The sequence below is a fragment of the Streptomyces sp. NPDC107517 genome, assembly GCF_055582645.1.
Map to the genome: position 1 here is coordinate 1 of NZ_JBVJPM010000005.1, position 457005 is coordinate 457005.

At 71.3% G+C, this 457005-nt stretch carries 409 protein-coding genes, 8 tRNA genes, 1 rRNA gene, 5 pseudogenes and 1 riboswitch (1 of these 424 only partly in view); of the genes and pseudogenes, 291 read left to right on the top strand and 132 right to left on the bottom strand.

All coding sequences use genetic code 11. The features are described 5' to 3' along the window. Window positions 1-213: 213 nt before the first annotated feature. From rrf to ACZ67T_RS13490, 3 genes are all read left to right on the top strand, one after another. Window positions 214-330 (top strand): 5S ribosomal RNA (gene rrf, locus ACZ67T_RS13480). Window positions 331-509: 179 nt separating this feature from the next. Next, window positions 510-1799 carry a hypothetical protein gene (locus ACZ67T_RS13485; RefSeq protein WP_469984432.1) on the top strand — a complete coding sequence of 430 codons (1290 nt, stop codon included), beginning with the start codon at window positions 510-512 and terminating at the stop codon, window positions 1797-1799. Further along, window positions 1691-2518: a tetratricopeptide repeat protein gene (locus tag ACZ67T_RS13490; RefSeq protein WP_469984404.1), complete on the top strand. Its 828-nt coding sequence runs from the start codon at window positions 1691-1693 to the stop codon at window positions 2516-2518. The genes ACZ67T_RS13485 and ACZ67T_RS13490 overlap by 109 nt, the downstream gene beginning before the upstream one ends. A 127-nt stretch (window positions 2519-2645) precedes the next feature. Here ACZ67T_RS13490 and ACZ67T_RS13495 read toward each other — a convergent pair whose 3' ends face one another. Beyond that, the gene (locus tag ACZ67T_RS13495) at window positions 2646-3935 is read right to left on the bottom strand and encodes a DUF1015 domain-containing protein (protein ID WP_469983798.1); all 1290 of its coding nucleotides are present in this window, start codon (window positions 3933-3935) and stop codon (window positions 2646-2648) included. 72 nt (window positions 3936-4007) lie between these two features. On the opposite strand from ACZ67T_RS13495, the gene ACZ67T_RS13500 reads away from it, so the two are divergent. The 4 genes from ACZ67T_RS13500 (at window position 4008) to ACZ67T_RS13515 (ending at window position 8167) form a co-directional block, all read left to right on the top strand. After that, window positions 4008-5036, top strand: a complete 1029-nt coding sequence (locus tag ACZ67T_RS13500; protein ID WP_469983799.1) for an HAD hydrolase-like protein — start codon at window positions 4008-4010, stop codon at window positions 5034-5036. Window positions 5037-5208: 172 nt separating this feature from the next. Continuing rightward, complete coding sequence (locus tag ACZ67T_RS13505; RefSeq protein WP_469983800.1) at window positions 5209-6252, top strand: FecCD family ABC transporter permease; 1044 nt, start codon at window positions 5209-5211, stop codon at window positions 6250-6252. Beyond that, window positions 6249-7277, top strand: a complete 1029-nt coding sequence (locus tag ACZ67T_RS13510; RefSeq protein ID WP_469983801.1) for a FecCD family ABC transporter permease — start codon at window positions 6249-6251, stop codon at window positions 7275-7277. The genes ACZ67T_RS13505 and ACZ67T_RS13510 overlap by 4 nt, the downstream gene beginning before the upstream one ends. Continuing rightward, on the top strand, window positions 7274-8167 hold the full coding sequence (locus tag ACZ67T_RS13515; protein WP_469983802.1) for an ABC transporter ATP-binding protein: 894 nt from the start codon (window positions 7274-7276) through the stop codon (window positions 8165-8167). The genes ACZ67T_RS13510 and ACZ67T_RS13515 overlap by 4 nt, the downstream gene beginning before the upstream one ends. On the opposite strand, the gene ACZ67T_RS13520 is transcribed toward ACZ67T_RS13515, so the two are convergent. Beyond that, window positions 8151-8498: an SCP2 sterol-binding domain-containing protein gene (locus tag ACZ67T_RS13520; protein ID WP_100599023.1), complete on the bottom strand. Its 348-nt coding sequence runs from the start codon at window positions 8496-8498 to the stop codon at window positions 8151-8153. The two genes, ACZ67T_RS13515 and ACZ67T_RS13520, sit on opposite strands and share 17 nt — an antisense overlap. Before the next feature lie 42 nt (window positions 8499-8540). Between ACZ67T_RS13520 and ACZ67T_RS13525 the strand changes: the two genes are divergently transcribed. From ACZ67T_RS13525 to ACZ67T_RS13550, 6 genes are all read left to right on the top strand, one after another. Next, the gene (locus ACZ67T_RS13525; protein ID WP_469983804.1) at window positions 8541-8834 is read left to right on the top strand and encodes a hypothetical protein; all 294 of its coding nucleotides are present in this window, start codon (window positions 8541-8543) and stop codon (window positions 8832-8834) included. Window positions 8835-8841: 7 nt separating this feature from the next. Continuing rightward, window positions 8842-9657 carry a TlyA family RNA methyltransferase gene (locus ACZ67T_RS13530; protein ID WP_384250983.1) on the top strand — a complete coding sequence of 272 codons (816 nt, stop codon included), beginning with the start codon at window positions 8842-8844 and terminating at the stop codon, window positions 9655-9657. Next, window positions 9654-10559 (top strand): NAD kinase, encoded by a 906-nt coding sequence (locus tag ACZ67T_RS13535; protein WP_469983805.1) that lies wholly within the window; start codon window positions 9654-9656, stop codon window positions 10557-10559. The genes ACZ67T_RS13530 and ACZ67T_RS13535 overlap by 4 nt, the downstream gene beginning before the upstream one ends. A gap of 187 nt (window positions 10560-10746) precedes the next feature. After that, complete coding sequence (recN, locus tag ACZ67T_RS13540) at window positions 10747-12474, top strand: DNA repair protein RecN (RefSeq protein ID WP_469984406.1); 1728 nt, start codon at window positions 10747-10749, stop codon at window positions 12472-12474. Window positions 12475-12480: 6 nt separating this feature from the next. Further along, window positions 12481-13245, top strand: a complete 765-nt coding sequence (locus ACZ67T_RS13545) for a hypothetical protein (protein WP_469983807.1) — start codon at window positions 12481-12483, stop codon at window positions 13243-13245. A gap of 179 nt (window positions 13246-13424) precedes the next feature. After that, window positions 13425-14594 carry a glycosyltransferase family 4 protein gene (locus tag ACZ67T_RS13550; RefSeq protein ID WP_469983808.1) on the top strand — a complete coding sequence of 390 codons (1170 nt, stop codon included), beginning with the start codon at window positions 13425-13427 and terminating at the stop codon, window positions 14592-14594. 24 nt (window positions 14595-14618) lie between these two features. On the opposite strand, the gene ACZ67T_RS13555 is transcribed toward ACZ67T_RS13550, so the two are convergent. Then, on the bottom strand, window positions 14619-16289 hold the full coding sequence (locus ACZ67T_RS13555) for a PucR family transcriptional regulator (protein ID WP_469983810.1): 1671 nt from the start codon (window positions 16287-16289) through the stop codon (window positions 14619-14621). A 125-nt stretch (window positions 16290-16414) separates the two neighbouring features. Continuing rightward, a complete protein-coding gene (locus ACZ67T_RS13560) occupies window positions 16415-18223 on the bottom strand; it encodes a glycoside hydrolase family 15 protein (RefSeq protein ID WP_469984407.1) in 1809 nt (602 codons plus the stop codon). A 456-nt stretch (window positions 18224-18679) separates the two neighbouring features. Here ACZ67T_RS13560 and ACZ67T_RS13565 point away from each other — a divergent pair, with 456 nt between their 5' ends. From ACZ67T_RS13565 to ACZ67T_RS13620, 12 genes are all read left to right on the top strand, one after another. Then, the gene (locus ACZ67T_RS13565) at window positions 18680-20353 is read left to right on the top strand and encodes a CTP synthase (protein ID WP_469983812.1); all 1674 of its coding nucleotides are present in this window, start codon (window positions 18680-18682) and stop codon (window positions 20351-20353) included. Window positions 20354-20460: 107 nt separating this feature from the next. Next, window positions 20461-21090, top strand: coding sequence for an NUDIX domain-containing protein (locus tag ACZ67T_RS13570; protein ID WP_469983814.1), 630 nt, complete (start codon window positions 20461-20463; stop codon window positions 21088-21090). 183 nt (window positions 21091-21273) lie between these two features. Then, a complete protein-coding gene (locus tag ACZ67T_RS13575; RefSeq protein WP_469983815.1) occupies window positions 21274-23313 on the top strand; it encodes a tetratricopeptide repeat protein in 2040 nt (679 codons plus the stop codon). A 144-nt stretch (window positions 23314-23457) separates the two neighbouring features. Next, a complete protein-coding gene (gene ald, locus ACZ67T_RS13580; protein WP_469983816.1) occupies window positions 23458-24573 on the top strand; it encodes an alanine dehydrogenase in 1116 nt (371 codons plus the stop codon). A 346-nt stretch (window positions 24574-24919) separates the two neighbouring features. Then, a complete protein-coding gene (locus tag ACZ67T_RS13585) occupies window positions 24920-26089 on the top strand; it encodes a ParA family protein (protein WP_100599009.1) in 1170 nt (389 codons plus the stop codon). Beyond that, a complete protein-coding gene (locus ACZ67T_RS13590) occupies window positions 26074-26625 on the top strand; it encodes a hypothetical protein (RefSeq protein WP_469983817.1) in 552 nt (183 codons plus the stop codon). The genes ACZ67T_RS13585 and ACZ67T_RS13590 overlap by 16 nt, the downstream gene beginning before the upstream one ends. A gap of 16 nt (window positions 26626-26641) precedes the next feature. Continuing rightward, entirely contained in the window at window positions 26642-27814 is a 1173-nt protein-coding gene (locus ACZ67T_RS13595) for a segregation and condensation protein A (protein WP_469983818.1), read from the top strand. Next, window positions 27811-28464: an SMC-Scp complex subunit ScpB gene (scpB, locus tag ACZ67T_RS13600; protein ID WP_398377150.1), complete on the top strand. Its 654-nt coding sequence runs from the start codon at window positions 27811-27813 to the stop codon at window positions 28462-28464. Before ACZ67T_RS13595 ends, scpB begins: the two co-directional genes overlap by 4 nt. A gap of 12 nt (window positions 28465-28476) precedes the next feature. Beyond that, entirely contained in the window at window positions 28477-29709 is a 1233-nt protein-coding gene (locus tag ACZ67T_RS13605) for a pseudouridine synthase (RefSeq protein WP_469983820.1), read from the top strand. Between the two features lie 105 nt (window positions 29710-29814). Then, window positions 29815-30546 carry an NUDIX hydrolase gene (locus ACZ67T_RS13610; RefSeq protein WP_100599034.1) on the top strand — a complete coding sequence of 244 codons (732 nt, stop codon included), beginning with the start codon at window positions 29815-29817 and terminating at the stop codon, window positions 30544-30546. Then, window positions 30543-31547: an ADP-ribosylglycohydrolase family protein gene (locus ACZ67T_RS13615; protein ID WP_469983822.1), complete on the top strand. Its 1005-nt coding sequence runs from the start codon at window positions 30543-30545 to the stop codon at window positions 31545-31547. The genes ACZ67T_RS13610 and ACZ67T_RS13615 overlap by 4 nt, the downstream gene beginning before the upstream one ends. 148 nt (window positions 31548-31695) lie before the next feature. Then, complete coding sequence (locus tag ACZ67T_RS13620) at window positions 31696-32493, top strand: nucleotidyltransferase domain-containing protein (RefSeq protein WP_469984408.1); 798 nt, start codon at window positions 31696-31698, stop codon at window positions 32491-32493. Here ACZ67T_RS13620 and ACZ67T_RS13625 read toward each other — a convergent pair. Then, entirely contained in the window at window positions 32419-33165 is a 747-nt protein-coding gene (locus ACZ67T_RS13625; RefSeq protein ID WP_469983823.1) for a nucleotidyltransferase domain-containing protein, read from the bottom strand. The genes ACZ67T_RS13620 and ACZ67T_RS13625 overlap by 75 nt on opposite strands. Before the next feature lie 188 nt (window positions 33166-33353). On the opposite strand from ACZ67T_RS13625, the gene ACZ67T_RS13630 reads away from it, so the two are divergent. From ACZ67T_RS13630 to der, 6 genes are all read left to right on the top strand, one after another. Then, complete coding sequence (locus ACZ67T_RS13630; RefSeq protein WP_469983825.1) at window positions 33354-33770, top strand: YidB family protein; 417 nt, start codon at window positions 33354-33356, stop codon at window positions 33768-33770. A gap of 130 nt (window positions 33771-33900) precedes the next feature. Continuing rightward, window positions 33901-34263: a chorismate mutase gene (aroH, locus tag ACZ67T_RS13635; protein ID WP_100599003.1), complete on the top strand. Its 363-nt coding sequence runs from the start codon at window positions 33901-33903 to the stop codon at window positions 34261-34263. Next, a complete protein-coding gene (locus tag ACZ67T_RS13640; protein WP_469983826.1) occupies window positions 34260-35345 on the top strand; it encodes a prephenate dehydrogenase in 1086 nt (361 codons plus the stop codon). The genes aroH and ACZ67T_RS13640 overlap by 4 nt, the downstream gene beginning before the upstream one ends. 112 nt (window positions 35346-35457) lie before the next feature. Continuing rightward, entirely contained in the window at window positions 35458-36162 is a 705-nt protein-coding gene (gene cmk / locus ACZ67T_RS13645; protein ID WP_469983828.1) for a (d)CMP kinase, read from the top strand. Continuing rightward, the gene (locus tag ACZ67T_RS13650) at window positions 36120-36809 is read left to right on the top strand and encodes a lysophospholipid acyltransferase family protein (protein WP_469983829.1); all 690 of its coding nucleotides are present in this window, start codon (window positions 36120-36122) and stop codon (window positions 36807-36809) included. The genes cmk and ACZ67T_RS13650 overlap by 43 nt, the downstream gene beginning before the upstream one ends. Window positions 36810-36889: 80 nt before the next feature. After that, window positions 36890-38362, top strand: coding sequence for a ribosome biogenesis GTPase Der (der, locus tag ACZ67T_RS13655; protein WP_469983831.1), 1473 nt, complete (start codon window positions 36890-36892; stop codon window positions 38360-38362). 8 nt (window positions 38363-38370) lie between these two features. Here der and ACZ67T_RS13660 read toward each other — a convergent pair whose 3' ends face one another. Together ACZ67T_RS13660 and ACZ67T_RS13665 are read right to left on the bottom strand one after the other, a co-directional pair. After that, the gene (locus ACZ67T_RS13660; protein WP_469983833.1) at window positions 38371-38688 is read right to left on the bottom strand and encodes a hypothetical protein; all 318 of its coding nucleotides are present in this window, start codon (window positions 38686-38688) and stop codon (window positions 38371-38373) included. A gap of 229 nt (window positions 38689-38917) precedes the next feature. After that, complete coding sequence (locus tag ACZ67T_RS13665; protein WP_469983835.1) at window positions 38918-39745, bottom strand: hypothetical protein; 828 nt, start codon at window positions 39743-39745, stop codon at window positions 38918-38920. Between the two features lie 393 nt (window positions 39746-40138). Between ACZ67T_RS13665 and ACZ67T_RS13670 the strand changes: the two genes are divergently transcribed. The 4 genes from ACZ67T_RS13670 (at window position 40139) to ACZ67T_RS13685 (ending at window position 44227) form a co-directional block, all read left to right on the top strand. Then, the gene (locus ACZ67T_RS13670; RefSeq protein WP_469983837.1) at window positions 40139-40729 is read left to right on the top strand and encodes a transglycosylase family protein; all 591 of its coding nucleotides are present in this window, start codon (window positions 40139-40141) and stop codon (window positions 40727-40729) included. Window positions 40730-41010: 281 nt separating this feature from the next. Beyond that, the gene (locus ACZ67T_RS13675; RefSeq protein ID WP_469983839.1) at window positions 41011-42279 is read left to right on the top strand and encodes a glycosyltransferase family 4 protein; all 1269 of its coding nucleotides are present in this window, start codon (window positions 41011-41013) and stop codon (window positions 42277-42279) included. Then, on the top strand, window positions 42276-43124 hold the full coding sequence (locus ACZ67T_RS13680) for a hypothetical protein (protein WP_469983841.1): 849 nt from the start codon (window positions 42276-42278) through the stop codon (window positions 43122-43124). The genes ACZ67T_RS13675 and ACZ67T_RS13680 overlap by 4 nt, the downstream gene beginning before the upstream one ends. Before the next feature lie 59 nt (window positions 43125-43183). Further along, window positions 43184-44227, top strand: coding sequence for a helix-turn-helix transcriptional regulator (locus ACZ67T_RS13685; RefSeq protein WP_469983842.1), 1044 nt, complete (start codon window positions 43184-43186; stop codon window positions 44225-44227). Here ACZ67T_RS13685 and ctaD read toward each other — a convergent pair. After that, window positions 44136-45809: pseudogene (gene ctaD / locus ACZ67T_RS13690) on the bottom strand (aa3-type cytochrome oxidase subunit I); the annotation flags it as partial. The gene ACZ67T_RS13685 and the pseudogene ctaD sit on opposite strands and share 92 nt — an antisense overlap. 412 nt (window positions 45810-46221) lie before the next feature. Here ctaD and ACZ67T_RS13695 point away from each other — a divergent pair. Continuing rightward, entirely contained in the window at window positions 46222-46437 is a 216-nt protein-coding gene (locus ACZ67T_RS13695) for an I78 family peptidase inhibitor (RefSeq protein WP_100598994.1), read from the top strand. A 113-nt stretch (window positions 46438-46550) separates the two neighbouring features. Here the strand turns inward: ACZ67T_RS13695 and ACZ67T_RS13700 are convergent, their stop codons facing one another. After that, window positions 46551-47579: a phosphatase PAP2 family protein gene (locus ACZ67T_RS13700; RefSeq protein ID WP_469983843.1), complete on the bottom strand. Its 1029-nt coding sequence runs from the start codon at window positions 47577-47579 to the stop codon at window positions 46551-46553. A 271-nt stretch (window positions 47580-47850) separates the two neighbouring features. Next, on the bottom strand, window positions 47851-49008 hold the full coding sequence (locus ACZ67T_RS13705; RefSeq protein ID WP_469983844.1) for a hypothetical protein: 1158 nt from the start codon (window positions 49006-49008) through the stop codon (window positions 47851-47853). Window positions 49009-49266: 258 nt separating this feature from the next. Here ACZ67T_RS13705 and ACZ67T_RS13710 point away from each other — a divergent pair, with 258 nt between their 5' ends. Further along, window positions 49267-50898 carry an MFS transporter gene (locus tag ACZ67T_RS13710; protein ID WP_469983845.1) on the top strand — a complete coding sequence of 544 codons (1632 nt, stop codon included), beginning with the start codon at window positions 49267-49269 and terminating at the stop codon, window positions 50896-50898. Between the two features lie 56 nt (window positions 50899-50954). Here ACZ67T_RS13710 and ACZ67T_RS13715 read toward each other — a convergent pair whose 3' ends face one another. Next, a complete protein-coding gene (locus ACZ67T_RS13715) occupies window positions 50955-51407 on the bottom strand; it encodes a cell division protein SepF (RefSeq protein ID WP_469983847.1) in 453 nt (150 codons plus the stop codon). A 290-nt stretch (window positions 51408-51697) separates the two neighbouring features. On the opposite strand from ACZ67T_RS13715, the gene ACZ67T_RS13720 reads away from it, so the two are divergent. Beyond that, entirely contained in the window at window positions 51698-53035 is a 1338-nt protein-coding gene (locus tag ACZ67T_RS13720) for a DUF5685 family protein (RefSeq protein ID WP_469983848.1), read from the top strand. A 61-nt stretch (window positions 53036-53096) separates the two neighbouring features. Here ACZ67T_RS13720 and ACZ67T_RS13725 read toward each other — a convergent pair whose 3' ends face one another. Beyond that, window positions 53097-54044 (bottom strand): ABC transporter substrate-binding protein, encoded by a 948-nt coding sequence (locus tag ACZ67T_RS13725; RefSeq protein ID WP_469984409.1) that lies wholly within the window; start codon window positions 54042-54044, stop codon window positions 53097-53099. A 501-nt stretch (window positions 54045-54545) separates the two neighbouring features. On the opposite strand from ACZ67T_RS13725, the gene ACZ67T_RS13730 reads away from it, so the two are divergent. The 13 genes and pseudogenes from ACZ67T_RS13730 to ACZ67T_RS13790 all read left to right on the top strand — a co-directional run bounded on the left by ACZ67T_RS13730 (window position 54546) and on the right by ACZ67T_RS13790 (window position 71518). Further along, window positions 54546-55412: an amino acid ABC transporter permease gene (locus ACZ67T_RS13730; protein ID WP_469983849.1), complete on the top strand. Its 867-nt coding sequence runs from the start codon at window positions 54546-54548 to the stop codon at window positions 55410-55412. Next, entirely contained in the window at window positions 55409-57166 is a 1758-nt protein-coding gene (locus ACZ67T_RS13735) for an FAD/NAD(P)-binding protein (RefSeq protein WP_469983850.1), read from the top strand. Before ACZ67T_RS13730 ends, ACZ67T_RS13735 begins: the two co-directional genes overlap by 4 nt. A gap of 47 nt (window positions 57167-57213) precedes the next feature. Next, on the top strand, window positions 57214-58110 hold the full coding sequence (locus tag ACZ67T_RS13740; RefSeq protein WP_469983851.1) for an amino acid ABC transporter permease: 897 nt from the start codon (window positions 57214-57216) through the stop codon (window positions 58108-58110). Window positions 58111-58133: 23 nt separating this feature from the next. Beyond that, window positions 58134-58886, top strand: coding sequence for an amino acid ABC transporter ATP-binding protein (locus tag ACZ67T_RS13745; protein WP_469984411.1), 753 nt, complete (start codon window positions 58134-58136; stop codon window positions 58884-58886). Between the two features lie 60 nt (window positions 58887-58946). After that, window positions 58947-59918 carry an ABC transporter substrate-binding protein gene (locus tag ACZ67T_RS13750; protein WP_469983852.1) on the top strand — a complete coding sequence of 324 codons (972 nt, stop codon included), beginning with the start codon at window positions 58947-58949 and terminating at the stop codon, window positions 59916-59918. A gap of 45 nt (window positions 59919-59963) precedes the next feature. Continuing rightward, on the top strand, window positions 59964-61046 hold the full coding sequence (locus ACZ67T_RS13755) for an LLM class flavin-dependent oxidoreductase (protein WP_469983853.1): 1083 nt from the start codon (window positions 59964-59966) through the stop codon (window positions 61044-61046). Beyond that, on the top strand, window positions 61043-62374 hold the full coding sequence (locus ACZ67T_RS13760; protein WP_469983854.1) for an NtaA/DmoA family FMN-dependent monooxygenase: 1332 nt from the start codon (window positions 61043-61045) through the stop codon (window positions 62372-62374). Before ACZ67T_RS13755 ends, ACZ67T_RS13760 begins: the two co-directional genes overlap by 4 nt. Before the next feature lie 315 nt (window positions 62375-62689). Beyond that, a pseudogene (locus ACZ67T_RS13765) lies at window positions 62690-63182 on the top strand (DUF1684 domain-containing protein). Window positions 63183-63437: 255 nt separating this feature from the next. Further along, window positions 63438-64343 carry a S1 family peptidase gene (locus tag ACZ67T_RS13770; protein ID WP_469983856.1) on the top strand — a complete coding sequence of 302 codons (906 nt, stop codon included), beginning with the start codon at window positions 63438-63440 and terminating at the stop codon, window positions 64341-64343. 184 nt (window positions 64344-64527) lie between these two features. Beyond that, window positions 64528-65367, top strand: coding sequence for a slipin family protein (locus tag ACZ67T_RS13775; RefSeq protein ID WP_469983857.1), 840 nt, complete (start codon window positions 64528-64530; stop codon window positions 65365-65367). A 237-nt stretch (window positions 65368-65604) separates the two neighbouring features. Continuing rightward, window positions 65605-66687, top strand: coding sequence for a S1 family peptidase (locus ACZ67T_RS13780; protein ID WP_469983859.1), 1083 nt, complete (start codon window positions 65605-65607; stop codon window positions 66685-66687). Window positions 66688-66995: 308 nt separating this feature from the next. Then, window positions 66996-70547, top strand: coding sequence for a DNA polymerase III subunit alpha (locus tag ACZ67T_RS13785; RefSeq protein ID WP_469983861.1), 3552 nt, complete (start codon window positions 66996-66998; stop codon window positions 70545-70547). Beyond that, window positions 70544-71518, top strand: coding sequence for a DNA polymerase Y family protein (locus ACZ67T_RS13790; RefSeq protein WP_469983863.1), 975 nt, complete (start codon window positions 70544-70546; stop codon window positions 71516-71518). Before ACZ67T_RS13785 ends, ACZ67T_RS13790 begins: the two co-directional genes overlap by 4 nt. A 4-nt stretch (window positions 71519-71522) precedes the next feature. On the opposite strand, the gene ACZ67T_RS13795 is transcribed toward ACZ67T_RS13790, so the two are convergent. Continuing rightward, window positions 71523-71897 (bottom strand): cupin domain-containing protein, encoded by a 375-nt coding sequence (locus ACZ67T_RS13795; protein ID WP_469983865.1) that lies wholly within the window; start codon window positions 71895-71897, stop codon window positions 71523-71525. Between the two features lie 104 nt (window positions 71898-72001). On the opposite strand from ACZ67T_RS13795, the gene ACZ67T_RS13800 reads away from it, so the two are divergent. Both ACZ67T_RS13800 and ACZ67T_RS13805 read left to right on the top strand, forming a co-directional pair. Next, window positions 72002-72448: a MarR family winged helix-turn-helix transcriptional regulator gene (locus ACZ67T_RS13800; RefSeq protein ID WP_469983867.1), complete on the top strand. Its 447-nt coding sequence runs from the start codon at window positions 72002-72004 to the stop codon at window positions 72446-72448. Between the two features lie 173 nt (window positions 72449-72621). Then, entirely contained in the window at window positions 72622-73485 is an 864-nt protein-coding gene (locus ACZ67T_RS13805) for an esterase/lipase family protein (RefSeq protein WP_469983869.1), read from the top strand. A gap of 77 nt (window positions 73486-73562) precedes the next feature. Here ACZ67T_RS13805 and ACZ67T_RS13810 read toward each other — a convergent pair whose 3' ends face one another. Further along, window positions 73563-74561 carry a lytic polysaccharide monooxygenase gene (locus ACZ67T_RS13810; RefSeq protein WP_469983871.1) on the bottom strand — a complete coding sequence of 333 codons (999 nt, stop codon included), beginning with the start codon at window positions 74559-74561 and terminating at the stop codon, window positions 73563-73565. Between the two features lie 190 nt (window positions 74562-74751). Between ACZ67T_RS13810 and ACZ67T_RS13815 the strand changes: the two genes are divergently transcribed. Then, window positions 74752-75231, top strand: coding sequence for a GNAT family N-acetyltransferase (locus tag ACZ67T_RS13815; RefSeq protein WP_469983872.1), 480 nt, complete (start codon window positions 74752-74754; stop codon window positions 75229-75231). 19 nt (window positions 75232-75250) lie between these two features. Here the strand turns inward: ACZ67T_RS13815 and ACZ67T_RS13820 are convergent, their stop codons facing one another. Then, on the bottom strand, window positions 75251-75394 hold the full coding sequence (locus ACZ67T_RS13820; protein ID WP_469983874.1) for a hypothetical protein: 144 nt from the start codon (window positions 75392-75394) through the stop codon (window positions 75251-75253). A gap of 110 nt (window positions 75395-75504) precedes the next feature. Here ACZ67T_RS13820 and ACZ67T_RS13825 point away from each other — a divergent pair, with 110 nt between their 5' ends. Further along, window positions 75505-76140, top strand: a complete 636-nt coding sequence (locus ACZ67T_RS13825; RefSeq protein WP_469983876.1) for a class I SAM-dependent methyltransferase — start codon at window positions 75505-75507, stop codon at window positions 76138-76140. Here the strand turns inward: ACZ67T_RS13825 and ACZ67T_RS13830 are convergent. Both ACZ67T_RS13830 and ACZ67T_RS13835 read right to left on the bottom strand, forming a co-directional pair. Next, window positions 76129-76629: a ribonuclease FAU-1 family protein gene (locus ACZ67T_RS13830; RefSeq protein WP_469983878.1), complete on the bottom strand. Its 501-nt coding sequence runs from the start codon at window positions 76627-76629 to the stop codon at window positions 76129-76131. The genes ACZ67T_RS13825 and ACZ67T_RS13830 overlap by 12 nt on opposite strands. Next, window positions 76610-77530, bottom strand: coding sequence for a GNAT family N-acetyltransferase (locus ACZ67T_RS13835; RefSeq protein WP_469983880.1), 921 nt, complete (start codon window positions 77528-77530; stop codon window positions 76610-76612). Before ACZ67T_RS13835 ends, ACZ67T_RS13830 begins: the two co-directional genes overlap by 20 nt. Window positions 77531-77600: 70 nt before the next feature. Between ACZ67T_RS13835 and ACZ67T_RS13840 the strand changes: the two genes are divergently transcribed. Continuing rightward, the gene (locus ACZ67T_RS13840; RefSeq protein WP_469983882.1) at window positions 77601-77981 is read left to right on the top strand and encodes a GntR family transcriptional regulator; all 381 of its coding nucleotides are present in this window, start codon (window positions 77601-77603) and stop codon (window positions 77979-77981) included. A gap of 59 nt (window positions 77982-78040) precedes the next feature. Here ACZ67T_RS13840 and ACZ67T_RS13845 read toward each other — a convergent pair whose 3' ends face one another. Further along, window positions 78041-79135: a DUF5925 domain-containing protein gene (locus ACZ67T_RS13845; RefSeq protein ID WP_469983884.1), complete on the bottom strand. Its 1095-nt coding sequence runs from the start codon at window positions 79133-79135 to the stop codon at window positions 78041-78043. Window positions 79136-79733: 598 nt separating this feature from the next. On the opposite strand from ACZ67T_RS13845, the gene ACZ67T_RS13850 reads away from it, so the two are divergent. Next, window positions 79734-80543 carry an SGNH/GDSL hydrolase family protein gene (locus ACZ67T_RS13850; RefSeq protein WP_469983886.1) on the top strand — a complete coding sequence of 270 codons (810 nt, stop codon included), beginning with the start codon at window positions 79734-79736 and terminating at the stop codon, window positions 80541-80543. A 31-nt stretch (window positions 80544-80574) separates the two neighbouring features. Here the strand turns inward: ACZ67T_RS13850 and ACZ67T_RS13855 are convergent, their stop codons facing one another. Then, window positions 80575-82125, bottom strand: a complete 1551-nt coding sequence (locus ACZ67T_RS13855; protein ID WP_469984412.1) for a serine/threonine-protein kinase — start codon at window positions 82123-82125, stop codon at window positions 80575-80577. A gap of 341 nt (window positions 82126-82466) precedes the next feature. Here ACZ67T_RS13855 and ACZ67T_RS13860 point away from each other — a divergent pair, with 341 nt between their 5' ends. Next, the gene (locus tag ACZ67T_RS13860) at window positions 82467-82739 is read left to right on the top strand and encodes a hypothetical protein (protein WP_469983888.1); all 273 of its coding nucleotides are present in this window, start codon (window positions 82467-82469) and stop codon (window positions 82737-82739) included. A 541-nt stretch (window positions 82740-83280) separates the two neighbouring features. Next, window positions 83281-85032: an amidohydrolase gene (locus ACZ67T_RS13865; protein WP_469983889.1), complete on the top strand. Its 1752-nt coding sequence runs from the start codon at window positions 83281-83283 to the stop codon at window positions 85030-85032. Window positions 85033-85048: 16 nt separating this feature from the next. On the opposite strand, the gene ACZ67T_RS13870 is transcribed toward ACZ67T_RS13865, so the two are convergent. Both ACZ67T_RS13870 and ACZ67T_RS13875 read right to left on the bottom strand, forming a co-directional pair. Then, entirely contained in the window at window positions 85049-85834 is a 786-nt protein-coding gene (locus ACZ67T_RS13870) for an ABC transporter permease (RefSeq protein ID WP_469983891.1), read from the bottom strand. 43 nt (window positions 85835-85877) lie between these two features. Further along, on the bottom strand, window positions 85878-86828 hold the full coding sequence (locus ACZ67T_RS13875; protein ID WP_469983893.1) for an ATP-binding cassette domain-containing protein: 951 nt from the start codon (window positions 86826-86828) through the stop codon (window positions 85878-85880). A gap of 63 nt (window positions 86829-86891) precedes the next feature. On the opposite strand from ACZ67T_RS13875, the gene ACZ67T_RS13880 reads away from it, so the two are divergent. Next, complete coding sequence (locus ACZ67T_RS13880; protein WP_469983895.1) at window positions 86892-87602, top strand: TetR/AcrR family transcriptional regulator; 711 nt, start codon at window positions 86892-86894, stop codon at window positions 87600-87602. Window positions 87603-87623: 21 nt separating this feature from the next. On the opposite strand, the gene ACZ67T_RS13885 is transcribed toward ACZ67T_RS13880, so the two are convergent. From ACZ67T_RS13885 to hmgA, 3 genes are read right to left on the bottom strand one after another with little or no spacing between them, the layout of a single operon-like run. Then, entirely contained in the window at window positions 87624-88847 is a 1224-nt protein-coding gene (locus ACZ67T_RS13885) for a type ISP restriction/modification enzyme (protein WP_469983897.1), read from the bottom strand. 12 nt (window positions 88848-88859) lie between these two features. After that, the gene (locus tag ACZ67T_RS13890; RefSeq protein ID WP_469983898.1) at window positions 88860-89609 is read right to left on the bottom strand and encodes a GntR family transcriptional regulator; all 750 of its coding nucleotides are present in this window, start codon (window positions 89607-89609) and stop codon (window positions 88860-88862) included. Window positions 89610-89649: 40 nt separating this feature from the next. Then, on the bottom strand, window positions 89650-90966 hold the full coding sequence (hmgA, locus tag ACZ67T_RS13895; RefSeq protein ID WP_469983900.1) for a homogentisate 1,2-dioxygenase: 1317 nt from the start codon (window positions 90964-90966) through the stop codon (window positions 89650-89652). Window positions 90967-91067: 101 nt separating this feature from the next. Between hmgA and ACZ67T_RS13900 the strand changes: the two genes are divergently transcribed. The 3 genes from ACZ67T_RS13900 to ACZ67T_RS13910 all read left to right on the top strand — a co-directional run bounded on the left by ACZ67T_RS13900 (window position 91068) and on the right by ACZ67T_RS13910 (window position 94578). Continuing rightward, the gene (locus ACZ67T_RS13900) at window positions 91068-91697 is read left to right on the top strand and encodes a TetR/AcrR family transcriptional regulator (protein WP_469983902.1); all 630 of its coding nucleotides are present in this window, start codon (window positions 91068-91070) and stop codon (window positions 91695-91697) included. A 200-nt stretch (window positions 91698-91897) separates the two neighbouring features. Next, complete coding sequence (locus tag ACZ67T_RS13905) at window positions 91898-93334, top strand: CitMHS family transporter (RefSeq protein WP_469983904.1); 1437 nt, start codon at window positions 91898-91900, stop codon at window positions 93332-93334. A gap of 5 nt (window positions 93335-93339) precedes the next feature. Continuing rightward, window positions 93340-94578 (top strand): MFS transporter, encoded by a 1239-nt coding sequence (locus ACZ67T_RS13910; RefSeq protein ID WP_469983906.1) that lies wholly within the window; start codon window positions 93340-93342, stop codon window positions 94576-94578. A gap of 197 nt (window positions 94579-94775) precedes the next feature. Here ACZ67T_RS13910 and ACZ67T_RS13915 read toward each other — a convergent pair whose 3' ends face one another. The 4 genes from ACZ67T_RS13915 to ACZ67T_RS13930 form a co-directional block, all read right to left on the bottom strand. Further along, the gene (locus tag ACZ67T_RS13915; protein ID WP_469983908.1) at window positions 94776-98060 is read right to left on the bottom strand and encodes an ATP-binding protein; all 3285 of its coding nucleotides are present in this window, start codon (window positions 98058-98060) and stop codon (window positions 94776-94778) included. 95 nt (window positions 98061-98155) lie between these two features. Further along, window positions 98156-101116 carry an FG-GAP-like repeat-containing protein gene (locus ACZ67T_RS13920; RefSeq protein ID WP_469983909.1) on the bottom strand — a complete coding sequence of 987 codons (2961 nt, stop codon included), beginning with the start codon at window positions 101114-101116 and terminating at the stop codon, window positions 98156-98158. Next, complete coding sequence (locus ACZ67T_RS13925; RefSeq protein WP_469983910.1) at window positions 101116-103716, bottom strand: S8 family serine peptidase; 2601 nt, start codon at window positions 103714-103716, stop codon at window positions 101116-101118. The genes ACZ67T_RS13920 and ACZ67T_RS13925 overlap by 1 nt, the downstream gene beginning before the upstream one ends. A 204-nt stretch (window positions 103717-103920) precedes the next feature. Continuing rightward, window positions 103921-104283, bottom strand: a complete 363-nt coding sequence (locus ACZ67T_RS13930) for a hypothetical protein (RefSeq protein WP_469983912.1) — start codon at window positions 104281-104283, stop codon at window positions 103921-103923. 352 nt (window positions 104284-104635) lie between these two features. Here ACZ67T_RS13930 and ACZ67T_RS13935 point away from each other — a divergent pair, with 352 nt between their 5' ends. The 3 genes from ACZ67T_RS13935 to ACZ67T_RS13945 all read left to right on the top strand — a co-directional run bounded on the left by ACZ67T_RS13935 (window position 104636) and on the right by ACZ67T_RS13945 (window position 108656). Next, window positions 104636-106024 (top strand): aldehyde dehydrogenase family protein, encoded by a 1389-nt coding sequence (locus ACZ67T_RS13935; protein WP_469983914.1) that lies wholly within the window; start codon window positions 104636-104638, stop codon window positions 106022-106024. A 14-nt stretch (window positions 106025-106038) separates the two neighbouring features. Beyond that, complete coding sequence (locus ACZ67T_RS13940; RefSeq protein WP_469983916.1) at window positions 106039-107121, top strand: Zn-dependent alcohol dehydrogenase; 1083 nt, start codon at window positions 106039-106041, stop codon at window positions 107119-107121. A 206-nt stretch (window positions 107122-107327) separates the two neighbouring features. Further along, window positions 107328-108656: an MFS transporter gene (locus ACZ67T_RS13945; protein WP_469983918.1), complete on the top strand. Its 1329-nt coding sequence runs from the start codon at window positions 107328-107330 to the stop codon at window positions 108654-108656. On the opposite strand, the gene ACZ67T_RS13950 is transcribed toward ACZ67T_RS13945, so the two are convergent. The 3 genes from ACZ67T_RS13950 to ACZ67T_RS13960 form a co-directional block, all read right to left on the bottom strand. Further along, window positions 108622-109677 (bottom strand): urea transporter, encoded by a 1056-nt coding sequence (locus ACZ67T_RS13950; protein ID WP_469983920.1) that lies wholly within the window; start codon window positions 109675-109677, stop codon window positions 108622-108624. The two genes, ACZ67T_RS13945 and ACZ67T_RS13950, sit on opposite strands and share 35 nt — an antisense overlap. Window positions 109678-109823: 146 nt before the next feature. Next, entirely contained in the window at window positions 109824-110534 is a 711-nt protein-coding gene (locus ACZ67T_RS13955; protein ID WP_469983922.1) for an ArsR/SmtB family transcription factor, read from the bottom strand. A gap of 43 nt (window positions 110535-110577) precedes the next feature. Continuing rightward, a complete protein-coding gene (locus ACZ67T_RS13960) occupies window positions 110578-111225 on the bottom strand; it encodes a TetR/AcrR family transcriptional regulator (protein ID WP_469983924.1) in 648 nt (215 codons plus the stop codon). A 79-nt stretch (window positions 111226-111304) separates the two neighbouring features. On the opposite strand from ACZ67T_RS13960, the gene ACZ67T_RS13965 reads away from it, so the two are divergent. The 3 genes from ACZ67T_RS13965 (at window position 111305) to ACZ67T_RS13975 (ending at window position 113520) form a co-directional block, all read left to right on the top strand. Further along, entirely contained in the window at window positions 111305-112456 is a 1152-nt protein-coding gene (locus ACZ67T_RS13965; RefSeq protein WP_469983926.1) for an acyl-CoA dehydrogenase family protein, read from the top strand. A gap of 61 nt (window positions 112457-112517) precedes the next feature. Next, a complete protein-coding gene (locus ACZ67T_RS13970) occupies window positions 112518-112820 on the top strand; it encodes a YiaA/YiaB family inner membrane protein (RefSeq protein WP_469983927.1) in 303 nt (100 codons plus the stop codon). 61 nt (window positions 112821-112881) lie between these two features. Beyond that, window positions 112882-113520: a TetR/AcrR family transcriptional regulator gene (locus ACZ67T_RS13975; protein WP_326776527.1), complete on the top strand. Its 639-nt coding sequence runs from the start codon at window positions 112882-112884 to the stop codon at window positions 113518-113520. Between the two features lie 12 nt (window positions 113521-113532). Here ACZ67T_RS13975 and ACZ67T_RS13980 read toward each other — a convergent pair whose 3' ends face one another. Next, on the bottom strand, window positions 113533-113994 hold the full coding sequence (locus ACZ67T_RS13980; RefSeq protein WP_469983930.1) for a MaoC family dehydratase: 462 nt from the start codon (window positions 113992-113994) through the stop codon (window positions 113533-113535). Between the two features lie 124 nt (window positions 113995-114118). Here ACZ67T_RS13980 and soxR point away from each other — a divergent pair, with 124 nt between their 5' ends. Then, window positions 114119-114586 (top strand): redox-sensitive transcriptional activator SoxR, encoded by a 468-nt coding sequence (gene soxR, locus ACZ67T_RS13985; RefSeq protein ID WP_469983932.1) that lies wholly within the window; start codon window positions 114119-114121, stop codon window positions 114584-114586. Window positions 114587-114602: 16 nt separating this feature from the next. On the opposite strand, the gene ACZ67T_RS13990 is transcribed toward soxR, so the two are convergent. Both ACZ67T_RS13990 and ACZ67T_RS13995 read right to left on the bottom strand, forming a co-directional pair. Further along, window positions 114603-115265, bottom strand: a complete 663-nt coding sequence (locus ACZ67T_RS13990; RefSeq protein ID WP_469983934.1) for a response regulator — start codon at window positions 115263-115265, stop codon at window positions 114603-114605. Continuing rightward, window positions 115262-116482 carry a sensor histidine kinase gene (locus ACZ67T_RS13995; RefSeq protein WP_469983935.1) on the bottom strand — a complete coding sequence of 407 codons (1221 nt, stop codon included), beginning with the start codon at window positions 116480-116482 and terminating at the stop codon, window positions 115262-115264. The genes ACZ67T_RS13990 and ACZ67T_RS13995 overlap by 4 nt, the downstream gene beginning before the upstream one ends. 133 nt (window positions 116483-116615) lie before the next feature. On the opposite strand from ACZ67T_RS13995, the gene ACZ67T_RS14000 reads away from it, so the two are divergent. Both ACZ67T_RS14000 and ACZ67T_RS14005 read left to right on the top strand, forming a co-directional pair. Beyond that, window positions 116616-117554: an ABC transporter ATP-binding protein gene (locus tag ACZ67T_RS14000; RefSeq protein ID WP_469983937.1), complete on the top strand. Its 939-nt coding sequence runs from the start codon at window positions 116616-116618 to the stop codon at window positions 117552-117554. Continuing rightward, complete coding sequence (locus tag ACZ67T_RS14005; protein ID WP_469983938.1) at window positions 117551-118405, top strand: ABC transporter permease; 855 nt, start codon at window positions 117551-117553, stop codon at window positions 118403-118405. The genes ACZ67T_RS14000 and ACZ67T_RS14005 overlap by 4 nt, the downstream gene beginning before the upstream one ends. Before the next feature lie 84 nt (window positions 118406-118489). Here ACZ67T_RS14005 and ACZ67T_RS14010 read toward each other — a convergent pair whose 3' ends face one another. Next, entirely contained in the window at window positions 118490-119092 is a 603-nt protein-coding gene (locus ACZ67T_RS14010; RefSeq protein WP_469983939.1) for a hypothetical protein, read from the bottom strand. 257 nt (window positions 119093-119349) lie between these two features. Between ACZ67T_RS14010 and ACZ67T_RS14015 the strand changes: the two genes are divergently transcribed. Further along, window positions 119350-122205 (top strand): penicillin acylase family protein, encoded by a 2856-nt coding sequence (locus ACZ67T_RS14015; protein ID WP_469983941.1) that lies wholly within the window; start codon window positions 119350-119352, stop codon window positions 122203-122205. A 44-nt stretch (window positions 122206-122249) separates the two neighbouring features. On the opposite strand, the gene ACZ67T_RS14020 is transcribed toward ACZ67T_RS14015, so the two are convergent. Continuing rightward, complete coding sequence (locus ACZ67T_RS14020) at window positions 122250-123575, bottom strand: MFS transporter (RefSeq protein ID WP_469983943.1); 1326 nt, start codon at window positions 123573-123575, stop codon at window positions 122250-122252. 87 nt (window positions 123576-123662) lie between these two features. After that, window positions 123663-124913, bottom strand: coding sequence for an exo-beta-N-acetylmuramidase NamZ family protein (locus ACZ67T_RS14025; RefSeq protein ID WP_469983944.1), 1251 nt, complete (start codon window positions 124911-124913; stop codon window positions 123663-123665). A gap of 149 nt (window positions 124914-125062) precedes the next feature. On the opposite strand from ACZ67T_RS14025, the gene ACZ67T_RS14030 reads away from it, so the two are divergent. The 3 genes from ACZ67T_RS14030 to ACZ67T_RS14040 are packed head-to-tail and all read left to right on the top strand — an operon-like array spanning window position 125063 to window position 128114. Next, window positions 125063-125830 (top strand): SDR family oxidoreductase, encoded by a 768-nt coding sequence (locus ACZ67T_RS14030; RefSeq protein ID WP_469983946.1) that lies wholly within the window; start codon window positions 125063-125065, stop codon window positions 125828-125830. Continuing rightward, window positions 125827-127494 (top strand): class I adenylate-forming enzyme family protein, encoded by a 1668-nt coding sequence (locus tag ACZ67T_RS14035; protein ID WP_469983947.1) that lies wholly within the window; start codon window positions 125827-125829, stop codon window positions 127492-127494. Before ACZ67T_RS14030 ends, ACZ67T_RS14035 begins: the two co-directional genes overlap by 4 nt. Window positions 127495-127520: 26 nt before the next feature. Beyond that, window positions 127521-128114, top strand: a complete 594-nt coding sequence (locus ACZ67T_RS14040; RefSeq protein ID WP_382515785.1) for a TetR/AcrR family transcriptional regulator — start codon at window positions 127521-127523, stop codon at window positions 128112-128114. Between the two features lie 84 nt (window positions 128115-128198). On the opposite strand, the gene ACZ67T_RS14045 is transcribed toward ACZ67T_RS14040, so the two are convergent. The 3 genes from ACZ67T_RS14045 to ACZ67T_RS14055 form a co-directional block, all read right to left on the bottom strand. Next, window positions 128199-129419, bottom strand: coding sequence for an acyl-CoA dehydrogenase family protein (locus tag ACZ67T_RS14045; protein WP_469983948.1), 1221 nt, complete (start codon window positions 129417-129419; stop codon window positions 128199-128201). Between the two features lie 6 nt (window positions 129420-129425). Then, window positions 129426-130460 carry a phosphotransferase family protein gene (locus ACZ67T_RS14050; RefSeq protein WP_469983950.1) on the bottom strand — a complete coding sequence of 345 codons (1035 nt, stop codon included), beginning with the start codon at window positions 130458-130460 and terminating at the stop codon, window positions 129426-129428. Between the two features lie 175 nt (window positions 130461-130635). Beyond that, a complete protein-coding gene (locus tag ACZ67T_RS14055) occupies window positions 130636-130932 on the bottom strand; it encodes a hypothetical protein (RefSeq protein ID WP_356280317.1) in 297 nt (98 codons plus the stop codon). 85 nt (window positions 130933-131017) lie between these two features. Between ACZ67T_RS14055 and ACZ67T_RS14060 the strand changes: the two genes are divergently transcribed. Then, a complete protein-coding gene (locus ACZ67T_RS14060; protein WP_469983952.1) occupies window positions 131018-131953 on the top strand; it encodes an NADP-dependent oxidoreductase in 936 nt (311 codons plus the stop codon). Window positions 131954-132035: 82 nt separating this feature from the next. Here the strand turns inward: ACZ67T_RS14060 and ACZ67T_RS14065 are convergent, their stop codons facing one another. From ACZ67T_RS14065 to ACZ67T_RS14080, 4 genes are read right to left on the bottom strand one after another with little or no spacing between them, the layout of a single operon-like run. Then, entirely contained in the window at window positions 132036-132395 is a 360-nt protein-coding gene (locus ACZ67T_RS14065) for a DUF202 domain-containing protein (RefSeq protein ID WP_469983954.1), read from the bottom strand. Continuing rightward, window positions 132392-132784 (bottom strand): YidH family protein, encoded by a 393-nt coding sequence (locus ACZ67T_RS14070; RefSeq protein ID WP_469983956.1) that lies wholly within the window; start codon window positions 132782-132784, stop codon window positions 132392-132394. Before ACZ67T_RS14070 ends, ACZ67T_RS14065 begins: the two co-directional genes overlap by 4 nt. Before the next feature lie 9 nt (window positions 132785-132793). Continuing rightward, the gene (locus ACZ67T_RS14075) at window positions 132794-133381 is read right to left on the bottom strand and encodes an NUDIX hydrolase (RefSeq protein ID WP_469983957.1); all 588 of its coding nucleotides are present in this window, start codon (window positions 133379-133381) and stop codon (window positions 132794-132796) included. Window positions 133382-133418: 37 nt separating this feature from the next. Then, window positions 133419-134309 carry a DMT family transporter gene (locus ACZ67T_RS14080; protein ID WP_469983959.1) on the bottom strand — a complete coding sequence of 297 codons (891 nt, stop codon included), beginning with the start codon at window positions 134307-134309 and terminating at the stop codon, window positions 133419-133421. 187 nt (window positions 134310-134496) lie between these two features. Here ACZ67T_RS14080 and ACZ67T_RS14085 point away from each other — a divergent pair, with 187 nt between their 5' ends. The 5 genes from ACZ67T_RS14085 (at window position 134497) to ACZ67T_RS14105 (ending at window position 140387) form a co-directional block, all read left to right on the top strand. After that, window positions 134497-136164, top strand: coding sequence for an FAD-binding dehydrogenase (locus tag ACZ67T_RS14085; protein WP_469983960.1), 1668 nt, complete (start codon window positions 134497-134499; stop codon window positions 136162-136164). Window positions 136165-136398: 234 nt separating this feature from the next. Next, window positions 136399-137358 (top strand): hypothetical protein, encoded by a 960-nt coding sequence (locus ACZ67T_RS14090; protein ID WP_469983962.1) that lies wholly within the window; start codon window positions 136399-136401, stop codon window positions 137356-137358. Between the two features lie 70 nt (window positions 137359-137428). Beyond that, on the top strand, window positions 137429-138991 hold the full coding sequence (locus ACZ67T_RS14095) for an APC family permease (RefSeq protein ID WP_469983963.1): 1563 nt from the start codon (window positions 137429-137431) through the stop codon (window positions 138989-138991). 141 nt (window positions 138992-139132) lie between these two features. Further along, window positions 139133-139798 carry a molybdopterin-dependent oxidoreductase gene (locus ACZ67T_RS14100; protein ID WP_469984413.1) on the top strand — a complete coding sequence of 222 codons (666 nt, stop codon included), beginning with the start codon at window positions 139133-139135 and terminating at the stop codon, window positions 139796-139798. Beyond that, window positions 139782-140387: a cytochrome b/b6 domain-containing protein gene (locus ACZ67T_RS14105; protein WP_469983964.1), complete on the top strand. Its 606-nt coding sequence runs from the start codon at window positions 139782-139784 to the stop codon at window positions 140385-140387. Before ACZ67T_RS14100 ends, ACZ67T_RS14105 begins: the two co-directional genes overlap by 17 nt. Window positions 140388-140394: 7 nt before the next feature. On the opposite strand, the gene ACZ67T_RS14110 is transcribed toward ACZ67T_RS14105, so the two are convergent. The 4 genes from ACZ67T_RS14110 to ACZ67T_RS14125 are packed head-to-tail and all read right to left on the bottom strand — an operon-like array spanning window position 140395 to window position 144222. Further along, entirely contained in the window at window positions 140395-141429 is a 1035-nt protein-coding gene (locus ACZ67T_RS14110) for an L-idonate 5-dehydrogenase (protein WP_469984414.1), read from the bottom strand. Window positions 141430-141455: 26 nt separating this feature from the next. Next, window positions 141456-142220 carry an SDR family oxidoreductase gene (locus ACZ67T_RS14115; protein ID WP_469983966.1) on the bottom strand — a complete coding sequence of 255 codons (765 nt, stop codon included), beginning with the start codon at window positions 142218-142220 and terminating at the stop codon, window positions 141456-141458. Between the two features lie 18 nt (window positions 142221-142238). Then, on the bottom strand, window positions 142239-143636 hold the full coding sequence (locus ACZ67T_RS14120; protein ID WP_469983968.1) for a GntT/GntP/DsdX family permease: 1398 nt from the start codon (window positions 143634-143636) through the stop codon (window positions 142239-142241). 40 nt (window positions 143637-143676) lie between these two features. Next, window positions 143677-144222 (bottom strand): gluconokinase, encoded by a 546-nt coding sequence (locus ACZ67T_RS14125; protein ID WP_469983969.1) that lies wholly within the window; start codon window positions 144220-144222, stop codon window positions 143677-143679. Between the two features lie 130 nt (window positions 144223-144352). On the opposite strand from ACZ67T_RS14125, the gene ACZ67T_RS14130 reads away from it, so the two are divergent. Then, entirely contained in the window at window positions 144353-145054 is a 702-nt protein-coding gene (locus tag ACZ67T_RS14130) for a FadR/GntR family transcriptional regulator (protein ID WP_469983971.1), read from the top strand. Between the two features lie 15 nt (window positions 145055-145069). On the opposite strand, the gene ACZ67T_RS14135 is transcribed toward ACZ67T_RS14130, so the two are convergent. From ACZ67T_RS14135 to ACZ67T_RS14170, 8 genes are all read right to left on the bottom strand, one after another. After that, on the bottom strand, window positions 145070-145462 hold the full coding sequence (locus ACZ67T_RS14135) for a YchJ family protein (RefSeq protein ID WP_469983973.1): 393 nt from the start codon (window positions 145460-145462) through the stop codon (window positions 145070-145072). A 49-nt stretch (window positions 145463-145511) separates the two neighbouring features. Next, complete coding sequence (locus ACZ67T_RS14140; protein WP_469983974.1) at window positions 145512-147773, bottom strand: glycoside hydrolase family 3 N-terminal domain-containing protein; 2262 nt, start codon at window positions 147771-147773, stop codon at window positions 145512-145514. After that, window positions 147770-149704: a cellulase family glycosylhydrolase gene (locus ACZ67T_RS14145; RefSeq protein ID WP_469983976.1), complete on the bottom strand. Its 1935-nt coding sequence runs from the start codon at window positions 149702-149704 to the stop codon at window positions 147770-147772. The genes ACZ67T_RS14140 and ACZ67T_RS14145 overlap by 4 nt, the downstream gene beginning before the upstream one ends. A gap of 42 nt (window positions 149705-149746) precedes the next feature. Continuing rightward, the gene (locus ACZ67T_RS14150; protein ID WP_469983978.1) at window positions 149747-150787 is read right to left on the bottom strand and encodes a LacI family DNA-binding transcriptional regulator; all 1041 of its coding nucleotides are present in this window, start codon (window positions 150785-150787) and stop codon (window positions 149747-149749) included. Next, window positions 150784-151629, bottom strand: a complete 846-nt coding sequence (locus tag ACZ67T_RS14155) for a carbohydrate ABC transporter permease (RefSeq protein WP_329574901.1) — start codon at window positions 151627-151629, stop codon at window positions 150784-150786. The genes ACZ67T_RS14150 and ACZ67T_RS14155 overlap by 4 nt, the downstream gene beginning before the upstream one ends. Before the next feature lie 14 nt (window positions 151630-151643). Beyond that, window positions 151644-152582 carry a carbohydrate ABC transporter permease gene (locus ACZ67T_RS14160; protein ID WP_469983980.1) on the bottom strand — a complete coding sequence of 313 codons (939 nt, stop codon included), beginning with the start codon at window positions 152580-152582 and terminating at the stop codon, window positions 151644-151646. Window positions 152583-152623: 41 nt separating this feature from the next. After that, window positions 152624-153901, bottom strand: a complete 1278-nt coding sequence (locus ACZ67T_RS14165; RefSeq protein ID WP_469984415.1) for an ABC transporter substrate-binding protein — start codon at window positions 153899-153901, stop codon at window positions 152624-152626. A 179-nt stretch (window positions 153902-154080) separates the two neighbouring features. Further along, complete coding sequence (locus ACZ67T_RS14170) at window positions 154081-154995, bottom strand: helix-turn-helix transcriptional regulator (RefSeq protein ID WP_469983981.1); 915 nt, start codon at window positions 154993-154995, stop codon at window positions 154081-154083. A 193-nt stretch (window positions 154996-155188) separates the two neighbouring features. On the opposite strand from ACZ67T_RS14170, the gene tkt reads away from it, so the two are divergent. The 15 genes from tkt to ACZ67T_RS14245 all read left to right on the top strand — a co-directional run bounded on the left by tkt (window position 155189) and on the right by ACZ67T_RS14245 (window position 173777). Beyond that, the gene (tkt, locus tag ACZ67T_RS14175) at window positions 155189-157273 is read left to right on the top strand and encodes a transketolase (RefSeq protein WP_469983983.1); all 2085 of its coding nucleotides are present in this window, start codon (window positions 155189-155191) and stop codon (window positions 157271-157273) included. Window positions 157274-157311: 38 nt separating this feature from the next. Next, window positions 157312-158448 carry a transaldolase gene (gene tal, locus ACZ67T_RS14180; RefSeq protein WP_469983985.1) on the top strand — a complete coding sequence of 379 codons (1137 nt, stop codon included), beginning with the start codon at window positions 157312-157314 and terminating at the stop codon, window positions 158446-158448. Beyond that, window positions 158445-159977, top strand: coding sequence for a glucose-6-phosphate dehydrogenase (gene zwf / locus ACZ67T_RS14185; protein ID WP_469983986.1), 1533 nt, complete (start codon window positions 158445-158447; stop codon window positions 159975-159977). The genes tal and zwf overlap by 4 nt, the downstream gene beginning before the upstream one ends. Further along, window positions 159974-160909, top strand: a complete 936-nt coding sequence (opcA, locus tag ACZ67T_RS14190) for a glucose-6-phosphate dehydrogenase assembly protein OpcA (protein WP_469983987.1) — start codon at window positions 159974-159976, stop codon at window positions 160907-160909. The genes zwf and opcA overlap by 4 nt, the downstream gene beginning before the upstream one ends. Next, window positions 160902-162548, top strand: coding sequence for a glucose-6-phosphate isomerase (gene pgi / locus ACZ67T_RS14195; protein ID WP_469983989.1), 1647 nt, complete (start codon window positions 160902-160904; stop codon window positions 162546-162548). Before opcA ends, pgi begins: the two co-directional genes overlap by 8 nt. A gap of 17 nt (window positions 162549-162565) precedes the next feature. Continuing rightward, the gene (gene gnd / locus ACZ67T_RS14200; RefSeq protein WP_469984417.1) at window positions 162566-163441 is read left to right on the top strand and encodes a phosphogluconate dehydrogenase (NAD(+)-dependent, decarboxylating); all 876 of its coding nucleotides are present in this window, start codon (window positions 162566-162568) and stop codon (window positions 163439-163441) included. Window positions 163442-163460: 19 nt separating this feature from the next. After that, window positions 163461-164060 carry a histidine phosphatase family protein gene (locus ACZ67T_RS14205; protein WP_469983991.1) on the top strand — a complete coding sequence of 200 codons (600 nt, stop codon included), beginning with the start codon at window positions 163461-163463 and terminating at the stop codon, window positions 164058-164060. A gap of 117 nt (window positions 164061-164177) precedes the next feature. Then, window positions 164178-165869 carry a fibronectin type III domain-containing protein gene (locus ACZ67T_RS14210; RefSeq protein ID WP_469983993.1) on the top strand — a complete coding sequence of 564 codons (1692 nt, stop codon included), beginning with the start codon at window positions 164178-164180 and terminating at the stop codon, window positions 165867-165869. Window positions 165870-166086: 217 nt separating this feature from the next. Beyond that, window positions 166087-166953, top strand: coding sequence for an ROK family protein (locus ACZ67T_RS14215; protein WP_469983994.1), 867 nt, complete (start codon window positions 166087-166089; stop codon window positions 166951-166953). A 31-nt stretch (window positions 166954-166984) separates the two neighbouring features. Further along, the gene (locus tag ACZ67T_RS14220; RefSeq protein ID WP_469983995.1) at window positions 166985-168679 is read left to right on the top strand and encodes an ABC transporter substrate-binding protein; all 1695 of its coding nucleotides are present in this window, start codon (window positions 166985-166987) and stop codon (window positions 168677-168679) included. Between the two features lie 10 nt (window positions 168680-168689). Beyond that, window positions 168690-169679, top strand: a complete 990-nt coding sequence (locus tag ACZ67T_RS14225) for an ABC transporter permease (protein ID WP_469983997.1) — start codon at window positions 168690-168692, stop codon at window positions 169677-169679. Window positions 169680-169686: 7 nt separating this feature from the next. Further along, window positions 169687-170610 (top strand): ABC transporter permease, encoded by a 924-nt coding sequence (locus ACZ67T_RS14230; protein ID WP_469983999.1) that lies wholly within the window; start codon window positions 169687-169689, stop codon window positions 170608-170610. Beyond that, window positions 170603-171574 carry an ABC transporter ATP-binding protein gene (locus ACZ67T_RS14235; protein ID WP_469984001.1) on the top strand — a complete coding sequence of 324 codons (972 nt, stop codon included), beginning with the start codon at window positions 170603-170605 and terminating at the stop codon, window positions 171572-171574. Before ACZ67T_RS14230 ends, ACZ67T_RS14235 begins: the two co-directional genes overlap by 8 nt. Next, on the top strand, window positions 171571-172554 hold the full coding sequence (locus tag ACZ67T_RS14240) for an ABC transporter ATP-binding protein (RefSeq protein ID WP_469984003.1): 984 nt from the start codon (window positions 171571-171573) through the stop codon (window positions 172552-172554). Before ACZ67T_RS14235 ends, ACZ67T_RS14240 begins: the two co-directional genes overlap by 4 nt. Next, window positions 172551-173777, top strand: coding sequence for an ROK family transcriptional regulator (locus ACZ67T_RS14245; RefSeq protein WP_469984005.1), 1227 nt, complete (start codon window positions 172551-172553; stop codon window positions 173775-173777). The genes ACZ67T_RS14240 and ACZ67T_RS14245 overlap by 4 nt, the downstream gene beginning before the upstream one ends. Before the next feature lies 1 nt (window position 173778). On the opposite strand, the gene ACZ67T_RS14250 is transcribed toward ACZ67T_RS14245, so the two are convergent. Further along, a tRNA-Leu gene (locus tag ACZ67T_RS14250) sits at window positions 173779-173866 on the bottom strand. 188 nt (window positions 173867-174054) lie between these two features. Here ACZ67T_RS14250 and ACZ67T_RS14255 point away from each other — a divergent pair. The 3 genes from ACZ67T_RS14255 to ACZ67T_RS14265 all read left to right on the top strand — a co-directional run bounded on the left by ACZ67T_RS14255 (window position 174055) and on the right by ACZ67T_RS14265 (window position 176628). After that, window positions 174055-175380, top strand: a complete 1326-nt coding sequence (locus ACZ67T_RS14255; protein WP_469984006.1) for a M20/M25/M40 family metallo-hydrolase — start codon at window positions 174055-174057, stop codon at window positions 175378-175380. A gap of 151 nt (window positions 175381-175531) precedes the next feature. Further along, window positions 175532-175765: a chaplin ChpH gene (gene chpH / locus ACZ67T_RS14260; RefSeq protein ID WP_469984007.1), complete on the top strand. Its 234-nt coding sequence runs from the start codon at window positions 175532-175534 to the stop codon at window positions 175763-175765. Window positions 175766-175905: 140 nt separating this feature from the next. Further along, window positions 175906-176628 carry a chaplin gene (locus tag ACZ67T_RS14265; RefSeq protein ID WP_469984008.1) on the top strand — a complete coding sequence of 241 codons (723 nt, stop codon included), beginning with the start codon at window positions 175906-175908 and terminating at the stop codon, window positions 176626-176628. Window positions 176629-176704: 76 nt separating this feature from the next. Here the strand turns inward: ACZ67T_RS14265 and ACZ67T_RS14270 are convergent, their stop codons facing one another. Beyond that, window positions 176705-176893 (bottom strand): DUF5703 family protein, encoded by a 189-nt coding sequence (locus ACZ67T_RS14270; RefSeq protein WP_067429589.1) that lies wholly within the window; start codon window positions 176891-176893, stop codon window positions 176705-176707. A gap of 47 nt (window positions 176894-176940) precedes the next feature. On the opposite strand from ACZ67T_RS14270, the gene ACZ67T_RS14275 reads away from it, so the two are divergent. Next, window positions 176941-177642, top strand: coding sequence for a hypothetical protein (locus tag ACZ67T_RS14275; protein ID WP_469984009.1), 702 nt, complete (start codon window positions 176941-176943; stop codon window positions 177640-177642). A gap of 98 nt (window positions 177643-177740) precedes the next feature. On the opposite strand, the gene ACZ67T_RS14280 is transcribed toward ACZ67T_RS14275, so the two are convergent. Next, window positions 177741-180002 (bottom strand): helix-hairpin-helix domain-containing protein, encoded by a 2262-nt coding sequence (locus ACZ67T_RS14280; protein WP_469984011.1) that lies wholly within the window; start codon window positions 180000-180002, stop codon window positions 177741-177743. Further along, entirely contained in the window at window positions 179999-180982 is a 984-nt protein-coding gene (locus ACZ67T_RS14285) for an aldo/keto reductase (protein WP_469984014.1), read from the bottom strand. The genes ACZ67T_RS14280 and ACZ67T_RS14285 overlap by 4 nt, the downstream gene beginning before the upstream one ends. 128 nt (window positions 180983-181110) lie before the next feature. On the opposite strand from ACZ67T_RS14285, the gene ACZ67T_RS14290 reads away from it, so the two are divergent. Continuing rightward, entirely contained in the window at window positions 181111-182166 is a 1056-nt protein-coding gene (locus ACZ67T_RS14290; RefSeq protein ID WP_356289381.1) for an LLM class F420-dependent oxidoreductase, read from the top strand. 233 nt (window positions 182167-182399) lie between these two features. Next, window positions 182400-183188, top strand: a complete 789-nt coding sequence (locus ACZ67T_RS14295) for a ferritin-like domain-containing protein (protein WP_469984017.1) — start codon at window positions 182400-182402, stop codon at window positions 183186-183188. A gap of 20 nt (window positions 183189-183208) precedes the next feature. On the opposite strand, the gene corA is transcribed toward ACZ67T_RS14295, so the two are convergent. Next, a complete protein-coding gene (gene corA, locus ACZ67T_RS14300; protein WP_469984019.1) occupies window positions 183209-184207 on the bottom strand; it encodes a magnesium/cobalt transporter CorA in 999 nt (332 codons plus the stop codon). 135 nt (window positions 184208-184342) lie between these two features. Between corA and ACZ67T_RS14305 the strand changes: the two genes are divergently transcribed. The 5 genes from ACZ67T_RS14305 to mshC all read left to right on the top strand — a co-directional run bounded on the left by ACZ67T_RS14305 (window position 184343) and on the right by mshC (window position 188439). Beyond that, a complete protein-coding gene (locus tag ACZ67T_RS14305; RefSeq protein ID WP_469984020.1) occupies window positions 184343-185029 on the top strand; it encodes a histidine phosphatase family protein in 687 nt (228 codons plus the stop codon). A 101-nt stretch (window positions 185030-185130) separates the two neighbouring features. Beyond that, window positions 185131-185721 carry a DUF3090 domain-containing protein gene (locus tag ACZ67T_RS14310; protein ID WP_469984021.1) on the top strand — a complete coding sequence of 197 codons (591 nt, stop codon included), beginning with the start codon at window positions 185131-185133 and terminating at the stop codon, window positions 185719-185721. Continuing rightward, window positions 185685-186521: an SCO1664 family protein gene (locus tag ACZ67T_RS14315; protein ID WP_469984023.1), complete on the top strand. Its 837-nt coding sequence runs from the start codon at window positions 185685-185687 to the stop codon at window positions 186519-186521. Before ACZ67T_RS14310 ends, ACZ67T_RS14315 begins: the two co-directional genes overlap by 37 nt. A gap of 155 nt (window positions 186522-186676) precedes the next feature. After that, the gene (locus ACZ67T_RS14320; RefSeq protein WP_469984025.1) at window positions 186677-187117 is read left to right on the top strand and encodes an SRPBCC domain-containing protein; all 441 of its coding nucleotides are present in this window, start codon (window positions 186677-186679) and stop codon (window positions 187115-187117) included. Between the two features lie 92 nt (window positions 187118-187209). After that, on the top strand, window positions 187210-188439 hold the full coding sequence (gene mshC / locus ACZ67T_RS14325; protein ID WP_469984026.1) for a cysteine--1-D-myo-inosityl 2-amino-2-deoxy-alpha-D-glucopyranoside ligase: 1230 nt from the start codon (window positions 187210-187212) through the stop codon (window positions 188437-188439). Window positions 188440-188601: 162 nt separating this feature from the next. Here the strand turns inward: mshC and ACZ67T_RS14330 are convergent, their stop codons facing one another. From ACZ67T_RS14330 to ACZ67T_RS14390, 13 genes are all read right to left on the bottom strand, one after another. Next, window positions 188602-189639, bottom strand: a complete 1038-nt coding sequence (locus ACZ67T_RS14330) for a PAC2 family protein (RefSeq protein ID WP_469984028.1) — start codon at window positions 189637-189639, stop codon at window positions 188602-188604. 184 nt (window positions 189640-189823) lie between these two features. Continuing rightward, entirely contained in the window at window positions 189824-190495 is a 672-nt protein-coding gene (locus ACZ67T_RS14335) for a FadR/GntR family transcriptional regulator (RefSeq protein WP_469984029.1), read from the bottom strand. Between the two features lie 136 nt (window positions 190496-190631). Continuing rightward, window positions 190632-191660 carry a Rieske 2Fe-2S domain-containing protein gene (locus ACZ67T_RS14340; protein ID WP_469984030.1) on the bottom strand — a complete coding sequence of 343 codons (1029 nt, stop codon included), beginning with the start codon at window positions 191658-191660 and terminating at the stop codon, window positions 190632-190634. 4 nt (window positions 191661-191664) lie between these two features. After that, on the bottom strand, window positions 191665-191889 hold the full coding sequence (locus ACZ67T_RS14345) for a recombinase-like helix-turn-helix domain-containing protein (RefSeq protein WP_100599058.1): 225 nt from the start codon (window positions 191887-191889) through the stop codon (window positions 191665-191667). A 20-nt stretch (window positions 191890-191909) separates the two neighbouring features. Continuing rightward, a complete protein-coding gene (locus ACZ67T_RS14350) occupies window positions 191910-192854 on the bottom strand; it encodes a PDR/VanB family oxidoreductase (RefSeq protein WP_469984031.1) in 945 nt (314 codons plus the stop codon). Between the two features lie 15 nt (window positions 192855-192869). Further along, the gene (locus tag ACZ67T_RS14355) at window positions 192870-194498 is read right to left on the bottom strand and encodes a thiamine pyrophosphate-binding protein (protein WP_469984033.1); all 1629 of its coding nucleotides are present in this window, start codon (window positions 194496-194498) and stop codon (window positions 192870-192872) included. A 10-nt stretch (window positions 194499-194508) separates the two neighbouring features. After that, on the bottom strand, window positions 194509-195291 hold the full coding sequence (locus ACZ67T_RS14360) for an SDR family oxidoreductase (protein WP_469984034.1): 783 nt from the start codon (window positions 195289-195291) through the stop codon (window positions 194509-194511). A gap of 19 nt (window positions 195292-195310) precedes the next feature. After that, window positions 195311-196063, bottom strand: a complete 753-nt coding sequence (locus ACZ67T_RS14365) for an SDR family oxidoreductase (protein WP_469984035.1) — start codon at window positions 196061-196063, stop codon at window positions 195311-195313. Then, window positions 196056-196577 (bottom strand): cupin domain-containing protein, encoded by a 522-nt coding sequence (locus ACZ67T_RS14370; RefSeq protein WP_469984037.1) that lies wholly within the window; start codon window positions 196575-196577, stop codon window positions 196056-196058. Before ACZ67T_RS14370 ends, ACZ67T_RS14365 begins: the two co-directional genes overlap by 8 nt. Window positions 196578-196587: 10 nt before the next feature. Next, entirely contained in the window at window positions 196588-197367 is a 780-nt protein-coding gene (locus ACZ67T_RS14375; protein WP_469984038.1) for an alpha/beta fold hydrolase, read from the bottom strand. Continuing rightward, a complete protein-coding gene (locus ACZ67T_RS14380) occupies window positions 197364-198161 on the bottom strand; it encodes an aspartate dehydrogenase domain-containing protein (RefSeq protein ID WP_469984040.1) in 798 nt (265 codons plus the stop codon). The genes ACZ67T_RS14375 and ACZ67T_RS14380 overlap by 4 nt, the downstream gene beginning before the upstream one ends. Then, window positions 198158-199096, bottom strand: a complete 939-nt coding sequence (locus ACZ67T_RS14385; RefSeq protein WP_453774151.1) for a VOC family protein — start codon at window positions 199094-199096, stop codon at window positions 198158-198160. Before ACZ67T_RS14385 ends, ACZ67T_RS14380 begins: the two co-directional genes overlap by 4 nt. Before the next feature lie 24 nt (window positions 199097-199120). Next, a complete protein-coding gene (locus ACZ67T_RS14390; protein ID WP_469984042.1) occupies window positions 199121-200605 on the bottom strand; it encodes an aldehyde dehydrogenase in 1485 nt (494 codons plus the stop codon). 299 nt (window positions 200606-200904) lie between these two features. Here ACZ67T_RS14390 and ACZ67T_RS14395 point away from each other — a divergent pair, with 299 nt between their 5' ends. Then, entirely contained in the window at window positions 200905-202269 is a 1365-nt protein-coding gene (locus tag ACZ67T_RS14395; RefSeq protein ID WP_469984043.1) for an MFS transporter, read from the top strand. A gap of 127 nt (window positions 202270-202396) precedes the next feature. Here ACZ67T_RS14395 and ACZ67T_RS14400 read toward each other — a convergent pair whose 3' ends face one another. Both ACZ67T_RS14400 and ACZ67T_RS14405 read right to left on the bottom strand, forming a co-directional pair. Then, on the bottom strand, window positions 202397-203542 hold the full coding sequence (locus ACZ67T_RS14400; protein WP_469984045.1) for a TetR/AcrR family transcriptional regulator: 1146 nt from the start codon (window positions 203540-203542) through the stop codon (window positions 202397-202399). Window positions 203543-203719: 177 nt separating this feature from the next. Next, the gene (locus tag ACZ67T_RS14405) at window positions 203720-204814 is read right to left on the bottom strand and encodes an XdhC family protein (RefSeq protein ID WP_469984046.1); all 1095 of its coding nucleotides are present in this window, start codon (window positions 204812-204814) and stop codon (window positions 203720-203722) included. Window positions 204815-204931: 117 nt separating this feature from the next. Here ACZ67T_RS14405 and ACZ67T_RS14410 point away from each other — a divergent pair, with 117 nt between their 5' ends. Genes ACZ67T_RS14410 through ACZ67T_RS14430 form a run of 5 tightly spaced genes read left to right on the top strand, consistent with a single transcriptional unit; the run spans window position 204932 to window position 210048 of the window. Beyond that, a complete protein-coding gene (locus ACZ67T_RS14410; RefSeq protein ID WP_469984048.1) occupies window positions 204932-205801 on the top strand; it encodes an FAD binding domain-containing protein in 870 nt (289 codons plus the stop codon). After that, entirely contained in the window at window positions 205798-206370 is a 573-nt protein-coding gene (locus tag ACZ67T_RS14415; RefSeq protein WP_469984049.1) for a (2Fe-2S)-binding protein, read from the top strand. Before ACZ67T_RS14410 ends, ACZ67T_RS14415 begins: the two co-directional genes overlap by 4 nt. A 5-nt stretch (window positions 206371-206375) precedes the next feature. Continuing rightward, the gene (locus tag ACZ67T_RS14420) at window positions 206376-208787 is read left to right on the top strand and encodes a xanthine dehydrogenase family protein molybdopterin-binding subunit (RefSeq protein WP_469984050.1); all 2412 of its coding nucleotides are present in this window, start codon (window positions 206376-206378) and stop codon (window positions 208785-208787) included. Between the two features lie 38 nt (window positions 208788-208825). After that, the gene (locus ACZ67T_RS14425; RefSeq protein WP_469984052.1) at window positions 208826-209455 is read left to right on the top strand and encodes an SRPBCC family protein; all 630 of its coding nucleotides are present in this window, start codon (window positions 208826-208828) and stop codon (window positions 209453-209455) included. Between the two features lie 56 nt (window positions 209456-209511). Continuing rightward, complete coding sequence (locus ACZ67T_RS14430) at window positions 209512-210048, top strand: MarR family winged helix-turn-helix transcriptional regulator (RefSeq protein WP_469984054.1); 537 nt, start codon at window positions 209512-209514, stop codon at window positions 210046-210048. A 73-nt stretch (window positions 210049-210121) separates the two neighbouring features. On the opposite strand, the gene ACZ67T_RS14435 is transcribed toward ACZ67T_RS14430, so the two are convergent. The 5 genes from ACZ67T_RS14435 to ACZ67T_RS14455 form a co-directional block, all read right to left on the bottom strand. Beyond that, entirely contained in the window at window positions 210122-211180 is a 1059-nt protein-coding gene (locus ACZ67T_RS14435) for an LLM class flavin-dependent oxidoreductase (RefSeq protein ID WP_469984055.1), read from the bottom strand. 125 nt (window positions 211181-211305) lie between these two features. Continuing rightward, on the bottom strand, window positions 211306-212928 hold the full coding sequence (locus ACZ67T_RS14440; RefSeq protein ID WP_469984056.1) for a glycerol-3-phosphate dehydrogenase/oxidase: 1623 nt from the start codon (window positions 212926-212928) through the stop codon (window positions 211306-211308). Window positions 212929-212931: 3 nt separating this feature from the next. Then, window positions 212932-214476: a glycerol kinase GlpK gene (gene glpK, locus ACZ67T_RS14445; RefSeq protein WP_469984057.1), complete on the bottom strand. Its 1545-nt coding sequence runs from the start codon at window positions 214474-214476 to the stop codon at window positions 212932-212934. A 60-nt stretch (window positions 214477-214536) separates the two neighbouring features. After that, window positions 214537-215328: an MIP/aquaporin family protein gene (locus ACZ67T_RS14450; protein ID WP_469984058.1), complete on the bottom strand. Its 792-nt coding sequence runs from the start codon at window positions 215326-215328 to the stop codon at window positions 214537-214539. A gap of 366 nt (window positions 215329-215694) precedes the next feature. Next, window positions 215695-216459 (bottom strand): IclR family transcriptional regulator, encoded by a 765-nt coding sequence (locus ACZ67T_RS14455; protein WP_469984059.1) that lies wholly within the window; start codon window positions 216457-216459, stop codon window positions 215695-215697. A 285-nt stretch (window positions 216460-216744) separates the two neighbouring features. Between ACZ67T_RS14455 and metH the strand changes: the two genes are divergently transcribed. The 4 genes from metH (at window position 216745) to ACZ67T_RS14475 (ending at window position 224756) form a co-directional block, all read left to right on the top strand. After that, on the top strand, window positions 216745-220266 hold the full coding sequence (gene metH, locus ACZ67T_RS14460) for a methionine synthase (protein WP_469984061.1): 3522 nt from the start codon (window positions 216745-216747) through the stop codon (window positions 220264-220266). Window positions 220267-220417: 151 nt separating this feature from the next. Continuing rightward, a complete protein-coding gene (locus ACZ67T_RS14465; protein ID WP_469984062.1) occupies window positions 220418-221113 on the top strand; it encodes an HAD family hydrolase in 696 nt (231 codons plus the stop codon). 370 nt (window positions 221114-221483) lie between these two features. Beyond that, window positions 221484-223088: an ABC transporter substrate-binding protein gene (locus ACZ67T_RS14470; protein ID WP_469984063.1), complete on the top strand. Its 1605-nt coding sequence runs from the start codon at window positions 221484-221486 to the stop codon at window positions 223086-223088. 78 nt (window positions 223089-223166) lie between these two features. Further along, the gene (locus tag ACZ67T_RS14475) at window positions 223167-224756 is read left to right on the top strand and encodes an ABC transporter substrate-binding protein (RefSeq protein WP_469984065.1); all 1590 of its coding nucleotides are present in this window, start codon (window positions 223167-223169) and stop codon (window positions 224754-224756) included. 65 nt (window positions 224757-224821) lie between these two features. On the opposite strand, the gene ACZ67T_RS14480 is transcribed toward ACZ67T_RS14475, so the two are convergent. Further along, window positions 224822-225493 (bottom strand): response regulator, encoded by a 672-nt coding sequence (locus tag ACZ67T_RS14480; RefSeq protein ID WP_018535046.1) that lies wholly within the window; start codon window positions 225491-225493, stop codon window positions 224822-224824. A gap of 38 nt (window positions 225494-225531) precedes the next feature. Beyond that, window positions 225532-226389, bottom strand: a complete 858-nt coding sequence (locus tag ACZ67T_RS14485; protein ID WP_469984066.1) for a RecB family exonuclease — start codon at window positions 226387-226389, stop codon at window positions 225532-225534. A 206-nt stretch (window positions 226390-226595) separates the two neighbouring features. Here ACZ67T_RS14485 and ACZ67T_RS14490 point away from each other — a divergent pair, with 206 nt between their 5' ends. The 3 genes from ACZ67T_RS14490 (at window position 226596) to ACZ67T_RS14500 (ending at window position 229887) form a co-directional block, all read left to right on the top strand. Beyond that, the gene (locus tag ACZ67T_RS14490) at window positions 226596-228122 is read left to right on the top strand and encodes a site-2 protease family protein (RefSeq protein WP_469984068.1); all 1527 of its coding nucleotides are present in this window, start codon (window positions 226596-226598) and stop codon (window positions 228120-228122) included. Window positions 228123-228183: 61 nt separating this feature from the next. Continuing rightward, the gene (locus ACZ67T_RS14495) at window positions 228184-229089 is read left to right on the top strand and encodes a tRNA (adenine-N1)-methyltransferase (protein WP_469984069.1); all 906 of its coding nucleotides are present in this window, start codon (window positions 228184-228186) and stop codon (window positions 229087-229089) included. A gap of 219 nt (window positions 229090-229308) precedes the next feature. Further along, entirely contained in the window at window positions 229309-229887 is a 579-nt protein-coding gene (locus tag ACZ67T_RS14500; RefSeq protein WP_469984071.1) for a hypothetical protein, read from the top strand. 100 nt (window positions 229888-229987) lie between these two features. Here the strand turns inward: ACZ67T_RS14500 and ACZ67T_RS14505 are convergent, their stop codons facing one another. Beyond that, window positions 229988-230302: a ferredoxin gene (locus ACZ67T_RS14505; protein ID WP_227293762.1), complete on the bottom strand. Its 315-nt coding sequence runs from the start codon at window positions 230300-230302 to the stop codon at window positions 229988-229990. Window positions 230303-230556: 254 nt separating this feature from the next. Here ACZ67T_RS14505 and arc point away from each other — a divergent pair, with 254 nt between their 5' ends. The 6 genes and pseudogenes from arc to prcA all read left to right on the top strand — a co-directional run bounded on the left by arc (window position 230557) and on the right by prcA (window position 236359). After that, a complete protein-coding gene (gene arc, locus ACZ67T_RS14510; protein ID WP_469984072.1) occupies window positions 230557-232323 on the top strand; it encodes a proteasome ATPase in 1767 nt (588 codons plus the stop codon). Window positions 232324-232601: 278 nt separating this feature from the next. Beyond that, window positions 232602-234113: a depupylase/deamidase Dop gene (gene dop / locus ACZ67T_RS14515; RefSeq protein WP_469984073.1), complete on the top strand. Its 1512-nt coding sequence runs from the start codon at window positions 232602-232604 to the stop codon at window positions 234111-234113. Window positions 234114-234233: 120 nt separating this feature from the next. Further along, complete coding sequence (locus tag ACZ67T_RS14520) at window positions 234234-234452, top strand: ubiquitin-like protein Pup (protein ID WP_011027899.1); 219 nt, start codon at window positions 234234-234236, stop codon at window positions 234450-234452. Between the two features lie 75 nt (window positions 234453-234527). Further along, window positions 234528-234723, top strand: a pseudogene (locus tag ACZ67T_RS14525) (endonuclease domain-containing protein); the annotation flags it as partial. Further along, window positions 234675-235517 (top strand): proteasome subunit beta, encoded by an 843-nt coding sequence (gene prcB / locus ACZ67T_RS14530; protein WP_469984074.1) that lies wholly within the window; start codon window positions 234675-234677, stop codon window positions 235515-235517. The pseudogene ACZ67T_RS14525 and the gene prcB, both read left to right, overlap by 49 nt. 83 nt (window positions 235518-235600) lie before the next feature. After that, window positions 235601-236359 carry a proteasome subunit alpha gene (prcA, locus tag ACZ67T_RS14535; RefSeq protein WP_453774125.1) on the top strand — a complete coding sequence of 253 codons (759 nt, stop codon included), beginning with the start codon at window positions 235601-235603 and terminating at the stop codon, window positions 236357-236359. A gap of 64 nt (window positions 236360-236423) precedes the next feature. Here prcA and ACZ67T_RS14540 read toward each other — a convergent pair whose 3' ends face one another. Continuing rightward, window positions 236424-237470, bottom strand: coding sequence for a LacI family DNA-binding transcriptional regulator (locus tag ACZ67T_RS14540; protein ID WP_469984075.1), 1047 nt, complete (start codon window positions 237468-237470; stop codon window positions 236424-236426). A gap of 124 nt (window positions 237471-237594) precedes the next feature. Here ACZ67T_RS14540 and ACZ67T_RS14545 point away from each other — a divergent pair, with 124 nt between their 5' ends. The 17 genes from ACZ67T_RS14545 to ACZ67T_RS14625 all read left to right on the top strand — a co-directional run bounded on the left by ACZ67T_RS14545 (window position 237595) and on the right by ACZ67T_RS14625 (window position 255331). Further along, window positions 237595-238854, top strand: a complete 1260-nt coding sequence (locus ACZ67T_RS14545; RefSeq protein ID WP_469984077.1) for an MFS transporter — start codon at window positions 237595-237597, stop codon at window positions 238852-238854. Between the two features lie 9 nt (window positions 238855-238863). Beyond that, window positions 238864-240225: a Pup--protein ligase gene (gene pafA / locus ACZ67T_RS14550; protein ID WP_030606492.1), complete on the top strand. Its 1362-nt coding sequence runs from the start codon at window positions 238864-238866 to the stop codon at window positions 240223-240225. Window positions 240226-240368: 143 nt separating this feature from the next. Then, window positions 240369-241385 carry an FKBP-type peptidyl-prolyl cis-trans isomerase gene (locus tag ACZ67T_RS14555; RefSeq protein ID WP_469984079.1) on the top strand — a complete coding sequence of 339 codons (1017 nt, stop codon included), beginning with the start codon at window positions 240369-240371 and terminating at the stop codon, window positions 241383-241385. Between the two features lie 59 nt (window positions 241386-241444). Then, on the top strand, window positions 241445-241819 hold the full coding sequence (locus tag ACZ67T_RS14560) for an FKBP-type peptidyl-prolyl cis-trans isomerase (RefSeq protein WP_116503132.1): 375 nt from the start codon (window positions 241445-241447) through the stop codon (window positions 241817-241819). A gap of 229 nt (window positions 241820-242048) precedes the next feature. Further along, window positions 242049-243002, top strand: coding sequence for a helix-turn-helix transcriptional regulator (locus tag ACZ67T_RS14565; protein WP_469984080.1), 954 nt, complete (start codon window positions 242049-242051; stop codon window positions 243000-243002). Window positions 243003-243017: 15 nt separating this feature from the next. Then, a complete protein-coding gene (locus tag ACZ67T_RS14570) occupies window positions 243018-243974 on the top strand; it encodes a helix-turn-helix transcriptional regulator (RefSeq protein WP_469984082.1) in 957 nt (318 codons plus the stop codon). Between the two features lie 137 nt (window positions 243975-244111). Then, window positions 244112-244357, top strand: coding sequence for a hypothetical protein (locus ACZ67T_RS14575; RefSeq protein WP_469984083.1), 246 nt, complete (start codon window positions 244112-244114; stop codon window positions 244355-244357). Window positions 244358-244366: 9 nt separating this feature from the next. Next, complete coding sequence (locus tag ACZ67T_RS14580) at window positions 244367-244564, top strand: hypothetical protein (protein ID WP_362905859.1); 198 nt, start codon at window positions 244367-244369, stop codon at window positions 244562-244564. Window positions 244565-244827: 263 nt separating this feature from the next. After that, window positions 244828-245115 carry a Sec-independent protein translocase subunit TatA gene (gene tatA, locus ACZ67T_RS14585; RefSeq protein ID WP_227293751.1) on the top strand — a complete coding sequence of 96 codons (288 nt, stop codon included), beginning with the start codon at window positions 244828-244830 and terminating at the stop codon, window positions 245113-245115. A 50-nt stretch (window positions 245116-245165) separates the two neighbouring features. Next, complete coding sequence (tatC, locus tag ACZ67T_RS14590) at window positions 245166-246110, top strand: twin-arginine translocase subunit TatC (protein WP_469984085.1); 945 nt, start codon at window positions 245166-245168, stop codon at window positions 246108-246110. Window positions 246111-246140: 30 nt separating this feature from the next. Continuing rightward, complete coding sequence (locus ACZ67T_RS14595) at window positions 246141-247031, top strand: diacylglycerol kinase (RefSeq protein ID WP_469984086.1); 891 nt, start codon at window positions 246141-246143, stop codon at window positions 247029-247031. Between the two features lie 182 nt (window positions 247032-247213). After that, window positions 247214-250039 (top strand): DEAD/DEAH box helicase, encoded by a 2826-nt coding sequence (locus ACZ67T_RS14600; RefSeq protein ID WP_469984088.1) that lies wholly within the window; start codon window positions 247214-247216, stop codon window positions 250037-250039. A gap of 679 nt (window positions 250040-250718) precedes the next feature. Next, a complete protein-coding gene (locus ACZ67T_RS14605) occupies window positions 250719-252338 on the top strand; it encodes a sensor histidine kinase (protein ID WP_469984090.1) in 1620 nt (539 codons plus the stop codon). Beyond that, window positions 252335-252742, top strand: coding sequence for a roadblock/LC7 domain-containing protein (locus ACZ67T_RS14610; RefSeq protein WP_100597102.1), 408 nt, complete (start codon window positions 252335-252337; stop codon window positions 252740-252742). Before ACZ67T_RS14605 ends, ACZ67T_RS14610 begins: the two co-directional genes overlap by 4 nt. Then, entirely contained in the window at window positions 252739-253149 is a 411-nt protein-coding gene (locus tag ACZ67T_RS14615) for a DUF742 domain-containing protein (RefSeq protein ID WP_469984091.1), read from the top strand. Before ACZ67T_RS14610 ends, ACZ67T_RS14615 begins: the two co-directional genes overlap by 4 nt. Then, window positions 253130-253762, top strand: a complete 633-nt coding sequence (locus tag ACZ67T_RS14620; RefSeq protein WP_356272487.1) for a GTP-binding protein — start codon at window positions 253130-253132, stop codon at window positions 253760-253762. Before ACZ67T_RS14615 ends, ACZ67T_RS14620 begins: the two co-directional genes overlap by 20 nt. Before the next feature lie 78 nt (window positions 253763-253840). Then, window positions 253841-255331 (top strand): cytochrome P450, encoded by a 1491-nt coding sequence (locus ACZ67T_RS14625; protein WP_469984094.1) that lies wholly within the window; start codon window positions 253841-253843, stop codon window positions 255329-255331. A 12-nt stretch (window positions 255332-255343) separates the two neighbouring features. On the opposite strand, the gene ACZ67T_RS14630 is transcribed toward ACZ67T_RS14625, so the two are convergent. Continuing rightward, on the bottom strand, window positions 255344-256318 hold the full coding sequence (locus ACZ67T_RS14630; protein ID WP_469984096.1) for an RluA family pseudouridine synthase: 975 nt from the start codon (window positions 256316-256318) through the stop codon (window positions 255344-255346). 78 nt (window positions 256319-256396) lie between these two features. Between ACZ67T_RS14630 and ACZ67T_RS14635 the strand changes: the two genes are divergently transcribed. The 4 genes from ACZ67T_RS14635 (at window position 256397) to ACZ67T_RS14650 (ending at window position 259841) form a co-directional block, all read left to right on the top strand. Continuing rightward, window positions 256397-256993, top strand: a complete 597-nt coding sequence (locus ACZ67T_RS14635) for a GNAT family N-acetyltransferase (RefSeq protein WP_469984097.1) — start codon at window positions 256397-256399, stop codon at window positions 256991-256993. Between the two features lie 172 nt (window positions 256994-257165). After that, window positions 257166-257831 carry a PadR family transcriptional regulator gene (locus tag ACZ67T_RS14640; protein WP_469984099.1) on the top strand — a complete coding sequence of 222 codons (666 nt, stop codon included), beginning with the start codon at window positions 257166-257168 and terminating at the stop codon, window positions 257829-257831. Between the two features lie 208 nt (window positions 257832-258039). Further along, window positions 258040-259068, top strand: a complete 1029-nt coding sequence (locus ACZ67T_RS14645) for an ATP-binding cassette domain-containing protein (RefSeq protein WP_469984101.1) — start codon at window positions 258040-258042, stop codon at window positions 259066-259068. Further along, on the top strand, window positions 259065-259841 hold the full coding sequence (locus ACZ67T_RS14650) for an ABC transporter permease (protein ID WP_469984103.1): 777 nt from the start codon (window positions 259065-259067) through the stop codon (window positions 259839-259841). The genes ACZ67T_RS14645 and ACZ67T_RS14650 overlap by 4 nt, the downstream gene beginning before the upstream one ends. Before the next feature lie 31 nt (window positions 259842-259872). On the opposite strand, the gene ACZ67T_RS14655 is transcribed toward ACZ67T_RS14650, so the two are convergent. Together ACZ67T_RS14655 and ACZ67T_RS14660 are read right to left on the bottom strand one after the other, a co-directional pair. Then, window positions 259873-260706, bottom strand: a complete 834-nt coding sequence (locus ACZ67T_RS14655) for a siderophore-interacting protein (RefSeq protein WP_469984105.1) — start codon at window positions 260704-260706, stop codon at window positions 259873-259875. A gap of 51 nt (window positions 260707-260757) precedes the next feature. Further along, on the bottom strand, window positions 260758-261711 hold the full coding sequence (locus ACZ67T_RS14660; protein WP_469984107.1) for a 5'-3' exonuclease: 954 nt from the start codon (window positions 261709-261711) through the stop codon (window positions 260758-260760). Between the two features lie 294 nt (window positions 261712-262005). On the opposite strand from ACZ67T_RS14660, the gene ACZ67T_RS14665 reads away from it, so the two are divergent. The 4 genes from ACZ67T_RS14665 to ACZ67T_RS14680 all read left to right on the top strand — a co-directional run bounded on the left by ACZ67T_RS14665 (window position 262006) and on the right by ACZ67T_RS14680 (window position 267208). Next, the gene (locus ACZ67T_RS14665) at window positions 262006-263124 is read left to right on the top strand and encodes a quaternary amine ABC transporter ATP-binding protein (RefSeq protein WP_469984109.1); all 1119 of its coding nucleotides are present in this window, start codon (window positions 262006-262008) and stop codon (window positions 263122-263124) included. Next, window positions 263117-265735, top strand: a complete 2619-nt coding sequence (locus ACZ67T_RS14670; RefSeq protein WP_469984111.1) for an ABC transporter permease/substrate binding protein — start codon at window positions 263117-263119, stop codon at window positions 265733-265735. Before ACZ67T_RS14665 ends, ACZ67T_RS14670 begins: the two co-directional genes overlap by 8 nt. Window positions 265736-265895: 160 nt before the next feature. Continuing rightward, the gene (locus ACZ67T_RS14675) at window positions 265896-266471 is read left to right on the top strand and encodes a helix-turn-helix domain-containing protein (protein ID WP_469984112.1); all 576 of its coding nucleotides are present in this window, start codon (window positions 265896-265898) and stop codon (window positions 266469-266471) included. Continuing rightward, window positions 266468-267208, top strand: a complete 741-nt coding sequence (locus ACZ67T_RS14680; RefSeq protein ID WP_469984114.1) for a helical backbone metal receptor — start codon at window positions 266468-266470, stop codon at window positions 267206-267208. The genes ACZ67T_RS14675 and ACZ67T_RS14680 overlap by 4 nt, the downstream gene beginning before the upstream one ends. Here ACZ67T_RS14680 and ACZ67T_RS14685 read toward each other — a convergent pair. Continuing rightward, complete coding sequence (locus tag ACZ67T_RS14685) at window positions 267135-268292, bottom strand: TDT family transporter (RefSeq protein ID WP_469984116.1); 1158 nt, start codon at window positions 268290-268292, stop codon at window positions 267135-267137. The genes ACZ67T_RS14680 and ACZ67T_RS14685 overlap by 74 nt on opposite strands. A gap of 70 nt (window positions 268293-268362) precedes the next feature. On the opposite strand from ACZ67T_RS14685, the gene ACZ67T_RS14690 reads away from it, so the two are divergent. After that, window positions 268363-269304, top strand: coding sequence for a LysR family transcriptional regulator (locus tag ACZ67T_RS14690; protein ID WP_469984117.1), 942 nt, complete (start codon window positions 268363-268365; stop codon window positions 269302-269304). A gap of 15 nt (window positions 269305-269319) precedes the next feature. Here the strand turns inward: ACZ67T_RS14690 and ACZ67T_RS14695 are convergent, their stop codons facing one another. The 3 genes and pseudogenes from ACZ67T_RS14695 to ACZ67T_RS14705 form a co-directional block, all read right to left on the bottom strand. After that, entirely contained in the window at window positions 269320-270015 is a 696-nt protein-coding gene (locus ACZ67T_RS14695; protein ID WP_469984119.1) for a gamma-glutamyl-gamma-aminobutyrate hydrolase family protein, read from the bottom strand. 14 nt (window positions 270016-270029) lie between these two features. Next, a pseudogene (locus ACZ67T_RS14700) lies at window positions 270030-270331 on the bottom strand (ethanolamine permease); the annotation flags it as partial. Between the two features lie 101 nt (window positions 270332-270432). Beyond that, window positions 270433-271158 carry a FadR/GntR family transcriptional regulator gene (locus ACZ67T_RS14705; protein ID WP_469984121.1) on the bottom strand — a complete coding sequence of 242 codons (726 nt, stop codon included), beginning with the start codon at window positions 271156-271158 and terminating at the stop codon, window positions 270433-270435. 86 nt (window positions 271159-271244) lie between these two features. On the opposite strand from ACZ67T_RS14705, the gene ACZ67T_RS14710 reads away from it, so the two are divergent. The 5 genes from ACZ67T_RS14710 to ACZ67T_RS14730 are packed head-to-tail and all read left to right on the top strand — an operon-like array spanning window position 271245 to window position 277077. After that, a complete protein-coding gene (locus ACZ67T_RS14710; RefSeq protein ID WP_469984123.1) occupies window positions 271245-272621 on the top strand; it encodes a glutamine synthetase family protein in 1377 nt (458 codons plus the stop codon). 1 nt (window position 272622) lies between these two features. Continuing rightward, window positions 272623-273987, top strand: coding sequence for an aldehyde dehydrogenase family protein (locus tag ACZ67T_RS14715; RefSeq protein ID WP_469984124.1), 1365 nt, complete (start codon window positions 272623-272625; stop codon window positions 273985-273987). Next, on the top strand, window positions 273984-274763 hold the full coding sequence (locus ACZ67T_RS14720) for a 3-oxoacyl-ACP reductase (protein WP_469984125.1): 780 nt from the start codon (window positions 273984-273986) through the stop codon (window positions 274761-274763). The genes ACZ67T_RS14715 and ACZ67T_RS14720 overlap by 4 nt, the downstream gene beginning before the upstream one ends. 33 nt (window positions 274764-274796) lie before the next feature. Further along, window positions 274797-276086: an HAD family hydrolase gene (locus ACZ67T_RS14725; protein WP_469984127.1), complete on the top strand. Its 1290-nt coding sequence runs from the start codon at window positions 274797-274799 to the stop codon at window positions 276084-276086. A gap of 28 nt (window positions 276087-276114) precedes the next feature. After that, on the top strand, window positions 276115-277077 hold the full coding sequence (locus ACZ67T_RS14730) for a DUF2510 domain-containing protein (RefSeq protein WP_469984128.1): 963 nt from the start codon (window positions 276115-276117) through the stop codon (window positions 277075-277077). Window positions 277078-277093: 16 nt separating this feature from the next. Here ACZ67T_RS14730 and ACZ67T_RS14735 read toward each other — a convergent pair whose 3' ends face one another. Next, window positions 277094-278296 carry an amino acid deaminase/aldolase gene (locus ACZ67T_RS14735; RefSeq protein WP_469984130.1) on the bottom strand — a complete coding sequence of 401 codons (1203 nt, stop codon included), beginning with the start codon at window positions 278294-278296 and terminating at the stop codon, window positions 277094-277096. 148 nt (window positions 278297-278444) lie between these two features. On the opposite strand from ACZ67T_RS14735, the gene ACZ67T_RS14740 reads away from it, so the two are divergent. Both ACZ67T_RS14740 and mycP read left to right on the top strand, forming a co-directional pair. Further along, entirely contained in the window at window positions 278445-279782 is a 1338-nt protein-coding gene (locus ACZ67T_RS14740) for a hypothetical protein (RefSeq protein ID WP_469984132.1), read from the top strand. Next, complete coding sequence (mycP, locus tag ACZ67T_RS14745; RefSeq protein ID WP_469984133.1) at window positions 279779-280948, top strand: type VII secretion-associated serine protease mycosin; 1170 nt, start codon at window positions 279779-279781, stop codon at window positions 280946-280948. Before ACZ67T_RS14740 ends, mycP begins: the two co-directional genes overlap by 4 nt. Before the next feature lie 3 nt (window positions 280949-280951). Here mycP and ACZ67T_RS14750 read toward each other — a convergent pair whose 3' ends face one another. After that, a complete protein-coding gene (locus tag ACZ67T_RS14750; RefSeq protein ID WP_469984135.1) occupies window positions 280952-281869 on the bottom strand; it encodes a serine hydrolase in 918 nt (305 codons plus the stop codon). Between the two features lie 95 nt (window positions 281870-281964). Here ACZ67T_RS14750 and ACZ67T_RS14755 point away from each other — a divergent pair, with 95 nt between their 5' ends. Beyond that, window positions 281965-282696, top strand: a complete 732-nt coding sequence (locus ACZ67T_RS14755; protein ID WP_469984137.1) for an SseB family protein — start codon at window positions 281965-281967, stop codon at window positions 282694-282696. A 13-nt stretch (window positions 282697-282709) separates the two neighbouring features. Here ACZ67T_RS14755 and ACZ67T_RS14760 read toward each other — a convergent pair whose 3' ends face one another. Next, window positions 282710-283072 (bottom strand): DUF1844 domain-containing protein, encoded by a 363-nt coding sequence (locus tag ACZ67T_RS14760; RefSeq protein WP_469984138.1) that lies wholly within the window; start codon window positions 283070-283072, stop codon window positions 282710-282712. A gap of 349 nt (window positions 283073-283421) precedes the next feature. Between ACZ67T_RS14760 and infC the strand changes: the two genes are divergently transcribed. From infC to ACZ67T_RS14810, 10 genes are all read left to right on the top strand, one after another. After that, window positions 283422-284141: a translation initiation factor IF-3 gene (gene infC, locus ACZ67T_RS14765; RefSeq protein ID WP_469984418.1), complete on the top strand. Its 720-nt coding sequence runs from the start codon at window positions 283422-283424 to the stop codon at window positions 284139-284141. A gap of 117 nt (window positions 284142-284258) precedes the next feature. Next, on the top strand, window positions 284259-284453 hold the full coding sequence (rpmI, locus tag ACZ67T_RS14770; RefSeq protein ID WP_100597076.1) for a 50S ribosomal protein L35: 195 nt from the start codon (window positions 284259-284261) through the stop codon (window positions 284451-284453). Between the two features lie 97 nt (window positions 284454-284550). Then, window positions 284551-284934: a 50S ribosomal protein L20 gene (gene rplT / locus ACZ67T_RS14775; protein ID WP_037628363.1), complete on the top strand. Its 384-nt coding sequence runs from the start codon at window positions 284551-284553 to the stop codon at window positions 284932-284934. Between the two features lie 198 nt (window positions 284935-285132). Further along, a complete protein-coding gene (locus ACZ67T_RS14780) occupies window positions 285133-285978 on the top strand; it encodes a TrmH family RNA methyltransferase (protein ID WP_469984140.1) in 846 nt (281 codons plus the stop codon). A 51-nt stretch (window positions 285979-286029) separates the two neighbouring features. Beyond that, a complete protein-coding gene (locus tag ACZ67T_RS14785) occupies window positions 286030-287184 on the top strand; it encodes a sensor histidine kinase (RefSeq protein WP_469984142.1) in 1155 nt (384 codons plus the stop codon). A gap of 140 nt (window positions 287185-287324) precedes the next feature. After that, window positions 287325-288449 (top strand): phenylalanine--tRNA ligase subunit alpha, encoded by a 1125-nt coding sequence (gene pheS, locus ACZ67T_RS14790; RefSeq protein ID WP_469984144.1) that lies wholly within the window; start codon window positions 287325-287327, stop codon window positions 288447-288449. After that, a complete protein-coding gene (gene pheT, locus ACZ67T_RS14795) occupies window positions 288449-290959 on the top strand; it encodes a phenylalanine--tRNA ligase subunit beta (protein ID WP_469984146.1) in 2511 nt (836 codons plus the stop codon). Before pheS ends, pheT begins: the two co-directional genes overlap by 1 nt. Window positions 290960-291129: 170 nt before the next feature. After that, window positions 291130-292263, top strand: a complete 1134-nt coding sequence (locus tag ACZ67T_RS14800; RefSeq protein WP_469984148.1) for a PP2C family protein-serine/threonine phosphatase — start codon at window positions 291130-291132, stop codon at window positions 292261-292263. Between the two features lie 286 nt (window positions 292264-292549). Beyond that, window positions 292550-293890: a transcriptional regulator gene (locus tag ACZ67T_RS14805; protein ID WP_469984149.1), complete on the top strand. Its 1341-nt coding sequence runs from the start codon at window positions 292550-292552 to the stop codon at window positions 293888-293890. A 74-nt stretch (window positions 293891-293964) separates the two neighbouring features. Beyond that, entirely contained in the window at window positions 293965-294510 is a 546-nt protein-coding gene (locus ACZ67T_RS14810) for an NUDIX domain-containing protein (RefSeq protein WP_469984151.1), read from the top strand. Window positions 294511-294525: 15 nt separating this feature from the next. Here the strand turns inward: ACZ67T_RS14810 and ACZ67T_RS14815 are convergent, their stop codons facing one another. Beyond that, a complete protein-coding gene (locus ACZ67T_RS14815; protein WP_469984153.1) occupies window positions 294526-294783 on the bottom strand; it encodes a hypothetical protein in 258 nt (85 codons plus the stop codon). A 225-nt stretch (window positions 294784-295008) separates the two neighbouring features. Further along, window positions 295009-295869, bottom strand: coding sequence for a 3-hydroxybutyryl-CoA dehydrogenase (locus ACZ67T_RS14820; protein WP_469984154.1), 861 nt, complete (start codon window positions 295867-295869; stop codon window positions 295009-295011). A gap of 175 nt (window positions 295870-296044) precedes the next feature. Between ACZ67T_RS14820 and ACZ67T_RS14825 the strand changes: the two genes are divergently transcribed. Then, window positions 296045-297271 (top strand): glycoside hydrolase family 10-like protein, encoded by a 1227-nt coding sequence (locus ACZ67T_RS14825; protein WP_469984156.1) that lies wholly within the window; start codon window positions 296045-296047, stop codon window positions 297269-297271. Here ACZ67T_RS14825 and ACZ67T_RS14830 read toward each other — a convergent pair whose 3' ends face one another. Both ACZ67T_RS14830 and ACZ67T_RS14835 read right to left on the bottom strand, forming a co-directional pair. Further along, window positions 297272-297466, bottom strand: coding sequence for a DUF1918 domain-containing protein (locus tag ACZ67T_RS14830; RefSeq protein WP_100597064.1), 195 nt, complete (start codon window positions 297464-297466; stop codon window positions 297272-297274). A gap of 71 nt (window positions 297467-297537) precedes the next feature. Next, entirely contained in the window at window positions 297538-298506 is a 969-nt protein-coding gene (locus tag ACZ67T_RS14835) for a DMT family transporter (RefSeq protein ID WP_469984157.1), read from the bottom strand. On the opposite strand from ACZ67T_RS14835, the gene ACZ67T_RS14840 reads away from it, so the two are divergent. From ACZ67T_RS14840 to ACZ67T_RS14850, 3 genes are all read left to right on the top strand, one after another. After that, complete coding sequence (locus ACZ67T_RS14840) at window positions 298505-299941, top strand: aminotransferase-like domain-containing protein (RefSeq protein ID WP_469984159.1); 1437 nt, start codon at window positions 298505-298507, stop codon at window positions 299939-299941. The two genes, ACZ67T_RS14835 and ACZ67T_RS14840, sit on opposite strands and share 2 nt — an antisense overlap. 70 nt (window positions 299942-300011) lie before the next feature. Continuing rightward, window positions 300012-300509 (top strand): GNAT family N-acetyltransferase, encoded by a 498-nt coding sequence (locus ACZ67T_RS14845; RefSeq protein ID WP_469984161.1) that lies wholly within the window; start codon window positions 300012-300014, stop codon window positions 300507-300509. A 31-nt stretch (window positions 300510-300540) separates the two neighbouring features. Next, window positions 300541-301116, top strand: a complete 576-nt coding sequence (locus tag ACZ67T_RS14850) for a histidine phosphatase family protein (RefSeq protein ID WP_469984163.1) — start codon at window positions 300541-300543, stop codon at window positions 301114-301116. 9 nt (window positions 301117-301125) lie between these two features. Here ACZ67T_RS14850 and ACZ67T_RS14855 read toward each other — a convergent pair whose 3' ends face one another. Next, a complete protein-coding gene (locus tag ACZ67T_RS14855) occupies window positions 301126-301572 on the bottom strand; it encodes a DUF6314 family protein (protein ID WP_469984165.1) in 447 nt (148 codons plus the stop codon). 266 nt (window positions 301573-301838) lie between these two features. Here ACZ67T_RS14855 and argC point away from each other — a divergent pair, with 266 nt between their 5' ends. Genes argC through ACZ67T_RS14880 form a run of 5 tightly spaced genes read left to right on the top strand, consistent with a single transcriptional unit; the run spans window position 301839 to window position 306718 of the window. After that, entirely contained in the window at window positions 301839-302867 is a 1029-nt protein-coding gene (gene argC / locus ACZ67T_RS14860) for an N-acetyl-gamma-glutamyl-phosphate reductase (protein ID WP_469984167.1), read from the top strand. Beyond that, a complete protein-coding gene (argJ, locus tag ACZ67T_RS14865) occupies window positions 302864-304015 on the top strand; it encodes a bifunctional glutamate N-acetyltransferase/amino-acid acetyltransferase ArgJ (RefSeq protein WP_469984169.1) in 1152 nt (383 codons plus the stop codon). The genes argC and argJ overlap by 4 nt, the downstream gene beginning before the upstream one ends. Continuing rightward, entirely contained in the window at window positions 304012-304962 is a 951-nt protein-coding gene (gene argB / locus ACZ67T_RS14870; RefSeq protein WP_469984171.1) for an acetylglutamate kinase, read from the top strand. The genes argJ and argB overlap by 4 nt, the downstream gene beginning before the upstream one ends. Then, window positions 304959-306161, top strand: coding sequence for an acetylornithine transaminase (locus ACZ67T_RS14875; RefSeq protein WP_469984172.1), 1203 nt, complete (start codon window positions 304959-304961; stop codon window positions 306159-306161). The genes argB and ACZ67T_RS14875 overlap by 4 nt, the downstream gene beginning before the upstream one ends. 17 nt (window positions 306162-306178) lie before the next feature. After that, a complete protein-coding gene (locus ACZ67T_RS14880; RefSeq protein WP_469984174.1) occupies window positions 306179-306718 on the top strand; it encodes an arginine repressor in 540 nt (179 codons plus the stop codon). Window positions 306719-306806: 88 nt separating this feature from the next. On the opposite strand, the gene ACZ67T_RS14885 is transcribed toward ACZ67T_RS14880, so the two are convergent. The 4 genes and pseudogenes from ACZ67T_RS14885 to ACZ67T_RS14900 form a co-directional block, all read right to left on the bottom strand. Next, window positions 306807-307778: a bile acid:sodium symporter family protein gene (locus ACZ67T_RS14885; protein ID WP_469984175.1), complete on the bottom strand. Its 972-nt coding sequence runs from the start codon at window positions 307776-307778 to the stop codon at window positions 306807-306809. Between the two features lie 96 nt (window positions 307779-307874). After that, a complete protein-coding gene (locus ACZ67T_RS14890) occupies window positions 307875-308567 on the bottom strand; it encodes an FAD:protein FMN transferase (protein ID WP_469984420.1) in 693 nt (230 codons plus the stop codon). A gap of 31 nt (window positions 308568-308598) precedes the next feature. Further along, on the bottom strand, window positions 308599-309063 hold the full coding sequence (locus ACZ67T_RS14895) for an FMN-binding protein (RefSeq protein WP_469984176.1): 465 nt from the start codon (window positions 309061-309063) through the stop codon (window positions 308599-308601). 8 nt (window positions 309064-309071) lie between these two features. Beyond that, a pseudogene (locus tag ACZ67T_RS14900) lies at window positions 309072-310438 on the bottom strand (ferredoxin reductase family protein). A 145-nt stretch (window positions 310439-310583) separates the two neighbouring features. On the opposite strand from ACZ67T_RS14900, the gene ACZ67T_RS14905 reads away from it, so the two are divergent. Further along, a complete protein-coding gene (locus ACZ67T_RS14905) occupies window positions 310584-311312 on the top strand; it encodes a response regulator transcription factor (RefSeq protein WP_469984177.1) in 729 nt (242 codons plus the stop codon). Further along, window positions 311309-312778: a sensor histidine kinase gene (locus ACZ67T_RS14910; RefSeq protein ID WP_469984179.1), complete on the top strand. Its 1470-nt coding sequence runs from the start codon at window positions 311309-311311 to the stop codon at window positions 312776-312778. The genes ACZ67T_RS14905 and ACZ67T_RS14910 overlap by 4 nt, the downstream gene beginning before the upstream one ends. Here ACZ67T_RS14910 and ACZ67T_RS14915 read toward each other — a convergent pair. Together ACZ67T_RS14915 and ACZ67T_RS14920 are read right to left on the bottom strand one after the other, a co-directional pair. Next, the gene (locus ACZ67T_RS14915) at window positions 312772-313482 is read right to left on the bottom strand and encodes a L,D-transpeptidase family protein (protein WP_469984181.1); all 711 of its coding nucleotides are present in this window, start codon (window positions 313480-313482) and stop codon (window positions 312772-312774) included. The two genes, ACZ67T_RS14910 and ACZ67T_RS14915, sit on opposite strands and share 7 nt — an antisense overlap. A gap of 3 nt (window positions 313483-313485) precedes the next feature. Next, the gene (locus tag ACZ67T_RS14920) at window positions 313486-314073 is read right to left on the bottom strand and encodes a pyridoxamine 5'-phosphate oxidase family protein (RefSeq protein ID WP_469984182.1); all 588 of its coding nucleotides are present in this window, start codon (window positions 314071-314073) and stop codon (window positions 313486-313488) included. Between the two features lie 253 nt (window positions 314074-314326). On the opposite strand from ACZ67T_RS14920, the gene argH reads away from it, so the two are divergent. The 8 genes from argH to ACZ67T_RS14960 all read left to right on the top strand — a co-directional run bounded on the left by argH (window position 314327) and on the right by ACZ67T_RS14960 (window position 331123). Then, window positions 314327-315754, top strand: coding sequence for an argininosuccinate lyase (argH, locus tag ACZ67T_RS14925; RefSeq protein ID WP_469984184.1), 1428 nt, complete (start codon window positions 314327-314329; stop codon window positions 315752-315754). Window positions 315755-315941: 187 nt separating this feature from the next. Beyond that, window positions 315942-316799, top strand: coding sequence for a DUF4132 domain-containing protein (locus ACZ67T_RS14930; RefSeq protein WP_469984186.1), 858 nt, complete (start codon window positions 315942-315944; stop codon window positions 316797-316799). 89 nt (window positions 316800-316888) lie between these two features. After that, a complete protein-coding gene (locus ACZ67T_RS14935) occupies window positions 316889-321949 on the top strand; it encodes a hypothetical protein (protein ID WP_469984421.1) in 5061 nt (1686 codons plus the stop codon). A 228-nt stretch (window positions 321950-322177) separates the two neighbouring features. Then, window positions 322178-323362, top strand: coding sequence for an ATP-binding protein (locus ACZ67T_RS14940; RefSeq protein WP_469984187.1), 1185 nt, complete (start codon window positions 322178-322180; stop codon window positions 323360-323362). Between the two features lie 5 nt (window positions 323363-323367). Continuing rightward, entirely contained in the window at window positions 323368-327054 is a 3687-nt protein-coding gene (locus tag ACZ67T_RS14945; RefSeq protein ID WP_469984189.1) for a vWA domain-containing protein, read from the top strand. 77 nt (window positions 327055-327131) lie between these two features. Then, window positions 327132-328868 (top strand): hypothetical protein, encoded by a 1737-nt coding sequence (locus ACZ67T_RS14950; RefSeq protein WP_469984190.1) that lies wholly within the window; start codon window positions 327132-327134, stop codon window positions 328866-328868. Window positions 328869-329024: 156 nt separating this feature from the next. Beyond that, window positions 329025-329576: a TetR/AcrR family transcriptional regulator gene (locus ACZ67T_RS14955; RefSeq protein ID WP_469984191.1), complete on the top strand. Its 552-nt coding sequence runs from the start codon at window positions 329025-329027 to the stop codon at window positions 329574-329576. Beyond that, complete coding sequence (locus tag ACZ67T_RS14960) at window positions 329573-331123, top strand: MFS transporter (protein WP_469984193.1); 1551 nt, start codon at window positions 329573-329575, stop codon at window positions 331121-331123. Before ACZ67T_RS14955 ends, ACZ67T_RS14960 begins: the two co-directional genes overlap by 4 nt. Before the next feature lie 133 nt (window positions 331124-331256). Here ACZ67T_RS14960 and ACZ67T_RS14965 read toward each other — a convergent pair whose 3' ends face one another. Further along, complete coding sequence (locus ACZ67T_RS14965) at window positions 331257-332030, bottom strand: lysophospholipid acyltransferase family protein (RefSeq protein WP_383092988.1); 774 nt, start codon at window positions 332028-332030, stop codon at window positions 331257-331259. Window positions 332031-332214: 184 nt separating this feature from the next. Here ACZ67T_RS14965 and ACZ67T_RS14970 point away from each other — a divergent pair, with 184 nt between their 5' ends. The 3 genes from ACZ67T_RS14970 (at window position 332215) to ACZ67T_RS14980 (ending at window position 334558) form a co-directional block, all read left to right on the top strand. Further along, window positions 332215-333396, top strand: a complete 1182-nt coding sequence (locus ACZ67T_RS14970; RefSeq protein ID WP_469984194.1) for a glycerophosphodiester phosphodiesterase — start codon at window positions 332215-332217, stop codon at window positions 333394-333396. 102 nt (window positions 333397-333498) lie between these two features. Next, the gene (locus ACZ67T_RS14975; protein ID WP_469984195.1) at window positions 333499-334023 is read left to right on the top strand and encodes an RNA polymerase sigma factor; all 525 of its coding nucleotides are present in this window, start codon (window positions 333499-333501) and stop codon (window positions 334021-334023) included. Window positions 334024-334060: 37 nt separating this feature from the next. Beyond that, window positions 334061-334558 (top strand): GNAT family N-acetyltransferase, encoded by a 498-nt coding sequence (locus ACZ67T_RS14980; protein WP_469984197.1) that lies wholly within the window; start codon window positions 334061-334063, stop codon window positions 334556-334558. A 30-nt stretch (window positions 334559-334588) separates the two neighbouring features. Here the strand turns inward: ACZ67T_RS14980 and ACZ67T_RS14985 are convergent, their stop codons facing one another. Together ACZ67T_RS14985 and ACZ67T_RS14990 are read right to left on the bottom strand one after the other, a co-directional pair. Further along, complete coding sequence (locus ACZ67T_RS14985) at window positions 334589-335041, bottom strand: hypothetical protein (protein WP_469984199.1); 453 nt, start codon at window positions 335039-335041, stop codon at window positions 334589-334591. Beyond that, entirely contained in the window at window positions 335022-335381 is a 360-nt protein-coding gene (locus ACZ67T_RS14990; RefSeq protein WP_469984200.1) for a hypothetical protein, read from the bottom strand. The genes ACZ67T_RS14985 and ACZ67T_RS14990 overlap by 20 nt, the downstream gene beginning before the upstream one ends. A gap of 539 nt (window positions 335382-335920) precedes the next feature. Here ACZ67T_RS14990 and ACZ67T_RS14995 point away from each other — a divergent pair. The 9 genes from ACZ67T_RS14995 (at window position 335921) to ACZ67T_RS15035 (ending at window position 347693) form a co-directional block, all read left to right on the top strand. Further along, window positions 335921-336958, top strand: coding sequence for a methionine ABC transporter ATP-binding protein (locus ACZ67T_RS14995; protein ID WP_469984201.1), 1038 nt, complete (start codon window positions 335921-335923; stop codon window positions 336956-336958). Continuing rightward, window positions 336955-337707 carry a methionine ABC transporter permease gene (locus tag ACZ67T_RS15000; RefSeq protein ID WP_469984203.1) on the top strand — a complete coding sequence of 251 codons (753 nt, stop codon included), beginning with the start codon at window positions 336955-336957 and terminating at the stop codon, window positions 337705-337707. The genes ACZ67T_RS14995 and ACZ67T_RS15000 overlap by 4 nt, the downstream gene beginning before the upstream one ends. A 72-nt stretch (window positions 337708-337779) precedes the next feature. Then, window positions 337780-338610, top strand: coding sequence for a MetQ/NlpA family ABC transporter substrate-binding protein (locus tag ACZ67T_RS15005; RefSeq protein WP_469984205.1), 831 nt, complete (start codon window positions 337780-337782; stop codon window positions 338608-338610). A gap of 22 nt (window positions 338611-338632) precedes the next feature. After that, entirely contained in the window at window positions 338633-339466 is an 834-nt protein-coding gene (locus tag ACZ67T_RS15010; RefSeq protein ID WP_469984206.1) for a MetQ/NlpA family ABC transporter substrate-binding protein, read from the top strand. Between the two features lie 134 nt (window positions 339467-339600). Then, window positions 339601-340248 (top strand): GNAT family N-acetyltransferase, encoded by a 648-nt coding sequence (locus ACZ67T_RS15015; RefSeq protein WP_469984207.1) that lies wholly within the window; start codon window positions 339601-339603, stop codon window positions 340246-340248. Window positions 340249-340327: 79 nt separating this feature from the next. Beyond that, window positions 340328-341536 carry a precorrin-6y C5,15-methyltransferase (decarboxylating) subunit CbiE gene (gene cbiE, locus ACZ67T_RS15020; protein WP_469984209.1) on the top strand — a complete coding sequence of 403 codons (1209 nt, stop codon included), beginning with the start codon at window positions 340328-340330 and terminating at the stop codon, window positions 341534-341536. 355 nt (window positions 341537-341891) lie between these two features. After that, a complete protein-coding gene (gene cobT, locus ACZ67T_RS15025) occupies window positions 341892-345374 on the top strand; it encodes a nicotinate-nucleotide--dimethylbenzimidazole phosphoribosyltransferase (RefSeq protein WP_469984210.1) in 3483 nt (1160 codons plus the stop codon). 167 nt (window positions 345375-345541) lie between these two features. Then, window positions 345542-346777: a uroporphyrinogen-III C-methyltransferase gene (gene cobA, locus ACZ67T_RS15030; protein ID WP_469984211.1), complete on the top strand. Its 1236-nt coding sequence runs from the start codon at window positions 345542-345544 to the stop codon at window positions 346775-346777. A gap of 88 nt (window positions 346778-346865) precedes the next feature. Continuing rightward, entirely contained in the window at window positions 346866-347693 is an 828-nt protein-coding gene (locus ACZ67T_RS15035; RefSeq protein ID WP_100597028.1) for a TrmH family RNA methyltransferase, read from the top strand. A 10-nt stretch (window positions 347694-347703) separates the two neighbouring features. Here the strand turns inward: ACZ67T_RS15035 and ACZ67T_RS15040 are convergent, their stop codons facing one another. Further along, window positions 347704-348969 carry a serine/threonine-protein kinase gene (locus tag ACZ67T_RS15040; protein WP_469984213.1) on the bottom strand — a complete coding sequence of 422 codons (1266 nt, stop codon included), beginning with the start codon at window positions 348967-348969 and terminating at the stop codon, window positions 347704-347706. Window positions 348970-349165: 196 nt separating this feature from the next. Between ACZ67T_RS15040 and ACZ67T_RS15045 the strand changes: the two genes are divergently transcribed. The 4 genes from ACZ67T_RS15045 (at window position 349166) to ACZ67T_RS15060 (ending at window position 351356) form a co-directional block, all read left to right on the top strand. Next, complete coding sequence (locus ACZ67T_RS15045) at window positions 349166-349453, top strand: hypothetical protein (RefSeq protein ID WP_469984215.1); 288 nt, start codon at window positions 349166-349168, stop codon at window positions 349451-349453. A 197-nt stretch (window positions 349454-349650) separates the two neighbouring features. Further along, window positions 349651-349857, top strand: a complete 207-nt coding sequence (locus tag ACZ67T_RS15050; protein WP_100597025.1) for a hypothetical protein — start codon at window positions 349651-349653, stop codon at window positions 349855-349857. Window positions 349858-350057: 200 nt separating this feature from the next. Beyond that, window positions 350058-351005: a phosphotransferase family protein gene (locus tag ACZ67T_RS15055; protein WP_469984217.1), complete on the top strand. Its 948-nt coding sequence runs from the start codon at window positions 350058-350060 to the stop codon at window positions 351003-351005. A 69-nt stretch (window positions 351006-351074) separates the two neighbouring features. After that, window positions 351075-351356: a TFIIB-type zinc ribbon-containing protein gene (locus tag ACZ67T_RS15060; protein ID WP_469984218.1), complete on the top strand. Its 282-nt coding sequence runs from the start codon at window positions 351075-351077 to the stop codon at window positions 351354-351356. Window positions 351357-351410: 54 nt separating this feature from the next. On the opposite strand, the gene ACZ67T_RS15065 is transcribed toward ACZ67T_RS15060, so the two are convergent. From ACZ67T_RS15065 to ACZ67T_RS15085, 5 genes are all read right to left on the bottom strand, one after another. Next, window positions 351411-351482, bottom strand: a tRNA-Val gene (locus ACZ67T_RS15065). 42 nt (window positions 351483-351524) lie between these two features. Next, window positions 351525-351596, bottom strand: a tRNA-Val gene (locus tag ACZ67T_RS15070). A 43-nt stretch (window positions 351597-351639) separates the two neighbouring features. Then, window positions 351640-351711: transfer RNA gene (locus ACZ67T_RS15075), tRNA-Val, on the bottom strand. Window position 351712: 1 nt separating this feature from the next. Further along, a tRNA-Cys gene (locus tag ACZ67T_RS15080) sits at window positions 351713-351786 on the bottom strand. A gap of 37 nt (window positions 351787-351823) precedes the next feature. Then, a tRNA-Gly gene (locus ACZ67T_RS15085) sits at window positions 351824-351896 on the bottom strand. A 145-nt stretch (window positions 351897-352041) separates the two neighbouring features. Between ACZ67T_RS15085 and ACZ67T_RS15090 the strand changes: the two genes are divergently transcribed. Genes ACZ67T_RS15090 through ACZ67T_RS15100 form a run of 3 tightly spaced genes read left to right on the top strand, consistent with a single transcriptional unit; the run spans window position 352042 to window position 354798 of the window. Beyond that, window positions 352042-353097, top strand: a complete 1056-nt coding sequence (locus ACZ67T_RS15090) for a chorismate-binding protein (protein WP_469984220.1) — start codon at window positions 352042-352044, stop codon at window positions 353095-353097. Then, on the top strand, window positions 353094-353915 hold the full coding sequence (locus ACZ67T_RS15095) for an aminotransferase class IV (RefSeq protein WP_469984222.1): 822 nt from the start codon (window positions 353094-353096) through the stop codon (window positions 353913-353915). Before ACZ67T_RS15090 ends, ACZ67T_RS15095 begins: the two co-directional genes overlap by 4 nt. A gap of 58 nt (window positions 353916-353973) precedes the next feature. Then, a complete protein-coding gene (locus tag ACZ67T_RS15100) occupies window positions 353974-354798 on the top strand; it encodes a GNAT family N-acetyltransferase (protein WP_469984223.1) in 825 nt (274 codons plus the stop codon). A 36-nt stretch (window positions 354799-354834) separates the two neighbouring features. Here the strand turns inward: ACZ67T_RS15100 and ACZ67T_RS15105 are convergent, their stop codons facing one another. Continuing rightward, on the bottom strand, window positions 354835-355356 hold the full coding sequence (locus ACZ67T_RS15105; protein WP_469984224.1) for a DsbA family protein: 522 nt from the start codon (window positions 355354-355356) through the stop codon (window positions 354835-354837). Window positions 355357-355599: 243 nt separating this feature from the next. Between ACZ67T_RS15105 and ACZ67T_RS15110 the strand changes: the two genes are divergently transcribed. Then, complete coding sequence (locus tag ACZ67T_RS15110; protein WP_469984225.1) at window positions 355600-356037, top strand: hypothetical protein; 438 nt, start codon at window positions 355600-355602, stop codon at window positions 356035-356037. Between the two features lie 167 nt (window positions 356038-356204). Then, window positions 356205-356384: a hypothetical protein gene (locus ACZ67T_RS15115; RefSeq protein WP_100597017.1), complete on the top strand. Its 180-nt coding sequence runs from the start codon at window positions 356205-356207 to the stop codon at window positions 356382-356384. Window positions 356385-356397: 13 nt separating this feature from the next. On the opposite strand, the gene ACZ67T_RS15120 is transcribed toward ACZ67T_RS15115, so the two are convergent. Both ACZ67T_RS15120 and ACZ67T_RS15125 read right to left on the bottom strand, forming a co-directional pair. After that, window positions 356398-356958, bottom strand: coding sequence for a CGNR zinc finger domain-containing protein (locus tag ACZ67T_RS15120; RefSeq protein ID WP_469984226.1), 561 nt, complete (start codon window positions 356956-356958; stop codon window positions 356398-356400). Window positions 356959-357204: 246 nt separating this feature from the next. Next, the gene (locus ACZ67T_RS15125; protein WP_003959770.1) at window positions 357205-357618 is read right to left on the bottom strand and encodes an SsgA family sporulation/cell division regulator; all 414 of its coding nucleotides are present in this window, start codon (window positions 357616-357618) and stop codon (window positions 357205-357207) included. A gap of 190 nt (window positions 357619-357808) precedes the next feature. On the opposite strand from ACZ67T_RS15125, the gene ACZ67T_RS15130 reads away from it, so the two are divergent. The 4 genes from ACZ67T_RS15130 to ACZ67T_RS15145 all read left to right on the top strand — a co-directional run bounded on the left by ACZ67T_RS15130 (window position 357809) and on the right by ACZ67T_RS15145 (window position 359309). Then, window positions 357809-358255: a TIGR02611 family protein gene (locus ACZ67T_RS15130; protein ID WP_469984228.1), complete on the top strand. Its 447-nt coding sequence runs from the start codon at window positions 357809-357811 to the stop codon at window positions 358253-358255. Window positions 358256-358340: 85 nt separating this feature from the next. Next, window positions 358341-358412, top strand: a tRNA-Val gene (locus tag ACZ67T_RS15135). A gap of 325 nt (window positions 358413-358737) precedes the next feature. Beyond that, window positions 358738-359184: an SRPBCC family protein gene (locus tag ACZ67T_RS15140; protein WP_469984229.1), complete on the top strand. Its 447-nt coding sequence runs from the start codon at window positions 358738-358740 to the stop codon at window positions 359182-359184. Window positions 359185-359237: 53 nt separating this feature from the next. Beyond that, window positions 359238-359309, top strand: a tRNA-Val gene (locus ACZ67T_RS15145). Window positions 359310-359384: 75 nt separating this feature from the next. On the opposite strand, the gene ACZ67T_RS15150 is transcribed toward ACZ67T_RS15145, so the two are convergent. Then, window positions 359385-360110, bottom strand: a complete 726-nt coding sequence (locus ACZ67T_RS15150) for a 3'-5' exonuclease (RefSeq protein WP_100597013.1) — start codon at window positions 360108-360110, stop codon at window positions 359385-359387. Window positions 360111-360279: 169 nt separating this feature from the next. Between ACZ67T_RS15150 and ACZ67T_RS15155 the strand changes: the two genes are divergently transcribed. The 3 genes from ACZ67T_RS15155 to thrS all read left to right on the top strand — a co-directional run bounded on the left by ACZ67T_RS15155 (window position 360280) and on the right by thrS (window position 364281). Then, the gene (locus tag ACZ67T_RS15155; RefSeq protein WP_469984231.1) at window positions 360280-360846 is read left to right on the top strand and encodes a DUF4365 domain-containing protein; all 567 of its coding nucleotides are present in this window, start codon (window positions 360280-360282) and stop codon (window positions 360844-360846) included. 77 nt (window positions 360847-360923) lie between these two features. Next, on the top strand, window positions 360924-362141 hold the full coding sequence (locus tag ACZ67T_RS15160) for a hypothetical protein (RefSeq protein WP_469984233.1): 1218 nt from the start codon (window positions 360924-360926) through the stop codon (window positions 362139-362141). Window positions 362142-362304: 163 nt separating this feature from the next. Further along, complete coding sequence (gene thrS, locus ACZ67T_RS15165; protein WP_469984235.1) at window positions 362305-364281, top strand: threonine--tRNA ligase; 1977 nt, start codon at window positions 362305-362307, stop codon at window positions 364279-364281. A gap of 33 nt (window positions 364282-364314) precedes the next feature. On the opposite strand, the gene ACZ67T_RS15170 is transcribed toward thrS, so the two are convergent. After that, a complete protein-coding gene (locus ACZ67T_RS15170; protein ID WP_469984236.1) occupies window positions 364315-364983 on the bottom strand; it encodes a potassium channel family protein in 669 nt (222 codons plus the stop codon). Window positions 364984-365049: 66 nt separating this feature from the next. On the opposite strand from ACZ67T_RS15170, the gene ACZ67T_RS15175 reads away from it, so the two are divergent. Beyond that, entirely contained in the window at window positions 365050-365616 is a 567-nt protein-coding gene (locus tag ACZ67T_RS15175) for an HIT family protein (RefSeq protein WP_116503347.1), read from the top strand. A 53-nt stretch (window positions 365617-365669) separates the two neighbouring features. Here ACZ67T_RS15175 and ACZ67T_RS15180 read toward each other — a convergent pair whose 3' ends face one another. Further along, the gene (locus ACZ67T_RS15180; RefSeq protein ID WP_469984238.1) at window positions 365670-367337 is read right to left on the bottom strand and encodes a hypothetical protein; all 1668 of its coding nucleotides are present in this window, start codon (window positions 367335-367337) and stop codon (window positions 365670-365672) included. A gap of 190 nt (window positions 367338-367527) precedes the next feature. Beyond that, window positions 367528-369735 carry an elongation factor G-like protein EF-G2 gene (locus tag ACZ67T_RS15185; RefSeq protein ID WP_469984240.1) on the bottom strand — a complete coding sequence of 736 codons (2208 nt, stop codon included), beginning with the start codon at window positions 369733-369735 and terminating at the stop codon, window positions 367528-367530. Window positions 369736-370004: 269 nt separating this feature from the next. Here ACZ67T_RS15185 and pgsA point away from each other — a divergent pair, with 269 nt between their 5' ends. From pgsA to ACZ67T_RS15260, 15 genes are all read left to right on the top strand, one after another. Continuing rightward, on the top strand, window positions 370005-370679 hold the full coding sequence (gene pgsA / locus ACZ67T_RS15190) for a phosphatidylinositol phosphate synthase (protein WP_469984241.1): 675 nt from the start codon (window positions 370005-370007) through the stop codon (window positions 370677-370679). Beyond that, entirely contained in the window at window positions 370676-371581 is a 906-nt protein-coding gene (locus ACZ67T_RS15195) for a phosphatidylinositol mannoside acyltransferase (protein ID WP_469984243.1), read from the top strand. Before pgsA ends, ACZ67T_RS15195 begins: the two co-directional genes overlap by 4 nt. After that, window positions 371578-372738 (top strand): glycosyltransferase family 4 protein, encoded by a 1161-nt coding sequence (locus ACZ67T_RS15200; RefSeq protein ID WP_469984245.1) that lies wholly within the window; start codon window positions 371578-371580, stop codon window positions 372736-372738. Before ACZ67T_RS15195 ends, ACZ67T_RS15200 begins: the two co-directional genes overlap by 4 nt. A 99-nt stretch (window positions 372739-372837) precedes the next feature. Further along, complete coding sequence (locus ACZ67T_RS15205; protein ID WP_469984246.1) at window positions 372838-373383, top strand: LemA family protein; 546 nt, start codon at window positions 372838-372840, stop codon at window positions 373381-373383. Between the two features lie 240 nt (window positions 373384-373623). Then, window positions 373624-374472 (top strand): pyridoxal 5'-phosphate synthase lyase subunit PdxS, encoded by an 849-nt coding sequence (gene pdxS, locus ACZ67T_RS15210; RefSeq protein ID WP_234374648.1) that lies wholly within the window; start codon window positions 373624-373626, stop codon window positions 374470-374472. Further along, window positions 374472-375077: a pyridoxal 5'-phosphate synthase glutaminase subunit PdxT gene (gene pdxT, locus ACZ67T_RS15215; RefSeq protein WP_116503361.1), complete on the top strand. Its 606-nt coding sequence runs from the start codon at window positions 374472-374474 to the stop codon at window positions 375075-375077. The genes pdxS and pdxT overlap by 1 nt, the downstream gene beginning before the upstream one ends. Before the next feature lie 75 nt (window positions 375078-375152). Further along, the gene (locus ACZ67T_RS15220) at window positions 375153-375905 is read left to right on the top strand and encodes a YebC/PmpR family DNA-binding transcriptional regulator (RefSeq protein ID WP_266566512.1); all 753 of its coding nucleotides are present in this window, start codon (window positions 375153-375155) and stop codon (window positions 375903-375905) included. Between the two features lie 106 nt (window positions 375906-376011). Then, complete coding sequence (gene ruvC / locus ACZ67T_RS15225) at window positions 376012-376560, top strand: crossover junction endodeoxyribonuclease RuvC (protein ID WP_469984248.1); 549 nt, start codon at window positions 376012-376014, stop codon at window positions 376558-376560. Continuing rightward, window positions 376557-377165: a Holliday junction branch migration protein RuvA gene (gene ruvA / locus ACZ67T_RS15230; protein WP_469984249.1), complete on the top strand. Its 609-nt coding sequence runs from the start codon at window positions 376557-376559 to the stop codon at window positions 377163-377165. The genes ruvC and ruvA overlap by 4 nt, the downstream gene beginning before the upstream one ends. Before the next feature lie 52 nt (window positions 377166-377217). Then, entirely contained in the window at window positions 377218-378291 is a 1074-nt protein-coding gene (ruvB, locus tag ACZ67T_RS15235; protein WP_469984250.1) for a Holliday junction branch migration DNA helicase RuvB, read from the top strand. Between the two features lie 165 nt (window positions 378292-378456). Then, on the top strand, window positions 378457-378957 hold the full coding sequence (yajC, locus tag ACZ67T_RS15240; RefSeq protein WP_469984251.1) for a preprotein translocase subunit YajC: 501 nt from the start codon (window positions 378457-378459) through the stop codon (window positions 378955-378957). A 139-nt stretch (window positions 378958-379096) separates the two neighbouring features. Further along, window positions 379097-380860: a protein translocase subunit SecD gene (secD, locus tag ACZ67T_RS15245; RefSeq protein ID WP_469984252.1), complete on the top strand. Its 1764-nt coding sequence runs from the start codon at window positions 379097-379099 to the stop codon at window positions 380858-380860. A gap of 1 nt (window position 380861) precedes the next feature. Then, window positions 380862-381986: a protein translocase subunit SecF gene (secF, locus tag ACZ67T_RS15250; protein ID WP_469984254.1), complete on the top strand. Its 1125-nt coding sequence runs from the start codon at window positions 380862-380864 to the stop codon at window positions 381984-381986. Next, window positions 381983-382522, top strand: a complete 540-nt coding sequence (locus ACZ67T_RS15255; protein WP_469984255.1) for an adenine phosphoribosyltransferase — start codon at window positions 381983-381985, stop codon at window positions 382520-382522. Before secF ends, ACZ67T_RS15255 begins: the two co-directional genes overlap by 4 nt. 169 nt (window positions 382523-382691) lie before the next feature. Beyond that, window positions 382692-385283 (top strand): RelA/SpoT family protein, encoded by a 2592-nt coding sequence (locus ACZ67T_RS15260; protein ID WP_469984257.1) that lies wholly within the window; start codon window positions 382692-382694, stop codon window positions 385281-385283. Window positions 385284-385349: 66 nt separating this feature from the next. On the opposite strand, the gene ACZ67T_RS15265 is transcribed toward ACZ67T_RS15260, so the two are convergent. Both ACZ67T_RS15265 and ACZ67T_RS15270 read right to left on the bottom strand, forming a co-directional pair. Then, a complete protein-coding gene (locus tag ACZ67T_RS15265) occupies window positions 385350-386582 on the bottom strand; it encodes a DUF349 domain-containing protein (protein WP_469984259.1) in 1233 nt (410 codons plus the stop codon). Window positions 386583-386716: 134 nt separating this feature from the next. After that, on the bottom strand, window positions 386717-387529 hold the full coding sequence (locus tag ACZ67T_RS15270; RefSeq protein WP_469984260.1) for a peptidylprolyl isomerase: 813 nt from the start codon (window positions 387527-387529) through the stop codon (window positions 386717-386719). 216 nt (window positions 387530-387745) lie between these two features. On the opposite strand from ACZ67T_RS15270, the gene ACZ67T_RS15275 reads away from it, so the two are divergent. The 5 genes from ACZ67T_RS15275 (at window position 387746) to rpsD (ending at window position 393204) form a co-directional block, all read left to right on the top strand. Continuing rightward, entirely contained in the window at window positions 387746-388456 is a 711-nt protein-coding gene (locus tag ACZ67T_RS15275) for an MBL fold metallo-hydrolase (RefSeq protein WP_469984262.1), read from the top strand. 12 nt (window positions 388457-388468) lie between these two features. Continuing rightward, a complete protein-coding gene (gene hisS, locus ACZ67T_RS15280) occupies window positions 388469-389731 on the top strand; it encodes a histidine--tRNA ligase (protein ID WP_469984264.1) in 1263 nt (420 codons plus the stop codon). A gap of 218 nt (window positions 389732-389949) precedes the next feature. Then, the gene (locus ACZ67T_RS15285) at window positions 389950-390591 is read left to right on the top strand and encodes a vitamin K epoxide reductase family protein (protein ID WP_469984265.1); all 642 of its coding nucleotides are present in this window, start codon (window positions 389950-389952) and stop codon (window positions 390589-390591) included. A gap of 70 nt (window positions 390592-390661) precedes the next feature. Further along, window positions 390662-392047, top strand: coding sequence for a replication-associated recombination protein A (locus ACZ67T_RS15290; protein WP_469984267.1), 1386 nt, complete (start codon window positions 390662-390664; stop codon window positions 392045-392047). Between the two features lie 542 nt (window positions 392048-392589). Then, complete coding sequence (gene rpsD, locus ACZ67T_RS15295; RefSeq protein WP_100597404.1) at window positions 392590-393204, top strand: 30S ribosomal protein S4; 615 nt, start codon at window positions 392590-392592, stop codon at window positions 393202-393204. 30 nt (window positions 393205-393234) lie between these two features. On the opposite strand, the gene ACZ67T_RS15300 is transcribed toward rpsD, so the two are convergent. After that, entirely contained in the window at window positions 393235-395436 is a 2202-nt protein-coding gene (locus ACZ67T_RS15300) for an ATP-binding protein (RefSeq protein WP_469984269.1), read from the bottom strand. Window positions 395437-395583: 147 nt separating this feature from the next. Between ACZ67T_RS15300 and ACZ67T_RS15305 the strand changes: the two genes are divergently transcribed. The 13 genes from ACZ67T_RS15305 to nusB all read left to right on the top strand — a co-directional run bounded on the left by ACZ67T_RS15305 (window position 395584) and on the right by nusB (window position 408464). After that, on the top strand, window positions 395584-396054 hold the full coding sequence (locus ACZ67T_RS15305) for a DUF948 domain-containing protein (RefSeq protein WP_469984270.1): 471 nt from the start codon (window positions 395584-395586) through the stop codon (window positions 396052-396054). Window positions 396055-396060: 6 nt separating this feature from the next. Next, window positions 396061-396420 (top strand): DUF6167 family protein, encoded by a 360-nt coding sequence (locus ACZ67T_RS15310; RefSeq protein WP_116503396.1) that lies wholly within the window; start codon window positions 396061-396063, stop codon window positions 396418-396420. Then, window positions 396420-399089, top strand: a complete 2670-nt coding sequence (alaS, locus tag ACZ67T_RS15315; RefSeq protein ID WP_469984272.1) for an alanine--tRNA ligase — start codon at window positions 396420-396422, stop codon at window positions 399087-399089. The genes ACZ67T_RS15310 and alaS overlap by 1 nt, the downstream gene beginning before the upstream one ends. Further along, a complete protein-coding gene (gene ruvX, locus ACZ67T_RS15320) occupies window positions 399089-399553 on the top strand; it encodes a Holliday junction resolvase RuvX (protein ID WP_469984273.1) in 465 nt (154 codons plus the stop codon). The genes alaS and ruvX overlap by 1 nt, the downstream gene beginning before the upstream one ends. 123 nt (window positions 399554-399676) lie before the next feature. Beyond that, entirely contained in the window at window positions 399677-401359 is a 1683-nt protein-coding gene (mltG, locus tag ACZ67T_RS15325; RefSeq protein ID WP_469984274.1) for an endolytic transglycosylase MltG, read from the top strand. Next, window positions 401359-402183, top strand: coding sequence for a shikimate dehydrogenase (locus ACZ67T_RS15330; RefSeq protein WP_469984275.1), 825 nt, complete (start codon window positions 401359-401361; stop codon window positions 402181-402183). The genes mltG and ACZ67T_RS15330 overlap by 1 nt, the downstream gene beginning before the upstream one ends. A gap of 144 nt (window positions 402184-402327) precedes the next feature. Continuing rightward, on the top strand, window positions 402328-403512 hold the full coding sequence (gene aroC, locus ACZ67T_RS15335) for a chorismate synthase (RefSeq protein WP_469984276.1): 1185 nt from the start codon (window positions 402328-402330) through the stop codon (window positions 403510-403512). Beyond that, on the top strand, window positions 403509-404024 hold the full coding sequence (locus ACZ67T_RS15340) for a shikimate kinase (protein ID WP_326776720.1): 516 nt from the start codon (window positions 403509-403511) through the stop codon (window positions 404022-404024). The genes aroC and ACZ67T_RS15340 overlap by 4 nt, the downstream gene beginning before the upstream one ends. Continuing rightward, on the top strand, window positions 404021-405115 hold the full coding sequence (gene aroB, locus ACZ67T_RS15345) for a 3-dehydroquinate synthase (RefSeq protein WP_469984278.1): 1095 nt from the start codon (window positions 404021-404023) through the stop codon (window positions 405113-405115). Before ACZ67T_RS15340 ends, aroB begins: the two co-directional genes overlap by 4 nt. A 123-nt stretch (window positions 405116-405238) precedes the next feature. Further along, a complete protein-coding gene (locus tag ACZ67T_RS15350; RefSeq protein WP_469984279.1) occupies window positions 405239-406198 on the top strand; it encodes an AAA family ATPase in 960 nt (319 codons plus the stop codon). Between the two features lie 93 nt (window positions 406199-406291). Next, on the top strand, window positions 406292-407410 hold the full coding sequence (locus ACZ67T_RS15355; protein ID WP_469984281.1) for an aminopeptidase P family protein: 1119 nt from the start codon (window positions 406292-406294) through the stop codon (window positions 407408-407410). A gap of 50 nt (window positions 407411-407460) precedes the next feature. Beyond that, on the top strand, window positions 407461-408027 hold the full coding sequence (gene efp / locus ACZ67T_RS15360) for an elongation factor P (protein ID WP_127828530.1): 567 nt from the start codon (window positions 407461-407463) through the stop codon (window positions 408025-408027). A 2-nt stretch (window positions 408028-408029) separates the two neighbouring features. Beyond that, complete coding sequence (nusB, locus tag ACZ67T_RS15365; RefSeq protein WP_100597416.1) at window positions 408030-408464, top strand: transcription antitermination factor NusB; 435 nt, start codon at window positions 408030-408032, stop codon at window positions 408462-408464. 168 nt (window positions 408465-408632) lie between these two features. Here the strand turns inward: nusB and bldD are convergent, their stop codons facing one another. Next, window positions 408633-409133 (bottom strand): transcriptional regulator BldD, encoded by a 501-nt coding sequence (gene bldD / locus ACZ67T_RS15370; protein ID WP_100597417.1) that lies wholly within the window; start codon window positions 409131-409133, stop codon window positions 408633-408635. Between the two features lie 243 nt (window positions 409134-409376). Here bldD and pyrR point away from each other — a divergent pair, with 243 nt between their 5' ends. The 14 genes from pyrR to ACZ67T_RS15440 all read left to right on the top strand — a co-directional run bounded on the left by pyrR (window position 409377) and on the right by ACZ67T_RS15440 (window position 426344). Further along, window positions 409377-409952: a bifunctional pyr operon transcriptional regulator/uracil phosphoribosyltransferase PyrR gene (gene pyrR, locus ACZ67T_RS15375; RefSeq protein WP_469984282.1), complete on the top strand. Its 576-nt coding sequence runs from the start codon at window positions 409377-409379 to the stop codon at window positions 409950-409952. 81 nt (window positions 409953-410033) lie between these two features. Next, window positions 410034-411011 (top strand): aspartate carbamoyltransferase catalytic subunit, encoded by a 978-nt coding sequence (locus tag ACZ67T_RS15380; RefSeq protein ID WP_100597419.1) that lies wholly within the window; start codon window positions 410034-410036, stop codon window positions 411009-411011. 5 nt (window positions 411012-411016) lie between these two features. Further along, window positions 411017-412303 (top strand): dihydroorotase, encoded by a 1287-nt coding sequence (locus ACZ67T_RS15385; protein ID WP_469984283.1) that lies wholly within the window; start codon window positions 411017-411019, stop codon window positions 412301-412303. Continuing rightward, on the top strand, window positions 412300-412983 hold the full coding sequence (locus ACZ67T_RS15390) for a PH-like domain-containing protein (protein WP_469984284.1): 684 nt from the start codon (window positions 412300-412302) through the stop codon (window positions 412981-412983). The genes ACZ67T_RS15385 and ACZ67T_RS15390 overlap by 4 nt, the downstream gene beginning before the upstream one ends. Beyond that, window positions 412980-414131 carry a glutamine-hydrolyzing carbamoyl-phosphate synthase small subunit gene (gene carA, locus ACZ67T_RS15395; RefSeq protein WP_469984285.1) on the top strand — a complete coding sequence of 384 codons (1152 nt, stop codon included), beginning with the start codon at window positions 412980-412982 and terminating at the stop codon, window positions 414129-414131. Before ACZ67T_RS15390 ends, carA begins: the two co-directional genes overlap by 4 nt. Next, entirely contained in the window at window positions 414124-417432 is a 3309-nt protein-coding gene (carB, locus tag ACZ67T_RS15400) for a carbamoyl-phosphate synthase large subunit (RefSeq protein ID WP_469984286.1), read from the top strand. The genes carA and carB overlap by 8 nt, the downstream gene beginning before the upstream one ends. A 57-nt stretch (window positions 417433-417489) precedes the next feature. Beyond that, entirely contained in the window at window positions 417490-418599 is a 1110-nt protein-coding gene (locus ACZ67T_RS15405) for a quinone-dependent dihydroorotate dehydrogenase (RefSeq protein ID WP_469984287.1), read from the top strand. Continuing rightward, window positions 418596-419441 (top strand): orotidine-5'-phosphate decarboxylase, encoded by an 846-nt coding sequence (gene pyrF, locus ACZ67T_RS15410; protein WP_469984288.1) that lies wholly within the window; start codon window positions 418596-418598, stop codon window positions 419439-419441. The genes ACZ67T_RS15405 and pyrF overlap by 4 nt, the downstream gene beginning before the upstream one ends. Window positions 419442-419922: 481 nt before the next feature. Next, window positions 419923-420246, top strand: coding sequence for an integration host factor (locus ACZ67T_RS15415; RefSeq protein ID WP_026246651.1), 324 nt, complete (start codon window positions 419923-419925; stop codon window positions 420244-420246). Between the two features lie 58 nt (window positions 420247-420304). Continuing rightward, window positions 420305-420862, top strand: a complete 558-nt coding sequence (gmk, locus tag ACZ67T_RS15420) for a guanylate kinase (RefSeq protein WP_100597426.1) — start codon at window positions 420305-420307, stop codon at window positions 420860-420862. 91 nt (window positions 420863-420953) lie between these two features. After that, a complete protein-coding gene (gene rpoZ / locus ACZ67T_RS15425; protein ID WP_005319902.1) occupies window positions 420954-421226 on the top strand; it encodes a DNA-directed RNA polymerase subunit omega in 273 nt (90 codons plus the stop codon). 132 nt (window positions 421227-421358) lie between these two features. Continuing rightward, window positions 421359-422609, top strand: a complete 1251-nt coding sequence (gene coaBC, locus ACZ67T_RS15430) for a bifunctional phosphopantothenoylcysteine decarboxylase/phosphopantothenate--cysteine ligase CoaBC (RefSeq protein WP_469984290.1) — start codon at window positions 421359-421361, stop codon at window positions 422607-422609. Window positions 422610-422858: 249 nt separating this feature from the next. Further along, window positions 422859-424067, top strand: coding sequence for a methionine adenosyltransferase (gene metK, locus ACZ67T_RS15435; protein WP_469984291.1), 1209 nt, complete (start codon window positions 422859-422861; stop codon window positions 424065-424067). Window positions 424068-424193: 126 nt separating this feature from the next. Beyond that, window positions 424194-426344, top strand: coding sequence for a primosomal protein N' (locus ACZ67T_RS15440; protein WP_469984292.1), 2151 nt, complete (start codon window positions 424194-424196; stop codon window positions 426342-426344). Between the two features lie 152 nt (window positions 426345-426496). Here ACZ67T_RS15440 and ACZ67T_RS15445 read toward each other — a convergent pair whose 3' ends face one another. After that, entirely contained in the window at window positions 426497-427036 is a 540-nt protein-coding gene (locus tag ACZ67T_RS15445) for a hypothetical protein (protein WP_100597430.1), read from the bottom strand. 259 nt (window positions 427037-427295) lie between these two features. On the opposite strand from ACZ67T_RS15445, the gene fmt reads away from it, so the two are divergent. The 11 genes from fmt to ACZ67T_RS15500 all read left to right on the top strand — a co-directional run bounded on the left by fmt (window position 427296) and on the right by ACZ67T_RS15500 (window position 439452). Beyond that, window positions 427296-428240 carry a methionyl-tRNA formyltransferase gene (fmt, locus tag ACZ67T_RS15450; RefSeq protein WP_469984293.1) on the top strand — a complete coding sequence of 315 codons (945 nt, stop codon included), beginning with the start codon at window positions 427296-427298 and terminating at the stop codon, window positions 428238-428240. Between the two features lie 34 nt (window positions 428241-428274). Further along, window positions 428275-429732 carry an RsmB/NOP family class I SAM-dependent RNA methyltransferase gene (locus ACZ67T_RS15455; RefSeq protein ID WP_469984295.1) on the top strand — a complete coding sequence of 486 codons (1458 nt, stop codon included), beginning with the start codon at window positions 428275-428277 and terminating at the stop codon, window positions 429730-429732. 218 nt (window positions 429733-429950) lie between these two features. After that, the gene (gene rpe / locus ACZ67T_RS15460) at window positions 429951-430637 is read left to right on the top strand and encodes a ribulose-phosphate 3-epimerase (protein WP_469984297.1); all 687 of its coding nucleotides are present in this window, start codon (window positions 429951-429953) and stop codon (window positions 430635-430637) included. A 78-nt stretch (window positions 430638-430715) separates the two neighbouring features. Beyond that, the gene (locus ACZ67T_RS15465; RefSeq protein ID WP_469984299.1) at window positions 430716-431759 is read left to right on the top strand and encodes a sugar-binding transcriptional regulator; all 1044 of its coding nucleotides are present in this window, start codon (window positions 430716-430718) and stop codon (window positions 431757-431759) included. A 73-nt stretch (window positions 431760-431832) separates the two neighbouring features. Continuing rightward, window positions 431833-432261 carry a guanyl-specific ribonuclease gene (locus ACZ67T_RS15470; protein WP_469984300.1) on the top strand — a complete coding sequence of 143 codons (429 nt, stop codon included), beginning with the start codon at window positions 431833-431835 and terminating at the stop codon, window positions 432259-432261. Continuing rightward, complete coding sequence (locus tag ACZ67T_RS15475) at window positions 432258-432617, top strand: barstar family protein (protein WP_469984302.1); 360 nt, start codon at window positions 432258-432260, stop codon at window positions 432615-432617. Before ACZ67T_RS15470 ends, ACZ67T_RS15475 begins: the two co-directional genes overlap by 4 nt. A 109-nt stretch (window positions 432618-432726) precedes the next feature. After that, window positions 432727-434169 (top strand): GuaB1 family IMP dehydrogenase-related protein, encoded by a 1443-nt coding sequence (locus ACZ67T_RS15480; RefSeq protein WP_469984303.1) that lies wholly within the window; start codon window positions 432727-432729, stop codon window positions 434167-434169. Window positions 434170-434555: 386 nt separating this feature from the next. After that, a complete protein-coding gene (locus tag ACZ67T_RS15485) occupies window positions 434556-436028 on the top strand; it encodes an amino acid permease (RefSeq protein WP_469984304.1) in 1473 nt (490 codons plus the stop codon). 10 nt (window positions 436029-436038) lie between these two features. Further along, a complete protein-coding gene (locus ACZ67T_RS15490) occupies window positions 436039-436491 on the top strand; it encodes an Lrp/AsnC family transcriptional regulator (protein WP_100597439.1) in 453 nt (150 codons plus the stop codon). A gap of 394 nt (window positions 436492-436885) precedes the next feature. After that, entirely contained in the window at window positions 436886-437674 is a 789-nt protein-coding gene (locus tag ACZ67T_RS15495; RefSeq protein WP_469984422.1) for a carbon-nitrogen hydrolase family protein, read from the top strand. Between the two features lie 59 nt (window positions 437675-437733). Then, a complete protein-coding gene (locus ACZ67T_RS15500; RefSeq protein WP_469984305.1) occupies window positions 437734-439452 on the top strand; it encodes a flavin monoamine oxidase family protein in 1719 nt (572 codons plus the stop codon). 40 nt (window positions 439453-439492) lie between these two features. On the opposite strand, the gene ACZ67T_RS15505 is transcribed toward ACZ67T_RS15500, so the two are convergent. Both ACZ67T_RS15505 and ACZ67T_RS15510 read right to left on the bottom strand, forming a co-directional pair. After that, the gene (locus ACZ67T_RS15505; RefSeq protein ID WP_469984307.1) at window positions 439493-440422 is read right to left on the bottom strand and encodes an LLM class F420-dependent oxidoreductase; all 930 of its coding nucleotides are present in this window, start codon (window positions 440420-440422) and stop codon (window positions 439493-439495) included. A 104-nt stretch (window positions 440423-440526) separates the two neighbouring features. After that, on the bottom strand, window positions 440527-441231 hold the full coding sequence (locus ACZ67T_RS15510) for a DUF5995 family protein (RefSeq protein ID WP_469984309.1): 705 nt from the start codon (window positions 441229-441231) through the stop codon (window positions 440527-440529). 179 nt (window positions 441232-441410) lie between these two features. Between ACZ67T_RS15510 and ACZ67T_RS15515 the strand changes: the two genes are divergently transcribed. Continuing rightward, window positions 441411-442535 (top strand): glycoside hydrolase family 6 protein, encoded by a 1125-nt coding sequence (locus ACZ67T_RS15515; protein ID WP_469984424.1) that lies wholly within the window; start codon window positions 441411-441413, stop codon window positions 442533-442535. Here the strand turns inward: ACZ67T_RS15515 and ACZ67T_RS15520 are convergent. Next, window positions 442517-443926, bottom strand: coding sequence for a uracil-xanthine permease family protein (locus ACZ67T_RS15520; RefSeq protein ID WP_469984310.1), 1410 nt, complete (start codon window positions 443924-443926; stop codon window positions 442517-442519). The two genes, ACZ67T_RS15515 and ACZ67T_RS15520, sit on opposite strands and share 19 nt — an antisense overlap. A 204-nt stretch (window positions 443927-444130) precedes the next feature. Between ACZ67T_RS15520 and ACZ67T_RS15525 the strand changes: the two genes are divergently transcribed. Further along, window positions 444131-445411, top strand: coding sequence for an alginate lyase family protein (locus ACZ67T_RS15525; protein ID WP_469984311.1), 1281 nt, complete (start codon window positions 444131-444133; stop codon window positions 445409-445411). A gap of 99 nt (window positions 445412-445510) precedes the next feature. Next, complete coding sequence (locus ACZ67T_RS15530) at window positions 445511-445969, top strand: acyl-CoA thioesterase (RefSeq protein ID WP_469984313.1); 459 nt, start codon at window positions 445511-445513, stop codon at window positions 445967-445969. Here ACZ67T_RS15530 and ACZ67T_RS15535 read toward each other — a convergent pair. Further along, window positions 445929-447149, bottom strand: coding sequence for an MFS transporter (locus ACZ67T_RS15535; RefSeq protein ID WP_469984314.1), 1221 nt, complete (start codon window positions 447147-447149; stop codon window positions 445929-445931). The genes ACZ67T_RS15530 and ACZ67T_RS15535 overlap by 41 nt on opposite strands. A gap of 142 nt (window positions 447150-447291) precedes the next feature. On the opposite strand from ACZ67T_RS15535, the gene ACZ67T_RS15540 reads away from it, so the two are divergent. After that, window positions 447292-448482, top strand: coding sequence for an ROK family transcriptional regulator (locus ACZ67T_RS15540; protein WP_469984316.1), 1191 nt, complete (start codon window positions 447292-447294; stop codon window positions 448480-448482). Window positions 448483-448501: 19 nt separating this feature from the next. Here ACZ67T_RS15540 and ACZ67T_RS15545 read toward each other — a convergent pair whose 3' ends face one another. Beyond that, window positions 448502-449248: an SDR family oxidoreductase gene (locus ACZ67T_RS15545; protein ID WP_469984318.1), complete on the bottom strand. Its 747-nt coding sequence runs from the start codon at window positions 449246-449248 to the stop codon at window positions 448502-448504. A 280-nt stretch (window positions 449249-449528) separates the two neighbouring features. Continuing rightward, a riboswitch (FMN riboswitch) is annotated at window positions 449529-449659 on the top strand. A gap of 303 nt (window positions 449660-449962) precedes the next feature. Between ACZ67T_RS15545 and ACZ67T_RS15550 the strand changes: the two genes are divergently transcribed. From ACZ67T_RS15550 to ACZ67T_RS15590, 9 genes are all read left to right on the top strand, one after another. Next, complete coding sequence (locus ACZ67T_RS15550; protein WP_100597450.1) at window positions 449963-450571, top strand: riboflavin synthase; 609 nt, start codon at window positions 449963-449965, stop codon at window positions 450569-450571. 2 nt (window positions 450572-450573) lie between these two features. Continuing rightward, complete coding sequence (locus tag ACZ67T_RS15555; RefSeq protein WP_469984425.1) at window positions 450574-451218, top strand: nicotinamide mononucleotide transporter family protein; 645 nt, start codon at window positions 450574-450576, stop codon at window positions 451216-451218. Beyond that, on the top strand, window positions 451215-452567 hold the full coding sequence (locus ACZ67T_RS15560; RefSeq protein WP_469984320.1) for a bifunctional 3,4-dihydroxy-2-butanone-4-phosphate synthase/GTP cyclohydrolase II: 1353 nt from the start codon (window positions 451215-451217) through the stop codon (window positions 452565-452567). The genes ACZ67T_RS15555 and ACZ67T_RS15560 overlap by 4 nt, the downstream gene beginning before the upstream one ends. 66 nt (window positions 452568-452633) lie before the next feature. Further along, window positions 452634-453119 (top strand): 6,7-dimethyl-8-ribityllumazine synthase, encoded by a 486-nt coding sequence (gene ribH, locus ACZ67T_RS15565; RefSeq protein ID WP_100597452.1) that lies wholly within the window; start codon window positions 452634-452636, stop codon window positions 453117-453119. Between the two features lie 34 nt (window positions 453120-453153). Beyond that, a complete protein-coding gene (locus ACZ67T_RS15570) occupies window positions 453154-453426 on the top strand; it encodes a phosphoribosyl-ATP diphosphatase (RefSeq protein WP_100597453.1) in 273 nt (90 codons plus the stop codon). Window positions 453427-453499: 73 nt separating this feature from the next. After that, complete coding sequence (gene hisG / locus ACZ67T_RS15575; protein WP_469984322.1) at window positions 453500-454348, top strand: ATP phosphoribosyltransferase; 849 nt, start codon at window positions 453500-453502, stop codon at window positions 454346-454348. Between the two features lie 11 nt (window positions 454349-454359). After that, window positions 454360-454812 carry a PH domain-containing protein gene (locus ACZ67T_RS15580; RefSeq protein WP_469984323.1) on the top strand — a complete coding sequence of 151 codons (453 nt, stop codon included), beginning with the start codon at window positions 454360-454362 and terminating at the stop codon, window positions 454810-454812. Between the two features lie 230 nt (window positions 454813-455042). Continuing rightward, window positions 455043-456377, top strand: a complete 1335-nt coding sequence (locus ACZ67T_RS15585; RefSeq protein WP_469984324.1) for a hemolysin family protein — start codon at window positions 455043-455045, stop codon at window positions 456375-456377. Beyond that, on the top strand, window positions 456374-457005 hold the 5' portion of the coding sequence (locus ACZ67T_RS15590; RefSeq protein WP_469984326.1) for a hemolysin family protein. 466 nt of this gene lie beyond the right edge of the window; the window shows 632 of its 1098 coding nt (coding positions 1-632); it begins with the start codon at window positions 456374-456376; its stop codon lies beyond the right edge, outside the window. The genes ACZ67T_RS15585 and ACZ67T_RS15590 overlap by 4 nt, the downstream gene beginning before the upstream one ends.

A 457005-nucleotide genomic window follows, 5' to 3' on the forward strand; every position in this document is an offset into this window, starting at 1 on the left:
GTTGATAGGCCAGATCTGGAAGCCCGGTAACGGGTGGAGGTGACTGGTACTAATAGGCCGAGGGCTTGTCCTCAGTTGCTCGCGTCCACTGTGTTTGTTCTCAGATAACGAACAGTTGTGTCGGCTGAACGGCTGCACTACTTAATTGAAGAGTGTGCTTGTTCGCTGCCTTGTTCGGGAACCCGTTTCCTTGAAACGGGACACTGATAGGGTTTCGGTGGTCATAGCGTGAGGGAAACGCCCGGTTACATTCCGAACCCGGAAGCTAAGCCTCAAAGCGCCGATGGTACTGCAGGGGGGACCCTGTGGGAGAGTAGGACGCCGCCGAACAATTTTTAGAGGACCCCTGGTCCCAGCACACACGCTGGGACCAGGGGTCCTTTTTGTTTTGTCGAAGCGCGCCGGCTACCCGGCTGCGCGAGAATGACTGCGGTACCGAAGACAGGAGTCACCCATGTCCACCAACTCTCCCGACGAGCGACCGGAACGCGACCAGCGACACCGGGACAGTGGTGACCGGGACCGGGGCGGAAACCGAGGCGGACCGCGACGCGACAACGACCGCGGCGGTTACGCGCCCCGCCGGGACGACCGCGATCGCGGTGGCGACCGGGACCGTGGTCCCCGTCGTGACGGTGACCGTCCCCCCTTCCGTCGTGATGACCGCGGTGGCGACAACCGTGGCGGCGGCTTCCGCCGTGACGACAGCCGCGGTGGCGACAACCGTGGCGGTGGCGGGTACCGCCCGCGTGACGACCGCGACCGTGGTCCCCGTCGTGACGGTGACCGTCCCCCCTTCCGTCGCGATGACCGCCGTGACGACAACCGGCGAGACGACCGTCGCGACAACGACCGCGGTGGATACCGTCCCCGCGATGACCGTCGTGATGACCGGCGTGATGACAGCCGTGGTGGCGGTTTCCGTCGCGACGACCGTGGTGGGTACCGTCCGCGTGATGACCGCGGTGGTGACAGCCGTGGTGGTGGGCTCCGTCGTGATGACCGTGGTGGGTACCGTCCGCGTGATGACCGCCGTGATGACCGTGGTGGGTACCGTCCGCGTGATGACCGCCGTGATGACCGTGGTGGATACCGTCCCCGCGATGACCGCCGTGACGACCGCGGTGGTGACAGCCGTGGTGGTGGCTTCCGCCGTGACGACCGTCCCGCCTTCCGCCGTGACGACCGCGGTGGCGACAGCCGTGGTGGTGGCTTCCGCCGTGACGACCGTCCCGCCTTCCGCCGTGACGACCGCGGTGGCGACAGCCGTGGTGGTGGCTTCCGTCCGCGTGACGACCGTGACCGTGGGCCGCGCCGTGATGGCGACCGTCCCGGCGGCGACCGCCCTGCCTTCCGGCGTGACGAGCGTCGCGACACCGACCGCGGTGGGTTCCGCCCCCGTGACGATCGGCGCGATGACCGTCGTGACGACCGGCGTGATGACAGCCGTGGTGGCGGTTTCCGTCGCGACGACCGTCGTGATGACAGCCGCGGTGGTGGCTTCCGTCGCGACGACAGCCGCGGTGGTGGGTACCGGCCGCGTGACGACCGCGACCGTGGGCCGCGCCGCGACGACCGTGGTGGGCGTCCCGGCGGGTTCCGTGGGCGTGACGACCGTGGGGGCGACGACCGCCGTGGTGGCGGGCGCTACCGCGACGAGCGTGACCGCGACCGCGAGCCCATCCGCCGGCTGCCGATCCCCGAGGACGTCACCGGCGACGAGATCGACAAGGACGTACGGCAGGAGCTCCAGAGCCTGCCGAAGGGCCTGGCCGAGGACGTCGCCAAGAACCTGGTGATGGTCGCCAAGCTGATCGACGAGGACCCCGAGCAGGCGTACGAGTACTCGAAGATCGCGCTGCGGCTCGCCTCCAGGGTCGCCGCCGTGCGCGAGGCCGCCGGCTTCGCCGCGTATGCGAACCAGAAGTACAGCGAGGCGCTCGCCGAGTTCCGCGCCGCCCGGCGCATGACCGGCAACGTCGAGCTTTGGCCCGTCATGGCGGACTGCGAGAGGGGTCTCGGCCGGCCCGAGAAGGCCCTCGACATGGCCGGTGCGCCCGAGGTGGCCAAGCTGGACAAGGCCGGACAGGTCGAGATGCGGCTTGTGGCGGCCGGTGCCCGGCGTGACATGGACCAGCTCGACGCGGCCATCGTGACGCTGCAGAGCCCCGAGCTCGCCTCGAACTCCGTACAGCCGTGGACCGCGCGTCTGCGGTACGCGTACGCCGATGCGCTGCTCGCGGCCGGTCGTGAGGACGAGGCGCGCGAGTGGTTCGCGAAGGCCGTCGAGTCCGACCGGGACGGCAGCACCGACGCGTCCGACCGGCTCGCCGAGATGGACGGGGTCGAGTTCGTCGACGCCTTCGAGGACGAGTCCGACGACGCTCCCGACGCTGTCGCGGGGCCGAAGGCTCCCGCGGATGACGATGACGAGCCCTGGGTCGAGGAGAGCGCGGACGTCGAAGAGTTCTACGACGAGGACGACGAGGAGTACGAGCGCGGCAACGACAAGGGCTGAGCTCGGCGCTGTGAGCGGCTGACCGACGGCCGCGCATGACGCAGCATGACGAACGGGCGGGATCCCAGCGATGGGGTCCCGCCCGTTCGTCGTATGCGCCTACGGCCTGTGGGCGCGTGATTCGCCGTCAGTCCGCGAGCGTGCGCAGCACCAGACCGGTCGCCGGCTTCGGGCCGAACGACGTCGACTTGCGGGGCATCGTCACGCCCTGCCGTGCCAGGTCACGGACCACTTCCTCGCGGACCGGGTGCATGAGGACCGCCGTGCCGCCGTCACGTTCCGCCTTCGCGACCGTGGCGGCCGCGTCATGGATGTACGCGATGTGCTCCGGCGCGTCCTCGGGGATGCGCCAGACATGGTCCAGGAGCGTGGAGTGCAGGACCGTCGCGTCCAGCGTGCGCCAGGCCTCCGGGCGGTCGGCAGGGATGGTGCGGGCCAGGAGGTCCGGGGACGGGGCGTCCGCGAGGTGGAAGGAACCGGCGCCGGCGAGGAGGAACGCGTTGCCGTGGGTGGCCGCGTCGGCGAGGGCGTCCAGGGCGTGCGACAGAGGTCCGGGGACCTCACGCAGGCGGAAGGAGCCTTTCAGGGCGGCCAGGGCGTCCGGGACCGCGAGGCGGTGCAGGAGACGATGGATGGCGCGGACGCGCAACGGGTAGCGGGCCGTGTCCACGAGGAGGACCAGGCCGAAGTCCCAGGGGGAGGGGGACGGCCGTTCGTCGCGCAGGCGCAGATATGTCGCCCAGCGGTGGTGGCCGTCCGCGATCAGGGCCTGGTGGCGGGCGAGGTCCGCGCGGATCTCCGCCAGTTCGGCCGGGTCGGTGACCGACCACATGCGGTGGCCGAAGCCGTCCTCCGTGGTCGTCGCGAGGAGCGGGGGGCGCTTGACCGTGCGTTCGACGACCGCGGTCGTGCCGGTCGCGTTGCCCTCGCTGCGGTAGGTGAGGAGCAGGGGTTCGAGGTTGGCGGCCGTGGCGCGCATCAGCCCCGCGCGGTCGGCGACCACGTGCGGCATGACGTCCTCGTGGGGCAGGACGACCCCATCGGACGGCTCGGACAGGCGCAGGGCACCGATGACACCGCGCTGGAGGTGGTCGCCGTCGCGCTGCTCGTAGACGTACAGCGCGGGGGTCTCGTCGGGGGCCAGGACGCCCTCGGAGAGCCAGCGGCGCAGGGTGTCGGCGGCGAGAGCGTTGCGGGTGTCCGGGGAGACGGCCTGCGGGAGGATCAGACGGACGATGTTGTGCGGGTCCGCGGACTCCAGGTGGTGCAGACCGTCGGGGCGTACGACCACGTCGTACGGCGGTGACGTCACGGCGGCGAGGCTGCCCACGCGCTCGGGGACGTACCGCACACCCCTGAACGGCATCAGGTCGAGGCCGTCGCTGTCTGTCGGACCTGGGGGACCTGCAGTGTTCATTGCTGCATCGTATGTGTGTCAGTGGCATGAGCGATGATCGGGGGAGTGGGATCGAACGAGGAGCGATGTGTAATGAGCCAGACCGTCAGGACGCGGCCCGAAGGCAGTGAGCGGGCGCTGAACGAGGCGTACGACACGGCGCTGCTCGACCTCGACGGCGTGGTGTACGCGGGCGGTGACGCCATCGCGCACGCCCCCGAGTCGCTCGCTGTGGCGCGCGGCGCGGGCATGGGGCTCGCGTATGTCACGAACAACGCGCTGCGTACGCCGGACGCGGTGGCCGAGCATCTGACGGAGCTGGGAATTCCGACGGACGCGGCGGATGTCATCACGTCGGCGCAGGCCGTGGCGCGCCTGATCAGTGAGCAAGTGCCGGACGGGTCACGGGTGTTGGTGATCGGCGGGGAGGGGCTGCGGGTCGCGCTGAGAGAGCGCGGGCTCGAGCCGGTGGACTCGGCCGACGACGAGCCGGTGGCGGTGGTGCAGGGGTATGGCGGGCCCGACCTGGTCTGGGGGCGGTTCGCGGAGGCCTGTTACGCGATCGCGCGTGGTGTGCCGTGGTTCGCGTCCAATACGGACCTGACCATTCCGAGCGCGCGCGGCATCGCTCCGGGCAACGGCGCGGCGGTCGAGGTCGTCCGAATCGCGACGGGTGCGCAGCCGCAGGTGGCCGGCAAGCCGCTGCCTCCGATGCACCGCGAGACGATCCTGCGGACCGGCGCGGAGCGGCCGTTGGTGATCGGCGACCGCCTCGACACGGACATCGAGGGCGCGTTCAACGGGGAGGTGGACTCGCTGCTCGTGCTGACCGGTGTCACCGACGGCGCGCAGCTCCTCGCCGCGCCGCCCCAGCACCGGCCCACGTATGTCGACGTCGACCTGCGGGGCCTGCTCACCGGGCAGCCGGAGGTCGTGGCGCAGGGGGACGGGTTCGCGTGCGGGGGCTGGGCCGCGACCGCGCGGGGCGAGCATCTTGAGCTGGAGGGGGACGGCGAGGCGGTCGACGGGCTGCGTGCCCTGTGCGCGGCGGCGTGGACGGCGGCCGGGGACGGGACCTGCGCGCTCGACGGGGCGAAGGCGCTGGCGCGGCTGGGGGTTTGAGGCGGCGGTGGCGGGGAGGCGTGCCGGTGGGTGCGGTTTTTCCCGCGTTTTCCCGTTTCCTCGTTTTCCGCTTCCCTGTTTCCCGCTTGCCCGTTTTCCCGCGCAGCTCCCGTCGGCAGCGATGCGGGTAGCGACCTCGAAGAGAATGGGGAGGGTAGGCTAACCTAACCGCGTGTTGGTCGACAGTCCCCCCGAACAGCGCGCGGACACCGCCGCCGCGCCCCCGAACCGCTGGGCGATACGTACGGTCGGGCTCCTCGGAGCCGTCGTCGTACTGCTCGCGCTCCTGGTCGTGAGCATCGCGATCGGGGCGAAACCCCTGCCCGTGGACCAGGTGTGGCACGGCCTGTTCGACGACACCGGGACGTTCAGTGACGTCGTGGTCGGCGAGCGGCTCGCGCGTACGCTGCTCGGGCTCCTCGCCGGTGTCGCGCTCGGACTCTCCGGGGCGGTCCTCCAGGCGCTGACCCGTAACCCGCTGGCGGACCCCGGACTCCTCGGCATCAACATGGGCGCCTCGGCGGCCGTGGTCACCGCCATCAGCTTCTTCGGCGTCAGCTCGCTGACGGGCTATGTGTGGTTCGCCTTCCTCGGGGCCGCGGCCGTGGGTGTTCTCGTCTACGTCCTCGGGGGGATCCGCAGCGCGACGCCGGTGCGGCTCGCGCTCGCCGGGACCGCCATCAGCGCCGCGCTCTACGGTTATCTCCAGGCCGTGATGATCATGGACAACGCGGCGCTCGGCAAGATGCGCTTCTGGACGGTGGGTTCGCTCGTCTCCGCCGACATGTCGACGATCCGGCAGGTGCTGCCGTTCATCGCCGTCGGCACGGTGCTCGCCCTCGCGCTCGCGCGACCGCTCAACGCCATGGCGATGGGCGATGACACGGCCCGCGCCCTCGGCGCGAACCTGAACAGGACGCGCGCGCTGTCCATGGCGGCAGCCACGCTGCTGTGCGGCGCCGCGACCGCCGCCTGCGGGCCCATCGTGTTCGTCGGGCTCATGGTGCCGCACGTCGTGCGCTCCTTCACCGGCCCCGACCTGCGCTGGATCCTGCCGTTCTCGGCCGTCCTGTCGCCCGTACTGCTGCTCGGCGCCGACGTCCTCGGCCGGCTCGTGGCACGGCCCGCCGAGATCCAGGTCGGCATCGTCACCGCGATCATCGGCGGCCCGGTCTTCATCTACCTCGTGCGCCGGCGGAAGGTCACCCAGCTGTGAAGGCGATCCGTACCCGGGGCGGTATCTCCCTGCGCCTCGACATCCGCGCGTTCGTGGTCGTCCTCGTGCTGCTGTGCGCCGCGCTCGCCGCGAGCGTCGCACTGATCGGCACCGGCGACTTCCCCATCTCCGCCACCGACGTGATCCGTACGCTGGTCGGCAAGGGTGACCCGGGGCAGGAGCTCATCGTCAACGACCTGCGGCTGCCCAGGGTCCTCGTGGGCCTCCTCGTGGGCGCGGCGCTCGCGCTCGGCGGCGCGCTCTTCCAGGCCATCTCCCGTAATCCGCTGGGCAGCCCGGACATTCTGGGCCTCGGTCAGGGTTCCACGGCGGGTGCGCTCGTCATGATCGTGCTGTTCTCGGGGGGAGCCGCCCAGGTCGCGCTCGGGGCGCTCGTCGGCGGTCTCGTGACCGGGTTCGCCATCTATCTGCTCGCCTGGAAGCGCGGCGTGCACGGATACCGGCTCGTCCTGGTCGGCATCGGAATGTCCGCCATCATGACCGCGGTCAACGGCTATCTGCTGACCAAGGCGGACATCGTCGACGCCGCCCGCGCGACGGTCTGGATGACGGGATCGCTCGACGGCCGCGACTGGAAACAGGTCTGGCCCCTGCTCGCCCTGTGCGCCGTCCTCGTACCCGTGGTCCTCGCGTACGCGCGCCCGCTGCGCATGCTGGAGATGGGCGACGACGTGGCGAACGCGCTCGGGGTGCGGGTCGAGCGGACGCGGCTCGTCCTGCTCGTGGCCGCCGTGCTGCTCACCGCCGCGGCCACCGCCGCCGCGGGACCCGTCGGATTCGTCGCCCTGACTGCCCCCCAGCTGGCCCGGCGGCTGACCCGCTCGCCCGGTCCGAACATCGCGGCGTCCATGTGCATGGGCGCGGCCCTGCTCGTCACCGCCGACTGGATCTCGCAGCGCGCCTTCGGGGCCGACCAGCTGCCCGTCGGAGTGGTCACCGGAGTCGTCGGCGGTGTCTATCTGCTGTGGCTCCTGGTGTCCGAGCGGAAGGCCGGCCGGATATGAGCGACAGCAACCCCAGCCAGAGCAACAAGCGGAGGAGCACCACCGTGAACCGACTGTCCGCCGAGAACGTCACCCTGGGCTACGACCAGCGTGTGATCGCGTCGGAGCTCTCGGTCGAGATACCCGACAACTCCTTCACCGTGATCGTCGGCCCGAACGCCTGCGGCAAGTCCACGCTGCTGCGCGCGCTGTCGCGGATGCTGAAGCCCTCGACGGGCCGGGTGCTCCTCGACGGGCAGGCCATCCAGTCGATGCCGGCGAAGAAGGTGGCGCGCACGCTCGGGCTCCTGCCCCAGTCGTCGATCGCGCCCGACGGCATCACCGTCGGCGACCTCGTCTCGCGCGGCCGCTACCCCCACCAGGGCCTGCTCCGCCAGTGGTCCGGCGAGGACGAGCGGATCGTGCAGGAGTCGATGGCGTCCACCGGAGTCGCCGAGCTGGCCGATCGCTTTGTCGACGAACTGTCCGGCGGCCAGCGCCAGCGCGTATGGATCGCGATGGCGCTCGCCCAGCAGACCCCGCTGCTCCTCCTCGACGAGCCGACCACGTATCTCGACATCCAGCACCAGATCGACGTGCTCGACCTCTGCGCGGAGCTGCACGAGGAGCAGGGGCGCACGCTCGTCGCCGTCCTGCACGACCTCAACCACGCGGCCCGCTACGCCACCCACCTGATCGCCCTGCGCGGCGGCGAGGTCATCGCCGAGGGAGCGCCGGGCGACATCGTCACCGCAGACCTCGTCGAGCGGCTCTTCGGGATGAAGTGCCAGGTCATCGACGATCCGGAGACCGGGACGCCGCTGGTGGTGCCGGCCGCGCGGAAGGCCAGGAAGGGGCTGGCGCGGGGCGTGGAGGCGCCCGCGAAGGCGGTGGCTAAAGCAGCGTCCTGAGCCGCAGCAGGTCGCGGAAGCCGGCCTCCAGCCTGATCCGGCCGGAGGCCCACGCCTTCGCGAAGTTCAGCCTGCCGTCGACCATCGCGACCAGGTCGTCGCCGGTCATCGCGAGCCGGATCTGCGCCCGGTCGGGCGGCGGCCCGTCGACCGTGTCGAGCACCTCGATCCGGCCGTTCTCGAGCCGGCCCGTGAACGTGATCTTGAGATCCGTGACATGGCAGCTCAGAGAGCGGTCGAGCGCAGCAGCGCTGCGTACCCCGCCCTCCGCGCCCGCCAGATTGTCCGAGAGTTTGTCGAGTGCGGCACGGCACTCCTGCGTCGTCGCCATCGCGGTCGACCGTACCCCAGTGCTACGCGGTAGCGTCGTGGCATGAACGACTCTCATCCGGACCCCGACCAGGTGCCGGACCAGGCGGCCGGGGCCCCGGAGGCCAGGGACGAACCGTCGTACGAGCCCGCGGCCCCGGCCCCCCTCGGCGTCCCGCGCACCCCCACCGGGAACGCGGACGTGGACACCGGGCTCGACCGGCTCGCCGACGTCGACCACCTCACTGCCGACGGACACATCGAGGTGTACGAGGATGTACACCGGGGCCTGCGTGACGCGCTGACCGCGCTGGACGCACGCCCCGAGCCCTCACCCTTGAACCGACACAGGAGCTGAACCGAACGTGGCAGGAGTGGCACGACGCCGCCTCGACGCCGAGCTCGTCCGCCGGAAGCTCGCCCGCTCGCGCGAGCACGCGAGCCAGCTGATCGCCGCGGGGCGCGTCACGGTCGGCAAGACCACCGCGACCAAGCCCGCCACGCAGGTGGAGACGGCCGCCGCGATCGTGGTCACGCAGGACGACAGCGACCCCGACTACGTCTCGCGCGGCGGCCACAAACTCGCGGGGGCGCTCGCGGCCTTCGTGCCGCAGGGGCTCGCCGTCGAGGGACGCCGCGCGCTCGACGCGGGAGCGTCCACGGGCGGGTTCACCGACGTACTGCTGCGGGCCGGCGTCGCCCATGTCGTCGCCGTCGACGTCGGGTACGGACAGCTCGCCTGGTCGCTGCAGAGCGATGAACGCGTCACCGTCAAGGACCGTACGAACGTACGCGAGTTGACGCTGGAGGCGATCGATGGAAAACCCGTGGACCTGGTCGTCGGAGACCTGTCCTTCATCCCGCTCGGCCTGGTGCTGCCCGCCCTCGCGCGGTGCGCGGCGCCCGACGCGGACCTGGTGCTCATGGTGAAGCCGCAGTTCGAGATCGGCAAGGAGCGGCTCGGCAGCGGCGGTGTCGTGCGGAGCCCGGAACTGCGGGCCGAGACGGTGCGCACGGTGGCCCGACAGGCGTTCGAACTCGGCCTCGGCGTACGGGGTGTGACGGCGAGCCCGCTGCCCGGGCCGTCCGGAAACGTCGAGTATTTTTTGTGGCTCCGCGCCGGTGCGCCCGAACTCGACCCGGCGGACGTTGACCGTGCAGTGGCGGAGGGGCCGCGTTGACACAGACTCGAGCTCGAACTGTTTTCCTGCTCGCGCACACCGGGCGGCCCGCCGCCATCCGGAGTGCCGAACTGGTCGTCGAAGGGCTGCTGCGCAGCGGCATCGGCGTGCGGGTCCTGGAGTCGGAGGCGGCGGACCTGCCGCTCCCGGCGTCGGTGGAGCTCGTGAAGGAGGCGACTCCGGAGTGCCTCGACGCCTGTGAGCTGCTCGTCGTCCTCGGGGGCGACGGGACGCTGCTGCGCGGCGCCGAGTTCGCCCGCGCCTCCGGCGTCCCGATGCTCGGGGTGAACCTCGGCCGCGTCGGCTTCCTCGCCGAGGCCGAGCGCGACGACCTGGACAAGGTCGTCGACCGCGTCGTCACCAAGGCGTACGAGGTCGAGGAGCGCATGACGATCGACGTCGTCGTGCACAGCAACGGCGACATCGTGCACCGCGACTGGGCGCTCAACGAGGCCGCCGTGCAGAAGATGTCGGCCGAGCGGATGCTCGAGGTCGTCCTGGAGATCGACGGGCGTCCCGTCACCGGCTTCGGCTGCGACGGCATCGTGTGCGCCACGCCCACCGGCTCCACGGCCTACGCGTTCTCCGCCGGCGGGCCCGTCGTGTGGCCCGAGGTCGAGGCGCTCCTCATGGTGCCGATCAGCGCGCACGCCCTGTTCGCCAAGCCGCTGGTGACGTCGCCGGAGTCGGTGCTCGCCGTAGAGGTGCAGCACCACACTCCGCACGGCGTGCTGTGGTGCGACGGGCGGCGGACCGTGGAACTGCCCGCGGGGGCGCGCGTCGAGGTGCGGCGCGGGGCGGTGCCGGTGCGGCTCGCGCGGCTGCACCACGCCTCGTTCACGGACCGACTTGTCGCCAAGTTCGCGCTGCCCGTCTCCGGCTGGCGCGGCAAGCCCCACTGAGGGCGCTCAGCGGCGGCGCAGGCTGCCCGGTCCGGTCCGGTACGCCCTCGCGGGTGACAAGGGGCGACAAAAGGGCCGGGCGGAGCCGCTCGCGACCTGCGAATTCGGCCCGTGGGCCGGGAAGCGGGGCAGGGCCCGTCGCACACAGGGCCCCCGACCTCGTAAGGTCGTGTCCGTGTTGGAGGAGATGCGGATACGGTCGCTCGGAGTCATCGACGACGCGGTGGTCGAGCTGTCGCCGGGATTCACCGCCGTGACCGGCGAGACCGGTGCGGGCAAGACGATGGTGGTCACCAGCCTCGGCCTGCTGCTCGGCGGGCGCGCGGACCCAGCCCTCGTGAGGATCGGCGCCAAGGCGGCGGTCGTCGAGGGCCGGATCACCGTGCCCGAGGGCACCGCGGCCATCGTGCGTGCCCAGGAGGCGGGCGCCGAGCTCGACGACGGGGCGCTGCTCATCAGCCGTACCGTCTCGGCGGAGGGGCGCTCACGGGCGCATCTCGGCGGGCGTTCGGTGCCGGTGGGCATGCTGACCGAGCTCGCCGACGAGCTCGTCGCCGTGCACGGCCAGACCGACCAGCAGGGGCTGCTCAAGCTGTCCCGGCAGCGGGGGGCCCTCGACCGGTACGCGGGAGACGCGGTCGCCGTGCCGCTCACCAAGTACCAGGCCGCGTACCGTCGGCTCCGGGCCGTCAGCGCCGAGCTCGACACCATCGTCACCCGCGCGCGTGAACGCGCTCAGGAAGCCGATCTGCTGCGTTTCGGTCTCGACGAGATCGCGGCCGTCGAGCCGCGCGCCGGCGAGGACGTCGAGCTGTCGGCGGAGGCCGAGCGGCTCGGTCACGCGGAGGCGCTCGCCTCGGCCGCCTCCGCCGCGCACGCCGCGCTCGCGGGCAACCCCGAGGACCCCGAGGGCGTCGACGCCACGACCCTCGTGGGCGGCGCGAACCGTGCGCTCGACGCCGTGCGTTCGCACGACCCGGCCCTGTCCGCGCTCGCCGACCGGATCGGCGAGATCGGCATCCTCCTGTCCGACGTGGCGGGGGAACTCGCCGGATACGCCGACGACCTGGACGCCGACCCGCTGCGGCTCGCGGCGGTCGAGGAGCGGCGGGCGGCGCTGACGCAGCTCACGCGCAAGTACGGGGCGGCCGACGAGGGTACGGCTGGGGTGCTCGCCTGGGCCGAGCAGGGCTCCGCGCGGCTGCTCGAACTCGACGGCGACGACGACCGGATCGGTGAGCTGACCGCCGAGCGGGACGGGCTCCGCGGTGAACTGGGCGCCCTGGCACAGGCGTTGACGGACTCCCGCACGGAGGCGGCGTCACGCTTCGCCGCGGCCGTCACGCAGGAACTGGCCTCGCTCGCCATGCCCCACGCGCGCGTGTCCTTCGACATCCGCCGCACCGACGACCCGGACGGCGTCGAGCTCGACGGGCGCACGGTCGCGTACGGCCCCTCGGGCGTGGACGAGGTCGAGCTGCTGCTCGCCCCGCACCCCGGCGCCCCGCCGCGGCCGATCGCCAAGGGAGCCTCGGGCGGTGAGCTCTCCCGCGTGATGCTCGCCGTGGAGGTCGTGTTCGCCGGGACCGATCCCGTGCCCACGTATCTGTTCGACGAGGTCGACGCGGGCGTCGGCGGCAAGGCTGCCGTGGAGATCGGCAGGCGTCTCGCCAAGCTCGCCAAGTCGGCGCAGGTCGTGGTCGTCACGCACCTTCCGCAGGTGGCGGCGTTCGCCGACCGGCAGCTCCTCGTCGAGAAGACGAACGACGGGACCGTGACCCGGTCCGGCGTCACCGTCCTCGAGGGCGAGGACCGGATCCGCGAACTGTCCCGGATGCTGGCGGGCCAGGAGGACTCCGAGACGGCGCGCGCGCACGCGGAGGAACTGCTCGCCACCGCCCGAGCGGACGCGTAACCGCCCGTGGGAAAGCGTGTGGTGGGCCGGTTCGCCGCCGTCGCGGCCGGTGCCGTCGTGGCCCGGGCCGGGTTTGCGGCGCTGCGGCGGGCAAGGCCGGGCGGGCCGGGCCTGTGGGAGCGGACGAACTTCGCGGGCCGGGCCGTCGACCTGTGCGCCGGTCCGGCCGTCGTGGCCGGGGCCGTCGCCGGTGCGGCCGCGGCCACCTCGGGCCGGGACCGCCGGGCCGCGGTCCTCGCCGTGCTCGCCGCCGGGGCGTGCGGCGCGTACGACGACGTGGCGGGTGCCGGTGATCCGCGCAGCGGGTTCCGGGCCCATCTGTCGGCGCTGCGCGACGGTGAACTGACCAGCGGGGCCGTGAAGTTGATCGGTGTCTCCGCCGCGGGGCTCGCCGCGGGTTCGCTGCTCGAGGAACGGATCGTGGACAAGGCGCTCGCCGGTGTCGTGATCGCCGGCGCGGCGCACTTCGTGAACCTGGTCGACGTACGGCCCGGGCGGGCGGCGGTGGCCGTGCTCGCGCTCGGGGCGCCCGGACTGCTGAAGGGGGCCATCGCCGCGGCCCCCATGGGCGCGGTGGCCGCCGTCCTGCCGGAGGACCTCGACGGGCGCACCATGATCGGCGACACCGGGGCACACGCCCTGGGCGCGGCGCTCGGCGTCGCCGTCGTCGCGGGGAACGGTCGCGCCGGACTCCTCGCACACGCGGCCGGACTGGTCCTCGCCGCGGCATACGGGGACAAAGTGACCGCAATGGCCCGCGGGGCGGAGTAAGTTCGACACGCCTGAATTCACGCGTGTGAGTGATCCCGTACGACGTGTTGCCCACTCCGACACGGTGGGGACTCCGGGCCGGTGCCGGAACGCCCGTACGGGCTGGCATCCTTGGCCCAGACCGTTACGGCGCGACACCCCGCGCGTCCCGCACCGACCGACCCAGGAGTCCCGGCCACGTGAGTCACGTGAGCAGCCAGCCAGCGCACGGCCAGTCACCGATGCGCACCGTGCAAGTGCTCGGCGGCGGCAGCGCCGGAAGCAGCACGCACGTCAGGTCGCTGGCCGCCGGGCTCGTCGCCAGAGGAGTGCGCGTCACGGTGTGCGCACCCGCCGAGGTCGCACACGTCTACGGCTTCGCGGACGTCGGCGCGCAGCACGTCACCGTGCCCCGCAGCAGCGACCCCGGGTCCGTCGCGGCGCTCCGGGTCGCCTGTGCCGACGCCGACCTCGTCCACGCGCACGGGCTGCACGCCGCGCTGCGGGCCTCCCTCGCGCTCAGTGGCAGGACCACGCCGCTCGTCGTCACCTGGCACACCCGCTCCCACGCCGAGGGTGCCCGCGCCCATCTGCTGCGTCTGCTCGAACGGCGCGTGGCCAGGGCCGCGTCCGTGGTCCTCGGCACCTCGTCGGACCTCGTCGAGCGGGCCCGCGTCCGCGGCGCCCGCGACGCAAGGCTGGCCGCGGTCGCCTTCCCGGCGCCGCGCCGCCCCGACGCGTCGGAAGCCGCGCCGGTGCCGGGGCCCGAGGGGCCCGAGGACCCGGAGGGCCTGCGGCACAAGTCACGGGCCGAACTAGGCGCTGTGGACCGGCCGTTGCTGATGGCCGTAGGCAGCCTCGTGAAACACCGCGGGTACGGGACGCTGCTGGACGCCGCGCGCACCTGGCGTCATCTCGACCCGGTGCCGCTGCTCGTCATCGCGGGCGAGGGACCGGAACGGGGCACGCTCCAGCGCCGCATCGAGAGCGAGCGGCTGCCGGTACGGCTCGTGGGGCGCCGTGACGACGTCTCCGAGCTGCTCGCGTCCGCCGATGTGGCTCTGCTGACCAGCAGTTGGGAGTCCCGGTCGATCCTCGCGCAGGAGGCGCTCCACGCGCGCGTGCCGCTCGTCGCCACCGACGTCGGCGGCATCCCCGAACTCGTCGGCGACGCCGCGGAACTCGTCCCTTACGGTGACGCGCGCGCCCTCGCCGACACCGTCACCCGCCTCCTGTCCGACCCCGCGCGCCGCGACGAACTCAGGGAGCGCGGCGCCGTACAGGCGGCGTCGTGGCCGACGGAGGACGAGACGGTGGCTCAAGTGCTCAGCGTCTACGACGAGTTGACGGGGGCCCGGCCGCCGGGCTGATCTGACCAAGGCCTGGCGGCACCCTCACCCCACATGCCTGCGCGCCCGCAGCGCGAGGCTCAACGCGAGCACCGTCTGCGGGTCGTCGAGGTCCGTGCCGAGCAACTCGCTTATGCGGGCGAGGCGGTTGTAGAGCGTCTGGCGGTTCAGATGGAGTTCGCGGGCCGTCTCCGCCTTGCGGCCCGCGTGCGCCAGATACGTCTGGAGCGTGGGCAGCAGCGGGGGCTTGGCGCGGCGGTCGTGGGCCTGGAGGGGGCCGATCGCGCGCTCCACGAACGCCGCCAGGTCCGGATGGTCCCGCAACCGCCACAGCAGCAGGTCGATGTCGAGGCGCCGCGCGTCGTACCAGGGCCGGTCCGACAGGCCCTGCGCCGCCGTGGCCGTCTCGGCGGCGTGCCGCAGGCCGGCCGCGGCCGCGGCCCAGCCGCCCGCGCCGCCGACCACGACGACCGGCGGCTGCGTCCCGGCGCGCTGCATGCCCGCCCGCTCGACCCCCGCCCGCAGCGCCGCGGCCACCCGGTCCGCGACCGCCGTGCGCTCCGAGTCCGACCGCAGCCCGAGCAGCAGCGGAACGCGCCCCTCGACGGGCCGTACGCCGAGCAGGACCGGAACGCCCACCGCGGCCAGCTCCTCGGCGACCGCCCTGGCGAGGACCGCCCAGCCGCCGCCGGGGGAGAGGCCCACCGAGCCCACCGACGCCTCGGGCAGCCGCATCACGACCGGCAGCAGCGGCCCCTGGCCACCCGGCTTGAACCCGAGGACGCGGGCCTGCGCCGGGGCGTCGTCCGGCGTGATCCGGCCCTCCGCGAGATCCGTGAGGAAGTCACCGCGGCCGCGCGCCGCCAGCTCCTCCTCCTGGCGGGCCTGCATCAGCACGACGGCGAGGCTGCTCGCCGCCCGTTCCGCCGCGATCCGGTGCACGGGCACCAGCGGTGCCGCGACCGGCAGCAGGACGAGGCGTGCCCGCACGGACCCGGTACCGGGCCCGCCGCCCGGCACGTCGACGAGCACGGCTCCGGCGGGAGGCTCGTCCCGGTCGGCGGGCTTGCCGCGCATCCCCTCCCACACCTGGAGCGGGTCGGCGACCTCGGGCTCGCCCCCGGCCGCGTACAGGAGCTGCCCGTCGGCCGTCTCCAGGAACACCGGGTTGCCGCTGAACTCGGCGAGGATGCGCAGGACTTGAGGCACTCCGCCGCCGCCGAGCAGGGCCTCGGTGCAGCGCCGGTGCACCTCCTCGGCGCGCTGGAGGAGCGCGTAGTGTCCGTTGACGATCTCGGTGTGGACCTCCTCGGTGACCGTCACGAACGGCACCTCGCGGTGCAGCTGCACCAGGGGGAGGCCGGCCGTGCGCGCGGTCTCCACGAGTGCGGCCGGCAGCCGTGCGAAGCGCTGGCCCAGCTCGATGACGAGGGCGGAGATGCCGCGGTCGGCGAGCTTGCGGACGAAGGCCCGCTGCTCGGCGGGGCGCGTGCCGATGCCGAACCCGGTGGTCAGGAGCAGCTCGCCGCCCTTGAGGAGCGAGGCGATGTTGGGCACCTCGCCGGCGTGCACCCAGCGCACCGTGCGCTGCAGCCGGTCCGCGCCCGCCACCACTTCCGGGAGCCCGCTGCGCAGACCTGGCAGTTCCAGGGCCCGCTGCACGGTGATGCCGCCCTGGGTGCCGGGCGCGCTGCTGTGGGGGGCCTGAGTGTCCATGGTGCGGACGCTACCTGCGCGCACGTTCCTGGAAAACCTCCGGCCACCAGGCAGGACGCGCTGACGCCGCCGGCGGCGCGTCCGCAGGGGGAACGCGCCGCCGGAAAGGTGATCAGTGAGCCGGGCTAGCCGCCGTACGCCCCGGAGGCCGTCAGCCGCAGTGCCGTGTCGATCAGCGGCACGTGGCTGAACGCCTGCGGGAAGTTGCCCACCTGGCGCTGCAGACGCGAGTCCCACTCCTCGGCGAGCAGCCCCAGGTCGTTGCGCAGCGACAGGAGCTTCTCGAAGAGGGTGCGGGCCTCGTCCACGCGGCCGATCATCGCCAGGTCGTCGGCCATCCAGAACGAGCAGGCGAGGAACGCGCCCTCGTCGCCCTCCAGGCCGTCGACGCCCGCGTCCTCGCCCGTCGTCGGGTACCGCAGGATGAAACCGTCCGGCGTCGAGAGTTCCCGCTGGATGGCCTCGATCGTGCCGATGACGCGCTTGTCGTCGGGCGGCAGGAAGCCCATCTGCGGGATCAGGAGCAGCGAGGCGTCCAGCTCCTTCGAGCCGTACGACTGGGTGAACGTGTTGCGTTCCTTGTCGTAGCCCCGCTCGCACACGTCCCGGTGGATGTCGTCGCGCAGCCTGCGCCACTTCTCCAGGGGTCCGTCCGCGTCACCCGACTCGATCAGCTTGATCGTGCGGTCCACGGCGACCCACGCCATCACCTTCGAGTGAACGAAGTGCCGGCGCGGCCCGCGTACCTCCCAGATGCCCTCGTCCGGCTCGTCCCAGTGCTTCTCCAGGTAGCGGATCAGCTTGAGCTGGAGCAGGGACGCGTAGTCGTTGCGGGTCAGGCCCGTCATGTGCGCCAGGTGCAGCGCCTCGGTGACCTCGCCGTAGACATCCAGCTGGAGCTGGTGCGCCGCGCCGTTGCCGACCCGCACCGGCGCCGAGTTCTCGTAGCCGGGCAGCCAGTCGAGCTCCGCCTCGCCCAGCTCGCGCTCGCCCGCGATCCCGTACATGATCTGCAGGTTCTCGGGGTCGCCCGCGACCGCACGCAGCAGCCAGTCGCGCCAGGCGCGGGCCTCTTCGCGGTAGCCGGTGCGCAGCATGGACGAGAGGGTGATCGCCGCGTCGCGCAGCCAGGTGTAGCGGTAGTCCCAGTTGCGGACACCGCCGATCTCCTCGGGCAGCGACGTCGTCGGCGCGGCGACGATGCCGCCGGTCGGCGCGTACGTCAGGGCCTTCAGCGTGATCAGCGAACGGACCACGGCCTCGCGGTAGGGCCCGTGGTACGTACAGTGCTCGACCCACTCGCCCCAGAACTCCTCCGTCGCCTCGAGCGACCCCTCGGGGTCGGGGAGGGCCGGCGGCTTCAGGTGAGAGGGCTGCCACGAGAGGGTGAACGCGATCCGGTCACCCGGCGCCACCGTGAAGTCCGAGTACGTCGTCAGGTCCTTGCCGTACGTCTCCGTGGACGAGTCGAGCCACACGGAGTCGGGGCCCGCGACCGCGACCGTGCGGCCGTCTACCTTGTGCACCCACGGCACGATCCGCCCGTACGAGAAACGCATACGCAGCGCCGAGCGCATCGGGACGCGGCCGCTGATGCCCTCCACGATCCTGATCAGCTGCGGTGCGCCGTCACGCGGCGGCATGAAATCGGTCACCCGGACCGTGCCGCGGGGGGTGTCCCATTCGGATTCGAGAATCAGTGAATCGCCGCGGTACGTCCGGCGCGCCGCGGTCGGCGGTTCGGCCTCCGGCGCGTGCGCCGGTCCCAGCCGCCAGAAGCCGTGTTCCTCCGTGCCGAGCAGGCCGGCGAAAATGGCATGCGAGTCGAAGCGTGGGAGGCACAGCCAGTCGACTGTTCCGTCCCGGCAGACCAGGGCAGCGGTCTGCATGTCTCCGATGAGTGCGTAGTCCTCGATGCGCCCGGCCACGTGCATCTCCAGTCGAACGGCCACGTACGCCCCGGGAAGGGCGATCGCTCTGCGGTCTCTGCGGTCAAGGGTTCGTGTTGGTGCGTCGTCATAAAAACGAACTGACGAGCTCTTGTTCCGGGAGTAACGGGCGAGGGTAGTGCCGTTTGCCGGCCTGGCTCGGCAGCGAGTGTCCGAGCAGGATACGACGCAGCGCAGTGATCCGCGCGCCCGTCCCGGCAACCAAGGTGGGCCGAAAGAGTGAGCGGTGGGTGAGGCTTCGGTGATGCCGTGGTGAGGCATGTGCGGAGCGTGGCCGGAAGCAGCCTCGCCCACTCGCTGTTACCCTGGTAGCCCGTGGACCGGTGCGCTTCTGCAAGCAGTCGAAGCCCCCGAACCGCAGCGACGGCACCCCCGGAAATCTCCGGACCAGGCAAGCCGGTACGCATTCCAGACCGCGACCACGGGAGCCCCCTCTTGGCCATGACGCCCAAATCCACGACGACCAAGCACATCTTCGTCACCGGGGGTGTCGCTTCCTCCCTCGGCAAGGGCTTGACGGCCTCCAGCCTGGGTGCGCTCCTCAAGGCGCGTGGTCTGCGGGTCACGATGCAGAAGCTCGACCCGTACCTGAACGTCGACCCCGGCACGATGAACCCCTTCCAGCACGGTGAGGTGTTCGTCACCAACGACGGCGCCGAGACCGACCTGGACATCGGCCACTACGAGCGCTTCCTCGACGTGGATCTCGACGGCACGGCCAACGTCACCACCGGCCAGGTCTACTCCCAGGTGATCGCCAAGGAGCGGCGCGGCGAGTACCTCGGCGACACCGTCCAGGTCATCCCGCACATCACGAACGAGATCAAGCACCGCATCCGCCGCATGGCCACGGACGACGTCGACGTCGTCATCACCGAGGTCGGCGGCACGGTCGGTGACATCGAGTCCCTGCCGTTCCTGGAGACCGTCCGTCAGGTCCGCCACGAGGTGGGCCGCGACAACGTCTTCGTCGTGCACATCTCGCTGCTGCCCTACATCGGCCCCTCCGGCGAGCTGAAGACCAAGCCGACCCAGCACTCGGTCGCCGCCCTGCGCAACATCGGTATCCAGCCGGACGCGATCGTCCTGCGCGCCGACCGCGAGGTGCCCACCGCGATCAAGCGCAAGATCTCCCTGATGTGCGACGTCGACGAGGCGGCCGTGGTCGCGGCCATCGACGCCCCGTCGATCTACGACATCCCCAAGGTCCTGCACACCGAGGGCCTGGACGCCTATGTCGTGCGCAAGCTGGACCTGCCGTTCCGTGACGTGGACTGGACGACCTGGGACGACCTGCTCGACCGCGTCCACAACCCCGACCACGAGATCGTCATGGCGCTCGTGGGCAAGTACATCGACCTGCCCGACGCCTACCTGTCGGTGACCGAGGCGCTGCGCGCCGGCGGCTTCGCCAACAAGGCCCGCGTCAAGATCAAGTGGGTCGCGTCCGACGACTGCAAGACCGCGGCCGGCGCCCGGAAGCAGCTCGGCGACGTGGACGCGATCTGCATCCCCGGCGGCTTCGGCGACCGCGGCGTGTCCGGCAAGGTCGGCGCGATCCAGTACGCCCGCGAGAACAAGATCCCCCTGCTCGGCCTCTGCCTCGGCCTGCAGTGCATCGTGATCGAGGCCGCGCGGAACCTGGCCGACATCCCCGACGCGAACTCCACCGAGTTCGACGCCGCCACCGCCCACCCGGTCATCTCCACGATGGCCGAGCAGCTCGACATCGTCGCCGGTGAGGGCGACATGGGCGGCACCATGCGCCTGGGCATGTACCCGGCGAAGCTCGCCGAGGGCTCCATCGCGCGCGAGGTGTACGACGGCAAGGAGTACGTCGAGGAGCGCCACCGTCACCGCTACGAGGTGAACAACTCCTACCGCGCCGAGCTGGAGAAGAAGGCCGGTCTGCAGTTCTCCGGCACGTCGCCGGACGGCAAGCTCGTCGAGTACGTGGAGTACCCGCGCGAGGTGCACCCTTACCTGGTCGCAACCCAGGCGCACCCTGAGCTCCGCTCCCGCCCGACCCGCCCGCACCCGCTCTTCGCGGGCCTGGTGAAGGCGGCCGTCGAGCGCAAGACCGGCGGCGCGGCGAACGGCAAGAAGGCCAAGTAAGCCATGTAGGACAAGGGTTGTACGGTTGCCGGGGTACGCGCCTTTTGGGGTGCGTGCCCCGGTTTCTGTTACCCCCGGTTTTTATGTGCGTAGGAGGACGTGTCGACATGACGACGATCAAGGACACCGCCGAGGAGTGGGAGGTCCGGGCGACCGCGACCCCCTTCGTCGGGAACAAGACCTCTGTGCGCACCGACGACGTGGTCATGCCCGACGGCTCGGTCGTCCGCCGCGACTACCAGGTCCACCCCGGCTCCGTCGCCGTCCTCGCCCTCGACGACCAGGGCCGCGTCCTGATCCTCAAGCAGTACCGCCACCCCGTGCGGCACAAGCTCTGGGAGATCCCGGCCGGACTGCTCGACATCCCCGGCGAGAACCCGCTGCACGCGGCCCAGCGCGAGCTCTACGAGGAGGCGCACGTCAAGGCCGAGGACTGGCGCGTCCTCACCGACGTCTACACGACGCCCGGGGGCTGCTCCGAGGCCGTCCGCGTCTTCCTGGCCCGTGACCTGTCCGAGGCGGAGGGCGAGCGCTTCGAGGTGGAGGACGAGGAGGCCGACATGGAGCTGGCCCGCGTCCCCCTGGAGGAGCTCGTACGCGGCGTGCTGGCCGGTGAGCTGCACAACAACTGCCTGGTGGTGGGCGTGCTCGCGCTGACCGCCGCGCAGGCCGGTGGCGGCGTGGAGTCGCTGCGGCCGGCCGAGGCCCCCTGGCCCGCCCGTCCGTTCGAGGCATAGGCGCAGAGCTGTGCACCGGAGGGGCCGATTCCCGTCGACCTCTCCGGTCACACCATCCGCTGATCCGATTGAGGGACATCCCCGCGCCGCCCGCCGGGGAACGCCGTTCCGCCTGAACTAGGCTCTGAAAGCGTCCCGCCCGAACCTCCGGCGGGTTCGGCACAGGTGGACGGAGCGTGGCCCGTGACGGATCAGGCGGTCGAACCGAAGGACGGACTGAAAAACAGTCAGTTCCTGGGCCGCAGCCGTGAGTTGAAGGAACTGCGCACCGACATCGAGCGCGCGGGACTCGACACGATCGCCGGACGCAAAGCGCCACGCGCGCGCGTGCTGCTCATCGCGGGACGCCCCGGATCCGGTCGCACCGCGCTCGCCGAGGAACTCCTGAGCCAGGTCGCCGCCGACTATCCGGACGGCATCCTGCGGACCCGCCTCACCGCCCCGGACGGCATCCGCGTCCCGACCGAACGCACCGCGCGCGAGCTGCTCGACAGCCTCGACCTCCCGGCACCCCCCGGCGAGGGCGAGGACGACCTCGCCGAGCGGCTGCGTGAAGGACTCTCCGTACGCCGGGCCGTGCTGTTCCTCGACGACGCGGCGGACGCCGAACAGGTAGACCCGCTGCTCCCGGACAACCCCGACTGCCTGGTCGTCGCCGTGTCCGAGGGGCCGCTGACCGGAATCTCCGACGTGCGGCCCTGCACGCTCGGCGGCCTCGACACGAAATCCGCGCTCGAGCTGCTCGGCCGGCACACCGGATCGGTCCGCATCACCGTCGACCCGCGCTCCGCGGAGTCCCTCGTCGAGGAGTGCGGGTCCCAGCCCGCGGCGCTGATGCTGGCGGGCGGCTGGCTCGCCGTACGTCCCAAGGAGGCCGTGGCGGACCTGGCCAAGCAGCTGCACGCCAAGACCGACGACGGCACCGCGCTCGCCCGCGTCTTCCAGCACGCCTACGCGTCCCTGCCGGTGCCCGCCGCCCGGATACTCCGCTACTTGTCCCTGGCACCCGAGGGCCATGTCGACCCGCACACCGCGTCGGCGCTGGCCGGCTGCTCCGTCTCCGCCGCCCAGGCCACCCTCTCCGACTTCACCGTGCTGGGCCTGATCGGGCGGATCGACTCCGAGCTGCCGCAGTACGAGGTGCCCGGCTGCCTGATGCCGCTGCTGCGGGGCCTGACCGAGGCCCACGACCGGCCCGGCGAGCTGCAGCTCGCCCGCGCCCGGATGCTGGAGCGCACGGTGCGCCTGCTCCAGTCCTGCCGCGCGATCACCGAACCGGAAGGCTCGCCCGCCCGCAAGAAGCTCGCGGGGCTGCCCCGCGCCCTGCGCTTCCAGAACCCCGCTGCGGGCGCCGAGTGGCTGCGGGTCCGGCGGCCCGCGCTCCTGGCCGCCGCCCGCCTCGCCGTCGCCGACGGGGAGCTCGACACGCTGGCCAGGCGCCTGATGGCGGCCCTGACGCGGGCCCTGGCCGCCCACGTCGGCGCCGAGGCCGCCGCCCCCGACCTCTACGGCATCCACCGCCTCGTCCTCGACGTCGCCGAGCGCAGGAAGCTGCCCCGCGAGAAGGCCGCGGCCCTCCTGAACCTCGCCGACCTCGACGCGCGGACCGGCCGCACCAAGGAGGCGCTCACCCGCTACCGGGCCGCTCTGGACGCCGGACGCGAAGCCAGGGACCCGTACGCGACCGGCCGCGCGATGGAATCCGTAGGCGGTACGTACCAGGAGCTGGGGGACTGGCACCGGGCCGCCGACTGGTACGGGCGCGCCCTCGCCCAGCGGCTCACCCGCGGCGAGCGCGCCGACGCCGCGCGGCTGCACGGACGCATCGGCACGGTGAACACGTACGCGGGCCGCTACGGCGACGCGCTGCGCAACTGGCGCTCGGCCGCCGCCGGGTACCGCAAGGAGGGTGATGTCGCGGCTCAGGCGCGGGCGTTGAGCGAGATGGCGCGTGTCCAGGAGTACGCGGGCCGGCCCGAGGAGTCGCTGCGCACCTGCCATGAAGCGGTCGAGTGGGCGCGCCAGGCCAAGGACGTGCGACTGCAGGCCGCGCTGCAGCTCCGCCTGGCCGACACGCTCGACCGGCTCGGCGACCCCGCGGCCGCCAAACTGCACCGTGGTGCGGCCGAGCGCATGCTGGGAGAGGAGCTGCCGATCGAAGGAAAGACCCCAGAGCAGGGCGCTGAGACCTACGAAATCCGCAGTGCATCCGAAGAAGATTGATGCTTTGAAAGGCTAGACAGCTAGAAATCCTTCATTAGACTGGCTCCGCCGCGTACTTCCGTGGTGTCTCCCGGTGCGCCCCCTGACGCACGGGTATGTAGTGCATTGCCCGAGAAATCCCTGAGCCAAGGACCGTGATCGACGATGAAGGTCGGCATCCCCCGCGAGGTCAAGAACAACGAGTTCCGGGTGGCCATCACCCCCGCCGGTGTGCACGAGCTCGTGCGCAACGGCCACCAGGTCTTCGTCGAGCAGAACGCCGGTGTCGGCTCCTCGATCACGGACGACGAGTACGTCTCGGCCGGCGCGCAGATCCTCGGCACCGCCGACGAGGTCTGGGCCACCGCTGACCTGCTCCTGAAGGTCAAGGAGCCGATCGCGGAGGAGTACCACCGCCTCCGCAAGGACCAGACGCTCTTCACCTACCTGCACCTCGCCGCCTCCAAGGAGTGCACGGACGCGCTCCTGGAGTCCGGCACCACCGCCATCGCCTACGAGACGGTCGAGACCGCGAACCGCGCGCTCCCGCTGCTCGCCCCGATGTCCGAGGTCGCGGGCCGCCTGGCCCCGCAGGTCGGCGCCTACCAGCTGATGGCCGCCAACGGCGGCCGCGGCGTCCTGCCGGGCGGTGTCCCGGGCGTGCTCGCCGCCAGGGCCGTCGTCATCGGCGGTGGCGTCTCCGGCTGGAACGCCGCGCAGATCGCCATCGGCATGGGCTTCCACGTGACCCTGCTCGACCGCGACATCAACAAGCTCAAGGAAGCCGACAAGATCTTCGGTACGAAGATCCAGACCGTCGTCTCCAACGCCTTCGAGCTCGAGAAGGCGTGCCTCGAGGCCGACCTCGTCATCGGTGCCGTCCTCATCCCGGGCGCCAAGGCCCCGAAGCTGGTCACCAACGAGCTCGTCTCCCGCATGAAGCCGGGAAGTGTCCTTGTCGACATTGCGATCGACCAGGGCGGCTGCTTCGAGGACTCGCACCCGACGACGCACGCCGAGCCGACCTTCCCGGTCCACAACTCGGTCTTCTACTGCGTCGCCAACATGCCCGGCGCCGTGCCCAACACGTCGACCTACGCGCTGACGAACGCCACGCTGCCGTACATCGTCGAGCTCGCGAACCGCGGCTGGGTCGAGGCCCTGCGCCGCGACCCGGCGCTCGCCCTGGGTCTCAACACCCATGACGGCAAGGTCGTTTACCGCGAGGTCGCCGAGTCCCACGGCCTCGAGTACACCGAGCTGGAGTCCCTGCTCGGCTGACGCCGACGACTCACCGACCACTTTCGTCAACGGAAGTCGTCAATCTCACGCATACGGCCGGACCTTGTGAGGGGTCCGGCCGTATGCGTATCACTTGCGCATCAATGCGGACTTGGTCAACTCGCCTCGAACGTAACCCTTTAACCGATTCGCGCACCCGCGAAACGCTTCGAACCGACGCCGTGCACCCTTGACACAAGGGTGTTCCGTTGCCGACACATCGGGCCGGGTACGGCGGATTGTGTTGCTGCGGACCGGTGACACGCCATAGAGTCGCCAACCGTCGGCATGGTGCCACGCTGACCTATCTAGAAGTTTCCTGGTCACCAAGGAGGTAAGACGACTTGTGAATGAGTCGACATTTACTCCCGGGGGTGGTCAACCAGGAACGGTTGCGAGGGAGCAAGGTCCCGCGGGGCTCGAGGCTGTCGGCTCCGTCGCGGTCCGTACCTTTGCCGCCCGTCAGAGCAGCCCCCTGCAGACGCAGACAGCACCCCAGAGCATGGATGGCCATCACGTGAACGCCATGGCCGGCGACCGAAGTGGCGAACGCACCCACTTCGCCGACTACGACGAACTGCCCGAGGGGCACTTCTACGACCCCGACGCCGAGTACGAGCCGGACCCCGAGTACGCGGCGACGCTCGCGCCCGACGCTGCCCGTCAGCGCCGCGAGCGTGTCGGCCCGACCGGGCGCCCGCTCCCGTACTTCCCGATCCCAGGCCCGCTGACCGACCACGGCCCCGCGAAGATCATCGCGATGTGCAACCAGAAGGGCGGCGTCGGCAAGACCACGTCGACCATCAACCTGGGTGCCGCGCTCGCGGAGTACGGACGCCGGGTCCTGCTCGTCGACTTCGACCCGCAGGGCGCGCTCTCGGTCGGTCTCGGCGTGAACCCGATGGAACTCGACCTGACGGTCTACAACCTGCTCATGGAGCGGGGCATGGCCGCGGACGAGGTCCTCCTGAAGACCGCGGTCCCGAACATGGACCTGCTGCCGAGCAACATCGACCTGTCCGCCGCCGAAGTGCAGTTGGTGAGCGAGGTCGCGCGCGAGTCCACGCTCCAGCGGGCGCTGAAGCCGCTGATGGCCGACTACGACTACATCGTGATCGACTGTCAGCCCTCGCTCGGCCTGCTCACCGTGAACGCCCTGACGGCGGCTCACAAGGTGATCGTGCCGCTCGAATGCGAGTTCTTCGCGCTGCGCGGTGTCGCGCTGCTCACGGAGACCATCGAGAAGGTCCAGGAGCGGCTCAACCCCGACCTGGAGCTCGACGGCATCCTCGCCACGATGTACGACTCCCGCACGGTGCACAGCCGTGAGGTGCTCGCACGTGTGGTCGAGGCGTTCGACGATCACGTCTACCACACGGTGATCGGCCGGACCGTGCGCTTCCCGGAGACCACGGTCGCCGGTGAGCCGATCACGACGTACGCCTCCAACTCGGTCGGCGCGGCCGCCTATCGCCAGCTCGCCAGGGAGGTGCTCGCCCGGTGTCACGCCGAGTGAGTCTGCCGGGGGCCGACGAACTGTTCCGTACGACCGGGGGGATGGGGCTCCAGGCCTCCTCCCCGAGGCGCCCGGTCAACGGCGAGGCGCGGGTGCCCGCGCCGGCGGGTGAGAGCGACGCCGTCGCCGCCGAGGAGAAGCCGCGCGGCGAGGGCGGTGAGAGCGCCGAACACGCGGCGGCTGACGACGAGTCGGGCGAGTCCCGCAGCCGTGCCACCGAGGGCGACAAGCCCGCGGGGCGCCGTCCGCCGCAGGGGCAGGAGGGTTCTGCCTCCGCGGGGTCGTCGCGCAAGCGCTCCCGGGCTGCCGCCAACCGGCGGCCCAGCGGGCGTGAGCGCCACGACGAGAAGATCACGGTGTATGTCTCCGCCGAGGAGCTGATGGACCTCGAGCACGCGCGCCTCGTGCTCCGCGGGGAGCACGGGCTCGCCGTGGACCGCGGCCGCATCGTCCGCGAAGCGGTCGCCGTCGTGCTGGCCGACCTCGAATCGCGCGGAGACGCGAGCATTCTCGTACGCCGACTGCGCGGGCGGTAGCGGTAACGTCCGCCTGATGCCCGCGAACGACGACGACTCCTCCACGCCCGGCCGGGGCGCGCGGCGGCGCGCGCTGGGCCGGGGGCCGGGGACGACACGGCTGCCGGCGCCTGAGCCGGAGGTTGTTCCCGAGCCGGAGGTTGTTCCCGAGCCGGAGGTTGTTCCTGAGCCGGACGTTGTTCCCGAGCCGGAGCTCGCTGCTGAGCCGGACTTCGTTCCCGAGCCGGATGTCGGCCCGGAGCCGGAAGTTCACGAGCTTGCGGATCCCGGTCCGGATCCGGGGATTCAGGAGCCCGCGGGCTCCGACCCGGAACCGGAACCCGAGCAGCCTGTGCCCGATGACGGGCGGTTCAAGGTACGGCTGGCGAACTTCGAGGGGCCCTTCGATCTGCTCCTCCAGCTGATCTCCAAGCACAAGCTGGACGTCACCGAGGTCGCCCTGTCGAAAGTGACCGACGAGTTCATGGTGCACATCCGCGCCAGGGGCCCCGAGTGGGATCTCGACCAGACCACCGAGTTCCTCGTCGTCGCCGCCACGCTCCTCGATCTCAAGGCCGCCCGGCTGCTGCCGACCGCCGAGGTCGAGGACGAGGCCGACCTCGCGCTCCTCGAAGCGCGTGACCTCCTGTTCGCCCGGCTGCTCCAGTACCGCGCGTACAAGAAGATCGCCGACATCTTCAGCGAGCGGCTCGACGAGGAGGCGCGGCGCTATCCGCGGACCGTCGGTCTGGAGCCGCACCACGCCGAGCTGCTGCCGGAAGTCGTCATCAGCATCGGGGCGGAAGGATTCGCCCGGCTCGCGGTGAAGGCCATGCAGCCCAGGCCCAAGCCCCAGGTGTACGTCGACCACATCCACGCCCCGCTGGTCAGCGTGCGGGAGCAGGCCGGGCTCGTGGTGGCGCGGCTGCGGGAGCTGGGCGAGGCGAGTTTCCGGGTGCTGGTGGAGGACACCGACGACACCCTGACCGTCGTGGCCCGCTTCCTGGCGCTCCTCGAGCTGTACCGGGAGAAGGCCGTGAGCCTGGAGCAGGACGAGGCGCTGGGGGAGCTTCTCGTGCGCTGGACCGGCGGGGAGAACGAGGGGGAGCCGACCGTCACGGACGAGTTCGACAGGCCTCCCGAGACGGCCGGCAAAGACGGGGAAGAGACGAAGGCCGAGCGGGGCGGGGCGGAGGAGGAGCAGGCATGACGGGCATGAGCGGGCAGGAAGTCGTCGCCGGGGCCGACCGGGTCGCCGAGCTGGATCTCAGGCCGGCCCTGGAGGCCGTACTGATGGTCGTCGACGAGCCGGCGACCGAGGAGCACCTCGCGAAGATCCTGGACCGGCCCCGAAGGGCCGTGGCGGACGCTCTGCGGGCGCTGGCCGACGAGTACACGGTTCAGGGCCGCGGCTTCGAGCTGAGGCTCGTGGCGGGCGGCTGGCGGTTCTACACCCGGCCGCAGTACGCGGCGGCCGTGGAGCGTTTCGTGCTCGACGGGCAGCAGGCCCGGCTCACCCAGGCGGCCCTGGAGACGCTCGCGGTCGTCGCGTACCGCCAGCCGGTCAGCCGCTCGCGGGTCTCCGCGGTGCGCGGAGTGAACTGTGACGGTGTGATGCGGACCCTCCTCCAGAGGGGCCTCGTGGAGGAGGCGGGCGCGGAACCCGAAACAAGTGCGATCCTGTACAGGACGACGAACTACTTTCTGGAGCGGATGGGCCTGCGCGGCCTGGACGAGCTCCCGGAACTCGCGCCCTTCCTTCCGGAGGCGGACGCGATCGAGGCCGAGACGCAGGAAGGGGTCCCGTCGTTCGACCCGGACGCACCCGATGCGCCGGGTTACGAGGACGCAGACGACTAGACGGAACTTTTGATGCGAAGCAGCAGCAGCGGCAGGAACAGCAGCGGAAACAACGGCGGGAGCCGTGGTGGCAACAGCGGCGGCCGCGGCGGCAGCACGGGCGGCGGTGGCCGTGGCGGCAGCACGGGCGGCGGTGGCCGTGGAGGCAGCACGGGCGGCGGTGGCCGTGGCGGCAGCGGTGCTCGCGGCGGCAGCGGCGGCGGTCGCGGCAACTACCGGGGTGCCGGCAACGACCGTGACGACAAGCAGGGTCGTCCGAGCAAGCCGCGTCCCGAGGAGCGTCGCTACGACGTGAGCCCCGGCGACAGTGGCGGCGCCGGGCCGAGGAGGGGCCGGGGCGCGGCAGCGCGCGGCGGCGCCAAGGGCGGCCCCCGCGCCTCTCAGGGCACCGGTGCCCGCGGCAGCGGTCGCGGCGCCCCGTCGACCTCTCGCGAGTACGACGTCCGGCAGGAGGAGCGCAACCGCGACCGTTACGCGGGCAAGCCCACCGTCAAGACCCCCAAGACCTTCCCGGGCGCCGAGCAGGAGGGCGAGCGGCTCCAGAAGGTGCTCGCGCGGGCCGGTTACGGCTCCCGGCGCGCCTGCGAGGAGCTCGTCGAGCAGGCCAGGGTCGAGGTCAACGGTCAGATCGTGCTCGAGCAGGGTCTGCGCGTCGACCCGGAGAATGACGAGATCAAGGTCGACGGCCTGACCGTGGCCACGCAGTCGTACCAGTTCTTCGCGCTGAACAAGCCGGCCGGTGTCGTCTCCACCATGGAGGACCCCGACGGCCGCCAGTGCCTGGGTGACTACACGAACAACCGCGAGACGCGGCTGTTCCACGTCGGTCGGCTCGACACCGAGACGGAGGGCATCATTCTGCTCACCAACCACGGAGAGCTGGCCCACCGCCTCACGCACCCCAAGTACGGCGTGAAGAAGACCTACCTCGCGCACATCGTGGGCCCGATCCCGCGCGACCTGGGCAAGCAGCTCAAGGACGGCATCCAGCTGGAGGACGGGTACGCGAAGGCGGACCACTTCCGTGTCGTCGAGCAGACCGGCAAGAACTACCTCGTCGAGGTCACCCTGCACGAGGGCCGCAAGCACATCGTGCGGCGCATGCTCGCGGAGGCCGGTTTCCCGGTCGACAAGCTGGTGCGGGTGTCCTTCGGGCCGATCGCGCTGGGCGACCAGAAGTCGGGCTGGCTGCGCCGCCTGTCCAACACCGAGGTCGGCATGCTGATGCAGGACGTCGACCTCTGAGCGGTCTTCAGCAGCACCCGGGCCCGCCGCTGAGGCGGTGCCTGGCTCTTGTGTGTGCCACCCCCCTCTCTTTATAGTCGCTAAGACCATAAAGAGAGGGGGGTGGTGTGCGTGCAGGGCTATGACAAGTACGCCTTCGAGCCCTTCGCCGTCACCGTCGATCTGGCCGTGTTCACGATCCGGGACGGCGCGCTGAGGGTGCTGCTCGTCGAGCGGGGACAGGACCCGTACGCGGGACGCCTGGCACTGCCCGGCGGTTTCGTCCTGCCCGACGAGTCCGCGGAGACGGCGGCGGCGCGCGAACTGGCCGAGGAGACCGGCCTGTCCGACGTCACCGGACTGCACCTGGAACAGCTGCGCACCTACAGCGACCCGGACCGCGACCCCCGCATGCGGGTCGTCTCCGTCGCGTTCGCGGCCCTGGTGCCCGATCCGCCCGAGGTGCGCGGGGGCGGTGACGCCGCCCGCGCGGACTGGCTGCCGTACGGCACGGGCGCGTACGGCCCGCTCGCCTTCGACCACGACCGGATCCTCACCGACGCGCACGACCGCGTCGGCGCCGGCATCGAGAACACCTGCCTGGCCACGGCCTTCTGCCCGCCCGAGTTCACCCTCGGCGAGCTGCGGGGGGTCTACGAAGCGGTGTGGGGCGCCGGCCTCGACCCCGCCAACTTCCGGCGCAAGGTCCTCGCCACCCCGGGCTTCGTCGAACCGGTGCACGGTGCCGCCCGGCTCACCGGCGGCCGCGGGAAGCCCGCCGCGCTCTACAAGGCCGGGCCCGCCACCGCCCTGCACCCGCCCCTGCTCAGGCCCCCCGCGGAAGGACGACCCTCATGAAGAAGCGTGCCGCGACCGGCTCCCTCACAGGGCTCGCCCTGGGGGACGCGCTCGGCTTCCCGACCGAGTTCAACGACGTGCCGTCGATCCTCGCCAAGTGCGGTCCCTGGCGGCAGATGGCCCTGCCCAGGCCCGCGATCGTCACCGACGACACCCAGATGACGCTCGCCCTGGGGCGCGGCCTGCGCACCGCGATGGACCGCGGCGTGCTCGCGCCGCTGCGGATGACGCGGCCCGTGCGCGAGGAGTTCATCGACTGGTACCAGTCGCCGGAGAACAACCGTGCCCCCGGCAGGACCTGCCTCCAGGCCTGCGACCTCCTCACGCGCGGCAAGCGCTGGCAGGAGGCCAGCCGCACCGGGTCCAAGGGCTGCGGCGCCAACATGCGCGTCGCGCCGGTCGGCCTGGTCCCCGGCCTCAGCGACGAACAGCGCGCGGGCGCCGCCCAGTTGCAGTCCGGACTCACCCACGGCCACCCCACGGCCCTCGCCGCCTCCGACCTCACCGCGCACGCCGTCCGCCTCCTCGCCCAGGGCGCCGAGCCGGCCGGCCTCGTCGGGATGCTGCGCTCGTACGCGTACGAGAACCGGCGGAAGTACCACGAGGCGTGGCTCGGCGACCTGTGGGCGCACGCCGCCGACCCGAGCCCGGAGCACTTCATCGCGCGCGGCTGGGACGACTGCCTGGCCGCGCTCGAACGGCTCCAGGAGGCGCTGCGCTCACCGTCGCCCGAGACCGACCCGTGTCTGGCCACCGGGGCGGGCTGGATCGCCGAGGAGGCGCTGGCCACCGGCCTGCTCTGCTTCCTGCTCTTCGTCGACGAACCCGTCACCGCCCTGCGCCGCGCCGCCTGCACCTCGGGCGACTCGGACTCGATCGCCTGCCTCACGGGGGCCTTCGCCGGGGCGTACCTGGGCGACGAGGTGTGGCCGGCGGACTGGTCGGAACGGATCGAGTACCGGAGCGACCTGCTGTCGCTCGGCGCGCTCTGGGACGCCTGAATCGATGACGACGCACGACGCCATGACTGCGGGCGAAGCCATGAAGGCAGGCGAAGCCGTGACGACGGGCGGCGCTATGAAGACGGGCGAAGCCATGACCACGCACGACGCCATGAAGACGGACGAAGCCATGACGACGGACGAATCCATGACGACATACGGGTCCCTGTCGGCAGGCGACACGGGCGCCCTGCGTGCCGCGGGTGTGCCCGGCGCCCAGCTCGGGCGGATCGTCGCCGAGCAGGCGGACCCGCTGCTGTTCGCGACGGTCTCGGGGGCGCACCTCTACGGGTTTCCCTCCCGGGACTCCGACATCGACCTGCGCGGCGTCCATCTGCTGCCCGTCGAGGCGCTCGTCGGACTGCGCGAGCCGGAGGAGACCCGGAGCCGGATGTGGGACACCGACGGTCTCGAGATGGACCTCGTCACCCATGACCTGCGCAAGTTCGTCCGCCTGCTGCTCCGGCGCAACGGTTACGTGCTGGAGCAGCTACTCTCCCCGCTCGTCGTGCACACCACCGACGCCCACGCCGAACTCGCGGCGCTCGCGCCCGGTGTCCTCACCCCGCACCACGCCCACCACTACCGGGGCTTCGCCAACACCCAGTGGCGCCTGTTCGACAGGACGCGGGAGCTCAAGCCGCTGCTCTACACGTTCCGGGCGCTGCTCACCGGCATCCTCCTGATGCGCACCGGTGGGGTGCAGGCTCATCTGCCCACGCTCCTGGGCGAGTTGGAGGCACCCTCGTATCTGCCGGAGCTGATCGCGGCGAAGGCGGAGGCGGAGCACGGGGCGGCCGACGTCGGCCACGCGCGCGTGGCCGACGACATAGAGGCGCTGCACGCCGTCCTCGACGCCGCGCAGGAGCGCTCAGCGCTGCCGGACGCCCCGACCGTCCATGACGCCCTGCACGACCTCGTCGTACGGCTCCGTCTGAAGGGCTGACGCCCGCCGGACCTCGAACAGGAAGCCCGCCACCCGCGCCCGGTCCGGCTCGGCCGGCAGCGGGGTGCGGACGGCGGCCTCCTCCGCCTCGGCGCCCAGGCGCGCCATCCGGGCCACCACGTCGTCCCAGGAAACCTCGCCCCGCTTCACCGCGAGCAGCGCCTCACGGTCATCACCCACATCGAGGGTCAGCCGGCCGGTGCGGAGCAGATCGCGGCAGGAGGCGAGGAGCCGCAGCAGATGCATAGCGTGCTTCCAGCGCGGAGCGCCGTACCGGCGGACATCGGCGTCGAGCTTCTTGCGCTGGCCCAGCGCGTAGCCCGTGAACGTGGCGTGGACCTGCTGGGACAGGAACGCCTCACGCAGGTCGAGCAGTTCGCGGCCGGTGTCGGTGACGTGCTCGACGAGCGGTGAGTGCAGGCACTCCAGGATGTTCGGATTGGCCCGCAGGGCGAGCTCGCAGAAGCGCTCCAGTTCCCAGGAGAACTGCTCGTCCGCCGGACCGTCGACATGCGTCGGCGGCTTCTCGAACCGCCAGAACATCGGCGTCGGCGCCACGAAGACGCCCCGCCTGTCGGTGTCGCTGCCGTCCGTGGCCAGGCCGAACGCCCGCGATCCCAGCACGCAGGAGTAGACCGTGTGGTCGCGCACCAGGTCGAAGGCTTCTGTCATGGACGGAGCGTACGGGCCGCACCCGGCCGCTGCGGAGCGAATTTCCGGCATGCGTGATCTTCGGGAGGACGGGCAGGCGAGGGCCGCCTGAGTGGCGACCGAGTGTGGTTCGGGTCACATTGGCATGGTCTGTGGACTCCAGAAGTGAGCCCGCACAAGACTCCGAGAACGTACCGAAAGGCGTGACCATGGCGGGTGACAACGATCTGGGAAGCCTGCTCGGCGGCCTCCTCGGTGACAAGGCGGGCGGCTCGGCGGGCGGGGTCCTGACCTCGCTCCTGACCGCGTTCGCCAAGAGCCAGGGCGGCTCTGCGGGCGGCAACCCGCTGGGCGGCCTCCTGGAGACGCTCGCCAAGTCGGGCCTCGGCGGGCAGGCGCAGTCCTGGGTCGGCACCGGCTCGAACGAGCAGCTGACCTCGGACCAGGTCAAGGAGGCCCTGCCGGACGCCACGCTCCAGAAGGTGGCGGCCGAGTCGGGCGTCACCCCGGACCAGGCGGCGCACGACATCGCGAGCTCCCTGCCCACGGCCGTCGACAAGCTGACCCCGCAGGGCGAGGTGCCGAGCGTCTCGCTCGACGAGCTGGTCAAGGAGCAGAAGCTCTGAGGCGGCGCACCGCATCGCACCACGGCGCGGCGTCCCGTCTCGGCAGGCGGGCGCCGCGCGCCGGTGCCTGGAGGGCTGGCTAGGCTTGGCACCTCATCAGCCTGTACGTACGCGAGCAAGGAGCGACACCGTGGCGGTACGAGCGGTCCGGGGCGCCGTCCAACTCGAACGGGACGAAGCCGGACACATGGACGAGCAGGTCAGCGAGCTGCTCACCGCCATCCTCGAGCGGAACGCGCTGACCTCCGACGACCTGATCTCGATCTGGTTCACGGCCACCCCCGATCTGCACTCCGACTTCCCGGCCGCCGCCGCGCGCAAGCTGGGCATCGTCGACGTCCCGCTGATCTGCGCGCAGGAACTCGACATCGAGGGAGCGCTGCCGCGCGTCGTGCGCGTCCTCGCCCATATCGAGTCCGAGCTGCCGAAGTCCGGGATCGCGCACGTGTACCTCGGTGCCGCGGCCGCCCTGCGCAAGGACATCGCCCAGTGAGAACCGCCCTCGTCATCGGCACCGGTCTCATCGGTACCTCCGCCGCCCAGGCACTCGCCTCGCGCGGCGTACAAGTGCACCTCGCCGACCACGACCCGACGCAGGCCCGCACCGCCGCCGCACTCGGAGCCGGCACCGACGAGGCGCCCGAGGGACCCGTGGACCTGTGCCTGGTGGCCGTGCCGCCCGCGCACGTCGCGACGACCCTGGCCGACGCGATGCGGCGCGGAGTGGCCCGCGGATACCTCGACGTCGCCAGCGTCAAGGGCGGCCCGCGCCGCGATCTCGAGGCGCTCGGCCTCGACCTCAGCCCCTACATCGGTACCCACCCCATGTCGGGCCGCGAGCGCAGCGGGCCCCTGGCGGCCACCGCGGATCTCTTCGAGGGTCGCCCCTGGGTGCTGACCCCCACCCGCGACACCGACACCGAGGTCCTGAACCTCGCGCTGGAACTGGTCGCGCTGTGCCGGGCCGTCCCCGTCGTCATGGACGCGGACGCCCACGACCGCGCCGTCGCCCTCGTCTCCCACATGCCGCACCTGGTCTCCAGCATGGTCGCGGCGCGCCTCGAGCACGCCGAGGAGTCGGCCGTACGCCTGTGCGGCCAGGGCATCAGGGATGTGACGCGCATCGCGGGCTCCGACCCCCGTATGTGGATCGACATCCTCTCCGCGAACCCGGGCCCGGTCGCCGACCTGCTCTCCGCGGTCTCCGCCGACCTCGACGAGACGGTGAGCGCCCTGCGCTCCCTCCAGTCCTCGGACGAGGCGAAGCGGAGCGAGGGCGTCACCGGCATCGAGGAAGTCCTGCGCCGCGGGAACGCGGGCCAGGTCCGCGTCCCCGGCAAGCACGGCGCGGCCCCGGCGGCCTACGACACCGTGGCGGTCCTCATCTCCGACCAGCCCGGCGAGCTGGCCCGGATCTTCGCCGACGCGGGCGCCGCGGGCGTCAACGTGGAGGACGTCCGCATCGAGCACGCGACCGGCCAGCAGGCGGGCTTCGTCCAGCTGCTGGTCCAGCCGGCCGCGGCCCCGAAACTGGCGGCCGCGCTGCGCGACCGCGGCTGGGCGATGCGCCAGTAGGGCCTGTCGTCAGGGGCTGTAAGGGCAGGGTGCCTGAGCCAGTAACCTTGTGCGGGGCGCCTCTGCGCCCCGCCTCCCTGTCCCGTGCACTGAGAAAGGTGTCCGCAGCCCCGTGGAAACCGCCGCAACCGCCGCAAGCGCCGCCCCGGCAGCAGTGATCGTCGCCATCGACGGCCCCTCCGGCACGGGCAAGTCGAGCACCTCGAAGGCCGTCGCCGCCCAGCTCGGGCTCAGCTACCTGGACACCGGAGCCCAGTACCGGGCGATCACCTGGTGGATGGTGAGCAACGGCATAGACCTGACCGACCCGACGGCCATCGCCGCCGTGGCCGGCAAGGCCGAGATCGTCTCCGGCACCGACCCGTCCGCCCCGACGATCACGGTCGACGGTGTCGACGTCGCCGCTCCCATCCGCACCACCGAGGTCACCTCGAAGGTCAGCGCCGTCAGCGCCGTCCCCGAGGTGCGTGCCCGCATCACCGAGCTGCAGCGCTCCATCGCCGCCTCGGCGGAGCAGGGCATCGTCGTCGAGGGCCGTGACATCGGTACGACCGTCCTGCCCGACGCCGACCTGAAGATCTTCCTCACCGCGTCGCCGGAGGCCCGCGCGGCCCGCCGCAGCGGTGAGCTCAAGGGCGCCGACGTGAAGGCGACCCAGGAGGCCCTGATCAAGCGGGACGCCGCGGACTCCAGCCGCAAGACGTCCCCGCTGGCCAAGGCCGGCGACGCCGTCGAGGTCGACACCTCCGAGCTCACGCTCCAGCAGGTCATCGAGTGCGTCGTCACCCTCATCGGGGAGAAGCGGGAAGCGAAGTGACCGCGGCTTCCCCCTCGGAAAGAGGCGCGGAGGTCGGCCGCCGCATCGGGGTCGGCCTCATGTACGGGCTGTGGAAGCCCCGCGTCCTCGGCGCCTGGAAGGTCCCCGTGACCGGCCCGGTGATCCTGGCCGTCAACCACGCGCACAACGTCGACGGGCCGATGGTCATGGGCGTCGCGCCCAGGCCGACGCACTTCCTGATCAAGAAGGAAGCCTTCGTCGGGCCGCTCGGCACCTTCCTGGGCGCCATCGGCCAGGTCGAGGTCGACCGGTCGACGGCGGACCGTACGGCGATCACGCGTGCGCTGAGCGTGCTCGACGAGGGGGGAGTCCTCGGAATCTTCCCGGAGGGCACCCGAGGGGGCGGCGACTTCGCCTCCCTGCGGGCCGGTCTCGCCTACTTCGCGGTGCGCAGTGGGGCGCCCATCGTGCCGGTGGCGGTCCTGGGAAGCACGAAGGGGCGCGGCCGGTTGATAAAGGCGCTGCCGCCACTGCGCAGCCGCGTCGACGTCGTCTTCGGGGACCCGTTCCCGGCGGGCGACGGCAGCGGGCGGCGTACGCGCAAGGCGCTGGACGAGGCGACCGTGCGCATCCAGGAGCGGCTCACCGCGCACCTGGAAAACGCCAGGCACCTGACCGGCCACTGAGCGAGACTTTCAGTAGTGGACCGCCGTAAGTGATCAGACGGTCCACCGATCACCACAATGAACGACGAGGTACGGACTTCATGAACGACCAGATCCAGCCGGAGGGCTCGGCCGAGCACGAGCACGGGGCCCTTGGCGACGCGGAGTACGCGGAGTTCATGGAGCTCGCCGCGGTAGAGGGCTTCGACATCGAGGACGTCGAGGGCGCGATCGAGGAGGCGGGCCACGGCCCGCTGCCCGCACTCGCCGTCGTCGGCCGCCCCAATGTCGGCAAGTCGACCCTGGTGAACCGCATCATCGGCCGCCGCGAGGCCGTCGTCGAGGACAAGCCGGGCGTCACCCGCGACCGCGTCTCGTACGAGGCCGAGTGGGCGGGCCGCCGCTTCCGGCTCGTCGACACGGGCGGCTGGGAGCAGGACGTCCTCGGCATCGACGCGTCCGTGGCCGCGCAGGCCGAGTACGCGATCGAGACCGCCGACGCCGTCGTCTTCGTCGTCGACGCGACGGTCGGCCCGACGGACACCGACCTCGCGGTCGTACGGCTGCTGCGCAAGGCCCGCAAGCCGGTCGTGCTGTGCGCCAACAAGGTGGACGGGCCGAGCGGCGAGGCGGACGCCACCGCTCTGTGGTCCCTCGGTCTCGGCGAGCCGTACCCGGTCTCGGCCCTGCACGGCCGCGGCACCGGCGACATGCTGGACGCCGTCATCGAGGCGCTCCCCGACGCCCCGGCACAGACCTTCGGCACCGCGATCGGCGGCCCCCGCCGCGTCGCCCTCATCGGCCGCCCGAACGTCGGCAAGTCCTCCCTCCTGAACAAGGTGGCGAACGAGGACCGCGTCGTCGTGAACGAGCTGGCGGGCACCACCCGCGACCCGGTCGACGAGCTGATCGAGCTCGGCGGCAAGACCTGGAAGTTCGTCGACACGGCGGGCATCCGCAAGCGGGTCCACCTCCAGCAGGGCGCGGACTACTACGCCTCGCTGCGGACCGCCGCCGCCGTCGAGAAGGCGGAGGTCGCGGTCATCCTGATCGACGCGTCCGAGTCGATCTCGATCCAGGACCAGCGCATCGTGACGATGGCCGTCGAGGCGGGCCGCGCGGTCGTCGTCGCGTACAACAAGTGGGACACGCTCGACGAGGAGCGGCGCTACTACCTGGAGCGCGAGATCGAGACGGAGCTCGCGCAGGTCGCGTGGGCGCCCCGGGTGAACGTGTCGGCGACGACCGGGCGCCACATGGAGAAGCTCGTCCCCGCGATCGAGACGGCGCTCGACGGCTGGGAGACGCGCGTTCCGACCGGCCGGCTCAACGCCTTCCTGGGTGAGCTGGTGGCCTCGCACCCGCACCCGATCCGCGGCGGCAAGCAGCCCCGCATCCTCTTCGGTACGCAGGCCGGCACGAAGCCGCCGCGGTTCGTGCTCTTCGCCTCCGGCTTCATCGAGGCCGGCTACCGGCGGTATGTGGAGCGGCGCCTTCGCGAGGAGTTCGGTTTCGAGGGGACGCCGATCCACATTTCGGTCCGGGTGCGCGAGAAGCGCGGCCGCAAGAAGTGAGCTAGCCCCTAGCGTTCGCGGCGTGGACCGGGCGGCAGTGCGGCAGGGAGGTTGCTCCCGGTGCTGTGCTGCCGCCCGTTCGTGTGCCAGGAGCCGGTCGGCGGCGAGCTGTGGACGTGCTGCGGTTCGTGGTGCGACGCGCTGTGCCGGCCGCTGGTGCTGTGGTGCACGGTGTACGAGCCCGAGCCGAACGCGGAGAACGAGAGGTTCTCCTCGCCGCTGCGGTCGCCCGGCAAGGCCCGGAAGGACCGGCGGTACTCCGAGTACAGGGCGTCGTAGATCGGTGTGGCCGAGCGGCCACCCGCCGATTCGTGCGTCCCGCGCATGGCGGGGATAGGGGTCGGATACTGCGGACGGCGAGGGAGGTCGTATGCGTGCACGTAGGTGCCAACGACCCGCACACCCTCACGGATGCGGCCCGGGCTGCGGTTTCGCAGGCCGAGGGGGGTGCGGGCGGCGCACGCGGAGGTGCACGGAGCGGCGTCCTGGGGGCCCGGTACGACCGTGGGCCGGGCACGCGCCCGGCCCACGGTCACCTCGGCTCGTGAGGGAACGTCACGTACCGGCCAGCGGCATCGTCGCGCCGACGAGCAGCCCGTTCGCCGCGGCCTTGTCGAGGGCGTCGCGGAGCAGGTCCTCGCGGGGCTGGCGGCCGATCGTGCCGGACGGGGCGGCGAAGACGAGGACGGAGTTCGTCTTGTTCGCCGCGGCGCGCCAGCTGTCGGTGACGTGCAGCGGCTGGTGCGCCTGCCACCACGCGACCTGACCCGCACCGACGGTGCCGGGCTGCAGTACGGCGTGCAGCTGGCCCATGGCGAGCAGCACGGACCAGCCGTGCAGCACCGGCGGCACCTCGCCGACCTGGGCGGTCGGCGTGAAGCCCTGCTCGGCGAGGAGGGTCAGGAACTCGTCGAAGCCACCCATGGCGCCGGGGCGGGAGATCGGCCCGGTCGGCTCGACGACGAGCGCGGGGTGCAGCTCACCTGAGATCAGGACGAGCCCGCTGGTCACGCCGAGCACGGCCTGCTGCGGCTGCGGGGCGGCCTGCCCCGGAATGGGCTGCGCCGCGGGGGAGGGGACGGGGGACGCTGCGCCGGGTGCGCCGCCGTCGCCGGTGATGGAACGTACGGCTCCCTGCAACTGCTCCTCGGACACCTGGACGACCTGCGAGGGCAGGCAGGTGGAGTGGGCGAAGGCGAGGACGGCGGTCTCGTCGCCGATGAACAGGACGGTGCTGGTGCGCTCCTGTTCCGAATCGCCCGGAGTACGGCAGGACGTGCAGTCGTATGTGCCCGGGGCGTTGTCACCGGCGAGCAGCCGGTCGGCTTCTGCGTCGCCGATCTCGGCGCGTACGTCGTCGCTGACGTCGAGCATGCGCGGCACGGGTGGCTCCTCGGATTCGGTGTGTTGCTGCGTCGAATGCGGCCGGGCGGTCCCCGGCTCATAAAGAAGACAACGGATGATCTGGGCAGGGGGTCACGCCCGGAAGTGGATGGAATCGACCCATCCGGCGCGCGGCGCGAACCGCCGGCCGGAATCAACCTCTCCAGATCAACTCCCTTTGCGTGCAAGGGGATTGATGCGAGGAGGTGAGTTCCGGATCGTCATGCCCACAGGTCGACAAATCCTGAAATCGTGCAATGAGGAAGGTGGCTGAAAACAGTCGCTGGCGCATATGTGTCTTCGGCGGTCCGTGCGGCGGCCGACCGGGTGGGGCCGGTCCGGCGCCGGGCGCGGCTCGGCGGAGGCGTGGACTCGTCTGCCTAGCGTGACGCGATGCGCCCCATGCCCGTGATCCGCAAGCGCCCCGCACGCCGTTTCCTTCTCGCGGCCCTGCCGGCTCTGTTCACCGCCCTGCTCACCCCCGCGTTCGCCGCCTCGCCGCCACCGGCTCCCGGCCCCGGGCGTCTGACCCTCAATGTGTCCGAGTGCGTCAAGGACGAGTGGCCGTGGGGCTGCCTGGCCGAATGCGAGAGCACCGGACGCTGGCACATCAACAGCGGCAACGGCTACTACGGAGGGCTGCAGTTCTGGCAGTCCACCTGGAAGGAGCACGGCGGCCTCCTGTACGCCCCGCGCGCGGACCTCGCGAGCCGCGCCGAGCAGATCGCGGTCGCCGAGAAGGTGCTGGTCACCCAGGGCTGGCGTGCCTGGCCCGTCTGCTCCAAGGTGCTCAAGCTCGACGGCCGCGTCCATGTGGTCGAGGAGGGCGAGACCCTCAGCTCGATCGCCGCGCGCTACCGGGTCAAGGGCGGCTGGCACGCGCTCTACAAGGCCAACAAGCAGATGGTCGGCAACCGTCCCGACCGCCTCAACAGCGGCACCATGCTGATCGTCCCGAAGGCATCGGCCAAGAGGCTCGGCTGAGTTCGGACGTCCCGGCGGCGAACACGACGGCACCGCGCCGCAGTTCGGGTGGGTCACTCAAGAGGGTGACGTCACCACGAACTGCTTCGTGGTGCCTCAGCCCTCCTACCTGCCTTGATGTTGGAAAGCGTCAAAAGGTTCCACAAATCGTCTCTCAATCACGCATCTGTTCTGGAACAAGATGGTGGTGAAGCCCAACCTCTGCCCCCGCATCCCTGTCTAACCCTGCGGTAGGCGGACGAGACGGACTGTCCGCGAGGAACAGTGGAATACGGGGACGCATGCAGATTTCTTTCCTGATTCACAACGCCTACGGAATCGGGGGGACGATCCGGACGACGTACAACCTCGCGAACACGCTTGCCGAACAGCACGACGTCGAGGTGGTCTCCGTTCTGCGCCACCGTGACGAACCGGTCTTCAGGCCCGACCCGAGGGTCCGGGTCCGCCACCTCGTCGACATCCGCAGGGGCACACCGGGCTACGAGGGCGACAGCCCCGAATACCGCACCCCCGCCACGACGTTCCCGCGCGTCGAGGGCCGCTACGACCAGTACAGCGCGCTCACCGACCGCCGGATCGCCGAGCACTTGCGCGCGGTCGACGCCGATGTGGTCGTCGGCACCCGCCCGGGACTCAATGTGCACCTGGCCCGCCAGACCCGGCGCGGCCCCCTGCGCGTCGGCCAGGAACACCTCACGCTCGACAGCCACCCCATCGCGCTGCGAAAGCAGTTGCGCGCGGTCTACCCGCGGCTCGACGCGCTCACCACGACCACGGAGGCCGACGCCCGGGCGTACCGCGCGAAGATGCGGCTGCCCGGCGTACGGATCGAGGCCGTGCCGAACCCGGTGCCCGCGCCCGGCGTCGAACCCGCGGACGGCTCGGGCAAGTGGGTCGTCGCGGCCGGCCGGCTCGCCCCGGTGAAGCGGTACGACCTGCTGGTCAGGGCCTTCGACCGGGTCCGCGCCGAGCGGCCCGACTGGCGCCTGCGGATCTACGGCGGCGGCAAGCAGAAGGACAAGCTCCGCGCCCTGATCGACGACCTCGGTCTGTACAACCACGTGTTCCTCATGGGCCCCGCCCACCCCATCGAACCTGAGTGGGCGAAAGGTTCCATCGCCGCCGTCACCTCCAGCCTGGAGTCGTTCGGCATGACCATCGTCGAGGCGATGCGCTGCGGCCTCCCGGTGGTCGCCACCGACTGTCCGCACGGCCCCGGCGAAATCATCGACAACGGTGTCGACGGCCGCCTGGTCGAGGTGGGCAACGTCGAGGCCATCTCCGACGGCCTCCTCGAACTGATCAACAACGACGCGCTGCGCGCCCGGATGGCGAGCGCCGCGCTCAAGGACTCCGAGCGGTTCGACCCGGCGCACATCGCCGAGCGCTACGAATCGCTGTTCGGCTCGCTGACGGCCCGCCGCGGCGGAGGCCTTCTGCACCGCACCCGCGGCGCGCTGCTCGGGGGCGCGTACGCGGTGCGGGACGCGGGACGCTCCGCGTTCACGGCCCAGGGAACGTCACAGAGAAAGGGGCGCACGGCATGACGCCGCCGACAGCTTCGGCAGACTTCCCGGCCTCGGCCGAGCCTTCCGTGGGCGACGGGGCCAAGGCGCCCCGCGCCGACTGCATCGCCGACTCGGCGGGCGGTCTCACCTTCGACGTCACCGACCACGGCGGGGCCGACCCGGCCCATCTGGTCCTCACCGACCGGGACAGCGGCGAGGACGTGCGCCTGCCGCTGACCCCGGCGGGCGACGGCAGCCTGCGGGCGGCGCTGCCCAGCAGCGTCCGGCTTCCCGAGGGGCGCTGGGACGTCTTCGCGCAGGTGGCCGGCGAGGAGCCGCAGCGTCTGGCCCCCGGCCTCAACGACCTGCGGTCCCTCGTCGACCGCGTGCCCAGCGGCTCCCGCGGCTTCGTCGCCGTCCGCATCCCCTACGCGACCAAGCACGGCAACCTCACCGTGCGCAGCTGGTTGCGCGCCCCGCACGCCGAGGCGGGTGAACTGCTCGTCGCGGAGGGCGAGATGACGGTCCGCGGCCGCGTCTACGGCACCGCGATCACCCCCAAGGCGTACGCGGAGATACGTGCACGCGAGGACGGCGGGCCCGCCCTGCGCGCCGAACTGACGCCGCGCGGCGAAGAGTTCTCCTTCCGCGTCGGGTACGAGGAGCTGGACGCGGGGCGCTGGGACCTGTGGGTGCGCCCGGAGGGCGAGGACGGACTCGCGGTACGCGTCGCCCGGCTCCTGGACGACGTCGCCGACAAGAAGCCGATCTTCACCTACCCGACCGCGCGGCTCGACACCGAGCGCGGCCGGATCGCGGTCGAGCCGTACTACACGCGCGACAACGACCTTGCCGTCCTCGTGACCACGGCCGCCGCCGAGTAGTCCGCGCGCGGCGCCCTTGCGGACCCCGGCTGTCCGCAAGGGCTGGCAGACTCGGGCCCATGCTGGAGACCTCGGCCCGACTCCTGCGGCTGCTGTCGCTGCTGCAGGCCCACCGCGAGTGGTCGGGCGCCGACCTCGCGGACCGGCTCGGCGTCACGCCGCGTACCGTCCGCCGCGACGTCGACCGGCTGCGCGGGCTCGGCTACCCCGTCGACGCGAGCCCCGGCACCGGCGGCGGCTACCGGATGGGCGCCGGGGCCGAGCTGCCGCCGCTGCTCCTCGACGACGACGAGGCCGTCGCGGTCGCCGTCGGCCTGCGCGCCGCGGCCGGCCAGGGCATCGAGGGCATCGGCGAGACATCCGTACGGGCCCTGTCCAAGCTCGAACAGGTCCTCCCCAGCCGGCTGCGCCGCCGCGTCTTCGCCCTCAACGCGTTCACCGTGCCGATGCTCCGCGGCCCGGGCCCCTCCGACGTCGACCCGTCCGTCCTCACCGAACTCGCCACCGCCTGCCGGGACTCGGAGCGGCTGCGCTTCGCCTACGAGGACCACGGCGGCGCCGTCACGCGCCGCACCGTCGAGCCGCACCGCCTGGTGTGCAGCGAGCGCCGCTGGTACCTGGTCGCCTGGGACGCCGACCGCGAGGACTGGCGCACGTTCCGCGTCGATCGCATCACGCCGAAGCCGCCGCACGGACCGCGCTTCACCCCGCGCACACCACCGGCCGACGACCTCGCCGCGTATGTCTCCAAGGGCGTCTCGCAGGGCCCGTACGCCACCGGCGCGACGATCCGGCTCCTGGTGCCCCTGGAGGAGGCGAGCCAGCGGATCAGCCCGTCGGCGGGCACGCTCGAGGCCGACGGCGACGACAGCTGTGTGCTGCGCACCGGGGCGGCGAGCCTCGACGTGATGGTGATCCACGTGGTCCTGATGGGCTTCGAGTTCGAGGTGCTCGAACCCGACGGGCTCACGGACGCGATCAGGACCGCTCGGGACCGTCTGTCCCGGGCACTGGAACGGGCCGGCTCAGCGGACGGGCCGACGCGAACGCCGGATGGTGCAGGTCGAAGGCCGGGGACTCGGAGCGGATCCGGGGCAGCGTGAGGAAGTTGTGCCGCGGCGCCGGACACGGTGTCGCCCACTCCAGCGAACGTCCGTAGCCCCACGGGTCGTCCACGTCGACCTTCTCGCCGTACCTGGCCGTCTTCCAGACGTTGTAGAGGAACGGCAGCGTGGAGAGGCCGAGCAGGAACGAGCCGACGGTCGACAGGGTGTTGAGCGCCGTGAACCCGTCGGCCGCCAGATAGTCCGCGTACCGCCGCGGCATGCCCTCGGCGCCGAGCCAGTGCTGCACCAGGAACGTGGTGTGGAAGCCGACGAACAGTGTCCAGAAGTGGATCTTCCCGAGCCGCTCGTCGAGCATCTTCCCGGTGAACTTCGGCCACCAGAAGTAGAAGCCGCCGAACGTCGCGAAGGCGACCGTGCCGAACACGACGTAGTGGAAGTGCGCGACCACGAAGTACGAGTCGGTCACATGGAAGTCCAGCGGCGGCACGGCGAGGATGACGCCGGTCAGGCCGCCGAACAGGAACGTCACCAGGAAGCCGACGGACCACAGCATCGGGGTCTCGAAGGACAGGGATCCCTTGATCATCGTCCCGATCCAGTTGAAGAACTTCACGCCCGTGGGCACCGCGATCAGGAACGTCATGAACGAGAAGAACGGCAACAGCACCCCGCCCGTCACGAACATGTGGTGCGCCCACACGACGATCGACAGGCCGGTGATGGCCATCGTGGCGCCGACCAGCATCGAGTAGCCCCAGATCGGCTTGCGGCTGAAGACCGGGAGGATCTCGGAGACGATGCCGAAGAACGGCAGCGCGATGATGTAGACCTCCGGATGGCCGAAGAACCAGAAGAGGTGCTGCCACAGCAGCGCACCCCCGAACTGGGCCTCGAACACCACGGCCCCGAAGCGCCGGTCCGCCTCCAGGACGAGCAGCGCGGCGGCGAGCACCGGGAAAGCCATCAGTACGAGGATCGACGTGAACAGCGTGTTCCACGTGAAGATCGGCATCCGGAACATCGTCATGCCGGGCGCCCGCATCCCGATGATGGTCGTCAGGAAGTTCACCGCGCCGAGGATCGTGCCGAAGCCCGCGAGCGCCAGGCCCATGATCCACATGTCGGCGCCGATGCCCGGCGAGCGCGTCAGGCTGTTGAGCGGGGCGTACGCGAACCAGCCGAAGTCCGCGGCCCCGCCGGGCACCATCAGCGAGCCGATCACGATCAGTCCGCCGAACAGGAACAGCCAGTACGAGAACATGTTGAGCCGGGGGAACGCCACGTCGGGGGCGCCGATCTGCAGCGGCATGATCTCGTTGGCGAAGCCCGCGAAGGTCGGGGTCGCGAAGAGCAGCAGCATGATCGTGCCGTGCATCGTGAAGAGCTGGTTGTACTGCTCGTTGGACAGCATCTGAAGCCCGGGCCGCGCGAGCTCCGCCCGCATCAGGAGCGCCATGACGCCGCCGGCGAGGAAGAACGCGAACGACGTGATCAGGTAGAGGTGGCCGATCTTCTTGTGGTCCGTGGTGGTCAGCCACTCCACGACGATCCGGCCCGGTGTCTTCGTCCGCGCCGCTCCTGGTGCCGGCTGCACGGGCTGCACGTCCGTCGTACCCATCGCTTGCCCCCTCGCTACTCGCGCCCCGGGCCTGCCTCGAGCACACGCCATGATGCTCGCTTCCCCACCGACTCCGACAGGGGGCGTACGGGAGCTCTGTGTCGCGTTCATGCAATTCCGATGGGGCGTCAACTGGTGAAGAGCGCCCGGGAATCCGAATTGGGCAGGTCCCGGACGCTGTCGTGGCGCTATTTCCGGGCACGTTATCCGGGCGCTTTCGGCGAAGTCGCGGAATTATGCCGTGACGCGCGCAGAACAAGCGCAGAAGGAGCATCGAATCGCTCGTACGTGTGACGGAGTTCGAGTGAAACGCGTGTCGTGGACCTGTGACAGAAGCGTGACCGGAGGGGGACCCGTGACGGCGTGCGGCCCGCCCTGGTGTCAGGCAGCCGGGCCGCCTAACGTGGCGGTCATGGCACCCATTCCGACCCCTCCCGCAGACCCCCAGGACACTCTCGACACGTACGTCGGCCTCGATGCGCCGGGCGCCGAGGCGCGGGCCCGTGAGCGCGGCTGGTCCACGGTCAGGTCGCTGCCCCCGGGCGCGATCATCACCATGGAGTACCGCGCGGGACGGCTGAACTTCGAGGTGTCCGACGGCACCGTGACCCGCTGCTGGAAGGGCTGACGGGGCAACGCGAAGGCCCCCGGTTCCGTGTGGGAACCGGGGGCCTTCGCGTTGCGGGGATCAGGTTGTGCGTACCGGCCCCGCGGCCTGCGGCGCTCTCGCGCTTGTGCCGGTCAGCCGCCGGCGACCGGGCGGGCGGCCGAGGTGGTGCCGCGCGGCACGCGGTCCGCGTGCGGCGGCCTGCGGCTGCCGGCCGGGGTGACCGGGGTGCGCTCGGAGCGCGCGGTGTGCGGGCCCGGGGCGAGCAGCCCGGGGGGCCGCACCGCCCGCGCGGTGCCGACCGGTTCGCGTACCGGCGGCTCCTCCGAGGCCGGCGGGGCGGCGCGCTGCGAGACCAGCGTGGGCGTGGCGGCGGCCGGGGCGGGCGTCGGGAGCGCGCCGGAACGGCGGCTGCGCCACAGCTCGCGCAGCGAGAAGATCCAGGCCTCGACCTGCGTGATCAGCGGCTCGACCCAGGGCAGCGCGAGCAGGATGAGCAGACCCGCGGCCCAGCCGAGGAAGACATCGCTCAGCCAGTGCGTACCGAGGTACACGGTGGTCAGGCCCACGCTCAGCGAGATCACGGCGGAGGCGGCCGACAGCCAGCGCCTGGCGCGCGGCGTCGAGGCCAGATAGGCGAGGATTCCCCAGGTCACCACGGCGTTGGCGGTGTGGCCCGAAGGAAATATATCGCCGCCCTGCCACATCTCGTTCGAGCCGATCGTGGTCGCGTAGTGCGGGCCGAGGCGGCCCATGCCGAGCTTGGCGGCGCCCACGGTGATGTTCAGGAGCAGCAGCGCGGCACCGAACGTGAGCAGCGGCCGCAGCGTGTGCTGACGCCAGGAGCGCCAGCCGAGCCAGGCCATGACCATCACCGCGGTCGGCCCGCGCTGGCCGAGGACGACCCAGTAGTCCAGGAACGCGTGGATCTCGGGCCACTGCTGGTAGGGCCGGAAGAACATGACCTGCCAGTCGAAGGTGACCAGCCAGGACGTGGTCAACACCGCCACCACGATGGCGAGGTAGAAGGACAGGGTGGCTCCGAAGAGCACGACCCTGTGCCGGCTCATCCTGGGCACATCCAGGTTGACCGGTCGTTCCGGCTCACGGTCGAGGCGGGCGAAGAGCCGCTCCAGACGGGTGAGGTTTCGTTCGGTACGCACCCAATCGACGCTACAGCGAGTGAGTGCCGAACCCGGCCGAATCACTCGGTTTGTGATGACGATGTGATGTGGGATTGCTCTCAGCGGGGCGTTAATTCCTGCGGATATCACTATCCGACCGGAGCGTTGCCTTCAATTACATTGATCATTTCGTGCATTCGTTTTTCGGCGCGCCTGAATTCGTTCACCGACGGCTTCCCTGGAATTTCCTGTCCGATCACCCGGTGCGATCGGACGGGCCTCCCCGGGCCCGCCGGGTCGATCAAGTCGATCAAGGAGGCCCCGACCCGTTCAGCCAGAAGGCCCCGTACACCGCCGACGCCACGGCCACGCCGCCGAGCACCGCCGCCGATCTGCTCGTACGCAGCCGGGCGAGCGCCACCGCGACCGGCAACAGGAGCGGGAACGCGGGCAGCAGAAGCCGCGGCTTCGAGCCGAAGTACCCCGACGCGCACAGCGCGAGCGCGACGACGATCCCGCAGTAGACGAGCAGCGCGAGCGGCTGACCCCGCCGCACGCACAGCACGTAGAGCCAGATCACGAGCGCGACCCCGACGGTCAGGCCGAGCCCCGCGAGCGCCGAGGGGAACGTCGTGAACTTGTCGGCGACGAAGCGCGCGAAGGCGAGACCGCCGTCGAAGCCGTTGCCCCAATGACCCTGGACGTCGAGATAGCCGAAGAGGCCGCCCCCCGTGCGACGCCCCACCCACAAGACGTACGCGGCGGCGCCCAGGGGGGCGAGCAGCACGCCGACGGCCATGCGCCAGGAGATCCTCTTTTCGCGCACGACCTGGACCAAGGCCGTCGCCCAGAGCGCGGCGACCACCGCCGCACCCACCGGCCGGGTCAGCCCCGCGAGCGAGGCGAGCAGCCCCGCGCTCACCCACCGTCCGGTCAGCACCGCGTACAGCGACCAGGCCGCGAGCGCCGTGAACAGTGACTCGCTGTACGCCATCGACTGCACGATCCCGACCGGGAGCACCGCCCACAGCACGACCGCGCAGACGCCGGCCCGTCGCCCGTACAGCAGCTCGGCCACGAGGAAGATCCCCCAGGCCGCGCAGAGCGACGCGAACCAGCTCACCACCAGGCCCGCGTCCGCGTACGACAAAGGGCTCATCGCCGACACCAGCCGCTCCAGCCACGGCAGCAGCGGGAAGAACGCGAGGTTCGAGTGCACCGTGCCGTCCGGCAGGCGCACCTGCCAGCCGTAGCCGAAATCAGCGACGCGGGTGTACCAGAGCGAGTCCCAGCGGGCGGTCAGCAGCGTGTGCGGGCTCTTCCCCCGCGCCGCGCTCCACACGGCGAGCAGGATCAGGCCCAGGGCGCGCACCCCGGCATAGGCGAGGAGCGCCGGTGCCGCGCGGCGCAGCGCACCGGCGGCCCGGGCCGGCGCGCTCCGCGGTTCTTGCAGGTCGACTTCGGTCACGGCGTCGATTATCGGCGCCGGGCGCAACCGGACCGCACGCGCGGTGCGTGGTCGGGAAGTGGAGCGTGGCGTACACCACACTCCACGGTCAGGCGCATGAGAGGTCCGCCACGTGTCACCACAATGGACTCGCGTACTCTGGCGGCTCACTCGCCAATCGTTGCGTGGGCACGGGAGTCCGCTCCTTCCGGCCGCAACCGCGGGGAAGTCCCCACCCCGCGGATCCGCCGAGCGCGAGGACCACTGGGAGGTACGCATATGTCCGGGACGACCACGGCCGGCGCGCCCTCTCGCCTGCGGACCGCCGGGCCAGGCGCCAATCGCTGGGTCGTCCTCGTCGTCCTGTGCACCAGCCTGCTGCTCGTCGCCCTCGACGCGACCGTGCTGCACGTCGCCGTCCCCGCCGTCACCCAGGACCTGCGGCCCTCGGCCGTCCAGCTGCTCTGGATCGTGGACGCCTATCCGCTGATCTGCGCGGCGCTCCTGATCCTCTTCGGCACGCTCGGCGACCGTGTCGGCCGCAGACGCGTACTGCTCCTCGGATACGGCCTCTTCGGCGTGGCCTCCGCGCTCGCCGTGTTCGCCTCGACACCGCACATCCTGATCCTGGCCCGCGCGCTGCTCGGCGTCGGCGGCGCGATGATCATGCCCGCGACCCTGTCGATCCTGCGCGCGGTCTTCCCCGACCGTCGCGAGCGGGCCGTCGCGATCGGCGTCTGGTCGGCGGTCGCCGCGATAGGCGCCGCCACCGGACCGGTCCTCGGCGGCTTCATGGTCGAGCACTTCTGGTGGGGCTCGGTCTTCCTGATCAACATCCCGCTGATGGCCGTCATGCTGCCCCTCGGCCGTCTCATACTTCCCGAGTCCAAGGGCCGCTCCGACGGGCCCTGGGACGTGGTCGGCGCCTTCATGGCGGCCGTCGGAATGCTCGGTGTCGTCTACGGGGTGAAGCGGCTCGGCGTCGACCGCGACCTGCTCGACCCGTCCGCCGTCGGCCCCCTCCTCGTCGGCGCCGCCGTGCTGATCGTGTTCGTGCGGCGGCAGAAGCGCCGCGAGCACCCGCTCATCGACATGAAGATGTTCGTGAGGCCCGCCTTCTCCACCGCGGTCGGCTGCATCGTCCTCGCCATGCTCGCCCTGGTCGGCCTGGAGCTCATCGCCGTCCAGTACCTCCAGCTGGTACTCGGCCTGAGCCCGCTGGAGACAGGTGTACGGCTGCTGCCACTCACCTTCGCGGCGATGGCTGCGGGCGTCCTCGGCTCGGCCCAGCTGCGCCGCTTCGGACCGCGCCGCATGGTCTCGGCCGGCTTCGTACTCACCGCGTCCGCCGTGCTCCTGCTCACGCTGATGGGGCAGCACGACCGGCCGTCGCTGCTCACCTTCGGCTTCGTCCTTCTCGGCTTCGGCCTGCAGACCACCCTCTTCGGTGCCTACGAGTCGATGCTCAGCGAGGCCTCGGCACAGGACGCCGGCGGCGCCGCGGCGATCGGGGAGACCTCCTACCAGCTCGGCGCGGGCATGGGCATCGCGCTGCTCGGCTCGGTGATGAACGCCGCGTACGCACCCGGGATCGCCCGGGTCGCCGGAGTGCCCGGATCCGCGAGCGCCCAGGCGGGCAACTCGCTCGGCGAGGCGTATCAGGTCGCGACGCGGCTCGGCGGTACCGCCGGTGAGGCGCTGCGCAGCGCCGCCCGGGTCGCCTTCGTGCACGGACTGCACGTGACGCTGTTCGTCAGCGCCGGTCTCCTGCTGCTCGGGGCGCTGGCCGCGCTGCGGCTGCCCAAGCGCATGGAGTGCGATGCCGCTGCCCCGCAGGACGCTGAGGGCACGGCGAAGATCGGGCCCCAGCGCGGTCCCGAGCGGGTCGGCGTGGAGTCCACTGTCGCGTGACGGATGCCGCGGGCGGTGACCCGGCCGCGGGGCCGGGCCCTACCCACCCGTGACGTTCAGCTCTGGTTGAAGAAACCGTCCGTCGGACGGCTCTCCGCCTCGCCGTTGACCACCTGCGTGTCGGCAGGGCTCAGCAGGAACACCCGGTTCGCCACCCGCTCGATGGAACCCCGCAGCCCGAACGTGAGCCCGGCCGCGAAGTCGACGACGCGCTTGGCGTCCCCGGGCTCCATGGCCGTGAGGTTGATGATGACCGGGACACCCTCCCGGAACATCTCGCCGATGCCTCGGGCGTCCCGGAATCCGTCCGGGGTGACCGTGCCGATCCGGCGGCCCTGCTCCTCGGCGGTGTCGGCCGCCACCTTCACGCGCGGGTCCGTGACCCAGGCGGCGCCGGTCTGAGGCTCGGACTCCTCGACCCTGTCGTCGTCGTAGCCGTCGTAGTAACGCTCGTCATCGTTGTCGTCGACGAGGCCAAGCCAGGCACTCGCCTTGCGCACCGATCCCATGGACGCCTCCTCTCACAGCGGTTCCTCTGCGTTTCGCATCCCTATGGTCGTCCATGATGCGGATGGTGCGCCAAGTGGATAGTCGCCGCGCGGGGTTTTCGTGACGCTACTGGTGCAGAGTCAACACGGCGCTGTCCCATGAATCCCAAGGGTCGTATCCCATACGGCTGCTGACAGTGAGTGAAATATGATTCTTCGCGGCGTACGGGTGACGACCGGTGCGTACGGGTGAACGGCACCCTCGCTACGATGCTGCAGTTTACGTCTTCAGGACCCTCGGGGGAGTCGTCTTGTTCGGAATAGTCCGGCCTTGCAGTCATCGTCTCGGCGAGGGGCTCAAGGCGCAATGGATGGCTCATCTGTGCGGACTCTGCCTGGCGCTTCGCGGTGACCACGGGCAGTTCGCGAGGATTGTCACGAACTATGACGGTTTGCTGATCTCGGTTCTGACGGAGGCTCAGGCCGAACACGCCGCCGGGGGACGGCGCACGGCGGGGCCCTGTCCACTGCGCGGCATGCGCACCGCCTCCGTCGCGCAGGGCGAGGGCGCCCGGCTCGCCGCCGCCGTCTCGCTGGTCCTCGCCTCGGCGAAGGTCCGCGACCACGTCGCCGACGGCGACGGCCTCCTGGCCCGCAGGCCGGTGGCCGCGGCGGCCCGCCGGGTGGCCACGAAGTGGGGAAAGGCCGGCTCCCGTACGGGTTCTGACGTGGGGTTCGACACGGCCATCCTGGTCGACGCCGTGGAGCGCCAGATCGGGATCGAGTCGCTCGCCGGCCTCGGAACTCCGGTGCTCACGCTCACCGAGCCGACCGAGACGGCGACCGCCGCCGCCTTCGCGCACACCGCCGTCCTCGCGGGACGCCCCGGCAACGCGGCGCCGCTCGCCGAGGCGGGCCGGCTCTTCGGGCGGCTCGCACACCTCCTGGATGCCGTGGAGGACAAGGAAGCTGACGCCGCGTCGGATGCCTGGAACCCGCTCACGGCGACGGGCACGGACCTCATCGAGGCGCGCCGCCTCGCCGACGACGCGCTGCGCGGTATCCGTCTCGCCCTGCGCGAGGCCGAATTCGTCGACGGCACGCTCGCGCATCTGCTGCTCGTCCACGAACTGCGCCGCTCGGTCGACCGCGCCTTCGGCACGTCGGGCTGCGCGCACGGCGCCGACGCGTCCCAGGGCGCCGATCCCTCTCAAGGAGCCGGCCCCTCCCGCGGCGCGCACGCACCGACGGCGTCCAGCCCGCAGCACGGCCCGGGTGCGCCCGGCCCCTGGGTGCCCACCGGATCGGGCCCGTATGTGCCACCCGGGTCCTCCGGACCGTACGGCTCGCAGAATCCGTACGGCGGCGGGCAGGGCGGTCCCGGGGGTCCGGGCGGACCCGGTGGCTTCGGCGGGGGGCCGTCCTTTCAGCCGCCGAAGCCCGGCAAGCGGGGGTTCTTCGCCGGGTGCGCCGCGGCGATCGGGCTCTGCTGCACCTGCAAGGTGTGCTGTGCCGACGAGTTCGAGGGGCCCTGGTCCCGGAAGAAGCGCGACGGCTGGTGCAGTGAATGCTGCTCCACCGACTGCAGCTGCTGCGAGGCGTGCTCCATCTGCGAATGCTGTGAGTGCTGCTCCTGCTGCGACTGTTGAGGCTCCCGGGTCCCGGGCCGGGTCCGGTTCCTGCTTCCGGGTCCGGACCCGGGGTCCGGCGTCAGTCCTTGATCTCGGGCGGTGAGATCTGTGACTTCTCGATCGCGGAGTCGCTCGTGCCCCACTTCTGCAGGATCTTGTCGTACGTCCCGTCGGCGATCAGCTTGTTCACCGCCGCCCGGAACGCGGGCGCCAGCTTCGTGCCCTTCTTGAAGGCGAAGCCGACGTCGAGGCGGTGGTACTCGTTGAGGAACCTCAGCCCCTCCTGGTGGGCGACGGCGTACCGCAGCCCGTTGATGGTGCTCATCACCACGTCGGACCTGCCCTGCTGGAGGGACGACCAGATCGCGCTCTGGTCCGCGTACGTCTTCACGCTGTACGCCTTCTTCCCGGCGGCCGTGCAGAGGTGCTTGTTCTCCTCCAGGGTCGCCTCGAAGGTGGTGCCCGCGCCGGTCGCCACGTTCAGGCCGCACAGCCGCCTGAGGTCGGTGACCTTCTTCAGGCCGCTGTCCTCGCGCACGGCGAAGCCCTGGCCGTCATTGATGTACGTGACGAAGTCGATCGTCCTGCGCCGCTCCTCCGTGACGCCGAAGTTGCCTGTGCCCAGGTCGTACTTGCCGCTGCCGAGCGCGGGAAGGATCGCCTCGAAACCGGCGGCCTCCCGCTTCAGCTTCAGTCCGAGGACCTTGGCGACGGCGTCGGCGAAGTCGATGTCCTGGCCGGCGGCGGTCCTGCCGTCCTCCAGGTAGAAGGCGCCGGGCGGGGTGCCGCCGATGGAGGCGCCGACGGTCAGCCTGCCGCTCGCCCGGACGCCGGCGGGCAGCAGCTTCGCCGCCGCCTCGTCCTTCCCGACGCTCTTCACCACGTCGGTCGTGGGGATCCGGTCGCTCCTGCCCGCAGGTGCGGCGCCGCCGGCGGCGGACCGGGGGTTTCCGGAGCCACAGCCGGCCAATGCCAGGGTGGCCGCGGTGATCAGGGCGAACGCGGTCGGAATTCGCTGACGGGACATCAAAAGCGTACGCATGACGTGGAGTTCTGCCCTTCGAAGACAACAAGCACGCAGGGGTGACGAGAGGGAGAGGGGAGGGGCACGCGAGGACGCGTGGGTGTGTGAAGGCGTGGACGAGTGCGCGCACTTGGGCGCACCGGGAAACGCAGAAAACGCAGAAAGGAACGCTCAGAACGCGGCGAGCGTCAGGGAGCGTGGAAGAGAGAGAAGTAGACGCGCAGCGGGCGTCAGAAGGGCATCAACAGGACGCCGACCACACTCGACCGAAGTCGATGTGGGAGCGCGTGACCAGCCACTGCTGCGGATGCATGGGCCAAGTGGAACAGGCATCCGTTTCCGCGTCAACTCACTTGAGACGTACGGCTCACACTCTGGACAGCCTTGACAGCGAGCGGAGCGAGCCCCGTACCCTCGGTGAGGGACCGCTGCTGAGGGGCTCGGTCCGCATGTTCCGTGTGAAGGCAAGACCGTGCTGGATTCCAGTGCCCACGGAGCCTTCGCATGTCCTCGAACACACTCGCAAAGACCGCGCCTCCCGCGGCCGGACCGCCCGTCGGCGCCGGTGAGGCACAGCCCCGCATCGTCCGTCGGCCCCGCAGCGGCCAGTGGCTCGCCGCCGCCGTCGTCCTCGTACTCCTCGCGCTCGCCGTCGACTCGGTGATCCGCAACGACGCCTTCCAATGGGACGTCGTCGCCGACTACTTCACATCGGCGTCCGTCCTGCGCGGACTAGGTCTCACCCTCTGGCTGACCGCCCTCGTCATGGCGCTCGGCTTCGCCCTCGGCGCCCTGCTCGCCGTCATGCGCCTGTCCGCCAACCCCGTGCTGCGCGCGGTCAGTTGGGGCTACGTCTGGCTGTTCAGGTCGATGCCGATCCTCGTGCAGCTGCTGTTCTGGTTCAACATCGGCGCGCTGTACCCGCACATCCTCGGCATCAGGACCGTCGACCTGTTCGGGCCTGTCGCCGTCGCCATCATCGGGCTCACGCTGCACGAGGCCGCGTACGCCGCCGAGGTGGTGCGCGGCGGCATCCTCTCCGTCGACCGCGGGCAGATCGAGGCCGCGCAGGCGCTCGGCCTCAGCCGGTTCAGGCGCCGGCGGCGGATCGTCCTGCCGCAGGCCATGCGCTCCATCGTGCCGCCGGCCGGGAACATGCTGATCGGCACCCTCAAGGGCACCTCCATCGTCAGCGTCATCGCCGTCCAGGACCTGCTCTACTCGGTGCAGCTCGTCTACCACCGCACCTACCAGGTCATCCCGATGCTCCTGGTCGCCACCATCTGGTACGTCGTGGTCACCTCGCTCCTCAGCGCCGGCCAGTTCTACGTCGAGCGGCACTACGCGCGCGGCTCGGAGCGCACCCGATGAGGCCCTCGCTGGTGATCGTGGGAGCCGGTCCGCGGGGGACCGGCATCCTGGAGCGGATCGCCGCGAACGCACCCGACCACGCCGGCCTCGAACTCGACATCCATCTCGTCGACCCGTTCCCGCCGGGCGGCGGACGGGTCTGGCGGCAGGCGCAGTCCCCGCTGCTCTGGATGAACTCGCAGTCCCAGGACGTCACGATGTTCACCGACGACACGGTCGAGCTCGACGGTCCGGTACTCCCCGGGCCCGCCCTGCACGAGTGGGCGGACCTCGACGGCCGCGCCTTCGCCGGCCGGCAGCTCCAGGGCGCCTATCTCCATTGGGTGTACGAGCGGTCGGTGGCGGCGCTCCCGCCGGGTGTCACCGTCCGCCACCACCCGTGCCGCGCCCTGCGTGTCAGCGGACCCCGCGAGGGCCGCCAGCAGGTGTGGCTCGACGGGCGCGCCCGCCCCCTCCTCGCCGACACGGTCGTCCTCGCCCAAGGTCACCTGGACGCAGAACTCGACGCAGAGCAGCGGGAGTTGAACGCTTACGCCGGCGCGCACGGACTCGTCCATCTGCCGCCCGACTTCACCGCGGACAGCGATCTGACCGCGCTCGCTCCCGGTGAGGACGTCCTCGTCCGCGGCTTCGGCCTGGCCTTCGTCGACCTGATGGTGCTCCTGACGGAGGGGCGCGGCGGACGGTACGAAGGGGACACGTACATCCCCTCGGGGCGTGAGCCCGTCCTGCACGTCGGCTCCCGGCGCGGCGTCCCGTACCACTCCAAGATCGGCTACGACTGGACCGGCGAGCGTCCGCCGCTGCCCCGCTTCCTCGGCCCCGCCGAGATCGACGACCTCCTCGCGCGCCCCGGCGGCTACGACTTCCGGCGCGACGTGTGGCCCCTCATCGACAAGGAGCTGGGCTTCGCCCACTACCACCGCCTGTTCACCGCCCACCCCGAGCGCACCCGTGCCGCCTGGGCCGGCTTCGAGGAGAAGTACGCGGCAGCCGAACCGCTGAGCGCCGAACTCCACGCCCTCGTGGCCTCCGCCGTGCCCGACCCGGCGGACCGCCTCGACCTCACGGCCCTCGACCACCCGCTGGACGGCGTACGCCACACCTCGAACGAGGCACTCCAGGACGGGCTGCGCGGTTACATCACCGCGGACCTCGAGCGCCGCCACGACCCCGCGCACAGCCCCGACCTCGCCGTGTTCCTCGGTCTGTTGTCCGTGTACGGGCAGGTTGTGCGGCTCGGCGACATCGGGTCCTGGTGGCACGGCTTCTTCAGCTACCTCGCCTCCGGGCCGCCCGGACCGCGGCTGCGGCAACTGCTCGCGCTCTCCCGGGCAGGAGTCGTGAAGTTCGTCGGCGCGGACATGCGGGTCACCGCCGAGGGCGGCGTCTTCCGCGCGACGAGTGCCACCGTCCCCGGCTCCGTCGTCGAGGCCCGCGCCCTCGTCGAGGCCCGCCTGCCGCACCCCACCCTCGCCCGGACCCGCGACCAGCTCCTGCGCGAGCTGTACGAGGACGGGGCGCGGGCGACCCCGGCCGGGCTCCTCGCGGTCGACCCCGAGGACGGGCGCGTCCTGCACCGCGACGGCACGGCGCACCCGCGCCGCTTCGCGCTCGGCCCGCACACGAACGCGCGCGGCGCCGGAGCGTTCACGCGGCCGCGCACGAACAGCCCCTCGTTCCGGCAGAACGACGCCACCGCACGCGCGGTCCTGGCGTTCCTGCGCGACCTCTCCTGTCGCGCCGCAGCCTGAGCCCCCGGCCCCGCCCCCGTACCTTTCCGCCCTCTTGAGGAACCCCCATGTCCCTGACCAGTGATCCACCCATCGACAAAGCGACATCAGTCACGACAGCCGGCGACGCCGTCGACCACGGCGCGCTGAAGGTGGTGCCCGTCCGCCACCCCTGGCGCTGGGCCGCAGTCGCCGCGACCGCCGTGCTGCTCGCCCAGTTCGCGCACGGATTCATCACCAACACCGGCTGGGAATGGGGGGTGTTCGCCGACTACTTCACCGCCGACGTGATCCTCAAGGCGGTGTGGACCACCCTTCAGCTGACGTTCTACGGAACGGCCCTCGGGTTCGCGCTCGGCCTCGTCCTGGCCTTCATGCGCCTGTCGGCCAGCCGGTTCCTCCGGGCCGTCGCCTTCGGCTACATCTGGGCGTTCCGCTCGATCCCGCTGATCGTGCAACTGCTCTTCTGGTTCAACCTGGCCTATCTGTACAAGGAGTTGCAGTTCGGGATGCCCTTCGGGCCCGGCTTCCTCTCCTTCGACACGATGGGCCTGGTCGGCGCGATGAGCGCGGCCGTCCTCGGGCTCGCACTGCACCAGGCCGCGTACGCCGCCGAGATCGTGCGCGGTGGCGTACTGGCCGTCGACGGCGGCCAGTCGGAGGCCGCGGCCGCGCTCGGCATCCCCCGGCTGCGGCAGATCCGCCGCATCGTCCTGCCGCAGGCCATGCGCTCGATCCTGCCCAACGCGGCCAACGAGGTGATCTCCCTGTTCAAGGGCACCTCGATCGTCTCCGTCATGGCGATCGGCGAGCTCTTCTACCAGGTCCAGGTCATCTACGGCCGCAACGGGCGCGTGGTGCCGCTCCTGATGGTCGCCACCGTCTGGTACGTGCTCCTGACCAGCGCGCTCTCCGTCCTCCAGCACTACGTGGAACGACACTTCTCGAAGGGAACCACCCGATGAACGACGCGGGCGCCGACCGGACCATGGTCGACATCAAGGCCGTCCACAAGAGCTTCGGCACGCTGGAGGTGCTGCGCGGCATCGACCTGGAGGTGCGGACCGGCGAGGTCACCGTCGTCCTGGGCCCGTCGGGCTCGGGCAAGTCCACGCTGCTGCGCACCATCAACCACCTGGAGAAGGTCGACAGCGGCTGGATCAGCGTCGACGGCTCCCTCGTGGGCTACCGGCGATCCGGCGACAAGCTGTACGAGCTGCGCGAGCGCGAGGTGCTCAAACAGCGCACCCGGATCGGCTTCGTCTTCCAGAACTTCAACCTGTTCCCGCACCTCACGGTCCTGGAGAACATCGCCGAGGCCCCCGTCTCCGCCCTCAAGCGCCCCCGCAAGGAGGTCCTCGGCCACGCGCGCGGGCTGCTCGACCGGGTCGGGCTCGCCGACAAGGCCGACGCCTACCCGAAGCAGCTCTCCGGCGGGCAGCAGCAGCGCGTCGCCATCGCCCGCGCGCTGGCCCTCGAACCGAAGCTGCTGCTCTTCGACGAGCCGACGTCCGCGCTCGACCCGGAGCTCGTCGGTGAAGTCCTCGACGTCATCAAGGACCTGGCGCTCCAGGGCACCACGATGATCGTCGTCACGCACGAGATCGGCTTCGCCCGTGAGGTCGCCGACACCGTCGTCTTCATGGACGAGGGCCGCATCGTCGAACAGGGCGCCCCCGGCGACGTACTGGACGCACCGCGGCACGACCGCACGAGGGCGTTCCTCTCCAAGGTCCTGTGACCCCCAGTCCCCGTTTCCGCACCACCTTTCAACTCGCCTTATACCAACAGGAGTTCACGCATGCTGTCCCGCCGCGCCCTCGCCCTGTCCGTCGCCGCACTCGCGGCCGCGCCCCTGCTCACCGCCTGCGGAGGTGACAGCGATGCCGCGACCGGCACCGGCAAGGGCGGTTCCGAGAGGGTGGGCGGCATCAACATCGGGCCCGACCAGCACCGCATCCGCGCCAGGAAGGTCGACGCGATCGCGGCCAAGCTGCCGGCCGCGGTCCGCGAGCGCGGCACGCTCAGGCTCGGCGGCAGCGCCGACGCCTCGCCGCCACTCGGCTTCTACGCCACCGACGACAAGACCCGCATCGGCTCCGAGATCGACCTCGCGACCCTCGTCGCCGACACGCTCGGCCTGAAGATCGAGTTCTCCCCGGTGTCCTGGGAGAACCTCTTCGTCGGCCTCGACAGCGGCAAGTTCGACGCCGTCTTCTCGAACGTCACCGTCACGGAGGAGCGCAAGGAGAAGTACGACTTCGCGACCTACCGGCTCGACAACATCGCGTTCGAGGCGAGGAAGGGCACGAGCTGGCGGGTCGAGGAACCCAGGGACGTGGCCGGGAAGACCATCGCCGTCTCCTCCGGCACCAACCAGGAGAAGATCCTCGTCGACTGGAGCCGGCAGGACGAGAAGGCGGGCCTGAAGCCGGTCACCATCAAGTACTTCCAGAAGGACACCGACTACTACCTCGCTCTCCGGTCGGGCCGTATCGACGCCTACCTCGGCCCGAGCCCCAGCGCCGCCTACCACGTGCAGTCCGCGGGCCAGTCGCAGATCATCGGCACGCTCTCGGGCGCGGGCGACCGGATCCAGGGCAAGATCGCCGCCACGACGAAGAAGGACAGCGGACTCGCCGACGCGTACGCCGCCGCCCTCGACCACGTGATCGAGGACGGGTCGTACGGGCGCGTCCTGAAGCGCTGGGGCCTGTCGACCGAGGCGGTCGAGAAGTCGGAGATCAACCCGCCCGGTCTGCCCAAGCCGTAGCCCGCCCCAACCCCCGTACGCCCCTTCTCGTCCAAGGACCTGCTCATGACTACGTCAACCGGGCGCGGCCTGCTGCATCTCGCGGCGGCCGTCGACCAGCCCGACACCTACGACGCCGATCCGTATCTCACGCTCACGCGCCTCGCGGAACGCGGCGCCCTGGACTTCGTCACCCTCGGGGACTCCTTCGGCCGGCCCGGGCCCGACGCGCTCGCCGTGCTGTCCCGGGTCGCCCCGGCCACCACCCGCATCGGCCTCGTCCCCACCGTCACCACCACACACACCGAGCCCTTCCATGTGCAGGCCGCCGTCGCCACCCTCGACTGGGTGAGCCGGGGCCGCGCCGGCTGGCGGCCCGAGGTGTCCGCCACCGGGGAGGAGGCCCGCCTTTTCGGCCGCAGGGCTGCCGCGCCCGCCGCTGAGCTGTGGCGCGAGGCCGGTGAAGTCGCCGATGTGGCAACACGGTTGTGGGACAGCTGGGAGGACGACGCGGAGATCCGCGACGCGGCGACCGGACGTTTCATCGACCGGGAGAAGCTGCACTACGTCGACTTCCGGGGCAGCGCCTTCTCCGTGCGCGGCCCGTCCATCGTGCCGCGTCCGCCGCAGGGCCACCCCGTCACGGTCGTCGACACCGCGGAGCGGCACGCGTACGACGTCGCCGCGCGCCACGCCGACGTCGCCCTGGTGAACGTGACGAGCCCGGCGCGGGCCGCCGCCGTCCGCGCCGGGCTGCGCCGCCGCGCCGCCGAGCACGGCCGCGACCCTGACGGGCTGCGTGTCCTGGCCGCGCTGCGCATCGACCTCGGCGGCGGGGAGCACGCGGCCGTGCCCGGCCACGGCGGGGGAGGGCCGCTGCCGAGCGAGCTCGGCCCGCTCTACCGGGGCGGCCCGGTCGACCTCGCCGACCTGGTCACCGCCTGGCACCGCGCCGAAGCCGTGGACGGCTTCCACCTCACACCCGTCGAGCCGCGCCGTGACCTGGAGCGGCTCGTCAACGGCACGGTGCCGCTGCTCCAGCACCGCGGCCTGTTCCGCACGTTCTATCCCGGCAGCACCTTCCGGGAGCACCTGGGGCTCGCCCGGCCCGCCAACCGGTACGCCGCGCTCGCGGGGGACCCGTCATGACCTCAACTGCCGTGCCACGTAAACAAGTTCATCTCGCCGCCCACTTCCCGGGGGTCAACAACACCACCGTCTGGACCGATCCGCGCTCCCGCTCACAGATCGACTTCGCGTCGTTCGAGCACGTCGCCCGCACCGCCGAGCGCGGCCTGTTCGACTTCTTCTTCCTCGCGGAGGGGCTGCGGCTGCGCGAGCACAAGGGGCGCATCCACGATCTCGACGTCGTCGGGCGGCCGGAGTCCGTCACCGTCCTGAACGCCCTCGCGGCCGTCACCGAGCGCCTGGGCCTTGCCGCGACGGTCAACGCGACGTTCAACGAGCCCTACGAGACCGCCCGCAGGTTCGCCACGCTCGACCACCTCAGCGGGGGCCGAGCCGCCTGGAACGTCGTCACCTCCTCCGACGCCTTCACGGGCGAGAACTTCCGCCGCGGCGGCTTCCTCGACACGGCGGACCGGTACACGCGTGCCGCAGAGTTCGTCGCCACGGCCCGCGAACTGTGGGACTCCTGGACGCCCGAAGGCGAGCCGCGGCCCTTCGCACACACCGGCCGGCACTTCGGCATCGAGGGCGAGTTCACGCTGCCGCGCTCCCCGCAAGGGCACCCCGTCGTCATCCAGGCCGGGGACTCGCCCGAGGGGCGTGAGTTCGCGGCGTCGGCGGCGGACGTGATCTTCACGCGGCACGGCACGCCGGAGGCGGGCCGCGCCTTCTACGCCGATGTGAAGAGCCGGCTCGCGACGTACGGGCGTACCGCCGAGGACCTGAAGATCATGCCGGGTGTCACCGTGGTCCTCGGCGACACCGCCGCCGAGGCCCAGGAGCGCGCCGCCGGGATCAGGCGCCAGCAGGTGTCCCCGCAGAACGCGCTCCTCACCCTGGAGCAGATCTGGGGCGTCGACCTCTGCGCGTACGACCCCGACGGGCCGCTGCCGGACATCGATCCGGTCGTCGACTCCGATCTCTCCCAGGGCCGCACCAAGCGCGGCGACCCCCGTGCCATCGCCGAGCAGTGGCGCGCCCTGTCGCGCGCCAAGGGTCTGTCCATCCGGCAGACCGTCATCGAGACCACCACGCGCCAGTCGTTCATCGGCACCCCGCAGGCCGTCGCCGCCGAGCTCGACGAGTTCGTGCAGAGCGACGCGGCCGACGGCTTCATCCTCGTACCGCACCTCACCCCGGGCGGCCTGGACGAGTTCGTCGACCAGGTGGTGCCCCTGCTCCAGGAACGCGGGGCGTACCGCACGGAATACACCGGTACGACGCTCCGCTCCCACCTGGGGCTGAAAGCACCCGTACACCCCGCACGCGAGGAAGGCCCGAGCGCATGACCGCCGACGCAGCCGACGCCTGGCAGCAGTGGCGCGAGCAGCGGACCGCATCCGTCGCAGAGCCCTACGGACCGCCCGCCCTCACCGGCACCCTCCTCCAAGCTCTTGAGGAGCAGGGGGGACCCCCTGCTCGACGACTATCCGGAAGGCAAACTTCCGGCCATTCCCGGGACATGGCGGGCCGACGGCGACCGGGTCGCCCTGACCGCCGCCCCCGAGGACGGACTCACCCACGACGGACAGCCGGTCACCGGCGGGGTACGGCTCGCGGCCGACGCGCAGGTCGGCCTCGGCGGGCGCCGCCTCGTCGCGATCGTGCGCGAAGGGCTGTGGGCCGTACGCGACTTCGACCCGCTGTCGGGGCCGCGGCGTGCCTTCCGCGGCATCGAGGCCACCGCCCATGACCCCCGCTGGACCGTCGAGGGCCGCTCCACGCCGTACGAGACCAGCCGCACGGTCCGCGTCGAGAAAGCCGACGGCAAGACGCGCGGCCTCGGCCTCGGCGGTGAACTGGCCTTCTCCCTCGACGGGCAGGGACCTGACCCTCCAGGTCGCGGTGCAGGCGGACGGCTCGCTGTGGGCCGTGTTCGCCGACGCCACCAGCGGCGACGGGACCTTCCGGTTCCGCTTCCTGCGGCCCGCCGCACCCGACGCCGAAGGCCGGACGAGCGTCGACTTCGACCGCGCGGTGCTGCCGCCCTGCGCCTTCGCCGACCACTTCGTCTGCCCCTTCCCGCCGCCCGGCAACACCCTGCCGGTCAAGATCGAGGCCGGCGAACGGAACCTCGTCGGCCACCGCTCCGTCTGACAGGGGAGCCGAGCCCCGGCGGCCTGCGACCCACCGCAGAAGCCGTCGGGGCATGTGGCCGTGTACCGGACGGACGGCCGAAAGGCGCCCTTGTGCCGGTCAGTTGAAACGCCGAATACTCCCGAGCAGCGCTTGTCAGGGGCACCGCATCTTCGGAACATTCCGGAATCCGGAATCCGAACGGGGCCGCTGGCTGCGCCTCACGGGCCCCCGACCCCACGCGGGGCCCCCGACTTCCCTCGGGAGGAACGACCAGTGAGGATCAAGCGCACCACCCCCCGCAGTGGCATAACGAGACGCGCCCGGATGATCTCCGTGGCCTCCGGACTCGTCGCCATCGGCGCACTCGCCGTCCCCACGGCCAGCGCGTCGGACGCGCCCGTCGCGCACACCTTCAGCGCGACCCAGCTCAGCCAGGCCGGCACGTCCGTCCTGAAGTCCGATGTACCCGGCACCGCCTGGGCGGTCGACCAGAAGACCAACCAGGTCGTCGTCACCGCCGACAGCACGGTCTCCCAGGCCGAGATCGCCAGGATCCAGAAGGCGGCCGGCGGCAACGCGGGCGCCCTGAAGATCGAGCGCACCCCCGGCACGTTCAAGAAGCTGGTCTCCGGCGGCGACGCCATCTATGCGAGTAGCTGGCGCTGCTCGCTCGGCTTCAACGTCCGCTCGGGCAGCACCTACTACTTCCTGACCGCGGGCCACTGCACCGACGGCGCCGGCACCTGGTGGTCGAACTCGTCCCACTCGACGGCCATCGGTTCGACCGCGGGATCCAGCTTCCCGGGCAACGACTACGGCATCGTCAGGTACACCAGCACGGGGACCCCGCCCGGCACGGTCGGCAGCCAGGACATCACCGGTGCGGCCACGCCGTCCGTGGGGACCACGGTCACCCGGCGGGGCTCGACCACCGGTATCCACAGCGGCCGCGTCACCGCGCTCAACGCCACCGTGAACTATGGCGGCGGCGACATCGTCTCCGGCCTCATCCAGACCACGGTCTGCGCCGAGCCCGGCGACTCCGGCGGCCCGCTCTACGGCGGCTCGACCGCGTACGGTCTGACCTCCGGCGGCAGCGGCAACTGCAGCTCCGGCGGCACGACCTTCTTCCAGCCGGTCACCGAGGCGCTGAGTGCGTACGGAGTGAGCGTCTACTGATCCGTGTCCTCCGGCCGGCGCTCACCGGCCTTCGGACGGTCTGACCTGCGGCCCCGCAGCAGGGAGCCCTCGTACGGCAACTGCCGTGCGAGGGCTCGCTCTTGTGCGCGTTCCGGAGTTACCTTCGAAGGGGAAACCGTCGAAAAACGTCCTGAGTGGCTGGGTCCGACCCCTGGAGGCCTCCATGGTCGAGGAACTGGTGGTGGCGGGAGCCGCTGCCGTGTCCGCCGCGGTGATCTGCGTGACGGCTGCGGCGGCGCGCGTCGTCCAACAGTACGAGCGGGGCGTGGTCTTCCGCCTGGGGCGGCTGCGACCGGATGTGCGCGGCCCGGGGTTCACGATGATCGTGCCGTTCGTGGACCGGCTCCGTAAGGTCAACATGCAGATCGTCACGATGCCGGTGCCCGCGCAGGACGGCATCACGCGGGACAACGTCACGGTGCGGGTCGACGCCGTCATCTACTTCAAGGTGATCGACGCGTCCGAGGCCGTCGTGCAGGTGGAGGACTACCGGTTCGCCGTCTCCCAGATGGCGCAGACCTCGCTGCGGTCGATCATCGGCAAGAGCGACCTCGACGACCTGCTGTCGAACCGCGAAATGCTCAACCAGGGACTTGAGCTGATGATCGACAGCCCGGCCGTCGGCTGGGGCGTGCAGATCGACCGCGTCGAGATCAAGGACGTGTCGCTGCCCGAGACCATGAAGCGCTCGATGTCCCGTCAGGCCGAGGCGGAGCGCGAGCGGCGCGCCCGGATCATCAACGCGGACGCCGAACTCCAGGCCTCCAGGAAGCTCGCCGAAGCGGCCTCGGAGATGTCCGAACAGCCCGCGGCGCTCCAACTGAGGCTCCTGCAGACCGTGGTGGCCGTCGCGGCAGAGAAGAACTCGACGCTCGTACTGCCCTTCCCAGTGGAGCTCCTGCGCTTCCTGGAACGGGCGACCCCGGGGGACGAGGCGCGGCAGACGGCCGCTGCACGGCCGCCGATTCCCGGCCCGGCGACGTCGGAATCAGGACAGGACTAGACCTCACCCATTGCGGACGGCCCCTCTGCGTGGAGTGTTTGCAGTGGGAACCGACGTGGTGCGACAGGCGCATGACGGGGGTGCATGCGGCCGGGGGAGCGCATAGCGTCAATCGCACGCGCGTCCTGAAGTCGACCTTGTGTGTCCCCTGTGGCCGTCGGGATAGTGGGCGCGTCAACCTACGGGACCGGCTCACCCCACAGCGGTCGGTTCCGACCCCCCACAGGAGGACGAGAGTTGAAGCACCGACGCATACCCAAGCGGCGTGCCGCCGCGGTAGGAGCGGGCATCGCCGCCCTGGTCGCCGCGGGAGTCACCTTCCAGACTGCGAACGCGAGCACGGACACCTCCGATGTGGCCCCGCAGACCCTGTCGATCGCGAAGGCCGGAAATCTCGCCTCGTCCCTGACCAAGGACCTCGGCGCGGACTCGGCGGGCACCTACTACGACGCGAAGGCCAAGCACCTCGTCGTGAACGTCCTGAACGAGGACGCGGCGGGCATCGTGCGGGCGGCCGGAGCCAAGGCCAGAGTCGTCGAGAACTCCCTGGCCGAACTCAAGGGCGCCCGCACCACCCTGAAGCAGGACGCGACGATCCCCGGCACCTCGTGGGCGGTCGACCCGGCCACCAACAAGGTCGTCGTGACCGCCGACCGCACGGTCGACACGGCCGCGTGGAGCAAGCTGAGCAAGGTCGTCGACGGTCTCGGCTCCAAGGCCGAACTCCAGCGCACCAAGGGGGAGTTCAAGCCCCTCGTCGCGGGCGGCGACGCCATCACCGGCAGCGGCGGCCGGTGCTCCCTCGGCTTCAACGTGGTCAAGGGCGGCCAGCCGTACTTCATCACGGCCGGCCACTGCACCGAGGCGATCTCGACCTGGTCGGACTCGAGCGGCAAGGAGATCGGCACGAACGAGCAGTCCAGCTTCCCGGACAACGACTTCGGCCTGGTCAAGTACGCCGCCGGTGTCGCGCACCCGAGCGAGGTCAACCTCTACAACGGCTCCAGCCAGCAGATCACCAAGGCGGGCGACGCGACCGTCGGCATGAAGGTGACCCGCAGCGGCTCCACGACCCAGGTCCACGACGGCAGCGTCACCGGCCTGGACGCCACCGTGAACTACGGCAACGGCGACATCGTCAACGGGCTCATCCAGACCGACGTCTGCGCCGAGCCCGGCGACAGCGGCGGCTCGCTCTTCTCGGGCGACACCGCGATCGGCCTCACCTCGGGCGGCAGCGGCGACTGCAGCTCCGGCGGGGAGACCTTCTTCCAGCCGGTGACGGAGGCGCTGTCCACGTTCGGCGCCGAGATCGGCTGAGGTCGCGACAGCGAGACAGCCGAAAAGCAGGACAGTCGGACACAGGGGCCGGCCCGTCATCGACGGGTCGGCCCCTCGCGTTCTGAGCGGTTCGGGCGTTCCGGGCGCTTCGGGGCCCGGGCCGGGTGTCGGCTGTCTGGATCATGCTCCCACGGTCCGGGGAGCGTGATGTTCGTGCAGGTGGGGTGGGCTGAACGGGTGCCCGGGGCAGCGACCTCCCTCGGATGTCGCACATACGTTCGATACTTGGTCTATGGTGGTGGTGGGGAGGCGAGAGCAGGTCGGTTCGAGGTGTGCAGGAGGTGCGTGTGCCAGGGTTCACGCATTTGCACACCGTTTCCGGGTTCTCCCTTCGGTACGGGGCCTCGCACCCGGAGCGGCTGGCCGAGCGTGCCTTTGAACGGGGCATGGACGCGCTCGCCCTCACCGACCGGGACACCCTCTCGGGCTCGGTCAGGTTCGCCAAGGCCTGCGTCAAGGCAGGGGTACGGCCGCTGTTCGGGACGGATCTCGCGGTGAGCGGACCCCCGCCGGCCGGATCCCCCGCGCCGGGCCGTACCCCGGCCGAGCGCCGCAGGCAGCCCGTGCGCGGCGGTGCCTTCATCGACGAGTCGACCCCGCGCGTGACCTTCCTCGCCCGCGACGGAGCCATCGGCTGGGCCTCCCTGTGCCGCTTGGTCACCGCCGCCCACGCCGCCGGCGAGACCCGGCTGACCTGGGAGGACAACCACGGCGACGGCCTGACCGTACTGCTCGGACCCGCGTCCGACGTCGGCCGCGCGCTCGCCGCGGGCCGCCCCGACCGGGCCGCGCGCCTCCTCGTCCCCTGGCGGGAGATCTACGGCGACGCCCTGCGCCTCGAAGCCGTCCACCACGGACGCGAGGGCACGGGCCCCGGATCCCTGCGCCTGGCCGCCCGCACCGTCGGCTTCGCCGCCGAGCAGGGCATCCGCCCCGTCCTCAGCAACGACGTCCGGTACGCCGACCCGGGCCTCGGCCCGGTCGCCGATGTCCTCGACGCCGCGCGCCGCCTCGTCCCGGTCGACCCCCGCAAGGAACTCGACAGCGGCGAGCGCTGGCTGAAGGACGCCGGGGCCATGCTGGTGACGGCCGAACGGGTGGTGGAGGCCGCGGGCTTCCGCCGCGACGCCGCGTACCGGCTGCTCGAACAGACCAGCGCCGCGGCGGCCGAATGCCGTGTCGACCCCGAGGACGACCTCGGCATCGGCTCCGTGCACTTTCCCGAACCGCGGCTCGTCGGCGCCGGCCGCCGCACCGCCCAGCGGGTCCTCGCGTCACGGGCGGCGGCGGGGATGCTGCGCCTCGGGTACGACCGGAAGCGGGAGTACTGGGAGCGGATGCACCGCGAGCTGGACATCATCGCGTACCACGACTTCGCCACCTACTTCCTGACGGTGTCCCAAGTCGTCGACGACGTAAGGGGCATGGGCATCCGGGTCGCCGCGCGCGGCTCCGGCGCCGGGTCCCTGGTCAACCATCTGCTCGGGATCGCGCACGCGGACCCGGTCGAACACGGCCTCCTCATGGAGCGGTTCCTGTCCAAGCGCCGCTCCGTCCTGCCCGACATCGACATCGACGTGGAGTCGGCCCGGCGCCTGGAGGTCTACCGGGCGATCATCGGCCGGTTCGGCGCCGAGCGCGTCGCGACCGTCTCGATGCCGGAGACGTACCGCGTCCGCCATGCCGTACGCGATGTGGGCGCGGCCCTGTCCATGGACCCGGCCGACATCGACCGGATCGCCAAGTCCTTCCCGCACATCCGTGCCCGCGACGCGCGGGCCGCGCTGGAGGAACTGCCCGAGCTGCGGGAACTGGCAGGGGAGTCCCGGCGGGGCGGGGACAGGTACGGACGCATGTGGGAGCTGGTCGAGGCGCTCGACGCGCTGCCGCGTGGTATCGCCATGCACCCGTGCGGGGTGCTGCTCTCGGACGCCTCGCTGCTCACCCGTACGCCCGTCATGCCGACCAGTGGCGAGGGCTTTCCCATGTCGCAGTTCGACAAGGAGGACGTCGAGGACCTCGGTCTGCTCAAGCTCGACGTCCTCGGGGTGCGGATGCAGTCGGCGATGGCGCACGCGGTCGCGGAGACCGAGCGGGCGACCGGCTCCACGGTGGACCTGGACGCGGTGCCGCCCGGTGACCCGGAGACGTACCGGCTCATCAAGTCCACCGAGACGCTGGGCTGTTTCCAGATCGAGTCGCCGGGCCAGCGGGACCTGGTGGGACGGCTCCAGCCGGCCACCTTCCACGACCTCGTGGTGGACATCTCGCTGTTCCGCCCGGGACCCGTCGCCGCCGACATGGTGCGGCCGTTCATCGAGGCGCGGCACGGGCGCGCGCCGGTCCGCTATCCGCACCGCGACCTGGAGGAACCCCTGAAGGAGACGTACGGGGTCGTCGTCTTCCACGAACAGATCATCGAGATCGTGAACATCATGACGGGATGCGGCCTAGACGAGGCGGACCGGGTCAGGAGGGGGCTGTCCGACCCCGATGCGCAGGGGCGCATCCGGTTCTGGTTCGCACAGCAGGCGGCGGCGCACGGATACGACGCCGAGACCATCGCCCGCACCTGGGAGATCGTCGAGGCCTTCGGGTCGTACGGGTTCTGCAAGGCGCACGCCGTCGCCTTCGCGGTGCCGACCTACCAGTCGGCGTGGCTGAAGGCCCATCACCCGGCCGCGTTCTACGCGGGGTTGCTCACCCACGACCCCGGGATGTACCCGAAGCGGCTGATTCTCGCGGACGCGCGGCGGCGCGGGGTGCCGGTCCTTCCGCTGGACGTGAACAGGTCCGCGGTCGCTCACCGTATCGAACTGGTGTCTGATAAGGGGAGCGCCAGTCACGAAAGTGTCAGTCGCGGAAGTGCCAGTCACGAAAGTGTCGGTCACGAAAGCGGTGGTCACGAAAGCGGCGGTCACGAAGAGGAGAAGTGGGGCGTGCGGCTCGCGCTCTCCGACGTGCACGGCATCAGCGAGGCCGAGGCGGCCCGCATCGAGGAGGGTCAGCCCTACTCCTCGCTGCTCGACTTCTGGGAGCGGGCCAGGCCCAGCCGGCCGCTCGCGCAGCGGCTCGCCCAGGTCGGCGGGCTCGACGCGTTCGGCGCCAACCGGCGTGACCTGCAACTCCACTTGACCGAACTGCACCGGGGAACACGCGGGTCCCGAGGCGCCCAACTGCCCCTGTCCGGCGGCCACGGGACCGCGCCGGCCGGCCTGCCCGACCTCGGCGACGCCGAGCGGCTCAGCGCCGAACTCGGGGTGCTCGGGATGGACGCCTCCCGCCATCTCATGGGTGACCACGAGAAGTTCCTGGAGGAGCTGGGGGTGCTGACAGCGCGCCGCCTGCGCGAGGCCGAGCACGGCAAGGTCGTGCTGGTCGCGGGTGCCAAGGTCGCCACGCAGACCCCGCCGATCCGCTCCGGCAAGCGCGTCATCTTCACGACCCTGGACGACGGCACGGGCCTGGTCGACCTGGCCTTCTTCGACGACGCGCACGCCGCGTGCGCGCACACCGTCTTCCACTCGTGGCTGCTCCTGGTCCGCGGCACGGTCCAGCGGCGCGGACCGCGCAGCCTCAGCGTGGTCGGCGCGGCCGCGTGGAACCTCGCCGACCTGGTGGAGGTGCGCCGGCAGGGCGGCCTCGACGCGGTGTCGCTGCGCCTGGCGGAGCCGCCCGAACAGCCGCCGTCCGACGAGGAAGACCCGGTCGACGGCCGCCGCATCCGCATGGCCACCGGATACGAGATGCACCCCTGGGCGGACCTGCGCCCGGCGGGCGACGGTCAGTCCGGACCGCCGCGCAAACTGTGGCACCAGAGCCCCGGGAGCGCGGGATGACCACTCTGTACGTACGGTTCCTGCTGCCCCCCATGTACGAGGCGGCGCTGCCCCAACTGATCGGCCTGCTGGGCGAGTTCAGCCCGACGGTCGAGGCGCTGCCGCCCGACGCCGCCCTCGTGGACCTGGGCGGCGCCGTGCGCTACTTCGGGCGGGACGCCGTCGAGCTCGCCGCGGTGATCCGGGTGCGTGCGCTCGCCCTGTACGGGGTGGAGTGCGTGATCGGCGCGGGCCCGGGCCCGATGCTGGCGCGGATGGCCGCGCGGACGGCCTCGCCCGGGGTGACCCGGGTGGTGCCGGGGGACCCCGGCGCCGTGGCGGAGTTCCTCGCCGGGCAGCCGGTCGCGGCGCTGCCCGGCGTCGGCGCCGCCACCGCCCGCACCCTGTGCGAGTACGGGCTCGACACCCTGGACAGGGTGGCCGCCGCCCCGCAGGGCACCCTGCAACGGCTCACCACCGCCCGTATCGGCCGTGAACTGCACGAGAAGGCGCGCGGCGTCGACCGCAGCCGGGTCACCCCCAACGCCGCCACGCGGTCCACCGCCGCCGAACGCCCCTTCCCGCGCGACGAACTCGACCCGTACCGGCACCGCCGTGCCCTGCTCTCCCTCGCCGACGAGCTGGGCGCCCGGCTCCGCGACGGGAAGCAGGTGTGCCGCTCGCTGACCCTCACCGTGCGCTACGCCGACCGGTCCACGACGACCCGTAGTCGTACGCTCCCCGAGCCCACCGGGCACACGGCCGCGCTGTCCACGGCCGCGTACCGGATGTACGAGGCGCTCGGCCTGCAGCGGGCCAGGGTGCGGGCGCTCGCTCTGCGGGCGGAGGGGCTCCGCCCGGCCGAGGGTTCCGCCTGCCAGCTGACCTTCGACCCCGCGGACGAGAAGGCACGGGCGCTGGAGGCGGTGGCCGACCGGGCCCGGGCGCGGTTCGGACCCGGGGCGATCGTGCCCGGGCGGCTCGCTGCGTGAGCCGCTACTGAGCCCAGGGCGGCGTGACGCGCGTGCCGTCCGCCAGTACGGCCTCCAGGCCCACGGACGTCGTGACCCACATGGCGGCGGGCGAGTCGCCCGGATTCTCGACGGTCAGGATCGCGCCCGGACGGACGATCGCGGTGTCGCCCGCGGCGAGCGTGTCCGTGCGCCCGTCGATCGTGAAGCGCAGGCTGCCGCTGAGCACGTGCAGGATCTCCTCGCGGGACACGGTGTGGGCGACGCCCGGGGTGCCCGCCGGGACCTCGGCCCGCCAGGCGCACAGCTCCTCGCTGCCGGCGGCGGGTCTGGCGTACGAGACGAAACGGACGCCGTGCATCTCGTGAACGACGGCATCGGATGCGCGGACGACTGGCATGGCGACTCCCTTGAGCGGATCGGTCGAGTGAGCTATGTAGTCAAGTAGCTTGACTACATAGTCAGGCAGCTTGACCAAACCGTCAAGGGTGTTTCAATGGCTCCGTGCAGAACTCCGAGGCCATGGCCCTGTCCGCCGCCCTGCTCTCCGCCGCCGGCGAGCTGACGCAACGCATCCATGACGGGGTCGTCGCCCGCGGCTTCGAAGGGCTGCGGCCCGCGCACGGATTCGCGTTCGCGCGACTGTCCCGGGGCGGCGCGACCGCCACCGACCTCGCCGCACATCTGGGGGTCACCAAGCAGGCGGCGAGCCAGCTCGTCGACGAGCTCGTGCGCAAGGGCTACGCCGAGCGCCGGCCCCACCCGGACGACGCCCGCGCCCGGCTCGTCGTCATGACCGAACGCGGCTGGGCCTGCGCGCGGGCCGCCGAGGAGTCGGCCGCCGACGCCGTGCGGCCGTGGGTCGAGCGGCTCGGCGAGCGCAAGGCCCGCGCGCTGCTCGACCAGTTGACCGCCGTCGCGCCCGACGGTCCCATCAGGCCGACCTGGTGACATTGCATCAGCACCGGGAGCGTCCAGCCGACACGGAGAGTTTTTACTGACGCGTAACTTCACTCCTTTACTACTGGCGCGTAATTTAAGGGGCAGTACAGCATCCTCGTGATCCGGATCACAGGGCACGCACCCCACATCGCAACTCCCTTGAGCCGCAAGGAGATCACACGATGCTGCCCCGGAACTGGAAATGTGCGGTCAGATCCCTGACCGCGGCCCTCCTGCTCACGGCCGCGGCCGGCGCGGTCCCCGCCGCCCACGCCGACACCGCCCCGAGCAGTGGCTGGAACAACTACGACTGCAAGCCGTCCGCCGCGCACCCGCGCCCCGTCGTCCTCGTCCACGGCACCTTCGGGAACTCCGTCGACAACTGGCTCGTCCTCGCCCCCTACCTGGTGAACCGCGGCTACTGCGTCTTCTCGCTCGACTACGGACAGCTGCCCGGCGTCCCGCTGTTCAACGGCCTCGGCCCCATCGACAAGTCGGCGGGCCAGCTCGACACGTTCGTCGACAAGGTGCTCGCCGCCACCGGCGCCCCCAAGGCCGACCTCGTCGGCCACTCGCAGGGCGGCATGATGCCCCGCTACTACCTCAAGTTCCTCGGCGGCGCCGCGAAGGTGAACTCCCTCGTCGGCATCGCACCCGACAACCACGGCACCACCCTGAACGGCCTGACCAACCTCCTGCCGTACTTCCCCGGGGCCGGTGACCTGCTGACCCTCGCCACCCCCGGCCTCGCCGACCAGATGGCGGACTCCCCGTTCATCACCAAGCTCAACCAGGGCGGGGACACCGTCCCCGGCGTCCACTACACCGTCATCGCGACCAAGTACGACGAGGTCGTCACCCCGTACGGCACCCAGTTCCTGAGCGGCCCCGACGTCCACAACGTCAAGCTCCAGGACCTGTGCTCCGTCGACCTGTCCGAGCACGTCGCCATCGGCACCATCGACCGCGTCGCCTTCCACGAGGTCGCGAACGCCCTCGACCCCGCCCACGCCACCCCCACCACCTGCGCCTCGGCGGTGAGTTGAGCGCACCGCAGCCAGAAACGCACAAGGGCCGCCGCCTCCAGAAACGGGCAGGGAGGCGGCGGCCCGGCTGTGCGGCGTCAGCGGCTGTGACGCCCGCCCGCCACGGAGCGGCGACGCACCGACGCGAACATCGTCGCGGCACCGATCGCCAGAACCGCGGCGCCGCCCATCGCGATGTACGGGGTGGTGCCGTCGCCGCCCGTCTCCGCGAGGTTCTCGTCGGCGAGGGGCTTCGCGGCACCGCCCTTCGCCACGGGCCCGTTGCCGCCCGTCGAGTCATCGGCGGCGTCGGCAGCGGGGGCCGCGGACTCCTCGGCCTGCGGTTCGGCGCTGCCCCCGGCGTCACCGTGGTGGTGCTCCACGGACGACTTGCCGGCACCGTCCGCGATCTCCTGGTCGGAGGGCGCGGACGCGGCGGGAGCGGCCGCACCGGCCCCGCCGTCCTTGCCGAACACCACGTCGGAGCAGGTGTAGAAGGCCTCGGGGGAGTCCGAGCGCTGCCAGATCGAGTAGATGAGGTGACGGCCCGACCGCGCCGGGACATCACCGTCGAAGACGTAGTCGCCGTTCTCCATCGTCGGGTCGGTGACCTTCACGAAGGGCTGAGCCTCCAGGTCCGACCACTTCAGCGGCTTCGCCGGGTCGTACGAGTCCTTGGTGATGTACAGCTCGAACGAGCCCTTGTGCGGGGCCGTTCCCTTGTAGTGGAAGGTGTGGCTGCCCGCCGACATCGGGCTCGACGGCCAGTCGGCGCGCGGAAGGTCGAGCCCTTTGTACTTGTCGTTGCCCGCGCTGCACAGCTTGCCGTCGGGGATGATCTCCTTCGACTTGCCCGCGGCGTTCGCGATGTTGACGGCGTTCCAGTCGTAGAAGGCCTGCGCGCCACTGGCTGCGACGGCGGCCTTGCACGCCGCTGACCGCGGGCTCTCCGGGCCCTCCGCGTAGCAGGCGGAGACGCGGCTCACCGGATCCGTCATCGAACCGTGCGCCGACGCGGGCGCGGCGGCCAGCGCGGTCAGGGCGAACGGGACGGCACCTGCGACGGCGAACGCGGCGGCCTTGCGGCGAACTGTCATGAGTGGAACTCCTCAACGGCGGTTCAGGGGTGGGGGGAAGGACCGCGACGACGGCCCCGGCGGTGAGAAAACTAGCCCCTGAAAACCGCGAAATCGCCTGCTGAGGGCAGGCGATGGCGATCTTTATGGTGGGTTTAAGGGCGGGCTAATCGAGGGCTCAGGCTGCGATCATTTCCCGTACTGTGCGGCCATGACTCACACAGTTCGCCGCGCCGAAGCAGCCGACGTACCCGCAGTGAAAGCGGTGACCGACGCCGCGTACCACCACTACATCGACCGGATCGGAGTGGTGCCCGCGCCCATGGAGGCCGACCACGGCGCCGAGGTGACCGCGGGCAAGGTGTACGTCGTGGACGGCGAGCGGGGCGGCGCGCCCGCCGTCATCGGGCTCGTCGTCGTCGAGCCCCGCGAGGACCATCTGTTCCTCGACAGCATCGCCGTGCACCCCGATGCCCATGGACAGGGTGTGGGGCGGCGGCTGCTGGCGTTCGTCGACGAGCACGCGCGCGTGCTCGGCCTTCCAGAGGTGCGGCTCTACACGAACGCGATGATGTGGGAGAACCAAGAGCTCTATCCGCGCTATGGATACGAGGTCGTGGAGCGCCGCACCGACGGCCTCTACGACCGCATCCACTACCGCAAGCGGCTCTCCGCGGCCTCGCCCGCCTGACGCGTGTGTCCCGGCCCGCTCACTCGTCGGGCCACCACGTGCGGCGGATGTCCTTGCGCACTTCCGGACGGTCGTGGCGGCTCTCCGCGGCGGCGTCGTCCTGCCGCTGCCGGCGGGTGGTGCTGGTCTTCGCCACGGGCTTGTTGATGGTCACACGGCGCATGACTGCCTCCTGTGCCTACCCCGGTTCCACTGCGGTACCGCTGTAGACGTGTTCCCCGGAGGGTGACGCATCGAAGCGTGATTGTCAGTGGCAGGTGTCACGATCTGGGCATGACGACGAGTGAGGACACCACGAATCGGGACATGGCGCCCCTCGAACCGGTCGACTGGGACGCCGAGGCGGCCGCGTTCGACGACGAACCCGACCACGGTCTGCGTGATCCCGCCGTGCGCGGGGCCTGGGCCGCGCGCCTGCGGGACTGGCTGCCGGACCACCCCTGCGACCTGCTCGACCTGGGCTGCGGCACGGGCAGCATGTCACTGCTCGCCACCGACCAGGGACACGGTGTGACCGCGGTCGATCTGTCGCCCGCCATGGTGGACCTCGCGCGCGCCAAGCTGGCCGGCCGGGCCGCGCGGGTGCTCGTCGGGGACGCCGCGGCGCCGCCCGTCGCAGGCGAGACCTTCGACGTCATACTCGTGCGGCACGTGGCGTGGACACTGCCCGACCTCGACGGCGCCCTGGCGCACTGGCTCTCGCTGCTGCGGCCCGGCGGGCGGCTGATCCTGGTCGAGGGCGTGTGGGGAACGCTCAGCCCCGTCGGCGTCCCGGCGGCCCGGCTCACCGGCGCTCTCGCCCCGCTCGTTGCCCACGTCCGGCACGAACCGCTCTCCGGAGACGCGCTGCTGTGGGGGAAACAGGTCGAGGACGATCGGTACGCGGTGGTCGCGACGCTAGGCCAATAGCCGGCCGAACCCCTCGGTGCGCGCGAGGAGTTCGAGGTCGTCGAGGGCGCGGACCGCGGCCTCCGCCGCGTGCGGGTCGCTCTCCGCGAGCCCGCTCTGCGCGAACTCGTCCTCGTCGAGGCGCAGTACGTCGCTGCCGTCCGCCGAGACCCACAGGTCGAGGTCGAGGTCCTCCACGCGGAGCTCGCCGCCCTCGCGCACCGCCGGCCGGGTCACGTCGCAGTACCAGCCCTTGAGCGTGCCGCCGCCGGTGCGCACCTCCTTGACCGCGTACCACCGGTCCCGCCAGTAGTGCTCGGTGAAGACGTCGCCCGGCCCGAACTGCACGAACCCGAAGTCCCGGACCCCGGGGGAGGCCCAGGCGGCGGTGACGGTCACGCGCGTGCCGTCGTCGCGGACGACGTCCGCGGGGTAACGGATCTTGAGTCGGCCCGCCTTGACGAGGACCACGTCGAGGGCCTCGGCGGGATCAGGTGAGGGTGTGGACATGGCGTACCTCCGTGGCACAGATCTCGTAGCCGAACCATTTGTTGATCGCGAGCATCGGTCCGTTCTCCGCGTCGTTGCCCGTGAACGCCTCGGTGACGCCGGCCTCGCGGGCGCGGTGCAGGGAGTCGTTCTTGGCGAGCTTGGCCAGGCCACGGCCGCGGAACTCCCGCGCGGTGCCGGTCATCCCGGACATGTAGCGGGTCTCGTCGTCGGTGCGGGCCAGGCTGAACGCCACGGGCCGGCCGTCGGCCACGGCCACCGAGGTCAGCCGATGGTCGGTCAGCGGATGGTGCCAGGTCTCGTCGAGCCAGTGCTCGTAGTCCGTGAACTCCGTGGCCACGTCGCTCGGTTCGTCGCTCACCGTCTCCGCGTCCAGGTCGAACAGGGGACGCGGGTCGTCCGCGAAGTCCGCGCCGGTCCGCAGCGTCACTCCGGCCGGCGGCGCGGTGAGCGGGGGCAGCGTGCCGTGCGCCAGGTCGAGTCGGAGGAAGTGGGCGGGGCGGCTGGCTCGATAACCGCGGCGCGTGGCGAACGCCCGGTCGTCCGGGGTGTCGAGCACCCACGAGTACACGGCGACGGCGCCCTCACCGGCGAGGTACTCCTCCGCCGCCCGCACGATCAGGGACCCGGCCCCGAGTCCGCGGCGCTCCGGGTGCACATAGGCGTTCACATAGCCCTGCCCCGGGTCCGGACTGTCGTACGCGATCCCGACCTGCGCGGTGCCGACGACCTCGCCGTCGGCCTCGGCGACCAGCGGCCGGTACCGGGCGTCCGGATGGGCGTGCGCCAGATCGAAGGCGACCGACTCGGCGGTCGCGAGCATGGCGGGCAGCGTGGCCCGCCGTACCCGGGCGAACGCCGCGGAGTCCTCGGGCCGCAGGGCCCGGACGATCACCGTCATACGGCCGCACGCTACGCGCGGGGCGCGCCGGGGTGCCTCCCATTTTTCCGAGGTGCGGGACAATCGGCGCGTGACCTTGAAGATCGACATCGATGCGGGCGCGGCGACGGCGCCCTACGAACAGGTTCGGGCCCAGATCGCCGGGCAGGCCCTCTCCGGGACCCTGCCCGTCGGCTACAAACTGCCGACGGTGCGCGGGCTCGCCGAGACGCTCGGCCTGGCCGCGAACACGGTGGCCAAGGCGTATCGGGCGCTGGAGTCGGACGGGGTGATCGAGACGCGCGGCCGCAACGGCACGTTCGTCGCCGCCGCCGGTGACGCGTCGGCCCGGGAGGCCTCGGTGGCGGCCGCCGCGTTCGCGGAACGGGCTCACCGCCTCGGCCTCACCGAGTCGCAGGCACTCGCCGCGGTACGGGACGCGCTGCGGGCGTCGTACGGGGACAAGGGCTGACGGGAAGTACGGCCTGCCCCTGACAAGTACAGCCCGCCACTACAAGTGCAGCACCACCCCTACAAGTACAGCCCCGCGTCCGCCGACTCGCGCGGGTCCGGGACCGATGTCGGGCTGGTGCCGCGGCGCAGCGCGTACAGCTCGGCGAGTGTCGCGCCGTCGCGGCTCACGCCCTCCTCGCTGCCTAGCCAGTTCACCGACTCGCGGTGGGTCAGGGGGCCCACCTCGATACGGGCCAGGCAGCGGCCGGGGCGCACGACCGCCGGGTGCAGGCGCTCCAGGTCCTCGTTCGTCGTGACGCCGACCAGGACGTTCCGCCCCTGCCCGAGCAGGCCGTCCGTCAGGTTGAGCAGGCGTGAGAGCGCCTGCCCCGCCGTGTGCTTGGCCTCGCCCCGGATGAGCTCGTCGCAGTCCTCCAGGAGGAGGAGGCGCCAGCGACCCTTCGCCGTGCCGTCGTCCTCGCCGATCGCGATGTCCATGAGATAGCCGACGTCGGAGAACAGCCGCTCCGGGTCGAGTACGCAGTCCACCTGGCACCAGTCCCGCCAGGACCGGGCCAGGGTGCGCAGCGCGGACGTCTTGCCCGTGCCGGGAGGACCGTGCAGCAGGAGCAGCCGGCCCGCGATGTCCTGGGGGGTCGTCTTCATGAGCTGGTCCATGGCGCCGGCGACCGGCGCCGTGTAGTTGTCCCGCACCTCGTCCCACGTACCGGCCGAGATCTGCCGCGTGGTGCGGTGCGGCCCGCGCCGGGGCGAGACGTACCAGAACCCCATCGTCACGTTCTCCGGCTGGGGTTCGGGCTCGTCGGCGGCGCCGTCCGTGGCCTGTCCGAGCACCTTCTCGGCGAGCTCCGAGGTGGTCGCCGTCACCGTGACGTCGGCGCCCCTGTTCCAGCGGGAGACGAGGACCGTCCAGCCGTCGCCCTCGGCGAGCGTCGCGCTGCGGTCGTCGTCACGCGCGGAGCGCAGGACCACCGCGTCGGGCGGCAGGAGGGTGGCCCCCGACCGTACGCGGTCGATGTTCGCCGCGTGCGAGTGCGGCTGCTCGCCCGTCGCGAAACGGCCGAGGAACAGCGCGTCGACGACGTCGGCAGGAGAGTCGCTGTCGTCGACGTTGAGCCGGATCGGCAGCGCGTCGTGTGGGTTCGCAGACATGCCGCCATGATCCGCCACGCACGGCGCTCCCGCACGGGATTTCCGCAGCGCGTCACACGCTTGCCCGCAGGGTGTCCGGGGCCCGCGCGTCGTGACGGCGCAGTCTGCCCGTCCACGAACGGCCGTAGTTACTTGCATCCCTGATGTGACGTCATGGGTGGAATTCGGGGGGCGGGGATCTGGAACGGGAAGATCGCCGATCCGGCGGCCCGACGGATCGAGTCCGCGCAGCGCCGCACCGATCGCGGCCCCCGGCGCCGCGATCAGGAAGAAAAGCGTCAATGGGCCGCGCGACGGCGACGAGATGTCCGTGAGCGCCAGTGCCGCGCCGACCTCTGCGACGGCCGCGGCCATCCCGGCTGTCAGGGGTGACGTCCCTGATGCGTCCCCACTGCGCAACAGGGGTTGTTGGGGATGGCCGGTCTACGGGCGTAGCGCAAGGAAGTTGAGGGTATGTCATAAGCCTGACATGTACCTGCAATCGAACAACGAGCGAACTCTCGTGAGGCGTGCGGGAAAAGGTTGACATGAACACTTCCCGTGAACTGTGGGGCGTGCTACCACAGTTGTGGCAGAGATCCTGCTACGGGAGGTTTTCATGAGACGTTTCCGAATTACGGCGTACGTGACCTCAATCCTCTTCGCGGCCGGCGTCGCCCTCACCGGGGCGACGGCGGCCCAGGCGTCCGAACAGGCCGCCGCGACGGGCTATGTGGCCCTCGGCGACTCGTACTCGTCCGGCGTCGGTTCCGGCAGCTACGACAGCTCCAGCGGCTCCTGCAAGCGCAGCACGAAGGCCTATCCCGCACTCTGGGCGGCCGCCCACTCACCCTCGAGCTTCAGCTTCACCGCCTGCTCGGGCGCACGTACCGGCGATGTTCTCTCCGGACAGCTCGGCCCGCTCAACTCCGGCACCGGCCTCGTCTCGCTGTCGATCGGCGGCAACGACGCGGGCTTCGCGGACGTGATGACCACCTGCGTCCTGCAGTCCGAGTCGACCTGTGTCGCCCGCGTCAACGAGGCCAAGGCGTACGTCCAGAACACCCTGCCCGGCCAGCTCGAATCGGTGTACTCCGCGATCACCGCGAGGGCACCGGCCGCCCATGTCGTCGTCCTCGGTTACCCGCGCTTCTACCAGCTCAACGGCTCCTGCATCGCGGGCCTGACCGAGACCGAGCGCGCCGCGATCAACGGCGCGGCCGACCTGATCAACTCCACCACCGCCAAGAAGGCCGCCGACCACGGCTTCGCGTTCGGCAACGTGACCTCGGCCTTCACCGGTCACGAGATCTGCTCGGGCAGCGCCTGGCTGCACAGCGTCAACTGGCTGGACCCCAGCGAGTCCTACCACCCCACCGCGGCCGGCCAGTCCGGCGGCTACCTCACCGTGTTCAGCGCCGCCGCCTAGTACCACCTGTACTTCTGCGTACGTCTGCTGCCTAGTACGACGGTGAGGGCGAGGGGGAGGTCCCGTCCGTGGGGGACTCCGTCTTGCACGTCACCGTGTACGCCACCGCGTTCGACGTGGCACGGACGGGGTCGCGCACCTCCACGCTGACCTGGTTGTGGAGCGTGGCCCCGTCCGTGTAGCCCGTCTCGACATGGTCGACCGACCTGGTCCGCGGGCCGCCGGACGCGAAGCTGAGCGTCTTCCACCCCGGGTCGCTCGACTCGCCGCTCTCCGTCACCCAGCGGTACTGGACGTCGACGGGCGCGCGGCCCACCGTGAACGTCGCCCTGAACGCCGGAGCCCCGCCGCCCGGCGGCGGACAGGCGCCGCTGTAACTCCCGTGCACTGCCGAGACGCTGACCCGCACGGACTGCTGCGGCGGCGTCGAGTGCTCTCCCGCGCCACCCTTGCCGCTGTCGTCGTCCGCGCTCGGCGAGCCGCCACCGCCACCCTTCGAATCATCGTCCGAGGGGCTGTGCGACGCGCCGGAGGAAGTGCCGCCGGAACTCCCGCCGCTCCCGCCGGAGTTGTCGCTCCCGTCACCCCGGTTCATCAGCGCGTAGGTGAGCCCGCCGAGCACCAGGAGCAGCGCCACGACACCGGCCAGCAGGACGGCGACGGAGCGGCGAGGGCGCTCCGGACGCGTCGTGGCCGGATCCGGGGAGACCGTCGTGCCGTGCCCCGGGCCGAACCCGGCCGGAACCGGAGCCGGCGGCGTCCCCTGCCAAGACGTCTGGGTCGGCGCCGACTCCGGGGAGGACGCCCGGACGGTGCCCGCGCGGGGCGTGCCGCCCGCGCCCACCTGCCGCAGATCGCGTTCGGCGTCGGCCGCCGGCGTCCGCTCGGCCGGGTCCTTGCGCAGCAGCCCCTCGATGACGGGGGCCAGCGGGCCCGCGCGGTGGGCGGGCGGCAGTTCCTCGTCCACGACCGCCCGCAGCGTGCTCAGCGGCGTCTCCTGCCGGAACGGAGACTGTCCCTCTACGGCCGCGTACAGCAGGACCCCGAGCGACCACAGGTCGGACTCGGGCCCCGGCGTGCGTCCCAACGCCCGTTCCGGAGAGAGGAATTCGGGCGAGCCGATCACCTCGCCCGTCATCGTGATCGCCGACGTGCCCTCGACCATGGCGATGCCGAAGTCCGTCAGGACGATGCGCCCGTCGTTCGCGATCAGTACATTGCCCGGCTTCACGTCCCGGTGCAGAACGCCCGCCTCGTGCGCGGCACGCAGCGCGGCGACCACTTCGGCCCCGATGTGCGCGGCGCGCCGCGGGGGCAGCGGGCCCTCGGCGTCCAGGAGGTCGGAGAGGGACAGCCCGCGCACCAGTTCCATCACGATCCAGGGGCGGCCGTCCTCCGTCGCCACGTCGTAGACGGTGACCACGTTCCGGTGCGAGATGCGGGCCGCGGCCCAGGCCTCCCGCTCCAGGCGCGCGTACATCCGGTCGACCTCGCCCGTCGGGAGCCCTGCTGGGGCGCGTACCTCCTTGACGGCGACCTCACGGCCCAGGACCTCGTCGCGGGCGCGCCAGACGGTGCCCATGCCGCCCTCGCCCAGGGGGCTCAGCAGCCGGTACCGCCCCGCGATCACACGCGCTTCGCCGGCCCCTCGACTGCCCGGACTCTCGCTCACGGGCGACCCCCATCCGTAGCGGTGCGATTCTCCACAAAGCTAGCCCAGTGTCCGTGAGATCGCCCACGTTCCGGACGCGCCCGTTCATGCCCGCCATGTCCAACTCGCCCTGGAATCAGTCAGATTCGGTGAGTAATCGTCAACCTCCTTATAGGGGAGGTGAATCCTGCGACCGGGATACACGAGTGTCACCGCGGGGCGATAGGGTTAACCTGCCCGGGCCGGGTGCCCTCGTACGGGTGGGGAGTGACATGGAACAGATAACAGTGCGCAGCAGGCCGCGTGTGCCTGCGATCACCTGCGGGAGCAGCGCGACCAGCACGCGTCTCGACCGCCATCTCTCGGTGCTGGGCGGTCCCGCCGCCCCGCAGCGCGAAGCGGCCGAGGCGACACTGCTGATGCGTGAGCTCACCTCGCGTGACGCCGCGCACGAGCGCAGCAGCAGGGGCGCGCGAGTGAGCCGGGTCTCGCTCTTCGCACCACTGCGGCGACTGCGCCGCTCGCTGTTCGGCGGCCGCCGCTGACAGGCGGTCATCACCGGCACAGCCCGATCCCGCGCTCAGGCGACCATGCCGTACCGGCACGGCGCCACGATCTCCGCGACCGTCATCCCCACGGCACGCGGCGTCATCCAGGTGTGTTCGCCTGACGCGGGACAGAAATCTCCTGCCGCCCCGGTACCGCACTCCCCATCGGACGGCCCGGCACGGAAACGGCGCTGACACGCGCAGACACGGCATGTGAGCCGCACCCTCCCCGCTCCCGGTGCGCTGCCGTACATCCTTGCCACCCTTGTGCCGCCGTGCATCCTCGTCATCCTCGCGCCGCCGTACGTCTCCTTACGCCTCCGACGCGTGCCCGTCGCACGGTCGGTTTTCTGTCATTCCAGGGCCTGTTGACGGCCCCCGCAGGCATCGCCGCGTGCAGTCGTCCATGTCCGGTGCGTAACAGCTTTGTCATGCACGGATGTTGACGGGGCAATGTTCCGGGGTCAATGTTGCGCCTGATCCTGATCGTTTGGCCTGTACACGGAGACACCCTCACCTCACCCCCGGAGGTACGCGCGTGTGTGACCTGCATGACCAGCACGAGCATGAGCATGAGCACGGGACGACCCAGACCGCCGCCGGCCCGCAGCTCAGCAGGCGCCGCATCATGCAACTGCTCGGCGCGGCGGGAGTGACCGCAGCCGCCATGACCACCGAGGCCGATCCGGCGATGGCAGCGGCCGCCGACTCCATCGTCGAGGAGGCCGGTGCGTACAAGGCGCCCGAGGGCCTCGCCGAGGACAGCCCGGCCAAGTCCTCCGCCCTCGGCTGGATCACCTCCAACTCCTCCCGCATCACGGGCCTGAACGAGGAGATCTGGGAGCACGCGGAGCTGTCGCTGCGCGAGTGGAACTCTTCCGTCGCCGAGGCCGGATTCCTCGAAAAGGCGGGATTCGACGTCAAGTTCGGCACGGCCGGCTTCCCGACGGCGTTCACGGCGACCTTCTCGTACGGCAGCGGCGGCCCGGTTCTCGGCTTCAGCGGCGAGTACGACGCGCTGCCGGGGCTCTCCCAGAACAAGGGCGTCGGCCACCACGATCCGCGCGAGTACATCCACGACCCGTTCTCCCCGAGCTACGGGCCCGGCCACGGCTGCGGGCACAGCGCCCTCGGTACCGCCGCGGCGGCAGCGGCGGCCGCCGTCGCGCAGGCCGCGCAGAAGCACAAGCTGCCCGTCACGGTGAAGTTCTTCGGCTCCACGGCCGAGGAGGCGCTGATCGGCAAGACGTACGCCGTCAGCCGGGGCGTGTACGACGGGCTCGACGCGTTCCTCGACTGGCACCCCTCCACCGCCAACGCGACCGGCTGGGGCACCAGCAACGCCATGACCGCGGTCACCTTCACGTTCCTCGGCGTCGCCGGCCACGGCGGCACCCCGCTGGGCAACAAGTCGGCCCTGGACGCCGCCGTGATGATGGCGACGATGTCGGAGTTCCTGCGCGAGGAGAACATGGCTCCGGCCGCGCGCCTGCACTGGGTCATCAACAACGGCGGCGACATCCCGAACGTGACCCCGGAGATCGCCGAGATCTCCTACTACGTGCGCGAGGGCAGCACGGCCCGCGTCCAGGTGCTGCTGGACAAGGTGATCGCGATATCCGAGGCCGCGGCCAAGGCCTCGCAGACGAAGGTGCAGCACCGCATCACCTCCGCATGTTGGAACCAGCTGCCCAACAAGGCCGCCGCGGAACTGCTGTACGACAACATGCGGCAGATCGGCCCGCCCGCGTTCACCGCCGAGGCGCACCAGCTGGCGAAGGACCTGCAGAAGTCGCTCGGCCTGCCCGAGGTCGGTATGCACGACAAGGTCGCCGAGCTGACCCCGCCCAACCCGGTGTTCCTGGGCGGCGGTTCGACGGACGTCGCCGACATCAGCTGGAACGTGCCGACCGTGTCGATGGGCGCCGCGCTCGCTCCGATCGGCGGCAAGTTCCACACCTGGTCCACCGCGGCGTGCGCGGCCGCGGCCCCCGGTCAGGCCGCGGTGATCGCCGCCGCGAAGTACCTGGCGGCGACGGCGGTCGATCTGATCACGCAGCCCGAGCGGCTCAAGGCCCTCAAGGACGAGTTCAAGCAGCGCACCAAGGACATCGAGTGGAAGACGGCGCTGCCGGACGGCTATGAGCCGCCCATGTACGAGCCGCCGGCCTGGTTCCTGAAGAAGACCGGGCAGAAGTGGCCGCCGAACAACATCACCTGGCCGCCCCGTCGGGTCGTCTCGAACGAGAAGTTCTCCTCCCTGGGACCCGAGCTGGCCCCGCAGAAGTAGACCGGCCGCGGTTCGCTCAGCGTCCGCCGGTGGTGTACCGGCGGACGGCGAGCGGCACGCACACCGCTAGCAGCACCGCGCACCAGGCGAGCGAGCCGGCCACCGGGTGCGCCACCGGCCACGAGGAGCCGCCGGGGACGGGGGCGTTGCCGAACAGGTCGCGTACGGCCGTGGCGACCGCGCTGATCGGGTTCCACTCGGCGAGCACCCGCACCCAGCCGGGGAAGCCCGCCGTCGGGATGTACGCGTTCGACAGCAGCGGAAGCATGAACGTCGCGCCGCCGAGCTGGCCCGCCGCCTCCTCGCTGCGCGACACGAGCCCGAGCAGGATGCCGACCCACGTCGTGGCGAAGCGGAACAGCAGCAACAGACCGAAGGCGCCTACCGCTTCGAGTGCGCCGCCCTCGATCCGCCAGCCCATCGCGAGGCCCACGAGGAGCAGGGGCGCGAGACCGGCCGCCGTCGTCACGACATCGGCCGCCGCCTGCCCGAGCGGGACGGCCGCGCGGGTCATCGGCAGTGTGCGGAAGCGGTCCATGACGCCCCGGTGCGAGTCCTGGGCCGCGGTGAACATCCCCGTCATGATCCCGTTCGCCGCGGTCGCGACGAGCATGCCCGGTACGAGGAAGGCGCGGTAGTCCGCGCCGGGCATCGCCAGGGCGCTGCCGAAGACGTATCCGAAGAAGAGCAGGAAGACGATCGGCATCGTCTGCGTCATCACGAGGATCGCCGGCGCGTGCCGGATCCGCTGAAGGTGCCGGCCGAGCATCGCCGTGCCGTCGTACAGGAGCGCGGTGGTCATCAGATCTCCTCCGGAAGGGAGTCGGGGCCGGTGAGCGGTGCGGTCATGCGACGAGTTCCCGGCCGCCGGTGAGGCGCAGGAACGCCTCGTCCAGGGTCGGCGGGCGCAGGGTCGCATCCACGATCGGGACGCCGGACGCGTCCAGTTCGCGGACGATGCGGGGGAGAGTGAGCGTCTGGTCGAGGGTGACGACGCCGACCGCCCTGCGGTCCGGGTCGAGGGCCGGCTCGGCGCCGGTGAGCTGGTCGAGGACGACGGCCGCGGCGTGCAGGGCCGCGTCCTCGGCGACCACCACTTCCGCGTAACTGCCGGTCTGTGCCTTGAGTTCGGCGGGGGTGCCCCGGTGGGCGGCGCGGCCTTTGTCGATCAGGACCACGGAGTCGGCGAGCTGGTCGGCCTCCTCCAGGTACTGCGTGGTGAGCAGCACGGTCGTGCCCCGGCCGGTCAGCTCGCGGACCGCGTCCCAGATGTCGTTCCTGCTGTGCGGGTCGAGGCCGGTCGTCGGCTCGTCGAGGAAGAGCACGGCGGGCCGGGTGAGCAGGCTCGCCGCGAGGTCGAGGCGGCGCCGCATGCCGCCGGAGTACGTACGGGCGGTGCGGTCGGCCGCCGCGGTGAGGCCGAAGCGGTCGAGCAGTTCGTCGGCGCGGGTACGCGGCAGCCGCAGGAGACGGGTGAACAGGCGCAGGTTCTCGCGCCCGGTGAGGTCGCCGTCGACCGACGCGTACTGCCCGGTGACGCCGATCCGGCGGCGTACGGCCGCGGACTCGGTCAGCACGTCGTGGCCCGCGACACGCGCGGACCCCGCGTCGGGCCGCAGGAGGGTGGTGAGGACCCGGACGGCAGTCGTCTTGCCCGCGCCGTTCGGCCCGAGCAGCCCGCAGACCGTGCCCTCCTCGACGGCGAGATCGAGGCCCCGCAGGGCGTGGACCACTTGGTCCCCTGAGCCGTAACGCTTCTCCAGACCTTCACTAAGTACAGCGTACGTAGAAGTCATGGGGCCACCGTAGCGCACTACGTACGGTGTACGTAACTACGATGGTGGGCGAGGTGATGATCGATGACGGGCCGAGCGGCCGAACCCGAAGTGATCTGGGCGCGCCCCGAGCGCGCGGGACGTGGCCCGAAACCCGCCTACCGCAGGGACGACATCGCGGCCGCCGCCGTCCGCGTCGCGGACGCGGACGGGATCGACGCCGTGTCGATGCGACGGGTCGCGGGCGAGCTGGGCCTCGGCACGATGTCGCTCTACAACTACGTGCCGAGGAAGGACGACCTCTACGAACTGATGGTCGACGCGGTCAGCGCCGAGTACGACCTGACCGAGCCGACCGGCGACTGGCGCGCCGACCTGCTCGCCCTCGCCCGGCAGGCCCGCGCCCTGATGATCCGGCACCCGTGGATGCCCCGGCTGATGTCACCCGTGTACGGCTTCAGCCCGAACGCGCTGCGGTACCTGGAGTACTGCATGGCCTGTCTCGAACCGGTCGACCTGCCGGCCGGGACGAAGATGGAACTCGTCGCGTCCCTCACCGGCGTCGTGACCTTCTACGTCGCCAACGAGATCGCCGCCGCCGAGCGGACCCGCTCTCTGCCCTGGTCCGAGGAGCAGGAGTACGCCGCGCGGACCGCCTACCTGGTCAGCCGGATCTCGACCGGTGAGTATCCGCACGTGGCCGCCGCGTTCGCCCAGAGCACCGGGCCCGTCGACATGGATGAGGCCTTCGAGCGGGCCCTCGGGCGCACGCTCGACGGATTCGCCTCCTCCTGAACACGGGGGAAGCGCCCAGTCTCACAGGAGCGCGAACTGGCCGCCCGGGCCCTCCTCGTGATGGTCGAGGACCGAGGCGGGCCTGCGGGTGGCCGGCGCCGGCGGCAGGACGCCCGCCTTCAGCAGGTCCGTCGCCGTCATGCACGCCGCGGAGACGCTTGCCGTCAACTCCTCCTGCCGCGATCGCAGTTCAGCCAGCAGTGCCAGTACCGTGACGATCTCCAGGAGCTCCGACGTCCAGGGCTGCGGCCAGGCGCCGGGGCGGATCCCGGCCAGCGTCCCCGGCTCGGGAGCCGTGGTCCTGCGCGCGAACCACTGCTCGATCACCCGCACCCCGCTCACCTCGAAGTCCCAGGCCTCGGCGGGCACCGGGGAGATGCGGCCGTCGCCGACGAGCAGGGCCTGCTCCTCGCGGTCGTAGAGCAGCTCGGCGGGACGGTCCGGGAGCGGCGCGCGCACGTACGGGCGCCTGCCGCCGGGAAGCTTGGGCCGGTCGCCGTCGGTGCCGCGGCGCAGCAGCCACAGGATCCGCTCCCCGAGCGCCGTGCCGCGGGCCCAGAGCCCGGCGTCGTCCGGGAGCGGGACCCGCGGCCCCTGCGGGGAGGGCCGCGCCACGGCGAGGGTCCAGGCGAGCAGGTCCCGCGCCCCGACCTCGTGCCCGAACCGGCCGGACAGCTCGGTGAGCAGACCGGGCGTGACGTTCGGCTCAAGGCCCCCGGGGCGCCGGTACAGCGGGCGGATGCGGCCGGGGCGCCCTGCGGGGGAGCGGCCCTCGGGCAGGATCGCGCAGGCGAGCGCCGCGGGTCCGCCCGCCCCGGGCACGAACCCCTGCTCGACGACGAACAGCTGGCTCTCGTCGGCCACCCGCCACAGCTCCGGCCGGGCCGCGTCGATCAGCCGGTGGTCCGGTATCAGCCACTGCTCGTCGAAGGGGGCGTGCAGCACCCGGACGGGTTCGGGGCAGGGGCCGTCGGCGTGGGTCAGGTCGTCCGTCGCGGTGTGCCGGCCGGGGAGCTGTGCGAGGGCCGTGCGCAGGGTGCGCGCCCGGCTCGGTTCGAGCAGCCTCTCGCGCTCCGCCTCCCCGGCCTTCACGAACGCGGACCAACGGGCCTTCAGGGAGGCCGGGTCCGGGGCCAGCGGCCAGGCGCGGCCGAGGCGCAGGGGCGCGACGGACCACGGCATGAGGTCCGCGAGCAGCGGCGCGTCAACAAGGCTTTCGAGGCTGTCGGGCGTCACGTTCGGCATCGTACGACGCGGTCAGTGCGCGTCGAGAGTGACCGTGAACGAGAACCGGTCGCCGCGGTAGTGGATGACGGCGACGTCCAGCGGCCGGCCGTCCTCGTCGTAGGTGATGCCCGTGTAGTGCAGGATCGGGCTGAGCAGCGGGACCTGGAGGAGCCGGGCCGTCTCCGGGTCCGCGAGCCGGGCCTCGACGGTGTCGGTGATCCGGCTGATGCGCACGCCGACGACGTCGCGCAGGACCTTCGTCATCGGCCAGCGCACCAGGTCGTCCAGGTCGACACGGTCGGCGAGGTCGGTCCTGATGTAGTTGCGTGCGTGGTTCGTCGGCTCGCCGGTCTTCTCGTCGCAGCGCAGCCGGTGGTACGTCGCCACGGTCTCGGCCCCCGGGAAGTGCTCGGCGAGCGCGCCGGGCACCGGCACCGTGCCGTGGCCGAGCAGTTCGGTCGTCATGCCGGACTGCTGGGCCACGATGGCGTCGACCGAGCCGAGCAGCCGTACGGGCGCTCCCCGCCGCGCGGCCGGCTCGATGAAGGTGCCGCGCCTGCGGTGCCGGGTGATGAGCCCCTCGTCCTCCAGCTCCTTGAGCGCCTGCCGCATGGTCAGGACGCTCACCCCGTAGTGCCCCGCGAGCTGCTCCTCGGTGGGCAGGCGCAGCGGGTCGTCGGGGGAGCGCCCCAGTATGGAGGCGCGCAGGGACTGCGACACCTGATACCAGAGCGGCAGCTTGCGGTTCAGGACGATCGAGTCCGGCGCGAAAGAGGTCACGGGGCTATCCGTATCGGTCGGGCGCGTTCAGTGCAACGGCTCAGTGCGACGGCCTGAAGTGCCGTTCGAGGCCGCTCCACACATCGTCGTAGCCGCGCTGGAGGTGATCGGCCTGCGCCGCCTGGGCTGTCGCGGTCACCGGCCATCGGGTCTCGAACATGAAGGCGAGCCCGTCATCGACCTTCTGCGGCCTGAGCTCGGCCGCCGACGCCTTGTCGAACGTCTCACGGTCCGGGCCGTGCGCCGACATCATGTTGTGCAGCGAACCACCGCCCGGAACGAAGCCTTCGGCCTTGGCGTCGTACGCGCCCTCGATCAGACCCATGTACTCGCTCATCACGTTCCGGTGGAAGTACGGCGGCCGGAACGTGTCCTCGCCGACCAGCCAGCGCGGCGCGAACACGACGAAGTCCACGCCCGCGAGCCCCGGGGTGTCGCTCGGCGACGTGAGGACCGTGAAGATCGACGGATCCGGGTGGTCGTAGCTGAGCGACCCGATGACATTGAACCGACGCAGGTCGTAGACGTACGGGACATGGTTGCCGTGCCAGGCGACGACATCGAGCGGCGAGTGGTCGTACGTGGCGCGCCAGAGGTTTCCGCAGAACTTGTTCACCACCTCCACCGGCCCTTCGGTGTCCTCGTACGCGGCGACGGGAACCATGAAGTCACGTGCGTTCGCCAGGCCGTTGGCGCCGATCGGGCCGAGGTCGGGCAGGCGGAAGGGGGAGCCGTAGTTCTCGCAGACGTAGCCGCGGGCGTCGCCGTCGAGGAGCTCGACGCGGAAACGGACCCCGCGGGGGATCAGCGCGACGTGGCCCGGATCCACGTGCAGCAGCCCGAACTCGGTGCGCAGCAGCAGCCCGCCGCGCTCCGGGACGATCAGGAGCTCGCCGTCCGCGTCGCTGAACACCCGTTCCGTCATGGAGGAGTTGGCGTGGTAGAGGTGCACGGCCATACCGGTGCGCTGGCTCGCGTCGCCGTTCCCGCCGAGTGTCCACAGGCCCGCCAGGAAGTCCGTGCCGGGGGCCGGCTCGGGCAGCGGGTTCCAGCGCAGCCGGTTCGGGTCGGGGACGGACTCGGTGAAGGGGGCGGTGCGCAGCGCGCCGTTGTCCACCCGTACGAACGCCGGGTGCGCGGCCGACGGGCGGATCCGGTACAGCCACGAACGCCGGTTGTACGCCCTCGGCTCGGTGAACGCGGTGCCGCTCAGCTGCTCCGCGTACAGACCGAGCGGGGCGCGCTGCGGCGAGTTGCGGCCGTGGGGCAGAGCGCCGGGTACCGCCTCCGAGCTGTGCTCGTTGCCGAAGCCCGAAAGGTAGGCAAGCCCCTCGGCGGTCTTCCTCGCGTCACGCATGTCGCTCCCTCGTCCATGATTCCTATGCTCTACCGTAGGATTCCCTTTTTCCTCGCGCAAGAGCACTCCGTGAAGCTGAACGGTCCTCTACTCTCCCGGTCATGTGGACGCCGCCCGTGGAACCCGTGACCCACTCCGGGTCCCTGCGCCGCGCCCCCGTCCAGCAGCGCAGCGCCGAACGCCTGAGCCGGATACTCGACGCCTGCGCGCAACTGCTCGACGAAAGCGGCTACGAGGAACTCAGCACCCGGGACGTCGCCGTCCGCGCCGGGGTGCCCATCGGCTCCGTCTACCGCTTCTTCGGCAACAAGCGCGCCCTCGTCGACGCCCTCGCCGAACGCAATCTGCAGCGCTACGCCGACCGGATCGCCGGGCGCCTCGCGGCGATCCCCGCGCCCGACTGGCGCGCCGCGATGGACGCCGTCCTCGACGAGTACCTCGCCATGAAACGCACCGCGCCCGGCTTCTCCCTGGTCGACTTCGGCAACCAGGTCCCCGTCGGTGCCGACGCCGGCCCCAACCACCGCCTCACCGACCGCCTCACCGAACTGCTCGCCGTCCACCTCGCCCGCACGCCCGACGACACCCTGCGCCGCACGTTCCTCGTCGCCGTCGAATCAGCGGACGCCCTGGTCCGGCTCGCGTTCCGGCTCGACCCGGCGGGCGACGAGCACGTCATCGCGGAGACGCGGGAGCTGTTGCGGGCTTATCTGGCGCGGGTGCTGGACTGATCCGGGGGGCCCGGCGGGGGCGTGTATCGGAGCACGGAACGTCCTCACCGGCAGTCCCGATCGCCGTCCAACCCCGTGACCTGGAGTTTTGCGCTTATTGCTCGCACGTCAACATCTTGTTAACGCTGATGCGCGCGCCCTAACGTCTCGCTGACCGCAAGGCCCCGGTGGTAGTTCAAGGGCGAACGTTAGGTATCCACATGTTGACCATCCTCGGCTTCGGCATGATTGCCACCTTCCTGGTGTTGATCATGATGAAGAAGGTGTCGCCGATCGCGGCGCTCGTGCTCATCCCGGCTCTCTTCTGCGTCCTCGTGGGCAAGGGAGCCAAGCTCGGCGACTACGTCGTCGCGGGCATCGGTGATCTCGCGCCCACCGCGGCGATGCTGATGTTCGCGATCGTCTACTTCGGTCTGATGATCGACGTCGGCCTCTTCGACCCGATCGTGCGCGGCATCCTGAAGTTCGCGAAGGCCGACCCGGTCCGCATCGTCGTCGGCACCGCCGTCCTCGCGGCGATCGTCTCCCTCGACGGTGACGGCTCCACCACCTTCATGATCACCGTCTCGGCGATGTACCCGCTGTACAAGCGCCTCAAGATGAGCCTGATCGTGATGACCGGTGTCGCCGCGACCGCGAACGGCGTCATGAACACGCTGCCCTGGGGCGGCCCCACCGCCCGCGCCGCGACCGCGCTGAAGCTCGACGCCAGCGACATCTTCGTGCCGATGATCCCGGCGCTCGCCGTCGGCCTCCTCTTCGTCTTCGCCCTCGCCTACGTGCTCGGCCGCCGCGAGCGCAAGCGCCTCGGCTACCTGTCCCTCGACGAGGTCACCGAGACCGTCACCGAGACGTCCGACGAGAAGGTGCTCGTCGGTGCGGGTGCCTCCGGCGGGACGGGGTCCGGCTCCGGGTCCGGCAAGAATGCCTCCGCCGGTTCCGGTACGGGCTCCGGTCCGGCCGCGCCCTCGTACGAGAACGAGGACGGCGAGACCTTCGCGGCCCTCGATCCGAACCGCGCCACCCTGCGCCCCAGGCTCTACTGGTTCAACGCCCTCATGACGGTGACGCTGCTCACCGCGATGATCATGGAGTGGCTGCCGATCCCGGTCCTGTTCATCCTCGGCGCCGCGCTCGCCCTCACGGTGAACTTCCCGCACATGCCCGACCAGAGGGCCCGCATCGCCGCCCACGCCGAGAACGTCCTGAACGTCTCCGGCATGGTCTTCGCCGCCGCCGTCTTCACCGGCGTCCTCCAGGGCACCGGCATGGTCGACCACATGGCCAAGTGGGTCGTCGGCGGGATCCCCGACTGGATGGGCCCGCACATGGCCCTCGTCACCGGCGTCCTGTCCATCCCGTTCACGTACTTCATGTCGAACGACGGCTTCTACTTCGGCATCCTGCCCGTCCTCGCCGAGGCCGGTAACGCGCACGGCGTCTCCACCCTCGAGGTCGCCCGCGCCTCCCTCATCGGGCAACCGCTGCACATGTCGAGCCCGCTCGTCCCCGCCGTCTTCGTCCTCGTGGGCATGGCCAAGGTCGAGTTCGGCGACCACACGAAGTTCACGGTCAAATGGGCCGCCCTCACCGCACTGGTGATACTCGGCGCCGGATTCCTCTTCGGGATCCTCTGACCCCGATGAGTCCCACTACAGAGCCCGGCAGGAGAAGCTGGCTGCTCCGCCTCGTCATCGCCTTCAGCTTCGCGCAGGGGGCGGTGTCGATGGCGCGGCCCGCCGTCTCCTACCGGGCTCTCGCGCTCGGCGCGGACGAGCGCGCGATCGGTGTGATCGCGGGCGTGTACGCGCTCCTTCCGCTGTTCGCGGCCGTGCCGCTGGGACGGCGCACCGACCACGGCCGGTGCGCGCCCCTGCTGCCCGTCGGCGTCGTCCTCATCGCCGGCGGGTGCGCGCTCAGCGGCACGGCCGACTCGCTCGCCGCGATGGCCGCGTGGAGCGGGGTGATGGGTCTGGGGCATCTGTCGTTCGTGATCGGCGCGCAGTCGATCGTCGCCCGGCAGTCGGCTCCGGCCGAACAGGACCGGAACTTCGGTCACTTCACGATCGGCGCGTCCCTCGGCCAGCTCGTCGGGCCGATCGCCGCGGGCGCGCTCATCGGCGGGCCCGACCTGGGAGCCACGAGTGCTCTCGCGCTGCTCGTCGCGGCCGCCGTCGCCGCGGTCTCCTTCACCTCGCTGTGGCGCATCGAGCACCCCCGTACGGTGACGGGTGCGGCCGCGCCCGCCGGGCCGCGCGTGCCGGTCGGCCGGATCCTGCGCACCCGGGGTGTGCCCGGCGGCATCTTCATCTCCCTCGCCGTGCTGTCCGCGACGGACATCCTCACGGCGTATCTGCCGGTCGTCGGCGAGCATCGGGGGATCACGCCGTCCGTCGTCGGCGTCCTGCTCAGCCTGCGGGCCGGGGCGACGATCGCCTGTCGACTGGTGATGACCCCGCTCATCAACTGGCTCGGCCGCGCCCTTCTGATTGCAACGACGTGCCTGCTGGCCGCCGTGCTCTGCGCGGGCATCGCGCTCCCTGTCCCCGTATGGGCCCTCGGCGTGATGCTGATCCTGCTCGGCTTCTGCCTGGGCGTGGGCCAGCCCCTGTCGATGACCACAGTGGTTCAGGCGGCCCCGCCCGACGCCCGCTCCACGGCCCTGGCTCTCCGCCTCACCGGCAACCGCCTGGGACAGGTCGCGGCGCCCGCGTCGGCGGGTCTGGTGGCGGGGGTGGCGGGGACGGCGGCGCCGTTCGTGATGCTGGGCGGGCTGCTGCTGGTGGCGGCGGGGCTGGGGATGCGCGGGGGCGGGACGGAGCCGCGCTCGGGCCGGCTGGTCCGTCGCCGGGAACGCCGTGCCGCGGCGCGCCACACGTAGCCGGTGTCGCGGGTGGGTGGGTGTCGGTTGCCTGCCGGGGTGGCGTGCCGCACGTGGGCTGACTCGCTGGTGCGCGTAGTCGCTGTCGCGCGGGCTGGTGTGGGTCGGCTGCTCGCCGGGGTGGCGTGCCCCGTCCCGGCCGACCAGCTGCCCTGCTGCCCCTTGCTCAGCCGTCAGCAGGCGCCGGGGCTCCTCGGCTACTCCGCCGTCAGTAGGCGGCGGGCCTCCTCGGCCTGTCGCAGTCCCGCGGGGTAGGGGAGGGCGGCGGCCAGTTCCTCCGCCTCCGCGAGAGCGGCCCGTGCCGCGTCCCCCGTCAGGCATACCGCCAGCACGACCCGCGCCTCCACCTCCGCCAGCCGTTCCCCGGCACGCTCCGCGCGGAGCGCCTCCGCGGCGGCGGTCCGGCGTGCCGACTCCCGCTCGCCCGAGAGGAGTTCGGCCCAGGCCACCAGAGTGGGCGCCTCGTCGCCGGCGAGGAGCGGGCGCACCAGCTCGGGGTGGGTCTCGCGCAGGGCGAGTTCGGCGCGGGCCGTGCGGACCTCGTAGCGGGCCTGGTGGTCGCCCCGCGCGAGGGCTTCCCGGTCCGCCCGGTCGAGCAGCGGCGGTGCCTGCCCGCAGGCGTCCGTGCGCATGAGCACGCGGGCCAGCGCGGCGAGCGCGTACGGCAGGCACCAGGCGCCGTCCGACGCTGCGCCTGCCACGGCCGCCTCGGCGAGGGTGCGCGCCGCGTCGAACTCCTCCAGGAGCAGTCTCAGTTCGGCCAGATTGGCCCGCTCGAACACGGCGGCCGTCGGATCGCCGGACTGTTCGGCGAGGTCGAGGGCGCGCTGCCCGAAGTCGACGGCCTCGCGCAGCCGGCCGCCGCGCCGTGCGTTCTCCCGCAGCGTGGACAGGACCCCGCCGAGCAGCGTCGGGTCGCCGTACGCCTCGGCCGGCGCGAGGGCCCGGTCGGCGGCCTCCCTGGCTTCGCCGAACCGGCCCGCGAGGCCGAGGTTGGCGGCCTGCTGGGCGAACGCGCGCGCCACCAGGCCGTGCCCGGCGACGCCCCCGACCTGCCGCGCGGAGCCGAGCGCGGCGCGGGCGGCGTCGTATCCCCGGTCGTAGTGGCCGCTCACGAAGTGGGTGACGGCCCAGGCGATGTGGTGCGTGGCCGTCGGTTCGGGCGCGGTGTGGTCGGTGGGCGGATGGCCGCGCAGCACCTCGGCTGCGGACGGGTGGGCGCCGGTCTTCACCAGCGTCTCGGCGAGGCGCGCCGCCGCGAGCACCGCGTCGTCGTGTTCGCCGCGCCGCTCGAACTCGCCGAGCGCGAGCCGCAGCACGTCCGCGGCCTGCTCGAAGTTCCCCATCCTGCGCAGCACTTGGCTGTGGGCGAGCCGGGCGCGGGCCGCGTCGACGTCGAGGCGGGCCACCAGGTCGCGGTAGTAGCGGTCGGCGGTGTCGTTGGCGTAGAGGGCGGCGGCGCGTTCGGCGGCCCGGCGCAGGTACTCGGCCGCGCGGGGGTCGTCGGCGCGGGCGAAGTGCGAGGCGAGCGCGTCGACCGCGTCGGGGCGGCGGTGCAGCACGGCCTGCGCGAACGCGGCGTGCAGCTGCCGGCGGCGTACGGCAGTGAGCTGTTCGTAGCAGGTGAGGCGGACCAGCGGGTGCCGGAAGGCGAGGCCCGCCTCGGGGCGTCCGGCGACCACGACCTGCCGCTCCTCCACGAGGGCGGCTCCGATGGCCCGTTCCAGGGCGTCGGTGGCGGCGGCCCCGTCGACCGCAGGGCTCAGGCCGTGCGCGGCGACGTCGAGCAGCTCGGACAGTGCTGCCTCGCTCCCGGCGGCGGACAGTGCCTCGACGATCCGCCGCGCGTCCTGGTCGAGGCGCCCGAGCCGTTCCGCGACCAACTCCCGTACGCCGTCCGGGGCTTCGCCCTCGGCGGGTTCGCGGGCGAGCTCCACCGCGAACAGCGGGTTGCCGAGGGAGAGCTCCCACACCCGGTGCCCGGCGGCGCCCACGTCACGCGCCACCGCGAGGCACGCCTCCCGGTCGAGCCGCCCCAGTTCCTCGCGGGCGGCCAGCCGGTGGCGGATCAGGGACGCGAGGCCCGCGCGGCGGGGATCGCCGTCGGGCAGCTCTTCCTCGCGGCACGTCACCAGGAACCGCAGTCGCACGCCCGTGGCCGCGGCTCGCCGCGCCAGATGGCTGAGCAGCTGGAAGGAGCCCGTGTCGGCGGCGTGCAGATCGTCCAGGACCAGCAGCACCGGGTGGGCGGCGGCCAGTTCGCCGAGGAGCGCGGCCGTCGCGCGGAACAGGCGGTCCCGCTCCTCCTCCGGGCTGCGCCCGTCGCGCTCGCCCGCCGACTGGCCGAGCGACGGCAGGAACGCGGCCAGTTCGGGGTGCTCGGTGCCGACCCGCGCCCGCTCCCCGGCGTCCCGGCCGGCGAGCCAGCCGTCGAGTGCCTCGGCGAACGCCCCGTACGGTGTGTGCCCCTCCGCGTCGTGTCCGCCGCCCCACAGCACGGCGGATCCGGCCCCGGCGGCCCGCCGCGCGACCTCGCCGACCAGCCGCGTCTTGCCGACACCGGCCTCGCCGGTGAGCAGTGTGATGGGTGGCCCGTCCGTCGCGAGCAGCCGCCGGAGAACGTTGTCACGGCCGCGCAGGGGTGAGGCCGCGGGGGCCCGGACCGGTGCGGGGAGTGACGGCGCCGACGGCAGCGGTGCGGGCTCCGCCGCGAGCGCCGCCCGGTGCAGCGCCTCCGTCTCGGGTCCGGGGCGTACGCCCAGCTCCGCGTCGAGGGCCTCCCGGCACACGTGGTACTGCCGCACCGCGCGCCGCCGCAGCCCCTGGCGTATGTAGGCGTCGATGAGGATCCGGTGGGCGGCCTCGTCGGCGGGGGCGGCCGCGAGGATCTGCTCGGCGACGGCCGTGGCCTCCTGCGCGGCGCCGCGCTCCAGATGGGCGGCGGCGAGACCGAGGTGCAGTTCCTCGCGCAGCGCGGCGAGCCGGTCGCGGCGTGGCTGGGCCCAGGTCGCGTACCGGTCCTCGGGCAGGAGCTCTCCGTCGAACTCCCGCAGCGCGGCATCGAACCGGGCCGGGTCCCCGGAGCCGAGGGCGTCGAGCGCCGCCTCCTCCGCGTGGTCCGCGTCGATCCACACCGACGGGTCGAGCCGCAGCATCGCCCCGTCGGATATGAGGTACGACGACGCGGCGCGTGGCGCGAGTTCGGGTTCCAGGGCGCGGCGCGCGGCGTGCAGGGCCACCCGCAGGCTGCCGGTGGCCGCCTGTGCGTCGGCGTCGGGCCAGCAGATGTCCATGGCCTGTTCGCGGTGGAGGCTGTGCCCCGGGGTGACCGCGAGCAGCTTCACCAGGGCGCGGGCGCTGGGGCGCGGCCACCGTTCGGCGAGGGCGGGGCCGCTGTCGCGAGTCGCCCGGAACCCGCCGAAAAGGTACAGACGCAGCACGGGGGCCGCGACATTCGTCCTGTCTGTCTGTCGCGCGCTCATGAGGGCGTCACTGTAACCGAGCACGCTGAGAACCCCCTGGGCGAGGCTCAGGGGGTTCGTCCGGCTCATGGCCGGTTCAGGTCAGCGTGACGGGCTCAGGAGAGCTTGTACGTGGTGACCTGGTGGATGGCGTTGTTGGGATTGAAGTTGCCGCCGCCGAACTCGCCGAGGGTGCGGTCCCAGCCGGAGTCGTCGTTGTTGAGGGACAACGCCTCGTCGACGCCGTCGCCGTCGAGGTCGCCCGCGAAGTAGTTCCAGGCGCCCATGAGGGTGGGGATGTTGCCGACGGACCCAGCCCAGCTGTCCTCGGAGTCGAGGATGCTCGGGTCCCAGAGGTAGAGGCCGGCCTCGGTGCCGGCGACGAGGAGCTGACGTCCGCCGGGACCGGTCAGGAAGCCACCGCCGATCGACATCGGGAAGACGCCCTGCTGCTTGTCGTCGCCGTTCGCCCGGTAGCGGCGGAACGACGCCACGCCGCCCTCGTACAGCACTCCGTCCTTGGCGAAGTAGCTGTGGTGCGTCCACATGCCGCCCGTAATCCCGGAGTGCAGCACCTCGCCGGTGCGGCCGTCGCGGATCTCGAAGTAGCCCTGCGGGCCGATCGCGTTGGTGCTGTCCCACTTGATGGGCGCGTTGACGCCCCACAGGTAGATCACCGCGTGGCCGTCGGCGTACGGGATTTCCTTGGAGGCGAAGACGCCCTCGTTCGGGACGGCGGTACGGATGCCGTCGACCGCGGTGCCGGGAGCCTTGGGCGCGGCAGACCAGCGGGTCTTGCCGGTCTTGGCGTTGAGCGCGACCGCGTTCGTGACCGGCGTGGTCAGCTGCACCGCGTTGAGGCTGGCATATGAGGCGTACACCTGGCCGTCGTTGACCGACGGGTCGGCGAAGCGGACATTGCCCGCGGCCTTGGGGGCGCTGTACGTCCACAGGGCGTGGCCGTCGCCGGAGTAGGCGCGCAGGGCGTCCGTGGGGACGAGGATGTCCTGCTCGCCGTCGCCGTTGAGGTCGGCGAGCTTGGCCGAGCGGACGTACTGGCCCTCGCCGGCGGCGATGGTGGCGAGGGTCTTGCCGGTCTTGCCGTCGAGGACGACCGTCGCGGTGTCGGCCGCGATCACGATCTCCTTCTTGCCGTCGCCGTTGACGTCACCGGTCTCGATGTCGTGGACCGTGCCCGGGAGGGTGGCCTGCCAGAGCTTCTGCGGCTTGCCGCCGTCGACGAGCGAGGGGCCCGAGTAGGCCCACACGCCGTTCGACTGACCGCCCATGATCAAGTCGTTCTTGCCGTCGCTGTTCAGGTCGGCGCCCTTGGCGAAGGCGATGTCGCCCTGCAGCGGCGTGACCTTCTCCGCCTTGCCGGTGCCCAGCTTGAAGGTGCGGATGTTCTGCGACTGGTCGACGACGCGGACGTGCGTGCCCCGGCCGTCGCTGTAGATGTCCTGGTACATCGGGGCGGCAGCGACGCCCTTGCTCTGCCACTTGACGGTGCCCTTGCCGGAGAACACGGTCAGGGACGCGTACCGCGTGCCGCCGCGGTTGTCCGGGTTGTTGAACTCGCGGTCGTCCTGGCCGGAGGTGACCAGCGACCCGTCGGCCACTGTCAGGCCCCAGATGCTGGGCCCGTCGTGGCTGTTGTCGGCGTCCCGCTTGACCGTGTTCGACCACAGGAGCGTGTTCCCGTCGGCACCGTCCAGCACCCGCACCGTGCTGGCGTTGACGTACAGGTTCTCGTTGAACGAGGACTCCGCGACCGCGTACTCGTCGCCGGCCTTGGCGCCGAGGTCGCCGACGGTCAGCGCGGTGGGTACGACGTTGTCCCGGCTTTCCAGGGTGGCGCGGGTGCCGGTCTTCAGGTCGTACTCGGCAACCTCGTAGCGCACCCCGCTGGTGGCGTCCGTCTGCTCGATGGCGACGAGGCGCTTGCGGCCGGCGTCCAGGCGCAGCTGACGGCTGTACAGCGTGCTGTCGGTCTGCCAGGTGATGGAGCCGTCGGCAGTGTCGAGCACGAGAGTGCGGCCACGGGCATCGACACCAGTGGCCTGGCCCAGATTCCAGGAAGCGGCGATCTTGCCGCCCCCGAGGTCCTGGATGTCGCCCCAGTTCCCGTACCGGGCTTCCTTGGTGTCGTACGTCCACGTCTTGTCCGGGGTCAGCTTGCCGTCCGCGGACGAGAAACGGATACCGGTCAGGGTGAGGGTCGCGTCGGCCGGGACCTTCGCGTCGTCGCTCATCCGGGGCGCGTCGGCTATCAGCAGAGTGCCGTCGACGATCTTCACCATGGAGGCGCGGTTGTAGAGCTTCGACCAGACGGTGGTGCCGGTCTTGCCGTCGAGGACCGTCACGAACGTGCCGGTGGTCAGGGGCGAGCCCGGGGAGGTGAAGGCACGCGGGTACGGGAGGGTGCCGACCTGGGCCGAGAACACCAGGTCCGGGACACCGTCGCCGGTCAGGTCGCCGGTCGAGTAACCGGAGTCCGAGTGGGCGGAGAACGGCGAGACCGCGTTGTAGCCCATGAGGATCTGGGCCGGGTACGGCTCGACCCGCCACACCTGCAGCGGCTTGACCTGCCAGTCCGTGAAGAACGAGCTGCTGGTGCGGGCCCAGGTCTGGCTGCCGTCGGCGGCGTGACGCTGCACGTAGCCCATGCTGTTGACGGAGAAGTAGTCGCCGTTCTTGCCGATCGGCACCGTGGCACCCATGCCGCGCACGCCTTCCAGCGTGGACTTCGCAGTCATCGTGACCTTGGTGGAAGGGTCGACGGCGGTCGAAGCGTCGTCCGGCTGCGCAGCGCTGCCGGAACCGGCGTCCGTACCCGAGCCGGTCGAGGCGGATCCGTCGTCCGCCTTCGGGGCGGTGGTGTCCTCGGCCTTGACGTACGGGTCGAGGGTGACATTGGCGGCCAGTTTCTTGGCCTCGGCGCTGGTCAGCTTCATCGCCGGCTTGCTGCCGTTGTCGCCGTCGGCGGCCAGGGCCTGCGGGACGGCGGTCAGGCACAGGCCCGTCGCGACCAGGGCGGAGGCGAGCGTCAAAGCCCGCCGCGAATGGTGAGCTCTCATCACTTGGCTCCCTGCGTGAAGCTGACGGCGGTGCCGTTGGCGATCACGGACTGGTTGAAGGAGTACTGCAGGGCGTCGGTGCCGGCCTGGTCGGCGATGCCGACGGTGGCGCTCGCGCCCTTGTCCGGGACGGTCTTGTACTGGAGGGTCACGGCGCCGGTGGCCTCGTCGAAGACGGCCTCGAAGGTGGCGCGGCCCGAGGTGCCGTTGGCGTAGGCGGCGTTGTTCCACACCATGGCGAACTTGCGGTGGCCGGTGGTGCCGGTGGTGACCGTCTGCACCGAGGACTTGCTGTCGAGGGTGAGGTCGTCCCACAGCGGGGCGATGAAGCCCTTCACACCGTTCCTGCCGGTGGTCGGGATCGCGGTGTTGCTGTAGTCGCCGACGCGGGAGGACAGGAAGTTGACCAGGCCGTCCGTGGTGACCGACGCCGAGGTGTACGAGACCCCGTAGTGCTTCACCGGGAAGGGCAGCGCCACGGTGGCGGAGTCCTCGTCACCGGTCAGCGTGACCTTCTTGGAACCTGCGATCCAGGAGTACGTGGCGGGGGCGCAGGAGTTGCCTGCGTTGTCGGTGCGGTTGGGGACCTGGACGGTCTTGGCCAGGTCGGCGGAGCCGACGGTGGCTGCGCCGGTGTAGGCGCCGTTGCACAGGATGGGGCCGGCCGGATTGACCGTCAGGGTGTAGGAGCCCTCGGCGACGGTGGCGAAGGAGTAGGCACCCTTCGCGTCCGTGGTGGTGGCGTCCAGCGGCGTGCCGACCAGCGCGACCTTCGCGCCCGCCAGCGGCTTGCCGGCGACGTCCAGGACGGTGCCGGAGACCTTGTGCGAGGCGACCGCGGTCAGCGCGAAGTCCTCGGTGAGTTCCTGGCTGGCGGTGAGGGTGACGTCGGTGGCCGAGCCGTTGGCGTAGCCGTAGCCGCCGGCCGTGAAGGAGTACGTGCCGGCGGGCAGCGGCAGGCGGTACGTGCCGTCCGCGTTGGTGGTGACCGTGCGGACGACGCCGAGGGCGTTGACGGTCTTCACGGTGATGCCGGCCAGGGCCTTGCCGGTGGCCTTGTCGGTGACCTTGCCGCTGACGGTGGCGGCGATGTGCGGCGCCAGGTCGATCGACTTGAGGATGTCGAGCTTGCCGTTGCCCCACACGTTGTTCATGTCGGCGGTGCCGCCGCAGTGGGTGTCCTCGACGTCACGGGCGCCCTCGTTGAGGAGCGCGCGGGTCTCGTCGATCTTGCCGATCAGCGAGGGGGCCGCCGACCACAGCAGCGCGACCGCGCCCGCGACGTGCGGGGTGGCCATCGACGTGCCCTGGATGGAGTTGTACGAGGAACCGGGCCAGGTCGACTCGATGTTGACGCCCGGGGCCGAGATGTTCGGCTTCGCCGAACCGTCGGCCAGGGAGGGGCCGAAGCCGGAGAACTTGGCGATCGTGCCGGTCGAGTCGTAGGCACCGACGCCGTAGGTGTCGGCTTGCGAGCCGGGCGGGTGCGTCGTCGAACAGGTCGTGCCGTCCCCGTCGTTGCCGGCCGCGAACGCCTCGAAGATGCCCGCGGAGTTCCAGGCGTCGATGATGTCCTGGTAGAACGGCGTGCCGGGGTCGTTGTTGCCCCAGGAGTTGTTGACGATGTTCGGGGCGAGGTCCGGGCGCGGGTTCTGACCGTTGTGGTCGGTCGGCGCGAGGATCCACTGACCCGAGGCGAGCAGGTCCTCCTCCGAGCAGCCGGTGGGAACACAGGCCTTGGCGGCGATCCACTTGGCGTTCGGCGCGACACCCATGCCCTTCTTGGCGACCATCGTGCCCATGGTGTGGGTGCCATGGCCGACGGTGTCGCACGGGACACCGCCCGCGCACTCACCGGTCGGGTCGAAGAAGTTGTAGTCGTGCGTGAAGGTGCCGTCGCCGTTGTTACCGCGGTACTGCTGCACCAGGTCGGGGTGGTTGTACTGCACACCCGTGTCGACGTTGGCGATGACGATGCCCTCGCCGCGGTCCTCGTACTGCTTCCAGACGTCGTCGGCGTTGATGTCGTCGATGCCCCACTCAGGGGTGTCGTCCCCGCTGCCGGCCGTGTCGACGGTGGAGGAGCCCGTGGCGGACGGGTTGGTGCGCGACTTGGTGACCTTCTTGTCGGAGGTCTCCATGTCGTCAAGCTTGAACGTGCGCTCCTTGACGACCGAGGCGACGTCCGAACGCTTCGCGAGCTCGTTCACCAGATCCTGGTCGCCGGTCACCTTGACGGTGTTGGCGATCCAGTAGTCCGTGTGACCGACCTTCTCCTTGTCGAGGAAGGAGGTCAGCGACTGCTGGCTGGACTTGGCGTGCGCGCGCAGCTCCTTGTACGCGGCCTTCGCCTTCGCCACGTGTGTCTTCTGCTTCTTGGCGCCGGACAGGTCGGCCTGGTCCTTGAGGGTGACGAAGAAGGTCGCGTCGCCGCCCTTGGCGACGGCGCTGCGCAGCGCCGAGTCCACCTTCGCGGTGGCGGTGGCGGACGGGGTGTCGGCGGCGACGGCCGGCATGACGCCTGCGGCCAGGGCGGTCGCGGTGAACGCGGCAGCCGCCCATGCGGCGGATCTGCGCCGTGGCGGTCGGGGCAGGTGCATCGGGGCACTCCTCCGGGAACGGTACAAGGGAGTTCGCACGCTAGAAAGCTGCCGTTACTGAGGAATTACTGGCCACGTCAGGCCCTACGACAGCAGTGCCCTCACCCGTGCCTGCGCCCACGTCAAACGTGCCGGCGGGCGCCGCCGATTGCGTATCGACGGCGCCCGCCCACTGTCACGCCCTGACGGACCACATGGTCACGGTCACGAGCCGCAGTTGCTTCCGCCGAAGTTCGGCTCCAGGCCGGTGATGGTGTACGCGACGCTGCGCTCTGCGGACGGGTTGAGCCCGAAGCCGTGGTCTCCGCTGACGCAGACGGTGTATCCCGTGTCGTTCGAGATGCTCAGGATCGCGACACCGGGATCGAAGGTGTACGACTGGCCTTCGGGGATCAGCAGACCCTGGTCCGGGTTGTCGGCCGGGACGATGCACACGTATCCGGTGACGTGGCAGCTGGCCGCGTCGGTCGTTGCACCGGCGGCGCTCGCCGTACCCGTGCCGAACGCGGCCATGGCGGTCATGGTGGCGCCGACCAGCGCGGCGCGCAGTGCGGTGTGTCGCAACATGAGTAATTCCCTGGGTAGTTGGGCACGGCTCGTGACCGGCTCGAACCACGCTTGAAGGAAGGGGAGTTGCCCGTCGACCGGCGAGGCAGGCGGACGCTGGGGCGCGGCCATGACTGAGGCGTTACCGGAGGGCCCCGCCCTGGTGGGAGGGGGGTCGGTAGCGTCGGAGAGTCTGCACGCAGACCCAGCGCCTGCCACTCCGGCCGAGCCCGGCCGGCAGCGGGGGCCGCCCCGTTGCCGAGGAATCGCCGGCTTCGTCGGCAACACGAGTGACGGGGCGTCTCTGGCGTCAGAAAACTATCAACGCTAGTTTGAGTTGCGGACGAACCGAGGCGTGACCAGAAGGAGAGCCATGAAGGCCCACGACGGCATGTACATCGACGGCGAGTGGCGCCCGGCCCTGACCGGCGACACCATCGCCGTCGTCAACCCGGCCGACGAGCAGGTCATCGGCCACGTCCCGGCGGGCACCGCCGAGGACGTCGACGTCGCGGTGCGCGCCGCCCGTGCCGCGTTCCCCGGCTGGGCCGCGACCCCTCCGGCTGAGCGTGCCGCCCGTATCGCCGCCCTGCGCGACGTGCTCGTGGCCCGCAAGGACGAGATCGCCGAGACGGTCACGGCGGAGCTCGGCGCGCCCCTGCAGTTCTCGCAGATGGTGCACGCGGGCGTACCGATCCTGGTGGCGGGCTCGTACGCCGAACTGGCCGCCGCCCACGCCTTCGAGGAGAAGGTCGGCAACTCCACCGTCTACGCCGAACCGGTCGGTGTCGTCGGCGCGATCACGCCCTGGAACTACCCGCTCCACCAGATCGTCGCGAAGGTCGGCCCGGCCCTCGCCGCGGGCTGCACGGTTGTCCTCAAGCCCGCCGAGGACACCCCGCTCACCGCCCAGCTGTTCGCCGAGGCCGTCGACGAGGCAGGCATCCCGGCCGGTGTCTTCAACCTGGTCACCGGCATCGGCGCGGTCGCGGGCCAGGCGCTCGCCGAGCACTCGGGCGTGGACCTGGTCTCCTTCACCGGATCCACCGCGGTCGGCAAGCAGATCGGCGCGACGGCGGGCGCGGCCGTCAAGCGCGTGGCTCTCGAACTCGGCGGCAAGTCGGCGAACGTGATCCTGCCCTCCGCCGACCTCGCCAAGGCCGTCAATGTCGGCATCGCCAACGTCATGGGCAACTCCGGCCAGACGTGTAGCGCCTGGACCCGCATGCTCGTGCACACCTCCCGGTACGACGAGGCCGTGGAGCTCGCGGGGGCCGCCGCCGCGAAGTACGGCGACCGCATCGGCCCGCTCGTCAACGCCAAACAGCAGGCGCGTGTGCGCGGCTACATCGAGAAGGGCGTCGCGGAAGGCGCGCGCATCGTCACCGGAGGCGCCGAAACCCCGCACGAGAAGGGCTACTTCGTCGCCCCGACGGTCTTCGCCGACGTCACCCCCGAGATGGCCATCGCCCAGGAGGAGATCTTCGGCCCGGTCGTCTCGATCATCCGTTACGAGGACGAGGACGACGCCCTGCGCATCGCCAATGGCACGGTGTACGGCCTCGCGGGCGCCGTCTGGGCGGCGGACGACGCCGAGGCGGTCGCGTTCGCGCGCCGCATGGACACCGGCCAGGTCGACATCAACGGCGGCCGCTTCAACCCCCTCGCCCCGTTCGGCGGTTACAAGCAGTCCGGCGTCGGCCGCGAGCTGGGCGCGCACGGCCTGTCCGAGTATCTCCAGACCAAGTCCCTCCAGTTCTAGGAGCTCCGCCCGTCATGGTCCGTGCCGCTGTACTTCCCGCCGTCGGCTCTCCCCTGGAGATCACGGAGATCGACCTGCCCGAACCCGGCCCCGGACAGGTCCGGGTCAGGCTCGCCGCCGCCGGGGTCTGCCACTCCGACCTGTCCCTGACCAACGGCACGATGCGCGTGCCCGTCCCCGCCGTGCTCGGCCACGAGGGCGCCGGCACGGTCGTCTCCGTCGGCGAGGGCGTCACCCATGTCGCGCCCGGCGACGGCGTCGTCCTCAACTGGGCGCCCGCGTGCGGAAAGTGCCACGCCTGCTCGCTCGGCGAGGTGTGGCTGTGCGCCGACGCCCTCACCGGCGCGGGTTCCGTGTACGCCCGTCGCTCCGACGACGGCAGCGACCTCCACCCCGGCCTGAACGTCGCCGCGTTCGCGGAGGAGACGGTGGTCGCCGCGAACTGCGTCCTGCGCGCCCCCGAAGGCGTGCCCCTCACCGACGCGGCCCTCCTCGGCTGCGCCGTCCTGACCGGCCATGGCGCCGTGCACCACTCGGCGCGGGTCCGCGAGGGCGAGACGGTCGCCGTGTTCGGCGTCGGCGGGGTCGGGCTCGCCACGCTCCAGGCGGCCCGTATCGCCGGGGCCTCGAAGATCGTCGCGGTGGACGTCTCCCCGGAGAAGGAGGAGCTGGCCCGCAAGGCCGGCGCCACCGACTACGTCGTGGCCTCCGAGACCACCGCACGTGAGATCCGCGGCCTCACCGGCAAGCAGGGCGTGGACGTCGCGGTCGAGTGCGTGGGCCGCGCCGTGACCATCCGTACCGCGTGGGAGTCCACGCGGCGCGGCGGCCGCACCACGGTCGTCGGCATCGGCGGCAAGGACCAGCAGGTCACCTTCAACGCCCTGGAGCTCTTCCACTTCGGCCGCACGCTGTCCGGCTGCGTCTACGGCAACTCCGACCCGGCGAAGGACCTCCCGGTCCTGGCCGAGCACATCCGCGCGGGCCGCCTCGACCTGAGCGCGCTCGTCACCGAACACATCGCTCTCGACGGGATCCCCGCCGCCTTCGACAACATGGTCGCGGGCAAGGGCGGACGGGCGCTGGTCGTCTTCTAGACCCGCGCGGACCCGTGCCCCACGACCCCGGCCGCCCTCGTGCGGCCGGGGTCGCAGGGCTGCCCGCACACGGCCCGCGCTTTCCCATGCGCAGGCAAAAACTGCTGCTGCGCAACCCGTTGACCCACGTACCGTCTGGTCAGTATGTTCCCGGGACCGCGGCGCCGCGGACCGTCCCCTCCCCGCAGTCACCGGAGTGTGCACGCATGGACACGGCACCATCCGCTCGCCCCGCAGCCACCGCTTCCCCCGAAGCCGAGACCCGCGCCCGAAGGAAGGTCGCCACCGCCGCCGCGCTCGCCTCGGCCGTCGAGTGGTACGACTACTTCGTCTTCGGCATCGCGGCCGCCCTCGTGCTCGGCGACCTCTACTTCCCCTCCGGCAGCTCGTCGGCGGGCGTGCTCGCCGCCTTCGCGACCTTCGCCGTCGGCTTCCTGGCCCGCCCGCTCGGCGGGGTCATCGCCGGCCAGCTCGGCGACAAGCGCGGTCGCAAGCCCATGCTGGTCCTCGCCCTGACCCTGATGGGCCTCGCCACCACGGGCATCGGCCTGCTCCCCACGTACGACACGATCGGCGTGGCCGCGCCGATCCTCCTCGTCGCCCTGCGGGTCGTGCAGGGCCTCGCCGTCGGCGCCCAGTGGGGCGGCGCGATGCTGATGGCCACCGAGTACGCCCCCGAGGGCAAGCGCGGCCTCTACGGCAGCCTCGTCCAACTCGGCGTCCCCATCGGCGTGGTGACCGCCAACACCGTGTTCCTCGTCGCCGGCGCCCTCACCAGCGACAGCGCCTTCACCGCGTGGGGCTGGCGGCTCCCGTTCCTGGTGGGCCTGCTCGTCCTGGTCCTTGCCTGGTACATCCACACGAAGGTCGAGGAGACCCCCGAGTTCAAGGCCGCGGAAGCGGAACTGGCGAAGGCGGAGGCGGACCGCTCCCGCTCCCCGCTGCGCAGGATCCTGCGCGAACACCTCGGCACCGTCTTCCTCGCGGGCGGCTCCTTCGCCGTGAACACCGCGACGTTCTACATCATCATCACGGGAGTCCTCGACTACACGACCCGTGAACTCGGCATGCAGCGCGAGGCCGTTCTCACCGTCTCGCTCTGCATCAGCCTCACCCAGCTCGCCCTGATCCCCGCGTCGGCGGCCCTCTCCGACCGCATCGGACGGCTGCGGATCTACGCGCTCGGCGCCGCGGGCCTCGTCGTGTGGGCCGTGCCGATGTTCCTGCTCATCGACACCGGCTCACTGCTCTGGCTGGCCGTCGGCACGTTCGTCACCAGCTGCTTCCTGAGCATCATGTACGGACCGCAGGCCGCGCTGTTCGCCGAGCTGTTCACCGCCGAGATGCGCTACACGGGAGCCTCGCTCGGCTACCAGATCGCGGCCGTGTTCGGCGGCGGACTCGCGCCGTTCGTGATGGTGCTGCTCCTGGAGGCGACCGGCACGTCGATGGCCGTGTCCGGCTACATCATCGGGCTCGGCGTGATCGCCCTGATCTCCATCAAGGTGCTTGCGGGGCGGGCGGCTGCGCGCTGAGCGTCCCCGCCGCCATCGGCTCCGGCACCGCGGGTGCCGGAGCCGAGGTGCGCAGCCCGGGGAAGGACCGGGCCGCCGCCAGGAAGGCGAACGTCGTCAGGACGAACGGCCAGGTGAACGTGTGCCCGCCCGACGGCGCGAGCACCGCCGCCATGGCCGGCGTCGCGGCCGTCGCGGTGAACGCGCCCACCGCCGCGTACGCCAGAGTGCGCGGACCCGCCTCGAGGTACACCCCGCACAGGGCGAGGGTCACGAGGATCGCGTTGTAGCCCATGGTTCCGTCCGCGATCTGCGCGGCGGGAGCGCCGAGCGCCCACCCGGAGAGGATCCCGACGAGGCTGCCCACGCATGCCACGGCGGCGGCCCTGCGGCTCGCGACGAGCAGCGCGGCGAGGACGAGCGCGCCGACGTACCACTGCGGCATGAAGAAGACCTCGGCGAAGCCCGTGAAGAACCCGCGCCACACATCGGAGAAGCGGAGCGAGGTCGGCCCGGTCGCCGCGTTCGTGAGGGCCGCGAGGCCGTCGCCGTGGTGCCAGATCCGCTCGAACCCCGGCGCCGCGGTGGTCATCGCGCTCGCGAGGAGGCAGTAGGGGAGCGTCAGCGACGGCAGGTTCCACACGCCGAGCAGATTGACGACGGCCGCGGTGACGACGGTGACGACGACGCAGCCGGCCGCGGCGAGCAGCGCGGTCGACAGATGGCCGGCGCCCAGGAACACCGCGAAACACAGCGCCGTCAGACAGGCGTTGAATCCTTCGAGGCCCGTCGACACGCGCTCGCGGTCCGCGCCGAGCAGCCGCGAGGTGGCCGTGCCGAGCGCCGTTCCCGCGATCGCGTAGAGCCCGTACTGCCACCCCGCAGCGAACAGTGCCGCGGAGAGGAGGAGCCCGGCCGGGACGCTGGACAGAAAGGCGACCTGAGCCTGCCCCCGCAGGACCTGAACGCCGAATTGCCTACAACCCGCACCCCGGTCAGAGGCCGATTCGCCCGGAATTGGGCCGTCCTTGGCCTGCCGCATCCCGTGCCCCCGTGTTACGTCCCTGTTTCACCGAGCAGAACGGAGGCACTTTATCGACATCCCCCGAAGTCCGGAAGAAGGGGCCTATCACGGCAGGAAGCTCCCTCCCGGCCGCGTGGTGCCGCTGCCCCCGATGCCCGGCGTCGCTAGCGCAGCGACTCCGCCCCGATCCCCAGAACGTCCCCGAACGCCCGCTGCCCGGCCGGCGTGACCTTCACGGCCCGCTCCGAACCGATCCGCACGACCCAGCCCGCGTCGAACGCATGGCTGCACAGCGCCGCGCCCGCCGCCCCCGCGAGATGCGGCCGGCGCTCGGTCCAGTCCAGGCACGCCCGCGCCAGGGGCCGGCGCCCCGACCGGTCGAGCCCGATCCCCAACGCGCCGAACAGGTCGACCCCTTGCGGGGTCAGTGCGAACCCCGTGTCCGTCCGCAGATCCCCGCGCCGGACGAGTGCGTCCGTGAGCGCGATGCCGAGGCGGCCCGCGAGATGGTCGTAACAGGTGCGCCCGCGCGCCATCGCGTCCCGCGCGCTTACCGCCCGCAGCGTCGGCGGCCGCTCCCCGCCGTCCGGCGCCGCGTACGCCGCGAGTTCCTCGACGAGCCCGGCCACGCGCGCGTCCGCGAGCCGCACATAGCGGTGGCGCCCCTGCCGCTCCTCGGAGAGGAGACCGCCCGAGACGAGCTTGCCCAGATGCTCGCTCGCCGTCGACGCCGCGACCCCCGCGTGCCGTGCCAGCTCACCGGCGGTCCACGCCCGCCCGTCGAGCAGCGCGAGCAGACAGGCCGCGCGGGTCTCGTCGGCCATCAGTGCGGCGAGCGCGGCGAGGCGCGGTGCGCCGGGTTCTGCGGACTTCATGGGTCAAGCATGCGCCCCGCACGGTTCGGTGGCGGCCGAAACGTCAGTGCAGCGCCGCGACCTGCTCGTACTGCTGCGTGAGCCCGTCGAGGAGCGCCCGCAGGCCCGTCTCGAAGGCCCGCTCGTCGATCAGTTCCTGGCGGTCGGCGAGCAGGTGCGCCTGCCCGAGGTGGGGGTAGTCGGCCGGGTCGTACGCCGTCTCGTCGTCGACGAAGCCCCCGGCGAACGAGCCGAGCGCGGAGCCCGTCACGAAGTACCGCATGAGCGCCCCGATCGACGTGGCCTGTGCCGGGGGCCAGCCCGCGTCCACCATCGAGCCGAACACGGCATCGGCGAGCCGGAGCCCCGCGGGCCTGCGGCCGGGCCCCTGGGCGAGCACGGGAACGATGTTCGGGTGCTCGAGGAGGGCCGCCCGGTAGGACACCGCCCAGTCGTGCAGGGCCGTGCGCCAGTCGCGGGCGTCCGCGGCGTCGAACATCGACAGGTCGACCTGCGCGCTCACCGAGTCGGCGACCGCCTCGAGGATCTGGTCCTTGGTGCGGAAGTGGTTGTACAGCGAGGGGCCGCTCACGCCCAGCTCGGCGGCGAGCCGCCGCGTGGAGACGGCCGCGAGGCCCTCGGCGTCGACGAGAGAGCGCGCCGTCGTGACGATGCGGTCTGTGCTGAGGAGGGGCTTGCGCGGTCGGGCCATGCGGCACATAGTAGGGCTGTCATCCGAAAACTAGCAGTGCTAATTTAGTGCTCATTCACTCATGCCTGGGGTGTGGTCCATGAATCTGGAGCTCAGCGAGGAGCAGACGGCTGTCCGTCAGCTCGCCAAGGACTTCGTGGCACGCGAGATCACCCCGAACGTCGTCGGCTGGGACCGCGCCGAAGAGGTCGACCGCGGCATCGTCAAGAAGCTCGGCGACGTCGGCTTCCTGGGCCTGACCATCGACGAGGAGTACGGCGGCTCGGGCGGCGACCACCTGGCGTACTGCCTGGTCACGGAGGAGCTGGGACGCGGCGACTCGTCCGTGCGCGGCATCGTCTCCGTCTCGCTCGGCCTGGTCACCAAGACCGTCCAGTCGTACGGGACCGAGGAGCAGAAGCGGGAGTGGCTGCCGCGGCTCACGTCCGGCGAGGCCCTCGGCTGCTTCGGGCTCACCGAGCCCGGCACCGGCTCCGACGCGGGCAACCTCACCACCCGGGCCGTCCGCGACGGCGACGACTACGTGATCAACGGCTCCAAGATGTTCATCACGAACGGCACCTGGGCCGATGTCGTCCTCCTCTTCGCCCGCTCCACCGACGCCCCCGGACACAAGGGCGTCACCGCCTTCCTCGTCCCCACGGACACCCCCGGCCTCACCCGCCGCACCATCCACGGCAAGCTCGGCCTGCGCGGCCAGGCCACCGCCGAACTGGTCCTCGAGGACGTCCGCGTCCCCGCCTCCGCGATGCTCGGCCCCGAGGGCAAGGGCTTCTCCGTGGCCATGTCGGCGCTCGCCAAGGGGCGCATGTCGGTGGCCGCGGGCTGCGTCGGCATCGCGCAGGCCGCACTCGACGCGGCCGTGGGATACGCGGCGGAGCGCGAGCAGTTCGGCAAGTCCATCGCCTCGTACCAGCTGGTGCAGGAGCTGATCAGCGACATATCCGTCGACGTGGACGCCGCGCGCCTGCTGACCTGGCGCGTCGCCGATCTCATCGACCGGGGCGAGGACTTCGCGACGGCCGCGTCCAAGGCCAAGCTCTTCGCCTCCGAGGCCGCGGTGCGCAGCGCGAACAACGCCCTCCAGGTCTTCGGCGGCTACGGCTACATCGACGAGTACCCGGTCGGCAAACTCCTGCGCGACGCCCGCGTCATGACCCTCTATGAGGGCACCAGCCAGATCCAGAAGCTCATCATCGGCCGCGCGCTCACCGGCGTATCGGCCTTCTGAGTACGTTTCTGAGTACGTGAGCGGATGGGGGTGCGCCCCCGTCCGCTCCATGCTGTCGCCCATGAGTGACACACCGGTCAAGCACGGGACCACGAACGCCTTCTACGGACAGGCCGTCGCCTCCTTCGCGCTCGCGCTCGTGGCGACGGCCGTCGGCATCTATCGCATCGACGCCAGCGGCTGGGTCCGCGGATTCCTCGCCATCGCGGTCCTCTATCTGACGACCTCCGCGTTCACCCTCGCCAAGGTCATCCGGGACCGCCAGGAGATCGATCAGGTCGTCAGCCGCATCGATCAGGCCCGTATCGACAAGATCCTCTCCGAGCACGACCCCTTCAAGCCCACCCCTGACGTACAGAACTAAGCGCTCGCTCACCTCTAGGGGTATGGTGTGCGTCCTGTCCACGGGAGGATGTGAGCGAGCGATGAGCGCGGAGCGGCACGGCCAGAACGAGGCTGCCACGGACGACATGTCCTGGGCCGAGGTCACCCCGGACGCGGCCCGGCGGCTGCTGATCGCCGCCGTCGAGGCGTTCGCTGAGCGCGGCTACCACGCGACCACCACCAGGGACATCGCGAGCCGGGCCGGCATGAGTCCGGCCGCGCTCTACATCCACTACCGGACCAAGGAGGATCTGCTCCTGCGCATCAGCCGCATCGGCCACGAGAAGGCGCTGGAGATCCTCAAGGACGCGGCCGCCGAGGAGGGCACCGCCTCCGAGCGGCTCTCCGAGGCCGTACGGTCCTTCGTCCGCTGGCATGCGGCACGCCATCTGACGGCGCGCGTCGTGCAGTACGAGCTGGACTCGCTCGGCGAGGAGCACCGGCCCGAGATCGTGGCCCTGCGCCGCGAGAGCGACGCGACCGTGCGTGAGATCATCAACGACGGTGTGAAGGCGGGGGAGTTCGACGTCCCGGACGTCCCGGGCACCACGCTGGCCGTGCTGTCGCTCTGCATCGACGTGGCGCGCTGGTTCAACACGGAGGGCCGGCGCACGCCCGACGAGGTCGGCGCGCTGTACGCCGACCTCGTCCTGCGGATGGTGGGGGTCCGGGTTTCCTGACCCCGGCGGAGCTCAGAGGTAGTAGCGGGACACCGACTCGGCGACACACACCGGCTTGTCGCCGCCGTCGCGCTCCACGGTGAAGGCGACCGAGACCTGGACGCCGCCGGGCACGTCGTCGACGCCGGTGATCTTCGCGGTGGCGCGCAGCCGGGAGCCGACCGGCACGGGGGCGGGGAAGCGGACCTTGTTCGTCCCGTAGTTCACGCCCATCTTCATGCCGTCGACCTGGATCAGCTGCGGCCCGAAGAGGGGGAGCAGCGACAGGGTCAGATAGCCGTGCGCGATCGTGGTGCCGAACGGTCCTTCCTTGGCGCGCTCGGGGTCGACGTGGATCCACTGGTGGTCACCCGTGGCGTCCGCGAACTGGTCGATCCGCTTCTGCTCGATCTCGACCCAGTCGCTGTACCCCAGCTGCTCGCCCACCGCCGCGCGCAGCTCGTCGACCGTCGCGAAAACCCTCGGCTCTGCCATGTCCTGGCCTCCCATGTATGCACCATGTGCGGATCTCTAAGGCAATGTCTAAGCGCTTGCTCAGCATGCTAGGGCGGGCGACCTCTGTCAACGACTGCAGGCCCTGCCCAGTAGGCTCGGCACAGTGCCCCAGATTCCAGTGAAGATCCACGAACTCACCGTCGGTCAGCTGTCGGCGCGCAGCGGAGCCGCCGTCTCGGCCCTGCACTTCTACGAGGCCAAGGGCCTGATCAGCAGCCGCCGCACGACGGGCAACCAGCGCCGCTACCAGCGCGACACCCTGCGCCGGGTCGCGTTCATCCGCGCCGCGCAGCGCGTCGGCATCCCGCTCGCCACGATCCGTGACGCGCTGTCCGAGCTGCCCGAGGGGCGCACCCCGACCCGCGAGGACTGGGCACACCTCTCCGAGGCCTGGCGTTCCGAACTGGACCAGCGCATCACCCAGCTGGGGCGGCTGCGCGACCATCTGACCGACTGCATCGGCTGCGGCTGTCTGTCCCTGGAGAACTGTGTGCTCTCCAACCCGGACGACGTGTTCGGCGAGCGCCTCACCGGCTCCCGCCTGATGAAGGAGAGCCGGGAGGGCGCCTGAGGCGCCCGAGGGCCGCTCAACGGGGCGCCGAGACCAGCCCCGACTCGTAGGCGATGATGACCAGTTGGACCCGGTCCCGGGCGCCCAGTTTGGTGAACAGGCGCGCCACGTGCGACTTGGTCGTGGCCACGGTGATGTGGAGCTCGACCGCGATCTCGCTGTTCGACCGACCGAGCCCCACCAGCGTCAGGACCTCGCGCTCCCGCTCGGTGATGCCCTCGACCGGGCGCGGCGCGCGGGCGGGCGACGGTGCGGGGCGCCCCACGAAGTCCGCGATGAGGCGGCGCGTGATGCCCGGCGCGATCAGCGCGTCCCCGGCGGCGACGACCCGGATCGCGGCGAGGATGTCGTCGAGCGCCATGTCCTTGACCGCGAAACCGCTCGCGCCGGCGCGCAGCGCGCCGTAGACGTGGTCGTCCTCGTCGAAGGTCGTCAGCACGAGCACACGGGTGGCCCCCGGGCCCGAGGTGACCAGGCTCGTGGCCTCGATCCCGTCCATGCCCGGCATCCGGATGTCCATCACGATCACATCGGGGCCGACCTCCTCGGCCAGCCGGACGGCCTCCTCGCCGTTCGCGGCCTCCCCGACGACCTCCAGGTCGGGGGTGTCGGCGATGAGGACGCGCAGCCCGGAACGTACGAGCGGCTGGTCGTCGGCGAGCACCACGCGCACGGTCATCGGGCGTCCGCCCCGGCCGCGGCGGTGCCGTCCGCCGGCGTGGCCACCGGCTCCGGGAGCGGCAGCCGTGCCGCCACCCGGAATCCGCCCTCCGGCCGCGGCCCCGCGCTGAACTCCCCGTGCAGCAGCGCCACCCGCTCCCGCATCCCGGTGATCCCGAACCCCGTGCCCGTCCCCGCGCCCCGCATCCCACGCCCCTCGTCGACGATCTCCACGGACAGCTCATCCTCCCCATACCCGACGCCGACCCGGCACCGCCCGGCGCCCGAGTGCCGCACCACGTTGGTCAGCGCCTCCTGAACGATCCGGTACGCCGACAGGTCGATGTCGGGCGGCAGTTGACACCGCTGCCCGCTCCACCGCAGGTCCACCTCGACGCCCGCGTCCGTGGTCGTGGCCGCGAGGCGCTCCAGGTCGCCGAGGCCCGGCGCGGGTCCGTACGGCGCCGCCCCCGACTCCGCCGAAGGACTCGATCTGCGCAGCGAGACGAGCGTGCGCCGCAGCCCTGACAGGGTCTCCCTGCTCGTGGCCTCGATGGCGCGCAGGGCGGCCCGCGCCTCCAGCGGCTGAGTCTCGATGACCCGGCTGCCGACACCGGCCTGGATCGCGATGATGCCGATGCTGTGCGCGACCTGGTCGTGCAACTCGCGGGCGATCCGCAGCCGTTCGGCCGTGATCGCCTCGGCGACCTCGTGCGACCGCAGCTCCTTCGCGTACCGGCGGCGCTCGCTGCCGAGCAGGCCCACGACGCAGGCGGTGACCAGCGCCAGGAGAGCGATCGCCCCGATCACGACGAGGTTGTCGGGCCCGTGTGTGAAGCCGAGGACCGTCAGGCACTGCGTGAGGAACGTGAGGCAGACGGCGGCCACCGATGCCCGCAGGGCGCGGGTCGCGACGACGTACCCCAGCAGGATGTCGACCGCGACGAACGGCACGAACCACACCGGGCCGTGGTACTTGGCCGCCGCCGGCAGGAGGGCGGTGACGAGCAGCGTCATGACCAGGGCCGCCATGGGCCTGCGCCGGACCATGCCGACGAGCAGGACCGCCGCGAGCGCGGAGCCGCAGGCCGGGAGGAGGCCGGGCACCCGCCGGTCCGCGCTCACCGAGGGGAGCAGCGCCATGAACGGGTACAGGACGGCCCCGGTCCAGGTCAGGACCGTACGGAACGTCCGGTAAGTGCCTTGGGGCGGCGGGGGTTTCGAGGTGGCGTCCACACAGGGATCGTAGGCGCGCCGCCCGCCCGTGGCATGAGCCCACGGGCTGCATCCCACGGGTGCAGGCCGCCTCCTGGGAGGGCCACCGACGGGCCGATGCGCGCACCACGTCCGCACCGGCACCGTTGCCCTTGTGATCGAAGTCAGCGAACTCACCAAGCGCTACGGCGACAAGACCGCCGTCGACCATCTCTCCTTCACCGTGCGGCCGGGGCAGGTCACCGGCTTCCTCGGCCCCAACGGCGCGGGCAAGACGACCACCATGCGGATGGTCCTCGGCCTCGACGCGCCCACCGCCGGCACCTCCACCGTCGGCGGCGTCCCCTTCCGCACCCACCGGCGCGGCCTGCGCCACGTCGGCGCGCTGCTCGACGCCCAGCAGGTCCACGGCGGGCGCAGTGCCGCCGCGCACCTGGGCGCCCTCGCCCGTGGCAACCGCATCCCCGCCAGCCGCGTCGCCGAGGTGCTCGCCGAGGTGGGCCTGACCGAGGCGGCCGGGCGCCGCATCGGCGGTTTCTCGCTCGGCATGAAGCAGCGGCTCGGCATCGCGGCGGCCCTGCTCGGTGACCCTCCTGTCCTGATGTTCGACGAGCCGATCAACGGCATGGACCCGGAGGGCGTGCTCTGGGTGCGCGGGCTCTTCCGTCGCCTGGCCGCCGAGGGACGCACCGTCTTCCTCTCCAGTCACCTCATGACGGAGATGGAGAGCACCGCCGACCGGCTCGTCGTGATCGGACAGGGACGCCTCATCGCCGCCGAGTCCGTAAGGGAGTTCGCGGCCCGCAGCACCCGCCGCAGCGTGCTGGTCGCCACGCCGCAGGCCGGCGAGCTGGCGACGGTGCTCACGGCGGCCGGGGCCTCCGTCGCGCCGCACGGCCCGCCGGAGGCGGCCAGGCTCGCCGTGACCGGGCTGCCCGCCGACCGGATCGGAGCACTCGCCTTCGAGCACCGGATCATGCTGCACGAGCTCGCCGACCGGACGGCCTCGCTGGAGGAGGCGTTCATGGAACTCACCGCCGGCAGCGTCGAGTACCTGTCGGGAGACGCGGGAAAGGCGGGTCAGCCCCGATGACGAACACGACTTCCCGCACCGGGCCCACCGCGAGCACGGCCGCCGTGGACGAACCGCCCGCCCGCTTCATCGACCTCGTCGCCGCCGAGTGGATCAAGGTACGGTCGCTGCGCTCCACGCCCTGGGTGATCGCCGCGGTCACGCTCGTCGTGACCGGCGTCGCCGCGGCCCGCGCCCTCGCCGACTACACCAACTTCCCGTCCTACGACGCCCTCACGCGGCGGGAGCACCCCTTCTCGCTGGGCGACTCCTTTCCGGCGGAGGCGTATCTGACGCTGATGCTCGCCGCCGTGTCCGTCGGCGCGATCGCCACGGTCAGCGAGTACGGCAGCGGCCTCATCCGCACCACTACGGTGGCTGTCCCCGCGCGCGGCGCGGTGGTCCTCGCCAAGGCCGTCGTGCAGGCCGTTCTGTGGAGCGTGGTCGGGGCGATCGTCGCCCTCTGCTCCTTCTTCGTCGCGCAGGCCGTCCTCAGCGGGCGCGACGCCGCGATCTCCCTCGGCGACCCCGGCGCACTGCGCGCGTGCGCGGCGTCCGCGCTGCTCGCCCCGGTGTGCGCCCTGGTCGGCCTCGGCCTGGGCGTCCTGATCCGGCACAGCGCCACCACCGTGGTCGCGGGCTCCTTCGTCCTGCTCCTGCTGCCGGTGTTCTTCTCGTCCCGCAAGCCGCTGTCCGCCGCCTTCGCCCACGCGATGGTGCGCAACGCGTGGCAGCGCCTGGCCCAGATCTACGGAACGCCGGCAGAGGCGTACAACGGAGCCACGATCGCCGGGAGTTGGACCGTGTACGCCCTCTGGCCACTGGTCACGCTCGCCCTGGCACTGCTCGTCGTGCGGCGCCGGGACGTGTGACCGCAGCCACCCGCGACGAGGCGCGCGAGTGGACCGGGGGTGCGGCTCATGGGCGGCACCCCCGTCGTGCCCGTGCCGATGCGCTCACGCCGAGACAAGGGCCCGCGCCCGCCAGGCTCCGGCCAGGGACGCGGGGGTGAGGACGGGGCGCGGCACCACGATGCCGCAGTGGGTGCAGACCGGTCCTGACGACGGTTCGTGCGCCAGGTCGTGCTTCCAGAGGAGTTCCGTGCCGGTGCAGACGGGGCAGGCCGTGCCGGGCGCGCGCTCCAGGGCCGCGATCAGCCGGTTCAGGACTTCCGCGAGGGGTTCGGAGGGGTGGACCATCGGGTCGTCGCACCAGGCGACGCCGAAGCCGCCCCACGTCAGCCGGTGCCAGTCGTCGACCGTGCCCGGCCTGCGCAGCCCGTCGTGCTTCTCCTTGCGGCGGCGCTCCGCGAACTGCGTCTCGTACGCGAGCCAGACCGCCCGCGCCTCCTCGAGCTCGTCGAGCGCGGCCGTCAGCCGCGCCGGCTCGGGGGAGCGGTCCTCGGGGTCGAACCCGGCCCGCGAGCACAGGTGGTCCCAGGTCGCTCGGTGCCCATAAGGGGCGAACCGCTCCAGGCACTTGCGCAGCGAGTACCGCCGCAGTGCCAGATCATTGCGCGGGTCGCGCGTTTGTCTCGCCAGACTCCGGAATCCGGCCATCGCCCTGCACCTCCGTCACACGTACATGTACTTCGGCGTCGTCGTCGAACGGACGTCGCCGAATAGACGTATCGACACTCGATTCGGATCCATGCCGGTCCATCCAATTTCCGATGGACTCCATCAGCGGCACCTCCTGGGACCGGTACGTCCCAGGGGGTCTCGTGTGGCGATTCCGAAAAAGTGACGCATGTTCATCTCCAGCCGGAGGCCTACCGCCGGTAACCTCCGGCGCACCATCGTCGGGAGGATCAGGCATGCGACGGCGCACCCCACGAACCACCCAGCACGGAAGCCTCCGTAGAACTCTCAGGCGCACGGCCGCCACCGCGGTGCTCGTCCTCACGGCGGGGCTGCTGTCCCCGGCCGGTGAGGCGTCCGCCGCGGAGCCGCCACCGGCGCCCGACTACTGCGCGGGCCGGTGCGCGGACATCCTGCCGCCCGGCGCGAACGGCAGCGCCACGCTGGCCGAGATACTCGGCCACCGGCTCCTCGGCACGCAGCCCGCCCACGCCGACGATCAACTCGGCCCCTACGACGCGCTCTCCGCCGGGTACCCGTCCCTGACGGACGACACCCTCACCCAGTTCTTCAACGACTCCTCCTTCGGGGTCCCCGATGGTCAGGTCGGCTCCGTCACGCGCCCCCGCGACGATGTGACGATCACCCGTGACAAGAAGAACGGTGTACCCCACGTCAAAGGTTCCACGCGTTACGGAACAGAGTTCGGCGCCGGCTACGCCGCAGGTCAGGACCGCCTCTGGTTGATCGACCTGTTCCGGCACATCGGCCGCGGCGAGCTCACGTCGTTCGCGGGCGGCGCCCTCGCGAACCAGGGGCTCGAGCAGGAGTTCTGGCCGCAGGCCCCGTACACCGAGCAGGACCTGGAGAAGCAGGTCGCGTACATCAGGACCACCCAGGGCGCCCGTGGCGAGCAGGCCATGGACGACGCGCAGGCCTACATCGACGGGCTCAACGCCTATCGTGAAAAGGCGAAGAACGGCCGCTACTTCCCCGGCGAGTACGTTCTGACCGGCAAGATCGACGCCATCACGAACGTGGGCGAGATCCAGCCGTTCAAGGTGACCGACATGATCGCGCTGGCCTCGGTCGTCGGCGGCCTCTTCGGAGGCGGCGGCGGGGGAGAGGTCGGCCAGGCCCTCTCGCTCCTGTCGGCGCAGCAGAAGTACGGCGTCGAGCGGGGCACCGAGGTCTGGGAGTCCTTCCGCGGACGCGACGACCCCGAGGCCGTGACGACCATCCACGACGGCACGAGCTTCCCCTACGGCGCCAAGCCCGAGAACCTGCGTGGCGAGGCGCTGCCCGACAAGGGCACCGTCGAGAGCGAACCTCTCGTCCACGACCGCGAGGGCTCGGCCCAGCCGGCCGAGGCGGGGCGCAAGACCCCCGTCAAGGCGCCGGCGAAACTCAAGCCGCTCCAGGGCATGTACGACAAGGGCGTGCTGCCCGCGGACACATTCAGGAACTCCGACTCGAAGAAGGGCATGTCCAACGCCCTCCTCGTCTCCGGCAAGCACACCGCGTCCGGCCACCCGGTCGCCGTGTTCGGCCCGCAGACCGGGTACTTCGCGCCGCAGCTGCTGATGATGCAGGAGCTCCAGGGTCCGGGCATCAGCGCGCGCGGCGTCTCGTTCGCGGGCGTCGGCATGTACATCCAGCTCGGCCGCGGCCAGGACTACGCCTGGTCGGCGACCTCGGCGGGCCAGGACATCACGGACACGTACGCCGTGGAGCTGTGCGAGCCCGGCGGCGGGACGCCCACCCGGCAGTCCACGAACTACCTGTACCGCGGCACCTGCACCCCGATGGAGAAGCTGGAGAAGAAGAACTCCTGGAAGCCGACCCTCGCCGACTCCACGGCGGCCGGCTCCTACCGGATGCAGGTCTTCCGCACGAAGTACGGCATCGTCACGCACCGCGCGACGGTCGGCGGCAAGCCCGTCGCGTACACCTCACTGCGCTCGTCGTACCGGCACGAGGCCGACTCCATCATCGGCTTCCAGATGCTGAACGACCCGTCGTACGTGAAGGACGCCGCGACCTTCGAGAAGGCCGCGCAGCACATCAACTACGCCTTCAACTGGTTCTACGCCGACTCGCGCGACATCGCGTACTACAACAGCGGCGCCAACCCGGTGCGCGCCGACGGAGTCGACGCCTCCTTCCCGGTGAAGGCCGAGAAGGCGTACGAGTGGCGGGACTTCGACCCGGCGGACAACACGGCCGCCTACACCACGCCGTCACAGCACCCCAACTCCGTCGACCAGGACTACTACATCTCCTGGAACAACAAGCAGGCCAAGGGGTTCGGCGCCGCCAACTTCAGCCTCGGCGCCGTGCACCGCGCCGATCTGCTCGACGGGCGCGTGAAGCGGCTCGTCGCCGAGGGCGGGGTCACCCGGGCCTCGCTCACCCAGGCCATGGAGGAGGCCGCCCTCACGGATCTGCGCGGCGAGCAGGTGCTGCCCGAGATCCTCGCGGTCATCCGCAGCGAGCCCGTCGACGACCCGGCCCTGAACAAGGCGGTGCAGCAGCTGGAGGCCTGGCGCAGGGCGGGCGCCCGGCGCAACCAGACCTCGGCCGGCTCGCACACCTACGCGCACCCGGACGCCGTACGCATCATGGACGCCTGGTGGCCGCTCCTGGTGAAGGCCGAGTTCGAACCCGGTCTCGGGAGTGACCTGTACGGGGCGCTCACCGGCCAGTTGACCGTCGACGAGTCGCCGTCCGCGGGCCACGGCCCGACCGGCGCCCACGCGGGATCGTCCTTCCAGTACGGCTGGTGGGGCTACGTCGACAAGGATCTGCGTACGGTGCTCGGTCAGCCGGTGAAGGGCAAGCTCGGCGCCGCCTACTGCGGCGGCGGCAAGCTCGACGCCTGCCGCGACGTCCTGCTCGCCACGCTCGTGCAGGCGGCCGCCGAGCCGGCCGCCGAGGTCTACCCGGGCGACGACGCGTGCAAGGCCGGCGACCAGTGGTGCTCGGACACGATCATCCACCGGGCCCTCGGCGGCATCACGCACCGCGGGATCCAGTGGCAGAACCGTCCGACGTACCAGCAGGTCGTCGAATTTCCCGCACACCGGCCGTAGTCGACCGCTTCCATGGGGCACGCGCGCGCGTGCCCCATGGAAGGTCAGGCGAGTTCGCGCTCCCGTGTCTCCGGGAGGGCGAGGACGCAGAGCAGGGAGACGACGGCCATCGCGCTGACGTACCAGCCCACCGAGGACGAGCCGAACTCGCCCTGGAGCCGCGTCGCCACGAGCGGCGCCACCGCGCCGCCGAGCACCCCGCCCAGGTTGTACGCGAAGGACGCCCCGGAGTAGCGCACGCGCACCCCGAACAGTTCCGGCAGATACGCGCCCATCGGCCCGTACACGACACCCATGCAGAACAGCGCGCCGCCCAGGGCGAGTGCGATCAGCACGGGCTGCTCGGTGTCCATGAGCGGGAAGAGGACCAGACCCCAGACCACCGCGAGCCCGGCGCCGGCGAGCACCAGCTTGCGGCGCCCGCCCGCGTCGGAACGGGTCGCGGCCAGCCAGGTGCCCGCCGCGAGGAAGAGGCAGGCGACGAGCGAGACCGCGAGCATCGTGTCGCGCGGCACGCCGAGGGTCGTGGTGCCGTAGGCGAGGCAGTACGTGGTGGCCGTGTAGAAGAGCCCGTACGCGACCACCATGCCGCCCGCGCCGAGCAGGATCTCGCGGGGGTGGCGCTTGAAGACCTCGAGCGCAGGGGCCTTGCTCGTCTCCTGCTCCTTCATCACCTTCGCGAACACCGGTGTCTCGCTGATCTTCAGCCGTACGAAGAGGCCGACGGCGACCAGCAGGAAGGAGAGCAGGAAGGGCACGCGCCAGCCCCAGGAGTGGAACGCCTCGTCGTCGAGCGTGGTCGACAGGATCCAGAAGATTCCGGTCGCCGCGAAGAAGCCGACGGACGGGCCGAGTTGGGGGAACGCGGCGAACAGTCCGCGCCTGCCGCGCGGGGCGTGTTCCACGGCGAGCAGCGCCGCCCCGCCCCACTCGCCGCCGAGACCCACGCCCTGGAGGAAGCGCAGCAGGACGAGCAGCAGCGGTGCCCACACGCCCAAGGTGCCGTACCCGGGCAGCAGGCCGACGCACGCCGTGGACAGGCCCATCAGGAGCAGCGAGGCGACGAGGACGGACTTGCGGCCGACGCGGTCGCCGAAGTGGCCGAACAGGAGCGAGCCGATGGGGCGGGCCGCGAAGGCCACCGCGTACGTCGAGAAGGACGCGAGGGTCGCGTTGAGGGAGGAGAGGTTCGGGAAGAACGCCTCGTTGAGGACGAGGGCGGCGGCCGTTCCATAGACGTAGAAGTCGTAGAACTCGATCGCGGTCCCGATGAAACTGGCGACGGCCACACGGCGCAGGCTCTCGGGGCTGTCCCCGTCAGAATCCGCGCCGGTGACCGTGTTCTGCCTGGTGGAGTCGTCTTTGAGCACGTACTGCACTGTGGTTGTACGTGTACATGGCAGTCAATACGCGGAATGGGTCGTCCCGTATCGCGAGACGTTACGGGACGACGGGTCCTACTTGTACGCCAGATAGCGGCCGCGCACCGCGCGGAACGCCGCAAGCTCGCCCTGCCAGGCCGCGACCACCTCGTCCGTGGACGCCCCCGCGTCGATCATCGTCCGGACCTGCGTGGACCCCGTGAGCTTGTCGATCCAGTTGTCCGAGCGCCACGCGAAGTCGCTCCAGGACTTCTTCGCCGTCACCAGCAGCGCGATGCCGGTGCGTACGGGGTCGTACGCGGCCCGGTCCCTGACGTGGATCTGCACGCCGCCGATCGTCTTGCCCTGGAACTTGGAGAACGTCGGCGCGAAGTACGCCTCGCGGAAGTCCACGCCGGGCAGGTGCAGTTCATTGGCGGCGGCCGCCCAGCGCCCGTCGAGGCCCTCGGCGCCGAGCAGTTCGAAGGGGCGGGTCGTGCCGCGCCCCTCGGAGAGGTTCGTGCCCTCGAACAGGCAGGTGCCCGAGTAGACCAGCGCGGTGTCGGGCGTCGGCATGTTCGGGCTCGGCGGCACCCACGGCAGCCCCGACGCGTCGTAGAAGTCGCGCCGCTTCCAGCCCGTCATCAGGACCGTCTCCAGCTCGACGGGCTTCGCCAGGTACTCGCCGTTGAACAGGCGCGCCAGCTCGGTGACCGTCATCCCGTGGGCCTGGGAGATCTCGCGGCGGCCGACGAACGTCGCGAACTCCTTGTGCAGGACGGGCCCGTAGGCGTTCCGGCCGGTCACCGGGTTCGGGCGGTCGAGCACCACGAACTTCTTGCCCGCGAGCTGCGCGGCCTCCATGCAGTCGTAGAGCGTCCAGATGTACGTGTAGAAGCGTGCGCCCGCGTCCTGGATGTCGAAGACGACCGTGTCGACACCGGACGCGGTGAAGACGTCCGCCAGCGCCTGCCCGCTCTTCAAGTAGGTGTCGTAGACCGGCAGTCCGGTCGCCGGGTCGTCGTAGCGCCCCTCCGAGCCGCCGGCCTGCGCCGTGCCCCGGAAGCCGTGCTCCGGCCCGAACACCGCGGTCAGCTTCACCCGTTCGTCGGAGTGCATCACGTCGACGATGTGCTTGACGTCGCGCGTGACGCCGGTCGGGTTGGTCACGAAGCCGACCTTCTGCCCGGCGAGGATCCGGTATCCGTCGGCCGCGAGCCGCTCGAAACCGGTGCGGAGCTTGCCGCCGTCCTTCTCCGCGGCGAGCGCGGGGGAGGCCGCGCCCGCCGTGGCGGCCACCGCGGAGGCGGTGGTGGCGGCGAGCAGGCTCCGTCTGGACACGTTCATGTGGTGACCTCCGAGATCGCGGAAGCTGGCATGTGCACGCACGCTAGCGCGCGGCATGCCTCCGGCGGAACGAAGCCGACCGCCGACACCTCTTCCGCTGAGCTGACCGACTGCTTAGTCTGTGACCGATGTCGAGTCGAGGGAGACCGATGGTGGACAGCCTGCACGGCACGGGGGTCGTCGTCACCGGCGCGGGAGGCGGCATCGGAGCCGCGCTCGCCCGTCGCTTCGCCGCTTCCGGAGCGCGCGTCGTCGTGAACGACCTGGACGCGGGGAAGGCCAAGGCGGTCGCGGACGAGATCGGCGCCACGGCGGTGCCGGGCGACGCCTCCGCGATCGTGCCCGAGGCGCTGGACGCCCTGGACGGCACCGTGGACGTCTACTGCGCCAACGCGGGGCTCGCCTCCGGCGGTACCGAGGACGCCGACGAGCAGATCTGGGCCGACGCCTGGGACGTCAACGTGATGGCCCACGTCCGCGCCGCGAAGGCCCTGCTGCCCGGCTGGCTGGAGCGCGGCAGCGGCCGCTTCGTCTCCACCGTCTCCGCGGCGGGACTGCTCACGATGGTCGGCGCCGCGCCCTACAGCGTCACCAAGCACGGCGCGTACGCCTTCGCCGAGTGGCTCTCCCTCACCTACCGGCACCGGGGGCTCAAGGTCCACGCGATCTGCCCGCAGGGCGTGCGTACGGACATGCTCACCGCCTCCGGTTCGGCCGGGGAGCTCGTCCTCGCGCCGACCGCGATCGAGCCCGAGGACGTCGCCGACGCGCTCTTCGCGGGCATGGCGGAGGACCGCTTCCTGATCCTCCCGCACCCCGAGGTCGCCGGTTACTACGCGGCCAGGGCGGCGACGCCCGACCGCTGGCTGTCGAACATGAACCACATCCAGCAGAAGTGGGAGGCGGCACAGAAGTGAGCTCCTCGATCTACGCGGCCATGCCCTGGCTCGGGCAGCTCTCCGAGGCGCAGCGGGCCCCGGTGACCCCGGCCGAGTCCGTGCTGCACGCGTTCCGCGCCGCGGTCCGCAAGGCCCCCGACCGCACCGCCGTCGCCTACTTCGACGGCCGCCTCAGCTACCGGGAGCTCGACGAGTTCAGCGACTCCGTCGCCGGGCACCTCGCCGCGCGTGGCCTCGAGCGCGGCGACCGCGCCGCCCTCATGCTGCAGAACTCCCCGCACTTCGTGATCGGCCTGCTCGCCGCCTACAAGGCGGGCGCCACTGTCGTCCCGGTCAACCCGATGTACAAGTCGGGCGAGGTCACCCACGTCCTGCACGACGCCGAGGTGGCCGCCCTGATCTGCTCGGACCGGGCCTGGGAGACGTACCTGCGCGAGACCGCCGCGGACTCTCCCGTACGGATCGTGCTCACCGCCTGCGAGCTGGACCTCCAGACGCGGGGCGACGAGCGCGTCCTGAAGTTCGAACGCGTCGAGCCGCAGGCCGAGGACGCCGACGACCTCCTGACGGTCGCCCGCGCGGGCCACGCGGCGCCCGAGGACCGCGACCCGCGCCCGGACGACATCGCGCTCATCAGCTACACCTCCGGCACGAGCGGCACGCCCAAGGGCGCCACGAACCTGCACCGCAACATCACGTACAACGCCGAGCGCCAGCGCACCGGACTCGGCATCCCCGAAGGCGGCACGTACTTCGGGCTCGCGCCGCTCTTCCACATCACCGGCATGGTCTGCGAGCTGGTCTCCTCCTTCGCGAACACGGGCACCCTCGTCCTCGCGTACCGCTTCGACGCCGGCGTCGTCCTGGACGCGTTCGCCGAGCACCGGCCCGACTACACCGTGGGTCCCTCGACCGCGTTCATGGCGCTCGCCGCGCACCCGGCCGCGACCCGCGAGCACTTCGCGTCCTTCCGGTCGATCTCCTCCGGCGGCGCGCCGGTGCCGCCCGCCCTCGTGGAGAAGTTCCGGGCCGGCTTCGGCCCCTACATCCACAACGGCTACGGCCTCACCGAGTGCACCGCCCCCTGCGCCTCCGTGCCGCCCGGCAAGGAAGCCCCCGTCGACCCCGTCTCCGGCACCCTCGCTGTCGGCGTCCCTGGCCCCGAGAGCGTCGTCCGGATCGTGGACGACCTCGGCCAGGAGGTCCCCTTCGGCGAGCAGGGCGAGATAGCCGTCCGCGGCCCCCAGGTCGTGCCCGGCTACTGGAAGCGCCCCGACGCCACCGCCGAGTCCTTCCCGGACGGCGAACTGCGCACCGGAGACATCGGCTTCATGGACGCCGACGGCTGGCTCTACGTCGTCGACCGCAAGAAGGACATGATCAACGCCTCCGGCTTCAAGGTCTGGCCCCGCGAGGTGGAGGACGTCCTCTACACCCACGAGGCCGTGCGCGAGGCCGCCGTCGTAGGTGTCCCCGACCCCTACCGCGGGGAGACGGTCAGGGCGTACGTGAGTCTGCGCCCGGGCGCATCGGTGGGCCCGGACGACCTGTCCGCCTACTGCAAGGAGCGGCTCGCCGCGTACAAGTACCCGCGCGAGGTGGAGATCCTGCCCGAGCTGCCGAAGACGACAAGTGGGAAGATCCTCCGGCGGGAATTGCGTTCCCGTACACAGAACAGCTGATCGCAGGAGAAAGGCAGGTGGCGGCAGTGCCCAGGACGTCGGACGGAGACGGTACGCCCGTCCCTCAGAGGCTGCTCGCCGCCGCCACCCGGCTCTTCGCCGAGCGCGGTTACGACCGCACCTCGGTGCAGGAGATCGTCGAGGCGGCCGGCGTCACCAAGGGCGCGCTCTACCACTACTTCGGCTCGAAGGACGACCTGCTGCACGAGGTGTACGCGCGCGTGCTCCGCGTGCAGCAGGAGCGCCTCGACGCGTTCGCGGACGCCGACGCGCCGGTGGAGCAGCGGCTGCGCGACGCCGCCGCCGACGTGGTCGTCACGACCATCGAGAACCTTGACGACGCCTCGATCTTCTTCCGCTCCATGCAGCACCTCAGCCCGGAGAAGAACAAGCAGGTACGGGCCGAGCGGCGGCGCTACCACGAGCGGTTCAGGGCCCTGATCGAGGAGGGCCAGCAGGCCGGCGTGTTCTCCACGGCCACGCCCGCCGACCTGGTGGTCGACTACCACTTCGGCTCTGTGCACCACCTGTCCACCTGGTACCGCCCGGGCGGCCCGCTCGCCCCGCAGGAAGTCGCGGACCACCTGGCGGACCTGCTGCTGCGCGCGCTGCGTCCCTGACGCCGCGCACGCTCCGGGCGACGGCGAAGGGCCCCCGCACTCAGGCCGAGTGCGGGGGCCCTTCGCCGTCACGGGGTCACCGCGTCACAGGTACTTCTTCAGCTCGCGCCGAGCCAGCGAGCGCTGGTGGACCTCGTCGGGGCCGTCCGCGAGGCGCAGGGTGCGCGCCCCCGCCCACAGCTCGGCCAGCGGGAAGTCCTGGCTGACGCCGCCCGCTCCGTGCAGCTGCACGGCCTGGTCGATGATGTCGACGACCGTACGCGGCGTCGCGATCTTGATGGACTGGATCTCCGTGTGGGCGCCCTTGTTGCCGACGGTGTCCATCAGCCAGGCCGTCTTCAGGACGAGGAGGCGCAGCTGCTCCACCGCGACCCGCGCGTCCGCGATCCACTCCTGTACGACGCCCTGCTGGGCCAGCGGCTTGCCGAAGGCCGTACGGGCCACGGCCCGCTTGCACATCAGCTCGATGGCCCGCTCGGCCATGCCGATCAGCCGCATGCAGTGGTGGATGCGGCCCGGGCCGAGCCGCGCCTGGGCGATGGCGAAGCCGCCGCCCTCCTCGCCGATCAGGTTGCTCGCGGGCACCCGGACCTGGTCGAAGACGACCTCGGCGTGACCGCCGTGGTAGTGGTCCTCGTACCCGTAGACCTGCATGGCGCGCCGGATCTCGAGGCCGGGGGTGTCGCGGGGGACGAGCACCATGGACTGCTGGCGGCGGATGTCGGCGCCGTCGGGGTCCGTCTTGCCCATCACGATGAAGATCTTGCAGTCCGGGTTCATCGCCCCGGAGATGTACCACTTGCGGCCGGTGATGACGTACTCGGAGCCGTCCGCGGAGCGCTCGATGAGCGTGGTGATGTTCGTGGCGTCCGAGGAGGCCACCTCGGGCTCGGTCATCGCGAACGCCGAGCGGATCTCGCCGGCGAGCAGCGGCTCCAGCCACTGCTTCTTCTGGTGCTCGTCGCCGAACTGGCTCAGCACCTCCATGTTGCCGGTGTCGGGGGCCGCGCAGTTGAGGGCCGTGGGCGCCAGCTGCGGGCTGCGGCCGGTGATCTCGGCCAGCGGCGCGTACTGGAGGTTGGTCAGCCCGGCGCCGTACTCGGCGTCGGGCAGGAAGAGGTTCCACAGGCCCTGCCGCCTGGCCTCGGCCTTCAGCTCCTCGACGACGGCCGGGGTGTCCCAGGGGGAGGCGAGCCGCGCGCGCTGCTCGTGCGCGACGGCCTCGGCCGGGTACACGTGCTCGTCCATGAAGGCGAGGAGCTTCGCGCGCAGTTCCTCGGTGCGCGCGTCGAATGTGAAGTCCATTGCGGGTCAGCCCTTCTGAAGGGTCGTCAGACCGTGGTCGATGAACACGGGCACGAGTTCACCGATGCGGTCGAAGCCTGCCCCGACGGTCTGGCCGAGGGTGTAGCGGTAGTGGATGCCTTCGAGGATCACGGCGAGCTTGAACCAAGCGAAGGCCGTGTACCAGGAGACGGCGGAGACGTCGCGCCCCGAGCGCGCGGCGTACCGCTCGATGATCTCGGCGGGGTCGGGGTGTCCGGCAGCCGCGGCGGTCGTGGAGACGGGGGAGTCGGGCATGTCCAGCTTCGCGCTGTACATCACCAGCAGGCCCAGGTCGGTGAGCGGGTCGCCGAGGGTGGACATCTCCCAGTCGAGGACGGCCTTGATCCGGTCGACGCCGTCGGCGTCCTCGTTGATCAGGACGTTGTCGAGGCGGTAGTCGCCGTGCACGACCGTGGGCGCGGGCGAGGTGGGCAGCGAGCGGCCGAGCGCCGCGTGCAGTTCGTCGACGCCGGCCAGTTCGCGGTTCCTGGACGCGTCGAGCTGCTTGCCCCAGCGCCGCAGCTGCCGGTCGAGGAACCCCTCGGGCCGCCCGAAGTCCGCGAGGCCGACCTCGGCGGGGTCCACGGCGTGCAGGTCGACGAGGGTGTCCACGAGGGCGAGCACGGCGGCGCGGGTGCGCTCGGGGCCCAGCTGCGCGAGCTGGCCGGCCGTGCGGTACGGCGTGCCCGCCACGTACTCCATCACGTAGAACGGCGCGCCGAGCACGCTGTCGTCCTCGCACATGAGCAGCGCCTCGGGCACCGGCACGGACGTCGGGTGCAGGGCGCTGATCACCCGGTGCTCGCGCTTCATGTCGTGCGCGGTGGCGAGTACATGGCCCAGTGGCGGGCGGCGGACCACCCAGGTCGACGAGCCGTCGCCGACGAGGTACGTGAGGTTCGACCGACCGCCCTCGACCAGACGCCCGGACAGCGGACCGGCCACGAGCCCCGGACGCTCCCGGTCGAGGTGGCCGCGCAGCTGGTCGAGATCGAGACCTGGGGGGTGGCCGGCGCTCATCGATGTCCTCCGGAGGCAGAGTGAAGCGGTGTCGCGTCACATGATGCCGACCAGTCGGTATGTCGTCCAGGGCGGGGGTCGAATGTGATCCATCTCGTACGCTACTGCCCGCGGCCGGGCGGTGCGGGTGCGTCCGTCGAGAACGCCGGCCGCACCCCGCGCCGCCGGTGGACCGTCAGTGGTCGTCCCAGTGACCGTCGTGCTGTGCGTGCCGGTGCCCGTCGTGGACGTAGTCGACGTGGTCGCCGTGTGTGACGGCCTGATGCCCGCAGTTCTGGCCGTGCTGGTGTTCGTGGCCCTGGTGCGTGGTGTGGGCGCCGGGCTCGCACTCGTCCCAGTGGCCGTTGTGCTCCGCGTGCAGATGTCCCTCGTGTGCGTAGTCGACGTGGTCGCCGTGCGGGACCGCCGCGTGGCCGCAGCCCTCGCCGTGCGTGTGCTCGTGGACGGGGTGTTCCCGGTGGAGAGTGGTCATGGAGTCAGGCTAGCCGGAAATGCCCGGATCATTCGGCTATGGAACCCTTGTTCTGTTCCTGTGCCTTTCGCGAGGAGTACGTCGGATGAAGGCGATCACCTACAGCGGCTACGGCGGTCCCGAGGTGCTCGAATACGGGGAGGTGCGCGACCCGAAGGTCGGGCCCGACGCCGTTTTGGTGAAGGTCAGGGCGGCGGCGGTGAACCCCGTCGACTGGAAGGCCCGCGAGGGCTACCTCGACCCCGTGCTCGACGCCGTCTTCCCCGTGATCCCCGGCTGGGACGTGTCCGGCGTCGTGGTCCAGCCCGGCTCCTCCGTGACCGAGTTCGCCACCGGCGACGAGGTGATCGGGTACGTACGCGAGGACTTCCTCTCCCGCGGGACCTGCGCCGAGTACGTCGCCGCGCCCGTGCGCACCCTGGCCCGCAAGCCCCGGAACCTCACCTACGAGGAGGCCGCCGGGCTGCCGCTCGCCGGACTCACCGCCTACCAGGTCCTGACCGGCGCTCTCGCCGTGCAGGAGGGCGACGTGGTGCTCGTCCACGCGGCGGCCGGCGGCGTCGGGTCGATCGCGGTCCAGCTGGGCCGCCACCTCGGCGCCCGCGTCATCGGCACGGCGAGCGAACGCAACCACGACTTCCTGCGCGAGTTGGGCGCCGAACCGATCACGTACGGGGACGGCCTCGCCGAGCGCGTGCGGGCGCTCGCTCCGGAGGGCGTGGACGCCGTGTTCGACACGGTGGGCGGGGAGGCCCTGAAGGTGTCCGCGGACCTGCTCGCGCCGGGCGGCCGGCTCGCGTCCATCGCGGACGCCTCGGTCGTCGACCTGGGGGGCCACTACGTCTTCGTGCGCCCCGACGCCGCCGACCTCGCGCGCCTCGCGGACCTCGCGGAACAGGACGTGGTCACGGTGCACGTCGACGAGACGTTCCCGCTGGAGCGGGCCGCCGACGCCCAGCGGCTGAACGCCGAGGGCCGTACCAGGGGCAAGGTCGTGGTCACCGTGCCGTGGACCGACTGACCGACTGACCGACCGACTGACCGACTGACCGACCGACCGACCGACCGGCTGACCGGCCGGCGGCAAGCGGCGCAGGCCGCCGTCACACCACCAGCGCCGCGGCGAACACGGCCAGCGCCACCGAGCAGGCCACCGCCACGACGGCCGCCCGCAGGGGCAGCACCGGCGGCCGGGCCTCGTGCAGCGCCAGTTCGCGGATCCGGTGGTGCGCCACCGCCAGGAACCCCAGCCACGCCAGGAAGCACAGGGCCGCGCCCACCACACCGACGGCGTCCGCGCCGCTGCTCAGTGTCGTCTTGGCGGCGAGGATCGCCGCCACGGTGCAGGACAGTGTCGTCCGCCGCCAGGCGAGCCGCGTCCGCGCCGGCTGGAGCCCCGGATCGCGCCCGGCCGTTCCTGCGTCGCCCTGTCCGTCGCAGGGCGGTTGGGACGGGCCGCTCACCCCGCCCACCCGGCCAGCACGACCACCACCATCGCGACGGCCACCAGCGCCACGACCACGCTCAACAACGCCGGGAACCGGGAGACGGGCAGGTCCTCGCCCCGCCGCATCGCCCGCTCGCAGCGCACCCAGTGGCTGACCGCGCGCAGGGCGCACAGGGCGCCCGCCCCGAGCAGCGCGAGCGCGAGCCCCGCCCGCCAGGCCCAGCGCAGGTCCGGCAGGAACTGGTCCACGGCGAACCCGCCGCCGATCAGCGCAAGCGCCGTGCGCAGCCAGGCCAGGAACGTGCGCTCGTTGGCCAGCGAGAAGCGGTAGTCGGGTGTCTCGCCGTCATCCCGCACCCGCTCGGGCGCGAACCAGAGGCGGACACTGCGTACGAATTCGATCACGGAGCGACCTTATCCGGGCGGCCCGGGCAGGCCCGCGGCACCTGCGCGGTAGGCCCGCAGGCGCTCGTAGGCGTCGAGCCCGTCCGGCACCCAGGGCCACTCGGGAAGCCGGCGCTCCAGCTCCTCGTCGGTGAGGAAACCGTGCCAGGCGACCTCCTCGGCCTGCGGGTCCACCGGCAGCTCGCAGCGCACCTCGTACAGGTACGACCACCAGGTGCGGCCCGCCCCGCCGTCGTACAGGAACTTGAACAGCGGCTCGGGGCGCGGCAGCCCGGACACACCGAGTTCCTCCTCCGCCTCGCGCAGTGCGGCGTCGTCGTAGGACTCGCCGGCGCCCACGACGCCGCCGACGAACATGTCGTAGAGCGACGGGAACACCAGCTTCGTCGGGGTGCGGCGGTGCACGAAGATCCGGCCGGCGGAGTCCCTGGCCTGGATGAACACGCACCGGTGGCGCAGTCCGCGTGCGTAGGCCTCGCCACGCGGGGCCTGCCCGACCACCCGGTCGTGCTCGTCGACGATGTCGAGCACCTCCGCCGCCGGATCCGGGGCGGCAGCGGCTTCAGCGGCGTTCGTGGGATCGGTGGGAGGGGTCATGCGGCCATGACATCAGAAGCCGGGAGACCCCGGCAGCTCAGACCCCGACCCCCGCCCGGTCCCCCTCCCGAGGGCCCGCGGTCGGCATCGCCGGATGCATCCCGAGCAGCACGATCCCCGAAACGATCGCCGTGAGCCCGGTGGCCTGCCAGGCGAGCGCTCCGGCGTCCGTGCGCAGTTGGTCGCCCATGAAGCCGACCCCGCACGCGATGCCCGCAAGCGGCTGCGCCGCCGTCAGCGCGGGCAGCGACATCCGCAGGGGCGCCATCTCGAAGGCGCTCTGCACCAGGATCAGGCCCGTGACGCCCAGCACCAGGACCCCGTACGGCTGCCAGCTGGTGAACAACCCGGCCCAGCCGCCCGACGAGAACAGCTGGCCGCTCATCCGCGTCAGCGCGTCCTGCACCCCGTAGAGGAGCCCGGCGGCCACGCCCAGCAGGACCGGGGCCGCGCTCATCCGTGACTTCTTCGCGTACGCCGTGAGCAGCAGCGCGCCGCCCACCATCACGCCGATGATCAGCCAGCGCCGCAGCGGGTCGGTGACCGCGTCCCCGGCGCGTGGCTCGCCCGCCACGATGAAGGCCGTCACCCCGCCAGCGAGCAGGGCCAGGCCCGCCCAGCCCTGTTTGCCCAGCGGCTGGCGGGTCTGGTGGCGCGAGAGGGCGAGCGCGAACAGGAGGTTGGTCGCGAGCAGCGGCTCGACGAGGGAGATCTCCCCGTTGCCCAGCGCGATCGCGCCGAGCACCATGCCGCACACCATGAAACCTATGCCGCCCAGCCAGCGGGGCACCCGAACGAGGTCGAGGAGCAGGCGCGGCGACAGGAAGTCGCTCAGCGGGGCGTGCTGCGCCGCGTTCTGCTGGAGCACGAATCCGATGCCTAGACAGAAGGCCGCGGAGACGGCGAGGACGAGTACGAGAACCGACACGCTGCGCACCTCGAGAAATGCAGGTATCAAGATCGGCCGTGGGTGGGTCGTTGCACGGGTGTATGGCCGACGATAGCGCCCCACGGCAGCGGCTGCCCCGCGAGTGACCCGGTCGGCGAGGTTGACGCCGCCGACCCCCGTGCCCAAGATCTGACCCACCGGTAACTTTCGAGAGGGACGGACCCCAATGACGACGTACGACGCGGACGTGATCGTGATCGGGGCGGGCCTCGCCGGGCTCGCCGCGGTGGCGGAACTCGTGGACGCGGGCCGCAAGGTGATCCTGCTGGACCAGGAACCGGAGCAGTCCATCGGCGGTCAGGCGCACTGGTCCTTCGGTGGTCTCTTCTTCGTCGACTCGCCCGAGCAGCGCCGCCTGCGGATCAAGGACAGCCACGCGCTCGCCCTCCAGGACTGGATGGGCACCGCCGGCTTCGACCGTGCCGAGGACCACTGGCCGCGCAAGTGGGCCGAGGCGTACGTCGACTTCGCCGCGGGCGAGAAGCGGTCCTGGCTGCACCAGCAGGGCGTCCGGTTCTTCCCCGTGGTCGGCTGGGCGGAGCGCGGCGGCTACGACGCCAACGGGCACGGGAACTCGGTGCCGCGCTTCCACATCACCTGGGGGACCGGCCCCGGCCTCGTCGCCCCCTTCGAGCGCCGTGTCAGGGAGGGCGTGGCGCGCGGTCTCGTACAGCTGAAGTTCCGGCACCGGGTGACCGGCCTGTCGCGCAGCGCCGGCGCCGTCGACACCGTCAGCGGCGAGATCCTCGAACCGTCGTCCATCGAGCGCGGCCAGGGCAGCAGCCGTACGGTCACGGGCTCCTTCGAACTCAGGGCGCAGGCGGTGATCGTCACCTCCGGCGGCATCGGCGGAAACCACGACCTGGTCCGCGCCAACTGGCCCGAGCGCCTCGGCACCCCGCCCGAGAAGATGCTCTCCGGCGTGCCCGCGCACGTCGACGGCCTGATGCTCGGGATAACGGAGGAGGCGGGCGCGCACCTCATCAACCGCGACCGCATGTGGCACTACACCGAGGGCATCGAGAACTGGAACCCCATCTGGGACAAGCACGGCATCCGCATCCTGCCGGGCCCGTCCTCGCTCTGGCTCGACGCGCGCGGCGAGCGCCTGCCCGTGCCGCTCTTCCCCGGCTTCGACACCCTCGGCACCCTCGACCACATCATGAAGACCGGGTACGGCTACACGTGGTTCGTGCTCAACCAGCGCATCATCGGCAAGGAGTTCACCCTCAGCGGCTCCGAGCAGAACCCCGACCTCACCGGGAAGTCCGTGCGCGGCGTCATCGACCGGGCCCGCGCCGACGTCCCGGCGCCCGTCAAGGCCTTCATGGACAACGGCGCCGACTTCGTCATCGAGAAGGACCTCCCCGCCCTCGTGCGCGGCATGAACGCCCTTGCCGAGAAGTCGTCGGGTCCGCTGATCGACGAGGCCGCGCTGCGCCGCACCCTCGTCGCCCGCGACCGCGAGATCGTCAACCCCTTCACCAAGGACCTCCAGGTGACCGCCATCCGCGGCACCCGCAAGTTCCTCGGCGACCGCCTCATCCGCACCGCGGCCCCGCACCGCATCCTCGACCCGAAGGCGGGCCCGCTGGTCGCCGTGCGCCTCAACATCCTCACCCGCAAGTCGCTCGGCGGGCTGGAGACCGACCTGTCCTCGCGCGTCCTGACCGACGGCGGTGAGCCCCTGCCGGGCGTGTACGCGGCGGGGGAGGCGGCCGGGTTCGGCGGCGGGGGCGTGCACGGCTACCGCTCCCTCGAGGGGACCTTCCTCGGCGGCTGCCTCTTCTCGGGCCGCACGGCGGGCCGCGCCGCGGCCGCCGCCACCGGCTGAATCTCGCCTTGACAGTGCCCCGCACGCTTCTTTGCGGTCCGGGGTGCTGTCTCGTGTCACCCGCTCAACAGCCCAGGTGGGAAAGGGAATTGACGGATCGCGAGGGCGAACTCGGAGGATTGTGAAACGAGTTGGTGAAGGTCGTCCTTGGTCTGCCCTTGACTCGGAGTGCCCCGTACCGCTTTGCTGTGCGTGATCACCTCAAGTATGCCGCGTCGTAGAGGACTTCCTGCGGTGCCCCCACCCCCGCCCCCACTCGGGCGTGCCCGCAAGCGGGCCGCTGCCCCGTTCGACTCCGCGCTCGACGACGGCGGCCTCGTGACCGCCCGCGCGGCCCTCGCTCAGGGGCGCTGGACCGAGGTCAGGGAACTGATCTCGGCCACCGGCGACGACTGGGACCGCCGCGGCCATCGCCTCGTCGTCCTCGCCGAGGAACCCACGACCACCGCCTGGGTCAGGGACTGGCGGCTCGCCGAACCCGAGTCGGCCGACGCCGCCGTCCTGCTCGCCCTCGCCGCCGTGCAGCGCGCCCGTATCGGCAAGTCACGGCCCGAAAAGGCCCGCGACGCCTGCCGCGCCGCCGCCGCCCTCGCGCCCGACGACCCCAGCCCCTGGCTCGGACTCCTGCTCCTGGAACGGGACATGGGCCGCGAGGAGGACGTCGTCCGCCTCTTCGACGAGATCCGCCACCGCCACCCCGAGCACCACCACGCCCACCACCTGATGGTCGCCAGGCTCGCCGAACGCCGCCCCGACGCGGGCCAGGACCCGCTCCACGAGGTCTACGACTTCGCGTCCTGGGCCGCCGAACAGGCCGGACCCGGATCACCGCTGGCCGTCCTCCCCGTCGTCGCGCACGCCGAGCGCTACCGCGTCCTCGCCGCCGCCGGCAGTGAACCGCCCGACCCCGAGGCGTCCGGACACTGGACGGGCCGCCGCGCCCGCCTCGTGATGAAGGCCGCCTTCGACTGGTGGCTCGAATGGGGATCTCCGGAGCGCCCCGCTCATCCGCGCGGCCGTGTCGACCTCAACTTCCTCGCCCACGCCAAGTCCTGCGAGGGCAGGCCCGCGGAGGCCGCCGCCCTGTTCCACCGCATCGGCCGGCACGCCACCGCGGCCCCCTGGTCGTACCCGGACCGGGATCCGCACGAAGCGTTCAGCGCCGCGCGCCGCGCCGCGCTCGGCACGGCCTAGGACGACGCCCCCAGGTATCCCAGACACCCGCACCAGCAGCGCTCATCCACAGGGAAGGGACAACCCCGCCATGACGACGGGCAGTTCGAGCACGAGCGACACGGCAGCACCCCCCGCGTCCGACGCGGGGATCAACACCTTCAAGGGACAGGAGAGCGCTCTGCGCGCCGGCCGCCTCGGCACGGCGGGCCTGCTGCTCTCCGTGCTGGCCGCGACGGGCCCGCTCATGGTGGTCGCCGGCGTCATGCCCACCACGTTCGCCGTGATGGGCGTCGTCGGGCAGCCGCTGCTCTTCCTCATCCTGGGCGTCGTCCTCGCCCTGTTCAGCGTCGGGTACGCCGAGATGAGCCGGCACGTCCACAACGCCGGTGCCTTCTACGCGTACATATCCCGCGGCCTCGGCCCGACCGCCGGTGCGGGCGCCGCCCTGGTCGCGCTCGTCGCCTACAGCGTCCTCCAGGTCGGCATCTACGGGATGTTCGGCTTCGAGGTGTCCAACCTCCTCGCCACCTACCTCGACCTCAGCATCGCCTGGTGGATCCCGGCGCTGGTGGCCGTGCTCGCCGTCGGCGCGCTCGCCCTGCTGAAGATCGACGTGAACGCGCGCGTGCTCGGCGTACTCCTGCTCGTGGAGGTCGCGCTCGTCGTCGTCTTCGACATCGCGGCGATCGGCGACCCGGCCAAGGAGGGCCTGTCGCTGCACGCCTTCAACCCGGACACCCTCACCGGCGCGGGCGTGGGCACCGCCCTGTGCTTCTGCATAGCCGCCTTCACCGGCTTCGAGCAGGCGCCCGTGTACGCGGAGGAGACCAGCCGCCCGCACATCCTCGTGCCGCGGGTGATGTTCATGGCGGTCGGCTTCGTCGCCGTCTTCTTCGCCATCAGCTCCTGGGCGCTCACCGTCGCCGCGGGACCCTCCGCGATCATTCCGACCGCGCAGAAGCAGAGCGCGGGCCTGATGTTCTTCCTGACGGAGAGCAGGCTCGGCGGCACGTTCACGGACATCGTCCATGTCCTGTTCGTCACCGGCATGTTCGCGGCGCTCCTCAGCTTCCACAACGTCGTCTCGCGCTACGCCTTCGCCATGGGCCGCGAAGGACTGCTGCCCGCCGCCTTCGGCCGCACCAACAGCTCCAGCGGCGCGCCCGGCACGGGCTCCCTGCTCCAGACCGCCCTCTCCCTGGTCATCGTCGTGGCCTTCGCGGTCACCGACGACGGCAAGGCGGGCGACCCGACGGCGCCCGTGCTCAAGCTCTTCACCTGGGGCGGCAACGTCGGCGCGCTCGGCATCATCCTGCTGATGGCCACCGCCTCGCTGGCCGTGATCGTCTTCTTCGTCCGGCGCGGCGCCGCCGGCGCTCAGATCTGGCGCCTGATCGCGTCGGGGATCGCCGGGATCGCGCTGCTCGTCATCGCCTTCTACACGGTCAAGGACTTCGACGTCCTCGTCGGCTCGGGCCCCGGCTCCTCCCTCAACTGGGTGCTGCCGGGCATCATCGCGCTGGCCGCCGTCATCGGCTTCGTCCACGGCGTCGTCCTGCGCGGCAGGAACCCCGAGGCGCACGCCAGGATCGGTCTCGGCAACGAGGCGTTCCAGCTGGAGAAGGCGGCCGGCGTGCCCGCCCAGAAGTGACAGAACGCTGACGAACACCCGTGGCCACTGGTCACCGGCGGCCACGGGTGCTCGAATCGGTGTGTGAACCCGGAAGAACCCGTACCGCCCGAGCGGGACGAGCCGCGGGGCGGGCCCGTCGGCCGCCGTCTCGTCCTCGGCATGCTCGGACTCGGCGCCCTCGGCGTCGCCGCCGCGCCCACCCTTCAGCGCGGCCTCGAATCCTTCCTCGGCAGCGCCGCGGACAAGGACCCCACCGGCCTGACGGACCTTCTGCCGAACGGCGGCGGCTTCCGCTACTACTCGGTCGCCTCCTCCGTCCCGCACAGATCGGCCGCCGACTACCGCCTCACCGTCGACGGCCTCGTCGACCGGCCCACCACCTACACGCTCCCCGCGCTGCGGGCACTCCCGCAGACCCGCCTCGTGCGCGACGTCCAGTGCGTCACCGGGTGGCGCGTGCCGGAAACCCCCTTCGAGGGCGTACGCCTCTCCACCATCCTCGACGCGGCCGGGGTCCGGCCGTCCGCCAAGGCGCTGCGGCTGACCTGCTTCGACGGCGCGTACAGCGAGAGCCTCACGCTGTCCCAGGCCCGCCGCGCCGACGTGCTCGTCGCGCTGCGGATGCAGGACAAGCCCCTCGGCCACTCCCACGGCGGGCCGGTCCGCCTCTACGTCGGCCCCATGTACTTCTACAAGTCGGCGAAATGGCTGTCCGGCATCACGGTCACCGACCGCGTCGAACCCGGCTACTGGGAAGAGCGCGGCTACGACGTGGACGCGTGGGTCGGCCGCTCGAACGGACGCGACGATGAACCCACCCAGTGAACCGACGGCGCGCGTAAGGCGCTTCACCCGCTCCGAGACCTGGGTCCACCGGTCCACGGCGGCCCTCATGGGCGTGTGCGTCGTGACGGCGGCCTGCCTGTACGTGCCCCAGTTCGCGGAGCTCGTCGGCCGCCGAGAACTCGTGGTCAGGCTCCACGAGTGGTCCGGTCTCCTGCTGCCCGCGCCCTACCTCGCCGGCCTCGCGTCCCGTGCCTTCCGCGCCGACCTGCGCCGCCTGAACCGCTTCGTCCCGCACGACCGGACCTGGCTGCGCTCCGCCCTGCGTCGTTCGGGCCCGAGGCCCGCGGGCAAGTTCAACGCGGGCCAGAAGCTGTACGCGGGCTGGCTCGGGGGAGCGGTCCTGGTGATGCTCGGCACCGGCCTGCTCATGTGGTTCACCTACATCGCGCCCCTGACCTGGCGCACGGGCAGCACGTTCGTGCACGACTGGCTGTCCCTCGCCCTCGGCATCGTGGTCGCCGGGCACATCGCGAAGGCGTGGGCGGATCCCGAGGCGCGGCTCGGGATGCGGACCGGGTTCGTGGGGAGGGAGTGGGCCGAGCGCGAGCACGGCGAGTGGCTGCCGTGACGGCGCCCTATGGCGCGTCCGCGCCGAAGTCCAGGAGGACCTTGCACGCCCGCGAGCGGTCCGCGGCCAGCGCGAACGCCGACTCCGCCTCGGCCACCGGGACCACCGCGCTGATCAGCTCCGCCGGCCCCGGCCGCTCGGCGAGCAGGCGCAGCGCGTCGTCGAACTCCGTGTCGAAGCGGAACGCCCCGCGCAGCTCGATCTCCCGGCTGACCACGAGGTTCCCCGCGAAGGGGCTCTGCCCCGGTGGCAGCATCCCGAGCTGTACGACCACACCGCCGCGCCGCACATGGCGCAGGCAGCTGTCGAGCCCGGCGGCCACGCCCGAAGCCTCGACGGCCGCGTGGGCCTCGTCGGGCCAGCCCTTGTCGGCGGGGTCGTCCGCGCGTACGAGGGTGTCGGCGCCGGCGAGTTCCGCGTACCGGAGAGCTTCCGGGAGGAGGTCGGTGGCGGTCACATGGGCCGCCCCGGCCGCCTTGGCCGCCGCGACGACGAGGCAGCCGATGGGGCCCGCGCCGGTCACGAGCACGTGCTTGCCCGCGACCGGTCCCGCCCGGCGCACCGCGTGCAGCGCCACCGCGAGGGGCTCGGCGAGGGCGGCGCGGTCGAGCGGAAGCCCGGCCGGTACGGCCCTCAACTGGTCGGCGGGGACGGCGATCCGTGCGGCGAATCCGCCCTGGACGTGCGGGGTGCGGGCCGCGCTGCCGAGGTAGCGGGTGTCGCGGCACACATGGCGCCGCCCGTCCACGCACTCGGGGCAGGTCCCGCAGGGGGTGGCGGGGTGCACGGCGACGGCCGTGCCGGGCGCGGGGCCGGTGGCACCCTCCCCGTACGACATGACCGTGCCCACGACCTCGTGGCCGAGCAGCATGGGTTCCTGGAGCCGGAAGTCTCCGACGCCGCCGTGGCGCCAGTAGTGCAGGTCAGAGCCGCACACCCCGCCGTAGCGGACGGCGACGAGCGCCTGGCCCGGGCCGGGTTCGGGGGAGGGGAGTTCGTCGACGCGCAGATCTCCCGCGCCATGGATCACGCAGCCCAGCATCAGGTCTCCTCCAGCCATGAGGTCTTCTAGAGAACGCTCGTCATGCCGCCGTCGACGTAGAGGATCTGCCCGCTGACGAAGTCGGACGCGGGGGAGGCCAGGAACAGGGTGCCGCCGACGAGGTCGTCGGTGCGGCCCCAGCGGCCGGCCGGGGTCCTGCGGCGGACCCAGGCGCTGAACTCCTCGTCGCGGACGAGCGGTTCGGTCAGTTCGGTCTCGATGTAGCCGGGGCCGAGCCCGTTGACCTGGACCCCGGAAGGGCCCCAGTCGGCGCACATGCCCTTGGTGAGCATCTTCAGGGCGCCCTTGGTGGCGGCGTAGGGCGCGATGCCGGGCCGCACGACCTCGCTCTGCAGCGAGCAGATGTTGATGATCTTTCCGTGGCCGCGTTCGACCATGCCGCGGGCCGCCTCACGGCCCACCAGGAACGCGCTCGTCAGATTGGTGTCGAGCACCCGGTGCCAGTCGGCGTCGGTGAACTCCAGGAGCGGGGCGCGCAGTTGCATGCCCGCGTTGTTGACGAGGATGTCGAGCGGACCCACCCGCTCCTCGACCCCGGCGACTCCGGCGGCCACGGACGGTCCGTCCGTGACGTCGAACGCCGCGGTGTGGACCGGGCCGAGCCCGGACAGCCGCTCGGCCGCGTCCGCGAGGGCGGACTCGTCGCGTCCGTTGAGGACGACGGTCGCGCCGGCCTCCAGGAGGCCGCGGGCCAGGGCGAACCCGATCCCGCGGCTGGAACCGGTCACCAGGGCCGTGCGGCCGCTGATGTCGAAGAGGGGGTGGGTCATGGCTCGGTGTTCCCGTCGCTAGATGACCAGGGACAGCAGCAGGACCAGGCCACCGGCGACGACCGAGATGATCGTCTCCATGACGGACCAGGTCTTGATGGTCTGCCCGACGTTCAGGCCGAAGTACTCCTTCACCAGCCAGAAGCCCGCGTCGTTCACGTGGCTGAAGAAGAGCGAGCCGGCGCCGATCGCGAGGACCAGCAGGGCCGTGTGCGCGGTGGACATGTCGGCCGCGAGCGGTGCCACGAGGCCGGCCGCCGAGATGGTCGCGACGGTCGCGGAGCCGGTGGCGAGACGTATGACGACCGCGATCAGCCAGGCGAGCAGCAGGGCCGGGATCGACCAGTCCTTGGAGATGTCGAGGACCATCTGGCCCACACCGGAGTCGATGAGGGTCTGCTTGAAGCCGCCGCCCGCGCCGACGATGAGGAGGACGCCCGCGATCGGGGCGAGCGACTTCTCGACGGTGGAGGACAGCCGGTCCTTGGTGAACCCGGCCGCGCGGCCCAGGGTGAACATGCCGACGATCACGGCGGCGAGCAGGGCGATCAGCGGCGAACCGATGACGTCGAAGACGCGCTGGACGGTGTGCTCGGGCTTGTCCACCACGATGTCGACGAGCGCCTTGGCGAGCATCAGGACGACGGGGAGCAGGATCGTGGCGACGGCCGCGCGGAAGCTCGGACGCTTCTCCAGGTCGTCGGTGGCCCGCGCCGGGGTCATCTTGTCCGGGGCCTGGACGTCCACCCAGCGCGCGGCGAACTTCGAGAACACGGGACCCGCGATGATCACCGTCGGGATGGCGATGAGCACACCCAGGGCGAGCGTGACGCCGAGGTTGGCGCCGACGGCGTCGATCGCGACGAGCGGGCCGGGGTGCGGCGGGATCAGGCCGTGCATGACCGACAGGCCGGCGAGGGCCGGGATGCCGATGCGCATCAGCGAGTAGTTGCCGCGCTTGGCGACCATCAGGACGACCGGGATCAGCAGCACGATGCCGACCTCGAAGAACAGCGGCAGACCGATCACCGAGGCGATCAGGACCATCGCCCACGGCATGGCGCGCCCGCCCGCCTTGGCGAGGATCGTGTCGACGATCTGGTCGGCGCCGCCGGAGTCGGCGAGCAGCTTGCCCAGGATCGCGCCGAGCGCGATCAGCACACCCACACCGGCCACCGTGGAACCAAGGCCCGTGGTGAAGCTGACGATGGTCTTGTCGAGGGGGGCGCCCGCGAAGGCTCCCAGGGCCAGAGAACCGATGGTCAGCGCCAGGAAGGCGTGGACCCGGAACTTCGTGATGAGCAGAACGATGACAGCGATGCCCGCGAGGACGGCGATCCCCAGCTGGGCGTGGCCCGCCGAGGTGATCGGTTCGACGGCATCCGCTGCCAGCGTCTCGACGCTGAGACTGGTCACGGCTTCTTCCTTGGTGTGGGTGGGGACTTCTGGAACTGCTTCAGCGCCGGGCGCTGGGGGACGAGGACTGGCTCTCGAGGTCGGCGAGGGCCGCGACGGCCCGCTCCGTGATCTCCTCGGGGCTGCCCGACACATCGACGTCGACGCCCGCCTCGTCCGCCGCGAGCGGCTGGAGCGTGGCGAACTGCGAGTCCAGCAGGGCCGTGGGCATGAAGTGGCCCTGGCGGTGCGACATCCGGTCCTCGATGAGGGCACGGTCACCGGTGAGGTGGACGAACACGACTCCGGGGGCCTCGGCCCTGAGCCGGTCGCGATAGCTCCGCTTGAGGGCGGAGCTGCTGACGACACCGCCGAGTCCCGCCCGTCCGTGCGCCCAGGTGCCGATGGCGTCGAGCCACGGCCACCGGTCGTCGTCGGTCAGGGGGGTGCCGGCCGACATCTTGGCGATGTTCGCCGGCGGGTGGAAGTCGTCGCCCTCGGCGTACGGGACGCCAAGCTTGTCTGCGAGCAGGGGGCCGATCGTGGTCTTGCCGGTCCCTGCCACGCCCATGACTACGACGACGTGGGGGGTGCGTCGTGCGTTCATCGCGTCCTCGCTGTCTTCTTCGACATCGCTGTGTCACGCCACTGAAACCTAAATGGTCGGACAAATTCAAGAGACTGTGACATAAAAGTCTGACTTTTTATTCCTCAGGTCCGCCTCGTACGCTGACGTCATGACCACACAGGGCCGGGGGCTGCACGCCCACGTACTGGAGAACCTCGGCCCCGCCATCACCGCCGGGGAGTACCCACCGGGCAGCGTGCTGCGCACGGACGAGCTGGCCCAGCGGTACGAGGTGTCACGTTCGGTCATGCGGGAGGCCGTACGGGTGCTCGAATCGATGCACCTCGTGGAGTCCCGGCGCCGGGTCGGTGTGACCGTCCGGCCCACGGAGGAGTGGAACGTCTACGACCCGCAGGTCATCCGCTGGCGGCTGGCCGGCGCGGACCGGCCGCGGCAGCTGCGCTCCCTCACGGTGCTGCGTTCCGCGGTCGAGCCGGTCGCGGCCGGGCTCGCCGCAACCCACGCCACGGCAGAGCAGTGCGCGGCGCTCACCGAGTGCGCGCTCGGCATGGTCGCCACGTCACGCGGCCAGCAGCTGGAGGCGTACCTCGTCCACGACATCGAGTTCCACCGGGTCGTCCTGAACGCGTCGGGCAACGAGATGTTCGCCCGGCTCGGCGACGTGGTCGCGGAGGTCCTCGCGGGCCGCACGCACCACCAGGTGATGTTCGAGGACCCGGACCCGGCGGCCGTGTCCCTCCATGTGCACGTCGCCGAGGCCGTCCGCGAGGGGGACGCGATCCGCGCGGAGGCACTCACGCGCGAGATCGCGGTGGGCGCGCTCGAGGAACTGGACATCCTCGCGCCCTGATCGCAGGGCCGGGCCCTACTCGATGAAGTCGCCGTCCACATACACCCAGGCGCCGTCGAGCCGTATGAACCTGCTCCGCTCGTGCAGCGAGCCGGGACGCCCGCCGTCGGTGAAGCGGGCCCGGAACGTCACGGTGCCGGTGGTGTGGAACGCCGACCCCTCGGTCGTCCCCAGGATCTCCAGGCCGGTCCATTTCATTCCGGGCTCGAAGGTGAGGGTCGCGGGCCGGGTGGCCGGGTGCCAGGTACGCAGCAGATACGCGGCGTCCTTGACGGTGAAGGCGCAGTAGCGGGAGCGCATCAGGGCCTCGGCGGTGGGCGCGTTCGCCCGTCCGGAGTGGTAGCGGCCGCAGCAGGCGTCGTACGGGGAGGGGAGCCCGCAGGGGCAGGTGGGGGCGGGGCGTGACATGCGGACGATTCAACCAGCTCCGCCGCCGGGCGCCCGGCCCCCACCCCCGTCACCGCGTCACGGTCAGTGCCGCGCCCCGCGTGCGGTCCGACGACGGTCCCGTCTCGATCGAGAACGCGCCGGGCTCCACGGCGAGGTCCAGATCGCGGGTGACCGAGGCGAGCACCTCGGCGTCGACGGCGAACACGGCCTCGGCGCTCCCGCCGGGCTCCAGGTCGAGCCGTACGAACCCGCGCAGCTCCCGCGTCCGCGGCCACGACGTACCGCCCGACACCCGGCGCACATACAGCTGCACCGTCTCGCGCACGGGCACCGTCCCGGTGTTCGTCACCGTGACGGAGCACGTCGTGCCGGGTTCACCGGCCGTGACGGTGGAGTGCGTGAGTCGGGGCGCCGCGTACTCCACCGTCGTGTAGGACAGGCCGTGGCCGAAGGGGTGCCGCGCGGTGGCGCTCTGGTCCACGTAGCCGCGGTAGCCGTGGTCCTTGGCGTTGTAGAACACCGGGAGCTGCGCGGCGGAGCGCGGCACCGACACCGGGAGCCGGCCCGTCGGCGACGCGGCCCCGAACAGGACGTCGGCCACTGCCCGTCCGCCCCACGGCCCCGGATACCAGGCGCACAGCACGCCCTTCGCCTTCCCCGTGAGGTCGGGCAGCACGTGCGGGCGGCCCTGGACGAGGACCACGACGACCGGGGTGCCCGTGGCCGCGACCGCGTCGAGCAGCGCCGACTGCCCGTCCGGCAGCCGCAGATCGGCCAGGTCGACGCCTTCGCCGCAGGTCATGCCCACCGGGTTCCCCGAGGCGACGACGGCCGCCCCGTTGGCCTCGAAGCGCGTGTCGGCCTCGCGGGCGCTCGACCCGCCGAGGACGAGTACGGCCACGTCGGCCGACGCGGCCGCGGCGACCGCCTCCGGCACGCCGGACAGGTCACCGCCGACGAGCTCGCAGCCGCGCGCGTACGTCACTTCGGCGCCGGGCGCCGCCCCCGCCCGGATCCCGTCGAGCACGGTGACACCCGAGCCGGGCCGCTGCGGCGCGGTGTAGTCACCGATCTGGCCGGGAACGGAGTCCGCACCGGGACCCACGACCGCGATGCGGCGCGGGGACGGGCCGAGCGGCAGCGTCACCCCGTCGTGCTCCAGGAGCACGATCGACTCGCGCGCCAGGCGTTCGCTCAACTCCCTTACGCCGCACTCCGTTTCGGGCCTCTCGGCGTACGGCTGCTCGAAGAGGCCGAGCCGGAACTTGAGCGCGAGGACGCGCTCCACGGCCGTGTCCACGGTCGCCTCCGCGACGAGGCCCCGTTCGACGGCCTCGCCCAGCCGCGGGAAGCAGTCGTCCCACAGGCTCAGGTCCGTGCCCGCCGCCAGGGCGAGCGCGCCCGCCGCCGCGGGATCGCCGGCCAGCCGCGTCAGCCGGTCGAGCGCGCCCCCGTCGGCCATCACGATGCCGTCGAACCCCCAGCGCTCCCGCAGGAGTTCGGTCAGGAGATACCGGCTCGCGGCGCACGGCAGGCCGTCGAACTCGTTGTACGCCGCCATCACGCCCGCGGCGCCCGCACGGACCCCCGCCCGCGCCGCCGCCAGATGGATCTCGTGCAGCTCGCGGGCGCCGAGCTCGGTGGCCGCGCTGTTGCGCCCGCCGACCGAGGAACCCTGGCCCGCGAAGTGCTTCAGCACCACCCCGACCCCGGCCCGCCGCATGCCCCGTACGAGCGCCTCGGTGAACCGGGCCGCCAGATACGGGTCCTCGCCGAAGCACTCCTCGGCCCGGCCCCAGCGCGGGTCGCGCACGAGGTCGAGCGCCGACACCAGGGCCAGATGGCCGCCCCTGGCCCGCAGTTCGGCCGCCGTCGCGGCCGCCGCCTCCTCGTAGAGGTCCGGGTCCCAGGTCGAGCCGACGGCCAGGTTCACCGGCAGGACGGTGCCGTCGAGCGCCTGGTGGCCGTGCGGGACCTCCTCGACCAGGAGCACCGGGATGCCGAGGCGTGTCCGCTCGACCATGTGCCGCTGCACCGCGGCCGCGACGCCCGCCGCGTCCGCCGCCGTGATCCCGTCGGCGAAGGTCACCCCGGACCACGGGTCCGCGCGCTGCAACCCGTACAGGGCGCCCATGCCGTCGTACGCGGCGACCTCGGAGCGGAACGCGTCCGTCAGCCGGTGGCCCGAGCCGGTGCGCTCGTACGCGTCCCAGCCGTACATCCGCTGGTTGAGCTGTCCGACCTTCTCGGTGAGGGTCATCCGGCCGAGCAGGTCCCGCACGCGCTCACGCACCGGGGCCGCGGGGTCGCGGTACAGCGGCCCGCTCATCGCAGTTCCAGGACGCGCACGCCGTACGGGTCGAGGGTGACGTCCGTGACGGGCTCGCCCGTCCCCGCGTCGTGCAGCGACCCGTCCGCCTCCGGACGCACCGCCACCTCCTGCCCTGACTGGCTCACCAGCCACACGAACCGCCGTCCGTCCTCGTGGACCAGCACGTCGGCCGACACGTACGGGCTCTCGACCGTCACGGGCCGTGCCACACCGGCGACCTCGGCGAGCGCCGCGTACAGCCGGTGCGTCTGCTCCGGGTTGACGTGCGCCGTGCGGGCGGCCATGTGCTCCAGCGGATACGTCGCGAGGACGGTGCGGCCGAGGCCCGTGGCCCGCGAAAGGAGTGCCGGGCGCCCGTGCGCGTCGACGGCGACGACCTCCGCGTCGCGCGCCTCGACAGGCAGGTACGCCCGGCTGTCCTCGTTGCCCGCAACCGGGAAGCGCAGGGTCTCACCGGCCCTGATGCCACCGAAGTCCGTCGTGAACGTCATCTCCAGGACCTCGTCCTCGATCGGTTCGGCCACCCCGTACGACAGCTGCATCTCGACGCCGAACAGCCCGTCCAGGTCGTCGAACCACGGCCCGCGTGTGCCCGGGTGCTCGCCCGAGCAGAACGAGAGGTAGACCGTGGCTCCCTCGGTGGCCCGCCGTGCCAGTGCGCGCCGGGTGCGGGTCGTCAACTGCCTTGTCGCGGGGAGGAGATAGAGCTGCGCGTCCTCGCTGATGCCGTCCGCCTCCCGGGTGAGGCCCACCGCCAGGTCCGCGGCGCGCGCCGCGACGTACCCCTGGTGGAGCGAGGTGAAGATGAGCGGGCGGTCGGCGGGGCGGCTGTACGGGTAGCCGCGCTCCAGGAACGCGGGCACGACGAGCGCGGCCCCGGCGTCCGAGCGGCGGCAGCGCGCGAAGTCGACCTGCTCCAACACCTTCGCGAACGAGGCGAGTTCGACGAGCGGGGTCTTCGGGGCGCCCGTGCTGTCCGTGATGCCGAAGTGCATCTCGAAGGGGTGGTGGTCATAGGGGGACCGGTCCCACAGATCGTCGTAGTCCGTGTTGTTCCAGGCGACCCAGCCCGTCGCGCCGCCCAGCAGTGAGTTGTGCAGGGTCTGGCGGTAGTACACGCCCGCGTTCTCGGCAGAGACCGTGTCGGTCGACAGGCCGAACTCCTCCAGGACCACCGGCTGCCCGGTGACGGCCGCGAGCTCGCACTCGAACGCGGCCCGGTAGTGCTGGCGAGGCCGGTCCGTGTCGGAGCGGTAGACGTGCGGCCCCACGAAGTCGACGTACTCGGCGGTGTCCCGCAGCGAGAAGCCGTTGTCGCGGCCCGTCACCTCGATGCCCCACGCCCCGTCGCCGAGGGAGACGGGCTGGGTGCCGCCGGCCGCGCGCACCGCATTGCACATGGCCTGCGCCCACGCCGTGACGACGTCACTGGAGGGCGGGTCGACCTGGTAGATCCGCCCGTAGCCCGGCATCTCGTTGGTGATCAGCCAGCCCGTGACCGCCGGGTGGTCCTTGAAGCGGCGCGTCATCTGCGACACGAACCACGCCTGGCGGCCGACCATCCACACGTCCTCGTACAGGTCCCGGCCCCCGCGCCACGCCGGATCCCAGTTCTCGCCGGACATGTGGCCGACGATGAACGTCGGTACGGTGCCCATGCCCGCCTCGGTGTGCGCGTCGAGGAAGTCGCTGAAGCGCGCGCACAGCTCCTCGTCGATCCGGTGCGGTTCGGGGTGGAAGTCGGGCCAGTAGAAGAACGAGCGGGTCATGTTCAGACCGTGCTCGCGCAGCACCGCCAGTTCCTCGCGGACCACCTTCGGGTCGTAGTCGCGCCACATCAGGGGACCGCCGGTACGGGACCAGAAGTTGGCGCCGAGCCAGGGCAGGACGGCGGAATCGTGGGTCAGGTGGGCGCTGTGGCGTCGCATGGTGGTACCTAGCTCCGTTGAAATGCGGTGATCTGAGGGGCTCTAAAAGGGAGTTGCGGGTCCGGTCGACTCGCGGACGACCAGGTGCGGGCGCCCCTCGAGCGGTGTCTCGGGGACGTCCTCTCCGCACCGGGCGAGCAGCACGCGCGCGGCGGCCGCGCCGACCCGCTGCACCTGCTGGTCGACGGTCGTCAGGCGCGGGTGCAGCCAGCTGCCGAGCGGGAGGTTGTCGTAGCCGACGACGGACAGGTCGTCGGGCACGCGCAGGCCGGCGCGCTGGGCGGTGCCGATGCCGCACACGGCCATCGAGTCGTTGGCGTACACGATCGCGGTGGGCCGCTCGGTGCGCCCGATGAGCTCCTCGGTCGCGGCGACGGCGGCCGTCTCCGAGAAGTCGGTGCTCAGGACGGCGACGGGCCGGAGCCCGGCGAGGCCGAGCGTCTCCTCGAACACCGTGCGCCGCAGCCGGGTGTGCTGGAGCTCGGCGGGCCCGCAGACGTACGCGATGCGCCGGTGGCCGAGCCCGAGCAGGTGGTCGACCGCCTCGTGGACGCCCGACCCCTGGTTGCCCAGGCCGACGGTCGGCACGGTGGCCTCCGGGTCGGGCGCGCCGAGCAGTACCGACGGAAGTCCGAGGCGGCGCAGCAGGGCCGGGCGCGGGTCGTCGGCGCGTGCGTCCGTGAGGACGGCCCCGTCGACCCGGCCCTCCGCGGCGAGCCGCTCGTACAGGGCGCTCTCCTCGTCGACACCGGCGACCAGATGCAGCAGCAGACCGTAGCCGCGCGGCGCCAACTCGCCCTCTATACCGGTGATCAGCTCGCTGAAGTGCGGGTCGGCCCCGAGCACGTCGGTGGGCCTGCGCACGACGAGCGCGAGCGTACGGGTACGGGCGCTGCGCAGCGCCGCCGCCGACGCGCTCGGCGACCAGCCGAGTTCCGCCGCCGCGTCGAGGATCCGCCGCCTGGTCGGCTCGGCGAGGCGCCCCTTGTCGTTGAACGCCTGCGACACCGCGGCCGTCGACACCCCCGCGGCGGCCGCCACCGCCTTGATGGTCGGCCGGCTTCCGGTACGGGCCTTGCTCACATCTTCACCGCCCCACTGACGAGTGCCTGCTGCATCCGCTTCTGGAGCACCGTATAGACGATCCACACCGGTACGAGGGTGAGGACGGTCCCCGCGGTCAGAACCCCGTAGTCGGTCCCGGTGATGGACTTCAGCGTGGGCAGCGCCACTTGGACCGTGCGCTGGGCGGGATCCGGGCCGATGATCACGAGCGAGTACAGGTATTCGTTCCAGAACGTCAGGAAGTTCAGGAGCAGCACCGTCGCGATGCCGGGCAGGCACATCGGCGTGTACACGTGCCGCAGCACCGCGAAGGTCGAGGCGCCGTCCATGCGGGCCGCCTCCTCCATCTCCCTGGGGATGGTCCGCATGAACTGGACCAGGATCACCACCGACAGCGGCATCGCCGTGGCCGGCAGGAACAGGATCATGAACGTGCGGGTGTGGAACAGGCCGGTGGCCGCGGCGAGCAGGAACGTCGGGAAGAGCGCCGCGAACGTCGGGATCAGGAACCCCAGCGAGAAGACGCTCTCGACCACGGAGGCGAGCCGGCCCGTCGAGCGGGCCAGCGCGAACGCCGCCGGTATCGCGAGCGCGAGCGTCAGGACGAGCGAGAACACCGTCACCAGCGCCGAGTTGACGACGGCGAGCCCCAGGCCGGCGCTGTGGAAGGCGGTACTGAAGTTGCCGAGGCCGAACGACGACGGCAGTGCGAACGGGCTGGCGAAGATCTCCTCGTTCGTCTTGAACGCCGAGGCGACGAAGTAGTAGAGGGGGATGACCAGGAGCACCGCGTACAGCCAGACGAGGATGTGCGCGGGCAGCCAGGACCTGCCGAGGCGGCTGTGCTTGGCGGACTTCATGGCGACGGCTCCGATCAGTGGTTCGGGCGGAACGCACGCCGGATGGCGAGCAGTCCGACGAGTCCGGCGAGGAAGAGGAAGACACCGACGGTCTGGCTGTAGCCGAGGTCCGCCGCGATGAACGCCTTCTGGTACACGAGGAATGACAGCGTTGTCGACGAGCTGCCCGGACCGCCCTGCGTCAGCAGCAGCACATGCTGCGCCGAGCCGAACAGCGTCCACAGGAACTGGAGCATCGTCACGACGCCCACATAGTCCTTGATCACCGGGAAGTGGATACGCCACATGGTCCGCCAGTGCCCGGCCCCGTCGAGCTGTGCGGCCTCTCCCAGCTCGTCCGGCACACTGCCGAGCCGCGCCGCGAACAGCACCGCCGTGAATCCGATGCCCGCCCAGATGTCCAGCGCGATCAGACACGCGAGGGCGGTCGAGGGCGAGGCGAGCCATGCGTCGGAGAGCGAGCCGAGACCGACCGCCTTCAGGCCGCCGTTGACCAGGCCGTCGGGGGAGAGGGCCGCGTAGAAGACCATGGCCTTCGCCGGAGTCGAGATCAGCCCGGGGATGAACAGCAGATACCGGATGACCTTGTGACCGGGCGGCTTCTGCGCGACGTAGTAGCCCAGCATGTACGCGCACACCACCATCACCGGGACGGCGACGACGAGCTGGATCGCCGTGTTGCTCACCGCGTCCCAGAACACCGGGTCGTCGAAGACCGTGCGCACGTTGTCGAACCCGGCGAACGACACCGGCTGCAGCATGCCCGGCCAGCGCAGCGCCGCCACCACGAAGATGGCGACCAGCGGGCCGACCATGAAGACCAGGTACCAGACGAGGGCGGGCAGGGCGAGGACCGTGCCGCCCTGGCGGCGCGGCCGCCGGGCGGTGTCCGGGGAAGACGGGGTGGGGCGGCGGACCGCGGTCTCGCCCGCTGTCGACGTCATCGTCGTCATGAGCAACTCCCTTACGGATGAGGAGAGAGGGGGGCGGGCGGTCAGACGCCGCGGTACGCGGCCTCGAGCACCGAGCGGACCTCGGCCGCGCTCGTGCCGCGCGTGAAGGACGTACTCGTCGCCGTGATCAGCGGCTGCGTCGCGGCCGGCGGGACGAACAGGTCGGGCAGCAGCACCTGGCTCACGTCACCGCCGAGCCGCTGCGCCTCCGCCACCAGCGGGAAGTCCGAGCTGACCGTGTCGGACCGCAGCGCCATGTCGCGCCCGGCCTCCTTGATGAACCGCGAGACGGTGTCCGGGCGGTACATGAACCGCAGGAACTTCTCGACGGCGTCGATCTTCTTCGTGCCGTTCGGGCTGATCCAGAAGCCGATCAGCGTGTACGTGCGCAGGATCGTCGGCTTGTCGTGCGCCGCGCCCGGGGCCAGCGGCCAGCCGCCCACGTCGGTGTGCCGCGCCACCTCGGCCGGCACCTTCGCGAGGGCGGACGACATGGCGGACTGCATCGCTGCGGCCTGGGTGTTGAAATGCGTGGTCATCGTGTCCGACGTCAGGCCCTGGGCCTTGTCGGCGAACACCCCGGCGTCGCGCAGCTCGACGAAGTAGTCGATGCCCTGCCGTGCGCCCCGGCCGCCGAAGTCCCCGGTCGCGTAGACGTGCCGGGCCTCGTCCTCGGTCAGGAACGTCTGGATGATCTGCGCGAGCAGCTTCTGCCCGGTCCAGTCGTTGCCGCCGACGGTCACCGGCGCGATGTTCTTCTTGCGCAGCTTGCCTGCGGCGGCGATGAGCTGGTCCCCGGTGGCGGGGATCTCGTCGACTCCCGCCCGGTCGAGGAGCGCCCGGTTGAAGGCGACCGGCCAGTTCGTGGCGAAGTACGGGAATGCGCGCAGCCGTCCCTTGCCGTCGGTCCACGCGTCCAGGGCCACGGGCAGCACGCGCTCGCGCAGCCCCCAGTCGTCCAGGTAGCCCTTCACGTCCACGGTGGCGCCGACATCGGTCCAGGCCAGCGTCTTGTCGTAGAGGTTCACCATGACGACGTCCGGCTCCTTGCGGGCCAGCCGCGAGGTCTCGTAGACCTGCGTGAGGTCGTCGCCGTTGACGAGGTTGCGCACCTTGAGGCCGGTCTCCTTGCGGAACCGGTCCAGGGCCGAGAGGTAGGTGGGGGAGCCGGGGGCCGTGGTGCCGAGCTGGCTGTGCACCACGAGCGTGTCGGGGTCGTCGTCGGCCGCGGCGAGGGCGGAGCAGCCGGACAGGGCGGTGGCGGCGGCGAGCGAGCCACCGGCGGCGAGGAATCCGCGCCGACTCATCGTCGAGGGCACAGAGGGCACAGCGGTATGTCTCCAACCGGGGCGGGCCCACGGGGGCCGGGGTGGTTAATCGATATACCTGTGGGAGGTGCGAGCACCGTAAGGGGCGGCAGGGGAACGGTCAACCCCTCGTTGCGCAGGGTGAAACGGGGCCGCCGCAGGGCCGTGCGTACCCGGGGAAAAGGCCCGTATCAGGCCTGTTCGGCCCGGAATGCCGCCGGTGTCACGCCCGCGTGCTGCTGGAAGTACTTCGAGAAGTTCGCCGAGTCGCCGATGCCGACGGCCACGCCGATGCGGCCCACCGGCAGGTCCGTGTGGGCGAGCAGGCGTTTCGCCTCCAGGGTCACCCGGCGGTCGATGAACGCCTTCGGGGTCTGGCCCGTCGCCGCCCGCACTGCGCGGACGAGAGTGCGCCGGGAGTAGCCGAGCTCGTCCGCGTACGCGCTCACGCTGTGGTTCGTGGTGAAGCCCTGCTCGACCGCCGTGCGGAAGCGGCTGAACGTCGTGTCCGGCTGGGGCCTGCACTCGTCCGCCGCCGCCCGCGCCGACACATGGGCGACCCGCAGCATGAAGGCCGTCAGGGAGTGCCGCAGGACCGAGGTGTGCAGGCTGAGCGGGAGCGTGGCCGTGTCCAGGTACTCGCGCTGGAGCTGGTCCAACGAGGCGTCCAGGGCGGCGAGTTGGGCCTCGTCGGGGTGGAGCAGGGGCGGCCGGTCGTAGCGGTAGAGGCCCGTCGCCTCGACGATCGCGCGCGGCAGGAAGCCGGGCTGCATGGTGAGCGCCGTGCCGACGTAGCGCTCGCCCGTCGAGAATCCGTGCACCTGGCCGGGCCGGATCCACAGGATGTCGCCGGCGCCGACCTCGTGCTCCGTGAAGTCGATCATGTGGTGGACCGGGCCCTCGCGGAAGAAGAGCAGCACGTGGAAGTCGATCCGGTGCACACGGCGCGACAGACCGACACCGCCCGCCCAGGGGCCCTCCGTGCCCATCGGGCCGATCTGTATCCCGACCCCGGACACGCTGGCGCTCGGGTCGAAGGGATACGTACGGATGTGCTCCGGGTCTCCCATATGTGCGCTCGGATGGGCGCCGCCCTGCTCCGTCATTCGATTTCCTTGACTCAAACCGGCTCGGCCTCTGATAGGTGTCCCATTTTCACCGACCGCTGGCACGGGGGCACCTGCCGCGCCAAAAGTATGACCTTTAGATTCGTATGTAGTTCGACCAGGGCTTTCGGCCGGGTCGGGCGGTGCCTTTCGGTACCTCGGATGCACAACGGATGCGAAGGAAGTCGTACAGATGAGCACGCAGACACCGGACGCCCTCGGCCCCTTCGAGTGGAGTGACCTCGACCGGCGTGCCGTCGACACCGCGCGCCTGCTCGCGGCCGACGCCGTGCAGCAGGTCGGCAACGGCCACCCCGGCACGGCGATGAGCCTGGCCCCCGCCGCGTACACCCTCTTCCAGAAGGTCATGCGCCACGACCCGGCCGACCCCGAGTGGACCGGCCGCGACCGCTTCGTCCTCTCCCCGGGCCACACCAGCCTCACCCTCTACACCCAGCTCTTCCTCTCGGGCTACGAGCTGGAGCTCGACGACCTGAAGGCCTTCCGCACCCACGGCTCGAAGACCCCGGGCCACCCCGAGTACGGCCACACCGCCGGTGTCGAGACGACGACCGGCCCGCTCGGCCAGGGTGTCGCCAACGCCGTGGGCATGGCGATGGCCGCCCGCTACGAGCGCGGCCTCTTCGACCCCGAGGCCCCCGAGGGCGAGTCCCCCTTCGACCACACCATCTGGGCGATCGTCTCCGACGGCGACCTGGAGGAGGGCATCTCCGCCGAGGCGTCCTCCCTCGCCGGCCACCAGAAGCTCGGCAACCTCGTCTTCGTCTACGACGACAACCACATCTCCATCGAGGGCGACACCGCCACCGCGTTCTCCGAGGACGTCCTCAAGCGGTACGAGTCCTACGGCTGGCACGTGCAGCGCATCGAGCCCAAGGCCGACGGCGACACCGACGTGCACGCCCTGTACGAGGCCCTGGCCGCGGCGAAGGCCGACACCGGCCGCCCGTCCATCATCGCGATGCGCACGATCATCGCCTGGCCCGCCCCGAACGCGCAGAACACCGAGGCGTCCCACGGCTCCGCGCTCGGCGCCGAGGAGATCGCCGCCACCAAGCGCGTCCTCGGCTTCGACCCGGAGCGGACCTTCGAGGTCGCCGACGACGTCATCGCGCACACCCGCGGGGCCCTCGACCGCGGCGCCGACGCGCACGCCGAGTGGGACAAGCGGCTCGGCGAGTGGCGCACGGCCGAGCCCGAGCGCTCCGCCCTCCTCGACCGCATCGTCGCCGGCCGTCTCCCCGAGGGCTGGGAGCAGGCGCTCCCGTCCTTCGACGAGGGCACGAAGGTCGCGACGCGCGCCGCGTCCGGCAAGGTCCTGCAGGCGCTCGGCCCGGTCATCCCGGAGCTGTGGGGCGGCTCGGCCGACCTCGCGGGCTCGAACAACACGACCATCGACAAGACCAGTTCGTTCCTCCCGAAGGGCAACCCGCTGCCGGAGGCCGACCCGTACGGCCGCACGATCCACTTCGGCATCCGCGAGCACTCGATGGCCGCCGAGATGAACGGCATCGCGCTGCACGGCAACACCCGCATCTACGGCGGCACGTTCCTCGTCTTCTCGGACTACATGCGCAACGCCGTCCGCCTCTCCGCGCTGATGCAGCTCCCCGTCACGTACGTGTGGACCCACGACTCCATCGGCCTGGGCGAGGACGGCCCCACGCACCAGCCGGTCGAGCACCTCGCCTCCCTGCGCGCCATCCCGGGTCTGAACATCGTCCGCCCGGCCGACGCCAACGAGACCGCCGTCGCCTGGCGCGAGATCCTGCGCCGCGGCACCACGAAGCCCGCCCCGCACGGCCTCGCGCTGACCCGCCAGGGCGTGCCCACGTACGAGCTCGACGAGCAGGCGGCGAAGGGCGGTTACGTGCTGCGTGAGGCGTCCACCGCGACGCCCGACATCGTCCTGATCGCGACCGGCTCCGAGGTGCACCTCGCCGTGGCCGCCCGCGAGCAGCTGGAGGCCGAGGGGATCGGCACGCGCGTCGTGTCGATGCCGTCCGTCGAGTGGTTCGAGGAGCAGTCGCAGGACTACAAGGACAGCGTCCTGCCGTCGTCCGTGAAGGCGCGCGTCGCCGTCGAGGCCGGCATCGGCCTGACCTGGTACCGCTACGTCGGCGACGCCGGCCGCATCGTCTCCCTGGAGCACTTCGGCGCCTCCGCCGACGCCGCCACGCTCTTCGCCGAGTACGGCTTCACCGCCGACAACATCGCCGCCCAGGCGCGCGAGTCCCTCACCGCCGCCCGCGCCTGACCCGTACGCACCCGTACACCCGAAAGAAGTTGAAGAACATGAGCAACGCCGACTCCACCGTCACGCCCCTCAAGTCCCTCGCCGGCGAAGGCGTCTCCATCTGGCTGGACGACCTGTCCCGCAAGCGCATCGAGTCCGGCAACCTCGCCGAGCTGATCGAGAACAGCCACGTCGTGGGCGTCACGACGAACCCCTCGATCTTCCAGGCGGCCATCGGCTCCGGTGAGGGCTACGAGGAGCAGCTCGCCGACCTCGCCACCCGCGGCGTCACCGTCGACGAGGCGGTCCGCATGATGACCACCGCCGACGTCCGCGCCGCCGCCGACATCCTGCGCCCCGTGTACGACGCGACGCAGGGCCGCGACGGCCGCGTCTCCATCGAGGTCGACCCGCGCCTCGCCCACGACACCGTGGCCACCGTCGCCGAGGCCAAGCAGCTGTTCTGGCTGGTCGACCGCCCGAACGTCATGATCAAGATCCCTGCGACGAAGGCGGGCCTCCCGGCCATCACCGAGGTCATCGGCCTCGGCATCAGCGTCAACGTCACCCTGATCTTCTCCCTCGACCGCTACAAGGCCGTCATGGACGCCTACCTCGCGGGTCTGGAGAAGGCGCAGGCCGCGGGCATCGACCTGGCGGGCATCCACTCCGTCGCCTCCTTCTTCGTCTCGCGCGTCGACGCCGAGATCGACAAGCGCCTCGACCAGGTAGGCACCGACGAGGCCGGGTCCCTCAAGGGCAGGGCCGCCCTCGCCAACGCCCGCCTCGCGTACGAGGCGTACGAAGAGGTCTTCGCCTCCGAGCGCGCCACGAAGCTGGAGACCGCCGGCGCCAACAGGCAGCGCCCGCTGTGGGCCTCCACCGGCGTCAAGGACCCCGCGTACAAGGACACCCTGTACGTCGACGAGCTCGTCGCCCCGGGCACGGTCAACACCATGCCGGAGGCCACCCTGAAGGCCACCGCCGACCACGGCGTGATCACCGGCGACACGGTGACGGGCGGCTACGAGCAGGCCCGCGCCGACCTCAAGGCGGTCGACGCGCTCGGCATCTCCTACGACGAGGTCGTCCAGCAGCTCGAGGACGAGGGCGTCGCCAAGTTCGACGTCGCCTGGAACGACCTGCTCGGCACCGTCGCGAACCGCCTCGCCGGCAAGGAGGCGCAGGCCAAGTGAGCACCACTGCTTGGCAGAACCCGCTGAGGGACCCCCGCGACCGCCGCCTGCCGCGCATCGCGGGCCCCTCCGGGCTCGTCATCTTCGGAGTCACCGGCGACCTGTCCCGCAAGAAGCTGATGCCGGCCGTCTACGACCTCGCCAACCGGGGACTGCTGCCGCCGGGCTTCTCGCTCGTCGGCTTCGCCCGCCGCGAGTGGGAGGACCAGGACTTCGCCCAGGTCGTCCACGACGCGGTGCGCGAGCACTCCCGCACCGAGTTCCGTGAGGAGGTCTGGCAGCAGCTCGTCGAAGGCATGCGCTTCATCCCCGGCGACTTCGACGACGACACGGCGTTCAAGCAGCTGCGCGAGGCCGTCGACGACCTCGACGAGAAGCGCGGCACCAGCGGCAACTACGCCTTCTACCTCTCCGTACCGCCGAAGTTCTTCCCGCAGGTCGTGCAGCAGCTCAAGAAGCACGGCCTCGCCGACGGGCCCGAGGGCTCCTGGCGCCGCGCCGTCATCGAGAAGCCGTTCGGCCACGACCTGGCCAGCGCCCGCGAACTCAACGCGATCGTGCACGACGTCTTCGCCCCCGATCAGGTCTTCCGCATCGACCACTACCTCGGCAAGGAGACCGTCCAGAACATCCTGGCCCTCCGCTTCGCCAACCAGATGTACGAACCCGTCTGGAACCGGAGTTACGTCGACCACGTGCAGATCACGATGGCCGAGGACATCGGCATCGGCGGCCGCGCCGGCTACTACGACGGCATCGGCGCCGCCCGTGACGTCATCCAGAACCACCTCCTCCAGCTCATGGCGCTGACCGCCATGGAGGAGCCCGCCTCCTTCGACGCCGAGTCGCTCCTCACCGAGAAGCTCAAGGTCCTCAAGTCCGTGCGGCTGCCGGAGAATCTCGGCGAGCACACCGTCCGCGGCCAGTACGCGGCCGGGTGGCAGGGCGGCGAGAAGGTCCCCGGCTACCTCCAGGAAGACGGCATCGACCCCGGGTCGAAGACCGACACCTACGCGGCCATCAAGCTGTCGGTCGACAACCGCCGCTGGGCGGGCGTCCCCTTCTACCTGCGCACCGGCAAGCGCCTCGGCCGCCGCGTCACCGAGATCGCCGTCGTCTTCCAGCGCGCCCCGCACTCCCCGTTCGACTCCACCGCCACGGAGGAACTCGGCCAGAACGCCGTGGTCATCCGCGTCCAGCCCGACGAGGGCATGACCGTACGCTTCGGCTCGAAGGTCCCGGGTACGTCGATGGAGATCCGGGACGTGTCGATGGACTTCGCCTACGGCGAGTCCTTCACCGAGTCCAGCCCGGAGGCGTACGAACGGCTCATCCTGGACGTCCTGCTCGGCGACGCCAACCTCTTCCCCCGCACGGAGGAGGTGGAGGAGTCCTGGAAGATCCTCGACCCGATCGAGGGCCACTGGGACAGCCACGGCCGGCCCGCGCAGTACGCCTCGGGAAGCTGGGGCCCGAAGGAAGCGGACGAGATGCTCGCACGAGACGGACGGAGCTGGCGCAGGCCATGAAGATCGACCTCACCGACACGACGGCAAGCAAGGTCAACAAGGCCCTGGTGCAAGGCCGCAGGGCGATTGGCACCCCGGCCGTGGGCATGGTCCTCACGATGGTCATCGTGACCGACGAGGAGAACGCCTACGACTCCATCAAGGCCGCCGAGGAAGCCTCCCGCGAGCACCCCTCGCGCACCCTCGTCGTGATCAAGCGGCACGCCCGCTCGCCGCGCGACCGCCAGGGCAACCGCCTCGACGCCGAGGTGCGCGTCGGCGCGGACGCCGGCACCGGCGAGACCGTCCTGCTGCGTCTGTACGGCGAGGTCGGCCAGCACGCCGACTCCGTCGTCCTGCCGCTGCTGCTCCCGGACGCGCCCGTCGTCGTCTGGTGGCCCGTCGACGCCCCTGACGTCCCCGCCAAGGACCCCCTGGGCGCCCTCGCCCAGCGCCGTATCACCGACGCGTACGCCGTCGAGGACCCGCTGTCCGCGCTGGCCGCCCGTGCCGCCTCGTACGCCCCCGGCGACACCGACCTCGCCTGGACGCGCCTCACGCCGTGGCGCTCCATGCTGGCCGCCGCCCTCGACCAGGCCGGGGCCGAGATCATCTCGGCGGCCGTCGAGAGCGAGGCCGAGAACCCCAGCGCCGAGCTGCTCGCCCGCTGGCTGGGCGCCCGCCTCGGCGTGCCCGTCGACCGCGTCACCACCGCGGGCCCGGTCGTCACGGCCGTCCGCCTCGGCACAGCCGGCGGCGAGATCCGCATCGACCGTCCCGAGGGCCCCCTCGCGCAGCTCACCCTGCCCGGCCAGCCGCAGCGCACCCTGGCCCTCAAGGTCCGCACCACCTCCGAGCTGATCGCCGAAGAACTCCGCCGCCTCGACGCGGACGAGATGTACGCCGTCGCCCTGCGCGGCGACGGCACCAAGGAGCGCGTTCAACATGCCTGACACCACCCCGCACCTCACGGTCCGCCCCCAGTGGACGGCCCTGTCGGACCACCGCGCGAAGCAGCGCCAGGTCCATCTGCGGGATCTGTTCACCACCGACCCGGACCGTGCCGCGCGCTACACGGTCCAGGTCGGCGACCTGCACATCGACTACTCCAAGCACCTGATCACGGACGAGACGCTCGCCCTGCTCCAGGAACTGGCCACCGCCACCGACGTGTTCGGGCAGCGCGACGCCATGTTCCGCGGCGAGAAGATCAACACGACGGAGGACCGGGCCGTGCTGCACACGGCGCTGCGGGCTCCGCGCGGTGCGGTGATCGAGGTCGACGGTGAGAACGTCGTCCCCGAGGTCCACGCCGTGCTGGACAAGATGGCCGCCTTCGCGGACAGGGTCCGTTCGGGCGAGTGGACGGGCCACACCGGCAGGCGCATCAAGAACGTCGTGAACATCGGCATCGGCGGCTCCGACCTGGGTCCGGCGATGGCGTACGAGGTCCTGCGGTCCTTCACGGACCGGGACCTGACGGTGCGTTTTGTGTCGAACGTGGACGGTGCGGACCTGCACGAGGCCGTCCGCGACCTCGACCCGGCCGAGACGCTGTTCATCATCGCCTCGAAGACGTTCACGACGATCGAGACGATCACCAACGCGACCTCCGCGCGCAGCTGGCTGCTCGCCGCGCTCGGCGACGACTCCGCGGTCGCGAAGCACTTTGTCGCCCTGTCGACGAACGCCGAGAAGGTGGCCGACTTCGGCATCGACACGGCCAACATGTTCGAGTTCTGGGACTGGGTCGGCGGGCGCTACTCGTACGACTCGGCCATCGGCCTCTCGCTGATGATCGCGATCGGCCCGGACGCGTTCCGCGAGATGCTCGACGGCTTCCACCTCGTCGACGAACACTTCCGCACCGCCCCCGCCGAGTCCAACGCCCCTCTCCTGATGGGCCTGTTGGGCATCTGGTACGGCAACTTCCACGGCGCCCAGTCGCACGCGGTCCTGCCGTATTCGCACTACCTGTCCAGGTTCACGGCGTACCTCCAGCAGCTCGACATGGAGTCGAACGGCAAGTCCGTGGACCGCGAGGGCCGCCCGGTGGACTGGCAGACGGGCCCTGTCGTCTGGGGCACCCCCGGCACCAACGGGCAGCACGCCTACTACCAGCTCATCCACCAGGGCACGAAGCTCATCCCGGCCGACCTGATCGGCTTCGCCCGGCCGGTCGGCGAACTCTCGCCCCAACTGGCGGACCAGCACGACCTGTTGATGGCCAACCTGTTCGCGCAGGGCCAGGCCCTCGCCTTCGGCAAGACCGCCGACGAGGTCCGTGCCGAAGGCGTCGCCGAGGCCCAGGTGCCCCACCGCACCTTCAAGGGCAACCACCCCACGACCACCGTCCTGGCGAAGGAACTCACGCCCTCCGTCCTGGGCCAGCTCATCGCCCTCTACGAGCACAAGGTGTTCGTCCAGGGCGCCGTCTGGAACATCGACTCCTTCGACCAGTGGGGCGTCGAACTCGGCAAGGTCCTCGCCAGGCGCGTCGAGCCCGCCCTCACCGAGGGCGCCGACGTCCCCGGCCTCGATGCCTCCACCCAGGCGCTCGTCGCCACCTACCGCACGCTCCGGAAGAAGTGAAGACAGACATGACCGCGATACAGCTCGGACTCATCGGCCTCGGCAAGATGGGCGGCAACATGCGCGAGCGCATCCGCCGCGCCGGCCACACCGTCATCGGCTACGACCGCAACCCCGAGGTCTCCGACGTCGACTCCCTCGCCGAGCTCGTCGAGAAGCTCGAAGGCCCGCGCGTGGTCTGGGTGATGGTCCCCGCGGGCGCCGCCACCCAGTCCACGATCGACGAGCTCAAGGAACTGCTCTCGCCCGGCGACATCGTCGTGGACGGCGGCAACTCCCGCTGGACCGACGACGAGAAGCACGCCGCCGAGCTCGCCATCAAGGGCATCGGCTTCGTCGACGCCGGTGTCTCCGGCGGCGTCTGGGGCCTGGAGAACGGCTACGCCCTCATGGTCGGCGGCGACAAGGAGCACATCGCCCGCGTCCAGCCGGTCTTCGACGCCCTCAAGCCCGAAGGGGACTTCGGCTACGTCCACGCCGGCAAGGTCGGCGCCGGGCACTTCTCCAAGATGGTCCACAACGGCATCGAGTACGCCATGATGCAGGCCTACGCCGAGGGCTGGGAGCTCCTGGAGAAGGTCGACTCCGTCACCGACGTGCGTGAGGTCTTCCGCTCCTGGCAGGAGGGCACGGTCATCCGTTCCTGGCTGCTCGACCTGGCGGTCAACGCGCTGGACGACGACGAGCACCTGGACAAGCTGCGCGGCTTCGCCGCCGACTCCGGTGAGGGCCGCTGGACGGTCGAGGCGGCCATCGACAACGCGGTGCCCCTGCCCGCGATCACCGCGTCCCTCTTCGCGCGCTTCGCCTCGCGTCAGGACGACTCGCCGCAGATGAAGATGATCGCCGCCCTGCGTAACCAGTTCGGCGGCCACGCCGTCGAGAAGAAGTAATCAGGGGGAGACGACAGCCATGGGCGACCTCCTGCTGGTCCGCCACGGCGAAACGGAGTGGAGCCTGTCCGGACAGCACACCAGCTGGACGGACAAGCCCCTCACCCAGCACGGCGAGGAACAGGCCAAGTCCCTCGCCCCGCTCCTCGCCGGACGTCCGTACGCACTCGTCCTCACCAGTCCGCTCGGCCGCGCGGTCCGCACCGCCGACCTCGCGGGCCTGAGCGGGGCCAGGGCCGAGGCGGATCTTCACGAGTGGCACTACGGCGCCTACGAAGGCATCACCACACGCGAGATCCACCGCACCCGCCCCGACTGGGACCTGTGGACCCAGGGCGTCCCGCAGGGTCCTCAGGGCGGGCCCGGCGAGTCCCCGGAGGCCGTCGGCGAGCGGGCCGACCGCGTCCTGGCCCGTGTGGCGCCCGCGCTCGCGCAGGGCGACGTGGTCCTCGTGGCCCACGCCCACGTCCTGCGCGTGCTGACGGCCCGCCGCCTGGGCCTCGCCCCGGCGGACGGCCGCCTTTTCCAGCTGGCGACCGGGACGGTGAGCCGCCTTTCGACGGAGCACGGGCGACCGGTGATCGCGGAGTGGAACGTGCGGGCGCCCGGACACGAGTGAGCCGAGTGAACGCGGGGTCTTGACAAGGGGATTGGTCCATACCAACTTGGTGGTCGCGCTTCGCGCGCCGCTGGTGTTGTGTCCGGTCCAATCCCCTTGCCCCCACCGGGAGTTCGTGTGTTCTCCAGACGCAAGAGACGCTCCGCAAGGCCCCGCCTTCTCGCCCTCATCGGATCCGCCGCACTCGCCGTGGCCGGCGCGGTCGCCCTCCCCACCACCGCGCAGGCGGCGAACGTGCTGTCCAACGCGGGCTTCGAGAGCGGCAGCACGAGTCCGTGGACCTGCTCGGGCGGGCTCGGCTCGATCGTGTCCAGCCCGGTCCACGGCGGTACCAAAGCCCTGTCGGGGGCGGCCAGTTCCAGCGACAACGCGAAGTGCAGCCAGACCGTCTCCGTCCAGCCGAACACCGCGTACACCCTCTCGGGATGGGTGCGCGGCAACTACGTCTACCTCGGCGTGGACGGCGGGGCCTCGACCTGGACGCAGTCCCCGACCGCGTACAGCCAGCTCACCGTGCAGTTCACGACCGGCGCCTCCCAGACCAGCGCCACCGTCTACACCCAGGGCTGGTACGCGCAGGGCACCTACTACGCCGACGACATCAGCCTCGACGGGCCCGGTGGCGGGGGCGGCGACACCCAGGCGCCCACCGCCCCGACGGCCCTGAAGTCCACCGGCAAGACCTCGACGAGTGTCTCCCTGTCCTGGACCGGGTCGAGCGACAACGTCGGAGTCACCGGCTACGACATCTACAGCGGCGGCAGCAACAAGCTCCTGACGGTCTCCGGCACGAGCGCCACCGTCAGCGGCCTCTCCCCGAGCACCGCGTACACCTTCACGGTCAAGGCCCATGACGCGGCCGGCAACTCCTCCGCCGCCTCCAACTCGGTCTCCGTGACCACCGATCAGGGCTCCGGCGGCGGCACCGGCTTCAAGCAGGCGGCCCCGTACCTCTACACCGGCTGGGGTGATCCGCCGAGCCCGGCCACGGTCATGAACGCGACCGGCGTCAAGTGGTTCACGATGGCGTTCGTCCTCTCCTCCGGCGGCTGCAACCCCGCCTGGGACGGCCAGCGCGCCCTCACCGGCGGCCAGGACCAGACCGCGATCAACGCCATCCGCTCCGCGGGCGGCGATGTCGTCCCGTCCATCGGCGGCTGGAGCGGCAACAAGCTCGGCCCCAACTGCTCGACCCCCGAAGCCCTCGCGGGCGCCTACCAGAAGGTCATCGACGCCTACGGGCTCAAGGCCATCGACGTCGACATCGAGAACTCCGACGAGTTCGAGAACGAAGCCGTCCAGGACCGCGTCCTGGGTGCCCTGAAGATCGTCAAGGCCAACAACCCGGGCCTGCGCACGATCCTCACCTTCGGCACCTCGACGACCGGACCGACGTACTACGGCAACCGCCTCATCGAGCAGTCCAAGGCCCTGAACGCGGACATCGACGTCTTCACGATCATGCCGTTCGACTTCGGCGGCGGCTCCGACATGTACGGCAACACGGTGAACGCCGCCGAGGGCCTCAAGACCAAGCTCAAGTCGGTCTTCGGCTGGGACGACGCGACGGCGTACGCGCACATCGGCATCTCCGGCATGAACGGCCTCAGCGACCAGCAGGAGACCACGACGCCGGCGATCTGGACCCAGGTCAAGGACTGGGCCAACAGCCACCGCATCGCACGCCTCGCCTTCTGGTCGGTCAACCGCGACCGGCCGTGCGCGGGCGGGGGAGTGGCGGAGAACTGCTCCGGCATCAGCCAGGACAACTGGCAGTTCACGAAGATCACCGCCGGATTCACCGGCTGACCGCGCACGCCGAACGGACGGGCCCCCGGGATTTCCCGGGGGCCCTGTCGTTGCCCGAGAGCTCGGAAAGCTCCAAAGGCTCCGGAGGCCCGAAAGATCATCAACTCCGTTGCGGGCGAGAGGGCTTACGCGCGCGGCGCATCGCGCGTACAGTCCGGGCCACCTCGTTTAGTTACGTAACTTTACTGGTGCCTCCCTCCCGCGTGAGGAGCTCCATGTGAACGTGCCTCCATCCACGCCCGTCGTCCTCGCCCTCGACTTCGGCGGCACCAAGACGGCCCTGACCGTCGCAGACCAGCACGGCACCCGGTTGCACGACGTCACCGTCGAGACCGCGGCGGAGCACGGCGCACAGGCAGGCCTCAAAAGGGCCGTGGGCGCCGCCCGAATCCTCCTCGACGGCCGTGAACCCGTCGCCGTCGGGGTGTCCACCATCGGCATCCCCGGCGCCGACGGCGTCGCCCTCTCGCCGAACATCCCCGGCTGGGAAGACCTGGCACTGGGCCGTGAACTCGCCCTGGAATTCCCGCAGTCGGAGCTGAGCCTGGCCACCGACGTGAAGGCCGCTGCCCGCTACGAGTGCGATGCCGGAGCGTTGAAGGGCTGCGACCCGGGCCTGTACGTCAACCTCGGCACCGGCCTCGCCGTCGCGATCGTGGCCGGCGGCACGGTCCTGACCGGACGGCACGGCGCGTCCGGCGAGATCGGCTACAACCTGCGGGCACCCGCCGATGTCGGCCTGGCCTCCGGAGAGCGGATCCCGCTGGAGGACGTCGTCAGCGGCAAGGCCCTCAGTCAGGCCGCGCAGGCGCAAGGATCCACCGAACTCGCCGGTCACATCGGTGAGTTCGTCGACGAGCTGGCCTTCCACCTCGTCAACCTCGCCATCGCCGTCGATCCCGAGCGGATCGTCGTCGGCGGCGGCATGGTCCGCTCCTGGGAGGCGCTGCACGACAGGCTGCGCCACGCCCTGGACGCGGCCGTGCCCTATCCGCCCCAGCTCGTACCCGCAGCGCATCCGTACGACGCGCCCCTGCTCGGGGCACTCGCGCTGGCCGTCGAGGCCGCGCGCACCGGAACCTGACGCACCCGGCCCACGAAGGGACTGGCAGGACATGAGGCCCACGCGCATCCTCGCCGCAGCGGTCATCGGCGCGCTCGCCGTGACGGCGACGGCCTGTTCGGAGACCAAGCACAAAGGCGACTCCGACGGCAACAACGCCACACAGAGCAGCGGCCCGAAGAAGAAGGGCGGCACGGTCACCATCGCCAACACGGCGGGGCAGACCTGGACCTGCAACTTCAACCCGTTCAACCCGGCGGTCTACAACACCTCCATAGGCTTCGTCTACGAACCCCTGATCCACGTCAACACCCTCAAGGACCAGGCCGAGACGCCGATGCTCGCCAAGAGCTACCGGTGGAACGCCGACAAGACGCAGATCGACTTCACGATCCGCTCCGGCGTGAAGTGGAACGACGGCAAGCCGTTCACCGCCAAGGACGTCGCCTTCACCTTCAACCTCATGAAGCGCGTCAAGTCCACCGACCTGTACGCCCTGTGGACCACGGCCGGACTCCAGTCGGCCACCGCCTCCGGCGACATGGTCAGCCTGAAGTTCGAGAAGGCGGCGCAGCCCTACTTCTACGCGTTCGCCCACCAGGTCGCGATCGTGCCCGAGCACGTCTTCGGCACCGGCGCGGCCGCCGCCCATCCCGACACGTGGGTGGACAAGAAGCCCGTCGGCACCGGCCCCTTCGAGGTCGACCCCTGCTCGCCGAACAACATCCAGTACACGGCCAACCCGGACTACTGGCAGCAGGGCAAGCCGTACATCCAGAAGGTCGAGTACCCGGCCTACCTCGACAACGGCCCCGCCAACCTCGACCTCGCCAACGGCAAGGCGCAGTGGGGCAGCCAGTTCATCCCGGGCATCAAGCAGTTCTACCTGGACAAGTCGCCCGACAACCACACGTGGTCGCCGCCCGTCCAGAACGTCAGCATCCACCCGAACCTGGACCCGTCCCACAAGATGACCAGCAACCTCAAGGTCCGGCAGGCGATCTCGTACGCCATCGACCGCGAGAAGGTCTCCAAGATCGGTGTGGGCGGACAGGAGCCGGCCGCGAACCAGTCGGGCATCGTCACCCCGACGTTCGACAAGTACTACGACAAGGCGGCCGTGGAGAAGGCGGGCTTCGACAAGCCGGACCCGGCCCGCGCCAAGAAGCTGATGGCCGGGCTCGGCTACTCCCCGTCCAAGCCGCTCAAGCTGAAGATCATCACGATCACCGGCTACACCGACTGGGACGCCTCGCTGAACGTCATCAAGCAGAACCTGAAGGCGGTCGGCATCGACCTCACCGTCCAGGACCTCGCCCAGCAGACCATGGTGGGCAAGCTCTACACCGGTGACTACGACCTGGCCTACTACAGCCAGCAGACCAGCGGCCCCACCCCGTACTACGAGCTGCGCCAGATGCTGCACTCCGCGAACACCGCGCCGCTCGGCAAGAACGCCGCCAGCAACTGGGAGCGCTACAAGAACCCGAAGGTCGACCAGCTCCTCAACGACTACGCCTCGGCGAGCGAGACCGAGCAGGTCGGCATCGTCAAGCAGGTCGCCCAGTACATGATCGACGACGTACCGCTGATCCCGGTCGTCGAGTCGGTCGACTGGTTCCAGTACAACACCAAGGACATCGGCGGCTGGCCCACCGAGGACAACCCCTACGCCCAGCCCGCGGCTTACAACTTCCCCGACACGGGCCAGGTGCTCACCCATCTGTACTCCAAGTCGGCCCAGTAGGCGGTGGCCTGTGCGCTTCATCCTGCGCCGCCTGGGGTTCTTCCTCCTCACGCTCTGGGCGGCCCTCACCCTGAACTTCTTCATCCCGCGCTTCATGCCGGGCGACCCGGTCGACGCGCTCACCGTGCGCACCCGCGGCAGGGTCTCCCGGGACGCGCTCGAACAGATGCTGACGTCGTTCGGCTTCAAGCCCGACCAGAACGTGGCGGTTCAGTACTTCGACTATCTGGGCCACATGTTCACCGGCAACTGGGGCCGCTCCATCGGCCAGACGCTGGGCGAGCCGGTCACCAAGCTGATCGGCGGCGCCCTGCCCTGGACCCTCGGCCTCGTCGGCATCACCACGGTCCTCGCCTTCGTGCTCGGCACACTCATCGGCACGGTCTCGGGCTGGCGCCGCGGCGGCGCCCTCGACGCGATCCTCCCGCCGATCTTCGTCATCACGTCGGCGCTGCCGTACTTCTGGGTGGGCCTGCTGCTGATCCTGGTCTTCTCGCAGGGCACCGGCGGCTGGCTCCCCGCCAACTTCAACTACGACACCACGATCGTGCCCGGCTTCTCCCCGGGCTTCGTCGCCAGTGTGCTCTCCCACGCCGTACTCCCGGCGGCGACGCTGCTCATCACCACGATCGGCGGCTGGATCCTCACCATGCGCAACAACATGATCACGACCCTGGCCGAGGACTACGTCCGGATGGCCCGCGCGAAGGGCCTCGGCTCCCGCCGCATCATGTACGGCTACGCGGCCCGCAACGCGATCCTGCCCAACCTGTCCGGCTTCGCCATGTCGCTCGGCTTCGTCATCTCGGGCGCGATCCTCATCGAGTACGTCTTCAACTACCCCGGGATCGGCTACCTCCTCTACAACGCCGTCCAGAACGTCGACTACCCGCTGATGCAGGCCCTGTTCATGCTGTTCACCGTCGCGGTGCTGGTGGCGCTGCTGGCCGTGGACATCGCGACCGTGTGGCTCGATCCACGAGCCAGGGCGAAGGGGTGAGGGCCCGATGACCACCACCGCCATCACCGCCCCACCGCCCGAGAAGGCCTCCGCCCGCACCCGGGCGGGAGGCGGCCTGTGGAGCGCGGTCCGCGGCAACCGCAAGGCCATGGCCGGTGCGGTGATCCTGCTGATCTTCACCGTCGTCGCCGCGTTCCCGGGCCTGTTCACCTCCGTCGACCGTCCCGACGAGGCGAACTTCGCCCCGCGCCTCGACCCGTCCACGGCCCATCTCCTCGGCACGACGGCGCTCGGCCAGGACATCTACTCCCAACTCGTCTACGGCACACGGGAATCACTCGTCATCGCCGTCGTGGCCGGCGCGCTCGCCACCGTCCTGTCCGTGATCGTCGGCGTCTCCGCCGCGTACCTCGGCGGCATCGCCGACGACCTCCTCTCGCTGCTCACGAACGTCGTCCTCGTCATCCCGGCGTTCCCGCTCGTGATCATCCTCGCCAAGTACGCCGGCAAGGGCTCGCTCACCGTGATCCTCGCCGTCCTCGTCCTCACCGGCTGGTCCTACGGCGCCAACCAACTGCGCGCCCAGGCACTGTCGCTGCGCAACCGGGACTTCCTGGAATCGGCCCGGGTGCGCGGCGAGCGACGCTCGTACATCATCGTCTTCGAAGTCCTGCCGACGATGACGTCCCTGATCGTCGCCAACTTCCTCGGCGCCGCCCTCTATTCGGTGCTGAGCGCGGCCGGCCTGCAGTTCCTCGGCCTCGGCGACCCGAACTCGCAGAGCTGGGGCACGATGCTCTACTGGGCCCAGAACCAGCAGGCCCTGCAGACCGGCACCCCCCTGTGGTCCCTCGCGCCCGGCCTCTGCGTCGCCCTGCTCGGCGTCGCGTTCGCCCTCGTCAACTACGCCTTCGACGAGATCGGCAACCCGGCCCTGCGTCCCGTACGAAGGAGGCGCAAAGGTGCCTGAACCCCTGCTGAGTGTCACCGACCTGACCGTCGTCTACGACACCGCGCGCGGCCCCGTCGCAGCCGTCGACCACGTCGGACTCACGGTGGAAAAGGGGCAGTTCACCGCCGTCGTCGGTGAATCCGGCTGCGGCAAGTCCACCTTGATGTTCGCCGTCGCCCAGCTGCTCAACCCGCCCGCCCGCATCGCCGGCGGCACCGTCCGCTTCCGCGGCGAGAACCTCGTCACTCTCGGCGAACGCGAACTCAACGCCCTGCGCTGGCGCGACTACTCCGTCGTGCTGCAGTCCGCCATGAACGCCCTGAACCCGGTGGCCACCCTCGCCGCCCAGTACAAGGACGCCATGGCCGCCCACGGGACCCACACGAACGAGGAGATCCGCGCCCGCTCCGTCGAGGTCCTCGACCTCGTCGGTATCGACCCCGTCCATCTGCACAGCTACCCGCACCAGCTGTCCGGCGGCATGCGCCAGCGCGCCATGATCGCCATGGCCCTGCTGCTCACGCCGGACCTGGTCATCATGGACGAACCGACCTCGGCGCTCGACGTCGTCGCCCAGCGCTCCCTCATGGTCCAGATCAAGGAACTCCAGCAACTCCTCGGCTTCGCCGTTGTGTTCGTCACCCACGACATGTCCCTCGTCAGCCACTTCTCCGACCAGCTCCTTGTCATGTACGCGGGCCAGGTCGTCGAGCAGGGCCCCACCCGCACCGTCTTCGACCACCCCTCCCACCCCTACAGCCGCGGGCTCCTCGAAGCGTTCCCCTCGATCCGAGGCCCCCGCGTCCCCCTGAAGGGCATCCCCGGCAGCCCGCCCGACCTCGCCGCACCGCCCGCGGGCTGCCGCTTCAACCCGCGCTGCCCCCTCGTCCACGAGCAGTGCCACGACACCGAGCCCGCCCTGTACGAAGTCGGCGCGGCCCGCTCCCGCTGCCTGCTGCACCTCACGGAGGCCGTCTCATGAGCCCGCTGCTCGAAACGATCGGCCTCACCCGCCACTTCAAGGTCGGTACCGGCCTCACCCGCCGCGTCCTGCACGCCGTCGACGACGTCGACCTCACCATCGGCGCACGCGAGATCGTCGCCCTCGTCGGCGAGAGCGGCAGCGGCAAGTCCACGCTCGCCCGCCTCGTGGCCCAGGTCCACAAGCCCACCAGCGGCGAAATCCGGTACGAGGGAAAGCCGCTGACCGCCCAGCGCGGCCGCAAGGCGAAGCTCGCCTACCGCGGCGACGTCCCCATGGTCTTCCAGGACCCCTTCGCCTCCCTCAACCCCGCCTACCGCGTCTCCCACGGCATCCTGCGCGGCCTCAAGCTGCACCGCCCCGAACTGAGCGGCGCCGAGCGCCAGGCGGAGGCCGAGCGGGTCGTCGAGGCGGTCGGCCTCACCCCGGCAGCCGAGGTCCTGTCCCGCTTCCCGTACGAACTCTCCGGCGGCCAGCGCCAGCGCATCGGCTTCGCCCAGGCCCTCGCCCACCGCCCCAAGCTGATCCTCGCCGACGAACCCGTCTCCATGCTCGACGTCTCCATCCGCATCGGCCTGCTCAACGTCATGGCCGACCTGCGCGAGACCGAGGGCGTCTCCATCCTCTACATCACCCACGACATCGCCGGCGCCCGCTATCTCTCCGACCGGATCGCCGTCATGTACGGCGGTCATGTCGTCGAGACCGGCCCCACCGAGGACGTCCTGGCCCAGCCCCGACACCCCTACACCCAGCTGCTCCTGTCCGCCGTCCCCGACCCGCGCGCCCCCCTGGACGTCGACGCGGCCGCAGCCAAGAGCGACCCGCCCGTCGTCATCGACCCCACCCCCAGCTGTCGCTTCCGCACCCGCTGCCCGCTCGCCACCGACATCTGCCACCGGGTCACCCCACGCCTCCAGACCGTCGACGAGGGCCACACGGCCGCATGCCACGTCACGGCCCCCGGACCGGCCGCATGACGACACCCCCGTGGAACCGGCAGCGCCTGCGCAGCAACAACGAATGGCTGCTCCTCGAACGTCTGCGCCTGGAAGGCCCCGCCTCCCGCGCCCAACTCGCCCGCGACAGCGGCCTGTCCAAGCCCACGGTCTCCTCCGCCCTCGCGGCCCTGGAACGTGCCGGCCTGGTCCGCGAGGCCGGCACCCACGCCCAGAGCCGGGGACGCGTCGCCGTCCTCTACGAACCCGACCCGCGCGCCGGACACGTCCTCGGCATCGACATCGGCCGCGCCCGCCTGCGCACGGCGGTGGCCGATCTGACGGGCGCGGTCGTCTCCCGTACGGAGGTACGCAACCGCGGCCGCAGCGCGGGAGCGGTCGCCGACGCCGCTGTCACCTGCGCCGAACAGGCCCTCGCGGACGCCGGGCTGAGCCAGGCCGACATCGTGCACACCGCCGTGGGCACCCCCGGAGTCTTCGACCGCCACACCGGCCGGGTCAGCTACGCCGTCAACCTGCCCGGCTGGGGCCGCCCCGGCCTCGTCGAGCGCATGCGCGACCGCCTCGGCACCCCGCTCTCCGTCCACAACGACGCCAACCTCGCCGCGCTCGGCGAATACACCTTCGGCGCGGGCGCCGACAGCCACCTCTTCGTCTACGTCCTGATCGGCACCGGCCTCGGCATGGGCGTCGTCGCCGACGGCGAACTCTTCCTCGGCGCACACGGCGCCGCGGGCGAGATCGGCTTCCTGCCGCTGGACGGCGTACCGGCGTCGGGGGCGGCACCCCGGCGCGGGATGCTGGAGGACGCGGTCTCCGCCGACGCCGTCGTGCGCGCCGCCCGCGCCCTGGGCATGACCGGCCCGCTCACCGCCAAGCGCGTCTTCGACGCGGCCCGCACAGGCGACACCGCCGCGCTCGCCGCCGTACGCCAGGAAGGCGAGCGCCTCGCCCTCGCCGTCGCTTCCGTGACCGCCGTCCTCGACCCCGATCTGGTGGTCCTCGGCGGCGGCGTCGGCCGGGGCGCGGACCTTCTGCTCGCCACGGTCGGCGGGACCCTGCACCGCCTCACCCCGCTGCGCCCCCGCGTCGAAGCCAGCAGGACAGGAGCGGACGCGGTGCTTCTCGGAGCGATCACCACGGCCCTGCGCGCGGCCCGCCCGCTGCTCTTCGACCGCCTGACGGGGAGAGGGGCCGCGAGAGTTCCCCAAACGCAAAAGACCCCAGGTGAACTGGGGTCTTAGCTGGTGTCCGAGGGGGGACTTGAACCCCCACGCCCGATAAAGGGCACTAGCACCTCAAGCTAGCGCGTCTGCCATTCCGCCACCCGGACAAGGTGTCTGTCTTCGCGGGGTGTTCCCCGCGGCGACAGAGAGAACATTACCAGGCCCGAAGGGGTGCCAGATCCCGCCACCCCTCCGCTGTGAACGGCGGATGACGACCCCCGCCCGCCCTTGGGCCGCGGCGCCCGGAGAGAGAGGATGAGGGGGACCACCAGCAACGACAGTGGGAGGAACAGGCGTGAGCGAGTCGAGCACGGGCAGGACGGTCTCGGGCGAGGACGAGGTCGTCGACCTCTGTCGTGAGCTGATCCAGATCGACACCAGCAACTACGGCGACCACTCGGGCCCCGGCGAGCGCAAGGCCGCCGAGTACGTGGCGGAGAAGCTCGCCGAGGTGGGCCTCGAGCCCCAGATCTTCGAGTCGCACCCGGGCCGGGCCTCGACGGTCGCCCGCATCCAGGGCGAGGACCCCTCGCGGCCCGCGCTCCTGATCCACGGCCACACCGACGTCGTACCGGCCAACGCGGCGGACTGGACCCACCACCCGTTCTCCGGCGAGATCGCCGACGGGTGCGTCTGGGGCCGCGGCGCCGTCGACATGAAGGACATGGACGCGATGACCCTCGCGGTCGTCCGTGACCGGCTGCGCAGCGGCCGCAAGCCCCCGCGCGACATCGTCCTGGCCTTCCTCGCCGACGAGGAGGCGGGCGGCACGTACGGCGCGCGGCACCTCGTCGACAAGCACCCGGACCTCTTCGAGGGGTGCACGGAGGCGATCAGCGAGGTCGGCGGGTTCTCCTTCACCGTCAACGAGAAGCTGCGGCTCTACCTCGTCGAGACGGCCCAGAAGGGCATGCACTGGATGAAGCTGACCGTGGACGGCACGGCCGGCCACGGTTCGATGATCCACAGGGACAACGCGATCACCGAGCTGTCCGAGGCCGTCGGTCGCCTGGGGCGCCACAAGTTCCCGGTGCGCGTCACCAAGACGCTGCGGCACTTCCTCGACGAGCTCGGCGACGCGCTCGGCACCGAGCTCGACCCGGAGAACATGGACGAGACGCTCGCCAAGCTCGGCGGCATCGCCAAGCTGATCGGCGCCTCGCTGCAGAACACCGCCAACCCGACCCAGCTCGGCGCCGGCTACAAGGTGAACGTGATCCCCGGGCAGGCCACCGCGCACGTCGACGGCCGCTATCTGCCGGGCTACGAGGAGGAGTTCCTCGCCGACCTCGACCGCATCCTCGGCCCGAACGTCCGGCGCGAGGACGTGCACGCGGACAAGGCCCTGGAGACCACCTTCGACGGCGCGCTCGTCGACGCCATGCAGACGGCGCTCCAGGCCGAGGACCCGATCGCCCGCGCGGTGCCGTACATGCTCTCTGCCGGCACCGACGCCAAGTCCTTCGACGACCTCGGCATCCGCGGGTTCGGCTTCGCTCCGCTGAAGCTGCCGCCGGAGCTGGACTTCGCGGGCATGTTCCACGGCGTTGACGAGCGGGTGCCGGTCGACGGGCTCAAGTTCGGTGTGCGTGTGCTCGACCGGTTCATCGACGCGTCCTGACCCGACGGGCCCGCGCCGCCGGATATTCGGCCGCCCGTACGACCGGACTGAGAAGGGTGAAAGGAAACATAGGCTCGTAGCCTCATCAGTCCCTCCTCGTTACAGGGGGTGCAGTCCGCGGCTGGGACTGCATTGCCAACAAGGAGGAATAATGATCAAGAAGGTCGTCGCTGCTGCGGCTGCCACGGGTGGTCTCGTGCTCGCTGGTGCGGGCATCGCCGCTGCCGACGCCGGGGCTCAGGGTGCCGCCGTGAAGTCTCCCGGTGTCGTCTCGGGCAACGTCATCCAGGTTCCGGTCCACGTCCCGGTGAACGCCTGTGGCAACACGGTGTCCGTGATCGGGCTGCTGAACCCCGCCTTCGGCAACGCCTGCGTCAACAAGTGACGTCGTTGTGCATCGCCCCTTGAGGGCCTGAGTCCATCGGCCTCGGAGTGCGCGCCATGCGCTCCGGGGCCGCTTGGGCATTCCGCGCACGCGTATGGATGCCCGTGCGCATTCCGCAAGGCATAAGGCAGGTTAAAGCTATGCGACAGGTCACGCGTAAAGGCCTGATCACCGTGGCGGCCGCGACCGGCGTTCTCGCCGTGTCCGGTGGCTACGCACACGCAGACTCCGGTGCCGAGGGGGGCTCGTCGGGATCGCCCGGCCTCCTTTCCGGCAACACGATCCAGCTCCCCGTGGACATCCCGGTCAACGCGTGCGGCAACACAGTGAACGTCGTCGGGTTGCTCAACCCCGCGTCGGGCAACGACTGCGCCAACACGTCGAAGCCGCGAGGGGGCGGCCACCCCGGTGGAAGCCACCACCACGGCGGCGGCGCCACGGCCGAGGGGGGCACGAGCGATTCGCCCGGTGTCGGCTCCGGCAACCATGTGCAGGTCCCGGTCCACGTGCCGGTCAACGCCTGCGGCAACAGCGTCTCGGTCATCGGGCTGCTCAACCCCGCGGGGGGCAACGACTGCGCGAACTCGCCGGGAGGCGACGAGCCGACGACCCCGACGACCCCGCCGACCAAGCCGCCGACGAAGAACGTGCCGGGCACGCCCCACCACCCCGTCACGCCGTCGAAGCCGAGCCACCCCGTCACCCCGAACCACCCGGGGACGCAGACCGTCACCCAGCCCAAGGGTTCGGACCAGCTCGCCGAGACCGGCAGCTCGATGCCGCTGGGCACGGTCCTGCCGGCCGGTGCGGGCGCCCTGCTCGCGGGCGCGCTCCTCTACCGGCGGGCGCGGGCAGGCGCGTGACCGCCGTGTGACACGGCGTGACTGAGCGGGTGCGGAACGGAGCGGGCCCAGCAGCGGCGGGGTCCGCTCCGCTCACTCACCACGTGGCGCGCAGCTGGCGGATGATCCGCCGGCGCAACCGCACTCTGCGGCTGCCGTCGCGCAACAGGCTCAGGCGGTCCAACTCCCAGTGTCCGTACTCGGCATGGTCGGTCAGCAGGCGTGTGGCGTCCTTGCGGGAGACCCCGCGCGGGACGTACACGTCGACAAATTCGTATTCCGGCATCGCATCTATTGTGCGGGCACGGGCCGTGTACGGATAGCGTCTGCACTATGTCTGATGCTGCGCAGCCCACCGCTGCCGAGGTACGCGCCGCCGCCGAGGCGGTCAAGGCTGCGCTCGACCGCCACCTGGCGGCTGTCGAGCGCAGGTCGGGTGAGGACGATCCGGCCGTCTACGAAGCGTTCAACGAACTGGCCGCCGCGGCCGAGGAGTACGACGAACTCCTCTACGACCGCTACGACGAGGTCACCCCCTTCGAGATTCCCGGTACGGAGGACTCGCTGCCCCCGTACACCGGCCCCGAGGAACCGAACGCCCTGAGCGTGCTCATCCGCCGCGACTACGCCGTCGTGGAGCCGCAGCGGCTGCTCGCGCAGGCCCAGCGGGTCGCCGACGTGGAGGCCGACTCGGACCTCGTCGACGGGGCCGCGGCGGCCGTCGGGTCCATCGGGAACAGCGTGCACGCTGCTCTCGGCGTTCTCTTCGGGGAGTTCGAACCCGACGAAATCGCCTCCCGGCACAAGGAGTTCGGCCTGGAGGAGGGCGACTCCACACTGTGGGTGACGGCCTCGGACGAACCGGCTGAGCCGGGGGAGTGGCTGGACGCGCCGTTCGACCAGGCCGATCCGCAGCGGGTCGTCTGCCGCTTCGACGTGAGCTCCGTCTTCGACGACGAGCTGGACGGCGACCTCGCGGACGACGGGCCCGGCTCGGTCGCGGGCGCGACGGAGGACGAGCTGGAACCGACCTGACGCGGTCCGCACCCGCGGGCCGGTGACGGTGTGAGCGAGTGAGCGGGAGGGGTGGGCGGACTTCGGTCCGCCCACCCCTCCCGCTTGCCGTTGTGCGCCTACTGCGCCGTAGGGACCTGCGCGCGCAGCAGGGTCTGCAGACGCGTCGTACGCGGCTTGGCCGGGACCTCGGCCACGGCGCGCGGCAGGGCCGCGTCAGCGCCGTGCACCACCGAGAGGTGCCGTTCACCGCGGCCGAACGCCGTGTACACCCACGGGCGGCTCAGGGCCTGCGCCGCGTCGCCCGGCAGTACGACCACCGCCGCGGGCCACCGCAGCCCCACCGCCTGGTGCGCGGTCAGCGCCCACCCGTGCCGCACGGTCCGCTCCACCGCGTCCTGCGGTACGACGACCGGGGTCCCCGCGCAGTCCAGGTGCAGGCCCTCGGCGTCGGCCCGCACGACCCGGCCGGGCACGGTGCGTCCGGGCGTCGGTACGTACGCGACCCGGTCGTCCGGGTCGAAGCCGGCGAAGCGGCCGGGGCCGGGGTTGAGGCGCTCCTTGAGGGCCGCGTTCAGCGCGCGCGTCCCGGCGGCGCCCCCGTGGCCCGGGGTGATCACCTGGGTCTGTTCGGACGGCACACCGATCGCGCGCGGCACCGAGTCGGCGACCAGCTGTACGGCACGGTGGATCGCCTCGGCGGCGTCGCGCACCGGCACGATCACCACCTCCTTGCCGGGGGCCTCCACCTGGTTCAGCTCGCCCACGCCGATGCCGGAGACCAGCTCGCCGACCGGGCCGGGGTCCGGGGTGCGGGAGGCGATCTGAGGGCACACGCGGGCCGCGAGGAGGTCCGCGAAGACCCGGCCGGGGCCCGCGGACCACAGGACGGACGGGTCGCCGCTGAGGACGAGCCGCGCGCCGTCCGGGAGCGACTCGGCGAGCATCGCGGCCGTCTCCACGTCCAGCTGTGGCGCGTCCAGGACGACCAGGAGGTCCACCGCGAGCGCGCCGTCCCGGTCCCGGCCCGGGCCCTCTGCGCCGGACAGCAGTCCGGACACGGTGACCGCCGTGCCCTGCGGGGCGCCGGGGCCGAAGTGCTCGGCGAGGCGGCGCCGCCCGTCGGCGGTGTGCGCCGCGGCGCACACGCGCAGCCCGAGGCGGGCCGCGGCCTGGACGAGTGCGGCGGGTTCGGCGCGGGCCGCCTCGGCGCCCGTGTGCAGGACGAGGCCGTGTCCGGCGGCCGCCCTGATCAGCTCGGCGGTGGAACCGGACGCGGCCGCCGCGGCAGGCTCCCAGTCCGCGAGGGACTGTGAACTGTCTTCCTTGGAGAGGGAGTTGACCAGCCGGGCGAGCCCGTCGGCGAGGCTCTCCTCGGCCAGCGCGTAGCGCTCGAGGCCGACGAGCACCCGGACCGGCCGCTCGGCTTCCGCACCGTCCTCCGAGCCGTCCTCGGCCTCGTCCTCCGCGGCGGTCTTCGGGGCGCTCGCCGGACCCCCGGGCGGCTCTTCCAGCGCGTCCTGGAAGACGAGCACGTCGCCCTCCGCGATGGCGCTCTGCACCGCCTCGTCCGGATCGGGCACGGCGCGCTTGCCCAGCGCCTGAGCGAGCAGCGGCGCGTCCAGGGCGGTGTGTCCCGCTACCGCGGCCTGTTCCAGCAGCCATACGGTCACGGCACGGCCCCTGCGCTCGTCGTCGGGGCCGCACTCGGCGCCGAGCAGCGCGCGGGCGAAGCCGTCCGCCTGCTCGGGGCGCACACCCGGGATCCGCAGCAGCTGCCAGGGGTCGTCCCGGAGCGCGCCGTCCGCGCCCTCGCCGAGCGTCGCGGCGGCGGGAGCGGCGAGCGAGACGGGGGCGCCGCCCTCGGCCAGGACGGCCCGCACGGCGTCGACGGCCTCCGTGGCCGGTTCGGCAGGCCCCGCGGGCGCGGCGGCCGGCGCACGGCGGACGGGCTCGGCGACGACCTTGCGGGGAGCCGGCGCCGGCTCGCTGAACACGGTGGCGGGCCGCTCGCCGCTCTCGACGGCCCGGACCGCGGCGAGGAGATCGGCGGCAGTTCCGCTCAGCTTCCCTCCGGCCGCGATGGGCCCTTCCTTGGCCGCCTTCCGCTGGGCGATCCGCTCCTGCAACTCACGCTGCGCGGCGATCTCGGCAGCGGCCTCGGACACGCCTTCACCCTCGGCGGCGGTCTCCGCGGCGGGGGCACCGGCGTCGGATCCCGCATCGCCTCCGTCGTCCGTCTCAGCCGCATCAGGGGCGCCGGCCCCTTCCTCGGGGCCGGTTTCCTCGGGGCCGGTGGCCTCCGCGCCCTGCCCGGCGCGGGGCGCGTCGGTGTCGGCCGGGCCCGGGTGGCCCTCCGCGGCAGCGGGCTCCGTACTCACAGCGTGCTCCAGTCCTGATCGGGATATCGGTGCACGGGCGCCGACACATCGTCGAGCGCCTGGCAGATCTCGTCAGGAAGACTAAGGGCCTCCACTGACAATGCCGCCGTGAGCTGCTGCGCGTTGCGCGCGCCGATGATGGGGGCGGCCACGCCCGGCCGGTCGCGGACCCATGCGAGAGCGACCTGGAGCGGCGTCACCGCGAGGCCGTCCGCCGCCGTGGTGACCGCGTCGACGATGCGGGTCGCTGCGTCGTCGAGGTACGGCGCGACGAAGGGCGCCATGTGGTCGGACGCGCCCGGAGGTTCGGCCGGCGTGGCCTTGCGGTACTTGCCCGTGAGCACCCCGCGGCCCAGCGGTGACGACGGGAGCAGGCCGATGCCGAGGTCGAGCGCGGCCGGCAGCACTTCCCGTTCGACCCCGCGCTGGAGCAGCGAGTACTCCATCTGCGTACTGGCGAGCCGGGTGCGTATACCCGGTGCGGCGAGCTGCCAGGTGCCGGCCTTGGCCAGCTGCCAGCCGCAGAAGTTGGACACGCCCGCGTACCGGGCGCGGCCGCTGCTCACGGCGATGTCGAGTGCCTGGAGCGTCTCGTCGAGCGGGGTGGCCGTATCGAATGCGTGGACCTGCCACAGGTCGACGTAGTCCGTGCCGAGGCGGGCGAGGGACGCGTCGAGGGCGGCGAGGAGATGGCCGCGAGAGCCGTCGAAGCGGCGGTCCGGGTCGGGCACGCTGCCCGCCTTCGTCGAGATGACCAGATCGCGCCGCGGCACGAGACCCCCGACGAGCTGCCCGAGGAGATACTCGGCCTCCCCGCCCCCATAGACATCGGCCGTGTCGACGAGCGTGCCGCCCGCTTCCCAGAAGGTCTTCAACAGGTCCGCGGCGTCGTGCTCGTCGGTGTCGCGGCCCCAGGTGAGGGTGCCGAGCCCGATCCGGGACACGCGCAGGCCGGTGCGGCCGAGATGCCTCTGCTCCATGGGCGCTGAGATTACTGGCCGGAAGTCGGTTATTGGGGGCCTGTGGACAACCGGCCTGCGCCGACCGCCGAACCGTCGCGCTAGGGTGCCCGGACAAAGGACGTTACTGAGCAGTAAGGGGATCGGCCATGGAGCTCGGCATCAACCTCGGCTACTGGGGCGCCGGAATGGACGCGGACAACCTGGCTGTCGCGCGGGAGGCCGACAAGCTCGGCTATGCAGTCTGCTGGGCCGCGGAGGCCTACGGCTCGGACGCGCCCACGGTGCTCTCCTACGTCGCCGCGCAGACGGAGCGCATCGACATCGGCTCCGCGATCATGCAGATCCCCGCCCGCCAGCCCGCGATGACCGCGATGACGGCCGCGACCCTCGACTCCCTGTCCGGCGGCCGCTTCCGCCTCGGCCTCGGCGTCTCGGGTCCGCAGGTCTCCGAGGGCTGGTACGGCGTGAAGTTCGACAAGCCGCTCGCCCGCACCCGCGAGTACGTCGACATCGTGCGCCGCGCGATGAGCCGCGAGCGGCTGTCGTACGAGGGCGAGCACTGGACGCTGCCGCTGCCGGGCGGCCCGGGCAAGCCGCTCAAGCTGACCGTGCACCCCGAGCGCGAGCACATCCCGCTCTACATCGCGGCGATCGGCCCGAAGAACCTGGAGCAGACCGGCGAGATCGCCGACGGCGCCCTGCTGATCTTCCCGGCCGCCGAGCACCTGGAGGAGACCGCCCTGACGCACCTGCGGGCGGGGCGCGAGAAGGCCGGCAAGACGCTGGAGGGCTTCGACGTCGTCCCGACGCTGCCCCTCGCGCTCGGCGCCGACAAGGACGTGCCCGCGCTCGCCGACATGTTCCGGCCGTACACCGCTCTGTACGTCGGCGGCATGGGCAGCCGGAAGCAGAACTTCTACAACCAGCTCGCCCAGCGCATGGGCTACGAGAAGGAAGCCGCCGAGATCCAGGACAAGTACCTGGGCGGCGACAAGGAGGGTGCGGGGGCCGCGGTGCCGCACCAGCTGATCGACTCGACGACGCTGCTCGGCTCCGTGGAGCGGATCGCCGAGCGGATGCAGGCCTACGCGGCGGCCGGGGTGACGACGCTGACGCTGGCACCCGCCGGCTTCACGCTCGACGAGCGGATCGCGGCCCTGCGGGCCGGCACCGAGGCCCTGGAGCGGGCCGGACTGGCGTAACGCGGGGGAGGAAAGTTCTGCGGCCGTGGTGGGGGCTCGGGGGTCTTCCCCGCCACGGCCGTCACGGGTAACAACGCCTCACCGGGCACCTGGTTACGCCCGAGGACCCCCTCCCGGGGTCCTTCCTTCGGCCGAGTGGCCCCATGCAGCTGTTGCCCGGTCCGGCATGCCGTATTTGACTCGTTCCGGCGGAACCATGCACGGAACGCGCGGCGCGCACGGAGGTGCCAGAGATGCTGTCGGCCAAGAGCCTGTTCCAGGAGATCCTCGACGACGACGAGTCCTTCCGGCTCTTCTGCTCTATCGCGGCGAGCGGGGAGTCCCAGGGAGGCTGGGAGAACGGCCGTATCGCCGCGCTCGTTCCCCTCAGCGAACGGGACCTCGCGCCGAAGGTGGCGCGGCACGGTGCCGACGAGGACAAGCACGGGCGGATCTTCGACGCGCTGATGAGGAAGCGCGGCCTGCAACCCGTGGACGTACCGCCGGAGACCGACTACACGATGCTCCTGGAGAGGCACGGCATCGGCCTCGCCCACCAGCAGCTCAAGGCCGACGAACCGCTCACCGTGCGCGACGTCGTCACCTATCTCGCCCACAGCCGGGTCACCGAGCAGCGGGCCTCCGAGCAGATGGACCTGCTGCGCAAGCACTTCGGGGACGACCCCGACATCGGCCGCGCGGTCAGGATGATCTCGGCCGACGAGGACAACCACCTCGCGTACTGCCACGAGGAGCTGCTGCGCTTCGCCTACGCGGGCCACGGCCGCGACATCCAGCGCATCCTGCGCGAGTGCGCCCTGGAGGAGATCCGCGTCTACCGCGACGTCAGCCTCGCCGTGATGGATCACATGGGGCACATCCTGCGCTGGCCGAAGCCCAAGGCGGCCCTGCTCGCGGCGGGTATCCACGCCATGTACGCGTACGAGCGCCTGATCGGCTGGCGGCGGATGGTGTCCCTGGAGATGCCGGAGCGGCGCAACGCGCTGGGCGGACCCCCGACGAGCGCGGTCGAGTTCGCGTAGGTGCCCGCGGGACGTGCGCGCTACAGCCAGCCGCGCCGCTTGAACGTCCGGAACAGCAGCAGCTCCAGGGCGAGCATCAGGAGGATCACCAGCGGATACGACCACGTCCAGTGGAGCTCCGGCATGTGGTCGAAGTTCATGCCGTAGACACCCGCGATCAGCGTCGGGACCGCGACCATGGCGGCGTACGCCGAGATCTTGCGCATGTCGTCGTTCTGCCGCACGCCCATCTGCGCAAGATGCGCCGCCAGGATGTCCGAGACGAGCCGGTCGAGGGCGTCCACCGACTCGTTGACGCGCAGGAGGTGGTCGCTGACGTCGCGGAAGAACGGCCGCGCCGAGTCGTTCACGAAGGGCACCGACCCCACGTACTGGCCGGTTCCGGAGAGCCGTGCGAGCGGGAGCAACAGCGGGCCCGTGGCCCTGCGGAACTCCAGGATCTGACGCTTGAACGTGTAGATCCTGGACGCCGTGTTGCGCGAGCCGCCCCCCTCCGGCGAGAACACCTCCGCCTCCAGCTCCTCCATGTCGGTCTGGAGCTCGGTCGCGACCTCCAGGTAGTGGTCGACCGTCGCGTCGGCGATCGAGTACAGGACCGCGGTGGGGCCGTGCCGCAGCACGTCGGGATCGCCTTCGAGCCGCTTGCGTACGGCCTTCAGGGGCGCGCCCTCTCCGTGCCGGACGGTGACCACGAAGGAGTCGCCCATGAAGAGCATGACCTCCCCGGAGGAGACCTTGTCGCTGTCCGGCTCGTACACGACCGGCTTGAGCACCACGAACACCGAGTCGTCGTACACCTCCAGCTTCGGCCGCTGATGCGCATTGAGCGCGTCCTCGACGGCCAGCGGATGCAGCCCGAACGCCTCGCTGACCCGCGCGAACTCGTCCTCCGCCGGCTCGTGCAGGCCGATCCAGACGAAGGAGCGGCCCGCGGCCCTGGCCTCGGCGAGCGCGTGGGAGAAGTCCGCGGGCCCCTCGGTCCTGCGCCCGTCGCGATAGATGCCGCAGTCGACGATCACGCTTCGTATTCTTCCCAGGGGGAGGCGGGGCCGCATGTCGCGAGGCGGGGGTACCGGAAAGTTCCCCGTCGAGCAAGGAGTGCCGGTCCCCGGGACGCCGCGGGAAACGTTCGGACACCGCCTAGGCTGGCCCGCATGCCCACGCTGATTCTCGTCCGGCACGGACGCTCCACCGCCAACACCGCGGGCCTGCTCGCCGGGTGGACCCCCGGTGTGTCCCTCGACGAGCGCGGCGCCGCGCAGGCCGCCGCGCTCCCGGGGCGGCTGGCCGCGGTACCCCTCGCCGAGGTCGTCACCAGCCCCCTCCAGCGCTGTCAGGAGACCCTGGCCCCGCTCCTCGCCGCCCGCCCGGAACTCACCCCGCACACCGAGGACCGCATCGGCGAGTGCGACTACGGCGACTGGTCGGGCCGCAAGCTCGCCGAGCTCGTCGACGACCCGCTGATGGAGGTCGTGCAGCAGCACCCGTCGGCCGCCGCGTTTCCCGGCGGCGAGTCCATGCGGGCCATGCAGCACCGGGCCGCGGAGGCCGTACGCGAGTGGAACGCGCGCGTGGAGCGCGACCACGGCCCCGACGCCACCTATCTGATGTGCTCGCACGGCGACATCATCAAGTCGCTCGTCGCGGACGCCATAGGGCTTCATCTGGACCTCTTCCAGCGCATCTCCGTGGAGCCCTGCTCCATCACCGCGATCCGTTACACCCGGCTCCGCCCCTATCTCGTACGCCTCGGCGACACCGGCGACTTCGCGTCGCTCGCCCGGCGCGAGAAGCCGGCCGAGGGGGACGCACCGGTCGGGGGCGGTGCGGGCGCCCCGTGATCGTCCGCCGCAGTAGGGTGAAGCCGTCGCAGTAACTGCAGTTGTTGCCGCGCCCGATCAAGCGGTCGGGTCCCAGCAGTCGATTCCAATGGAGACAGGACGTGTCCCGTCAGGTGTTCCTCTACGACCCCCCGGAGCGCTTCGTGGCCGGCACGGTCGGGCTCCCCGGGCGCCGCACCTTCTTCCTCCAGGCCTCGGACGGCGCCCGTGTGACGAGCGTGGCCCTGGAGAAGACCCAGGTCGCCGCGCTGGCCGAGCGCATGGACGAGCTCCTCGACGAGGTCGTGCGCCGCAGCGGCGGGAACGCGCCCGTGCCCGCCGTCGTGCCCACGGAGATCCACGACACCGCGCCCCTGGAGTCGCCCGTCGACGAGGAGTTCCGGGTCGGCACCATGGCACTGGCCTGGGACGGCGACGAGGAGCGGATGATCGTCGAGGCGCAGGCGCTCGTCGAGCTCGACGCGGACTCCGACGAGGACATGGCGGAGGCCGAGGAACGGCTGCTCCAGGACGAGGAGAACGGCCCCCCGATGCTGCGGGTCCGGCTCACCGGCGTACAGGCGCGCGCGTTCGCCAAGCGCGCCCTGGACGTCGTGAACGCAGGGCGTCCGCCGTGCCCCCTGTGCAGTCTGCCGCTCGACCCGGAGGGACACGTATGCCCGCGTCAGAACGGATACCGGCGAGGAGCGTGACCGTCTCGGACACGGACCTCCTCACCAGGGGCGAGCTGGCGGTCCAGGGGCGCATCCGCGAGGCGTCGAACGCCGTGCTCCTGTGCACCGTCACCCACGAGGGCCGCGAGGCGTCCTGCGTGTACAAGCCCGTCGCCGGCGAGCGTCCCCTGTGGGACTTCCCCGACGGCAATCTCGCCCGGCGCGAGGTCGCCGCCTACGAGGTGTCCGAGGCCCTCGGCTGGCGCCTCGTACCGCCGACCGTCCTGCGCGACGGGCCGTACGGCGAAGGCATGTGCCAGCTGTGGATCGACCAGCCCGAGGAGCCCTCCGAGGGCGGTGAGCTGCTCGCTCTCGTGGAGGGCGAGGAGCCGGGCGACGGCTGGAAGGCCGTCGGGTTCGCGGAGGTCGGCGAGGGGCGCACCGCGCTGCTCGTGCACTCCGACGACGTACGGCTGCGGCGCCTCGCCGTGCTCGACGCGGTGATCAACAACGGCGACCGCAAGGGCGGCCACCTCCTCGTCGACGCCGAAGGGCGCCTGTTCGGCATCGACCACGGCGTCTCCTTCAACACCGAGGACAAGCTGCGCACGCTCCTGTGGGGCTGGGCGGGGGAGCCGCTGACCGGGGAGGCGACCGAGGCCCTGAAGGCGCTCACGGGCGCCCTGGGGGCCGGGGAACCCCTCGCGCTGCGGCTCGCCGAGCTGATCACCGAGGCCGAGCTGGACGCCGTACGCGCACGGGTCCACGCGCTGCTCGCGAGCGGGAAGCATCGGGAGCCGAGCGGGGAGTGGCCCGCCATTCCGTGGCCACCGGTCTGATCCTGCCCTTTTGAGTCTGCCTTCCCGGGCCTGCCCTCCTTCTGGGCCTGCCTTCCTTCTGAGCCCACCGGTCCGCGCTGTCCGGGGGCGCATGTCAGTGGCTGCGGCTACGTTCGAAGAGACCCCTCAGGGGATCCCGGAACGGAGGCCACGCCGTGAAACTGATCGTGGAGGACCGGATCGACCGGCCCGTGAAGGACGTGTTCAACTCCATCGTGAGTCCGGAGGCGCTGTCCAGCTTCTTCACGGCGGACGCATCCGCCCCGCTGATCCCCGGCACCACGGTGACCTGGCGTTTCGGCCATGTCGACGCCACGTTCGATGTCGAGGTCGGGCCCGTGGAGACGGACCGGCTGATCTCGTGGAGCTGGCCCGGGGGAGACGTGACGATCGAGCTGGAGAGGGCCGACGACGGCGCGGCCACGCTGCTCACGATCACCGAGCAGCCCATGGGCGAGGGCCTGGAGGGCGCCGCGCGGGCCGTCGGGCAGACACAGGGGTGGACATACTTCGTGACGGGGCTCAGAGCCCATCTGCTGCACGGCATCCGCCACTTCGGACTCTCGGGATCCATCCGTGCCACCGTCGAGGCCTGACACAGTGCCCCGGCGGACCGCAAGAGGGCCTTCCCGGCCATCGGACCCGGTCCGGTTCGTATGCGGAAGCTCCGTCCGGTTAGGCTCATGGCATGCATGCCTGGCCCGCTTCTGAGGTCCCCGTCCTGCCTGGCAAGGGCCGCGACCTGAGGATCCACGACACCGCGACCGATGGACTCGTCACCCTCGAGCCCGGTCCCGTCGCCCGTATCTACGTCTGCGGGATCACCCCGTACGACGCGACCCATATGGGTCACGCGGCGACCTACAACGCGTTCGACCTCGTTCAGCGCGTGTGGCTCGACACCAAGCGGCAGGTTCATTACGTCCAGAACGTGACGGACGTCGACGATCCGCTGCTGGAGCGCGCGATCCGTGACGGCGTCGACTGGACCGGACTCGCGGAGCGCGAGACCGCCCTCTTCCGCGAGGACATGACCGCCCTGCGGATGCTGCCGCCGCAGCACTACATCGGAGCCGTCGAGGCGATACCCGGCATCGTGCCGCTCGTCGAACGGCTCCGGGACATGGGCGCCGCCTACGAGCTCGAGGGTGACGTCTACTTCTCCGTCGAGTCCGACCCCCACTTCGGCCAGGTCTCCCGCCTGGACGCCGCGGCGATGCGGCTGCTGTCCGCCGAGCGCGGCGGCGACCCGGACCGCCCGGGCAAGAAGAACCCGCTCGACCCGATGCTGTGGATGGCCGCCCGCGAGGGCGAGCCCAGCTGGGACGGCGGCTCGCTGGGCCAGGGGCGCCCCGGCTGGCACATCGAATGTGTCGCCATCGCCCTCGACCACCTCGGCATGGGCTTCGACGTCCAGGGCGGAGGGTCCGATCTGGCCTTTCCGCACCACGAGATGGGCGCCTCGCACGCGCAGGTGCTCACCGGCGAGTTCCCGATGGCCAAGGCGTACGTCCACGCCGGCATGGTCGCGCTCGACGGCGAGAAGATGTCCAAGTCCAAGGGCAACCTCGTCTTCGTCTCGAAGCTGCGGCGCGCCGGGATCGACCCGGCCGCGATCCGCCTCGCGCTCCTCGCGCACCACTACCGGGCCGACTGGGAGTGGACCGACCAGGTCCTGAGCGACGCCGTCGAGCGGCTGGGCCGCTGGCGTGCCGCCGTCTCCCGCCCCGACGGTCCGTCCGCAGCGGCGCTCGTCGAGGAGATCCGCGAGGCGCTGTCGAACGACCTCGACGCACCGTCCGCGCTCGTCGCGGTGGACCGCTGGGCCGCCCTTCAGGCGGAGCAGGGCGGTACGGACGAGGGGGCGCCCGGCGTGGTGTCCCGCGCGGTCGACGCCCTGCTCGGAGTGGCGCTCTAGACACCCGGGTCCCGGGCCCGGCCCCGGGATACGGACAACCTCAACCGCCCCCGTACTCCACGGAGTTCGGGGGCGGTCAGCTTTGCCCCGGGCCATGGCGGTCGCACGGCGAAAGGGCGGTGCACACCGCGTGTGCACCGCCCCTGCCGAGCCGTCGCCGCCCTACTCCGGCGAGTCCTCGGAGGAATCGTCCCCGGAGTCCGAGGGCGTGTCCGTGTCCCCCGTCCCGCCGGGGGTGTCCCTGTCCGGATCGGGGCGCTGGGGCCGCGGCGGCCGGGTGCGCTCGCTCGGGGTGTCCCGCAGGTACGGCGCCGTGTCACCGTCCGTCGCGTGGCCGGCCGGACCGCCCGGAGGGCCGCCGCCGTCCCTGCGCCGCAGATAGCGCTCGAACTCACGGGCGATCGCCTCGCCGGACGCCTCGGGAAGCTCCGCGGTGTCCCGGGCCTCCTCCAGCGACTGCACGTACTCGGCGACCTCGCTGTCCTCCGCCGCCAGCTGGTCCACGCCCAGCTGCCACGCCCGGGAGTCCTCGGCCAGCTCGCCCAGCGGGATACGCAGGTCGATGAGGTCCTCGAGCCGGTTGAGCAGCGCCAGCGTCGCCTTCGGGTTCGGCGGCTGCGACACGTAGTGCGGCACCGCCGCCCACAGGGAGACCGCGGGGACGCCCGCGTGCGTGCAGGCCTCCTGGAGGATGCCGACGATGCCCGTCGGACCCTCGTACTTGGTCTCCTCCAGGTCCATGGTGCGCGCCAGGTCCGCGTCGGACGTGACGCCGCTGACCGGCACGGGCCGTGTGTGCGGGGTGTCGCCGAGCAGCGCGCCCAGGATGACGACCAGCTCGACGCCCAGCTCGTGCGCGAACCCCAGCAGCTCGTTGCAGAACGAACGCCACCGCATCGACGGTTCGATGCCCCGGACCAGGACCAGGTCGCGCGGCTTGTCGCCGCCGACCCTGACCACGGAGAGCCGGGTCGTCGGCCAGGTGATCTTGCGCACGCCGCCGTCGAGCCACACCGTCGGCCGGTTGACCTGGAAGTCGTAGTAGTCCTCGGCGTCGAGCGCCGCGAACACCTCGCCCTTCCACTCCTTGTCGAGATGCGCGACCGCGGCGGAGGCGGCGTCACCGGCATCGTTCCAGCCTTCGAACGCGGCCACCATGACCGGGTCGACCAGCTCGGGAACCCCCTCGAGCTCGATCACCCAGCGCCTCCTTCCGACGTTCCCCCAGTGCCCTCATGGCCTGGGAGGTACCCCCATCGCGTACCTGCCCACCTTACGGCGTCCGCGAGGACCATCCGCAGTCCCCTTGTACGGGGGAGTGACCGGATCACTGCCCCACGATCCGCCCTCGCACTCCCACTTCACGCCCGTAGCGGAACCCGTGTCAGAGCGTCGAGCGCAGCCACTGCTCCACGCTCGCGATGTGCACCGTCGCCCACGACCGGGCCGCCTCCGCGTCACCGTCGCGCAGCGCCGCCAGGATCGCCCGGTGTTCGTGCAAGGTCCGGCTGACCGCGTCCTCCTGCGTCAGACCACGCCAGACGCGGGCCCGGGTCGTCGGGCCGGACAGGCCGTCGAGGAGGGAGCACAGGACCGAGTTGCCCGAGCTCTGCACGATGCCGCGGTGGAACTCCAGGTCGGAGGCGACGAGTTCCTCCACCGAGGGCGCGGGCCCGAGCGCGTCGAGCTGGGCCGCGAGCGCGTCGAGCCGTGACTCGTCGATCCGGGTCGCGGCCATCGCCGTCGCGGCCGGCTCCAGGATGCGGCGCACCGCGAGGAATTCGAGGACGGTGTCGTCGCGGTGGAAGTCGACCACGAAACTCAGGGCTTCGAGGAGGAGTTGGGGGTCGAGACTCGTGACGTACGTCCCGTCGCCCTGCCGCACGTCGAGGATGCGGATGAGGGACAGGGCACGGACGGCCTCGCGCAGGGAGTTGCGGGAGAGACCGAGGTCGGCGGCGAGTTCGCTCTCCTTCGGGAGGCGGTCGCCCGGGCGCAGGGCGCCGGAGACGATCATGCCTTTGATCTTCTCGATGGCCTCGTCGGTGACGGCCATGGCGGCCTCCCTGTCCTCGGTCGGAGCGCCACCGTCTGGAGCGCCGATACCTCCGATGTATCGGCCCATTATGTGGGTAGTGAGGCGGCGCGCGGTGCCGGTGCCGGTGTACTCGTACCGGCACCGCGCCCGGCCGTCAGCCCGCGGCGCCCGCCTGGGCCTGCGCGGCCGCCCGGTACATGCGGCGCAGGCGCACCACGCCCAGGTCGTGCTGGTAGAGGTTCTCGCGCTGGTCGGCGTCCGCCGGCATGGCCTCCAGCATCACGCGGTCCTGTTCGAGCACCTCCCAGTGGCGCTCCTCGATGAGGGTCTTGTAGAGGAAGCGCCAGGTGTCGCGCTGCCAGCCCTCGACCCGGCGGTAGCGCCAGAAGAAGACACCGCAGCGCTGCTCGTCGACCGGGCAGACCATGCCGACGATCCCGAACGGGCCGCCCGGACCGGCCGACGGCGGGTACGGAATCGACAGGTCGACCCAGTCGATGCCGGTGTGGCACAGCTCGACCCAGTCGAAGTTGACGCCCCGCTGGTCGGTCTTCTCGAAGAAGTAGCCCCGGTCGGTCTCCCGGATGCGGAACTTGGCGGTGGTGTCACCGTCGTACATGGTGTGCGAGTCGTGGTGCAGGAACGCGCCGTGCATCGGGTCGAGGAGGTTCTCGACGGCGTAGCGCCATGGCACCTCCCACTCCGCGTAGCACAGGATCGCGTCGGTGCCGGGGTCGGTGAGCGGCTCGGGGAGCGTCAACTCGGGTGCTTCCGGGTGCTGTTCGTCGCCGAAGCAGGCGAGGATCGCGCCGCCGACCTCGCGTACGGGCAGCGACCTGACGAGCTTCTTGCCCTCCAGGTTGCAGCCGGGCAGGCCGGGCACCGAGGAGACGGTGCCGTCCCCCTCGACCTCGACGCCGTGGTACCAGCACGCCACCCGGTCGCCGAGGTGTTTGCCGAGCGACAGGGGCGCGCCGCGGTGCGGGCAGCGGTCCGCGAGCATGGACAGCGTGCCGTCGGAGCGGCGGAACAGGAGCCACTGCTCGCCGAGCGCGGTCACCTTGCGCATGGCGCCGGGCGCGACGAACGAGGACGGTACGACGGGGTGCCACTGGTTGCGCAGGCCCGTCGCGTAGATGTGATCGGCGGTGGAAGCTGCCGAAGCGGTCGTCGTGGCGGTCATCAGGTCACGCTCCCAGTCGGTGCATCTCGGCGCGGAACGAGTCCTCGGTCCACGGGGCGCCGTCGGGGGCGTGGACCTGACGGGCATTCAGCCCACGGATGACGTCGGCGAGTTCGTGGCCGTCCTTGGTGAAGACCTCTTCGAGGGTGGCGGCCAGCTTGTACTCGTAGGGGGTGGGTTCGTGCGTACGGGACTGGTGGACGTCCAGGTACGGCCAGGTGGTGGTCACACGTGCCTCCAGGGAAGGGGTTACAGGTCGAGGGCCAGGCGGCCGGAGGCGCAGCGCGAGACGCAGATCATCATCGAGGCTCCGGCGGCCCGCTCGGCATCGGAGAGCAGGAAGTCGCGGTGGTCGGGCGTGCCGTCGAGCACCCGGGTCTCGCAGGACCCGCAGATCCCGTCGCGGCAGGAGCTGGCCACATCCAGGCCCGCCGCCTCCGCCGCCTCCAGGATCGACATATCGGCGCCGACCGTGAGGGTGAGCCCGGATGTGCGGCACTCGACCTCGAAGCCCTCGTCGTCCGCGGAGCGCTCGACGACCGGGGCCGCGAACCGCTCGACGCGCAGCCGGTCCGCCGGGCAGAGAGCCTCGACGGCGGCGAGCAGCGGCTCGGGCCCGCAGCAGTAGACGAGCGTCCCGTCCGGCAGCCCGGCGAGAGCGGACGCGAGGTCGATGTGGCCCTGCTCGTCCTGTGGCACCACCGTCAGGTCCCCGCCCAGCGCGGTGAGTTCGTCGACGAACGCCATCGACGCACGGCTGCGACCGCCGTACACCATGCGCCACGCGGCGCCCCGACGCACGGCCTCGCGGGCCATCGCGAGGATCGGCGTCACACCGATGCCGCCCGCGACGAAGACGTAGCCCGGGGCGTCCTGAAGCGCGAAGTGGTTGCGCGGCGCCGACACCGTGACCCGCCCTCCGGGGCGCAGCTTCGTGTGCACGTAGCGCGAACCCCCGCGTGACGACGGTTCGTCGAGGACACCGATGCGGTACGACGTCGGGGTGCGCGGGTCCGAGCACAGGCTGTACTGGCGGACCTGCCCGCCCACGTGGACATCGAGGTGTGCGCCGGGCTCCCACGCGGGCAGGGGCTTGCCGTCCGGGTGGGTCAGTTCGACGGACAGGACGCCGTCGGCCTCCCAGGTCATGCGGTGTACGAGGAGGTCCAGGAGGGTCTCGTCGGTTGCGGTCATGGCTGCGGGGCCTCCCTACGCGGTGGGGATCTTCACGGGCGGGGTGAACGGGTTCTTCATCGGGCCGAGCGACGCGAGGTCGACCTCGACGAGCGTCGGCCCGTCGGAGGCGACGGCCTCGCCGATGACGGGCTCCGCGTGCTCGGCGGCCGCGATCCGCAGATACGGCAAACCGCAGGCGCGGGCGAGGAGTTCGAAGTCGGGCGTGGCGAGGTCGACGCCCGAGCGGCGGTCGCTGTGCCGGTCCTGCATGTTGCGCAGGACGCCGTAGCCGCCGTCGTTGAACACGAGGAGGGTCAGGCGCGGGCGCTCCTGGGCGAGGGTGAGCAGCTCGCCGAGGTGCACGGCCAGCCCGCCGTCACCGGCGATGACGACCGTGGGCGCGTCGGGCCTCGCGAGCGCGGCCCCGATGCCCATGCCGAGGCCCTGCCCGATGCCGCCGCCGCGCGGGAAGACGTTGTCACGCGGGTTGTACATGTCGAGGAGCCGGTTGCCCCAGCTGCTCGACGGGATGGTGACGTCGCGGGCGACGACGGCCTCGCGCGGGAGCGCGGCCCGGATCGCGTCGCAGACGGCGGCCTGCGGGCCGATGTTGTCGTGCAGGGTGGCGCGCACGTCGTCGCGGACCGCGGTGACCCGCGCCGTCCAGCCCGGCTCGGCGGGCTTCGCGTACGGGAGGAGCCGCTCCAGTACGTCGGCGGCGTCGCCGTGGAGCGCGTGCCGGGCCGGGTACACGCGGCCGAGCGCGGCCGCGTCCAGGTCGATCTGGATGTGGGCGGCGGGGAGTCCGAGGCCGTAGTCGGCTGTCTCGTTGGACCGGAAGTGGGTGCCGATCGTGAGCAGCACATCGGCGTCGGCGAGCAGGGCGCGCCCGGCCGGCGTCGTCGCGAAGTTGCCGACGACCTGCGGGTGGTCCTCGGGGACCGCGCCACGGCCGGAGTTCGACGTCAGGAGAGCGGCGCCGGTCGCGGCGAGCAGGTCCGCGAGCTGGGTACGGGCGCGCGCGGCACCGCCGCCGGCCCAGATCACCGGGCGCTCGGCCGAGGCCAGCAGGGCGCCCGCGGCGGCGAGTTCGTTGTCACCGGGCGCGGGCACGGCGGTCTGCGTGAACTCCTCGACGGCGGTGTCGGTCTGGGCCGCGTACTGGAGGTCGACCGGCCACTCCACGCTCGCGGGGCCGCCCGGCGCGGTGAGCGCGGCGCGGGCCGCCTCGCGCAGGATGCGGCCCGCGGCTTCGGCGGACGGCACGGTCGCGGCGTACTTGGAGACCGCCGTCAGCATGCCCAGCTGGTCCTTGGTCTCGTGGATGAAACCACGGCCGCTGCCCAGGAACTCCGACTCGACCTGCCCGGTGATGTGCAGGACGGACGTGCCGGACGCCAGCGACTCGATCAGGGAGCCGGCCGCGTTGCCCGCGCCCGTCCCGGTCGAGGTGAGGGCGCAGCCGAGCGTGCCGCGGGCCCTGCCGTAGGCGTCGGCCGCGTTGACGGCGGACGCCTCGTGGCGCACGGGCACGAACCGCAGCTCGCGGTCGACGGCCTCGACGAGCGGCAGGTTGTGCACGCTGACGATCCCGAAGACCGTGTCGATGCCCAGTTCCCGCAGAACGGCGACGAGGAGATCGCCTCCGGTGTCGTAACGCATGGTGGTCTCCTCAGAGGATGGAGCGGCCGACTCCGCCGCAGACGTCGATGCTGGTTCCGGTGATGTACGAGGCCCGCGGCGAGAGCAGCGCGACGATCGCGTACGCCACCTCCTCGGCCCGGCCGAGCCGGCCGAGCGCGATCCCGCGGTCGGCGGCGAGCTCCGCCTGCCAGTCCTCGTAGGAGAGCCCGGACTCCGCTGCGGCGTGCCGGCGGGTCCACTGGCCCGTGTCGACGAGGCCGAGGCAGACCGAGTTGACGCGGATCCCCTCGGGGGCGAGCTCGGTGGCGAGGGACTTGGAGAGGTTGAGGATGCCGGCGCGGGCGGCGCTCGTCGTGATCAGCCGGGTCTCCGGCTGCTTGGCCAGGACGGCGTTGACGTTCACGACGGACGCGGCGTCCGACGCGGCGAGGTGGGGGCGGGCGGCGTGCAGCGGGTTGAGGACGCCGGAGAACTTCAGCTCCAGCTCGTCGCGCCAGTCGTCGGCGGTCGACTCGTCGAGGCTCTTCATGCGGGACTGGCCCGCGTTGTTGACGAGCCCGTCGAGGCCCCCGAAGGTGTCGGCGGCGTGCCGGACGAAGTCCCGTACGGCCGCCGCGTCCCGCACGTCGCAGACGCCGGTCAGGAGGCGGTCGCTGCCGAGGCGCGCCGCCGCCTTCGCGAGGCGGTCGGCGTCACGGCCGCAGGTCGCGACGCGCGCGCCCTCGTCCAGAAGGGCGCGGACCGTGGCCAGGCCGACGCCCGAGCTGCCGCCGGTGACCAGGACGGTCCGGTCGGCGAGGCCCAGATCCATGATTCTGCACTCCTGTGGGTCAGTTCATCGTGAAGCCGCCGTTGACGGCGATCACTTGTCCGGTGAGATAGCGGGACTCCTCGCCGAGCAGGAAGGCGACGAGACCGATGAGGTCGCCGGGCTCCTGCGGCCGGGAGATGGCCCGGCCCGAGCGGTACAGCTCGTGCCGTTCCTCGGGGACGGTCTCGGTGGCCTCGCACTCGGTGAGCCCGGGCGCGACCGCGTTGACGGTGACGCCCTTGTCGCCGAGTTCTCTGGCCATCGCCCGGGTCAGCGCGATGACCGCGCCCTTCGAGGCGATGTAGTGGGCGAGGCGGGGAGAGCCGTAGAGCGCGGCGTCCGAGGCGACGTTCACGATCCGGCCCGGCGAGCCGAAGAGCGGGTACAGGGCCTTGGACACCAGCCAGGGGCTGCGGGCGTTGACCGTCATCAGGCGGTCCCACACCTCGACGTCGATGTCCTGGAACTCCTTGCCGCCGACGCCGTTGGCGAGTGCCGCGTTGTTGATCAGGCCGTACAGCGGACCCAGTTCCCGTACACGCGTGGCGAGTTCGTCGACCGATCCGGGGTCGGCCACGTCGCAGCGCACGAAGTGGGCGTCGAGCCCGTCACGTCGCAGCCCTTCGACGGCGTGGGTCCCGCGCTCGGTGTCGAGCTCGGCGACCACGACGCGGAAGCCGTCCTCGGCGGCCCGGCGGGCCATGGCCAGTCCCAGGCCACGGCCCGCCCCGGTGACGACGACGGTGCCGGCGCCCCCTGAGGGGTCAGTCACGGGTGACACCGTGCATCGGCGAGTGCTCCGGGTACGTCGGGACCTGTGGCTTCTGCGTGCCGATGACGACGCAGAACAGGGCGTCGGTGTCGCCCTCGTTCTTCAGGGACCGGGCCACGCCCGCCGGGACGACGATCATGTCGCGGTAGCCGAGGGTGCGGTACTCGACCTCGTCGGCGCCGCGGTGGATGCCCACGCGGACCTGGCCCTCCAGGACGAAGAAGGCCTCCTCGACGTCGTGGTGGGTGTGCTCGGGGCCCTCGGCGCCGGGCGGCAGCAGCATGTTGGAGAAGGTGAAGCCGCCGGACGGGAGGATCCGGGAGTCGTTCTCGTGGTTGCCGGTGGCGCCGGAGCCGACGTAGCGGATCTGGCCGCGGCGGTACTGCGGGCCCGCCTTCTCCTGGAAGGAGAGCGTGTCGAAGTCCGCGACACGGGACTCCTTGGTGGCGATGAGCGAGTCGGTGTACTTGCCGAGGTCGCTGCCGTTGTCGTAGTCGGTGGTGGTCACGGGCATGGCGGGACTCCTACTCGGGGATGCGGGCGGTGATGCGGAGGTGGGACAGGACCCACGCGTCGAAGCGCGCGGGCTGTTCCTGGTTGGCCAGGTGACCGGCGTCCTTGACGATCACGTAGGCGGTCTTGTGGAGGGCGCCGGCGAGGACCTGCGAGGCCTCGACGCCGGTGACCTGGTCCTGGTCGCCGCACAGGACGAGCGCGGGCGCGGCGATCGTGGGCAGTTCGGGCCGCAGATCGGCCTGGGCCATGGACTCGGCGGCGTAGGCGTAGCCGGGCAGCCGCACGGAGGCGGCCATGGCGTCGACGACGCGCTGTACGAGTTCCTCGGGCGCCGTGCCGGACACGAGCCGTGGCCCGCGCTTCTCGGCGAAGGCGCGCGGTCCGAGTGCGGCCAGCTCGGCTGCCCGCGCCCGCATGGCCTCGGCCTTGGCGGGGTCGGTGCCGGAGCCCGCGCTGGAGTCGGCGACGACGAGGGACTCGACCAGATCCGGGTGGCGGGCCGCGAGCCGCAGCGCGATCACCCCGCCCCAGGAGACACCGAGGACGTGCGCGCGTCCGCCGCGCTCCCGGACGACCTCGGCCGCCGCGTCCGCGAACCCGTCCAGGTCCAACGGTCCTTCCGGATCCGCCGACTTGGCGTAGCCGGGCGCGTCCCAGGCCACGACCCGCGCGTACGCGGACAGCTCGGCGAGCTGCGGGGCGAACGCCGCCGACGAGGAGCCGATGCCGTGCAGGCACAGCAGCAGGGGGCCGTGATCGCCCGCCTCCTCGACATGGACGGCGCTCACAGGATCTGGCCCGTCCGCCCGGCCAGCGCCGCCAGGCTGCGCAGCACCGCGTACGGCACGACCTGGCTGGTCGCGGGGTTGCTCGGGTCCGGCAGGTGCGCGACGTCGAAGCGGTACGCGCCGTGCGCGCCGGACGCCTCGACGACGTGCCGGGTGTGGCGGGCGCCGGGGTCGGCGACGACCCGGACCCGCACAGCGTCCAGGTCGCCGACGGCGAGGGCGACCGAGGCGGCCACGTTCGTCGACTTGGGGAACTTCACGGGGACGTCGCGCGCCGTGCCGGACATGACCTCGACGGGTCCGGTCGCCGTCCGCAGCCTGGACAGCAACTCTTCGTCCATCCAGGGCTGTTCGAGGGTGGACGGCAGCTTGGTGGTGGTGAGCCGCACCTCGTCGAGGGGGCCGAGGGAGCGCACCGCCTGGAGGAGGTCGAGCCCGCCGACCGCGCCGCCGGTGAAGTACACCCGGCCGGGACCCGCCGCGAGCAGCCGCTTGGACAGCTCGTCGTCGGTCAGTGCCCCGGTCGACGCGACGAGCAGGTCGGTGCCGGAGGCGAGGACCCGCTCGCCCCACTCCCGTACGACGCCCTGCCCGGCCGCCTCGACGACGAGGTCGCAGCACTCCAGGGCCTCGTCGAAGGTCCGCTGGGGCGCGGGCGCCGTGTCGCCGAGGGGGCGGTTGTCGATGATGCACGTCAGCTCGGCCCCAGGGACCTGTTGTTCGGCGAGCGCCGTGCCGACGACGCGGCCGATCGCGCCCCAGCCGACGAGGCCCACCTTGCGTACCGTGCTCATGCGTTGACCTCCAGGGAAGCGAGCGGGCCGGGGTCCGGGGAGCCGGCCATGTGACAGCGGATCTCCTTCGACGGCGGGCCCGCCGTGCCCCACAGGTCGGACAGCTCGGGCACGCGCCGCCACACCCGCGCGATCCAGGCGTCCTCGACGATCTGCGCGACCTCGGACGTGTACTCGCACACGAGCCCGGACGGGTCGGTGAAGTAGGAGAAGGTGTTGTTGCCGGGGCCGTGCCGGCCCGGGCCCCACTGCGGGTCGATGCCGTGGTGCCTGAGCCGGCCGAGGCCCCGCATGAAGTGGTCGACCGAACTCATCTCGTACGCCACGTGGTTGAGGGAAGCCCACTCGGCCTGGTTGAACGCGATGCAGTGGTGGTCGGCGTTGCAGCGCAGGAACGCCATCTGGTGCTCGGACCAGTCGGAGACGCGCAGCCCGAGGACGTCGCAGTAGAACGCGACGGAGGCGTCGATGTCGGCGGTGTTCAGGACGGCGTGTGTGACGCCGACGGGGACGGCTGCGTCCCTGCCGCGCGGCGCGACCGCCTCGACCTGCGCGCTGATCTCCACGAGCCGCTGCTCGGGGTCGGTGAAGCGCAGGCCGTAGCCGCCGCCCACCTGGTCGAGCGGTCCGGGGCCGAAGACCGGGGTGATCCCGCGGGCCTCCAGGCGCCGGGCCGCCTCGTCGACCTCGGCGGGCGTGGCGACGGCGAACGCGAGCCGGCCGAGCCCCGTGCGGTCCGCGCGGGTGAGGTGCAGGACGTGGTGCTCCTCGCCGGTGCCGCGCAGCCAGGCCGCCGCGCCGCGCTCCGCCTCGACGGTCCGCAGGCCCCAGACCTCCTCGTAAAAGTCGGCGGCCTCGGTGAAGGCGGGGGTGAGCAGCTCGACGTAGCGCAGGGAGCGCAGGCGGGCGACGGGTCCTGGCGATGGGTGGGGCATGAGTGTCTCCAGACGACGGGGCGGTCAGTTGGCCCAGGGCAGGGGCGCGTCCGAAGTGCCCCAGTACAGGGACTTCTGGCGCTGGTAGGCGCGGATGGCGTCACGGCCCTTCTCCGTACCGAGACCGCTGTCCTTCATCCCGCTGAACGGGGTGGACGCGCTGAACTGCTTGTACGTGTTGATCCAGACCGTCCCCGCCTCGATGCGGCGGGCCAGTCGCCACGCGGCCCGGTGGTCGCGGGTCCAGATTCCGCAGGCGAGCCCGTAGACGGAGTCGTTGGCCTGGCGGACCAGGTCGTCCTCGTCGTCGTAGGGCAGGGCGACCAGGACGGGCCCGAAGATCTCCTCCTGGCAGGTCCGTGATGTGTTGGGGAGCCCGTCGAGGACCGTGGGCAGGTAGTACGCGCCGTCCCGGTACACGTCGCCCTCGGGCGCCCGGCCGCCGCACAGCACCCGGGCGCCCTCGGAGCGGGCCAGATCGACATAGGCGGCGACGGAGTCCCGGTGCCGCTGGTGGACCAGCGGCGCGACCTGGGTGCCGGGGTCCGTGCCGGGACCGACGCGCAGCTTGCTCACCCGCTCGACGAGTTCGCCGACGAAGCTGTCGTAGATCTCGCGAGCGACGAAGAGCCGGGAACCGGCGATGCAGGACTGGCCGCTGGACGAGAAGATCCCGAACATCACACCCGCCAGGGCCTGCTCGACGTCCGCGTCCGCGCGCACGATCGTCGGCGACTTGCCGCCGAGTTCGAGGGAGGCGGGGATCAGCTTCGAGGCCGCCACCGCCGCGATGGACCGGCCGGTCTCCGTGCCGCCGGTGAAGCCGATCCTGGTCACCAGGGGGTGGTGCACGATCGCGTCCCCGACGACCCGGCCGCTGCCGGGCAGGACCGACAGCAGGGCGGTGGGCAGGCCGAGTTCGCCGAGCGCCCGGTGGATCAGGCGCCCGAGCGCGAGGGAGACCAGCGGGGTCCAGGCGGCGGGCTTGAGCAGGACGGCGTTGCCGCCGGCGAGGGCGGGCGCGATCTTCTGCGCGTCGCTGGCGACCGGCGAGTTCCAGGGGTTGATCGCGCCGACGACGCCGATCGGCTCGTACACGCTCATCGTCACGTACGGCCCGCGGGAGGGGGTGAGGGTCTCCTCGGCCGTCTCCAGGGCCGCCGCCATGTACCGGAAGGTGCCGGCCGCGCTGAGCGCGAGGGCCTTCGTCTCGGTGAGGGTCTTGCCGGTGTCGGCGGTCTGGAGGGCAGCGAGCTCGTCGGCGGCCTCCTCGGTCAACTCGGCTATTCGGTGCAGGAGTCGGGCCCGCTGGTGGGGGAGCAGATCGCGCCAGGCCGGGTCGGCCACGGCGAGCGCGGCGGCCCGGGCGGCTTCGTCGACCTCGTCCGCGGACGCGCAGTGGACGGTGGCGAGCACCTCTCCGGTCGCCGGGTCCACGGTCTCGACCGGTTCGTCCGCGCCGCGTCGCCACTGGCCCGCGATCAGGATGTCGGTGGGGTGGTGAGGCACGGGCGGGACCTCCAGGCGGTCTACGGCCAACGGGTGCGGGGGAGTTGGGCTCACCGGGGCGCTCGCTCACATGGGTTGCGTACGTCGGCTTGCTCAGTGCTAGAAATCTAAGCGCTTAAGTATCTTCCCGCAAGACCCCCCGGAAAAATCGCCGCGGGACGGTGTCCGAGGTGGGTTACGTGAGGGTGACGGTGAGGTCTCTTCCGATGTATCTAAGTCATTAATCATTGACCGCTTAGATAAGTCCTCTTAGGGTCTGCGCAACTCCTCTGTTCGCGTTGTCGCGGAAGGACCCCCTCATGACGACTGTGGCCGGCAAGCCAGGCCTCGGCTCGATAGCAGCCCGGCTCGAACGACTCCCGCAATCCCGCTGGCACGTGAAGGTCCGGTTCCTGATCGGCGCCGTGACGTTCTTCGAGGCGTTCGACCAGCTCCTTGCCGCGTCCGCGCTGCCCGTCCTGATCAAGGACTGGCACCTGAGCACGGGCCAGGCCACCTTCGCGGTCACCACCGGCTCCGTGGGCATGCTCCTGGGCGCCCTGGTCGCCGGGTGGCTGGGCGACCGGATCGGCCGGGTGCGGACCGTGGCCCTCGGTGTCGCCGTCACCGCGCTCGGCAGCCTCGCCGTCGCCTTCTCGAACGGCATCGAGCTCTTCTCGCTCTTCCGCTTCGTCCAGGGCCTCGGCATCGGCGGAGTCGTCCCCGTGGCGGCCACCTACATCAACGAGATCGCCCGCTCCGACAAACGCGGACGCTTCGTCCTGATCTACGAGATGATCTTCCCGGCCGGTCTGGCCGCGGCCACCCTCGTCGCCGTGTGGGTGGTGCCGAACCTCGGCTGGCGCGCGATGTTCGTGATCGGCGCGCTGCCCGTCCTGCTCGCCGCCGCCCTGCCCAAGCACGTCGCCGAGTCGCCCCGGTGGCTGCTCTCCCAGGGCCGTGCCGAGGAGGCCGAGCGGGCCATCGCGCAGATCGAGGCGGAGGTCGCCGCCGCCACCGGGGAACCCCTGCCGCAACCGGCCGCGGACCGGGCGGAGGAGACCTCCGGGGGTCGCCTGCGCGAGCTGTTCACCGGCCGCTACCTGCGCCGCACGACCGTGGTCTCCGGGCTCTGGTTCGTCGCGTACTACGTCAACCACGGCATCTCCACCTGGCTGCCGTCGCTCTACACCAAGAACTTCGGGCTCGACCTGACCACCGCGCTCGTCTACACGCTGCTCAGCAATGTGACGGGACTTTTCGGCACCCTCGTCGTCGCCCTCGTCATCGACCGCGTGGGCCGGCGCCCCGCCCTGGTGGCCGCGCTCGGCGGCACCACGTTCACCCTCGCGACGCTCGCCCTGGTCGGCGTGACGTCCGGCAGCCAGGTCGCGATCTTCGCCTCCTGCACGACGTTCTTCGTGTACGCGATCAACGCGGGCCTCTATCTCTACTCGCCCGAGCTGTACCCGACGCGCAACCGCGCCAAGGGCGCCGCGTTCGGCGGCCTGTGGAACCGCCTCGGCGTCATCCTGGGCCCGGTCACGGTCGGCGCGATCATCGGCGGGGGCGGCAGCCTGACAGTCGTCTTCGCCCAGCTCGCCGGGGTCGCCGCGGTGGGTGCGGTGATCGCTCTGTTCGCGGTGGAGACGAAGGGGAAGACGCTGGAGGAACTCAACTCCTGACGGCGGTCCGGGTGTTCGGCGCCGGTCTCTCGCGCGGGGGTGCGAGAGACCGGCGCCTTCGCGTATCCGCGGTGCGGGCTCGGCCCTGTTCCTCGGTGCGGGCCGAGTCCTGTCCCTCCGCGTGGGCTCAGGCCTGTCCCTCTGTCATCGACCGTCCCAAACCGCTCAGCAGTGCCGCGAGTTGCCGCTGCTCGCCCGGTACGAGCCCCGCGAGCAGCTGCCGTTCGTGCGTGCGGCGCTCCTCGGTCACCCGGCCGACCAGGTCGGCCCCGGCCGGGGTGAGGCGGAGGCGGACGATGCGGCGGTCCTGGCCGTCACGTTCGCGTTCGATGAGGCCCGCCTCCACCAGGCGGTCGGCGTGCTGGGTGACACCTCCCGCGCTGACCGCGCCGGCCGCGGCGATCTCGCCCATCGTGCGCTGATAGGGGGCGCCGGTCGCGTGCAGCGCGGACAGTACCTCGAAGGCGGCCAGGCTGATGCCGTGCCGCTTCACGACGCGGCCGATCAGGGTCCGGTAGCGCGCGGTGCAGGCGTTGAGCGCGGCGAACACGGCGGGGCCGGACGCGCCGGGGGCCTCGCGCGCGGGCGGGCGGGCGGCCGACACGGGGTCCGGCCCCTCGGCCTGCCGCTCGGCGACGTGCGGCTTTGGGATCCGCCCGGTCAGCGCCGCCGTCAGGACGTCGGTGAGGACGGGCTCCAGGGTGTCCGTCGGCACCGACGCGGCAGGTTCGTGGGCGAACAGATAGCGCTCCATGATCACGCCGAAGAGGATGCTGCGGATCATGCCGATCCGCGCGTCCGCCGCGTCGCAGTCGCCGAGCAGCCGCCGCAGGGGCTCGCTCACCTGCCGGTCGAGGATCGTGGACAGCAGTTCGGCGCTGGGTGGATGGCTGAGCCCCGAGCGGATCAGCGCGGGCCAGGGGTCGTGCGCGGGAAGCCGGTCCCAGCGGTCGAGATAGTCGTGGGCGAGCGCGTGCGGCAGCTGCTCCCGGCCGACCGAGGGGTCGTCGAGCACGCCCTCGGTGACTCCGGTCCCGCCGCCGACGACCTCGCGGAACAGTCCGTCCTTCGAGCCGAAGTACGCCATGACCAGGCCGGGGGTGACGCCCGCCTCGGCGGCGATGGCCCGGATGCCGACCCCCTTGTAGCCCTGGGCCGCGAACAGCCGACGGGCCGCCTCCAGCACGGCGCTGCGCCGCCCCTCGGGGTCGTGGGAGCGGCCGCGACGGGTCTCGGGGGCAGTCCGGTCCGGGGTGCTGTGCTCTGCGTCCACGTGCCTCAGATTAAACGAGTGTTCAGAATGGGGTGTTCGGGCCGGCCGCAGGGTGCGATCCGCCCGGGCGGCCGTCGCCGCCGCGCGCCCGGGCCGCTCGCCCCGATCGGCCCCTTCTTGCGCGCCCTCGCGGTCGCCTTCGAAACAGCCGTTCAAAAACGCCCGTTCAAAAATGGCTCACGACGCGTGCACCGGCCCGGTGAGGCCGCGCAGCGCCCGTCCGCTGCCGCCCCGCCGCACCGCGATGAGCTCCGCCGCGATGGACACGGCCGTCTCCTCCGGCCCGCGCCCGCCGAGATCGAGGCCGATCGGCGAGCGCAGCCGCGCCAGTTCGCTCTCGTCGAGCCCGGTGGCCCGCAGCCGTGCCAGCCGGTCCTCGTGCGTGCGCCGGCTGCCCATGGCGCCGACGTACCCGGCCCTGCTGCGCAGCGCCAGTTCGAGGACGGGCACGTCGAAGCGGGCGTCATGGGTCAGCACGCACACGGCGGTGGCCGCGTCCACCTGGTCCTCGTGGGCCGCGAACCAGCGGTGCGGCCAGTCCACGACGACCTCGTGCGCGTCCGGGAAACGGGCGGCCGTCGCGAAGGCCGGGCGGGCGTCGCACACGGTCACCCGGTGCCCGAGCAGCGCTCCGATCCGCACGAGGGGGCGCGCGAACTCGACCGCGCCGCACACCAGGAGGTGCGGCGGTGCTCCGAAGGCCTGCACGAACAGCTCCCGCTCGGGGGCGCACGACGGGTCCGGGCCCGGCTCGCCGACGCGTACGAGGCCACTCGTGCCGCGGGTGAGCAGCGCTTCGGCGGCCTGAGCCGCGGCCCGGTCGAGCCGTGTGTCGCCGAGTGTCCCGCTCACCCCGGAAGCGCCCGCGGCGAGACTCCCCGGTCCGCCTTCGACCGGCGTCACGAGTGCCACCGGGACCTGGGCCGCGAGGTCGGCGGCCACCCGGGCCAGCGGTGCGTCGGCGGTGACCTCGCGGATCAGCACCTCTATGGTTCCGCCGCAGGTCAGGCCCACCGAGAAGGCGTCGTCGTCGCTGACCCCGTACGTCTCGCGGGCGGGCCCCGCACCGGCGAGGACGTCCTCCGCGACCGCGCACACCGCGGCCTCCACGCAGCCGCCGGAGACGCTGCCGACGACGCGGCCGTCCTCGGCGACCAGCATCGACGTACCCGCGGCGTGCGGGGCGGAGCCCCAGGTGCGGACGACCGTCGCCATCGCGAAGCGGGTCGTGGAGGCCTGCCACGCGGCTGCCTGGTCGATCACGTGTCGCATGTCGCTCACCTCGAGCACATCGAATCGGCTGCACCCTCTTGCCAAGAAGAAACTTTAGTGTAAATCATTTCAGGTATTAGATAGATGCGTCGACCCGAGAGGCCTGGTGGAAGCCGGTTGAAACCGACACCCTTTGACTACAGCGCTCCAGGCAGCCTCGGCGAGGTGCTGGCCCTCCTCGCCGACGAGGAGCGGGAGGCCAAGGTCCTGGCCGGCGGCCAGTCCCTGATCCCCATGCTCAGCATGCGCCTCGCCCGCCCGGGGCTGCTCGTCGACATCACCCGGGTCCCCGGCCTCGACCGCCTGTACGCCGACGACGCGGGCGCCCTGCACATCGGCGCCGCCGTCCGTCAGTCCCGGGCCGCGGACGACCCCGTGGTGCGCGCCGGGTGGCCCCTGCTCGCGGCGGCGATCCGGCGCATCGGGCACCCGCAGATCCGCCACCGCGGCACGGTCTGCGGCAGCCTCGCGCACCACGATCCCGCCGCCGAACTGCCGACCGCCGCGCTCGCCCTCGACGCCCGCTTCGTGATCGTCGGACCCCGCGGCAGCCGTACCGTCGGCGCCGCCGACTTCTTCGTGGCCACCTTCCAGACCGCCGTGGCACCGGACGAGCTCCTCACCGAGGTCGTCCTGCCGCCGCGCGCCGGTGACGGCTGGGCCTTCGAGGAACTCGCCCGCAGACATGGCGACTTCGCCACCGTCGGCGTCGCGGTCACCCTGCGCCGCGCGCCGGACCGGCGCTCGGTCGCCGCCGCCCGCGCGGTCTTCTGCGGCGCGGGCCCCGTCCCCGTCCGCCTGCCCGCCGTCGAGGAGGCGCTGACCGGGACCGGCGCGGGAGCGGCGGCCCTCGACGCGGCCGCGTCCGCCGCGCTCGCCGGGCTCACGCCCGCCGACGACGTCCACGCCACGGCCGCCTACCGCCGCGAGGCCGCCGCCCATCTCCTCGTCCGTGCCTGCACCCTCGCCTGGGAGCGCTGCTCATGACCACCGACCTCGCCACCTCCGACCCGGCGACGGCCACCCACGCCGCCCCGCCGCCGCTCGCCGAACCCTCCGGCTGGCACGAGATCCGCCTGACCGTCAACGGCGCGCCCGTGACCGCCCAGGTGGAGTCCCGGCTGCTGCTCAGCGACTTCCTGCGGGACCGGCTGCGCCTGACCGGCACCCACGTCGGCTGCGAGCACGGCGTCTGCGGCGCCTGCACCGTCCTCGTCGACGGCGAGCCGGCCCGCTCCTGCCTCACCCTGGCCGTGCAGTGCGCCGGCGCCGAGCTGCGCACGGTCGAGGGCCTCGCCCCCGGTGACGCCCCGCTCACCCCCGTACAGCGGGCGTTCCACGAGTGCCACGGGATGCAGTGCGGTTTCTGCACCCCCGGATTCGTGATGACGGCGACCGCGCTGACCGAACAGCCCCAGCGGCCCGACGCGGCCGATGTCGCCGACGCCCTCAGCGGACACCTGTGCCGCTGCACGGGCTACCGCAACATCCGTCGTGCCGTGTGCCAGGCGCTGGACGAACGCTTCGCCGGCGGCCCCGCCGGGCGGGGGGAGTGACCCGTATGTCCCACGGACCGTCCCAAGCACCCCAGCAACCCGCGCCGGACGGCGGCCCCTGGACCGGCCGCCCCGTTCCGCGCGTCGAGGACGACCGCCTCCTGCGGGGCAACGGCCGCTACGTCGACGACATCGCCCTGCCCGGCGTCGCCGAGGCCGCCTTCCTGCGCAGCCCGCACGCCCACGCCCGCATCCGGTCGGTCGACGTCACCGCCGCGCTCGCCGCCCCCGGCGTCGTCGCCGTCTGGACCGGCGCCGACGTGGCCCATCTGCCCGCCATGCTCAACAGGGAGGAACTGCGTACCCCGCCCGGGCTCGCCGAGCTCCTCGACCCGTACGTCGCGATCACCCCGATGCCGCTCCTCGCCACGGACAAGGTCCTCTACGTCGGCCAGCCCGTCGCGGTCGTCGTGGCCGAGAACCGCTACCTCGCCGAGGACGCCCTCGAACTCGTCGACGTCCGCTACACGCCGCTGCCCGTCCTCGTCGACCCCGACCGCGCACTGACCGAAGGCGCCCCGCAGCTCCACGACGACCTCCGTGACAACACCGCCGTCGCCGTGGCCACCAAGGTGGGTGACCCCGACGCGGCGTTCGCCTCGGCCCACACCGTCGTCAGCGAGGAGTTCCGGGCCCACCGGTACGTCGCCTCGCCCATCGAGACCCGCGCGGTCTCGGCCCAGGTGGACCCGTACAGCGGCGTGCTGACCGTCTGGTCCAACACCCAGACCCCGCACCGGGTGCGGGAGGCCACGGCGCACACGCTCGGCCTCGACCCGGAACGCGTCCGTGTCATCGCCACCGACGTCGGCGGCGGCTTCGGACAGAAGGGCATCCTCTACGTCGAGGAGATGCTCGTCCCGTACGCGGCCCGCGTCCTGGGCCGCCCGGTGCTCTGGCGCGAGGACCGCAACGAGAACCTGACGGCCGCCTCGCACGCCCGCGAGCAGATCCATCGCATCGAACTCGCCGCGGACGCACAGGGCCGCCTCCTGGCCGTACGCGACCGCATCACCGTCAACTTCGGCGCGTACAACATGACCGGCCTGGTCGTGCCCTACAACTCGGTGTGCCACCTCCTCGGCCCCTATCGCGTCCCGCACGTGGACATCGACGTCGTCGGGGTCCTCACCAACACCACCTTCGCCACGCCCTACCGAGGAGCGGGCCGCCCCGAGACCGTCTTCGCGATGGAGCGCGCGATGGACCGCCTCGCCTGCGAACTCGGCCTCGAACCGGCCGAGTTGAGGGCGCGCAACCTCGTGGGTCCCGACGAGATGCCGTACGCGACGGGTCTCGTGGACCGCTCCGGCAAGCCGCAGTCCTACGACTCCGGGGACTTCCCCGAGCTGCTGCGGCGCGCCGTCGCCAAGGCCGATCTCGAAGGGGTGCGTGCCCGGCAGCGCGAGGGCGCCCGTGACGGCAGGCTCGTCGGGATCGGCTTCGCGATGTACATCGAGGCGACCGGACTCGGCCCGTTCGAGACCGCCCGCATCGACATCGCGCCCAGCGGCCGGGTCAAGCTCGCGATCGGCGCACCCTCCCAGGGGCAGGGGCATCGCACGTCCATGGCGCAGATCGCCGCCGACGCGATCGGGGTGCCCTTCGGCGCCGTCGACGTGGTGGGCGGGGACACCTCCGCGACGCCGTTCGGTGTCGGCACCATCGCGAGCCGGGCCCTCGTCAACGCGGGCAATGCCACGCACCGGGCAGGCCGCCTCGTCCGCGAGAAGATCATCGAGGCCGCTGCGCGCCGGCTCGGCGTCCCCGGCGAGGACCTCGACCTGCGTGAGGGCGTCATCACGGCCAAGGCCGCCGAAGGCCCGGCTCTCACCCTCGCCGAACTCGCCGGCCGGGCCCCGCTCCCGGGGACCCCGGAGCCCACCGACGGCCGGCACGGCACCGAGCTCAGCGAGACCGTGCACTTCCGCCCGCCCGGCTTCGCCGTGTCGAGCGGCGCGCACGCCGCCGTCGTCGAGGTCGACGAACGCACCGGCGAGACGGAGATCCTGCACTACGTGGCCGTCCACGACGCGGGCGTCATCGTCAACCCGATGATCGCCGAGGGCCAGGTCACCGGCGGTATCGCCCAGGGCATCGGCGGCGCGCTCCACGAGGAGATGATCTACGGCCCCGACGGCCAGCCCCGTACCGGCACCTACATGGACTACTTGGTGCCGACCTCGTCCGAGATACCCGACCTCGACCTCGACGAGATCCACTCCCCGAGCCCGATGAACGACCTCGGCGTCAAGGGCCTCGGTGAGGGCGGCGCCATCGCCCCACAGGCCGTGCTCGCGAACGCCGTCGAGGACGCGCTGCGCCCCTTCGGCGTGGTCGTCCGGCGCGGCCCCCTCTCGCCCAGCCGCGTCCGGGACCTGCTCCGCACGGCCGGCCGGCCCGCGGCCGCCCGCTGACCCGGCGCCGCTCCACCCCGACGATTGGACACCCACCCATGCGACTCGACCACTCCTTCACCGTCCCGGCCACGCCCGACGACGCGTGGAAACTCTTCCTCGACCTCGGCCGTGTGGCCCCCTGCATGCCGGGTGCCGTGCTCGACACCCTCGACGGCGACGCGTTCACCGGACGCGTCAAGGTGAAGGTCGGTGCCGTGCAGATGAGCTACCGCGGTGAGGGCACCGTGACCCGCGACGAGAGCGGCCGCTCGATGGTCCTCGACCTCAGCGGCAGCGAGACCCGGGGCGCGGGCACCGCGTCCGCCACCGTCACCGCGTCGCTCGCCGCGGACCCGGCGGGCACCCGGGTCCGCGTCGGCACCGACCTCGACATCACCGGCCGCCCCGCCCAGTTCGGCCGCGGCATCATGACCGAGGTCGGCGACCGCATCGTGCGCCAATTCGCCGAGCGGCTGGAGGAGTTGCTGAGGGAACCGGCCACCGCGGAACCTGCGGCGGCGATCCCGCCCCGGGCCCGCGAGCCCGAGGCGGTGGACCTCGGCGCCGCCGCCCTGCCCGTCCTCCTCCGGAAGGCCGCCGTCCCGGCCGCGGCCGTGCTCGTCACGATCGCCGTGATCCGTCTCGTCGCCCGACGCGCGTCCGGCCCCCGATCGCTTCAGGGGTAGGATTTTCAGGGGCGTAGGACATCGCGTCGCGCCCGGGAGCGGCCGAGGGGACGGGGATGGCTGAACGGAAGGCGGCACGGCGTGACGCCGTGGCGGAGGTCATCGAGGACTGGGCGCGTGAGCGGCCCGAGCTGGACACGACCCCACTGGAGGTCCTCGCCCGGCTGCACCGCTCGTTCCTGCGGTACAACACCAAGCTCATCGCCTCGATAGAGCGGCACGGGCTCTCCGTCGCCGGATTCGACGTGCTGACTGCGCTGCGCCGGTCCGGCGCGCCGTACCGCCTGACAGCGGGGCAGCTCGCCGACCAGGGTCTCGTCTCGTCGGCCGGGGTCACCCTGCGCATAGACCGCCTGGAGAAGGACGGCCTGATCGTCAGGGAGCGCGACGCCGGCGACCGCAGGGTCGTCTACTCGCGGCTCACCGACGCGGGGCTCGCCACGGTCGACGAGGTGTTCACCGAGCACCTCGACAACGAACGCCGGATGCTCGGCGAGCTCTCCCCGGCGGAGCGCCGCCAGCTCGCGCGGCTCCTGCGCAAGCTGGAGAACTCCATCCTCGACTCGGACACCCCGGACGAAGCGGCTTCCTAGGGACGAAGCGGCTCCGGGCGACGAAGCGGCTCTGTGTCCGGGCGACGACGCGGCTTCCCGGAAACGGGGGCGCTCACTCCCACAGGGAGCTGGGCGCCTCCCTCCTGATCACCGGCGCGATCTCCTCGGCGAACCGCTGGAGCGTCTCGACCTGCTCGCCCGTCCCCTGCCCGAAGGTGTCGACGGTGACCGACTGGAGGTCGTGCCGGTACACCTCGTGGTAGCCGAGGATCTTGTCGATGATCTGCTGCGGCGAACCGATCAGCTGGGGCCCGTCCGCGATGGCGTCGTCGATCGTGCGGAACGGCGTGTTGTACCCCGCCCTGCCCTCCAGGTGCGGCTTGAAGGACTGTGCGACCTTGGTCTCGTACAGCTCCTTGAAGCGGGCCACCGCCCGCTCGTGAGAGTCCGCGACGAGCAGGCCGCCCGAGCCCGCCGCGACGTGCGCCCGCGCCGGATCGTGCCCGTACGCCTCGAACCGCGCGCGGTAGTGGTCGATGAGTTTCGCGTAGGCCGCCCGCGGCTGGACGGCGTTGGCAGTGAACAGGGGATCACCGTGCCGGGCCGCCAGCTCGGGGGAGTTGAGCGAGGTCGCCGAGCCGTGCCAGACGCGCGGCAGTCCGTCGTACGGGCGCGGCACTGTCGTCACGTTCTTCAGGGCGGGCCTGAACTCTCCCTCCCAGTCGACGCCTTCCTCGCTCCACAGCCGCCGAAGGAGTTCGTACTTCTCCCGCTGGACGTCCCACTGGCGCGCTTCGTCGAGCCCGAAGAGGTCGAAATGGCCGGCCTCGGCGCCCTTGCCGATCACCAACTCGACGCGACCACCAGAGAGTTGGTCCAGGGTCGCGTAGTCCTCGGCGACCCGCACCGGATCGAGGATCGCGAGGACCGTCACGCCGGTCAGCAGTTTGATACGGGACGTACGGGCGGCCAGCGCGCCGAGGATCACCGTGGGGCTCGACGACAGGAACGCCCCCGCGTGCCGCTCGCCGACCGCGTACGCGTCGAAGCCGAACTCCTCCGCCGCGACACCGACGTCGATGACCTGCCTCAACCGGTCGGAGGTGGAGAGGAGTTCACCGGTGAGGGGGTGCGGCGCATGGCCGATGATCGACAGGACCTGGAACTTCATGCCCCCACTCTCACGCCCCGGCATTGCGGACGTGTGTACGCGGCATGGCAGTGCGCCAGGACATGCGAGAGGGGCGGCACCCCCCCGTGGGAGCCGCCCCTCAAGTCATGTGGATCCAGCGGTACCTACTTCTTGTCGAGCACGTCCTGGACCTTGGCGCGCACGTCGTCCGTGGCCAGGCCGCGGATCGTCAGCGTGGTGCGGCGGCGCAGCACGTCGTCCGCCGTCTCGGCCCACTCGTGGTCGCGGGCGTAGGCGACCTGCGCCCAGATCTCCGGGGCGTCCGGGTGGACCCGCTCGCCGAGCTCCGGGTTCTCGTTGGCCATCCGCGCGATGTCGAAGGCCAGCGAACCGTAGTGCGTCGCCAGGTGCTTGGCCGTGTCGGCCGCCATGCGCGGACCCGGGGCCGGGTTGTCGACCAGGAGGCGGTGCGCGACGGCGCGCGGGTTGGCGACACCCGGCAGCGGCATCCGCTTCGGCAGCTCCTTGACCGGCTCGAAGTCCTCGCCCAGCGGGTGGCCCGGCAGGGACTCCAGCTTCTTCATCACCGTGCGGCCGATGTGGCGGAACGTCGTCCACTTGCCGCCGGCGACGGACAGCATGCCGCCGCGGCCCTCGGTGACGACCGTCTCGCGCTTGGCCTGCGCCGTTTTGCCGGGCCCGCCGGGCAGCACGCGCAGACCCGCGAACGAGTACGTGATCAGATCCCGCTTCAGCTGCTGGTCCCGTACCGAGAAGGCCGCCTCGTCGAGTATCTGGTCGGTGTCCTTCTCGGTGACCGACACATCGCGCGGGTCACCCTCGTACTCCTCGTCGGTCGTGCCGAGGAGCAGCATGTCCTCCCACGGCAGAGCGAACGTGATGCGGTACTTGTCGATCGGCGTCGCGAGCGCGGCCTTCCACGGGGAGGTGCGCTTGAGGACGAGGTGCGCGCCCTTGGAGAGGCGGATGGAGGGGGCCGCGTTCGGGTCCTCCATGGCGCGCAGGTGGTCGACCCAGGGGCCCGTCGCGTTCAGCACGAGCCGGGCGTTCACGCCGAACTCCTCGCCGTCGACGCGGTCCTCGAGGTCCGCGCCCGTGACCCGGCCCCGGGTGAAGCGCAGGCCCGTGACCTCGGCGTGGTTGAGGACCACGGCGCCGGAGTCGACGGCCGCGCGGACCGTCATCAGGGCCATGCGCGCGTCGTTCATCTGGTCGTCGCCGTACACGGCCACGGCCTTGAGGTTCTCCGTCCGCAGCTCGGGCACGTCCTGCTGTGCCTTCGCGGGGGAGAGCAGGTGCCCGACACCGTCACCGAACGCCGACAGGGCGCTGTACGCGAACACGCCCGCGCCCAGCTTCGCGGCGCCGTGCGGGCCGCCCTTGTAGACGGGCAGGTAGAAGGTGAGCGGGTTGGCGAGGTGCGGTGCCACCTGACGCGACACCGCACGCCGCTCGAAGTGGTTCTCCGCCACCAGCTTCACCGCGCCGGTCTGCAGGTAGCGCAGCCCGCCGTGGAGGAGCTTGGAGGAGGCGGAGGAGGTGGCGCCGGCGAAGTCACCGGCGTCCACCAGGGCCACCCGCAGTCCCGACTGCGCGGCATGCCAGGCGGTGGAGATGCCCAGGATTCCGCCGCCGATCACCAGGAGGTCGTACTGCGCCTTGGAGAGCTGCTCCCGGGTCTCGGCGCGGCTCGCTGCCTTGAACGACGCAGTCGAGCCGACGGCCGGATGCGTCCCGAGGGCAGGGACGCTCTGCAGGGTGGTCATGTCTTACTCCTCGCCACTTTCGTCGAGCCAGCCCATGGAGCGTTCGACGGCCTTGAGCCAGCTCTTGTACTCACGGTCGCGCTTCTCCGCGGCCATGTTGGGGGTCCATTCGGCGGCCCTGCGCCAGTTGGCGCGCAGCTCGTCGGTCGAGGACCAGAAGCCGACGGCGAGACCGGCGGCGTAGGCGGCACCGAGGCAGGTGGTCTCGGCGACCATCGGGCGCACCACGGGGGCGTCCACGAAGTCCGAGAGCGTCTGCATCAGCAGGTTGTTGGAGGTCATGCCGCCGTCGACCTTGATCGCCGTGAGCTCGACGCCGGAGTCCTTCGTCATGGCGTCGGTGATCTCACGGGTCTGCCAGGCGGTGGCCTCGAGCACGGCGCGCGCGAGGTGCGCCTTGGTGACGTACCGGGTCAGGCCGGCGATCACACCGCGGGCGTCGGAGCGCCAGTACGGGGCGAACAGACCGGAGAAGGCCGGCACGAAGTACGCGCCGCCGTTGTCCTCGACCGACGACGCCAGCGTCTCGATCTCGGCGGCGGTGGAGATGAGGCCCATCTGGTCGCGCATCCACTGCACCAGCGAACCGGTGACGGCGATCGAGCCCTCCAGGGCGTAGACCGCCTTCTGGTCGCCGATGCGGTAGCCGACGGTGGTCAGCAGGCCGTTGTACGAGTTGACGGGCTTGTCGCCGGTGTTCATCAGCAGGAAGGTGCCGGTGCCGTACGTCGACTTGGCCTCGCCCTCGGAGAAACAGGTCTGGCCGAACAGGGCCGCCTGCTGGTCGCCGAGCGCGGACGCGACAGGAATGCCGCCGAGGAGGTCGCCGAGCGGGCCGCCGCCGACCTCGCCGTACACCTCGGCGGAGGAACGGATCTCCGGGAGCATGGCCAGCGGGACGCCGATGGACTCGGCGATCTTCGCGTCCCACTCCATGGTGTGCAGGTTCATCAGCATGGTGCGGGAGGCGTTGGTCACGTCGGTGACGTGCTTGCCGCCGTCGACGCCACCGGTCAGGTTCCAGATGACCCAGCTGTCCATGGTGCCGAAGAGGATGTCGCCGGCCTCGGCGCGCTCGCGCAGGCCCTCGACGTTGTCGAGCAGCCAGCGGGCCTTGGGACCGGCGAAGTAGGAGGCCAGCGGGAGGCCCGTCTCGCGGCGGAAGCGGTCCTGGCCCACATTGCGCCCGAGCTCCTTGCACAGGGCGTCGGTGCGGGTGTCCTGCCAGACGATGGCGTTGTGGACGGGCTCACCCGTGTTCTTGTCCCACAGCAGCGTCGTCTCGCGCTGGTTGGTGATGCCGATGGCCTTGATGTCGTCCCGGGTGATGCCGGCCTTGGTGACGGCCCCGGCGACGACCTCCTGGACGTTGGTCCAGATCTCGGTCGCGTTGTGCTCGACCCAGCCCGGCTTCGGGAAGATCTGCTCGTGCTCCTTCTGGTCGACGGAGACGATCCGGCCGTCCTTGTCGAAGACGATGCAACGGCTGGAGGTGGTGCCCTGGTCGATCGCTGCGATGAACGGGCCCGCGGTGTGTGCGTCGGTCACGGTCTGCTCCTGGAAGTTCTCGGTGCGGCTCTGGCGGAGGGTGCTCGGGGGGTCTGTCGCCTACTTGAAGGCGATGTTGTAGAGACCGCCCGCTATGGCGCCGCCGATGAGGGGGCCGGCGACCGGGATCCAGGCGTACGTCCAGTCGGAGCCGCCCTTGTTCGGCAGGGGCAGCAGGGAGTGCACGATGCGGGGTCCGAGGTCGCGGACCGGGTTGATCGCGTAGCCCGTGGGCCCGCCGAGGGAGAGGCCGATGCCGACCACGACGAACGCGGTGACCATGGCGCCGAGGACGCCCAGGCCGTTGCCTCCGTCATTGAGGCCCTGCGTGAGGATGGCCAGGACGAGCACGACCGTGGCGATGATCTCCGTGACGAGGTTCTGCGCCGCGTTCCGGATCTCAGGACCGGTCGAGAAGATGCCGAGCACCGGGCCCGCCTTGGGCGAGACCTTCTCCTGGATCATCCCTTCCTCGGCCGGCGGGGCGGCGAGGATCTCCGGGTCGGTCAGATGCGCGCGGAACTGGCCGTAGTACGTCGCCCAGACCAGCAGGGCGCCGATCATCGCGCCCAGGAGCTGCGAGCCCAGGTAGAGCGGAACATCGCTCCACTTGGTGCCGCCCTCGATGGCGAGACCGATGGTGACCGCCGGGTTCAGGTGGGCGCCTGACACGCCCCCTGCCAGGTAGGCGCCGGTCAGTACGGCGAAGCCCCACCCGAAAGTGATCGCGAGCCAGCCGGCGTTGCGCGCCTTTGAGTTCTTCAGCGTGACGGCGGCGCACACGCCACCGCCCAGCAGGATGAGTACGGCGGTACCGATGGTCTCGCCGATGAAGATGTCGGAGCTGGACACCCGCGACTCCTTTGTCCTTCGTCCAGGGAAGCCGAACCCCGGGTCCCTCTCCGGTGGTTCGCGCCCTCAGGTGAGGGCGTTTTCGGCCCTGGCTTGCCACACTCTAACGCCTGTTGCCGGTAGGTGTTCGACAATGCCGACCGATGGACGCGAGTCTCGCCCCGGGGTTACTTACTAGTCAATGGTTTCTCTTGTCGAAAACTCGATCGTTATTGATCGGGTCGGACTATCGGTTGCGTGTCCGGGCCACACGTCCGTCGATGGTGGCCCGTAAAGCTGCGGCCTGCACGTCGAAACGGCGAAGGCCCCGCCGGGGAAGCGGGGCCTTGCGTTCGTTCGGGGGCGCCGTCGAGGCGGCGCGGGCGCTCAGAAGCGGCTGGCGCCCAGGTCCCGGGAGACGGCGCGGGCGCAGTCCCGCACGGCGGCGACGAGCTCGGGGCGCAGATCCCCGTCGACGCACACGCGCTCCACGGCGCCGGTGATGCCGACCGCGCCGACCGGCATGCGCCGCCGGTCGTGGATCGGGGCCGCGACGGAGGCGACGCCCTCCCAGGTCTCCTCGACGTCGTCCGCATAGCCGCGCGCGCGGGTCAGGTCGAGGAGCGTCTCGAACTCCGTGAGGTCGCTCACGGTCCGCCCGGTGAACACCTTTCGGTCCACCTCGACCACCTCGCTGTGCGCCACCGGGTCGTACGCGGAAAGGACCTTGCCGAGCGCCGTGGAGTGCAGCGGCTGCATCGCCCCGACCTCCAGGACCTGACGGCTGTCGTCGGGCCGGAACACGTGGTGCACGATCAGTACGCCCTGCTGGTGCAGCACGCCGAGATAGACGCTCTCGCCGCTGGAACGCGCCAGGTCGTCCGTCCACACCAGCGCGCGCGCCCGCAGCTCGTGCACGTCCAGATAGCTGTTGCCGAGGCGCAGCAGCTCCGCGCCCAGCTGGTAGCGGCCCGACGGGGCGTCCTGCTCGACGAAGCCCTCGTGCTGCAGCGTCCGCAGGATGCCGTGCGCCGTGCCCTTGGCCAGCCCCAGTGTGGAGGCGATGTCCGAGAGGCCGAGCCGGCGCTCACCGCCCGCAAGGAGCCGCAGCATGGCGGCTGCCCGCTCGAGTGACTGGATGTTCCGTGCCATCCCAGCGTTTCCTCCTTGATCCTCTCGCCGAGCAACGTTCGACAATGCTGAACACTATCGGTCGTTGCCGACCTCGTGCGAATACGCGAGGAGCCTATATTTCGCCCCGTTTGGCTCGACGCCCCGGTTCGGGGCACACCTGTGCGCACCCGCACCCCGCGCCACATGGCGTTCCGTCCAGTGGACGCCTCCGCGGAGAACCACCGGCCCGGCTACCCTGGCCGGGTGCGCCTCCTTCATGGGAGCCGCAAAGCCGACAGCCGTCGCACCTCAGGGAGCACTTTCATGGCCTCGTTGCCAACGCCCGTCCCGTCCACCGACTCCGCCGGCCGGACCCGAGCCGACGCCCTCCGTGAAGCCCTGGCCACCCGTGTGGTCGTGGCCGACGGTGCGATGGGCACGATGCTCCAGGCGCAGGACCCGACCCTGGAGGATTTCCAGGACCTCGAGGGCTGCAACGAGGTCCTGAACGTCACCCGTCCCGACATCGTGCGCTCGGTCCACGAGGAGTACTTCGCCGTCGGCGTCGACTGTGTCGAGACGAACACGTTCGGCGCAAACCTCGCGGCCCTGGGGGAGTACGACATCCCCGAACGCGTCTTCGAGCTCTCCGAGGCCGGCGCGCGCATCGCCCGCGAGGTCGCCGACGAGTTCACCACGAGCACCGGGCAGCAGCGCTGGGTCCTCGGCTCGATGGGCCCCGGCACCAAGCTGCCCACCCTCGGCCACGCCGCGTACACCGCCCTGCGCGACGCCTACCAGCAGAACGCCGAGGGCATGATCGCGGGCGGCGCCGACGCGCTCCTCGTCGAGACCACGCAGGACCTGCTCCAGACCAAGGCCTCGATCATCGGCGCCCGCCGCGCCCTCGACGCCACCGGCGCGAACCTCCCGCTGATCTGCTCGGTCACGGTCGAGACCACCGGCACGATGCTGCTCGGCTCCGAGATCGGCGCGGCGCTGACCGCCCTGGAGCCCCTCGGCATCGACATGATCGGCCTGAACTGCGCCACCGGCCCGGCCGAGATGAGCGAGCACCTGCGCTACCTCGCCCGCCACTCCCGCATCCCGCTGTCCTGCATGCCCAACGCCGGCCTGCCCGTCCTCGGCAAGAACGGCGCGCACTACCCGCTGACCGCTCCCGAGCTGGCCGACGCCCAGGAGACGTTCGTCCGCGAGTACGGGCTCTCGCTCGTCGGCGGCTGCTGCGGCACCACCCCGGAGCACCTGCGCCAGGTCGTCGAGCGCGTCCGCGGCCTGACGCCCGCCGTCCGCGAGCCGCGCCCCGAGCCGGGCGCCGCCTCGCTCTACCAGACGGTCCCGTTCCGCCAGGACATCTCGTACATGGCGATCGGGGAGCGGACGAACGCGAACGGTTCGAAGAAGTTCCGTGAGGCGATGCTGGACGGCCGCTGGGACGACTGTGTGGAGATGGCCCGGGACCAGATCCGCGAGGGCGCGCACATGCTCGACCTCTGTGTCGACTATGTGGGCCGTGACGGCGTGGCCGACATGGAGGAGCTGGCGGGCCGCTTCGCGACCGCGTCCACGCTGCCGATCGTTCTGGACTCGACCGAGGTCGAGGTCCTGCGGGCGGGCCTGGAGAAGCTCGGCGGTCGTGCGGTCATCAACTCGGTGAACTACGAGGACGGTGACGGTCCCGAGTCCCGTTTCGCGAAGGTGACCCGGCTCGCGCAGGAGCACGGTGCGGCGCTGATCGCGCTGACGATCGACGAGGAGGGTCAGGCCCGCACCGTCGAGCACAAGGTCGCCATCGCCGAGCGTCTGATCGACGACCTGACCGGCAACTGGGGCATCCATGAGTCGGACATCCTCATCGACTGCCTGACCTTCACGATCTGCACCGGTCAGGAGGAGTCGCGCAAGGACGGCATCGCGACCATCGAGGCGATCCGGGAGCTGAAGAAGCGCCACCCGGACGTGCAGACCACGCTCGGCCTGTCGAACATCTCCTTCGGTCTCAATCCGGCTGCCCGTATCCTCCTGAACTCGGTGTTCCTGGACGAGTGCGTGAAGGCGGGCCTGGACTCGGCGATCGTGCACGCGTCGAAGATCCTGCCGATCGCGCGGTTCGACGACGAGCAGGTCACCACCGCCCTTGATCTGATCTACGACCGTCGCGCGGAGGGCTACGACCCGCTGCAGAAGCTGATGGCGCTGTTCGAGGGCGCCACCGCGAAGTCCCTCAAGGCCGGCAAGGCCGAGGAGCTGGCCGCGCTGCCGCTGGACGAGCGGCTCAAGCGGCGCATCATCGACGGTGAGAAGAACGGTCTGGAGGCCGACCTCGACGAGGCGCTGGAGTCCCGTCCGGCGTTGGACATCGTCAACGAGACGCTCCTGGACGGTATGAAGGTCGTCGGCGAGCTGTTCGGCTCCGGTCAGATGCAGCTGCCGTTCGTCCTCCAGTCGGCCGAGGTCATGAAGAACGCGGTGGCTTATCTGGAGCCGCACATGGAGAAGTCCGACGCGGAGGGCAAGGGCACCATCGTGCTGGCCACGGTGCGTGGTGACGTCCATGACATCGGCAAGAACCTCGTCGACATCATCTTGTCGAACAACGGCTACAACGTCGTCAACCTCGGTATCAAGCAGCCCGTCTCCGCGATCCTGGAGGCCGCCGAGGAGCACAAGGCCGACGTCATCGGCATGTCCGGGCTGCTGGTCAAGTCGACGGTGATCATGAAGGAGAACCTGGAGGAGCTCAACCAGCGCAAGCTGGCGGCCGACTTCCCCGTGATCCTCGGCGGCGCGGCGCTGACCCGCGCTTATGTGGAGCAGGACCTTCACGAGATCTACGAGGGTGAAGTCCGTTATGCCCGTGACGCGTTCGAGGGGCTGCGTCTGATGGACGCGCTCATCGCCGTCAAGCGGGGTGTCCCGGGCGCGACACTGCCGGAGCTGAAGCAGCGCCGGGTGAGGGCGGGCAGTGTGGAGATCGAGGAGCGGCCCGAAGAGGGGCCCGCACGGTCCGACACGGCCACGGACAACCCGGTCCCGGAGCCGCCCTTCTGGGGCACCCGTGTCGTCAAGGGCATCCAGCTCAAGGAGTACGCGTCCTGGCTCGACGAGGGCGCCCTGTTCAAGGGGCAGTGGGGCCTCAAGCAGGCGCGCACCGGTGACGGGCCCACGTACGAGGAGCTGGTGGAGACCGAGGGCCGTCCCCGCCTGCGCGGCTGGCTGGACGAACTGCACACCAAGAGCCTCCTGGAAGCGGCCGTGGTCTACGGCTACTTCCCGTGTGTCTCCAAGGGCGAGGACCTGATCATCCTCGACGACCAGGGCAATGAGCGCACCCGCTTCACGTTCCCGCGCCAGCGCCGCGGCCGTCGCCTGTGTCTCGCGGACTTCTTCCGTCCCGAGGAGTCGGGCGAGACCGATGTCGTCGGCCTCCAGGTCGTCACCGTCGGCTCGCGGATCGGCGAGGAGACCGCCAAGCTCTTCGAGTCGAACTCGTACCGCGACTACCTCGAACTGCACGGTCTGTCCGTCCAGTTGGCCGAGGCGCTCGCCGAGTACTGGCACGCACGCGTCCGCTCCGAGCTGGGCTTCTCCGGCGAGGACCCCTCCGAGATGGAGGACATGTTCGCGCTGAAGTACCGCGGTGCCCGCTTCTCGCTCGGCTACGGAGCGTGCCCGGACCTCGAGGACCGCGCCAAGATCGCTCAGCTCCTGGAGCCCGAGCGCATCGGTGTCCAGCTCTCCGAGGAGTTCCAGCTCCACCCGGAGCAGTCCACCGACGCGATCGTCATCCACCACCCGGAGGCGAAGTACTTCAACGCCCGCTAGCGCGGTGGCGCGGCGCGGCGGGTGGTCCTGGAGTCGCCATCGCGCGCATTGATCCGTACGAGACGTACACTGGTCGGTCCAGTGCAGGCCGGTTGCCTTCCCGTCAAAAGGAGGCAGCCGGCCTTCTCGTCCCTCACGGAGGTGTGCCCGTATGACCAGTACGGTCCCCGCTCTCGGTACCCGAACGGCCGAAGGCTCCGCCCTGCAGGCTGTGCTCCTCGACATGGACGGCACTCTGGTGGACACCGAAGGCTTCTGGTGGGACGCCGAGGTCGCCGTCTTCGGCTCGCTGGGGCACGCGCTCGACGATGCGTGGCGCGAAGTCGTCGTCGGCGGCCCCATGACCCGCAGTGCCGGTTTCCTCATCGAGGCGACCGGTGCGGACATCACGCTCCCCGAGCTGACCGTGCTGCTCAACGACGGATTCGAGGAGCGCATCAGCAGCGTCCTGCCGCTCATGCCGGGCGCCGCGCGGCTGCTCGCCGAACTCGCCGCCCACGAGGTGCCCATGGCCCTCGTGTCCGCCTCCCACCGGCGCATCATCGACCGGGTCCTGACCTCGATCGGTCCCGAGCACTTCGCGCTCACCGTCGCAGGTGACGAGGTCGAGCGGACGAAGCCGTACCCCGACCCGTATCTGCTCGCGGCCGCCGGTCTCGGTGCGGATCCGGCCAGATGTGCCGTCATCGAGGACACCGCGACCGGTGTCGCCGCCGCCGAGGCGGCCGGCTGCCATGTGGTCGCCGTACCCTCCGTCGCGCCGATCGCACCCGCCTACCGACGTACCGTCGTCCCCTCGCTCGAACACGTCAACCTGCCTTTCCTGCATGGCCTGATGGGCCACTGAACCTTCGGTAACGCCGCCCACGCATGGCCGAAATGCAGTGTCCATCAACCCAGTTGAGCGTGTGACGTTTCCCACTCGGTGTGGGGTCGACAGGTATGCGGACCTGTGCTGCGGCCCCACCCCTCACTCCACCCCGAGTGACCTTGTGTCCCGATTGGTCGGACCCTGAGCCGAAGAGACCCCTGTGGGGTTATCGGTGTGTCCACGCCCGGTTTCGCAGCGTGATGAAGGCGCGGCTCCGGCCCCTTCGGGACCCTTCGGCGTGCGCACTAATCTCGTGGCGAGAACATCGCCGTAACCCCCTCGTGTCCCGTCGACACCACCCCCGTTGCCGGGCCCACGGGATCGACAGCTCTGGAGAACTTCGAGCATGAACCGCAAGACCTTGGTGTTGCCGGCCGTCATCGGCCTGCTCGCGCCTGTGCTCGCCGCCTGCGGCGGGTCCGACAGCGGGGACAAGGGCGGCAACCCGATCGCCGTCGGTACCACCGACCGGTTCGTCGCCTCGAAGGCTGTCCCGGCCCCGTTCGACCCCGCGTACGCCTACGACGCGGGCTCCTGGAACGTGCTGCGCCAGACCATCCAGACCTTGATGGCGATGCCGCGCGGCGGCGGCGAGCCGGTGCCCGAGGCCGCCCAGACCTGCGGCTTCACCGACACCGGCAACGAGCGCTTCTCCTGCACCCTGCGCAAGGGCCTCGCGTTCGCCGACGGCACCCCCGTCACCGCCTCGGACGTGAAGTTCTCCATCGACCGTGTGCTCGGCATCAAGAGCGACAGCGGCTCCTCCGCGCTGCTCTCCAGCATCGACACGATCGAGACCAAGGGCCGCAACGAGGTCATCTTCCACCTGAAGAGCCCCGACGCCACCTTCCCGTACAAGCTGGCCACACCCACCGCCGGCATCGTCGACCCCGACGACTACACGAGGGGGAAGCTGCGCAACGGCTTCTCGGTCGACGGATCCGGCCCGTACACCCTCGACGCCCAGGTCAAGAACAACACCCTCGTCAAGGCCGTCTTCACCAAGAACCCCCACTACAAGGGGCAGTTGGAGCCGAAGAACGACAAGGTGGAGCTGGTCTCCTTCGCGGATGCCGACGCCATGGGCAAGGCCCTCGAAAAGGGCGACGTCGACATGATGACGCGCACCATGTCGCCGGAGCAGATCAAGCAGCTCTCGGACAACCCGAGCAAGAACATCAACCTGGTCGAGATGCCGGGCATGGAGATCCGCTACCTCGGATTCAACACCAGCGCCCCCGTGGTCAAGAGCAAGGCCGTCCGCCAGGCCATGGCCCAGGTCGTCGACCGCGGCCAGCTCACGGCCGACGTCTACGGCACCTCCGCCGAACCGCTCTACTCGCTCGTGCCCGCCGGCATCACCGGCCACACGAACTCGTTCTTCAACAAGTACAGCGAGCCGAGCCGCTCCAAGGCCGCCTCGATCCTTTCCCGGGCCGACATCACCACGCCGGTGAAGCTGACCCTGCACTACACGACCGACCACTACGGCTCCGCCACCAAGCGGGAGTTCGAGGTGCTCAAGCAGCAGCTCAACTCCAGCGGCCTGTTCAAGGTCGACATCAAGGGCGACGCCTGGGACACCTTCCGCGCCTCTGAGCTCAAGGGCAAGTACGACGTCTACGGCCTCGGCTGGTTCCCCGACTTCCCCGACGCGGACAACTTCATCGCGCCGTTCCTCGACAAGGACAACTTCCTCGCGTCCCCGTACGCGAACAGCACGATCCGGGACCAGCTCATCCCCGAGTCCCGTCGTGAGGCCGACCGGCTGACCGCCTCCAAGAGCCTCACGAGCATCCAGAACATCGTCGCCGACGACGTGCCGGTCCTCCCGCTCTGGCAGGGCAAGCAGTACGTCGCCGCCCGCGACGACATCACCGGAGTCGAGTGGGCGCTGAGCTCCTCCTCGATCCTTCAGCTCTGGGAGCTCGGCCGCGGAGTGAGCGGCTGATCCCAGCGCGAGCCGGCCTTCCCGTCAAGGGGCGGCCGGCTCGCCCGACTTCCGCACCACTGACGACAAGGCACGTACGTGAGAATGCGCAACCAGTGGCTGGTCCTGCCCCTCGGGACGGGACTCACCGCGGCCCTGCTGGCCGGCTGCGGCACCGACCAGGGCGATGCCGCCGGGAAGGGCGGAGCCGTGGTCATGGGAATGTCCGACGACATCCAGGCCACCGATCCGGCGTCCGGCTACGACCCGGGGTCGTGGCTGCTGTTCAACAACGTGTTCCAGTCGCTCCTGAGCTTCCCCAAGGGCAGCACGGAGCCGGAACCCGAAGCCGCCAAGGAGTGCTCCTTCACGGACTCCGGCACCCGCGTCTACTCCTGCACCCTGCGCGACGGCCTCACCTTCAGCAACGGCCACAAGCTCACCTCGAAGGACGTCAAGTTCTCCTTCGACCGCATGATGCACATCGGTGACGACGCCGGCCCGGCGATCATGTTCCCCATGCTCGACAAGGTCGAGACGCCGAACGCCAAGACGGTCGTCTTCAAGCTGAAGCACGCGGACGCCACCTTCCCCAGCAAGATCGCGTCCGGCGCCGGATCCATCGTCGACCACACCTCCTACTCCATGGACGGCCTGCGCACGGACGGCAAGGCGGTCGGCTCCGGCCCCTACAAGCTGGACTCCTTCGACAAGAAGAAGGCCGTCTTCTCGGTCAACCCGGACTACAAGGGCACCGCGAAGGTCCAGAACTCCGGCATGACCATCAAGTTCTTCCACGGCGACCAGGCGGGCCTGAAGAAGGCCCTCGTCGGCGGCGACATCGACCTCGCCTACCGCGGACTTGCCGCCAAGGATATCGCCGGCATCGAGAACTCCACCTCGACGAGCAACACCATGGACGTCGTCGAGGGCACCAGCGCCGAGGTCCAGCACCTGGTCTTCAACATGAAGGACCCCGTCGCCGGACGCCTGTCCGTGCGGAAGGCCATGGCCTACCTGATCGACCGGGACGCCCTGGTCGACGACGTCTACCAGGACACCGCCACCCCGCTGTACTCGATCATCCCGGCGGGTATCAGCGGCCACAACACGGCCTTCTTCGACACCTACGGCGCTCACCCCTCGCCCGCCAAGGCCCGCGCCGCGCTGCGTGCCGACGGCATCACCGGCAAGGTGAAGATCACCCTCTGGTCGACGCCCTCGCGCTACGGCCCCGCCACCGACCAGGAACTCGCGGCTGTCGCCAAGCAGCTCAACGCGAGCGGCCTGTTCGAAGCCGACATGAAGTCCATCGAGTTCGGCCAGTACGAGAAGGACATCAAGACCGGCAAGTACGGCGTGTACGTGAAGGGCTGGGTCCCGGACTACCCGGACCCCGACAACTTCACCCAGCCGTTCTTCGGCCCCGGCAACGTGCTCGGGAACAACTACACCAACAGCACCATCACCGGGAAGATCATCCCGGAGACCGGGGCGCAGAGCGACCGCGCCTCCACCGACCGGGACTTCGAGCAGCTCCAGAACATCGTCGCCGACGAGCTGCCGGTCCTGCCCGTCTGGCAGGCCAAGCAGTACGCCGTCGTCCGCGACAGCGTCTACGGCCTGGAGTCGTGCCTCGACGCGTCGACCGTGTTCCGCTTCTGGGAGATCAGCAAGGGCACTGCGTAGACGCGTCGGTGGCCGCCTCCCCTCGCGGGAGGCGGCCACCGGCCTGTTCTGTCGGACGCTCGCTTCTACTGCGCGCCGGGACGCACCAGACCGCTCTCGTACGCGTACACCGCCGCCTGCACGCGGTCGCGCAGCCCCAACTTGGTCAGCACATGGCCGACATGGGTCTTCACCGTCGTCTCACTGACGAACAGATCCGCCGCGATCTCCGCGTTCGACAGGCCGCGGGCCACGAGCTTGAGGACCTCGACCTCACGCTCGGTCAGCGTGTGCAGTGTGTCGGGCACCGGCTCGTCGCCGGACGGCAGATGGTCCGCGTACTTGTCGAGAAGCCGCCGCGTGATGCTCGGCGCGAGCATCGCCTCGCCCGCCGCGACCACCCGGATCGCCTGCACCAGCTCATTGGCCGGAGCGTCCTTCAGCAGGAAGCCACTGGCGCCGGCACGCAGCGCCTCCACCACGTACTCGTCGAGGTCGAACGTCGTCAGGACGAGCACCTTCGCCGGACCGTCCCGGCCGGGGCCGGTGATCTGCCGGGTCGCCTCGACACCGTCCATCCGCGGCATACGGATGTCCATCAACACCACATCGGGCTGCAGGGCACGGACCTGGTCGAGCGCCTGCAGGCCGTCTCCGGCCTCGCCGACGACCGCGATGTCCTGCTCGGCCTCCAGAATCATCCGGAACCCGGTACGGAGCAGCGGCTGGTCGTCGACCAGTAGGACGCGGATCGCCACGTAACTCTCCTTAGGTAGTCCGGGCCCATTCTGCCCTGCTAGCTGCTCTCCGATCCGGGCACCCCGATCTGAAGCGGATACGGCGGGGGAGTCCCGCCGAACTCCGGGCAAACCGCCTGATGGTCGCACCAACCGCACAGCTTCGTCGGGCGCGGCCGCCACTCGCCCGTCTCCGTGGCCAGCTGGATCGCCTCCCACAGCGCGTGCAGCTTGCGCTCCACCCGCTCCAGGTCCGCCACCACCGGGTCGTACGTCAGCACATCACCGCTGCCCAGATAGACCAGCTGGAGCCGCCGCGGCACGACCCCCTTCAGGCGCCACACCACCAGCGCGTAGAACTTCATCTGGAAGAGCGCGCCCTCCGCGTACTCGGGGCGCGGGGCCTTGCCCGTCTTGTAGTCGACGATGCGGACCTCGCCCGTCGGTGCCACGTCGACCCGGTCGATGATGCCGCGCAGCTTCAGGCCCGAGTCCAGCTGGGCCTCGACGAACAGCTCCCGCTCGGCGGGCTCCAGACGCGTGGGGTCCTCCAGCGTGAACCAGCGCTCGACGAGCTGCTCGGCCTCGCCGAGCCAGCGCGCCATCCGCTCGCCCTCGCCGTCGTCCGCGAACAGCTCGGCCAGCTCCGGCTTCACCTCGCGCAGCCGGTCCCACTGGCCGGGAATGAGCGCCTTGGCCCGCGGGGCCGTCCGCTCTCCCGCCGGAGCGTCGAACAGTCTCTCCAGCACGGCGTGCACCAGCGTGCCGCGCGTCGCCGCCTCGCTCGGCTTCTCGGGCAGCTTGTCGATCACCCGGAACCGGTAGAGCAACGGGCACTGCATGAAGTCGCTCGCGCGCGACGGCGAGAGCGACGCGGGGCGAGCGGCCGCGGAGGCCCCTTCGGTGCTGGTTTCCATGTCGACAGACCTTACGGGCAGCCACTGACAGTCAGGTACGAATGCGTCACGGACGTCCTGGGAAGCGGGGCCCTGCGGCGCCGCAGGGGAGTCGACGAGGGCCACGCCACACCGGACGCATACCATCGACGGCAGACCCCCTCGCCCTGCATGATCGTGCAACGGCAGGAGCGAGGGATTTCTGACGAGGGGACCGAGGGATCACCGTGGACGACAGCGGCCGGCCGCAGCCCGGCAGCGGCACGACGGACGACCACCGGGCCGCCCGCCCCGGCCCCACGCCCCCGGTGCCCCCGACACCCGTGAACGGCGCGGCCCGGGCGAACTCCGAGCCGCACGCGCCGCGGGACCCGGAAGAGCCCCCGCACACGGAACACCCCGACCCCGCCGCCCCTGCCGACGGCGAGGACGCCGCCCCGGCCGACCGGAGCGAGACCTCCGACAGCGCGCCTGACACCGCACCCGGCCCGGACCCGTTCACCGGGCCCGCCTCCGCCGACGGCGACGACAGGCGCCCTGCCGACCCCGAGCCCCCCGCCCGCACCCCGGCGACCAGCGGCCGCCGCCCCACCAAGGCACCCGAGCCCCGAGGCGGGCTGCTCATGGGCCGCCCCTTCGGCGTCCCCGTCTACGTCGCGCCCAGCTGGTTCCTCGTCGCCGCCCTCATCACCTGGGTCTTCGGCGGCCAGCTCGACCACGTCCTGCCCGAACTCGGTGCCGCCCGCTACCTCGTCTCCCTCTTCTTCGCGGTCGCGTTCTACGCCTCCGTACTCGTGCACGAACTCGCGCACACCGTCGTCGCGCTCCGCTACAAGCTGCCGGTGCGCCGCATCCAGCTGCAGTTCTTCGGCGGCGTGTCCGAGATCGAGAAGGAGTCCGAGACACCGGGACGCGAGTTCGTGCTCGCCTTCGTCGGACCGCTGCTCTCCCTCGTCCTGGCCGGCGTCTTCTACCTCGGCATGCTCGCCGTGGAACCCGGCACCGTGCCCGGCGTCCTGCTCGCGGGACTGATGATCTCCAACCTCATCGTCGCCGCGTTCAACCTGCTGCCCGGCCTGCCCCTCGACGGCGGCCGCATGCTCCGCGCGATCGTCTGGAAGATCACCGGCAAGCCCATGAGCGGCACCGTCGCCGCCGCCTGGGTCGGCCGCGCCCTCGCCGTCACCGTCCTCATCGGACTGCCCCTGCTCACCCAGTCCGGAGCCCTCGGCGAAGGCGCCGCGGACGTCAGCGGCATGGACACCGTCACCGACGCCCTGCTCGCCGCCATCCTCGCCGCGATCATCTGGACCGGTGCCGGCAACAGCCTGCGCATGGCCCGCCTGCGCGAACATCTCCCGGAACTGCGGGCCCGCACCCTGACCCGCCGCGCCGTCCCCGTGGAGAGCGCCACCCCTCTCTCCGAGGCCCTGCGCCGCGCCAACGAGGCGGGCGCCCGCGCCCTCGTCATCGTCGACGCCGACGGAGAGCCCAGGTCCCTCGTCCGCGAGGCCGCCATCGTCGGCGTACCGGAACACCGCCGCCCCTGGGTCGCGGTGAGCGGCCTCGCCCAGGACCTCACCGACGGCATGCGCATCTCCGCGGAACTCGCCGGCGAGGAACTCCTCGACACCCTCCGCGCCACCCCCGCCACCGAGTACCTCGTCGTCGAGGAGAGCGGCGCCATCTACGGCGTCCTGTCCGCCGCCGACGTGGAGCGCGCCTTCGTCAAGGCCATGGCCCGACCCTCCTGACCGGGGCCGCACCCCCGCGCCCCTGGTCCGCGGGCCCCTCACGGACCGGTAGGCTGGTCACATGTCCGAACCGACCGGTGCCGCCCGCCGACGCGGGCCCTTCAAGGTCGGGGACCAGGTACAGCTGACCGACCCCAAGGGCCGCCACTACACGTTCACGCTCGAGGCCGGGAAGAACTTCCACACCCACAAGGGTTCCTTCCCGCACGACGAGCTGATCGGCGCTCCCGAGGGCAGCGTTGTCCGCACCACCGGAAACGTCGCCTACCTCGCGCTGCGCCCCCTGCTCCCCGACTACGTCCTGTCCATGCCCCGCGGCGCCGCCGTGGTCTACCCCAAGGACGCGGGGCAGATCCTGGCCTTCGCCGACATCTTCCCGGGCGCACGCGTCGTCGAGGCAGGCGTCGGCTCCGGCTCGCTGAGCAGCTTCCTGCTGCGCGCCATCGGCGACGAGGGCATGCTGCACTCCTACGAGCGCCGCGAGGACTTCGCCGAGATCGCCACGCAGAACGTGGAGCGCTACTTCGGCGGCTCCCACCCCGCGTGGCAGCTCACCGTCGGGGACCTCCAGGACAATCTGAGCGACGTCGACGTGGACCGCGTCATCCTCGACATGCTCGCCCCCTGGGAGTGCCTGGATGTCGTCTCCAAGGCCCTCGTTCCCGGCGGCATCCTCTGCTGCTACGTCGCCACCACCACCCAGCTCGCGCGGACCGTCGAGTCCATCCGCGAGATCGGCTGCTTCAACGAGCCGACCTCCTGGGAGTCGATGATCCGTAACTGGCACGTCGAGGGCCTGGCCGTCCGCCCGGACCACCGCATGATCGGCCACACCGGCTTCCTCCTCACCGCCCGCCGCCTCGCGGACGGCGTCGAGCCGCCCATGCGCCGCCGCCGCCCCGCCAAGGGCGCGTACGGCGAGGACTACTCGGGCCCGAACGCGGACGGCGGCAACGCCGGACGCTGACCCGAGCATCCGACACAACGCAAAGGCGCCGCCGCCGAGTTCCCCGCACACCCGGGGAACTCGGCGGCGGCGCCCGTTCGTTGAGGGGCGGCGCGCACGATACGGCAAGGACAGGTGAGGAAGCTGAGAATCAGCGGACCCTGACGTTCCCCCGCAGTGTGAGGTATGGCACGATGCTGGCCACCCCCACCGGCACAGCCCTCACAGGAGACACTCCTAGTGCAGCACCCCGCCGTCCCGGAACTGGCGCACACCACCACCCGCCCCATCCACTGGCTCGCGACCGCCGCGGCCGTATCGGCCGTCGTCGCGGTCTCCTCGTTCCTGCAGCCCGGCGCGGCCACCGCGGCCCAGCCGGCAACGCAGTCCGTCTCCACCAGAACCACCGCCGCACCGCCCGACCCGGCCGCCGTCCACTTCCCGCTCGAGTGCGGCCCCGCCAAGATCCTCGTGGTGAAGAAGGCCACCGGGGACCTCGACGGTGACGGCAGGCCGGAAACCGTCGCCGTGGTCCGCTGCGACGCCGGCTCCGGCACCCCGCCGAACGGCGTCTACGTCCTCACCCAACCCCATGAGGCCAACGCCGACCCGCGCATCGTCGCCACCCTCGTCGACCCGAAGGACCGGCTCACCGCCGACGACGTGGCGGTACGCGACAAGGCCGTCACCGCCACGCTCCTCGGCTACTCCAGCGCCGCCGTCCCCAGTTGCTGCCCCGACACCGAGGACAAGGCCAAGTGGCAGTGGAAGGGCAACGCGTTCGTACGCTCCACCCCCGCACAGGCCCGCAGCGTCTGACGCGCACCATACGAAAGGGGCCCGTGCCCGCCGGGAACGGCGGCACGGGCCCCTTTCGTTGGCCTTCCCCTACGTCGAGTGACGCCCGGAGACCTCGCGGTCACTCCGCGTCAGGGCCGTAGACCTCCACCCTGTCCGAAACGCGACGTACATGAATGCAGTCGCCCGGGCACTCCTTCGCGGAGTCCACGACGTCGTTCAACAGCGGCAGCGGCACCGGGGTGGTGGCCCCCTGCGCCTGCAACAGCTCGTCCTCCGCGCCCTTCACATAGGCCAGTCCGTCGATGTCCAGCTCGAAGACCTCCGGCGCGTACTGCACGCAGATCCCGTCGCCGGTGCAGAGGTCCTGATCGATCCACACCTCAAGGGCGACACCGCTGTCGATGCCGGATCCGGCCTCCTGCTGCACGCTCATATCTCCTGCCGTTTCCTGCCTCGAACCGCCCCGCGTACCGGCAAGTCGGGCCAGCTCCGACGGGTGTTGAACACTTCGACCCTACAACCGCCCGCTTTCCGATGTTGTTGGGTGGGTATTCCCCTGGCGTGAGGGAGAGCGCAAGGGTGAAGATCGGACACACCCCCTTCGTCTTTGTGATCTAGGGGTTTCAATCGACACCCACCCAGGTAGGGTCTGGAAGCGTCCAGCTCCCCTTGGAGGAGGTGAGGACCGTGGCAGCCCACGACGACGACATGAACCGCGGCATCCGCCCGGGAAGAGGGTCCGACGACCCCGCCGGTCAGATTGCCTATCTTGAGCAGGAGATCGCCGTCCTGCGACGTAAGCTCGCCGACTCTCCGCGTCATACGAGGATTCTCGAAGAGCGGATCGTCGAGCTGCAGACCAACCTGGCCGGCGTGTCCGCACAGAACGAGCGGCTTGCCAACACGCTCAGGGAGGCCCGCGACCAGATCGTGGCCCTCAAGGAGGAAGTCGACCGGCTCGCACAGCCGCCGGCCGGCTTCGGAGTCTTCCTCGTGGCGAACGAGGACGGTACCGCCGACATCTTCACCGGCGGCCGCAAGCTCCGGGTGAACGTGAGCCCCAGCGTGGAGCTCGAAGAGCTCAGGCGCGGCCAGGAAGTGATGCTCAACGAAGCGCTCAACGTGGTCGAGGCCATGGAGTACGAGAGCGTCGGCGACATCGTCACCCTCAAGGAGATCCTCGAGGACGGCGAGCGCGCCCTGGTGGTGGGTCACACCGACGAAGAACGCGTGGTCCGGCTCGCCGAACCGCTCCTCGACATCAACATCCGCCCCGGCGACGCCCTCCTGCTCGAACCCCGATCCGGCTATGTCTACGAAGTCGTACCCAAGAGCGAAGTCGAAGAGCTCGTCCTCGAAGAGGTCCCGGACATCGGCTACGAGCAGATCGGCGGTCTGGGCAACCAGATCGAACTGATCCGCGACGCGGTCGAGCTTCCCTACCTCTACCCGGACCTGTTCAAGGAGCACGAGCTGCGGCCGCCCAAGGGCGTCCTGCTCTACGGACCTCCCGGCTGCGGCAAGACCCTGATCGCCAAGGCAGTGGCCAACTCCCTTGCCAAGAAGGTCGCGGAAGTGACCGGACAGGCCACGGGCAAGAGCTTCTTCCTCAACATCAAGGGTCCCGAACTGCTCAACAAGTACGTCGGCGAGACCGAGCGGCAGATCCGCCTCGTCTTCCAGCGTGCGCGTGAGAAGGCCAGTGAGGGCACGCCCGTCATCGTCTTCTTCGACGAGATGGAGTCCCTCTTCCGCACCCGCGGATCCGGCGTCAGCTCGGACGTGGAGAACACCATCGTCCCCCAGCTGCTCGCCGAGATCGACGGCGTGGAGGGCCTGGAGAACGTGGTCGTGATCGGCGCCTCCAACCGTGAGGACATGATCGACCCCGCGATCCTGCGTCCCGGACGACTCGACGTGAAGATCAAGATCGAGCGCCCGGACGCCGAAGCGGCCAAGGACATCTTCGCCAAGTACCTGACCGCCCGCCTCCCGCTGCACTCCGACGACCTCGGAGAGCATGGCGGCGACCGCGCCAGCACGGTCCACGGAATGATCCAGACCGCCGTGGAGCAGATGTACGCGGAAAGCGAGGAGAACCGCTTCCTCGAGGTCACGTACGCCAACGGCGACAAGGAAGTCCTGTACTTCAAGGACTTCAACTCGGGCGCCATGATCGAGAACATCGTCGGACGCGCCAAGAAGGCGGCCATCAAGGCCTTCCTCGAACACGACCAGAAGGGCCTCAGGGTCTCCCACCTCCTCCAGGCTTGCGTGGACGAGTTCAAGGAGAACGAGGACCTGCCGAACACCACCAACCCGGACGACTGGGCTCGCATCTCCGGTAAGAAGGGCGAACGGATCGTTTACATCCGTACGCTCGTCACCGGAAAGCAGGGCGCGGACACCGGCCGCTCCATCGACACGGTGGCGAACACCGGGCAGTACCTGTAAAAGGCAGGGCGGCTGCGGGTGCCTCTACCGGGTACCCGCAGCCGACTGTTTTCCAGGCAACAATTCCGGCCGACCTTCCGGTTTCTCGGCAGCGGCCGACTCGCAGGCACAGCGACAGCAATGACGGTAATGATCTCCCCACCAGCGCATAGGCGTTCTAGGCTCTTCGGTACCGCCGAGTCGCGCAGCGCGGGGACGGGCACCGCACGCGCACTGGAGAACCAGCGGTACTTGAGCGCCGCCCCCGAACGGGGGCGCCGCCGGGCAAGGAGGGCCGCATGACCGTACGGCGAGTAATGGGCATCGAGACGGAGTACGGGATCTCCGTGCCCGGCCACCCCAACGCCAATGCCATGCTCACCTCATCCCAGATCGTCAACGCCTATGCGGCGGCGATGCACCGGGCGCGACGCGCTCGCTGGGACTTCGAGGAGGAGAATCCGCTGCGCGACGCGCGAGGCTTCGACCTCGCCCGTGAGGTCGCCGACTCCAGCCAGCTCACCGACGAGGACATCGGCCTGGCCAATGTCATCCTCACCAACGGTGCCCGCCTGTACGTCGACCACGCACACCCCGAATACAGCGCCCCCGAGGTCACCAACCCGCGGGACGCCGTCCTGTGGGACAAGGCCGGCGAGCGCATCATGGCCGAGGCCGCCGAGCGCGCCGCCCAGCTCCCCGGCGCCCAGCCGATCCACCTCTACAAGAACAACACCGACAACAAGGGCGCCTCCTACGGCACGCACGAGAACTACCTGATGAAGCGGGAGACCCCCTTCTCGGACATCGTGCGCCACCTGACGCCCTTCTTCGTCTCCCGCCAGGTCGTCACCGGTGCGGGCCGCGTCGGCATCGGCCAGGACGGCCACGAGCACGGCTTCCAGCTCAGCCAGCGCGCGGACTACTTCGAGGTCGAGGTCGGCCTGGAGACGACCCTCAAGCGCCCCATCATCAACACCAGGGACGAGCCGCACGCCGACGCGGAGAAGTACCGCCGCCTGCACGTGATCATCGGCGACGCGAACCTCTCGGAGATCTCGACCTATCTCAAGCTGGGCACGACGGCCCTGGTCCTCTCCATGATCGAGGACGGCTTCATCGCTGTCGACCTGGCCGTGGACCAGCCCGTACGCACCCTCCACCAGGTCTCCCACGACCCCGGCCTGCAACACCTGATCACCCTCCGCAGCGGCCGCACGCTCACCGCGGTGCAGCTCCAGATGGAGTACTTCGAGCTGGCCAGGAAGTACGTCGAGGAGCGCTACGGTGCGGACGCCGACGAGCAGACCAAGGACGTCCTGACCCGCTGGGAGGACGTGCTCGGCCGCCTGGAGACCGACCCGATGAGCCTGGCCGGAGAGCTCGACTGGGTCGCCAAGCGGCAGCTCATGGAGGGCTACCGCCGCCGCGACAACCTCGACTGGGACGCCGCCAGGCTCCACCTCGTCGACCTCCAGTACGCCGACGTGAGGGCCGAGAAGGGCCTGTACAACCGTCTCGTGGCCCGCGGCCGGATGAAGCGGCTCCTGGACGAGCCGGAGGTCGAGAGGGCCCGTACGAAGCCGCCGGAGGACACCAGGGCGTACTTCCGCGGGCGCTGCCTGGAGCAGTACGCGGACGACGTCGCCGCGGCCTCCTGGGACTCGGTGATCTTCGATCTCCCCGGCCGTGACTCCCTGCAGCGGGTCCCAACCCTCGAACCCCTTCGCGGAACGCGTAATCACGTGAAGGAGCTGCTCGACCGGTGCCGCACGGCCGAAGATCTGGTCCGGGTGCTGTCCGGAGGCTGAAAAGCCGGCGGCAGGGGAATCACATGGGTGGGCCTCGCACGTTGGACGAAGTGCGGGGCCGATGTCGGACCCGGCTTGTAGGGTCTGATCAAGAACGTCGAACCGAGCGGGGTGAGGTAGATGGCGACCAAGGACACCGGCGGCGGACAGCAGAAGGCGACGCGCTCCACCGAGGAGGTCGAGGAGCAGGCGCAGGACGCGCAGGCTTCCGAGGACCTCAAGGAACGCCAGGAGAAGCTGAGCGACGACGTGGACTCCGTGCTGGACGAGATCGATGATGTCCTCGAGGAGAACGCCGAGGACTTCGTGCGGAGCTTCGTTCAAAAGGGTGGCGAGTAGCTCGTTCCACCTTTGATCTGAAGGTGGCGTGGCCGGGGTGCCGGGGGCGGGCAGGCCGTCGACCGAAGCCGTCCCAAGCACCCGGCCACTGATGTGGATCACCGCCGTCCGGCGGGTAGGGTCCCTGACGTACTGTGCTTCAACTGCAATTCGGCCATCGGCAAGTTGGGATGTTCATCCTGACGTCCTCCGTCGCGCCGCCGCCTACGTGGAAGGAATCGCGTGGAAGCCAACACTCGTAGCACCGGGCGTCTACCAGCTGCCTTCCTGACGCCCGGGTCGTCGTCCTTCGTGGACTTTCTGGCCGTGCACCAGCCTGAAATCCTGCCCGGGAACCGCGAGTTGCCGGTGAAGGGTGCGATCGAGGCGCCGCACGGCACGACGATCGTGTCCATCACGTTCCCCGGCGGTGTGGTCCTCGCCGGTGACCGCCGGGCCACCATGGGCAACATGATCGCTCAGCGCGACATCGAGAAGGTCTTTCCGGCGGACGAGTACTCGGCGGTGGGCATCGCCGGTACGGCCGGTCTGGCCGTGGAGATGGTGAAGCTCTTCCAGCTGGAGCTGGAGCACTTCGAGAAGGTGGAAGGCGCCCAGCTGTCGCTGGAGGGCAAGGCGAACCGGCTCTCGACCATGATCCGGTCGAACCTCGGCATGGCCATGCAGGGCCTCGCCGTGGTGCCGCTGTTCGCGGGGTACGACGTGGACCGCGGCAAGGGCCGCATCTTCTCGTACGACGTCACGGGCGGGCGGAGCGAGGAGCACGGGTACGCGGCGACGGGTTCCGGGTCGATCTTCGCGCGTGGCGCCATGAAGAAGCTCTACCGCGACGATCTGACGGAGGCCGAGGCCACGACGCTCGTCGTGCAGGCGCTCTACGACGCGGCGGACGACGACTCGGCGACCGGTGGTCCCGATGTGGCGCGCCGGATCTACCCGATCGTCACCGTGATCACGGACGACGGGTTCCGCAGGCTCACCGACGAGGAGGGTGCGCAGATCGCCCGTTCCATCCTCGAGCGCCGGCTGGAGCAGCCCGACGGCCCGCGGGCCGCGCTTCTCTGACCGGTGTGTATCCGTCATGCCCGAAGCGCCATTCGCCCGAGACTTGAGTCACTGAGTCACTGACAGAAAGGGACGGACAGCCGGTGTCGACGCCGTTCTATGTCTCACCCCAGCAGGCCATGGCCGACCGGGCGGAGTACGCCCGCAAGGGCATCGCCCGCGGTCGCAGCCTGGTTGTGCTGCAGTACGCCGATGGCATCGTGTTCGTCGGCGAGAACCCGTCCCGCGCGCTGCACAAGTTCAGCGAGATCTACGACCGGATCGGCTTCGCCGCCGCCGGTAAGTACAACGAGTACGAGAACCTGCGGATCGGCGGTGTGCGCTACGCCGACCTGCGGGGTTACACCTACGACCGCGACGATGTGACCGCGCGTGGCCTGGCGAATGTGTACGCGCAGACGCTGGGCACGATCTTCTCGAGCAGCGCCGAGAAGCCGTACGAGGTGGAGCTGGTGGTCGCCGAGGTCGGGTCCGAGCCCGAGGGTGACCAGATCTACCGCCTTCCGCACGACGGCTCGATCGTCGACGAGCACGGCTCGGTCGCGGTCGGGGGTAACGCGGAGCAGATCAGCACCTATCTGGATCAGCGCCACCGGGACGGGATGACTCTCGCGGAGGCGCTGAAGCTGGCGGTGCAGGCGCTGTCGCGGGACACCAACGGCAGTGAGCGGGAGATCCCCGCGGAGCGGCTCGAGGTGGCGGTTCTCGACCGCACGCGCCCGCAGCAGCGGAAGTTCAAGCGCATTGTGGGGCCGCAGTTGTCGCGGCTGCTCGAGGCCGGCGCGGCGACGTCCGCCGAGCCCGTGGAGAGCAGTGACGCGGAGTCCGAAGACGAGGAGTGAGCAGGGTTTCCTGCACGTGTGCGGCGCCCCGATCGCAGTAGCGGTCGGGGCGCCGTTCGTCGTATCAGCCGGCGGGCGCGGCCGTGGAGCCGCGGACGACCAACTCGACGGGGAGCGCGGCGGTTTCCGGAGCGCGACCGTCCAGGACGGCGAGGAGCGCGGCCATGCCTCGCTCGCCGAAGAGCTCCGCGGGGAGCCGGACGGTGGTGAGTTCGGGCTCGACGGCGGTGGCGAGGGCGAGGTCGTCGAAGCCGGTGACGGAGAGGTCGTCGGGGATGCGCAGGCCCAGTCTGCGGGCGGCCTTGTAGGCGCCGGTGGCGAGTTTGTCGTCGTCGCAGACGATGGCGGTGGGGCGGGGGCCGGGGGCGGTGAGCGCGGCCTGTGCGGCGGTGCGGGCTGCCTCGACCGTCAGGTGTGAGTGCACGGTGCGGACGTGAGTTCCGGGGACGCGGGAGATGCGGCCGGCGAGTTCGTGGGCGCGTACGTCGAAGGTCCAGGAGGGCACGGCGGACGCGAGGTGCAGGAACCGGCGGTGGCCGAGGGCGAGCAGATGGTCCGTCACCTGGCGCATTCCGTCGGCGATGTCGAGGTTGACGGTGGCGGCTCCGGTGGCGGCTCCGGTGGCGGCCGTGTCGTCGGGGTCGCTGTCGAGCATGACGAGGGGCAGTCCGCCACCGCGGATGGCGGTGACGGCGTCGGAGGCCATGGAGGAGGCGAGTACGCCGTCGAGGGCCGCGCGCGCGGAGTCGAAGGGGTCGCGGGCGGGGCCGATGCCTTCGGGGGAGGGGTAGAGCACGACGCCGAAGCCGTGCTCGGCCGCGACGCGGGCGGCGCCGGTGTACACGCCGGCGAAGAACTCGTTGGTGAGGGCGGGGACCACGAGGAGGGCGGTGCGGGTGCGGCCGAGGCGCAGGTTGCGGGCGGCGAGGTTGGGGCGGTAGCCGAGGTCGCGGGCGGCGGCGCGGACGCGTTCGGCGGTGGCCTCGGCCACGCGGCCGCGCCATTTGTCGCCGAGCACGAGGGAGACGGCGGCCTGGGAGACCCCGGCGGCGCGGGCGACGTCGCGGCTGGTGGGGCGCGCCGGGGCCGTCTCGTCTGACCCGGTCGTCACTCATGCCTCCGTGGGGTGCGCGGCGGGGCCTTTCGGGTGGACCCCTGGCCTGCGGACATGGTACGTATGACCCTCGAAGTTATACGTAAAACCTATGCGCCTCGGGGCGGCGAGAGGGCGGGCGATGGCCGCGGGATATACGGAGATCCTCAAGGCGCGGCACGCGTCGCGGCTGCTGGTGGGCACCCTGGTGGGGCGGCTGCCGAACGCGACGGCCGCCATCGCGATCGTGCTGTTCGTCCGCGCGGAGGGCGGCACGTACAGCCTGGCCGGGGCACTCGCCGCGGTGTACGGCGTCGCCAACGCGGTGGGCCAGCCGCTGCTCGGCCGGCTCGTGGACCTGCGAGGGCAGCCGGGAGTGCAGTTCCCCGCGGCCCTGGCGTCGGCACTCGCCATGACCGTCTTCGCCTTCGCCGGGACCGGATCACCGGCGCTCGCCTACGTCGCGGTGGCCGCGGCCGGACTGTTCACGCCGCCGCTGGAGGGCGGACTGCGCGCGCTGTGGCCGAATGTGCTGCCGCGCGAGGATCAGGTCCACACCGCGTACGCGATGGACGCCGTGGCGCAGGAAGTCATGTTCACCGTCGGGCCGCTGCTCGTCACCGTGTGCGTCTCCCTGTGGTCGGCGCAGGCCGCGCTCGTCGTCCTGAACGTCGTCGGCGTGCTCGGCGCGCTCTCGGTGGTGGTGTCGCAGCCTTCGCGTGCGTGGCGCTCGGCGCCGCGTGAGGCGCACTGGCTGGGCGCCCTGCGCTCGCCGGGACTCCTCGCTCTCCTCGGTGCGTTCCTGTTCATCGGGACGGCGCTGGGCTCGATCACGGTGGCGGGTGTCTCGTACGCGGACGGGCACGGCGGTGATGTGACCTACGGCTGGCTGATGGCGGCGCTCGGGCTGGGCGCGCTGGTCGGTGGCTCCGTGTACGGGGCGCGGCAGTGGGCCGGAGCCCCCGAGCGGCGGCTGCCCCGGCTGGTGGCCCTGCTGGCCCTGTTCTACGTGCCGCTGGTGCTCATGCCGGGCGTCGTGGCCATGACGGCGCTGACGGCCCTCGCGGGTGTGTTCCTCGCCCCGTCGATCGCGTGCGCGTTCATCATCGTGGACCGGCACGCGCCGCGGGGCACGGTGACGGAGGCGTTCTCGTGGCTCGTGACGACGTTCACGGTGGGTACGTCGGTCGGAACCGCCGTGGCCGGACCGGTCGTCGAGTGGGGCGGCACGGTGTGGGGCTTCGCCGTTCCCGGAGCCGCTGGCGTGGCCGCGCTGCTCGTGCTCCTCGCCACCGGACGGGTCCTCGCAGCTCCCCGTGGCGCCGGGCGTGTCGCGGGCTCATCGGAAAATGATCGAAACGGTGCTGTCGAACCCGGTTTCAGTACAGGGCATCAGGCGTAATGTTCACTCATGGACCGCCGCATTTTCGGGCTGGAGAACGAGTACGGCGTCACATGTACGTTTAGGGGACAGCGCCGCCTGTCTCCTGACGAGGTGGCGCGGTACCTCTTCCGCCGTGTCGTGTCATGGGGCCGCAGCAGCAATGTCTTTCTGCGGAACGGCGCCCGCCTCTATCTCGATGTCGGGTCACATCCGGAATACGCAACTCCCGAATGTGACAACGTGACCGAGTTGGTCACGCACGACAAAGCGGGCGAGCGCATTCTGGAAGGCCTGCTCGTCGACGCCGAACGCCGCCTGCACGAGGAGGGAATCGCGGGCGACGTCTATCTCTTCAAGAACAACACCGACTCGGCGGGAAACTCCTACGGCTGCCACGAGAACTATCTGGTGGCCCGTCACGGGGAGTTCTCGCGACTCGCGGACATCCTCATTCCGTTCCTGGTCACACGGCAACTGCTGTGCGGCGCGGGCAAGGTGCTGCAGACTCCACGCGGTGCCGTGTACTGCGTGAGCCAGCGTGCCGAGCACATCTGGGAGGGCGTGTCCTCCGCGACCACGCGTTCCCGCCCCATCATCAACACCCGCGACGAACCGCACGCGGACGCCGAGCGCTACCGGCGCCTGCACGTCATCGTCGGCGACTCGAACATGTCCGAGACGACGATGCTCCTCAAGGTGGGCGCGACCGACCTCGTGCTCCGCATGATCGAGGCGGGCACGGTCATGCGTGACCTCACACTGGAGAACCCGATCCGGGCCATCCGCGAGGTCAGCCACGACATCACCGGCCGGCGCAAGGTGCGTCTGGCCAGCGGCCGCGAGGCATCCGCCCTCGAGGTGCAGCGCGAGTACTACGAGAAGGCCGTGGACTTCTGCGAGCGCCGCGGGATCCGCACCGGCACCGTCGAGCAGGTCCTCGAACTGTGGGGCCGCGTTCTCGACTCGATCGAGGCCGAGGACCTCGACCGGATCGGCACCGAGATCGACTGGGTGATGAAGTACAAGCTCATCGAGCGGTACCGGGCCAAGCACAACATGACCATGTCGCATCCGCGGGTCGCGCAGATAGATCTCGCGTATCACGACATCCACCGCCGCAGGGGCCTCTACTACCTTCTGGAGAGGAAGGGACAGGCGGCCCGCATCTGCAACGACCTCAAGATCTTCGAGGGCAAGTCGGTGCCGCCGCAGACGACGCGCGCGAGGCTGCGGGGCGACTTCATCCGCAGGGCCCAGGAACAGCGTCGTGACTTCACGGTCGACTGGGTGCACCTGAAGCTGAACGACCAGGCGCAGCGGACGGTGCTGTGCAAGGACCCCTTCCGGTCGGTGGACGACCGGGTGGAGAAGCTGATCGCCGGAATGTAGGACGACCGGCTCACCGTCGGCCAAAGGCCCCGTACACGATCCGTGTACGGGGCCTTTGCTGTGCGTGCGGTACCCCGGGCAAGGGACGCGAGGGCCTACAGTGGCTGAACCGTACTCATGTAACCCGCAACCTGAGGATCACTGTGCGACGCCGACTTGCTGCTCTGCTCATCGTCCCGGCTCTGGCGCTGACCGCGACGGCGTGCGGGGGTGATGACAACAAGAAGAGCGACACGGACAAGGCGGATTCGGCGTCCTCCTCGCCCCAGGCCGAGGCGGCCGCGCCCAAGCCCGTCGACTCGGCCTCGCCCATGCCGGAGATCAGCGGCGCTGTCGGCAAGCAGGCGACGATCACCGTGCCGAAGGCCCAGCCGAGCGGCAAGTTCGTCGTGCACACGCTGTCGCAGGGTGACGGTGCCGTGGTCAAGAAGGACGACCTGGTGTCGATGAACTTCACCGGCAAGGTCTGGAAGAGCGGCAAGGACCTCGGCAGCTCCTACCAGGCGGGCGGCAGCCCGCAGCTGATCACCGCGGGTTCGAAGTCGGTCATCCCGGCGTTCTCGGACGCCCTGGTCGGCCAGAAGGAGGGCAGCCGCGTCCTCGTCGTGGCGCCGCCCGCCGCCGGCTTCGGCAGCCAGGGCAACCAGCAGGCGGGCGTCACCGGCACCGACACGCTGGTCTTCGCGATCGACGTCGGCAAGATCACCCCGAAGATGGTGACGGGCACGCAGGCGTCCATCCCGTCGGACCTGCCGCAGATCAAGGCCGACAAGCCGGAGCCCGCGACGATCTCCGTGCCGAAGAACGACCCGCCGAAGAAGCTGGTCGACAAGGTCCTGATCCAGGGCAAGGGCGCCGAGGTCAAGAGCGGCAAGACGGTCACCATGCAGTACAGCGGTGCCGCCTGGAAGATCAACGAGGGCAAGCCGAAGGCGACGCTCTTCGACTCGTCGTGGAACACCGGCCAGCCCTTCACCACGGTGATCGGCCAGGGACAGGTCATCCCGGGCTGGGACAAGGGTCTCGTCGGCAAGCACGTGGGCGACCGCGTCCTCCTGGTGATCCCCGCCGACCAGGCGTACGGCAAGGAGGCCAAGGGCGACACGCTCCCGGCCAACTCGACGCTCGTGTTCGTCGTCGACATCCTGGCCACGTCCTGACCCTGCGGGATGCAAGACTGTCCGGGTTGCCCAACCGTTTAGCAGCAGGAGCAAGAGACGTGAGCATCGAGAAGCCCGAGATCGACTTCCCCGAGGGCCAGCCGCCGGCTGACCTGGAGATCAAGGAGATCTGGGAGGGTGACGGCGCCGTCGCCAAGCCCGGCGACTACGTCAAGGTCCACTACGTGGGCGTGGCCTTCTCCACCGGCGAGGAGTTCGACGCCTCCTGGAACCGCGGCAACCCGCTGGAGTTCCAGCTCGGCGCCGGCCAGGTCATCACCGGCTGGGACAAGGGCATCCAGGGCATGAAGGTCGGCGGTCGCCGCCGGCTGACCATCCCCGCCCACCTCGCCTACGGCGAGCGTGGCGCCGGCGGCGGCGTGATCGCCCCCGGCGAGACGCTGATCTTCGTCTGCGACCTGATCGGCGTCTGATCGTCATCGACGCGGTCGCCGTCTGATCAGACTGTGACCACAAGCGGTCAACTCTGGGCCCATGCCTTCTGGCATGGGCCCAGCCCGTATCCCCTCCACCGCCCTCCACCGAATCCCTTTGGGACGCACCCCCTGTCCTCGGCTTTTGCCACGACACCCCGGAGCGGTACGGTCGACGTTCGGATGGGGGAGAGCCAGGGGGCTCTCGAAGAGAGGACGTAGGGCGTCGATGGCCATTGCGAAGGCCGAGCGGCTGATGAATCTGGCGCTGTGTCTGCTCGGGACGGGACGCCCGCTCAGCAAGCGTGAGCTGCGCGGTTCCATCGAGGCCTACCTGGAAGCCAACTCCGACGACAGCTTCAACCGGATGTTCGAGCGGGACAAGGACGACCTGCGCGAGCTCGGCCTGGTCATCGCGACCGTGGAGAGCCTCGACGGCGAGATCGGCTACCTCGCCCGCCGCGACAGCAACCGGCTGCCGCCCGTCACCCTCGACGCCGAGGAGGCCGCCGCGCTCGGCCTGGCCGCGAAGGTCTGGCAGCAGGCCCGCCTCGCCGGCGCCGCGAGCGGAGCCCTGCAGAAGCTGCGGGCCGCGGGCCTCCCCGAGGACGTCGACCCCTACGAGGCGCACTCCGCCCTCGAACCCCGCATCCCGGCGCACGAGACGTCGTTCGAGCCGCTGATGCTGGCCTGCCGCGACCGCCGGCCCGTGGTCTTCGACTACCGCAAGGCCACCGCCGCGCGGCCCGAGCAGCGGCATGTCGAGCCGTGGGCGCTCGAGTGCTGGCGCGGCCACTGGTATCTCGCCGGCTGGGACCGCGACCGCGGCGCCGAACGCGTCTTCCGGCTCTCCCGCATCACCGGCAAGGTCCGCTCCCGCGCCGGCCGTTTCACCGCCGACGTGCCCGACGTCGTGACGGTCCGCGAGACCGTCGCGAGCTGGGCCGGCGAGACCGCCGACCGCACGGCCCTCATCAGGCTGCGCTCCGGTTCCGGCTATCCGCTGCGCGCCAAGGCCTCGGCCGTACGCGATCTCGGCGACGGCTGGGACGAGCTGGAGATTCCTTACGGGCACGGGCTCGACGCCTGGTTGGTCGAGTTCGGGCCCGACGTGGTCGTCCTCGAACCCGCCGAGCTGCGGGCCGAGGTCGTCGACCGGCTGCGCGCCGTGGCCAAGGGCTGAGGGGAACGAGGACCAATGGCCACGAACGCCATCGACCAGACCCGGCGGATGCTGTCCCTCGTGACGTATCTGCGGGAGCGCCCCGGCGCGCGCGTCGAGGATGTCGCCCGCGCTTTCGGGATCACCGAGGACGAGCTGATCTCGGACCTCGACATCCTGCCGCTGTGCGGGACGAGCTTCCGCGGAGGCGACCTCCTCGACATCGACACGGACGGCGACCGCATCTGGTGGCACAACCCGGACGATGTCGCCGCGCCGCTGCGGCTCGCCGCCGACGAGGCGACAGCGCTGCTCGTCGCCGCGCGCGCCGTGTCCACGCTGCCCGGCCTCAGGGAGAGCGACCGGCTCGCGCTGCTCCGGGCCACCGCGAAGCTGGAGGCCGCGGCCGGCGAGGCGGCCGGGGCGAGTGCCCGGCTCTCCGTGACCTTCGAGGCCGAGGGCGGCGTCTTCGCCGACGTCGACCGGGCCATCTCGGAGCGGCGCCGGCTGTGGATCCGCTACTACTCCCCGGCTCGCGACGAGCTCACCGAGCGGGAGATCGACCCGATTCGCCTGGTGAGCGTCGGCCACACCTACGTAGAGGCCTGGTGCCGGCGCTCCGAGGCGCGGCGCACCTTCCGGCTCGACCGGGTCGCCGAGATCCGGATCCTGGACGAGCCGTCCGCGCCGCCGGAGATCGAACTGAGGGACCTGTCCGAGGGGCTCGTGCAGCCCGCGGCCGAGGACCCCGAGGTCGTGGTCGAGGTCGGTCCTGGCGGACGCTGGGTCGCGGAGTACTACCCGCACGACAGCGCGGAGGAGTTGGCCGACGGCGGCCTGCGGATCACGCTGCGCACGCCGGACCCGTCCTCGCTGAAGCGGCTGGCGCTCCGGCTCGGCCGCGACGGGCGCATCGTCTCGCCGGTCGGGCTCGCCGAGAGTGCGCGGCAGGCTGCCGGGGAGGCGCTGGCCGCGTACGACGGTCAGGGGTAGGGCCGTTGGCCGCGGGCGGGTCCGTGACGACCCTCATGCGTGCGGTCCGGTGAGAAGGGTGGGTGTGCCGTCGACCGCGGTGCGGCCCGGGGGGTGCCAGAAGTTCGGGAAGTTCTGAAAAGTCTGGGATGGTCGAAATGGGTGGATTGTCTACGGTGGTGGGTCCGGTGCTGTTCAAGGCCGCCTGCCCCGACTGCCGTGAGCGCTTCGAACTCTCCGCAGGGGCCCTGCGCCTGGCGATCGGCGCCACCCGACGCACCACGTTCTACTCGTTCACATGCCCCGGATGCGGGGCCGCCGTACGCAAGCCGGCCGGGGAGCGCATCATCGAACTCCTCACCGGCGGAGGGGTGAGCACGCTCCGCCTCCATCAGACCGTCTAGGCTCGGCGCATGTTCTGGGCGATGCTGGCGATTGCTGTGGGGTTCGTGGGGCTCGCCGTGCTCGGCGTGCTCGCGGTCAAGGTCTTTGTCGAGGCTCAGCGCCTCGGGCGCCAAGTCGCCGACACCACACAGCAGATCAACCGCGCGGCGGAGGATCTGGAGCGAGCGGCGACCGCCACGGCCCGCACGAGCCGCGAACTCCTCTGATCGCACGACCCGCCGTAATGTGACGCGGGAGACAGTGCTGGTAAGCGCTTTACCCCTGTGCCCTGTCCGGTTGCCGGGACGGGCGGGTACGCTGCGAGGCGCGGCCCGTCGAGCGAGGCGCGGACCGCAACTGGGAGTACGCAGAGGGATTGCCCCCTGTTCACCCCTGCGGGATACGATCGCTGCCAGCACGGTGGTCGGACATCAGTCCGACCTGTACCGGCAGCCCCGCCCCTGCCGCCTCGGTGAGAAGGTAAACGCTTATGTTCGGAAAGATCGGCGCCCCCGAGATCATTCTGATCCTCGTCGTCATCGTCCTGCTGTTCGGCGCGAAGAAGCTTCCCGACATGGCGCGCTCGCTGGGCAAGTCGGCCCGCATCCTCAAGAGCGAGGCCAAGGCGATGAAGTCCGACGGTCAGCAGACCGCGCCGGCCGACCCGCCGCAGCACGACGGTCAGACCCCGGCGCAGCGCACGATCAAGGCCGCCCCCGGTGACGTGACCGGCGGCCGCCCGGTCACCGAGCCGACCGACCAGACTTCGCAGCGCTGATCCCGGGCCGCCCCGCGAAGGCGGCCTGTCGCACGAGATGAGGACGTGGGTTGCTCAAGTCTGCCCGCAAGACGGAGAAGGATCCCGAGGGGCGGATGCCGCTCGCGGAACACCTGCGTGAGCTACGCAACCGGCTCACGAAGGCCCTGCTGGCCATCGTCGTCGTCACGATCGTCGCCGCCTTCTTCTACAAGGACATCATCGAGTTCTTCACCAATCCGGTGCTCGACTCGGTGGGCTGCAAGTCGAGCTTCGCCGAGCTCGCCGCACAGGCGAACAAGGGACAGCACGACGAGACGTGCGCGCGGATCGTGCTCAACGGTCTGCTGACGCCGTTCACGCTCGCGCTGAAGATCTCGCTGATGGCGGGCGTCGTGCTCGCGTCGCCGGTCTGGCTCTACCAGCTGTGGGGCTTCGTCGCGCCCGGCCTGCACAAGCACGAGAAGAAGTACGCGACCGCTTTCGTCGCCACCGGCTTTCCGCTGTTCCTGTGCGGCGCCTTCTTCGCGTACAAGACCCTCCCCACGATGGCGAGGGTGCTGCTCGACTTCTCGCCGGGCGGTGTCGACAACCAGCTGCCGCTGGACGATCTCCTGGACCTGATCACACGCATGGTGGTCGTGTTCGGGCTCTCCTTCGAGCTGCCGCTGCTTCTCGTGATGCTCAACCTCACCGGGGTACTCACGGGCAAGCGGATGATCGGGTGGTGGCGCGCCATGATCATGGGCATCACGGTCTTCGCGGCCGTGGCCACGCCCAGCACCGATCCGCTGAGCATGCTGGCGCTCGCCGGACCCATCTGGGTCCTGTACTTCGCGGCCGCCGGTTTCTCCCTGCTCAACGACCGTCGCAAGGCCAGGGACCGCGAGGACCTGGACGACGACGAGGCCTCCGACCTGGACCTCACGCCCGAGCCCGTCTCGGCCAGCAGCGGGCTGCCCGAGCAGGCGAGCTCGGACCATGACCGGGTGAACGGTTATGACGACGTGACCTGACAGGGCGGCACGATCTTGTAAGGTCCGCCCGTGACCAGCGAGATCACCCTCTTCGTCAATCCCACCGCGGGACGCGGCCGGGGCGCCCATGCGGCGCAGCCGGCCGCTTCCGCGTTGCGGGCGGCCGGTTTCTCCGTACGTACGGTCGTGGGGGAGGACGCCGATGATGCCCTCACGCGCGCGCGTGCCGCGGTCCACGACGGCACCGGAGCGCTCATAGCCGTCGGCGGTGACGGCATGGCCAACCTGGCGCTCCAGGCCGTCGCGGGCACCCGCACCCCGCTCGGCGTCATCGCCGTCGGCACCGGCAACGACTTCGCCCGCTCCCTCGAGCTGCCCGTACGGGACCCGGCGGCGGCCGGGGCGCTCGTGGCCGATGCCCTCAAGGGGGAGCGGATACGCGAGCTCGACCTGGGGCGGGCCGACGGACACTGGTTCGGCACCGTCCTGGCCTCGGGTTTCGACTCCCGCGTCAATGACCGGGGCAACCGGATGCGCTGGCCCGGCGGCCGCTTCAAGTACGACCTCGCGATCGTCGCCGAGCTCGCCGCGTTCAAGCCCGTCCCGTACCGGATCACCCTGGACGACGGCCCCGCGCTGGAGGTCGAGGCCACGCTCGTCGCCGTGGGGAACGGGACGTCGTACGGGGGTGGCATGAAGATCTGTGCCGGTGCCGACATGACCGACGGGCTCTTCGACATCACGGTCGTCGGGAACTGCTCGCGGGCCACGTTGCTCAGGGTCTTCCCGCGCGTCTACAAGGGGACCCACCTCGACCACCCCGTGGTCACCGTCCACCGCGCGAAGAAGGTCGAGCTGGCTGCCGAGGGGATCACCGGATACGCCGACGGGGAGCCGCTCGGAAGCCTGCCCCTGACCGCCGAGTGCGTGCCGCGGGCCGTCCGGGTCATCGGGCCCTGACCCCCTGAGATCTTGAGGCCCGACCTATGAGATCTTGGGCCCAAATCCCCGGGATCATGGCGCCGCGACCCGGGAAATCATGGGCCCCGGGCCCCGGAAATCATGGGCCCCGGGCCCCGGAAGAGGCCGATCACAATAAAGATCGTCCGTTGTCAGTGGTGGCCGGTAGTCTCGAAAGCACGATGACAGAGGACCTCTCACCGGCCGAGCGGTACGCGGCAGCACGTAAGCGCGCTGCCGAGCAGGCCACCGCGCTCGCCGACTTCCGCGAGATGTACGACTTCGGCCTCGACCCCTTCCAGATCGAGGCGTGTCAGGCTCTCGAGTCGGGCAAGGGCGTCCTGGTGGCCGCGCCCACCGGCTCCGGCAAGACGATCGTCGGCGAATTCGCCGTCCACCTGGCCCTCCAGCAGGGCAAGAAGTGCTTCTACACGACCCCCATCAAGGCACTGTCGAACCAGAAGTACGCCGACCTGGCCAAGCGGTACGGCGCCGACAAGGTCGGTCTCCTGACCGGCGACAACAGCGTGAACGCGGACGCTCCGGTGGTCGTCATGACCACCGAGGTCCTCAGGAACATGCTCTACGCGGGCTCGCAGACCCTCCTCGGCCTCGGCTACGTGGTCATGGACGAGGTGCACTACCTCTCCGACCGCTTCCGCGGCGCCGTCTGGGAAGAGGTGATCATCCACCTCCCGGAGTCCGTCACCCTGGTCTCCCTCTCGGCGACGGTGTCGAACGCGGAGGAGTTCGGCGACTGGCTCGACACCGTGCGCGGCGACACCGAAGTGATCGTCTCCGAGCACCGGCCCGTGCCCCTGTTCCAGCATGTCCTCGCCGGGCGCCGGATGTACGACCTCTTCGAGGAGGGCGAGGGCCGCAAGAAGGCCGTCAACCCGGATCTGACGCGCATGGCCCGCATGGAGGCCAGCCGTTCGTACAACCCGCGCGACCGCCGCAAGGGCAAGATGGTGCGCGAGGCGGACCGCGAGCGCGAGCGCAGACAGCGCTCCCGGATCTGGACACCCGGCCGCCCCGAGGTCATCGAGCGCCTCGACAGCGAGGGCCTGCTGCCCGCGATCACGTTCATCTTCAGCCGCGCCGCCTGCGAGGCCGCCGTACAGCAGTGCCTGTACGCGGGCCTGCGGCTCAACGACGAAGAGGCCCGCGCCCGCGTCCGCGAGATCGTGGAGGAGCGCACGGCCGCGATCCCCGACGAGGACCTGCACGTCCTCGGCTACTTCGAGTGGCTCGAAGGCCTGGAGCGCGGCATCGCCGCCCACCACGCGGGCATGCTGCCGACGTTCAAGGAGGTCGTCGAGGAGCTCTTCGTACGGGGCCTCGTGAAGGCCGTCTTCGCGACGGAGACCCTCGCCCTCGGCATCAACATGCCGGCCAGGTCCGTCATCCTGGAGAAGCTCGTCAAGTGGAACGGCGAGCAGCACGCCGACATCACGCCCGGCGAGTACACCCAGCTCACCGGCCGGGCCGGCCGGCGCGGCATCGACGTCGAGGGCCACGCGGTCGTCCTGTGGCAGCGCGGCTTCAGCCCCGAGCACCTGGCGGGACTCGCGGGCACGCGCACGTACCCGCTGCGCTCCAGCTTCAAGCCGTCGTACAACATGGCGGTGAATCTGGTCGAGCAGTTCGGCCGGCACCGCTCGCGCGAGCTGCTCGAGACGTCCTTCGCGCAGTTCCAGGCCGACAAGTCGGTCGTCGGGATCTCCCGCCAGGTCCAGCGCAATGAGGAGGGCCTGGACGGCTACAAGGCCTCCATGACCTGCCACTTGGGGGACTTCGAGGAGTACGCGCGGCTGCGCCGCGAGCTCAAGGACCGCGAGACGGACCTCGCCAAGCAGGGGGCGGCCCAGCGGCGCGCCGCGGCGGCCGCCGCCCTGGAGAAGCTCAAGCCGGGCGACGTCATCCACGTCCCCTCCGGCAAGTTCGCCGGCCTCGCACTCGTACTCGACCCCGGCATCCCGGCCGGCCGGTCGAACGGACACCGTGGCTTCGAGCAGCACGACGGCCCGCGCCCGCTGGTCCTGACCGCCGAACGCCAGGTCAAGCGACTCGCGTCGATCGACTTCCCGGTGCCCGTCGAGGCGCTTGAGCGGATGAGGATCCCCAAGTCGTTCAACGCGCGCTCGCCCCAGTCGCGGCGGGACCTCGCGTCCGCGCTGCGCACCAAGGCCGGCCACATCGTGCCCGACCGGCACCGCAAGGGCCGCGCGGCGGCGGCCGACGACCGGGAGATCACGCGGCTGCGCGCCGAGCTGCGCGCCCACCCCTGCCACGGCTGCGACGAGCGCGAGGACCACGCCCGCTGGGCCGAGCGCTACTACCGGCTGCGGCGCGACACGCAGCAGCTGGAGCGACGCATCGAGGGCAGGACGAACACGATCGCCCGCACCTTCGACCGCATCGTGGCCCTGCTGACCGAGATGGACTATCTGCGCGGCGACGAGGTCACGCAGAACGGCAAGCGCCTCGCGCGCCTCTACGGCGAACTCGATCTGCTCGCCAGCGAGTGCCTGCGCGACGGGGTCTGGGAAGGTCTCAGCCCGGCCGAACTGGCCGCCTGCGTCTCGGCGTTGGTGTTCGAGGCCCGCGCCGCCGACGACGCGCTCGCACCCAAGCTGCCGTCCGGCAAGGCCAAGGCGGCGCTCGGCGAGATGGTCCGCATCTGGGGCCGGCTCGACGCCCTGGAGGAAGAGTTCAAGATCAGCCAGACCGAGGGTGTCGGCCAGCGCGAACCCGATCTGGGCTTCGCCTGGGCCGCGTACCAGTGGGCGTCCGGCAAGGGGCTCGACGAGGTCCTGCGCGAGGCGGACATGCCCGCCGGTGACTTCGTGCGCTGGTGCAAGCAGGTCATCGACGTGCTCGGCCAGATCGCGGCCGCGGCGCCGGCCGCTTCCGGCGCGGGGGGCGGGGACACGGTCGCCAAGAACGCCCGCAAGGCGGTGGACGCGTTGCGGCGCGGCGTGGTGGCGTACTCGTCCGTCGGCTAGGCAGCGGCTCGTGAACGGATGGCGGCCGGTTGTGACCGGTCGTGCGGTTTCCCCGCGCCCCTGAGGGGGTGCGGGGGCGCGGGCCGCACGCGATTCCGTGCCGCGGGGGCAGTGCGAGCCGTCCGTGCCCGCAGCGTCCAACTCAGGTGCATCTACGGGTAGTTGCTGCCGCCGCTGACCTGAGCGTGCACGCGCCGAGGGTGAACTCTCCCAGCCCGCCGATCTGTGCTGCGGTCTGACCGAACGCGTCAATCTTGTGCACCGCAGCGATCCCGAACGTTCCGTACCGGTCGCCACCCCGGTCCTCGCCGCGGCGACCGCGCACGCGGCCCAGCGCATCGCGGGCCTCTGACCTCACACGCGTCACGCATCGGGGCCCGACAGCCCTGCCGTGACGGGGATTTCGCACGGACGGACGTGATCACTCCATGTGTGCGAATCACCGCTGAGCGTGCAAATGGAGTCGAGTGTATTCCTCCCGTCCGGCCATTTCAGGTGCTTGCGGAATATGACACAGCGGTGTTTCCACGGGACTAAGCTCGCCCACAGCGCGCCGAGTTGGCACATATTCGTGCGTTTGTTCCCCATCTTGCAGATAGTTCCAGTTACTCCCCACGCGTACGTCAGCACGTCCCCCGTAACGCACATTTCCCCCGATCCGACCGTTCAGAGGGCATACATGGTGAGTGTTCAATCGCCTCCCGGTGGCCGAGAAATCCCCTACACACGCGTGCTCCTGCTGCCCGCCGTGGCCATGGCCACGGCGACCGGAGCCGCCGTCGCGGTGGTGGCGCAGCCCGCGCGGCTCGCCGTCGCCCTGTGCGGCGGCCTCGCCACGCTTCTGCTGATCCTGGTGGCCGCCGAGGCGGTACGCCGCGGCCGCACGATCAAATGGGAGCGCGCCCAGTCCGCCCGGCACGTCGAGCACCTGGAACGCAGCCTCGCCGCCCGTGACGACGAGGCCCAGTGGATGGCCAGGTATCTGCTGCCCGAGTCCCTGTACCGGCTGCGCTCCGGCGACACGGCCTCCGAAGCCGTCAAGGTCGTGGTCGAGGCCGACCCCGCGCACTCCCAACTCCCCGACGCACAGCGCAGGTTGATGGCCGAGGTGCTCAATGTCATCGACCGCGAGGAGAACATGCGCGACGCCGCGCAGCGCGCCTTCGTCTCCATCGCGCGCCGCGTCCAGTCCATCGTGCACAAGCAGAACGCCGAACTGCGCGAGATGGAGGAGGACCACGGCCGCAACCCCGAGGTCTTCGACGACCTCCTGCGCATCGACCACGGCACCGCGCTGATCGGCCGCCTCGCCGACTCCATCACCGTCCTCGGCGGCGCCCGCCCCGGCCGCCAGTGGCCCCGGCCCGTGCCGCTCTACAGCGTGCTGCGCGGCGCCATGTCGCGCATCCTCGAATACCCCCGCATCGAGCTGCACTCGATCGCCAAGGTCGCCATCCGCGGCATCTCCGTCGAGCCGCTCATCCACGCGCTGGCCGAACTCATGGACAACGCGACGCGCTACTCGCCGCCGCAGACCAAGGTGCACGTCACCGCGGTCGAGGTGCAGACCGGCATCGCCATCGAGATCGAGGACGGCGGCGTCAGCCTCAGCGAGGAGGCCCGCGCCCGCGCCGAGGAGATGCTCGCCCGCGCCAAGGCCGGTATCGACCTCAACGACCTCGGAGAGAACCCCCGCCTCGGCATGGCCGTCGTCGGCCGGCTCTCGCAGATGTACGACATGCAGATCGCGCTGCGCCAGTCCGCGTACGGCGGTGTCCGCGCCGTTCTCATCGTGCCGCGGGTCATGGTGACGAGCGACGCCGCGCCCGGTCTCGCCCACGGCATCGGCGCCTCCGGTGTGCCTCGCGTCAACAACGACGGCGAGCCCATCGTGGAGGAGCCCCGTAAGAAGAAGCTGCGCCGCCCCACCACGGGCCCCCGCCCCTCCGCGCCGCTGGTGGCCATGGAGGACGACGTGCCCGTCGTCACCGAGTGGCGCGCCAACGGACTGCCGCAGCGCCGCAGGAAGGTCGACACGAAGGTCATCGACCAGCAGATCATCGTGACGCCCAGAGCGCCCGAGAACGGCAGCGGAGCGGCACCCCGTGCGGACCAGCCGCCGCAGTGGACGCCCATCCCGGTGCCGGCCTCCGAGGCCGAACCCGAGAAGCCGGACCAGCCCGAACCGGGCCTGTGGGTCGAGGCGTTCATGAACGGGCTCAAGGGTGACGGGCAGGGCGACGCGTCGGGCGAGACCGGCGAGACCAATCAGCAGGTCGACGAGGGAGACCGTCAGTGATCCAGCAAAGGGCAAACTTCGACTGGATGCTCAAGGAGCTCGCCGACGGCGTGCCCCAGACCCGTCAGGTCGTGGTGCTCTCCGCGGACGGCCTGCGCATCGCCCGCTACGGCGGAGACCCCGACGCCGCCGACCGCATCGCCGCCGCCTGCGCCGGACTCCAGAGCCTCGCCACCGCCGTGGCCAGCGAGATCCCGGACAGCGACGGCCGGATGAGCATGGTCATCATCGAGGTCAGCGGAGGGTTCTTCTACCTCATGGCCGCGGGCAAGGGCGCGTACCTCGCGGTCCTCGCCGACGCCCACGTGGACGCCGGACTCATCAGCAACCGCATGCGCGACCTCGTCGTACGCATCGGTGCGCACCTCACCAGTCCGCCCCGGCGCAACGGGCAGACCGTATGACGCATCCCCCGCAACCCTCCCGAGCGCAGCCCGAGCCGCAGCCGCCCCGGCGCGAGCGCCGCGGGCCGGACGGCAAGGGCGCCAACCCCGAACGCCTGTACACCATCACGGGCGGCAGCGAGGGGGCCGAGCGCGCGCCGCTCGACCTGGTCACCCTGATCATCGCGCGCGCCGACCCCCCGCCCGCGGCACCGCCCGAGCAGGCAGCCCTGTTACGGCTGTGCAAGTCACCCCTGTCCACGGCCGAGATCTCGGCCTACCTCAGTCTGCCGTTCAGCGTGGTCACCGTGCTGCTCGGCGAACTCCTCGCGGCTGAACTGGTTCAGGCGCGCGCCCCCGTCATCCGCGGCGCCGTCGCCGACCGTTCCCTCCTCGAAGCGGTGATGCATGGACTTCAAAAGCTCTGACACGCTCCGGGACGGACCCCGCATTCCGGGGCCCCGGAGCGAGGACCACCTGCCCGACACGGTCTCGGCCGCCGTGAAGGTCGTCATCGTCGGCGGATTCGGCGTGGGCAAGACCACGATGGTGGGATCCGTCAGCGAGATCAGGCCGCTCACCACCGAAGAGACCATGACCCAGGCGGGCATCGGAGTCGACGACAACTACGGCTCCGAGACGAAGACCGCCACCACGGTCGCCATGGACTTCGGACGCATCAGCATCACGGACGAGCTGGTGCTCTATCTCTTCGGCACCCCGGGCCAGGAGCGCTTCTGGTTCCTGTGGAACGGCCTGTTCGAGGGCGCACTCGGCGCCGTCGTGCTCATCGACACCCGGCGCCTCGAAGTCAGCTTCGACGTGATCGGGCGCCTGGAGGAGCGCGGCGTGCCGTTCGTCATCGCCAACAACGCCTTCCCCGACGGCCCGCGCTACCCCGCCGACGAACTGCGCCAGGCCCTCGACCTCGACCCTGACGTCCCGATCCTCGAGTGCGACGCCCGGCGCCGTGCTTCCAGCCGGGACGTCCTGATGACGCTGATGCGCTATCTGCACGAACTGGCGCTCGCCCGCGTCTGACGCGGCCGGTGCCGGCCTCCCCTCTGCTTCCGCACAGCTTCTTCCACACAGCCTTTCCACACCACCGGAGCGATCACCGTGACGACTCCCTCCCACTCACACGCCGGCACGGACGAGGCAGCGCTCAGTCCGCCACCCGGCTGCCCGGCCCACGCCCTGGGCCCCGGCGGCCTGCGCCGGCTCTACGGCCCCGAGGCGGACGACGACATCGCGGCCGTGTACGAGAAGCTGCGCGCCGAACACGGCCCCGTCGCCCCCGTTCTGATCCACGAAGACGTGCCGATGTGGGCGGTGCTCGGGCACGGCGAGAACCTGCACATGGTCCGCTCGACCTCGCAGTTCAACCGCGACGCGCGCCACTGGAACGCGGTCCTCGACGGCAGCGTCACGCCCACCAACCCCCTCGCGCCCGTCTTCAGCTGGCAGCCCATCTGCAGCTTCGCCGAGGGCGCCGACCACCAGCGGCTGCGCGGGGCGGTCACCGGGGCGATCGGCACCATCGAGTCCCGTGGCCTGCGGCGCTTCATCAATCGCGCCGCGAACGAGCTGGTCAACAAGATCTGCGAGATCGGCGAGGCCGACGTCGTCAGCCAGTTCGCCGAGCATCTGCCGATGATGGTGATGTGCCGGATCTTCGGCATGCCCGAGGAGTACAACGAGCGGATGGTGCAGGCCGCCCGCGACATGATCAAGGGCACCGAGACCGCCATCGCCAGCAACGAATACATCATGGGCGTCCTCACACGGCTCACCGCCCGTCGACGTGCCAACCCCGAGGCCGACTTCACCAGCCACCTGATCGCCCAGCCCGCCGGCCTCGGCGACGACGAGGTCGCCCAGCACCTGCGCCTCGTCCTGATCGCCGCGTACGAGGCCACGGCCAACCTCATCGCGAACGTGCTGCGCGTGGTCCTCACCGACCCCCGCTTCCGCGCCCAGCTCAACGGCGGCCAGATGACCGTGCCCGAGGCGGTCGAGCAGTCCCTGTGGGACGAGCCGCCGTTCAGCGCCATGGTCGGCTACTTCGCCAAGGAGGACACCGAGCTCGGCGGCCGGCACATCCGACGCGGCGACGGCCTGATCTTCGGCATCGCGCCGGGCAACGTCGACCCCGTGGTACGCCCCGACCTGTCCGCCAACATGCAGGGCAACCGCTCGCACCTCGCCTTCGGCGGCGGACCGCACGAGTGCCCCGGACAGGACATCGGCCGCGCCATCGCCGACATCGGCGTCGACGCGCTCCTGATGCGCCTGCCCGACGTCGAACTCTCGGTGCACGAGCACGAGTTGCGCTGGCGCTCCTCGATCCTCTCGCGGCACTTGGTGGAGCTGCCGGTGAAGTTCGAGCCGCGCCCGCCGCAGGACGTCATCGCCAAGCCCGGCCACCGACCGGTCCCGGAGCAGCGCGACGAATGGCAGGTGTCGACGCACGCCCCGCCGGCCCCGCAGCCCGCCCCCGCTCCGGCTGCCGCCCCGGCACCGGAGCAGCCGCCCGCCGCGTTCCCGGAGCCCGCCGCACCGCCGCAGGGCGCCTGGCGTCGCTTCCTGCGCTGGTGGCGCGGCTACTGACCGTGCCAGGCGTTACGAGGGGTGCGCGGGCGCCGTCGGACTGCCGCCCGCCCACTCCTCGTACGCCGACCAGGCCTCCAGCACCCGCCCGCTGTCGAAGCGGTGCTCCCGGCCCGTCACCGGGTCCCTGAACTCCAGGGTCCGCGCGAGGAGCTGGAGCGGGCGGCGGAAGTCGTCGGGCGCCACCGCGTCGGCGACCACGGGGTAGATCGGGTCGCCGAGGATCGGCAGGCCGAGCGCGTTCATATGCACCCGCAGCTGGTGGGTGCGGCCGGTGCGGGGGAGCAGCCGGTAGCGGCCGAGCCCGCCGCGCTCCTCGACGAGCTCGATCCGGCTCTCCGCGTTCGGCTCGCCGCCCGGCACCTCGCGCGCGGCGAGCACCCCGCGCTCCTTCTCGATCCGGCTGCGCACGGTCCTCGGCAGAGCGACTGCGGGATCGTGGGCGGCCACCGCCTCGTACTGCTTGCGCACCAGCTTGTCGCCGAACAGCTTCTGGTACGCGCCGCGTTCCTCGGGCCGGACGACGAAGAGGACGAGGCCGGCGGTGAGCCGGTCGAGCCGGTGCGCCGGCCCGAGCGCGGGCAGGTCCAGCTCCCGCCGCAGGCGCGCCAGCGCGGTCTGCGTGACATGGCTGCCGCGCGGCGTCGTGGCCAGGAAGTGCGGCTTGTCGGCGACCACGATGTGCTCGTCCCGGTACACGATCCCGATCGGGAACGGCACGGGTACCTCGGGCGCGAGGTCGCGATGGAACCACACCCAGGCGCCCGGGACATAGGGCGCGTCCGACGTCACCGCGGCCCCGTCCGCGCCCACGATCCGCCCCTCGCGCAGCATCGCGTCGATCACCCCGGGCCCGGCCGCGAGCCGTTCCACGAGATGGTCGCGCACCGTGCTCCAGGCGCCGTCGAGCGGCAGCATGACCCGGAAGGCGTCGATGCCGTCGCGCTGCGGCAGCGGGGAGGGCGGAATACGCCGCTTACGTCTCATCGCGGCCCAGCCTACGGGCGGCCGCAGGTCCCCTTGAACCACGGACGGAGGCCAGCCGCCGGGGGCAGGATGGGGGCCATGCCGATGACGATTTCGCAGGTCCTGGCCGCGGGCACGCTCGCCCGTGGCCCCCAGCCCACCATCGAGGCCGAGGGCGGCCTCCTCCTGCGGCCGTGGCGCGACGAGGACGTGCCGGCCGTGTACGCGGCGTTCCGTGACCCGACGATCCAGCACTGGCACGTGCGGGTCGCGGAGTCCGAGGACGAGGCGCGTGGCTGGATAGAGGAGTGGCGGAAGGACTGGGACGGCGAGCAGAGGGTCGGCTGGGCGGTCGCCACGGCGGACACCGACGAGGTGGTGGGCCGCATGGGGCTGCGCTCCCTCTCACTGCACGAGGGGGTGGCCGAGGTCGCGTACTGGGTCCTGCCCGCGGCGCGGGGTGCCGGTATCGCCCCGCGAGCCGTCGTCGCGCTGTCTCGCTGGGCGCTGGACGAGGTCGGCTTCCACCGCCTCGAACTCCAGCACGCCGTCGGCAACCTGGCGTCGTGCCGGGTCGCCCTCAAGTCGGGTTTCGCCCTGGAGGGCACGAAGCGCAGCGCGCTCCTGCACGCCGACGGCTGGCACGACTCCCACCTCCACGCGCGCGTGCAGGGCGACCGCCTTCCGGGGGCGTGACGCGGCCGTATCGGGCCCGCCGACGTCCACCTCTTGCGCATCCACACCGTTCGCGATACATCGTGTGTTGACGCTCTGTTTCTATCGCGATATGTTCGGCTACGGATATTCGGATACGAGGTACGGTGCTTCCAGGTGAGGGGCGCTAGGTGCGAGGGGAGAGGTGGGGCCGGTGGCCACCAAGCGGCGCAAGCTGGGCAATCCGCTGGCCCTCGCGGTGATGGTGCTGCTCATGGAGAAGCCCATGCACCCGTACGAGATCGCGCAGACACTGCGCCGGCGTGGCAAGGACACCACGACGAAGATCAACTACGGCTCGCTCTACACGGTCGTCCAGAACCTGGAGAAGCACGGCTTCGTCGAGGTCGCGGACGTGCAGCGGCAGGGGAACCGGCCGGAGCGCACGCTCTACGGGATCACCGACGACGGCAGGGAGGAAGCGCTCGAGTGGCTCTCCGACCTGATCGCCGTGCCCGCGCGTGAGTACCCGATCTTCGAGACGGCGCTGTCCCTCATGGGGGTCATCCACCCCGACGAGGTGACGCGGCTGCTGGAGGAGCGGCTCGCCTCGCTGGAGGTCCAGGCGGCGAGCGCGCGTGGCGGACTCATGAAGCTGTACGAGACGCTGCCGCGGCTCTTCCTCGTGGAGACCGAGTACCAGTTGCACATGGTCGAGGCGCAGGCCGAGTGGATCCGGGGCTTCCTGCGGGAGGTCGAGGAGGGCACGCTCGACGGCGTCGAACAGTGGCGGACGTTCCAGAAGACCGGTGAAGTCCCGCCGGAATTCGCGGAGTTGGAGGGCGCCCGCCCCGACGAGAAGAGACCCGACAGGGAATAGACCGAGAGAGAAAAACAGACCCTGGCAGGACTGTTGCACCAGTCCCGCCAGGGTCTCGAACCCCGGACCGACCCACCGTGCGGCGAGCCAGGCGATCGAGGTGCGGCACACCCAGGATAGCCCGGCGCTCTTCACGTGGATCGGCCGTCGTCCGCTCACACCCGCGAGCGGATCCACCGTCGTCCGCTCACACAGGAGAGCCGTCGTCATGAGTACCCGTGCGCCCGCAGTGCAGGCGCGTCAACTCGTCAAGACCTATCCCGGCGATGTCACCGCCCTCAGCGGCATGGACATCACCGTGGAACCCGGCACCATTTTCGGCCTGCTCGGCCCGAACGGCGCAGGTAAGTCCACCACCGTCAAGATCCTCACCACCCTCGCCCGCCCCGACTCCGGGACCGCCACGGTCGCGGGTCACGACGTACTGCGGCACCCCGACCGCGTGCGCCGCGCCATCGGCGTCGTCGCCCAGAAGTCCGGCGCCGACCCCGTCGCCACCGGCCGCGAGAACCTCCAGCTCCAGGGCCGGCTCTACGGCCTGCGCGGAGCGGACCTGAACCGACGTGTCACCGAACTCCTCGACCGCTTCCGCCTCACCGACGCCGCCGGGCGCCAGGTCAAGGGCTACTCGGGCGGCATGCAGCGCCGCCTGGACGTGGCGCTGGGCCTTGTCCACCGGCCCGAGGTGCTCTTTCTCGACGAGCCGACCACGGGTCTCGACCCGGAGGCCCGCACCGCGATGTGGGACGAGATCGCGCGCCTCGCCGGCGACGAGGGTCTGTCCATCCTGCTCACCACGCACTACCTCGAAGAGGCCGACCGGCTCGCCGAACGCGTCGCCGTCGTCGACCGCGGACATGTCGTCGTCGAGGGCACCCCCGACGGCCTCAAGGGTGAACTGCGCGGGGACGCCGTCCACTTGGAGCTGCGCGCCGCCGTCCAGGACGCCGGACGCACCCTCCTGGAGGGCGCGCTCGCCGTGCTGCCCGGCGTGCGCGAGACCCAGTTCGACGGGCGGCGCGTCAGCGTCCGCGCCGACGACGGGGCCGCCGCCGTACCCGCTCTGCTCGCCGCGCTGGAGCGGGCGGGCGTAGCGGTCACCGCCGCCACCGTCGCCCGTCCCTCGCTCGACGACGTCTATCTCCGCTACGCCGGCCGCCGCTACTCCGAGGCACAGGCCGCCACCCTGGACGAGTCCGCCGCCGACACCCTCGCCCCCGCCGGGGGTGCCCGATGAGTACCGCGATCCCGCAGACCTGGTACATGACGCAGCGTCAACTCGTGGTGTTCCTGCGCCAGCCCGCCTATCTCTTGATCACCCTGATCCAGCCGGTGGTATGGCTGTTCCTGTTCGGCAACCTGTTCAAGAAGGTCGTCGAGCTCGGCGGATTCGGCACCACGACCTATCTCGACTACCTCATCCCCGGCGTCGTCGTGATGAGCGCGCTCAGCTCCAACATGTGGGCGGGCATGGCGACACTCGACGAGATCCAGCGGGGCACGCTCAACCGGTTCCTCACCACGCCGGTGAGCCGCGGGGCGCTGATGAACGGCAATGTGGTGAGCAACGGTCTGGTCACCGCGCTCCAGTCCGTCGTCATCGTGCTGCTCGGGCTCCTCGGCGGGGCCGAACTGCCGGGCGGGGCGGGCGGAGTGCTGATCCTCGTCGTTGCCGCGGTGCTCCTCGGCACGGTGTTCGGGGCGCTGTCGAACGCGCTGGGCATGCTGGTCAGGGAGCGGGAGTCGATCATCGGGATCAACACGTTCCTGCTGCTCCCGCTGACCTTCCTGTCCTCGGCGTTCATGGCCCCGTCGCAGATGCCCTCGTGGATGCGGCACACAGCCGACTTCAACCCGCTCAACTGGGCCATGGTCGCAGGCCGTTCGGCGATGTCCGAGAGCCCGGACTGGGGTGACGTGCTGACCCGCGGCGGGGCGCTCCTCGTGCTGGCCGTCGCCGCGGTGTGGCTGTCGACCCGCACCTTCCGCTCGTACCAGCGATCGGTCTGAGCGCCGCGCCGCAGCGGAGCGGGAGAGGGCGCTACGCCGTCTCCTGCTCCGCCTCCACCTGCGCGTTCCACTCCCGCTTCGAGGCCTGCCAGCCGTCCTCGTTGTGACCGAGGCGCCAGTAGCCGGAGATCGAGAGGTCCTCGCGCGGGATCTCGCGCTCGGTGCGCAGATGGCGGCGCAGCTCCTTCACGAAGCCCGCCTCGCCGTGCACGAAGGCGTGCACCCGGCCGGCCGGGAACGCGAGCCCGCGTACGGCCTCCACCAGCGCCTCGCCCACCGGCCGGTCGCCGCGGTGCAGCCAGACGACCTGCGCGTGGGAGTCGATCTTCTGCTCCTCGGTGGCGTCGGAGACCTCCACGAAGGCGTGGGCCACGGCGTCCTCGGGCAGCGCCTCCAGGGCGGCGGCGATCGCGGGCAGGGCGCTCTCGTCACCGGCGAGCAGGTGCCAGTCGGCAGCCGGGTCCGGGGCGTAGGCGCCGCCGGGACCGGCCAGGTGCACGCTCGCCCCGGGCTGCACGTCGCGTGCCCAGGGGCCGGCGATGCCCTCGTCGCCGTGCACCACGAAGTCGAGCGTCAGCTCGCGCGCCACCGGGTCCCAGGCGCGCACGGTGTACGTGCGCGTCACGGGCCACTGGTCGCGTGGCAGCTCCTCACGGATCCGGCCGAGGTCGAACGGCTCGGGATAGGTGACGCCGTCGAGCGGGAACTGCAGCTTCACGTAGTGGTCGGTGCAGCCGCCCGCGGCGAAGGCGGCGAGGCCGTCCCCGCCGAGGACCACGCGCTGCATGTGCGCAGTGAGCCGCTCGGTGCGCAGGACCTCGCCCCGGTGTGCCGTCGGCTTCCTGCGTTCCGGACGTTCCGCCATGGCGGCCTCCCCTGAAGATCACTGGCTACTTAGGTTTACCTAAGTTAACACTCAGTGCTCCAGGGTGGTGAGCAGCCGCTGCAAAGATCCGCCCAAGCCCCAGCGCTCCGCGAGCTTCTGGAGGGCCTCGGGATCGCGCGCCTCGCGCGGCAGCGCCGTGTCCACGTCCGGCAGGGGCACGTCCCCGGCGACCCGCACGACCGTCGGCGCCACCGCGATGTACGGCCGCGACTCGTCCAGGCGCTTGCGCTGCGACGGCGTCAGCTTCGACTTCGGGTCGTCGACGGCGGCCATGATCCCGGCCAGGTCCCCGAACTGCGTGAGCAGCTTCGCGGCCGTCTTCTCGCCGATGCCGGGCACGCCCGGCAGGCCGTCGCTCGGGTCGCCGCGCAGGAGGGCCAGGTCCACGTAACCGGAGCCGTCCACGCCGTACTTCTCGCGCAGCAGCTCCTCGTCGGTGATCTGGAGGGTGCCGACGCCCTTGAGGGGGTAGAGGACGCGGCGCTCGCGCGCGTCGTCGACGAGCTGGTAGAGGTCGCGGTCGCCGGTGACGATGTCGACCGGACCGGTGGCCCGCCCGGTGAACGTGCCGATGACGTCGTCCGCCTCGTACCCCTCGACGCCGACGCGCGCGATACCGACCGCGTCGAGCACGTCCTCGATGATCGGGACCTGGGGGGAGAGGGTGTCGGGGATCTCCTCCGCGTAGGAACCGGAACCGTCCCGCCCGGTCTCGGTCTCCTGCGCGACGCGATGCGCCTTGTACGAGGGGATCAGGTCGACACGCCACTGGGGGCGCCAGTCCGCGTCCATGCAGGCCACGAGGGAGTCGGGGTGGTGGTCGTGCACGAGCCGGGTGATGAATTCGAGCAGGCCGCGCACCGCGTTGACCGGCGTTCCGTCCGGGGCCTTCACGGAGTCGGGGACCCCGAAGTAGGCCCGGAAGTACAGGGACGCGGTGTCGAGCAGCATCAGGCGATCGGTTCGCTGGGTCACGTCGCACATCCTGCCGCACGGCACCGACAGTCACGGCCGCTCGCGGTGTGGCGGACCGGCACGGAGAGATGTGGCGGACTGGCGCGGAGGGAAGTGGCGGATCCAGTTCCGGAAGTGAACGCGATGTGAACTGGAACACTCTTCCGTTTGATCTGCATAAGCCAGGGCAGGCGCGCCCCCGGAGCGAACCCGGTCCCTCATTCAACCAATGGATGTGTTTCCGGCCTGCGAGCGGACCTCGCATCGCTCCACGGCCCGCCGGCGGGGGAGGCGGGCCGTCATGGTTCTACCCGAGAGGTGTATGTGTCCACGCTGCAAGCCGAAGACCTGTACAAGGTGTTCGGCAGACGACCCGATGAAGCGGTGGAGAAACTCCGCCACGGAGCAGACCGTGAGGAACTGCGCGCCGGCGGCACCACCGCTGCCGTGATCGACGCCTCCTTCACCGTCGAGCCGGGCCAGATCTTCGTCGTGATGGGTCTGTCGGGCTCCGGCAAGTCCACGCTTCTGCGCATGCTGAACGGACTGCTCGAGCCCACTGCCGGGCACGTCCGCTTCGATGGCCAGGACCTGACCGCGCTCAGCCCCCGCGAGCTGAGGGCCGTGCGCTCCAAGAAGATCAGCATGGTCTTCCAGCACTTCGCGCTCTTCCCCCACCGCAGCGTCCTCGAGAACGCCGCGTACGGTCTCGAGGTCCAGGGCATCGCGCGCAAGGAGCGCGAGAAGCGCGCCGTCGAGGCCCTGCGCCTGGCCGGTCTCGCCGGCTGGGAGAAGTCCTGGCCCGACGAGCTCTCCGGCGGCATGCAGCAGCGCGTGGGCCTGGCCCGCGCGCTCGCCACCGACGCGGACCTGCTCCTCATGGACGAGTCGTTCAGCGCGCTCGACCCGCTGATCCGCCGCGACATGCAGGACCAGCTCCTGGAGCTCCAGAAGACCCTGAAGAAGACCATCGTCTTCATCACCCACGACCTGAACGAGGCCATGCGCCTGGGCGACCGCATCGCCGTCATGCGCGACGGCCGCATCGTCCAGATCGGCAGCGCCGAGGACATCCTCGTCACGCCGGCCAACGACTACGTCGCCTCGTTCATCCAGGACGTGGACCGCTCCCGCGTGCTGACCGCGGGCGCGATCATGACCGCCCCCGACAAGGGGTACGACCCGGCCGACGCGCCCGCGACGGTCACCGAGGACACCCCGGTCATCGAGCTGTTCACGCCGTGCTCCACGGACGGCGTCGCCGTCGCCGTGACCGACAAGAGCGGCAAGCTCGCAGGCGTCGTGACGCGGGAACGGCTCCTCGCCGTGCTCGGTGAGCCGATGAAGCCCGGCGCGCAGACCTCCATGACGGAAAAGGACGCCGTCCCGACGCCGCGTGGCGAGGGCGACGAGCCGGTGAAGAAGGTGAGCACCGGTGCCTAGGATTCCCTTCGGTGACTGGGTCAACGACGTCGTCGAGTGGCTGCTGAGCCACGCGGCCTGGCTCTTCGACTTCTTCAAGAACGTATTCAACGGTGCCTACGACGGCATCAACTGGGTCCTCCAGGCCCCGCAGCCGCTGATCCTCGCGGGCATCTTCGCGGTGGTCGCCTTCTGGCTGCGCGGCACGGTGGCCGGTGTCCTGACCTTCGTGGGATTCGCGTTCATCGACTCCCTCGAACTGTGGGACCACGCGATGATGACGCTGTCGCTCGTCCTCGTGGCGACGATCATCGCGCTGGTCATCTCGGTGCCGGTCGGCATCTGGGCGGCGCGCTCCAACCGGGTCAGCGCGGTCGTGCGCCCGGTCCTGGACTTCATGCAGACGCTGCCCGCGATGATCTACCTCATCCCGGCCATCCTGTTCTTCGGCTCGGGTGCCCCCGCGGGCATCGTCGCGACCCTGATCTTCGCGCTGGCCCCCGGCGTCCGTATGACGGAGCTGGGCATCCGGCAGGTCGACAAGGAACTGGTCGAGGCCGCCGACGCCTTCGGTGACACCCCGCGCAACACGCTGTTCCGCGTCCAGCTGCCGCTCGCACTCCCGTCGATCATGGCCGGTGTCAACCAGGTCATCATGCTGGGCCTGTCCATGGCCGCCATCGCGGGCATGGTCGGCTCCGAGGGCCTCGGCGCCGACGTGAACGAGGCGATCGGCCAGCTGAACGTCGGCCTCGGTTCCGAGTCCGGCGTCGCCATCGTGATCCTCGCGATCTACCTCGACCGCATGACCAGCGCGCTCGGCGCCCAGGCGTCCCCGATGGGCCGCCGCGCGCTCGCCAAGGTCCGCGCCGCGCACGGCCTCACGGTCTGGAACTACCGCCCGCGCCCCGAGGTCGCGGTCGTCGGTGTCGTCATCCTCGCGCTCGTCGCGGGCGGCATGGGCATCTTCGGCGGCTCGAAGAGCGAGACCCCCGTGGCCGACGCGTCCGACGTCGGCCAGGGCAAGAAGATCTCCATCGGCTACATCCCGTGGGACGAGGGCGTCGCCTCCACCTTCCTGTGGAAGGAGATCCTGGAGCAGCGCGGCTTCGACGTGCAGGCCAAGCAGCTCGACGCGGGTCCGCTCTACACGTCGCTGGCCTCCGGCCAGATCGACTTCGAGACCGACTCCTGGCTGCCGACCACGCACGCGCAGTACTGGAAGAAGTACGGCAAGCAGCTCGACGACCTCGGCGCCTGGTACGGCCAGACGTCCCTGGAGCTCTCGGTGCCCGCCTACATGAAGGGCATCGACTCGCTCGAGGACCTCAAGGGCAAGAGCGCCACGTTCGACGGCAAGATCACCGGCATCGAGTCCAGCGCCGGCATGATGGGGCTCCTCAAGGACAAGGTCCTCAAGGAGTACGGCCTCGACAAGGAGTACAAGGTCGTCGACAGCTCCACGCCGGCGATGCTGGCGCAGCTGAAGCGGGCGTACGCCAAGAAGCAGCCGATCGTCACGACGCTCTGGTCGCCGCACTGGGCGTACAGCGACTACAAGCTGAAGAAGCTCAAGGACCCGAAGGGTGCCTGGGGCAAGGGTGACGGCGTGCACACGCTGTCCCGCAAGGGCTTCGCCGCGGACAACCCCGAGGTCGGCAAGTGGCTCAAGAACTTCAAGATGACCGAGAAGCAGCTCACGAGTCTTGAGGCCGAGATCAACAAGGCCGGCAAGGGCAAGCAGCAGGACGCCGTCAAGACCTGGCTGAAGTCCAACCCCGGCGTCGTCGACAAGCTGGCCCCGGTCAAGAAGTCGTCGACGGCCGGCGGCAAGGGCGAGGCCGCCCGTCCGGTGAACGTCGCCTGGTTCCCCTGGGACGAGGACGTCGCGGTCACCTACCTGTGGAAGCGGGTCCTCGGCGACCGCGGCTACAAGCTCAACCTGAAGCAGATGGACGTCGGCCCGGTCTACACGGGACTCGGCTCCGGCGACCTGGACGTCAACTTCGACGCCTGGCTGCCCTATGCCCAGAAGAACTACTGGGACAAGCACAAGGACAACCTGATCGACCTGGGCTCCTGGTACAGCCCGACGTCGCTCGAGATCGCCGTGCCGTCCTACGTGAAGGGCGTCAAGTCCCTCGAGGACCTCAAGGGCAAGGGCTCCACCTTCGACGGCAAGATCATCGGAATCGAGCCGGGCACCGGCGAGATGAACCTGCTGAAGAAGAACGTCCTGCCGGGCTACGGCCTGGACAAGGAGTACAAGGTCGTGGACGGCTCCACGCCCGCGATGCTCGCCGAGCTGAAGCGCGCGTACGCCAAGAAGCAGCCGGTGGCCGTCGTGCTCTGGTCGCCGCACTGGGCGTACAGCGAGTACAAGCTCAACAAGCTGACCGACTCCAAGAAGCTCTTCGGTGAGGGCAACACGATCCGCACCATCGCCAACAAGAGCTTCCCCTCGAAGTACCCGCAGCTCACGAAGTGGTTCAAGAACTTCAAGATGAGCGAGAGCGAGCTGGGCAGCCTCGAGGCGGAGATCAAGAAGCGCGGTCAGGGCCATGAGGAAGAGGCCGTGGACGCGTGGCTGAAGACGCACAAGGGTGTCGCGGACCGGATGGCTCCGCAGTAGTTCCCGAGTAGGTTCCGAAGCAGGACCAACGCGTGTGGGCGGCCGGTGTTCAGCACCGGCCGCCCACACGCGTTCCGCCGCTCACATGAAACCGTCCGGCGAACCTGCGTAGGGTGCAAGAAGCCGAACAGGTGACGACGCGCGGGAGGGAGCCGGAGGGATGGACGAACACAAGGAGTCTCTTCGGGTGGGCGCGGCCGTGCGGCGCAGGCGCCGGGCCCAGGAGCTCACCCTTGCCACCGTGGCCGAGCGCAGCGGTCTGTCCGTCCCGTTCCTGAGCCAGGTCGAGAACGAGCGCGCCCGGCCGAGCCGGCGTTCCCTGGAGAAGGTCGCCGACGCGCTCGGCACCACGGCGGTCGAGCTCCTTGCCGCCGCGGACCCCGCCCACACCGTGGACCTGGTGCGCGCCGACGACACCACGGTCGTCGAGGACGCGTCCCCCGAGTCCGTCGTGCGCTCCCTCGTGCGAGGCCATCACCAGCTGCACGCAGAGGAGTTCATCGGCGACCACGACCCGGGCCGCGAGTTCCAGCTCCGCAACGACGTGCTCATCCACGTCACCGAAGGGGCCGTCGAGGTCGAGGCCGAGGGCAGGGCCTATCGCCTGGGGCGCGGTGACACCCTGTACCTGACCGGTGGCGTACGGCACCGCTGGCGGGCCACCGGCGCGGACGCCCGCGTGCTCGTCGTCGCGGTGGCCGAACACATCGAGGCACTGGACGAACCCGGGCGGTGACCGTCCCCCGCGGCCCGCGCGTCGTCTCCCTCGTGCCCTCGCTGACCGAGGCCGTCGCCGTCACGCTGCCCGGAGTGCTCGTCGGAGCCACGGACTGGTGCACGCACCCGGCGGATCTCGGCGGCGGCCTCGTCCGGATCGGCGGCACGAAGAACCCCGCAGTCGAACGGATCATCGCCCTCGCCCCCGATCTGGTGATCGCCAACGAGGAGGAGAACCGCGCGCCCGACCTCGCGGCCCTGCGCGCCGCGGGACTCGATGTCCTCGTCACCGAGATCCGCGATCTGCCGGGCGCGCTGCGCGAGCTGGAGCGGGTCCTCAGGGCCTGCGGTGCGGCACGCCGGCCCCGCTGGCTGGACGAGGCCGCGGCGGCCTGGGGCGGGCTGGAACCGCCCTCCCGGCGGCTGCGGGCGGCGGTGCCGGTGTGGCGGCGCCCCTGGATGGTGCTCGGCAGGGACACCTTCGCCGGTGACGTGCTCGCCCGGCTCGGCGTGGACAACGTGTACGCGGACCACGGCGAGCGCTATCCGCGCCTGGCGGCCGACGAGTTGCGCTCGGCGGACATCGACCTGGTGGTGCTGCCCGACGAGCCGTACCGCTTCACGCGCGACGACGGGCCCGAGCAGTTCCCGGTGCCCGCCGCGCTCGTCAGCGGGCGTCATCTCACGTGGTACGGGCCGTCGTTGGCGCAGGCACCGGAGGTGCTGGGCGCGGCGCTGCGAGCAGCTCTTTGCTGATCAGGCCGCGGACCGTGGGTACGGCGGCGGCGGCCCAGGCGGCTACGAGCACGGCGTACAGGACGACAGCGAGCACGTCGTACACGGCGAGTCCCGTGTGCTTCGCGAGGCCCTCCGCGCCGGTGACACACGTGCCGACAGGGAACGTGAACGCCCACCACGTCATCGCGAACGTCATGCCGCGGCGCCGCGCCCGCACCACGAGCGCCGCCGCGAGCGCCAGCCACAGCAGCGCGAACCCCATCACGGGAACGCCGTACAGCACGGCGAAGACGCCGAACCCCTGCGTGTACGGGGCCGGCAGGACGCCCGGCGCGGTGTCGGCGAACTTGTTGACGGCGGTCGTCGACTGGCCGAGGGGGCCGAGCACCAGGAACAGCGCCGGCGTGAGCGTCAGGGGGAGCGGGCCCGCCGTCACCAGGCGCGCGAAGATCACCGGAAGCATCACCGCCGTGGCGATCAGGCTGAGCCCGAACATGGCGACACAGCCCACGAGCAGCGTCTGCTGCCACTGGCCCGCCGGGAGGTGGGGCACGAGGAGCGGGCCGACGGCGGCGGACACCATCGGCGCCACCACCGGCAACAGCCACACAGGGGACGCCTGACCCGGCTCGATCCGGTGCTTGGCCACCATGAGGTACGGGACGGTCACCGCCGCGGCGAGCCCGATCACCGTTCCCGCCGTGAACAGCACCGCGTCCAGGGCGACGGCCGCCTGCGTTCCGATCCAGTCCTGGCCGACGAGCACCGTTGCGCCGCCGACGGCGAGCAGTGCCATCGCGAGGCAGCCGTAGAACGGTGCCACGGCCGGGTCGAGCAGATGCTCCTTCGCCCGGTCGCTGTGGTGCGTCCAGTGCAGGGCGCGGGCCGTGAGGAGGGCGACGAGCGCCACGAGGGACAGCGCCCACATCGCGGTGCACAGGGCTCGCAGGCCCGGAACGTGCGCGGGGAGCGCGGCGCCGGCGTTCGCGATGATCGCGGTGCCCATCACGGACGCGTACCAGTTGGGGCCGAGATGGCGGACGGCGGGACATCGAGGTGACGGGATGCGGGAGGCCCTGATCGGCTGGGCGGCGGTGACCATGACTCCACGGTCGCGGCGGACCGCTCCCCCCACCAGGGATCATGCCCCTATGAGGGCATAAGCTGGGTTTATGAGTGGCGATACGGCGGGTGCGGCGGAGGGTGCGACGACCGGGGCGGGGCTCGCCCACCGGGTCCCGGACCTCGGCGCCCTCGAACTCCTGCTCGCCGTGGCGCGGCTCGGCAGCCTCGGCCGGGCCGCCCGCGAGATGGGCATCACACAGCCCGCGGCCAGCAGCCGTATCCGCTCCATGGAACGCCAGCTCGGGGTCGCCCTGGTCGACCGGTCGCCGCGCGGCTCACGGCTCACCGACGCGGGCGCGCTCGTCACGGACTGGGCGCGCCGGATCGTCGAGGCGGCGGCGGCCTTCGACGTGGGGGCGCAGGCGCTGCGCGACCGCCGTGACTCGCGGCTGCGGGTCGCCGCGAGCATGACGATCGCCGAGTACCTGCTGCCGAACTGGCTGCTCGCGCTGCGCGCGGAGCGTCCCGACACGGCGGTGTCGCTCCACGCGGGCAACTCGGCCGCGGTCGCCGAGCGGCTGCTGTCCGGTGACGCGGACGTCGGCTTCGTCGAGGGCCTCACGGTCCCCGCGGGTCTGGACGCCGCCGTCATCGCCCACGACCGGCTCATCGTGGTCACCGCCCCCGGACACCCGTGGGCCCGGCGCAGGAAGCCGCTGTCGGCCGATGAACTGGCGGGCACCCCGCTCATCCTGCGCGAACGCGGCTCGGGTACCCGCCAGGTCCTCGACGCGGCCCTCGGCGGCCTGGCCCGCCCCCTCATCGAGCTGTCGTCGACGACCGCCGTGAAGGCGGCCGCGGTGAGCGGCGCGGGCCCCTCCGTCCTGAGCGAGCTGGCCGTCGGCGAAGAACTCGCCGCCCGCAGGCTCGTCGAGATCCCGCTCGAAGGGGTCCGGTTGCGCAGGGACCTGCGAGCGGTCTGGCCGACCGGTCACCGCCCGGTGGGGCCGGCCAGGGAACTGCTCGCGCTCACCCGCGGACCGGCCTGAGCATCGCCCGCCACGTCAGGAGCCGCCTCGCGCCGCCGCTCGTATCAGGCCGCCCATGACGCGCGTGTCCTCGCCCATCTCGGGGTGCCACTGCACGCCGAGCACCCAGGTGAGGCCCTGGAGTTCGACCGCCTCGACCGTCCCGTCCGCCGCGTGCGCCGACGCGACCAGACCCCGGCCGAGACGGTCGACCGCCTGATGGTGGTACGTCGGAACGTCCGACTCGTCGGGCACCAGCTCGCCGTAGCGCGTCCCGGGCACCGGCGTCACCACGTGCTTCCCGAAGACGCCGATGTCCTTGACGTGTCCCTCGATGTGCTGGGTGAGCGTGCCGCCGAGCGCCACGTTCAGGAGCTGCATGCCCCGGCAGATGCCGAGCAGTGGCTTGCCGGACGCCAACGCCGCCCGGATCAGGGCCAGTTCCCATGCGTCCCGCTCCACCGCGGGCGGCCCCGTGCGGTCCTCGCGCTCGGCGCCGTAGCGGCCCGGCTCCACGTCGGGCCCGCCCGCGACGACGAGCCCGTCGAGCCGCGCGACCACCGAGGGCGCGTACGCGGGGTCGTCCGGCGGCACCATCGCGGCGAGGCCGCCCGCGGACTGCACGAGCCGCGGGTACCCGGCGGGAAGCAGCGCGGCGGGCAGCTCCCACACGCCCCAACTCGCCTTCTCCTCCAGGTAGGTGCTGACCCCGATCAGTGGCCTGCTCAACATCTGCCCGTGCTCCCTCACCGTGGTCGATCCCGTTCCCGTGCGGCCTCTGCCGCCGCGAGCGCCGCGAACTCCTCCTCGGGAGCCCGCGCCACCAGACGCCTGCGGCTGCAGGCCCCGAAGTACCCGATCGCCACCGCGTACACGCCGAGCGTGATCAGCGCCGCCGTGACGTCCACCAGGAAGGTGGCGGCCGGCGCCGCAGCACGATGTGCGACAGGGACGTCAGAGCGTACGAGATCGTGGCGCCGAACACCGCGACGTTCAGCATGCGGGCACCGTCGCCCGTCGCGGCCGCCGGCGCGCAGCCGATCGGCCCGGACGGCGTGCGGCGGATGCTCATTGGAGTGGATCCATACCTTTGCAGGGAGCGTGCGAAGAATTCAAGGCCCCTGTGTGGCGCGCCGGTCGATCGCGGGCTCAGGTGAGGAAGCCCCGCAGGAGAGCGGCCGTGCCGGCGCAGTGCTCGCGCATCATCTCCCGCGCTCCGTCCGCGTCCCCGTCGAGCACCGCCGCCACCAGGGCCGTGTGCTGGCGCTGCGAATGCTCCAGGTTCCGTACCAACAGCGGGATGCAGTCGAGGAGTTCGTTCACCGTCGCGCGCACCGCCGCGTACTGAGCCGTGAGCGAGGGTGACCCGCACAGCTCGGCGAGTGTGAGATGGAGCAGCGTGTCGAGGCGGCGGTAGTCGGCGAGGGGTGCGTCATGGGTGCGCGCCAGGGCGCCGCGCAGCCGTTCGGCCTGCTCGTCGGTGAGGCCGTGCGCGGCGCACAGGCCGGCCGCGCCGACCTCCAGGACCTCGCGGAAGCGCAGCGCGTCCTCGACGTCGACGCCCTTGAGGCGACGGCGCAGCTCGTCCTCGCCCGGCGCGTCCGTGCGCGCCACCACGAACGTGCCGCCGTAGCGCCCGCGCCGCGACTCGACCAGGCCCTGGTCCTGGAGCACCTTCAGGACCTCCCGCAGCGTCACCCTGCTGATCCCGAGCCGGTCCGCCAACTCCCGTTCGGACGGCAGGCGTTCACCGCCCGGCACCAGGCCGAGCCGGACGACCTGGAGGATCTGCTCCAGGGCCTCCTCGAATCCGTTGCCCGCCCGCACGGGCCGCAACACCGGCGTGAGCCGGTCCTCGTCAGCGGTGTGCGACATATGGCCGTACCCCCTTCCCAAGCAATGGTTCTCCGCAATACCTTATGGCTTCCGGCTGACCGACGAAGCCCGAAGGAGGCCTTCCCGTGGCAGACCGCACACCCCCGCTCGGCGTCGAGGAGCTCACGTCCCTCGTCGAGAGTGGAGAGATCGACACTGTCGTCCTGGCCTTCCCCGATATGCAAGGGCGGCTCCAGGGCAAGCGGTTCGCCGCCCGCTTCTTCCTCGACGAGGTCCTCGCCCACGGCACGGAGGGCTGCAACTACCTCCTCGCCGTCGACACCGAGATGAACACGGTCGACGGATACGAGATGTCCTCCTGGGACCGCGGATACGGCGACTTCGCCATGCACGCCGACCTCTCCACCCTGCGCCGCGTTCCCTGGAACGACGGCACCGCGATGCTCATCGCGGACCTGGCGTGGAACGACGCCTCGCCCGTCGTGGCCGCGCCCCGGCAGATCCTGCGCCGCCAGCTCGACCGGCTCGCCGAACTCGGCTACACCGCCCACGTCGGCACGGAGCTCGAGTTCATCGTCTTCAAGGACACCTACGAGCAGGCCTGGGACGCGGGCTACAAGAACCTCACCCCGGCCAACCAGTACAACATCGACTATTCGGTCCTCGGCACCGGCCGCATCGAGCCGCTCCTGCGCCGCATCCGCAACGACATGGCGGCGGCCGGACTCGTCGTCGAGTCCGCCAAGGGCGAGTGCAACCCGGGCCAGCACGAGATCGTGTTCCGCTACGACGAGGCCCTCGTCACCTGCGACCAGCACGCCATCTACAAGACGGGCGCCAAGGAGATCGCGGCCCAGGAGGGTGTCTCGCTCACCTTCATGGCCAAGTTCAACGAGCGCGAGGGCAACTCCTGTCACATCCACCTCTCGCTCCAGTCCATCGACCGGCCCGGCGCCAATGTCATGGCGGGGACCGCTGACGACCCCGGCGGGATGTCGCCGGTGATGCGGCACTTCCTCGCGGGCCAGCTCGCCGCGCTGCGTGACTTCTCGCTGCTCTACGCGCCCAACATCAACTCGTACAAGCGGTTCCAGCCGGGCTCCTTCGCGCCGACCGCCGCCGCCTGGGGCTACGACAACCGCACCTGCGCGCTCCGCGTCGTCGGCCACGGCCGCTCGATGCGCTTCGAGAACCGCCTGCCGGGCGGTGACGTCAACCCGCACCTGGCGGTCGCCGGACTCGTGGCCGCCGGTCTGTACGGCATCGAGCAGAAGCTCGAACTGCCCGAGGAGTGCACCGGAAACGCCTACACCGGCGAGTACGAGCACGTTCCCACGACGCTGCGCGAGGCCGCCGAGCTGTGGGAGACCAGCCCCGTGGCCAAGGCCGCGTTCGGCGACGAGGTCGTCGCGCACTACCGCAACATGGCGCGCGTCGAGCTGGAGGCGTTCGACGCGGCCGTCACCGACTGGGAACTCCGCAGGTCGTTCGAAAGGCTCTAGCGTGCACGACATCCTCAACCCGGCGACCGAAGAAGTCATCGCCACGATCCACGCGACCTCCCGCGAACAGGTCGACACCGCGGTGCTGCGGGCCCACCGGGCACAGCGCGACTGGGCGGCCGCGGCCCCCGCCGACCGGGCCCGCCTCCTGCGCCGCTTCGCCGCCGTCGTCGACGAGCACGTCGAGGAACTCGCCCGCCTGGAGGTGCGCGAGGCCGGGCACACCATCGGCAACGCCCGCTGGGAGGCCGGCAACGTCCGCGACCTGCTCGACTACGCGGCCGGGGGAGTGGAGCGCCTCACCGGCCGCCAGATCCCCGTCGCCGGCGGCCTCGACATCACGATCCTCGAACCCCTCGGCGTCGTCGGTGTCATCGCGCCCTGGAACTTCCCCATGCCGATCGCCGCGTGGGGCACGGCCCCGGCCCTCGCCGCCGGGAACGCGGTGATCCTCAAGCCCGCCGAGACGACCCCGCTCACCGCGCTCCGCCTCGCCGAACTCGCCCTGGAAGCAGGGCTTCCCGAGTACCTCTTCCAGGTCCTGCCCGGCGCGGGAGACGTGGCGGGAGCCGCCCTCGTCGAGCACCCGGGCATCGCCAAGATCGTGTTCACCGGCTCCACCCGCGTCGGCAAACAGATCATGGCCAGGTGCGCCGACCAGGTGAAGCGCGTGACCCTCGAACTCGGCGGCAAGAGCCCGAACATCGTCTTCGCCGACGCCGACATCGAGGCGGCGGCCGCCGCGACCCCCATGTCGTTCCTCGACAACGCCGGCCAGGACTGCTGCGCCCGCACCCGCATCCTCGTACAGCGGTCCGTGTACGACCGGTTCCTCGGCCTGCTCGCGCCCGCGATCGAGTCGGTCGTCGTCGGCGACCCCGCCGACGAGAACACCCAGATGGGCCCGCTCATCTCCAAGTCTCAGCTGGAAAGGGTCCGTTCGTACGTCGACGGGGGAGCGGCGGCCCTGCGGGGCAGCGCCCCCGAGGGCGCCGGATTCTGGTTCCCGCCGACCGTCCTCACCGAGACGGCACCCGACGCCCCCGCCGCGGCCGAGGAGGTCTTCGGGCCCGTTGCCGTCGTCCTGCCCTTCGACGACGAGGCCGACGCGATCCGGCTCGCCAACGCCACCGAGTACGGGCTCTCCGGATCCCTGTGGACCCGGGACGTGGGGCGCGCCCTGCGCGTCGCCGGGGCGGTCCGCGCCGGGAACCTGTCGGTCAACTCCCACTCGAGCGTCCGCTACTCGACCCCGTTCGGCGGGTACAAGCAGTCCGGCGTCGGCCGTGAACTGGGCCCCGACGCCCTCACCGCCTTCACCGAAACCAAGAACGTCTTCATCAGCACGGAGGGTCCCGCACAGTGACAGAGAACATCTGCCGCCGCCTCGTCGGCCGCACCGCCGTCATCACCGGAGCCGGCAGCGGCATCGGCCTGGCCACCGCCCGCCGCCTGGCTTCCGAAGGCGCGAACGTGGTCTGCGCCGACATCGACGAGAGCTCCGGCAAGAAGGCCGCCGAAGAGGTCGGCGGCACCTTCGTCCAGGTCGACGTCACCGACGCCGAGCAGGTCGAGGCCCTCTTCAAGACCGCGTACGACACCTACGGCTCGGTCGACATCGCCTTCAACAACGCCGGGATCTCGCCCCCCGACGACGACTCCATCCTGGACACGGGCCTGGAGGCATGGAAGCGCGTCCAGGAGGTCAACCTCACCTCCGTCTTCCTGTGCTGCAAGGCCGCCATCCCCTACATGCGGCAGCAGGGCAAGGGCTCCATCATCAACACCGCCTCGTTCGTGGCGCGCATGGGCGCGGCGACCTCCCAGATCTCGTACACGGCCTCCAAGGGCGGCGTCCTCGCCATGTCCCGCGAGCTCGGCGTGCAGTTCGCCCGCGAGGGCATCAGGGTCAACGCCCTGTGCCCGGGCCCGGTCAACACCCCGCTTCTCCAGGAGCTGTTCGCCAAGGACCCCGAGCGCGCCGCGCGCCGCCTCGTCCACATCCCGGCGGGCCGCTTCGCGGACACCGACGAGATCGCCGCCGCCGTGGCCTTCCTCGCGAGCGACGACTCCTCGTTCGTGAACGCCACCGACTTCCTCGTCGACGGCGGTATCTCGGGGGCGTACGTCACGCCTCTGTAGGCCGTGCCCCCTGTAGGTGTACGGTCCCCAGACATGCGTAACAGAGATGTTGCCGCGTGGACTTCAGCCGTGGTCACCGCCCTGGTGGCCACGGCTCTCGTCTCTCCTGCGGCCGCCGCCACGTCCGCTCCCACCACCGACCGGGCCTGCCCGCAGCTCTCGGAGAAGCTGCCGTGGTCCGGGCAGAACCGGGCCAGGCTCCAGCGCGTGATCGACGAGCGCGGGACCTGCGCAGGCCACCACGGCCCCCGTCCCGTCGCCGCGTTCGACTGGGACAACACGGTCTCCAAGAACGACGTCACCGACGCGACGATCGCCTGGTCGCTCAAGCACGACAAGATCCTGCGGCCCGCGAGCTGGAAGAAGACCAGCAAGTGGCTGACCGACGACGCCGACAAGGCTCTCACCGCCGCCTGCGGCACCGCGGTCCCCGTCGGCGCACCTCTGCCGACGTCCACCGACACCGACTGCACCGACGAGATCTTCAACATCCGTGAGTCCGGCAAGACCATGAGCGGCGACGCCGCGTTCGCCGGGGAGTGGAACCATCGCCGCACCGTGCCCCAGTACGCCTGGGTGCCGCAGCTGTTCGCCGGACACACCGTCCCCGAACTGGAGTCGTACGCCGCACAGGCCCGCCGCGAGGCGCTGGCCGCCCCCGTCGGCTCGACCCAGACGCTCGGCACGCACACCGTCCCCGGCTACGTCCGCTACTACGACCAGCAGCGCGACCTCATCCGCACCCTGCAGAAGGCCGGGTTCGACGTCTACATCGTGTCGGCCGGATCCGAGCCCGTGACCGAGGTGTGGTCGCGCGGCCCGGGCGGCGTCGGCATCGACCGCGCCCACACCATCGCGATCCGCTCCGTCCTCGACAGCAAGGGCCGCATCACCACGTACAACGAAGGCTGCGGCGGGGTCGGACGCACCCAGGGCGAAGCCATCCCGTACATCGACGGCAAGCGCTGCTGGATCAACCAGGACATCTTCCGGATCAAGGGCAAGTCCGCCTGGGAGAAGCAGCGTCGGGACAAGCGCATCGCACTCGGGGGCGGGGACGCCGACACCGACGTCACCTTCGTCGGCGACGCCACCGGCGCGCACCTCGTGCTCAACCGCAACAAGAACGAGGTGATGTGCCGCGCCTACGACAACGCCGACGGACGCTGGGTCGTGAACCCCATGTTCATCGAACCGCTCCCGCGCAAGTCCGGCAACTACCCCTGCTCCACCGCCGCGTACAACAAGCCCGAGGGCGGCTTCGGCCCGGTCCTGCGCCCGGACGGCTCCGTCGTGCCGGACCAGGCGGACTCGGTGTACTGACCTTCCCCGCACAACCTAAAGTGCCGGGATGAGCATGACGCCCCCGCCCGGCTGGTACCCGGACCCCACGGCCCCGCCCACCGAGCGCTGGTGGGACGGGGCCGCGTGGACCGAGCACCGACGGCAGCCGCAGAACACCCCGGCCGTGCCACAGGCTTTCGGGCCGCCCGCAGGGCCCCCGCTCCCGGCCACGGGCCCGCAGCGCCCGCCCGCCGCACCCGGCCGCCGCGCGAGGACCATCGCCCTGGCCGCCGCCGGGATCGTGCTCGTCGCCTCCATCGCCACCGGCGCCGCCGTCCTGCTCGGCCGCGGCGACGACGACCCCAAGACCCGCACCTCACCCACCTCGGGCGCCCCGACATCCATGGACCCGACCGCCACGGCGAGCAGCGCCGAGCCCACCCCCACCGAGGACGCGTCCACCGCCGTCGACCAGCTCAACGGCATCACGCTCCCCGTCCTCGACGGCTGGCAGAAGGCCGAGAACGTCGTCGACGACGACATGCTGATCACGACTCCGCGCACCTACGACTGCCCCGGCGACTCGGGCCTGTGCCGGCACGGCACCGTCGTCTCCCGCACCGTCACCGGGACCGACGAGACCTCACCCGAAGTCATCGCCAAACGGGACATCAAGGACGCCGCGGACGCCTCGTACGACAAGAACGGCATCAACCAGCAGCCCTTCGGCGGCATCGAGTCGCACCAGCAGATCGCCGCCCGCCAGACCGCGGTCGCCGGGCGGGCCGGCTACCTCGTCCGCTGGAAGGTGAAGACCGCGAAAGGGCCCGGCGGTTACGTCCAGTCCGTCGTCTTCCCCTCCAGCGCCGGCTCCGAGTCCCTGGTGACGGTCCGCATCACCGTCGACGCAGGCAAGGACGCGCCACCGCTCTCCGACATGGACCGCATCGTCAAGGGCATCAGGGCGGCGGGCGACAGCGGGTCCGACGGCGGCGTGGGCAGCAGCATCGGCCCCACCGTCACGCCGTGAACCCGTCCCGGAACCCTCACAGGAACGTGTAGCCCTCGCCGCGGTACGTCGGCACGGTCGCCGTCACCGTGTCGCCCTCCACCAGGCGCAGCACGTCGAACCGCTCGCACAGCTCGCCGGCCTTCGCGTGCCGGAACCACACCTTGTCGCCGATCAGCAGATCGTCGGCGGGCGCCCCGAGCAGCGGTGTCTGCACCTCGCCCGGGCCCTCCTGGGGGTCGTAACGCAGGCCCTCCGGGAGATAGGGCACCGGCAGCCGGTCGGCTCCCGCGGCGCCCGACGCCGGGTAGCCGCCGCCGAGCACGGTCACGACTCCGACGCCCGGCCTGCGCACCACGGGCTGCGCGAACAGGGCGGCGGGCCGGCCCGTGAACGACGTGTAGTTGTCGAACAGGCGCGGCACATAGAGACCCGACCCCGCCGCGATCTCGGTCACCGCGGGCTCGGCCGCGGTGTGCTGCACACTGCCCGTGCCGCCGCCGTTCACGAACTCCAGGTCCGGCGCCACCGTCCTTACCGCGCGCACCACTTCGGCCCGCCTGGCCGCCAGCTCCTTGCGGGCCGCGGCCTGCATCAGCCTGATGGCCCGCGACCGCACCGGACGCCCCGCGACCGCGTCACCCACCCCCGCGACATGACCCTCGTACGCCATCACACCCACGAGCCGGAAGCCCGGGCGCCGGGCCACGGCCCGTGCCATGTCGGCGACTTGGGCGGGGGAGCGCAGCGGGGAGCGGCGGGCGCCGACCCGCACGCGCCCGCCGAGCACCTGCCACGAGGTGTCCAGTTCCAGACAGACCCTGATCTCCTCGCGCCCGCCGTCCCGCGCGTCGTCGATCAGCCGCAGCTGGGCCGGGTCGTCGACCATGACCGTGACCGCCGCCGCCGGCTTCGGATCGTGCGCGAGCTCCGCGAAAGCGGCCCGGTCGGCCGACGGATACGCGAGCAGCACGTCCTCGAAACCGGACCGCGCCAGCCACAGCGACTCCGCGAGCGTGAACGACATGACCCCGGCGAAACCGTCCCTGGCCAGGACCCGCTCGAGCAGCGCGCGACAGCGCACCGACTTGCTCGCGACGCGGATCGGCTTGCCGCCCGCCCGCCGCACCAGATCCTCCGCGTTGGCGTCGAAGGCCTCCAGGTCGACGATCGCGACCGGGGCGTCGAGATGAGCGGTGGCCCGGTCGTAGCGGGCCCTGTCGGCTGCGCGGGGTGTCATGGCCGAAGCCTGCCAGACCCGATTACCGCGGGGTAGGGGGAGGATCCGGGCAGATCGTCCTGACCTGCGGTACGGGGTCCCTGCGAGGCCGCGTCAGCCCGTAGAGTGACGCGGACGCAGGACGAGAACGGGACGGGAACGGGGAGGCATGAGCACGCAAGCGCGCCGCGCGCCGATCCCGCCGCGCCCCTCCCAGCCGCCCACGCAGCGCGACGAGTTGGCCGATGCTCCGGTCGGCCGGGACGCGTCGATACCCCCGCGCCCCACGCACACCCCGGCGCCGGACCAGACACCACCGCCGCCCCCCGCCTCGGCCCGCTTTCCGGACACCCCGCCCGTGCCGCCCGCGCCCGCGGCCCCCGTGTCCGACCGGCCGGCGCACCCGGGGCCCCTGCCGCCCGAGCGTCCGACGGAGACCACGACCCGGCTGCGCCCGATCAGGGACACCGCCGCGCAGAGCCCCGACGGCACGCCCCCGCCCCACCCCTCCGCGCCCCCCGCAGCGGTCCCGCGCCGCCCCGCCGCGCCGCCGCGTACCCCCGGCGAACCGCACGCCACCGTCCCCCGCCCCGCCACGCCCCCGCGCGTCCCGGGCGAGCCCTCGGTCGGAAGGCGCCCCGTCGGGGCCGTCGACCTCACCCCGGGACCCGGCGCCGGCCGCCCCTTCGTGTTCTTCGCCCGCCCCGCCTCGTACGACGACAGCACCACCCGCCTGCGCCCCATCGGCTCCCGGATACGGCCCCGCGTCGCGGCCGCCGCGGCCTGCGCCGTGCTCGGGCTCGGCCTCATCGGCGGTGCGGCGACCGGGAGTTGGCTGACCGGGGACAGCGGCGGCAGCATCGGCTCACCGAACGCGTACGCCACCGCGGGCACCCTCTGGCACAGCGTCCCCGTCGACCGGCTGTTCCCGCCCGTCATCAAGGGCGACGGAGCGGGACCCGGCGGCGCCGACCGCACCTGGACCCGTATCGCCGTCGCCCCGGACAGCACCTGCGAGAACGCCTTCGACCCACTGCTGCAGAAGGCGCTCAGGCCCGCCGGCTGCCTGCGCCTCCTGCGCGCCACCTACACCGACGCCACCCGCAGCCATGTCACCACCGTCGGCCTGCTGTTCACCAAGGCGGACACGGAGGCCATGAAGGCGCTGCGCACCCGGTTCACCGAGGACGGCCTCGACCGCAGGACCGACCTCGTGCCCCGCCCGTACGCGGCGAAGGGCACCCTCGCCGCCGGGTTCGGCGACGCCCAGCGCGCCTCCTGGACCATCTCCGTCCTCACCGACGCCCCCGTCGTCGCCTACGCCGTCTCCGGCTTCGCCGACGCCCGTACCGTCAGCGACGCGCAGCCCGCCGCCGAGGCCATGAAGTCCGGCAGCGTCACGACCCCCGCGCAGGCCGGCCTCGGCTTCGAGGCCCAGGGCATCGCCGACCGCGTCGAACGAAGCCTGCGCGCCGCCGTCGCCGAGGCCACCGAGGAGCCGTCATGACCCGCACGGCCGCCGCCTGGCGGAACGCCGCCACCGCGCTCACGGCCGCCGCGGCCCTCGCGCTGCTCCCGTCGACCACCGCCCACGCCGACTCCATCCGCGCCCAGCAGTGGGGCCTGGACGCGATGCACACCGAGGAGGCCTGGCGCACGACCAAGGGCAAGGGCATCACGGTCGCCGTCCTCGACACCGGCGTGGACGACACCCACCCCGACCTCAAGGGCAACGTCCTGCCCGTCAAGGACCTCGTCGGCATCGGCGCCAAGCGGGGCGACCGCTCCTGGGCCCGGCACGGCACCGCCATGGCCGGGATCATCGCCGGTCACGGCCACGGCCCGGGCGGCGACGACGGCGTACTCGGCATCGCCCCCGAGGCGAAGATCCTGCCCGTCCGCGTGATCCTCGAGGACGGCGACCCGGCCCGCAAGGAAGCCCGCTCCAGCCGGGGCAGCGCACTCGCCGACGGCATCCGCTGGGCCGCCGACCACGGCGCCGACGTCATCAACCTCTCCCTCGGCGACGACTCCGCCACCGCCCACCCGGAAGCCACCGAGGACGCCGCCGTCCAGTACGCCCTGAAGAAGGGCGCTGTCGTCGTCGCCTCCGCGGGCAACGGCGGCAAGAAGGGCGACCACATCTCGTACCCGGCCGCGTACCCAGGAGTGATCACGGCCACCGCCGTCGACCGCTACCTCCACCGCGCCCCCTTCTCCACGCGCCGCTGGTACGCCACCGTCAGCGCCCCCGGCAACGCCATCGCGATCGCCGACCCCGACCGCACGTACTACTCGGGCTGGGGCACCAGCGCCGCCTCGGCCTTCGTGTCCGGCGCCGTCGCGCTGGTCCGCGCCGCCCACCCGGGGCTCACGCCCGCGCAGATCAAGCAGCTCCTGGAGGACACCGCCCGCGACGCCCCCTCGGGCGGCCGCGACGACTCCCTCGGGTTCGGCTTCGTCGACCCGGCCGCCGCGATCCGCAAGGGAGGCTCCCTCAAGCCCGAGGGCCTGCGCTCCGCCACGTACGCGGAGAAGTTCTTCGGCACGGGCCCCGACACCCCCGACGGCGACGCGGGCACCGGCTGGGTGGGCCCCGCCGCGGGTGGCCTCGGCGTCGTGCTCCTCGCGGCCGCCGTCTACCTGTGGCGCGGGCGTCGCACGGTCCTGTGAGTCTCAGCCGGTGAGCACGGAGACGGCCGCCGTCGCGACCCGCTCAACGAGCGCCACCCCCGCCTCCTTGGTCGCGTTGCCGTCGGAGAGCACCGAGACCAGGTACGGCTTCCCGCCGACGGTCACCCGCCCCACGCTGTTGATGTCCCACAACCCGGTCGCGCTGCGCGGCAGCCAGCCGTTCTTCAGCGCGCACACGGACACGGAGTCGGCGGCCGCGGACACACCCCACCGCTGATCCGCGGCGGTCCGGCCCATCAGCCCGACGACGTAGGCGCGCGACGCCTCGCTCAGCCCGGAGTCCTGCGTGCCGAACACGGCGCGCAGCAAGGTCAGCTGATCCTCCGCGGTCGTCTGTGTCAGACCCCACTCGCCGCCCGCGCCCGCCGTCGTCCCGGTCAGCCCGAGCGTCAGGTTCGCCGAGTCGAGCCCGTCCGCGCCGCCGATCGCGTCCCACAGGGCCGTCGCGGACGCGTTGTCACTGTTCTCGATCATCGCCGTCGCGTACGCGCGCTCCTGCGAGGTCAGCGCCCGCCCGGCGTCCTGCGCCCGCAGCAGCAGCGCCGCGAGGATGTCGACCTTGACGATGCTCGCGGTGTCGAACGCGGAGGCGCCGTCGTACACCGCGCCGTCCGCCTGCCCGTCGAGCGCGGAGACCGCCACCGAGACCCGCGCGTCACCGTCCGCGAGCAGGGGCTTCAGCGCCTTCGCGAGCGCGTCGTCACGGTCCACGGAGACCTCCTCCCCGGATACGGGTGCGGGCGTTTCCCCGGAACCGGAAGCCGAAGCGGAAGCGGGCGCCGTCGCCGTGGCGGCGACCGGAACCGAATGCTCCGCCCCGCCCGGCGAGCAGCCTATGAGGGTTCCCGCGAGCGACACCGCGAGAAGGGCGGCGCACGCCGCGAGTCCGTTCCGGTCCATGCCCGGATGCTCGGTGCCTGTCCTGTGCGCACCGTGAGACCAGGCTCAGGGTCCGCTGAGAAGATCGCGCCACGCGGTCGGTAGGGTCGGTGAACGTGGCGAACAAGAACATTCCCGACCCCGGCTTCTCCGACGACGACGGCTCCGCGGACCCGCGCCTGAGCGCGGCCCTCGCCGCCTGGGCCGAGGACCGCACGGCGCACGGCCCGGTCCTCGCGGCGCTCAAGGAAGCGCGGCTCCTCGTCCCCGTCGTCGCCGTGCTCGGCGAGGTCGAGGAGGACGAGAACGGGCTGCGCCGCGAGAAGACCAGCGACATGGCCGTGCCCACCCTCAAGGCCGGCGACCGCAAGGCCCTGCCCGCGTTCACGTCCACCGCGGCCCTCGCCCTGTGGGACCCCGAGGCCCGCCCCGTCGCCGTGCCCCTGCACCAGGCGCTCCAGGCCGCCGCCCACGAGCAGGCCGACACCGTCGTCATCGACCTCGCGGGCCCGGTCGCCTACGAGCTCAGCGGCGCCGCCCTGCGCGCCGCGAACGAGGGCCGCACCAGCGCCGACCCCCTCGCCGACCCGGCCGTCACGGAGGCGATCCGCGCCGCCGTCGCCGCCGAGCCCGGTGTGCTCCGCGCCCACCTGGGCCCGGGCAGCGCCGACGGAATCCTCGCGCTCGTCCTCGACCCGTCGGCCGCCCCCGCCGAGACGGCCCGCGCCGTCGCCGCGCGCATCGCCGCCGACGAAACACTGAGGGCCCGCCTGGTGCGGGGCCTCGACCTGGCACTCCTGCCGGCCGAGACCACGCCACCCGGCGAGCCCCTCTACGTACGCGCGTGAACCACCGGAACGATCAGCCGTAGACCGGGCCCGTGTACTTCTCGCCGGGGCCCTGGCCCGGCTCGTCGGGCACGAAGGACGCCTCGCGGAACGCCAGCTGCAGCGACTTCAGACCGTCGCGCAGCGGCGCCGCGTGGAACGAGCTGATCTCGGTCGTGCTCGCGTCGAGCAGACCGGCGAGGGCGTGCACGAGCTTGCGGGCCTCGTCGAGGTCCTTGTGGGCGTCGCCGTCCTCGGTGAGGCCGAGCTTCACCGCGGCGGCGCTCATCAGGTTGACCGCGACCGTCACGATCACCTCGACGGCGGGGACCTCGGCGATGTCCCGGGTCAGGGCGTCGTAGTCGGTGTTTTCGGCAGCGGGGGTGGCGTCATTCATGTGCCCCACGATATGCCGCCCGCGCACTCGGTTGGGCCCACCCCCCAGGAGCTGCTAACCTTGTGTAACGACCGGCCGGACACGCACGCCACTGGCTTGAGTGACCGGCCCACAAGTGGAGGCTCCGATCTCCCACCTGGCCGCTCCTGAGGGGCGGCGGGTCACCGGTCAGACGGCCCCCATCGTTCCGTACGGACGATGGAGCCGTCCGATGTGCGCCCCGCGGTCACCCGTGGCGGTGCTCCGGTAGTCCTTGGAGCCCCGCCTGTGTACCGTCCGGGGCATTTTTGTGTTTCCGGTGCGGTTGGTACTACGAAACAGACGTTACGCGGCGGTCCGCCAGACCGTCGTGTGGTGCTACCGAGGAGGATCCATCAGCGCCGAGCCCCGCATCAACGACCGGATTCGCGTTCCCGAAGTGCGACTTGTCGGTCCCAGCGGCGAGCAGGTCGGGATTGTTCCGCTTGCCAAGGCCCTTGAGCTCGCTCAGGAGTACGACCTCGACCTCGTCGAGGTGGCGGCGACAGCCCGTCCGCCTGTCTGCAAGCTCATGGACTACGGGAAGTTCAAGTACGAGTCGGCCATGAAGGCCCGTGAGGCGCGCAAGAACCAGGCGCACACGGTCATCAAGGAGATGAAGCTCCGGCCGAAGATCGACCCGCACGACTATGACACCAAGAAGGGTCATGTCGTCCGGTTCCTCAAGCAGGGCGACAAGGTCAAGATCACGATCATGTTCCGTGGTCGCGAGCAGTCCAGGCCGGAACTCGGCTACCGACTGCTGCAGCGTCTCGCTTCGGACGTCGAGGACCTCGGGTTCATCGAGTCGAACCCGAAGCAGGACGGCCGCAACATGATCATGGTTCTGGGTCCTCACAAGAAGAAGACCGAGGCCATGGCCGAGGCTCGTGAGGCCCAGGAGGCCCGCAAGGCCGAGCAGAAGGCGCAGCCGACGCACGGCCGCACCCAGCGGGCCAGCGACGACGCCGCGGAGACCGAGGCCCCGGCCGAGGCGACCGACGAAGCCTCTGCCGAAGAGGCCACGGCCGAGGCTTCCGCCGAGGCCTGATCCGGTCACGTACAGCCCGTACGGACCGGATGCCAATCGATACATCTGGACGTTCCGCATGCCGGTCCGCACCCCGGACCGGCAGGGGAGCGCCACTGACGAGGAGATAACGGCGCTATGCCGAAGAACAAGACGCACAGCGGTGCCAGCAAGCGCTTCAAGATCACCGGCTCCGGCAAGGTGCTCCGTGAGCGCGCCGGCAAGCGCCACCTGCTCGAGCACAAGTCGTCCCGCGTGACGCGCCGCCTCACCGGCACGGTCGAGCTGGCCCCGGGCGACGCCAAGAAGATCAAGAAGCTTCTCGGCAAGTGAGTCCCGGCGCGCAGCAGCGCGCCGGAGCTCGGACCGGGACCCAATCGAATTCGGGCCGTGTGAGTACAACCACGGCCCCGCTACAAGGAGTTAACAAGTGGCACGCGTCAAGCGGGCAGTAAACGCCCACAAGAAGCGTCGGGCGATCCTCGAGGCGGCCAGCGGTTACCGCGGCCAGCGGTCGCGCCTGTACCGCAAGGCCAAGGAGCAGGTCACCCACTCCCTGGTCTACAACTACAACGACCGCAAGAAGCGCAAGGGCGACTTCCGTCAGCTGTGGATCCAGCGCATCAACGCCGCTGCCCGCCAGAACGGCATGACGTACAACCGCCTCATCCAGGGTCTGAAGGCCGCCAACATCGAGGTGGACCGCAAGATCCTCGCCGAGCTGGCCGTCAACGACGCGAACGCGTTCGCCGCGCTCGTCGAGGTCGCGCAGAAGGCCCTTCCGGCCGACGTGAACGCGCCCAAGGCTGCGTGACGCTCCGCTTTTAGCCGGATGCTTCTCGGACCCGCAAGCCATTTGGCTTGCGGGTCCGATTGCGTCCGACGCCGACCGCCGCCCGGGCGTCGTCGTGGGCCGGTCGTGCCCGCGCGGCGGAGCCGCACCTGACACAGCCCCGCGCCCCCTGAGGGGCGCATCCCCTCCGTTCAACCGTCGCTCCCCGAAAGTGAGCCAATGGCCGCCGCCCCCGAGCTGATCTCCCCCAAGTCGCCCCGCGTCAGTGCCGCGCGGCGGCTTGCCAAGCGGAACTTCCGGGGCAAGGAGCGGCTGTTCCTGGCCGAGGGGCCACAGGCCGTGCGAGAGGCCGCCGGACACGCGGACACCCTCGTCGAGCTGTTCGCGACCCTCGACGCCGCCGAGCGCTACGCCGACATCGTCACGGAGGCGCGCGACGCCGGCGCCCGGCTGCACCTCGCCGACGAGGACGTCATCGCCGACATCTCGACGACCGTCACCCCGCAGGGCCTCGTCGGTGTCTGCCGCTTCCTGGACACCCCGTTCGAGGACGTCCTCGCCGCCCGCCCCAAGCTCGTCGCGGTCCTCGCCAACGTCCGCGACCCCGGCAACGCCGGCACCGTGCTGCGCTGTGCCGACGCCGCGGGCGCCGACGCCGTCGTCCTGACCGACGCGTCCGTCGACCTGTACAACCCCAAGTCCGTGCGGGCGTCCGTCGGTTCGCTGTTCCATCTGCCGGTCGCCGTCGGCGTACCCGTGGAGCGGGCCGTGCAGGGGCTCAAGGACGCGGGCGTACGTATCCTCGCCGCCGACGGCGCGGGGGAGGACGACCTCGACACCGAGCTCGACCGCGGCACCATGGGCACCCCCACCGCCTGGATCTTCGGCAACGAGGCCTGGGGACTCCCCGAGGAGACCCGCGAGCTCGCCGACGCCGTCGTGCGCGTGCCGATCCACGGCAAGGCCGAGAGCCTGAACCTCGCCACGGCCGCCGCGGTCTGCCTGTACGCCTCCGCGCGTGCACAGCGAGCCCCCGGAGGGTGCCGTTCCGTCACCCCCAGCTAGTAGTGTGGCGAGCTCGGAGGCCACAGCGCCCGAGAGGCGGGATACGGGGACATGAGCGTCGGCACGAGCAGAGCAACGGGGGCACGGGACACCCTGCGCCCGCCCGCGCCCCGACGCGGCCCCGACGACCTCACCACCCTCGCCGACGCCGGCCTCCACCCGGACGACCTGCCCGACGGACTCGTCATCGCCGACGAGAGCGGGCGCGTCATCTGCTTCAACGCGGCGGCCGTCCGCATCACCGCCGTCCCCGCCGCCGACGCCCTCGGCCACCCCCTGGAGCGCGCGCTCCCCTTAGAGGACCTCGAAGGCCGCCGCTGGTGGCAGCTGACCGACCCGTACGGCGGCCTCGCCACCCGCTTCGCCCAGCCCGAGCGGAATCTGCTGCTCCCCGGCGGGCGGGAGGTCCTCGTCTCCGCGCGCTACGTCCGCACCGCGCCCACCGGACCCGTGCGCCGCGTGGTCGTCTCCCTCCGTGACACCGAGGCCCGCCGCCGTACCGAGCGCAGCCACGCCGAGCTGATCGCGACCGTCGCCCACGAGCTGCGCTCGCCCCTCACCTCGGTGAAGGGCTTCACCGCGACCTTGCTCGCGAAATGGGAGCGGTTCACCGACGACCAGAAGAAACTCATGCTGGAGACCGTCGACGCCGACGCGAACCGCGTCACACGGCTCATCGCCGAGCTCCTCGACATCTCCCGCATCGACTCCGGCCGCCTCGAAGTGCGTCGCCAGCCCGTCGACATCGGCGCCGCCGTGGGCCGCCACATCCAGGCCCACGTCGCCTCGGGACAGCCGGCCGACCGCTTCCTCGTCCGGGTGGAACAGCCCCTGCCCGACCTCTGGGCCGACCCGGACAAGGTCGACCAGGTGCTCAGCAACCTCCTGGAAAATGCCGTGCGCCACGGCGAGGGAGCGGTCACCATCGACGTCATGCCCTCGGCGTCACCCCGCGAGCGGGAGTGCGCCGGCACGTCGGTCACCGTGAGCGACGAGGGGTCCGGCATCCCGGAGGAGTCCATGAACCGCGTCTTCACCCGCTTCTGGCGGGGCAGCAAGCGCGGCGGCACCGGACTCGGTCTGTACATCGTCAAGGGCATCGTCGAGGCCCACGGCGGAACGATCACGGTCGGCCGCGGGCCCGGCGGCGGCGCCCAGTTCCGATTTACGTTGCCCGTGGGGGCCCCGGCGTATCTGAACGCCTGAGCGGGCCCCCACGGGCGCATCGGCACACCCCACCCCCGTTAGACTCGGTCTTTGGCACTTTGCGTCCCAATCCTGAGACGAATCGTCTCCGAGTCGTGGACGGGGACCATCCGCCAAACCAACCGGAAGCACGGGAAGAGATGTCGGCACCGAATAAGTCGTACGACCCTGTTGAGGTCGAGGCCTTGAAACCGGAAGAGATCGAGCGCATGCGGGACGAGGCGCTCGCCGCCTTCGCGGCCGCGGACTCCCTCGGCGCGCTCCAGGAGGCCAAGGTCGCCCACACCGGCGGCACCTCGCCCCTGTCGCTCGCCAACCGCGAGATCGGCGCCCTGCCCCCGCAGGCCAAGGCCGAGGCCGGCAAGCGCGTCGGCATGGCCCGCGGCGCCGTCAGCAAGGCGCTCGCCGCCCGCCAGGCGGAGCTCGAGGCCGAGCGCGACGCGCGCGTCCTGGTCGAGGAGGCGGTGGACGTCACGCTGCCCTACGACCGGACCCCGGCCGGCGCCCGCCACCCCCTGACCACGCTCTCGGAGCGCATCGAGGACGTCTTCGTGGCCATGGGCTACGAGGTCGCCGAGGGCCCCGAGGTCGAGGCGGAGTGGTTCAACTTCGACGCCCTGAACATCGGCCCCGACCACCCCGCGCGCGGGATGCAGGACACGTTCTTCGTCGAGGGCCCCAAGGGCCGCGAGACGGAGTCGAACGTCGTCCTGCGCACCCACACGTCCCCGGTGCAGATCCGGTCCATGCTCGACCGCGAGCCGCCGGTCTACGTGATCTGCCCGGGCCGCGTCTACCGCTCCGACGAGCTGGACGCCACGCACACCCCGGTGTTCATGCAGGTCGAGCTGCTCGCCGTCGACGAGGGCCTGACGATGTCGGACCTCAAGGGCACCCTCGACCACATGGTCCAGGCGCTCTTCGGTGAGGGCATGAAGACCCGGCTGCGCCCGAACTTCTTCCCGTTCACCGAGCCGTCCGCCGAGATGGACATGGTCTGCTACGTGTGCCGCGGCGAGTCCGTCGGCAACCCGGACCGCCCGTGCCGCACCTGCTCCTCCGAGGGCTGGATCGAGCTCGGCGGCTGCGGCATGGTCAACCCCAAGGTGCTGACCGCGGCGGGCATCGACCCCGAGAAGTACAGCGGATTCGCCTTCGGGTTCGGCATCGAGCGGATGCTGATGTTCCGCCACAACGTCGAAGACATGCGAGACATGGTCGAGGGTGACATCCGGTTCACCCGGCCGTTCGGGATGGAGATCTGATGCGTATCCCGCTTTCCTGGCTGCGGGAGTACGTCGATCTCCCCGCCACCGAGACCGGCCGTGACCTGCAGGAGAAGCTTGTCGCCACCGGCCTCGAGGTCGAGACCGTCGAGCAGCTCGGCGCCGGCCTCAAGGGCCCCCTCGTCGTCGGTCAGGTCCTGACCATCGAGGAGCTGGAGGGCTTCAAGAAGCCCATCCGCTTCTGCACCGTCGACGTCGGCCGGGCCAATGGCACCGGCGAGCCGCAGGAGATCGTCTGCGGCGCCCGCAACTTCGCCGTCGGCGACAAGGTCGTCGTGGTCCTGCCGGGCGCCGTGCTGCCCGGCGACTTCGCGATCGCCGCGCGCAAGACGTACGGCAGGACGTCGCACGGCATGATCTGCTCCGGCGACGAGCTGGGCATGGGCGACGACGGCTCCGGCGGCATCATCGTCCTGCCGCCCGAGCACGAGGTCGGCACCGACGCGATCGAGCTCCTCCAGCTCGTCGACGAGGTCCTCGACATCGCCGTCACCGCCAACCGCGGCGACTGCCTGTCCCTGCGCGGCATCGCCCGCGAGGCCGCCATCGCGTACGGCCTGCCGCTGCGCGACCCGGCGCTCCTCGACGTGCCCGCGCCGAACGCGAACGGCTACCCGGTCCAGATCTCCGAGCCCGCCGGCTGCGACCGCTTCACCGCGCGCACCGTCACCGGTCTCAGCCCCGAGGCCCGCTCCCCGATCTGGCTCCAGCGCCGGCTGCAGAAGGCGGGCATGCGCCCGATCTCGCTCGCCGTCGACATCACCAACTACGTGATGCTGGAGCTCGGGCAGCCCCTGCACGCCTACGACCGCTCCCTCGTCCAGGGCACGATCGGCGTGCGCCGGGCCGAGCAGGGCGAGAAGTTCGTCACCCTCGACGGCGCCAAGCGCGTGCTCGACGCCGAGGACCTGGTGATCACCGACGACCGCGGCCCCATCGGCCTCGCGGGCGTCATGGGCGGAGCCAACACCGAGATCGCCGACCACGGCGCCGACGCCGGGACCACCGACGTCGTCATCGAGGCCGCGCACTTCGACCCCGTCTCGATCGCCCGCACCGCGCGCCGCCACAAGCTGTCCTCCGAGGCGTCCAAGCGCTTCGAGCGCGGCGTCGACCCGGAAGCCGCGTCCGCCGCGGCCCAGCGCACCGTGGACCTGCTCGTGCTCCTCGCGGGCGGCACCGCCGACCCCGGTGTCACCGAGGTCATCGCGCCCTCCGCGCCGCACACCATCACGCTCCCGGCGGACCACCCCGACCAGGTCGCGGGTGTCACGTACGGCCGCGAGACCGTCGTGCGCCGCCTCCAGCAGGTCGGCTGCGACGTCTACGGCCAGGACAACCTGACGGTCACCGTGCCGTCGTGGCGTCCGGACCTGAGGGAGCCGAACGACCTGGCCGAAGAGGTCATCCGGCTCGAGGGTTACGAGAACCTGCCCTCGACGCTGCCGAGGCCCCCGGCGGGCCGTGGCCTGACCGAGCGCCAGCGGCTGCACCGCCGCGCCGGCCGCGCCCTGGCCGGTGCCGGTTACGTCGAGGCGCTGAACTACCCGTTCATCAGCGACGAGACGCTCGGCAAGCTCGGCATCGAGCAGGACGACCCGCGCCGCACCACGGTCAAGCTGGTCAACCCGCTCTCCGACGAGGAGCCCGCGCTCCGTACGACGCTGCTGCCGGGACTCCTGGAGGCGCTGCGCCGCAACGACGGACGCGGCTCGCACGACCTGGCGCTGTTCGAGACCGGCCTGGTCTTCCGGCCGACCGGTGACGAGCCGCAGGCCGTACGGCTGCCGATCGACCGGCGTCCCACCGACGAGGAGATCGCCGGCCTCGACGCCGCGCTGCCGCGTCAGCCCCGCCACGCCGCGGTCGTCCTCACGGGCGCCCGCGAGCAGGCCGGCTGGTGGGGCACCGGCCGCCCGGCCGACTGGGCGGACGCCGTCGAGGCGGCCCGCACCATCGCCCGCGAGGCCGGTGTCGAGCTGATCGTGCGCGGCGACCAGCACGCTCCCTGGCACCCGGGCCGGTGCGCCGCGCTGTTCGCCGTGGTGGACGGCGCGGAGACCCTCGTCGGCCACGCCGGTGAGCTGCACCCGCGCGTCATCAAGGCGCTGCACCTGCCTGAGCGCAGCTGCGCCATGGAGGTCGACCTCGACCGCATCGAGCGGGCCGGCACCGGCGCGCTCCAGGCGCCGCGGATCTCCACGTTCCCCGTGGCCACGCAGGACGTCGCGCTCGTCGTCGACGCCTCCGTGCCGGCCGCCGACGTGGAGCAGGCGCTGCGCGAGGGGGCGGGTGAACTCCTCGAGTCCCTGCGCCTGTTCGACGTGTTCACGGGCGAGCAGCTCGGTGAGGGCCGCAAGTCCCTCGCCTACGCGCTGCGCTTCCGTGCCGGCGACCGCACGCTGACCGTCGACGAGGCCTCCGCGGCCCGCGACGCGGCCGTGGCGCTGGCCGCCGAACGCACCGGGGCGGTGCTGCGCGGGGCCTGATCCCGCCAGAGCGAGACGCAGTGAGGGGCACATCCGGACCACCGGATGTGCCCCTCACTCGTTCGGGTGAGAAGTGGCGGTGATCCGGTCCGATCGGGGCAGACGGTCGACAGAATCATTGCGGCCGCAGGGCCGACCGCGCTGAACAGGGCCTTAGGGAGGCCGTCGGCATGATCCGTAACCACCCGAGGACGCCCTCCCGACCACCCCGCACCTCCTTCAGATCCCGGCTCACCCGCTCCCGCTCCCTCCGCGTGCGCCGCGCGCTCGATCTGGCGCTGCCCACGGCCTGGGGCGCCGTGGCGATCACCTTCAAGCTGGCCTGCCCGCTCGCGCAGCAGACCGGACTCGGGGCGCGCATCGCGTCGAGCGCCGTCTTCTTCGCCGTCGGCACGGGTCTGATCCTCCATGTGCGGCGCGGCCTCCAGCGCGAACTGCGGCAGCTGCGCAGGATCGCGGGGGCCGCACAGAACGTGCTGCTGCGCCCGCTGCCGCCCCGCATCGACGGTCTGGCGATCGCGGCGGGACAGCTCTCGGCCGACCGGGGCGCCACCGTGGGCGGCGACCTCTACGAGGTCGTCGCCACCGACCACGGCGTGCGGGTCGTCATGGGGGACGTCCGCGGGCACGGACTCGCCGCCCTCGCGACCGTCGCCGCCGTCCTCGGCAGCTTCCGCGAGGCCGCGCACGACGAGGCCGAACTGGCCTGTGTGCTGAGGCGACTCGACCGGGCCATGGCCCGGCACCTGCGCGAGCGCTCGCGCGACGAGCACCCCGCGGCCGGCGGCGCCGACCCCGTCAGTCCGGTCGCGGAGGAGTTCGTCACCGTACTGCTCCTGGAGATCCGGCAGGACGGGGAGGTGCTCGCGCTCAACTGCGGGCACCCGTGGCCGTATCTGCTGCGCAGCCGTGTGGATCCCGCGGCTGTCCCGCGTGGCTACGCGGAGCTGGTCGTGGGCGGTGAACCCCTGCCGCCGCTCGGGCCGTTCCCGCTCCCGGCCGAGCTGCCCGTCGTGGCGTGCGGGCGGCTCCTTCCGGGGGAGGGGCTGCTGCTCCACACCGACGGGATCGAGGACGCCAGGGACGCCCGCGGCCGGTTCTTCCCGCTGCCCGCCGCGCTCGCCGAGGCCGTGCGCGTCCAGCCGGTCGTCCCCAAGGCCGTCATCCGTGCCGTGTACGCCCAACTCCTGTGCCACACAGGCGGGTTACCGGCCGACGACGCCGCGCTCCTCGTCCTGCGCAACGACCGCAGGAGAGTTCCCTTGCAGCACGGGGAGCCCCGCGTCCACAGCGCTGCCAAGTGAGCGGTGCCACCGGGTGAGCCGGCCCCGGGGCTCCCGCCCCCCGGGGCGCGCCGTCCGCCGGCCACGGAGTTGTCGGGCAGGCAGCCGGTCGGACGGCGCGAAACGGGCCGCCGCACTGTACGAGGGGGAGCCGGCGGCCCGGCCGGCCTCTTGCGAGGCAGTTCAGTCAATCGAGTTGCATCACGCCACAAAAGAGTGCGCAACGCCCGGATTCGGGCACTCCGTTCACACCCCGTGTGAAGCCCGTTCCACTACGCTGACGGCACCGAGCCACCGGAGGGCCTCCATGCAGCCCAACACCTTGCTCGACGCGATCCTCGACGAGGCCGGGATCTCCCATGCGGGTCTCGCCGCGCACGTGAACCAGGCGGGCCGTGCCAGAGGACTCGCCCTGCGCTACGAACACACCGCCGTCGCACGGTGGTTGAAGGGCCAGCGGCCACGCGGCCAGGTGTCCGACCTCATCTGCGAGGTCCTCGCCGCCCGCCTGCACCGCCCTGTCACCCTCGACGACATCGGCCTGGGCGTGCCCGGCGAACCGGCCACCCCGCACGGCCAGAGCCTGTCCGGATTCGTCGAGCGGGCCACCGCCCTGTGGCGCTCGGACGAACAGCAGAGGCCCCACATACTGGGCGCCCCGGCCGTCACCGGGACCCCGGCCGTGATGCCCGTGTGGGAGTGGGAGAACCCGCCCGAGGACACCGATGTGTCACGCGGCGGACGTCACCGGGTCAGCGCCGCCGACCTCGACATGATGCGCTCGGCCCGCACGCACTACGAGCAGATGTACCGCAAGGCCGGCGGCATCGCGACGCGCACCCGCATCGTCGGCTTCCTCAACACGGAGGCGGCGCCCCTGCTGCGCGGCAGCTACACCGACGAGACGGGCCGCCAACTGCACCGCGCCACCGGCGGCCTGGTCGCGATCGCGGGCATCTGCGCCTACGACTCCGACGCGCACGGCCTCGCCCAGCGCTACTTCCACCAGGCGCTGCGCCTCGCCAAGGCGAGCGGTGACCGCGGGCTCGGCGCCTATGTCATCGCCCTCCTGGTCAACCAGTCGCTCCACATGCGGCAGTACCGGCAGTCGGTGGCCTTCGCCGAGGCCGCGCTGCGGGCCGCCGGACGGCACATCACGCCCGCGCTCGCCTCGGATCTGTACGCGATGCAGGCCAAGGCCTACGCGCACCTCGGCGACGGCACCAGTGCCCTGTCCTGCATCCGGCGCGCCGAGTCGGCCGCGGACCGCATCCGGCGCGGCCACGAACCGGACGAGACGGGCTATGTCCAGCCCGGACTCGTCAACGTGCAGGTGGCGGAGGCGCTGTTGAGCCTCGGCGACCTCACCTCGGCGTGCGAACACGCGGCGGCGGCCGTGCACAACCCCGCCCACGACAGGGGGCGCGTGCACCGGCTCGCCATGCTCAGCCAGATCGAGCTGAGACAGGGAAACGCCGAGAAGGCTGTCGCGATCGCGGTGGAGATGGCCGAACAGGCGCGGGGAATGGAGTCGCAGCGGCTGCGCGACAGACTCCGGGCGGTACGCGAACACCTGGTCCGCAACGGCTGTGCCGGCACCGCCGAGGCGGCCGAACTCATCGACGGGGCACTGCGCGTACCGCTCTGAGCCCGACCTGCACTGCTCTTTCACGCTCCGCTGCTGCGATATTGCCATCTAACTCGGCGGAAGGTGGCAGAACCGTGCAGTGGACGAAACAGAACGAACAAACTGTGTATGAAAACCGCTGGTTCCGGGTCAATCTCGCGGATGTCGAGCTCCCGGACGGCCGGCACCTCGACCACTTCGTCATACGACTGCGGCCGGTCGCCGTGGCCACCGTGGTCAACGAGGCCAATGAGGTGCTGCTCCTGTGGCGGCACCGCTTCATCACCGACAGCTGGGGCTGGGAGCTCCCGGCGGGGGTGGTCGAGGACGGCGAGGACATCGCCGCCGCGGCCGCCAGGGAACTGGAGGAGGAGACCGGCTGGCGGCCGGGACCCTTACGCCATCTGATGAGCGTGGAGCCGTCGAACGGTCTCGAGGACGCCAGGCACCACGTCTACTGGGCCGAGGAGGCTTCGTACGTCGGCCATCCCGAGGACGACTTCGAGTCGGACCGCCGGGAGTGGGTCCCTCTCAAGCTCGTCCCCGACATGGTCGCCCGCGGCGAGGTCCCGGCCGCCAACATGGCGGCCGCACTGCTGATGCTGCACCATCTCAGGCTGGGGCAGGACGCCCCGGCCTGATCCGGACGAGAGGCGCTAGCGTCCGAACGCCTGCCAGACGGCAAGGCCTAGGGCGCCGGCCGCGGTGATCGCGGCGATGGCCTGCAGTGGCCATCGGGTGTGCTCGAGCGCGGCGACCCGAGTGCTCAGATCGTCCTGATCCTTGACGCTCTGTTCATCGCGCTGAGTGAGCAACGCCAGCCTGCCGTCGACGCGGGCAAGACCCACTTCGAGGCTGCGGCGTAACTCCGCGAGTTCTTCCGGGACCACGGGACGCTCGGGGTCGGCGGTCACGGGTCGGCTCCTTTCCGTAGTGGGCAGATCCGTTGTCCTGCGCACGGAAAGTCAACTCGCCTGGTGGGTACGGCGGGAGAGTGTGCGATGGGCATATGCGGGCCCGGTGCGCACACGGTGTGTGAATGGTTCGGGCCCGGCACTCCGAAGAGCGCCGGGCCCGAACTTTCGACTACACAGAGTCAGCGCGGCGTCGAACCGCGCGCGATCACCCGTAGGGGGCGATCACGCGTACTGGTAGAACCCCGAGCCCGTCTTGCGGCCGAGGCGGCCCGCGTCGACCATCCGCTGGAGCAGCGGGGGAGCGGCGTACAGGGGCTCCTTGAACTCCGCGTACATCGAGTCGGCGACCGAGGCGACCGTGTCGAGACCGATGAGGTCGGCGAGCTTGAGCGGGCCCATGGGGTGGGCGCAGCCGAGCTCCATGCCGTTGTCGATGTCCTCGCGGCTGGCGATGCCCGACTCGAACATCCGGATCGCGGAGAGCAGGTACGGGATCAGCAGCGCGTTGACCACGAAGCCGGAGCGGTCCTGGGCGCGGATCGCGTGCTTGCCGAGGACCTTCTCGACCAGGGCCTGGGCGCGGCTGATCGTGCCCTCGGAGGTGGTGAGGGCCGGGATCAGCTCGACGAGCTTCTGCACGGGCGCCGGGTTGAAGAAGTGGATACCGATGACGTGATCGGGGCGCGAGGTCGCCACGGCCAGCTTGACCAGCGGGATCGAGGAGGTGTTGGACGCCAGGATGGCGTCCTGCCGGGTGACGACCTGGTCGAGCACCTGGAAGATCTCGGTCTTGACCTGCTCGTTCTCGACGACGGCCTCGATGACGAGGTCCCGGTCGGAGAACTCCCCGAGGTCGGTGGTGAAGCTCAGGCGGGCCTGGGTCTCGGCCAGTTCCTCCGCGCTGATCTTGCCGCGCTCGGCCGCCTTGGAGAGGGAGTTGTGCAGCCGTGTACGGCCGATCTCCAGGGCCTCACCGGTGGTCTCCGCCACCATGACGTCCAGACCGGCGCGGGCGCAGACCTCCGCGATCCCCGCTCCCATCTGGCCGCAGCCCACCACTCCGACGCGCTGGATGTCCCCCATAGGGTCGGTCACCTCGTGCCTTTCGCTGTTCTCCGGCCGGCAGGACTCCCGGGTTCCGGCGCCTGCCTCGGCCCTGCACGTTACTCGGAGCCTCCCGTACTCGGCGGGTCGGGTCGGGCATGCTGTCCCCAGCGCGACCCGGAAAGGCCGGGGCCGTTGGCCAGGGGGTGGACGGATGAGGCATTTGTCACGCAGGGGCTTCGCGCTCGCGACGGCGGCGGCGCTGACCGGACTCGCAGCGGGGGACGCGGCCGCCGCGTCCGCGGGCCACGCTCCGGTGGCCCGCGACATGCGGGGCATGTGGCTGGCGACGGTGGCCAACGTCGACTGGCCGTCGAAGCCGGGCCTGAGCGCGGCCCAGCAGCGTACGGAACTCATCGCCCACCTCGACACGGCGGTGGGCCGGCACCTGAACGCCGTGGTCTTCCAGGTGCGGCCGACGGCCGACGCGCTCTGGCCCTCCCCGTACGAGCCCTGGTCGGGCGTCCTCACCGGAGTGCAGGGCGAGAATCCGGGCTGGGACCCGCTCGGCACGGCCGTGGAGGAGGCGCACCGGCGCGGCCTCGAACTGCACGCCTGGTTCAACCCCTACCGCATCGCGAACCACACGGACCTCTCCCGCCTCGTGTCCACGCACCCGGCCCGCCAGCATCCCGACTGGGTCGTCGCCTACGGCGGCAAGCTCTACTACAACCCGGGCCTGCCCGAGGTGCGCACGTTCGTCCAGGACGCGATGCTCGACGCAGTCCGCCGCTACGACATCGACGCCGTGCACTGGGACGACTACTTCTACCCGTATCCGGTCGCGGGCCAGGTCTTCGACGACGACGCGGCCTACGCGGCGCACGGCGGGAACTTCCCGGACCGGGCCTCATGGCGGCGCGACAACACCGACCGGCTCGTGCGCGAGATGGCCGCGAGCGTGAAGCGGATCAGACCGCGCACCCAGTTCGGGATCAGCCCCTTCGGGGTGTGGCGCAACGCGGCGACGGACCCGCTCGGCTCGGACACGCGGGCCGGGGTGCAGACGTACGACGACCTGCACGCCGACACCCGTAAGTGGGTGCGCGAGCACTGGATCGACTACATCTGCCCGCAGATCTACTGGAACATCGGCTTCGCCGCCGCGGACTACGCGAAGCTCGTGCCCTGGTGGTCGGACGTCGCACGCGGGACGGGGGTGCGCCTCTACGCGGGCGAGGCGCTCTACAAGGCGGGCGATCCGGCGCAGCCCGCCGAGTGGCAGGATCCGGCCGAACTCTCCCGCCACCTCACCTTCGCCGAGGGCTACCCGCAGGTGAGCGGTCATGTGTTCTTCTCGGCGAGGGAGGTGCGCGCCGACCGGATCGGTGCCATGGCCCAGGTGGTCGAGGACCACTACCAGGGCCCTTCGTCCGGATGACTAGGGTGCCGGCTCCTCGTGCTGCACGACGGAGTCGGGGCCCGGTGACATCACCGCCTCATGGCCGTCCTGGAAGCGGACCCTGAACGGCGGCTCGCCGTCGTGGCCCATGATTTCGACGATTTCCGCGACCCGGTCGTGCTCGCCCACGGTCCTGCCGTGCACCCGCAGATGGTCGCCCTTGGTGGCACGCATCGTGAGTGACCTCCTCGTCCCTCGTCGACCCGTATCTCAAGGGTAGGACCGTGTCCCGGGGTTGGGGACCCTCAGCCGCGGGACCGCTGGGTCACCGCGATGCACACGAGAACGGCCGCCGCGGTCAGGGGCGCGGCGGGGGAGAGGTGCTCGCCGAGCAGGAACACCGACCAGACCAGGGTGAGCAGCGGCTGGGCCAGCTGGAGCTGGCTCGCCTTGGGGATGCCGATCACCGCCATGCCGCGGTACCAGACGACCAGACCGAGGAACTGTGAGCCCACGGCCACCCAGAGCAACCCCGCGACGGCGTGCCCCGTCAGGTGCAGCGGTTCGTGGCTCAGCGCGACGACGGCCCCCGGCACGGCGAGCGGCAGGCAGACCACGAGGGCCCAGGCGATGACCTGCCAGCCCGGCATGACGCGGGCCAGGCGGCCGCCCTCCGTGTAGCCGGCGGCGCAGATGAGGAGCGCGCCGAAGAGGTACAGGTCGGCGGTGGTGAGCGTGCCGCCGCTCTGCTGCACGGTGAACGCGATCACCGCGGCGGCGCCCGCGCAGGCCGCGATCCAGAAGCCGCGCGAGGGCCGCGCGCCGGTGCGCAGCGCGGACAGCAGGGCGGTCGTCAGGGGCAGCAGGCCGACGACGACGGCGGAGTGCGCGGTGGTGGCCGTCTCCAGGGCGAGCGTCGTGAGCAGCGGGAACCCGAGCACGACACCCGCGCCGACGACGGCGAGACCGGCCCAGTGCCGGCGCCGGGGAACGGGGACGCGCAGCGCGAGCAGACAGGAACCGGCGATCACGGCGGCGAGGACGCTCCGCACGGTGACGAGGCTCCAGGGCCCGAAACCTTCGAGCCCCCAGGCGGTGGCGGGGAAGGTGAGCGAGAAGGCGGTGACGCCGAGCGCGGCCAGGGCGGTCCCGCCCCGGGTCGCCTTCGGTGTGAGAGCGGTGGGGGCAGGACGTGGCGAGGGGCCCGGCGCGGGGGCCGTGCTGCCGTCGACTGCTATCCCCGTGACGCCAGTAGCGCTATTCTCTGTACTCATGCATGAGCGTAGCAGTGTGGGTGAACTGGCGGAACGACTGCGCGGGGAGCTGGATCGCTACTCTCCAGGTGGAAAGCTGCCGTCCAGCCGGGCTCTCGTCGAGCGGTTCCGGGTGAGCCCGGTGACCGTGTCGCGCGCGCTCGCGCAGCTCGCCGCGGAGGGGATCGTCGTGACGCGTCCGGGAGCCGGTGCGTTCCGCGCGGAGCCCCGCGCCGCGGCCCGGCCGGCCGGTGACACCTCCTGGCAGGCGCTCGCGCTGAGCGCCGACTCCGCGACCGAGCTGGTGCCGCGGGCGGTGGACGCCTCCGGAGTCCTGGTCACGCTCTCCGCCCCGCCACCGGGAGTCGTCGAGTTCAACGGCGGCTATCTGCATCCTTCGCTCCAGCCGGAACGCGCCATGGCCGCCGCGCTCGCCCGCGCGGGCCGCCGCCCCGGCGCGTGGGGGCGGCCCCCGGTCGACGGCATACCCGAGCTCCGCGAGTGGTTCGCGCGCGGTATCGGCGGCGCCATCACCGCCGCCGAGGTGCTGATCGCGTCCGGTGGCCAGTCCGCCCTGGCCACCGCACTGCGTGCCCTCGCCCCGCCCGGCGCCCCCGTCCTCGTCGAATCGCCCACGTATCCGGGCATGCTGGCCATCGCGCGTGCGGCGGGGCTGCGGCCCGTGCCCGTGCCGGTCGACACGGACGGGGTGCGTCCGGAGCTGCTCGCCGAGGCGTTCCGGGCGACGGGCGCGCGCGTGTTCGTGTGCCAGCCGCTGTTCCAGAACCCGACCGGCGCGGTCCTGTCCGCGCAGCGGCGACCCGAGGTGCTGCGGATCGCGCGCGAGGCCGGGGCGTTCATCGTCGAGGACGACTTCGTGCGCCGCCTCGTCCACGAGGACGCGGGACCGCTGCCCAGGCCGCTGGCCACCGACGACCACGACGGGGTGGTCGTCCATGTCTGTTCCCTGACCAAGGCGACATCGCCGAGCTTTCGCATCGGCTGCCTCGCCGCGCGCGGCCCCGTCCTCGAACGGCTGCGCGCGATTCAGGTCGTCGACCACTTCTTCGTGCCGCGCCCGCTCCAGGAGGCCGCCCTGGAACTGGTCGGCTCGCCGGCCTGGCCGCGCCACCTGCGTACCGTGGCCGCCCACTTGAAGGTGCGCCGCGACACGATGACGGCGGCCCTGCGCGCCACCCTGCCGGAACTCACCGTGGGGCACGTGCCGTCGGGCGGCTATCTGCTGTGGCCGCGGCTGCCGGACGGCACGGACGAGGCGGCGCTCGTCGCGGGAGCGCTGCGTGCGGGCGTCGCCGTCGCGCCCGGGCGCCCCTACTTCTCCGCCGAACCCCCGGCACCGCACATCCGGCTGAGCTTCGCGGCGATCGCCGGGCCCGCGGAGATCACGGAGGGCGTCCGCCGGCTGCGGGTCGCGTGCGACGAGGTGCTCGAGTGAGCGACCCGAGCGACGACCGGCGCCCGAAACCGGCTCGACGGGCACCGGCCCCGCCTGCAAATCTCGCGTCATGACCGACACCCCCGCCACAGTCCCCGCGCTCCCCGACGGCTATGAGATCTCGGCCGACACCGCCCGCATCGACGCCGACCGCGTGCACCGCTGGCTCTCCACGGACGCTTACTGGGCCATGGACCGCGCCCGCGAACAGCAGGACCGGGCGATCGCGGGATCGCTGAACTTCGGGGTGTACGACTCCGCTTCCGGCGAGCAGGTCGCGTACGCCCGTGTCGTGACCGACCACGCCACCTTCGCCTGGCTCTGCGACGTCTACGTGGACCGGACCGCCCGCGGCAAGAACGTGGGCACCGCGCTCGTCGCCGCCGTCCGCGACCACCTGGAGCCGTTCGGCCTGCGCCGCATCATGCTCGCCACACGGGACGCGCACGGGGTGTACGAAAAGTTCGGCTTCGCGGCGCTCGCCGAGCCGGAGATCTGGATGGCGCTCACCCTGCGCGGAGCGCGCCACGGGGCGCATGCGGCCGGCATACGCCCCGTGGACCCTTGACCGCAGCCGTGGCACACCCCACGATCACCGCATGCCCGTTCGCGTGACGCTTCTCGCCGCCGCGCGCAGCGCCTCGCTGCTCGCCGAGCGCTTCGACGACGACCGGCCCCTCGACCACACCGGCTGGCACGAGGTGGAGCGGGCCTCGTCCACGCTGGTGCCGCTCGCCGCGGCGGAGCTGCGCTACTGCGCGCCCACCGCCCGCAGCCGTGGCACCGCCGAGGCGCTGGGCCTCGCGCCCCTGTCCCAACTCGCCCTGCGTGACTGCGACATGGGCCGCTGGCGCGGGCGCACGCTCGCCGAGGTGACGGCCGTCGAGCCGGGCGCCGTCGACGCCTGGCTGCGCGACCCGCGCTCGGCGCCGCACGGCGGGGAGTCGCTGCTCGCGTTCATATCCCGGGTCGGCGGCTGGCTCGACACGCGGCCGAACGACGACGGCGCGACCGTCGTGGCGGTCGCCGAGCCGGCCGTCGTACGGGCGGCCCTCGTCTACGCGCTCAAGGCGCCCCCGTCGACGTACTGGAACATCGATGTCCGCCCCCTGTCGACCGCCGTCCTCGCGGGGAGCGCGGGTCGCTGGAGCGTACGGCTCGACGCCGCGGCCTGAGCCGGGCGGTCAGGCCGCTGCACGCGTGTACTCGGTGGTGAGCACGAGGTCCTTCGCGGGGCCCTTGGCCCGCCACTCCATCCGCCAGTGGTCCGGTCCGGTCACCTCGAACGCGCCGCGGTAGAGGTCCGCCGCGCAGGGGTGGTCCGCCGTGTGGCGGCCCGTGCGCAGGTCCAGATCGTGGAAGAAGCGGCCGTCGGAGAACCGCACGACGGCCGTGCCCGGGGTGTCGCCCGGCAGGAAGCGCAGGTTCCGTTCGGCGGGCCGGGCGGTGCCGTGCCACACGAAGGTGCCCGCCTCGTGGTGCAGCAGCCCGCCGCCGTCCTCGTATGTGAAGTCGGTGGTCCCGGAGAAGGTGCCGACCGCGTCGCCGGCGAGGTCGCGCACCGTCCGCTCGACGTGCCAGCGCCCCGCCAGATGGGCCAGCACGTCGGGAACCGGCCAGGCCTCACTCATCTCGTCCCACCCGTCTCGTTGCCCGTGCTCCCCATCTTGCCGCCTGCCGGGACCCCGCCCGGCGGCCGGGTCCCGCTGAGCGTCCCGGCCCACTTCGACGACCCGGTCGCGGCGGCTGGTCGCACGGCCGCTCCGGCGAGCACTACGCGGGATGGCGGGGCGGGGGAACGCTCGTCTCCGACCGGGCGCACGCGTCCGCGGCGATCATTCGCATTGCATAAACGTGCAGAAGTGCGTATAGTCATGCCATCCAAGAGGAGGGTTCCATGGCGGTACGCGTAGCAGTGGCAGGGGCAAGCGGATACGCGGGCGGAGAGCTGCTGCGTCTGCTGCTCGCTCATCCCAATGTGGAGATCGGCGCCCTGACCGGCAACTCGAACGTGGGGCAGCCCCTCGGTGCGCTCCAGCCGCACCTGGTGCCGCTGGCCGACCGGATCCTCGAGCCGACGACCGCCGAGGTGCTCTCCGGGCACCACGTGGTCTTCCTCGCGCTGCCGCACGGGCAGTCCGCCGCCGTGGCCGAGCAGCTCGGCGAGGACACGCTCGTCGTGGACATGGGCGCCGACTTCCGGCTGAAGGACGAGGGCGACTGGGAGAAGTTCTACGGCAGCGCGCACGCCGGGACCTGGCCCTACGGGCTCCCCGAGCTGCCCGGCGCGCGCGCCGCGCTGGAGGGCACCAAGCGCATCGCGGTGCCCGGCTGCTACCCGACCGCCGTCACCCTCGCGCTCTTCCCCGCGTACGAGGCCGGGCTCGCCGAGCCGGAGGCCGTGATCGTCGCCGCGTCCGGGACGTCCGGTGCGGGCAAGGCGCCCAAGGCGAACCTGCTCGGTTCCGAGGTCATGGGCTCCATGTCCCCGTACGGTGTGGGCGGCGGCCACCGGCACACCCCCGAGATGATCCAGAACCTGGGCGCCGTCGCCGGTGTGCCGGTCTCCGTCTCCTTCACGCCGACGCTGGCCCCGATGCCGCGCGGCATCCTCGCCACGTGCAGCGCCAAGGCGAAGCCGGGCGTGAGCGCCGAGAGCGTACGGGCCGTCTACGAGAAGGCCTTCGCCGACGAGCCGTTCGTGCACCTGCTCCCGCAGGGGCAGTGGCCCGCGACCTCGTCCGTGTACGGCTCGAACGCCGTGCAGGTACAGGTCGCGTACGACTCGGCGACCGGCCGGATCATCGTGATCAGCGCCATAGACAACCTCACCAAGGGCACCGCGGGCGGCGCCCTTCAGAGCATGAACATCGCCCTCGGTCTCGACGAGACCACGGGGCTTACCACGATCGGAGTCGCGCCGTGAGTGTGACGGCAGCCAAGGGATTCACGGCCGCGGGCATCGCCGCCGGGATCAAGCAGAACGGCAACCCGGACCTGGCCCTCGTGGTCAACCGCGGGCCCCGCCTGGCCGCCGCGGGCGTCTTCACCTCCAACCGCGTGAAGGCGGCGCCGGTCCTGTGGTCCGAGCAGGTCCTCAAGGGCGGGCTCGTGTCCGCCGTCGTCCTCAACTCCGGTGGCGCCAACGCCTGTACGGGCCCGAAGGGCTTCCAGGACACGCACGCCACGGCGGAGAAGGTCGCGGAGGCGCTCGGCCTGAACGCGGGTGAGGTCGCCGTCGCTTCGACCGGCCTCATCGGCGAACTCCTCCCCATGGACAAGCTCCTGCCCGGCGTCGACACGGCGGTCGCCCAGCTCAGCCCGCACGGCGGTGAGAAGGCCGCCGTCGCCATCAAGACCACCGACTCCGTGCACAAGACCGCGGTGTTCGAGGGCGACGGCTGGACGGTCGGCGGCATGGCCAAGGGCGCGGGCATGCTCGCCCCCGGCCTCGCCACCATGCTCGTCGTCCTGACCACGGACGCCGACCTGGAGGCCGACGTCCTGGACAAGGCCCTGCGGGACGCCACGAAGGTCACCTTCGACCGCGTCGACTCCGACGGCTGCATGTCGACGAACGACACCGTGCTGCTCCTGGCCTCCGGCGCCGCCGAAGTCGCCCCGGGGTACGCCGAGTTCGCCGAGGCCGTCCGCACGGTCTGCGACGACCTCGGGCGGCAGCTCATCGGCGACGCCGAAGGCGCCAGCAAGGACATCAGGGTCGACGTCGTCAACGCCGCGACCGAGGACGACGCCGTCGAGGTGGGACGCTCCATCGCCCGCAACAACCTCCTCAAGTGCGCGATCCACGGCGAGGACCCCAACTGGGGCCGGGTGCTGTCCGCGATCGGCACGACGTCCGCCGCCTTCGAGCCCGAGCGGCTGAACGTCGCCATCAACGGCGTCTGGGTCTGCAAGAACGGCGGCGTCGGCGAGGACCGCGAGCTCGTCGACATGCGCTTCCGGGAGGTCGTCATCACCGCCGACCTGGCGGCCGGCTCCGAGACCGCGACGATCTGGACGAACGACCTGACCGCGGACTACGTCCACGAGAACAGCGCGTACAGCTCATGAGCACGACACGGAAGCACACGGCGCTGCCCAAGGCGCAGATCCTCATCGAGGCACTGCCCTGGCTCACCCGGCACCAGGGCAAGACCGTCGTCATCAAGTTCGGCGGCAACGCCATGATCGACGAGGACCTGAAGGCCGCCTTCGCGCAGGACGTCGTCTTCCTGCACCACGCGGGCCTCAAGCCCGTCGTCGTGCACGGCGGCGGACCGCAGATCAGCAAGGCCCTCGACCGGCACGGCATCGTCAGCGAGTTCAAGGCGGGCCTGCGGGTCACCACCGAGGACGCGATGGACGTCGTGCGGATGGTCCTGGCCGGCCAGGTGCAGCGCGAGCTCGTCGGGCTCCTCAACGAGCACGGACCCCTCGCCATCGGCCTCACCGGCGAGGACGCGCACACCATCACCGCCACCAAGCACAGGCCCGAGATCGGCGGCGAGCTGATCGACATCGGCCGGGTCGGCGAGATCACCGAGATCGACACCGGCGCCATCGAGGCCCTGCTCGCCGACGGCCGCATCCCGGTCGTCTCCTCGATCGCCCGCTCCCAGGACGACGGACATGTCTACAACGTCAATGCCGATACGGCGGCTGCGGCTCTCGCCGCGGCGCTGGGCGCCGAGACCCTGATGGTCCTGACCGACGTCGAGGGCCTCTACGAGGACTGGCCGAACTCCGACGAGGTCATCAGCCGGCTCACCGCCAGGCAGCTGGAGAAGCTCCTTCCCGAGCTGGCCAGCGGCATGGTTCCGAAGATGGAGGGCTGCCTGCACGCCGTACGCAACGGCGTGACGACCGCCCGCGTCATCGACGGCCGGGTCCCGCACTCGATCCTGCTGGAGATCTTCACCGACGAGGGCATCGGCACGATGGTCGTGCCGGACGCCCCCGAATCCGGCGACGCACACACCGTCGACGTACAGGCCATCGACAAACAGGGGGAGTCATGAGCAACCAGGAGCTGACCGCGCGCTGGCAGGGCGCGCTCATGGACAACTACGGCACGCCCCGGCTGCCCCTCGTCCGCGGCGCGGGCGCCAAGGTGTGGGACGCCGACGGCAAGGAGTACGTCGACTTCGTCGGCGGCATCGCGGTCAACGCCCTCGGCCACGCGCACCCCGCGGTCGTCCAGGCGGTCACCGAGCAGATCGCCTCGCTCGGCCATGTCTCGAACCTCTTCGTCGCCGAGCCGCCCGTCGCGCTCGCCGAACGGCTCCTCCAGCTCTTCGGCCGGTCCGGCCGCGTGTACTTCTGCAACTCCGGCGCCGAGGCCAACGAGGGCGCCTTCAAGATCGGCCGTCTGACGGGCCGTTCACACATGGTCGCCACGCAGGGCGGCTTCCACGGCCGCACGATGGGCTCCCTCGCGCTGACCGGCCAGCCCGGCAAGCAGGAGCCGTTCCTGCCGCTGCCCGGCGACGTCACGCACGTCCCGTACGGGGATGTCGAGGCACTGCGGGCGGCGGTCACGGAAGAGACCGCGCTGGTGATCATCGAGCCGATCCAGGGCGAGAACGGCGTCGTCGTGCCGCCCGCCGGCTACCTCAGGGCGGCCAGGGAGATCACCCGGGCCACCGGCACCCTCCTCGTCCTCGACGAGGTGCAGACCGGCATCGGCAGGACCGGGCACTGGTTCGCGTACCAGGCGGAGGAGGGGGTCGACCCCGACGTCGTCACGCTCGCCAAGGGCCTCGGCGGCGGACTGCCCATCGGCGCGACCGTCGCGTTCGGCGCGGCGGCCGAGCTGCTCAGGCCCGGTCACCACGGCACGACGTTCGGCGGGAACCCCGTCGCCTGCGCGGCCGGCCTCGCGGTGCTCGACACCGTCGCCGGCGAGGGCCTCCTGGACAACGTCAAGCGTGCCGAGGCGCGGCTGCGGGACGGAATCGCGTCACTCCGGCACCCGCTCGTCGGCCACGTAAGGGGCGCCGGGCTCCTCCTGGGTATCGTGCTCACCGAGCCGCTCGCGCCCCAGGTGCAGCAGGCGGCTCAGGATGCCGGCCTCCTGGTGAACGCGCCCGCCCCCGATGTCGTACGGCTCATGCCGCCGCTCAACCTCCACGACGACGAGGTGGACACCCTGCTCCAGGCGCTGCCCGGCGTTCTGGACAAGGCCCTCGAAGGGGCCGACGGGGAAGGACGATCCTGAGGAATGGGACGACGACGATGAGTCAGGCGCAGGACAACGAGCACGCCGCGGGACCCGCCGTGCCGCAGACCCGCACCGCGCGTCACCGCCGGATCGTGGACATCCTCAACCGGCAGCCGGTGCGCTCGCAGAGCCAGCTGGCGAAGCTGCTCGCCGACGACGGCCTCACGGTCACGCAGGCGACGCTCTCCCGGGACCTGGACGAGCTGGGCGCGGTCAAGATCCGCAACACCGGCGGCGAGCTGATCTACGCGGTGCCCAGCGAGGGCGGCTTCCGCACCCCGCAGGCCCCGCTCGGCGGCTCGGCCAAGGAGGAGCGGATGCGGCGGCTCGCGGGGGAGCTGCTGATCTCCGCGGAGGCCTCGGCGAACCTCGTGGTCCTGCGCACCCCGCCCGGTGCCGCCCAGTTCCTCGCGTCGGCGATCGACCAGGCGGAACTCCAGGTGATCCTGGGGACGATCGCGGGTGACGACACCCTGCTGCTCATCAGCCGCGACCCGACCGGCGGGCAGGCGCTCGCCGACCACCTGCTGCGCCTCGCCCAGAACGACCACTGAGTGCGCTGGATCCGAGAACGCTGAATCGTTCTGGCTCGCGCCCCGGACCGCCCGATGTGCACGGGTGGTCCGGGGCGCTGTCGCGTTCTCAGGCCTGCTCGGCGCGGCGCGCCCGGTACGACATCCAGGCCGCGACCAGGGCACCCGACACGTTGTGCCACACGGAGAACACCGCCGCGGGGAGCGCCGCGAGCGGGCTGAAGTGGGCTGTGGCCAGGGACGCGGCGAGCCCCGAGTTCTGCATGCCGACCTCGAACGCCATCGCGCGGGACGCGGGCGCCCCGAGGCGGGCGAGCTTTCCGGCGCCGTAACCGAGCGCGAGGCCGAGGCCGTTGTGGAGGACGACGGCGAGCAGGACCAGGCTGGCGGCCGACTTGATCGCCGTCGCGCTGCCCGCGACGACCACGGCGACGATGACGGCGATCGTCAGCGCCGAAATCCAGGGCAGGGCGCCGAGCACCCGGTCGACGTACCGGCCGAGGACCAGGCGCACGACGAGCCCCGCGAGGACCGGCAGCAGCACGGTCTTGAGGATGTCCGTGACCATCGACCCCGCGTCCACCGGCAGGAACTCGCCCGCGAGCAGCAGTGTCAGCGGCGGCGTGACGAGCGGGGCGAGCACGGTCGAGACGGTGGCGACGGAGACGGACAGGGCGACGTCGCCGCGCGCCAGGTAGGTCACCACGTTGGAGGCCGTGCCGCTCGGGGCGCAGCCCACGAGGATGACGCCCGCCGCCAACTGGGGCGGCAGATCGAGGGCGTTGGCTATCAGCCAGCCGAGCCCCGGCATGATCACGTAGTGCGCGACGAGTCCGAGGCCGACGGCCCAGGGCCGCTTGGCGACGCCCTTGAAGTCGTGCGGGGTCATCGTGAGCCCCATGCAGAACATCACCACACCCAGCAGGTACGGGACGTTCGTCTTCCAGCTCACGAAGGCGTCGGGCAGGGCGAGCCCGATGCCACCCGCCGCGAGCACGAGTACGGGGAAGACGGTGACGGCCAGGCGCGCCGCGCGGTTGCCGGTGTCCGTCGACTGGGGGATCAATTGTTCGGTCTGCACCGGCCGATGCAACGCCGCCGGCCGGTATGCCCGCAACCCTGTCTCGTTATGTGGTCCTTACATCTTCATGGGGACGCCACATCTTCCCCGTCCTCGTCAGGGGGTCACCGACCAGGTCTCCCCGTCCGCCGTCACCGCGAACGCCGTGACACCGGGCTGCGCCTCCAGCCATGCCCGCGCCCCCGGACCCATCGCGTACGCGGCGGTCGCCCAGGTGTCCGCGTCGTTGAGCCCCTCGTGGACGACGGTCAGGGAGGCGAGAGCGCCCACGGGCGCCCGCCCGGTGTGCGGGTCGACGATGTGGCAGCCGCGCTCCGCGGGACCCGAAGTGGCCACCGCCAGCGCGCCCTGCCGCGACTCGACGACCGCGGCCACCTGCCCCGGGCGCAGCGGATGCGCCACGCCCACACGCCACGGGCCGCCGTGGACCTGGACGTCGCCGCCGCCGTTCAGGCAGACGCCGGTCGCGCCCGCGGCGAGCAGCCCTTCGGCCGCCCGCTCCACCGCCCACCCCTTGACGAGGCCGCTCGGGTCGAAGCCGCCGGAGTGCCCCGCCGTGAACCAGCCGCCGGTGTGCTCCCGCGCCCGCTCGCACAGGCGCAGCACCTCGCGGACCTCGGGCGCGCAGTCCCGGGGCGCGAGCTCGCCGCGGGCGAGCTGGCTGACCGCGCTGTCCTCGCGGTACGTCGAGAAGACGGCGTCCACATGGCGCAGCCACGCCTCCGCCTCGTCGAGCGCCCGCGGACCCACGTCCGCGCCGCGCGCCGTGATCGAGAACACCGTGCCCATGGTGTGCACGACCCGGTGCAGCCCGGCCGCGTCACCCACGGGCCTGGTCCAGCGCGCTCTGCAGCGACGAGACGTAGCCCTCGCTGGTGAACGTGGCACCGGAGACCGTGTCGATCCGGGCGCTCTGGGCGTCCAGGGTCTCCTGCACGAGGGTCGGGACCGAGGACGAGGCGATGTCCACGCTGCGCCGGTCGCCCGACGGGGTCTTGACGGCACGGGCGGCGGTGATCTTCGCGCCGTCGACGGTGATCTCGACCTGGACGGGGCCGTAACGCGTCTGCACGGTCTCGCCGGTGAGAGTCCGCCTTCCGGTCGCGCCGCCGGTCGCGCCGCCGGACCCGGTGCCGCCCGAGACCGCGGGGGACCGGCTGGACGCCGGGGCCCGCGGGGCCGCCGTGACCGGCTGCGAGTGCGGCTTGAGTGCGAGCGCCAGCGTCGTCACGGAGGCGGTCGCGACGCAGGTCAGGACGGTACGGCGGATCGGATGGGCTCTCATGGCGCGGCTCACAGCTCGAACGACTCGTAGTGGACACGGGAAGCGGGCACACCGGCCTCGCGCAGGGCGTCGTACGAGGCGAGCGCGAGGCCGTGCGGCCCGCACAGGTACACGTCGTGGGCCGCGATGTCCGGGAGCATCCGGCGCAGTCCGTCCGCGGTGACGTCCGTCCGGGCGCCGTCGGCGTCGTTCAGGACGTACACGAGGCGGGCGCCGCGGCCGGCCGCGATCGACTCCAGTTCACCGCGCAGCGCCAGCTCCTCGGCGGTGCGCGCCCGGTAGAGCAGCGTCAGGTCGCCCGGCGCCGCCGGCAGTGTCTCGAAGAGCGTGCGCAGGGGCGTGATGCCCGTGCCGCCCGCGAGCAGCAGCACCCGGCGCGAGCGCCGCAGCCCCGCTGTGAGCGCCCCGTACGGCCCCTCCGCCCATACACGCGTGCCCCGGGTCAGGCCCGCGACGGACGCACTGTGGTCGCCCAGCGCCTTCACCGTGATCCGAAGGAACCCGCCGCGCGGCACCGCCGCAAGGAGTACGGGTGCGAGGCCGCCCACATACCGGGCGCGAGGAAGCGCCAGCGGAAGAACTGACCCGGCTCCGCGCCGAGCGCCTCCAGCCGTCGGCCGCTCAGCCACACCGACGACACCCCCGGCGCCTCCCGCACGACCACCTCGACGCGCAGCCGGTGCCGGACGTTGAGCCGCACCGGCACCAGCACCCGGAACCACAGCACGAGCGCGGCCACGCTCAGATAGAGGGCGTACCAGGCCGCGCGGGCGGCTGCCCCGCCCGCGAAGTCGGCGCCGAGCGCCAGCTGGTGCCCGAACGCGAGGAAGATCGCCGCGTACGTCAGGACGTGCAGGTAGTACCAGGTCTCGTACCGCATCCGGCGGCGCACCGCCCGTGCCGACACGAAGCCCACCAGTGCGAGCACGGCCGCGCCCACCGTGCCCTTCAGCATCTCGGGATAGTCGAGGACGATCGTGCCGAGCTCCGACACGGGGTCGGTACGGCTCTGCGCCGCGTATCCGAGAGTGATCAGGACGAGGTGGCCGAGGAGCAGACCGACCGTCCAGCGGCCGGCCGAGGCGTGCCAGCGCGCCGTCCTGTCGCTGCCCAGCCCCTTCTCCAGAAGCGGCACACGCGCCATCAGGGCGACGAGGAGCGCGCACGTGTAGCCGCACATCAGGCCCATGATCCGGCCCGCCCCCGTCAGCCAGCCGTCGGCGCCGGACACGACGCCGGTGCCCTGCCACCACAGGGCGAGCACCGCGGCCCCGCCCGCACCCGCGGCGGCCAGGAGCGGCACCGCGGGGGAGCGGCGGTACGCGGGGCGCGGGGCGCGGTGGCGCAGCGGCGGGGGGCTGTGCGTGGTGGTCACCGGTGCGGCTCCTCGTCGGATCGGGGTCGGGCGGGCCGGGCAGGACGCAACTCTGCGGCCCGAACCTCTGAGCGGGCTCTGAACGGGCGGCCCCGTGCGTACCTCAGAGCGAACTCACAGCAATCCGAGAGACTCTTCGGACGAGATGAACGAACGCCCCGCACTCACCCGCCCCGACGGCACCCCCGTGCGCGTCCTCGTCGTCGACGACGAGCCCGACATCGCCGAGGTCGTCACCGGGGTCCTGCGCTACGAGGGCTGGGACGTCCGCACCGCCGGGACCGGCCGTGACGCCGTGCGCGAAGGACTCGACTTCCGGCCCGACGCCGTCGTCCTCGACATCATGCTGCCGGACCGCGACGGCCTGTCCGTCCTGCGCGAACTGCGCGCAGCGCAGCCACACGTCTGTGTGCTCTTCCTCACGGCCCGCGACACCGTCGAGGACCGGGTCACCGGCATCACCGCGGGCGGCGACGACTACGTGACCAAGCCGTTCAGCCTGGAGGAACTGGTGGCCCGGCTGCGCGGCCTGCTGCGCCGTGCCGGCATGACCAGGGAACTCGCCGCGAGCGCTCAGCTCACCGTCGGTGACCTGGTGATGGACGAGGACGCCCGCGAGGTCACGCGCGGCGGCACGGGCATCGACCTGTCTCCGACCGAGTTCGAGCTCCTGCGGTGCCTGATGCGCAACCCCCGCCGCGTCCTGAGCAAGACCCAGCTCCTCGACCGTGTCTGGTCCTACGACTTCGGCGGCCAGGCCCATGTCGTCGAGCTCTACGTCTCCTACCTCCGCAAGAAGATCGACGCCGGCCGCGAACCCATGATCCACACGGTGCGCGGCGCCGGGTACGTCCTGAAGCCGGCCGCTCGATGAAGCGGCCGCACCCGCGCGTCCCGCACACCCTGCGCGCCCGGCTCACCACCGGGCTCGTCCTGCTGCTCGCCGTCAGCTGCGCGGCCGTCGGTGTGGCCGCGGTCGTCGAGCTGCGCGGCTTCCTCACCGGGCGGCTCGACCAGCAGCTCCACGAGGCCGGCAGCGCCCTGCCCGCCAGCCTCGAACACAGCGGCCGGGCGCGCGACGACCACGACGGCGACGAGCACGCCGACACCCGCCGCCAGTCCACCGGCACCCTGGGCGTCCGGCTCGTCGGCGGCGCCGTCACCAGCGCCGCCGTCGTCCGGGCGGGCTCCGACCCGGCCGACCTGGGCGTGCGCCTGTCCGACGCGGACCGCCGGACCCTCGCCCGCCTGCCCGTCGACGGGTGCGGCCACACCGTGCGGCTGTCGTCCCTGGACCGCTACCGGGTCGAGGCCTTCGAGGGGAGGGACGGCGACGTCCTCGTCACGGGCCTGCCGCTGGAGCCCCTGGAAGCCACCGTGCACCGCCTCGAACTCGTCGCGGCGGGCGTCTTCGGGATCGCGCTCGCCGCCACCGGCGTCGCCGGCGCCCTCTGGGTGCGCTGGTCCCTGCGCCCGCTGAGCCGGGTCGCCGCCACCGCCACCCGCGTCAGCGAACTGTCGCTCGCGAGCGGCGCGGTGGTCCTGCCGCCGCGCGCCCCCGAGTCCGACCCGCGCAGCGAGGTCGGCCAGGTGGCGTCGGCCTTCAACCGGATGCTCGGCCACGTCGAGGACGCGCTCACCCGCCGGCACGCCTCCGAGGAACGCCTGCGCAGTTTCTCGGCCGACGCCAGCCACGAGCTGCGCACCCCCGTCGCCTCCATCCGCGGCCACGCGGAACTCGCCCTTCTGCACCGGGGCCCCGTACCCGCCGAGGTCCGCCGCGCGCTGGAGCGCATCGCCGCGGAGTCCGGACGGATGGGCGAGGTGGTCGAGGACCTGCTCCTGCTCGCCCGCCTGGACGCGGGCCGGCCCCTGGAACGCGAGCCGGTCGACCTCACGCGCCTCGTCCTCGACGCGGTCACCGACGCCAGGGCGGCGGGCCCGGAGCACCGCTGGACCATGGAGCTTCCGGAGGAACCGGTCACCGTCACGGGCGACGCGCACCGCCTCCACCAGGCCGTCGCCAATCTCCTGGCCAACGCCCGTCTGCACACCCCGCCCGGCACCCGGGTCACCGCCCGCATCGAGGCCGACGAGCTCGGGGTGTCGCTGTCGGTACGGGACGACGGCCCCGGCGTCCCGGAGGAGATCCGCGACGGGATCTTCGAACGCTTCACCCACGGAGACCGGCCCAGACCGTCCGGGGCGGGCGGCGGTACCGGACTCGGCCTCGCGATCGTCACGGCGGTCGCCGAGGCACACGGCGGCACCGCGACGCTGCGCAGCGAGCCGGGCGAGACCGTGTTCACCGTCCGCCTCCCGAAGGCGCCGCCTCAGTAGCGCGTGATCGCCGTCGCGCCGCTCGCCGTCCCGATCGCGATGTGCGGCCGCCGGCCGGGCTCGGCCCAGCGCAGGATGCGCCGCATCGCGTCCGCCGGGACCGACACGCACCCGGCGGTCGCCCCGGGCCCGTTCACGTGCAGGAAGATCCCCGCCCCCCGCCCACGTACGGGCCGGTCGTAGTTGTAGGCGATGACGAAGGCGTGGGCGTACTGGGTCGCGTACGACACGAGGTGCTCGGACTCGGCGGCGCGGCAGTCGGCCGGGCGTGGCTCGGTCCAGCGGTTGTAGGACCGCGAGTCGTTGTCCTGGCACCACCAGGAGTCCTGGTGCACGCGCCGGTAGGCGGTGGCCGTGCCGGTGGGCGAGGGCTCGGTCCCGAAGGCGTAGGGCAGCCCGTACAGGCCGGTGGGTGTCGTGTACGTGCCCTGCTTGCGTGAGCCGCCGTCGGCGAGGCCCTTCGCGCCGAACCGCGCCGCCGCCGAACCCGCCGCGACCCATCGCCCGTCGCGCCGGTCCCACCAGGTGACGGTGCCGGTGGTGGAGCCCGTGCGTGCGGCCTGTGCGGTGATGAGCTGGGAGCCGCCGCCCGTGTCGGCCATCCGCGCGGGCAGCGGCGCCGGCCCGCCGGGCGGTGCCGCGCCCAGGATCAGCAGGGCGGCCGTCGCGGCCAGGGACGCGCTGGTGACGGATCGTGAACGCATGTGTCAGACGGTAGTCGGGGGCAGCGGAAGCGGCAGCCCCGGAAGTCCGTCGATGCTGTGCTCGATGTGTTCCTTCTTCTTGAAGTACTCGCTCAGGGAGGCGTCGTCCTCGCGCGCGAAGCGCTTCCCGTGCAGATCGCGGTCCGCGTCGTACGACATGAAGGGGACCGCGTATCCGCAGCTGTCGCGGATGAGCTCGGCTGTGACGACGATGATCGCGCGCAGGCCGTGCCGGGTCGGGTCGATATGGGGGAAGCGTTCGAGCAGCTCCTTGAACCTCGCGTCGTCGCGGAAGACGGGTTCTCCGTGGCCGTGCACCCGGACGATGTTCGGAGGGCCCTGGAAGGCGCACCACATGAGGGTGATGCGGCCGTTCTCGCGCAGGTGCGCGATGGTCTCCGCGGTGCTTCCGGCGAAGTCGAGATAGGCGACGGTCCGCTCGTCGAGCACGGCGAAGGAACCGGTCAGCCCCTTGGGGGAGAGGTTCACCGTGCCGTCCTCGCGGAGGGGGGCCGTCGCGGTGAAGAACATGGGCTGCGCCTCGATGAAGGTGCGCAGTCTGCCGTCTATGCGTTCGTAGGTCTTTCCCATGGTTCTGGATTATCGACCCGAGATCGTTCGCCTGTGTAAGGATTTCGCGCGTCTCGGTCCGTGAAGGGATCGATCGGCGGTCCGATTGACGAATCATGCAGTCCAATGCATACTCATGCATGACGTCATCGACGTCTTCGCCCTGTCCTCGAAGAGCGCGGCGAAGCGCGACCTCGCCTGATACCCGTTACGGGAAGGGGCGGGACGGGGAAGAGAAAACCCGCCCCGCGTCACCGCACATCTAGGAGCAACCGTGAGCAGCAACACCGGCGATGTCCGCCTCTGGGGCGGCCGGTTCGCCGACGGCCCCGCCGAGGCCCTGGCGAAACTCTCCGCCTCGGTCCACTTCGACTGGCGCCTGGCGCCGTACGACATCGCCGGCTCCCGCGCCCACGCGCGCGTGCTGCACAAGGCGGGCCTGCTCACCGAGGACGAGCTGACCCGCATGCTCGCCGGCCTCGACCGGCTCGAAGCGGACGTGGCGGACGGCTCGTTCGTCGGGACGATCGCCGACGAGGACGTCCACACGGCGCTGGAGCGCGGCCTGCTGGAGCGCCTCGGCGTCGACCTCGGCGGCAAGCTGCGCGCCGGCCGGTCCCGCAACGACCAGGTCGCCACGCTCTTCCGGATGTACCTGCGTGACCACGCGCGCGTCATCGGCGGCCTCCTCACCGACCTCCAGGACGCGCTCGTCGGCCTCGCCGAGGCGCACGCCGACGTCGCCATGCCCGGCCGTACGCACCTCCAGCACGCCCAGCCGGTCCTGTTCGCGCACCACGTGCTCGCGCACGTCCAGTCCCTGTCCCGGGACGCCGAGCGGCTGCGGCAGTGGGACGAGCGCACGGCGGTCTCGCCGTACGGCTCCGGCGCCCTGGCCGGTTCGTCGCTCGGCCTCGACCCGGAGGCCGTCGCGAAGGACCTCGGCTTCGAGCACGGCTCGGCCGCCAACTCCATCGACGGCACCGCGTCGCGGGACTTCGTCGCGGAGTTCGCCTTCATCACCGCGATGATCGGCGTGAACCTCTCGCGCATCGCCGAGGAGATCATCATCTGGAACACGAAGGAGTTCTCCTTCGTCACTCTCCACGACGCCTTCTCCACCGGCTCCTCGATCATGCCGCAGAAGAAGAACCCGGACATCGCCGAGCTCGCCCGCGGCAAGTCCGGCCGCCTGATCGGCAATCTGACCGGTCTGATGGCCACGCTCAAGGCTCTCCCGCTCGCGTACAACCGCGACCTCCAGGAGGACAAGGAGCCGGTCTTCGACTCCTGCGACCAGCTCGAGGTCCTGCTGCCCGCGTTCACCGGCATGATGGCCACGCTCACGGTCAACCGGGAGCGGATGGAGGAGCTCGCCCCGGCCGGCTTCTCGCTCGCCACCGACATCGCCGAATGGCTCGTCAAGCAGGGCGTACCGTTCCGCGTCGCGCACGAGGTCGCCGGCGAGTGCGTCAAGGAGTGCGAGCAGCACGGCATCGAGCTCGACCAGCTGACGGACGAGCAGTTCGCCAAGATCTCCGAGCACCTCACGCCCGAGGTGCGCACCGTCCTCGACGTGCCGGGCGCGCTCGCCTCGCGCAACGGCCGGGGCGGCACCGCTCCTTCGGCCGTCGCGGTGCAGCTCGCCGAGGTGAAGGGCGACCTCTCCGTGCAGCGCGCGTGGGCCGAAGCCAAGTCCTGACCTGCCTTTTGCGCGGCCCGGCCCTTCAGGGGCCGGGCCGCGCCGCGTTGTCAGTGGCTCCCTCTAAAGTTTCCGGCAGTTGATCAACACCGGCTCACAACCGGTGCTCGTGACGCGTGCCTTCGGCGCGCCCCACGACCGGTGGTCGACATCTGGGAACGGAAATACGGCTGTCGGGGAGGCAGTGGTGGGGTGGATCCGCGCGGGTGACTATGAAGTCGCCCTGGACGACGGCGGCAAGGTCGTCTGCCGCAACGGCAAGGGGCGGCTCCTGAAGTCGGTGCCGCCGAAGATCGCCGACGAGCAGGCCGTCATCGGGCTCCGGCAGCTCACCGAGTGGCTGGAGCGCCACGAGCGCGACTGCCGGGAGCGGGCCGAGCGCTGGATGACCCGCTCCCTGCCCGTACCGGCCGCGGTGCTCGCCGAGGTCTGGCCCGACCCGGCCTGGCGAGCGGCCCTGAAGGACCTGGTCGTCACCGGCGACGACGGCGAGGTCGCCGGGTTCCTGCGCGACGCCGACCCCGAGCGCGGCATCGGCCTCGTCGACCTCGACGGGGACACCGTGCGCATCCGCCCGCGGCAGATCAGCATTCCGCACCCGGTCCTCCTGGACGACCTCGGCGAACTGCGCGAGTTCGCCGTCGAGTTGGGGGTCGATCAGGGCGTCCAGCAGCTGTTCCGCGAGATCTGGACCCGCGGCGCCGACCGCGACCCGGCCGCGCACGCCGTCGACGACTACGAGGGCGGCGCCTTCAAGGAGCTCCGCTTCCTCGCCGGCCGCGCCACGTCGCTCGGCTACCGCGTGCGCGGCGGCCACGCCGTCCAGCCCGTGCTCGAGGCCGGTCGCACGGTGGAGGCCCGGGTCTGGATCGGTGACTACGAGGGCTACACCGAGACCGAGACCGGGCCGCTCACCTGGACCACCGAGGCCGGACAGGCCGTCGCCCTCGGTGAAGTCGGGCCGGTGGCCTGGTCGGAGGGCATGCGCATGGCCGCCGCCCTCTACGCGGGCCGCGAGCTCGAGGACGGGGAGCAGGCGGCGTGAGCACGGCGGTGAGCGGCGCGGGTTCGGGCACGGCAGGCACGACCAGCACAGCGGGTTCGGTGGGCGAGGCGGCAGGGGAGCGGGGCGCGATGAGCACGGGTGACGGCACGGTGGACACGGGAGCGCTCCTGGAGGCGGGCGCCGTCCTGCTCCCGGGCGCACATCGGGGCGAGGACGCCGACGACCTGACGGTCCGCGCGTACACCCACCCCGTTCTTGAAGGACGCACGGTCGTCCGCCTCGTGCCCGGCACGCTCGGCGACGCCGAGGACCTCGCCCTGGACTTCCTCGGCCTGCGGCGCGAGAGCGTGCGGGACGGGCTCGGCCAGGTACGCCGCGAAACTCTCGGCTTCCCCGCCTGGGCCCTGGTGAACGACCCGGACAACGGGCACCACGCCCTCGCCCTCGTCAAGGACGTCGAGCGCCTCGCCCGCATGGCCAAGACCCGCGCGGGCGCCGCCAAGGACGGGTTCGAGGAGCTCGGCGAGCGCCTCGGCCGCTCCGTCCCGCACTTCCTGCCCACGTACTACGAAGAGGCGGGCCGCGCCTTCCTCCGGCACGAGAACACCACTTACGGGGCCGCCCTCTTCGGCAAGGCACGCGAGGCCGAGCGCGTCCACAGCCTCGACGTGGACGAGCAGCGCCAGCGCGCGGTGTTCCTCGAATTCGCCTTCGCCGGGGCGCTCACCGTCAAGGCGCTCAAGGACCATGTACGGGATCTGACACAGCGTCTGGCGCCGCAGGCGGCCTGGGAGCAGTACCGCAGGCTCGTCGTCGAAAGGTGCGGCGCCGGGATGCCGCCGTACGCCGCCCTGCCGCAGGACGCCCGCAAGCTCATCAAGGCCGCGGGCCTCGACCGGGTCGAGGAGGAGTGCCGGCTGCTCACCGACCTCCTGGCCTCCCCGGCGGTGGTACGCGCACCCGGCACGTTCTGGACGGCGTACCGGCCCACCCTCCTGGTCCTCGCGGCACAGGAACCTGCCGTCCGTAAGCGGCTCCTGGAGCTCATGCCGACGGGGTTCGGTCACGACAACGGCTCCGAGGGCGACTGGCTGGAGCTGCTCGCCGAGACCGGCGCCGAGCTGCTCCTCACAGACCCGGCCCCGGCCCCGGACGCGGCCGTCGACGCGGGGGACTGGCTGTCGCGCTGGTCCGCTCATCTCAAGGGCGGCTGGCGCGGGACGCGCCGCTCCCCGATGACGTACGAGCTGGTGGAGCGCATGGCGGGCCGCCTGCGCGCCGAAGGGCGGCCGGTCGACCTGTTCCGCGGGCGCGGCTGGCGCAGTTGGGCCGACCTGGACCTCATCGACGTGTGCCTCGCGTCGGGCGTCGTCGTGGTGGATCCGACGTCCCGGACGGACGGTGACGGGATCGGCCTCGACGACTGGTTCGGCGGGCCCGACGCGGGCCGCCGCGACCTCGCCGCGGTGGCCGCCGACGCGCGGTTCAGGCCGCTGCTCAAGGAAGCGATCGGCGGCAACTCCCACCGCAGCGTGGGCAGTCGCAAGACCTTCGCCGTCGCGGAACACCCGGTGCTCCGCCCGCTCCTGGCCGAGTGGCTCACCGAACAGGCCGAGGCGTTCACCGCGGCGGCGGGCCTGCCCGGCGCCCGCGCCGCGCTCCAGCGCCTCAGGCGCTTCCGGTCGGTCGCGGCGGACGTCGCGCCCGACGCCGTCGCCCGCGTCCGCGCCCACGATCTCAGCGGCAACCTGGGCCGCACCCTGCGCGCGGGCATCGTCGACGAACTGGGCTGGCCCGCGCTGGAAGAGGCCATGAAACTGCTCGGGCCCGTACCCGAGCAGCGCCACGGCGACGGGCTCACCGTCCAGGAGGCCTGGCCGGCGCTGATCGTCGCCCACCGGGACAAGGCCGTCGTCGCGGGACCCGACGGCATCCTCCTGGAACACGACCTGCGCATCCCCGACAAATCCGACCGCTGGCGGCAGCCCGCCTTCCGCTTCGCCGGCGGTGAACTGCTCGTCACCTGGTGGCACGAGGGCAAGCAGCGCGCGTACTGGTCCTCGCGCCCCGCCGACGTCTTCCACCTCGGCGGCGAGTCCGCCGTCCAGTGGCGCGCACACGCCCTGGACGCCTCCCTGCCCCTGCCGGACGGTGGCCGCAGCACCGGCGCGCGCCCCCTGCACGCGGGCGACACCGCCCTGCCCAAGGAGCACCGGGTCGGCGGCGACGGCGTGAACCACTGGCGGCTGCGCACCACGAGCACGACAAGCACCTGGATCGAGTACGACCCGGCCACCGGCGCCACCGGCCGCGCCTCCCTGCCGCCGCTCCTCGCGGGCGCCGTGCGCGACGAAGGACGGCTGCGGCACGCCGACTGCCAGGTACTGCCCCTCCAGGCGGGCCTGGAGGACAGCCCTCTGGGCACCGACGGCACGGTCCTCGGCCGCTGGGTCCGCGGCGACGGCGCCCGGGACGGCGCGGAAGAGCGGCTGACGGCGGGCACGCCCGACGGCCGCGAGGTCGCCCTGCCCGCCCGCTTCACCGGCGGCCGCACCCCCGTGCCGCTCGGCGCGCTGCGCCTGCCGGGTGGAGCGGCGCCCGTACTCGCCCTCGACGGCAACGAGTTGGGTCTCTACGGGGACGGTGCCGGGCCTGCCGACGGATCGTTCGGCGACACCGTGATGTCCCGGGCGGGCGCGCAGTACGCGGCCGGCACGCCGCTGGTCCCGCCGACATCGTTCTGGCACGCCATGCGGGCCCGCGACGAGGCCGGCTCCAAGGCGCTGCGCGCGTTCGCGGACGAGCACGCCGCCGCACTGGCGGACGAGGCGGCGGCCGCGCTGGCGCGGCATCGGAGGGAGACCACGGGCGAGGGCAGGACGGCCCTCACGGACGAGCAGAGGAAGGCCGCGTCCGACCGGTTCGACCGCGACCTGCTCGCGGCGACCGAACGGGCCCTGCCCGCGATCGGGCACCCGTCGCTGCGCACGGGCGTCGGCGCCATCACGCTCGCCATGGTCCAACTCCGCGAGTCCGTGGCCGAGTTCACCGATCCCCGGACGGTGGCGGCACGACCCGTCGCGGCGCGCAGGCAGGAGATGTTCCAGGACTTCTCGCCCGGCGACGGCGACGACCGGACCCTGCTGAGCGCGATCCGCGGCGTCCTCGGCCACACCGTCTTCGGCTACTGGAGCGCCGACACCTGGAGCACACTCCGCCAGATCAAGTCCGTCGGCCACGTCATCGCGGGCAAGGCCGCCGAAGGCACCCCGCTGCCCAGCGGACACGACGTCGCGACGCTCACCGGCGGCTGGACCACGGACGAACTCACCATCCCGAGCTGCACGTCCACCTGGCTGCACGTCCTCCAGCACCTGCCCGCACTGGCGTACCGCGCGACCGTCCCCGGCCTGGACGAAACCGACAGGTCCGCGCTCCTGCACATCCTGGACGCCGTCGCCGAAGGCGCCCTCACGGACCCGGACCGTCAACTGCGCAGCGTCGAACTCAGCGAGAAGGGCGCCTACCGGCCGCGCCCCGGCCAGGTCCTCCGCCTGGGCGACCGCACCGTCGCGATCCTCGCGGCGGCCCGCAGGCGCGGCCACGACGACGGCGTGGACTGGCTGGCCCTGGACCACGACCCGTCGGGCGAGTTCGGGCCCGTCGCCCACTTCACGACCCGTGAGGCACAGCGGATCCCCGGCAGGCTCAGCGGCGACCGGATCGCGTCACTCGCCGCCCTCGTGCGCGAGCGCGGCGCCACGCCCTGGCATGCGGAGGGCGCGACCGCACTGGCGGCGGCGCCCGGCTGCGGCCCCGTCCAGGCGGAGCTTCTCCTCGCCGGCCGACCCTCCGGCGTCCTCGCCGACGACGTCGCAACCGCCGAGTGCCGGGCCCGCTCCGGGCTCAGCCGCACGCAGGTGGAGGCGGGCCACGACCGCCTGGCCGCGCTCATGTGGCAGGGCCGTGTCGATGTCGTCGCGGCGCTGCTCCCCGAGACCGCCGCCGACCTCTGGGAGACCGGGCCGGCCGTCGAGGCCGCCCGGGAGGTGTGGACGAAGCGGTTCGGCGCGCTGGTGCGCCTCCCCGAGGACATGGAGGTCTCGCTGAACGGGGTCTCCACCATCGCCAACGCCGAGGGCGTACTCAACCCCCGGCACACCCCGTGGCTCAGCCGCACCACGGTCCAACGACTCGGTGCGGACGGCCGGTTGACGGGCGATGACGCCGCGGCGGTGCCGCACTTCCGGGACCTGGTGTCCGCCGTGTCGGCGCTCGGCGCGCTCGCGTACGGCCTGCCGTACGGGCATCCGCTGCGCGCCGCCCTGCCCGCCGCACTCGACGCCCTGCGCACCCGGCTCGCCGACCCGGAGCTGCTGCTCCAGCTCGGCCTCGACCGGACCGAGAAGGGCGCCCCCACCGCACCCGAACTGCGCAAGGCGCACGGCCTGCCCGAGACGGGCGGCGCAGGAGCGGACGGACTGACGCGGGTGGGCGAGGCGTTCGTGCTCCACCCCTGGCACCAGCAGGAGACCGTCCTCCTGCGCCCGGCCGCCCTCACCGGCCCCGACGACCCGGCGCTCGGCCTGATCGAAGGCCTGACCGGGCATCGCACGGCCGCCTCATTGCGGGCGGTCAGGGCGGTATTGGGAGAAGGGCTGCGCCGCGCGGTGTCGGCGGGCGTACCGGGTGTGGACGGACGGGCGGACGGACCGGAGCCGGACCTTGAGGGATACGCGCAGGACCCCTTGCGCAGTGTCCCCGGCCTGGTCGCCGAGGTCGTCGAAGCGCACGCCATCGGCGAGGACGCCGCCGCCCTCTACCTGCAACTGCTCGCCCTGCCCGACCCGACGGACCGCAACAGCACGCGCTGGACCGGCTGGAAGCCCGCCCGGATGAAGCGGGCCCGCGCCGAACTCGCCGCGACCGCACTGGTGGTGCAGGCGAAGCGCGCCCGCGCGGGCCGCGGCCTGTTCCTGCCCGGCGCCTGGCTGGCACTCAAGGCGCCCGCACTGCCTGTCGAGTCCTGGAAGCAGGCGTTGTACGACATCCCGGGCAGCACGGCGACGGTCCCGTTGCTCCCCGTCGCGGAACTGTTCACCCGCGCGTGGGAACGGGTGCGCGCCGGCGACGTCCCTGCCTTCGAGGAACTCACGACCCGCGCGACCCGGAAGGGGCGGCGCCGATGACGACGAGGGGGCGAGTCATCAGCCCGGTCGTGCGTGGCCTGCTCAGTCGGGTCGCGCAGCCGCCGATGACCATCACCGATCCGTCCCGCCCGTTTCCGTCCCGCCCGCGCCCAGTGCGTGGTGCCGGGGCAGGTGGCTGCCGGAGTGCCGCCCGATGACCGCTACCACTACGACCGACATCGTCCCGGCCGCGCCGTGCCGGACCACGCAGCCGCGGGAGCATCGCCGATGAGTACCACGACCGACACCGTTCAGGGCACGACGCCTGCAGCGCCGCGGCAGATCGTGCCGCCCGAGGAGTTGTACTCCGACGAGCTCGCGTTCCTCGCCGCGTACGACACCGGGCCGCGTCCGCCCGGCTGGCGGCTCACCCCGCGTGCCGTCGTCACCTTCGTGATGGGCTCCGGCGAACCGCTGCGCCTGCCCGAGGGTGCCGACGCCGGCGAGGGCGTGCCGCGCCGCCTCGCCGTCCGGCGCAAGTTCGTCGGCGAGCGCGCCCTCGTGGAGCGCTGCGTCGTCACGCTCGCCGGCGAGCGCGGACTGCTCCTGGTCGGGGAGCCGGGCACCGCCAAGTCGATGCTGTCCGAACTGCTGGCCGCCGCCGTCAGCGGCACCAGCGCGCTCACCGTCCAGGGCACCGCGGGCACCACCGAGGACCAGCTCAAGTACGGCTGGAACTACGCTCTGCTGCTCGCCCAGGGCCCGAGTCCCAAGGCACTCGTCCCCTCACCCGTCCTCGCCGCCATGACCCAGGGCGCCGTCGCACGCGTGGAGGAGGTCACCCGTTGCCTCCCCGAGGTGCAGGACGCCCTGATCTCCCTCCTCTCCGAACGGCGCATCGCCGTCCCGGAGCTGGCCGGTACGGACGCTGCCCAGGCCTACGCGGCCCCCGGGTTCAACGTCATCGCCACCGCCAACCTCCGCGACAAGGGCGTCTCCGAGATGTCCGCCGCGCTCAAGCGCCGCTTCAACTTCGAGACGGTCGGCCCCATCGGCGACTTCGACGCCGAACTCGACCTCGTACGCAGCCAGTCGAAGGCCGCCGTCGAGCGGGCGGGCGCCGCCTACCGGCTCGACGACATGGTCCTCGACGTCCTGGTCACCGCGTTCCGCGAGCTGCGCTCGGGCCGTTCGGCCGAGGGCTGGGAGGTGGAGCGACCGTCCACGGTGATGAGCACGGCCGAGGCCGTCTCCGTCGCCACGGCGCTCGGCGTCGCCGCCGCCTACTTCCCCGGCGACCGAGACGCCCTCGCGCTCCTGCCGGGCCACCTCACCGGCGTGGTCCGCAAGGACGACCCGGCGGACGCGGCGCGGCTGCTCGGTTACTGGGACGGCGCGGTGCGGCGCCGGGCCGAGGAGGGTTCCGCGACCTGGCGCACCCTGTGGGACCTGCGCTCCGTCCTGGAGGGCTGACCGTCATGACCACCGACGCGGGCGTGGCCGTCGACGCGCTCACCGATCCCGACGGGCCCTACCTCATCGGCGTACGCCACCACGCGCCGTCGCTGGCCGCCGTCGTCCCCCGGCTCCTCGACGAGGCGGCCCCGGACGTCCTGCTGGTCGAACTTCCGGCCGAGACGCAGGAGTTGCTGCCGTGGCTGGCGCACGAGGAGACGGTGGCGCCGGTCGCGCTCGCGGCGGTGCTCGACGGGCAGGGGGAGCCGGGGCCGGCGTTCTACCCGTTCGCGGACTTCTCACCGGAGCTCGCGGCGCTGCGCTGGGCCGCTCGGAACGGCGTCCCGGTGGTGGCCTGTGATCTGCCGCTCGCGGACCGGGCCTGGAGGGAACCACGCGTACCCCGCCCCGCCGAACAAGCCCGACACCCCCACAGCCCGGGCGGTGGAGACAGGCCGCGTCTGGACGACGCCGTACGGGGACAGCTGACCGGCCGCGACGGCGACGACCTCTGGGACCGCCTGGTGGAGGCCCCCGCCCCGGGCGCCACCCCGCAAGCCCTGCGCCGCGCGGCGCTTCTCACCGGCTGGGCCCTGCGCCGCGACGCGGCGGACGGCCCGGGAGTCGACCCGCTCGACCTCGCCAGGGAGCGCTGGATGCGGGCACGCCTGCGCGAGGCGGCGCGCGACGGACGCAGGGTGGCGGCGCTGATCGGAGCGTTCCACACACCGGCGTTGAGCGCGGCGGCGCTGCGGGACGAGGCGCAGGAAGAACCGATCGTGGGGCTGTCGGACAAGGCGCCCGCCGCGTCGCAGACCGGGGTGACCGCCAAGCCGCACACGGAAGCCCCGGCGGCGCCCACCCGCACCGTCTCCCTGATCCCGTACACGTACGCGCTGTTGGACGCCCGTTCCGGATATCCGGCCGGGATCCGTGACCCCGAGTGGCAGCACCAGGTCCTGGAGTCGGCGGGCGACCCGGCCGCGGTCGGCGAGACGGCCCTGCGCTGTGCCGTCCGCGTCACCGGTGAACTGCGCGCCGAGGGCCACCCGTCGGGACCGGCGGACGCCCGCGAGATCCGTCGCGCCGCGGGCGACCTCGCCGGCCTGCGCGGGCTGCCCGCGCCGGGCCGGAGCGAGTTCGTCGAGGCCGTGCAGAGCGTGCTGGCCCAGGGTGAGCCACTGGGCCGCGGGCGCGCCGTCGCCCGCGCGCTGGAGCGGGTCCTCGTCGGAGAGCGCACGGGCCGCGCTGCCCCCGGCGCACCCCGCGGCGGACTCGCGCCCGCCGTCGAGACGGAGCTGGCCTCGCTCGGACTGCCGGGCCCGACAAGCGGTGGGCAGGAGAAGGAGCTTCGGCTCGACCCCCTGCGTTCCGACCTGGACCGCAGACGTGAGGTGCTGCTGCGCCGCCTCGTGCTGTGCGGCATCCCGTACGCGCAGGAGACATCCGTCGGCGGGGCGGGCGGGGCCGACGCGCTCACCACCCGCTGGACCGTGCGATGGACACCCGCCACCGCGGCGGTCCTCACGACGGCGACCACTCGGGGCGTCACGCCGGCGCAGGTGGCGGAGGGCGTGCTTCGCGCGCGCGTCCGCGCCGCCCACGCGGAGGGCGGCCCGACCGCGGCGCAGGCGCTGGCCACGCTCGGTGAGGCGGCCGAGTGCGCGCTGCCGACGCTCGCGGCCGAGGCCCTGGCAGAGGTCACGACCGTGCTCCCCGCCATCGGCACGCTCCCCGAACTCCTGACGGGCCTCGCCCTCACGGACCGCCTCGGCGCGGGCCACGTCGCGGGTCTGGCCACGACGGATCCCGCAACTGGCCCCGCCGCGAACCCCGCCGCCACCCCCTGGCACCGGGCGCTGACCGACGGCGCCGACCTCCTGACCGTCGCCGCCGTCCGCAGTCTCGATGGGCTCACCGGCTCCGAGGACCCGGAGGACGCCCGAGCGCTGGTCGAACTCGCGCGGCGCGCCGACGTGTTCGGCGGGATGCGGCTCGCCGACTCGCTCGCTCGGCTGGCCGACGGCGGGACGCCGCTCATGCGCGGCGCCGCAGCCGCGGTACGGGTCCTGCTCGGGCACACCCCGGCCACCGCCCTCGGCGTACGCGTGGCGTCCTGGGTCGACACGGCCGGCGACCCCGGCACGCGCGCGGAGCTCACCGCCCGGCTGACCGGCCTGCTCACCGCCGCGGGCTCCCTCCTCGAAACGGCTCCCGAGGCGCTCGCCCCGCTGCTCGACCGCGTCGGCGAACTGCCCGACAGCCCTTTTCTCGAACGGCTCCCGGCTTTGCGCGGCGGCTTCGACACGCTCAGCCCGGCCGCCCGCGACCGGCTGCTCACCGTCATCGAGGAACGCATCGACGGCACCCTCGACGCCGACCTCCCCCCGGACACGGACGCGCGGACGCTGGCCGCGTGGACCACGGCGGACCTCGCCGCCCGCGAGGCACTGGCCGCGCTCGACCTCCTGCCCCCGACGCCGAGCACATTCCTGCCCACGACTCCGGAAGGGTCCGACCGGCCTCACGCCGCACCCCCGTCCGCTGCCGCCAACGCTCCTGTCCCCACTCCCGCCCCCGTCTCCCCACTCGGCGCCCCCCGCATCGCCCCCGCCGAACGCTGGCGCCTCGTGCTCGGGCGGCAAGGGAATCAACTCCCGCAGGGCATCGCCCCGTTGGCGACCGCCCTGGACGAGCTGTACGGGAGGGGCCGTGGCGAAGGCGCGCGCGGCGATCTGCCGGGCGGCGCAGGCAGGCGTGGCGGGCGAGAGGCTCCGTACCCCGGCGTGCGCGAATGGGCCGAGGAACTCACGGCGCTCTTCGGCCCCGGCGTCCGCGAGGAGGTCCTCGCCGCCGCGGCCACCCGGGGCCGTACGGACGTCGTGTCCGCCCTCGACCCCGAAGCCGTACGCCCTTCCGTGGAGTTGCTCCGCACCGTGCTCCAGCATGCGGGCGGGCTGCCCGAGGCCAAGCTCGCCGCCCTGCGCCCCCTCGTGCGGCGCCTCGTCGACGAGCTCACCGGCGCCCTCGCCACGCGCATGCGGCCCGCGCTGACCGGCGCGGCGACCGCCCGCCCGACCCGGCGCCCCGGCGGCCGACTCGACCTTGCCCGCACCCTGCGCGCCAACCTCGCCACGGCCCGGCGCACCGACGACGGACGTATCCACGTCATCCCGGAGCGCCCCGTGTTCCACGGCAGAGCCCAGCGCTCGGCGGACTGGCGGCTGATCATCCTCACGGACGTGTCCGGCTCGATGGAGGCGTCCACCATCTGGTCGGCGCTCACTGCGTCGGTCCTGGCCGGCGTGCCCGCGTTGTCCACGCACTTCCTGGCGTTCTCGACGACGGTCCTCGACCTGACCGAACACGTCCACGACCCGCTGGCCCTCCTCCTGGAGGCACGTGTCGGCGGCGGCACCCACATCGCCGCCGGGCTGCGCCACGCCCGCACGCTAGTCACCGCGCCCTCGCGCACCCTCGTCGTCGTGGTCAGCGACTTCGAGGAGGGCTACCCCGTCGGCGGAATGCTCGCCGAGGTACGCGAACTCGTCGGCGCGGGCTGCCATGTACTGGGCTGCGCGAGCCTCGACGACGCCGGGCGCCCCCGCTACTCCACCGGCATCGCGGGACAGCTCGTCGCCGCCGGCATGCCGGTCGCCGCACTCAGCCCGCTCGAACTCGCCCGCTGGGTAGGGGAGAAGATCCGTTGACGTCGACACACTCTCAGCCGCGGTCTCACCCGACGCCGCAGCTTCCTCCGGTACCGCCCGAGGTCACCGCCGCCGTCGTGGCCGCGCTCTCGCCACGCCTGCGCAAGCGCCTGGACGCCGCCGTGGAGAAGCTCGCCGCGCGACCGATGACGTCCGACGACGGCATCTGCCGTATCGCGGTCGACGACGAGACGTTCGTGGAACTGCACGCTCCCGGCGGCACGGTCGCGGCTGAGGGCGCGATCCGCTGCGGCTGCCTGCTCGCCCCGGCCTGCGTCCACCGGGCCGCGGCGGCGACCCTCGCGCCGATCGCGGACGACGCACCCACGCAGGCCCCCGACGACGCGCCGGACCGGCCAACTCCGCCCGCCCCGGACGAGGTGGGGGCGCCCGCACCTACCACCGAGCCGCCCACCGAAGCCCCCACGTCCACATCCACGCCCACGACCCCCGCTCAAGCAGCCGCCGCCGAAGCCCTGTGGCAGGCAGCCGTTCTCGTCCTGGACGCCGGGGTCGACGGCGCCGGTGCCGTGCTTCAGGCCGCTCTGCTCAGGGCCGCCCACTCGGCACGCCTCGCGGCGCTGCCCCGCCCCGCGGCCGCCGCGATCCGCACGGTGAACGGCCTGCGCGCGGCCCGCGCCGCCGAGCCCGACCACCGCACCTCCGAACTGGCCGCCGCCCTCGAGGAGTTGCTCGCCACCGCGCACGGGCTGCGCCGCCCCGGCACCCCGGACGCGCACGCCGCACTCCGGGGAACGGCGCGCCGCGCCTACGCTCCGGGCGGTTCGCTCAGGCTCTACGGACTGTTCACCGAGCCCGTCCTCACGGCGACCGGCCACGCGGGCGTGGTCACCTGGACCGCCGACGCCGCCGGCCGCCTCTACACCGTCCCCGACGTGGCCCCCGGAGGACCGGGCAGGGCCAGAACCGCCGGTGACCGAGCCGTCAGAATGGGCGACACCGCATTCACGCACCGCGACCTGGCCCGCGCCGGGCTCGTGGTCTCCGGCGCGACCGTCTCCGCCGACGGGCGGCTCGGCGCGGGCCGGGGCGTCCGGGCCGTGGCCGCCGCGGGAGCCGACTGGGCCGAGGAGCCGCTCGCGGCCCTGTGGTCCGTCCCCGTGGCGGAACAGGCGGCACGGGCCCTCGCCACCGGACAGGACCTGCTGTACCTCGACGCCACGCTGACCGGCGTGGCCCGAGAGGCGGGCGGCGACTGCCTCCTGGCCGAGTGCGACGGGCTCACCGTGCGGCTGACCTCCGCCGACGACCACCCCGAACTGGCCCACCGCGAGAACCTCGCCCTCCTCGCCACGGCCCCCGGGACCAGGGTCCGTGCCATAGCGCGTCTCGTCCCCGCCGGGAACCCCCGGGCCGCCCTCCTCGCCGTCCGTCTCCCCACGGGCCGGCACGACCTCGGCCTGGACCGCCTCCAGCGCCAGGACGTGACCCCGACGACGCCGCCCGGATCACCCAGGTCGGCGCCCGCACCCACCCCCTCCGCCCCCCTCCACATCCTGCGCCGCCGCACGGAACAGGTGGTCATCGCGGGCCGCCGCGCCCTGACGCACACAGCACCCACCGGAGGGCCGCACGCCACCGCACCCGACACCACGCTCCTGCGTCGCGCGGGCCTGTCCACCGCCGCCGAGCTGCTCGACGCGCTGCGCAGATCCGCGGCCGAGCGGGGCCGTGACGGATTCGGCCGCCTCGGCTCGGCGGACACCGACGCGTTCGCCCGCGCCTGGCTCGCCACGGCCCGCTACCTCGACGAGGCGTCCGCCGCCCTGTGCCGCGGCGCCTGGCAGACCTGACCCGCATCCCCCGCGCGCACCCCACCCCCACCCCCACTCCGTCGCCGAGCAAATCGCGCCTTGTCCCTATATATCCACCGACATATATCCACCGACCCATGAGACGATCGCGCCCCTGATGAGACAAACATGTCTCACATGGACTACCCTCGTCTCATGTCAGTCGACCGAGACCAGGTGCTGCGCACCGCAGCCGCCCTGCTCACCCGCAAGGCCACGGCCACGATGGACGAGGTGGCCAGGGCGGCCGGTCTCAGCCGCGCCACGCTGCACCGGCACTTCGCGGGCCGGGACGCACTCGTCAGGGCTCTGGAAGAACTGGGGATCCAGGAGTGCGAGGCCGCCCTCGACGCGGCCCGGCTCGACGAGGGCAGCGCCGACGACGCCGTACGCCGGCTGGTGACGGAGATCCAGCCGTGCGCCGGACTCCTCGCCTTCCTCGTCACGGAGAACCAGCTCTTCGAGGGTGAGTCGCAGAACGAGGGCTGGGCCCGGCTCGACGCCCGCATCGCCGCACTGTTCACGCGCGGCCAGGAGCGCGGCGAGTTCCGTATCGACCTGACACCCGCGTGGCTCACGGAGGCGCTCTACAGCCTGATCGGCGGGGGCGCATGGGCCGTACAGGACGGCCGGGTGGCCGCCAAGGACTTCCAACACATGATCGTCGAGCTTCTGCTCGGCGGCGCCAGACGGAGAGTGGAACCATGACCAGCACACACCAGCGCACATCCGCGGCGGAGGTGGAGCCGAGGCCCGGGCGAGGACGATGGCTCGCGCTCTCCGTCCTCGTGCTCGCGGTGCTCCTGGTCGCGGTCGACGCGACGGTGCTCGGTCTCGCGACGCCGTACATCAGCGAGGACCTGGAGCCGACCGGCACGCAGCTCCTGTGGATCGGCGACGTCTACTCGTTCGTGATCGCGGGACTCCTGGTCTCCATGGGCAGCCTCGGTGACCGCATCGGCCGTAAGAAGCTGCTGCTCACGGGCGCTGTCGCGTTCGGTGCCGTCTCGGTGCTCAACGCGTACGCGACGACCCCCGAGATGATGATCCTGGCCCGGGCCCTGCTCGGCGTCGCGGGCGCCACCCTGATGCCCTCGACCCTCGCCCTGATCCGCAACATCTTCACCGACCCGCGCGAGCGTTCCCTCGCCGTCGGCATCTGGGGCGCGGCGGCCTCGGCGGGCGCGGCCGTGGGCCCCGTCGTCGGCGGTTTCCTGCTCGAGCACTTCTGGTGGGGCTCGGTCTTCCTGATCAACCTGCCCGTGATGGCGGTTCTCGTCCTCGTCGGCATCAAGCTGCTGCCCGAGTCGAAGAACCCGGCCGGCGGGCCGTGGGACCTGATCAGCGTCGTCCTGTCCCTCGTCGGCATGATCGGTGTCGTCTACGCGGTCAAGCAGGCCGCCTCGCACGGCCTCGGCTGGGAGGTGCCGGCGTCCGGCGTGCTCGGACTGGCCGCTCTGACATGGTTCGTCCGCCGCCAGCTCACGCTGCCCGCACCGCTCCTCGACATGCGCCTGTTCCGCCACCGCGGATTCTCGGCCGCCGTCCTCGCCGATCTGCTCACCATCCTCGGGCTTTCGGGCCTGGTGTTCTTCCTCTCCCAGTTCCTGCAACTGGTCCAGGGGCGCGGCCCGTTCGAGGCCGGTCTCGCCGAACTGCCCGCCGCCGTCGGGGCGGTGGCGGCCGGACTGGTCGCCGGCAGGGTCGCGCGCCGGTTCTCCGTGCGCTCCGTCGTCGCGGGCGGCCTCGCCGCGGTGGGCCTCGCCCTGGCCGGGCTGACTGGGCTCAGCCAGTCGACCGGCTATCCGCTGCTCGGATCGGTGCTCCTGATCGTCGGCGTCGGCGCGGGGTTCTCGTTCACCGTCACGGCCGACGTGATCCTCTCCAACGTGCCGAAGGAGCAGGCGGGCGCGGCCTCGGCGGTCTCCGAGACGGCGTACGAACTGGGCGCGGCCCTGGGCATCGCCCTGCTCGGCTCCATCGTCACGGGCGTCTACCGGGACTTCACGGCCCCGGCCGGCACCCCGCCCGAGGTGGCGTCGGCCGCCCACGAATCCCTGGGCGGCGCGGTCGAGTCCGTCTCGGCGCTGCCCGCGCACACCGCGAGCGAACTGCTCACGGCGGCGCAGGGCGCCTTCGTCGACGGGCTGCGGGCCGCCGCGGGCGTCGGCGCGGCGGTGCTCCTCGCGACGGCGGTGGCGGCGTGGTTCCTGCTGCGCGGCCAGAAGCTGGAGGACGGCGTCGAACACCCGTGACGGACGCGTCCGCACGGATGACGACGCGGCCGTACGGATGACGCACTTTCAGCGGGCGTCCCCAGGGCCATACGCATGACGAAGGGCCGCACCCACCGGGTGCGGCCCTTCGTGACGCTCAAGTGCTACCGGCTCAGGCGGCCTTCGCCTTGGTCGCGTACATGTCCACGTACTCCTGGCCGGACAGGCGCATGACCTCCGCCATCACCGAGTCCGTCACGGCGCGCAGCACGTAGCGGTCGCGGCCCATGCCGTCGTAGCGCGAGAACTCCATCGGTTCGCCGAAGCGGACCGTGACGCGGCCGGGCCGGGGGAGGCCGCTGCCGCCCGGCTGCAGCTTGTCCGTGCCGATCATCGCGAACGGGACGACGGGGGCGCCCGTCATCAAGGTCAGCCGGGCGATGCCGGTGCGGCCGCGGTAGAGCCGGCCGTCGGGGGAGCGGGTGCCCTCGGGGTAGATGCCGAAGACCTGGCCCTCCTCCAGGACGCGGCGGCCGGTCATGAGCGCCGCGACACCGCCGTTGGCGCCGTCGCGGTCGACCGGGATCATGCCGACGCCGGTGAAGAACCACGCCATGACACGGCCCTTGAGGCCCTTGCCGGTGACGTACTCGTCCTTGCCGATGAACAGGACCTGACGGTCACACACGATCGGCAGCACGATCGAGTCGATGAAGGTCAGGTGGTTGCCCGCGAGGATGACAGGACCGGTGCCCGGGATGTTCTCGGCGCCCTCCACCCGGGGGCGGAACATCAGGCGCATGATCGGTGAGAGCACTGCCTTGATGAACGCGAAACGGGACAACGGGCCCTCCGGTGTCAAGGGGTGGCGGCCTAAGCCGTGGCTGGACGAGCTGAAGTCTGTGCAGGTGAGGACGATACTCGCGGCCCCCGGCCCGTTGCACATCGGGTTCACGCGCTCGATACGCAGTGTTGACCATTATTTACGCTCCGTTGGCCCTCACGCGGCACGCAGGAGTCACCCCGCATCACCCTTCCGTTCGGCCCGAGGTCTCCCACCGGACACTCCCGCACACCTACGATCGGTGCGCTTTGACAGGTGCAAGGCAGCGATGTGGGAGGAGTGCTCAATGGGGATGCGGAAGTCACAGGAGTCCCGGGGGTCGCAGCTCGGCCGCCGTTCGGTACTGGGTGCGGCGGTGCTCGGCGCGGGCGGAGCCGTCCTGGGCGCGCCCGGCGTGGCGAGCGCCGACGAGCGCGGCAGTGGCGGACATCACGGCGGTGATGGCTACAAGAGCCTGCCTGTGCCCACCGTCATCGCCCACCGCGGTACGAGCGGCTACCGCCCGGAGCACACCTTCGGCTCGTACCAGCTGGCCCTGGACATGGGCGCGCACGTCATCGAGGCGGGGGACCTCGTGCCCACCAAGGACGGTCACCTCGTATGCCGTCACGAGCCGGAAATCGGCGGTACGACCGACGTCTCCGCGCACCCCGAGTTCGCCGGCCGCAAGACCACCAAGAGCCTGGACGGGGTCGCCACCACCGGCTGGTTCACCGAGGACTTCACGCTCGCCGAGCTGAAGACCCTGCGCGCCAAGGAGCGCATCCCGGCCAACCGCCAGCGCAACACCCTCTACGACGGCCGCTGGGACATCCCCACCTTCGAAGAGGTCCTCAAGTGGCGGGAGCGGCAGAGCCGCGAGCGCGGCAAGGAGGTGTGGATCCACGTCGAGACCAAGCACCCCACCTACTTCCGCAAGCTCGGCCTCGGCCTTGAGGAGCGCGTCGCCACGCTCCTGCGCAAGTACGGCGTGAACAGGAAGAATTCGCCCGTCTTCCTCCAGTCGTTCGAGCCGACCAGCATCCAGCGGCTGAACAAGCTGGTCGACAACCCGCTCGTCGTGCTCCTGTCGACCGCGAACTCCCGCCCCTGGGACTTCGTCGACGCCGGTGACCCGCGCACCGTCGCCGACCTCATCACCCCCGAGGGCCTCGATGAGATCGCCTCGTACGCCCAGGGCATCGGCCCCACGCTCGACCTCGTCATCCCCAAGGACAAGGACGGCAAGCTCCTCGCGCCCACCACGCTCGTCAACGACGCGCACGCCGCGGGCCTGATCCTGCACCCGTACACGATGCGCAACGAGAACACCTTCCTGCCCGCCGACTTCAAGAAGGGCACCGACCCGAACGCCTACGGCGACGCGTTCGGCGCCTTCAAGGCATATCTGGCCACCGGCATCGACGGCATCTTCTCGGACAACTGCGACACGGCGCTCCTCGCCCGCGAGGACTTCCTGAAGGCCTGACCTCCCTCAGCGCGCCGTCAACACCGCGCACCCCGGCCCCGGTCGGGGTGACGCGCGGCCGCCCAGGCAACCGCACGCCCGGGCGGCCGCGTCCCGCCCGGCATGACGTACGACCTGGTCATCGACGCCCTGCGCCCGCTCATCGCCGCCGAGGTCTCGGCGGAGACCGGCGACGGCGCGGGCGAACCCGGCGACCTCGAACAGGCCGTCTGGCTGCGCCTGCTGGAGCGCATCGACACCGACGGCCCGCCCGCCGATCCGGCGGCCTGGCTCACCGCCGCCGTCAGATCCGAGGCGCGCCGCACCCGCCACGCCGCCCTGCGCGAGATCCCGTACGTCACGGAGCCCGCCGACGACGACGACTTCGAACACGGCCCGGAACAGCGGGCGCTGGCCGGCGACCGTCACCGCGCGCTGCACGCCGCCGTGGCCAGACTGCCCGGGCGCTGCCCCCGTGTCGTGGCCGCTCTCCTGTCACCACAGGACCTCACCTACCGCGAGATCGCAGGGGAGTTGGGTATCTCACAGGGCAGCCTCGGTCCGGAACGTTCCAGATGTCTGGGATGCCTGCGCAGAATGCTGGCAGCAGAGGTTGCGGCTCCTGAACCCTGGGGAAAGGAGCGATAGACAACCGGCGGAGCAGGTGAGCGGGAGGCATGCACACATGGGCATGAGCGTGATCATCTCTGCGGCGACCGAGCAGGACGCCGAGAAGATCCTCAAACTTCAGTACCTGTGCTACCAGAGCGAGGCCGAGCTCTACGGCGACTACTCCATCGAACCGCTGACGGAACCGCTCGCCTCGGTCAGGGCCGAACTCGAGGGCGGCACCGTCCTGGTGGCCCGGCTCGGGGAGGAGGTCGTGGCCGCGGTGCGGGGCGCCGTGGACGCGGACGGCACGGCCCGGATAGGCAAGCTCGTCGTGCACCCGCGCATGCAGCGCCACGGCCTGGGCGGGCGGCTCCTCGACGCCGTCGAGGCGAAGCTCGGCGTCGACGGCGCCGCCAAGCGCTTCCAGCTGTTCACCGGCCACCGCAGCGAGCACAACCTGCGGCTCTACCGGAAGCACGGCTACGCGGCCGTGTCCACGAAGCGCGTCGACGAGCGGCTCACCGTGGTGACGCTCGCCAAGGAGGCGGAAGCAGACGCCTTCGTCGCCTAGTCGCTGTCGCCCGGTTCCTGCCGGCAGACGCTAGCGCGTGGCCCGGCGCGCCTTGTTGAGCCAGAACATCGCGGTCACCGGGAGCAGTACCGGAATGAACAGATAGCCCATGCCGTAATCCGACCAGACCGTGGCGTCCGGGAACGCCGACGGGTCCGCCAGCGTCCAGGTCCCCACGGTCAGTACGCCCACGAGCTCGGCGGCGCAGCACACCAGCGCCGCCTTGCGGGCCGTCTCCCCGCCGCGCACGAGCGAGTACGTGATGAAGCCGTACACGATGCCCGCGAGCGCCGACAGCGAGTAGGCGAGCGGCGCGTGGTCGAACTCCGTGGAGATCTGGACGGCCGAGCGCGAGACCGCGCCGACCACCATCACGCCGTACAGCCACACCAGCAGGGTGCCGGGGCCGCTGGTCAGTTTCTGCGGCTTGCCGCCGCTCTCGCTCTGTGAGGTCACGGACACCTCAGCCTCCCCAGATGTCATAGAGCCGCACTTGCAGGACGGCCAGCACGATGCCGCCGGCCGCCACCGTCACCGAACCCCAGCGGGTGCGCTCGGCGAGCGACATGAAGCCGGCCGCCGGGATGCACGCGAACGCGCCGATCAGATAGGCCACGAAGATCGTCGTGCCCTGTTCGGGCTTCTCGCCGCGCGCCAGCTGCACGATGCCGACGATCAGCTGGACCGTGGCGAGCAGCGACACCACCGCCATGCCGATGAAGTGCCAGTCCTTGGTCGGCTGGTCGCGGTAGGCGGCGAAGCCGCACCAGGCGGCGAGCACGAGCGCGGCAACAGCGGTCGCGACCGTCAGGGCATCAAGCATGCCGAGACCCTATTACGGCCGAAAAGGCCCGGTGCGCGCGGCCCCGTCACCGTGGCGTTGGCCACAGCATGCCGGGAGCCGGGCCTGGTTCGTACGCGGGCGGGAACCGCCTCCTGCCCCTGTCCGCACTGGCCGGACGGGGCGCCAGGTGCGGCTCGGGCCGGGGCGGGCACCGTCCAGAGCCGTCCGCTATTCGGACAGCGGTTCGGGGATCCCGGCCCACTTCTGCTTTACTTTTCGCATGACCACGACGAGCAGCCGCACCCTTGCGACCGAGGCGACGATGACGCCCGGTGCTCGTTGTATGTGTCGAATGTGCGCCTTCTGAGGGCCCCCGCACCGCCTGTTTCTCGCGCCCCGAAGCGAAACGCCGTGCCCAGTACGTACTTACGCCGTACGTGACCGGGCCGCCCCGCGCACAGTCTCCCCCGGTTCCACCGCCACAGCGAGAACCGTGCTGCGTCCAGGCCGATCCCGACCATGAATGCCCGCCGCAGGCGCTCACCCGCGCCGCGCAATCGACAGTGACGGAATCCCACGTGATCACCACCCAGGGCCTCACCAAGGTCTACCGCTCGCGCGGTCGAGAGGTCACCGCCCTCGACGGCGTCGATCTGCACGTCCGCGAGGGCGAGGTGTACGGCGTCATCGGCCAGTCAGGCGCCGGCAAGTCCTCGCTCATCCGCTGCGTCAACCTCCTGGAGCGTCCCACCTCCGGCACCGTGACGGTCGCCGGACAGGACCTCACCGCCCTCGTCGGCCGCGGGCCCCGCGCCGGCAAGGAGCTGCGCGAGGCACGCAGCCGTATCGGCATGGTCTTCCAGCACTTCAACCTGCTGTCCTCGCGCACCGTCCAGGACAACATCGAGCTGCCGCTCGAAATCCTCGGCAAGTCGGGGAAGGAGCGGTCCCGCAAGGCGCTGGAGCTCCTCGACCTGGTCGGCCTCGCCGACAAGGCCAAGTCCTACCCGGCCCAGCTCTCCGGCGGCCAGAAGCAGCGCGTCGGCATCGCCCGCGCCCTGGCCGGCGACCCGAAGGTGCTGCTCTCCGACGAGGCCACCAGCGCCCTCGACCCCGAGACCACCCGCTCCATCCTCCAGCTCCTGCGCGACCTCAACCAGCAGCTGGGCCTGACCGTCCTGCTCATCACGCACGAGATGGACGTGGTCAAGACGGTCTGCGACTCCGCCGCTCTCATGGAGCGCGGACAGGTCGTCGAGTCCGGCACGGTCAGTGAGCTCCTCGCCACCCCGGGATCCGAACTCGCCGCCGCGCTGTTCCCCGTCAGCGGCGACGCGAGCGGCGCGGACCGCACGGTCGTCGACGTCACCTTCCACGGCGAGTCGACGACCCAGCCGGTCATCTCCCAGATGTCGCGCACGTACAACATCGACATCTCGATCCTCGGCGCCGCGATGGACACCGTCGCCGGCAAGCAGGTGGGCCGCATGCGTATCGAGCTGCCCGGCCGCTTCGACGAGAACGTCGTGCCGATCGGCTTCCTGCGCGAGCAGGGCCTCCAGGTCGAGATCCAGGGCCACGAGCCCGTACTGCTGAAGGAAGGTGTCACCAAGTGACCTGGTCGGAGATGCAGCCGCTGCTGTCCCAGGCATGTTGGGACACCCTCTACATGGTCGGCTGGTCCACGCTGATCGCCGTCGTCGCGGGCCTGCCCCTCGGCGTCCTGCTGGTCCTCACGGACCGTGGCGGCCTGCTGCAGAACGCCGTGGTGAACAAGGTCATCGGGCAGATCGTGAACATCGTCCGCTCGATGCCCTTCCTCATCCTGATGGTCGCCCTGATGGGCTTCACCCGCTGGATCGTCGGCACCACCATCGGCCGCGAGGCCGCCATCGTGCCGCTGGCGATCGGCGCCATCCCGTTCTTCGCACGGCTCGTCGAGACCTCCGTACGGGAGGTGGACGGCGGTCTGATCGAGGCCGTGCAGTCGATGGGCGGCAACACCTGGACCGTGGTCCGCAAGGTCCTCGTGCCCGAGTCGCTGCCGTCGCTGATCTCGGCCACCACCACGACGATCATCGCGATCATCGGCTACTCCGCGATGGCCGGCACGGTCGGCGCGGGCGGCCTCGGCGACCTCGCGATCCGCTACGGCTACCAGCGCTTCGAAGCCGAGCTGATGTGGATCATCGTGGCGATCCTCGCCGTCACCATCGCCGTCATCCAGTTCGCGGGCGACAGCGGAGCCCGCGTCCTGCACCGCCGGGCGGGCAAGGGCGGCGAGCCGCTCCGCTTCCGCGCCTTCACGGGCCTGCTGTCCGGCGGTCCCGTCACCGCGGACGCCGCCCCGGCCAAGACCCGCTGACCCGCTGACCGCGATCCCTGTCTCCCCGTCCCACCCGGCGGGTTGCACCACCCATGGAGAAAGGCACTTTTCGTGCGTAACACCACCAAGATCACCGCAGTTGTCCTCGCCACCGGCGCCCTCACCCTCGGCCTGACCGCCTGCGGCTCCGAAAAGGGCGACACGAAGGCCAAGGCGTCCGACCCGCTGGTCGTGGCCGCGACGCCCGTCCCGCACGCCGAGATCCTCGAGTACGTGAAGGACAACCTGGCGAAGAAGGCCGGCCTCAACCTCGAGGTCAAGGAGTTCACCGACTACGTCACGCCGAACACGGCGACCGAGGACGGGTCCGTGGACGCCAACTACTTCCAGACCCAGCCGTACCTGGAAGACTTCAACAAGAAGAACGCCACGCACCTCGAGTCGGTCGCCACGGTCCACCTCGAGCCGCTCGGCCTCTACTCCCAGAAGGCCAAGAAGCTCGACGACCTGAAGAAGGGCGGCACCGTCGCCCTCCCGAACGACGCCGACAACGAGAGCCGCGCCCTGCGCTTCCTCGCCGCCAACAAGCTCATCACGCTCAAGAGCGGCTCCGAGGCCACCGCGACCCCGCAGGACATCGCGAAGAACCCGAAGGACCTCCAGTTCAAGGAGGTCGAGGCGGCCCAGACCCCGCGCTCCCTGCAGGACGTCGACGCCGCGGTGATCAACGGCAACTACGCCATCGGTGCCGGCCTCAAGCCGGCCAAGGACGCCCTCGCCCTGGAGTCCACGAAGAACAACGCGTACAACAACGTCCTCGCCGTGAAGAAGGGCAACGAGAACGACCCGCGCGTGAAGAAGCTCGCGAAGCTGCTGACGTCGCCCGAGGTGAAGAAGTTCATCGAGGACAAGTACAAGGGCTCCGTGCTCCCCTCCTTCTGATCCGGGACACGAGCACCTACTGATGCGCACCGTCACGCTTCCCGCCGCCGTCATCGCCGGAGCGCTCGCGCTCGGCCTGACGGCCTGCGGGTCCGGCGGCTCGGGGTCCGGCTCCGGCGACACGAGCGGCAAGCTCGTCGTCGGCGCCACCCCGACCCCGGCCGGCGAAGTCCTCGCGTACGTACAGCATCACCTGGCGAAGAAGGCCGGACTCGACCTGGAGATCAAGGAGTTCACGGACTACGTCCTGCCGGACACCTCTCTCCAGGACGGCTCCCTCGACGCCAACCTGTATCAGCACAAGCCCTACCTGGACGACTTCAACAAGTCCAAGGGCACCACCTTGAGCGCGGTCACCGAGGTGTACCTGCCGCCCATGGGTGTCTACTCCCAGAAGGTCGACGACGTCACGAAGCTCCGCGACGGAGCGACCGTGGCCCTGCCGAACGACACCACCAACGAGGGCAGGGCCCTCGAACTCCTCGCCTCCAAGGGCGTCATCGGGCTCAAGAAGGGCGCAGGCGCGAACGCGAGCCCGCGGGACGTCGCGTCCAACCCGAAGAAGCTCGTCTTCAAGGAGCTCGAACCGGCCCAGCTGCCGCGCTCGTTGGCCGACGTCGACGCGGCCGTCATCAACAACAACTACGCGCTCGACGCGAAGTTGAGCCCCAAGAAGGACGCCATCCTCGTGGAGTCCGTGAAGGGCAACCCGTACAACAACGTCCTCGCCGTCAAGAAGGGCAACGAGGACGACCCCCGGGTCAAGAAGCTTGCCGCGCTGCTGACTTCACCCGAGGTGAAGAAGTTCATCGAGGACAAGTACCAGGGCTCGGTGCTTCCGGTCACCACCGGCTGACACCACCCGCAGCCACCGCACCTGCATACATGGGGTCCTCTTCCGCACCGGGAGAGGACCCCGTGGTGCAGTTACGTGCCTTCATGCTGCATGCTGGGCACTTCACCAGGCCATGAAGGTTACGGAGCGGCGCCATGACTACTGGTACTCGGGGCTTCCCGGACATCTCCATCAGCACGGATCGGCTGGTCCTGCGCGCCCTCGAGGAGGACGACGCCCCCGCCCTCGCCGAGATGATGAACGACGAGATGGTCGCCGCCTGGACCTCCGTGCCCCAGCCCTTCACCGAGGACCAGGCCCGCACCTGGATCGCCCAGTACGCCCCCACCGAGCGCATCGCCGGCCGCGGCCTCGACCTGGCCGTCACCGAGTTCCTCACCCAGCGCCTGGTCGGCATCGTCCAGCTCGGCAAGACGAACTGGCACGTGGGCTCCTCCGAGCTGTCGTACATCATCGCGCCCTGGGCCCGCGGCGAGGGCTACGCGTCCGAGGCGGCGCTCGCCACCGCCCGCTGGCTCTTCCGCGAGCAGGGCCTCGAGCGCCTGGAGCTGCGCACCGCGGCCGACAACACTGCCTCCCAGCAGGTCGCCCAGAAGATCGGCTGCATCAGCGAGGGAGTCCTGCGCAACGCGTGCATAGCGCGTACCCGTACCGAGGACGGCGGCTGGGAGGACCTGCGGACCGACTTCATCGTGTGGAGCCTGCTGCCCGAGGATCTCGACGGCGTCTCCGACGAGTTCGCCGAAACCAGTGGATACACGTCCTTCTCGGACTGGAACTGACCCCCAAGGCCGCACCCAGGCAGACCAGGTACGCTCACCGAGCCCGTTCGACCCGCAAGACCCCCAGGAGACTGACACGATGGCCGACCGGGTCACGGTGATCGGCTGGGACGGCTCGCCCCTGACCGCGGCGGCACGCTCGGCTCTGGGCGCCGCCACCCTCGTGGCGGGCGCGGGTCACCACCTAGCGCTTCCCGAGGTGCCGGGCCGCGCCGAGCGGATCAGGCTCGGCAGCGTGGCGCTCGCCGCCCGCCGCATCGCCGCCCATCGCGGCACCGCCGTCGTCCTCGCCGACGGAGACCCCGGTTTCTTCGGCGTGGTACGCACGCTGCGCGCGCCCGAGTTCGGCCTAGAGGTCGAAGTGGTCCCCGCCGTCTCCTCCGTGGCCCAGGCGTTCGCCCGCGCCGGCATGCCCTGGGACGACGCCCAGGTCGTCGTCGCCCACCGCCGCACCCTGCGCCGCGCCGTCAACGTCTGCCGCGCCCACCCGAAGGTCGCCGTCCTCACCTCTCCCGGAGCCGGCCCCGCCGAGCTCGGACTGCTCCTCGAAGGCGTCCACCGCACCTTCGTCATCTGCGAGGAACTCGGCACCGACCGCGAGCGGGTCACCGTCGTGACCAGCGACAAGGCAGCCGATCACACCTGGCGCGACCCGAACGTCGTCATCGTCATCGGCGGCCCCACCGCCCCCGCCGACGAAAGCGCCTGGCTCGCCGGAGGCGCCCCGCCGGCCGGCGTGCGCGGCTGGGCCCTTCCCGCCGCCGAGTACGGCGGCGGCCTCGGCGAGGGCGAGACCGAGCCCCTGCGCGCGGCCCAACTCGCCCGCACCGGACCGCGCGTGGGCGACCTCGTCTGGGACATCGGCTGCGGCGGCGGAGCCTTCACGGCGGAGGCCGCCCGCTTCGGCGCCGCCGTCATCGCCGTCGACCGCGACCCCGACGCCTGCGCCCGTACCCTCGCCACCGCCCGCCGCTTCGGCGTGCAGCCGCAGATCGTGCACGGCACGGCGCACATCCTCGAAGACCTGCCCGAACCCGATGTCGTACGCATCGGGGGCGGGGGAGCGGCCGTCGTCTCCGCCGTCGCCGACCGGCGTCCCGAGCGCATCGTGACGCACGCCGCGACACGCGATGCCGCCGAACTCATCGGCAGGGACCTGACGGAGCACGGCTACCGGGTCGAGTGCTCGCTCCTGCAGTCCGTCGAGCTGGACACTCGTGCCTGGACCGAGAAGGAGCGGACCGTGGGATTCCTGCTCTCCGGGGAGTTGCCCGACCGCAACCCGTGACCCCGTCGCTCCGGGGCGCGCGGTAGGCTGGCCGATCGTTGTACCGCACCCGGACGTCCGGCTTTCCGTCGGCCAATGTCCGGAAAACGCGCCACTTTTGGGGCACGTGTGGTACGGCAGGACCGGAGGATGCGCAACGTGGCGCAGTCCACAGCGGGCCGTGCCCGATCCAGGTGCGGTGGCAGCCGGCCGACCGGGACAATACCTGTTGTCCTCAGCCGGCTCGTGCCGCACGGCACTCACGCTCGTTCTTCATGACGGGCGGTCGGTGCGCCGCTCCGGTCACTGGGGTCGCATCCCCGGCCGACGGCCGGGGGCTGCCGAAGAAGCACTAACCGATGGGCGAGGGGTACGCATGACCGACACCGGCCAGGTTCCGGGCGAGGGGCTGCCGGAGAACGCAGGCACGGTGGAACAGCCGGGCGTCCCCGCCCCGGGTGCGTACACCTTCCTCGACCCCTCCGAAACCCCCACCGAAGACGACGATCTGCTGCTGATGCCGGGTTCGCAGGGCGCCTGGGGCGAGCCGCAGGCCGCCCCGATGCCCGCCCCGCACGAGCCGGGCCCGCACGAGACGGCGGGCCGAGACAGCGGCCAGGTCGACCTGAACGGCGTCCGAGTGCCGGGGCCCTCGCCCGCCCCGCACTCCGGGCCCGCGCGTCGCCCGCTGCACATGGGCCCGCCGGTGCCGGACGGCACGGGCAGCCCCGTCCGCTCGCTCGCCGACCGCGGCCCCGCGCACACACCGCCGAACCCCGTGCCGGTACGTCAGGCGGGCCCGCCCACCACGGAACCCGAGTACCTCGACATCCCGCGCGACGAGACGGGTGCCCCGGCGCCGCAGCTCGGTGAGATCCCGCCGGGGGGCGCCGCCGCCTGGGGCGCACAGCCGCAGCAGGGCTTCGAGGCGCCGGCCGCGGCAGCGGAGGCCGCCGCGCAGGCGGCCCCGGACGTCGCAGCAGAAACGGTCGTCCCGGACGCCATTCCTGTCGCACCGGCCGCCCCGACGCAGCAGACCGTCGGCGACGCCCCCGTGTTCGCCCAGGCGCCGCAGCATCCGCAGGACGTGCAGGCCGCGCAGGCCGAGGCGGCCGAGCTGACGCCGGAGGCCTCGGTGGCCCCGGAGTTCGCCGTTCCCGAGGAGGTGCCGGTGTACGCCGCGGCTCCCGACGGCGGCCTGTTCGCCGAGGAGCAGGCCGCGCCGGCCGAGTACGCCGTCGACTACTCCTCCGCTCCGAACGGTGTGCAGTTCGCGCCGGTCGCGCAGGGCCCCGAGGACGCGCAGTTCGCGGTGCAGCCCGAGCCGGTGGCTGCCTATGCAGGGCATCAGCAGATGGCCGCGCACCCCGGTGAGCTGCCCGTCGACCCGCGCTCCGGCCAGTTCGCGATGGCGCCGGAGGCGGTTCAGGGCCGGCACTTCCCGCAGGCGCCCGCCGAGGGTCAGCAGGACCAGGCGCCGCAGCCGCTCGGCCAGTTCGTGCCCGTCGAGGGGAACATCCCCACCACGCCGCACCTGGCGCCGACGCCGCCGCAGCACATGGTCGTGCCGCCGCTGCCCGAGCCCGCGGCCGAGGTGCCCGAACCGGCGGCGCCCGCCGCCCCGGCCCCCGTCCTCATCGACGAGACCCCCGAAACACCCGCCGCGGACCAGGTCCCCCAAGCGCAAGAAGCACACGAAGTCCACGTGGTACCCGAGACACACGAAGCGCACGCGATGAACGACGGGGCGCACGCGATGAACGAAGCGCACGCCATGAACGAGCCGCAGTTGACGCACGAGCCCGCTGCGACCCCCGAGGTCCCCGAGACTCCCGAGGTCACCGAGGTGTCCGGGACCGCTGAAGCGCCCGAGGCGTTCGAGGCGCCCGCCGAGCCCTCGCCCGTGCTCCCCGAGGCCGTCGCCGAGACCCCCGCCGATGCGGACGCGACGGAGCCGCAGACCGCTCCCGAAGCCGCCGAGCCCGTCACCGCCGAGGCGGAGCAGGCGCTCGTGGAGGCCGAGCCGGAAACCCGCGTCCCCGCCCCCCGCGGGTCCGAGCCCGCCGTCCAGGACATGGCGGACGCGGCCCCCGGGACGCCGTCGGCCCCGGCCGACGACCTCGTGGGCGCGGCCGCTCCCGGCTACGACGAGGCCGAGCGCGAGGCCGTCCTGCGCGTCATGCGTGAGCGCCGCGACATCCGTAACGGCTTCCGCAGCGACCCGATCCCGCACGACGTGCTGCTCCGCGTCCTGGAGGCCGCGCACACGGCGCCGTCCGTCGGCCACTCCCAGCCCTGGGACTTCGTCGTCATCCGCTCGGCGGAGACCCGGCGCACGATGCACGAACTGGCCATGCGCCAGAAGGACGCGTACGCCAAGTCCCTGCCCAAGGGCCGCGCGAAGCAGTTCAAGGAACTGAAGATCGAGGCCATCCTCGACACCCCGGTGAACATCGTCGTCACCGCCGACCCGACGCGCGGCGGCCGCCACACCCTCGGCCGCCACACGCAGCCGCAGATGGCCCCGTACTCCTCCGCGCTCGCGGTCGAGAACCTGTGGCTCGCGGCCCGCGCCGAGGGCCTCGGTGTCGGCTGGGTCAGCTTCTTCGACGAGCGGGAGATGGTCCGCACCCTCGGTCTGCCCGACCACCTCGAGGTCGTCGCCTACCTCTGCGTGGGCTACGTCGACGAGTTCCCGGACGAGCCCGAGCTGATGCAGGCCGGCTGGTCCAAGCGCCGCCCGCTGTCGTGGGTCGTCCACGAGGAGACGTACGGCCGCCGCGCCCTGCCCGGCGAGGACCCGCACGACCTGCTCGCCGAGACCGTCTCCAACATCCGCCCGCTGGACGCCAAGGCGCTCGGCGAGGCGTGGGAGCGGCAGAAGCGGATGACGAAGCCGGCCGGCGCGCTCGGCATGCTGGAGATCATCTCGGCCCAGCTCTCCGGCCTGTCCCGCATGTGCCCGCCGCCGATCCCCGAGCCCGCGGCCGTCGCGATCTTCGCGGGCGACCACGGCGTGCACGCCCAGGGCGTCACCCCGTGGCCGCAGGAGGTCACGGCCCAGATGGTCGCCAACTTCCTGGGCGGCGGCGCGGTCTGCAACGCGTTCGCGAACCAGGTCGGCGCCGAGGTCTGCGTCATCGACGTGGGCGTGGCGAGCGAACTCCCGGCGACCCCGGGCCTGCTGCCCCGCAAGGTCCGGGCCGGCACGGCCGACATGACGACCGGGCCCGCCCTGAGCCGTGAGGACGTCAAGGCGGCCATCGAGGTCGGCATCGAGACGGCCCGCGACCTCGTCGCGGCCGGCAACAAGGCGCTCCTCACCGGCGAGATGGGCATCGCCAACACCACGGCGTCGGCCGCCCTGATCTCGGTCTACACGGGCGTCGACCCGTCCGAGGTGACCGGCCGCGGCACGGGCATCAACGACGAGACCCACGCCCGCAAGGTCGAGGTCGTCCGCCGCGCGCTCGACCTGCACCAGCCGGACCCCGCCGACCCGATCGGCGTCCTCGCCGCGGTCGGCGGCCTGGAGCACGCGGCAATGGTCGGCCTCCTCCTGGGCGGCGCGTCGCTGCGGACCCCGGTGATCCTGGACGGCGTCAGCGCCGGAGCGGCCGCCCTGGTCGCCCGTGCCGTCGCCCCGGAGGTCCTCGCGGCCTGCATCGCCGGCCACCGCAGCGCGGAGCCCGGCCATGTGGCGGCTCTGAACAAGCTGGGCCTGCGCCCCCTGATCGACCTGGACCTCCGCCTCGGCGAGGGCACGGGAGCACTCCTCGCCCTGCCGATCGTGCAGAGCGCGGCCCGTGCGATGCACGAGGTGGCGACGTTCGACTCGGCGGGCGTCACGGAGAAGTAGCAGGGCCGAGGGCGGCAGCCCTCATCGGCACAGGGGCGGGCCGGGACAGGGGTCCCGCCCGCCCCGTACGCTGAACCCGCACGTCAAAGGCCCGCTCCAGCGCCGAAGCGGGACCCGTACAGGCATCACCCGTCACACGCACCACCCGCACGAGGAGCCGCACGCCCATGGCCGCAGAACACCCCGCGTACCCCGTAGGCCTCCGTCTCACCGGCCGCCGCGTAGTCGTACTCGGCGGCGGCCAGGTCGCCCAGCGCCGCCTCCCGGCTCTCATCGCGGCGGGCGCCGACATCCACCTGGTCTCGCCCAGCGCGACACCCTCGGTGGAGGCCATGGCGGACGGCGGCGAACTCACCTGGTCGCGGCGCCCGTACGCGGACGGAGACCTCGCCGACGCCTGGTACGCCCTCATCGCCACCGGCGACCGCACCGCGAACGAGGCGGCCTCCGCCGAGGCCGAGCGCCACCGCGTCTGGTGCGTCCGCTCCGACGACGCCGACGCGGCCACCGCCTGGACGCCGGCCACCGGCCGCTCCGAAGGCGTCACGGTCGCCGTCCTGACCACCGACGCCGCCGGCCGCGACCCCCGCCACACGGCGGCCGTGCGCGACGCGATCGTCGAGGGCCTGCGCGACGGCACGCTCGTCGCTCCGCACCACCGCACCCGCACCGCCGGCGTCTGTCTGGTCGGCGGCGGACCCGGCGACCCCGACCTGATCACGGTCCGCGGCCGTCGCCTCCTCGCCGAGGCGGACGTCGTCATCGCGGACCGGCTCGGCCCCCGCGACCTGCTCGACGAACTCCCGCCGCACGTCGAGGTGATCGACGCGGCGAAGATCCCGTACGGCCGCTACATGGCCCAGGAGGCCATCAACAACGCACTCATCGAGCACGCCAAGCAGGGCAAGGCCGTCGTACGCCTCAAGGGAGGCGACCCGTACGTCTTCGGCCGCGGCATGGAAGAGGCCATCGCGCTGGAGGCCGAGGGCATCCCGTACACGGTCGTGCCCGGCATCTCCAGCTCGATCTCCGTCCCCGGCGCGGCCGGCATCCCGGTCACGCACCGCGGCGTCGCCCATGAGTTCACCGTGGTCAGCGGCCATGTCGCGCCCGACGACGAGCGCTCGCTCGTCGACTGGCCCGCCCTCGCCAAGCTGCGCGGCACCCTCGTCGTCCTGATGGGCGTCGACAAGATCGGCAGGATCGCCGAGACCCTCATCGCGCACGGCAAGTCCGCGCGGACGCCGGTCGCCCTGGTCCAGGAGGGCACCACGGCCGCGCAGCGCCGCGTGGACGCGACCCTGGAGACCGTCGAGGACGCCGTCCGCACCCACGAGGTGCGGCCCCCGGCCGTCATCGTCATCGGCGACGTCGTCGCGGTGGGCCCGCAGCACACCGCGTGACCCGTCACGAACCCCCACACGTAACCAGCGGTAACAGAACTCGCTCCGAGCCGTTGGCACCGCACCCAGGACAAGGCAGTATCAACCTGTGGCTGAAGCTCAAGGTCTCATCACCATCGAAGATCCCGACGACCCGCGCCTGCGCGACTACACGGGCCTGACCGACGTCGAGCTCCGCCGCAGGCGCGAGCCCGCCGAGGGCCTGTTCATCGCCGAGGGCGAGAAGGTGATCAGACGGGCCAAGCAGGCCGGGTACGAGATGCGCTCCATGTTGCTCTCCGCCAAGTGGGTCGACGTCATGCGCGACGTCATCGACGAGGTCCCGGCCCCGGTCTACGCCGTGAGCCCGGACCTCGCCGAACGCGTCACCGGCTACCACGTGCACCGCGGCGCCCTCGCCTCGATGCAGCGCAAGCCGCTCCCGACCGCCGACGAACTCCTCGCCACGCAGCGCCGCGTCGTCGTCATGGAAGCGGTCAACGACCACACGAACATCGGCGCCATCTTCCGCAGCGCGGCAGCGCTCGGCATGGACGCGGTCCTGCTCTCCCCGGACTGCGCCGACCCGCTCTACCGCCGCTCGGTGAAGGTCTCCATGGGCGCGGTCTTCTCCGTCCCGTACGCGCGCCTCGAATCCTGGCCAAAGTCCCTGGAGTCGGTGCGCGAGGCGGGCTTCAGCCTGCTCGCGCTCACCCCCGACGAGAAGGCGAAGAGCCTCGACGAGGTCGCCCCGCACAAGATGGACCGCGTGGCCCTGATGCTCGGCGCCGAGGGCGACGGCCTCTCCACCCAGGCCCTGGTCGCCGCCGACGAATGGGTCCGCATCCCGATGGCCCACGGCGTCGACTCGCTCAACGTGGGAGCGGCGGCCGCCGTCGCGTTCTACGCGGTGGCCACCGGCCGCCCTCAGTCCTGACCTCGAAACCTCAGAGGTAGGGGCGCGGCAGGGTCTCCTGCGCGTGCACGCCGTCGCGCGGCTCACCGAGCCCGCGCGACGGCCCCTGGCAGCCCTGCGCCGCCGCGATCCCCAGCGCCACGAGCAGCGTCACCACCACGAACACGAAAAGCCGCTGGCGCAGCAGCCGCGGATTGGCGGGCCGGCGCTTCCCGGTCCCCGTCGTACGCGGCCCCTGCCGCCCGCCGTTGCTGCGGGGCGCGGGTCGCGAGCCCGAACGCGTCGTGTTGCGGGGCGTACCCGGGCGCGTGCTGCCGCCGGTCCGTGAGGAACCGTTGCTGGGCCGCGGCGGGGGAGTGCCCTGCGGTGCCCGACGCTGCGTGCGCTGCTCCGTGTACTGCTCGGTGAGCCGGCCGGTGGGCCGGTCGACGTCGGCGCGCGGCGCGGGCGGCCTGGCGTCGCCGAGACCATGCGCCTCGCGCGCCGCGATCTCCTTGAGCCGCAGCGACAGTTGAAGCGTGCTGGGCCGCTCCCCGGGGTCCTTGGCGAGGCAGGCCCGGATCAGCGGGGACAACGCGTCCGGTACGCCGTGCAGCTGGGCCTCCTCGTGCACGACCCGGTACAGCATCACTTCGGAACTGCCGTGCCCGAAGGGTGAATCGGCCATCGCGGCGTACGCGAGGGTGGCGCCGAGCGCGAAGACGTCCGTGGCGGGCGTGACGGCCGCGCCCCGCACCTGCTCGGGAGCGAGGAACCCGGGGGAGCCGACCGCCGTCCCGACATGGGTGAGCGTGGAGGCGCCGGTCGCCCAGGCGATGCCGAAGTCGATGATGCGCGGGCCCTTGGGCGACAGCAGGATGTTCGACGGCTTGAGGTCGCGGTGCACGACCCCCGCCTCGTGCACGGCGACGAGCCCCTCGGAGAGCGCCGCACCGACCGAGGCCACGTCGGAGGCGGCCAGCGGCCCCTCCTCCGCGACCTTGTCGTGCAGCGAGGGACCGGGAACGTACTGGGTGGCGAACCACGGCTTGTCGGTGTCGAGATCGGCCGCGACCAGCCGGGCCGTGCAGCCACCCCTGATCCTGCGGGCCGCGGAGACCTCACGCGCGAAGCGCGACCTGAACTCCTGGTCCTCCGCCAGATCGGGCCGGATCACCTTCAGGGCGACTCGCTGGCCACGGCGGTCGGAGCCCAGATAGACGACGCCCATCCCGCCCGCGCCCAGCCGCCGGTGAATCCTGAACGAGCCGACGACACGCGGGTCCTCGCGCCTCAGGCGCATCATCGCCATGTCCATCCCCGCTGCCCGGTCCGTTTGACGAGCGACAGCTTACGTTTCCACGGCCGGGTGCGCGCATAGGCCGCGCCCTCGCGATCCGATCGATTGTCAGTGCCCGGTGGGAAACTTGAGAGGTGGTCAGGGAAAACGGGAGCGCTGCGGCTCACAGCTGCCCTGATCGCCAACCATCCGTCGTAGAGGGGGGATTGGGCCTGTGAAGGGTGACCGAGTGGAGATAGTCGTGGACGCGGGGGACACGACGCGCACGTACGAGGTGGTGGCGAGCCGGGCGGGCCGCCGGGTCGAGACGGCGGTCCGCAGGGGCGTGGTGGAAGTGAGCGAAGTCACCCGCTCCGGCTCTGTCGTGCGTACGGCACGTTTCATGGCGACCCGGGTGCTCGCCCTGGTCGAGCAGCCGGTACCCAGGGAGGAGCCCTCGGAGGCGGCGGCCCGCGCCGCACGTCCCCTCCGGGAAGACCCCGAGACCCGGCCCAGGACCTAGGTCCTCTTCTCCACCCAGGGGAGTAGGTGAGACGGCGGCGGTCATCCTCCGGGAGGCCCGGCAATCGGTACGAGGGCATGACGCCCGTGGCTCCTGACGCGCCTAGATTTGAGGTCAAGCGGCGGGTGCAAGCACTCGTCCCCCGAGGTCAGGTACCCGCCGCTGCCAAACCGAAGATCTTGACCGGGAGAGGAACCATGGCGGACACGGCACCGCGGACGATGGTCCGCACGCAGGGACGCAGGGCATTCGCCGCGTTCGGCGGCCGTCGTTCCGAGCGCCGTCACCCCTTGGTGGCAGCGGCCATGGTTCTTCCCCTGGCGGCCCTGCTCGTAGTCGTTTTCGGCGGCTGGGAAGCAGTGGTCACACAAGCGTCGTCCGTGGGCGTGATGCTGGGGCGCTGAGCGGCGCCCCAGGCCCGGAAGAGCGGTCCGGGCGGGGACATCCGGCCATGAAACCCCGTGGGGACGGGGGTGCGGCGGACGGCACATGATGGCCGCGCAGCTGGGGAGCTGCGCGGCCATTGTTCTGCCCGCGTACCGGTGAGTCCCACCCGCCGGATGCTGCGTACGCTCGCGGTGACACCACCCGGGGGGAACCACCGATGACCGAACCCGTCCTGCTGCCCGCGCTCACCGCCGCGGCACGCGGCGCGGCGCACCGCACCCAGGGACCCTGCGCCTGCCCGGCACCGGGCGCCGTGCTCGCCGACCGCGCGGACGGGACCGTCGTCCGCCACGGAGACATCGTCGCGAAGGCCCACGCCCCGGGCACGGACCCCGTCGGGCTCAACGCCCGCCTCGCCGCTGCCGCCGCGCTCCCCGGCGTCCTGCTGCCGCCGCTCACGCCGGTCGCGGCCGATCTGCACGACCGGCTCGTCACGTTCTGGCCGCACGGCAGCCCCGTGGACCCCGACGCCCCCGAGCACGCGCCGTGGGAGGACGCGGCCGCGCTCCTGGCCCGCCTCCACGCGGTGTCCGTGGCGGAACTCCCGGGCCCGCTCCCGCCGATGCGCGGCCCGGTCAAGGCGGCCCTCGCCGTCGCGCGGCTCCTGGCTGCCGGACCCCATCCGGCGTCCGCGCCGATCCTGCGCGCCTGGTCGGGCCTGCCGCCCTGGGCCCGCGCCGAGGCCCCCGGCGGGCACGCGTCCACCCTGTGCCACGGAGACCTGCACCTCGGCCAGCTCGTCCGCCGTCCCGCCGCCACCGGCCCCTGGCTCCTGATCGACGTCGACGACCTCGGCACCGGAGACCCGGCCTGGGACCTCGCGCGCCCCGCCGCGTGGTTCGCGTGCGGCCTGCTTCCGGCACAGGAGTGGACGAGGTTCCTCACCGCGTACCAGGAGGCGGGCGGCGCTCCGTCGCTCCAGGGCGACCCCTGGCCCGCCCTGGACGCCCCGGCCCGCGCCCTCACCGTCCAGACCGCGGCCCTCGCCGTGGCCAAGGCCACCGAGGCCGGCCGTGCGCTGGACGAGGCGGAGGAGGCGTTGGTCGACGCGTGTGACCGAATGGCAGCGGTACCGGCCGAGTTGGCACACGGCGCCGCGAAGTAGGGTGCAACGGACCGATGCCGGGAAGTGTTCCGGCGAAGAAGTGCCGAACGGCGAGGAGTTGAGCCGACCATGCAGTGCCCCAAGTGTCATGCACCGATGCACACGTACAACCGCAATGGCGTCCAGATCGAGCAGTGCAGCGGCTGCCGGGGGATATTCCTCGACTACGGCGAGCTGGAGTCCCTGACCCGGCTCGAGTCCCAGTGGCAGCAGCAGGCGCCGCCGCCTCCGGCCCCGCAGGCGTACCCGTCGGCTCCCGCCCCGGCCTGGGGCGCCCCGCACCACGGCGGTCACCACGGCCACCACGGCCACCACAAGGGCGGCTTCGGCCGGATGCTCTTCTCCTCCTGAGCCGCCCGGCACATGAAGAAGCCCCCGGCCGAAGGGCTGGGGGCTTCTTGACTGTGCGCGATACTGGGATTGAACCAGTGACCTCTTCCGTGTCAGGGAAGCGCTCTCCCGCTGAGCTAATCGCGCGGGACGGACCAGACTGTATCAGGACCCGTGAGTCGTACTGCGTGCGCGATACTGGGATTGAACCAGTGACCTCTTCCGTGTCAGGGAAGCGCTCTCCCGCTGAGCTAATCGCGCGGGGTTTCGGACCGTCAGGAAGATGATCTTCGTGATGATCCAGTGGACGATACTGGGATTGAACCAGTGACCTCTTCCGTGTCAGGGAAGCGCTCTCCCGCTGAGCTAATCGTCCTTGGAGGTGGAGACGGGATTTGAACCCGTGTAGACGGCTTTGCAGGCCGTTGCCTCGCCTCTCGGCCACTCCACCAGGAGTGTGGGGGTTCGGGAAGATCCCCCACTTCCTGAGCGGACGACCAGGTTCGAACTGGCGACCTCAACCTTGGCAAGGTTGCGCTCTACCAACTGAGCTACGTCCGCTTGTCGTTTCCGTTTCGCTTGCGCGTCCCGGCGACGTGTTGAACTCTAGCGGATTCCCGGGCCAGTACAAAAACGCGTTTGCGCAGCGTGCTGCGGTGCGACCGCCCCAGGTCACGCGGGGGACACCCGCCATAGACTCGAAGACGTGCGCGACCTCCCTCACGACCTGCCCCCTCTGGCCCGCTTCGGCGGTCTCGTAGCGACCGACTTGCGCGACGTGACCAGCGATCCCGAGGCCCTGGACTCGGCCGGCTTCTGGGCCGTGTCCGCCGACTTCGAGGGCCGTCTCGTGTGTGCCCGCTTCGACTCCGTGCGGGAGGAGCCCGTGCCCGCTCCGGTCCCCGGCGCCTGGCAGGGGCCCGCGGCCGGTGACTGGACGTCGTCCCTCGACCGGGCTGCGTACACCGAGGGCGTGCGCAGGATCCGCGCCCACATCGCGGCCGGCGAGGTCTACCAGGCCAACCTCTGCCGCGTCCTGTCCGCGCCCCTTCCCCCGGGCGCGGACGTGGACGCCCTCACGGCGCTCCTCGCGCGCGGCAACCCGGCCCCTTACGCGGGGACGATCCGCCTGCCCGCGCACGGCGTGGAGATAGCCACCGCGTCCCCCGAGCTCTTCCTGAGCCGCACCGGGCGGACCGTCGAGTCCGGGCCGATCAAGGGCACGGGCCGCACCGAGGCGGACCTCCTGGAGAAGGACTACGCGGAGAACGTGATGATCGTGGACCTGGTCCGCAACGATCTCGGACGCGTCTGCGTGACCGGTTCCGTGTCCGTCCCGGAGCTGTGCGTGGTCGAGAAGCACCCGGGCCTCGTCCACCTCGTCTCCGCCGTCCGCGGGGAACTGCGCGAAGGCGCAGGCTGGCGCGACCTGCTCGACGCCGCGTTCCCGCCCGGCTCCGTCACCGGAGCGCCCAAGTCCAGCGCCCTGCGCATCATCGACGCCCTGGAGACGGCGCCCCGCGGCCCGTACTGCGGCGGCATCGGCTGGGTCGACGCCGACCGGGGCACCGGCGAGCTGGCCGTCGGCATCCGCACGTTCTGGGCCGACCGGGCCGAGGGCGTCCTGCGGTTCGGCACCGGCGCCGGCATCACCTGGGGCTCCGACCCCGAAGGTGAGTGGCGGGAGACCGAGCTGAAGGCTTCCCGGCTGCTGGCGGTAGCGTCGGGTACGTACGAGGAAAGTGAAGGGATCGCTACGTGAAGATCTGGCTCGACGGCGCACTGCAGGAACTCGAGGCCGCCCGTGTCTCGGTGTTCGATCACGGCCTGACCGTGGGCGACGGCATTTTCGAGACCGTGAAGTCGGTCGACGGGAAGCCGTTCGCGCTGACCCGCCACCTCGACCGGCTCGCCCGCTCCGCGCGTGGTCTCGGTCTGGCCGAACCCGACCTCGACGAGGTGCGCAGGGCCTGCGACGCCGTCATCGAGGCCAACCCGATGCCGCTCGGCCGGCTGCGGATCACGTACACCGGAGGGCTCTCCCCGCTGGGGTCCGACCGCGGTGAGCACGGGACGACGCTGGTGGTCGCGCTCGGCGAGGCCGACCGGCGCCCCGACTCCACCGCCACGGTCACGGTCCCGTGGACGCGCAACGAACGCGGTGCGCTCACCGGCCTGAAGACCACCTCGTACGCGGAGAACGTCGTCGCGCTCGCCCGCGCGCGCGAACAGGGCGCCTCCGAGGCGCTGTTCGCCAACACGGTGGGTCAGCTCTGCGAGGGCACGGGGTCGAACGTCTTCGTCGTCCTCGACGGTGAGATCCACACCCCGCCGGTCGCCTCCGGCTGTCTGGCGGGCATCACGCGCGCGCTGGCCGTCGAGTGGACCGGCGCCAAGGAGACCGATCTGCCGCTGGACGTACTGGAGCGCGCCGACGAGATCTTCCTGACGTCCACGCTGCGCGATGTGCAGGGCGTGCACCGGGTCGACGGACGCGAGCTGCCGGGCGCGCCCGGGCCCGTCACCGCCAAGGCGATGCGCGTCTTCGACGAGCGCGCGGCGGACGACCTCGACCCGTAGACCGGTCGGCCCGTAATCCGGGTGACGGGGTGGTCACGGGGCGGGTAGAACACCCCTGATGACCACCACTCTGCGGCCGACCGAGCCGCTTCAGCGCGACGCCGACGGGACAAGGTCACGCCACTACCAGGTGTGTGTGAACAGCCGCCCCGTCGGCGAGCTGCGCCTGAGCACCCATCCCGTCTACGGAGAGCGGGTGGCCCGGATCCGTGATCTTCGCATCGACGAGCCGGACCGCGGGCGGGGCCGCGGCACCGTCGCCGCTCTCGCCGCCGAGGAGGTGGCGCGCGGCTGGGACTGCGGCCGGATCGAGGTCTCGATCCCCGCACCGGCCGCGCGTGCCCTCGCCCTGGCCACCGCCCTCGGCTACGTCGAGCGCAACCGGAACATGGAGAAGGACCTCCCTGCCGAGCCCGCCGCGCTTCCTGCGGGCAGCGCGGGGCGGCGTATGACCGGCCCCGAGTTCACGGCGTGGGAGGCGCATACGCGCGTCGGGTACGTGCGCAGCCTGGTCGAGCGCGGCGTCCCCGAAGCCCAGGCGCGCGCCAAGGCCGAGGACGATCACGCTGCGGCGCTCGGGGAAGGGCTCGCCACGCGGGACACCGTCCTGAGCGTGCTGGAGACGGACGGCGCGGTCGTGGGCACGCTGTGGGTCGCGCTGCGCGGTGAGAGCGCCTACGTCTACGACGTCGAGGTCGCGGCCGAGCACCGAGGGAACGGTCACGGACGCTCGCTGATGCTCCTCGCGGAGGCCGAGTCGCACGCCGCGGGCGCCGCCCGCCTGGGGCTCAACGTCTTCGCGGGCAACATCCCGGCCGTCCGCCTGTACGAGTCGCTCGGATACCGGGCGACCGAGTTCCACCTGTACAAGCCGCTGCTCTGAGCGGCTTGCGGGCAGGGGCAGGGGCAGGGGCTGGAGCTACGAGCCGAGCAGCCGGTCGGCGATCTCCTCGACGCGCTCGCGCAGGCCGTCCTGGCTCTTCCCGCCGTCGAGCCGCTGGCCGTCGATGACGTACGTGGGTGTGCCCGTCACGCCGATCGCCTTGCCCTCGGCCTGGTCCGCGTCGACGATCAGGATGTGCCGGCCGTCGACGAGCGCCGTGTCGAACTCCTCGGCGTCCAGACCGAGTTCACCCGCGACCTCGACGAGGAACGGCTCTCCCTTGCGGCCCAGCTCCTCGACGCGGCCGAGCACCGCTTCCACGTACGGCCACCCCTGCCCCTGCTCGAAGGCCTCCTCCGCGGCCTGCGCGCCGGCGAAGGCGTGCTTGTGCTTCTCCAGCGGGAAGTGCCGCAGACGCAGGTCGATGCGGTCGCCGTAGCGGGCCCGCAGCGCCCGCACGTCGTCGAGAGCGGTGCGGCAGTCGGGGCACTGGAGCTCGCACCAGACGTCGAGGACGGGGCGGCCCTGAGGGGCGGAGGCGGCAGAGGCGTCGTTCATGCGACCAGTCTTCCAGTCAGGCGCCGGGGACCCCAACCGGCACCTGCTGAACACGCCCCTGATCAGATCCCGGCAGGACACCGGACAGGACCCCTGACAGGCCCCGGACCGGGACCTGCGGAGGAGGCTGTACCCGGAAATGTCCCTGAGGTCCGCCCGGATCGTGGCCTCCGGGCCCCGGGGCGGTGCACGATGGAGGGGACGGAATGCTCCGTCGCCCGCTGCCTGTGCCAGGAGGACCGGATGATTGCCGAGACCGTCTGTTCCGCCGTTTCCGTGGCCGGGCTGGGCATCGCCGCGGTCACGGCGTACCGGAGGCGTTTCCTCGCGGCCGCGCGCATAGCCGCCTATTCGCTGGTGCCGATCGGTCTGGTGATGACCGGTGCGGTCGCCTGGCTGGCGGACACCGCGTTCAGCCCGACGGCGTGGGCCGGCTTTGTCGTGCTCGGCGGCGCCTGGGTCCTGTTCATGGTGACCCGCGCGCTCGAGCGCCGCAGTGGTGGCACCCGTAAGGAGCGGAAGGCGGCCAGGGCGGCCGCCGAGGCCCAGGCCGTCGCGCCCGCTGCCTCGGCCCCCTCGTTGGGCCGGACCACCCGGCCAGAGGCGGCCCGCCCCGCCGCGAAGCCCGCCTCCGAGGACTTCAGCGACATCGAGGCGATTTTGAAGAAGCACGGGATCTGACCCGAGGACCCTCGGCCGCGGTCGGTCGACCTCGGCCTGAAACGGAAGCTGCTGGACTCCTTCCGGTCGACCTCGTACCACCCTCGTCACGGAATCCGGCGAACCCCCGCTTCTTTTGGGCGTGTTGATCGACTGCGGTGCGCCGACTGCGTCATCATCGCCGCGAGATGCTGGACACAACACAGGGCGGATCCGCCCCGCAGGCCGACGAGCGACACGACGCCTTCACGGCCGACGAACGCCGAGGCTGCCTCTTCGCACTGTCGCAGCCGCCCTTGATGATCTTTCTGGCGGTGATCGGCTGCTTGCTGCTCCTGGCTTCGCTGCACGATCTGTTCGTGCTGTGAGGGTGTGGGCGGGTCAGCCCGCCGCCTCCTTACGGCGCGCCCGGTACGCCGCCACGTGCAAGCGGTTTCCACAGGTGCGGCTGTCGCAGTACCTGCGGGACCGGTTACGCGAGAGGTCCACGAAGGCCCGCCGGCAGTCCGGGGCCTCGCAGCGCCGCAGCCGCTCCTGTTCCCCGGCGACCACGAAGAAGGCGAGCGCCATCCCGCAGTCGGCCGCGAGGTGGTCGGCGACGGACGCGCCAGGCGCGAAGTAGTGCACGTGCCAGTCGTAGCCGTCGTGGTCGGTCAGACGCGGCGTGGTGCCCGCGGCGGCGACCAGCTCGTTGATGAGCGAGGCCGCGGCGTGCGGATCGGGCGCCGCGAACACGGCGGCGAACCGTCCCCTCACGCTCTGTACGGCGTCGAGGTCACGCTCTGTGAGCAGCCCGACGTCGCTGACGTCGTTCTTTCGTACGAATTCGCCCAGGGCTGCCAGATCGGCCAGCCCGTCGGCGGCCTGTTCGTCGTCCGGTGCGGTGTTCACCAGATCGACCACGGTGTCGAGGGCGCACCGGGTGTCGTGGGTGATCAGCACGATTTGCTCCCTGGCCTGGGGGTCGGGCCTGTGCCCGCCGATGCTGGCCGATGTTATAGGTCCGCTCGGCCGTGTGGCGCCTGTCCGTGGACGCGCCGACGCCGCCCCCGTGGAAGATCCCACGGCGGCGGCGCCGGTGTATGCCGTATGCAGTTGTTGTGGCTCGGTCCGTCTCCCCGAGTGGACGGCAACGAGCGGCTCTCGCGGTGCGTGACTCCGGCGGTGTGCCGGCGTCGGCTCCAGGCCTTAGCTTTCGGCCAGGATGTGTGAGAGCTCCGTGTCGAGATCGAAGTGGCGGTGTTCCGTGCCGGGTGGCACGGCCGCGTCGGTCCTCTTCAGGAACGACTCCAGCGCCCTCGCAGGGGCTTCGAGCAGAGCCTCACCCTCAGGGGAGCTCAGAGCGATGCAGACGACGCCTTGGCCGTGACTACGGGATGGCCAGACTCGGACGTCGCCGGTGCCGGTGGGCCGGTGCAGGCCCTCGGCGAGCAGATCGCGGGCGAATACCCACTCGACCGTCTCTTCTGCTCCGGTGTGGAAGGTGGCGTGCACGGCGTAGGGATCGGCCGTGTCATACCGCAGTCCTGCGGGTACAGGCAGTGAGGACTCGCTCGACACAACGAGGCGCAGGTGCAGCTCGCAGCTGACCGTGGTGTTCATAAGCGCCAGGGCCTTTCGCTCAGTGTGCGCTCGGGGATTCGCACGTCGGCGAAATCGACATGCCACCTACGGTGCCGTTGTAAACCCCTCTGAGTGTTTTGAGTGCCTTTAGGTAGCTCGGACGGCGGAGTGTTTCTTGTTCCGGAGCGTCCATTCCGGTGACGCGATTCCGTCGGGTAGGTTTGGTTGTATGAATACGGGGAGTGACGAGGCGGCCGAGTCTGAATCCGCGGCCGCGACGACGGGGGACGGGGCGAAGGCAGAACCGGAGCTCGGTTCGCGGGCGCCGGAGTTCATCAAGGCCCGCAGGGCCCTGCATCTGAGCTGGCAGGTCGGCGTCTTCGTGGTCGGGCTCGCGGTGGTCGTGGCGGGCGTGATCATGCTGCCGCTGCCGGGCCCGGGCTGGCTGGTGATCTTCGGCGGCATGGCGATCTGGGCGACCGAGTTCGTCTGGGCGCAGCTCGTGCTCCGCTGGACGAAGCGCAAGGTCACCGAGGCCACGCAGCGCGCGCTCGACCCGGCGGTGCGCCGGCGGAACATCATCCTGACGTCGATCGGCGTGGTGATCATCGCGGTGCTCGTGGGGATCTACGTGTGGAAGTTCGGCTTCGAGATGCCGTGGAAGATCAAGGAGTGAGCGGGGTGGCCCGCGAGGGTCGCGCCGGGGGTGTCAGGGCTGGTCGGAGCACCCGCTGACATGCGGTAATGTTCTCTCTGCGCCCGGGCGATTAGCTCAGTGGGAGAGCGCTTCGTTCACACCGAAGAGGTCACTGGTTCGAACCCAGTATCGCCCACCCCGGACCGAGGGCCCCGGAGGCTTCAAGCCTCCGGGGCCCTCGGTGTTTCCGTGTGTGCTCATGATGATCGGCAAGCGCTTTCAGGTGGCGGGACGCCCCTGGCGTACGGCAACCGGAACAGGAATCCCATAATCCACTCGGATACATGGGATAACCGGGCGAGGCCCCACGGGCAATTCGCAGACCGGACGAACCTGACCTCCTTTCAGAGTTTCGGGAACTTCGCGCGGAATCCGGAAGTCCTGACGGCGAATCAATGACCGGCGCCATCACGTCAATTCACGTTCACGTGAGCCGTCGCGCATCGGGGGAGACTCGCACCATGGACTGGAGCCACTACCGCTTCCGCAGCGTCTGGGACCTGCCCGCGCAGCCCGCCGACGTGTTCGCGGTCCTCGAGCGCGGCGAGGACTACCCCCTGTGGTGGCCCCAAGTGCGCGAGGCGACCCCGCTCGACGAGCGGCGCGGCACCGCCCGCTTCCGCTCGCTCCTGCCCTACGACCTGTTCGTGACGGCCACCGCCCTGCGCGGCGACCCAGGGGCCGGGGTCCTGGAGATCGCCATGTCCGGCGACCTGGAGGGCTGGGCGCGGTGGACCGTGCGCGCGCACGAGGGCGGGACGCGTGCGCTGTACGAGCAGGAGGTGGAGGTGTGCAAACCCCTGTTGCGGCGCTTCGCCCTCGTCGGCAGACCGGTGTTTCTCGTCAACCACGCGCTGATGATGCGGGCCGGGCGGCGCGGGCTGGTCGCGTATCTGCGGCGGCGCTGACGGAACCGGTTTGATGGAAACCCGCCGGGGCCTGTATGGTTCAACCCGTTCCCGGGCGATTAGCTCAGTGGGAGAGCGCTTCGTTCACACCGAAGAGGTCACTGGTTCGAACCCAGTATCGCCCACCCGGAAGAAAGCCGGTCCGTCAGCAGACGGACCGGCTTTTCTGTGTCCCGGGCCCGAGCCCGGTCGGGCAACTCTCAGGCGGCCTCCCGCAGTTCCGTGCGCATCGGCCACGCCGGATCCACCGTCTCGGGATTGCCGCTGCGTGCGAACCACGCCTGCAGCCCGCGCGCCTGCGCGGCGTGCCAGACGGCCTGAAGGGTGTGCAGTTCGGCAGGGGACAGCCGCTCCAGGCGGGACGCGAAACGGCGCCCCACAGCCCGTACGACATCCAGGGAGGCCTGCGCGTCGGCGGCCGCGTCGTGTGCGCCCTCCAGCTCGACCTCGTACTGCGCGCACAGGTCCGTCAGGGTGCGGCGGCCCTTGCGGTAGCGGTCCAGGTGTTTGTCGAGGACGCGTGGATCCAGGACGCACAGCGATGAGCTCTCCATGTAGCGGCCGAGCGCGGACGCGCGATGGCGCCGCAATTCCCGGTCCAGGAGCGTCAGATCGAACGGCGCGTTCATCACCACGAGCGGGCGGCCCGCCGCGGCCTGTTCGCCCAGCAGCCTGGCTATCTCCTCCATGACGGGGGCCGGCCAGCGGCCGTTGCGCTGAAGGTGCTCGTCCGTCAGGCCGTGCACCTCCGTCGCCCCGGCCGGCACCGGCACCCCCGGATTCACGAGCCAGCGTGAGACGCGCGGCCGGCTGCCCGCGGCGTCCTGCACCACTATCGCGGCCGACACGATGCGGTCGCTCTCCACGTCCACGCCGGTGGTCTCGGTGTCGAAGGCGGCCAGAGGACCCTCGTACCAGCACGTCATGTCAATGCAACTCCTCGTTCACACCTGGCAGATGACCCCTCGCGGCTGCCCGATTCGGTGATACCCGGGCTGTTTGCGTCGTACGCCGACCGGAGACAACACAGATACGGGTCACGGCAGTTCAGAGACCCGCCCAGGGGATTCACCTTTTTCGGAAGGCCAGTTGGACATGGCGCTCGCGCAGCCCGAACAGGGTGGGCTGCTGCCCGAGCGGATCGCACCGCCGCGCGGCACACTCGCCACCACCGCCTGCATGGAGACACTCCAGGTGGGCTATCTGCATGCCGTAGCGGCAGCCGCGGGCTGTTCGCTCTCTCAGCCGTTCCCCGACAACGGAATCGACTGGCACGTCAGTCACAGCGCCCCCGGGCACACGGTCGACGACGAGGTCACCATCAAGGTGCAGCTCAAGTGCACGTACCAGATCCCGCCGAAGCCGCCGGGGCCGTCCTTCTCCTTCACGCTCGACAACCCGCATCTGGAGAAGCTCGCCCGTACACCGGTGTCGGTGCACAAGATCCTGGTCGTGATGATCGTGCCGCGCTCGCAGGACGACTGGCTGCGGGCCGGCCACGACCGGCTCGACCTGCGGCACTGCTGCTACTGGATCAACCTGGCCGGCCATCCCGTGACAGGCCGGCGCCGCACCACCGTGCGCATCCCGACCTCGCGGATATTCGACGACCGTGCGCTCTGCGAGATCATGACGCGGATCGGTACGGGCGGAAGGCCCTGAAACGCGTGACGCCCTGAAGGCGCGGGACGCCTGAAGGCACGCGCGGGAGGCCCTGACGGACAGGGAGGGAGACCCTGATGCAGCACCGCCCGACCGACGAGCGCCTGCGCGCCCTGAACACGGCCCGATCTCACCCCGCCGACCTCGAAGGCCCCGGCCCGGAGCAGGTCGACCCGGTCGTGCTCAACGCACTGCTCGACCGGCACGGCTGGGAGCGCCGCGGCGGCGCCACCGGGCGCTATGTGCGCTGGACGCTGCCCGGCGCCTCCGGGCGCACCAGCCTGCTCGTACCGGAGAGCCGCGCCTTCCCCGACAGCGACGACCTGCTCGGCGAGGCGCTCGAGGCGCTGGAGCGCAGCGGGTCGCACTCCGCGCGGGAGGTCCTCGTCTCGCTCGCCGTGCCGAGCGACGAGATCCGCTGGTGGCGTGATGTGCCGGCCGGGCCCGCAGGAAGCGCCGCATGGCCGGTGGAGGAGCAGCTGCGCGCCGCGGCCCGGCGGATGCTGCTGGCCGCCGCGCTCGCGGCCCGGGGCAGGGCCGGGTACTACGGGGCGCGCCACCGCAGGCCCGCCGCCGCGTCGCTGGAGACCGTCCTCGTCGGGGACGCCCCCGGCGGCCGCAGGCTCACCGCGTTCGTGCCCGTCGCCGTGGGCCGCGCGCTCGCCGTCCGTCTCCACCAGGCGCTCTACGCGGCCCGCGAGGCCATCGACTACCGGCGGGCCACCGGCGGCATGGACGCCTTCGACGGCGCGGTCGAGGCGGGGGTGAGTCACGAGCTCGTCGAAGCGCTCGTCGCCCTCGTCCGCGGCACGGAGGGAGCCCGGGTCGGCGTCGAATGGTCACCGGCGGCCGGAGTGCCCGACGAGTGCACGGCCGGGGACGAGCCCGTCGAGTTCTCGCCCGGAGACCTGGCAGTGCTGCGGGAGGCGAGCGCCCGCTATCTGCAGTCCGAGCCGTCCGTCGCCGTCCGCATCACCGGCACCGTCGTACGCATGCGCAGATCGCGGCCGCGCGGCGAGGGCACGGTGCGGCTGCACGTCATAGGGGGCGCCGATGTGCCGCACGTACGGATGACGCTGGACGAGGAGGCGTACCGGACGGCGGGGCACGCGCATCTGGTGGGGCTGCCGATCAGGGTGCACGGGCGGCTGGAGAGCCGGGGCGGCTTCCGGCGGCTGACCGGGGCGAGCGGCGTGGTGCCCGTACAGGTGGAGGAGGCCGAGCGGGACCGGCTGATGAAGTCGCTCCAGGAGAATCTGGACTTCTTCGAGGAGGCGTGCAGCGGGGACGACTGAGTTCACGGGCTCGTGAGCAGGGGGTTCCCGGTGTGTGCGCGGGGAACGTGGCGCGGGCGGTGTCGATACCGTTTCGCAAGTCGGGCCCCGGGCTCGGTACGATCCCCTGTGTATTGCGCGCGTGGCCAGAGCATCGCGCGCCCCCTTCAGGCAGGAGAGTCCGGTGTCAGACGTCCGTGTGATCATCCAACGCGATTCCGAGCGGGAAGAGCGCGTGGTGACGACGGGCACTACGGCCGCCGAGCTCTTCGCCGGCGAGCGCACCATCGTCGCCGCCCGTGTGGCCGGCGAGCTGAAGGACCTCGCGTACGCCGTGCAGGACGGCGAGGAGGTCGAGCCCGTCGAGATCTCCTCCGAGGACGGTCTGGGCATCCTGCGCCACTCCACCGCGCACGTGATGGCGCAGGCCGTGCAGGAGCTGTTCCCCGACGCCAAGCTGGGCATCGGCCCGCCGGTCAAGGACGGCTTCTACTACGACTTCGACGTGGAGAAGCCCTTCACGCCCGAGGATCTCAAGGCCATCGAGAAGAAGATGCAGGAGATCCAGAAGCGCGGGCAGCGCTTCTCGCGCCGCGTCGTCACCGACGAGGCCGCCCGCGAGGAGCTGGCCGACGAGCCGTACAAGCTGGAGCTCATCGGCATCAAGGGCTCCGCGTCCACCGACGACGGCGCGAATGTCGAGGTGGGCGGCGGCGAGCTGACCATCTACGACAACCTCGACGCCAAGACCGGTGACCTGTGCTGGAAGGACCTCTGCCGCGGTCCCCACCTGCCCACCACCCGTAACATCCCGGCGTTCAAGCTGATGCGGAACGCGGCGGCGTACTGGCGCGGCAGCGAGAAGAACCCGATGCTCCAGCGCATCTACGGCACCGCCTGGCCGTCGAAGGACGAGCTGAAGGCGCACCTGGAGTTCCTCGCCGAGGCCGAGAAGCGCGACCACCGCAAGCTGGGCAACGAGCTGGACCTGTTCTCCATCCCCGACCAGATCGGTTCCGGTCTGGCCGTCTTCCACCCCAAGGGCGGCATCATCCGCCGGGTCATGGAGGACTACTCGCGCCGCCGGCACGAGGAGGAGGGCTACGAGTTCGTCTACACCCCCCACGCCACGAAGGGGAAGCTCTTCGAGACCTCGGGCCACCTGGACTGGTACGCCGACGGCATGTACCCGCCCATGCAGCTCGACGAGGGCGTGGACTACTACCTCAAGCCCATGAACTGCCCGATGCACAACCTGATCTTCGATGCGCGCGGGCGTTCCTACCGTGAACTGCCGCTGCGCCTCTTCGAGTTCGGCACCGTGTACCGGTACGAGAAGTCGGGCGTCGTGCACGGCCTGACCCGCGCCCGCGGATTCACTCAGGACGACGCGCACATCTACTGCACCAAGGAGCAGATGGCGGAGGAGCTCGACAAGACGCTCACTTTCGTCCTCGGGCTGCTGCGCGACTACGGCCTGACCGACTTCTACCTGGAGCTCTCGACCAAGGACCCGGAGAAGTTCGTCGGCTCCGACGAGATCTGGGAAGAGGCCACCGAGACGCTGCGCCAGGTCGCCGAGAAGCAGGGCCTCCCGCTGGTCCCGGACCCGGGCGGCGCCGCCTTCTACGGCCCGAAGATCTCCGTCCAGGCGAAGGACGCCATCGGCCGCACCTGGCAGATGTCGACCGTGCAGCTCGACTTCAACCTGCCGGAGCGCTTCAACCTGGAGTACACCGGCCCCGACGGCACCAAGCAGCGCCCGGTCATGATCCACCGCGCGCTGTTCGGCTCCATCGAACGGTTCTTCGCGGTGCTCCTCGAGCACTACGCGGGCGCCTTCCCGGCCTGGCTCGCGCCGGTTCAGGCGGTCGGCATCCCGATCGGCGACGCGCACATCCCGTACCTGGAGGAGTTCGCGGCCAAGGCGAAGAAGAAGGGCCTGCGCGTCGACGTGGACTCCTCTTCGGACCGCATGCAGAAGAAGATCAGGAACGCGCAGAAGCAGAAGGTGCCGTTCATGATCATCGCGGGTGACGAGGACATGGCGGCCGGCGCCGTCTCCTTCCGCTACCGCGACGGCTCGCAGGAGAACGGCATCCCCGTCGACGAGGCGATCGAGAAGATCGTCAAGGTCGTCGAGGAGCGCGTGCAGGTCTGACGCCCCCGCCGCTGACGGCAGCGACGTACGACATCAGGAGGCCCCCGGGAAGTTGCCCGGGGGCCTCTCGTCGTCGTCGCGCCTGAACACCTGGAACATCCAGGACGAGAACGCGCCCGTGATCGCTCCGAGCAGCGCCACACCGCACCCCATCAGAGCCACCGCCACCAGACGCCCGAGCAGGGTCACCGGCACCACGTCCCCGTATCCGACGGTCGCCAGCGTCGAGCAGGCCCACCACACGGAGTCCCCGAAGGTCCGGATCGTGGCGTGCGGCTGCCCGCGCTCGACCTGGTACACGGCCAGCGACGCCGCGAATCCGAGCAGCGTGGCGGACATCCCGGCGTAGGTCGCCACGCGCGCGTGCAGGCTGAGCCGCGGCTTCTCGCGCCGCCGCCGCACGGCGTCGTAGGTCCGCACGACCTGCAGCGGGCGCAGCAGCGGCAGCACCATGACCACCGCGTCCAGCCAGTGGCGGCGCACGAACGAGAAGCCCTTGCCGCTGTGGCGCCATCGGACGGCGAAGTCCAGCGCGAAGACGGCCCAGGCGGCGGAGGTCACCGCGAGACACGCGTCGCGCACCACGTCCGGAAGCCCGTGCCCGAGGACTCTGACCGCGTACGACGCGAGGAACAGCAGGGACGCCACGGTCAGCGGGGTCTCCATCCGGTGTTCCCACGGCGTGCGCCGTCTCTCGCCCATCGGTCAAGGATCGCGGGCGGGGACCGGGAGCCGCCCCGCCGACACGCTCCGAACGGGCGAAGCCATATGCTGCACCTCATGACGAGTGAGCCGGAGCAGCACACGGGGCCGGTGGGTGAGCCGGACGGGTTCGGGCGCCTTTGGACGCCGCACCGGATGGCGTACATCCAGGGGGAGAACAAGCCGACCGGACCGGGAGCCGACGACGGCTGTCCCTTCTGCGCCGCACCCGGCATGACCGACGAGGAAGCGCTGATCGTGGCGCGCGGCGCGAGCGTCTACGCGATCCTCAATCTCTATCCGTACAACGGCGGTCACTTGATGGTGCTGCCGTACCGGCACGTCGCCGACTACACGGATCTGGACGACGGCGAGACCGCCGAGCTGGCCCTCTTCACCAAGCGCGCGATGGCCGCGCTGCGCACCGCGTCCGGGGCGCACGGCTTCAACATCGGCATGAACCAGGGCGCGGTCGCGGGGGCCGGCATCGCCGCGCATCTGCACCAGCACATCGTCCCGCGCTGGGGCGGGGACACCAACTTCATGCCCGTCGTGGGACACACCAAGGTGCTGCCGCAGCTGCTCGGCGACACCAGGACCGCGCTCGCCAAGGCCTGGCCGGACGCCGACTGAGCCGGTCGTGACCGGCCGGCCGGGCGCTTGCGTCCCGGGCCGGCCGGGCCCGGCTACGCGTCGTACACGTCGGCGTTCAGGGGCGTCGGGGACTGGACCAGGTTGCTGAGGAACGACGAGCGCGTACCGAACTTCTCCGTCTCCACGCCGTTCTCCTCAAGCACCTTGATCGCCGCCGCGTGCACCACGCGCAGGACCGGGGTGGCCGTGCGCAGCGCGTCGTCCGCCATGAAGCGGTGGCGCCACGGCTTGTCCGCCCACGCGTGCCGCAGGCCGAAGGGCTCGGGCAGGATCAGCTTGCCGCCTACGAAGTCCAGGAGCGGCGGGTACCAGGTGAACGGCGCGCGCACCGCGAGACGGACCACCTCGTCGGGCTCGATGAGGGGGAGCTTCTTCTCCACCGTCTCCCAGAACTTGACGGCCTTCGCGACTTCCTTCGTCTTCGGCTCGGGCTTCGTCGTGAACAGGGAGTGCACCGGGCCCAGCGCATGGCCCGTGACCTCGATACGCAGCGTCTCGTGCAGCACCGTCACCGTGATCAGCATCGTGATCACCAACTGGCCGTCCCAGAGCGTGAACTGCACGCCCAGATAGTGGCGGTCGCCGCTGCCGAACTGCTGCTCGTTGCAGATCCGCTGTATCTCGTGGTTCTTGATCTGGAAGGCCTCGACATCGGTGCCGCTGGGGCGCGCCACCTTCTTCGCGTTCTCCCCGATCGGCGAGACGATCCAGTGCTTGATCGACGGCGTCGGGAACCCGCCCGTGTGCAGCGGGCCACGCTCCAGGAGCCGCAGCTTGTCGTGGACCGCCCGGATGACGTCCCAGCTGCGGAACGGGTGGATCTCCGCCCCCTCGTCCCGGGGGATCAGCTCCTCGGCGAGCTGCCAGCTGCCCCAGCGGGTGCCCATGCCGAGGATGCCCTTGGGCCCCGCGTAGAACACGGAGTTCGACTGCTGCTCCGCGGTCAGCTTGGCGAGGCTCTGGCGCATCCGCTCGGCGGCCGTCTCGCCCGGGCTGCCGGGCACCGCCTCCGGGATCTTGGCGCCGATGCCGCCGCCGGCGAGCAGGCTGTCCCAGCGCTCCCGCATGTCCTTCGCCGTGCGCTCGCAGATCTGCCGGGCCCACAGCCAGCCGACCACGGGCGCCACGATCGCCCCCCGCAGATACCAGGCCCAGAAGCCCGTGAACGGCAGCTTGACCATGAAGATCACGGCGACGGCGGCGACCGCCACCATCAGCGCCGTGAACAGCGCGGCCATGCGCTTGTTCTCCTGGCTGCCGATCATGCGGCGGACCTGGAAGACGAGCAGCCAGACGATCAGGCCGGGCAGGAAGAGCAGGCCGCACAGCGCCATCACGGCCGTGAGCCAGCTGTCGCGCTGCTTACGGATCCGGTTCGCCGCGAGACAGTGCTCCACGACGACCTGCGGCTCGGTGCCGAAGGACTGGATGAGCGGCTTGCGGGCACCGCCGAGCAGCCGGCCCTGGACGGCCCGCGAGAACGCCTCGCCCAGATTCGGTGCCGTCAGCGACCAAATGCCCTTCTTCACCTCGGACTTGTGCCACTCGCTGTTGGCGGCGAGCAGATCGTCCACCTTCGCGTCCCGGTACGCCGCCGAGGCGAGTGCGTATGTGGCCGCGGTCTGGCCCGCGGAGCCGTGCAACGGCACCTGCGCCCCGGGTCTGAAGTCGAATACGTCGTCCGCCACTGCCGCCCCCATCGCCGCGCGCCTTCGCTCCTGCGGCTTTCCCGACTTCCTTGCTCCGCACACCTGTTGATCAGGTCATCGGCTTGATCAGGTCTTCAGCGTATCGGGGCGCACCGACATCCGTCAGGGGACGGCCGAAGCCGCCCGCCCGGAGGGGGACCGGGCGGGCGGCCTGGCTGCCGGACGGCCGCGGGAGGGCCAACTACGAGGCGTCCTGGGCCTGTTCACGCATCCTGTCGCCCAGCTGCGGGGGCATCGGCTCGTGCCGCGCGTACGCCCGGCTGAACCGTCCCGTGCCGTGCGACAGCGACCGCAGGTCCACCGCGTACCGGCCGATCTCGATCTCCGGGATCTCGGCCCGTACGAGCGTGCGAGACCCCGGTGCCTGTTCCGTGCCGACCACGCGGCCGCGCCGCCCCGACAGATCGCTCATCACCGCGCCCACGTAGTCGTCGGCGACGAGCACCTGCACCTCGGCGACCGGCTCCAGGAGATGGATCCTCGCCTCCGAGGCCGCCTCCCGCAGTGCCAGCGCGCCCGCCGTCTGGAACGCCGCGTCGGAGGAGTCCACCGAGTGCGCCTTCCCGTCGAGCAGCGTGATCCGCACATCGATGAGGGGATGGCCCGCGGCCACGCCCTTCGCGGCCTGGGCCCGTACGCCCTTCTCCACGGACGGGATGAACTGCCGCGGCACCGAGCCGCCGACGACCTTGTCCACGAACTCGATGCCGGAGCCGTTCGGCAGCGGCTCCACCTCGATCTCGCAGATAGCGAACTGTCCGTGCCCGCCGGACTGCTTCACGTGGCGCCCGCGGCCCGCCGACCTGTCGGCGAACGTCTCCCTGAGCGAGACCTTGTGCGGGACGACGTCGACCTGGACGCCGTACCGGTTGCGCAGCCGCTCCAGGGCGACGTCGGCATGCGCCTCACCGAGGCACCACAGGACGACCTGGTGGGTGTCCTGGTTCTGTTCGAGCCGCATCGTGGGGTCCTCGGCGACCAGCCGGGACAGGCCCTGCGAGAGCTTGTCCTCGTCCGGCTTGCTGTGGGCCTGGATCGCCAGCGGGAGCAGCGGGTCCGGCATGTCCCACGGCTCCATGAGGAGCGGGTCGTCCTTGGCGGAGAGGGTGTCGCCGGTCTCCGCCCGGCCGAGCTTGGCGACGCACGCCAGGTCGCCGGCGATGCAGTGGGAGAGCACGCGCTGCTGCTTCCCGAACGGCGACGTCAGGGCGCCGATGCGTTCGTCGACGTCGTGGTCCTCGTGGCCTCGGTCGGCGAGGCCGTGTCCCGAGACATGCACCGTGTCGTCGGGGCGCAGGGTTCCGGAGAAGACCCGTACCAGCGAGATCCGGCCCACGTACGGATCGGATGCCGTCTTCACGACCTCGGCGACCAGGGGACCGTCCGGATCGCAGACGTTCACCGTGCGCGCGTCGCCCGACGGGGTGGTGACCACCGGGGCCGCGCGCTCCAGGGGAGTGGGGAAGCCGCCCGTGATGAGTTCGAGCAGCTCGACCGTGCCGATGCCCTGCCGCGCGCCCTGCGCCGCGGGCGCCGCGGCCAGCACGGGGTGGAAGACACCGCGTGCCACGGCCCGTTCCAGGTCCCCGACCAGCGTCTTGTAGTCGATCTCCTCGCCGCTCAGATAGCGGTCCATGAGGGTTTCGTCCTCGCTCTCGGCGATGATCCCCTCGATCAGACGGCTGCGTGCCTCCTCGATGAGCGGCAGCTGATCGGGGTCGGGCTCGGACTCCTTGCGCTCGCCCGACGCGTAGTCGAACACACGCTGCGACAGGAGTCCTACGAGACCGGTCACGGGCGCGTGCCCGTCCGGCCCCGGCTCGCCGTGCAGCGGCAGGTAGAGCGGGATGACGGCGTCCGGGTCGTCGCCGCCGAAGAACGTCTCGCAGGTCCGCGTCATCTGTTCGAAGTCGGAGCGCGCCGCCTCCAGATGCGTGACCACGATGGCGCGTGGCATGCCGACCGCCGCACACTCCTCCCACACCATGCGCGTCGCGCCCGCCATGGTCTCGGGTCCGTCGGACGCCGAGACGACGAAGAGGGCCGCGTCCGCAGCCCGCAGACCGGCCCTGAGCTCCCCCACGAAATCCGCGTATCCGGGGGTGTCCAGAAGATTGATCTTGTACCCGTCCCATTCGAGGGGCACCAGTGAGAGCTGCACCGACCGCTGCTGCCGGTGCTCGATGTCGTCGTAGTCGGAAATGGCGGTGCCGTCCTCCACCCGGCCCGCCCTGTTCACCGCCCCCGCGGTCAGCGCGAGAGCCTCCACCAATGTCGTCTTGCCCGATCCGCTGTGGCCGACCAGCACCACATTCCTCACGGACGAGGGGTGGTCGGCCGCCGTAGCCCTGCCGGCGGCTCCGGGGTGTGTATTCGCCTTGTCGCCCATGCCTTGCCTCCCGGTTACTTGCACGGTGAGGTGGCACCCCTGCTGAAGAGGGGGTCCCATTGGGCGCGGACACGAGGGACCCGCGACGGCGGCTCCGACGACGCCCGCGGTGTCTTCGAGCTTTGCACTCCGGTCATGGTGCGTCCATACGTCGTACGCGGTTCCCGGGGGCGCGCGGGTGCCCGTCGGCCGTCCACGCGCGCGCGTGACTACGATGGGCCAGCCGGTGGCCAGAAGGGCCGCGCGGCCATCCGACCCTCGGGAAGGCCATGCTGAACAAGTACGCGCGTGCATTTTTCACGCGTGTCCTCACACCGTTCGCCGCGTTTCTCATCCGTCGCGGGGTCAGCCCCGACGCGGTCACGCTCCTCGGCACGGCCGGGGTCGTGGCGGGCGCACTGGTCTTCTTCCCCCGCGGGGAGTTCTTCTGGGGCACGATCGTCATCACGCTGTTCGTCTTCTCGGACCTCGTGGACGGCAACATGGCGCGCCAGCTCGGCCGCACCAGCCGCTGGGGCGCGTTCCTCGACTCCACGCTCGACCGCGTCGCCGACGGCGCGATCTTCGGTGGCCTCGCCCTCTGGTACGCGGGATCCGGCGACAACAACATGCTGTGCGCCGTCTCCATCTTCTGCCTCGCCAGCGGCCAGGTCGTGTCGTACACCAAGGCCCGCGGTGAGGCCATCGGCCTGCCCGTCGCGGTGAACGGCCTGGTGGAGCGCGCCGAGCGGCTCGTGATCACCCTCGTCGCCGCGGGCCTCGCGGGGCTGCACAAGTTCGGCGTCCCCGGCATCCAGATCGTGCTGCCGATCGCCCTGTGGGCCGTCGCGGCGGGCAGCCTGGTTACGCTGATCCAGCGGATGGTGACCGTCCGCAGGGAGTCGGCCGAGGCCGACGCGGAGGCCGCGGCCGCGGCCTCCCAGGAGAGCGGGACCGCATCGTGAGCAACGCGCGCGAACGACTTGTCGACGCCCTTTACGGAGCGGGCTGGAGCACGGTCAAGAAGCTCCCGGAGCCCGTCGCGATCCGCCTGGGCCGCACCATCGCCGACGTCGCGTGGAGGCGGCGCGGCAAGAGCGTCCTGCGCCTGGAGTCCAACCTCGCGCGCGTGGTGCCCGACGCCTCACCGGAGCGCCTCAAGCAGCTCTCCCGGGCGGGCATGCGTTCGTACCTGCGGTACTGGATGGAGTCGTTCCGGCTGCCGTCCTGGAGCGCGGACCGGGTACGGAACGGGTTCGACGTCGACGACGCCCACCACCTCACCGACGGCCTCGCCTCCGACAAGGGCGTCATCATCGCCCTGCCCCACCTGGGCAACTGGGACCTCGCGGGCGCCTGGGTCACCGCGAAGCTGGAGACCCCGTTCACGACGGTCGCCGAGCGGCTCAAGCCCGAGACCCTGTACGACCGCTTCGTGGCGTACCGCGAGAGCCTCGGCATGGAGGTCCTGCCGCACGAAGGCGGATCCGCCTTCGGTACGCTCGCCCGCCGGCTGCGCGCCGGCGGCCTGGTCTGCCTCGTCGCCGACCGCGATCTGTCCGAGTCCGGTGTCGAGGTGAAGTTCTTCGGCGACACCGCGCGCATGCCCGCGGGCCCCGCGATACTCGCCCAGCAGACCGGCGCCCTGCTCCTCCCGGTCACCCTCTGGTACGACGAATCGCCCGTCATGCGCGGACGCATCCACGCGCCCATCGAGGTGCCCGAGACAGGTACCCGCGCCGAAAAGACGTCTGTCATGACACAGGCGCTGGCCGATGCCTTCGCCACCGGCATCGCCGACCACCCGGAGGACTGGCACATGCTGCAGCGCCTGTGGCTCGCCGACCTCGAGGAGCGCCGACCGTGAAGATCGGCATCGTCTGCCCGTACTCCTGGGACGTGCCGGGCGGCGTCCAGTTCCACATCCGCGACCTCGCGGAGCACCTCATCGCCCTGGGGCACGAGGTGTCCGTCCTCGCCCCGGCCGACGACGAGACCCCGCTGCCGCCGTACGTCGTCTCGGCGGGCCGCGCGGTCCCCGTGCCGTACAACGGCTCGGTCGCCCGGCTCAACTTCGGCTTCCTGAGCGCCGCGCGGGTGCGGCGCTGGCTGCACGACGGCACGTTCGACGTGATCCACATCCATGAGCCGGCCTCGCCCTCGCTGGGGCTGCTCTCCTGCTGGGCGGCGCAGGGCCCGATCGTCGCCACGTTCCACACGTCGAACCCGCGGTCCCGCGCCATGATCGCCGCGTATCCGATCCTCCAGCCCGCCCTGGAGAAGATCAGCGCGCGCATCGCGGTGAGCGAGTACGCGCGGCGCACGCTCGTGGAGCACCTAGGCGGGGACGCCGTCGTCATCCCGAACGGTGTCGACGTCGACTTCTTCGCCCGCGCCGAGCCCAAGGCCGAGTGGCAGGGAGGCACCATCGGCTTCATCGGGCGCATCGACGAGCCCCGCAAGGGCCTTCCCGTACTGATGAAGGCCCTGCCGAGGATCCTGGCGGAGCGGCCCGGGACCCGGCTGCTCGTGGCCGGACGCGGCGACGAGGAGGAGGCCGTCGCGAGCCTGCCCGCCGAGATGCGCGAACGTGTCGAGTTCCTCGGCATGGTCAGCGACGAGGACAAGGCCAGACTGCTGCGCAGCGTCGACGTGTACGTGGCCCCCAACACGGGCGGCGAGAGCTTCGGCATCATCCTCGTCGAGGCGATGTCCGCGGGCGCTCCGGTCCTGGCCTCGGACCTCGACGCGTTCGCGCAGGTCCTCGACCAGGGCGGCGCGGGCGAGCTGTTCGCCAACGAGGACGCGGACGCCCTCGCGGACTCGGCCGTCCGGCTCCTGGGCGACGCCGACCGGCGCGAGGAGCTGCGGGAGCGCGGCAGCAAACACGTGCGGCGCTTCGACTGGTCGACCGTGGGGGCGGACATCCTGTCCGTGTACGAGACGGTGACCACCGGCGCGGCGGCCGTCGCCACCGACGAACGCAGCGGACGGCGGCCCCGGTTCGGGCTCGCCCGCGACTGACGGGACGTACCGGCGCGCCACGGGCACAAACCGGTACGTCCCTCCCGTCCCGCACGCGGCTGATCGCCGCTGCGGGGCACGGCTGTAGCCTTTGCGCCCGTGACCTCCACTTTGATCTGGATCGCGGTCTTCCTCATCGCGGTCGGCCTCTACCTGAGCTGGACCGCCGGCCGCCTCGACCGGCTGCACGCCCGGATCGACGCGGCCCGCGCCGCACTCGACGCCCAACTGCTGCGCCGCGCCTCGGTGGCGCAGGAGCTGGCCACCTCGGGAGTGCTCGACCCCGCCGCCTCGATCGTCCTGTACGAGGCCGCGCACGCGGCGCGGCAGGCCGAGGAGGACCACCGTGAGGTCGCCGAGAGCGAGCTGAGCCAGGCGCTGCGGGCCGTGTTCGGCGAGGCGGGGCAGATGGAGGCGGTGCGCGCCGCCCCGGGCGGCCCCGACGCGGCCGAGGAGCTCGCTCAGGCCGTCCGCAGGGTGCCCATGGCCCGGCGCTTCCACAACGACGCCGTACGGGCCGCACGCGCCCTGCGCAGGCATCGCAAGGTGCGCTGGTTCCGGCTCGCGGGCCATGCGCCCTTCCCACTGGCCTTCGAGATGGACGACGAGCCGCCCGTCGCGCTCGCCGACAGGCTCACCACATAGGCCGACCGGGCCTCCGCGTAACGACCGGCCACTGCGTATCGACCGGGGCACCGCATGACAGGGGGAGTAGGCGCATTCGCGAAGAATGAGCCACCGGTCGGATATTGGCCCTTGATGTGGACTGGTCGCGGGGCGTTTCCTCTGGGGAGTAGCAACCCCCCTTTCCATCGAGCGAGGTCACCCGTGTCCAGCACCCCCCAGTTCGTCGAAACCACCGGCACCGCGCGCGTGAAGCGCGGCATGGCCGAGCAGCTCAAGGGCGGCGTGATCATGGACGTCGTCAACGCCGAGCAGGCGAAGATCGCCGAGGACGCCGGCGCGGTGGCCGTCATGGCGCTCGAGCGGGTGCCGGCCGACATCCGCAAGGACGGCGGAGTGGCCCGGATGTCCGACCCGAACATGATCGAGGAGATCATCGAGGCCGTCTCCATCCCGGTCATGGCCAAGTCCCGGATCGGCCACTTCGTGGAGGCCCAGGTCCTGCAGTCGCTCGGCGTCGACTACATCGACGAGTCCGAGGTCCTCACCCCGGCCGACGAGGTCAACCACAGCGACAAGTTCGCGTTCACGACCCCCTTCGTGTGCGGCGCCACCAACCTGGGCGAGGCCCTGCGCCGCATCGCCGAGGGCGCGGCCATGATCCGCTCGAAGGGCGAGGCCGGCACGGGCAACGTCGTCGAGGCCGTCCGCCACCTGCGCCAGATCAAGAACGAGATCGCCAAGCTGCGCGGCTTCGACAACAACGAGCTGTACGCCGCCGCCAAGGAGCTGCGTGCCCCCTACGAGCTCGTCAAGGAGGTCTCCGAGCTCGGCAAGCTGCCGGTGGTGCTGTTCTCCGCCGGTGGTGTCGCCACGCCCGCCGACGCCGCCCTGATGCGCCAGCTCGGCGCCGAGGGTGTCTTCGTCGGCTCCGGCATCTTCAAGTCCGGCGACCCGGCCAAGCGCGCCGCCGCCATCGTGAAGGCCACCACCTTCTACGACGACCCCAAGATCATCGCCGACGCCTCGCGCAACCTGGGCGAGGCCATGGTCGGCATCAACTGCGACACCCTCCCCGAGACCGAGCGCTACGCGAACCGGGGCTGGTAATGACCTCTCCCGTAGTGGGCGTCCTCGCGCTCCAGGGCGACGTACGGGAGCACCTCGTCGCCCTGGCCACGGCGGACGCCGTGGCCAGGCCCGTGCGGCGGCCCGAGGAACTGGCCGAGGTGGACGGCATCGTCCTGCCCGGCGGGGAGTCGACCACCATCTCCAAGCTGGCCGTCCTGTTCGGGCTCATGGAGCCCCTTCGCGCGCGCGTGCGTGAAGGCATGCCGGTGTACGGCACCTGCGCGGGGATGATCCTGCTCGCCGACAAGATCCTCGACCCGCGTTCGGGCCAGGAGACGGTCGGCGGGATCGACATGATCGTCCGCCGCAATGCCTTCGGACGTCAGAACGAGTCCTTCGAGGCGGCGGTCGACGTACGCGGTGTGGAGGGCGACCCCGTGGAGGGCGTCTTCATCCGCGCCCCCTGGGTCGAGTCGGTGGGCGCCAGTGCCGAGGTACTCGCGGAGTACGACGGGCACATAGTTGCTGTACGGCAGGAAAACGCCCTCGCCACGTCCTTCCACCCCGAGCTGACCGGCGACCACAGGATGCACGCGCTGTTCGTCGACATGGTGCGGGCGAAGCTGGTGGCCGGGTCCTTGTAGGATCTCGGGGGGTCCCCCGGCCCTTGAGGCCAGGGGGAGTTCGTACTGGGTTGGTTACGCGAAGGAGACAGGCAGATGTCCGGCCACTCTAAATGGGCTACGACGAAGCACAAGAAGGCCGTGATCGACGCCAAGCGCGGCAAGCTCTTCGCGAAGATGATCAAGAACATCGAGGTCGCTGCCCGCACGGGCGGCTCCGACGTGTCCGGCAACCCGACGCTCTTCGACGCCATCCAGAAGGCCAAGAAGAGCTCGGTCCCGAACAAGAACATCGACTCCGCGGTCAAGCGCGGCGCCGGCCTCGAGGCCGGCGGCGCCGACTACGAGACGATCATGTACGAGGGCTACGGTCCCAACGGTGTCGCGGTGCTCATCGAGTGCCTCACCGACAACCGCAACCGTGCCGCGTCCGACGTGCGTGTCGCCATGACCCGCAACGGCGGCAACATGGCCGACCCCGGCTCCGTCTCGTACCTGTTCAACCGCAAGGGTGTCGTGATCGTCCCCAAGGGTGAGCTGTCCGAGGACGACGTCCTCGGTGCCGTGCTCGACGCGGGTGCCGAAGAGGTCAACGACCTCGGTGAGTCCTTCGAGGTGCTCAGCGAGGCCACCGACCTGGTCGCGGTGCGCACCGCGCTCCAGGAGGCCGGGATCGACTACGACTCGGCCGACGCCAACTTCGTCCCGACCATGCAGGTCGAGCTCGACGAGGAGGGCGCCCGCAAGATCTTCAAGCTCATCGACGCGCTCGAGGACAGCGACGACGTGCAGAACGTCTTCGCCAACTTCGACGTGAGCGACGAGGTCATGGAGAAGGTCGACGCCTGACACGCAGGCAGCGCACGGGCCGACGGGACACACACACCCGTCGGCCCGTCGCATTGTCAGCGGTACCCGATAGCCTGCACAAACTGGCTATCGAAGGAGGGGCGGGGTGCGCGTACTCGGCGTGGACCCGGGGCTGACCCGGTGCGGTGTCGGCGTGGTCGAGGGGGTCGCGGGGAGGCCTCTGACGATGCGCGGTGTCGGCGTCGTACGGACCCCGGCCGACGCGGAGTTGGGCCACCGCCTCGTCGCCATCGAGCAGGGCATCGAGCAGTGGCTGGACGAGCACCGGCCCGAATTCGTCGCCGTGGAGCGGGTGTTCAGCCAGCACAACGTGCGGACGGTCATGGGGACGGCCCAGGCGAGCGCGATCGCGATGCTCTGCGCCAGCCGCCGCGGCATCCCCGTGGCCCTCCACACGCCCAGCGAGGTCAAGGCCGCCGTGACGGGCAGCGGACGGGCCGACAAGGCTCAGGTGGGCGCCATGGTGACGCGGCTGCTGAGACTGGACGCGCCCCCCAAGCCCGCCGACGCGGCCGACGCTCTGGCCCTCGCCATCTGCCACATCTGGCGCGCTCCCGCGCAGAACAGACTCCAGCAGGCCGTCGCCCTGCACGCATCGAAATCAGCCACAGCACCGAAAGGCCGTTTCGCATGATCGCCTTCGTCAGCGGCCAGGTGGCCGCACTCGCCCCTGACACCGCGGTGGTCGAGGTCGGCGGCATCGGCATGGCCGTCCAGTGCACTCCGAACACGCTCTCCGGCCTCCGCGTCGGCCAGCAGGCCAAGCTCGCCACCTCCCTCGTCGTACGCGAGGACTCGCTCACGCTCTACGGCTTCGCCGACGACGACGAGCGGCAGACCTTCGAGCTGCTCCAGACCGCCAGCGGCGTCGGCCCGCGCCTCGCGCAGGCGATGCTCGCCGTGCACAGCCCCGACGCGCTGCGCGGCGCTGTCGCCTCCGGTGACGAGAAGTCGCTCACCGCAGTGCCCGGCATCGGCAAGAAGGGCGCCCAGAAGCTGCTCATCGAACTCAAGGACCGGCTCGGTGCCCCCCTCGGCACCGGTACGGGCGTGGGCGCCCCCGTGACGTCAGGCTGGCGCGACCAGCTGCACGCCGCGCTCATCGGGCTCGGCTACGCCACGCGCGAGGCCGACGAGGCCATCGAGGCCGTCGCCCCGCAGGCCGAGGAGGAAGGCGGCACGCCGCAGGTCGGCAAGCTCCTCAAGGCCGCGCTCCAGACGCTGAACCGCACCCGCTGACCGGGCCCCGCCCGCTCCCCGCCCGAACCACCACCACCGCGAGGCACACCTCATGAACTGGGACGACACGACCGACGCGACGCCCGACACCGAGCGGCTCGTGGGCTCTGTCGCCGACGGCGAGGACCAGGCGGTCGAGGCCGCCCTGCGCCCCAAGGACCTGGGCGAGTTCATCGGCCAGGAGAAGGTCCGTGAACAGCTCGACCTGGTCCTCAGAGCGGCACGCGCGCGTGGTGCCACCGCCGACCACGTCCTGCTCTCCGGCGCGCCCGGCCTCGGCAAGACCACGCTCTCCATGATCATCGCGGCCGAGATGGGCGCCCCCATCCGGATCACCAGCGGCCCGGCCATCCAGCACGCCGGCGACCTGGCCGCGATCCTCTCCTCCCTGCAGGAGGGCGAGGTCCTCTTCCTCGACGAGATCCACCGCATGTCCCGCCCCGCCGAAGAGATGCTCTACATGGCGATGGAGGACTACCGGGTCGACGTCATCGTCGGCAAGGGCCCCGGCGCCACGGCCATCCCGCTGGAACTGCCCCCGTTCACCCTCGTCGGCGCCACCACGCGCGCGGGCCTCCTGCCCCCGCCGCTGCGCGACCGCTTCGGCTTCACGGCCCATATGGAGTTCTACGAGCCGGCCGAGCTGGAGCGCGTCATCCACCGCTCCGCGAACCTCCTCGACGTGGAGATCGACCCCCAGGGCGCCGCCGAGATCGCCGGCCGCTCCCGCGGCACCCCCCGTATCGCCAACCGCCTGCTGCGCCGGGTCCGCGACTACGCGCAGGTCAAGGCCGACGGCCACATCACCCGTGACATCGCCGGGGTGGCCCTCGGCGTCTACGAGGTGGACGGCCGTGGCCTCGACCGGCTCGACCGCGCCGTCCTCGAAGCGCTGATCAAGCTCTTCGGCGGCGGCCCCGTCGGCCTCTCCACCCTCGCGGTCGCCGTGGGGGAGGAGCGCGAGACGGTCGAGGAGGTCGCCGAACCCTTCCTCGTACGAGAAGGTCTGCTCGCCCGTACGCCGCGAGGCCGGGTCGCCACGCCCGCGGCCTGGACCCACCTCGGCCTCACGCCGCCCCAGCAGACAAGGGGAACAAGCGGACAACGGGACCTGTTCGGGACGTGATCGCGCAGGGTAGTCGCCAGGTCAGGAACCCCGGTGCCATGCTGAGCGTTGTTCCTTGAGTGCGGACTCGCTTAGACTCCGCCGATGCCGCCCATGTGGACGGCGTGCCCACCCCCATCCAACAGGCCGCCTACGTGCGCGGTCGTGCGAAGGAATTTCCGTCCCGTGAATATCGTGACCCTCCTCCCGTTCATCGTGCTCATCGGGGCCATGTTCCTGATGACCCGCTCCGCCAAGAAGAAGCAGCAGGCGGCAGGCCAGATGCGGGACCAGATGCAGCCCGGTTCCGGCGTCCGCACGATCGGGGGCATGTACGCCACCGTCAAGGAGGTCCACGACGAGATGGTCCTTCTGGAGGTGGCCCCCGGCGTCCACGCCGTCTACGCGAAGAACGCGATCGGCGCCGTCCTGGCCGACGACGAGTACAACCGCATCGTCCACGGCACCGAGAGTGACGACAACGATGACAACGACGCCCTCGGCGCCGATGGTGCGATCGTTCCGGACGACGCTTCCTCTCTCACCGAGACCGACGAGCCCGCCGACGCCTCGGACGACTCGCGCATCGACCTCGACAAGAAGGACGAGGCTGCTGCCACTGACGTAGCCTCCGAGGCCGACGGCGCTGAGCCGAAGAAGACCGACGGCGAGTCCGACGCGAAGTAGTCACGCCCCCAGGACCGCGCGCGCCCGCTCGCGCTCCGCGGTCCCGGACGTGTGACTTCCGCACGGATTCTCGACACCATTTCATGGCCGTCCGGGCACGTACCCCGCTGCGGGACGGATGGAGAGGGAGAACGAGAAGGTGGCAGCACCCAAGAAGGGCCGAAGTCACGGCGCCCAGAGCAGGCCGGGCCGCACACTGGCCTTCTTTCTGATCGCGATGGTGGCGCTGACCGGCGGGATGTTCCTGTCCGGCCACACCACGCCGCGCCTGGGCATCGACCTCGCCGGTGGTACGAGCATCACGCTCAAGGCGAAGAGCGAGCCGGGTCAGAAGAACGCGGTCAACCAGACCAACATGAACACGGCCGTGAGCATCATCGAGCGCCGCGTCAACGGTCTGGGTGTCACGGAGTCCGAGGTCCAGACCCAGGGCTCCGACAACATCATCGTCAACATCCCCAAGGGGACGAACGAGGCGCAGGCGCGCGAGCAGGTCGGCACGACCGCCCAGCTCTACTTCCGCCCTGTGCTCACCGTGGCCGCCGGTGCGCCCACGCCCGAGCCCTCCACCAGCCCTTCCGGCTCGGGCAAGAACAAGGCGACCGACAAGGCGACGGACGGCAGCAAGGACAAGGCGTCCAGCACGCCGACCCCCACGCCGACCGCGTCCGCGACCTCGCAGGGCCGCGCCGTCACCGACGGTCTGAAGGCCGACTCCTCCCCGTCGCCGAGCGCCAGCGCGAGCGGCAAGCCCACCCCCTCGGCCAGCCCCACCCCGGACGCGGCCACCGCCGCACTGCAGAAGAAGTTCACGGACCTCGACTGCACCGACAAGGCAGCCCGCACCCAGGTCACCTCGGGCGTCAGGCCCGAGGACACCGCCGTGGCGTGCGGCAAGAACTCGTCCGGCCAGTGGGAGAAGTACATCCTCGGCCCCGCCGAGGTGAACGGCAAGGACGTCGACAAGGCGCAGGCCACGATCAACCAGCAGACCGGCGCCTGGGTCGTCAACATGGACTTCACGAGCGAGGGCTCGAAGAAGTTCGCGAAGACCACCAGCAAGCTCTCGCAGCAGCAGCCGCCGATGAACCAGTTCGCCATCGTGCTCGACGGTGACGTGGTCTCGGCACCCAGCGTCAGCTCGACCCTGAGCGGCAGCGCGGAGATCTCCGGCAGCTTCGACCAGCAGTCCGCCCAGGACCTCGCCAACGTGCTGTCCTACGGTGCCCTCCCGCTCTCCTTCCAGGAGCAGAGCGTCACGACGGTCACCGCGGCCCTCGGCGGCGAGCAGCTGCACGCCGGCCTGATCGCCGGTGCCATCGGCCTCCTGCTGGTCGTCATCTACCTGGTGGTCTACTACCGCGGCCTGTCGCTCATCGCGCTCGCCTCGCTCCTCGTGTCCGCGGTCCTCACCTACGTGATCATGACGCTCCTCGGCCCGGCCATCGGCTTCGCGCTGAACCTGCCGGCGGTCTGTGGTGCGATCGTGGCGATCGGTATCACCGCGGACTCGTTCATCGTGTTCTTCGAACGCATCAGGGACGAGATCCGTGAGGGCCGGTCGCTGCGTCCCTCCGTCGAGCGCGCCTGGCCGCGGGCCCGGCGCACGATCCTGGTCTCCGACTTCGTGTCGTTCCTCGCCGCCGCGGTGCTGTTCGTCGTCACCGTCGGCAAGGTCCAGGGCTTCGCGTTCACGCTCGGCCTGACCACCGTGCTCGACGTGGTCGTCGTCTTCCTGTTCACCAAGCCGCTGATGACGATCCTGGCCCGCAGGAAATTCTTCGCGAGCGGACACCCGTGGTCCGGGCTCGACCCGAAGCGCCTCGGCGCCAAGCCGCCACTGCGCCGCACGCGCCGTGCCCCCGGCTCTTCCGTAGGCCCTGTCAACACGAAGGAGGCGTGAGATGTCGAAGCTCGGCCATCTCGGCGCCCGGCTCATCCGCGGTGAAGTCGGCTACGACTTCATCGGCAAGCGCAAGATCTGGTACGGCATCTCGATCCTGATCACCATCACGGCCATCGTCGGCCTGGCGGTGCGTGGTCTGAACATGGGCATCGAGTTCGAGGGCGGCGCGGTCTTCACCACCCCGAAGACCAGCGTCTCCGCGGGCACGGCGGAGCGTTCCGCCGAAGAGGCCTCGGGACACGACGCGATCGTCCAGGAGCTCGGCACCGGCGGTCTGCGCATCCAGGTCTCCGGCGTGGACACCGCGAAGTCCGACCAGATCAAGACCGAACTCGCCAAGGACCTGAACGTCCCCGAGGCGAAGATCAACGCAGACCTCGTCGGACCCAGCTGGGGCGAGACGATCGCCAACAAGGCATGGACCGGCCTGATCGTGTTCATGATCCTCGTGGTGATCTATCTGGCCATCGCCTTCGAATGGCGCATGGCCATCGCGGCCCTGGTCGCACTGATCCACGACATCACGATCACGGTCGGGATCTACGCCCTGGTCGGCTTCGAGGTCACCACGGGTACGGTGATCGGTCTGCTGACCATCCTCGGTTATTCGCTCTACGACACGGTGGTCGTCTTCGACTCCTTGAAGGAGGGCACGAAGGACATCACCAAGCAGACCCGCTACACGTACAGCGAGATCGCCAACCGCTCCATCAACGGCACGCTGGTGCGTTCGATCAACACCACGGTCGTCGCGCTGCTGCCGGTCGCGGGCCTGCTGTTCATCGGCGGCGGCTTCCTCGGCGCGGGCATGCTCAACGACATCTCGCTGTCGCTGTTCGTCGGCCTCGCGGCCGGTGCGTACTCGTCGATCTTCATCGCCACTCCGCTCGTCGCCGACCTCAAGGAACGCGACCCGCAGATCAAGGCCCTCAGGAAGCGCGTGCTCGCCAAGCGCGCGTCGGCTGCCGCCAAGGGCGAGTCGGTCGAGGCCCCGGCGCCGCAGGACGACGACTACGACGACGATGAGTCGGACGGCGAGGCCGCGACCGCGGTCGTCGGTCCCCGCCACCAGCCCGCGTCGCGCAACCGCGGCCGTGGCCGTCCCTCGGGGAAGCGCCGATGACCGACATCAAGGAGCTGCTGCTCAGCCGTATCCGCGATGTGCCGGACTACCCGGAGCCGGGCGTGATGTTCAAGGACATCACCCCGCTCCTGGCGGACCCGGCGGCCTTCACGGCGCTCACCGACACCCTCGCGGAGCTCTGCGTGGCGAACGGCGCCACCAAGGTCGTCGGTCTGGAGGCGCGCGGGTTCATCCTGGGCGCCCCCGTGGCCGTACGCGCCGGGCTCGGCTTCATCCCCGTACGCAAGGCCGGCAAGCTCCCCGGGGCGACGCTCAGCCAGTCGTACGACCTGGAGTACGGGTCGGCCGAGATCGAGGTGCACGCCGAGGACCTGGTCGCGGGTGACCGCGTCATGGTGATCGACGACGTCCTTGCCACCGGTGGTACGGCCGAGGCGTCGGTGCGGCTCATACGGCGCGCGGGCGCCGACGTCGCCGGCATTGCCGTCCTGATGGAGCTGGGCTTCCTGAGCGGCCGCGAGCGGCTGCTCCCGGCCCTCGACGGCGCCCCGCTGGACTCACTGCTCATGGTCTGAACACCTGGTCACAGGCGTAAAGGCGGGCCCGGAGGAATCCGGTGCCCGCCTTTTGCGTTTGCCCCCTTGCAAGCCGTCCCACCGGCCGAAGGCGAGCGAGCGGCCCAGTGTCGATACCATGGGCTCTCCGGGACCTGAACGGGGGACCCGTCGCGCACGAGGAGCGCCGTTGCCAGACGAGGCCAAGCCACTCTCCCCCAGCGCCGAGCGCGTGGGGGTACCCACAGCCGCCAAGCCCGACCAGAAGGCCGACCAGGCCGCGGCTGCCGCAGGCGCGCCCGCGAAGCCCGGGAAGACCGGGCAGAGCGCAACCGGCACGACGGGCGGCAAGGCTGCCGAGCAGCAGCCGCGCCCCAAGCCTCCCGCCGACAAGCGCCCGGCCCCCGGCCCCAAGGCCGCCGCCCCGGCCCCTGCCGCACCGCCCATGCCGCCCGTGGTGCGCCCCGCGGCGGGCCAGCCCGCCCGCTCCGGCTCCTCGAACCGCGTCCGCGCCCGCCTCGCCCGTCTCGGCGTGCAGCGCTCGAACCCGTACAACCCCGTTCTCGAGCCGCTCCTGCGGATAGTGCGCAGCAACGACCCGAAGATCGAGACGTCCACGCTGCGCCAGGTCGAGCGCGCCTACCAGGTCGCGGAGCGCTGGCACCGCGGGCAGAAGCGCAAGAGCGGCGACCCGTACATCACGCACCCGCTCGCGGTGACGACGATCCTTGCCGAGCTCGGCATGGATCCCGCGACGCTCATGGCCGGCCTGCTCCACGACACTGTCGAGGACACCGAGTACGGCCTGGACACCCTGCGCCGCGACTTCGGCGACCAGGTCGCCCTGCTCGTCGACGGCGTCACCAAGCTGGACAAGGTCAAGTTCGGCGAGGCCGCGCAGGCCGAGACCGTGCGCAAGATGGTCGTCGCGATGGCCAAGGACCCGCGCGTCCTGGTCATCAAGCTCGCCGACCGCCTGCACAACATGCGCACGATGCGGTACCTCAAGCGCGAGAAGCAGGAGAAGAAGGCCCGCGAGACGCTGGAGATCTACGCTCCGCTGGCGCACCGCCTGGGCATGAACACCATCAAGTGGGAGCTGGAGGACCTCGCCTTCGCGATCCTCTACCCCAAGATGTACGACGAGATCGTGCGTCTGGTGGCCGAGCGCGCGCCCAAGCGCGACGAGTACCTCGCCATAGTGACCGACGAGGTGCAGAGCGACCTGCGCGCCGCCCGCATCAAGGCGACCGTCACCGGCCGCCCGAAGCACTACTACAGCGTCTACCAGAAGATGATCGTCCGCGGCCGTGACTTCGCGGAGATCTACGACCTGGTGGGCATTCGTGTCCTTGTCGACACGGTGAGGGACTGTTACGCCGCCCTCGGCACGGTGCACGCGCGATGGAACCCGGTCCCCGGCCGGTTCAAGGACTACATCGCGATGCCCAAGTTCAACATGTACCAGTCGCTGCACACGACCGTGATCGGCCCCAACGGCAAGCCCGTTGAGCTGCAGATCCGTACGTTCGACATGCACCGCCGCGCCGAGTACGGCATCGCGGCGCACTGGAAGTACAAGCAGGAGGCCGTCGCCGGTGCCTCCAAGGTGCGCTCCGACGCCCCGAAGAGCACGGGCAAGGACGACCACCTCAACGACATGGCGTGGCTGCGCCAGCTGCTCGACTGGCAGAAGGAGACGGAGGACCCGGGCGAGTTCCTGGAGTCCCTGCGCTTCGACCTCTCGCGCAACGAGGTCTTCGTCTTCACGCCGAAGGGCGACGTCATAGCGCTCCCGGCCGGCGCGACCCCGGTGGACTTCTCGTACGCGGTCCACACCGAGGTCGGTCACCGGACCATAGGAGCCCGGGTCAACGGGCGGCTCGTACCGCTCGAATCGACTCTGGACAACGGCGACTTGGTGGAGGTCTTCACCTCCAAGGCCGAGGGCGCGGGCCCGTCCCGCGACTGGCTCGGCTTCGTCAAGTCGCCCCGGGCGCGCAACAAGATCCGTGCCTGGTTCTCCAAGGAGCGCCGCGACGAGGCGATCGAGCAGGGCAAGGACGCCATCGTCCGCGCCATGCGCAAGCAGAACCTGCCGATCCAGCGGATCCTCACCGGCGACTCGCTGGTCACCCTCGCGCACGAGATGCGCTACCCCGACATCTCGTCCCTGTACGCGGCGATCGGCGAAGGCCATGTCACCGCGCAGAGCGTCGTCCAGAAGCTCGTCCAGGCCCTCGGCGGCGAGGAGGCCGCCAACGAGGACATCGCCGAAAGCGCACCCCCGTCGCGCGGCCGCTCCAAGCGCCGTGCGAACGCCGACCCCGGCGTGGTCGTCAAGGGCGTCGAGGACGTCTGGGTCAAGCTGGCACGCTGTTGTACGCCCGTCCCCGGCGACCCCATCATCGGGTTCGTCACGCGCGGCAGCGGCGTATCGGTGCACCGCAGCGACTGTGTGAACGTCGAGTCGCTGTCCCGTGAGCCCGAGCGGATCCTCGAGGTCGAGTGGGCGCCCACGCAGTCCTCGGTCTTCCTCGTCGCCATACAGGTCGAGGCACTCGACCGCTCGCGGCTGCTCTCGGACGTCACCAGGGTCCTGTCCGACCAGCACGTCAACATCCTGTCCGCGGCCGTGCAGACGTCCCGCGACCGGGTGGCCACCTCCCGCTTCACCTTCGAGATGGGCGACCCCAAGCACCTGGGTCACGTCCTGAAGGCGGTCAGGGGAGTGGAGGGCGTCTACGACGTCTACCGCGTGACGTCGGCGCGCAGACCGTAGCCGACAGACAGAGGAAGGGCCCCCGGCGCTCGGCGCCGGGGGCCCTTCCTCTCATGCGATGACTGCTCAGCCGCCGAACTCGTGCAGGCCCTTGAGCGCCTGGTCGAGCAGCGCCTGACGGCCGTCGAGCTCGCGCTGCAGCTTGTCGGCCTTCGCGTTGTTGCCCTGCGCGCGGGCCGTGTCGATCTGGCCCCGCAGCTTGTCGACCGCGGCCTGCAGCTGACCGGTGAGCCCCTCGGCACGCGCACGTGCCTCCGGGTTCGTCCGGCGCCACTCGGTCTCCTCGGACTCCTGAAGGGCCCGCTCCACGGCGTGCATCCGGCCCTCGACCTTCGGACGCGCGTCGCGCGGCACGTGGCCGATGGCCTCCCAGCGCTCGTTGATCGAGCGGAAGGCGGCGCGGGCCGTCTTCAGGTCCCCGATCGGCAGGAGCTTCTCGGCCTCGTCGGCGAGCTCCTCCTTGAGCTTGAGGTTCTCGCCCTGCTCGGCGTCCCGCTCGGCGAAGACCGAGCTGCGCGCCGCGAAGAACACGTCCTGGGCGCCGCGGAAGCGGTTCCACAGGTCGTCCTCGTGCTCGCGCTGGGCGCGGCCCGCGGCCTTCCAGTCCGTCATCAGCTCGCGGTACCGGGCGGCCGTGGTTCCCCAGTCGGTCGAGCCGGACAGCGACTCGGCCTCGGCGACCAGCTTCTCCTTGGCCTGGCGGGCGTCCTCGCGCTGCGCGTCCAGCGAGGCGAAGTGCGCCTTGCGTCGCTTCGAGAACGCCGAGCGCGCATGCGAGAAGCGGTGCCACAGCTCGTCGTCCGACTTGCGGTCCAGACGCGGCAGACCCTTCCAGGTGTCCACCAGCGCCCGCAGCCGCTCGCCGGCCGCGCGCCACTGCTCGCTCTGGGCCAACTCCTCGGCCTCGGTGACCAGGGCCTCCTTGGCGTGCCGCGCCTCGTCGGACTGCTTCGCCTTCTGGACCTTGCGCTCCTCGCGGCGCGCGTCGACGGTCTCGACGAGCTTGTCCAGGCGCTTGCCCAGAGCCTCCAGATCGCCGACGGCGTGCGCATCCGTCACCTGCTCGCGCAGGTGCTCGATGGCGGTCGTGGCGTCCTTCGCCGACAGGTCGGTCGTCTGCACCCGGCGCTCGAGGAGCCCGATCTCGACGACCAGGCCGTCGTACTTGCGCTTGAAGTAGGCGAGGGCCTCATCAGGAGAGCCTGCCTGCCACGAACCGACTTCACGCTCGCTGCCGTCGGCCGAACGCACGTACACGGTCCCCGTCTCATCGACGCGGCCCCACGGGTCGCTGCTCACAGCGCCTCCTCCACATGATGCCTGCGGGGCGCCTTGGGGCCCCGGGCATCGTCCACAGTTTCGTCACGGCCAACATAGGCGACCGGCGGGGCGGCTGTCCGCATCCCGCGCGACCGAAATTTCACCGCCGGCGGTCAGGATTTCTTCACGGTCGCCTTGTCGATCACGACGGTGGCGTTCGGGGCGCCGTCACCCTGCCCGGTGCTCTCACCTGCGGCGGCGATCTTCTTGAGCACCTTCATGCCGGAATCGGAAATGGTCCCGAACGGTGTGTAGCTCGGCGGCAACTGACTGTCCTGGTACACGAGGAAGAACTGGCTGCCACCGGTGTGCTTCTGACCCGTGTTCGCCATCGCGATCGTGCCCGCCGGATACACGTTCCCCTTCAGGCTTTTGTCCTTCAGGTTCTCGTCCGGGATCGTGTAGCCCGGACCGCCCGCGCCGGTGCCCTTCGGGTCGCCGCACTGCAGGACGTAGATGTTGCTGGTGGTGAGCCGGTGGCACTTCGTGTGGTCGAAGAAGCCCTTGCCGGCGAGGAAGTCGAAGGAGTTGACCGTGTGCGGCGCTTCCTTCGCCTTGAGGTCGATGCCGATGTCGCCGCACGTCGTCGCGAGGTTCATCGTGTAGTCGGCCGACTTGTCGATGGTGAGAGCCGGCTCCTTCTTCCAGCTGAGCGGCTCCACCTTGCCCGCGGCGGGCTTCTCGCACGGGTCGGCGGCCTTGGAGGGGCTCGCGCTCGGCTCGGAGGCCGCGGAGTCCTTCTTGTCCTTGCCGTCGAAGGCCCCGGCGGCGAACGCGCCGGCGCCCGCCACCACGACCACGGCCAACGCCGACGCGATCACAGTGTTGCGTGTGCGCGCCCTGCGCCGCGCCGACTCCCGCCGCTGCTGCTGCCGCAAGAACTTCTCCCGGGCGAGCTGCCGCCGCCGCTGATCGTTGCTGACCACCGGGTCTACTCCTCGTACGTCGCGAGACCTGATTCCGAACCGATCCGAAGTGATCCGAACGGGACGAACCAGGTCTGAACTGGACCTGTTACGACCGCCTGCTGTGTGCCCCGTACCGTATATGGGTTAGCTGTGGAATCGGCAGCGCCGGTAGGCTCTGATCTGCCGCATTCTTCTGCGGACACACTTCCGCCGGACGACATACGAAGGACGATCGTGCTGATTGCCGGGTTCCCCGCCGGGGCCTGGGGCACCAACTGTTACCTGGTTGCCCCCGCCGCGGGTGAGGAGTGCGTGATCATCGACCCCGGCCACCAGGCCTCCCAGGGGGTCGAGGACGCGCTCAAGAAGCATCGGCTCAAGCCGGTCGCCGTCATCCTCACGCATGGCCACATCGACCACGTCGCCTCCGTCGTCCCCGTGTGCGGGGCCCATGACGTTCCGGCGTGGATCCACCCCTCCGACCGCTACATGATGAGCGATCCGGAGAAGGCGCTCGGCCGTTCCATCGGCATGCCGCTGATGGGTGAGCTGACCGTGGGGGAGCCCGACGACGTGCGGGAGCTGAGCGACGGCGCCGAACTGAAGCTGGCGGGTCTCGACCTGACCGTGGCGCACGCGCCGGGTCATACCAAGGGGTCGGTGACCTTCACGATGCCCGAGAGCGCGGACGTCCCGTCCGTGTTCTTCTCCGGGGATCTGCTCTTCGCCGGCTCCATCGGACGCACCGATCTGCCCGGTGGCTCCATGGACGACATGCTCGAATCGCTGGCACGCGTGTGCCTGCCGCTCGACGACCGGACCGTGGTGCTCTCCGGGCACGGCTCCCAGACGACCATCGGCCAGGAGCGCGCCACCAACCCGTATCTGCGGCAGGTGGCCGCCGGCCAGGGAACCTCCTTCGAGGCTCCCCGACGAGGAATGTGACGAGAGACTTCCGTGAGCACCTTTCAGGCCCCCAAGGGCACGTACGACCTGCTTCCCCCCGACTCCGCGACGTACCTCGCGGTGCGCGACGCCATCGCCACCCCGCTGAGGAACTCCGGCTACGGCTACGTCGAGACGCCCGGCTTTGAAAACGTCGAGCTGTTCGCGCGCGGTGTCGGTGAGTCCACCGACATCGTCACCAAGGAGATGTACGCCTTCGAGACCAAGGGCGGCGACAAGCTCGCCCTGCGGCCCGAAGGCACCGCGTCCGTGCTGCGGGCCGCCCTGGAGGCCAACCTCCACAAGGCCGGCAACCTCCCGGTGAAGCTCTGGTACTCGGGCTCGTACTACCGCTACGAGCGCCCCCAGAAGGGCCGCTACAGGCACTTCTCGCAGGTCGGCGCCGAGGCGATCGGCGCGGAGGACCCGGCACTCGACGCCGAGCTGATCATCCTGGCCGACCAGGCGTACCGCTCGCTCGGGCTGCGCGACTTCCGCATCCTGCTGAACTCGCTCGGCGACAAGGAGTGCCGGCCGGTCTACCGCGCCGCGCTCCAGGACTTCCTGCGCGGTCTCGACCTCGACGAGGACACCCTGCGCCGCTCCGAGATCAACCCGCTGCGCGTCCTCGACGACAAGCGCCCCGAGGTCCAGAAGCAGCTCGTCGGCGCGCCCTCGCTGCGGGACTACCTGTGCGACGGCTGCAAGGCATACCACGAGCAGGTCCGTGAACTCCTGACCGCCGAGGGCGTCGCCTACGAGGACGACGAGAAGCTGGTCCGCGGGCTCGACTACTACACGCGCACCACCTTCGAGTTCGTCCACGACGGTCTCGGCTCGCAGTCCGCGGTGGGCGGCGGCGGCCGCTACGACGGCCTTTCCGAGATGATCGGCGGCCCGTCGCTGCCGTCCGTCGGCTGGGCGCTCGGCGTCGACCGTACGGTCCTGGCGCTGCAGGCGGAGGGCGTGGAGCTCGAACTCCCCGCCACCACGAGCGTGTTCGCGGTCCCGCTCGGCGACGAGGCGCGCCGCGTCCTCTTCTCGAAGGTCACGGAGCTGCGCCGGGCCGGCGTCTCCGCCGACTTCTCGTACGGCGGGAAGGGCGTCAAGGGCGCGATGAAGAACGCGAACCGCAGCGGCGCCCGCTTCACCGTCGTCGCCGGCGAACGCGACCTCGCCGACGGCGTCGTCCAGCTCAAGGACATGGAGTCGGGCGAACAGGAGGCGGTGGCGGTCGACGAGATCGTGACCGTCCTGAAGGGCAAGCTGGCGTAGCCGGGCCTCGGGGACGGACGAAGGAGCGGGTCACGCGAGTGACCCGCTCCTTCTCTGTTCGTGCCGTGTGTGTCGTCCTGTCAGGCAGAGCCCCGTCGCAGCGAACGCTTGGGGGCCGTCGGCCGTACATGCTTATGTCCATCGAACGGTGGACACTCAGGAGCGTGCGGCAGAATGAGGGGCCAGCAGGCCACCACCTCAAGCGACGGAACGGCGTGATGAGCAAGACGACCACGGCAAGCGACAGCGCCTCTTCCACCGGCGACGGAGCGGGCGCCCCCCGCAGCGTCGGGGGATCCCTGGGTTTCGCGCTGCTTCTGGTGATCACCGGTGCGGCGGGGCTGCTCGCGGCGTGGGTCATCACGATCGACAAGTTCAAGCTGCTCGAGGACCCGAACTTCACGCCGGGCTGCAGTCTGAACCCGGTCGTGTCGTGCGGGAACATCATGAAGAGCGAGCAGGCGTCGGCGTTCGGGTTCCCGAATCCGATGCTGGGGCTCGCGGCCTACGCGGTCGTGATCTGTGTGGGGATGAGCCTGCTGGGGCGGGCGCGGTTCCCGCGCTGGTACTGGCTGACGTTCAACGCGGGCACGCTGTTCGGGGTCGGGTTCTGCACGTGGCTGCAGTTCCAGTCGCTGTACCGGATCAACTCGCTGTGCCTGTGGTGCTCGTTGGCGTGGGTCGCCACGATCGTCATGTTCTGGTACGTGACGTCGTTCAACGTGCGCCACGGGTTCCTGCCCGCGCCGTCGTGGCTGCGGTCGTTCTTCGGCGAGTTCACGTGGGTCCTTCCCGTGCTGCACGTCGGGATCATCGGGATACTGATCCTGACCCGCTGGTGGGACTTCTGGACCAGCTGAGCCGCCGGCCGGGGTTCCCGCTTCTTGGGGCCGGACGGGATTGTCAGTGGGGTGACATAGGGTTTTCGACGTGGAGCCCGACCTGTTCACCGCCGCAGCCGAAGACCGCCAGGAAAAGGACCCGTCCAGCAGTCCTCTGGCCGTCCGGATGCGCCCGCGCACCCTCGATGAAGTCGTCGGCCAGCAACATCTGCTGAAGCCGGGCTCACCCCTGCGCCGCCTCGTGGGGGAGGGCGATCGAGCCCACGGCGGGTACAGCCCCGCCGGGCCTTCGTCGGTGATCCTCTGGGGCCCGCCCGGCATCGGCAAGACGACGCTCGCGTACGTCGTCTCCAAGGCGACGAACAAGCGCTTCGTGGAGCTCTCCGCGATCACCGCGGGCGTCAAGGAAGTGCGGGCCGTCATCGACGGCGCCCGCCGGGCGCTCGGCGGCCACGGCAAGGAGACCGTCCTCTTCCTCGACGAGATCCACCGCTTCAGCAAGGCCCAGCAGGACTCCCTCCTGCCGGCCGTCGAGAACCGCTGGGTCACGCTCATCGCGGCCACGACCGAGAACCCGTACTTCTCGATCATCTCGCCGCTCCTGTCCCGCTCCCTGCTCCTGACCCTCGAATCCCTCACGGACGACGACCTGCGCGCACTGCTGAGGCGGGCGCTCACCGAGGAGCGCGGTCTCGGCGGCGCGGTCACGCTCCCCGATGAGGCCGAGGGCCACCTGCTGCGCATCGCGGGCGGCGACGCGCGCCGGGCTCTCACCGCCCTCGAGGCGGGCGCGGGTTCGGCCCTCGCCAAGCAGGAGAAGGAGATCACCCTCCAGACCCTGGAGGAGTCCGTCGACCGCGCCGCGGTCAAGTACGACCGGGACGGCGACCAGCACTACGACGTCGCGAGCGCCCTGATCAAGTCCATCCGCGGCTCTGACGTGGACGCTGCCCTGCACTATCTGGCCCGCATGATCGAGGCGGGCGAGGACCCCCGTTTCATCGCCCGCCGCCTGATGATCTCCGCGAGCGAGGACATCGGCCTCGCGGACCCGACGGCGCTGCCCACGGCCGTCGCGGCAGCCCAGGCCGTCGCGATGATCGGCTTCCCCGAGGCGGCGCTGACTCTGAGCCACGCGACGATAGCCCTGGCCCTGGCCCCGAAGTCGAACTCGGCGACGACGGCGATCGGCGCCGCCATGGAAGACGTCCGCAAGGGCCTCGCCGGCCCCGTCCCGCCCCATCTGCGCGACGGCCACTACAAGGGCGCGGCCAAGCTCGGCCACGCCCAGGGGTACGTCTATCCGCACGACGTCCCCGGAGGCATCGCCGCCCAGCAGTACGCGCCGGACGCGGTCAAGGGAAAGCGCTACTACCAGCCCACCCGGTACGGGGCGGAGGCCCGGTACGCGGACGTGGCCGAGCGCGTCCGCGAGCGCCTCACCGGCGAGCAGCCGGGCGCGGCGGACAGCTGACGCCGTCTGTGTCCGGGCCTGCGCCCCGCGCCGTGGCACAGCAGCCTGGAGCGCCACCGCAGCGCTCCTCCTGTCCGCCGTGTGCCGGCCACCGACAAGCAGACCGACCCGACTACGACAAGAGCAGCAAGACCCCCGACAAGTGGAAAGCAGGCCCTCCGGGATCCGCCGGCCACGTGCCCCGCGTGACCACGGTCCGCGGCACTGCTCGCCACCCTGTAAACTCTCGGAAGCGCTGCGTCTCGCGTCCGGCTCCGGCCGGCACCACCAGAGCGGGACATGCAGCCGGAACCCCGACGCCGCAAGGCATGGGGATCCAGGAGCGTCGCGCACCGTCGATAGGTGTCGCGGGCAGCCCACCACCATCCCGGGCTTCCGGGAAGCGGTCGGTGGGCCACTCGCGTGCTGCACGTATGTGCCCAGACCAGGGAGCGGCTGCCTGCCCCGTCCGCAAGGACAAGGCGGGTTTCCCCGGCTGCGGATGCGACCTCCCTTAACCCTGGTGAAGCCGTATCCACACAGAACAATGAGGTGTTTGGTTCATGACGAACCAGTCCCGCCCCAAGGTCAAGAAGTCGCGTGCCCTCGGTATCGCGCTGACCCCGAAGGCCGTCAAGTACTTCGAGGCCCGCCCCTACCCGCCGGGCGAGCACGGCCGCGGCCGCAAGCAGAACTCGGACTACAAGGTCCGTCTGCTGGAGAAGCAGCGTCTGCGCGCGCAGTACGACGTGTCCGAGCGCCAGCTCGTCCGCGCCTACGAGCGTGCCGCCAAGACGCAGCTCAAGACCGGTGAGGCCCTGGTCATCGAGCTGGAGCGTCGTCTCGACGCCCTGGTTCTGCGTTCGGGCATCGCCCGCACGATCTACCAGGCCCGCCAGATGGTCGTTCACGGCCACATCGAGGTCAACGGTGGCAAGGTCGACAAGCCGTCGTACCGTGTCCGTCCCGACGACGTCGTGATGGTCCGCGAGCGCAGCCGCGAGAAGCCGCTGTTCCAGGTCGCGCGTGAGGGTGGCTTCGCCCCCGACGGCGAGATCCCGCGTTACCTCCAGGTCAACCTGAAGGCCCTGGCCTTCCGTCTGGACCGTGACCCGAACCGCAAGGAAATCCCCGTGATCTGCGACGAGCAGCTCGTCGTCGAGTACTACGCCCGCTGATCATCCGGCGGACGTAGCACTTCCTGCGTTTCAGCCCGTCGTCTCCCCGCCCTGCACGGTCGGGGAGACGACGGGTTCGCGCGTTTCCGGGGCCGGATGCGCGGCGCGCGGCCCCGGCACCACCGGCCGCGCTGCGGTGTCCCGCCTGAGCGCCCGCTGAACCGCCTCTCCGGGCTCAAGGCGGGCCCCGGCCGCGACGAACGACTCGAACCGCGTGTCGCCGAGGATCGCCCGGGCGTCCGACGCGCACCGCTCGTGCGGCGCGTTGTAGTGCGCCGAGCCGAACAGCGGCAGCCCCACCGACGGCCAGATCCGGCCCGCCGCGCCCTGCAGCAGCGCCGCCTCGCCCGCGTCCCCCTCCGTCACCGTGACGAGCGCCAGCAGCTCGATCGTCAGGACCGTGCCCAGCAGATCGTCGAACGTGTCCCCGATGACAAGGCACTCGCGCAGCAGCTGCCGCGCCCGCACCAGATCGCCCTTGGTCCACTCCGCATACGCCAGGACATACAGCGCGTACGCCAGCGTCCACCGCTCGCCGTGGTCCTCGCAGATCAGCCGCACGTCCTCGCACAGCTCGACCGCCGCGGCGAGGTCTCCCCGGAACGCCACGGCCATCGCCAGCTCGACCTGGCCCATCAGCACGCTGCTGTTCAGCTCACCGATCTCCCGGTAGCTGGCGAGGGCCGTCCGCAGCAGCTCCTCGGCGCGCGGCAGATCGTCCGTGACCAGCGCCAGGCAGCCCCTGCGGTGCTCCGCGTACGCGACCGCCGTGGCGTCGCCGACACGTCCCGCCTCGTCGCGGCACTCCTGGAGCGCGGCGAGCGCGGGCACCGTGTCGCCCTGGAGGATCGCCACATAGCCGAGCACCCACAGCGCCTTCAGCCGGGATCGGGCGTAGCCGCCGTCCTCGCCCTCTGCGTCGAGCTCCACACTGCGCTCCAGCCAGTGCCGCCCCTCCGACAGGCGGCCGCAGCCCGCCCAGAAGAACCACAGCGTGCCCGCGAGGTACTGCCCCAGATGCGTCTCGCCCGGCTCCGTCAGACAGAACTCCAGCGCGGCGCGCAGATTCGGCAGTTCCGCGCCGATCTGTGCCGCCACCTGCGCCTGCCGCGGCGAGAACCAGTCCAGCTCGCACCACGTGGCGAGGCCCATGTACCAGTCGCGGTGACGGCGTCGCATCCGCGCGGTGTCGCCCGACACCTCCAGCCAGTCCGCGCCGTACGCCCTGACCGTGTCGAGCAGCCGGTAGCGCACCGCGGAGTCCGCCTCCTCGCGGATCACCACGGACTGCGCGATCAGCTCGGAGAGCACATCGAGGACCGCTTCGGCGTGCAGCCCGTCCCCACTGCAGATGTACTCCGCCGCGTCCAGGTCGAACTGCCCGGAGAACACCGAGAGCCGCGCCCACAGCAGTCGCTCCTGCGCCGTGCACAGCTCATGGCTCCAGCCGATCGCCGTCCGCAGCGTCTGATGCCGCGGCAGCGCCCCGCGCGTGCCGCCCGTCAGCAGTCCGAACCGGTCGTCGAGCCGGCCGAGCAGGTCCGCGGGCGACAGCGCCCGCAGCCGCCCCGCCGCCAGTTCCACCGCGAGCGGCAGACAGTCGAGCCGCCGGCACACCTCGACGACGTCCGTCCGGTTCCCGTCGTCCAGGGCGAAGCCGGGCAGCAGCGCGGCGGCCCGGTCGGCGAAGAGCTCCGCCGCGTCCGCCGTACCGAGCGGCGCCAGCGGGAAGACACGTTCCCCCGCGACGGACAGCGGCCTGCGCCCCACCGCGAGGATCCGCAGCCCGGGCGCCGCGCCGAGCAGTTCGGTCACGAGCGAGGCGCACGCGTCGACGAGATGCTCGAACCCGTCGACGACAAGCAGGAGTTGACGCTGTCCGAGGTGGTCCAGAAGGACCTCGCGCTGCGGGCGGCTCGTGTGGTCGGTCAGTTCGAGGGCCGCGGCCAGCGCGTACTCGACCAGGTTCGGCTCGCGCACCGTGGCGAGGTCCACCCGCCGGACCGCGTCGCAGCCCAGGTGTTCAACGGCCGTGGCCGCCGCTCTCTCGGCGAAGCGGGACTTGCCGACGCCGCCGGCGCCGGTCACGGTGACCAGGCGAGCCGCCTCAAGAGCCCGCGTGAGCTCCGCGAGTTCATCGGCCCGACCGACGAAGCGGTTGAGCTGGAGGGGGAGGTTGCCGGGCGGGGTGGAACCCTTGGGCCTGTCGGCTGGGCGCAGTTCGCGTCGCATGAAGTACGGAGCGTACTCATGCGTAAGCATTCCGTACAATCGGTACGCGTAACTCCGCCCGCGGCGAGCGGTAATCCGGTACGGAGCGCGGACCCCGGCGCGATAGGCTCGGGGGACGACTTTTCGATGTTCAGGAAGCGGTGCTAAGTGTCCGGTGGAGAGGTGGCCGGGATCCTGGTGGCCGTCTTCTGGGCGATCCTGGTCTCCTTCCTCGCGGTGGCTCTGGCGAGGCTGGCCCAGACGCTCAGGGCGACCACCAAGCTCGTGGCGGATGTGACCGAGCAGGCGGTCCCGCTGCTTGCCGACGCCTCCGCGGCCGTGCGTTCCGCACAGACGCAGATCGACCGGGTCGACGCCATCGCTTCGGACGTCCAGGAGGTCACGTCGAACGCGTCGGCGCTGTCCTCCACCGTCGCCTCCACCTTCGGTGGCCCGCTCGTCAAGGTGGCCGCCTTCGGCTACGGCGTGCGCCGGGCGATCGGTCGCAAGTCCACGGGTGCCTCCGCAGCCGAAACGCCCGCCAAGCCGTCCCGCCGTACCGTGATCGTGGGCCGCGCCGTCCCGTCGGCGCGGCGCAGCAAGCGGGCCACGCGGGACAACCCGAATAAGAGGGACTGAGCAGCGATGTTCCGCCGTACGTTCTGGTTCACCGCGGGCGCAGCCGCCGGCGTATGGGCCACCACCAAGGTCAACCGCAAGCTGAAGAAGCTCACGCCGGAGAGCCTCGCCGCGCAGGCCGCGAACAAGGCGATCGAGGCGGGCCACCGCCTCAAGGACTTCGCGCTCGACGTCCGCGACGGCATGGCCGAGCGCGAGGCCGAACTCGACGACGCTCTGGGCCTCAACGCCCCGGTGGACGCCGAACTCCCCGCGCAGCGCCGCTTCGCTGTCATCGAGAACCACGTGAAGAACAACCACGTGAAGAACAACCCCAAGTACCTCGAGAACACGACGTACTCGTACAACCGGAATGAGGACCACTGATGGAGTCGGCTGAAATCCGCCGCCGCTGGCTGAGCTTCTTCGAGGAGCGTGGCCACAAGGTCGTGCCCTCGGCGTCGCTCATCGCGGACGACCCGACTCTGCTGCTCGTCCCCGCAGGCATGGTCCCGTTCAAGCCGTACTTCCTCGGCGAGGTCAAGCCGCCCGCCCCGCGCGCCACCTCCGTGCAGAAGTGCGTGCGCACGCCGGACATCGAAGAGGTCGGCAAGACGACCCGCCACGGCACGTTCTTCCAGATGTGCGGCAACTTCTCCTTCGGCGACTACTTCAAGGAAGGCGCCATCAAGTACGCCTGGGAGCTGCTCACCAGCTCCGTGGCGGACGGTGGCTACGGCCTTGAGCCCGAGAAGCTCTGGATCACGGTCTACCTCGACGACGACGAGGCCGAGCGCATCTGGCACGAGGTCGTCGGCGTGCCCAAGGAGCGCATCCAGCGCCTGGGCAAGAAGGACAACTTCTGGTCCATGGGCGTCCCCGGCCCCTGCGGCCCGTGTTCCGAGATCAACTACGACCGCGGCCCCGAGTTCGGCGTCGAGGGCGGCCCGGCCGTCAACGACGAGCGGTACGTGGAGATCTGGAACCTGGTCTTCATGCAGTACGAGCGTGGCGCCGGCATCGGCAAGGAGGACTTCGAGATCCTCGGCGACCTGCCGTCGCAGAACATCGACACCGGTCTCGGTCTCGAACGTCTCGCCATGATCCTGCAGGGCGTACAGAACATGTACGAGACGGACACCCTGCGCGTCGTCATGGACAAGGCCACCGAACTCACCGGTGTCCGGTACGGCGAGAAGCAGGACACCGACGTGTCGATGCGTGTGGTCGCCGACCACATGCGCACCTCCGTGATGCTCATCGGCGACGGCGTCACCCCCGGCAACGAGGGCCGTGGCTACGTCCTGCGCCGCATCATGCGCCGCGCCATCCGCAACATGCGCCTCATGGGCGCCACCGGTCCGGTCGTCAAGGACCTCGCCGACGTCGTGATCGACACGATGGGCCAGCAGTACCCGGAGCTCATCACCGACCGCAAGCGCATCGAGACCGTCGCCCTCGCCGAAGAGGCCGCCTTCCTCAAGGCCCTCAAGGGCGGCACGAACATCCTCGACACCGCCGTCATCGACACCAAGGCCGCGGGCGGCACGGTCCTCGCCGGCGACAAGGCGTTCCTGCTCCACGACACCTGGGGCTTCCCGATCGACCTCACCCTGGAGATGGCCGCCGAACAGGGCCTGTCCGTGGACGAGGACGGCTTCCGGCGCCTGATGAAGGAGCAGCGGGAGCGCGCCAAGGCCGACGCCCAGGCCAAGAAGACCGGCCACGCCAACGTCGGCGTCTACCGCGAGATCGCGGACGCCGCCGGCGCCACCGACTTCATCGGCTACACGTCGACCGAGGGCGAGTCCACGATCGTCGGCCTGCTGGTCAACGGCGTCTCCTCCCCGGCCGCCTCCGAGGGCGACGAGGTCGAGGTCGTCCTCGACCGCACCCCGTTCTACGCCGAGGGCGGCGGCCAGATCGGCGACACCGGCCGCATCAAGCTGGACAACGGCGCGGTGATCGAGATCCGCGACTGCCAGAAGCCCGTCCCGGGCGTCTACGTCCACAAGGGCGTCGTCCAGGTCGGCGAGGTCACCGTCGGCGCCCCGGCCCAGGCCCTCATCGACATCACGCGCCGCCGCTCCATCGCCCGCGCCCACTCCGCCACGCACCTCACGCACCAGGCGCTGCGCGACGCCCTCGGCCCGACGGCCGCCCAGGCCGGTTCCGAGAACCAGCCGGGCCGCTTCCGCTTCGACTTCGGCTCCCCGTCCGCCGTGCCCACGGCCGTGATGACGGACGTCGAGCAGAAGATCAACGAGGTGCTCTCCCGCGAGCTGGACGTCATGGCCGAGGTCATGAGCATCGACGACGCCAAGAAGCAGGGCGCCATCGCCGAGTTCGGCGAGAAGTACGGCGAGCGCGTCCGCGTCGTCACCATCGGCGACTTCTCCAAGGAGCTGTGCGGCGGCACGCACGTGCACAACACCGCCCAGCTCGGCCTGGTGAAGCTGCTCGGCGAGTCGTCCATCGGCTCGGGCGTCCGCCGCATCGAAGCCCTCGTGGGTGTCGACGCGTACAACTTCCTCGCCCGCGAGCACACGGTCGTCAACCAGCTGACCGAGCTGCTCAAGGGCCGCTCGGAGGAGCTGCCGGAGAAGGTCTCCACGATGCTCGGCAAGCTCAAGGACGCCGAGAAGGAGATCGAGAAGTTCCGCGCGGAGAAGGTCCTCCAGGCCGCCGCCGGTCTCGCCGCCGGCGCCACCGACGTACGCGGGATCGCGCTCGTCACCGGCCAGGTCCCGGACGGCACCGGCGCCGACGACCTGCGCAAGCTGGTTCTCGACGTGCGTGGCCGCATCCAGGGCGGACGCCCGGTCGTGGTGGCCCTGTTCACGACGGTCAACGGCAAGCCGCTGACGGTCATCGCCACGAACGAGGCCGCCCGCGAGCGCGGTCTGAAGGCCGGCGACCTGGTCCGCACGGCCGCCAAGACCCTCGGCGGCGGCGGTGGCGGCAAGCCGGACGTCGCCCAGGGCGGCGGCCAGAACCCGGCCGCCATCGCTGACGCTGTGGCCTCGGTCGAGCGACTCGTCGCGGAAACCGCCTGATGAGACGCGGCCGCCGGCTCGCGATCGACGTCGGGGACGCCCGGATCGGGGTCGCCTCGTGCGACCCCGACGGGATCCTCGCCACACCGGTGGAGACCGTGCCGGGACGCGATGTCCCGGCCGCCCACCGGCGGCTCAGGCAACTCGTGGAGGAGTACGAACCGATCGAGGTCGTCGTCGGACTGCCTCGCTCCCTCAAGGGGGGCGAGGGGCCGGCCGCGGCCAAGGTCCGCGCGTTCGCCCAGGAGCTGGCCGCCGGGATCGCACCCGTCGGCGTGCGGCTCGTGGACGAGAGGATGACCACAGTGACGGCCAGTCAGGGGCTGCGGGCCTCGGGCGTGAAGTCCAAAAAGGGCCGGTCTGTCATCGACCAGGCGGCCGCCGTCATCATCCTCCAGCAGGCACTGGAGTCCGAACGGGCGTCAGGTAAAGCTCCGGGCGAGGGCGTCGAAGTGGTCATCTGATCGCGATACGGTAACGTTCCGCGCGATCGGCGGCGTTCGAACAGCTGCCGCACAGCATCAAGAGGCGGAACGGTTGCCCTGCCACCCAGACGCGGCCGCCGCCTCGCGGCTTGTAGGGGATCGATGACTGAGTATGGCCGGGGCCCGGGCTCCGAACCGTGGCATCCCGAGGACCCGTTGTACGGGGACCAGGGGTGGGGGCAGCAGGCCGCCGACGGCCAGCCTGCCTACGGCGGCCAGGGGCAGTACCACCCTCAGCAGCCGCAACAGCACCCTCAGGCCCAGCAGCAGCCGCAGCAGTACGGCGGCGAGTGGGGCACCGGTCAGCACGCTCAGTACGGCCAGCAGCAGTACGGAGGCGGCCAGCAGTACGGCGGCCAGCCGCAGGGTGGCGGCCAGCAGTACGGCGGCCAGCCGCAGGGTGGCGGCTGGGACACCGGTCAGCACGGCCACGTCCCGTACAACGCCGACCCGGCGGACCCGTACGGCGGTCAGCAGCAGCCTGTCGCGTACGGCGGTGAGCAGCCGGATCTCTACGGCACCCCGGACGCGTACCCGCCGCCGGAGCCGCCCGGTCGGCGCGGGGCCGCCGCGGAGCCGGAGACGACCTGGGACCCGGGCCCCGACCAGGGCGAGCACGCGTTCTTCGCCGGTGGCGGCGATGACGAGGGCGACGACTACGACGACCCGCGCGACCGGGGCGGCCGCCGCGGCGGCAAGAAGCCGAAGAGGCGGCGCAGCGGATGCGCCTGCCTGGTCCTCACCGTGATCTTCGCGGGCGGCGTCGGCGGTGTCGGCTATTTCGGCTATCAGTTCTATCAGGACCGTTTCGGATCGGCGCCGGATTATGCGGGGTCCGGAAATGGCGAATCCGTTTCCGTGGACATTCCCAAGGGCGCGGGCGGCTATGTCATCGGCCAGCGTCTGAAGGACGCGGGCGTCATCAAGAGCGTGGACGCCTTCGTCTCGGCGCAGGAGCAGAATCCTCGGGGCAAGTCCATTCAGGACGGCGGATACACGCTCGAGAAGGAAATGTCGGCCGAAAGCGCGGTCGAGTTGATGCTCAGCCCGAGCAGCCGGAACAACTTGATCATTGCCGAGGGCCGCCGCAACGTGTGGGTCTACGAGCAGGTCGACAAGCGGCTCGGCATCGCGAAGGGCACGACGCAAAAGGTCGCGAAGAAGGACTACAAGAAGCTCGGTCTGCCCTCCTGGGCCATGAACGAGCCGAATGTGAAGGACCCCCTGGAAGGGTTCCTCTACCCGTCCAGCTACGGCGTCGCCAAGGGCGGGAACCCCGAGGCGGTCCTCAAGCAGATGGTGTCGCGGGCGACCGAGAAGTACGAGGCCTACGGCGTCGAGAAGAAGGCCAAGAGCCTTGGCCTCGACAGCCCGTGGCAGCTGATCACGGTGGCGAGCCTCGCGCAGGCCGAGGGCACGAGCCACGACGACTTCCGCAAGATGGCCGAGGTCGTCTACAACCGTCTCAAGCCCGGCAACGAGCAGACGAACGGAATGCTGGAGTTCGACTCCACATACAACTACGTCAAGAACCAGAGCAAGATCGACCTGAGCCTCACCGCGCTGCGCAAGTACGACAACCGCTACAACACGTACTACTACAAGGGCCTGCCGCCCGGGCCGATCGGAAACCCGGGTGAGGAAGCTCTGAAGGGCGCAATCGACCCGACCAGCGACGGCTGGTACTACTTCATCTCGATGGACGGCAAGACCAGCGAGTTCACCAAGACGAACGAGGAACACCAGAAGCTGGTCGACAAGTGGAACGCGTCGAGGAAGAACTGATGCCGGCAATCAGGAGGGCGGCCGTACTCGGGTCGCCCATCGCCCACTCCCTTTCTCCGGTGCTGCACCGCGCCGCCTACGAGGAACTGGGTCTGACGGACTGGTCCTACGACCGCTTCGAGGTCGACGAGGTCGCCCTGCCCGACTTCCTGGCCGGGCTCGGGCCCGAGTGGGCGGGCCTCTCGCTGACCATGCCGCTGAAGCGTGCCGTGATCCCGCTGCTCGACACGATCAGTGACACGGCCGCCTCCGTCGAGGCCGTCAACACCGTCGTCCTCACCGAGGACGGGCACAAGGTCGGCGACAACACCGACATCCCGGGGATGGTCGCCGCCCTCGCCGAGCGCGGCATCGACAAGGTCGAGTCCGCCGCGATCCTGGGCGCGGGCGCCACCGCATCCTCCGCGCTCGCCGCCCTGTCGCGGATCTGCACCGGCGAGATCGTCGCGTACGTACGCAGTGATGCCCGCGCCGCCGAGATGCGGGAATGGGGCGAGCGGCTCGACGTGGACGTCAAGATCGGGAAGTGGTCGGACGCGGCGCGTGCCCTGACCTCGCCGCTGGTCGTCGCCACGACGCCGGCCGGGACCACGGACGCCCTCGCCGCCGGCATCCCCGAACGGCCCGGCACCCTCTTCGACGTCCTCTACGAGCCCTGGCCGACGCAGCTCGCGGCCCGCTGGTCCGGGTACGGCGGAGCGGTCGTCAGCGGGCTCGACCTGCTGGTGCACCAGGCCGTCCTCCAGGTCGAGCAGATGACGGGACGCGCCCCGGCGCCGCTCGGTGCGATGCGCCGGGCGGGGGAGCGGGCGCTCGCCGGCTGACCCGGACCGTGCCCGTCCCGGCGTCCGTCTGATGGACCGGGGGCCGGGTCGGGTGCGCGGACGTGGGAGGATCGGGGGTGGCGGGCCAGGGCCGCGCACCCGGCCGCGCCATCGCAGTTCGAGGCGCGAGCAAGAGGAGCACCGTTGAGCAGGTTGCGCTGGCTGACCGCTGGGGAGTCCCACGGACCCGCACTTGTCGCGACGCTGGAGGGACTTCCCGCCGGCGTGCCGATCACCACGGAGATGGTGGCGGACCACCTGGCCCGGCGGCGGCTCGGCTATGGACGCGGCGCGCGGATGAAGTTCGAGCGCGACGAGGTGACCTTCCTCGGCGGCGTGCGTCACGGCCTGACCATGGGCTCGCCGGTCGCGGTCATGGTGGGCAACACCGAGTGGCCCAAGTGGGAGCAGGTCATGTCGGCCGACCCGGTCGACCCCGAGATCCTCGCCGATCTGGCGCGCAACGCGCCGCTGACCCGGCCCCGCCCGGGTCACGCCGACCTCGCCGGCATGCAGAAGTACGGCTTCGACGAGGCCCGGCCGATCCTGGAGCGGGCCTCCGCCCGTGAGACGGCGGCCCGTGTCGCGCTCGGCGCCATCGCCCGCTCCTACCTCAAGGAGACGGCCGGCATCGAGATCGTCAGCCACGTCACCGAGCTGGCGAGCGCCAAGGCGCCCTACGGCGTCTACCCGACCCCGGCCGACGTCGACAAGCTCGACGCCGACCCGGTGCGCTGCCTGGACGCGGACGCGTCGAAGGCGATGGTCGCGGAGATCGACCAGGCCCACAAGGACGGCGACACCCTCGGCGGCGTCGTCGAGGTCCTCGCCTACGGAGTGCCGGTGGGCCTCGGCTCGCACGTGCACTGGGACCGGCGTCTTGACGCCCGCCTCGCGGGAGCCCTCATGGGCATCCAGGCCATCAAGGGCGTCGAGGTCGGCGACGGCTTCGAGCTCGCCCGCGTGCCCGGCTCGAAGGCGCACGACGAGATCGTGACGACCGCCGACGGCATCAAGCGCACGTCGGGCCGCTCCGGCGGCACCGAGGGCGGCCTCACCACCGGTGAACTGCTGCGCGTGCGCGCCGCGATGAAGCCGATCGCGACGGTCCCGCGCGCGCTCGCCACCATCGACGTGGCGACCGGCGAGGCCGCGAAGGCCCACCACCAGCGCTCCGACGTGTGCGCGGTCCCGGCCGCCGGCATCGTCGCCGAGGCCATGGTCGCGCTCGTGCTCGCCGACGCCGTCGCGGAGAAGTTCGGCGGCGACAGCGTCCCCGAGACCCGGCGCAACGTGCAGTCGTACCTCGACCACCTCCAGATCCGGTGACCGGCCCGCTGGTCGTACTCGTCGGCCCGATGGGCGTCGGCAAGTCCACGGTGGGGGAGCTGCTCGCCGAGTGGCTCGGCTGCCCCTACCGGGACACCGACGCGGACATCGTGGCCGCCCAGGGCCGCCCCATCGCGGACATCTTCGTGGACGAGGGCGAGCCCCACTTCCGCGCGCTCGAACGGCAGGCCGTGCGCGAAGCCGTCGCCGGGCACACCGGTGTGCTCGCGCTCGGCGGCGGAGCGATCCTCGACGAGTCGACGCGCGCGCTGCTGGCCCCGCTCCCCGTCGTCTATCTGTCGATGGACGTCGAGGAGGCGGTCAAGCGGACCGGCCTCAACACCGCCCGTCCGCTGCTCGCCGTCAACCCGCGCCGTCAGTGGCGCGAGCTGATGGAAGCCCGCCGCCACCTGTACACCGAAGTCGCCCGCGTCGTCGTACCCACTGACGACCGCACCCCCGAAGAGGTCGCCCGCGCGGTCCTCGACGCCCTGGAGTTGAAGAAGGCATGACCGAGCAGCAGGTGACCCGGATCCAGGTCGGCGGCACAGCCGGTACCGACCCGTACGAGGTCCTCGTCGGACGTCAGCTCCTGGGCGAACTCGGCGGCCTGATCGGCGACTCCGCCCAGCGCGTCGCGATCATCCACCCGGAGGCGCTCGCCGAGACCGGTGAAGCGCTGCGCGGCGACCTCGCCGACCAGGGCTTCGAGGTCGTCGCCATCCAGGTGCCCAACGCCGAGGAGGCCAAGACCGCAGAGGTCGCCGCCTACTGCTGGAAGGCGCTGGGCCAGTCCGGCTTCACCCGTACCGACGTCATCGTCGGCGTGGGCGGCGGCGCCACCACGGACCTCGCCGGGTTCGTGGCCGCGACGTGGCTGCGCGGGGTGCGCTGGATCGCCGTGCCGACCACCGTGCTCGGCATGGTGGACGCGGCCGTCGGCGGCAAGACCGGGATCAACACCGCCGAGGGCAAGAACCTCGTGGGGTCCTTCCACCCGCCGGCCGGCGTGCTCTGCGACCTCGCGGCCCTCGACTCGCTGCCGGTCAACGACTTCGTGTCCGGGCTCGCGGAGATCATCAAGGCCGGCTTCATCGCCGACCCGGCGATCCTCGACCTGATCGAGTCCGACCCCGAGGCGGCACGCTCCCCGAAGGGCCCGCACACCGCCGAGCTCATCGAGCGTTCCATCAAGGTCAAGGCCGAGGTCGTCTCCGGCGACCTCAAGGAGTCGGGCCTGCGCGAGATCCTCAACTACGGGCACACCCTCGCGCACGCCATCGAGAAGAACGAGCGGTACAAGTGGCGGCACGGCGCCGCCGTTTCCGTCGGCATGCACTTCGCCGCCGAACTCGGCCGCCTCGCCGGACGCCTGGACGACGCGACCGCCGACCGGCACCGCACCGTCCTCGAGTCCGTCGGGCTGCCCCTGAGCTACCGCTACGACCAGTGGCCCAAGCTCCTGGAGAACATGAAGGTCGACAAGAAGTCCCGCGGCAACCTGCTGCGGTTCATCGTCCTCGACGGCCTCGCCAAGCCGACGGTCCTCGAAGGACCCGACCCGGCCGTGCTCCTCGCGGCGTACGGCGAAGTGGCCGAATAGCTCCCGTCTTCGGGCACTTCGCGACCTCCCCGGCCGTTCACACAACGGCGGCCGGGGAAGGTACCGTTCGGTAGCGCCTTGTTCGCCGGCGCCAGTTGCCTGTACGAGACGGAGTCGCACCGGATGCAGCACGGAGTGGGTTCGCCGCTGCCGCCGCCCCCTCAGCCGGGGCACGGACCGGCCGCCGGCTGGTCCCAGGCCGGGCATCACCCGGGCGCCCAGCCGGGCCCCGGACCGGCGGGTCCACCACCGCCTGCCCCAGGCTTCGCCGGCCCACCCGGCCCCTCGGGCCCGGCACCGCACGCACCCGCGCCGCACGCCCCGGTGCCCGCCCCGCACCAACCCGCCCCGCACCCCCAGGCCCCGCCCGCCCAGCCGCCGCAGGGCCGGCCCCCGTACCCGGGCGCCCCCCAGCAGGCCCCGCAGCCCCCCTCACGGGACACCACGGGCCATGTGCCGCTCCCGCCCGGCGGCCCCGTCGCCATGCCGAGCCCCCCGCCGGCCGCGGGCACCGCCGACGCCACCGCCACGACGCTCGCCGTCCTGCTCATCGGCCCCGCCGGCGCGGGCAAGACGAGCGTCGCCAAGTACTGGGCGGACCAGCGCCGCGTCCCCACCGCCCACATCAGCCTCGACGACGTACGCGAGTGGGTGCGCTCCGGATTCGCCGACCCGCAGTCGGGGTGGAACGACCACTCCGAGGCCCAGTACCGCCTCGCCCGCCGCACCTGCGGCTTCGCCGCGCGCAACTTCCTGGCCAACGGCATCTCCTGCGTCCTCGACGACGCCGTCTTCCCGGACCGTCCGGTCGTGGGCCTCGGCGGCTGGAAGCGGCACGTGGGCCCCGGCCTGCTGCCCGTGGTGCTGCTCCCCGGCCTGGAGATCGTCCTCGAGCGCAACGCGGAGCGCAGCGGGAACCGCCGCCTCACCGACGAGGAAGTCGCCCGCATCCACGGCCGCATGGCCGGCTGGTACGGCTCGGGTCTGCCCATCATCGACAACTCCCAGATGGACGTGCCCACCACCGCCCGCGTCCTCGACGACGTCCTCGCCCGCTCGATCGCGAGTCCGCCCCAGTGGTAGCAGGCTGCGCGGAGCGCTCCGGAGAGGCCACCTCGCCGCCCGTCCGGACGCACTGACCAGGCCACGCACCTCTGTCACTCGTACGCTCGATTCATGTCAGAGGTGTACGCGGCCCGTAGGGACCGGCTGAGGGAGCGCGCTGCGGCGGGCGGCAGTACCGCCGTCCTCGTCTCGCGCCCCGCCAACGTTCGCTATCTCGCGGGCGCGGCGCCCCACGGCGCCGTACTCCTGCTGGGCAAGGGCCCCGGCGCCGAAGGCGACGTCCTGATGTGCCGGGTGCCGCCCAGTGAACAGCCCGCCGAGGGGCGGCCCGACGAGTCGCTGCGGATCCAGGTGCTCGATGCGCCCGGCGGGGACCCCGCCGTCGCCGCCGCCGACGTCGCGCTGACCCTCGGGGCGGATTCGCTCGCCGTCGAGGAGCACCATCTGACCGTGGCCAGGCACCGGGCGCTCGGCTCCGTGGCGCCCCGGCTGCGCCTCGGCGACCTGGGCGGCGCCGTGGAGCAGCTGCGGCTCGTCAAGGACGAGGAGGAGATCTCCTGTCTGCGCATCGCCGCCGAGATCGCCGACCAGGCCCTCGGTGAACTGCTCGAATCGATCCTTGTCGGCCGCACCGAACGCCACCTCGCCCTGGAGCTGGAGCGCCGCCTCGTCGACCACGGCGCCGACGGCCCCGCCTTCCCCACCTCCGTCGGCACCGGGCCGAACTCGGGCCGCGGCGCCCACCGCCCCACCGATCGCCGCGTGGAGGAGGGCGACTTCCTCTCGGTCTGCCTCGGCGCCGCCTATCGCGGCTACCGCTGCGAGATCGGCCGTACGTTCGTCATCGGCACCTCGCCCGCGGACTGGCAGATCGACCTGTACGACCTGGTCTTCGCAGCCCAGAGGGCCGCCCGGGAGAGCCTCGCACCCGGCGCCGAGTGCCGTGAGGTGGACCGCGCGGCACGCCACGTACTGGACTCCGCGGGGTACGCGGACGGCCTCTCACAGCTCACCGGACACGGTGTCGGACTCGAAATCGACGAGGAGCCGCAGTTGGCCCCCGCGGCCATGGGTAAACTGGACCTTTGTGTGCCGGTCACCGTCGAACCGGGGGTCCACCTTCCGGGCCGGGGCGGTGTCCGGATCGATGACACGCTCGTCGTGCGCCCCGAGGCGGACGGCGGACCCGAGCTACTCACCATTACGACCAAGGAGCTGCTCGCGCTGTAAGGCGCGCGCGCCCGGGGTCGTCCATCGTCAGTCCAGGAGATTCCGCAACCGTGGCTTCCACGAACGACCTCAAGAACGGCCTGGTGCTCAAGCTCGACGGGGGCCAGCTCTGGTCCGTCGTCGAGTTCCAGCACGTCAAGCCCGGCAAGGGCCCTGCCTTTGTGCGCACCAAGCTCAAGAACGTGCTCTCCGGGAAGGTCGTCGACAAGACCTTCAACGCCGGCGTCAAGGTCGAGACGGCCACGATCGACAAGCGCGACATGCAGTTCTCGTACATGGACGGCGAGTACTTCGTCTTCATGGACATGGAGACCTACGACCAGCTCATGGTCGACCGCAAGGCCGTCGGCGACGCCGCCAACTTCCTGATCGAGGGCTTCACCGCCTCCGTCGCGCAGCACGAGGGCGAGGTGCTCTTCGTCGAGCTGCCGGCCGCCGTCGAGCTCGTCGTCCAGGAGACCGAGCCCGGCGTCCAGGGCGACCGCTCCACCGGTGGCACCAAGCCCGCCACGCTGGAGACCGGCCACCAGATCCAGGTGCCGCTCTTCATCACGACCGGCGAGAAGATCAAGGTCGACACCCGCACGAGCGACTACCTCGGCCGGGTGAACAGCTAACCGTGGCTGCTCGCAACACGGCCCGCAAGCGCGCCTTCCAGATCCTTTTCGAGGCAGACCAGCGCGGAGTCGACGTCCAGACGGTCCTCGCGGACTGGATCCGGCACTCCCGGTCCGACACCCGGCAGCCGCCGGTCAGCGAGTACACGATGGAGCTGGTCGAGGGATACGCGCGCAAGACCGCGCGTATCGACGAGCTCATCTCGCAGTACGCCGTCGGGTGGACCCTGGACAGGATGCCGGTCGTCGACCGCAACATCCTGCGCCTGGGCGCCTACGAGCTCGTCTGGGTCGACGACACCCCGGACGCCGTGGTGCTCGACGAGGCCGTGCAGCTCGCCAAGGAGTTCTCCACGGACGACTCCCCGGCCTTCGTCAATGGGCTTCTGGGCCGCTTCAAGGACCTGAAGCCGACGCTGCGCCGCGACGAGGCGTAGCAGGCCGGCAGCGACAGCCGGCAGGCCCGGAGCGGAACACTGAATCAGTGTTCCGCTCCGGGCCTGCTGCGTTCCTGGACGACGGCAGGGTACGGAAACGCCGAAGGGGCAGGCCGCGAAAACGCGGGCCCGCCCCTCCGGCGTGACGTTTCTGCCGACTTCTGTCCGTCAGAGGTCGTCGTGTGCGACGGCGCGACGCGCGTCGGCGTCCAGGACGCCCCAGCTGATGAGCTGCTCGGTGAGGACCGAGGGCGACTGGTCGTAGATGACGGCGAGGGTGCGCAGGTCGTCCTGGCGGATCGACAGCACCTTGCCGTTGTAGTCGCCGCGCTGGGACTGGATCGTCGCCGCGTAGCGCTGCAGGGGGCCCGCCTTCTCCGGCGGGACGTGGGCCAGGCGCTCCAGGTCGAGGACGAGCTTGGGCGGGGGCTCGGCCGCACCGCCCGGCGTGGTGCCCGGCAGGAGTTCCTGCACCGGCACGCCGTAGAAGTCCGCCAGCTCCGCGAGGCGCTGCACGGTCACGGCACGGTCGCCGCGCTCGTACGAACCGACCACGACCGCCTTCCAGCGTCCCTGGGACTTCTCCTCGACACCGTGGAGGGAAAGGCCCTGCTGGGTGCGGATGGCGCGGAGCTTGGCCCCGAGCTGTTTGGCGTATTCGCTGGACATATAGCTCCCGGACGCTGTATCAACGTGCGGCTCCGCCGCGTGGCTGGTAACTCACTGTGAGGTTACGCAGCGTTACTTGGCTGCGTCAAGCCGAGTGGTCCGCTACCGACCATCCCCCGGAACGGCGTCTCTCGCACCTCCAGGGGGGTGATCAGGGGCGTTGCGGGCCTGGTACCGTTGATGGCGCAAATCCGACGTCCTTTAAGGTCCGTCCCGTGAGGCGGAGAAGGGGGTCCGTTTTTTATGGACATCAGCAGTTCCGATGAGGCACGCCCCGTACTCGAGGGCCCCGACATCGCGCGGGTACTGACCCGCATCGCTCACGAGATCGTCGAGCGCGCCAAGGGCGCCGAAGACGTCGTGCTCCTGGGCATTCCCACCCGCGGCGTCTTCCTGGCCCGCCGGCTCGCGGACAAGCTCGAAGAGATCACCGGACGCAAGATCCCGGTCGGCTCCCTCGACATCACCATGTACCGCGACGACCTGCGCATGCACCCGCCGCGGGCGCTGGCCCGCACGGAGATCCCCGCCGACGGCATCGACAGCCGCCTCGTCGTCCTCGTCGACGACGTGCTCTTCTCCGGCCGCACCATCCGCGCCGCACTCGACGCCCTGAACGACATCGGGCGCCCCCGCGCCGTGCAGCTCGCGGTCCTCGTCGACCGCGGCCACCGCGAACTCCCCATTCGCGCCGACTACGTCGGCAAGAACCTCCCCACGTCGCTGCGGGAGACGGTCAAGGTCCAGCTCGCCGAGGAGGACGGACGCGACTCCGTGCTGCTCGGCGCCAAGCGGACCGCTCCGGCCGGCGAGCAGTAGCCACCCTCAGCCCGACCCTGAGGGTGCTGCCGCGCGCCCGTATGCCCGAATACTCCTGAACTTTCCTACGGAGCCTCCCCGATGATGCGACACCTCATCTCGGCCGCCGACCTCACCCGCGACGACGCCGTCCTCATCCTCGACACCGCCGAGGAGATGGCCCGGGTCGCCGACCGGCCGATCAAGAAGCTGCCCGCCCTGCGCGGCCGCACGATCTGCAACCTCTTCTTCGAGGACTCGACCCGCACCCGGATCTCCTTCGAGGCCGCCGAGAAGCGCCTCTCCGCGGATGTCATCAACTTCGCCGCCAAGGGATCCAGCGTCTCCAAGGGCGAGTCCCTCAAGGACACCGCGCAGACCCTGGAGGCGATGGGCGTCGACGCCGTCGTCATCCGGCACGGCGCCTCCGGCGCGCCCTACCGCCTCGCCACCTCGGGCTGGATCGACGCCCCGGTCATCAACGCGGGCGACGGCACCCACCAGCACCCCACGCAGGCGCTCCTCGACGCGTTCACGATGCGCCGCCGCCTGGTCGGGCGCGACGCCGGACTCGGCAAGGACCTCGAGGGCAAGCGCATCACGCTCGTCGGGGACGTCCTGCACAGCCGCGTCGCCCGCTCGAACGTCGACCTGCTGCACACCCTCGGCGCCGAGGTCACCCTCGTCGCCCCGCCGACCCTCGTCCCGGTCGGCGTCGAGACCTGGCCCTGCGAGGTCTCCTACGACCTCGACAGCACCCTGCCGAAGTCCGACGCCGTCATGATGCTGCGCGTCCAGCGCGAGCGGATGAACGCCGCCTTCTTCCCGACCGAGCGCGAGTACTCGCGTCGCTACGGCCTGGACGGCGACCGCATGGCGAAGATGCCCGAGCACGCCATCGTGATGCACCCGGGCCCGATGGTCCGCGGCATGGAGATCACCGCCGAGGTCGCCGACTCCGACCGCTGCACGGTCATCGAGCAGGTCGCCAACGGCGTCTCCATCCGCATGGCCGTCCTGTACCTGCTTCTGGGCGGCAACGAGCCCGCCGTCACCCACACCCGTACCGAGGAGAAGTAAGAACCATGAGCAAGATCCTTATCCGAGGTGCGAAGGTGCTCGGCGGCGAGCAGCAGGACGTCCTGATCGACGGCTCCGTCATCGAGGCGGTCGGCACCGGCCTGTCCGCCGAGGGCGCCCAGGTCGTCGAGGCCGGCGGCAAGGTGCTCCTGCCTGGTCTCGTCGACCTGCACACCCACCTGCGCGAGCCCGGCCGTGAGGACTCCGAGACCGTCCTCACCGGTACCCAGGCGGCCGCCTCCGGTGGCTACACCGCCGTGTTCGCCATGGCCAACACCTTCCCGGTCGCCGACACCGCCGGCGTCGTCGAGCAGGTCTACCGGCTCGGCCAGGAGCACGGCTACTGCGACGTGCAGCCCATCGGCGCCGTCACCGTCGGCCTGGAGGGCAAGAAGCTCGCCGAACTCGGCGCCATGCACGAGTCCGCCGCCGGCGTCACCGTCTTCTCCGACGACGGCAAGTGCGTCGACGACGCGGTGATCATGCGCCGCGCCCTGGAGTACGTGAAGGCCTTCGGCGGCGTGGTCGCCCAGCACGCCCAGGAGCCCCGCCTCACCGAGGGCGCCCAGATGAACGAGGGCGTCGTGTCGGCGGAGCTCGGGCTCGGCGGCTGGCCCGCCGTCGCCGAGGAGTCGATCATCGCCCGCGACGTACTGCTCGCCGAGCACGTCGGCTCCCGCGTCCACATCTGCCACCTGTCCACGGCCGGCAGCGTCGAGATCGTGCGCTGGGCCAAGTCCCGCGGCATCGACGTCACCGCCGAGGTCACCCCGCACCACCTGCTCCTCACCGACGAGCTGGTCCGCTCGTACAACCCCGTGTACAAGGTCAACCCGCCGCTGCGCACCGAGCGCGACGTGATGGCCCTGCGCGAGGCGCTCGCCGACGGCACGATCGACATCGTCGCCACCGACCACGCCCCGCACCCGCACGAGGACAAGGACTGCGAGTGGGCGGCGGCCGCCATGGGCATGGTCGGGCTCGAGACCGCCTTGTCCGTCGTGCAGCAGACGATGGTCGAGACCGGGCTGCTCGACTGGGCCGGCGTCGCCGACCGCATGTCCGTCAAGCCCGCGCAGATCGGCGGCGCCAAGGGCCACGGACGGCCCGTCTCGGCAGGTGAGCCCGCGAACCTCGTCCTGGTCGACGCCGATTACCGTGGAGCCGTGGACCCCGCCGGCTTCGCCTCGCGCAGCCGCAACACGCCCTACGAGGGGCGTGAGCTGCCCGGGCGCGTCACGCACACGTGGCTGCGGGGCAAGGCCACGCTCGTCGACGGGAAGCTCGCGTGACACGACTGACGCAACCACTGGCAGTGCTCGCCGCCGAACGGAAGTCGGCGGACGTGACGGACTGGCCCGACCGGATCGGCTGGATCGTCGGACTGCTCCTCTTCATCGCGCTCGTCTACTGGCTGATGCGCCAGGGCTGGAAGTGGCGCGGCACCCTCCAGGGCGACCTGCCGCCGCTCCCCGCCCGCCCGTCTCCCACCGCCACCCTCAGCGGAGGCGGCAAGCCGCCACTGCCCGGCATGCCGTCCGCGCCCGGTCCGGCCAGACTTGAGCTGAGCGGCCGGTACCACGGCTCCACGACCGCGGGGCAGTGGCTCGACCGCATCGTGGCGCACGGCCTCGGCACCCGCAGCCGCGTCGAGCTCACGCTCACGGACGCGGGTCTGGACGTCGTACGCCCCGGGGCCACGGACTTCTTCATCCCCGTCGCACAGCTGCGCGAGGCCCGGCTCGACAAGGGCATCGCCGGCAAGGTCCTCACGGAGGGCGGTCTCCTGATCGTCACCTGGGGGCACGGGGACAAGCTGATCGACTCCGGCTTCCGCTCCGACCACGCCGCGGAGCAGGCCGAGTGGGTCGAGACCCTCAACAACATGATCGACACGAACAGCACAAGCAGTATGAGCAGCTCAAGCAGCACGAACAGCACGACCATCACGACGGAAGGCACCGCACGATGACGACCTCCACCCGGGGAGCCGCCAACGCTCCCGCCGTACTCGTCCTGGAGGACGGCCGCATCTTCCGCGGCCGCGCCTACGGGGCCGTGGGGGAGACCTTCGGTGAGGCGGTGTTCAACACCGGCATGACCGGTTACCAGGAGACGCTGACCGACCCGTCGTACCACCGGCAGGTCGTCGTGATGACGGCCCCGCACGTCGGCAACACCGGCGTGAACGACGAGGACCCCGAGTCGCAGCAGATCTGGGTCGCGGGCTACGTCGTGCGGGACCCCGCGCGCGTGCCCTCCAACTGGCGCTCCCGGCGCTCGCTCGACGAGGAGCTGCGCAAGCAGGGCGTCGTCGGCATCAGCGGCATCGACACCCGCGCCCTCACCCGCCACCTGCGCGAGCGCGGCGCCATGCGCGTCGGCATCTTCTCCGGCAACGCGCTGCCCGACGACGGCACGATGCTCGCCGAGGTGCGCCAGGCGCCCGAGATGAAGGGCGCGAACCTCGCCGCCGAGGTCGCCACCAAGGAGGCGTACGTCGTCCCCGCGATCGGTGAGAAGAAGTTCACCGTCGCCGCCGTCGACCTCGGCATCAAGGGCATGACCCCGCACCGGATGGCCGAGCGCGGCATCGAGGTGCACGTGCTGCCCGCGACGGCCACGGCCGAGGACATCTACGCGGTCCGGCCCGACGGCGTTTTCTTCTCCAACGGCCCGGGCGACCCGGCCACCGCCGACGGCCCCGTCGCGGTCATGCGGGAGGTCCTCTCCCGCAAGACCCCGCTGTTCGGCATCTGCTTCGGCAACCAGATCCTCGGCCGCGCCCTCGGCTTCGGCACCTACAAGCTGAAGTACGGCCACCGAGGCATCAACCAGCCGGTGCAGGACCGTACGACCGGCAAGGTCGAGGTCACCGCGCACAACCACGGATTCGCCGTCGACGCCCCGCTCGACAAGGTCTCCGACACCCCCTTCGGCCGCGCCGAGGTCTCCCACGTCTGCCTGAACGACCAGGTCGTCGAGGGTCTGCACCTCCTCGACCAGCCGGCGTTCAGCGTCCAGTACCACCCCGAGGCAGCGGCGGGCCCGCACGACGCGGCCTACCTGTTCGACCGCTTCGTAGAGCTCATGTCAGAAAAGGGAGCCCAGCGTGCCTAAGCGCACCGATATCCAGTCCGTCCTGGTCATCGGTTCCGGACCGATCGTCATCGGCCAGGCCGCCGAGTTCGACTACTCGGGCACCCAGGCCTGCCGCATCCTGCGCGCCGAGGGCCTGCGGGTCATCCTCGTGAACTCCAACCCGGCCACGATCATGACCGACCCGGAGATCGCCGACGCCACGTACGTCGAGCCGATCACCCCCGAGTTCGTCGAGAAGATCATCGCCAAGGAGCGCCCCGACGCGCTCCTGCCCACCCTCGGTGGCCAGACCGCGCTCAACACCGCGATCTCCATGCACGAGAACGGCGTCCTCGAGAAGTACGGCGTCGAGCTCATCGGCGCCAACGTCGAGGCCATCAACAAGGGCGAGGACCGCGACCTCTTCAAGGGCGTCGTCGAGGCCGTCAACGCCAAGATCGGCCACGGCGAGTCCGCCCGCTCGGTCATCTGCCACACCATGGACGACGTCATCAAGGGCGTCGACACGCTCGGCGGCTACCCCGTCGTCGTCCGCCCCTCGTTCACGATGGGCGGCGCGGGCTCCGGCTTCGCGCACGACGAGGAGGAGCTGCGCCGCATCGCCGGCCAGGGCCTGACCCTGTCTCCCACCACCGAGGTGCTCCTGGAGGAGTCCATCCTCGGCTGGAAGGAGTACGAGCTCGAGCTGATGCGCGACAAGAACGACAACGTCGTGGTCGTCTGCTCCATCGAGAACTTCGACCCGATGGGCGTCCACACGGGTGACTCGATCACCGTCGCCCCGGCGATGACGCTCACCGACCGCGAGTACCAGCGGCTGCGCGACATCGGCATCGCGATCATCCGCGAGGTCGGCGTCGACACCGGCGGCTGCAACATCCAGTTCGCGATCGACCCGGTCGACGGCCGGATCATCGTCATCGAGATGAACCCGCGCGTCTCCCGCTCCTCGGCGCTCGCGTCGAAGGCCACGGGCTTCCCGATCGCGAAGATCGCCGCCAAGCTGGCCGTCGGCTACACGCTCGACGAGATCCCGAACGACATCACCGAGAAGACGCCGGCCTCCTTCGAGCCGACGCTCGACTACGTGGTCGTCAAGGCCCCGCGGTTCGCCTTCGAGAAGTTCCCGTCCGCCGACTCCACCCTCACCACCACCATGAAGTCGGTGGGCGAGGCCATGGCGATCGGCCGCAACTTCACCGAGGCGCTCCAGAAGGCGCTGCGCTCCCTGGAGAAGAAGGGCAGCCAGTTCACCTTCGTCGGCGAGCCCGGTGACAAGACCGCGCTCCTCGAAGAGGCCGTCCGCCCGACCGACGGCCGCATCAACACCGTCATGCAGGCCATCCGCGCCGGCGCCACCCAGGAAGAGGTCTTCGAGTACACGAAGATCGACCCCTGGTTCGTCGACCAGCTCTTCCTCATCAAGGAGCTCGCCGACGAGGTGGCCGCCGCCGAGCGCCTCGACGTCGACCTGATCGCCGAGGCCAAGCGGCACGGCTTCTCCGACGCCCAGATCGCCGAGATCCGCGGCCTGCGCGAGGACGTCGTCCGCGAGGTGCGCCACGCGCTCGGGGTCCGCCCGGTCTACAAGACGGTCGACACCTGCGCCGCCGAGTTCGCCGCGAAGACCCCGTACTTCTACTCGTCGTACGACGAGGAGAGCGAGGTCGCGCCGCGCACCAAGCCCGCAGTGATCATCCTGGGCTCCGGCCCGAACCGCATCGGCCAGGGCATCGAGTTCGACTACTCCTGCGTCCACGCCTCCTTCGCTCTGAGCGAGGCCGGCTACGAGACCGTGATGGTCAACTGCAACCCGGAGACCGTGTCCACGGACTACGACACCTCCGACCGCCTGTACTTCGAGCCGCTGACGCTCGAGGACGTCCTGGAGATCGTCCACGCGGAGTCCCTCGCGGGCCCGATCGCGGGCGTCGTCGTCCAGCTCGGCGGCCAGACCCCGCTGGGCCTGTCGCAGGCGCTCAAGGACAACGGCGTACCGGTCGTGGGCACTTCGCCCGAGGCCATCCACGCCGCCGAGGACCGCGGCGCCTTCGGCCGCGTCCTCGCCGAGGCCGGACTGCCCGCGCCCAAGCACGGCACGGCGACCACCTTCTCCGAGGCCAAGGCCATCGCCGACGAGATCGGCTACCCGGTCCTCGTCCGCCCGTCGTACGTCCTCGGCGGCCGCGGCATGGAGATCGTGTACGACGAGGCCCGCCTCGCCTCGTACATCGAGGAGTCCACGGAGATCTCCCCGTCCCGCCCCGTGCTCGTCGACCGCTTCCTCGACGACGCGATCGAGATCGACGTGGACGCGCTCTACGACGGTCACGAGCTCTACCTCGGCGGCGTCATGGAGCACATCGAGGAGGCCGGCATCCACTCCGGCGACTCGGCGTGCGCCCTGCCCCCGATCACCCTGGGCGGCTTCGACATCAAGCGCCTGCGTGCCTCGACCGAGGCCATCGCCAAGGGCGTCGGCGTCCGCGGCCTGATCAACATCCAGTTCGCCATGGCCGGCGACATCCTGTACGTCCTCGAGGCCAACCCCCGTGCCTCGCGCACCGTCCCCTTCACCTCGAAGGCGACCGCGGTGCCGCTCGCCAAGGCCGCCGCGCGCATCTCGCTCGGCGCGACCGTGGCCGAGCTGCGCGCGGAGGGCCTGCTCCCGAAGACCGGCGACGGCGGCACGCTGCCGCTGGACGCGCCGATCTCCGTCAAGGAGGCCGTGATGCCGTGGAGCCGCTTCCGCGACATCCAGGGCCGCGGTGTGGACACCGTCCTCGGCCCGGAGATGCGCTCCACCGGCGAGGTCATGGGCATCGACTCGGTCTTCGGCACGGCGTACGCCAAGTCGCAGGCCGGTGCGTACGGCCCGCTGCCGACGAAGGGCCGCGCGTTCATCTCGGTCGCCAACCGGGACAAGCGCACGATGATCTTCCCGGCGCGCGAGCTCGTCGCCCACGGCTTCGAACTGCTCGCCACGTCCGGCACCGCCGAGGTGCTGCGCCGCAACGGCATCAACGCCACGGTCGTGCGCAAGCTCAGCGAGGGCGAGGGCCCGAACGGCGAGAAGACCATCGTCCAGCTCATCCACGACGGCCAGGTCGACCTCATCGTCAACACCCCGTACGGCACGGGCGGCCGCCTCGACGGCTACGAGATCCGTACGGCGGCGGTGGCGCGCAGCGTCCCGTGCCTGACCACGGTGCAGGCCCTCGCGGCCGCCGTACAGGGCATCGACGCCCTCAACCACGGTGACGTGGGCGTCCGCTCACTCCAGGAACACGCGGAACACCTGACCGCGGCCCGCGACTAGCAGCCCACAGAGGGGGACATCGGAAACGGTGTCCCCCTCCGTGTGAGGACACCCACGATGTACAAACTCTTCTTCAACCTCGTCTTCAAGCGCATGGACCCGGAGCAGGCCCACTACCTGGCCTTCCGCTGGATCCGCCTCGCCGCCCGCGTCCCGGTGCTCCGCACGTTCGTCGCCGCCGTCCTCGCGCCCCGCCACGAAGAGCTGCGCACGGAGGCCCTCGGCCTGCGGATGCACGGCCCCTTCGGGCTCGCCGCGGGCTTCGACAAGAACGCCGTCGCGATCGACGGCATGACGATGCTCGGCTTCGACCACATCGAGATCGGCACCGTCACGGGCGAGCCGCAGCCCGGCAACCCCAAGAAGCGCCTGTTCCGCCTGGTGCCGGACCGCGCGCTGATCAACCGCATGGGCTTCAACAACGAGGGCTCCGCGGCCGTGGCGGAGCGCCTGGCGGCCCGCAGGCCCGCCTTCAGGGCCACGGTCGGCGTGAACATCGGCAAGACCAAGGTCGTGCCCGAGGAGGAGGCGGCCGGCGACTACGTGAAGTCGACCGAGCGGCTCGCCGCCCACGCCGACTACCTGGTTGTGAACGTCTCCTCGCCGAACACGCCCGGCCTGCGCAACCTCCAGGCCACCGAGGCGCTGCGCCCGCTCCTGACCGCCGTGCGCGAGGCCGCCGACCGCACCGTCACCTCGCGCCGTGTTCCCCTCCTGGTGAAGATCGCTCCCGACCTCGCCGACGAGGACGTCGACGCCGTCGCCGACCTGGCGGTGGAGCTCGGTCTCGACGGGATCATCGCCACGAACACCACCATCGCGCGCGACGGCCTCGGTCTGACCTCCGACCCGTCCCTCGTGAAGGAGACCGGCGGCCTGTCCGGCGCGCCCCTCAAGGCACGCTCCCTGGAGGTCCTCAGGCGCCTCTACGCGCGCGTGGGGGACCGGATCACCCTGGTGGGCGTCGGCGGCATCGAGAACGCCGAGGACGCCTGGCAGCGCATTCTCGCCGGTGCCACCCTCGTCCAGGGCTACAGCGCCTTCATCTACGAGGGTCCGTTTTATGCTCGCGCCATCCACAAGGGCCTCGCCGCCCGCCTGAACGCCTCGCCGTACGCCACCCTCGCCGACGCCGTCGGCGCCGACGTGAAGAAGGCCCACGCATGACGGTTCTCGAACCCTTCGGCGCCCGCCTGCGCCGCGCCATGGACGAGCGCGGCCCCCTGTGCGTGGGCATCGACCCGCACGCGGCACTCCTGTCGGCCTGGGGCCTGAACGACGACATCGACGGCCTGGAGCGCTTCACGCGGATCTCGGTCGAGGCGCTCGCCGACACCGTCGCCGTCGTCAAGCCGCAGTCGGCGTTCTTCGAGCGCTTCGGCTCGCGCGGCGTCGCCGTCCTGGAGCGCGCCGTCGCGGACCTGCGCGCCGCCGGCACGCTGGTCGTCATGGACGCCAAGCGCGGCGACATCGGCTCCACCATGGCCGCGTACGCGGAGACCTTCCTGCACAAGGACTCCCCGCTCTTCTCGGACGCCCTCACCGTCTCGCCGTACCTCGGCTACGGGTCCCTGAAGCCGGCCGTCGACCTGGCCCGCGAGTCCGGCGCCGGGCTCTTCGTCCTCGCCCTGACCTCCAACCCGGAGGGCGGCGAGGTCCAGCACGCCGTACGCGCCGACGGGCGCAACGTGGGCGCGACGATGCTCGCCCACCTCTCCGAGGAGAACGCGGGCGAGACGCCCATGGGCTCCTTCGGAGCGGTCGTCGGCGCGACGCTCGGGGACCTGTCCTCGTACGACCTGGACATCAATGGTCCGCTCCTCGCCCCGGGCATCGGGGCTCAGGGCGCGACCGCGGCGGACCTGCCGGTCGTCTTCGGCGCGGCCGCGCGCAACGTCGTCCCGAACGTCAGCCGCGCCGTCCTGAAGGCGGGCCCCTCGGTCGCCGCCCTGCGCGACGCGTCGGTCCGCTTCGCCGACGAGGTCCGTGCGGCGGTCGTCGCCGCCTGACCCGGTCCGAACGCCCGAAGGCCCCCGCACGCGTGTGCGGGGGCCTTCTGCGTGCCCGTGAGACATCCGGAATGCGGGCACCACGTCACGGATTCGCAGCTGTTCTTGTCACCGAGGGGGGCCGGGAGGCGCTGCCGAGGTGCGAAAACGGTCTTCGCGGGGGCCTTCGGGAGCCTCCTTGACCATTCCGTGATGTTTCAGCGAGGCCTCGGGGAGGGGTTCGTATCCGGATCCGGGCAGAAATCCGGGGTCATATGTCTGTAATGTCTGGCTCGACGGAGGCTGACCAGGACTTTTCGTCTGTTCTCGCTGACTCAGGCGGTCCTGGCCGCTAGTCTCCGTCGAGTGGGGGCACCTCCCTCGCTCTCAAGGCAGTGGGGGAGAAACGGGCGAGCGTTTTGCTCGTTGCTCCCCAGGTGAGGGGCGACTAGGTTCCTCACCGGTCCGTATCCGACAGTTCGACATCCGAGGTGACGTAGGCGTGGCTCTTCCGCCCCTTACCCCTGAACAGCGCGCAGCCGCGCTCGAAAAGGCCGCCGCGGCTCGCCGGGAGCGGGCCGAGGTCAAGAATCGACTCAAGCACTCCGGCGCCTCGTTGCACGAGGTCATCAAGCAGGGTCAGGAGAACGACGTCATCGGCAAGATGAAGGTCTCCGCCCTCCTTGAGTCCCTCCCGGGCGTGGGCAAGGTCCGCGCCAAGCAGATCATGGAGCGGCTCGGAATTTCCGAGAGCCGCCGCGTGCGCGGACTCGGTTCCAACCAGATCGCGTCCCTGGAGCGCGAGTTCGGCAGCACCGGCGCCTAGTCCTCCGTGCCCGGACCGACTGGTCCGGGCATGCGGGGATAGCTGGAATAATCGCTGCATGAGTGAACGTCCGCGGCTGACCGTGCTCTCCGGCCCCTCCGGGGTCGGCAAGAGCACGGTCGTCGCTCATATGCGCAAGGAACACCCCGAGGTCTGGCTGTCGGTTTCGGCCACCACCCGAAAGCCGCGCCCCGGCGAGAAGCACGGTGTCCACTACTTCTTCGTCACCGACGAGGAAATGGACAAGCTGATCGCCAATGGCGAGCTGCTGGAGTGGGCCGAGTTCGCGGGCAACCGGTACGGGACCCCGCGCCGGGCCGTCCTGGACCGTCTCGAGTCGGGCGAACCCGTCCTCCTCGAGATCGATCTCCAGGGCGCCAGACTCGTCCGCGAGTCGATGCCGGAGGCCCAGCTGGTCTTCCTCGCCCCGCCGAGCTGGGAGGAGCTGGTCCGCCGGCTCACCGGCCGGGGGACCGAGGCTCCCGAGGTGATCGAGCGCAGACTCGCCGCCGCCAAGGTCGAGCTCGCAGCCGAAGCGGAGTTCGATACGACCCTGGTCAACACCTCCGTCGAAGACGTGGCCCGTGAGCTGCTAGCCTTGATGAGAGTTGTTTGATCTTCGATCTATTTGTGATCTCGAATTCCGCCGGGGCAATCCCGCGTTTCCTTGATCACATGTGATCTTCAATCCCATCGGAAGGCAGAGAGTGTCCTCTTCCATTACCGCGCCCGAGGGCATCATCAACCCGCCGATTGATGAGCTGCTCGAGGCGACCGACTCGAAGTACAGCCTCGTGATCTACGCCGCCAAGCGCGCGCGTCAGATCAACGCGTACTACTCGCAGCTCGGTGAGGGCCTGCTCGAGTACGTCGGCCCGCTGGTGGACACCCACGTCCACGAGAAGCCGCTCTCGATCGCGCTCCGCGAGATCAACGCGGGCCTGCTGACGTCCGAGGCCATCGAGGGCCCGGCTCAGTAAGCAATCAGTTTTTCTTGGCCACAGGCCCGGCAGCGCGACTGTCGGGCCTGTGGTGTGTCATGGAGTCGTGCGTCTCCGAGGGGAGTCGTACGTTCCCGAGTGCGGGAATCCGAGTGCGGGGAGGCACGGACCGTGGACAAGCCCAAGGTCGTTCTGGGGGTCAGTGGCGGGATCGCCGCCTACAAGGCGTGCGAGCTCCTGCGCCGGCTGACCGAGTCGGGACACGACGTACGCGTCGTGCCGACGGACTCCGCCCTGCACTTCGTGGGGGAGGCGACCTGGTCGGCGCTGTCCGGCAACCCCGTCTCGACCGAGGTCTGGGAGTCCGTCCACGAGGTCCCGCACGTGCGCATCGGCCAGCACGCCGACCTGGTCATCGTCGCGCCCGCGACGGCCGACATGCTCGCCAAGGCCGCGCACGGCCTCGCCGACGACCTCCTCACGAACACGCTTCTGACCGCCCGCTGTCCGGTCGTCTTCGCCCCCGCCATGCACACGGAGATGTGGGAGCACCCGGCGACGAGGGAGAACGTGGCCACGCTCCGCCGCCGCGGCGCCCTCGTCATCGAGCCCGCCGTCGGCCGCCTCACCGGCGTCGACACGGGCAAGGGCCGCTTCCCCGACCCGGTGGAGATCTTCGAATTCGCCCGTCGCGTGCTCGCGCGGGGAGATCTGGCGACCACCCAGGACCTCGCCGGACGGCACGTCGTCATCAGTGCGGGCGGCACCCGGGAGCCCCTCGACCCGGTCCGCTTCCTCGGCAACCGCTCCTCGGGCAAGCAGGGGTACGCCCTCGCCCGCACGGCGGTCGCCCGCGGCGCCCGCGTCACCCTCCTCGCGGCGAACGCGACGCTGCCCGACCCGGCCGGCGTCGAGGTCGTCCACGTAGGGACGGCGGTAGAGCTGCGCGAGGCCGTCCTCGAGGCGGCGCCGGAGGCGGACGTGGTGGTCATGGCGGCAGCCGTGGCCGACTTCCGCCCCGAGACGTACGCCACAGGGAAGATCAAGAAGAAGGACGGGCAGGAGCCGGAGCCCATCGCCCTGGTCCGTAACCCGGACATCCTCGCCGAGCTCTCGGCGGACCGGCCGCGTCCCGGACAGATCGTCGTCGGCTTCGCCGCGGAGACGGACGACGTCCTCGCCAACGGCCGCAAGAAACTGGCCCGCAAGGGCTGTGACCTGCTCGTGGTCAACGAGGTGGGGGAGCGCAAGACCTTCGGCGCCGAGGAGAACGAGGCCGTTCTGCTCGGCGCGGACGGCAGCGAGGCCCCGGTCCCGTACGGTCCGAAGGAAGTGCTCTCCGACACGATCTGGGACGCGGTCGGCCGGTTGCTGCCCATCGGCGACGCGCGGGCCGTGGAGCGGATCTACGACGGCGAGTGAAGGCCGCTTTCGCTCCAGCGGAGGCCCTGAACCGCATGATGCCCTTACAATTCGGACACGTTCGCCTCTTCCTAAGAGCGATCGTCGTACCGCAGAATGCAGTGCCGCTGGTCACAGCGCTCCCAAGTGGCGAGACGCGTGGTCCGACGGCCGAGAGTGACCGATAAACTGGTCACGGACGACGCCGGGCGCAGCCCCCGGCCGTCCGCAAATGATCAGCCAGCAGCCGCTGCAACCACAGGGAGCGTTGTGTCCCGTCGCCTGTTCACCTCGGAGTCCGTGACCGAGGGTCACCCCGACAAGATCGCTGACCAGATCAGCGACACCATTCTTGACGCGCTTCTGCGAGAGGACCCGACCTCCCGGGTCGCCGTGGAGACGCTCATCACCACGGGCCTCGTGCACGTCGCCGGTGAAGTCACGACCAAGGCGTACGCGCCGATCGCGCAGCTCGTGCGCGAGAAGATCCTCGAGATCGGCTACGACTCCTCGAAGAAGGGCTTCGACGGCGCCTCCTGCGGCGTGTCGGTGTCCATCGGCTCGCAGTCCCCCGACATCGCCCAGGGCGTCGACACGGCGTACGAGTCGCGTGTCGAGGGTGACGAGGACGAGCTGGACAAGCAGGGCGCGGGCGACCAGGGCCTGATGTTCGGCTACGCGTGCGACGAGACACCCGAGCTGATGCCGCTCCCGATCCACCTGGCGCACCGCCTCTCGCGGCGCCTGTCCGAGGTTCGCAAGAACGGGACGATCCCGTACCTGCGCCCCGACGGCAAGACCCAGGTCACCATCGAGTACGACGGCGACAAGGCCGTCCGCCTCGACACGGTCGTGGTCTCCTCCCAGCACGCGTCGGACATCGACCTCGAGTCGCTGCTCGCCCCCGACATCCGCGAGTTCGTCGTGGAGCACGTCCTGGGCCAGCTCATCGAGGACGGCATCAAGCTGGACACCGAGGGCTACCGCCTTCTGGTGAACCCGACCGGCCGCTTCGAGATCGGCGGCCCGATGGGCGACGCCGGCCTCACCGGTCGCAAGATCATCATCGACACGTACGGCGGCATGGCCCGCCACGGTGGCGGCGCCTTCTCCGGCAAGGACCCGTCCAAGGTCGACCGCTCGGCCGCCTACGCGATGCGCTGGGTCGCCAAGAACGTCGTCGCGGCCGGCCTCGCCACCCGCTGCGAGGTCCAGGTCGCGTACGCGATCGGCAAGGCCGAGCCGGTGGGCCTCTTCGTCGAGACGTTCGGCACGGCCGCGGTGGACACGGACAAGATCGAGCACGCGATCGGCGAGGTCTTCGACCTCCGTCCCGCCGCGATCATCCGTGACCTCGACCTGCTCCGCCCGATCTACTCGCAGACCGCCGCGTACGGCCACTTCGGCCGCGAGCTTCCCGACTTCACGTGGGAGCGCACGGACCGCGTGGACGCGCTGCGCACGGCCGCGGGCCTCTGAGCGGGACCCCTGCGGCGGACGACGCCTGTACGTGCACGGCCCCGGACCGGTTCGGTCCGGGGCCGTGGCGCGTCCTCGCCCCCGTCGCGGCGGCCGCTGTCAGTGCGGTCTGGTAGGAATTTGGCTGTGAGCAGCGAGAACGGGCAGGGCGACGGCGGTGGTGAGGGTGCGCCGCCCGAGCAGCTTGCGCTGATTCGGGAGAGTGTGCGGCAGGCCAAGGTGCCGCGGGCCAAACCGCGTACGTGGCGGGGGGCCGCGCTCGCCAAGGAGCTGCCCGTGGCCCGCGTGCTCGTCGACAAGGGCGTGCTGCATCTCGACCGGTACTTCGACTACGCGGTGCCCGAGGAGCTCGACGCCGACGCGCAGCCGGGGGTGCGGGTGCGGGTGCGGTTCGGCGCCGGGAAGCACTCCGTGCGGGACGGGCGCCGCGAGGGGGGCGGGCTGATCGACGGGTTCGTCGTCGCGCGGGTCGCCGAGTCCGGGTACCAGGGCCCGCTGGCCGCCCTCGCGCAGGTCGTGTCGCCCGAGCCCGTGCTCGGAAAGGAGCTGCTCGGCCTCGCCCGCGCCGTCGCCGACCGGTACGCGGGAAGCCTCGCCGACGTGCTCCAGTTGGCCGTCCCGCCGCGGAACGCGCGCGCCGAGAAGAAGCCGTCGCCCGAGCCGCTGCCGCCTCCGCCGGCGCCGGACGCGGGGAGCTGGCGGCGGTACGAGCGCGGGCCGGGCTTCCTGGACGCTCTCGCGTCCGGTGGCGCGCCCCGGGCCGTGTGGAACGCGCTGCCCGGACCCGAATGGGCCGACGAAGTGGCGCGTGCCGTCGCAGCGACCCTCTCCTCCGGGCGCGGGGCCCTGGTCGTGGTGCCCGACGGGCGGGCGGTCGCGCGGGTCGACGCCGCGCTGAGCACCGTACTCGGCGAGGGGCGGCATGCCGTGCTGACCGCCGACGCGGGTCCCGAGAAGCGGTATCGCGAGTGGCTCGGGGTGCGGCGCGGGTCGGTGCAGGCGGTCGTGGGGACGCGGGCCGCGATGTTCGCCCCCGTGCGGGACCTGGGGCTCGTGGTCATATGGGACGACGGGGACTCCAGCCACGCGGAGCCGCATGCTCCGCAGCCGCACGCCCGCGATGTGCTGCTGCTGCGGGCCGCGCACGACAAATGCGCCTTCTTGCTGGGGAGTTGGAGCTGCACGGTCGAGGCGGCGCAGCTCGTCGAGAGCGGTTGGGCCGCGCCCCTCATCGCCGGTCGGGAGCAAGTACGGGGCGCCGCACCCCTCGTACGGACCGTGGGGGACGGGGACCTCGCGCGCGACGAGGCGGCGCGGGCCGCGCGACTGCCGACGCTCGCGTGGCAGATGGTGCGGGAAGGGCTGAAGAGCGGTCCGGTTCTGGTGCAGGTGCCGCGGCGCGGATACGTGCCGCGGCTCGCGTGCGAGCGGTGCCGCGAGCCCGCACGCTGCCGCCACTGCGCCGGGCCCCTGGAGGCGAGCGAGGGGACCGCCGCCCTCAAGTGCCGCTGGTGCGGGCACGAGGAGAGCGCCTGGCGGTGTCAGGAGTGCGGGGGGCTCCGGCTGCGGGCGCAGGTCGTGGGGGCGCGCAGGACGGCGGAGGAGCTGGGGCGGGCGTTTCCGGCGGTGCCGGTGCGCACGTCCGGGCGGGAGCAGGTTCTCGATACGGTGCCGGGGGCGCCGGCCCTGGTGGTGAGTACGCCGGGCGCGGAGCCGGTGGCCGAAGGCGGGTACGCGGCCGCGCTGTTGCTCGACGGCTGGGCGATGCTGGGCCGCCCCGACCTGCGGGCGGGGGAGGACGCGCTGCGGCGCTGGATCGGGGCGGCCTCGCTGGTCAGACCGCAGGGGGCGGGCGGCACGGTGGTGATCGTGGCCGAGCCGACGCTGCGTCCCGTGCAGGCGCTGGTGCGGTGGGACCCGGTGGGGCACGCCGTGCGCGAGCTCTCCGAGCGGGCCGAGCTCGGCTTTCCCCCGGTGTCCCGGATGGCGGCGGTGTCGGGTGTGCCCGAGGCGCTCGCCGGGTTCCTTGCGGCGGTGGAACTGCCGGATGACGCCGAGGTGTTGGGCCCTGTCCCGGTGCCGGACGCGGCTCCGGGACCGTCACGCCGTCCCGGTGCGCCGCCGCCGGGGGAGCACTGGGAGCGCGTCCTGGTCAGGGTCCCGCCCGGCAGCGGCGCGGCACTCGCGTCGGCGCTGAAGCACGCTCAGGCGGCCCGGATGGCCAGGGGTGGCACGGAGCCGGTACGGGTGCGGGTGGATCCGCCGGACATCGGCTGAGGCGTTGGACGTGGCGCGGAGGCGCAGCCGGAGCGTCCCGTGGCATTCGGTCTCTCCGCGCGCTGCCCCGACCTGAAACAACGCGGTGCGTCCCAACACGCCTCTGCCTCCCCGTACCTGACGATGTGCAGGGAGGCAGTCAGCAGGCGAGGTCAGCCGTTGCGCGGGCCGGGGAAGGCCGTCGGGCGCGGGTCCTCGCGGAGCACCGGGCTGCCCGCGGTCGGCTGCGTGGGCATGGAGCGGGCGGCGGGTACGGACGGGATCGTCGCCGTCCCGATGGGGACGGGGGGCCGCGTCCCCGCCGTCTCCGTGGCGCGCTCGGCCTCGGCCGCCGCCTGTGCCGCGGCCCTGCGGGCCCCGTACCGGCGGTGCACGGCCTGCTTAGTCACCCCGAGCGCGGAGCCCACGGCGTCCCACGAGAAGCCCAGTGAGCGGTCGAAGTCGACGGCCGCGGTCACCAGGGTCTCGACGCTGTCGCGCAGTTCCTGGGCCAGACGGACGGTCGGGGCGGGAGCGCGCCCGTAGACGACGAAGCCCGCGGAGGGGCCGGAGCGGCGCGGACGGTAGACGTTGCCGAGCTGGGCGCTGAGGGTACGCAGTGCGTCCACCTGCCGGCGGACCCGCTCGATGTCCCGTACCAGGAGGTGCAGGCTGGCCCGTGCCTGGGCGTCGTGGGTTGCGTGGTCGGCCATGAACAAGCCTCTCGAACCGGCGTTGAAACGGATCGGGCCGCATCTGGGGCCCTTGGTTGGTCAACTCTTCCTTGACCAACGCGCCAGTTGGTGAGGGGTCACGCTGGAGGGGCGTATGCGCATATGCGCAGGGCGCGCGTCCATGCGTACGCCCCCAGGGGTGGGCGGCCACGAATACGGGGAGGAACGGGCCCGTGGAACGGCCATAGACTGGTGTGCTGCCCGTCAAGTCCCTGCCCCGAGAGGCCGAAAGACACCTATGAAGCTCGTCTTCGCAGGCACCCCCGAGGTCGCCGTTCCCGCTCTGGACGCCCTGATCGCCTCCGACCGCCACGAGGTCGCCGCGGTCGTCACCCGGCCGGACGCTCCCGCGGGCCGCGGCCGCAGGCTCGTCGCCAGTCCGGTCGCCGAGCGCGCGGAGGAGGCGGGGATCGAGGTCCTCAAGCCGGTGAAGCCGCGCGACGAGGCATTCCTGGCCCGGCTGCGCGAGATCGCGCCCGACTGCTGCCCCGTCGTCGCCTACGGCGCGTTGCTGCCGAAGGTCGCCCTCGACGTCCCCGCCCGCGGCTGGGTCAACCTGCACTTCTCGCTGCTGCCCGCCTGGCGCGGCGCCGCCCCCGTACAGCACGCGATCATGGCCGGTGACGAGATCACCGGAGCGTCCACGTTCCTGATCGAGGAAGGGCTCGACTCCGGGCCCGTCTACGGGACGGTGACGGAGATGGTGCGGCCCACCGACACCAGCGGCGACCTGCTCACCCGGCTGGCCTTCGCCGGCGCCGGACTGCTCTCCGCGACCATGGACGGCATCGAGGACGGCGCCCTGAAGGCTGTGGCGCAGCCCGTCGACGGCATCACGGTCGCCCCGAAGATCACCGTCGAGAACGCGCACGTGGACTGGACGGCGCCCGCCCTGCGGGTCGACCGCGTCATCCGTGGCTGCACGCCCGCGCCCGGCGCCTGGACCGTCTTCCGCGACGAGCGCCTCAAGCTCATCCAGGCCGTCCCCGTGCCGGTCCGCACCGAGCTCGCGCCCGGCGAGCTCGCCGTCGGCAAGAAGAACCTGTACGTCGGGACCGGCTCTTACGCGGTGGAGCTGCTGTGGGTGCAGGCTCAGGGAAAGAAGCCGATGGCCGCGGCCGACTGGGCGCGCGGGGTGCGGATCGCCCCGGGCGAGCGCCTGGGCGGGACCGACGTAGGCTGAACGGGTTCGAGCCGATACCAGCAGCGGAGCACCTTTGAACGACCAGTCCGGCCGGCGACCCCAGAAGTCGGGTAAGCCCGGCACCCCAGGGAAGCAGGGAAAGCCGTACCGCCGCCCTCAGAAGGACCCGGTCCGCTACCTCGCCTTCGAGGCGCTGCGGGCCGTGGACGAGCGCGATGCGTATGCGAACCTCGTGCTCCCGCCGCTGCTGCGCAAGGCCCGCGAGAAGGGCGACTTCGACGCCCGTGACGCCGCGCTCGCCACGGAACTGGTCTACGGGACGCTCCGCCGGCAGGGCACGTACGACGCGATCGTCGCCGCCTGTATCGACCGGCCGCTGCGGGAGGTGGACCCGCCCGTTCTCGACGTGCTGAACATGGGCGTCCACCAGCTGCTCGGCACCCGGATCCCCACGCACGCCGCCGTGTCGGCCTCCGTGGAGCTGGCGCGGGTCGTGCTCGGTGACGGGCGCGCCAAGTTCGTGAACGCCGTGCTCCGCAAGGTCGCGCAGGACGACCTCGACGGCTGGGTGGAGAAGGTCGCGCCCCCGTACGACGAGGACGCCGAGGACCATCTCGCCGTGGTGCATTCGCATCCGCGATGGATCGTGTCGGCGCTGTGGGACTCGCTCGGCGGGGGCCGCGCGGGCATCGAGGACCTGCTGGAGGCCGACAACGAACGGCCCGAGGTCACGCTGGTGGCGCGGCCGGGCCGGACGACGGCGGACGTCGTCCTGGACGAGGTCGGCGAGGAGTCGGCGCTGCCGGGGCGCTGGTCGCCGTACGCCGTGCGGCTCACCGAAGGCGGTGAGCCCGGCTCGCTCGACCCCGTGCGCACCGGCCGGGCCGGTGTCCAGGACGAGGGCAGCCAGCTCGTGGCGATCGCCCTCGCGAACGCGCCCCTGGAGGGCCGCGACGAGAAGTGGCTCGACGGCTGCGCAGGACCCGGCGGCAAGGCGGCCATGCTCGCGGGCCTCGCCTCCGAGCGGGGCGCCGCCCTGCTCGCTGCCGAGAAGCAGCCCCACCGCGCCCGCCTCGTGGCGAACGCGCTCGCGGGCAACCCCGGCCCGTACCAGGTCATCGCGGCCGACGGGACCCGTCCGCCGTGGGGGTCCGGCACCTTCGACCGCGTCCTCATGGATGTGCCGTGCACGGGTCTCGGCGCGCTGCGCCGCCGGCCCGAGGCGCGCTGGCGGCGGCGCCCCGAGGACCTGGAGGGCTTCGCGCCGCTCCAGCGCTCGCTGCTGACCACCGCCCTCGACTCCGTCCGGGTGGGCGGCGTCGTCGGCTACGCGACCTGCTCTCCGCACCTCGCCGAGACCCGCGCCGTCGTGGACGACGTCATGAAGCACCACCCCGGCGCGGAACTCATCGACGCGCGCCCTCTGCTGCCCGGTGTACCGGCGCTCGGGGACGGCCCCGACATCCAGCTCTGGCCGCATCTGCACGGCACGGACGCGATGTACCTGGCCCTGATCCGGCGCACCGCCTGATCCGGGCGGCACCGCTTGACCCGGACGGCACCCGCCTGACACGGACACGCGGCTGACCGCCGGTCCCGCGCGCCTTCAGGTGCCGGGGTCGGCGGCCTTTCCGGTCTCGCGGATCCGGGTCGCTCACCGTGGCACCGGGGCCCTTGCGCGGCATCCGGGGAGCGAGACAGGTCTGGACCGGGGGGAGCAACCGGCGCCGGGCATGGCAGTCTTGGGTCATGGCCGTGCAGATCAACCCCAGCATCCTGTCCGCGGACTTCGCCCGCCTTGCCGAGGAGGCAAAGGCCGTCGAGGGCGCCGACTGGCTCCATGTCGACGTCATGGACAACCACTTCGTCCCGAACCTGACCCTCGGGATGCCGGTCGTGGAGTCCCTGGCGCGGGCCACGGACATCCCGCTGGACTGCCATCTGATGATCGAGGACGCCGACCGCTGGGCCCCGCAGTACGTCGAGGCCGGCGCCGGCTCCGTCACCTTCCACGCGGAGGCCGCGGCCGCCCCCATCCGGCTGGCCCGCGAGATCCGCGCCAAGGGCGCCCGCGCCTCCATGGCGCTCAAGCCCGCGACCCCCATCGAACCGTACGAGGACCTGCTCCCCGAGCTGGACATGCTGCTGATCATGACCGTCGAGCCGGGTTTCGGCGGGCAGGCCTTCCTGGACCTCATGCTGCCGAAGATCCGCCGTACCCGGGAGCTGATCAGCAAGCACGGCCTCGAACTCTGGCTTCAGGTCGACGGCGGCGTCTCGGCCTCCACCATCGAGCGCTGTGCGGAGGCGGGAGCCGACGTCTTCGTCGCCGGCTCCGCCGTCTACGGCGCCGCCGACCCCGCCCAGGCGGTACGTGCATTGCGCACGCAGGCCGAGACGGTGTCGGCCGCCGCGGCCTGGGCATGCGGCCACTGAGCCACGGGAACGTGAACGCCGCCCATCAGGGCAGATCAAGTCCGCCACATCTGCAAGGATGAACGGCGAGTCCAGGTTGTGAACAGCAGTGAGGAGATCGCCGTGTCGGCACTGTCGCCGGGTCGCTCAGCGATGCGGATGGGACCCGCGGAGCTGGTGCAGGCGGCGGCCATGGCCCGCCGCTTCTATCTCGAGGGCAAATCCAAGATCCAGATCGCCGAGGAGTTCGGCGTGAGCCGCTTCAAGGTGGCCAGGGTCCTGGAGACCGCGCTCGAACGTGATCTCGTACGCATCGAGATCCGCGTACCGGCCGAGCTCGACGCGGAGCGCTCCGACGCGCTGCGCGCCCGCTACGGCCTGCGGCACGCCGTGGTGGTCGAGTCCCCGGCCGAGGCCGAGGAGTCGCCCGACCCCGAGAACCTCGGCGAGGTCGCGGCCGACCTCCTGGGCGAGCTGGTCTCCGAGGGCGACGTGCTCGGCCTGGCATGGGGCCGCTCGACCATCCACATGGCGGCCGCGCTCGACCGGCTGCCGCCCTGCACGGTCGTGCAGCTCACGGGCGTGTACGACGCCGGGACCGCCGAGCGCGGCTCCGTCGAGGCCGTGCGGCGCGCCGCCCAGGTCTCCGGCGGCGAGGCCCACCCGATCTACGCCCCGATGCTGCTGCCCGACCCGGCCACCGCGGCCGCGCTGCGCGGCCAGACGGGCATCGCCCGCGCCTTCGAGTACTTCGACAAGGTCACGGTCGCCTGCGTCTCCATCGGCTCCTGGGAGCCGGGCATCTCCACCGTCCACGACATGCTCAGCGACGAGGAGCGGGCCCACTACGCCTCGCTCGGCGTCGCCGCCGAGATGTCCGCGCACCTCTTCGACGCCGAGGGCCGCCGCGTCGGCCGTGACCTGGGCGAGCGGTGCATCACGGTCGAGGCGGACCGCCTGCGGCGCATACCGGAGGTCGTCGCCATCGCGGGCGGCCAGCGCAAGGCTTCCGCGATCGACGCGGTGCTGAGGTCGGGGCTCGTCACCAGCCTGGTCACGGACACGGCCGCCGCGGACTTCCTCCTCACGGCGGGCCCCACGCCCAAGCCGGCGCTGAACCGGGCCGACCCGGACGGCGTCTAGAGCCCCGGTCCTTCGCGCGGTCCTCACGTCGTGTGCCGCGCTCACCGGAGGCGGCTGTGGCAGCATCGGCGGCATGCTGCCGCGGCTTCTCACCCGCCTCCCCGCTCTCCTCCCGGGGGCGCTGCTCGTCGCCCTCGCCCTGCTGGTCACCGGGTGCTCCGCACAGGACACGCAACAGGACACACGGGCCGCCCCGGGCCGCTCCACGCCCGCCTGGGCACGGGGCATGGCCACGGTCCCCGAGTCCCGGCTGCCCGCGCAGGCCCGTACGACCCTCGGCCTCATCGACAAGGGCGGACCGTTCCCGTACGCCAAGGACGGTGCCGTCTTCGGGAACTTCGAGCGGGAGCTGCCCCGGCAGAGCCGCGGCTACTACCACGAGTACACCGTCCCCACCCCCGGCGAGCGGGACCGCGGCGCCCGGCGCATCGTCACGGGGCGGAGCCACGAGACGTACTACACCGATGACCACTACGAGTCGTTCAAGGCGGTGCTGAGATGACCGGAGGCCCTCCCGACAGGATCCGTGTCCTCGACCTCGAAGGCGTCAAGGACAAGGCCGGGTTCATGGACCGGTGCGTGCGCGACCTGGAACTGCCGGACTGGTTCGGCCGCAACTGGGACGCGCTGTTCGACGTCCTGACCGATGTCTCCTTCTGGCCCGACGGCAGCGACCAGTCGCTGCTCCTGTCCGTCGTGGGCTGGCGGGCCTACGCCAGTGCCCGGCCCGAGGACTGGGAGACCGCGCTCGACGTGTTCACGGACGCGGTCGAGCGCAGGCGTGGCCGGAGTCCGAGGCTCGTGATCGCCCTGACCCTTGGAGGTTCCGACCACGCCCCCTCCCGTGCGCCTGTGTAATCGTCCGTGGGCATGTGGTAGCGGCGGCATGGGACACTGAAGTACGTGCTTTTCCCCCACGGGCTGACCTGCCCGGGGGCCACCTCTGATCGACTGGGATGAGCAGCACGTGCGTTTCCTCAACGACATCCAGCCTGCGTACGACCTGACCTACGACGACGTCTTCATGGTGCCGAGCCGCAGCGCCGTGGGTTCCCGTCAGGCGGTCGACCTCGCGTCGCCCGACGGCACCGGCACCACGATTCCGCTGGTCGTCGCCAACATGACCGCGATCGCCGGGCGCCGCATGGCCGAGACCGTCGCCCGCCGCGGGGGCCTCGTCGTCATCCCGCAGGACATCCCGATCGAGGTGGTCACCGAGGTCATCTCCTGGGTGAAGACCCGCCACCTGGTCCTCGACACCCCCATCGTCCTCGGCCCGCACCAGACCGTCGCCGACGCGCTCGCGCTGCTGCCCAAGCGCGCGCACAACGCCGGTGTCGTCGTGGACGAGGAGCAGCGGCCCGTCGGCGTCGTCACGGACGCCGACCTGACCGGTGTCGACCGGTTCACGCAGCTGTCCGAGGTCATGTCCAAGGACCTGCTCCTGATCGACGCGGACATCGACCCGCGCGACGCCTTCAACAAGCTGGACCACGCCAACCGGCGCTACGCCCCCGCCGTGGGCGCGGACGGCCGCCTCGCGGGCATCCTGACCCGCACGGGCGCCCTGCGCGCGACCCTCTACACCCCGGCCACCGACGCGAACGGCAAGCTCCGTATCGCCGCCGCCGTCGGCATCAACGGCGACGTCGCGGGCAAGGCCAAGCAGCTCCTCGACGCCGGCGCGGACACCATCGTGGTCGACACCGCGCACGGCCACCAGGAGTCGATGATCTCCGCGATCAAGGCCGTCCGCGGCCTCGACCCCCAGGTGCCCATCGTCGCGGGCAACATCGTCGCCGCCGACGGCGTCAAGGACCTCGTCGAGGCCGGCGCCGACATCATCAAGGTCGGCGTGGGCCCCGGCGCCATGTGCACCACGCGCATGATGACCGGCGTCGGCCGGCCGCAGTTCTCCGCCGTCCTGGAGTGCGCCGCCGAGGCGAAGAAGTACGGCAAGCACGTGTGGGCCGACGGCGGTGTCCGTCACCCGCGCGACGTCGCCATGGCGCTCGCCGCCGGCGCGTCGAACGTCATGATCGGCTCCTGGTTCGCCGGCACGTACGAGTCCCCGGGCGACCTCCAGCACGACGCCCAGGGGCGCGCGTACAAGGAGTCCTTCGGCATGGCCTCGGCTCGCGCCGTCAGGAACCGGACCTCCGAAGAGTCCGCGTACGACCGTGCCCGCAAGGCGCTGTTCGAGGAGGGCATCTCCACCTCGCGCATGTTCCTCGACCCGCAGCGTCCGGGCGTCGAGGACCTGATCGACTCGGTCATCGCGGGCGTCCGCTCCTCCTGCACCTATGCGGGTGCCAACTCCCTCGCGGAGTTCGAGGAGAAGGCCGTCGTCGGCATCCAGTCCGCCGCCGGTTACGCGGAGGGCAAGCCGCTGCACGCCAGCTGGAGCTAGCCGCTCCGCAGGGTCCGGCCGCTCTCTGCCCGCGGGTGAGGTGTGGCCGGTCGCGCCCCCTCGGCGGAGCCGCACATCGACACTGCCCCGCGCCCCCTTTCGGGCGCGGGGCTTCGCCTTTTCCGGACGTTTCCCGGGAGCTGGAACGCAACGGACGAAACGGACTGCGCAACGTTCGTCCGCACCCGCACGCACCACGCAACGTTCATGCATGTATACGCAAGGTTGCTGCATTACAGCTGGGAAGAGAAACCCTTTAGAGTCGACCGCTGTACGTGGCGTGGCGGGGAGGCCTGCACGGCGGTTCCCCGGTCTGGAGTGGGCTGTCGATGCTTGCTGTTCTCGGCACGCGCCCACCTGACCGGCAGCGATGAAGGAGCCAGCCCGTGCTCGACCACGGCGCACCACCGCGCACCCGAACAACCGAGACCCCCACCCCGGGCCTCGGCTCCAGGCTGATGCGGCGCAAGCCGGTGGAAGCCCTGGTCGCGGAGGGTGGTCAGGGTGAAGGCGGCAGTCTGCGCCGCTCGCTCGGCATGTGGCAGCTGACCATGATCAGCATCGGCGCCACGCTCGGCACCGGCATCTTCGTGGTGCTCGGCGAGGCCGTCCCGAAGGCGGGTCCCGCGGTCACCCTGTCGTTCGTGATCGCCGGTCTCACGGCCCTCTTCTCGGCGCTCTCGTACGCGGAACTGGCCGGGACCATACCGGTCGCGGGATCCTCCTACTCGTATGCGTACGCAACGATGGGCGAGCTGATCGCCTGGATCTGCGGCTGGTGCCTGGTCCTCGAGTACGGCGTGTCGGTCGCGGCCGTCGCCGTCGGCTGGGGCGAGTACCTGAACGAGCTCCTGGACGGCACGATCGGCGTCACGATCCCCGACGCCCTGTCCGCGCCCCCCGGCGACGGCGGCATCTTCAACCTGCCGGCGCTGATCGTCGTACTCCTCGCGATGGCGTTCCTGCTCGGCGGCGCCCGTGAGTCCGCCCGCGCCAACACGATCATGGTCGCCGTCAAGATCGTGGCACTGCTGCTGTTCTGCGCCATCGGCATCAAGGGCTTCCAGTCCGGCAACTACGAGCACTTCATGCCGCTCGGCATGGCCGGAGTGAGTGCGGCCGGCGCGACGCTCTTCTTCTCGTACATCGGCTTCGACGCGGCCTCCACGGCCGGCGAGGAGGCCAAGAACCCGCAGCGCGATCTGCCGCGCGCCATCATGCTCTCCCTCGTGATCGTCACCGCGCTGTACGTCCTCGTGGCCGCCGTCGCCGTCGGCGCGCGCCCCTGGAAGCAGTTCAACGACTCCGAGGCCGCCCTGGCCGGGATCATGAAGGACGTCACCGGGCAGTCGTTCTGGGCGACGCTGCTCGCCGCCGGCGCCGTCATCGCCATCGCGTCCGTCGTGCTGACCGTGCTCTACGGCCAGACCCGCATCCTGTTCGCGATGTCCCGCGACGGCCTCGTGCCCAAGGTGTTCTCGAAGGTCCACCCGAAGACCGGCGCACCGCGCGCCAACACGGTGATCGTCTCGCTGTTCTGCGGTGTCCTCGCCGCCGCGATCCCGCTCGGCCAGCTCGCCGACGCGACCAGCATCGGCACGCTCTTCGCGTTCGCGCTGGTCAACATCGCGGTCGTGGTCCTGCGCCGCACGCGCCCCGACATGAAGCGCACCTTCCGCGTGCCGCTCTCGCCGGTCCTGCCGGTGCTCGGCTTCGGGTTCTGCGTCTGGATGATGGGCAGCCTGTCCACCGTCACCTGGGTGGTCTTCGGCGTGTGGATGGCCGTCGGCCTCGTGTTCTACTTCCTGTACGGGGCCCGTCGCTCCCGACTCGCCTCCGCGCCTGCCCAAGAGAAGTGAACCGCTCGCCTTGCTGAACGATCTCGACGAACGCATCGTGCACGCCCTCGCCGAGGACGCCCGCCGCTCCTACGCCGACATCGGCCAGCTCGTCGGCCTGTCCGCGCCCGCCGTCAAGCGGCGCGTGGACCGGCTGCGGGCCACCGGAGCCATCACGGGTTTCACGGTGAGGGTCGACCCGGCCGCGCTCGGCTGGGAGACCGAGGGGTTCATCGAGATGTACTGCCGCCGCAACACCTCGCCCGAGGCCATCAAGCGCGGCCTGGAGCGCTACCCCGAGGTCGCGTCCGCCTCCACCGTCACCGGTGACGCGGACGCGATCGTCCAGGTCTTCGCCTCGGACATGCGGCACTTCGAGCGGGTCCTGGAACGCATCGCGGGGGAGCCGTTCGTGGAGCGGACCAAGTCTGTGCTCGTCCTGTCGCCTCTGATGCGGCGCTACACGTCGGGCTCGCCCGCGTAGCGCCTCGCTGGGTGGGACACGCCGTGGCGCCACGGCAGCACCGTGAAGTCGCCGGTGCCCTGCTCGACCGTCCAGAAGGTGCCGCCGAGCCCAGGCTCGGCGGCACCTTCGTCTTTTCCGTGTCGGGGCTCGCCAGGCGCAGACCATGATCCCCGGCCGGCACGTCGGGCCACGGTCGGCTTCCGCTCCGCCGGCTGCGGAGGCCGCCCCGTACGGACAGCGGCCGAGGGCTCACCCGGGCACGCAACAAATCGCTGCCGACAGCCCACCAGGCGCAACAGATCGTACGAGAAGACGCAACAGTCCCGTCTTGTCCCGCCGGTCCGCGCAAACGTACCGTCTTATCCGGTTCCCCTCCCCTTTTCGCACGCTCCCTAGGACGCCCATGCCGCCGCTGCGCACCGCCCTGCTCCAGAGCTCCGGCCGCCCCGGGTCCGTCGCCGAGAACCTCAAGGTGCTCGACGAGGCCGCGGGCCGCGCCGCCGCGACCGGAGCCCGGCTCCTGGCGGCCCCCGAGATGTTCCTGACCGGGTACGCGATCGGCGACGGCGTGGCCCGCCTCGCCGAGCCCGCCGACGGGCCCTCCGCGCAGGCCGTCGCCGGGATCGCGGCCCAGCACGGCGTCGCCGTTGCCTACGGCTACCCCGAGCGCGACGGGGAGCTGGTGTTCAACTCGGCCCAGCTGATCGCCCCCGACGGCACCCGCCTCGCGAACTACCGCAAGACCCACCTCTTCGGCTGCTTCGAACGCGACTCGTTCACGCCCGGCGACCAGGCCGTCGTCCAGGCCGACCTCGACGGTGTCCGCATCGGCCTCATGATCTGTTACGACGTCGAGTTCCCGGAGAACGTGCGCGCGCACGCCCTCGCCGGCACCGACCTGCTCCTCGTACCGACGGCCCAGATGCACCCGTACCAGTTCGTCCCCGAGGCCCTCGTGCCCGTGCGGGCCTTCGAGAACCAGATGTACGTCGCGTACGTCAACCGGGTCGGCCAGGAAGGGGAGTTCGAGTTCGTCGGGCTCTCCACGCTCGCCGGCCCCGACGGTGTCGCCAGGGCGCGCGCCGGCCGTGGTGACGAGCTGATCTGTGCCGACGTGGACCCCGCCTTCCTGGCCGCGTCCCGCGACGCCAACCCGTACCTCAGCGACCGCCGCCCGGGCCTGTACACGCCGCTGATCTGAGCCCCGAGCCGTCGCCCCGAACCTTCAGTACCTCAGTTCCCGCAAGGAGTCCGTACCCCATGACGTCCACGGTGCCCAACGCCGTCCAGCACACCGACGCGCAGCCCCCCATCACGATGTTCGGGCCGGACTTCCCGTACGCGTACGACGACTTCCTCGCGCACCCCGCGGGCCTCGGCCAGATACCCGCGACCGAGCACGGCACCGAGGTCGCGGTCATCGGCGGCGGCCTCTCCGGCATCGTCGCCGCGTACGAGCTGATGAAGATGGGCCTCAAGCCCGTCGTGTACGAGGCGGACGAGATCGGCGGCCGGCTGCGCACCGTCGGCTTCGAGGGCACCCCTTCCGAGGCCGCCGGGCTGACCGCGGAGATGGGCGCGATGCGTTTCCCGCCGTCGTCGACCGCGCTCCAGCACTACATCGACCTGGTGGGCCTCGAGACGCGGCCCTTTCCCAACCCGCTCGCCCCCGAGACCCCGTCGACCGTCGTCGACCTCAAGGGCGAGTCCCACTACGCGAACACCGTCGACGACCTGCCGCAGGTCTACCGCGACGTCATGAACGCGTGGAACGCCTGCCTCGAAGAGGGCGCCGACTTCTCCGACATGAACCGCGCGATGCGCGAGCGCGACGTGCCCCGCATCCGCGAGATCTGGTCGAAGCTCGTCGACAAGCTCGACAACCAGACGTTCTACGGGTTCCTCTGCGAGTCGGAGTCCTTCAAGTCCTTCCGGCACCGCGAGATCTTCGGGCAGGTCGGCTTCGGCACCGGCGGCTGGGACACCGACTTCCCGAACTCCATCCTGGAGATCCTGCGCGTCGTCTACACCGAGGCCGACGACCACCACCGCGGCATCGTCGGCGGCTCCCAGCAGCTGCCGCTGCGCCTGTGGGAGCGCGAGCCGGAGAAGATCGTCCACTGGGCGTACGGCACCTCGCTCGCCGAGCTGCACGACAGCCGGAAGCCGCGCCCCGCCGTGACCCGGCTGCACCGCACCGCGGGCAACCACATCACGGTCACCGACGCGTCGGGTGACATCCGCACCTACCAGGCGGCGATCTTCACCGCGCAGTCCTGGATGCTGCTGTCCAAGGTCGCGTGCGACGACTCGCTCTTCCCGATCGACCACTGGACGGCGATCGAGCGCACCCACTACATGGAGAGCTCGAAGCTCTTCGTCCCGGTCGACCGGCCGTTCTGGCTGGACGAGGCCGTCGACGACAGGGGAAATCCGACCGGGCGGGACACGATGTCCATGACGCTCACCGACCGCATGACGCGCGGCACCTACCTGCTCGACGACGGCCCGGACAAGCCGGCCACCATCTGCCTGTCGTACACCTGGTGCGACGACAGCCTGAAGTGGCTGCCCCTGTCGGCGAACGAGCGCATGGAGGTCATGCTCAAGTCGCTCGGCGAGATCTATCCCAACGTCGACATCAGGAAGCACATCATCGGCAACCCGGTGACCGTGTCCTGGGAGAACGAGCCCTACTTCATGGGTGCGTTCAAGGCGAACCTGCCGGGCCACTACCGCTACCAGCGCCGCCTGTTCACGCACTTCATGCAGGACCGCCTCCCCGAGGACAAGCGGGGCATCTTCCTCGCGGGCGACGACATCTCCTGGACGGCGGGCTGGGCCGAGGGCGCCGTGCAGACCGCGCTCAACGCCGTCTGGGGCGTGATGCACCAGCTCGGCGGCGCGACGGACGCCGGCAACCCCGGCCCCGGCGACGTGTACGACGAGATCGCTCCGGTCGAGCTGCCCGAGGACTGACGGGCGTGCGGGCCCCGGCGGACGCCGGGGCCCGCACCGCTCAGACCCCGGCCTCGCGCGCCGCCGTGTACACCTCGGCCGCGACATCCGTCAGCTCGTCCGCGTCACGGACGAGGCCCTGGAGGTCGATCAGCATCTCCTCGAGGCCCACCGCGCTGTGCGCGACCAGGTCCTCGACGATCTGCGCGACGCTGCCCTGGAACGGACGGCGGTCGTCGCCCTTGTACTCGTCCCGCGTGTAGACCGTGTTCACCCGCAGCACGCTCTGGATCGGCTTCTTGCGGCCGCGCTCCTCGGCCAGTTCCTGCAGACCGCGCCACTGCTTCGCGAGCTCCTCCGCGCCCGCGGCCGCCGGCATCCAGCCGTCCGCGCGGTCCACGAGCCGCCGGGCGGCCTTCGGGCTGTTCGTCGGCAGCAGCACCGGGATCGGCCCCGCGGGCTTCGGCCCCACCTCTGACGGCGCGATCGTCGTCAGCTCACCCTCGTAGCTCACCGGGTCGGGGCCCCACACGGCCTCGAACACGTCGAGGAGCTCGTCCAGGACCTGGCCTCGCTTCTCGAACGGGGCCACGGAAGCGGCCGCGTACTCGTCGTGGGACCACCCCGTGCCGATGCCGGCGACGACGCGGCCACCGCTCGCCGCGTCCAACGAGGCCAGTGCGCGTGCCAGTTGGAACGGCACGTGCAGAGGGCCGATCAGCACGCTCGTGCCGAGCCTGGCCCGCTCGGTGACGGCGGCGGCCAGGGTGAGCGAGACCAGCGGGTCGGCGACCGAGCGGTACTGGTCCGGCCAGGGGAGGCCCGGGATCCCGTACAGGCCCTGGCGTGCGGGCTCGGGGAACAGGATCCGCTCGAAGACCCACAGGCTCTCGTATCCGATCTCCTCGGCGGCACGGGCCACCGCCGGGATGTCGCGCCCGATGTCGTACTGCTTCATCTGGGGAAGGCTGAGGCCGAGTCGGGTCGCCATGCCGGTGCTCCTTCGCGTTCGCATCTGGGATCACTCGCGTAACTCGTCGTCAACGTACAGCGATCACGAGGGAGTTCCGCGGCGAAGGCGGGCGCGTGGCCGGATCAGTCCGGCAGAGGTGTGAGCATCATGCGGCCGACCAGCCCAACCGAGGTGTCGAGGCGCCGGACGAACTCCTCGGTGACGTCCGGGAATTCACGCAGAACCCACAGGGCGCGGGCCGCGGCCCAGGCGCCGTCCCGGGCGCGCTCCAGGGTCCAGGAGCCGAGCAGATGGGTGAGGGGATCGGCGATCTGGAGCAGATCGGGGCCCGGCATCAGATCTTCGCGGATGCGCTCCTCCAGCGAGACGAGGAGGTCGCCCACGCGGTCGAACTCATCCTCCACGTCGGCCGGTTCGCAGCCGAGCGTACGGCAGGTGTCCACGACGGCGAGCGCCAGATCGTGGCCGATGTGCGCATTGATGCCCGCGAGCGCGAACTGCAGCGGGCGTACGCCCGGATGACGCCGGTACTGGAGCAGCGGGCGCCAGCAGGCGGGCGGACGGTGGTCGGGGGAGGGGGTGCCGACGGCCGCCAGATAGCGCCCGGCGAAGCGAACGTCCAGCGTGGTCGCGGCTTCGGCGTCGGCGAACCGGCCGCCGTCGATGTGCCGGTCGATCTCTTCCGTGACGGACAGATAGACGCGGTTGAAGACGGCCACGCCGTCGCAGGCGGGCCAGCACGCGGCCAGCTCACGCATCCGGGCCAGCACGGAGTCGACCCCGCGCGCGGCGGGCGTGCACTTCGCGAACCGTTCCAACTGCGCCATGGGGGCAGGTTCTCAAGCCTAGGCTGGCGCGCGTGCCGCCTGGCCGGGGGCTTCCCCAGAACGAGGGAACGGGCCGGGCACCGTGCGTGGGGGAAGGGGAGAACAGCGTGTCAGGCTTACGCGCGCAGCGACTGGCCGAGCGTCGCGCCGGGCGCAGGGGCGCGGCCCGCCGGGGCGCCATGGCGGCGGCGGCGACGCTGGTCGCCGCGGTCGGCACGGTCGCCGGGGTGGTGTCGGCGCTCGACGGGTCCGAGGGCGGTGATGTGGCGCGGCCCCGGGTGACGCGCTCGCCCGACCTGCTCCCGCTGCCCGCGGTACCGACCGTGACACCGGCGTCGGCCTCAGCCGGCCCGTCGGTCTCCCCGTCGCATGCGAAGACACCGAAGCAGAAGCCGAAGCCCACCCCCAGGGCGTCCGACGGCCGGTCCGCGGCGCCCGCCTCCACACGTCTGTACCGGCACACCGACTCCCAGGTGCTCGACTGGGTGAGGGCCAACCGCTCGGACCCGCGGCGCGCCCTCATCGAGTCCCGGATCGCCGCCCGGCCCGCCGCGGTCTGGTTCGCCGACTTCACGCCGGGCACCATCACGTCCCGGGTGCGCGCGGTGACGGCCACGGCGGCGCGCGAGGGCCGGGTCCCGGTGCTCGTGCCGTACGCGATTCCCGAGCGCGACTGCGGAGGCGCGTCGGAGGGCGGGGCGCCGGACATCGCCGCGTACGACAGCTGGGCGCAGAAGTTCGCGGCGGGCCTCGGCTCCGGCGAGGTCGTCGTGATCCTGGAACCCGACGCGCTCTCCCAGACCGAGTGCCTCTCCGGCGGGCAGCTCGCCGACCGGTACGCGGCGCTGGCCCGCGCGGGCCGCGCCTTCAAGACGGCGAACCCCAGGGCGCGGGTGTACTACGACGCCGGGCACTCCGACTGGAACCCCGCCGGCACCCAGGCGGTCCGGCTGCGGGCGGCGGGCGCCGCGTCGCCGGCCTCGTCGGACGGCATTTTCACGAACGTCTCCAACTTCAACCGCACGTCCGCCGAAGTGGCCTACGCCCGCCGGGTCCTGGCGGCGATGGGCGGCCCGCCGACCCTGGGCGCCGTGATCGACACCAGCCGCAACGGCAACGGCGCCCCGGCGGACGGCGCCTGGTGCGACCCCTCGGGCCGCAAACTGGGGCAGGCGCCGACCCTGAACACTGGAGAGCGCGGGATCGACGCCTACTTGTGGGTGAAACTGCCGGGGGAGTCGGACGGCTGCAAGGGCGAGCCGGGGTCGTTCACCCCCGACTACGCCTACGACTTGGCGGACTGACCGTCGGAGGAATCGCCGGCCGCGTCGTCGTACGAAGAGGTCCCCTCGTCGAGCAGGGGTTCCTGCGTCTTGAGGTGCGCGGGAGCCATGGCGCGCAGCGCGTGGTAGCCGGTGATGACGACGAGCGTGCCGAGGGCGATGCCGCTCAGCGAGAAGTTCTCGGTGAACTTCAGGGAGACGTTGCCGATGCCGATGATGATGCCCGCCGCGGCCGGCACCAGATTCAGCGGATTGCGCAGGTCCACCTTGGCGTTCATCCAGATCTGCGCGCCGAGCAGGCCGATCATGCCGTAGAGGATCACGGTGATGCCGCCGAGGACGCCGCCCGGGACGGCGGCCACGATCGCGCCGAACTTCGGGCACACGCCGAAGAGCAGTGCGAATCCGGCGGCCGCCCAGTACGCGGCGGTCGAGTAGACGCGGGTCGCGGCCATCACGCCGATGTTCTCGGAGTACGTGGTGTTGGGCGGGCCGCCGACCGCGGTGGAGAGCATGGAGCCGACGCCGTCGGCGGAGATCGCGGTGCCGAGCTTGTCGTCGAGGTTGGTGCCGGTCATCTCGCCGACGGCCTTGACGTGTCCGGCGTTCTCGGCGATCAGCGCGATCACGACGGGCAGCGCGACGAGGATCGCCGACCACTGGAACGACGGGGCGTGGAAGGAGGGCAGGCCGATCCATTCGGCCTTGCCGACGCCGGACAGGTTCAGGCGCCAGTGGTCGACGGCCTCGGCGCCGCCGGTCACGGAGTGGATCCGGCCGAAGATCCGGTCGAACACCCAGGAGATGCCGTAGCCGAAGAGCAGCCCGAGGAAGATCGCGATGCGGGACCAGAAACCGCGCAGGCACACCACGGCCAAACCGGTGAACAGCATCACGAGAAGCGCGGTCCACTGGTCCTGCGGCCAGTACGTCGACGCCGTCACCGGCGCGAGGTTGAAGCCGATCAGCATGACGACCGCACCGGTGACGACCGGCGGCATGACGGCGTGGATGATCCGCGCGCCGAACTTCTGCACCGCGAGCCCCACCAGGAACAGCGCGATGCCGACCACGAAGACCGCTCCGGTCACCGTGGCGCTGGTCCCGCCCTGTGCCCGGATCACCGCGGCGACGCCGACGAAGGAGAGCGAGCAGCCGAGATAGCTGGGTACGCGGCCACGGGTGGCGAGCAGGAAGATCACCGTGGAGACGCCGGACATCATGATCGCGAGGTTCGGGTCGAGACCCATCAGGACGGGCGCCACGAAGGACGCGCCGAACATCGCGACGACGTGCTGGGCGCCGAGTCCGAACGTGCGCGGCCAGGACAGCCGCTCGTCCGGGCGCACGACGGCGCCTGGAGCCGGGGTGCGCCCGTCGCCGTGAAGTTTCCAGCGCACACCGAGGTCCATGTGAGTTCTGCTTTCTGTGGTGCTTTTGTGGCTCGAAATGATCGCCGCCATGTTAATGCGCCGTAAGGCCACTTTCGCGCCATGCCCGGCGGCCCCGATCCCATCCGTGAATCCCTGCCGGAGGCATTGCCACGCCCACCTCGACGCCCTACGCTCGCACGGCTCAATCCATGAACGTCGTTCAGATATGTGATGGGAGTTGTGATGCGTCCCAGATTCCGTATGCGTCTCGGTGCTCTGCTCACCGCGGCGGCGGCCCTCGCCGCCGTCGCCGCCGTCCCCGTGCCGGCCCAGCCCGCGACGGCCGGCGTGAGCGCCCCGCGTACCGCCGTCCTCGACGGTGAGCGCCTGCTGCGGACCAAGCAGCGCCTCGACCACGGCGACCCGCAACTCAAGCGCGCGGTCAGGGACCTGACGGCCCGCGCCGACACCTGGCTGGACCAAGGTCCCTGGACCGTCGTCGACAAACCGAAGCCCGCGCCCGGCGGTGACGTCCACGACTATCTGAGCCAGGCCCCCTACTGGTGGCCCTCGCAGACGCCCACGGCCGACAACCCCTGGGGCTGCCCGTACGTCCAGCGCGACGGACAGCGCAACCCCGAGGTCGACACCGGGACCGACCGCCAGGACGTGGAGAAGGTCTTCGACTCGACGTACGACCTCGCCCTCGCCTGGTACTACACGGGCCGCAAGGAGTACGCGGAGAAGGCCGCCACGGTCCTGCGCACCTGGTTCCTCGATCCGGCGACGCGCATGAACCCGAACCTGGACCACGCCCAGTTCATCCCCTGCAAGTACGACGGCCGTGCCATCGGCATCATCGACTTCTCGCAGTCGTACACCAGCGTCACCGACGCCGTCGCCCTCCTCGGTACGGGTGCCCCCGGCTGGTCGAAGGGTGACCGCTCGGCGATGGGGGAGTGGAACAAGGACTTCCTCGGCTGGCTCGTGGACGGCGATTTCGGCAAGGAGGAGGGCGCCGCCGAGAACAACCACGGCACGTTCTACGACCTCCAGGTCGCGGCCCTCGCCTACGCCACGGGCGACACCGCCCTCGCCCGCCGCACGGTCCTCGACGCCCGCACCAAGCGCATCGCCCCGCAGATCGCGGGCGACGGCAGCCAGCCGCAGGAGCTCGCCAGGACCCGTAGCTGGCACTACTCGACCTTCGACCTCGTCGCCTACACCCGGCTCGCCGCGATCGGGCGGCATGTCGGCGTGGACCTGTGGTCGTACCGGGGCCCGGACGGGCAGAGCCTGTTCAAGGCCGTCGACTATCTGCTGCCCGCGGCCACCGGGGCGACGGCATGGCCGCACCCCGAGCTGGAGTTCCACCGGTTCGCGGCGAGCGACGTCGTGCACGCGGCCGCCGACGCCGGGAGCGCGGCGGCGAAGCGAGCGGTCCCGCACCTGGAGACGCCGCCCGGCGGGGACCTGTGGGCGCTGCGCCCCGCGGCCGAACAGCTGGACTCGATCGCGGGCTAGACGGGTCGCGCCGCGCCCCCGACCTGCCCTTCTGAGCGTTTGCTTAGTTCAGGGTCGTACGATGGGGCTCTTGTACATACCGCAACAGGAGCCCCACCCGTGACCGCCGAAGCCCTCGCCCGCCCCGCCCAGTCCTACGGTCAGCTCGTCCCCGTCACCGTCCACTTCGACGACCTCGACGCGCTCGGCCTGCTCCACAACGCCCGCTACCCGGTGATGGCCGAACGGGCCTGGTCCGCGCTGTGGGCGGAGCGCGGCCTCGCCTTCGAGGGCGACTGGGTGGCGGCCGGCGACTTCTGCAACGCGGTCAAGGAGCTGCGCATCACCTACGACGCGCCGGTCAACCGCCCAGGCCCGTACGCCGTGCACCTGTGGCTCGACCGGCTCGGCACCACCGGCCTGACGTACGGCTTCCGCTTCTGCTCGGCGGACGGTGGGACGACCTACGCCCACGGCACCCGCGTACTCGTCCGCCTCGACCCGGCCACCCTGCGCCCCGTCCCCTGGAGCGAGATGTTCAGGACCCTTGGCCGTGAGCTCCTGCGGACGCAGGACTGACCTCGGCCTGCTTCGTTCGCCTACGGTCCCCCGTGCGCAGCACCCCCGCGAACACCGCGAGCCCGCACGCCAGGAACGTCACCAGGCCGAACGACACCACCAGGCTCGTCGCGTCGGCGACCGTCCCGATCGCGGAGGGCGCGATGAGGCCCGAGGTGTACGTGATGGTGGCGACACCGGCGATGGCCTGGCTCGGATTCGGCCCGCTGCGACCCGCCGCCGCGAAGGCGAGCGGCACGACGACCGCGATCCCGAGGCCCATCAGGCCGAATCCGGCCATCGCGACCGCCGGGTTCGGCGCCACGACGACGAGCAGTCCGCCGAGCGCGGCGCCCACGCCGCCGACCCGCACGGTGCGCACCGCGCCGAACCGGTCCACGATCCTGTCGCCGACGAGCCGCGCCACGGCCATCGTGAGCGTGAACGCGGTGGTGCACGCGGCAGCGAGTCCGGCGGACGTGTCGAGGACGTCCCGCAGATAGACCGCCGACCAGTCCAGGCTCGCCCCCTCGGCGAAGACGGCACAGAAGCCGACAGCGCCGATCAGCAACGCCGACCTGGGAGGCAGCGCGAAGCGCGGCGGCGGCTCCTCGTCCTCCGTCGGGCGCAGGTCCAGCACGCCTCCGCACGCGATGAAGCCCACGACCGTCAGCGTCGCCGCGGCGAGCAGGTGGTGCAGCCGGGCGTCGGAGCCGAGGTGCGCGGCCAGCGTGCCGGCCGCCGAACCGATGAGGGCGCCCACGCTCCACATGCCGTGCAGGCTGGACATGATCGACCGGTCCAGGCGGTTCTCGACCTCGACGCCCAGCGCGTTCATCGCCACGTCCGCCATGCCCGCCGACGCGCCGTACACGAAGAGAGCCGCGCACAGCACGAGCAGATTCGGTGCGAGCGAGGGCAGGATCAGCGCGAGCGTCCACAGGGCGAGCAGGCCGCGCAGCGCCGTGCGCGCGCCGAACCGATGGCTCACCCAGCCCGCGAGCGGCATCGCCACCGAGGCGCCGAGCGCGGGGAAGGCCAGCGCGACACCGAGCTGGCCCGCGCTGACCCCCGCGTGGTCCTGGATCCAGGGCACCCGGGTCGCGAAGGACCCGGTGACCGCTCCATGGACGCAGAAGACGGTCGCGACCGCATAGCGTGCGCGCTTCAACTCCCTTGCCCCATAACCGACTTCGCTCATCCGGCGTGTCCCTCCCGATACCGTGCCCAGGCTGCTGGCGTAAACTATCAGGAACCCTGCCTGATAAATAGTCGGTTTCCCAGCTGTCGCCCCCGTACGGCCCCGGTTCCGGCAGTGAAGGCGATCTGGAAGGATCCGCGCCATGCCCGCATCACCGAGTACCGCCAGGGCCATCAACGACCGGCTCGCGCTGCGCCTCCTCCAGAGCGAAGGGCCTCTGACCGCCGGGCAGTTGAAGGAGCTCACCGGCCTGTCCCGGCCCTCCGTCGCCGACCTCGTCGAGCGGCTCACGGCCCAGGGCCTGATCGAGGTCGTCGGGGAAGCCGGCGCCCAGCGCCGCGGCCCCAACGCCAAGCTCCACGGCATCGTCTCCGGGCTCGCCCATCTCGCCGCGCTCGACGTCCGCACCGAGGGTGTCACCCTCACCGTCGCCGACCTGGTGGGCACGGTCCTCGCCGAGGCGTCCGCGCCCATCGACGACGAGGAAGGCACCGGCCCGGCCGTCGAACGGGCCGTCGCCCTGGTCGAGCGCACCGCGAAGGAGGCGGGCGCCGAGCCCCTGCACACCGTGGGAATCGGCGCCCCCGGCCTCATCGACCCCGTCACCGGTGAACTCCGTGACTCGTCGGGCCTGCCCGAGTGGCACCGCCGCCTCGTCGCCGCCCTCCACGAACGCCTGCCCGCCCGCGTCCTGGTCGAGAACGAGACCAACCTCGCCGCCCTCGCCGAACAGCGCGACGGCGCGGCCCGCGACCGCGACACGTTCGCCCTGCTCTGGCTCGGCCACGGCATCGGCGCCGCGGTCGTCCTCGACGGCGTCCTGCGCCGGGGGGCGTCCGGCGGCACCGGTGAGATCGGGTTTCTGCCGGTGCCGGGGACATCAGGACTCCCGTCCGCGACCGGGTGCGACGGAGGCTTCCACTCGCTGGCCGGATCCGCCGCCATCGCCGAACTCGCCCGTGCGCACGGCCTGGTGGGCCCGGCGCCCGCGCCGGGGGAGCCGGCCGCCGCGGCGCTCGTCCGCGAAGCGGTGCGCGCGGAGCCCGGGACGCCCGCCGCGCGCTTCCTCGACGCACTCGCCGACCGGCTCGTCCTCGGCGCCGCCTCCGTCGTCGCCGTCCTCGACCCCGGCTGCCTCGTCCTGGGCGGCGAGGTCGGCCGCGCGGGCGGCGACCGCCTCGCGGCCCTGGTCGCCACCCGCCTCGCCGCCATGTCCCCCCTGCCCACGGAGGTGCGCGCCGGCGCCCTCGGCGGCGGCGCGGTGCTGCGAGGAGCGCTGCTCATGGCGCGTGACGGGGCGCAGGACGACCTCTTCGCGCCGACGGACCGCTGACCCCGCGCACGCACCCGGGTCAGCTCGCGGGCAGCCGCCGCGCGAGGAACTCCTCGAACGTGCCCTTGCCCACTGCCCGTTCGGGCGTCAGATGCCCGCCGTCCCGCATGCCCCGGTACGCCTTCCCGGCCAGGCGCACCTCGACGACCGGCCGGCGCCGACGGCTCGCGCGCAGGTAGGCGCGGGCCAGATCCGGGGCCCTGCGCACCTCGGGACCGCCCATGTCCGCCACGCGCCCCGCAGGTGCGCCCGTCGCCAGCTCCGTCAGGCGGTCGGCCACTTCGCCGACCTCGACCGGCTGGTCGGCGACCCCCGCGGGAAGGAGCATCACCGGCAGCTTGGCCAGCGCCTGAAGGCCCTGGAACACCAGGTCGTGGAACTGCGTCGTGCGCAGCACCGTCCAGCCGAGCCCCGACCCCTCGATCAGCTTCTCGACCGCGAGCTTGGCCTTGTAGTAGCCGAGCGGCACCCGGTCCACGCCCACGATCGAGATGTACAGCAGATGCGGCACCCCGGCCCGCCGCGCGGCCTCGATCAGATGCCCGGCCGCCTTCTCGTCACCGCCGCGCGGCGTGCTCGCGCAGTGCACGATCGCGTCCACACCCGCGACGGCCTCGTCCAGTGCGGGCCCACCCTCGCGTAGGTCCACCGCGTACGGCCGAGCGTGCCGGCTGAGCACGCGCACCTCGTGCCCGCCCGCGCGCAGCCGCTCGGCGACGAGCCTGCCGAGGGTTCCCGTGCCGCCGGTCACCAGGATCGTGGTCATCGCAGTTCAGCCCCTTCGCACACCGGACGCTCCACGGTGGCACGTCCCTCGCCGGGTGAGACCGGTGACGGCGCGAAAATGTGACATCGCCCGTGAGGTGCCTCAGGATTGCGCCGACGCGCCGGCGACCTCGGCGGTTGCGATCGTCACGCTCTTGCCCCGGCAGAGGGGACCGCCCGGAACGCTGCGCGAGTCCATGTACACGGCCTGTGAGCCAGCCCACAGCCGATCACCCGTTTGGCCCACGCGGGGACGTGGCACACTGGCCCTGTACCAGAAGCAGCGCACTCCGGGGTCGGTGAAAGTCCGAACCGGCGGTTACAGTCCGCGACCCGGTCGCTTCCAGCGGCCGGTTGACCAGGTGAAATTCCTGGACCGACGGTTAAAGTCCGGATGGGAGGCAGTGCGCGGCGGGCGGGCATTCGTGCGCGCCGCCGTCTGTTTCGACGTGTCCTCAGGGGCAGGTCTCATTCGGCGTCGGCCTCGATGTCCTCGCCCGTACGTTCTGTCGCCGTATCGCGACAGTGCCCCGGAGTCCGTGCCCGAAGAGGCAGGAGGACCCGGTGGCCCCCACTTCCGCAGTGCCCGCCCGGCGAGCAGCCGTGCGCCCGCACGCGTCCTTCGCTCCTTCAGGAATCCCCGCCGGCCCTGAGGCGTTGCGCCTCACCGCCACCCTTGTCGGCCCCGCGGCCCCTGCAGCGAAGGAGCACTGAAGTGTTCACCGGAATCGTCGAAGAGCTGGGCGAGATCACTGCCGTCGAGGAACTCGGCGACGCCTCCCGCTTCAGGCTGCGCGGCCCCGTCGTCACCGAAGGGGCGCGGCACGGCGACTCCATCGCCGTCAACGGCGTCTGTCTGACGGTCGTGGAGCACGAGGGCGACGAGTTCACCGCCGACGTCATGGCGGAGACCCTCGACCGGTCCAGCCTCGGCGCCCTCGCGGTCGGCTCCCGGGTCAACCTGGAGCGCCCCACCGCTGTCGGCGCCCGCCTGGGCGGACACATCGTGCAGGGCCACGTCGACGGCACGGGCAGCATCGTCGAGCGCAAGCCGTCGGAGAACTGGGAGATCGTCAAGGTCTCGCTCCCGGCGCACCTCGCGCGCTACGTCGTCGAGAAGGGCTCCATCACCGTCGACGGAGTGAGCCTCACGGTCGTCGACGCGGGCCCCGACTACTTCACCATCAGCCTCATCCCCACCACCCTCGCCCTGACCACGCTCGGCCTCAAGCAGGCCGGCGACCCGGTCAACCTCGAGGTCGACGTCATCGCCAAGTACGTCGAGCGGCTGCTCGGCGACCGTGCCCAGGAGGCGACCAAGTGAGCCTGAACTGGCTGAACTCCGAGGCGTTCACGCTCTTCGGCCAGCACATCATGTGGTCCGACATGATCGGCAACATCGTCGGTCTGGTCGCCCTGGCGCTCGGCTGGCGCCGCTCGATCTGGACCTGGCCCGCGCAGCTCGTCTCCGGCCTGATCCTCCTCACGGCCTTCGCGACCGCCCACCTCTCGGGCAGCGCGGGCAAGCAGCTCGTGGTCATCGTCGTCGCCGCGTGGGGCTGGTGGCAGTGGAACCGGGGCAAGGGGCAGGCCCAGGACGGCTCCCTCGCCGTCCGCTTCGCCACCTGGCGCGAGCGCGGCTTCCTGCTGGGCGCCGCCGCACTCGGCACCCTGGCGGTCGGCGGCCTGTTCACCGCTTTCCCCACGCTTTCGTGGGACCCCTGGCCGGACGCGTACATCTTCGTCGGCACGATCGTCGCCATGTACGCCCAGGCGCGCGGGATGGTCGAGTTCTGGTTCGCCTGGCTGCTCGTCGACCTGGTGGGCGTACCGCTGAACTTCGCCAACGGATTCGCCTTCTCCGGTTTCGTCTACGTGATCTACGGCGCGCTCGTCCTGTGGGGCATGCGCGACTGGTGGCTGCGGTCCCGCTCGGCCTCGCAGCCCGCCCTGGAAGGAGCACCGGCATGACCTCCCACCCGTCTCCCACCACCGCCCTCGACGAGGCGCTGCGCGCCGCCCCTTCAGGCACCAGCGTCTGGTACAGCACCTCGCACGACGAGGACACCTCGGACCTGTCGCTCGACCCCGTCGAGCAGGCGATCCGCGACATCGCGAACGGCCGGCCCGTCGTGGTCGTCGACGACGAGGACCGCGAGAACGAGGGAGACCTCGTCATCGCGGCCGAGAAGGCCACCCCCGAGATCGTCGCCTTCATGATGAGCGAGTGCCGCGGCCTGATCTGCGCTCCCATGGAGAGTGACGAGCTGGAGCGCCTCCAGCTGCCGCAGATGGTGGAGAACAACACCGAGTCGATGCGCACGGCCTTCACGGTCTCCGTCGACGCGGGCCCCGCGCACGGCGTGACCACCGGCATCTCCGCCGCCGACCGCGCCACCACGCTCCAGCTCCTGGCCGGCGGCACCGCCGAGGCCGGCGACTTCGTGCGGCCGGGCCACATCTTCCCGCTGCGCGCCAAGTCCGGCGGCGTCCTGGTCAGGAACGGCCACACCGAGGCCGCCGTCGACCTCGCCCGGCTCGCGGGCCTGCGCCCCGCCGGGGCGATCGTCGAGATCGCGGGCGAGGACGGCACGATGCTGCGCCTGCCCGAACTGATCCCGTTCGCCCGCAAGCACGGCCTGACGATCATCTCCATCGAGGACCTGATCGCCTACCGCCGCTCCTCCGAGCCGACGGTCCGCCGCGAGGCCGAGGTCAATCTCCCCACCGCCTTCGGCGACTTCACCGCGTACGGCTACCGCTCCACGGTCGACGGCGTCGAGCACGTCGCCCTTGTCCACGGCGAGATCGGCGACGGCGAGGACGTTCTCGTCCGGGTCCACTCCGAGTGCCTCACCGGCGACGTCTTCCACTCGCTGCGCTGCGACTGCGGCCCCCAGCTGGAGGAGTCGATGCGGCGCATCACCGAGGAGGGGCGCGGCATCGTCGTCTACCTGCGCGGTCACGAGGGGCGCGGCATCGGCCTGCTCTCCAAGCTGCGCGCCTACGAGCTTCAGGAGCGCGGCCGCGACACGCTGGACGCCAATCTGGAACTCGGCCTGCCGGCCGACTCGCGGGACTACGCGGCGGGCGCCCAGATCCTCGAGGACCTCGGCGTGCGCGGCCTGCGACTGCTGACCAACAACCCCGACAAGACCGACGCGCTCGTGCGGCACGGCCTCAAGGTCGTCGTCCGCGAGTCCATGCCGGTCCAGGCGGGCGAGCACAACCTCCGTTACCTGCGCACCAAGCGGGACCGGATGGGCCACGACCTGCCCTGGCTGGACGCCCCCGCGTCCACGACCTGCGCGAACCAGTAGCCCGTACCCCTTTCAGACGACATACCGCACACCGAACACAGCACCACACAAGCACTGAGGAGCAACGTGAGTGGCAAGGGCGCACCCGAACTGTCCGTACGCAACTGCGGTGACCTGCGCGTCGCCGTCATCGCGGCGCAGTGGCACGAGAAGGTGATGGACGGCCTCGTGGACGGCGCCCTGCGCGCCCTGCACGAGCTGGGCATCGACGAGCCGACCCTCCTGCGGGTCCCGGGCAGCTTCGAGCTCCCCGTCGTCGCCAAGGTCCTCGCGGGCCGTGGCTACGACGCGATCGTCGCCCTCGGAGTCGTCATCCGCGGCGGCACACCGCACTTCGAGTACGTGTGCCAGGGCGTCACCATGGGGCTCACCCAGGTCACCATCGACACCGGCGTTCCCGTCGGCTTCGGCGTGCTGACCTGTGACACCGAGGAGCAGGCCCTCGACCGCGCCGGGATCGAGGGCTCGAACGAGGACAAGGGTCACGAGGCCGTGACCGCGGCGGTCGCCACGGCGGCCACACTGCGCTCGGTCAGCGAACCCTGGCGCTGAGTGGCCGGGCGTACCCCGTAGTCTTAGGGCCATCATGGCGAACAAAACCTTCGAAGAGCTCTTCGCCGAGCTTCAGCTCAAGGCCAAGAACGGCGATCCCGCGACGTCCCGCACCGCCGAACTGGTGGACAAGGGCGTCCATGCCATCGGCAAGAAGGTCGTCGAGGAGGCCGCCGAAGTCTGGATGGCCGCCGAGCACGAGGGCAAGGAGGCGGCTGCCGAGGAAATCTCGCAGCTGCTGTACCACGTCCAGGTGATGATGGTCGCCCGGGGAATCTCCCTCGACGACGTCTACGCCCACCTCTAGAGTCGGCGCCCGGTTCACCGCCGCAGGCGACACGCCCCTCTTTCACGTCTCTCACGCAAAGGAATCCGACCTCATGCTGCGCATCGCCGTCCCCAACAAGGGTTCACTGTCCGGACCTGCGTCGGCGATGCTCCATGAGGCCGGATACCAGCAGCGCAAGGAGTCCAAGGAGCTCGTCCTCGTCGACCCGGCCAACGAGGTGGAGTTCTTCTACCTCCGGCCCAAGGACATCGCGATCTACGTGTCGTCGGGCAAGCTCGACATCGGCATCACCGGCGAGGACCTGCTGATCGACTCCGGCGTCAGCGCCGAGGTCATCCTGCCGCTCGGCTTCGCCCGCTCCACGTTCCGCTTCGCGGCCAAGCCGGGCACCGTCTCCGGTCTCGAGGACCTCGCGGGCAAGACGATCGCCACCTCCTACGAGGGCATCGTCGGCAAGCACCTCGCCGAGTCCGGCGTCGACGCGTCCGTCGTCCACCTCGACGGCGCCGTCGAGACGGCCATCGAGCTGGGCGTCGCCCACGTCATCGCGGACGTCGTCGAGACCGGCACCTCCCTGCGCAACGCGGGCCTGGAGGTCTTCGGAGAGCCGATCATGAAGTCCGAGGCCGTGGTGATCCGCCGCTGCGGCGCTGCCTCGGAGGAGCCCAAGGTCCAGCAGTTCCTGCGCCGCCTCCAGGGCGTCCTGGTCGCCAGGACGTACGTGATGATGGACTACGACTGCCGCGCCGAGCACCTGGAGCAGGCCGTCGCCCTGACCCCGGGCCTCGAGTCGCCCACGGTCTCGCCCCTGCACAACGAGGGCTGGGTCGCCGTCCGTGCGATGGTCCCCGCCAAGGACGCCCAGCGCATCATGGACGACCTGTACGACCTCGGCGCGCGGGCCATCCTGACCACGGCCATCCACGCCTGCCGCCTTTGAGGACCGCAGTCATGTCCGAAGTCCCCACGCTGCCCGTCACCTTCCAGCCGGCCCGCACCCGTGCCGTCCTGCTCGGCCTCGGCGGAGCGATGTTCGTCACTCTCACGGTCATCGCCCTCATGCTGGGCGGCCTCAACCCGGGTGACCGCCTCACCTTCGTCTTCACCGGGGCGCTCCTCGCCGGCGGGCTCGTCCTGCTCGCCCGGCCCAAGATCGTGGCGGACGACGAGGGCGTCACCGTCGTGAACATCGCCCGCAGCCGCCGCCTGGCCTGGGCGGAGATCGTCCAGGTCACGCTGCGGCCCGGCGACCCCTGGGTGTTCCTCAACCTCAGCGACGGCACGAGCCTTGCCGCCATGGGCATCCAGCCCGCCATGGCCAAGGAGCGTGCCCTCGCCGACGCGCGTGCCCTGCGCGCCCTCACCGAGGCCCGTTCCACGGCCTCCGGGGAACTTCAGGGCTGACTCAGGGCCGCACGCCCTGACGCTTCCACCCCTGTCTTGATTAATCTGGTGGTGGGCGCGCGCACATCGCCGCCCCGCCCCCGACGACGGGCCCGCCAGGGCCCCGGGGGTTTCCTGCTACCCGAGGAGTGACTCCCTCCGGCGATGGACGGTTCGTCCTGCAGTACATGCGCCGCCCCCTCCCGACATAGCGCGACCGAATTGCGCGTTGTGTGCGCGGAGGCGGCGGCATGACCATCCCCTTGTTGCTCCTCGGAGCGGCACTTCTGCTGATCCTGGCCAACGGCTTCTTCGTGGCGGCCGAGTTCGGCCTCGTCACGGTCGAGCGCGCCGACGCCGAGAAGGCGGCGGCCGACGGCGACCGACGGGCCCGTACCGTCGTGAACGCCCTCAAGGAGCTGTCCTTCCAGCTCTCCGGCACCCAGCTCGGCATCACCATCACCTCGCTGGTCGTCGGCATGCTCGCCGAACCGGCGCTCGCGACCCTGCTCGCGGGGCCCTTCACCGCCGTCGGCATCCCGGAAGGCGCCGTCGAAGGCATCTCCGTCGTCATCGGCATGCTGCTGGCATCCGCCGTGCAGATGGTGATCGGCGAGCTGGTGCCGAAGAACTGGGCCGTGTCCAAGCCGCTCCAGGTCGCACGGTTCGTCGCGGGCCCCCAGCACGCGTTCTCGCACCTCTTCCGGCCCGTGATCGCCCTGCTCAACGCCGTGGCCAACCGCGCCGTACGCGCCCTGGGCGTCGAGCCCGCCGACGAGCTGGCCTCGGCCCGCACCCCCGGCGAGCTCGTCTCCCTGGCCCGGCACTCCGCACAGGCGGGCACCCTGGAGCAGGACACGGCGGACCTGTTCGTCCGCACCCTGTCCCTGGGAGAGCTCACCGCCCAGCACGTCATGACGCCGCGCGTGAAGGTCAGCGCGCTCCAGTCCTCGGCGACCGCCGAGGACGTCGTCAACCTCACGCGCGCCACCGGCCTCTCCCGCTTTCCGGTCTACCGCGAGCGGATCGACGAGATAGTCGGCATGGTGCACCTCAAGGACGCCCTCGCGGTGCCCGCGCACGACCGGCTGCGCACCCCCGTGAGCCGCATCGCCCAGGTCCCGCTGCTCGTCCCGGAGACGCTGCCCGTGCAGCCCCTCCTGGAGCGCCTGCGCAGCGAGCAGCCCATAGCCGTCGTCGTCGACGAGTACGGCGGCACGGCCGGGGTCGTCACCCTGGAGGACATCGTCGAGGAGCTCGTCGGCGAGGTCCGCGACGAGCACGACCGTCTCGACCTGCCCGAACTCGCGGTCGCCCCGTCCGAGGACGGCCGCCCCGCGTGGGACGCCGACGGCAGCTGCCGGGTCGACATCCTGCGCCGTATAGGACTCGACGTACCGGAAGGCCCGTACGAGACCGTCGCCGGTCTCGTGGCCGATCTGCTCGGCCGGATCCCCGCGCCCGGCGACCGGGCCGAGCTGCCCGGCTGGCGGCTCGCGGTGCGTCAGGTCGACCACTACCGCGCGGAGCGCGTCCGGATCGTCCGGACCGCGGACGCCGCCCGGCCGGCGGAGGCCGCCCGATGAGCGCCCTCCAGCTCTTCTTCGCCCTGCTCCTCGTGCTGGCCAATGGTTTCTTCGTGGGCGCCGAGTTCGCCCTCGTCTCCGTGCGCCGCAGCCAGATCGAGCCCATCGACAACAATCGGGCCCGCCAGGTCCTGTACGGCCTGGAGCACCTGCCACAGATGATGGCGGCGGCCCAGTTCGGCATCACCGTCTGCTCGTTGACGCTCGGCGCGGTCGCCGAGCCGACGGTCGCCCATCTGCTGGAGCCGCTCTTCGAGGCGATGCACCTGCCCGAGGGAGTGATCCACCCCCTCGGCTACGTGATCGCGCTGGCCGGCGTCGTCTTCCTCCACCTCGTCATCGGCGAGATGGTCCCGAAGAACCTCGCGATGGCGGCGCCGGAGAAGACCGCGCTGTGGTTCAGCCCCGGCCTCGTCGCCTTCGCCCGGCTGTGCCGACCGGTCACCGTCGCCCTCGGCGCCTGTGCCCGGCTCGTGCTCAAGCTGTTCGGGGTCGAGCCCCGGGACGAGGTCGAGGCGGTCTTCACCAGCGTGCAGCTCGGCCGTCTCGTCGAGGACTCCGGACAGGCGGGGCTGCTCGAACCCGAGGCGCAGGAACGCCTGGAGGACGCCCTGGAGCTGGGCTCGCG

What these genes read in the sequence shown, in the direction of transcription:
- ACZ67T_RS13495 (WP_469983798.1), bottom strand. Translation starts at nt 3,935, where the DNA reads ATGAACACTGCAGGTCCCCCAGGTCCGACAGACAGCGACGGCCTCGAC.
- ACZ67T_RS13500 (WP_469983799.1), top strand. Translation starts at nt 4,008, where the DNA reads ATGAGCCAGACCGTCAGGACGCGGCCCGAAGGCAGTGAGCGGGCGCTG.
- ACZ67T_RS13515 (WP_469983802.1), top strand. Translation starts at nt 7,274, where the DNA reads ATGAGCGACAGCAACCCCAGCCAGAGCAACAAGCGGAGGAGCACCACC.
- ACZ67T_RS13520 (WP_100599023.1), bottom strand. Translation starts at nt 8,498, where the DNA reads ATGGCGACGACGCAGGAGTGCCGTGCCGCACTCGACAAACTCTCGGAC.
- ACZ67T_RS13525 (WP_469983804.1), top strand. Translation starts at nt 8,541, where the DNA reads ATGAACGACTCTCATCCGGACCCCGACCAGGTGCCGGACCAGGCGGCC.
- recN (WP_469984406.1), top strand. Translation starts at nt 10,747, where the DNA reads ATGCGGATACGGTCGCTCGGAGTCATCGACGACGCGGTGGTCGAGCTG.
- ACZ67T_RS13555 (WP_469983810.1), bottom strand. Translation starts at nt 16,289, where the DNA reads ATGGACACTCAGGCCCCCCACAGCAGCGCGCCCGGCACCCAGGGCGGC.
- ACZ67T_RS13560 (WP_469984407.1), bottom strand. Translation starts at nt 18,223, where the DNA reads ATGCACGTGGCCGGGCGCATCGAGGACTACGCACTCATCGGAGACATG.
- ACZ67T_RS13565 (WP_469983812.1), top strand. Translation starts at nt 18,680, where the DNA reads ATGACGCCCAAATCCACGACGACCAAGCACATCTTCGTCACCGGGGGT.
- ACZ67T_RS13570 (WP_469983814.1), top strand. Translation starts at nt 20,461, where the DNA reads ATGACGACGATCAAGGACACCGCCGAGGAGTGGGAGGTCCGGGCGACC.
- ald (WP_469983816.1), top strand. Translation starts at nt 23,458, where the DNA reads ATGAAGGTCGGCATCCCCCGCGAGGTCAAGAACAACGAGTTCCGGGTG.
- ACZ67T_RS13595 (WP_469983818.1), top strand. Translation starts at nt 26,642, where the DNA reads ATGCCCGCGAACGACGACGACTCCTCCACGCCCGGCCGGGGCGCGCGG.
- scpB (WP_398377150.1), top strand. Translation starts at nt 27,811, where the DNA reads ATGACGGGCATGAGCGGGCAGGAAGTCGTCGCCGGGGCCGACCGGGTC.
- ACZ67T_RS13605 (WP_469983820.1), top strand. Translation starts at nt 28,477, where the DNA reads ATGCGAAGCAGCAGCAGCGGCAGGAACAGCAGCGGAAACAACGGCGGG.
- ACZ67T_RS13615 (WP_469983822.1), top strand. Translation starts at nt 30,543, where the DNA reads ATGAAGAAGCGTGCCGCGACCGGCTCCCTCACAGGGCTCGCCCTGGGG.
- ACZ67T_RS13620 (WP_469984408.1), top strand. Translation starts at nt 31,696, where the DNA reads ATGACGACATACGGGTCCCTGTCGGCAGGCGACACGGGCGCCCTGCGT.
- ACZ67T_RS13625 (WP_469983823.1), bottom strand. Translation starts at nt 33,165, where the DNA reads ATGACAGAAGCCTTCGACCTGGTGCGCGACCACACGGTCTACTCCTGC.
- ACZ67T_RS13630 (WP_469983825.1), top strand. Translation starts at nt 33,354, where the DNA reads ATGGCGGGTGACAACGATCTGGGAAGCCTGCTCGGCGGCCTCCTCGGT.
- der (WP_469983831.1), top strand. Translation starts at nt 36,890, where the DNA reads ATGAACGACCAGATCCAGCCGGAGGGCTCGGCCGAGCACGAGCACGGG.
- ACZ67T_RS13660 (WP_469983833.1), bottom strand. Translation starts at nt 38,688, where the DNA reads ATGCGCGGGACGCACGAATCGGCGGGTGGCCGCTCGGCCACACCGATC.
- ACZ67T_RS13670 (WP_469983837.1), top strand. Translation starts at nt 40,139, where the DNA reads ATGCGCCCCATGCCCGTGATCCGCAAGCGCCCCGCACGCCGTTTCCTT.
- ACZ67T_RS13675 (WP_469983839.1), top strand. Translation starts at nt 41,011, where the DNA reads ATGCAGATTTCTTTCCTGATTCACAACGCCTACGGAATCGGGGGGACG.
- ACZ67T_RS13680 (WP_469983841.1), top strand. Translation starts at nt 42,276, where the DNA reads ATGACGCCGCCGACAGCTTCGGCAGACTTCCCGGCCTCGGCCGAGCCT.
- ACZ67T_RS13685 (WP_469983842.1), top strand. Translation starts at nt 43,184, where the DNA reads ATGCTGGAGACCTCGGCCCGACTCCTGCGGCTGCTGTCGCTGCTGCAG.
- ACZ67T_RS13695 (WP_100598994.1), top strand. Translation starts at nt 46,222, where the DNA reads ATGGCACCCATTCCGACCCCTCCCGCAGACCCCCAGGACACTCTCGAC.
- ACZ67T_RS13710 (WP_469983845.1), top strand. Translation starts at nt 49,267, where the DNA reads ATGTCCGGGACGACCACGGCCGGCGCGCCCTCTCGCCTGCGGACCGCC.
- ACZ67T_RS13715 (WP_469983847.1), bottom strand. Translation starts at nt 51,407, where the DNA reads ATGGGATCGGTGCGCAAGGCGAGTGCCTGGCTTGGCCTCGTCGACGAC.
- ACZ67T_RS13725 (WP_469984409.1), bottom strand. Translation starts at nt 54,044, where the DNA reads ATGTCCCGTCAGCGAATTCCGACCGCGTTCGCCCTGATCACCGCGGCC.
- ACZ67T_RS13730 (WP_469983849.1), top strand. Translation starts at nt 54,546, where the DNA reads ATGTCCTCGAACACACTCGCAAAGACCGCGCCTCCCGCGGCCGGACCG.
- ACZ67T_RS13735 (WP_469983850.1), top strand. Translation starts at nt 55,409, where the DNA reads ATGAGGCCCTCGCTGGTGATCGTGGGAGCCGGTCCGCGGGGGACCGGC.
- ACZ67T_RS13740 (WP_469983851.1), top strand. Translation starts at nt 57,214, where the DNA reads ATGTCCCTGACCAGTGATCCACCCATCGACAAAGCGACATCAGTCACG.
- ACZ67T_RS13745 (WP_469984411.1), top strand. Translation starts at nt 58,134, where the DNA reads ATGGTCGACATCAAGGCCGTCCACAAGAGCTTCGGCACGCTGGAGGTG.
- ACZ67T_RS13750 (WP_469983852.1), top strand. Translation starts at nt 58,947, where the DNA reads ATGCTGTCCCGCCGCGCCCTCGCCCTGTCCGTCGCCGCACTCGCGGCC.
- ACZ67T_RS13755 (WP_469983853.1), top strand. Translation starts at nt 59,964, where the DNA reads ATGACTACGTCAACCGGGCGCGGCCTGCTGCATCTCGCGGCGGCCGTC.
- ACZ67T_RS13760 (WP_469983854.1), top strand. Translation starts at nt 61,043, where the DNA reads ATGACCTCAACTGCCGTGCCACGTAAACAAGTTCATCTCGCCGCCCAC.
- ACZ67T_RS13775 (WP_469983857.1), top strand. Translation starts at nt 64,528, where the DNA reads ATGGTCGAGGAACTGGTGGTGGCGGGAGCCGCTGCCGTGTCCGCCGCG.
- ACZ67T_RS13790 (WP_469983863.1), top strand. Translation starts at nt 70,544, where the DNA reads ATGACCACTCTGTACGTACGGTTCCTGCTGCCCCCCATGTACGAGGCG.
- ACZ67T_RS13795 (WP_469983865.1), bottom strand. Translation starts at nt 71,897, where the DNA reads ATGCCAGTCGTCCGCGCATCCGATGCCGTCGTTCACGAGATGCACGGC.
- ACZ67T_RS13805 (WP_469983869.1), top strand. Translation starts at nt 72,622, where the DNA reads ATGCTGCCCCGGAACTGGAAATGTGCGGTCAGATCCCTGACCGCGGCC.
- ACZ67T_RS13810 (WP_469983871.1), bottom strand. Translation starts at nt 74,561, where the DNA reads ATGACAGTTCGCCGCAAGGCCGCCGCGTTCGCCGTCGCAGGTGCCGTC.
- ACZ67T_RS13815 (WP_469983872.1), top strand. Translation starts at nt 74,752, where the DNA reads ATGACTCACACAGTTCGCCGCGCCGAAGCAGCCGACGTACCCGCAGTG.
- ACZ67T_RS13820 (WP_469983874.1), bottom strand. Translation starts at nt 75,394, where the DNA reads ATGCGCCGTGTGACCATCAACAAGCCCGTGGCGAAGACCAGCACCACC.
- ACZ67T_RS13825 (WP_469983876.1), top strand. Translation starts at nt 75,505, where the DNA reads ATGACGACGAGTGAGGACACCACGAATCGGGACATGGCGCCCCTCGAA.
- ACZ67T_RS13830 (WP_469983878.1), bottom strand. Translation starts at nt 76,629, where the DNA reads ATGTCCACACCCTCACCTGATCCCGCCGAGGCCCTCGACGTGGTCCTC.
- ACZ67T_RS13835 (WP_469983880.1), bottom strand. Translation starts at nt 77,530, where the DNA reads ATGACGGTGATCGTCCGGGCCCTGCGGCCCGAGGACTCCGCGGCGTTC.
- ACZ67T_RS13845 (WP_469983884.1), bottom strand. Translation starts at nt 79,135, where the DNA reads ATGTCTGCGAACCCACACGACGCGCTGCCGATCCGGCTCAACGTCGAC.
- ACZ67T_RS13850 (WP_469983886.1), top strand. Translation starts at nt 79,734, where the DNA reads ATGAGACGTTTCCGAATTACGGCGTACGTGACCTCAATCCTCTTCGCG.
- ACZ67T_RS13855 (WP_469984412.1), bottom strand. Translation starts at nt 82,125, where the DNA reads ATGGGCACCGTCTGGCGCGCCCGCGACGAGGTCCTGGGCCGTGAGGTC.
- ACZ67T_RS13860 (WP_469983888.1), top strand. Translation starts at nt 82,467, where the DNA reads ATGGAACAGATAACAGTGCGCAGCAGGCCGCGTGTGCCTGCGATCACC.
- ACZ67T_RS13870 (WP_469983891.1), bottom strand. Translation starts at nt 85,834, where the DNA reads ATGACCACCGCGCTCCTGTACGACGGCACGGCGATGCTCGGCCGGCAC.
- ACZ67T_RS13875 (WP_469983893.1), bottom strand. Translation starts at nt 86,828, where the DNA reads ATGACTTCTACGTACGCTGTACTTAGTGAAGGTCTGGAGAAGCGTTAC.
- ACZ67T_RS13880 (WP_469983895.1), top strand. Translation starts at nt 86,892, where the DNA reads ATGACGGGCCGAGCGGCCGAACCCGAAGTGATCTGGGCGCGCCCCGAG.
- ACZ67T_RS13885 (WP_469983897.1), bottom strand. Translation starts at nt 88,847, where the DNA reads ATGCCGAACGTGACGCCCGACAGCCTCGAAAGCCTTGTTGACGCGCCG.
- hmgA (WP_469983900.1), bottom strand. Translation starts at nt 90,966, where the DNA reads ATGCGTGACGCGAGGAAGACCGCCGAGGGGCTTGCCTACCTTTCGGGC.
- ACZ67T_RS13900 (WP_469983902.1), top strand. Translation starts at nt 91,068, where the DNA reads ATGTGGACGCCGCCCGTGGAACCCGTGACCCACTCCGGGTCCCTGCGC.
- ACZ67T_RS13905 (WP_469983904.1), top strand. Translation starts at nt 91,898, where the DNA reads ATGTTGACCATCCTCGGCTTCGGCATGATTGCCACCTTCCTGGTGTTG.
- ACZ67T_RS13910 (WP_469983906.1), top strand. Translation starts at nt 93,340, where the DNA reads ATGAGTCCCACTACAGAGCCCGGCAGGAGAAGCTGGCTGCTCCGCCTC.
- ACZ67T_RS13915 (WP_469983908.1), bottom strand. Translation starts at nt 98,060, where the DNA reads ATGAGCGCGCGACAGACAGACAGGACGAATGTCGCGGCCCCCGTGCTG.
- ACZ67T_RS13920 (WP_469983909.1), bottom strand. Translation starts at nt 101,116, where the DNA reads ATGAGAGCTCACCATTCGCGGCGGGCTTTGACGCTCGCCTCCGCCCTG.
- ACZ67T_RS13925 (WP_469983910.1), bottom strand. Translation starts at nt 103,716, where the DNA reads ATGCACCTGCCCCGACCGCCACGGCGCAGATCCGCCGCATGGGCGGCT.
- ACZ67T_RS13930 (WP_469983912.1), bottom strand. Translation starts at nt 104,283, where the DNA reads ATGTTGCGACACACCGCACTGCGCGCCGCGCTGGTCGGCGCCACCATG.
- ACZ67T_RS13935 (WP_469983914.1), top strand. Translation starts at nt 104,636, where the DNA reads ATGAAGGCCCACGACGGCATGTACATCGACGGCGAGTGGCGCCCGGCC.
- ACZ67T_RS13940 (WP_469983916.1), top strand. Translation starts at nt 106,039, where the DNA reads ATGGTCCGTGCCGCTGTACTTCCCGCCGTCGGCTCTCCCCTGGAGATC.
- ACZ67T_RS13945 (WP_469983918.1), top strand. Translation starts at nt 107,328, where the DNA reads ATGGACACGGCACCATCCGCTCGCCCCGCAGCCACCGCTTCCCCCGAA.
- ACZ67T_RS13950 (WP_469983920.1), bottom strand. Translation starts at nt 109,677, where the DNA reads ATGCGGCAGGCCAAGGACGGCCCAATTCCGGGCGAATCGGCCTCTGAC.
- ACZ67T_RS13955 (WP_469983922.1), bottom strand. Translation starts at nt 110,534, where the DNA reads ATGAAGTCCGCAGAACCCGGCGCACCGCGCCTCGCCGCGCTCGCCGCA.
- ACZ67T_RS13960 (WP_469983924.1), bottom strand. Translation starts at nt 111,225, where the DNA reads ATGGCCCGACCGCGCAAGCCCCTCCTCAGCACAGACCGCATCGTCACG.
- ACZ67T_RS13965 (WP_469983926.1), top strand. Translation starts at nt 111,305, where the DNA reads ATGAATCTGGAGCTCAGCGAGGAGCAGACGGCTGTCCGTCAGCTCGCC.
- ACZ67T_RS13970 (WP_469983927.1), top strand. Translation starts at nt 112,518, where the DNA reads ATGAGTGACACACCGGTCAAGCACGGGACCACGAACGCCTTCTACGGA.
- ACZ67T_RS13975 (WP_326776527.1), top strand. Translation starts at nt 112,882, where the DNA reads ATGAGCGCGGAGCGGCACGGCCAGAACGAGGCTGCCACGGACGACATG.
- ACZ67T_RS13980 (WP_469983930.1), bottom strand. Translation starts at nt 113,994, where the DNA reads ATGGCAGAGCCGAGGGTTTTCGCGACGGTCGACGAGCTGCGCGCGGCG.
- ACZ67T_RS13990 (WP_469983934.1), bottom strand. Translation starts at nt 115,265, where the DNA reads ATGACCGTGCGCGTGGTGCTCGCCGACGACCAGCCGCTCGTACGTTCC.
- ACZ67T_RS14005 (WP_469983938.1), top strand. Translation starts at nt 117,551, where the DNA reads ATGACGAACACGACTTCCCGCACCGGGCCCACCGCGAGCACGGCCGCC.
- ACZ67T_RS14010 (WP_469983939.1), bottom strand. Translation starts at nt 119,092, where the DNA reads ATGGCCGGATTCCGGAGTCTGGCGAGACAAACGCGCGACCCGCGCAAT.
- ACZ67T_RS14015 (WP_469983941.1), top strand. Translation starts at nt 119,350, where the DNA reads ATGCGACGGCGCACCCCACGAACCACCCAGCACGGAAGCCTCCGTAGA.
- ACZ67T_RS14025 (WP_469983944.1), bottom strand. Translation starts at nt 124,913, where the DNA reads ATGAACGTGTCCAGACGGAGCCTGCTCGCCGCCACCACCGCCTCCGCG.
- ACZ67T_RS14030 (WP_469983946.1), top strand. Translation starts at nt 125,063, where the DNA reads ATGGTGGACAGCCTGCACGGCACGGGGGTCGTCGTCACCGGCGCGGGA.
- ACZ67T_RS14045 (WP_469983948.1), bottom strand. Translation starts at nt 129,419, where the DNA reads ATGGACTTCACATTCGACGCGCGCACCGAGGAACTGCGCGCGAAGCTC.
- ACZ67T_RS14050 (WP_469983950.1), bottom strand. Translation starts at nt 130,460, where the DNA reads ATGAGCGCCGGCCACCCCCCAGGTCTCGATCTCGACCAGCTGCGCGGC.
- ACZ67T_RS14055 (WP_356280317.1), bottom strand. Translation starts at nt 130,932, where the DNA reads ATGACCACTCTCCACCGGGAACACCCCGTCCACGAGCACACGCACGGC.
- ACZ67T_RS14060 (WP_469983952.1), top strand. Translation starts at nt 131,018, where the DNA reads ATGAAGGCGATCACCTACAGCGGCTACGGCGGTCCCGAGGTGCTCGAA.
- ACZ67T_RS14075 (WP_469983957.1), bottom strand. Translation starts at nt 133,381, where the DNA reads ATGACCCCTCCCACCGATCCCACGAACGCCGCTGAAGCCGCTGCCGCC.
- ACZ67T_RS14085 (WP_469983960.1), top strand. Translation starts at nt 134,497, where the DNA reads ATGACGACGTACGACGCGGACGTGATCGTGATCGGGGCGGGCCTCGCC.
- ACZ67T_RS14095 (WP_469983963.1), top strand. Translation starts at nt 137,429, where the DNA reads ATGACGACGGGCAGTTCGAGCACGAGCGACACGGCAGCACCCCCCGCG.
- ACZ67T_RS14100 (WP_469984413.1), top strand. Translation starts at nt 139,133, where the DNA reads ATGCTCGGACTCGGCGCCCTCGGCGTCGCCGCCGCGCCCACCCTTCAG.
- ACZ67T_RS14105 (WP_469983964.1), top strand. Translation starts at nt 139,782, where the DNA reads ATGAACCCACCCAGTGAACCGACGGCGCGCGTAAGGCGCTTCACCCGC.
- ACZ67T_RS14110 (WP_469984414.1), bottom strand. Translation starts at nt 141,429, where the DNA reads ATGCTGGGCTGCGTGATCCATGGCGCGGGAGATCTGCGCGTCGACGAA.
- ACZ67T_RS14115 (WP_469983966.1), bottom strand. Translation starts at nt 142,220, where the DNA reads ATGACCCACCCCCTCTTCGACATCAGCGGCCGCACGGCCCTGGTGACC.
- ACZ67T_RS14125 (WP_469983969.1), bottom strand. Translation starts at nt 144,222, where the DNA reads ATGAACGCACGACGCACCCCCCACGTCGTCGTAGTCATGGGCGTGGCA.
- ACZ67T_RS14130 (WP_469983971.1), top strand. Translation starts at nt 144,353, where the DNA reads ATGACCACACAGGGCCGGGGGCTGCACGCCCACGTACTGGAGAACCTC.
- ACZ67T_RS14135 (WP_469983973.1), bottom strand. Translation starts at nt 145,462, where the DNA reads ATGTCACGCCCCGCCCCCACCTGCCCCTGCGGGCTCCCCTCCCCGTAC.
- ACZ67T_RS14140 (WP_469983974.1), bottom strand. Translation starts at nt 147,773, where the DNA reads ATGAGCGGGCCGCTGTACCGCGACCCCGCGGCCCCGGTGCGTGAGCGC.
- ACZ67T_RS14145 (WP_469983976.1), bottom strand. Translation starts at nt 149,704, where the DNA reads ATGCGACGCCACAGCGCCCACCTGACCCACGATTCCGCCGTCCTGCCC.
- ACZ67T_RS14155 (WP_329574901.1), bottom strand. Translation starts at nt 151,629, where the DNA reads ATGAAGTCCGCCAAGCACAGCCGCCTCGGCAGGTCCTGGCTGCCCGCG.
- ACZ67T_RS14160 (WP_469983980.1), bottom strand. Translation starts at nt 152,582, where the DNA reads ATGACGACGATGACGTCGACAGCGGGCGAGACCGCGGTCCGCCGCCCC.
- ACZ67T_RS14170 (WP_469983981.1), bottom strand. Translation starts at nt 154,995, where the DNA reads ATGACGGAGCAGGGCGGCGCCCATCCGAGCGCACATATGGGAGACCCG.
- tkt (WP_469983983.1), top strand. Translation starts at nt 155,189, where the DNA reads ATGAGCACGCAGACACCGGACGCCCTCGGCCCCTTCGAGTGGAGTGAC.
- tal (WP_469983985.1), top strand. Translation starts at nt 157,312, where the DNA reads ATGAGCAACGCCGACTCCACCGTCACGCCCCTCAAGTCCCTCGCCGGC.
- opcA (WP_469983987.1), top strand. Translation starts at nt 159,974, where the DNA reads ATGAAGATCGACCTCACCGACACGACGGCAAGCAAGGTCAACAAGGCC.
- pgi (WP_469983989.1), top strand. Translation starts at nt 160,902, where the DNA reads ATGCCTGACACCACCCCGCACCTCACGGTCCGCCCCCAGTGGACGGCC.
- ACZ67T_RS14205 (WP_469983991.1), top strand. Translation starts at nt 163,461, where the DNA reads ATGGGCGACCTCCTGCTGGTCCGCCACGGCGAAACGGAGTGGAGCCTG.
- ACZ67T_RS14220 (WP_469983995.1), top strand. Translation starts at nt 166,985, where the DNA reads ATGAGGCCCACGCGCATCCTCGCCGCAGCGGTCATCGGCGCGCTCGCC.
- ACZ67T_RS14230 (WP_469983999.1), top strand. Translation starts at nt 169,687, where the DNA reads ATGACCACCACCGCCATCACCGCCCCACCGCCCGAGAAGGCCTCCGCC.
- ACZ67T_RS14240 (WP_469984003.1), top strand. Translation starts at nt 171,571, where the DNA reads ATGAGCCCGCTGCTCGAAACGATCGGCCTCACCCGCCACTTCAAGGTC.
- ACZ67T_RS14245 (WP_469984005.1), top strand. Translation starts at nt 172,551, where the DNA reads ATGACGACACCCCCGTGGAACCGGCAGCGCCTGCGCAGCAACAACGAA.
- chpH (WP_469984007.1), top strand. Translation starts at nt 175,532, where the DNA reads ATGATCAAGAAGGTCGTCGCTGCTGCGGCTGCCACGGGTGGTCTCGTG.
- ACZ67T_RS14265 (WP_469984008.1), top strand. Translation starts at nt 175,906, where the DNA reads ATGCGACAGGTCACGCGTAAAGGCCTGATCACCGTGGCGGCCGCGACC.
- ACZ67T_RS14270 (WP_067429589.1), bottom strand. Translation starts at nt 176,893, where the DNA reads ATGCCGGAATACGAATTTGTCGACGTGTACGTCCCGCGCGGGGTCTCC.
- ACZ67T_RS14275 (WP_469984009.1), top strand. Translation starts at nt 176,941, where the DNA reads ATGTCTGATGCTGCGCAGCCCACCGCTGCCGAGGTACGCGCCGCCGCC.
- ACZ67T_RS14285 (WP_469984014.1), bottom strand. Translation starts at nt 180,982, where the DNA reads ATGGAGCAGAGGCATCTCGGCCGCACCGGCCTGCGCGTGTCCCGGATC.
- ACZ67T_RS14290 (WP_356289381.1), top strand. Translation starts at nt 181,111, where the DNA reads ATGGAGCTCGGCATCAACCTCGGCTACTGGGGCGCCGGAATGGACGCG.
- ACZ67T_RS14295 (WP_469984017.1), top strand. Translation starts at nt 182,400, where the DNA reads ATGCTGTCGGCCAAGAGCCTGTTCCAGGAGATCCTCGACGACGACGAG.
- ACZ67T_RS14305 (WP_469984020.1), top strand. Translation starts at nt 184,343, where the DNA reads ATGCCCACGCTGATTCTCGTCCGGCACGGACGCTCCACCGCCAACACC.
- ACZ67T_RS14315 (WP_469984023.1), top strand. Translation starts at nt 185,685, where the DNA reads ATGCCCGCGTCAGAACGGATACCGGCGAGGAGCGTGACCGTCTCGGAC.
- mshC (WP_469984026.1), top strand. Translation starts at nt 187,210, where the DNA reads ATGCATGCCTGGCCCGCTTCTGAGGTCCCCGTCCTGCCTGGCAAGGGC.
- ACZ67T_RS14335 (WP_469984029.1), bottom strand. Translation starts at nt 190,495, where the DNA reads ATGGCCGTCACCGACGAGGCCATCGAGAAGATCAAAGGCATGATCGTC.
- ACZ67T_RS14340 (WP_469984030.1), bottom strand. Translation starts at nt 191,660, where the DNA reads ATGACCGCCACGACGACCGCTTCGGCAGCTTCCACCGCCGATCACATC.
- ACZ67T_RS14350 (WP_469984031.1), bottom strand. Translation starts at nt 192,854, where the DNA reads ATGACCGCAACCGACGAGACCCTCCTGGACCTCCTCGTACACCGCATG.
- ACZ67T_RS14355 (WP_469984033.1), bottom strand. Translation starts at nt 194,498, where the DNA reads ATGCGTTACGACACCGGAGGCGATCTCCTCGTCGCCGTTCTGCGGGAA.
- ACZ67T_RS14360 (WP_469984034.1), bottom strand. Translation starts at nt 195,291, where the DNA reads ATGGATCTGGGCCTCGCCGACCGGACCGTCCTGGTCACCGGCGGCAGC.
- ACZ67T_RS14370 (WP_469984037.1), bottom strand. Translation starts at nt 196,577, where the DNA reads ATGCCCGTGACCACCACCGACTACGACAACGGCAGCGACCTCGGCAAG.
- ACZ67T_RS14380 (WP_469984040.1), bottom strand. Translation starts at nt 198,161, where the DNA reads ATGAGCACGGTACGCAAGGTGGGCCTCGTCGGCTGGGGCGCGATCGGC.
- ACZ67T_RS14385 (WP_453774151.1), bottom strand. Translation starts at nt 199,096, where the DNA reads ATGCCCCACCCATCGCCAGGACCCGTCGCCCGCCTGCGCTCCCTGCGC.
- ACZ67T_RS14395 (WP_469984043.1), top strand. Translation starts at nt 200,905, where the DNA reads ATGACGACTGTGGCCGGCAAGCCAGGCCTCGGCTCGATAGCAGCCCGG.
- ACZ67T_RS14405 (WP_469984046.1), bottom strand. Translation starts at nt 204,814, where the DNA reads ATGCGACACGTGATCGACCAGGCAGCCGCGTGGCAGGCCTCCACGACC.
- ACZ67T_RS14415 (WP_469984049.1), top strand. Translation starts at nt 205,798, where the DNA reads ATGACCACCGACCTCGCCACCTCCGACCCGGCGACGGCCACCCACGCC.
- ACZ67T_RS14420 (WP_469984050.1), top strand. Translation starts at nt 206,376, where the DNA reads ATGTCCCACGGACCGTCCCAAGCACCCCAGCAACCCGCGCCGGACGGC.
- ACZ67T_RS14425 (WP_469984052.1), top strand. Translation starts at nt 208,826, where the DNA reads ATGCGACTCGACCACTCCTTCACCGTCCCGGCCACGCCCGACGACGCG.
- ACZ67T_RS14430 (WP_469984054.1), top strand. Translation starts at nt 209,512, where the DNA reads ATGGCTGAACGGAAGGCGGCACGGCGTGACGCCGTGGCGGAGGTCATC.
- ACZ67T_RS14435 (WP_469984055.1), bottom strand. Translation starts at nt 211,180, where the DNA reads ATGAAGTTCCAGGTCCTGTCGATCATCGGCCATGCGCCGCACCCCCTC.
- ACZ67T_RS14440 (WP_469984056.1), bottom strand. Translation starts at nt 212,928, where the DNA reads ATGACCACCCTGCAGAGCGTCCCTGCCCTCGGGACGCATCCGGCCGTC.
- ACZ67T_RS14455 (WP_469984059.1), bottom strand. Translation starts at nt 216,459, where the DNA reads ATGGCACGGAACATCCAGTCACTCGAGCGGGCAGCCGCCATGCTGCGG.
- metH (WP_469984061.1), top strand. Translation starts at nt 216,745, where the DNA reads ATGGCCTCGTTGCCAACGCCCGTCCCGTCCACCGACTCCGCCGGCCGG.
- ACZ67T_RS14465 (WP_469984062.1), top strand. Translation starts at nt 220,418, where the DNA reads ATGACCAGTACGGTCCCCGCTCTCGGTACCCGAACGGCCGAAGGCTCC.
- ACZ67T_RS14470 (WP_469984063.1), top strand. Translation starts at nt 221,484, where the DNA reads ATGAACCGCAAGACCTTGGTGTTGCCGGCCGTCATCGGCCTGCTCGCG.
- ACZ67T_RS14485 (WP_469984066.1), bottom strand. Translation starts at nt 226,389, where the DNA reads ATGGAAACCAGCACCGAAGGGGCCTCCGCGGCCGCTCGCCCCGCGTCG.
- ACZ67T_RS14495 (WP_469984069.1), top strand. Translation starts at nt 228,184, where the DNA reads ATGTCCGAACCGACCGGTGCCGCCCGCCGACGCGGGCCCTTCAAGGTC.
- ACZ67T_RS14505 (WP_227293762.1), bottom strand. Translation starts at nt 230,302, where the DNA reads ATGAGCGTGCAGCAGGAGGCCGGATCCGGCATCGACAGCGGTGTCGCC.
- dop (WP_469984073.1), top strand. Translation starts at nt 232,602, where the DNA reads ATGACCGTACGGCGAGTAATGGGCATCGAGACGGAGTACGGGATCTCC.
- ACZ67T_RS14520 (WP_011027899.1), top strand. Translation starts at nt 234,234, where the DNA reads ATGGCGACCAAGGACACCGGCGGCGGACAGCAGAAGGCGACGCGCTCC.
- ACZ67T_RS14545 (WP_469984077.1), top strand. Translation starts at nt 237,595, where the DNA reads ATGGCCGCGGGATATACGGAGATCCTCAAGGCGCGGCACGCGTCGCGG.
- pafA (WP_030606492.1), top strand. Translation starts at nt 238,864, where the DNA reads ATGGACCGCCGCATTTTCGGGCTGGAGAACGAGTACGGCGTCACATGT.
- ACZ67T_RS14565 (WP_469984080.1), top strand. Translation starts at nt 242,049, where the DNA reads ATGGCCATTGCGAAGGCCGAGCGGCTGATGAATCTGGCGCTGTGTCTG.
- ACZ67T_RS14570 (WP_469984082.1), top strand. Translation starts at nt 243,018, where the DNA reads ATGGCCACGAACGCCATCGACCAGACCCGGCGGATGCTGTCCCTCGTG.
- ACZ67T_RS14575 (WP_469984083.1), top strand. Translation starts at nt 244,112, where the DNA reads ATGGGTGGATTGTCTACGGTGGTGGGTCCGGTGCTGTTCAAGGCCGCC.
- ACZ67T_RS14580 (WP_362905859.1), top strand. Translation starts at nt 244,367, where the DNA reads ATGTTCTGGGCGATGCTGGCGATTGCTGTGGGGTTCGTGGGGCTCGCC.
- tatA (WP_227293751.1), top strand. Translation starts at nt 244,828, where the DNA reads ATGTTCGGAAAGATCGGCGCCCCCGAGATCATTCTGATCCTCGTCGTC.
- ACZ67T_RS14600 (WP_469984088.1), top strand. Translation starts at nt 247,214, where the DNA reads ATGACAGAGGACCTCTCACCGGCCGAGCGGTACGCGGCAGCACGTAAG.
- ACZ67T_RS14605 (WP_469984090.1), top strand. Translation starts at nt 250,719, where the DNA reads ATGGTGAGTGTTCAATCGCCTCCCGGTGGCCGAGAAATCCCCTACACA.
- ACZ67T_RS14615 (WP_469984091.1), top strand. Translation starts at nt 252,739, where the DNA reads ATGACGCATCCCCCGCAACCCTCCCGAGCGCAGCCCGAGCCGCAGCCG.
- ACZ67T_RS14620 (WP_356272487.1), top strand. Translation starts at nt 253,130, where the DNA reads ATGGACTTCAAAAGCTCTGACACGCTCCGGGACGGACCCCGCATTCCG.
- ACZ67T_RS14630 (WP_469984096.1), bottom strand. Translation starts at nt 256,318, where the DNA reads ATGAGACGTAAGCGGCGTATTCCGCCCTCCCCGCTGCCGCAGCGCGAC.
- ACZ67T_RS14635 (WP_469984097.1), top strand. Translation starts at nt 256,397, where the DNA reads ATGCCGATGACGATTTCGCAGGTCCTGGCCGCGGGCACGCTCGCCCGT.
- ACZ67T_RS14645 (WP_469984101.1), top strand. Translation starts at nt 258,040, where the DNA reads ATGAGTACCCGTGCGCCCGCAGTGCAGGCGCGTCAACTCGTCAAGACC.
- ACZ67T_RS14650 (WP_469984103.1), top strand. Translation starts at nt 259,065, where the DNA reads ATGAGTACCGCGATCCCGCAGACCTGGTACATGACGCAGCGTCAACTC.
- ACZ67T_RS14655 (WP_469984105.1), bottom strand. Translation starts at nt 260,706, where the DNA reads ATGGCGGAACGTCCGGAACGCAGGAAGCCGACGGCACACCGGGGCGAG.
- ACZ67T_RS14660 (WP_469984107.1), bottom strand. Translation starts at nt 261,711, where the DNA reads ATGTGCGACGTGACCCAGCGAACCGATCGCCTGATGCTGCTCGACACC.
- ACZ67T_RS14675 (WP_469984112.1), top strand. Translation starts at nt 265,896, where the DNA reads ATGGACGAACACAAGGAGTCTCTTCGGGTGGGCGCGGCCGTGCGGCGC.
- ACZ67T_RS14685 (WP_469984116.1), bottom strand. Translation starts at nt 268,292, where the DNA reads ATGGTCACCGCCGCCCAGCCGATCAGGGCCTCCCGCATCCCGTCACCT.
- ACZ67T_RS14690 (WP_469984117.1), top strand. Translation starts at nt 268,363, where the DNA reads ATGAGTGGCGATACGGCGGGTGCGGCGGAGGGTGCGACGACCGGGGCG.
- ACZ67T_RS14695 (WP_469984119.1), bottom strand. Translation starts at nt 270,015, where the DNA reads ATGTTGAGCAGGCCACTGATCGGGGTCAGCACCTACCTGGAGGAGAAG.
- ACZ67T_RS14705 (WP_469984121.1), bottom strand. Translation starts at nt 271,158, where the DNA reads ATGTCGCACACCGCTGACGAGGACCGGCTCACGCCGGTGTTGCGGCCC.
- ACZ67T_RS14725 (WP_469984127.1), top strand. Translation starts at nt 274,797, where the DNA reads ATGCGTAACAGAGATGTTGCCGCGTGGACTTCAGCCGTGGTCACCGCC.
- ACZ67T_RS14730 (WP_469984128.1), top strand. Translation starts at nt 276,115, where the DNA reads ATGAGCATGACGCCCCCGCCCGGCTGGTACCCGGACCCCACGGCCCCG.
- ACZ67T_RS14735 (WP_469984130.1), bottom strand. Translation starts at nt 278,296, where the DNA reads ATGACACCCCGCGCAGCCGACAGGGCCCGCTACGACCGGGCCACCGCT.
- ACZ67T_RS14740 (WP_469984132.1), top strand. Translation starts at nt 278,445, where the DNA reads ATGAGCACGCAAGCGCGCCGCGCGCCGATCCCGCCGCGCCCCTCCCAG.
- mycP (WP_469984133.1), top strand. Translation starts at nt 279,779, where the DNA reads ATGACCCGCACGGCCGCCGCCTGGCGGAACGCCGCCACCGCGCTCACG.
- ACZ67T_RS14750 (WP_469984135.1), bottom strand. Translation starts at nt 281,869, where the DNA reads ATGGACCGGAACGGACTCGCGGCGTGCGCCGCCCTTCTCGCGGTGTCG.
- ACZ67T_RS14760 (WP_469984138.1), bottom strand. Translation starts at nt 283,072, where the DNA reads ATGAATGACGCCACCCCCGCTGCCGAAAACACCGACTACGACGCCCTG.
- rpmI (WP_100597076.1), top strand. Translation starts at nt 284,259, where the DNA reads ATGCCGAAGAACAAGACGCACAGCGGTGCCAGCAAGCGCTTCAAGATC.
- ACZ67T_RS14780 (WP_469984140.1), top strand. Translation starts at nt 285,133, where the DNA reads ATGGCCGCCGCCCCCGAGCTGATCTCCCCCAAGTCGCCCCGCGTCAGT.
- ACZ67T_RS14785 (WP_469984142.1), top strand. Translation starts at nt 286,030, where the DNA reads ATGAGCGTCGGCACGAGCAGAGCAACGGGGGCACGGGACACCCTGCGC.
- pheS (WP_469984144.1), top strand. Translation starts at nt 287,325, where the DNA reads ATGTCGGCACCGAATAAGTCGTACGACCCTGTTGAGGTCGAGGCCTTG.
- pheT (WP_469984146.1), top strand. Translation starts at nt 288,449, where the DNA reads ATGCGTATCCCGCTTTCCTGGCTGCGGGAGTACGTCGATCTCCCCGCC.
- ACZ67T_RS14800 (WP_469984148.1), top strand. Translation starts at nt 291,130, where the DNA reads ATGATCCGTAACCACCCGAGGACGCCCTCCCGACCACCCCGCACCTCC.
- ACZ67T_RS14805 (WP_469984149.1), top strand. Translation starts at nt 292,550, where the DNA reads ATGCAGCCCAACACCTTGCTCGACGCGATCCTCGACGAGGCCGGGATC.
- ACZ67T_RS14820 (WP_469984154.1), bottom strand. Translation starts at nt 295,869, where the DNA reads ATGGGGGACATCCAGCGCGTCGGAGTGGTGGGCTGCGGCCAGATGGGA.
- ACZ67T_RS14825 (WP_469984156.1), top strand. Translation starts at nt 296,045, where the DNA reads ATGAGGCATTTGTCACGCAGGGGCTTCGCGCTCGCGACGGCGGCGGCG.
- ACZ67T_RS14830 (WP_100597064.1), bottom strand. Translation starts at nt 297,466, where the DNA reads ATGCGTGCCACCAAGGGCGACCATCTGCGGGTGCACGGCAGGACCGTG.
- ACZ67T_RS14840 (WP_469984159.1), top strand. Translation starts at nt 298,505, where the DNA reads ATGCATGAGCGTAGCAGTGTGGGTGAACTGGCGGAACGACTGCGCGGG.
- ACZ67T_RS14835 (WP_469984157.1), bottom strand. Translation starts at nt 298,506, where the DNA reads ATGAGTACAGAGAATAGCGCTACTGGCGTCACGGGGATAGCAGTCGAC.
- ACZ67T_RS14845 (WP_469984161.1), top strand. Translation starts at nt 300,012, where the DNA reads ATGACCGACACCCCCGCCACAGTCCCCGCGCTCCCCGACGGCTATGAG.
- ACZ67T_RS14850 (WP_469984163.1), top strand. Translation starts at nt 300,541, where the DNA reads ATGCCCGTTCGCGTGACGCTTCTCGCCGCCGCGCGCAGCGCCTCGCTG.
- ACZ67T_RS14855 (WP_469984165.1), bottom strand. Translation starts at nt 301,572, where the DNA reads ATGAGTGAGGCCTGGCCGGTTCCCGACGTGCTGGCCCATCTGGCGGGG.
- argC (WP_469984167.1), top strand. Translation starts at nt 301,839, where the DNA reads ATGGCGGTACGCGTAGCAGTGGCAGGGGCAAGCGGATACGCGGGCGGA.
- argB (WP_469984171.1), top strand. Translation starts at nt 304,012, where the DNA reads ATGAGCACGACACGGAAGCACACGGCGCTGCCCAAGGCGCAGATCCTC.
- ACZ67T_RS14875 (WP_469984172.1), top strand. Translation starts at nt 304,959, where the DNA reads ATGAGCAACCAGGAGCTGACCGCGCGCTGGCAGGGCGCGCTCATGGAC.
- ACZ67T_RS14880 (WP_469984174.1), top strand. Translation starts at nt 306,179, where the DNA reads ATGAGTCAGGCGCAGGACAACGAGCACGCCGCGGGACCCGCCGTGCCG.
- ACZ67T_RS14890 (WP_469984420.1), bottom strand. Translation starts at nt 308,567, where the DNA reads ATGGGCACGGTGTTCTCGATCACGGCGCGCGGCGCGGACGTGGGTCCG.
- ACZ67T_RS14895 (WP_469984176.1), bottom strand. Translation starts at nt 309,063, where the DNA reads ATGAGAGCCCATCCGATCCGCCGTACCGTCCTGACCTGCGTCGCGACC.
- ACZ67T_RS14905 (WP_469984177.1), top strand. Translation starts at nt 310,584, where the DNA reads ATGAACGAACGCCCCGCACTCACCCGCCCCGACGGCACCCCCGTGCGC.
- ACZ67T_RS14910 (WP_469984179.1), top strand. Translation starts at nt 311,309, where the DNA reads ATGAAGCGGCCGCACCCGCGCGTCCCGCACACCCTGCGCGCCCGGCTC.
- ACZ67T_RS14915 (WP_469984181.1), bottom strand. Translation starts at nt 313,482, where the DNA reads ATGCGTTCACGATCCGTCACCAGCGCGTCCCTGGCCGCGACGGCCGCC.
- ACZ67T_RS14920 (WP_469984182.1), bottom strand. Translation starts at nt 314,073, where the DNA reads ATGGGAAAGACCTACGAACGCATAGACGGCAGACTGCGCACCTTCATC.
- ACZ67T_RS14935 (WP_469984421.1), top strand. Translation starts at nt 316,889, where the DNA reads ATGAGCACGGGTGACGGCACGGTGGACACGGGAGCGCTCCTGGAGGCG.
- ACZ67T_RS14940 (WP_469984187.1), top strand. Translation starts at nt 322,178, where the DNA reads ATGAGTACCACGACCGACACCGTTCAGGGCACGACGCCTGCAGCGCCG.
- ACZ67T_RS14945 (WP_469984189.1), top strand. Translation starts at nt 323,368, where the DNA reads ATGACCACCGACGCGGGCGTGGCCGTCGACGCGCTCACCGATCCCGAC.
- ACZ67T_RS14955 (WP_469984191.1), top strand. Translation starts at nt 329,025, where the DNA reads ATGTCAGTCGACCGAGACCAGGTGCTGCGCACCGCAGCCGCCCTGCTC.
- ACZ67T_RS14960 (WP_469984193.1), top strand. Translation starts at nt 329,573, where the DNA reads ATGACCAGCACACACCAGCGCACATCCGCGGCGGAGGTGGAGCCGAGG.
- ACZ67T_RS14965 (WP_383092988.1), bottom strand. Translation starts at nt 332,030, where the DNA reads ATGTGCAACGGGCCGGGGGCCGCGAGTATCGTCCTCACCTGCACAGAC.
- ACZ67T_RS14970 (WP_469984194.1), top strand. Translation starts at nt 332,215, where the DNA reads ATGGGGATGCGGAAGTCACAGGAGTCCCGGGGGTCGCAGCTCGGCCGC.
- ACZ67T_RS14975 (WP_469984195.1), top strand. Translation starts at nt 333,499, where the DNA reads ATGACGTACGACCTGGTCATCGACGCCCTGCGCCCGCTCATCGCCGCC.
- ACZ67T_RS14980 (WP_469984197.1), top strand. Translation starts at nt 334,061, where the DNA reads ATGGGCATGAGCGTGATCATCTCTGCGGCGACCGAGCAGGACGCCGAG.
- ACZ67T_RS14985 (WP_469984199.1), bottom strand. Translation starts at nt 335,041, where the DNA reads ATGACATCTGGGGAGGCTGAGGTGTCCGTGACCTCACAGAGCGAGAGC.
- ACZ67T_RS14990 (WP_469984200.1), bottom strand. Translation starts at nt 335,381, where the DNA reads ATGCTTGATGCCCTGACGGTCGCGACCGCTGTTGCCGCGCTCGTGCTC.
- ACZ67T_RS15010 (WP_469984206.1), top strand. Translation starts at nt 338,633, where the DNA reads ATGCGCACCGTCACGCTTCCCGCCGCCGTCATCGCCGGAGCGCTCGCG.
- ACZ67T_RS15015 (WP_469984207.1), top strand. Translation starts at nt 339,601, where the DNA reads ATGACTACTGGTACTCGGGGCTTCCCGGACATCTCCATCAGCACGGAT.
- cbiE (WP_469984209.1), top strand. Translation starts at nt 340,328, where the DNA reads ATGGCCGACCGGGTCACGGTGATCGGCTGGGACGGCTCGCCCCTGACC.
- cobT (WP_469984210.1), top strand. Translation starts at nt 341,892, where the DNA reads ATGACCGACACCGGCCAGGTTCCGGGCGAGGGGCTGCCGGAGAACGCA.
- cobA (WP_469984211.1), top strand. Translation starts at nt 345,542, where the DNA reads ATGGCCGCAGAACACCCCGCGTACCCCGTAGGCCTCCGTCTCACCGGC.
- ACZ67T_RS15040 (WP_469984213.1), bottom strand. Translation starts at nt 348,969, where the DNA reads ATGGACATGGCGATGATGCGCCTGAGGCGCGAGGACCCGCGTGTCGTC.
- ACZ67T_RS15050 (WP_100597025.1), top strand. Translation starts at nt 349,651, where the DNA reads ATGGCGGACACGGCACCGCGGACGATGGTCCGCACGCAGGGACGCAGG.
- ACZ67T_RS15055 (WP_469984217.1), top strand. Translation starts at nt 350,058, where the DNA reads ATGACCGAACCCGTCCTGCTGCCCGCGCTCACCGCCGCGGCACGCGGC.
- ACZ67T_RS15060 (WP_469984218.1), top strand. Translation starts at nt 351,075, where the DNA reads ATGCAGTGCCCCAAGTGTCATGCACCGATGCACACGTACAACCGCAAT.
- ACZ67T_RS15100 (WP_469984223.1), top strand. Translation starts at nt 353,974, where the DNA reads ATGACCACCACTCTGCGGCCGACCGAGCCGCTTCAGCGCGACGCCGAC.
- ACZ67T_RS15105 (WP_469984224.1), bottom strand. Translation starts at nt 355,356, where the DNA reads ATGAACGACGCCTCTGCCGCCTCCGCCCCTCAGGGCCGCCCCGTCCTC.
- ACZ67T_RS15110 (WP_469984225.1), top strand. Translation starts at nt 355,600, where the DNA reads ATGATTGCCGAGACCGTCTGTTCCGCCGTTTCCGTGGCCGGGCTGGGC.
- ACZ67T_RS15115 (WP_100597017.1), top strand. Translation starts at nt 356,205, where the DNA reads ATGCTGGACACAACACAGGGCGGATCCGCCCCGCAGGCCGACGAGCGA.
- ACZ67T_RS15125 (WP_003959770.1), bottom strand. Translation starts at nt 357,618, where the DNA reads ATGAACACCACGGTCAGCTGCGAGCTGCACCTGCGCCTCGTTGTGTCG.
- ACZ67T_RS15130 (WP_469984228.1), top strand. Translation starts at nt 357,809, where the DNA reads ATGAATACGGGGAGTGACGAGGCGGCCGAGTCTGAATCCGCGGCCGCG.
- ACZ67T_RS15140 (WP_469984229.1), top strand. Translation starts at nt 358,738, where the DNA reads ATGGACTGGAGCCACTACCGCTTCCGCAGCGTCTGGGACCTGCCCGCG.
- ACZ67T_RS15150 (WP_100597013.1), bottom strand. Translation starts at nt 360,110, where the DNA reads ATGACGTGCTGGTACGAGGGTCCTCTGGCCGCCTTCGACACCGAGACC.
- ACZ67T_RS15155 (WP_469984231.1), top strand. Translation starts at nt 360,280, where the DNA reads ATGGCGCTCGCGCAGCCCGAACAGGGTGGGCTGCTGCCCGAGCGGATC.
- ACZ67T_RS15160 (WP_469984233.1), top strand. Translation starts at nt 360,924, where the DNA reads ATGCAGCACCGCCCGACCGACGAGCGCCTGCGCGCCCTGAACACGGCC.
- ACZ67T_RS15170 (WP_469984236.1), bottom strand. Translation starts at nt 364,983, where the DNA reads ATGGGCGAGAGACGGCGCACGCCGTGGGAACACCGGATGGAGACCCCG.
- ACZ67T_RS15175 (WP_116503347.1), top strand. Translation starts at nt 365,050, where the DNA reads ATGCTGCACCTCATGACGAGTGAGCCGGAGCAGCACACGGGGCCGGTG.
- ACZ67T_RS15180 (WP_469984238.1), bottom strand. Translation starts at nt 367,337, where the DNA reads ATGGGGGCGGCAGTGGCGGACGACGTATTCGACTTCAGACCCGGGGCG.
- ACZ67T_RS15185 (WP_469984240.1), bottom strand. Translation starts at nt 369,735, where the DNA reads ATGGGCGACAAGGCGAATACACACCCCGGAGCCGCCGGCAGGGCTACG.
- pgsA (WP_469984241.1), top strand. Translation starts at nt 370,005, where the DNA reads ATGCTGAACAAGTACGCGCGTGCATTTTTCACGCGTGTCCTCACACCG.
- pdxS (WP_234374648.1), top strand. Translation starts at nt 373,624, where the DNA reads ATGGCCGAGCAGCTCAAGGGCGGCGTGATCATGGACGTCGTCAACGCC.
- pdxT (WP_116503361.1), top strand. Translation starts at nt 374,472, where the DNA reads ATGACCTCTCCCGTAGTGGGCGTCCTCGCGCTCCAGGGCGACGTACGG.
- ACZ67T_RS15220 (WP_266566512.1), top strand. Translation starts at nt 375,153, where the DNA reads ATGTCCGGCCACTCTAAATGGGCTACGACGAAGCACAAGAAGGCCGTG.
- ruvA (WP_469984249.1), top strand. Translation starts at nt 376,557, where the DNA reads ATGATCGCCTTCGTCAGCGGCCAGGTGGCCGCACTCGCCCCTGACACC.
- ruvB (WP_469984250.1), top strand. Translation starts at nt 377,218, where the DNA reads ATGAACTGGGACGACACGACCGACGCGACGCCCGACACCGAGCGGCTC.
- secF (WP_469984254.1), top strand. Translation starts at nt 380,862, where the DNA reads ATGTCGAAGCTCGGCCATCTCGGCGCCCGGCTCATCCGCGGTGAAGTC.
- ACZ67T_RS15255 (WP_469984255.1), top strand. Translation starts at nt 381,983, where the DNA reads ATGACCGACATCAAGGAGCTGCTGCTCAGCCGTATCCGCGATGTGCCG.
- ACZ67T_RS15285 (WP_469984265.1), top strand. Translation starts at nt 389,950, where the DNA reads ATGAGCAAGACGACCACGGCAAGCGACAGCGCCTCTTCCACCGGCGAC.
- rpsD (WP_100597404.1), top strand. Translation starts at nt 392,590, where the DNA reads ATGACGAACCAGTCCCGCCCCAAGGTCAAGAAGTCGCGTGCCCTCGGT.
- ACZ67T_RS15300 (WP_469984269.1), bottom strand. Translation starts at nt 395,436, where the DNA reads ATGCGACGCGAACTGCGCCCAGCCGACAGGCCCAAGGGTTCCACCCCG.
- ACZ67T_RS15310 (WP_116503396.1), top strand. Translation starts at nt 396,061, where the DNA reads ATGTTCCGCCGTACGTTCTGGTTCACCGCGGGCGCAGCCGCCGGCGTA.
- alaS (WP_469984272.1), top strand. Translation starts at nt 396,420, where the DNA reads ATGGAGTCGGCTGAAATCCGCCGCCGCTGGCTGAGCTTCTTCGAGGAG.
- ruvX (WP_469984273.1), top strand. Translation starts at nt 399,089, where the DNA reads ATGAGACGCGGCCGCCGGCTCGCGATCGACGTCGGGGACGCCCGGATC.
- mltG (WP_469984274.1), top strand. Translation starts at nt 399,677, where the DNA reads ATGACTGAGTATGGCCGGGGCCCGGGCTCCGAACCGTGGCATCCCGAG.
- ACZ67T_RS15330 (WP_469984275.1), top strand. Translation starts at nt 401,359, where the DNA reads ATGCCGGCAATCAGGAGGGCGGCCGTACTCGGGTCGCCCATCGCCCAC.
- aroB (WP_469984278.1), top strand. Translation starts at nt 404,021, where the DNA reads ATGACCGAGCAGCAGGTGACCCGGATCCAGGTCGGCGGCACAGCCGGT.
- ACZ67T_RS15350 (WP_469984279.1), top strand. Translation starts at nt 405,239, where the DNA reads ATGCAGCACGGAGTGGGTTCGCCGCTGCCGCCGCCCCCTCAGCCGGGG.
- ACZ67T_RS15355 (WP_469984281.1), top strand. Translation starts at nt 406,292, where the DNA reads ATGTCAGAGGTGTACGCGGCCCGTAGGGACCGGCTGAGGGAGCGCGCT.
- bldD (WP_100597417.1), bottom strand. Translation starts at nt 409,133, where the DNA reads ATGTCCAGCGAATACGCCAAACAGCTCGGGGCCAAGCTCCGCGCCATC.
- pyrR (WP_469984282.1), top strand. Translation starts at nt 409,377, where the DNA reads ATGGACATCAGCAGTTCCGATGAGGCACGCCCCGTACTCGAGGGCCCC.
- ACZ67T_RS15380 (WP_100597419.1), top strand. Translation starts at nt 410,034, where the DNA reads ATGATGCGACACCTCATCTCGGCCGCCGACCTCACCCGCGACGACGCC.
- ACZ67T_RS15385 (WP_469984283.1), top strand. Translation starts at nt 411,017, where the DNA reads ATGAGCAAGATCCTTATCCGAGGTGCGAAGGTGCTCGGCGGCGAGCAG.
- carA (WP_469984285.1), top strand. Translation starts at nt 412,980, where the DNA reads ATGACGACCTCCACCCGGGGAGCCGCCAACGCTCCCGCCGTACTCGTC.
- ACZ67T_RS15405 (WP_469984287.1), top strand. Translation starts at nt 417,490, where the DNA reads ATGTACAAACTCTTCTTCAACCTCGTCTTCAAGCGCATGGACCCGGAG.
- pyrF (WP_469984288.1), top strand. Translation starts at nt 418,596, where the DNA reads ATGACGGTTCTCGAACCCTTCGGCGCCCGCCTGCGCCGCGCCATGGAC.
- gmk (WP_100597426.1), top strand. Translation starts at nt 420,305, where the DNA reads ATGAGTGAACGTCCGCGGCTGACCGTGCTCTCCGGCCCCTCCGGGGTC.
- ACZ67T_RS15445 (WP_100597430.1), bottom strand. Translation starts at nt 427,036, where the DNA reads ATGGCCGACCACGCAACCCACGACGCCCAGGCACGGGCCAGCCTGCAC.
- fmt (WP_469984293.1), top strand. Translation starts at nt 427,296, where the DNA reads ATGAAGCTCGTCTTCGCAGGCACCCCCGAGGTCGCCGTTCCCGCTCTG.
- rpe (WP_469984297.1), top strand. Translation starts at nt 429,951, where the DNA reads ATGGCCGTGCAGATCAACCCCAGCATCCTGTCCGCGGACTTCGCCCGC.
- ACZ67T_RS15470 (WP_469984300.1), top strand. Translation starts at nt 431,833, where the DNA reads ATGCTGCCGCGGCTTCTCACCCGCCTCCCCGCTCTCCTCCCGGGGGCG.
- ACZ67T_RS15475 (WP_469984302.1), top strand. Translation starts at nt 432,258, where the DNA reads ATGACCGGAGGCCCTCCCGACAGGATCCGTGTCCTCGACCTCGAAGGC.
- ACZ67T_RS15500 (WP_469984305.1), top strand. Translation starts at nt 437,734, where the DNA reads ATGACGTCCACGGTGCCCAACGCCGTCCAGCACACCGACGCGCAGCCC.
- ACZ67T_RS15505 (WP_469984307.1), bottom strand. Translation starts at nt 440,422, where the DNA reads ATGGCGACCCGACTCGGCCTCAGCCTTCCCCAGATGAAGCAGTACGAC.
- ACZ67T_RS15510 (WP_469984309.1), bottom strand. Translation starts at nt 441,231, where the DNA reads ATGGCGCAGTTGGAACGGTTCGCGAAGTGCACGCCCGCCGCGCGCGGG.
- ACZ67T_RS15515 (WP_469984424.1), top strand. Translation starts at nt 441,411, where the DNA reads ATGGCGGCGGCGGCGACGCTGGTCGCCGCGGTCGGCACGGTCGCCGGG.
- ACZ67T_RS15520 (WP_469984310.1), bottom strand. Translation starts at nt 443,926, where the DNA reads ATGGACCTCGGTGTGCGCTGGAAACTTCACGGCGACGGGCGCACCCCG.
- ACZ67T_RS15525 (WP_469984311.1), top strand. Translation starts at nt 444,131, where the DNA reads ATGCGTCCCAGATTCCGTATGCGTCTCGGTGCTCTGCTCACCGCGGCG.
- ACZ67T_RS15535 (WP_469984314.1), bottom strand. Translation starts at nt 447,149, where the DNA reads ATGAGCGAAGTCGGTTATGGGGCAAGGGAGTTGAAGCGCGCACGCTAT.
- ACZ67T_RS15540 (WP_469984316.1), top strand. Translation starts at nt 447,292, where the DNA reads ATGCCCGCATCACCGAGTACCGCCAGGGCCATCAACGACCGGCTCGCG.
- ACZ67T_RS15545 (WP_469984318.1), bottom strand. Translation starts at nt 449,248, where the DNA reads ATGACCACGATCCTGGTGACCGGCGGCACGGGAACCCTCGGCAGGCTC.
- ACZ67T_RS15560 (WP_469984320.1), top strand. Translation starts at nt 451,215, where the DNA reads ATGACCTCCCACCCGTCTCCCACCACCGCCCTCGACGAGGCGCTGCGC.
- ACZ67T_RS15570 (WP_100597453.1), top strand. Translation starts at nt 453,154, where the DNA reads ATGGCGAACAAAACCTTCGAAGAGCTCTTCGCCGAGCTTCAGCTCAAG.
- hisG (WP_469984322.1), top strand. Translation starts at nt 453,500, where the DNA reads ATGCTGCGCATCGCCGTCCCCAACAAGGGTTCACTGTCCGGACCTGCG.
- ACZ67T_RS15580 (WP_469984323.1), top strand. Translation starts at nt 454,360, where the DNA reads ATGTCCGAAGTCCCCACGCTGCCCGTCACCTTCCAGCCGGCCCGCACC.
- ACZ67T_RS15585 (WP_469984324.1), top strand. Translation starts at nt 455,043, where the DNA reads ATGACCATCCCCTTGTTGCTCCTCGGAGCGGCACTTCTGCTGATCCTG.